This is a genomic window from Yoonia sp. SS1-5 (assembly GCF_038443705.2).
Lineage (GTDB): Bacteria > Pseudomonadota > Alphaproteobacteria > Rhodobacterales > Rhodobacteraceae > Yoonia > Yoonia rhodophyticola.
On record NZ_CP151767.2, the window covers coordinates 115343 to 576715 of the forward strand.

The following is a 461373-nucleotide window of genomic DNA, read 5'->3' on the forward strand; positions in this document are numbered from 1 at the left end:
GTCATTCAAAAGCGCCTTTACGGTTGCGGCCCCGTGCATGGTCGCCGCTTCAAAAGGGTCTTCCAAGTCTTTGTTATCAGGTCCATAAAACTGCGATAGAGCAATAGACTTAACACCTTGAAGCGCGGCTTCCATCGCCGCACCGATTGTGCCGGAATAGAGCGTATTTTCAGCAGCATTGTTGCCGCGATTGACGCCGGACAAGACCAAATCAGGTGGCGTTCCGTCCAGCACATCATAGAGCCCGGCAATCACGCAATCCGCGGGCGACCCTTCTGCTGCAAAGCGCCGCTTGCCCAATTGGGCAATCATTGTGGGGTGGGTGTAGCTGATGCAATGCCCAACGCCCGACTGCTCAAAGGCGGGGGCGACTGTCCAAACCTCGCCATCGGGCCCGGCCACCTCATGCGCTATTTCGTTCAGCACCTGCAAGCCGGGTGCATTGATACCGTCGTCATTTGTGATGAGGATGCGCATGAAAGGTCCTTTGGCTCTTGCAGAACTCCTATGCGAGCGGGCCTGACGCGGCAAGCATGCCGCAAGGACGGATGGGATGTTGTGGCATACCGTAGAATGTGCGCAACGGTTTGCCGCCCGATTGCCAGTACGTCCGGTGTCACAAGCGGCTAGCGCGCTGCAAGCGGTTGTGTTCCATCAATCACCAGATCGGCCTGCTTTGCGGGCAGTTCCGCCGCGACATAGGCGTCTTCTTCGGCCATCCAGCCTTGCCACATGGGCCATGCATCTGCGCCATCGCGCGCCAGCCCGCGGGCCAATCGGATGGCGCGCGGGGTCTCGACGTAGATTTTGTAAGCAAGCGCGGGTCGAAAGAGCTGTCTGATCGCGCTGACACCTTCGATGATCACTGTGCCGCCTGCCGGGACGGTGATCCAATTCGCCAGCGTCCGGCTGTGCCAGTCATAGCGTTGATAGCGGGCGGGCTGGTTGGCCTGAAATGGCCCAATCACCTGGGCCATAAAGCGATCATGCCATTCTAACGGGCAATCCCAGGCGGCAAAATCATCGGTTGGGATCACGCGCGCGCCAATGTCCTGCGCCAATTGGCGGGCAAGCGTTGATTTGCCCGAGCCGCCACAACCATCAATGCCGATCAGTTTGGTGTGCATCCCGTCGGGCAGCGGCGCGGCAGCAATTGCGTCGCAAATATTGTGGCACGTGACCTTAGGCAAGAATGTCGCGCAAATGCCGCGCGGCTTCATCAGCAGGGTCTGTCAGCCCGCTGCGATCTTCGCCCGGAAAGAACCGCGCGCGGGTTGCTGTCGGCATCGGGGCAGGGGTCAGCACCTCAACACGCGGTCCGGTTTTCTGGGTCTCGGCTGCCCAACTACGGGCCAGGGCGATTTGCGCGGCCTTCGACGCCCCATATGCGCCAAAGAAGCGTTCGCCGGCGCGCGGGTCGTCAAAGAAAACCGCCTTGCCATCGGCACCCAACAGGGGGGCTACGTAGGTCATCAGGCGGGAGGTCGCCTCGACATTGACGGCGATGGATTTGGACAGGTCCTTGGCGCCGATATGCCCGATGGGTGACAGCGGGGCGGCATGGATCGCGGTATGTGCCCACAGATCAAGCTTGCCCCAGCGGTCAAAGATGCTGCGGCAAAGCTGCTGCATGGCCGCGTCGATGGTGATATCCATCGGGGCCAGGGTCGCTTGCCCGCCCAATGACTTGATCGCGTCGTCAAGTTCTTCAAGGGCGCCGACGGTCTTGCCCACGGCGATAATATGATGGGTCGGTGCAAGGGCCTTGGCCAGTGCCGCGCCCAGGCCGCGCGAGGCGCCGGTGATCAGTGCTGTCTTTGTCATAAGGGCGGTCATGTGACGAACAGACCGCGAGGTCAAGACTAGGGGGCATCCGCATTTATCAAACTACCCCAGCGCGAGACAGATTTTGCTTTTGTCAAGGCGTCTGGGGCGCCGAAGTGCGGGTACTTTCAGCGCCAGACAACGCAGGACAGAGCAAAATCTGCCGCGCCCCGTTGGGGTTTCGCCAAAATTGCCCATTTCTGCGTTATTTGATCTTGAAGTAGCCAGCTACTCCTGCGCTCAAATGCCTTGAACTGAGCAATTTTGGACGGAAACTGGGGTGGTTTGATAAATGCGGATGCCCCTAGCCTTGCGGCAAACCCATTTGGCGGGTCGCCCCCCAGCGGTCGGTGATGGTGACATAGGTCTCGGCGATGGCGACAACCTTGACGCCAAAGATGGTGTCGCCCTCGCCAACGCGTGCGATCTGCCCGCTGCCAGAGCGGAGCAGGGCCGCCAGCCCGTCATGTGCTTTCATCAACCCGATGACCGAAAGACTGCGCAGATTGATGGCCTGCGCGATCGTCGCTTTGTCGGCCACATGGGCCGGTGTTTGTTCTGACATATTGAGATACCGCATCGATTTGTTTTGCGGCGTCTTGCCAAAGAATTGTGGCGGAATACAGGCGTCCGACCTCACGTCAGCTGCGCAATTATGCCGCATTCGGCGGAACTTTGCCCGTCAGTCGGCGGCGTCAGGTGTCGCGATCAATGTGCCGTCTTCCTTGTAGACGGGGGCGGTCAGCGGCTTTTCCAGCAGGGGCAGGACGTTTTCCGATGGCCGGCACAGGGCGACCCCTTTGGGGGTGCAGACGATGGGCCGGTTTACAAGGATCGGATGGCGCAGCATGGCCTCAAGCAAGGTCGCATCAGTGACGTCGGGATCCATCAGCCCCAGCCGTTCGGCGGGCGATTTGGATGTGCGCAGGGCGGTCGCCGGGGTCAGATCGGCGGCGGCAAACAAGGCCAGCAATTGGGGCTCCGTCCACCCGGTTTGCAGATACTCGATGACGGTCGGCTCGGTCCCCGACGCGCGGATGATGGCCAGAACATTGCGCGATGTGCCGCAATCGGGATTGTGGAAAATAACTGTTGCCATGGTCGTCTACTCTGCGGCTGTTTTGGCCTGAAAGCCCTGTTCGATCATATCAGAGGGGGCCACCGGATATTCCCCCGAGAAACACGCATCGCAATATGCCGGGCTGGTCTTGTCGCGGCCCTTGCTTTCGCCCACAGCCCGGTAGAGACCATCCAGCGTGATAAAGCGCAGGCTGTCGACACCCAGATGGGTACACATCTCTTCTTCGGACATGGTCGCGGCCAGCAGTTTCTCGCGTTGCGGCGTGTCCACACCGTAAAAACACGGCCACGCTGTAGGTGGAGAGGCGATGCGGAAATGGACCTCTTTGGCGCCCGCATCAAGGATCATTTCCTTGATCTTTTGACTGGTTGTGCCGCGCACGACGCTGTCATCCACAAGAATGACACGCTTGCCTTTGATCAGCGCCCGATTGACGTTCAGTTTCAGGCGCACACCCATGTTGCGGATCTGCTCGGTCGGCTCGATGAAGGTCCGGCCCATGTAGTTGTTGCGGATGATGCCCATCGCGTAAGGAATGCCTGATTGCAGCGAATAGCCGATTGCTGCTGGCGTGCCGCTATCTGGCACAGGGCAGACCAGGTCTGCCTCGACCGCGGCTTCCTTGGCCAGCTCGCGGCCGATATTCTCGCGGGTTTCATAGACGGACCGGCCGCCAAGGATACTGTCGGGGCGGCTGAAATAGACATGCTCGAAGATACAAAAACGCGACTTTGCAGGGCGGAAGGGGAAATGGCTTTCCACGCCTTTTTCGGTCACGACAACCATCTCGCCCGGGGCGATTTCGCGGATGAATTCAGCGCCAATGATATCCAGCGCGCAGGTTTCTGATGCCAGCGCCCAGCCATCCCCGACCCGGCCCAGCACCAGCGGCCGCACGCCCAACGGATCGCGGCAGCCGATCAGTTTGGTCCGGGTCATGGCCACAACGGAAAACGCGCCCTCGACCTTGCGCAGGGCTTCTTCCATCCGGTCGGGGATATTGCGGCCCATCGACCGGGCCATCAGGTGAATGATGCATTCACTGTCCGACGAACTTTGGAAAATTGACCCGCGTTCGATCAGTTCACGGCGCAACTGCAGCGCATTGGTGATATTGCCGTTATGGGCAATGGCCGCACCACCCATCGAGAATTCGCCAAAGAACGGCTGCACATCGCGCATCGCCGTCTGGCCCTTGTTCCCGGCGGTGGAATAGCGCACATGGCCGATCCCGATTGTCCCGGGCAACAGTTCCATGGTTTCGGCGCTGGTGAAATTGTCGCGCACAAGACCCATGCGCCGGGCCTGATTGAAACCGGTATCGGGATGATGGGTGACGATGCCGCCCGCCTCCTGACCCCGATGCTGCAGGGCGTGAAGCCCAAGTGCGACGAAATTCGCGGCATCTGTCACGCCGACAACACCAAAGACGCCGCATTCCTCCTTCAGTTTGTCATCATCGAAGGGGTGGGCAAGAGGCATGGCGGCGGACAAAAGGCAGCTCCGAATCCTTGGGGCAGGGATGCGTTTGTCTTAGTCGGTCTGAGCCGCACTGTCACGAAACGATCACGTCTGCGGGGCAGGGAAAGACTGATCGCCCAAAAGACGATCAGTCGTGATCCTTCTGACCTCTTATCAGCCGTCAGACAGCGGCCCCTCAGCTGCAGGGTCAATGGGCGCGCCGCATGTGCCGACAAGCTGTTGATACTGCTCTGTGATCCAGCCAAGCGCCTGTTCGGGGTTCTGATCCTCGATCTGCCCGGTCAGTTGCGCAAAGACCCGCGCTGACCGGCTGTCATCAATCATCGCAATCTGTTGGGTCGCAAAGACCGTATCATAGACAAAGAAGGCCACGGCGATCAGCAGGATGCCCCGCAGGACGCCGAAAAAGAAGCCAAGCGCCTGATCCACGCCACCAAGGGCCGACCGTTGGACCACGCTTGCAAAAAGCGGGGTGAAAATCGACACAACCACCAAGGCCAGCGCGAAAACTGCCGCAAAGGCCGCGATGATGGCCAATTCACAGCTGTCACCGATGAAATCGCCGACAACTGGGATTTGCCGCACCAGTGGCTCAACCTGATCCGCAAAGATGAACGCAATGATCGTGGCACCGATCCAGCCCAGAATTGCCATCGCCTCGCGGACAAGTCCGCGGCTATAGGCCAGCACCCCCGAAAGTAGGATGATAACGCCGACACCTGCGTCAACCAGTGTGAAACCTTCCATGGTCCGTCTCCTGCCTCGCGCTACCTTGCGCCAAATAACTCTTCAACAAATCCCGCCAGATCGGACGCATTGCGCAGCGACAGGCCGGCCGCACCGGGCTGTTTGGCCTGTTGCGGTATGATCGCCGTGGTAAAACCAAGTTTCTGGGCTTCTTTCAATCTATTTTCGGTCTGAACCACCGGACGCAGCGCGCCCGACAGGCTGATTTCCCCGAAAACCACCGCCTCGGCGGGCAAGGCGGCGTCTTCCCGCGCAGAGACGAGGGCCGCGGCAACCGCAAGGTCCGCGCCCGGCTCCGAGATGCGCAATCCCCCTGCTACGTTGAGATATACGTCCAATCCGGTGAAGGGCACGCCGCAGCGGGATTCGAGGACGGCAAGGATCATGGCAAGCCTGCCGCCATCCCAACCGACCACACTGCGCCGGGGTTGGCTGTGTGGCGAAGGTGCCACAAGTGCCTGTATCTCGCACAGCATCGGCCGTGACCCTTCGATCCCCGCAAAGACAACCGATCCCGGGGCAGGGGTGCCGCGTTCGGACAGGAACAGGGCCGAGGGATTCTTGACCTCGGCGAGCCCCTTGCCGGTCATTTCGAACACACCGATTTCGTCGGCGGGGCCGAAACGGTTCTTGACCGATCGCAGGATGCGGAACTGATGCCCACGCTCGCCTTCGAAATAAAGGACGGTATCAACCATATGTTCGACAACGCGCGGGCCGGCGATGGCCCCTTCCTTTGTCACATGCCCGACCATGACCACGGCCATGCCGTTGCGTTTGGCAAAGGTGGTCAGTTCATGCGCAGAGGACCGGACCTGGCTGACGCTGCCAGGGGCCGAATCCACCGTATCCGCCCACATGGTCTGGATCGAATCGATGATGGCCAGATCGGGCTTTTCCGTCTCCAGCGTGGTCAGGATGTCGCGCAGGTTGGTTTCGGCGGCCAGCAGTACCGGGCTTTTTTCCAGCCCCAGTCGGCGGGCGCGCATCTGCACCTGTGCGTTTGATTCCTCGCCCGAGATGTAGATGACCTTCAGGCCGTTCCGGGCGAACCGGGCTGCGGCCTGCAACAGCAATGTGGATTTGCCGATGCCCGGATCACCGCCCACCAGCAGGGCGGATGCCTTGACCAGCCCGCCGCCCAGTACGCGGTCCAGCTCGCCCACCCCGGCCTCTGTTCGTGGTGATTCGGCCTCTTGGGTATCAAGGTCGGTCAGCGGGATGGTTTTGCCCCGCACGGCCCCCAGCGTCTTGCCTTTCGGCCCAGATGACAGGGCCTTGCTTTCGGTGATCGTGTTCCACGCCTGGCAGGCGTCACATTGTCCGGACCATTTGCGAAATGAGGCGCCGCATTCAGAGCAGGAAAAGGAAAGATCTTTGGCCATGTTCACCTTTTGGACTGAAACGGGCCCAACGGCAATGCGTCACTGTTGGTCTGTCGGCGCGGGCCCCTCCGCCTGCGTGCGGGGGGTCAGGGCCGAAATAAGGATCGACGCGAGGATACAGGCCGTAAACATGTAAAGACCCCAGGCGGTTTCGACCCGGCCAACGCCGACGCCCTTGGCCACAACGATATAAAGCGCGATCAGGAACACATCGGCCATGGCCAGTTTGCCCAGCCATGACAGGGCGGGCAGGGTCTTGTCCTTGAGCAGGTTGAAATGCACCAGCGCCAGCCCGATGGTTTTCAGATAGGGCGCAAAAAGCGCAAATGCGGTCACCAGCAGGGCCAAGGCCACATCGCTTTTCCAAAGGCTTTGCATGCCCGATATCACGCTGATCTCACTTAGCCCGAAAAGCGGCAAAATACCGGCCCGCATCAGCGGCGCGAACCAGGCAATGGGAAACAGGATCAGCAAGGACAGGTTGGCAATGCGCAGAATGTTAAACAAGGGAAATTCCAAAAATCGTTTGCCCGCAAATGGGGATGCAGGCTGGCAATTGCAACTGTGCTATTTGCCGTAAGTGCGCTTGTGGTAACGGGCGCCAAGTTGGGTCAGGACCTCGTAACCGATTGTTTTGCCGACATTTGCCAGATCATCAATGCTTTGCTGTTGGCCGATCAGGGTCAGTTTTTCCGGCGTGTCGGCAAGGTCGGTGATGTCAACGGTCAGCAGGTCCATCGACACCCGACCCACCAGTTTGCAGGGCTGATTGCCATGAAACAGCGTGACCTTGTCCGACAGGATCCGGAAAATCCCATCCGCATACCCGCCCGAGATAGTTGCAACGCGCGACGGACGGGCGGCCTGCCATGTATTGCCATAGCCGACAACCTCGCCCTCGGCCACGTCGCGGACCTGAATGACCGGAAGGTCCAGTTCGACAACCGGGTTTGCGTTCGTAAATGGATGCCCGCCATACAGCCCGATGCCCGGCCGGGTCAGGTCAAAATGATAATCCGGACCCAGCAGAATGCCGCCCGTTGCCGCCAGCGACCGGGGCGAATGGATCCCGTCTGTCATCTTGCGGAAATTCTCAAGCTGATGCGGGTTCATCGGATGATCCGGTTCATCCGCACAGGCCAGATGGCTCATGACCAGCGTCGGGTTCTGCCCCAGCACCAGTTCGGCCACTGCCGCCCATTCCTGTGCCTCCATCCCCAGCCGGTTCATGCCGGTATCCAGCTGGATGCCGAAAGGATGGCCCGGCAGTGCCTCGAAATGGGTGGTTACCTGATCGAGCGAATTCAGCATGGGCGTCAGCCGCAAATCGCGGATCAGGTCGGTGTCGCCTTTCATATGGCCCGAAAATACCGAGATATCCGGCTTGTCCCCCAACGCCTCGCGCAGTGGGATTGCCTCTTCGGCGACGGCCACAAAGAAGTTGCGCGCGCCCGCGCGAAACAGCGCCTTGGCCACATTCGCGGCCCCCAGACCATAGCCATTGGCCTTTACCACAGCCGCAGTCTTGCACTGCGTCATATCGTCCAGCGCCCGCCAGTTGGCGACCACCGCATCCAGATCTATTGTCAGACGTCCCGTACTCATGCGGGTCTTTTGGCAGGGGCGGGTCGACACGGCAAGAGGCGAAACGCCTGTCAGGTCGGATGGGCAAAACTGGACATATCCGCGTAAGAATATGCGACCAATGCCATAGTGTTGCCGCCATTGTTGGCTTAATGAAAACAAAACGCGCGTTATGAGGTCGATCATGGGGATCATCAAGAAAGTCGTCACACAGTTGGAAACGCCACGCGACCAGCGGCCGCTGGGCAGTGGGTGGCTGTCGGGGGCGCTGGCGTTGCTGGCATCGCTGGCGGGGCTACTGCTTGTTCTGATCCGCTGGTTCCCCGAGACATTCTCCTATCCCGAGATCGCGTTTATTCAGGAAAGCGGCGTCGTGACCGCATTTTTGCGGTTCACCTTGCTGGCCGGGTATGCGTTGTCGCTGCTCAGCTTGATCCTGAGCGCGCGCAAATCCCTTGGCTGGACGGCACTGGGCCTGTCGGTGATTGCATCGCTGATGGCGACCACACAGCCCCAGATCGGGGGTGGGCCGCCACAAAGCCTGTATTTCGGGTTGGACTATTTCATCATCAACGTTCTGGTCGTGGGCTTTCTTTTTGTCCCGCTCGAACGGTTTTTCCCTGCCAGACCAGAGCAGACAGTGTTCCGCGCCGAATGGCAGGAGGACATGTTCTATTATCTTGTCAGTTCAATGCTGGTGCAGATTTTGGGCTTTATCACGCTGGCACCGGCCAACTACGTCAATGCGCAAATCCCGCTGGACGACATGCGTATCTATATCACAACCCTGCCATTTCTTGTGCAGGTCCTGATCATCATGGCAGCCACTGATTTCGTTCAATATTGGGTGCATCGGGCCTTTCACACGTTTCCGGTTCTGTGGCGCTTTCATTCGATCCACCATTCGACCAAAAAGATGGACTGGCTCGCCGGTGCCCGGATGCATTTTGCCGAGATCGCGATTTTGCGCAGTCTGACAGCACTGCCGATGTTCACGCTGGGCTTCAAGCCAGAGGCAATCCAGGCCTATCTGCTGGTTGTCTATTTCTATTCCAGCTTTATCCACGCGAATATCGGCTGGAAATTCGGCTTTATCGAACGGTTCTTTGTAACCCCGCGTTTCCACCATTGGCATCACGGGTCAGACCGGGCGGCGATTGATATCAATTATGCCAGCCACTTCCCCATCTATGACTGGCTTTTCGGCACGCATCACCTGCCGGAAAAAGAGTGGCCCGAAGCCTACGGGGTGATCGGGGACACGGTGCCGAAGGGATATTGGCGCCAGTTTCTGCATCCGTTTTTGAAACCGAAACCGAAAGAACCGGCAGAGTAGCGGGCCGACATCGCCCGCTAGGCGGCCTTTGATGGCCCTTCGTCAGGCCGATCAAGGATGGTTTCGATTTCATTCATCTGGTCCTGCGTCAGCGGCCCGTGCGCAAGCGCGCCACACAGGTCGTTGACCTGTGCGGGGGTGCGGAAACCGGGGATCGGCATCGCATTGGGCGTCCGCGCCCAAAGCCAGGCAAGGGCACCTTGGGCAAGGGTGCGCCCGTTTGCGGTAAGAATATCGCGCGTGTCGTTGATCTGGCCGAGATAGGTTTCGGCGATCCTGCCATCCTTGAAATAGTCCTGCCATCCCGGGTTGCTGCCCCGGATCTCGTCAGTGCCGAATTGCGTCTTGGCGTCGTATTTCCCGCCTAGCACCCCCATGGCAAGGGGGGAACGGATTAGCGCGAGCAGGTTCAGATTTTCGACGGCCGCAACCATGTTGCTTGCTGGCTTCAGCACGTTCGCGGCATGTTCCACCGCAGTGAAACCGGGGTGATCGGCGAAGGCGGCGGCACTTTCGGGGAGGTCCGTGGACCAGCCATAGGCCCCGATGATGCCATCCTCGTAAAGTTCGGCGAGCATGTCGAAAGCTGGCCTCGCGTCATCGACGGGCAATTCGTTGTTGTGGTGCAGGACCAGATCAATCCGGTCCCGCCCCAGTCGTTTGCGCGAGGCATCAATGGTCTGCCGGATGGTTTCGGGGGCATTGATCGGGCCGGTTAATTGCCTGGTCTCGCTGTTGATGCCAAGGCCGATCTTGGTGGCGATGGCAATGTCGGGATGGTTTCTCAGCGCATCACCCAGCACAATTTCAGAATGCCCGCAGCCATAGGCCTGGGCCGTGTCGAAATGGGCAATACCGTGGTCCAGTGCTACGGCAATCGCGGCTTTGGAGGTGGCATCGTCAACGTCGCCCCAACCAACGGCGCGCCCTTCCATGGTGAAAGGGCCGCCGATGGCCCAGCAACCAAGGCCAAGGGTGGGTTTTGCAGGAATGTGTTTGAAATCAGCCATTTGTGACCTCCAATGATGTGCGGTAAAGCGAGATTTTGTGGTCGAGGAAATGCTTGCAGGCTTCCAGTTCGGCTTGCCGATGCGCCAATGTGACGGCGTGCTGTTCAAGCAGGGCAAGCCGCTGGGCGCGCTCTTGCGGGTCGTCACTGTCGGGCGCGTGGGCCGAGACCGCAAAACGTTTGACATTATCAAGCGGCATCCCGGTGGCGCGCAGCCGTTCCAGCGTGGTCAGCCAATCAATGTCGTCACTGCTGAACACCCGCCAACCGCGCGCGTCGCGCCTGATCGGGGCGAGCATGCCGGATTTCTCATAGAAACGGATCGTATCCTGGGTCAGGCCCGAGCGGGCGGATGCTTCGTTGATTCGCATGGATTTTCCTCCGATGGCTGATGGGGTAGCCTATTGGAGTGACTCCAGGTCAAGCGGGTTTTTGTGGGTTGGTTACGGTCAGGGCGCGCGACCGCAACGCCCTTGGTGCCTTTGCGTCGCGGTGAGGGCGGTACCCTATCACCCAGGGCTGAAGGCCAGTTCGACGACGGCGATATGCCTAGAATTGGGGATCTTCACCCTGTTGCCATGGTTTCACAAGGTTCCCAAAGCGGGTGAATTGGCCTTCAAACGATAGCTCGACCGTGCCGATGGGGCCGTGACGCTGCTTGCCGATCACAACTTCGGCCTTGCCGTGCAGGCGCTCCATCTCTTCTTGCCAGGCGGCCATCTTTTCCATCTCGTGATCGCCGGGTTTTTCGCGCTCTTTATAATATTCCTCGCGGAACACGAACATGACCACATCCGCATCCTGCTCGATTGATCCGGATTCGCGCAGGTCGGACAATTGCGGGCGCTTGTCTTCGCGGGATTCGACCTGACGTGATAGCTGTGACAGGGCGACAACCGGAATATTCAGTTCCTTCGCAATCGCTTTCAGCCCCATTGTGATTTCCGAGATTTCGTTGACCCGGTTTTCGGATCGGCCCGTGCCGCGCACCAGCTGCAAATAGTCCACCATCAGCACGTCCAGACCATGGGTCCGTTTCAGCCGCCGGGCGCGGGCGGCAAGCTGTGCGATTGGCAAGGCAGGCGTGTCGTCAATATAGAGCGGGCAAGCCTCTAGCGACTTGGCCGCATCGACGAACCGGCGAAACTCTGCCTCGGTCATGTCACCGCGCCGGATCTGTTCGGACGGCACCTCGGATGCCTCCGACAGGATACGCGCCGCAAGCTGTTCTGCCGACATCTCAAGGCTGTAAAAGCCGACAACGCCGCCATTCACCGCACCTTCGCTGCCATCGGGCAGGGTGCCTTTCTTGTAGGCCTTGGCAATGTTGAAGGCGATATTGGTGGCCAGAGAGGTTTTGCCCATCGACGGCCGACCCGCAAGGATCAAGAGGTCGGATTTGTGCAGGCCGCCCAGTTTCTTGTCCATATCGACCAGACCGGTAGAGACACCCGCAAGTCCCCCATCACGCTGATAGGCGGCGTTGGCCACATTCACCGCGTCGGTGACGGCCCGCAGGAAAGATTGAAACCCCTGTTCGGTCGTGCCCTGTTCGGCCAGCGCATAAAGGGCTTGTTCGGCCTCGACAATTTGTTCCTTGGGCTCGCTTTCCACGTCTACCTTGGCGGCCTTGTCCGAGATATTGCGCCCGACCTGGATCAGCTCGCGCCGCACGGACAGATCATAAATCATCTGGGCATAATCGCGCGCGGCAAAGGCAGAAATCGCGGCGCCGGCAAGCCGGGCCAGATAGGCCGGGCCGCCAAGCTCTTTGAGCCCATCATCATCTTCGAGAAAGGTTTTCAATGTCACCGGGCTGGCAAGCGCGTTTTTGGCGATCCGCTGGGCGGCAACATCAAAAATACGGGCATGCACCGGGTCATAGAAATGTTTGGGGCCGACGATGGATGCGACACGGTCGAACACGTCATTATTGGTCAGGATCGCGCCCAGCAATTGCTGTTCGGCCTCGATAGAGTGGGGCATCAGATCGGCGGCAGCTTCTTCGACGCCGGTTGCATTGAATGCAGTAATTTCGTTCATCACCCTACCTCACTTGTCCCGCGTGCCTCTTAACAGGTGTCCCGCAGGCGCGACCATCGGGAAATGATGGTGGATAGGCGGCGGGATAAACGTGTGGACAGTTTTTCCTGAGCCTACCGTCTACCACAGTTTGTGGTTTTGACCAAAGGCAACACCAGATCAGCCTAGCCCTACCGATTCTGCCGGCGATTTGTGCACAGAGCTGTGTGTAAGTTTTTTGGCCGGATGGTTAAGCTGGCTGCCAGCCTGCGGGGTCGTTCAAATAGGCCTCGACCGCTGCCAGGGTCTCGGCGTCATAGGCATTTTGCGCCTTTGCCTCGGCCAACACATCCCACCATGTGCACAGGTGGATCAGCTTGACGCCGTGATCGGCGAGGTTTTCGTGCACACCCGCAAAGATGTCATAGAAAAAGATCACGGCCGTGGCGTTACAAGTCGCACCTGTTTCACGGATCGCATCCACAAATGACAGCTTTGATCCGCCATCTGTGGTCAGATCCTCAACCAGCAAAACCCGCTGGCCTTCGGTCATGACGCCTTCGATCCGGGCGTTGCGTCCGTAGCCTTTGGGCTTTTTCCGAACATAGGTCATGGGCAGCGCCATGCGTTCGGCAACAAAGGCGGAAAACGGGATGCCGGCCGTCTCACCACCGGCAATATTGTCAAATGCCTCAAACCCGGCCTCACGCATGATCGTGACGGTCAGGAAATCCATCAACACCGCCCTGATCCGGGGAAATGAGACCAGTTTGCGGCAATCCACATAGGTGGGGGCCTTTTTGCCCGATGCATGTGTGAACGGGTCGCGTGCGTTGAAATCTATCGCGCCGATTTCGATCAACATGCGGGCGCTGAGCCGGGCCATTTCTTCTTTGGTGGGGAATGCTGTCGGGATCATGGCGCGGACCTAATTATTGCGTCGTGGAAAAGAGGGGCGCGTCAGGGGATGACACGCCAGTGAAGATCAAAGCCCGGATCAAAAACCGTCACAGGACCATCATCCGTTGCGATATGGTCGGGATAGACCACCGGGTCACCCTTTTGCAGGGTCACCGTTGCCTCGTTGGGGGGCAGCCCGTAATAGAGCGGCCCGTTGAGGGATGTGAACGCCTCGAGCTTTTTCAGTTTTCCTGCGGCCTCAAACACTTCTGCCAGGCAGGACAGGGTGTTGGTCGCGGTGAAACAGCCCGCACAGCCGCAGGGCTGCAGCTTGGCGGGGTCCGTGTGCGGTGCGCTGTCTGTCCCAAGGAAAAACCGTTTGTCGCCGGATATGGCTGCTTGCACAAGGGCCACGCGATGGGTTTCGCGCTTGGCGACGGGCAGGCAGTAATAGTGCGGCTTGATCCCGCCTGCCAGAATATGGTTGCGGTTGATGATCAGGTGATGGGTCGTGATCGTGGCAGCCAGGTTCTTATGGGTGTCGCGCACATAGTCGACGGCCTGCTGCGTTGTCACATGCTCCATCACGATTTTCAGGTCGGGCACCTTTTTCCGCAGTGGTTTCAGGACCTTGTCGATAAACACGGCCTCGCGGTCGAAAATGTCAATATCGGGGTCGGTCACCTCGCCATGAACGCAAAGCGGCATGCCGATATCGGCCATTGTTTCCAGCACCGGGCGGACCTTGTCGAAATCCGTGACCCCCGAGGCCGAGTTTGTGGTCGCGCCGGCAGGATAGAGTTTCACCGCCGTGGCGATCCCCTTTTCATGCGCCATGGCCACATCTGCGGGATCCGTATCCTCGGTCAGATACAAGGTCATCAGCGGGGTGAAATCCATCTCGGCGGGCAGGGCGGCCATGATCCGGTCACGGTAGTCATTGGCCTGACTTGCAGTCACAACCGGCGGCACCAGATTGGGCATGATAATAGCGCGCGCAAAATGCCGGGCCGTTTCGGGCAGAACCGCCTTCAACATGGCCCCGTCGCGCAGGTGCAGATGCCAGTCATCGGGCCGGCGCAGTTTCAGCGTGGTGATCTCTTTTTCGCTCATAGGTGTCGATTACACCCTTCGTCGGGCGGTGACCATAGGTGTAAGGCGTCAGATGACGTTGACCATTGTCCCCAGCGGCAAGCTGATGTCAGAAAAGCAGGCAATGGGGCTGTGACCTGCGGCAGACCTACAAGACGCTGTCCAGTGAGGCGGGACTGACAAAGACCGACGTGATGATCCTGATGAACCATGCCGACGGCGACGTGAACGACGGCTATGTGACGCGCAACAAGATCGCCGAGGACTACCTGCGCGGCCAACAAGAGACCATGAGCCGATACTTGATGGCGGCCTGCAACCGGGGATAAGTCTCTGTTCTATTTATGGAAAAATCTAACCCCTCTTTACCGGGCCGCTGCGCTCCGGTAACGTCCGCACTTTCGACCATGTATCCGCGTCGGCTGACTGGGACGTGCCGCATGTGGGGAGCGCCCGGTTACGCAGGGGCGCGGGGTAATCCAGTGGGCGTAAAGCGCCAAGGCCCTGTCACTCAACCGGCTGCCAAGGCGAGGCAGTCCCGAGTGATGGGACTGAACATGACCCCAGAAATAGATGACATTGTCCAACTTGTCGTTGCCCGCGTACGCGATGAACTGGTGACACCTGAATGGCTGAGACCCGGCCAAGCCGCATCCTACTGTGGCCTGACGGCTCGCGGGCTTGAAGGCCTTCGATACACCCCGGCCCTCGTGCAAGCGCATTGCGAAATACTCTTAGCGGTCACTTGGACACAACCAGTATAGGGCTGCGTCAACTCCCGGGAGGTCGCCGCTTTTCCGGACTAAAGCGTGGAAAAACCGTCCTAAAACCCGTCTTAGGATCCAAAGCACAGCTAAGTGTCTGATTTTAATGGTGCCCCCACACGGACTCGAACCGCGGACCTACTGATTACAAATCAGTTGCTCTACCAGCTGAGCTATAGGGGCACTGCGCGGCGACCTAGCATTGCGTTGTTGACTTGGCAATATGACAATTCGCTGTCGCCGGAAAAATTTGCGTCAGCGCGGCTTTAACCGCGCCAGCTGCGGATTGGACCGCAATCCATATGGACAAAGTTGGACCCGCGATAGCGACCCACACCACCAGCCCGGCAGGCGATCGCCGCGTTGGCCATCTGTTCCGTGCTGCGGCTGCGCAGGCGCAGATCAGCAGCCTGACCCCGCATGTGCAGCGAGTTGCGCGCCACACCGGATGACCGGCTGCGCAGCATCGCATTTGTCTTTGGGGACCGGTAGCCGGACAAAAGCAGATAGGGTTCGTCAGTGGCCATCAGGTTCAGGGATGCCGACATGATGTCGATGGTGCGCAAATCCATCTGGATCGCTTCACCTGTCCGCCAATCGCGCATGAAAATGTTAATCTCGCGCACCGCATCGGCGATGTAGTCGCCGTCAATCCAGTAGATCGTCTCGATCCGTTCACCCGTCCGACCCGAATGCATCGCGATCCGGCGGATATCGCCGGCACCGCGCAGGAAGCCTGCCGCATTGCTGTAAGTAGGCGCCGCTGCAACAGCTGTCGCGGCAAAAGCACCCAATAATCCACGCCGGGTCATGCCCGAGGAGTCATTTTTCATCATATTATGTAGCGCCTGTCCCGTCGCCCACTCTACTTTTCCGCTGTTTCGCGGATTTACACCATGCCCCCAGATGCAGGGGCCTTATGGCATATTTTGATTCGATCACCAAGAACTACTTAGCGCAATTTGCGTTAAATTCCTCACAATGAGCGAGATTCGGCGCAGGATTTCTCAAAATTTTGGCATCTGAGCAAAAGGAAGGCGGCGGTAAGGCAACACCGTCACACTCTTGCGGCATTACCGCGTCATTGTGAGTAGACTTCTGCAGGGTATGGATATTGATACTCTGGTATGTGGTCTGCATGCGCTAGGCTATGTCTGTTTTTGAGGGGGATCAATGTTGATGCGTGTTGCAAGTCTGCCAGTTTTTTCGTCCATGTCGCGCCTGATGGCTGTCATCATCGGGGTGGCGATGATTTTTGCGGCAGCCCCACAGGCGCAGGCCCAGGTGACCGAATTTCGCCAGGCGGTCGCGGAAGCAGCCGCTGCTGACGAGGATCTTGTTGCTTTCTACCGCGCCCGGAACTTCGAAGGGATCTGGAGCACGCGCGCCGATCGGGCACGCCGGAATGCCTTGTTGGCTGCCTTCACCGCGGCCGGCGACCACGGCCTGCCAGCGGCGGAATACGATCCGCAGGCGCTGATGGCGCAATTGCAGGCCGCGCAGACACCGCAGGCGCAGGGCCGTCTTGAGGTCGCGTTGAGCCGACTGTTTTTGCAATATGCCCGTGATGTCCAGACCGGCATTCTGGTGCCGTCACGTGTTGACAACAATATCAAGCGGCAGGTGCCTTATCGTGGCAGGCTTTCGACCATCCAGGCCTTTGCGCAATCAAGCCCTGCGGCTTTCCTGCGGTCCTTGCCGCCCGCATCACCGGAATATACACGCCTGATGCGTCAAAAAATGACGTTGGAGCAGACGCTGGCCGATGGCGGCTGGGGGGCAACTGTTCCGGGAAACAAGCTTGAGCGCGGCCAAAGCGGTCCGGCGGTTGTTGCGTTGCGCAATCGTCTGATTGCAAAGGGTTTCCTTGGCCGCACCAATACACAGACCTATGACGATGCGATCACCGCAGCGGTGCAGCGGTTTCAGGCGGCGCACGGTCTGGCCATTGATGGCACTGCCGGTCCGGGTACGCTGAGCGAGATCAATCGTGGCCCCGAAGACCGGCTGCAAGCCGTCATCGTTGCGATGGAGCGCGAGCGCTGGATCAACCGGCCGCGCGGCGAGCGTCATATCTGGGTGAACCTGACTGATTTCACCGCCAAGATTATCGACAATGATACTGTCACCTTCGAAACCCGCTCTGTGATCGGGGCCAAGCAGGATGATCGGGTCAGCCCTGAATTTTCTGACGTCATGGAATTCATGGTCATCAACCCAAGCTGGTATGTTCCCCGTTCGATTGTGACCAAAGAATTCCTGCCACAGCTACAGCGTAACCCCAATGCGGTCAGCCAGCTGGAAATCACCGATCGCAGCGGGCGGCGGGTCAACCGGGGCGCGGTTGATTTCTCGCAATATAACGCCTCGACCTTTCCGTTTTCGATGCGTCAGCCACCAAGCCGGGGCAATGCCCTGGGTCTGGTGAAATTCATGTTCCCGAACCGCTACAACATCTATCTGCATGACACGCCAGCCAAGAGCCTGTTTGGGCGCGAGGTGCGTGCATTCAGCCATGGCTGTATCCGGTTGAACGACCCGTTTGATTTCGCGCATGAACTACTGTCCAAGCAGGTTGGCAACCCGGCTGAGTTCTTTCAGGCCAAGCTGCGCACCGGACGCGAGCAGCGGGTCGATCTCGCTGCACCTGTGCCGGTCCATCTTGTCTACCGGACAGCGTTCACGCAGGCCGATGGGCAGATGCAGTATCGCCGCGACGTCTATGGGCGCGATGCCCGGATCTGGAATGCGCTGGCCCGTGAAGGGGTGGCGATCCGCGCTGTTCGCGGTTAAGTCAGAACCCTGGGCGCAGACCGGGGGAGTTCATGGCATATTCCATCGCAGAAATCGCAGCGGCGCTGGGGGCAGAGGCCTTGGGCGCTGTTGACATGCGGGTTGATGGGGCATCAGAACCTGCCGCCGCCGGACCGTCCGATCTTGCCCTTGCCATGAGCCCGGCCTATGGGCCCGCGATTGCCGAAGGCCGCGCCAAGGCTGCCGTTATCTGGCCCGATGCAGACTGGCAGGCCATGGGGCTTGAGGCCGCAATTATTGCACCGCGCGCGCGGCTTGCCATGGCGGGCCTGACGCAAATGCTGGACAAACCGCTGCCCGGCCACGGGATATCCCCACAGGCGCATGTCGACCCAACCGCCCGGATCGGGGCGGATGTGCATATCGGCCCGTTCACGGTGATCGGGCCTGATGCGGATATCGGCGCGGGCACCTGGATTGCGGATCATGTGAGCATTGCTGGGGGCGTCACGGTCGGCACGGGTTGCGTTCTGCATGCCGGTGTCCGCCTGCAGCGGCATGTACGCCTTGGCGCACGGGTTATCCTGCAGCCCAATGTGGCGATTGGCGGCGATGGATTTTCCTTTGTCAGCGCGGCCCCCTCGAATGTTGAGCTGGCGCGCGAGACATTGGGCGAGGCCGCGTTGGCACCCCCAGAGGACCCGACCTGGCACCGGATACACGCTCTCGGCGGGGCCGAGATTGGCGATGATGTGGAAATCGGTGCGAATTCCACGGTCGATGCAGGAACTGTGCGGCCGACGCGGGTCGGCATGGGGACCAAGATAGATAACCTGGTGCAGGTCGGACATAATGTTGTGGTCGGCGACCATTGCCTTTTATGCGCGCAGGCGGGGGTCGCAGGCTCGACCATTGTGGGCGACAGGGTTGTTGTGGGCGGCAAGGCGGGCATTGCAGACAATCTGCAGGTTGGTGATGACGTGGTCCTTGGCGGCGGCACGATTGTCTTGTCGAACGTGCCACAGGGCAGGGTGATGATGGGTTATCCGGCGACGCGGATGAAAACCCATATCGACAGCTACAAGGCGCTGCGCCGGCTGCCACGGCTGCTGCAAAGGCTCTCAAAAGGTTAAGTATCTGTTTCAATCCGCTGCCAGAATGACTAAATCCTGCGCAGAATGAGAAAGGCCGAAACCGATGGATACCAAGGATCAGGTCGTGGCGATTATTGCCGATCAGGCAATGGTGGAACGCACCGATGTGAAGATGGATCACACGCTGGATGATCTTGGGATCGACAGCATGGGGCTGGTGGAATGCATCTTTGCCATAGAAGAGGCGTTTGACATCACCGTTCCCTTCAATGCCAACGCCCCGACCGAGAGCGAATTTGACATCTCGTCCGTCGCGGCAATCGTCAAGGCGGTTGAAAGCTTGATGGCGCAACAGGGGGCCTGAATGAACCGCGTTGTGATTACCGGTGCAGGCACGATCAACCCGCTTGGTACCAATGTCAGCCAGACACTTGCGGCGATGCGCGAGGGGACCTGCGGCATTGGTCCGCTTGATATTGCGGATGTTGACCGGCTGTCGATCCAGATTGGCGGCCAGGTCAGAGATTATGATGAGTTTGCGCATTTCAACCGCCAGCAAATCGCCCTTTATGACCGGTTCACCCAGTTCACGCTTTTGGCCGCGCGCGAGGCGATTGGTCAGTCGGGGCTGACATTCTCGGGTGCTTTGGCGGATCAATCGGGCGTCGTGCTTGGCACGTCTGGCGGTGGCCTGAACACCCAGGACGAGAATTACCGCGCGGTCTACGAGGCCGGCAAAAACAGGGTGCATCCGTTTATCGTGCCCAAACTGATGAACAATGCCGCCGCAAGCCATGTGTCGATGGAATGGAACCTGCGGGGGCCGTCCTTTACGGTCGCAACGGCCTGCGCGTCGTCCAATCATGCCATGGGGCAGGCGTTCAACATGGTCCGCTGCGGGATGGCCAAGGTCATGGTCACCGGCGGATCCGAGGCGATGCTGTGCTTTGGCGGGATCAAGGCATGGGAGGGGCTGCGGGTCATGTCCAGGGATGGGTGCCGCCCATTCTCGGCCACACGCAACGGCATGGTGCAGGGCGAGGGGGCCGGTGTGTTCGTCTTTGAAGACTATGAGCATGCCAAGGCACGCGGCGCTGAAATCCTCTGCGAGGTCGCGGGTTTTGCCATGTCATCGGATGCGTCCGACATTGTGACCCCGTCAAAGCAGGGGGCGGCCCGGGCGATTTCAGGTGCGCTCAAAGACGCCCGGCTGAACCCCGAAGATGTGGCTTATATCAATGCGCACGGCACTGGCACTGCAGCCAATGACAAGACCGAATGCGCGGCGGTCGCGGATGTGTTCGGGCGGCACGCGGATCAGCTGATGATGTCATCGACAAAATCCATGCATGGGCATTTGATCGGCGGGACCGGCGCGGTCGAGCTGCTGGCCTGCTTGATGGCGGTGCGCGACGGGGTGGTTGCCCCGACAATTGGCTATGAAGAACCGGATCCGGAATGCGCGCTTGATGTGGTGCCCAATGTGGCGCGGGACGCAGCAGTGAATGTTGCACTTTCCAATGCATTTGCATTTGGTGGGCTGAACGCCGTGATTGCCCTGCGCAAACATTAAAGCGTCTTAGTTTTAATCCGAGAGATCAGATCGAGGTAAGATGCCCATATCATCGGGCCTTGCGCGCATTCCGCAAAAAGCGATGGAACGGGCCGCATTGGGCGGCCCGACCCTTTCTGGCAACCCAATGGTTTATTCGATGGTGACGGTCCCGTCATAGGCGGCGGTGAAGCCGCTAAGCGACATCGTCAACAACACCTCTTCATCCGGGGCTGCAGCGGGAACCAGCCGCAGGGTGGCGCTTGCACCTGCTTTGAACTGGTTGACCTCGGCCAGGGTGAACCCGACACGGGCCACGCATCCAGCCGCGTTGCAGAATGTGAACGGATAGCGACGGGTGCTGCCGCCATCTACGGACAGGGTCAATTGCTGGGTCAACAGGGTCTCAAGCGGGACAACGATATTCGCGCCCGCAGCTGCGCGCCCACCTTCGGGAAGGCGGAAGATATTCACTTCGGCCACTTCATTGCCGGCATCGTCGCGCAGCAATTGGTAGAGATTGCAGGGTTCTGCCTGACCTTCGGGGGCTTTGACACAGCGCATCTGCCAATCGCCAAATTCGTTCAACACATATGTCTGACCAACCTGTGGCCCCACAGGTTCGCCAAGGTTCAGATCTGCACCGGGTTCCGGTTCTGCCTCCGTATCTGCCGCGGGTTGATCAGCCGGGGCTTCGGTTTCTTCCGTGGATGTGTCGGTGTCAGCCTCCTGCGCGTAACCGGCGAGCGGTTGGGCCAGAAGGGCGGCAAGAAAGATGATTGTCGATGTACTGCGCATGATAAACCTCTCACGTTCTTTTGGCAGGGCTTACCACGGGGATCAGGTGGTGTCAGCGGCAAAAAAACGTGATCCGGGCGGGAGGTTGCCGTGCGCGCGCTGACTCGATCCTTGCGCGCCGCGCACAAAAAAAGGGTCCCTAAAGACCCTTTTTCATGTTCTCCCTGTCGGACTTGGCCGACTAATTGGCGTAACGCTACGCAATGGCCCCGTGTGCGTCAACCGGAAAGCTGCCAAAAAAATGAGATAAATGCGTAGCCCTACGTAAAAAAAGCCGTGCCCGGAGGCACGGCAAGTCTAACAGGGAGGAAGTCTGTGATCATCAGCCGGGAGGGGCTTCGATCACAGCGATTAGTCTGGCGCAAAAGAGTTAAGAATGTATTTTGATTTCAAATAAATTGAACTGAAGGGACGTTCATTCATGGCCGATCACATTTTCATTGGTGGTGGCGGGGCCGGTTATGCGGCACCCCAGGTGTTGTTGCTTGATAAGGCCAACCGGCACGGGCTGATTGCTGGCGCAACCGGCACCGGCAAGACGGTCACGTTGCAGATCATGGCCGAAGGGTTTTCGGCCGCTGGCGTTCCGGTGTTTTTGTCAGACATCAAGGGCGACCTGTCCGGGCTTGCGGCTGCGGGTTCTGCCGATTTCAAACTGCATGAACCATTCATGAAACGGGCCGAGACGATTGGGCTTGATCTGCAATATGACAAGTTCCCGGTCACCTTCTGGGATTTGTTTGGGGAACAGGGGCATCCGATCCGGGCTACCGTGGCCGAGATGGGCCCGCTTTTGCTCGCCCGGCTGATGGAACTGACGGACGTACAGGAAGGTGTGCTCAACGTGGCCTTCCGGGTTGCGGATGAAGAGGGGCTGCCGCTTCTGGATCTCAAGGACCTGCAGGCGCTGCTGGTCTGGGTCGGGCAGAATGCAAAGGAATTGTCCCTGCGGTATGGCAATGTAGCGTCGTCCTCGGTCGGGGCGATCCAGCGCCAGCTGCTGGTGCTTGAAAACCAGGGGGGCGCGGCGCTGTTTGGCGAACCCGCCCTTGATCTGGCGGATATGATGCGCACAAGCGAGGGCAGGGGCGAGATCAATATCCTTGCCGCTGACAAGCTGATGGGCAGTCCGCGTCTCTATGCGACTTTCCTGTTGTGGCTGCTGTCAGAGCTGTTCGAAGAACTTCCCGAGGTTGGAAACCCCGACAAACCCAAGCTGGTTTTCTTCTTTGACGAGGCGCATCTGTTGTTTGACGACGCCCCCAAGGCGTTGGTCGACAAGGTTGAACAGGTGGCCCGGCTGATCCGGTCCAAAGGGGTCGGCGTTTATTTTGTCACCCAGAACCCTGGCGACATTCCCGAAGACGTGCTGGGCCAGTTGGGCAACCGCGTGCAGCATGCGTTGCGCGCGTTTACCGCCAAGGACCGCAAAGAGCTGAAAACAGCCGCCGAGACCTATCGCGACAATGATGCCTTCGATACCGCCGAGGCCATCCAGGAGGTCGGTACGGGCGAGGCTGTCACCTCGTTCCTCGATGGCAAAGGCATTCCGATGGTGGTGGAAAGAACGTTGATCCGTCCCCCATCCTCGCAATTGGGGCCAATTACAGCGACGGCGCGGCAGGCGATCATGCAGGCCTCTGACATGGCGGGCAAATATGATACCGCCATTGACCGCGAAAGCGCGTTCGAGATGTTGGCTGCCCGCGCCGCCGCCGCAGCCGAGGCTGCGGAAGTTGCCGAAGCTGCCGAGGCGGTGCTGGAAGAGAAAGAGCGCGAATTCAAAGCCGCCCGCCGCTACAAAAGTGAAGGGCGCAGCCGGTCCACATCACGCCGGTCCTCATCCCGATCATCGGGAAGCAGCTTTGGCGGCGCACTGGCCTCTGTCGTGGCCAAGGAGCTGAAAGGAACAACCGGTCGCCGCCTCGTGCGCGGTATTCTGGGCAGTCTTTTCAAGGGCCGCTAGTGACGCTATTTGCAGTTGGGGTGCGGCCAGCACGTGGCCGCACCAAAGCGCCGGTCATTCGCCGATGGCAATCCCTTCGCGCCGCGGGTCGGCCCCGCCTTGAAGATCATCACCCACCGCGATCGCGTGCAGGCCTGAATTCAGGCCACGGATATTCACCTCGAACCCCAGTTCGGTCAGCGGTGCCTCAAACGCTGTGGCGTCGGTTCCTTCCTCGACGTCATAAGTGCCAAACCGGTTGACCAGATGCGGCATGGCCACGGCCTGTTGCACATCCATGCCCCAGTCCAGATGCGCGATGATTGCTGTCGCGACATAGCCGATGATCCGGCTGCCGCCCGGGCTGCCGATCACAAGGGCCGGTTCGCCATCCTGCGTCACGATTGTGGGCGACATGGACGACCGGGGCCGCTTGCCCGGCTCAATCCGGTTTGCAATCGGGTAGCCATCATTGTGGGTGGCAAAGGAAAAATCCGTCAGCTCGTTATTCAAAAGAAAGCCCCGAACAAACAACCGGGACCCGAACCCGTTCTCGATTGTCGTCGTCATCGACAGGGCGTTGCCGTAGCTATCCACAATCGAGATATGCGAGGTCGAGGGAAACTCGATGCTTTGATCATCGCCCCATAGCTGCGCGTGGTCCCATTCCGGATTGCCGGCTGTCACCTCGGGCAGGGCTGCATCCGTGTTCAGCAAGGCCGCGCGTTCAGCCAGATAGCCGGGATCGACAAGGCCTGCCGTGGGCATTGGAACAAAGTCGCTATCGGCCATGTAGCGCCCGCGATCGGCAAAGGCGAGCCGCGAGGCATCGCCGATCAATCGCCATGTATCGGCATTTTCCTGATCAGAGATATCGTGGTTGTTCAGAACCCCGAGGATCTGCCCGACGGTCAGCGCCCCCGACGAGGGTGGGCCCATGCCGCAAACCTCGTAGCTGCGATAGGCCACGCAGACCGGGTCCCGTGCGACCACGTCATAAAGGGCAAGGTCGATTGTCGACAGAACGCCCGGATTGCCATCGGCGGTACGGACGGTGCGCACGATGTCTTCGGCGATGGGGCCGGTATAGAATGCATCCGTCCCGCCGGCTGCGATAGCGCGCAATGTGTCTGCATAATCCTGATTGACCAGCACGTCACCTGCGGCAAGGGCTGTCCCACCGGGAAAGAAATAATCCGCCGTGGCCGGAAAACGCTGCAACCGCTCGGCATCATTGGCGATTGATCCGGCCATGCGTGGGGAGACACTGAAACCTTCCTCGGCAAGCGTGATCGCTGGGGCGAGAAGTTCGGCCCAGTTTGTTTGCCCCCAGCGGCGATGTGCATCCTCCATCAGCTTGGGCGTGCCGGGGGTGCCAACGGAAAGGCCGCCCACAACCGCGTCGAAAAAGCCCAGACGCTCGCCATTTTCATCCTGAAACAGGGTCGGAGTGGCGGCAAGCGGCGCAGTCTCGCGCCCGTCAAGCGTGGTCATCTCGCCAGTGGTGGCATCGTACCAGACCAGAAATGCGCCGCCGCCAAGACCAGAGGATTGCGGCTCGACCAGACCAAGCACGGCCTGCACGGCGACCATCGCATCGGCGGCCGTGCCGCCGGCGGCCAACACCTCGGCACCGGCTTCAACTGCCAGCGGGTTGGCAGCCGCCACCATCCAGTCTTCGGCGATGACGGGGCGCCCGGCGGTCTTTTCGGCCATCGCATCAAGGGCCATCTGGGACAGGTCGGCAAAAGCGGCCTGTTCGGTGGCCTCTTCCGGGGTGACGGCATCTGCGGCCTGTTGCGCAGATATCGGGGTTGCCAGACCGGCCGCCAAAAGCCCGCAGGGTAATATGTGTCGAAATGTGATCATTGCCTTCACTCCCTCTGATTGTGGCCACAAGGTGACCTATGGGTAAGCAAAGGCAAATAGGCAAAGCGCCCTGACCCCTTTGTTTTTTAGGAAAATGCGAAATTTTGGACAGTTTCACAATGTGGCAGCGATTGTCACCTTTGCGGAAACCGGCAGAAACTTACCTTTGCCCAGCCACAATGCCGCTCGAATCCCAGTGTTTATTGGCATCATTGAAGAGTGTTTTTTATCCGTTGCGCTGCAGGCCAAGTTGTTCCCTTCACCAATGCAGTCGCAACACAACTGGGGAAATTGAACGATGGCACTACAATCTGGATTGTCTTCGCGCGCATTGCGTCAGGTCTTGTCACCAACCCGTCAGCTGGACGTTTTGAAACGCCAGCAGGTGTTGACGCAATCAAAAATGACCACCTCACTTGTCATGCAACTTCCGTCGCGCAGCGTGACGGTTTCGATCAGCCCCGGCAAACGGACCCTGCGCCTGGTCGCAATCTAGGGTCAGGACCCATTAATTCCATGCCGCCAGCGCAGATTTCACGAAATATCGGGGGTTCGGGACGCGCAGGCCATAGTTGCTCTACGGACAAGCGGCCCGCGCCGCTGAGATGAAGTGAAATCTGCGCCCGAAGGGTTTGGTTGATTTTGGCCGTGATCAGCGTTGCATCCCCTTGAAATAGAACCACTATTACGGCGGGGCTGCGCCTCGTCACGACCAAAATCAGTCAAACTGGCGGCGTGGAATTAATGGGTCCTGACCCTAGGCCCGTCTGCGCCGACCTGTCCTGGCGCGTCCTTCGCCTGGTTTGACCGGCGCGCGATTGAACTGAATCCAGGCCGACCCAGACGGGTCGTTATCCGTCAGGAAGTTCGCAGCCCGGATCGCCTCCATTTCCTTGCCGGCGCGTGGCTTGGTTGATCCCATCCCAAACAGGGTGACAAAGGCCTCATCATCCAGACCTTCGGGCAGGATGATCCCGGCAGCGGCGATTTCCGCTTTCTTTTCGGCAATCTTCTTTGGGCCAACCGGCAAGGCCACCGGGTTCATGATTGCCGATGTCATTCCGGCAGCCATCGCCATCGGCAGGAAGGCATTGTTGATCCCGTGCCGGTTGGGCAGGCCAAAGCTGATATTGGATGCGCCACAGGTCGTATTGACCCCCAATTCATCCCGCAGGCGGCGCACAAGCGTAAAGACCTGCAATCCGGCCGTTGCCATGGCCCCAACCGGCATCACCAGCGGATCAACCACGATATCATGAGCAGGGATGCCGAAATCGGCCGCCCGTTCGACGATTTTCTTGGCCACTGCAAAGCGCACATCGGGATCTTCGGAAATGCCGGTATCATCGTTTGAGATCGCGACAACGGGCACATTGTATTTCTTGACCAATGGCAGGACCAGTTCCAGCCGTTCTTCCTCGCCCGTGACCGAATTCAGCAGCGGGCGCCCTTCGGCCGCGGCCAACCCGTTTTCAAGCGCACCCGGCACCGAACTGTCAATGCAAAGCGGGATATCGACGATGGCCTGAACGCGTTCGACAAGTTCCTTCATCAAGGGTGGCTCGACAAAGTTATTGTCCGCATAGCGCGGGTCTTCGGCCATCTTGTTGGAAAAGACCGCGCCGGAATTCACATCAAGAACATTTGCACCAGCAGCAGCCTGCGCAATCGCATCAGCCTCGACCCGGCTGAAATCGCCGCGTTCAAGCTCTTCGGCGAGGATTTTGCGCCCGGTGGGGTTGATCCGCTCACCAATTACGCAAAAGGGTTCGTCAAAGCCGATAATCGCGGTCTTCGTTTTGGATTCGACAATCGTCCGGGTCATGAATGGTCCTTAACTCTGCGCAGCAGGTATGGCGGATGCACCGCCGTTTTCGATGGCCCAATTGGCATTGGTCTTGATCCCGCCAAGGGGGAAGAAATGCACATGGGTGATGTTGAAATCAGGGTGCGCGGCCTTGTGGGCGGCAAGGCTGTTCAGCACCTCGGTGGGCTCGTAAGGCAGCAGCAGTTTGGTGACATCCATCGCGCGCTTTTGCAGCACCTTGAGCGACGGGCCAACACCACAGGCAATGGCGAACTTGATCAATGTCTGCAGCTTTGCAGGCCCCGCAATCCCAATATGGATCGGGATGGTGATCCCTGCATCTTTCAGCGCGTCTGCCCAGCGGATCAGGGGGGCTGCCTCGAACGCAAATTGCGTGGCCAGCGCCATCTGCGCATCGGTGCTGTCGGCAAAACGCTGTTTCCAGCGCAGCGCGTCCATGACGTTTTGGTCTGATCCATCAGGATCAATATCGCGGTTGCCTTCAGGGTGGCCCGCCACATGCAGCCGCTCAAAATCACCAAACAGCCCTGTGTCGAGCAACTGCATGGAGCTTTCAAATACGCCATGTGGTGCGTCGACGCCGCCTGCCAGCAGCAAGGCCTGATTGACATCGGCCTCGCCCTGATAGCGCGCGATCCAATCGGCAAGGGTCGCCTTGTCCTTGATGATGCGGGCGGGGAAATGCGGCATGACACGGTAGCCATCCGCAGCCAGACGGCTGGCGGTCGCGACCATATCGCCGATTGGGGTCCCTTCGATATGCGCGATATAGACCCGGGTTCCGGCCGGAAGCAGTTCGCGGAAATCGGCAATCTTCTCGGCGGTGCGGGGCATGACCTCGATCGAATAATCCTTGAGAAACGATACCAATGCCGTGTTGGGCGTATCATCCGCATTGGGCGCGCGTTTCAAAAAGGGCAATAGGGACATGACGATCTCCGAGAAGCGGGAAGGAATGTTGGGCGGTCTGGTCAAGCCCAGCCATCATTTGCAATCAGGGTCTTGATCCGGGCGGCATCATATTCGGCGTCAAGGCGGGCGGCCTCGGCGGCGGCAATTTCGGCCGGATCACCGTCAACAGAAACGGGGTCGGCTTTGCGAAAACCAGCCATGTAATCATCTGACTCTGCCGCGCCCGATTTCATCGCGGCCCTGTCGATGGCCTGTTCGAAACGTTCGGGCAGGGGCATTTTTGCGCCCTTGCGGCCACGCCCCACAATCACCTGTGCAGGCATATCGCGCCAGTAAACGATTGTGACCTCGGGCATGTGATTCCCCTTGTTGCGTTCTCTTCGGTTCTAACATTCGGTTTGCGTTTCCAATGTCGGTTTTCGACATCACGGCATCACGCAGCGACTCGGCCTTGCTAGCCGGTATCACATGCCGGGGATAGATCGCCGCGTCGTCATTATCCTCATATCCAAGATGCGGGATATTCAGGAACGTCACAGAACACTTGCGCGAACGATGATCGCACCCTAGCTTGGAGGTAACTCGAAATGGAGGGCGTAAGATGGCGCCCAAGCGTCCCAAAGGTGCGGGCGCGTTCCCAAAAGCGGTCGATACCCCCGCGCCAACTCCGCCCGATCCGGCGACGCTGTATGCGGCATTGGATCTGGGTACAAATAGCTGTCGGATGTTGATTGCCCAACCCAAGGGCAGTCAGTTCCACGTCGTTGACAGTTTTTCCAAGTCGGTCCAGCTGGGCCACGGATTGGAAAGCACCGGGCGTCTGTCGCGCGGATCCATGAACCGTACCATTTCGGCAATGCGTATCTGCCGCGAGAAACTGCGCCGTCACGGCGTCGAGCGGATGCGACTTGTCGCGACCGAGGCATGTCGCCGCGCGATTAATGGGGACCGGTTTATCAGCCAGGTGCGCAATGAGACCGGGCTTGATCTTGAAATCATCAAGCCCGAGGAAGAGGCCCGGCTTGCGGTGATCTCTTGCGCGCCGCTGGTCAGCGTGAATACCGAGCAATTGCTGGTGGTGGATATTGGTGGCGGGTCCACCGAACTGGTCTGGATCGACCTGACACATGTGCCCAAACGCGAGCGGCCGCGCGCGATCATGCGGCTTCATGCCGGTTTCAAATCCGATCCGGGGCCATTTGCAGCCGCCAAGGTGGTTGACTGGATTTCCGTCCCGCTTGGGGTTGCCACCCTGCGCGACCAGTTTTCGGATGTCGAAGATGACGCCGCCCGCTTTGCATTGATGAGCTGGTTTTTTGAAGAAAACCTCGAGGCCTTCGCCCCATCAACCGAGGAACAATCGCGCGAGGGGTTCCAGATTATCGGGACCAGCGGGACTGTCACGACAGTTGCCGCAAGCCATCTGGGCCTGAAACGATATGACCGCACCAAGGTCGACGGGTTGCGCATGACATCGGATCAGATTGACACGGTCATTCGTGACTATCTGTCGCTTGGCCCTGCGGGGCGTCGGGCGGACCCGCGCATTGGCAAAGACAGACAGGCGCTGATCATGTCAGGCTCTGCCATTTTGCAGGCGCTGATGCGGCTTTGGCCCACTGACAGGCTGTCTGTTGCGGATCGGGGGCTGCGTGAAGGGTTGCTTTATGCGCAGATGTCGGCAGATGGGGTCTTGGAAGACACGCCATTTTAGGGGTAAGCCGCGCCATGGCCAAGAAAACCACCAAGAACACCTCTGGACGGGGACAGCGCGACCTGACCGTCAAGGTCAAGACGGCGCGCGGCCGCAAGCTTAGCTCGACCAAATGGCTGCAACGGCAATTGAATGATCCCTATGTCAAGCGCGCCAAGGCAGACGGATACCGGGGCAGGGCGGCCTACAAGATACTGGAACTTGACGACAAGTACCGCTTTTTGGTGCCGGGCGCCCGGATCGTGGACCTTGGATGCGCGCCGGGCGGCTGGTGTCAGGTTGCGGTCAAACGGGTGAACGCGCTGGGCGAGCGGACAAGCAAGGCGCAAGGGTCTGTGCTGGGCATCGACCTGCAAGAGGTCGAGCCGATTGCCGGCGCCGAGATCTATCAGTTGGACTTTATGGAAGATGACGCCGACCAAAAGGTGCGCGACTGGCTGAATGGGCCAGCCGACGTGGTCATGTCCGACATGGCGGCCTCTGCCTCGGGCCACAAGCAGACGGATCATTTGCGCATCATCGCGCTGTGCGAGGCTGCTGCCTATTTCGCCTTTGATGTGCTGGAAGAGGGCGGCACATTTGTGGCCAAGGTTCTGGCCGGCGGTGCCGAAGGGGATCTGCAGAAGCTGTTGAAGCAGCGGTTCGCGAAAGTGGTCAACGTGAAACCGCCCGCGTCACGGTCGGACAGTTCAGAGAAGTTTGTCGTTGCGACCGGGTTTAAGGGCCGTGACTGTTAAGCGGGATCTGGCGTTGTTCTGAGAAACATCAACCGGCGTCGACTTCATCCAGGGTGCCGCAACAAGTTTGCTTTTGCCCCTGACGCAAGCGATCACATTCCAATGATTAAGCTGCGTTTGTCATAAACCCGTCCTTGAAAACGAGGGCGAGTTGCGCGGCCGCATCAATATCTTTAGGCGCGCCCAAACGCATCCATCGCACCATCGCCCCCTCGACCATGCCATGCGCGATCGCGGCCATCATGTGGGGGTCCCCCTGATGACTGGCCCCGACATTCATGGCTTCGGTATACATGATGCGGATCTGGTTTTGAATCCGGTCCCCCGGCAACGACCCGTCGGTAAACACAATGTCAGTTGTCATATTGAGCAACTTTAGAAGATCAAGGTTATCCTCGGCGACCTCGAAAAGACCGTAGCACATCCGCTCAATCCGCTCTGCATATGTACCGTCGCACGCCCAATCAGATGCCATTCGTGTGACAAATGCGTCTTCGACACCTTCCAACATCGCCCGGAGCAACGTCAGTTTCGTGTCGTGAAACCGATAGACGGTGCCCACCGCGATGCCCGCTTCCCTTGCGATCTTTGCAATCGAAACATTTTCATAGCCATGGTCCGTAAACAGCCGCGCGGCCGCTTCGTAGATAGCGGTGCGTTTACTGTCCGGGTCACGTGTCCGCTTGGCACGGGTGAGGTTCTGATTTTTCATAAATGAATAGTATTCATTACGGTTGACAGCGCAAGAGCGTTTGCTCACATACGGCTAATGAATGCAATTCACTAACTGTGAGTCGTCCGCGTCTACGCAGACCTTCAAAGGGCCCAAGGCAATGAAACAAGCAATCTACAGAACACATGGCAAAGCAGATCAGGTCGTTGAACTGATCGAACTGGACCCTCAGCCGCTTGAACGCGGACAAACGCGCCTCAAGATTTTGCGCGCACCAATCAATCCATCCGACATCCTGCAAATCGCCGGAAACTACGGGTCACAGCCCGCTTTGCCTGCGCAAATCGGTTTGGAAGGGGTTGGTGAAGTGATGGAGGTGCATGGCCCAGGGCTTGGTATCGGGACACGGGTCATTGTACCGAATCCGCCCGGTGCTTGGGCCACTGAAAAGACAGTACCAAGCGCCGGGCTTGTGCCGCTTCCGGATGCTGATCTTGACCAACTGGCCATGTTGATTGTCAATCCTGCAACCGCCTATCTTCTCCTGACTAAATTTGTGGATCTGGTCGAAGGCGACTGGATTATTCAATCTGCTGCGACCTCTGCGGTGGGGCAGATGGTCACACAACTTGCCAAGGCCCGCGGCGTGCGGATCGCCTCGGTGGTGCGTCGCAGCAGTGCCATTGAAGCCGTGAAAACTGCCGGTGCTGACGCCGTGCTTCTGGACGGTCCCGATCTGACACAACAGGTTACCAAAGAACTTGATCAAGCACCTGTATTGGCCATTGATGCCGTGGCCGGCGAAACCTTTGGCAGGTTGATCGGCTGTTTGCAGGACTCTGGCACAATTGTTCTGTTTGGGAACCTGTCAGGTCAAGACACATATGTGCCGGATCAGACTGTCATCTTCCGGGATATCAAGATGCGGGGCTTTTGGCTGACGCAGTGGCTGCAGACGACTTCGCCAAAAGACATTGGCCGTGTTTTCGGCGAGCTCACAACGCTGGTTGCGATGGGGCAACTCCATTCCCCGGTTGCGCGTGTTTATCCACTTGAGGACATACATAAAGCCTTGTCCCACGCTATGCGAGACAACCGCGCAGGCAAGGTCCTGCTGGCGCCAAACGGGCTTTAGGCCGTTCAGTCAAAATCGTCTCCGGCTTCTTATAGTTTTGGTCAGTTTTGTGACGTGAAGTTCCAACATGTCTGACTGTAGACATGTTCAATGATCGTACGGTTTGATTTACGCCCAGAGCGCTGAATCCTGCGCGTCGTGTCCACAAATGCGTCGCCTTGCGTTCCAAGAATCCGTCCGCACCGAAACCGCAGACCCAACGATCATCGCCCGCTGGACTCCTGCAGATATGCAGTTCAACATCAGCATGGATGGCATCTGTTCCATCGCAAGCAAACAACAGCAGCACAAGGTGTGCGGCAGGCGCCACGATGAAGGTGCCCGCAAATATAGGGATTTTTGATATGGATCGTCGTTCTTTTCTAAAGAATTCGGCATTGGCAGGCGGTACAGCCGCGGCAACCACATTGGCGGCGCCAGCCTATGCGCAGGGCAACCGGACGCTGACACTTGTGACAACCTGGGGGCGTGGCCTTGCGGGTGTTCATGATGCGGCCCAGCGGACCGCCGACAAAATCACGGCAATGTCGGATGGGGCGCTGACGATTGATCTGAAGGCCGCCGGCGAGCTCGTCGGCGCGTTTGAGGTTTTTGACGCGGTGACCTCTGGCCAGGCTGACATGTATCACGGTGCGGATTACTATTTTGGTGGCCAACATCCCGGTTTCAACTTCTTTACCGCCGTGCCATTTGGGATGACAACCCAAGAGCTGGCGAACTGGTATTATCACGGCGATGGTCGCGGGTTCCACGATGAGCTTGGGGAAATCTTTGGATTGAAGTCGTTTCTTGCGGGCTCTACCGGGGCGCAGGCCGGGGGCTGGTTTGCGAAAGAAATCAACGGCCCAGAAGATTTTCAGGGGCTAAAGTTCCGCATGCCGGGTCTGGGCGGCGAAGCGCTTGGAAAGCTTGGTGCGTCTGTACAAAACCTGCCCGGCTCGGAAGTCTATCAAGCGCTTGCCTCAGGGGCGATTGACGGGACGGAATGGATTGGCCCATGGGCTGATGAGAAAGCGGGCTTCCAGGAAATCACAAAATTCTACTACACAGCTGGCATGCACGAGCCAGGCTCGGGCCTGTCATTGGCGACAAATCTGGATGTGTGGGAAAGCCTGTCAACGGCGCATCAATCCATTATTGAATCTGCAGCCGGTGAGACGATGTACTGGAACCTGTCCCAGTTCATGTCTGAAAACGGTGCGGCACTTCAACGGCTGCAGGCCGGTGGCGTCAAAGTTCTCGAGTTTCCTGACAGTGTCTGGGATGCATTGGGCGTCGCGGCAACCGACACGATGAACCAATACGCGGGTGATGATCTGTATGACCGGATCCGGGCAAGCTACAACGCGTCCATGGCGGCATCATCGGGGTGGATCACGCAGTCAGAGGGCGCATACAGGGCACAACGTGACCGCGTGATGGGCTAAACCAATATGGACACCAAAATTTTTGGTGTCCAACATCACGGTGAGAGCTGCATTGCAGCTTTCACCGTGGCACATTCACTATTGCTGACATTTGCAGAAATGCTGCGAAGTGCGGCGCTTTGTCGGTGCCGCATAGGCCCGTCTTTTAGGTCAACGTCCGCCGCACGGCGTCCTGCCAGCCCGCATAACGGGCGCTGCGCAGGTTTTCGTCCATCTGTGGCGTAAACCGACGGTCCAACGCCCAATTGGCGGCAAAACCGGCCTGATCAGGATAGACACCCGCCTTCATCCCGGCCAGCCAGGCCACCCCCAGCGCGGTGGTTTCCAGCACTTTGGGGCGATCGACCGGCGCCCCGATAATATCGGACAGAAATTGCATGGCCCAGTCAGACGCGCTCATGCCGCCATCGACGCGCAGCACACCGTCAGCGCCGGATGACTTCCAGTCGCTTTTCATTGCCTCCAGCAAATCGCGGGTCTGGAAACCGACACTTTCGAGCGCCGCGCGCGCAAATTCAGCGGGTCCGGAATTGCGGGTCAGCCCGTAGATTGCACCCCGCGCCTCGGCATCCCAATAAGGGGCGCCCAAGCCGGTGAAGGCGGGAACAAGATACAGCTCTTGCCCCGCATCGGCGCTTTCTGCAAGTGGCTGGGTTTCCTTGGCTTCGCGGATAATCTTGATGCCGTCACGAAGCCATTGAACCACCGCACCGGCGATAAAAATCGACCCCTCCAACGCGTAGGTGGGTTTGCCGTCAAACTGATAGGCGATTGTGCCTAGCAGACGTTTCTGGCTTTCCACCAGCGTGTCGCCTGTATTGAGCAGGGCAAAGCAGCCTGTGCCATAGGTTGATTTCAACATGCCCGGTTCAAAGCAGGCCTGCCCAATGGTCGCGGCCTGCTGATCCCCAGCGACGCCGAGAATTGGCAATTCGCTGCCGAAAAGATCAGCCCGTGTAGTGCCGAAATCCGCAGCGCAATCCATCACCTCGGGCAGCATGGACAGCGGGATGCCAAAACGTTTGCAGATGGTCGTGCTCCACCTGCCTTTGCGAATATCATAAAGCATGGTGCGCGCGGCATTTGTGGCGTCGCATACATGCCGTTTGCCGCCGGTGAGCTTCCAGATCAGGTAGCTGTCGACCGTTCCAAACAGTAGATCGCCTGCCTCGGCCTTGGCTTGGGCGCCCTCAACCTTGCCCAGGATATGATGCACCTTGGTGCCGGAAAAATACGGATCGGCCAGCAGGCCCGTGCGATAGGTGATCTCGCGTTCGAACCCCTCGGCGCGCAATTCTTCGCAAAACGGGGCGGTACGCCTGTCCTGCCAGACGATGGCATTATGGATGGGCTTGCCGGTTGTCTTGTCCCAGATCAGGGTGGTTTCGCGCTGATTGGTGATGCCGATGGCTGCGATCTCTGACGCGGTGATACCTGCCTTTTCGATAGCACCCCGACATGTGGAGGCGACTGACGACCAGATATCGGACGGATCATGCTCTACCCAGCCCGATTGCGGGAAATGCTGGGTGAATTCCTCTTGTGCGGTGGCGACAACGCCCATCGCAGCGTCGAAAATGATCGCGCGGCTTGACGTTGTTCCCTGATCAATTGCCAGAATATATGTCATGGATGTTCCCCCCGATTGACGGCACAGATTACGCGAGTTTGGCGGCTTTTCAACCGGCCATGTAGCCTTCCAGCAGTGCCACCTGGTCTTCGTTCAGGCGCAACCCAAGCTTGCTGCGCCGCCAGATCACATCCTCGGCGGTGCGGGCATATTCGCGGCTCATCAGCCATTTGACCTCGGCCTCGGTCAGGGTCGCGCCGAAATCCATGCCAAGATCCTCGGCGCTTTTGGCAGACCCAAGGATCAGCTTGGCCTCGGTTCCGTATGCCTTGATCAGACGCAGTGCCCAGGCCGGGGTCAAAAACGGATATGCGGCCTGCAGATCGGTGACGAGCTGTTCTTTTTCGGCCACTTTGAAATCACCACCGGGCAGATGCGCGCCGGCAGTCCATGGATGGGTGCCACCCAGAAGCGGCGTCAGTTTCTTCAACGCATTCTCGGCCAGTTTGCGATAGGTCGTGATCTTTCCACCAAATATATTCAGTAGCGGTGGGCCATTTTCGTCCAATGACAACACATAATCGCGCGTCGCTGCAGTTGCAGACTTTGCCCCGTCATCATAAAGCGGGCGCACCCCTGAATAGGTCCAGACGATATCATCGCGGGTCACCGGTTTGGTGAAATATTGCGATGCGAAATTGCACAGGTAGTCTTGCTCGGCCTCGGTTGCATGCGGCTTTTCAGACAGGTCGGTATGTTCCTGATCAGTCGTCCCGATCAGGGTGAAATCCGTCTCGTAAGGGATTGCGAAAATGATCCGGCCGTCTTCGCCCTGAAAGAAATAGCTCTTGTCATGATCGAAGAGTTTCTTGGTCACGATATGGCTGCCGCGCACCAGCCGCACCCCTTCCGAAGAGTTCAGGCGCACAGCGTTGCGGATCACATCCTCGACCCACGGACCGCCAGCATTGATCAGCCCGCGCGCGGTATAGGTCGTCTGTTTGCCGTCCGCCTCGGCCACGATTTCCCAATGGTCGCCGGTTCGGGTCGCGCTGACCACTTTTGTGCGGGTCAGGATCCTGGCGCCGTGATCCTCGGCGTCACGGGCGTTCAGCACGACCAGCCGCGAATCCTCGATCCAGCAATCGGAATACTCGTATGCATGCTCAAACTTGTCTTTTAGCGGTTCCCCAACGGGTCGTTTTTTCAGGTCGACCACATGTGTCGCGGGCAAGATCTGCCGGCCACCCAGATTGTCATACATCAACAGACCCAGCCGGATCAGCCATGCAGGCCGGCGCCCTTTCATCCACGGCATTACCTTTGAGAGCAATTTGGACGTGGGGGTTTCGGTCTCGAACCGCATATCGGGGTGGTAGGGCAGCACGAAACGCATGGGCCAGCTGATATGTGGCATCGCCTTCAGCAGCACCTCGCGTTCGATCAAGGCCTTGCGGACCAGTCCAAATTCAAAGAACTCCAGATAGCGCAGGCCGCCGTGAAACAGCTTGGTCGAGGCCGACGACGTGGCAGAGCCAAGGTCCTTCATCTCGGCCAGCCCAACCTTCAGGCCCCGCCCGGCTGCGTCACGCGCAATGCCACAGCCATTGATGCCGCCGCCAATGATAAAGATGTCAAAATCTGTCTGCATGATATGCCCCCGTGCTTGGCTTGGCTGGTAGTATGCGCGCCAGGCTGCCGCAAGCCAACCGTACCGAACTATTCGCTTTGTAGCGAACGAACCCGCATCAGGCCCGCTATCGGCGCATTTTCCCGCATAGCAGCCCTTGCGAAATGTTCGCTATCGTCTCAAAACGAACATATGAGTACAAAGTTCCGGCACGATTGGATTCGCGCGCAAGCACGCAAAACCGGCAAAGTCACCGCAACCCACATCGCGGCAGAGCTGGGCGTGGCAGTGCAGACCATTCGCCGCGATCTGCGCGAGCTTTGCGCGGCTGGCCTGCTGGAACGGGTGCATGGCGGGGCGGTGTTGCCGTCGGGCGTACAGAATATCGGCTATGGTGACAGACGGGCCTCGAACCGCGAGGCCAAGCTCAGGATCGCCCGGCGCGCGGCGCGTCTGATCCCCGATGATGCCTCCCTGTTTCTGAATATCGGCACAACGACCGAGGCCGTGGCACATGCCCTGCATGCGCATAAAAACCTGATGGTTGTGACAAATAATCTGAACGTTGCCAATATATTGGCGGAAAACCCCAGCTGTGACGTCATCGTGGCCGGCGGTAGCCTGCGCCGCTCTGACGGTGGGCTGGTGGGTGATCTGGCTGCACTTGCGATTGATCGGTTCAAAGTGGATTTCGCGGTCATCGGCGCCTCGGCCGTTGATCCGGGGGAGCTGCTCGACTTTGACCCCGAAGAAATCCGCGTCAGTCAGCAGGTGATCAAGGCTGCAAGATCCACCATCCTTGTGGCCGACAGCACCAAGTTCAGCCGCAAGGCCCCCGTCAAGATCGCGTCTTTGGCGCAGGTCGATCATTTTGTCACTGACAGGGTGCCATCGGAGGCATTGATCAATCAGTGCAAGGACTGGGGAACGCAGATTGCGAGTGTCTAGTGTACGAAAGCCTTTAAGGAGCCCATTTTCACAAATGCTGCGTGGTGGACGAACGGCTCCTTCTGTTGAGTCACATACAACGTCTCAGTGTCGTATGCTGGCCACATGGATGTCGCTTGGAGCAAGTCTAGGTACTGACCTGTCGACCAAGAACTTTGTAACCTGACAATCGAGAGTAACTATTATATGGTTGATAAATAGGAGGAGTGTGTGTTTGAGAAAATACTTCACGGAGGGAACATAGCGGCAGCATTTACTGTTGTAGCAACTACCGCAGATTTAACTCTTGCGGCAGGGACCGCGACGGCATTGAGCGCAGCGCTATCCGGCACCGCCATTTACAAAGAATCGAATTCCGAGACAAAAGCATTGGCTAAGGAGATGGCCTTGCTGTTGAAAGCTACTCTATCGCGCATGCATCTAACTCAAGGGCGCAAACGCATCGTGACGCAGCTTATAAGCTTGTACCAATTCAGCGATAGTGACATAATTGAGTCAAATTTGGATGCCGCTACCCTTGCAGATACCTTGTGTGGACGTATAGCTAAAACTGCGGTTGATCCGGCACACAAAACAAGCCACGCATTGGAAGACTTCAGGTCGATAGTTCGCGCCATCCTCGAGCCTATTCTGAATGACGTAGAGGTAGTGGCGGACTTACAGCCATTGATTCAACGGGAATTGCTACTGCGGACGCAGAATACGGGTGCAGGAAACCGACTGCGGGACGCCGGGATCACAGAAGAGGCAATAGTCAATCTAGCGCAACGCTTTTCGACGAGCACAAGTGATGTTGGACAGGCGTGGCTTGACCTAAACGAAGCAGTGGAACGTGCAATTCAAATACAGAATAGTGATCATCCCGATTTTGATGACAACCATTCTGGCTCCGACGAACTCAAGAGAGCGTCGAAATACACTGCTGAGGGTCGCTATGGGGAAGCAATTTCTGAAATACTTGCTGTTCTCAACCTCGAGGAGGATTTGCACAACGAACGGAAAATTCAACTACTTGATCGCGCAATCGACCTTTCCCGCCTAGATTATCAACCTAAGTTAGCGGCTAAATACTTGGTAACCCAATTAACAATAGGTTGTCCCGAACCTGATTTGTTCGAAAAACTGCACACTTTGTGGAGGGACTGGTGGTTGCGTGGCCGTGATAAAGGATTGAACTTTGATACTAGGGTAGCGATACATCTCGCCGAAGAGAGTTTGGAATTGTCGCTTGAGGGCGAACAACGTGCTTCAGCACTCCGCGATTTAGGGAATGCCCTATATGTCGTTGGTGATCGAAAGAAGAACGTAGGGCAAATTGAAAAAGCCATTGATTCCTATAGAGCATCTTTGAATCAGCTTTCGAAACACGATGCTGGTCTGCAATACGCTTTGACCCGGGTTGACCTCGGGGCCGCTTTACAGTCGCTAGGTGCGCTCAAATTCTTGGATGGTATACCCTACTTGGAGGATTCAATTCTTGAAACTGAGGGGGCACTTAGTGAACTTGCATTGAGAACTGTTCCGTTGGAGTGGGCCGGTGCCCAAAACAACTTAGGCAACGCGCGGATGTCGGTCGGCCAAATTACTTCTGACATCAACCAGCTCAATAGTGCTATAGCTGCATTCAATGCTGCGTTAACCGAATGGGTTCGCAAAGAGACTCCGAGAAGATGGGCTTTGGCTCAAGCAAACATAGGTTCGGCTTGGGGGTATATCGGCTTCTTAGAAAGTGGATGTAGTAGCCTGCGAAAGTCAGTTGACGCATTCGAGTTGGCGCTTAAAGAACTTTGTCGTCAAGACCAGCCAGTACTCTGGGCAAGAACAAAACAAAGTTTGGGGCAAGTTCGTCTGACGTTTGGGCGACGTGAATGTGATAGCGAACATATTTTGCTGGCACTCAAAGCCTTTGGTGAGGCGGCCGAAGAGATAGTGCTCGAAACGGCACCTTTGGACTGGGCCAGTATCCAAGCCGGGAAGGGCGATTGTTATTTGTTACTTTTTCGTCAAGACTCCAAGGCGGAGTGGCTAAAGAAAGCAATTTCATGCTTTGAGTATGCATTAGGGGGATTTTCCCTGGAAGAGATTCCGCTTCAGCATGCAGTGCTACTGGGAAAGCTTGGTCAAGCAAAGCAATATTACTCCAGAAAGAGCCTCGAAATGAGATATCTAGACGAAGCAATTGAACATGCGCAGGCTGCACGTCACATTTTCCAGAAATACAATGATACTCAGAATTTTCGTTTAGCAGAGGAGCAGATTTCTGGACTCAAAAAACAAAGGGCACTAACGGCTTCGTATCATCCATTATCGAGCCCTCGAACGACCTCACCTGGGCGGCAGTCAGTGGAAGCAATGGAATTTGGAGTAGTGCCGGTAGCTCGAAACAGTGAGTGTCCGTGCGGTTCCGAAAAACGTTTCAAGCACTGTTGCGGGGCTCAATAAAACTAGCACAGTCTTGGAGAGATAGCGGCAAATATATGAGCGATGTTCATGATGGCTCTTCTCCACTTGCGGTCATTGGTGCAGTTCCGACGAGAGCTAACTTTGTCCGCTCCACTGCCGTTGACCCAAGTCTTGGTGTAGGACCGGTCTGGGCAAGAAATGTTTGACGTTTGGGCCAATAATGCCCGGCAGGGTCCCCGTTAGGAGTCAGAAAATCCGTGGTATTGAGTCAAAGGCGGGCGACGTCCCACCCTATTTATCGCCGTCCAAGCTCCCAAACCGCGAATTCTGCGGCCCGCTTGTTCCGCAGCTTGGCCTCGGCCGCGGGCGATAATGTCAGTTCCATTTTCGGCGACACATTCTTTTGCTTTAACGTAATCACTATGTCCAACCTGTCTTGCAGGTAGCTGATGACCTTGTCCCATTGCTCGTACTGAAACAGATGTTCGGCGCCCAATTCACCATCGTTGATCCGCAGGAACTTGTTCTGTGATCCCACATTGGCGAAAGGGGCCGGGGACCCCTTGCAGTATTCCAGGACAAATTCGTCGAAACTGACATTGCGCGTGCTGTTTTCATGGCCAATCAGGTCATCGCGGGTTCGGTACCGATACCAGCTGCCCAGCCAGTCAATAGGGTTGCGCACGATCGCCATCAGCTCGGGCGTCTGTCCGCCCGCCTGCACAAAAAACGGCCGCAGGAATCGCTTGTAGCGATAACACGGTGCGTGCTTGAGATGCGGTGGATCGCGAAGCACCATCGACGCGCGCGGGGCCAGCGCGCCCTCGAGCGCGGTTGACCCGGTCTTGGGGACCGCAAGGAGAACCAGATTTTCCTTCCAGAAAACAAGCATTTGGTCGGCGTCCTTCGTTCAGGCTGTACTCATTGTTACGGCATAAACCAAAACTTAACCACTATGATCCGAAGGTGAACATGGAAAATTTTAGTTGCAATGTTCTCTTTTTGATCTCATGTAAGGTGAGAACACAAGAAGAACAAAGCAGTGATTGCCGCCCGGAATGGCGCGTGAAATAAGGACAGGAAACATGGCAACGGCAGAACTCCTCAAAATGACTGACAAGAAGACAGCGGATAAAGAAAAAGCGCTGGAAAGCGCGTTGGCGCAGATTGAGCGGCAGTTCGGCAAGGGCTCTATCATGAAGCTCGGTGGCGAAAACAAGATGGCCGATATCGAGGCGACATCAACCGGCTCTCTGGGGCTTGATATCGCTTTGGGGATCGGCGGCTTGCCCAAGGGTCGTGTGATCGAGATTTACGGGCCTGAATCGTCCGGTAAGACAACCCTGACACTGCACGCCATTGCCGAGGAACAGAAAAAAGGTGGCGTTTGCGCCTTTGTGGATGCCGAACATGCCCTTGATCCGACCTATGCCAAAAAGCTGGGCGTCAACCTGGATGAATTGCTGATTTCGCAGCCCGATACAGGTGAACAGGCGCTTGAGATTGTCGATACGCTGGTGCGCTCCGGTGCGGTGAATATGGTCATTGTTGATTCCGTGGCCGCTCTGACCCCGAAATCCGAACTCGAAGGTGATATGGGCGATAGCAGCGTGGGTGTGCATGCCCGTTTGATGTCACAGGCCATGCGCAAATTGACCGGGTCTATCAACCGGTCCGGCTGCATGGTGATCTTTATCAATCAGATCCGGATGAAGATCGGCGTGATGTTTGGCTCGCCCGAGACGACAACAGGTGGTAACGCGCTGAAATTCTATGCCTCTGTCCGTCTGGATATTCGCCGGATCGGGGCGATCAAGGACCGGGACGAGGTTGTGGGCAACGCCACCCGCGTCAAGGTCGTCAAGAACAAGGTGGCCCCGCCGTTCAAGCAGGTTGAATTCGACATCATGTATGGCGAAGGTATTTCCAAGACGGGGGAATTGCTGGATCTGGGCGTCAAGGCGGGCGTTGTTGAAAAATCTGGTGCCTGGTTCAGCTATGGTGACGAGCGTATCGGTCAGGGTCGCGAAAACTCTAAACTGTTCTTGAAGGAAAACCCGAGCATCGCGCTGGAGATTGAAGACAAGATCAGGGCGGCACATGGGCTGGATTTTGATCTGCCCGAAGGTGGCGCCGGCGACGATGACGATCTGGTCGAAGTCTAAGCCAGCGGCCTTGCCGTAAAATATCAGGGGCGTCGCAATAGCGGCGCCTTTTGTCGTTGGGCCATCCCGAATTTCACGTCATGCTTGGGTTTTGGGGCGGAATGCATGCGCGCTGTGGACAGTCCTTGGGCGCGGGGCTATTTCTGCCACTTAACGCCCGCATCATTGAAAGCTTGCCATGACATCCCTTGCCGAGATCCGATCCACATTCCTGAACTACTTTGGCAAGCAGGACCACGAGGTTGTCGCCTCCAGCACGCTTGTTCCACGCAACGACCCGACGCTGATGTTCACCAACTCGGGCATGGTGCAGTTCAAGAACCTTTTCACCGGGGTCGAGACCCGGGACTACAGCCGCGCCACGACAAGCCAGAAATGCGTGCGTGCCGGCGGCAAACACAATGATCTGGACAATGTGGGTATGACCGCCCGGCACCTGACATTCTTCGAGATGCTGGGGAATTTCAGCTTTGGCGACTACTTCAAGGAACAGGCCATTCCCTATGCCTGGGAAATGGTCACCAAGGAACTTGATATTCCCAAGGAAAAGCTGCTGGTCACCGTCTATCACACAGATGACGAGGCGGCAGAGCTTTGGAAAAAGGTCGCAGGCCTGCCGGATGACCGGATCATTCGCATTGCAACGGATGACAATTTCTGGCGGATGGGCCCAACCGGGCCATGTGGCCCCTCGACCGAAATCTTCTTTGATCATGGCGATCATATCTGGGGTGGACCACCTGGATCGCCAGAGGAGGATGGTGACCGGTTTATCGAAATCTGGAACCTCGTGTTCATGCAGAACGAACAGTTCGAGGATGGCACGCTTAAGGAACTGCCCAAGCAATCCATTGATACCGGCATGGGGCTCGAGCGGATCTCATCACTGTTGCAGGGCACAAATAACGTTTTCGAAACCGATCTGATGATGGCACTGGTCGAGGCATCAGCAGACGCGACCTCAACCGGCACTGGCGACAATATCCTTGTGCATCACCGGGTGATTGCCGATCACCTACGCTCGACCTCGTTTTTGATCGCCGAAGGTGTACTGCCATCGAATGAAGGGCGTGGCTATGTCCTGCGCCGGATCATGCGGCGCGCGATGCGCCATGCGCATCTGCTGGGTGCCAAAGACCCTGTTATGCACCGGCTGGTGCCTGCATTGGTCCGGCAGATGGGCGCGGCTTATCCCGAACTGGGCCAAGGCCAGCGCCTGATCGAAGAGACATTGCTGAACGAGGAAGTGCGGTTCAAGCAGACCCTCGATCGGGGCCTGAAACTGCTTGATGATGAATTGGATGGCTTGGCCGACGGGGCCGCATTGCCGGGTGAGGCGGCTTTCAAACTCTATGACACATACGGGTTTCCGCTGGATCTGACCCAGGACGCCTTGCGCGAAAAGGGCCGCGCCGTTGATGTCGCGGGCTTTGACGCGGCCATGGCTGAACAAAAGGCAAAGGCCCGTGCGGCATGGTCCGGCACCGGGGCGGCCGCTGATGCCGCGATTTGGTTTGATCTGGCCGATACCCACGGTGCCACTGATTTTCTGGGCTATGATACGCTGGATGCAGAAGGCCAGATACTGGCGCTTGTCGTGGATGGCGCTGCCACCGACACTGCGGACGGCGCCGTGCAGATTGTGCTGAACCAGTCGCCATTCTACGCCGAATCTGGCGGTCAAGTCGGTGATGCGGGCTTGATCAAGACAGAAACCGGCACGGCCCGGGTAACCGATACCAAGAAAGTGGCGGGTGTCTTTATCCATATGGCTGAACTGACCGAGGGCAGCCTTAGCAAGGGGCAGGGCGCCGAACTGTCAGTCGATCCACAAAGACGCGGACATATTCAGGCCAACCATTCGGCCACGCATTTGCTGAACGAGGCGCTGCGCGCCGTGCTGGGTGATCACATTGCCCAACGCGGGTCACTGAATGCGCCGGACCGGTTGCGCTTTGATTTCAGCCATAACAAGGCGCTCAGCCTTGATGAACTGAACAAGGTTGAACGGGACGTCAACGCGCTGATCCGGCAGAACGGCCGGGTTGAGACGCGGATCATGACGCCCGATGATGCACGCGCGATGGGCGCGCAGGCGCTCTTTGGCGAGAAATATGGCGATGAAGTCCGGGTCGTGTCCATGGGGACGCAGGCGGGGTCGGGCAAGGGAACGGACGGCAACACCTATTCGCTGGAATTATGTGGCGGCACCCATGTGGGTCAGCTGGGCGAGATTGGGGCTTTTGTCACCCTTGGCGACAGCGCCTCCAGCGCCGGTGTGCGCCGGATCGAAGCCCTGACAGGGCAGGCGGCCCTCGATTATCTGCGCGAACAGGATCACCGGCTTGCGCAAGCGGCCCTGGCTCTGAAGGCTCCGGCCAGCGATCTGGCTGACCGGATCAAGGCCCTGCTGGATGAACGCAAATCTCTTAGCAATGAGGTTGCACAATTGCGCCGCGAGTTGGCAATGGGCGGCACGGGGGGCGCTGACGGCCCGACCCAGGACGACGTCAATGGTATCTGTTTCATGGGGCAGGTGATGCAGGGTGTGTCTGGCAAGGACCTGCCCACGCTTGTCGATCAGTTCAAAGAGCGGGTCGGCAGCGGCGTTGTGCTGCTGATCGCCGATACAGGCGGCAAGGCCGCAGTGGCCGCTGGCGTGACGGCTGATCTGGTGGACAAGGTCTCGGCTGTTGATGTGCTGCGTGCGGCCACCCCGGAACTGGGCGGCAAAGGTGGCGGGGGTCGCCCTGACATGGCGCAGGGTGGCGGTGCGTCGGCCGAAAATGCAGATGCAGCCATCGCCGCGGCCAGAAAACTGTTGGAGGATTTGTGATGAGCGCACTTTGGATCGCCCATGTCACCGTGACGGATGAGGCTGCTTACGGCGAATACGCCAAACGCGCCACCATTGCGATTGCCGATCATGGGGGCGTTTTTCTGGCCCGGGGGGGTGCTTATGAACAGCTTGAAGGGCCCGACCGCCCGCGCAATGTCGTGGCCCGCTTCCCCAGCTTGCAGGCCGCGCATGATTGTTACTATTCAACGGCTTACCAAGAGGCGTTGAGCTTTGCCAAAGGCGCCAGCCAGCGCGAGTTGAGTATTGTAGAAGAGATCGCCTAATTTTCGGCGGTTTTATATTTTAGTTTGGGTAGATCTAAAACGTATTGGAACATGGATGCCGATTATTATTCTTATTCTGAGCACCCTTGGCGCTGCGATCTGGTGGTGGGTGCGATCAAACCCGCGTGACGCCCTGGACATTGCCGGTGATACGGTCACGACGGTGAAGAATGCGCCCAGGCGTCTTGCCTTTCGGCGTCAGACAAATATCCATCCCGTTGACTCAATTGATGATCCCGAAGTTGCCGTCGGGACCATGGCCATGGCATTTCTGGGGCTCGATGATCTTCCAACAAAAGACCAATATGACCGCCTGCATGTCCTGTTGCGGTCAAAACTGCGGTGTAGCGAGGATGATGCAAAAGAGATTCAGGTCTATGGTCGTTGGGTTATTCAGCAATGTGGCGGCGAGCTGGAAGCGTTCAATCGTGTTGCGCGTCGGTTGAAAAAGTTAAACGGTGCAGATCACCTGGACATCGCACAGGATATCTTCGGAGGTCTTGCCGAAGACCGTTTGTCTGAACGCCAAAAAGATGCCGTCACTGACATGATGCGCATTTTTCCAAACAACTAATTTTTCTATTCAGAATAACAAAAGGCCGCCAAAATTGGGCTGCCTTTTTTTGTTTACGCCGAGCGCGCCTGACGTTTGCGTTCATGCGGGTCCAGATAGCGCTTGCGCAGGCGGATTGCGTTCGGCGTGACCTCGACCAGTTCATCATCGTCAATATAGGCAATCGCCTGCTCCAGCGACATCGTGACGGGCGTGGTCAGACGCACGGCTTCGTCTGTGCCCGAGGCCCGCACATTGGTCAGCTTTTTGCCTTTGAGGGGGTTCACCTCAAGATCATTTTCGCGGCTGTGCTCGCCGATGATCATCCCGGTATAGACAGCCTCTTGCGCGCCGATAAACATCTTGCCGCGATCTTCCAGGTTCCACAGCGCAAAAGCGACAGAGCTTCCGTTTTCCATCGAAATCAGAACGCCCTGACGTCGCCCGTCAATCTTGCCCTTATAGGCCGTTGTGCCATGAAACAGGCGGTTCAACACGCCGGAACCGCGGGTATCGGTCAGGAATTCGCCGTGATAGCCGATCAATCCGCGCGACGGGACATGGGCAATGATCCGGGTTTTGCCGGCGCCGGCGGGCTTCATCTCGACCAGGTCGCCCTTGCGCGGGCCGGTCAGTTTTTCGACCACAACACCGGTATATTCGTCATCCACGTCAATGGTGACCTCTTCGACGGGCTCCATGCGCTGGCCGTCGTCTTCGGTGAAAATCACCTGCGGGCGCGAAATCGAAAGTTCGAAACCTTCGCGGCGCATATTTTCGATTAGAACACCCATCTGCAATTCGCCGCGGCCGGACACCTCAAACGCGTCGCCGCCGGGTGTGTCGGCAATCTTGATCGCCACGTTGACCTCGGCCTCTTTCATCAGACGGTCGCGGATGACGCGTGACTGCACCTTTTTCCCGTCGCGGCCAGCAAGCGGGCTGTCATTGATCCCGAACGTGACTGTAATCGTGGGGGGGTCAATCGGTTGGGCTGGGATGGGGGCGTCGATACCGACGTCGCATAGGGTGTCGGCAACGGTTGCCTTGGTCATGCCCGCAATCGTAACGATATCGCCAGCCTCTGCCACGTCGATGGGTTGCTGCGACAAACCGCGGAAGGCGAGGATCTTGGACACCCGGAATTGCTCGATCTTTTCGCCGGTGCGCGACAGCGCCTTGACCGTTTCACCGGCTTTCAGCGTGCCGGCCTCGACGCGGCCGGTCAGAATGCGGCCGATAAACGGATCGGCCGACAATGTTGTGGCCAGCATCTGAAACGGTTCATCCTTGCGGGTGATCTGGGCAGGGGTCGGCACGTGATCAACAATCAGATCAAACAGGGCATCAAGATCCTTGCGGGGCCCATCCAGCGTGGCATCACACCAGCCGGCCCGGCCAGAGGCATACATGGACGGGAAATCAAGCTGTTCATCGCTGGCTTCCAGTGCTGCGAATAGATCAAATACCTCGTCAATGGCCCGGTCAGGCTCTCCATCGGGTTTGTCGACCTTGTTGACCACGACGATAGGGCGCAGACCAAGCGCCAGCGCCTTGGATGTCACGAATTTCGTTTGCGGCATCGGCCCTTCGGCCGCATCAACCAAAAGAACCACGCCATCAACCATGGACAGGATCCGCTCAACCTCGCCGCCGAAATCGGCGTGACCGGGCGTGTCGACAATGTTGATCCGCGTGCCTTTCCATTCGACCGAAGTACATTTGGCCAGAATGGTGATGCCGCGTTCGCGTTCGATGTCATTGCTGTCCATCGCCCGTTCCGATACGGCCTCGTTTTCGCGAAATACGCCGGACTGCTTGAGAAGCTCGTCAACGAGTGTTGTTTTGCCATGGTCGACGTGCGCGATGATCGCGATATTGCGGATGTCCATTCGGATGCCTTTGATCAGGATTTGCCGGGCGGATAGCGTGGGACGCCCCCAATTGCCAGCCCTTTATCACCATGCGCGGCGAACGCTTTGCATTTAGATCAAATTGATACGATTCAGTTGGTTTTTGCGTCACTCAGCTTAACGGAATGCAGCGGTTTTTTCGCTAGCGTCCAGAACGGTAACTGGACGATGGGGCAACTGATGCGGGTTTGGTGGGTCTTTGTGGTTGTGGCGCTGGCAGGCTGCATGAGTGGTGGCGGGCCGGAGGCGAGCCGCCTGATCCTTGCCCCTGCAACGACGGGTCCGCAGGCCAACGGGCTTGCTTACGGCACGTCGGGGCAGGCGCTGCAGGCCGCTGAAGGGATCACCATATCGGCGCTTGCGGCCGGTTTCTCGGACCAGTCAGCGCCGGTGATCAACACGCAACCCATCACCTTTGATGCCGGGTTCTTTGATACCGCGCCCGCCGCGCAGGGCGCCCGTGTGCGTCTGTTTGGGCAGGATGTGGTGATCGAAAATGGACAGGGCCGGTTGGCCAATGGGCAGATCGTCCGAATTTTCTACGATCCCACCCGCGCCGGAACCTATGCAGGCGTTGTTCAATTGGCGAGCTATGCGGCCCTGACGAACCCCGCGCCAAGTGATCCCATCAACGGCGAGGTGCATAGCGTCATCGGCTTCATGACCGACCCGCAAGTGATGGATGCGCGCATTTCCGGCAACGTGACCTATCAGGGCGATTTTACCGCGACCGGTATCGCGATGCGTGACGGGGTCGCAGTGGGCGATCCCACCGGGACAGAGCTGGACGGCAGTGCGACATTCACCGTGGAATTCGGGCAGGACTATATCGCGGGGACGATTACCGGCACCTATCAGGCCGATGATCAAGCGGTTGACGTCGGGCTTGAAATGGTCCCGACCGCCTTTCTGGACAATAACTTTGGGGGCGCGCTGACATGCGGTGCGACGCCCGCCTGCACTGGCGAGGGTCGGGTCGATGGGGCGTTTTATGGCCCGCAGGGTCAGGAAATCGGGGCGGTTGTCGCGGTTGATGTGGAACAGGATGTTGCAGACCGCACATATGAGTTCAGCGGCGTGGGCAGTTTTGTGATCGGTCCAAAGGGGCCTTAGCCGCGCTGCCTGAAACAAAAAAGGCCACCCCGTTGGGTGGCCTTTGTGATGATATCACGCTGTGCGATTACATGGCCGCGTTGAGGTTTTCGTCGATCTTTTCAAGGAAACCTTCGGTCGTCAGCCATTTCTGATCCGGGCCAACCAACAGGGCCAGATCCTTGGTCATGTGACCGCTTTCAACAGTATCGACGATCACCTTTTCCAGCGTGTTGGCGAATTTCGCCAGCTGGTCGTTGCTGTCCAGCTTGGCGCGGTGCTTCAGCCCGCCCGTCCAGGCAAAGATCGATGCGATCGAGTTGGTGGATGTCGCCTGACCAGCCTGATGCTGGCGGTAGTGGCGGGTGACGGTGCCGTGGGCGGCTTCGGCCTCGACGATTTTCCCATCCGGTGTCATCAATTGCGAGGTCATCAGCCCCAGCGAACCAAAGCCCTGCGCAACCGTGTCGGACTGCACGTCGCCATCGTAGTTCTTACAGGCCCAGACAAACTTGCCCGACCACTTCATCGCGGCGGCAACCATATCGTCGATCAGGCGATGCTCGTATGTGATGCTGGCGGCTTCGAACTTCTCGGCAAATTCCTCGTCATAGACTTTCTGGAACAGATCCTTGAAACGGCCGTCATAGGCTTTCAGGATCGTGTTTTTCGTCGACAGATAGACCGGCCAGCCAAGGTTCAGGCCGTAATTCATCGACGCGCGGGCGAAATCAATGATGGACTGATCGAGGTTATACATGCCCATGGCCACACCGGCGGCAGGGGATTTGAAGACCTCGTGTTCGATGACTTTGCCGTCGTCGCCAACGAATTTCATCGTCAGCGTGCCGGGGCCGGGCATCAGGAAATCTGTGGCCTTGTATTGGTCACCAAAGGCGTGGCGACCGATGACAATCGGATCGGTCCAGCCGGGGACAAGGCGCGGAACGTTGGAACAAATGATCGGGGCACGGAAGACAACGCCGCCCAGAATATTGCGGATCGTGCCATTTGGCGACCGCCACATCTTTTTCAGGCCGAATTCTTCAACCCGCTGTTCATCCGGCGTGATTGTGGCGCATTTGACGCCGACACCGATTTCCTTGATCTTTTCTGCCGCATCAATGGTGATCTGGTCGTTGGTTTCGTCCCGCACTTCCATGCCCAGATCGTAATAGAGCAGATCGACATCCAGATAAGGCAGGATCAGTTTCTTTTTGATAAAGTCCCAGATAATCCGGGTCATTTCATCACCGTCGAGCTCGACGATGGGGTTCTCTACCTTGATCTTGGACATGCGTCCCTCCGCAATTTTAGGATTCTGCCGCCCCAATAGCGCAATTCGTTGCCATGGAAAAGGTGGTATGCATTCGTATACCGCAAATGCATTTTGGTAGGCCCGGCAGGACTTGAACCCGCAACCAAAGCGTTATGAGCGCTCTGCTCTAACCAATTGAGCTACAGGCCCTTTCCATGCACCGGGTTAGCAGACCGGCCGCAGGCGTCAAGTTCTGACAAACAAAACTGTAGGAATGCGCCGCCGAACGGGTATCATTCCCGAACATCACAAGGGGAGTTTCATGAGATACCTGTTTTTGTCCGTCATCTGCGGATTTAGCGCGCAAATCGCGGTCGCCGGGACCGCGCCAATGCCGACCATGCCCGAAGTATCACAATCGTCTGATCTGGAAGGCGGATTGATCCTGCTGGCGCTGGTGGGCGTTGTGATCGCCACCAGCAAACTGGGTGGGCTTGCCACCCGAAATGCGAATGTTCTGGAAATCTCGGGGGATGATGCGGATCAGACCTCGGGCTATTGAGGGAATTGACCTGCAGCTGAACTTGATCGGTTGAGCAACGGGCGAGCAGCCATCACGGGGGGAATGCGACCGGGCTGCCCGCCCGTTTGCCTTGAAAACCAGAAAATTGCCGAGGAGAGCGCGCCTTCTGATGTCTGATTATTGACCGCAAACTTCTTAAAGGACCCTTAAAACGGCCAATATAATTTGTCGTTTGTTGGCTGGGTCGTTGCACCCTTCAAAACCTTGGTTTATCGCACACCAAACAAGTGATGCCGGGGTGGACGCAATGACAAAGAATGGCCTGACATATGCCGATGCCGGTGTTGATATCGACGCAGGCAACACATTGGTCGAGCGGATCAAACCGGCGGCAAAACGCACCGCACGCCCCGGCGTGATGGCCGGGCTGGGTGGTTTTGGCGCCCTGTTTGACCTCAAGGATGCCGGCTATGTCGATCCGGTACTGGTTGCTGCCACGGATGGTGTGGGAACGAAATTGCGGATCGCCATTGATACCGGCGTTGTTGACGGTATTGGCGTCGATCTGGTTGCGATGTGTGTGAATGATCTGGTCTGCCAAGGGGCAGAGCCACTGTTTTTCCTTGATTATTTTGCGACCGGAAAACTGGACCTGGATCAGGCAACAACCATTATCGAGGGGATCGCGGCCGGATGCGCCGCATCGGGCTGTGCCTTGATCGGTGGCGAAACCGCCGAAATGCCCGGCATGTATGACGCGGGTGATTTCGATCTTGCCGGTTTCGCAGTGGGTGCCATGGAACGCGGTGCCACCTTGCCCGCAGACGTGACCGAAGGTGATGTGCTGCTGGGGCTGGCATCGGACGGTGTGCATTCAAACGGATATTCGCTTGTGCGCAAGATCGTCGATCTTTCCGGTCTGACATGGGATGATCCCGCACCGTTTGCCGAGACGTCATTGGGCGCTGCATTGCTTGCGCCGACCCGGCTCTACGTCAAACCCGCGCTGGCTGCGATCAAAGGGGGCGGCGTGCATGCGCTGGCCCATATCACCGGCGGCGGCATCACCGAGAATGTGCCACGGGTTCTGCCTGACGGGTTGAGCGCGCAAATTGACCTTGGCGCATGGGTCGTGCCGCCTGTCTTCCGGTGGTTGGCCGAAACCGGCGGCATGCAAGAGGCGGAACTGCTAAAGACCTTCAATGCCGGCGTCGGCATGATCCTTGCTGTCAGCGCAGCGCAGGCGGATGCAATCACCACATTGCTGCAGGCACAGGGCGAGACGGTGTATCGTCTGGGCGACGTGGTTGCGGGCGAAGGGGTCACCTATCGCGGGGCACTTTTGTGACCAAACGGGTTGCGATCCTGATATCGGGCGGGGGGTCGAATATGGTCTCGCTGGTGCAGGACATGACCGGTGATCATCCGGCCCGGCCTGTCTTGGTCTGCGCCAATAACCCCGATGCAGGTGGGCTAGCCAAGGCACGCCAATTGCATATTCCGACATTTGCGGTTGATCACAAAAGCTATGGCAAGGACAGGCAGGGATTTGAGGCCGCATTGCAGGCTGCGTTGCAAAAGGCCCGGCCGGATATCATCTGCCTTGCAGGTTTCATGCGTATTCTGAGCGCGGAATTCGTGGCCGCATGGGAAGGGCGGATGTTGAATATTCACCCCTCGCTTTTGCCGAAATACAAGGGCCTGAACACCCATGCCCGCGCGCTTGAGGCCGGTGACGCGGTACATGGCTGCACCGTGCATGAGGTCACCGCCGACCTTGATGATGGTCCGATCCTTGGGCAGGCGCGGCTGCCGGTCCGGCCCGACGACACGGCCGCAAGCCTTGCCGCCCGCTTGCTGCCACTGGAACACCAGTTGTACCCGCAGGTCCTGCGCCGCTTTGCGGCAGGGGATCGCAGACAAGTCACACTCGGCGCTTAACGTGTGGGCGTTCTTTTCAAGCTAGGCCGGATCGCCTATGACTTGCAGGGGCGTGGGTGAGGGCCCTGAACGAGTGACGGAACAAGAATGAAGAAGATCACCACGACTGATGCCCTGGCCGCATTTTGTGCAGAGGCCGCAAAACGCCCCTATGTCACTGTCGATACAGAGTTTTTGCGCGAGCGGACCTATTATTCCAAGCTGTGTCTGGTCCAGCTGGCCTATCAGGATGATGCCGGCGCCGATGCCGTGCTGGTCGATCCGCTTGCCGACGATCTGTCACTTGATCCGCTCTACGACCTCTTTCGTGATGCTGGCGTGGTCAAGGTGTTTCACGCCGCCCGTCAGGATCTGGAAATCTTTTTTGTCGATGCGGGTGTTATTCCTGCCCCGTTATTTGACACACAGGTTGCGGCCATGGTCTGCGGCTTTGGCGAGCAGGTGGGCTACGAAACCCTGGTACGCAAGATCGCCAAGGCCGATCTGGACAAGTCATCCCGGTTTACCGATTGGTCGCGCCGCCCACTGACCGACGCGCAGGCGAAATATGCGCTGGCCGATGTCACCCATCTGCGCGACATCTACGAATACCTGTCAAACCGGCTGGACAAGTCGGGCCGCAAGAAATGGGTGTCGGAGGAAATGGCCGTGCTGAAAGACCCGGCCACCTATCAGGCCAACCCGGATGATGCCTGGCTGCGGGTCAAGACCCGGACGCAGTCGGGGCGTTTTCTTGCTATCGTGCGTGAATTGGCCCGGTTTCGGGAAACCTATGCGCAGGCACGCAATGTGCCCCGCAACCGTGTCTACAAGGATGATGCTTTGGTTGAACTGGCCTCAACCAAGCCGCAGAACGAACAGGATCTGGGACGCTCGCGCCTGCTTTTGCGCGAGGCGCGCAAGGGTGACATCGCCCAAGGTATCCTGGATGCGATCAAGGCGGGCCTCGCCGTCAGCCCTGACGATCTGCCCAAACCCGACCGGTCCCGCGTTAAGCTGCAGGTGAACCCCGCGCTGGCTGATATGTTGCGTGTTTTGCTGAAGGCCAAAACAGATGATGCCGGTGTGGCGCAAAAGCTGATCGCCTCATCCGCTGATCTGGATGCGCTGGCCGCAGGCGAACGGGACGTTGCCGCCCTTAAGGGATGGCGGCGCGAGGTGTTCGGCAATGACGCCATGTTGCTGTGCGATGGTCAGGTTGGTTTGGCCGTGAAGGGCCAAAAGGTCGTCACTGTCGCGCTTTGATCTGGACGCCGGGGCATCTGCCACCTACATCCAGACCAACGGACAAAAGGCAGCACGATGGCAAACCCCGACTTTGAAGAGCTGGTCGAAACCTTCGAATTCCTCGACGATTGGGAAGACCGGTATCGGCATGTCATTGATATGGGCAAGGCGATGGACCCGCTTGAAGAGGCGCTGCGCGTCCCGGCCACAAAGGTGGATGGCTGTGCCAGTCAGGTCTGGCTTGTGCCGCAGATCACGGATGGGCGGTTCCATTTTCGGGGCGAAAGTGACGCCATGATCGTGCGTGGGCTGATTGCGGTGTTGCAAACGCTATACAATGATCAACCTGTTGCAGAGATTAACAAAATCGACGCGCCTGCTGAACTTGGCCGGTTGGGATTGAACGATCACCTGTCTGCGCAGCGGTCCAACGGGCTGCGCGCGATGGTCGAGCGGATCCGTCAGACAGCAGCGGCCTGATAGCGGCCAATCGGGGGATTACAGCGCGGTCAGCGCGGTTTGCAGATCGCCATAGCCGGTGAACCGCCGCTCAAACGACAGGCCCAGCCGATCCGCACAATCGCGTGCCTTGGCGGTCAGGGCGGTATCATCGGTCTGGGCCTGATAGACAAGCCTGTCGTAGTTCCCGAAATACATGTCCCGCAGTTCGGGATGTCGGCCAAGGCCCAAAGGCTCCCAGACAAAGGCATCAAACTGGCGCACCAGAAAATCCGTGAGGTAAAAGGCCGTCATTTCATCACGGGCCGCAAAGACGTCATTGCCTTCAAAGAATGAATAGCAATGCGGCCCTTCCAGCATTTTGACACCGAGTTCCGCACAGGCCGTTTCCAACAACCCGCCCGTGCCGCAATCGGCGTAGACCACGAAGATCGCATCGTATTTGCCGCGATATTTCTGCACCTCAGTGCGCAGGGCAGGGACGATCCGTTCGGGGTGATTGTGAAAAATCGCAGGCAGGCATTGCAGATCAAGATGGGTCAGGTTGTTGGCCTGTTTGATCGCGATGATTTCACGCGCCAATGCACCACAGGCCAGCAACAGAATCTGGCCCTCGCCCGACGGCGGCAGCCCGGTTGCGACAAGTGTTGCGTCATCCATCCCGGGGTGTCTGGCGTTTGCGGACAACCAGCGCGATGGTCAGGGCCACGATGCTCAGGATCGGCAGCCCAATGCCCGAACCGCCCCCAAACAGAACGACAAGCCATATCGTCGCCGCCGCAGCGGCAATCACCACAAGGATCAGGGATAGAAATGTGTTCAGCGGCATCGGATGTCTCCTCTCCCGATCACAGATGGGGGCGCAGTCAGGCCGCGCCAACCCCCTGATTATGTTTTCGCGCAATCAGTGTCTTGGCCGTTTCAACCGCGACAGCAGCGTCACGACAATAGGCATCAGCGCCGATGGCCTTGCCAAATTCCTCGTTCAGGGGCGCACCCCCGACCAGAACGATGTAGTCGTCGCGAATGCCCTTTTCGACCATCGTGTCGATCACGACCTTCATATAGGGCATTGTCGTCGTCAGGAGGGCCGACATGCCCAGGATATCGGGCTGTTCGGCTTCGCAGGCTTCAAGATAGCTTTCGACCGCATTGTTGATGCCCAGATCGACAACTTCGAACCCGGCACCTTCCATCATCATGGAGACAAGATTCTTGCCGATATCGTGAATATCGCCCTTGACTGTGCCGATCACCATCTTGCCCATACGCGGCGCGCCGGTGGCGATCAGCAAAGGCTTGAGGATGGACATGCCGCCTTTCATCGCATTCGCGGCGAGCAGCACTTCGGGGACAAACAGAATACCGTCGCGGAAGTCATGCCCGACAATTGTCATGCCGCCGACAAGCGCCTCGGTCAGGATGCGATAGGGTTCCCATCCCCGCTCTAGCAGGATGTTCACACCCTCTTCGATTTCTTCCTTCATACCATCATAAAGGTCATCGAACATCTGCGCGACGAGGTCCTCGTCATTCAGTTCGGACAGGATGATGTCGTCTTCTTCGTCTGACATGCGGAACCTCTTGAAATTCTTCCTTGGTTATTACTGCGCGGGAACGGGTTTGCCTACCTGTAGAATAGCGACATTCGCAGAAACGTGACCGACCTGCCATTGTGTATGTTCTTTATTTGTTCTAATATTTGGTATGGCGACAGAACGGGTCCAAAAATCGCATGCAACCCCGGGGCGAGCGGCGGGGTCAAATCCTGATATCCGGTTTGATCGCTTGCGCGCCGAACGGATTGATGACGGATGGACGCCCGAGGCGGAATTGCCGGTGCTGCGCACCGAAGTCAGCGAGGAACAGGCAAGGCGTGTGATCACGCGCAACACCTCCCCTGATTTGTCCTTTGATCGCTCCATCAACCCTTATCGCGGCTGCGAACATGGCTGCATCTATTGTTTTGCCCGTCCCAGCCACGCGTTTCTGGGCCTGTCGCCGGGGCTTGATTTCGAAACCAAGCTGATTGCCCGACCGAATGCGGCGGCCCGGTTGCGCGCCGAATTGTCCAATCCCCGATACACCCCCCGGACCATTGCGATCGGCACCAATACCGATCCCTACCAGCCGATTGAGAAAGAGCGCCAAATCATGCGATCCGTTCTGGAGGTGCTGCGCGATTTCAATCATCCCGTTGCGATTGTCACCAAGGGTACGCTGATCGAAAGGGATGCCGATATCCTGTCGGAGATGGCTGCAAAAGGACTGATCCGCGTTGGCATTTCGGTCACGACGCTTGATCCCAAGACATCCCGCCTGATGGAACCCCGCGTGCCGCATCCAAAGGCCCGATTGCGCACGATCCGCAGGCTGACCGATGCGGGCGTCCCGATACGCGCAATGGTTTCGCCGGTTGTTCCGGCCCTGACAGATCACGAGTTGGAGGCGATCCTGACGGCCTGTCACCAGGCCGGGGCGGTGGCCGCATCCTCGATTGTGTTGCGATTGCCGCGCGAGGTGGCGCCATTGTTTCGCGACTGGTTGGCGGAACATTATCCCGACCGGGCTGCGCGTGTGATGGGGCGGGTACGGGAATTGCATGGCGGCAAGGATTACGATCCGGAATTTGGCAAGCGGATGGTCGGGCAGGGGGCCTGGGCATCAATGATCCAGCAACGGTTTGCGCTTGTGACGCGTAAGCTGGGGCTGGATCGCCGGTTGCCGCCGCTGCGGACCGACCTGTTTGCCCGACCGCCACAGCCCGGCGACCAGCTGAGCCTGATCTAGGCACGACGCCGGCGACCGCGCCGGGGTGATGCGGCAGGCCCAGCACCATCGGTGCCATCGGATGCGGATGAGAAACCACCCAATGCGGCCGCGATTGCATCCAGCGATGGGCGCGGGCCGGTGGGGCGGGTTTCCAGTGCGCTGCGCATGGCGCGCAGATGATCAGGGGTGGTCCCGCAGCAGCCGCCAATGATCCGGGCGCCGCAATCGCGCGCGATCACCGCGTAATCGGCCATCAGATCCGGGGTGCCGTCATAATGGATATGCCCGTCATGATACTTGGGGATGCCGGCGTTCCCCTTGGCGATCAACGGCAGCTTAGCCGCATCAAACCCCAGAACGGTGCGCAGCAGATCAGAGGCGCCGACCCCGCAATTGGCACCAAATGCGACAGGCTGATGTGGCAGCTTGCCGACAAGCTTGCACATATCGGCGGATGTGTGACCCATCATGGTGCGACCTGCGGTGTCGAAACTCATCGTGCCGCACCAGGGCATGTCCGCGAGGGCAAATGCCTCTGCGGCGGCTTTGAACTCTGCCGCGGCGCTGATCGTCTCAAGCCACAGGATATCGGCACCCCCGGCTTTCAACCCCTCGGCCTGTTCATGAAACATCTCGACGGCGGCTTCATGGGTCAGCGTCCCCATGGGGGCCATGATCTCGCCCGTTGGCCCGACAGAACCAGCAACGATGACAGGCCGACCCGCGCTGTCGGCCACATCGCGCCCGATTTCGGCGGCGGCCTTGTTCAGCTCGTGAACCCGCGTCTCAGCGCTGTGCAGTTTCAAGCGCGAGGCGTTTGCCCCAAAACTGTTGGTCAGGAAAATGTCGCTGCCTGCATCTGCGGCACCTTTATAAAGGGCGTGGATCTTGGCGGTCTCGTCCACATTCCAAAGCTCGGGCGCGTCACCGGACATTAGCCCCATGTTGAAAAGGTTGGTGCCGGTTGCACCATCCGCCAACAGCCAATCGCGCGTCTGCAATAACGTGGAGAGAGCGTTTTTCATCGGCCCCGGGCCCCTTTGTGGTGAATGCGTCTCGGTGTCATGTCCGGCGCGGCATTTCAAATGCATATCTTTCATAAGGATGATGCAGCCGATTTGCATTGGCCCGGTCAGCCTGCCCGCAAACGACAAACGCCGCCTTAATGCAAGGCGGCGTTGCGTGGTAATTGTGGTGTTTTGATCAGGCTTCGTCGATCAGCTGTGCTTTGGCTTCGCTGAGTTTTTCAACCATCTTGGCGCGGATGGTCGCCTCGTCCGCCTTTGTGCCCAGATCACCGGCTAGCTTGCGATAGACGTCTTCATCGCCCGCCTCTTCGAAATCGGCCTTGATCACTTCCTGCGCATAGGCGCTTGCGTCATCGCCGGATTTCCCCAGAAGCTCTGCCGCCCACAGGCCCAGCAGCTTGTTGCGCCGCGCCTCGGCCTTGAATTGCATTTCGGCATCGTGTGCGAACTTGTTTTCAAATGCATTTTCACGATCTTTGAACGAAGACATGATCCGGCCTCTTGGTTTGTTTGTCTGTTGTCCCTGATATGCCCTCGCAGGTGCTTGCCCGCAAGGGGGGCATGCACTATGACGCGCGCAACGCGCATCCCATGGCGGGCATGGCGCAATATTAAGGGGTGAGCATGGCACGCCGCAAAAAGATTTACGAGGGCAAGGCGAAAATCCTCTATGAAGGCCCCGAGCCGGGGACGCTTGTGCAATATTTCAAGGATGATGCCACCGCATTCAACGCCGAAAAGAAGGCTGTGATCGAAGGGAAGGGTGTGCTGAACAACCGGCTGTCCGAGTTCTTCATGACCGGCCTGACCCAGATCGGGATCCCCACGCATTTCATCAAGCGCCTGAATATGCGCGAGCAGTTGATCCGCCAGGTCGAGATTATTCCGCTTGAGGTGATCGTGCGCAACTTTGCGGCCGGCACCATGGCCAAGCGTCTGGGAATGGAAGAGGGCACAGCCCTGCCGCGACCGATTGTTGAATTCTCCTACAAGGACGACTCGCTGGGTGACCCGCTGGTGCCCGAGGAATATATCATCGCCTTTGGCTGGGCCTCGCAGCAGGATATGGATGACATTGTCAGCCTTGCCTTGCGGGTCAATGACTGGATGTCGGGCGTGATGTACGGTGTTGGTATCAAGTTGATCGACTTCAAGATTGAAATCGGCCGTGTGTGGGACAATGAGTTCCCGCGCCTGATGCTTGCCGATGAGATCAGCCCCGACAGCTGCCGCCTTTGGGATATCGAAACCGGCCAGAAGCTGGACAAGGATGTGTTCCGGCGTGATCTGGGCAATCTGACCGATGCCTATACCGAAGTGGCGAAACGCCTGGGCGTTATGCCGTCCAATGTGACCCACCGACCGAACAAACCCACATTGATCAACTAGACCGGGTCGCTTGTGGTGTTTTTTATCTCGATGACGAAAGGGAAGTGCCAATGAAGGCCCGCGTGCATGTGATGTTGAAAAACGGGGTTCTGGACCCGCAGGGCGAGGCCGTAAGGCATGCCTTGGGCAATCTTGGTTTCGACGGCGTTGAAGGGGTCCGGCAGGGCAAGGTGATTGAACTGGATCTTGCCGATGGCACGTCCGAGGCGACGATTACCGATATGTGTGAAAAGCTGTTGGCCAATACCGTGATCGAAAGCTACCGGGTCGAGGTGCTCTGAATGCGTGCTGCAGTCATTGTTTTTCCCGGATCAAACTGTGATCGCGACATGGCGGTGGCCCTGAAAGCGGCCGGTGCGCAGGTTGATATGGTCTGGCACAAGGATGCGGATTTGCCTGATGGCTGCGACTTGGTCGCGGTTCCGGGTGGCTTTTCCTTTGGCGATTACCTGCGGTGCGGGGCGATTGCGGCCCGGTCGCCGATTTGCCGGGCCGTAAGACGTCACGCCGAACGGGGCGGCTATGTTCTGGGCGTGTGCAACGGGTTTCAGGTCTTGACCGAAACAGGGCTGCTGCCAGGTGCATTGATGCGCAATGCGGCGTTGAAGTTCGTCTGCAAGACCGTTGATTTAAAAGTAGAAACATCGAACAGCCCATTTACCCAAGGCTACAATGCCGGGGACAGCGTTGGTTTTCCTGTGGCGCATCACGATGGCAATTACACCGTCGATCCTGACCAACTGGCGGCATTGGAAGGGGATGCGCGGATCGCGTTCCGCTATTCAAGCAATCCAAACGGGTCTGTCGCGGATATTGCCGGTGTTCTGTCCGAGAACCGGCGTGTTCTAGGCATGATGCCGCACCCTGAACGGGCAGTGGATGCCGGGCATGGTGGCACAGACGGGCAGGCGCTTTTCCGCGGGCTTGTGGGGCAGCTGCAAAAGGCCTGATGACGCGCCTTGCTGCGGCAAGGGGGAAGGCCTAGACTGTGCCCCATGGCGGGTGCGGCAAAATTCAGCGGTGTAAATAGCAAGGGCAGATGGTATCTGCGCCTGTCTATATTGGTGATCTGCCTTTTTGCGGTGATCGTCATCTATGTCAGCAACCAGTTCCTGACCCAGCGCTTTACCGAAACCATCCGCAACCGGTCCGAGGTGCGGCTGGCGCTTTATGTCAATACGCTGGTCAGCGAGCTCCAGCGTAACTCTGTTGTGCCGCCGCTATTGGCGCGTGACCCTGATCTGATCTCGGCACTGGAAGACAAGAATTATTCGCTCTCTACCGCGCGGCTGTTGTCGTTTGTGGATGAAATTGGTGCAGCCTCGCTGATGCTGCTTGATGGTGACGGGCGGTCGGTTGCGGCAACGGATCGAAATCGCCTGGGCGAAAACCACCGGGCCGCCCCCTATTTCGTGAATGCCCAACGCACGAACCAGACGGTCTATTCGACCTACCAGAACGAGGACGGCGCGTTTTCCTTTGTCTATTCCCGCCGGATTGAAAACGGGGCCGAGTTTCTGGGCGTCATCATGATTGAAATTGATGTGCCGCGGCTGGAACGCAGTTGGTCGGGGGTGTCGGACGCGGTTGTCGTGATCGACAGCGCCGGCCAGATCATCATGACAACAGAATCCCGTTGGCGCGGCCTTCGCGAAGAGGATGCGCTGGCCCGACAGTCTGCGCCATCGGCCATTGTGCGCGCTATCCGCGCGACCCAGGGCTGGGCGGCATTGCCGGCTGACGCCTATTTGCGGGGCGAGGCGGTCTTGCGCCGCGAGGCGCGCGTCCCGCATCAGGGATGGCGCATGCTGAGCTTTACCACCTATGCGTCGGTGCGCGAAAAGGTGAACGGGATTTTGGCGATCGAGGTCATGGGATTCGCCCTGCTTTTGGCGATCGCCTTCTATTTCATGTCCCGCAAGACGGCGTCGCGGCTGGTGTTCTTTCAGCGTGAGTCAGCAGAGCTTCGCGCATTGAACCGTCGGCTGCAGCGGGAAATTGCCGAACGTGAAAAGGTCGAAAAGACCCTGCAAGTGGCCGAACAGACGATTGCACAATCCTCAAAACTGGCCGCATTGGGCGAGATGTCGGCGGCTGTCAGTCACGAGTTGAACCAGCCATTGGCGGCGATGAAAACCTACCTGGCCGGCGCGCGCCTTTTGTTGCAGCGCAAACGCCCTGACGAGGCCTTGTCATCCTTTCAGCGCATTGATGATCTGCTCGAGCGGATGGGCGCGATTACCCGCCAGTTGAAGTCCTATGCCCGAAAGGGCTCGGACGCGTTTGAACCCGTTGACACAAGGGCTGCAGTGTCCACAGCGCTGGCCATGATGGAGCCGCAGCTTAAGACGCGGGCGGTCAATATCATCCGCACATTGCCCAATGAACCGGTGATGATTTTGGGGGATCGGCTGCGGCTGGAGCAGGTGATCATCAACCTGTTGCGCAATGCATTGGATGCCACCAAGAACGCGGCCAATCCGACGGTCGAAATCCTGCTGGTTGCCGGTGACACTGTCAGCCTGCAAATCCGTGACAATGGCGACGGGATCGAAAACCTGGGCGAGCTGTTCGAACCCTTCTACACAACCAAGGAACCCGGCGATGGCGTTGGGCTGGGGCTTGCCATCTCATCAGGGATCGTAAACGATTTGAGCGGACGTCTGACGGCCCGTAATGCGGTCGATGGCGGGGCCGTGTTCGAAGTGCAATTGCCCCGCTTGAAAGAAGACGTCGCGGCGGCAGAGTAAGGAAAAAAGTTATGTCCAAGGCTATGAAAATCGCAATTGTCGATGACGAGAAAGACATGCGTCAGTCGATCAGCCAGTGGCTGGCCCTGTCGGGCTTTGACACCGAGACCTTTGCGTCGGCCGAAGACGCGCTGAAGGGGCTGGGCAATGATTTCCCCGGCATCGTGGTCAGCGATATCAAGATGCCCGGCATGGACGGCATGCAGTTTCTCAAGAAGCTGAAAGGCGTCGACAGCTCGTTGCCTGTGATCATGATCACAGGTCACGGCGATGTGCCTATGGCTGTCGAGGCAATGCGGGTCGGCGCCTATGATTTCCTTGAAAAACCGTTCAACCCGGATCGCATGACCGAATTGGCCAAAAAGGCCACACATGCCCGCCGCCTGACCCTGGATAACCGCGCGCTGCGCCGGGAATTGTCGGATGGGTCCGCGTTGATCAAAAAGCTTATCGGCCAGTCCGAACCCATGGCCCGCCTGAAAGAGGACATTCTGGATCTGGGCCAGGCCGATGGCCATGTTCTGGTCGAGGGTGAGACAGGGACCGGCAAAACCCTTGTGGCGCATGCCCTGCATGCCGTTGGCGCCCGCGCCAACAAGAAATTCGTCCTGCTCAGCTGTTCGGCCTATGACGAGGAAACCCTCGCCCGCCGCATCTTTGGACCCGCCAATGACGACGAGCCGATCCCGGCCATGGAAGAGGCCCGGGGCGGTACATTGGTGCTGGAAGATATCGAGGCGCTGAGCCATGCGCTGCAGGCCCGGTTGCTGACCGCGATCAACGATCAGGGAACGCCCGCAGAAACGCGCATCGTTGCGATCTGTAACCTGCAGGAGCAGGACAAGACCTGTGAAAGCGTTCTGCGCCCCGACCTGTTCTACCGTCTGGCCGCCTTGCGGATCACTGTCCCACCATTGCGTCAGCGCGGCGAAGACATCCTGACCCTGTTCACCCGCTTGGGCGAGCAGTTTGCGGATGAATATGGGTGCGATGCACCTGAGGTCAGCGCCCAAGAGGCCGCCCAGCTATTGCAGGCCCCTTGGCCCGGCAATGTCCGGCAGTTGATCAACGTGGCCGAGCGCGCCGTGCTGCAGAACAGACGCGGCACCGGGTCCATCGCCTCCTTGCTGATGGCCGACACCGAAGACAGCAAGCCGGCCATGACCACAGAAGGTAAACCGCTCAAAGAGTTTGTCGAAGCCTTCGAACGGATGCTGATCGACAACACGATGCGCCGCCACAAGGGGTCAATCGTCGCTGTGATGGACGAGCTTTGTTTGCCCCGCCGGACCTTGAATGAGAAGATGGCCAAATACGGGTTGCAGCGGTCCGACTACCTGTAGCACCGCGCGGTGCAATGCGCGTCCAGCCGTTAATCGTCAGCGTTGCGTTGCATCACCGGTCTCTGCATGCACGCCGAGCAAAAACCTGCGTGGGTCTCCGCCGCTTTTTCCAATCAGGTAGATCAAGTAGGGCGCGAAAAACAGCATCCCCAATGGTGGCGCAAGAACGCCAAGGGAGATGCCACCATTCGTGAACCCCTGTCGCCACGCCATCCAGATCCCGGACAGGACCAGGTAGCAAGCGAAATCGACGTTGAATTGTCCTTGCCAGGACAATGCAAGGATTGGCCCGACATACGGGCTGATCAGGTCGAAACCTTCGTTTGTGACGGCCGTAAGCGTCACCAGAACCATCGCGAGCAAAAGTATTGTCAGGGTCGTGCGCAGCTGTGACATGATGTTTCTCCGATCTGGGGTTAGTCTGTCGCGGGGCGCCACAATGGGCCGACGGCCAGAAATAGAAAAAGAATGTTCCAGAGGACGTTGGGCCAGTTGCCGGACGTGATGGAGCCAAGGCTGTCGAGACAGAACCAGGCCAGCGCGCTGGTCAAAAGCGTCTTGCGCACCGGTTCGGGTGCCAGATCATAGACCCAGATCGACAGGCACCAGACCATGACGCCCCAGCCGACCAGAAAGCCCCCGGTCAATGCGGAAAGGAACCAGATTTCAGGTGCGTCGTAGGATGGGAATCCATCCAATGGCCATGTCAGAAGGTCGAGGCTCCATCTTGCGGGTTCGTTGAAGGCGGGCATTGTTGCAAGCGTCAGGATCGGCCCAAAGCTTGCGATGGTCAGCGCTGAAATCTTCAGCCAGAATTTGTGCGTGGTCTGGGTTGCCATTGTCGTGCTCCAGGTTTCTTTGTGGCCCAGCCCTAGCGTGATGCGGGTCGGTGTCGCAATTACCTGACAGGTAAGTGAATTCATCCGCGCTTATGTTAGGTTTCGCATATGACCGGATTCCCAAACTCGCTTAAATCGTGGCGCAAGGCGCGCCGTCTTAGTCAACTTGACCTTGCGCTAGAGGCAGATGTTTCGGGGCGGCATGTGTCGTTTCTTGAAACCGGTCGGGCCCAGCCCAGCCGTGAGATGGTGATGCGACTGGGCGAGGCGTTGCAGATGCCGCTGGAGGCCCGCAATCATATGTTGACGCAAGCAGGCTTTGCCGCCCGCTACGGCGGGCGTGACTGGTCGGATACGGAGATGAACCCGATCCGGCGGGCGGTTGAGCGGATGCTGACGTGCCATATGCCGTTTCCCGGGATTGCCGTTGACCGGCTTTGGACGATCCGGCAGGCCAATGAGGCCGCGCGCGCCTTGTTTGGCATGTTTGGTGTCGGTGTCGGTGACAGCCTTTTGGCGCTGATGACCTCGGATGTGTTGCCCCCTGTGATCGAGAACTGGCCAGAGGTGGCCCACCACGCCGCTGCCCGTTTGCGCGTCGAAAGCATGGCGCAAGGCGGTGTGCCTGAATTGGATCAGGCCGCCGCGGCGCTGGCGCAGGTCGGGGGACATACTGGCGGGGATGCTGGCCCCGTGATCCCAACGATTTTCAACGCCGGTGATACCCGTTTGAGCCTGTTTGCAACCATTGCCCAGTTCGGCACGCCCGACGACATCACGCTCGATGATCTGAAAATCGAACTTTACTACCCGATGGATGATGACACGGCCGCCGCACTTGAGGCATTGGGGCAGGCCTGAAATACGGCGTTTGGGCCTGTGGAGGCAAATTCTGCTTTGATTTCCGAAGGGTGACGTGCGCCGGATGGGCCGCCACAGTACCTGACCCAGCGCGCGATTGCATCACGCGTCTGCAACGGTCCAACGAAATTGCCATTGTAATACGTAGCGTTCCTCCCTTATGTAAGGGGTACGGATGCCCGCGCGATGTTGCGCGGAGCCATTCGGGAGAATTCTCTGTCTTGGTTGATTTGGACCGTGGGTCCAACACCGGTTGGACAGCTGATTTGGTCGCTACGACCAGAAGAACGCCCTGGCTGTGTCTACTCAAGCGCAGACCGGGCCCTGAACGGGCCGCATCCTTACGCGGTCGGAGAAGAAACGCGATGCAACGCGCAGGAATTGACAGGCAAAACAGTGCGGTCCCGAGGGACCCCGGTTTTGCCCGCGCGCACATCGCCTTAATCAAACATATAACACGGGTTTCCGCGCCTTCCGGGGCGCCGCCGGGGTTACGTGTGAACGGAAAAAATGCCAAAGAAAATGCTAATAGATGCCACGCACGCGGAAGAAACCCGCGTCGTTGTGGTCGATGGGAACAAAGTCGAGGAATTTGATTTCGAAAGCCAGTTCAAGCGTCAGCTTGCAGGCAACATATACCTTGCGAAAGTCACGCGCGTAGAGCCATCGCTTCAGGCGGCTTTTGTGGACTATGGCGGCAATCGCCATGGCTTCCTCGCGTTCTCGGAAATTCATCCTGACTACTACCAGATCCCGGTCGCCGACCGTGAGGCGTTGATCGCCGAGGAAAAGGCCTATGCCGAAAGCCTCAAGGCCGAAGCAGACGCCGAGGATGAGGAAAAGCCAAAGTCCAAACGCCGCCGCAGCCGGGCCAAGCCAAAGGCCGCCGCCGTCGAGACCGATGATGCGGTCGCAACCGCTGATGTCGAGACCCCGGAAGAGGAAACATCCGGCGATATCAAGGGGATGGAAACCATCGACCTTGTTGCCGAGGATGCCGAACCCGAAGAGGGTACATCGCCGATGATGACGGTCTCCGAGACGCCGGTGGAAACACCGGCCGCGGGTGAGGATGACGACAGCGACGACGATGACGACCAGCCGTCAAGCGATCCGCGCAGCAAGGACGAATCCATCGAAAGTGTCGCCGAAGAGGATGACACCGATGAGGTCCGCCCGGTCCGCAAGCCCCGCCCCAAGCGTTACAAGATCCAGGAAGTCATCAAGGTTCGTCAGATCCTGCTGATCCAGGTCGTCAAAGAAGAACGCGGCAACAAGGGTGCCGCCCTGACCACGTATTTGTCGCTGGCCGGTCGTTACTGCGTCTTGATGCCCAACACCGCCCGTGGCGGTGGTATCAGCCGCAAGATCACCAATGCCGCTGACCGCAAGAAGCTGAAGGAAATCGCAGGCTCCATGACGGTTCCTGATGGTGCCGGGCTGATTATCCGCACTGCCGGGTCGCAGCGCACCAAGGCCGAGATCAAGCGCGATTATGAATACCTGCAACGGATGTGGGAACAGATCCGCGAACTGACCCTGAAATCAATCGCACCCGCGAAGATTTACGAGGAAGGTGACCTGATCAAACGCTCGATCCGTGATCTCTATTCCAAAGAGATTGACGAGGTCATCGTCGCAGGCGAGGCGGGTTATCGCACCGCCAAGGACTTCATGAAGATGATCATGCCGTCCCACGCCAAAAACGTGAAATACTACGCCGAACAACTGCCCCTCTATGCCCGTTATCAGGTCGAGGGCTATCTGAACGGCATGTTCAATCCGACGGTCCAATTGCCGTCGGGCGGCTATATCGTGATTGGTATCACAGAGGCGCTGGTTGCCATTGATGTGAACTCTGGTCGTGCGACCAAGGAAGGCTCGATTGAGCAGACCGCGACCAAGACCAACCTGGAGGCCGCCGATGAGGTAGCTCGCCAGCTACGCCTGCGTGATCTGGCTGGTCTGATCGTGATCGACTTTATCGACATGGACGAGCGCAAGAACAACGCCGCTGTCGAGAAACGTTTCAAGGACAAGCTCAAGACGGATCGCGCCCGCATTCAGGTTGGCCGCATCTCGGGCTTTGGTCTGATGGAAATGTCCCGTCAGCGCCTGCGTCCCGGCATGCTGGAGGCGACCACCCAGATGTGTGCCCATTGTCATGGTACGGGCCTCTTGCGGTCTGACGACAACGTTGCCCTCGCCATTCTGCGCCAGCTTGAAGAAGAGGGCGTGCGGGGTCGGTCCAAAGAGGTCCTTGTCAAGGCGCCGATCACGATTGCCAACTTCCTGATGAATGGCAAACGCGAACATATCGGCGATATCGAGGCCCGTTACGGGATGTCCGTGCGGATCGAATGCGACCCTGCATTGGTGTCGCCAGATTTCGCCATCGACAAGTTCAAGACGGCAACACGTGTTGTTCCAGATGCCGCGCCGGTTGTGACATCCGTTGTGATGATGGATGGCGATGATGCGGATGCGGTGGAACTGCTGCCCGAGGCGGAAGAGGCGGAACCGCGCCCCGATGCTGCCGAGGGCGAGGATCGGCCAAAGCGCAAGCGGCGCCGTCGCCGGCGGCGGCGTGGCGGTGGCAATGGTGGTGAGAACCAGCAGGCCGAGGGGCAGAACACCGCGCAATCCAGCGAGGAAACAGCAAGTGCCGACGCCCCAGCTGAGGCACCGGTAGAGGCGCCCGAGGCGACAGAGGAACCCGCGAAGGAAGAAAAGCCCAAGCGTCGTCGCACACGTGCCAAAAAGGATGCCGCCCCGGCCGAGGACGCGGTGGAACCTGCGACGTCCACCGATGCGAGCGCAGCACCTGCCGAAGAGGCGCCCGCAGCAGAGGAGGCCAAGCCTGCCCCCAAAAAGCGCACCCGGACCCGCAAGAAGTCGGAACCAGCCGATGCGGCTACGGACGACGCGCAAGCCGCAGAGCCTGCGCCAGCCGCCGAAGAAGAGAAACCCAAGCCCAAGCGCCGCAGCAGGGCCAAGCCCAAGGCCGCCGCAGAGGCACCAGCCGAGGCTGAAACTGCTCCGGCAGAAAAAGCGGCGCCCGCACAAGAAGCACCCGTTGCCGAAGCCGCGGTTGCCGCTGTGGCCGAAGCAACCGCACCGGTCGCAGAGGCGGCACCTGCCCCAGAAGAGAAACCCAAGCCCAAGCGCAAGGGCTGGTGGTCATTGGGACGCGGTTAACCGCGGCACGCAATAGACCGCAAAAAAAGGCATCGCCCCCAAGTGGCGGTGCCTTTTTTGTTTCGCGCCCGGTGCGGCTATTTCTTTTTGATCAGATAGACCTGCGCATCATCCTGATCCTGCATGTCGATCAGTTCGTGCCCGGCCTCTGCACAGAAATGCGGGACGTCGACAATCGCTGCCGGATCATCGGCCACCATGCGCAGGACTTGGCCCTGCGCCAGCCCCTGCAGGCGCTTGCGCGCTTTTAGCACGGGTAGGGGGCACAATAGGCCTTTGGCATCAAGATCTGCATCATGGGTCATATGCAGGCGTTAGGATGCATGTTTCAGATTGTCCACCAACTTGTGAGAATTTGCCCCGGTGACCTGTGAGCGCTTCTGCCGTAGGAAGTGCCAAAGGGGAACGAAATGTTTGAAGCCAGTGCGATTTTTGACGCAGCATTGCTGCCTGCCATGCTTGTGGCGCTGTTTGGGGGGCTTTTGTCCTTCCTCAGCCCTTGTGTGCTGCCGGTGGTTCCCCCGTATCTGGCCTATATGGGCGGCGTGTCGGTGACCGAACTGGAAGAAGCACGCGCCGCCCGCAGGCGCGTTCTGATTGCAGCGGCCTTTTTCGTTCTGGGCTTGTCGACGGTGTTTATCCTGCTGGGTATCGCCTTTTCGGCGATGGGCCGGATGATCCTGCAGGTGCAGGATTGGTTCATCTATTTCGCAGGGATCACGATCATGATCCTTGGGGCGCATTTCATTGGGGTCTTTCGGTTTCGTTTCCTTGATCGCGAGGTCCGGATGGAAGCGGGCGACAGGGGCGGCTCGGCCTTTGGAGCCTATATTCTGGGGCTGGCCTTCGCCTTTGGGTGGACGCCCTGCCTTGGTCCGATCCTGGGGGCGATCCTTGGGCTGGCCACGATGGAAGGTGACGTGACCCGCGGCACCGTGCTGCTTGCGGTCTATGCGATTGGTCTTGGCATTCCGTTCCTGCTGGTTGCGGCGTTCTTCCCGCGCCTGAAAGGGGTGATGGCCTGGATGAAACGCCATATGGACCGGATCGAGCGGACCTCTGGCCTGCTGTTATGGACCGTCGGGCTGATGATGCTGACCGGGCAGTTTGCGGCATTCAGCTATTGGCTGCTGGAACGTTTCCCGGCGCTGGGTGCGATTGGCTAAGCCCTTATGTTTGGCGTCGTGATGCGCTAGCCTGCGATAAGTGGATCGCAAGCAAGGGATGGCGATGACCGAAGGCTCCAAACGGGTTTCGCGACGGCGTGTCTTTCACATTCCCGGTTATGATCCGATCCATCCACGGCGCTACCGCGAACTTTATCGCAGCGAATCGGCTGCGCAGGCCGATATCAGCGGCTATCAGATCGGCGTGCAGGCCGCGGCGTCTGACACAGGGTTTCGCTGGGATGTGCAGGCCCGGATCGACGATTGCGATATCCGGGCCGATATCAATGTGCTCGTCTGGTCAGATATCGTGCGTGACAGCATGGCCCAATCCATTCCGGCCACCTATTGGCAACTGGTCCGGACCGCATGGATCTACCTGACAACCGGGACCTTGCGCCGCCTGATGTGGATGCGCAAAGGGCCGGTCATTGCGGCCCTTTATCCGGTGGTGATGCTGATCTTTCAGCTTGGGCTGGCCTTGGGCGTCGGATGGGTCCTGGGCCGCTTTGCCGAAAACGGATTGGTGTGGCTGGGCGGGTTTGCTGGCGGCGGGGTTCTGATGGTGTTGGCATGGCTTGGCTGGGGGCTGAAATATGCGATCTGGGTGGTGGTCACTGGTGCAATCCTGCGGGCGTTCAAAGCGAGGGATCACAAGCTTTTCGCCTATTACCTGATGCACGACTATGCGTTCTCTGCCCGCCAGTGGGGGGCCAATCCGCCCGAACTTGATGCGCGGATGGAACAGTTTGCAGCGACGATCAAGGCCGCCTTTACCGATGATATCGACGAGATATTGATCGTTGGTCATTCCTCCGGCGCGCATCTGGCGATCAGCGTGGCCGCCGATCTTATTCGCAGCGGGGCTGTCGGCGGGCAGGGGCCGCGGCTAGCGCTGCTGACCTTGGGGCAGGTGGTGCCCATGATGTCGTTCCTGCCCCGGGCGGAGGTTCTGCGGCGGGATCTCGCGTTTCTTGCCGCACAGGATGCGGTGGCGTGGGTTGATGTCTCGGCCCCCGGTGACGGGTGTTCCTTTGCGCTATGCGATCCGGTGGCGGTGACAGGCGTTGTGCCGCCCGGAAAGAAATGGCCGCTGGTGATCTCGGCTGCATTTACCCAAAGCCTGTCACCCGCGCGGTGGAAGGCGCTGCGCTGGCGGTTCTTCCGGCTGCATTTTCAATATCTCTGCGCCTTTGATCAGCCCAAGGATTACGACTATTTCCAGATCACCGCCGGCCCGGTTTTGTTGGCAGATCGCTATCGGGACAGGCAGCCATCGAAATCCCGCATCGACGTCGCCGCCTCGAAATTCACCTCGCTCGCGCCATGACAACCCCGTTGCCCCCAAAGCCACCGTCGCGACCTGATAACGTCTCGCTGTGGCGGTATATGCGGTTATTCCGACAGGATATCCTTTCCGCGCAGCCCGCAAGGCTTTACGGGGCATGGATGGCGGCGTTTCGAACGCCCTTCTTTCGCAGCTATCTGATCAATGACCCTGATCTGCTGCGGCTTGTGCTGTCCGAACGACCGGATGACTTTCCCAAATCCGACCGGATCGGTGCCGGGTTACGCCCGCTGTTGGGCGAGAGCGTCTTTGTCACCAATGGCGAGATCTGGAAGCGGCAGCGGCGGATCATTGACCCCGCTTTCGAAGGCGGGCGTTTGCGGGACACATTTGCGGGGATCAAGGCCGCAAGCGATGCAGGTGCTGTGCGGTTGGCATCACGTGCAACGGGCGCACCCGTCGAGATAGAGGCCCTGACCAGCCATATCGCCGCTGACGTCATTTTTCGGACACTGTTTTCGATCCCGATTGAGGATGAAACCGCCGCCGCGGTCTTTCAGGCATTTCAGGCCCATCAGCAAAGTCAGCCGATCCTGAACCTTGCCGCGTTCATCCCCGGGCCGCGTTGGATGCCCCGGTTCTTCAATCGCAAGACCCGGCAGACAGCACGCACGATCCGCAGATTGATCACCGGGATGGCTGACGCACGACAGGCGGCGATTGATGCGGGCGCTGCCCCTGATGATCTTGCCACAAAGATCATGACAACGCCGGACCCGGTATCTGGGACCTGCTTTTCCAAGGACGAAATGATTGACCAGATCGCGATCTTTTTTCTGGCCGGGCATGAAACCAGCGCCTCTGCGCTTGGCTGGGCGCTGTATCTTCTGGCGCTTTATCCGGACTGGCAGGACCGCGTCGCGGCAGAGGCGGCGGCCTATGATGGCAGCTTTGCGGGCTTGTCATCGCTGAAGATCACGCGCGACGTCTTTCGCGAAACATTGCGCCTGTATCCACCCGTGCCAATGATGGTGCGCCAGACGGTGCAGCCCGAGATGTTTCGCGACCGGTCCGTGGCACCCGGTGCGCAGGTTGTCATCTCGCCTTGGCACCTGCACCGGCACACACGGTTCTGGGACAATCCTGACGGGTTTGATCCGGCGCGCTGGGATGGTGACGCGGCACGGCAGGCGGCGCGTCATGCCTATCTGCCATTCTCGACGGGGCCGCGTGTGTGTAGCGGCGCTGGTTTTGCGATGATCGAAGGGGCTGTTGTTTTGGCCGGGCTTTTGCGGGCTTACCGGTTTTCGCTGGTCCCCGACAAAACCCCCGTGCCCATGGCGCAACTGACGGTCAGATCGCGTGCCGGGATCTGGCTGCGATTCGAACCACGTGACAAAACCGTTTCCTAAACCGCTTAAATTATTAACATATTCTTAACTTTAGCCGTAAATTTGAAACGCTGAGATCTAGAAATGCGGTGTAAATGCCTCAATTCGTTCACATTTGCGCCAAGTGCCGTGGCGATCCGCTAGACATAAAAGGGATTTTGTGATCCAGTGGTGACGTAGAGTTAGTATCCAGTTGCCTTTTTTCCGCCGCATTGGTTAACAATAAGTGCGCACAGGGACGGGTTTTCAATCGGGGGATGAAATGACCATCAGTATACCAGGTTCGACCAAGTTGGGACTGACAGCGCTGCTGAGCAAGAAGCGGCGCATTTCGACAGACGTGACCGGCAAGTTGAGCGCGGCCAAAAAGCCGCTTGAGGGACATGAAGTTGCAAAGCTGTTTCAGCAGAACGAAGCAGCCGCACGGGCCATGCGTCCGGCAAAACTGAACGACAATGAGAAAGAAGATCGCGCGCAGCTGAACAGCCTGCGTGGGGCGCTCTATTCCAAAGACTGATCGGGCGCGAGCGCGCGCGCTAGTATATAGACACGAATGGCCGATGCGAGACCGACATCTCCGCGGCCTTCGTCTATTTCAGAGGCAAGCCCATTGATTGTCTTGCCGCTGTCATCCGCGATTTTGCGGAACTGATCCCAGAAAATGTTTTCAAGCGACACGCTTGTGCGATGCCCGCGCAACGTGAGCGAGCGTTTGATCGGGCGGCTGTGATCAGTCTTCATCGTCGAACTTCAACTGCGACAGCCGGTCCTGTGCCTGCTTCTCGCGCGCCGCATCCAAAAGCCGTTCGGCCTTGGTGCGGCCAAACCGGACAGCGTTTGCATCTGCCCTGGCTTTTGCCGCCGCCCGATCTTTTGCCTTTCTGGCCTGGTTGAGGTTGACCGGCTTCACTTGGGGCCAATCATGTCCTCGGGGCGCACGACCTTTTCGAATGTGGCGTCATCAACAAAGCCAAGCTTGATGGCTTCTTCTTTGAGGGTCGTGCCGTTCTTGTGGGCGGTCTTGGCGACGGTGGTGGCGTTGTCGTAACCGATGGTGGGGGCCAGTGCGGTGACGAGCATCAGGCTTTCGCGCATCAGCTTTTCGATCCGGGTCTTGTCGGCCTGAATGCCGGCGACGCAGTTATCGGTAAATGCCACCGCGGCATCGCCAATCAACTGCATGGATTGCAGGACGTTATAGGCCATCATCGGCTTCATTACATTCAGTTCAAAATGTCCCTGTGACCCGGCAAAACCGACGGCGGCGTCATTGCCCATGACATGGGCGCAGACCTGTGTCAGTGCCTCGACCTGCGTGGGGTTCACCTTGCCCGGCATGATGGATGAACCGGGCTCGTTTTCGGGCAGCATCAGCTCGCCCAGGCCGCAACGCGGGCCAGATCCGAGCATCCGGATGTCGGCGGCGATCTTGTAGAGGCTGGCGGCCACTGTTTTCAACGCACCCGACATTTCGACCAGGGCATCATGGGCGGCCAGCGCCTCGAACTTGTTGGGGGCTGTGACGAAAGGCAGGTTTGTGATGTCGGCCATATTCTTGGCGACGGTTTCACCCCAGCCTTTGGGGGTATTCAGCCCGGTGCCAACGGCTGTCCCACCCTGGGCCAGTTCGTAAATAGCCGGAAGCACGGCCTTGATCCGCCGAATGCCCATTGCAACCTGATGTGTGTAGCCGGAAAATTCCTGCCCCAGTGTCAGTGGCGTGGCATCCATTGTATGGGTTCGGCCGATTTTGATGATATCACCGAATTCCTGCTGTTTTTGCGCAAGCGCTGCATGCAGCTTGGCAAGCCCGGGCAGCAGAATATCATGTGCGGTGGTTGCGACGGCGATATGCATCGCGGTCGGGAATGTATCGTTCGAGGACTGCCCCATATTGCAATGGTCATTGGGGTGGACGGGGTCCTTTGATCCAATTGTGCCGCCAAGAATCTCGATGGCCCGGTTGCCGATGACCTCATTGGCGTTCATGTTCGATTGGGTCCCTGAACCGGTTTGCCAGACCACAAGCGGGAAATGATCATCCAGCTTGCCGGCAACCACCTCGGCGGCGGCGGCGATGATCGCATCGGCGCGTTCGGCGTCCAACTTGCCGCGATCCTTGTTGGCCATCGCGCAGGCCTGCTTGATCACCCCAAGGGCGCGCACGATCGCAACGGGCTGCTTTTCCCATCCGATGGGGAAGTTCATGATGGATCGCTGTGTCTGGGCGCCCCAATACCGGTCCGCGGGGACCTCCAACGGGCCAAAGCTGTCTGTTTCGGTACGTGTTGCGGTCATGGTCGGCCCCTTGCGTTGTCTGTCACCGCTGGGTGTAAGCCGCCATTTGAGGGCGTGCAAGATGGGCTACTTGCGGAATTTGTCCAGACTGACAACTTCGGCTTCCTGACGGTCGCCCGGTTCATCGTCTTCGGGTTCGACCATTTCCTGCATGGGCGCTTCTTCGACCGGCTCTGCCTCGTCCTCGGCATGTTCCTCGGTTTCAAAGCGCAATCCGAATTCCACTGACGGATCAACGAAGGTCTTGATCGCGTCATAGGGGATATAAAGTGTTTCGGGATTGTCACCGAAATTCAGCGTGATGGTGAACCCTTCATTGGTGACATTCAGGTCATCAAACCAGTGCTGGATCACCACCGTCATTTCGCCCGGATACCGGTCTGACAACCAATCGGCGATCTCGACATCCGGATGCATCGTGTCAAAGGTAATGAAAAAGTGGTGCGCGCCGGGCAGGCCTTCCTTGGCGATCCGGCCAAGCACTTCCTGGATCAAGCCCCGCATCGCGCGGTGCATCAGATTTCCATAGTCGATTGAACCTGTCACGACATGTCACCCCTTGGTCAGTGCGTGGGATCAGCATAGGGGATTCGAAGGTAGAGTGAAGGGCCGATCTTATGCCCCGCCAGCAATCGCCCAGTGCAGCAATCCAACGCCCGCCAATGTGATCAAAACACGCGGCAATGACCACCCGCGCCATAGCAGAAGGATCGCAGCCACGACGGCAAGCCCCACCGCAACCGGATCAACTGTTCCGATCACAGGCCGGATCGTCTGCACCGGTCCCCAGACCAGCGGTTCAACGGTTCCAAAGAAGACATGTGCCGCAAACCACAGTGACAGATTAGCGATCACACCGACGACGGCTGCCGTGATAGCGGCCAACGCCCCGCGCAAACGCGGCCGTCCGCCCAGCCAGTCAATCAAGGGCGCGCCTGCGAAAATCCAGATAAAGCAGGGCACAAAGGTCACCCAAAGCGTCATCAACCCAGCCCAGAGCGCCATCGCAACCCCGCCCTCTGCAGCGCCCGCAACCATGCCGACAAACTGCGTCACCAGGATCAGCGGGCCGGGTGTTGTTTCCGCCAGGCCAAGCGCATCCATCATTTGCGCCGTGCTGAGCCATTGAAAGTCAACGACCACCTGCTGGGTCATATAGGCCAGCACGGCATAGGCCCCGCCAAAGGTGACGACCGCAAGCTTTGAAAAGAACAGGCCGATATCGGTCAGAAAGGGCAGTTCAAGCATATATGCAAGGATCAGCGGTGCCGCCCAGATCGCCGCCCCGACAAGCACGATGCGCAGGCTGTGCCCAAGGCGGGCAGGCGGGGCCGGTGCTGCAGCAGGACCTGTAGTTGACCGCGCGGCACCGATCAATGCGGCCACGGCGATGACAAGGGGGAAGGGCAGGGCCAGAAAGAACAGGGCCATAAAGCCCGCCACGGCAATCAGCCCATCAATAGGGCCGGTCAATGCCCGGCCAGCCACCTTGATCAGCGCCTGAATGACGATGACGACAACGGTGGCCTTGATCCCCAGAAACACCGCCGCCACCCAAGCCAGATCACCATAGGTGCCATAGGCCAAGGCCAAACCGGCGATGACAATTGCGCCGGGCAGAACAAACAGGCCACCGCCGATCAACCCGCCAAGGATGCCGCGCTGCTTCCATCCGGCATAGGTGGCCAGTTGCATCGCCTCTGGTCCGGGAAGCAGCATGCAAAATGACAGGGCGCGTAGGAATTGATCCTCGGTCAGCCAGTTGCGGGTTTCGACCAGCTCCTTGTGCATCAATGCAATCTGGGCAGCAGGCCCGCCGAATGACATCAACCCGATCCGTCCAAAGATCCGTATCAAATCGCTGATCATACCCGTCTGTCCGCCGGCCAGTCATGGCTTTCGCTTTGCCCGTCGCGTGCCCAGCGATAGAGCGCATCATAAAGCCCCATGCCCGCCGCAAGCTGCGCGTTGTCGTCTTTATACATGCGCGACAACCCGACCGAGAGCGCCAGCAGCCCGGCGGCTTGCGGGGATTGATCATGTCGATTGGTGTCAGCCGCCCGTACCACAGTGGCCAGCGCATCAAGGGCCGGATGTGACAACCCAAACTCTGCAATCATGGTGTCAAAGGTGCAGGCATCGCCCCGGTGGCTCCAGAATGTATCTTCGATATCAAAAGGGGTGGCATTGAACCGCTCTGCGACGGCCGTGACCTCTGCGGGCGGTACGAACAGGAATGTGGCGCCCGGGTCCACGAAGCGGCGGATCAGCCAGGGGCAGGCGATCCGGTCGATCTTGGGGCGGTGGCGCGTGACCCATTGGTTGCCCGGTATTGCGGCTGCCGGGACCCGCGGCAGTTTGGCGTCGCGCCAGCCGTGGTTTCCGCCAGACAAGACCTGCGCATTGACGCCATTCGCGCGCAGCGATGCCGCCACACCATGTGAGAGCTTTGCGCCCTTTTGACAGATCACCACAACTTCACGGCCCGCCACACGCGCAGTCAGCCCCGCCGGATCGTGGTGTGCATGCCGAAAGGCGGTTGGGATCAGGTAGGGGTCGTCGTCGTGGTCGTCGTCAATGCAGACATCGACCAAGATCGGGCATTGTGGCGTGCCGATCAGGCGCATGAGATTTGACGGGGATATTTCGGTAAACGCAGCCATGATGCATCCTTTCTGAAGCGGTCAGTGGATGCGATACTTTGGCCTTGGCCTTACGGGGCGTTCGCGGACCCCATGTCATGGTTGTGCGCAATCCGGCATGAGGCGTCAAGCCTATCCAACGATGCGGCTGATCTCGCGCAGGATCTTGTCCCGGATGGCGGCGGGATATTCGCGATGGGTGCGGGCGGTGATGACAAAGCCGTCCCGGGTGATCACGGCGCTGCGGTAGAAATTGGTGATGGCAAGGCCCATCAATTCAATTGCAATCCCGTTGATGGTCACGCCTGCGCGTTCGGCTGCTTGCCGGGCGGCGCGCACATCCGAGCCACCATTTGGGGTGCCGTCGCCCGAGACGTCAATCACCTTGCGGGTGCAATCGGGAACCGCATCAAAAAGCGGCAGCGAGAAGTAAATCGCCTCTGCCGGGGCGGTGTCGGACAGCACAAAAGCGCGCTCCATCAGTCGGGCCTGTGTGGCGAGAATATCGGCATCAAGCGCGGTCCGGATGCGCCGCCAGGGGATCGAGACCGTCTGCCGATCAACGCCCGACCATTGCACAACCGTGACAGCCACATTGGTCCGGATCATGGTCTCGACAATCTCGGGGTCGCGCAACGCATCTGCCAGCCCGTCGGTCTGTAGCCGGTATTCGGCGGGGTCGATGGAATTCGACACATCAATGGTGAGAATCAGGGCCGTTTCACAGGCAGATGCGATAGCGGGGATCAGTCCCCAGCAGGACAACGTCAACAATCGAATGAATTTCATAAAATCATCCTGCGAAACATGTACGATCAATTCAAGTCGCATCAATGTGACGTAGGGGAAAGGTCGTTTTTACGGTTTCTTCCCACGTTCTGCCCAATTCTGCCCAGAAGTCGGCGCATTTGCGCGTGAGACAGTGACACTAACAACAACTTCAGCGCGTTTTCGACCACCACTCACACCGGGTCGTCAGCGTGTCATGCGACAGAAAAGGTCCTCTCATGCCCAACAAGCGTTCCATCCGTCTTTCATCCATGGCCGTGCTGGCCGCAATCGGCACCACATTTGGCGCGGCATCTGCGGCGGAAGAGGGCGCTGCCCAATCCCAGCTGATCATGACCAGCGCATTGAACAGCTTTGTCCATCAGACCGTCGCATCGGCCTGCATGATCAACGCGGATGTCGCCGTTCAGACCGAGATGCAGGAGCTCGCCGATATGCGCAACACATTCAACGCGCATCTGACAACCTTGGTCGCTGATGGGAAAATCGCCGAGGATGACGCGGTTTTTGTCGGATGGCGCCCGTTTGACGAATCCATCAGCATGATCCTCGCCGGTGATCGCCCCGACGCCTATATCAAAACCATGAAAAAAGCCCAGCCCGCGCTGGAATTTGCGACCCTCGCCCTGCTTGATGAAAGTGTGAACGCCTACGGCGAAGCAGAGGGTGCGACGACCTCAGAGATCCTGACGCTTGATCTGCTGGAACGGCAGGACATCCTGATCCACAAGATCAAGCTGCAAGCCTGCGAAATGGCGGCTGAGACGCCAAGCGTCGAGGCCAAAGCGACATTGGATGACCTTGTCGATCTTTACCAGGTCAGCCTGACGGCGCTGACCAACGGCATGCCAGAGGTCGGCATCGCCGCCCCAACGGATTATGCCGCAAATCAGGTTCTTGCCGCGGCTTCCTTTGACTGGCGCAACATGCAGCCCGTCTTGCAGAGCATTGCTGAGAACGGCACCGCCACCAGCACCGAGCTACACGGCTTGCAGGTCCGCAGCACGACGCTAGGCAATCGGATGGCCGCATTGGGCGACATCTATCTTGCACCCGCCGTGGACGACGCCGCCCCTCGCGTGGCATCACTGGTTGGGGCCGCCGACTAACAGCGGCCTGTCCGCAAGCATTCAAGCCACCGCAACAGCGGTGGCTTTTTTTGTCTAACGTCTTGGAGCGAGCGGTTTATGTCCCGCGACACTGGTTGCGCAGCCAAAGAAGTGGGACCGCGTCGTGACCTCAAGGCCTGCCTCGCGCAACGCCGCAGCCATATGTCCGCAGCTTTCAAAGTTACGCGTATATGTGCCGATCATGCTGAAATCATTGGCGCCCCGCAGGAAAAACCGTTCGATCATCGGCAGCAAGCGATCAAGGTAGAGGCGATAGACCGGGCGCAGGATCCAGCCTGTCGGGTCCGACGCCTCGATCAATGAGAAATGCCCGCCGGGCTTGAGTATTCTGGCGATCTGATCGGCCAATCGTGATTGTTGGGCGGTGTTGAAGGTCTTTAGCCCAAAGGTGGACACGACCATATCCGCATGGTCCGTGGGCAGGTCCGTTTGCAGCGCGTCGGCCTCAAGATGGGTGATGCGTTCGGCATAGGCGCTGTGCAGTTTATCGACCGCCTGCAGGTGCATCTGATGCGAGATATCAAGCGCTGTGATCGCGGACACATCGGGAAAACGGCGCAAAAGGTGGGGCCAGACCTCGCCCGTGCCAGCCATCAAATCGACAACGATACCGTCTTTTTCAACCCGCCGCGGGAGGTTCCCGACACATTGCCGCCGCCACAGCCAGATGAAACCAAACGAACTGATCGCACTCCACCAGCGATAATTCGACGAGCAGCGATCAAACAGGTCTGCCACGAAATCGGGGTCATAGATGTCTGGCTGGCCGGATTTGTCTTTATCTGTCATCCGCATTTCTGCAATCTCTGTCCCCGGTCACTGTTGTCAAAGATGCGGGCGAAGTCCAGTAGAATGATGTCATTTTTCATTTTACGACAGTATTTTACATGCAAAACTTCATGCGTCCATAGCGTCTGAAAACAAAAATTGGCTCTGCTCATGATTGCGGTTAACCGCTCATCTTCGCTGAATTGGGGCGGTGCGATTGACGGCCCTGCGGCTGCCAACTTACGCTTGCGTCAATTGACGGGGCCACGCGCCGATTTGTGACCGCGGCCCGATTGCTACTCTACTTTTTACGACCTTGGCGAGTTTCGCCGTATTTTTAAGACGTGAGCCCGGCTTATTGATAGGGGCGGGCTGACCCTATTTTGGGGGTACAGCAGCGAATGCAATGGGATGTTGCGCTTTACGACTTGGTCGCGCCTTATCTGTTGCGCGGCGCACCGGTCGGGCCGATCCATGCTGCGATTTCGGCGCTACATGTGCAGGAATTTGACACGGCAACGGCGGCGGACGGTGTTGTCATTCGCGGCCGCGCCCAGTTCCGGGGCGAGCTTGGCGGCTTCATTGATCCACAGACTTTCACCTTTGGGGCGAATGCGGAAAATGTAGAAGGACATCCGCGTGATGATGACGGGCAACGCAACCCGTGGATAGATCTGCGCGACAGCAATATCCAGTTTGAGTTAATGGCGCCGCGAGAGGCGTCGGATATCATCGCCGGTGCGACCACCGGGCTGGATGCCGATATCCTGTCGCTAATGCAGGCGCTGGATGCTGATCCTGCCGATGCGCCGCCGTCGGATTACCCATCAACCAGTTTCACGCTTGATATGGTCATCACGTCAGCGGTGCTGCGGTTCCCATTCCTGAAGGCGGCAGAATTGTTGCCCGACGGGCGGCTGACCCCGGTGGCGGGTGACGACCGCGTGGTGTTCATTTTGCCGCGCTTCAAGCTGCGTTTGACGCAGGGCGCGGACAGTGCCGCACCCCTTGATATCTTGATGCTGTCATTTGGCGTGGAGGGGCTGGATGATCCGGCTGATCTGGGCGTTGTCGATCTGGTCCGGATGGAGCCGCCCTATGCCTTCATTGGTGACAGCCACACGGTTGGTATCGGGTTTCGGGGCGCCACACTTGATTTGTCACGCAATGCCACGCCGCCGGAAATACTCGAACAATTCGGATTTAGCGAGGCCTGGACCGGTCTGCATTTTCCTGAAATCCGGCTCTTTGTCGCGCCAAACGGGCTAGAGGATTTTGCGGTCTCGGCGAGCGCTGAAAACCTGCTGATCGGGTGGGGGGCCGAACCCGGCGTCACGGGCGATTTCGGGATTGCCGTGATCAACCAGGGTGAAGGCGCGCTCCGTCTGTCGGCGCGATTTGTGGATGATACCGGCCGTCTCTATGCGATCACCAGAACCGGCGATCAAAGCGCGCAGGCACAAATCCCGCCCGAGGCGACCCTTGTTGTGGATGTCGATGGCGGGCGCGGTCCCTATGATGTTGCGGTTGATGGCGCATCGGGGCGGGTGCATGCAATCTCGCTAGGGACGGATACCAGCAGATCGGTGCAGGTGGTTGTGTCTGACGCCAGCGCGCCGGAAAAGACGGCCGTGCTGACCATCACGCTTAGCCCCTACCGCCCCGAGGTGCAGATCACCGAAGGCCGGGCCGGTGTGGTCGAGATCATCGGACAGGAAAGCGTCAGGGCGGGCGAGGTTGTCCCGTTGCCCCGCATCTATATCCAGGGCCAGTCCGAAACGCGGGCCACCCTTGGGCTGACGGGGGCTGTCGGATCCGTCAGTTGGGCCCCGTCGTCCGAGATCACCATCGCCGATGGCGAAACGGTCGAGGTTGTCGCCACCACGACGCAGGCTGCGCTGGCGGTCCCGCCGATGCCGGCCTATTTCCGTTTTGACAAACCAGATGGCGGATTGGATGCGCTTGTACCGGTGGGCGAAACCGGCGCTGCTGCCTCGCACACCACGCCAGCGGTTGACCAGACACTGGGCGCGTCATGGACGATTGGCGGTGGCGATGTGATGGCCACCTATCATGCGATCCTTGATGCGCTTCCACCGGCGACAACCATCGAAATTACCGGCACCGCATCTTACGAGGGCAATGACAGCGCCAATACGCAGGCCTATAACTACGCGCTGTCGCAGCGGCGCGCCGTGGCTTTCCAGATGATGATCGAACGCGGCTTTCCCAACCGGTTTGATTTCGACATGTCGCCGCCACTTGATAGCGATGTGCCGTCCCCGGCATGGATCGCCGGCTGGGAAGAGCAGGGCGTCAATCGCAACACCTATTGGCGCGCCGACGCGGCGGTGCCGCCGGTCGCGGTTCCCGATATCGTGACCACGGCGACGTTGCGCCGGTCGGTCGGCACGCCTGATGAGGTTGTCGAACTTCACGATCCGCCACCGGCAGACCCCGCACCACCCGCGTGGTTTCGGTCTGTGGCGTTGAAGGTGCGGATCGTCCAGAACACGTTCGTCGCGGTCGAGCTATCTGGCAGCATAGATTTTGAAACCGCCGCCGAAGAAAAGATCGCCAGCGGTCAGGACCTAAGCGAGACCGCGCAGCAGGGGCTGCTGCAAACCGAGGCATTGGGTCAAAACCCGTCGGACGGGATCGTGGATTACCGCATTCTGGTGCAGGTGGACGATGCGGCACAGAACTGGACGGTCAGCGGGACGCTGGGCGCTGATCCGTCAGACGTGGATGGGTTGTTGCTTGCCGGGGCACGTCCTGGTGAAACCATTGACAGTGCAGGTAACGATTTTGATGGCGCGGCGTTGAACATGCTTGGTATGACCACCGCCATGGCGCCGGTGCTTGCGACAACCGCGCCGGAAAATCCGCTGAACGGTGATGTCAGTGCGCTTGTGCTGACCGGGGCTGCGGTGGCGATCCCCACCGCGCTGGCCGAAATTGGCTGGCTGACGGTTCAGCGCGTCATTCTCTATGGCGGTGAAATCAAGGTGATCAGCCGCGTTGACGGCCCCGAGGCCAATCTACTGTTTGATGTTGAAACCGCAATTTCCGCCAATATCGGCATTCCATCGTCACAGAATGCCGGCAGCAGCTTTGATATTCTGACAATTCCGGCGACGGACCCGTTGAAAATCCGGTACAAATCCATTGGCGTTCGTCTGGGATATCACCCCGATACTGGCGACAGGTTCCAGTTCAGGCCGGTCTTTGACGCCTCCAAAGGGTACACGATCGAGGTGGGCGGCCCGGGCGGCATTCAGGTTGCGTCCCCGCTGGATCGCATCCTGAAGGTTCTGGCCGCCAGGCTGTCGCGGCAGAACCCGATGACCTTCGAGATTGATCTGGGGTTTGCGGTTGATCTGGGGGTGGTGTCGGTTGACCGGGCGCGGGTGCGCCTGCCAATCCACGAGCCTGGCCCGCCCGAGCTGACCGCGCTTGCCGCGTCCATTGATATTCCGGCGGTTCTGCGGGCCAGCGGCTATCTTGAAATCGGATCAGGGTCCGATCCTGCCGATCCGGGCGTGGAAATCTCTGAAATTCGCGGCGGGCTGGATATGACGCTGGTGCCGATTAAGCTGCGGATCAAGGCGGAGATCGCGATCGCAAATATCGAGACCACCGAAGGGCGCAATGCGACGGGCGTCGTCGTCTCGATTGAGGTGACGTTTCCGGCGCCAATTCCGCTGGGCAGTTCCGGTCTGGGCCTGCTTGGGGTCCTGGGGCTGTTCGCCATGCACTACGGGCGTAACGAGCAGCCATTTGCGGATGAGGCGACGCCCGCCTTGCGCTGGCTTGAGGCCACAGGCGGCAACCCGACCCGGCTGTCACCCGATCCGGGCAGCGCATTGGATGATTTCTGGACCCCGCAGATCGACAATTGGGCCTTTGGCGTTGGCGCCGTGCTTGGCACGGCCGAAGGCGGCGTGATCTTCAACCTCAAGGGCGTTTTCCTGCTTGAATTGCCGGGCCCGCGCATTCTGCTGATGATGAAAGCCGCCATATTAACCCCGCCACCGGCGGTCGAGGGGCTGGAAGAGGCGGGCGGCAGCCTGCTGGCAGTGATTGATCTGGATGCCGGGCGCGGCACGCTGACAATCGGGATTATTGCCGAATATGGTGTGGACCCGCTGGTCAAGATACGCATCCCTGTCGAGGCATTCTTTGAGCTGCAGAAATCAAAGAACTGGCACATCTATCTGGGAACGATAGAGGACCCGATCTACGCCAAGGTCATATTGGTGTTTGAAGGGTCCGGTTATCTGATGATCTCAGGCAACGGGCTGACTAGTGACAAGCTGGATACCGAGATCAAGAACCGGTTCGCAATCGCGGTCGGCATGCATGTCGAACTGATCTGGGGCAGCCGCGAGGTGCGTATATACGCCTCTGTTGCGGGCGGGTTTGATGCGTTGATGGGCTTTCAGCCGTTTTTCCTGCGCGGCAAACTGACGTTCCGGGGCGAGTTGCGGCTGATCATCATTGGCATTTCAGCCTATGCAGAACTGGACGTCACAATTGGGACTGATCCGGAAACCAATCAAGAAATCAGCCACCTGTCCGGCGAAATATGTGGCGAGGTTGATCTGTTCTTTTTCAAGATCAAGGGCTGCGTGGATTTCGCCATGGGGACACTGCCCGGGCCGCCAATTCCGCCACTTGTCGACAAGATGACAGCCGTCAGTCGCAGCCCCGCCCTTGTCCGCGGCACCGCAACCGACACGCCGATTGATGCCGTCCTGTCGACCGCGATCATGCAGGACGCACCGCCATCCGCGTCGCAATTTGTCGAACCATCACTGGCGACAGCCGATGATGACCGCCCGCATATGATCCCGATTGATGCGGTTCTTGCATTGTCACTGACTGCATCACCGCGCCAGAACGATATCGAAGTGCTGGACGAGCCCTTTGATCTGGCGGCCCCCGGTTCCAGTGATCATGGCTATACCGACCGCACGGATCAGCGGATTTTCTATGAGTTGACCGGCATCCGCATGATCGACGGCACCCTGACCGAGGGTAACAGGCCCGCCACATGGTGGGCGGCCGACCCCGCAACCAACGATACCACGCTTGTTCAGCTGGCTCTGCTGACATGGGTGCCATCCCCCTTTGGCGCGGCGATCGAGCGGAGCGAGTTTCTCGAACAAATCATCACGGATCGCTGGGGCACGGTCTGCAATGATGCCGCACCGGCCGCGCCTGTGCTTTGGGCATTTCACCGGCAGCCGCTGGGACCATCGACCAATGGTTGGGTGCTGCAGGGCAGCGCCTGGCCCGATCCCCATGACACAAGCCGGTCCGAAGATGTGGATATCACAGCAGATGTCTATGAGGCGTGGCGCAGTGGACTTGCGGTTGATGCGCTTCGCGGGATTGTGCCTGCCCCAATTGTGGGCCGGACAATCGCCTGCGCCCAAAAGCCGGACCGGCCCGGTCGTCCGGGTGGCCTGACGGGCAATATCAGCATCGTGCCTGATCGGTCACAGCCGGTTAGTCCGGTCGGCGTGACCGATGTCATCGCCCGGCCAAACCGCGACACCCGACTGGCCGAGATTGACATGCTCGCCGCCCGGCGATCAGCCACCGATGATCCCGCAGACGACACTTTGCTGCTGGCCCGTCGGATGGACCTGTTTACCGGCCCGTCCGGCCGCATGACGGACCTTGCCCTTGCAGAGGCAGAACCGCAGGAGGCATTCCGGCGGTTGCGTATCGGCGAAGCGGTTGGGCGAACTGCGTTCAGTGCTTTTGCCGCGGCGATCCCGCCGGACCCCGCAGCGCCGGGCTGTCCGTCGCGTATTCTGGCTGCGCCCGAACTGGACGAGGGCGATCCCGTCTCGATCATGGGTGATCCGGGGCAGGCGGGCGCTATTGAAGCCGCCTGGGACGAGGCGGATTTCACACCCAGCACTCTGGACAATGCCGTCCGCATCAATTCGGGCGGGATTGCGGATGCGCGGCTGTTGCTGTCTGCCCGTGATATCATGGCGGAACGCAAGGCGCTGATCGTGCGCGTTCTGGATGCCGACGATAATGAGTTGCAGCGCATCGCCGTCAGTCTCAACCATGCAGTGCCCCCCTCCGCATTGCCGGAACGCTGGCTTGATCCGTCTGGACCCTGGTGCGAGGACGTGGATCACGCGTTGCGGTTTGATGGTGTCTTCACCCATCCGCAGGCACGCCAAAAGATATTCCTTGTGGAACTGCCCAAGGAAACCGACGCTGCCGTGATCGAGATCGGCATGGACATGCGCCGTTTGCGCGATGACGATGATGATGACGGGCCAGCCATTGACGATATTCTGACCGCCGCGTTGGGCGGGCAAAGCAGGCCCGCCAATGCGCTGCCTGATCTGCTGATTGCAGGCGCAACCGGTGGGACGGCGACCGCAGCAGCGACGACCACATATGGCCAGCAGCTGCACCACCTGTACTACGTTCTTTGCTTTGAATTGACCCGTTGGGCCGAAGCGGAACGCGAAGATTACGACACGCAATTGATTGAATCGGACCGCACGGCCGTGGGGCGTTATCTGGGCGCTGAGTCGGGTGATGTGGCACTGCTGCAGCCAAACAGGCTCTACGGTATTCAGGTCGCGTGGAACCAACACGCCGAAGGCGAAACCAACGATCCCGAAGAAGCGACATTCTGGTTCCATACCAGCAACGAGCCACCAAAGCGGCTTGGACCCTACATGTTGTTCACCCTGCCGAACGAGCGGGAAACACATGTGTTCGGGGCAGAGCCACTGACCCTCGTATTTTCAACCCCGCAGGTGATCAACCTGTTTGAAACGCACGGTCTGAACCTAGAGATCCGGTTGCGGGCCGCGTCGTTCAGGACCCCGGACCCCGACGACATGCCCGAGGGCGAAACCTACCCATTCCCGCTGACTGGCGATACCACATGCGACACAGGCCCGATGGTGCTGACCCCGTTTGAAGAGACCCTGGTCGAGCTGCTTGAGGGGCAGTGCATTCCCATCGACGAAACCCGCAAACGCCACCCATGCTGGACGTTGAATATCCCACTGGATCCGTTGACGGACTATATTCTTGATATCGTCGGTGTCCCGCAAGATGACGGGGTGATGAGCCCGGGCGATGCGGCGCTGCATTCGGTGTCTTTCTCGACCGGTGCTTACGGCACGCTTGACCGCTTTGCGCAGGTTCTGACGGCGCAGCGGATCAACCACCGCTGGGTCGAGGCGGGTGGCATGCAGATGATTGCCAGCGATTTCGGGACACGTCAGCCCGAGGGCGCGGAACTGGATGCCGCCCTGCTTGGCGCCGGTCTGGAAGCGATGCCCATCGCCGAGGCCCCCAAAACAACCGTGTTCTGGGAACAGGCCGACCCTGACAGCCCGCCACAGCCGGTGGCGATACTGATCGACGCACCCGCACCAATGTGCCGCACATGGAACCTGCCCACAAAGGTGGTGGATAACAGCGTCACACCCCCCGGAGAGTATTGGGGGTCGCAACCGCAGACTTGGCTTGACCTAGAACCCGGGGCAGGGGCACCAGGCTTTGTTCAGAACATCCTGAGGGATCCGGGCGGCCAGCGGGCGCTTGTCATCTTGGCGCCCGGCGCGCGCGGCCAACAGGTTCAGGTCGAGCTGGTCCGCAAACCGGTGGTGGAAGAACTGGAAGGGGTCCCTGATCTGACCGAACGCCGGTTCGCGATCGTCGATCTGATCCTGAACAGCGCACCGTGGGAGGAATAGACCAGTCATGCGGCACGTAGACCCACAACTTTTCCAATGCGAGGCTGGTCTGATCGACTGGGGGCTGATCTGGAAGCTGCAATATCGGCGCGATCTGATCATGGCCGGTTTTGATGATATCAACGAAGACCAGATTGATTTCGTCTGTGGGTTGTTCGAAGAAGCTGTGCTGAATGCCGGCCGGGTGCTGCATGGGGCGCATCTGCGGTGGAGCACGGCCCCGCTTTTGGGCATTCCCAGCCGCGCATTTCGGGTCTGGCGCCGCAATAAGCTGGGGTTCTCTGCTGAGGTTGAATTGAGCGCAGATGACCTGACGGTCTGGAACCATCAGAACTTCAATGCGATCTCATGGGGGCAACCCATGGCGCTGGTCCGGTTTACCTGCAATGTCGTCCAGCCCCATGGCTTTGTTGCCGGTTTCGCGAATGGACCGACGGCTGATCGCTGGATCACCATCCGTCCGATGTCGCCTGCCCAAAGCAGCTACGTGATTGGCGGCGCTGGCATGACGGGCATGCTGCTTCCGCCCAGCGTCACACTGAACCAGATATTTGGCGTGTCGCAGGATGATGTCGCCAACGATGATGGCTGGGAAGAGGTTGAAAGGGTGGGCCTGCCCGTACCAACCGACAGTTGGGCCGGCATAGGCGACCACACAGCCGAACAGGGGTTGCTGGATGGCGGGCTGATGTCGCCCATCGAGGCCGCATTGGCGCGCTATACGCGCGGGCAACCTGCGGTTGGCTGGCCAAATTTCATCTCTGCCGGGATGCCGGCACCGACGTTTTCGCTGCCAGACGGCCAACAGCTTGTCGATGAGATGCACAATCAGATACTGGGTGAAATTCGCGAACGAATGACCCTTGTTCCCGCGGCCATGGCCAGCACGCTGAGCAATGTGACGATCCCGCCGCCTGAAAGTGCAACTGGTCAGGTGGCCCCGACAGAGCCGTCCGAGGCCACGTATTCCCCGCTGGACCTGATGCTGGCCGGGGTCACGACGGATCCATGCCTAAGCCTGATCCTGGGCTATGGAACGGCGCTGGATCATACACTGGATCAGACAAGTTCCACCTCTGCTGCAGCGCAGTTCGGGCCGGACCACACCCATTACATGGTCACCGCCGAATGGGATGGCGGTTTGCTTGGGGACGGATCGGCATTGGAAATGGCCGCGCTTGCGATGCAGCCGCATTTTGCGTTTGCCGGGGCGGCCCCTGCCGATATGCAGGCCCAGTCGACAAATCCGATGACCCCGCTGGAACCCGATGGCCCATGGCGCCGCAGCGTCCGGTTCTCATGGGACCGCGTGCCAAAGACGGGCCTTTACCGGGTGGCCAGCTTTGCAACCGCCAAGCAGCGCATCATGCCATCCGGGCCCGTGACGCTGATGAATGAACCGCGCCCATCCGGCGGGTTCCGCCCCACCGCCGCAAATGCGGTTGCAGGTGATCCCGATACCGGGCGGATTTCGGCGGCGGATCGCGTGGTCGAAATTCCTGCCCCGAATGCGGCCACCAATAACGGCTTTGTTGTGATGCGCTACGCCGCCGTGACCCAAACCATCTTTGGGCTATGGGGACATTGGAGCGAGGTTGACGAAATCGTGCGGGAACCATCGCCATCCCCTGTGCCGATCTTGGCCGCACGCCTAGACCCGCGCCCGCCTGCAGATGGCGGCCCATGCCCCGCGACGCTGACGGTTGAATTCAGCTGGGATTGGTCCGTCAGACGCCCTGACAGCATTCTGATTTCAGGACGGCTTTGGGCTGCAGCCGATCGCAGCGACCCGCCACCGGGCGAAGTGCCTGTCATGACCCTGCCGCGCAGTATTGGCGGGGCAGAGCAGGGGGTGCTGATCAGCTTTAACGACGATGTGCCGTCCTCGCCCGACGCCGACATTGTCGGCCTGGCCGCCGATGGCGAGGCGTTCGCCGCGTTTGGCCCGGCGCAGGGCGATGATATCAGGCGATACCGGGTGACGATCCACGATTTCGCGCTGGATTTCGACCCGACCCCGCATGTGGGCATGCATCTGTTTACCCGGGTCTTTGAACGGCTGGCACCCGGTCGGATTGGCCCGTTTCCACAATACCCTTATGCGATTTCAGCCTCTGACCCGCGCCCGCCGTCGATCAATAGCGGCATTGACTATGTGGATCTGGCCAGCTTGCCGGATGCAAATGGCGAATGTCATGCGCGCCTGTCATGGCCCGAGGTGCCTGCCGCGGCGGGCTACTTCATCTACGAGGCGACAGAGACGGATCTGCGCGCCGCGCTTGGCCTGCCGCCGCCCGCATTGGAGGCCACGCTCTCAGCTCGGCTGGAAGAGGTGCGCGATGCCTATAATCTTGATCCAACGCGCCGGCCCTTCACCCGCCGATATCCCGAATTGCAACAGGCTGTCAGCCGCAATGTGACCTTGCCCAAGGGCAGTCGCGACATCCATTTCTTTGCGGTGCTTGCCCAATCGGCCAGCGGGCTGGACAGCGCCTGGCCAATTGATGGTGTTCCCGGCGAACGCCTGATCCCCATTGCCGCCCCCGCAATTGCGAAACCGCAGGCCCCGATCCTCGAGGTCCGGCGCGTGCCGGTGGGCGAGGAGGGCTTTGCCGCACAACTGACCGTCACACCCCGTATCGGCCACAAAGCCCGCCGCATCCGTGTGTTTCGCACCCGGATCGACGATGCCGCACGCCAGATTGATACGATGGGGCCACCGATCGCAATGGTGGATGGCAACAGCCCTGATTGGGATGTGTCCGTGACCAGCGATGCGGTCGCAGCGGATTATATAGACGGGGCAACGGGCGTCGATCAGCCCGGCGGATCCTGGGATTGGGTCTGGTACCGGGCAGAGGTCTGGTCGACCCCCGATCCCGAACGCGGGCTTTTGACCGGGCGGTCGGACCCGTCGCCTGCGCAAAACGTGATCATTCCGCCTGATCACGCGCCCGACCTGTCAGATATCGACATGGAATGGCCCGGTGGAAATTTGGGCGCTGTTGAATTGCGCTGGGCGTCCTCGGCCCCGATCCCGATGACCGGACTTGGGGCGCACCGTATGTCGGTGGCTGTTCTCGAAGCGGGGGCAACTGACCCGGTTTTTGCAGATGAACAGGCGCTTGCGCATATTCCGACGGCGCCGGGTGCCGTCAATATGCCATGTTGCTGGCGCGAAGGGCCGGTGGCATCCGACGGGACCCAGAATTACCGGGCGCTGATCTATCGCGACGCGGATATGCCCGCGCTCAGCGTTGCGATCCGCATGCGCGACCCATTGGGCCGGATCACCGAACGTCTGGCGGATATACCGCAAGGGTCCGTCCTGCCCGAGCCGATGATCAGCGGCTTGGCTGCGGCGGCGGTTGGGGGCGGATTGAATGCGCTTCGCTTTTCGGTGAACGCGTCCCTGTCCAGCGGCCCTGCGGGACCCTACCGGTTGGAGATCGTGGCAAGGTTGGGCAGCAGCGGCAATGGTGGTGGTGGTGGACGGATTGGCAGCCTGTCCGTCCCCGGGCGCAACCCCGTCCGCACCCGGATGGATTTGCGCAGCCGCGCGGCGCGCAGTGCTGCGATCAGCCCGGTGGGCGGGCTGACAGATGCCGGGCGGGTGCTGCGGCGCGACATCGACATTCCCGACATCGCTGCCCTGCGCGGCCCGCCAGAGGGGGTCGGCACCGATGAATTGGCAATATGGCGACATGCGACCGGGCGTACCGCGCTTGGTTTTACCGTCGCAACCGCGGCTGATATCGGCGTTGTGACCGTGCGGCTTTTTGCACCGGACGGACGCATGGCCCGCCAGAGCATAGAGGTCTGACACCATGGTTACCATTGCCCGCCTGACACAGAACACCGCCCGCGACCGGCTGAATGCCGATGGCGCTGCTGCGATGGGTCTGGCGGCCCCCTTGCTCAGCCCGATCTGGACCACGCCCGCGAACGCCCCGGCTGCCACCGATTTTGACGCAGCCCGTCTGATCCTGTCCGACCTGCCCCTGTTGGTGCCTTTTCAGGGGATATTGGAAACCATCGACATGGCGCGGGATGTCTTTGACGTTGATGGGGCACCACCGTCAGGGGCCATCACCCGGATCAGGCTGCATCCACAAGCTGCGGCCCGGTTGATGACATTGGCGCGGCATCGCTATGCCGGTGCCGGTGCGCCCCTGCACCATCCTGTGCCAGTGCAGGTTGTGCTGCGGGGGGCTGTTGGTGCGCCGCTGGCCCCACAATGGTGGGAGCCAGGCGACAATCTGGGCCTGACCGGCGATGTCAGTTTTCATGATGCGCGGGGTCTGATCATCTGCCCGCTGGCCAGTGCGGCAATGTTTGCCGATCTGCTGGCGGCCTATCCCGCGCTGCGCCGTCTGTCGCCCGATGTAACCAACCAGTCAGCTGCAGCCGACGATGCCGGCGGTGTTGCCACCATCGCCGCATTGGACGGGCCCGCGCCCGCGACCACAATCCATGTCGTCAACCCGCATGGAGGGCTCTTTGTGCCCGCCATGGAAGATCGCACCCTGACGCGTCGTTCGGGAAGCACGGTGACAGAGACACTGACACCCAGCGGCCTGATGGATCTGCCTGCCGACCAGAGCCTGCAGGGCAGCGATGCAGATCAGGCCGCGGAAGACGCGGCCAATGCGGATGATGCGCATGATTTTGATACTGGTGCGCGTCTGCGCTGGGGATGGGCGCATGAGGGCCGGCTGGGCCGGGCTGCGTTGACCGCGCCACCCCTTGCGGCTGGTACATTGTCCCGCCAGTTCCTGCGGTTGATGATGGTTGACCTGACCTGGCATTTGCTGGGCAACCGAACGGCTGCAAGCCACCAGAACATCCCACCCGATGACGGGCTGATCCCGACGGCATATCAACCAAAGGTACGGCCGGACGTGCCGATCACATATCTGCCCGACGGCATGGCGACGCTGGCAGCTGCGGGTGCTGCCATCACGAATTTTCAGGCGGCTGATCCGGGATCGCATGTCATTCTTGCGGTATCGCCGGTGATCGAGCCGGGTCTGGTGACACCACCGGCACCAGATGCTGCCGGGCGTTGGCCGATCTGGCCGCCGGGGGGGATGGCGGGCTTTGCCAATGCCGCGCAATCACCGGCAAACGGGCTGACCGCCGCCTTTGCGTCTGACAATGATGTGGTGCTGACGATTGCGGCAGATGCGGTTCCGGCAGATGCGCATGTCCGGGTCTATCCAAGACAGTTCATGCTGATCGAGGCGATTGGCGCGGCCCCGTCATTCCTGCGTGGAAATGGGGGGGCGGGGATCGCGGCTGCAGGGCAGCCTCTGGATATCCTTTTGGCCGACCCCTTGGGGCTGGGCGCTGGTGCGCCACCATCGCCTGCGCGGGTGACGGTTGATATCGTGGTCACCCCCCGGATGGGCACGCGCAGATTATTCAGCAATATTGTGGTTGAGATCACCGGGAACGGGGCCGTTGCGCCGGTCGACCCGTTTGCGACCGGGGTGAATATCGTTGATGCGCTGCAGGGGTTTGCGGGGTCCATTGCGCCGACGCCGCTATTTGGGCTTGAGAACCTGACGCCCCCGCCAACCCCGCCCGTGACGATACCCGAAATCTTGCAAAGCTATATCAGTGAAAGCCAGCCGCGGCAGGGGCCACGTCTGCCCACGCAGGCGCGGTTCGAGACATTGATTGTCACCGGGATCGACAGTGGCAATGCGGATGGCACGCTGGATTGGGATGCAACGGTGACAGGCGGGCGCTGGGCGGGTGAAACACGGTCAGTCCTGCACCGCGACGGCAACCCCGGTAACCCGGCCGCGTCCGACGTGCACGCGCCCGGGGTGCGGGTCCGGGGTGATCTTGGGCTGGATGTGGCCCGGCATGCGGCCCGGCGGGCGCAACCGATCCTGCCGATTGCCGAAACAGCGCCGGGATGGATCGTGTTTCAGGGGGGTAACAACTTCAATCGCCCCAGCGTTCTGCCCGCCGGGGCCGACACATCGCCTGATGCAGGTGCGGGGGCGCTGCTAAAGACCGTTGCCGCGATATGCGAGACGCCGGAACTGGGTGTGACAAGCTTTCCGGTGACAACAGAGCCGGTTATCGCCCAAGACGCTTACAACGCCTTGTTGCAAGCCATTGCGACGGCGTTCGGGTTGGCCAACCCGCCGGCGCTGGGATTTGAAGGACAAAACGAGGACAGGCTCGGCTCGGAGATTGTCAAGGAAATCTACACCGCACGTCACGGTGCGCGGGACGCGCTTTGGGCGTTGCGACGTGCCATCGGCGAGGCCAGAGAATTCATCTATATCGAAAGCCCGCAATTTGCGCGCACCGCCATTCCCGAAAGCATGGGGGCTGATCCACCGGACCACGCGATTGATCTGGTCGCAGTTCTTGCAGCGCGCATGAACGACATGCCCAGTTTGCGGGTGGCGATCTGCCTGCCGCGGGCCAGCGATTTTGCTCCATCCTATCGTGGCTGGGTGCGGCAGGCGATCGAGGCGCGGACCGAGGCGGTCAACATTCTGACCGCCGTTGATCGCGACCGGGTTGCGGTCTTTCACCCCAAGGGCTTTCCAGGGCGGGCGGCGCATCTGCGCACCACATCTGTCATCGTTGATGATTGCTGGGCGCTTGTCGGGACCAGCCACTTCCGGCGCCGGGGGATGACCTTTGACGGGGCGGCTGATATTGTGTCGATCCCCTATGATCTTGCGGATGCGCGCAGTCAGAACCTTGCCACCTATCGGCAGGCATTGATGGCCCAAAAGCTGGGGCTGGATCAAACCCGCGCGGCCGACCGGATGACGGCACAATGGGCGCGGCTATGGGATATGCGGGCGGCGTTCACGACCATCAAGGATCTGCTGGATCAGGGCGGGGCGGGGGTGATTGCCCCACTCTGGGCCGGGCCAACCGACACTGCGGTAGAGGCTGCGACCGCCAATATGGCTGACCCTGATGGCAGTGATGGGTCGACTTTCGAGACTGTGTTCCCCGCGCTAATTGGCGAGTTGGGCGACTAGTTATTTCGCGCGCATATCCGCGCCCTTCGCCAGCGCCTCAAGATACCATGCATACATCGCCGTCAGCCCATCCCGCAGTGATGTTTTTGGGGCCCATCCAAGTCCCGCCAGTTTGCGGTTATCCATCAGCTTGCGCATCGTTCCGTCGGGTTTGGTGTCATCCCAAACCAGTTCAGCCTTCAGGCCAATGACATCCCGCACGGTTTCAGCCAAGGCCTTGATCGACACTTCCTGCCCTGTGCCAAGGTTGATCGCGCCGCCATCCTGATAATGTTCCATCAAGAACACGCAGGCATCGCCAACGTCATCGGCAAAGATGAACTCACGCAAGGGTTTACCCGTGCCCCAGACATCCACCTGATCGTCGCCGCGTTCCTTGGCCTCGTGAAAGCGGCGCATTAGTGCGGCAATCACGTGACTGTTTTCAGGGTGAAAATTGTCACCAACACCATAGACATTGGATGGCATGGCGGTGAATGCCTCAAACCCGTGCTGCTTGCGGTATGCATCGCACATCACCTTGCCCGCAATCTTTGCAACCGCATAAGGCAGGTTGGTGGGTTCCAGCGGGCCGGTCAGCAACAAATCTTCGTGCATCGGTTGCGGGGCTTCGCGGGGGTAGATGCAGCTTGACCCCAGAAAGCACAGCTTACGGGTGCCATTGCGCCATGCGGCATCAATCACGTTTGTCTGGATCTGCAGGTTTTCACGAATGAAATCGCCGCCATAGGTGTCATTGGCCACGATGCCGCCAACTTTGGCCGCAGCCAAAAAGACAAAATCGGGCTGTTGCTGCTTGAAAAACGTGGTGACAGCATCCGGATCGGTCAGGTCAAGCGCCTTGCGGTCACGGGTGAGGATATTGTCATATCCCTTGGCCGTCAGTGCGCGTACGATGGCCGAACCCACCATCCCGCGATGGCCGGCCACGTAGATTGAGTGATCTTTCCGCATTGGACCCGTCATTGCGCGCCCTCAGTCCGGCCTGGTGTAGTCGATGCCGGCAAGATCACGCTGGACCATTTCGCGCACCAATTCGGGGAATGTGGTCTTGTGGGTCCAGCCAAGCTTTTCGCGGGCTTTGGTCGGATCACCTAGCAGCAGATCAACCTCGGTCGGGCGGAAATAGGCGGGGTCAACCAAGATCAACACTTTGCCTGTGGCCGCGTCGATGCCGACCTCGTCCACGCCTTGGCCCTGCCAGGTGATCTGGCAGTCGATCTCGGCGAAGGCCAGTTCGCAGAATTCACGCACCGAATGGGTCTCGCCGGTGGCGAGGACGTAGTCATCGGGCGTGTCCTGCTGCACGATCGCCCACATGCCATCAACATAGTCGCGGGCATGCCCCCAATCACGCTTGGCATCCAGGTTACCGATATAGAGCCGCTCTTGTTCCCCGCGCGAGATGGCGGCAACCGCAGCCGTGATCTTGCGGGTCACAAATGTCTCGCCCCGGCGGGGGCTTTCATGATTGAACAAGATCCCGTTCGAGGCGTGCATCCCGTAGGCTTCGCGGTAATTCACGGTGGTCCAATATGCGTAGAGTTTTGCAACTGCGTAAGGCGAGCGGGGATAGAAAGGCGTGGTTTCCGATTGCGGGGTTTCCTGCACCAGACCGTAGAGTTCGGAGGTCGAGGCCTGATAGAAACGCACCTGATCCTGCAGCTTTAGAATGCGGATCGCTTCAAGCAGGCGCAAGGTTCCTAAGGCGTCGGAATTCGCCGTATATTCAGGCGTTTCAAAGCTGACCTTCACGTGACTTTGGGCGGCGAGATTGTAAATCTCGTCGGGCTGGGTTTCCTGAATGATCCGGATCAGGTTGGTCGAATCTGTCATATCCCCGTAATGCAGATGGAATTTCAGCCCTTCGACATGCGGATCCTCGGTCAGATGCTCGATCCGGTCAGTGTTGAACAGGGATGAGCGTCGCTTGACCCCATGAACGTCATACCCTTTTTCCAGCAAAAGCTCTGACAGATAGGCCCCATCCTGTCCGGTGACCCCGGTGATCAACGCGGTTTTTGTCATAGTGCCTATCCTGCTGTGCCCTTGGTGCCTATCAGACACGTGGCGCACGTTATGCCGCAGGTTGTGCTTTGTCCATGCGGGGACAGGCCGTGTGGTGATCATTTGCACCGGCTTGCGGGCGGTCGGCGCAACGCGTATCACATTGTGACCGTTTCACGCTGTGCGGGTCGGGTTGGCCTGCCCAACAGCGCGCTTGCAAAAGGAATGCCGACAGGTGGCAGACACACCGCCCTCCACCCCAATACGCCGCCAGTTTTTCGGGTTGGATGCCAGCCTTTATGAGGTGGATGGTGCAACATATATCGTGCCGGACAAGCATGCCGATCACCCTTACGGGAAACGCATCCGGGTGGGGGAATATTACGAACCCAAGTTGCACAAATTCGTCACCCGCCATTTGAAGAACAGGCCGGGCAGCATGATCCATGCCGGGACCTATATCGGCGATATGCTGCCCCGATTTTCCCAAGCTGCAACAATGCTTTACGCGTTCGAGCCCGATCTGGAAAATTACCTGATCGCCAAAAGCATGGTCGAGATCAATCAACTGAAGAATGTGTATCTGTTGAACGCCGCATTGGCGCAAAAGGCCGAGGTTCTGGGCCTTGTGGTCGAGGCCGATGGCAAGCATCTGAAAGGGCGGGTACAGGTTGCCCGTGACGAGCTTGCATTGTCTGATCGCGAGCGGGACACAATTGACCGGCAGAACTATGTGGCAAGCATCGTGATTGATCAACTGGGCATTACTGATCTGTCCTTGCTGCAATTGGATGTCGAGGGGTTCGAGGTGACGGTGCTGCGCGGCGCGGAAGACACTATCAGGGCCTGCCAGCCTGCGATTGTCGTCGAAGATAAAAGCCCCGCATGTGTGCAATATCTGACCGATCTGAATTATCGTCTGACGCCCACAAATCTGAATGGAAATGCGCTGTTTTTGCCGAACGCCGCGGGCAGGGCAGATGATGCATAACCCGACCGACAGATCACTGGCGTTTTATTTTCGTGCAACGGTGGATCATCCCGCCCCGCATCGTCACCCCGAGATGCTGCAGGCCGAGACGACCAAGCTGATATTGGCGCAGAATGACCGGCTCCGCGCGCCGGAAATCAACGCAGCACAACGGGGCCTGACAGAAGCGGCAGAGCTGCGTTTCGACGGCTGCGCCCTGATGCGCGGCGGCCGGCGGGTACAGACGGCGCTTGAAAACGATGAGGCGGTGATTGACGCCTTCCGCGTTCAGCCCAAAACGGAACTGGACGATGCTGATTTTCACTGCAACCTTGATCGCGTCGAGGCGCCGGCCAAAGATTTTGTCATTTCCATTGCCAGCGCCAGCAACTTCTTTGCCAGCACCACCAAGGTCATCAGCAAGATTTGTCTGGCCCGCGATCTGTTTGCGAACCACCGGGATATGCGGCTGACCGTGATCACCCCTCGAAAGGTCACGCTGCCCGGCTATTTTCGGGCAATGGTTGACCTGTTTCACGCCGATGATTTCAAGGACATACGCTATCAGAACACGTTGGATGTGGCCGAATTCATAACCCCGATCAACGCGATACCGGGTGTTTTTCAGCCGACGGAATTGCAGAATACGGGCGGCCAAAAGATCCGCCGTCGTGTGATTGGCGGTGCGGTGCGGTTGCTATCCCAAAAGGTTGCGCAGCATGATTGGTCTGCGGATCATACACCCCCGTTACCCAAGCGCATCATGATATCGCGCGCCCGTGCCAAACAACGCACTATAAGCAATCTGGCGGATTGGATGCCCTTCTTTGCCGGGCATGGTTTCGAAGAGGTCGCGATGGAGGATCACTCCGTCGCTGATCAGATCCGCCTGATCCGCAACGCTCAGATTGTGCTGGGCCCACATGGTGCCGGCATGGCCCATCTGGCCTTTGCCGGGCCAGATACAACCTTTATCGAACTGACAACCCGTCAATTCGTCAAACGCGGCGCCAACAACTTTGCCCCCATCGCAGAACTGAATGCGGTCCCATACCATCTAGTCTGCTGCAACGAAGATGGGGACCCGACCACAAAAATGGTGGGCAATAACGGCAATGACCTGCTGCTGACGGATGCGGCCATTGCCCATATCCAAAGCGTGATTGACAGCGCCAATTGATGGGTCCTGACCCTAGCTGCCTTTGAGCGTCTTCGCCAGACCGTCCGACATCTGCGTCCAGCTGATATCGCCGACCAGCGATTTCAGATGCGTATTATCCCCCAGCGAATATCGGATATCACCCCGCCGCCCGTCACGATACACAACCCCGTTTCCGGACGCGGGGACAAGCCCGTCGATCAGCCGGATCAGATCCCGCAGGCTGGTGGGCTGATTGGTGCAGACATTGGCGATATCGGCCCGCGGACGGGTCTTGAGCCCTGCCATCAGCTGGCCCAGAAGCAAGACCAGATCGTCAATAAAGACAAAGTCCCGCACCTGTTCGCCGTCGCCGAAAACAGTATGCGCGCGCCCATTCTTGGCATTGTCGCAAAACCGGGCAATCACCCCTGAATAAGGGGATGTATGGCTTTGACCGGGCCCGTACACATTGAAGAACCGCAGCCCCATAGAGGGAAGTGCCGCTGTTTCCCAGAATGCGCGCGCATGATGTTCCGAGGCAAGCTTGTCGGCGCCATAGGGTGATTTGGGGCAGGGCAGGCTATCCTCAACGCAGAGCCTGGCGCCCCTGTCGCCATAGATCGCGGCCGAGGACGCATAGATCACAGGGATGCCACCCAAGATCTTGGCGACCTCAAAAACATTGATGCTGCCACCGATATTGACCTGATGACCGTAGGACCAGTTGTCGATACAGGCGGGCACGGACACGAGTGCTGCAAAATGAAAGACTTCGTCACAATCCTGCATCGCATCCCGCACAATCGCTGGATCGGTCACAGATCCTTCGAGCACGCGCGCGCCTGCCGCCAGGTTGTCGCGGGTGCCGGAACTGAAATCATCAAGTATGGTCACAGGTTTCCCGCGCGCGACCAGCTGCCGCGCCAGATGCCCGCCGATAAACCCAGCCCCGCCTGTCACCAAACTGCGTTTCATGATGTTTTCCGCACTGATATGGCCAGCCAGTCCATGACCAGCGCTGATATCCGGTCGCTTTCGTCCTTCAGTCGGCCGGCCAATTCGTTTTCGCGCGGCAGAATGACGTCATGGCCCGATGTCGCGATGAATTTGCGCATGGCTTCGCGTCCGTTCCTGTTCTTGATGTTGCGGTGTTGGGCCTTGAACGCGCTGCGCCCGTCTTCGTTCAGCACGCTCCAGACGAAGTCGACCATCATTTCCTCATGAAGATCCGGATGCATCGCCTCTGCCGCGTGAAAGGCGGCTTCGGCCATATCGCGCCGGGTGCGTTCGGTCACTTCGGCCTTGTCGGTGGTTGATTGCTGGACCGCTTCGTTGATCTTTTCGACCGCAGCCGCCCAGAATTGGGCGGTGTCTTGATCCGGCAGTTTGGACAAGCCGTGCAGCTTGTTGCTGATGATCCGGTTCTCGGTCAGCCCGGCAGCCAGATGCGCCTGCGAGATGCCTGCCTGACCATTGCGAAGCATCTGCAGAAATTCCTCGGCCAATGTTGTCCGCGAGGTGACCCGTTCATGCACCGGAATGGCATCGGCATCTGTCAGATTGCGGATGATATGTGACGCCAGCGCAAGGTCGGGGCTTTGGCGCATGAAATAGTCGTCGGGCAATGCGCGTTCCAGCATCAGCGACAGGTATCCGGCATGGGACTGGATGCGCGGTACATGCCGGTTGCGGCGGCGCGTATCCTCGGCGGCTGCAAAGCCACCCTGCTTTGACAGGTCCACATAATGGCCGCCCGTCTGGTGCAACAGGATAGACGAGATCGCCATGTCATGCCGATGATCCTGAAATTCCGGCAACGGGTCGCCCAGCTTGTCCGGCAAGTCGGTCAGGATATGCGGGTCCTGTGCCAGAGCAAGCCAGCGTTCCAGAAAGGCAAAGCTTTCGGGGCTGGGCATGTAAAACAGCGGACAGGCCGACGCCTGGGCTGCCAGATGCATCTCTTCTGTGTCCGCGTCCAGGCCGATGAAGCAGTCGCGCTTTGTGTAGTGCCCCTGCACCAGCCAATCGTTGATGAACCCGTGCAGGAACCGTTTCGGGGACAGGGCCGTCATGTTTATTGCGGCGGCTGGAAAGCGGGGGAATGGTTCGAACGACCCCGGTTTGTAGCGTCCGATGTCGTTATAGACGACGATATCATCCGGGCCGACGGAGCGCAGGGTTTCCAGCAGGATATGCGGTTTCCAAAGCCAATAGCCGGCCCCCCGCTCTTGTTCCAGAATGTCTGCATTCTGTGCCCAGAATGGGGTTTCACGCAGCGCTTCTTCGGTGTGGTGTGTGGCCGTATCAAACCCCGCCCGCAGCGCCGAGGCGCAGTAGGCATCCCCATTCGTCCGAAAAGGTTCGGCATCGTTAGAATACACAATGAAATGTGCCTTGTCGTAACGCTTTGCCATCATTTGGCGGCCCTCCGCGCTTTCTTCAGGCGTTTTTGAAACTGTGGTTTGTCGGGATAACGGGCGGCGGCCTGTTCCAAGATCCCGATAGCCTCGGCCGGTTGGTCCAACTGATCGAGCAGATCGGCAAGGCCAAGGGTCACCGGCGGTCGTCTGTCTGCCCAGCGATGCGTATTGCGGTAGACATCCAGCGCATCCATTGGACGATCCAGTTTGCGCAATAGCGCCGCTTTGCGGATCTGCTCGCGCCACTGGGTCGGCGACAGCTGAAGCCCCCGTTCGAGGAAAGACAACTCGGCCTCGGGATCGTTGAGTTCCTTGCAGCATTCGGCGGCGGCGAAGTAGATTTTGGGTGATGCCAACCGGTCGCCCGCCAATGCTGTCTGATAGGCCGCCAGCGCATCGGCAAAGGCACCGTTCAGCTGTTTGGCATGACCCAGTAGCGCGGCATACATCCGGGCATCAGGGTTCAATGCAACAGATTTTTCCAGATGGGATATGGCGGCCTTGGGGTTCTTTTGCAGCAGATAAACATCCGCCATCCGTTTGTGAAATATCGGGTTTTCCGGCTGATTTGCGAGCGCGGTACTGGCCAGTTCGGATGCGGTTTCAGCATGGCCCTGGCGGCATTCGGTCAGCGCGATAAAGCTGGTGGCATTGTCCTGTTCATGATCGTGCCAGCGCCGGTTCTTCAGCCCCTTGATCAGCGATTTAAAATGCCCCTTGTAGCGATAGTGGTCGTTTAGGTGAGCGCGGGTGAATTCGCTCCATTCCCAGACAAGGGCGCGGGTTGTCGGCAAATGCCGCGGCGGTGACAGGATGCCCTGATCCAGCATGACCTGATAATATTCACCCAGATACCGATGCGCCCAGGCGTTATGCATATAGCGGGTCATGGCCGGATCGCTGAACCAGAAATTCTGCTCTGTCAGGTCGCCCTGACACATCAGCGCGGAACACAGAACGTTGATTTCACCCTCAACCGGTTCATGCCAGAACGCGGCTGAAATTTGGATCAGCGCCTCTTGCCGCCGGCCCAGCATCAACAGGGCGCAGCCATGATAAAGGGCGACCTGCGCGAAGGAACGCAGATTGTAGACAAACCCTTGGTCAACATATGTCCGCAGGCGAATGATCTCTTCATATTGACCGGTTTCAAACAGGCGCTTGAACAGGGTTGCAAAGACGAAGGACAGGCACATGCCGTTCTCGACATAGCTGGACATGATCCGCGCGATATCTTTTTTCTGATTTGTTTCAGATAGATATCTGTCCGCATGGACCAGGCACTGGCCGATTTCGCCCTCATTGGCAAATGTGTCCGGTCGGTGTTCGAGGTTTTTGCAAAGCGCCTCGAATGCCTCGACCCGTTCATCGGGTTTCAGATCATCCTCGACTGAAATGAATTTTGCATCACCAATGGTCTGGGCGGTCTGCGAAAAGGCACTTTCCGGGGCCGCGACAATCGTCTGGCAGCAGGACATTGCATAAAGTTCCAGCAGATCAATCTGTGCCTGGGTCAACGCGCCGAAATCAAACAGATCATGCACCAGTTTCAGATCAGGAAAGCTGGCCTTGTAGCGCTCTAATACCTTGGGGTCATCGCTGAACAAAATCGTTTCGGCGCGCTGATCCCGGCGTGCGGCGATGTGGCGTTCAAAGAACTCATCCGGAACGAATTTGTTGGGCCACTGACGGTTCATCGCCTGAATATCATTGGTCAGGTCGCCGCGGCGGATGTGATAGGCCACGGTTTCCTGCGCAGGGTCAGACAGGCGTTCGCGCAGCACGGCCATATGCTTGACCAGCGGTTGGGTGAATGGGATGCTGCGCAGTTCGCTCAGAAACTGGCGCCTGATATCAACCGGGTCTTCGGAGGCGAAATTATACACCCCAAACACGATATCAAGAATGACGTCTTCGCCATTTGCGATATGGTCCAGCAGCTTTTTCGCGCCGGCATTATCGTCAATGATGTTGCCAAAGGGTGTGGCGTCCCGGCGGCGCTGCGCGAATTGTTGCGAGGGGATGAACCGGTCCTTGATAAACTGTTTGTCAAAGATTTCGGCCGGGTCGGTCAGTTCCCATTTCTCAAGCCAGTGGATTTTGTAGTCGATCTTGTATGTGGCCGCCAGTCGCATGGTGTTGGCGATGGCGATCAATCGCGCGCCAAGGCGATCAGGACGAGAGGCGATAAGGGAGCCGGGCTTCGCCATGTTGTCTAGGCGACGGCCTCTAGGTTCAATGACATCAATGTCCCGTTTTCCTTGTCCATATTCGGCAGATAGGCCTGGCTGTAATCGTCAAAATGGGCATGTTCCGTGGTCCGCCAGTCCCATCTGCGGGTGTGCGAAAATCCCGCCTCTTTCAATGCCCGGCTGAGGTCGGGCTCGTCAAAAACCATGGAATGAAAATCATATTTGTCCCGCTGCCCGCCCATCAGCAGGCCGCGGATATCCTCGATCCCGCGAGTCAGCCCACCTTCCATATATAGCTTGGCGCATGCGGCGAAATCCGGCACCGCAAGGCGCAGGACCCCACCGGGCGCCAGAACCCGGCGCCATTCGCGCAGGGCATCCATATATGTCTTGCGGGTGAAATGCTCTAACAGGTGCGAGGCATAGATCAGTGATGCCGTCCCATCCGGCACAAAATGCAGATCCTCGACCGGCCCGATATGATCGACATGCGGATAATCCAGCGCATCAACGTGAAACCAGCCCGGAAAGTGCCGCTTGCCGCATCCCAGATGCAATTTGTCATATTTGCTGGCTGTCATCGGCATCCCTTCTTCTTGCCTGCGCGATATATCCCATAGGTGATGGCTTGCACTCACGCAGCACCATACACTTAGCCAAGGGTTGGGCGGATCAAAAGACCCGATTGTGACATCGGGCGGTGTGTTCCGGCGGCTGCATCTGCCGAACAGCTTGCAAGCCCTGGGGAAACAGGCACAAAGGCCGCTGAACTGGCACGGCGCAAATCGTCTGTGCGCCAACAGAAAACGAGGCCCGCGTGTCGTATCCAGAGATGTACATCCTTCGCCATGGCGAAACAGAATGGAATGCGGAAAACCGGATGCAGGGCGCGCTGAATTCTCCACTGACGCCCAAGGGTGAAATGGACGCCGCGCATCAGGGTGAAATTCTGGCCCAGCGGGATCTGACGGATTTTGTGTTTCTGTGCAGCCCACAAGGGCGCGCGGTGCAAACCGCAGGTATTGCGCTGGCGCGCGTGGCGCAGACGATCCAGACCGACACCCGCCTGCGCGAGATCGGGGTCGGGGACTGGGCCGGGCGCCGTCGCGATGAACTGCCCGTTGTCCCGGGCAAGGACCCGTTCATGTCGCATTACGAGATTGCGCCCAATGGCGAGGGCTTTGCCGCGCTTGAACAGCGCTGCCTCGATTTTCTTGCCGATTTGCAGGGGCCTGCGGTGATCGTGACCCACGGCATTACAAGCCGGATGCTGCGGAGTCTGGTGATCGGGCAGGGGGCCGTGGCAGTGGCAAATGTGCATGGCGGGCAGGGTTGCGTCTACCACCTTAAAGACGGTGTGCAAAACCTGCTTGAGTAGGCTTGCATCGCTTAGCACAATGTCCTAGATGACGCGCATCGGGTGATTAGCTCAGTTGGTAGAGCGCTTCCTTTACACGGAAGATGTCGGGAGTTCGAGCCTCTCATCACCCACCACCTTTCCCGATCACAGGTCAGTTAATGTCGCGCGCATTTCGTGTGCGGACCCGGTTGACGCATGTCATGCAGCGTTTTCATGCATGGCGACAGGTCGATTTTCGACGGAATATCTGACAGTGAAAAAATGACTGCAAAACCCGCAGAAAGACGCTTGACGGGCGGGGGCGCATCCCATAGATCACCCCTCACGCGCGGTTGTAGCTCAGCTGGTTAGAGTACCGGCCTGTCACGCCGGGGGTCGCGGGTTCGAGCCCCGTCAACCGCGCCACTTTCCCTCTCTATTGCAGATATTTGCTGGCTTCGGCGATTGCGGCATTCAGAACAGGGTCTTTTCCGTCAAGAAATGGCGCGGTTTCGAATGGCACGGGCACGTCAGGCGGGACACCTATTTTTTCGAACAGGTCGCCATTCATCGTCAGATAAGTCTGGTTCGACAGTCCCAGCCCCCAGCCATTTGGCAATGTGAACCCCATCACGTCGGACAGCCCGCCGCTGGTCGGCTCGCCCAGGGTTGTGACCTGTGGGATCTCGCGCATGGCCAGCGTCAAAATCTCGGCCGCACTGCCGGTCAGTTTGGAGGTCATCAGGATGACCGGTCGCGGATCAGGCGCGTCGCCTTGTGGTTCAAGAATTGCGGTGAAGGGTGCGGTTTGTGTCGTCCCAATCCGCGTGGTCTTGGTGAAGACGGGCAACGGGGCCTCGATGAAATGCCCGGCCAGACCAAATGACACCGTATCTGACCCGCCGGGGTTATAGCGGATGTCGATGATCAGCGCCTTGGCAGCGTCGAGGTCTGCCAGCACATTTGCAAAGGCGGTGGCCATGGCATCCATGCTTCTGCCGCCAATTGGCACATCCACATCCATCTCGCGCAGCATGATATAGCCGATCCCGTCCTCACGCAGCCCATAGAAGATCGGGGCGGTCTGGGACTTGGTTATCGTCGCACCTGCATTGGCGATCGCAATCTGGCGCAGCATATCCCGGTTGAGGTTACTCCCCTCGGGGATCCAGCCGGGGCGCTCGGCCGGGGACCGATAGCCGCGCGTATCCGACCCGAAATGCACATGCCCGTCGTCAAGGCCAGCCGTCATGGCCAGCAGCATGTCTTCCAGTTGGGCATCGTCCATTCGGGCGTCCGGGGCAGGGGCCAGGGCCCGCCGGGCCGCCCAATCGACCCCGTGCAAATCGAAAAAGGCATAATGTTCGTCCATGGCCGTCCATGCGGCATCAAAGACGTCACGGGCAGATGCGCTTGCCGGATCAGGTGCCGTGCAATTTTCGGGCAACGCATCAAGGCGATCAAACCGTTGCGTGTTCAGGGTGCCGTCGATGGCCAGTTCCAACTGGGCGCCATTCATCCCAACGGTCGCCCCTTCGAGCATTTCCACGAGTTTCATATGTGCCGGAAAGGCGATGACCGTATGGCAGCTATGCGCGGTTTCGCTGAACATAGTTGCCTTCAGCGGCGTCAGTTCCAGGACAACACCACCGGTTTCGGCCCGCCAGGCGCCCCGTTCCTGCCCGTTTGGCATGAAAATCAGCCATGAGACGACAAACGCCCCGATCAACAGGCAGATCACGTAGAACGAAAGCCGAAAGGTGCGTTTCATGATCTGCCTCGATGCTACTTGCTGACTGCGTGCAGGATACGCGCCCATGACCGGATACCCTTGTGAAAGGAAGACAGATCATACTTTTCATTTGGGGAATGGATCTGATCGTCATCCTTGCCAAAGCCGATCAGCATCGCATCCATATCCAGGATATTCTTGAAATGCCCGGCAATGGGAATCGATCCGCCGCAGCCCACAAAGGCGGCTGCATTTGGCCATTCATCCGATAGCGCCTTGCGCGCCTGATCGAAGGCTGGGTGCGTTGTTGTCATTTGTCCCGCAGCACTGGCCCCATGCGGGCTGAATGCGACGGTGCAGTCCTCGGGCAGCATGTCCTGCACCATCTTGCGAAAGTTCTCGCGAATTTTCAGTGGGTCCTGGGTGCCGACCAGTCGAAAGCTGATCTTGGCATGCGCCTGAGAGGGCAGGACGGTCTTGAACCCGTCCCCTGTATAGCCCGCCCAGATCCCGTTGACCTCGCAGGTGGGGCGCGACCAGATCATCTCAAGCGGGCGGCGGCCTTTTTCACCGGCAGGCTCGGACAGGCCGACCTCGCCCAGAAAGTGCTTTTCATCGAATTTCAGGTCGTCCCAGGCGGCGGCCAGTTCGTTCGACAATTCCGGTACCCCATCATAGAAATCAGGGACAGTAATGCGCCCATCATCATCATGAAGGGCTGCGATGATCCGGGCAAGGACGCGGGCGGGGTTCATCGCCAACCCGCCATACATGCCCGAATGCAAATCCTTGTCCGGGCCGGTGATTGTCAGTTCCTCACCCAAAAGCCCCCGCAATTGGGTAATGATGGCCGGCGTGCTGTCCCCGTACAGACCGGTGTCACAGATCAGCGCGATATCGGCTGTCAGTTCGTCCTTGTTGGCCTCCATGAACGGGGTAAGCGAGGGGGAACCTGATTCTTCTTCGCCTTCAAAGAAGATGGTGATGTTTGCAGGCAGGCTGCCATGTTCCGCTTTCCAGGCGCGGCAGGCCTCGACAAAGGTCATCAGCTGGCCCTTGTCATCCGATGACCCGCGGCCCCGAATAACCTCGCCCTTGGCGGTTTTTTCGATTTGTGGATCGAACGGGTCCCTGTCCCATAGCTCAAGCGGATCAACAGGTTGCACGTCATAATGCCCGTAGAACAGGACATGCGGCCCCTCACCGCCTGTGCGCGCGACAACCATCGGGTGGCCCGGTGTGGGCCGCTTGGTTGCCTCAAATCCGATTGATTGCAGGTCTGACACCAGCCAGTCGGCCGCTTTTTCACATTCAGCCTTGTAAGCGGGATCAGTCGAGATTGACGGGATGCGCAACAAATCAAGCAACCGGTCGGTGGCCTGGGGCAGATCGGCGTCGATCCGGGCAAGAACGGGGTCAAGTGTCATGGGGGCGTGCCTTTGCATTGAAGATTGCGCGCAAGGTTGTCGGGAACGCCGCCAAGGTCAAGGTCGCATGACCCTGCGCCTGTGGCAGCGCAGCGGGTCACGCCAACTTGATCTGGCGCAAGGTGAAGCTGCCTGGGTTCTCTATTATGCAGCCCATGGGCGGAGCGACACAATGTAGCGTGTTGCCCGACGAGGATCCGCCCTATATGAGCTTAGAACGATTCAAAGGCGTCCGACCCGGCCCCTTTGGTGTTGCGTCAGAAGGGGACAAGTGTTGGATTACACGCGCCAATTGGATCTCGCGCTGGACCGGCTTCATGATGAAGGCCGGTACCGGACATTTATTGATATCGAGCGGACACGCGGGCAGTACCCCCACGCCACATGGCGCAAGCCTGACGGATCCGATGCGCCGGTGACCGTTTGGTGCGGCAATGATTATCTGGGCATGGGCCAGCATCCGGTTGTTCTGGCCGCCATGCACGAGGCGATTGACGCAACAGGTGCGGGGTCTGGCGGTACCCGGAATATTTCGGGCACAACAGTATATCACAAGCGGCTGGAGGCTGAGCTAGCCGATCTGCATGACAAGCCTGCTGCATTGCTGTTCACGTCGGCCTATATCGCCAATGACGCAACGTTAAGTACATTGCCGCGGCTTTTTCCGGGCCTGATCATCTATTCGGACGCGTTGAACCACGCCTCGATGATTGAAGGTGTGCGCCGCAATGGCGGGGCCAAGCGTATTTTCCGGCACAATGACATGGATCATCTGCGCGACCTTCTTGCAGCCGACGATCCCGCGGCCCCGAAACTGATCGCATTCGAGTCGATCTACTCGATGGATGGTGATTTTGGGCCGATTGCGGAAATCTGTGATTTGGCCGAGGAGTTTGGCGCGCTTACTTATTGTGACGAAGTGCATGCGGTGGGCATGTACGGCCCGCGCGGTGGTGGCGTTGCCGAACGTGACGGTCTGATGGGTCGGATCGACATCATCAACGGAACCCTCGCAAAGGCCTATGGTGTGATGGGTGGATATATCGCCGCATCCGCGAAAATGTGCGATGCGATAAGGTCTTATGCGCCGGGCTTCATCTTTACGACAAGTCTGCCGCCCGCTGTTGCGGCTGGTGCGGCCGCCTCGGTGGCGCATCTCAAACACGATCAGTCGCTGCGTGATCAGCACCAGACGCAGGCAAAAATACTCAAGCTTCGGCTCAAGGGCCTGGGATTGCCGATCATTGATCATGGCAGCCACATCGTGCCGCTGATTGTTGGTGATCCGGTGCATACCAAAAAGCTGTCAGACATGTTGCTGACGGATTTTGGCATCTATGTGCAGCCGATCAACTTCCCCACAGTTCCGCGCGGGACAGAGCGTTTGCGCTTTACCCCATCGCCGGTTCATGGACCCCGTGAAATGGATGCTTTGGTCGGGGCGCTGGACGGGTTGTGGTCACACTGTGCCCTAAATCGCGCAGAGCTCGCCGGTTAACCGTTTTTCAATATGTGCATGTCCGCAAGCGATATGTTATTGGTTTATTGGGCATTCACACTTATTTGATTCGCAAGTGTTGAAAGTCTGGGGGCAGTAAGCGGCGGGACAGTCGATGATCGGTAAAGGCTTCAGGCGCAATGACGCAGCTGAGGACGAGCAGGCCAAAGGGTTTGACGACTTTGAGGTGCGTCTGGGTGATATGATGCGCGGTGAGCGCGCGACAATGGGCAAAAGCCTGTTGGATGTGCAGCGCGAGCTAAAAATCAAGGCATCCTACATCGCGGCAATCGAAAATTGTGATCCGTCCGCGTTTGATACGCCGGGCTTTATTGCGGGCTATGTGCGGTCTTATGCTCGTTATCTGAATATGGACCCCGAGGAGATCTTTGCCCGGTTTTGTGCAGAAAGCGGTTTTGCGACTGCACATGGCATGTCGGCCGAGGCGTCCTCGATCAAGGTAAAAAGCGGCGCGCCAATCGCAGGTCCGCTTGGGAATGATATCTTTTCGTCGCCCTCTACACCGTTTATCCCCGCAGGTGATGCCATGCTGTCGGGGATCGAACCCCGCGCGATTGGATCGGTCTTGGTCCTGATCGCGATGATCAGTGGGTTGGGATATGGTGGATGGACCGTGCTGCAGGAGGTGCAGAAGGTGCAATTTGCCCCGACCGAGCAGACACCTGTTGTGATATCCGATCTGGACCCGCTGGCCGGTGCCTCGAATGCGCTGCAGACAAGCGATCCGCTATCGGGGGTTGAGGCGCCATCCCGTGAGGCGCTGGACCGGCTTTACCGTCCACAGGCGTTGGATGTGCCGGTTCTGGTGGCCCGTGATGCGCCGATTTCCACACTGAACCCCAACGGAATTGGGGCGATCCGCCCGGCGGCCGAACCGCTGCCAGAGGTCGCAGTGGCTGCTGCCGATGCGCCGCTTGAACGTTTGTCGCCGCCGGTTCAGGTGGTCGAGGATACCGCGCCTGAATTGCAGCTTGTTGCTGTGCGTCCGGCATGGGTCCGGGTCCGCTCGGCCGATGGAACGGTGATCTTTGAAGGGGTTATGGAGCCTGGCCAGAATTTCGTGGTGCCTGCTACTGAAGAGCCCGGCACGTTGCGGGTGGGCGAGAGTGGCGCGATGTATTTTGCCGTGAATGGTGTGCATTACGGCCCTGTTGGCCCCAGCGGGGTTGTGACGTCGAATGTGGAATTGTCCACCGACAGCCTGACAACCACTTACGCAGTGGCTGATTTGACGGCTGATGATGATCTGGCCGAAATCGTCAATTACGCCGAAGTTATCACAGACGAATAATCGCAGCGCGCCTGCTTGCTGTGCGCTGCGTTGACGCTTAGGTTGAAGCCTGTAGGCAGCCTAGCGGAAAGCAGCATCATGTCCGTCAATCATATCCGTCCGTGGCGCAATATATATCGCCGCAAGTCCCGTCAGATCATGGTTGGCGATGTGCCGGTCGGTGGGGATGCGCCGATCACCGTGCAGACAATGACGAACACGCTGACGACAGACGTCAAGGCCACGATTGCGCAGGTGCAGGCCGCTGCCGAGGCGGGGGCCGATATTGTTCGGATTTCCGTGCCTGACGAGGCGTCCAGCGCGGCGTTGCGCCAGATTGTCCCCGAGGTCACTGTGCCAATCGTCGCTGATATCCATTTTCATTATAAGCGCGGCATAGAGGCAGCCGCGGCGGGTGCTGCCTGTCTGCGGATCAATCCCGGCAATATCGGGGATGAAAAGCGTGTGCGCGAGGTGATCAAGGCTGCCCGGGATCACAATTGTTCGATCCGGATCGGGGTCAATGCAGGGTCACTCGAAAAGCATCTGCTGGATAAATATGGTGAGCCTTGTCCGGATGCGATGGTTGAAAGCGGATTGGATCATATCAAGATCCTGCAGGACAATGACTTTCACGAGTTCAAAATCTCCTGCAAGGCGTCAGACGTGTTCATGGCCGCGGCCGCCTATCAGCAATTGGCCGAGGCTACCGATGCGCCCATCCACCTTGGCATTACCGAGGCGGGGGGGCTGACCTCGGGGACAATCAAATCGGCGATTGGGCTGGGGAACCTGTTGTGGATGGGGATCGGCGATACGATCCGGGTTTCGCTATCGGCTGATCCGGTAGAAGAGGTGAAGGTGGGTTATGAGATCCTGAAATCGCTGGGGTTGCGCCATCGCGGGGTCAACATCATCTCCTGTCCGTCCTGCGCCCGTCAGGGGTTTGACGTGATCAAGACGGTGGAGGCGTTGGAAAAGCGACTGGAACATATCAAAACACCCATGTCGCTGTCGATCATTGGCTGTGTCGTCAATGGGCCGGGTGAGGCGCTGATGACGGATGTCGGCTTCACGGGTGGTGGTGCCGGTTCAGGGATGATTTATCTCGCGGGCAAACAAAGCCACAAGCAGTCGAATGAAAACATGATCGAGCATATCGTGGAACAGGTTGAAAAGAAGGCCGCTGAGCTTGAGGCGACCAAGGATGTCGCGGCAGAGTGAGATGGATCAAGATCCATCTTACGACGTCACCCTGTGTTTTGTCCGACCGTCGTAGGATGGGTCTTGACCCATCCTCGGCCGCGGCACGGGTCGATCATTCGGCGCGAAGTTGTGCGACCAGTTCTTCCATCTGTGCCAGTTCGACATAGCCGCGCACCATCTGATCTTCGAACACGAATGTTGGTGTGCCACTGATCTGCAACCGCTGCGCAAGTTCGCGATTTGACGCAATGATTGCGTTGACCTCATCACTGTCCATCTGCGCCGTGATTGCATCAACATCCAGCGCCAGCGCATCACCAAGTCGGGCCAGACTTTGCGTGCTGATATCCCCCCGATATTCCATCAGGGTGTTGTGAACATCCTCATAGGCCTGATCACCAGCCACCAGCTGGGTGGCAATTGCAAAACGTGAGGCCAGCACAGACTGTTCCCCCAGAATAGGGAACTCCTTGATCACATACCGGATATTCGGATCGCCAGAGACCAGTGATTTGACCTCGGGAAAGGCTCGTTTGCAGAACCCGCACCGGTAATCCATGAACTCAACAACGGTAATATCACCATCCGGGTTGCCGCCCACAAACGAGAAGCCATCGTCAAAAAGCGCATCTGCATTGGCCCGTGCAAGCGCAATATCATTGCCGGCCTGTGCCGCAGCGCCCCGTGCCTGCAGCACCTCGATTGCCTCCTGCAGGACTTCCGGATTCTCGAGCAGATAGGCCCGCACCTCCGCCCGAAACGCGGCCCGTTCGTCATCGCTCATGGCGTCCAGTTCCAGCGCTGCCGCAGGGCTGGCTAGCATCAGGCTGAGGGAGATGGCGAAACGAAAACGCATGGATCTATCCTTTTGAGGCTCGCCCTCGAAAGATCATATCTGCCGCGTGTTGCCAAGACGCATTGACGTCACAGGCCTGTGACAGGCAAATAGCCCCAACAGGCAAGAGGCATCATATGCGACATTCCAGCAGGGGCGAGGTGGATCCCTTTATCGTCATGGACGTCATGGAGGCGGCCCGCCGCGCCGAGGCAGATGGCCGTCACATCATTCATATGGAAGTGGGTCAGCCAGGCACCGGTGCGCCGGCGCCGGCCCTGCAAAAGCTGGCCCATGAGCTGGATCAACCCTTGGGCTACACGGTCGGGCTTGGCCTGCCGGAATTGCGCAACCGGATCGCCCGGCACGTCGCCGACTGGTATGACGTTGATCTGGACCCAGACCGCGTGGTTGTCACCAGCGGTGCATCCGGTGCGTTCCTGCTGGCCTTCTCGGCCCTTTTTGACAATGGCGCGCGGGTCGGATTGGGGACACCCTGTTACCCGTCCTACCGACAGATATTGCGTGCTGTCGGCCTGACCCCTGTCGATATTCCGACCAGTCTGGCACAGCGGTTTCAATCGGTTCCGGGCGATGTGGCCGATCATGACCTGTCCGGTCTGATCGTCGCCTCACCCGCCAACCCCACAGGCACGATGCTGAGCAAGGCCGCGCTGGGTGATCTTGCAGAGGCCTGCGCGGCCTATGATGCGGCGCTGATTTCTGACGAGATTTATCACGGCATCGACTATGACATGCCGCCCGTCAGTGCGCTGCAGGTCACCGATGAGGTCTATGTGGTCAACTCGTTCTCGAAGTATTTTTCCATGACCGGCTGGCGTGTCGGCTGGATGGTTGTACCGCAGGACCATATACGCCGGGTTGAACGGCTGGCGCAAAATATGTTCATCTGCGCCCCGCATGCAGCCCAGCGACTGGCGCTGCATGCGATGGATTGCCCGGATGATCTGGCCGCAAACAAGGCGGTCTACGCCACCAACAGGACCTTGATGATGGATGGTTTGCGGGCGGCTGGTCTTGACCGATTTGCCCCGCCCGATGGCGCGTTCTATGTCTATGTTGATGTCTCGGATTTCACCGATGATGCGCGTCAGTTTGCGGCTGATATCCTCGCACAGGCCGGGGTTGCGGTGACCCCGGGGCTCGATTTTGATGCAAGGCGCGGGCATCATTGGTTTCGCTTTTCTTACGCCAGATCCACGGCGGATATTGTGGAAGGGCTGGATCGCCTGGCCCGGTTCATGGAAGGTCGGGCCAGATGATCCGGGCTTTTGTGTTTTGGCTGGTGATCAGCAGTGCCGCACAGGCGCAGGCCCGTCTTGATGTTTCCAATAGTCAGATCGCGGATGGATGGTGGAGCCTTGAGATCGCGCTGACACTGGACACGCATGTGCCTTACCGGATCTTCACCTTGGACGATCCACGCCGGCTGATCATCGACTTTGAAGGGCTTGATCAGGCGTCCGGACCAGCCACCGATCTGCTGACCCCGGGCCGGGCCATCAGCGCGACTTTCACAGCACCACAAGAAGGGTGGACCCGTCTGAGCATTGCATTGTCGGAACCGCTGGCCATCGAACAGGCCAGCATGCAGGCAGTCGCCGGTCAGGTTGCGCTGAATGTCAGCTTGTCGCGCGTGTCTGCTGGGGCCTTTGCGGCGGCAGCTGGGGCGCCAGAAGGCGTTGTTTTGCCTGAAACTCAGCCGGATATGGTGACCGCGCAGCCGGACGCGGCTTTTGTCGTGGTGATTGACCCCGGCCATGGCGGGTTGGACCCGGGGGCAGAGCGTGCCGGTCTTCAAGAAGCCCCATTGATGCTGGATCTGGCCCGCGAAGTGGCCCACGGGATCAATCAGCGACCCGGTCTGCAGGCAGTCATGACCCGGGACAGCGACGTGTTTGTTCCACTTGCCGCCCGGGTCAGCATGGCCCGTGCCGCAGGTGCGGATCTGCTGATTTCGCTGCATGCCGATGCGTTGGCAGAAGATGCCGCGCAAGGTGTGTCGGTCTACACGCTGGCGCAAGGCGGTGGGGATCGCGCCGCCCGCCGTATGGTCGAGCGGCATGAAGGTGGCGATCTACTGGATGGGCTGGACCTGCGCGGTCAGGGGGACGGGGTGGCGACCGTCCTGATGGATCTGGCGCGTCAACAAACCGGCCCCGCCGGGCAAGAGCTTGCCGCGACATTGGTGGCCGCGATGGAACGGCAGGGGGTGCGGCTGAATGCACGGCCCTTGCGCGAGGGGCAGTTGGCCGTCCTGTCGGCGGCGGATTTTCCAAGCCTGCTGATTGAGGCCGGGTTTTTGTCAAACGCACAGGACCGGGCGCAACTGGTCAGCGCGCAAAGCCGGGCGCCGCTGGTGGCTGCCTTGGTCGAGGGAATCGCCATATGGGCGGCGACCCAACAAGGCGGATCAGAAAACTGACGCGTCATATGCGACCGCGACCAGGAAACTGGCCCAAAAGTCAGGCACCAACCGGCCGAAAGCGACATTTGGTCTTTTGACCATTGCGCCCTGCACGCCTATACCATGGGGCAACCAGATAAGGATCACCTGACCCCGTGTTGCGATTCATTTTTTCTTTCTTTGGCGGCATTTTTACGCTGCTGACCCTTGGCACGATCATGGGGGCGCTGACCCTTGGCGGCATATTCTACATGTATGGCCGGGACCTGCCCAGTTATGAGACCTTGTCGCAATACACCCCCAAGACCATCAGCCGGATCTATTCTATCGAGGGCAAGATCATTGATGAATTCGCGGTTGAGCGCCGCCTGTTCACGCCGGCCGAGGAAATTCCCGATATCGTCAAGCAGGCCTTCATTTCGGCAGAGGACAAGAATTTCTACACCCATGGCGGCTTTGACCCCATGGGGATGGTGTCGGCTGCCATAGATGCGGTGGCCTCGCGTGGGGAGGATGTGCGCGGCGCCTCGACCATCACCCAGCAGGTGATGAAGAACTTTCTGCTTGATGGATCCCGGTCTGCGGAACGCAAGATCAAGGAAATTATCCTTGCGACCCGTATCGAAGGGGCGATGCCCAAGGAGCGTATCCTTGAACTTTACCTGAACGAAATTTTCCTTGGTCAGAACAGCTATGGCGTGACCGCAGCCGCGCTGACCTATTTCAACAAGCCGCTGACGGCGCTGACACCGGGCGAGGCGGCTTATCTGGCCTCGTTGCCGAAATCACCCAGCAATCGTCACCCGGTGCGCGACCGCGAAACGGCTGTGTTCTGGCGAAACAACACGCTGCGTCTGATGTATCGCAACGGCTATATCGACGAGGCCACGTTCGAGGCGGAACGGGCGGCCCCGCTTCTTTCTGTGCAGGGCGGCGACTATCCCAGCTTTCGCGAAAGCCTGCCACCGCGTGACTATTTCACAGATGAGATCCGGCGCCAGCTTAGCCAGAACTTTGGCGAGGAAGAATTCTTTTCCGGCGGCTTGTCGATCCGCGCGACGGTTGATCCGGACCTGCAGATCACCGCCGCACAATCATTGCAGCGCGCATTGGAAGAATATGATCGCAGCACCAGTATCTGGCGCGGCACGGGAAAGACCATTCCTGAACAGGCGTTGGCCAGTGAAGAGACGTGGCGCGTGGCATTACGCGCAACGGATATTCCGCGCGATATCACGCTGGAAAACCCCTGGTATCCAGCCGTTGTGCTTGAGGTGGCCGAGAACGAGCTGCGGATTGGCATTGAAGGGATCACCGAGACCGAGGCCCAGCCCTTTGTCGTGCCCCGCCGCGATATTGAATGGATGCGCGGCGACTTTTTTGAGAATTTCACCCCCGGTGACGTGGTGCATGTTCGCCGGATGACGCAGGACAGCGATGGTGCCTTCATTCGCTGGACCTTGCGGCAAGTGCCCGAAGTGCAGGGCGGGTTTATGGCGATGGACGTCAATACGGGCCGTGTGATCGCAATGCAGGGCGGTTTCTCTTACGAAAACTCGGTCTTCAATCGCGCGACACAGGCGCAGCGCCAGCCTGGATCGTCCTTCAAGCCGTTTGTTTATGCAGCTGCCTTGGATAGTGGCTATTCGCCTGCGACGATTGTTGTGGATGCGCCCATCACGATCAACACGCCCCAAGGTGTCTGGACCCCAAAGAACGCATCCAACCAGTTTTATGGTCCAACCCCGTTGCGCACCGGTATTGAACGGTCGCGGAACCTGATGACCATTCGTCTGGCGCAGGAAATCGGGATAGATACGGTTGGCCGCTACGCGGAGAAATTCGGTGTCTATCAGAATATGAACCGGGTGCTTGCAGCCTCGCTTGGGTCGGACGAGACGACATTGTTCAAGATGGTTGCGGCCTATGCGATGTTTGCCAATGGCGGCGAACGGGTTGAACCGACGCTGGTCGACCGGGTGCAGGATCGCTACGGCAACACGGTTTACCGGCATGATCAGCGCATTTGCGAGAATTGCAATGATCCGACATTGGCCGCCGGGCAGGCCCCGCGCATTACCTCGAACCGCGACCGGGTGATGAACGAAATCACGGCCTATCAGCTGACATCAATGATGAAAGGCGTGGTTGACCGTGGTACGGCCAGCAGTGCGATCAACCTGCCCGTGCCGATTGCCGGCAAGACCGGCACAACCAATGACGCCAAGGATGTCTGGTTCGTCGGCTTTTCGTCGAATATCGTGGCAGGGTGCTATATCGGATATGACACACCCCGGACATTGGGGCGCAGCGCCTCAGGTGGCGGGATTTGCGGGCCGGTCTTCAACCGCTTTATGTCCGAGGCGATTGACCGCTATGGCGGCGGTCGCTTCAAGGTGCCTGCCGATTGCCAATTCATCAATATCGACCGTTTCAGCGGCGCTCGCCTACCCGATGCAGCCTCGGGCGATAACGTGATTGGCGAATGTTTCCGGCCGGGTGAAGAGCCGCTCTTTGGGATTACCTTTGACGGTGGTTTTGCGATGGCAGCTGATTTGCCGCTTTTTGATGAAGTGCCGCGTCAGGGCCGTCAGGTCACAACGTCGACCGGCCAATCGGCCACGGTTGGCCCCAAGGCCACGTTTGGCACATTGTCCAGTGGTGGTCTTTACTGACCACCGCTTGCCGCCTGTTCCGTCCCGCGCTATCACCGCCGAACGGACGAGGTGGAAAGGGCAATCATGCGCGCAGAGATCCAGAACAGCGTTGAAGCGATTGAAAAATCGCTGGACCTGCTTGCCCAGCGGATGGACAGGGAAACCGCACCGCATCGGCTGGAAGAATTCAATGCCCGGGTCGAGGATCCGACCCTGTGGGACAACCCTGATGCTGCCCAAAAGCTGATGCGCGACCGGCAGATGCTTGTCGACGCCATGGCCAGCTATGACGGCATCAAGCAGGAATTGTCAGATAATATCGAGCTGATCGAACTGGGCGAGATGGAAGATGATGCCGAGGTCGTGACCGAGGCCGAGGCCGCGTTGACCGCCTTGCAGATCAAAGCCGCCAAGAAAGAGCTGGAGGCATTGCTGGACGGTGAGGCCGACGGCAATGACACATTTCTTGAGATCAACGCAGGTGCCGGCGGCACGGAAAGCTGTGACTGGGCCAATATGCTGGCCCGGATGTATGTTCGCTGGGCAGAGAAAAAGGGCTATAAGGTCGAATTGCAGGCCGAGCAGGCGGGTGATGAAGCCGGAATCAAGTCCGCTTCGTACAAGATCAGCGGCCATAATGCCTATGGCTGGCTGAAATCCGAAAGCGGTGTGCATCGTCTGGTGCGGATTTCGCCATTTGATAGCGCCGCCAAACGCCACACGTCATTCACGTCCGTCAAGGTCTACCCGGTTGTCGACGACAATATCGAGATTGAGGTGAACCCGGCCGATATCCGGATTGATACCTACAGGTCATCCGGGGCAGGGGGCCAGCACGTGAACACCACTGATTCCGCTGTCCGTATCACCCACCACCCGACAGGAATTGTTGTCACCAGCTCTGAAAAGTCCCAACACCAGAACCGTGACATCGCGATGAAGGCGCTAAAGTCGCGCCTCTATCAGATTGAGCTGGACAAGCGATCTGCGCTGGTCAACGAGGCCCATGAGAACGCCGGTGATGCAGGCTGGGGCAACCAGATCCGATCCTATGTTTTGCAGCCCTACCAGATGGTCAAGGATCTGCGCACCAGCTACGAGACATCCGATACCAAAGGTGTGCTTGATGGTGATCTTGACGGGCTGATGGCCGCCACACTCGCCATGGACGTGTCGGGTAAAAGCCGGGCAGAGGCAAACGCCGAATAGCCAAAACTTGATCTAGGCCAAAGTGCTGATGCTGATCGCGCGCTAGTGTCCCGCGGAAGGGCGGGGCACAACGAGGGCTGCATGACGCATATTGGCATTCGGAAACTGACATTCGCTGATCTGTCGGACGCCCTGCGCGCGGGGTTGCGCGATTTTCGAACGGCGCCCCAATTTGGACTGTTCTTCAGCGCTGTCTATGTGCTGGGCGGGTTCTTCATGATCTGGGCCGGGGCAGGGCATGTGACATGGACCTTGGCCACATCGCTGGGCTTTCCGCTGGTGGCGCCCTTTGCGGCGGCCGGCCTCTACGAGGTGAGCCGCCGGATGGAGGCCGGTCACGCGCTGATATGGACGCAGGTGCTGGGCATTGTCTGGCGGGAACGATCAGGCCAGTTGCCGTGGCTGGGCGCTATCATCGTGTTTTACTTTCTGTTCTGGACCTTTCTGGCCCACATGATCTTCGCCCTGTTCATGGGGCTGTCCACGATGACCAATATCTCGGAGAGCTGGGACGTTTTTCTGACGACACAAGGCCTGATGATGATCGGGGCCGAGTTGATCATCGGCGCGGTGCTGGCATTTCTGCTGTTTGCGCTGACGGTCGTTAGCCTGCCGCTTGTGCTGGATCGCGAGGTGGATTTTGTCACGGCAATGCTGACCAGCCTGCGTGCCGTGCGTGAGAACCTGACCATCATGCTTGTCTGGGCCGGGCTGATTGCGATCATGACCTTTGCGGCGCTGATCCCGTGGTTCTTGGGGTTGATGATTGTCCTGCCGGTTCTTGGACATGCGACCTGGCATCTTTACCGCAAAGTCATTGCCGTATGAAAAAAGGGCGCAAACTGCGCCCTTTTCGGTGAAATCCTGCAATGCGTGCGGGTGCTTACGGCTTTGGCGCAGCGCCGGCAGCGCCTGTCGGCATTGTTTTTGCGCCAGTGGCGAGCGGATCATCCTGACGCTGAACCGAACCCTCGAAATGGGCGCCGGACTCTATCGCGATTGTCTTGTGGATGATGTCGCCCTCAACACGGGCGGTGGATGTCAGGCGGACTTTCAAGCCGCGAACGCGGCCTACGACGCGGCCGTTCACAACAACATCATCGGCAACAACTTCGCCTTTGACGGTGGCGCCTTCGCCGACTGTCAGCAGATGTGCGCGCACATCACCTTCAACCTGACCTTCAACATTCACGTCGCCGGTTGTCTTGATGTTGCCGGTGATCAGCAGGTCAGCTGACAGAACCGACGCCGGTGGTTTGGCCGTTGGCGAGGTTGTTTTTGCAGGCGCAGTTTTCGCAGCATCTGCAGGCTTTGGTGCATCTGTGGCCTTGGGGCCTGGTTCGTTGATTTTGGATTTAGAAAACATCTTGTCCAGCTCTTATATAAATCATTGGGTTGACGGGCTCGCCTCCGACGCGAACCTCGTAGTGAAGGTGTGGGCCTGTCGACCGTCCGGAATTTCCCATAGCACCGATTCGGTCGCCACGCGAGACCCTTTGGCCCACCTTAACATCCATTGCGTTCAAGTGTGCGTATCTTGTCTCAATTCCGAATTCATGCCTGATTTTGATTAACCGTCCGTATCCGGATGACCAGCTTGCATTCGTGACCACCCCATCGGCGGTGGCATAGATCGGCGTGCCGATCGGACCGGCAAAGTCGGCACCGGCATGCAAACGGCCCCAACGCTGACCAAAACCTGATGTAAAGCGGAAGTTTGACTTGACCGGCAGGGCAAAGGGCGCCTTTTCGGCAGCGATCCGGTAAAGGTTGATCCGGTCCATGGATCCCAGGATACGATTGGCCCGTTCCGCGTCAGGGTCATTTGTGCCGCCGCGGGTCGAGAATTGCAGCGGCGTCAATGGCCCCCCGGTGCCGGAATATCCGCGGCGCACCTGATCAATCAGCGATTCCGGGTTCATGCCGGCGGCGCGGAACATCTGGTCAAGTGGCTCGACCGAGACCAGCATCGCCTCTTCGAGTTGACGGAAAATCTGGTCGTTGCGTTCCTGCAGCAGGCGCAGTTCCAGCTCCATCTCTTGCGCGTGGCCAATGGCGAATTCGGCATCGGCGGCAATCATGTCGCGTTCCGCCGCCGTCTCTGCCAGCGCGTTTGCCAGCAGATCAACGGTGCCGGCTGCATCATCGGTCATCGCGGTTGCGGTCGGGTCGTCGTTTTCGGCAGACAAGGCGGCAAGTTCCTGACGCGCGGCTTCGCGGGCCCGCATCGTATCGCGCAGGGTTGCCTGCACAACCTCAAGCCCGGTTTCCAGCTCGCGCCGTTTTTCTTCGGTCGCCAGAAGTTCGGACTGCATGATCGAGATCTGCTGCAAGGCGGAATTAAACCGTTCCTGCGCTGCGAGGGCTTCGGCGGCGCGCGCATCACGCTCGCCCGACAGCGCATTCAAACGCTGCTCATAGGTGAGTTGATCACGCTGGGCCTGTGCGCGGAAGTTCCCGGCGCCGATGCTGTCCATCAGCAAAATGGCTGTGGCGATAATCGTCCATGCCACTACGATGATGCTGCCTGTCCAGGCCACTAGCTGTGTCTCGGATTTCAGCCGGATGAATCGCGTTTCCGTGTCTGACCGCAGAAACAATCGTTTCTCCGGAAAAACCCGCTCAAGCAGGGTGTGAATTTTCAATGTTAGTCGTGATCGCACAAGCGTTCCCCGTCCCGTCCCATTTCCGATGTCGGTTCCCCAGCCGACAGCGCCCCTACGTGTTAGACAGCGCATGACAGCACTGCAAGATTTTTGCGCAAATAGCGACCAAAAGCCGAATAAAATCGGGCTATTGGGCGGGCTTTTGCCGATGGAACGGGGCATGTTTAGGGCGAAACTATGATCGTTGCGTTTCGGGCGGCAAAAAAGCCGTCCGGCCCCGCCTGTCCATTTTGCTGCCCGTCGTTGAATCCTTGTTTTCGGGCGCCCGTGCAGGTGGTGCGCCGCGCCCCGGCCAGTGGGTTTGCACCCGTCGCCACAGGGGCCCCGATTGCCATTGATCCCCGACCTCGTCATTAGGGTGGGCGAAACGCGTCAATCGGATGAAAAGAAGCCACCATGTCCCAACCAGATACCTTGTCCGCCATGGCCGTAGATGTTCTGACAACCGCCGATGGCCGCACCAAGGCCCGCAAGACCAAGGCCTATGCCAAGACCTGGCAAGCTTCGCGCGAAGGTAACACTCCGCTCGCAATAGGCGCATCCGCGCCGCCACTGACGCCTGCGCGCCCATCTGCCCCCGAATTGCGCAGCCCGCGTGATATGCCAAAACGCAAGCCTGGCAGCCCGGCGGGGCGGCAGGCAATGCTGCACGCCATCGCACATATTGAGCTGAATGCCGTTGACCTGCATTGGGACATCATTGCGCGCTATGCACATATCCCGATGCCGATGGGGTTCTATGACGATTGGGTCCGTGCCGCCAGCGAAGAGGCCAATCACTTTGATCTGCTCTGCGACTGTCTGGAGGCGATGGACAGCCATTACGGGGCGTTGCCTGCCCATGCGGGCATGTGGCGGGCTGCCGAAGACACGGCTGACGATCTTTTGGGCCGGTTGGCCATTGTCCCAATGGTGCTTGAGGCCCGCGGTCTTGACGTCACGCCGGGCATGATCACGCTGTTTGAAAAGGCGGGCGAGGCGCAGACAGTGGCCGCCTTGAAGATCATCTATGCCGAAGAGGTCGGGCATGTCGCCTATGGATCAAAATGGTTCAACTTTTGCTGTGGGCGCGAAAATATTGACCCCAAAGACGTCTTCCACGGGCTTGTGCGCCGGTATTTCAAAGGCGGGCTTAAGCCGCCATTTAACGAAGAAAAACGGGCCGACGCCGGATTGCCGCCCGATTTCTATTGGCCGCTGGTTGATGATTAGGGTGTGTTGATCGCATGAACCATAACCGTTTATCACACAACGAAATTCACGATTTTTTGCATGAATTTCGACTTTTAAAATATTGATATATAGTGTTTATGGGCCTGTATCTCACGCGTTGCTACAACAATGGCCCATTCAGGCTGCTATAGACCACGCACAGCCTCCAGCACCGCGTCAACATGGCCGGGAACTTTGACCTTGCGCCAGACCTGCGCGATCTTGCCGTCGGCGCCGATCAGGAATGTTGCCCGTTCGATGCCCATATAGGTCTTGCCATACATGCTCTTTTCGACCCAGACGCCATAGCGTTCGCAGACGTCCCCCTCTTCATCGGACAACAACGCGATCTTCAAATCGTGTTTGGCCACGAATTTATCATGCTTTTTCACGCTGTCTTTGGACACGCCCAAGATCACTGTGTTCAGGCCGTCGAATGCATCCAGATTTTCGGTAAATCCGATGGCCTCCTTGGTGCAGCCGGATGTGTCATCGCGGGGGTAGAAATACAAAACAACGGTCTTGCCCGCAAAGTCGGATAGATTGACCATCTCGCCGCCATCGCGCGGCAGGCTGATCTGTGGGGCTGTATCGCCAACGGCGGGGCTATTCATCGCGGTTTCCTTTTTGCGAGAGCATATTCCTGGTTTTGTTTTAGTGCGCAACGCGCAAAGATAAAGGGATGACCGAGACGCCAGAGACCGAAAGCAAGAATGACCCGCCTGCGGTCAAGGTCCGGTCACGGCGCGGGATGCCGCGTTGGCGGTTTGCGCTGCATATCTGCACCTGGGTGATCTTTGCCCCGATCCTTTTTGCGGCGGCCATGGCTGTAATGATGGTGGATCGCGACATCACGGCACCATCCTGGATCGTCGCGCGGATCGAGGCGCGGGCCGCAGACCTGCTGGGCGGCGGTACCTTGGATTTTGGTCAGATCACCTTGCGGATCGGGGCCGACCTGCACCCGCGCGTCCGGCTGATTGACAGCCGGCTGACAGATGCCAATGGCGCGTTGATCAGCCGCATTCCCCTTGCCGAAGGGCTGATGTCCCCCCGCGGGCTGATCCTTAATCGTGAAGTCCTGATGCAGGATATCCACCTGACCGGCGCGCAGATCAATCTTCGGCGTGCGGCTGACGGATCGGTTGCGGTGGCTTTTGGTGCGGCAGAGGTGGGGCAGGCGCGGTCGCTTCCGGAATTGCTGGATCAGGTTGATCTGTTCTTTGAAAGACCACAGCTTGCCGCGCTGGAACAGGTGCGGGCCGATGGGCTGGTGGTGAATTTTGACGATGCCCGCGCTGATCGGACCTGGCTGGTGGATGGGGGCAATCTGTCGCTTGATCTGCGCGATGGGCAAACCGCCCTGAGCGGTGATTTTGCGCTTTTGTCCGGGCGGGATGTGCCCACAAATGTCAGCCTGTCCTATCTTAGCCCGCGGGGCGCGCGGTCTGCCCGGATCGGGTTGAATATCACCGACGCGGTCGCAAGTGACATCGCAACCCAATCGCCCGCCCTCAGCTGGCTGCGCGATATCGAGGCGCCAATGACAGCGGCACTGCGCACGACGCTGGATGATGACGGCAAACTTGGTCCGCTGAATGCGACCCTTGAAATTGGTGCGGGCGCGTTGCGCCCCAATGCCACGACCGAGCCTGTGCAGTTCACATCGGCCAAAGCCTATCTGAGCTATGATCCCAATCGTGACCGCATGGCGCTGAGCCAGATTGCGGTCGAAACCGAATGGGGCAGTCTGCGCGCGGATGGCGAGGCATATCTGCGCGAAATTCGCGACGGCTTGCCCCGTGCCTTGCTGACCCAATTCCGCTTTCGCGACGTCATATTACGACCCGGCGCGCTATATGACGCGCCGCTGCACCTGCCCCAGGCCGAGGTTGATCTGCGGGTGCGATTTGATCCGTTTTCGGTAGAGATCGGCCAGGCGGTCATCGTCGACGGGCAGACCCGGCTGCAGGCGCGCGGGGATATCGCCGTGGCAAGTGCCGGCTGGGATATCGCGCTGGATGCGCAGGTGGACCAGATCGCGCCTGAGGCGGTGCTGGAATACTGGCCAACGGGCATCAAGCCGGGAACCCGCCGTTGGGTCAGTCAGAACGTCACCGGTGGCGCCCTGCATGATGCCGCCTTTGCGTTGCGGATCGCGCCGGGGGTCAAAACCCGCTTTGCCGTGGGTTTCGGGTTTGAAGGCAGCCAGATCAAATTCATGCGTGACATCCCGCCCGTGCAGGACGCGGTCGGGACCGTTTCGATCATTGATCAACGCTTTGCCGCCGACCTTTATGCAGGCAAGCTATCGGCCCCGTTGGGTGGGCAAATTGACATGGCCGGGACCAGTTTTGTCATTCCCGATCTTGGGATACGCAATCCACCCGCAGTGCTTGATCTGAACGCCGCCAGTTCGATAACCGGGGCGCTGGCCGTTCTTAATCTGCGCCCCTTCCTTTTCATGGACAAGGCCAACCTGCCTGTCGTGCTGGCCGATGGTCGCATGGCGCTGACCGGCGATGTTGCCTTTCCGCTGAAGCCGCGCATGACGTCGGATGAGGTGACATTTGCCATGCGTGCCGAGCTGACCCGTGTGCGCAGTGACGTGTTGATCCCTGACCGCGTATTGGCCGCCCCGAAACTGACCGTTGATGTTGACAGGCAGGGGATTGTCATTGCTGGCCCCGCGCGCCTTGGGCGGGCGCAGATGGATGGGCGCTGGACACAGACCTTTGGAGCGGCGGCGGGCGGGCGCAGTAATCTGTCGGCTGATGTCGTCCTGTCGCAGGATTTTCTGGATGAATTCGGCATTGCCCTGCCGCCCGGCTCCGTCACCGGGCGCAGCACCGGGGCGTTGCAGGTTGATCTGCAGCCCGGGCGGCCGACCCGGTTTGGGTTGCGATCCAATCTGCGCGGTCTTGGCGTGACCATCCCCCCGCTTGGCTGGTCCAAACCGCCAGGAACGCAAGCCGCGCTGACGGTGCAAGGCACGTTGGGGCCGATCCCGCAGATTTCCCAACTTTCCATCAGCGGTGCCGGTCTGCAGGCCGAGGGGCGGATCACGCTGGATGGCAATAAACGGCTGGAGGCCGCGCAGTTCAGCCGGGTGCGGGTCGGTGATTGGCTGGATGCACCGATCACCTTGCGCGGGCGCGGGGCCGGTGCGCCTGTGGGGGTTGAGATCAGTGGCGGCGCACTTGATCTGCGCCGGGCCCGGTTTGGCGCGGGCGGGCGCGGCGGTGGACCGGTGCGGATTGCGCTGGACCGGCTGCAAATCACCGAAGGCATCGCCCTGACCGGCTTTGCCGGGAATTTCACGACTGCGGGCGGCTTTACCGGCCAGTTTGACGCGGCCATCAATGGACAGGCGGCCATTCAAGGCACTGTGGCGCCGCGCAATGGCCGCTCGGCCGTGCGGCTGCGCAGCAATGATGCAGGCGGCGTCGCCCGCGCTGCGGGGTTCATGCGCAACGGGGTTGGTGGCACGCTGGACCTGACGCTGTTGCCATCGGGCGGCGAGGGCACCTTTGATGGCGCCTTGATCGTACAGGGGCTGCGGGTGCGCGATGCGCCGGCGATGGCGGCCCTTCTGGATGCGATCAGCGTCGTGGGGCTTTTGCAGCAGCTTGATGGCCAGGGCCTTGCCTTTGACGAGGTTGATGCGCGGTTCCGGCTGACCCCGGCGCAGGTTATCATCACCCAGGCCAGCGCGGTCGGGCCGGGGCTTGGCATTTCGATTGACGGGCTCTACACGCTCGCCAGCAAACAACTGGATCTGCAGGGCGTCGTGTCACCATTCTATCTTGTGAACAGTATCGGTTCATTCCTGACCCGCCGGGGCGAAGGGCTGATCGGGTTCAATTTCAACATCACCGGCACGGCGAACGCGCCGCAGGTCAGCGTCAATCCGCTATCTGCATTCACGCCCGGTATGTTCCGCGAGATCTTTCGCAGGCCGCCACCACAGGTCACCAGATGAAGCTGAGCACCTTTGACTTTGCCCTGCCCGATGACCTGATCGCGACCCGGCCTGCCAGACCGCGCAGCGCCGCCCGCCTTTTGGTGGCTGATGGTGCCGCCGGGATCGCCGATCATATTGTGGCGGACCTGCCTGCGATCCTGCAACCGGGTGACCGGTTGGTCCTGAACGACACCAAGGTGATCCCGGCCCGCCTGAGCGGTTTGCGCAACCGCACCGGCGACGCAGGGGCCACCGCCGCACGCATCGAGGTGACATTGCTGGAACCCGCCGCCGACGGGGGCTGGTCCGCGCTGGTCAAGCCGTTGAAAAAGGTGCGCGATGGCGAGGTTATCGTGTTCTCTAACGATCTGTCCGCCACGGTATTGGGGCGGGGTGACGGTCAGGCACAGCTGCAATTCAACCTCAGCGGAGATGATTTTGATGCGGCATTGGCAGCCGTTGGGGCGATGCCATTGCCACCCTATATCGCCGCCAAACGACCCGCCGATGAGGCTGACAAACAGGACTATCAGACCTTTTGGGCGCGGCGCGCCGGTGCCGTTGCAGCCCCCACCGCGTCACTGCATTTCGACGGTCCGCTATTGGATGCGTTGGCCGCGCGTGGGGTGACGTTTTCGCATGTCACGCTGCATGTCGGGGCAGGGACGTTCCTGCCAGTCAAGGTTGATGACGTCCGCGATCACAAGATGCATGCAGAATGGGGCGAGGTCACCGCCGCTGCCGCCGCCGAGATCAATGCCACAAAGGCAGCAGGCGGGCGGATCATCCCGGTTGGCACAACTGCGCTGCGATTAATCGAAAGTGCAGCCCGGGACGGTACGTTGCGGCCATGGGAGGGGCCCACGGATATTTTCATCAAACCCGGTTTCGTATTCCAGCTGACCGATGGGTTGATGACAAATTTCCACCTGCCAAAATCGACGTTGATGATGCTTGTCTCTGCGTTGATGGGGGTGGAGCGGATCCGCGCGATTTATGCCCATGCGATTGGGCAGCGATACCGCTTTTTCTCTTACGGGGATGCCTCGCTGTTGCTTCCGGGGCCGCGGGACTGACAAAGGGCGCGGACAGGCGCGACGATGTCGCATCCGTGTGATGAAATATAAATCGAATCGTGACATAGGCGGCGTGAGATAGCGGGAAAGGCTGCGTGATGTTTCAGGTATTTACGGGCTCTTGGGCGCTGTTTCTGGGCATGTTCATGCTCATGATCGGCAATGGGCTGCAAGGCACGTTGCTGGGCTTGCGCGGGGATCAGGAAGGGTTCAGTACCCTGTCGCTTTCCATCGTCATGTCGGCGTATTTTCTTGGGTTTCTGTTCAGCTCGCGTTATACGCCCGAGCTGATCCGCCGGGTTGGGCATGTGCGTGTCTTTGCGGCTCTTGGATCAATGATTTCTGCTGTGCTGATCCTTTATCCGGTTCTGGTCGAACCCTGGGCCTGGACCATCGGGCGGGTCCTGATCGGGTTCTGCTTTTGCGGGGTCTACATCACCGCCGAAAGCTGGCTGAACGATGCCGCAAGCAATGAGACGCGCGGCAAGGCGCTGTCCCTTTACATGATCGTGCAGATGGCCGGCATCGTCTGCGCGCAATTTATCCTGAGCCGTGGTGACGTGTCGGGCTATGCCCTGTTCATTATCCCGTCGGTGCTGGTGTCGCTGGCCTTTGCGCCGATCCTGCTGTCGATCCGGCCGATGCCTGCCTTCGAGACGACCAAGCCGATGACGATCCGGCAGGTGATCAAAACATCGCCCCTGGCCTGTTTTGGCATGTTCATGCTGGGCGGTGTCTTTGCGGCACAGTTCGGCATGTCGGCTGTCTATGGTAACCGGGTGGGGCTGACCGTCGGGCAGATCACGTTCTTTGTATCGGCGATCTATATCGCGGCGTTGATCCTGCAATATCCCATCGGGTGGCTGTCGGACCGGATGGACCGGCGGCGGCTGATCATCTGGGTGTCCCTGATCGGCGGGCTGGGGTCGTTGATTGCGTTTCTGCTTCCGGGATATTTCGTTCTGATCGTGATTAGCGGGGCGCTTGTGGGTGGCACGTCGAACCCGCTCTATGCGCTTTTGATCGCCTATATGAATGACTACCTGGCCAAGGAGGACATGGCCGCAGCCTCGGGTGGGTTGCTGTTCATCAATGGTCTGGGCGCGATCATGGGGCCGTTGATTGTGGGGTGGATGATGGATGCGATTGGCGCCAACGGGTTCTGGTTGTTTACCGCTGCATTGATGATGGGCGTCGGGATCTACGGGCTGTACCGGTCTGTCCGGCGCAGCCGCCTGGATTGGGAGGGCGAAACCGTGCCCTATGCGCCAGTATCCGCCGCATCGACACAGATCGTGGCCGAGGTCGCACAGGAATACTATATCGACGCCGAGGAAGAGATTGTTGCAGATGCGACAGATCAACCCGCGTGACAGATCGAAAGATCATGTGATCGGGGTCAGGGGTTCCTGACTTGCCTGTCTGTGTCTTCTCTGTTTCGGTAAGCGAGGGGAGCATTGACAGGCATGGAGTGGTGCAATGGTAAGTAGCGAAGACGTTCTGGCATTCTGGCTAGATGAATGTACGCCCGCCGATTGGTACAAGTCCGACCCGGATTTTGATGCCCACATCCGGGACAGGTTCCTGACCACATGGGAAGAGGCGACACAGGGATCATTGGGTCTGTGGCTCACATTTCCCTCCGGGACGCTGGCCTATATTATTTTGACCGATCAGTTTCCGCGCAACATGTTCCGGGACGATGCAAAGGCCTTTGCAACCGATCCCTGCGCGCTTGCGGCGGCAAAAATGGCCATCGACCGGAATTGGGACATGAAGATCGACGAACCCGCGCGGCAGTTCTTTTACCTTCCATTGATGCATTCAGAGAATCTCAGCGATCAGGATCGGGCCGTGCGTCTGATCCATACCCGCATGCCGCAAGACGGCGACAGCAATCAGCAGCATGCATGTGCCCACCGCGCGGTCATCCGGGATTTCGGACGCTTCCCTTATCGCAATGCCGCCCTCGGTCGCAAAACAACCACGCAGGAACAGGCGTTTCTGGATGCGGGCGGCTATGGCACCGCGATCCGCGCGATCCAGCAGGCGGCCGAATAATCTGCCTTGCATTTCCTGCGGGGCGGCTATGACTGTGCTGCTCTAGAGGTTCCGACAAGAATAGTTTAGCGTTGAACCAAATTTTGATTTGGAGGACCAGCGCATGGCTGCGAAGAGCTTTGACTTGATCGTGATTGGGGCCGGACCGGGGGGCTATGTCGCCGCGATACGCGGCGCCCAGCTTGGCATGAATGTCGCCATTGTCGAACGTGAACATATGGGCGGGATCTGCCTGAACTGGGGATGTATCCCGACCAAGGCGATGTTGCGTTCGTCCGAAGTGTTCCACCTGATGCATCGCGCCAAGGAGTTCGGCCTGAAGGCCGACGGCGTCGGCTATGATCTTGATGCGGTTGTCAAAAGGTCCCGGCAGGTTGCCGGGCAGCTATCGGGCGGCATTGGTCACCTGATGAAAAAGAACAAGGTCACTGTCTTCATGGGCGAGGCTACGATCCCCGCAAAAGGCAAGGTCAGCGTGAAAGGCGAGAAGGGCAGCGAAGAGCTGACAGCCAAAAACATCGTGCTGGCCACTGGTGCCCGCGCCCGCGAATTGCCGGGGCTTGAGGCTGATGGCGATCTGGTCTGGACATATAAGCACGCGCTGACCCCCAAGCGGATGCCCAAAAAGCTGCTTGTCATTGGGTCCGGCGCCATTGGGATCGAATTTGCGAGTTTCTACAACACGCTCGGCGCTGACACGACGGTGGTCGAGGTGATGGACCGCGTCTTGCCTGTTGAGGATGCCGAGATTTCGGCCTTTGCCAAAAAGCAATTCACCAAACAGGGCATGAAGATCATGGAAAAATCCATGGTCAAGAAACTGGACCGCGCCAAGGGCAAGGTGACCGCCCATATCGAAACCGGCGGCAAGGTCGAAAAGATGGATTTCGACACCGTCATCAGCGCCGTTGGCATTGTCGGCAATGTCGAAAATCTGGGGCTGGAAGCACTGGGCGTTAAGATTGACCGCACCCATGTTGTCACCGATGAATTCTGCCGGACCGGCGTTGACGGCCTTTACGCCATTGGCGATATCGCCGGTGCGCCCTGGCTGGCCCATAAGGCAAGCCACGAGGGGGTCATGGTTGCCGAGCTGATGGCGGGCAAGCACGCCCATCCGGTCAAGCCCGAAAGCATCGCGGGTTGCACCTATTGCCATCCGCAGGTCGCATCCGTCGGGTATACGGAGGCCAAGGCGAAAGAGCTTGGATATGATGTGAAAGTTGGCCGCTTCCCCTTCATCGGCAACGGCAAGGCCATCGCCTTGGGTGAACCCGAGGGCATGATCAAGACCGTGTTTGACGCAAAAACCGGCGAGCTTCTGGGCGCGCATATGGTTGGTGCTGAAGTGACCGAGTTGATCCAGGGCTATGTTGTGGGCCGCCAGTTAGAGACTACAGAAGAAGACCTGATGAATACCGTCTTCCCGCACCCGACATTGTCAGAAATGATGCATGAAAGCGTGTTGGATGCCTATGGGCGCGTGATCCACATGTAGGGTTCCAAACGGCGCCGAATGATGATTAAAACCCCGCCCGCACAGGGTGGGGTTTAGTTTTTGGGGTCATATTGGGGGTCAGACAATCTGGCCGTGAACCCGATATTCTGAAAGTCGATTTCCCCATTGGATCCGGTCAGGAAGGCCGTCACCACCCGGGTGTTCATCGGCGATTTCAGCGGAATGGTCTGCGCCTTGATCCCCGGCCTGGTTCCAAGATCGGGGACCAGCGCATGTGTGCCAAGTTTTTCGCCTGCAGCGTCGAAAAACGTGAACAGCACAGCGTCAACATCATAGTCTTCGGATGTATAGTTCCAGAAATGCAGGGCGGTGATGTCGTATGAAACCCCAAGGTCAAACACCAGTTCCAGCCCGCCGCCCGGTTCCGTGGTCGTGTGCCAGATATGCGTCTGCTGGTTGTGGAATTCCTCAGCGTCTGCGGATGGGGCGTCGATCACCTTGTCAATTGTCGCGCCACCGTCAAATGTGTTGTTGTAGGAGCCTTGCGACGTGGCCAAGCCGACCTCGACATTGATGTTGGCGATATTTAAGTAAATCTCATCGCTCTGGGCGGCCACGGCAGAGGCGCTGCCAAACAAGTGGGCGAATAAAAGCAGGCACTTATAAACCATTCGACGCATGACCCAACCTGTTGGTGATTCAAATCCATGTGCGGTATTGGTAATATCATACACGATTTATTACCACGAGATTGTAACTAAATGCCTTGATCGGCGATAACTTTCCAGTGTGCGAAAATTTCCTTTCCATGTTCTTTAAATGTTCTCTAGACTTGCTGGCGGATGGCGAAAGCCCGTCTATGTTCCCACCTATCTGACAAGGGGTGCCTGATGGCCGAGCTGAAAAATATCGAAGTTCGTGGTGCGCGCGAACATAATCTCAAAAATATCGACGTGGATATTCCGCGTGATCAGCTGGTTGTCATCACCGGCCTGTCCGGGTCGGGCAAGTCCTCGCTCGCCTTTGATACGATCTATGCCGAGGGTCAGCGCCGCTATGTCGAATCCCTGTCGGCCTATGCCCGTCAGTTTTTGGACATGATGGAAAAGCCGGATGTGGATCACATTTCCGGTCTGTCGCCAGCGATTTCGATTGAGCAGAAAACCACGTCGAAGAACCCCCGTTCGACGGTGGGGACCATCACCGAGATTTATGACTATCTGCGTTTGTTGTTTGCCCGTGCGGGGACGCCGTTTTCCCCAGCCACCGGACTGCCGATTGAGGCGCAGCAGGTGCAGGATATGGTCGACCGCGTCATGGCGATGGAGGAGGGGACCCGCGGCTATCTGCTCGCCCCGATTATCCGCGACCGCAAGGGCGAGTACCGCAAGGAGTTCCTTGAACTGCGCAAGCAGGGCTTTCAGCGTGTGAAAGTGGATGGGGCGTTCTACGAACTCGATGAGCCGCCCACCCTGGATAAGAAATTTCGCCATGACATTGACGTGGTTGTTGACCGGATTGTCGTGAAGGAAGGGTTAGAGACCCGTCTGGCCGATAGTTTCCGGACGGCGTTGGATCTGGCTGACGGTATCGCCGTGCTCGAGACGGCCCCGAAAGAGGGTGACCCGGAACGGATTACCTTTTCCGAGAATTTCGCCTGTCCGGTGTCTGGCTTTACGATCCCCGAGATCGAGCCGCGCCTGTTTTCGTTCAACGCCCCTTTTGGGGCCTGTCCGTCTTGCGACGGTTTGGGCGTAGAGCTGTTCTTTGACGAGGCGCTGGTTGTCCCCGACGTGACATTGAAGATCGCTGATGGGGCGCTGGCACCGTGGCGCAAGGGGAAATCGCCCTACTTCCTGCAAACGATTGAGGCGATTGCCAAGCACTATGGCTTTAACAAGAACGCCCGCTGGAAGGATCTTGATCCGAAGGTGCAAGAGGTGTTTCTGCGCGGGTCCGGCAAGGAAGAGATCAAGTTCCGCTATGACGAAGGTGGCCGCGTTTATCAGGTGGAACGTGCGTTTGAGGGTGTGATCCCGAATATGGAACGCCGCTATCGCGAGACCGACAGCAATTGGATCCGCGAAGAGTTTGAAAACTACCAGAACAACCGCAATTGCGGAACCTGTGGTGGCTATCGTCTGCGCGAGGAAGCCTTGGCTGTAAAAATCGGCGGGTTGCATGTGGGCCAGGTGGTCCAGATGTCGATCAAGGAAGCCTATGACTGGTGTCAGGCTGTTCCTGAGGCGCTAAGCAAGCAGAAGAATGAGATCGCGCACGCCATCCTGAAAGAGATCCGTGAGCGGCTTGGGTTCCTGAATAATGTCGGTCTTGAGTATCTGACCCTGTCCCGCAATTCGGGCACTTTGTCGGGCGGCGAAAGCCAGCGGATCAGGTTGGCCAGCCAGATCGGGTCTGGCCTGCAAGGCGTGCTCTATGTGCTGGATGAGCCGTCGATTGGCCTGCACCAACGCGACAATGATCGGCTGCTGACAACGCTGAAAAACCTGCGCGATCAAGGCAATACAGTCATCGTGGTTGAGCATGATGAAGAGGCCATTCGCGAAGCCGATTATGTCTTCGATATCGGACCGGGGGCCGGTGTGCATGGTGGGCAGGTTGTGGCCAAAGGCACCCCGCAAGAGATCATGGCCGCCGAAGGGTCGATCACGGGCGAGTATCTTGTCGGCACCCGCGAGATTGAAGTCCCCACCAAACGCCGCAAGGGCAAAGGCAAGAAGCTGACCGTGGTCAAGGCCACGGGGAACAATCTGCAGAATGTAACGGCCGATTTCCCGTTGCAGAAATTCGTCTGTGTGACGGGCGTATCCGGCGGGGGCAAATCGACCCTGACGATTGAAACGCTGTTCAAGAACGCCTCGATGAAGCTGAATGGCGCGCGCCAGACGCCTGGGCCGTGTGAGACGATCAAAGGGTTCGAACATCTCGACAAGGTGATTGACATCGACCAGCGGCCTATTGGCCGGACCCCCCGATCCAACCCCGCGACCTACACGGGTGCCTTTACCCCCATCCGCGACTGGTTTGCAGGCATGCCAGAGGCCAAGGCGCGGGGGTATAAGCCGGGCCGTTTTTCCTTTAACGTCAAGGGTGGGCGTTGCGAGGCGTGTCAGGGTGACGGTGTCATCAAGATCGAAATGCATTTTCTGCCGGACGTCTATGTCACCTGCGAAACCTGCAAGGGTGCGCGGTATAATCGCGAAACACTGGAGATCAAGTTCAAGGGCAAGTCCATCGCGGATGTCCTTGATATGACTGTGGAAGATGCGCAGACCTTCTTTAGCGCCGTGCCATCCATCCGCGAGAAAATGGATGCGCTGATGCGGGTGGGTCTTGGCTATATCAAGGTTGGTCAGCAGGCCACGACCCTGTCAGGGGGCGAAGCGCAGCGGGTGAAACTGTCCAAGGAACTGGCCAAGCGATCAACCGGACGCACGTTGTATATTCTGGATGAACCGACGACCGGTCTGCATTTCGAAGACGTGCGCAAGCTGTTGGAAGTGCTGCATGAATTGGTGGATCAAGGCAATTCTGTCATCGTGATCGAGCATAATCTGGACGTGGTGAAAACGGCCGATCATATTATTGATATTGGCCCCGAGGGTGGTGATGGCGGTGGTCAGATCGTGGCCACAGGCACACCGGAAAAGGTGGCCGAGGTCGCAGAAAGCCATACTGGCCGCTATTTGAAGACGATGCTTGGCGCCCGTAAGGTTGCGGCGGAATAGCGCGGTTTTGGCAACATCAATGGCTGCGCGTGACCTTGTGGTGGCCCGGCCTCACGCCGCGTGCTAGTGCAGGCATTGCTGACTGCAAATAAGGAATGGATTGATGAAGCTTTCGCCGCTGGTGGTGATTGGATTGCTGGGGGCGACAAGCCTTGCAGCCCAAGAGGAAACCCTTGCATTTGAAGGGTTCCGCACGCTGACTGTCAGTGACGGGCTGCGCGCCCGCGTCGAAATTGGCGATACGTTTTCGGTCAAGACCCGTGGCATTCCTGATGACCGCTATGCTTGGAATATCACGCAAGAGGGTGCGGATCTGCGGGTTGGTCTTGATTTCACCTCTGACGGGTCGTTGATTGATATGAGCGATCGGTTCCGCATCGCGATCACCATGCCGCAGCTTGATCAGGTGGCCGCGCAAACCGGCGCGCATCTCGATATCATTGCCGAAGAACTTGATGGCATCACGGTTGAAGCGATGACGGGCGCGGGCGTCTGGCTGCGCAACGTGGAACTGGGCGATGTCAGCCTGTCTGCCAGCACCGGTGCCTCGGTCGAGCTGACGGGGGAATGCGCCGCCCTTGCGCTGACTGCGACGGATGGCGGTTTTGTGGATGCGGATGATCTGGAATGTCTGACAGTGGTCGCCGAGGCCCGCAATGGCGGATCGCTGCGTTATCATGCAGAAGAAACCGCAAGCGTGATTGCCACGGGCGGCGCCCGCGTCGTCGGCATGGGTGATGGCAAGATGCAGGATGCGCTGGTTTCCGGCGGCAGCAGTTTTTCTGTCCGTTAGGCTGATGCCGCGCGTGTGAATTGAACCCGGCGCGCGCTTTCGCTAGTCACACCACATGGAAACGTGACAAAGGCAACCGATATGACGAGAACCGCCGTAGCTTTGGCGATTGGTCTTGCGATGGCGGGGCAGGCCGCCCTGTCGCAGGAGGCAGCGCTTGACGTCGGACCCTTCCGCGCGCTTGAGGTGCAGGAAGACGTGCTGCTTGACGTCAGTATCGGCCCTATCCAGACCATCAACGCGACCCCGATCAAGGGCGATCTTGCCCAATTACGGACCCGCGAGTTTCTGCCATGGGTGGTCTTTGATCGCGACACCCGTTGGTTCATCTTTCCGCAATGGCGCGAAGACATCTTTCAGGTGTCGGTCGAGACGCCAGTGTTGAATGGGCTGAAGGCCTTTGACGGCGCGCAGGCCCGTTTTTCCGGCGATGCGGATCAGCGGCTGTGGATCGAAGCGGGTGCAGGCGGCGGCGTCGCGCTGGACGATGTTGTCGTGCATGAACTGACCCTTGTGGCCCGCGCGGGCGGGACGATCACGGCCCAAGGCCGCTGTGCCATGCTGACGATCCGGAACGAGGGCCTGTCAGTGGATGCCAGCGAACTGACCTGTGACAGTGTGGTGGTCAACGGGGACCCAGCGCATGTGACACTGGCTCCGGGAACGATTGTCGTCGATGCGCATCCGGATCCTGCCAGCTAGCTGTGCCTGCGGCTTTCGAACCGGGGCAGCATGGCCGAGAAATCCTTGCCTGCCCCATCCTCATCCTCGACGAATTGCGCGTATAGCGCGGTTGCGGCCTTGCCCATCGGGGTGTCCGCATCTGCTGCCATCGCTGCAACCTGGCTAAGCCGCAAATCCTTGAGCATCAGTTCCGACGCAAAACCGGGTTGGTAGCCGTTATCAGCCGGGCTTTGCGGCCCGATCCCCGGGGCGGGGCAATAGGCGTTCATCGTCCAGGAATATCCAGACGAGGTGCTGACCACGTCAAACATGGCCTGCCGGTCCAGCCCAAGCTTGTCTGCCAGCACAAAGGCCTCGCATGTGGCGATCATGGTCACCCCAAGGATCATGTTGTTGCAGATTTTTGCGGCCTGCCCGTTGCCGGACGGGCCGCAATGCACGGCCTTCTGGCCCATGATGTCAAAGAGTGGCTGCACGATCTCAAAGGCCTGCTCTGATCCGCCCGCCATGAAGGTCAAGGTCCCGTTGGTCGCCCCGCCGATGCCGCCCGAAACCGGCGCATCCACCGCCAGCAGCCCGGCTGATGCCGCCTGATCGGCCACCGCCCGGGCCGCGTCGACATCAACAGTCGAGCAATCCAGATGGACAGCACCTGCTTTCATCGCGGGATGGATCTGGGCTGCGACCGCGCGCAGGATATCCCCATTTGGCAGCATGGTGATGACGACATCTGCCCCATCGGCCACGGCGGCTGCATCTGCGGCCAGCGTCAGACCTGCAGGTTGCGCAACCGTGTCGAACCCTGTCACCTCATGCGATTTCGCCAGATTGGCGGCCATCGGCGCACCCATATTGCCAAGCCCGATAAACCCGATTTTCATGATTGATCCTCCCATTGCAGCGCATCCTCGCCCAGCGGGGCGGTCATGTGCAAGATATCTGCCTGCGGTACCTGTCGCGGGTCGCTGTGGCGCCAGGACGGGTTGCGATCCCGGTCGATGATGGCCGCCCGAATACCTTCGACAAAATCACCCTGCGCCCCGCAGCGAAAAGTATAGCGAAATTCGTGGTCCAGCGCCGTGCGAATATCCGGCGACTGCCGGACGGCAGTGATGATATCAAGCGCCACATGCAGCGCCAGCGGCGCATTGCGGGCCATGGCGTCAGCTGCTTTGGTCAATATCGGAGCGTCGGATTTTGCCAGATGCGTCAGGATTTGACCGATCTCAGCCTGCCCAAACGCCGCATCTATGTCGGGTTGTGCTGCCGCCAAACGGCTTTCCGGCGCCAATGTCTTGGGGATCGCGCTGATATCGCCGGTTTTTGCCAGCTCTGCCTGAAGCTCGGGCCATATCTCTTCTGGCAGGTAGTGATCCGCAAAGCCTGCAAAAATTGCGTCACCTGCTGTCATGCGCGCGCCTGTCAGTCCCAGATAGGTCCCGCAAAAGCCCGGCGCACCCGCAAGCAAAAGCGAACCACCCACATCAGGGACCAATCCGATAGAGCATTCAGGCATTGCGATCTGGCTGCTGTCACAGACGATCCGGTGACTGCCATGACAGCCCACGCCCACGCCGCCGCCCATGGTAAAGCCCTGCAGGAATGTGACGACGGGCTTATTGTATTCGGCGATCTTGGCGTTCAGCCGATATTCGTCCCGCCAGAACCGCTGCCCATAGGCGTAGTCACCGTTGCGGGCGGTCGCATACATTTCGGCAATATCGCCGCCGGAACAGAAAGCCCGATCACCGGCACCGTCGATCATCACCACTGCGACCTCCGGATCGTCCCGCCACGCGTCAAGGCAGGCCTCAATCGCGAGGCACATGTCCCAGCTGAGCGCGTTCAGCGCTTTGGGTCGGTTCAGGGTGATATGGCCCGCGCGCCCGGTCTTGCGGCTGATCAGATCGGTCATGAGGTCGGGTTCTGCCTTGTCAGGCCCGGCTGGCGGGTCATTGTAGCAGGTGCCGCGCGGTGATCAGCCGCATGATTTCATTTGTCCCTTCAAGGATCTGATGCACCCGCAAGTCGCGCACGATCTTTTCGATCCCGTAATCGCCCAGATAACCATAGCCACCGTGCAATTGCAGGCAGCCATCAGCAACCTGACTGCCCACTTCGGTGACCTGCTTTTTTGCCATGGCGCAGAATGCGCTGGCATCGGGGGCGTTGGTGTCCAGTTTCCACGCGGCCTGCCGCAGGAATGTACGCGCCGATTGCAGGTTGATTTCCATATCCGCCAGCCGGAACTGCAACCCCTGAAACTGGTCGATGGGTTTTCCGAAAGCCTTGCGTTCCTTCATATAGGCCAGCGTCTGGTCCAGCGCCGCCTGGGCTGCGCCCAATGAACAGGCGGCGATGTTCAATCGCCCCCCGTCCAGCCCGGCCATCGCATATTTGAAACCGTCCCCTTCGCGGCCAAGCAGATTGTCGCGCGGCGTGGGGCAGTCATCCATCTGCACCTGTCGCGTCGGCTGGGCACGCCAGCCCATCTTGTCTTCCAGCCCGCCGAAGCTCAGCCCCTCTGCGCCGTCCTCAACGACGACGGCGGTGATGCCTGCGGCGCCATTTTCGCCAGTGCGGGCCATGACGACATAGGCGTCCGAATAGCCGCCCCCCGATATGAACGCCTTGGTTCCGGTCAGGCGATATCCGTCGCCGTCCGGACTGGCCCGCGTCTTCAACGCCGCGGCGTCAGACCCTGAGCCCGGTTCCGTCAGGCAATAGGACAGCACCGTCTGCATGCTGAGGACATCGGGCATCATCCGCGATTTCAACGCATCCGTCGCATAGAGGTCGAGCATCTTGGCGCACATGTTGTGGATCGACAGGAAGGCGGCAACCGACGCGCAGGATTGCGACAATGCCTCGAATATCAGTGTGCCGTCCAAGCGTGACAGGCCCGTCCCGCCGACCTCTTCTGATACGTATATGCCGCCAAAACCCAGCTCGGCCAATTGCGGCCACAGCGCCTTGGGAATTGTTCCCTCGGCCTCCCATTCGCGCGCGAAGGGCGCGATATGTTCCTGGCCAAAGGCCTGTGCCATGTCAAAGATGGCGTTTTGTTCTTCGGTCAGTGCAAAGTCCATTTTGCCGCTCGCTCTAATAATTGAACACTTGTTCATATAATGCGTGACCGAGGCAAGGTTTGGCAAGAGGCAGTTATTATCAATTCCTTATTATTCTGTGTGGATAACAATGATGTCTGCAAAAGGAATCGCCTTTGTCACGGGAAATGATCGGTGTTCTTGTCATCCATGGCGTTGGCGGGCAGGGGGCGATGCCGCCACAAGCCACTGATAAGCTGACGTTTTCCCGGAACATGTCGCGCCGCGTCCGTCAGAAGATCGGCGCGGACGCCACGCGGATTTCCTGGCGCGAGGTGTTTTGGTCGGACATTCTGCAATGCCGTCAGCAGGCCTATATGGACAGTATCCGCGAGAAAACCAGCGCCGATGCGGCCCGCGCATTCATGATGGCAGCCTTGTCTGACGCGGCCGCCTACCGCAAAACCGCCGATGGTTCTGCCGCAATCTACGAGCAGATTCACGCCCGTGTCGAAATGGCCGTGCGTGATCTGGAGCGGGATATCGGCCCCGATGGTCAGATCCTGATCCTGGCGCATTCGCTGGGGGGGCATATCATATCAAACCACATTTACGATCTGCAGCGGTTTGCGGGCCGGTCAGGGCGGGGCAGGTTCGGCTCGCCCTTGCAGAATATGCGCACGGTTGCCGGACTGATGACATTCGGGTGCAACATCCCGATTTTCCTGTTTGGCCACAGGGCCGAAGATGTCAGACCCATCGGCTATCCCGGTGAGGATCTGCCCGAAGAGCGTCAGATCGTCACGTGGTGGCAGAATTTTTATGATAAGCAGGATATCCTGGCCTATCCGATTGGGCCTGTCGCACCGAGTTATGCTAAGATGGTTTCAGATCGGCATCTGCGTGACGTACCAATCAATCTTGGGGTGCCGGCAAAGTCAGGCTGGGACCCACTGTCGCATGGACGCTATTGGGAGGATGCGGAACTTATTGCGCCAGTTGTGCATTACCTAAGTAAGATGATGGTCTAGTCCCAGACCATCAGCTGGTCGCGCCTTGGCGCGGCATCGTCGGAGGGCGCAATTGCGCGTCCTCCGACAATCCATGCATATCCTTGTCAGATGCGCCTTATTCCATGACGGGGATCGAGAATTCCCCGCCCTCCTTGATCCCGGATGGCCAGCGGGATGTGATCGTCTTGGTGCGTGTATAGAACTTGAACGCATCCGGCCCATGTTGGTTCAGGTCCCCAAAGACCGATTTTTTCCAGCCCCCAAAGGTGTGATAGGCCAGCGGTACCGGGATCGGCACATTGATCCCGACCATGCCGATATTCACGCGGGCGGCGAAGTCACGGGCCGCGTCGCCATCACGGGTAAAGATTGCCGTGCCGTTGCCATATTCATGATCCATCGCAAGGCCCAGGGCCTCTTCATAGCTTTGCGCCCGGACGGTGGACAAAACAGGACCGAAGATTTCCTTTTTGTAGATGTCCATATCCTTGGTGACGTTGTCAAAAAGATGCGCACCGACAAAAAAGCCGTCTTCATATCCCTGCAGGTTGAAATTCCGACCATCAACAACAAGCTTGGCGCCTTGGTCGATCCCGCTTTGGACCAGTTTGCCGATATTTTCCTTGGCCGCAGCCGTGACAACCGGCCCGTAATCGACGTCATTGCCCGAGGTATATGGGCCGACCTTCAACGCCTCGACCCGTGGGACAAGCTTTGCCAGCAGCCGGTCGGCGGTATCATCGCCTACAGGCACAGCCACAGAAATCGCCATGCAGCGTTCGCCAGCAGCACCGTAGCCTGCACCAACCAATGCGTCGGCCGCCTGATCCATGTCGGCATCGGGCATGATGATCATGTGGTTTTTGGCCCCGCCAAAACACTGCACCCGTTTGCCCTGCGCACAACCGCGCCCGTAGATATATTCCGCAATCGGCGTGGACCCGACAAAGCCAACAGACTGGATGACGTCGTGATCCAGAATAGCGTCCACCGCTTCCTTGTCGCCGTTGACGACCTGCAGAATGCCCTTGGGCAGGCCAGCTTCTTCCAGAAGTTCGGCCAGCATAAGCGGCACCGACGGGTCGCGTTCTGACGGTTTGAGGATGAACGCATTGCCGCAAACGATGGCCGGCGCAAACATCCACATCGGGATCATGGCTGGAAAGTTAAACGGGGTAATGCCGGCGCTGACACCCAATGGCTGTTTCATCGAATACATGTCGATGCCAGGACCGGCCCCGTCGGTGAATTCACCCTTCAGCAGTTGCGGCGCCCCGATGCAATATTCCACCACTTCCAGACCACGGATCACATCGCCCTTTGCGTCGGGAAGCGTTTTGCCGTGTTCGCGCGAAAGCGCCTCGGCCAGTTTGTCCATGTCGCGGTGCAGCAGACTGACGAAACTCATCATGACGCGGGCGCGGCGTTGCGGGTTTGTCGCGGCCCATTCTGGCTGCGCCTTGGCGGCGATTTCGACGGCTTGTGCGAGTTCTGCGGCATTTGCCAACGGCACTTTAGCCTGCACTTCGCCGGTGGCCGGATTGTATACATCGGCAAAGCGCCCGGATTGGCCTTTGACATGCGCACCGTTGATGTAATGGGTCAGTTCTTGCATGGAGTCCCCCCTTTTGGTTGCGCGCAGTATAGGCTTGCATTTTTGGCGGTAAAAGCGGCAATAACTCAAAATCATTTTGCAAAAATGTAAGGATACTGGCGTGAACTGGGATGATATGCGTGTGTTTCTGGCGGTTGCGCGCGCCGAGAGCCTGACTGGCGCAGCCCCCGTTTTGCGGATGGATCCGGCCACGCTGGCCCGGCGGATTGGCCGGCTTGAGCGGACGCTGGGGGCCAGTCTGTTTGTGAAATCCCCGCAGGGTTATGCGCTGACCGATCTGGGCGAGCGGATGCGCGACCGCGCGGCTGATGCCGAAACGCAATTCAATCGTGCCATTGATGAAGGGCAGGGCGCGTCCGAGGCTTTGACCGGGCAAATCCGTATTGGCGCCCCGGATGGCGCCGCCAATTTTATTCTGCCCAAGGTCTGCGTAGCCATACAAGCCGCCAACCCAAAGCTGGAGGTGCAAATTCTGGCCCTGCCACGGGTGGTCAACCTGTCCCGACGCGAGGCGGATATGGCCGTGATGGTCAGTCAGCCCGTGGCTGGACGGCTGAGCGTGCAGAAAATCACTGATTATCAACTGCATCTGGCAACCCGAAGAGATGCGCCGCCAATCCGCAATCGCGACGATCTGCGCGGGCGCCCGATTGTGGGCTACATTCCGGATATGATCTTTGACAAGGAACTTGATTATCTGGGTGATCTGGCCGCCGGCGGCGTGAACCTTGCCTCGAATTCGGTTGCTGTGCAGTTGCAGATGCTGCGTCACGGAGGGGTCGGGGTTGTCCATGATTTCGTGATGCCATCAGCGCCCGAATTGCATCAGGTGCTGCGCGATGTGTTCTCGCTCCGCCGGTCATTCTATCTGGTCCGGCACAGTTCCGACCGGCATTCCGACCGGCTTACCCGGTTTTCGACCGCACTGATGCAGGGCATGCAGGCAGAGGTTGCCCGGTTGGAACAACGCGCACGCTTGACAGGCAGCACTGTCATTTGACACGCTGAGGTCATGTCATCGGTAAGGAGGCTACCACATGATCGTATCGCAAATTCTGAAATCAAAACCGGATGGTGGCGTGATTTCTGTAAAACCCACCGATCATGTGAACGATGCCGTCAAGCTATTGTCCGAAAAGCGGATCGGGACTGTTGTGGTATCGCAGGATGGTCGATCTTTGGATGGGATCCTGTCCGAACGCGATATCGTGCGCGAAATGGGCAAACGCGGTATCGGTTGTTTGAGCGAGCCGGTCAGCGACATGATGACCGCCAAGCTTGTCACATGTTCGCCGACAGATAGTGCCGACGCGGTGCTTGAAATGATGACAAATGGCCGGTTCCGCCATCTGCCCGTGATGGACGGCGAAGGCATGATTGGCCTGATTTCCATTGGTGATGTGGTCAAGGCCCGTCTGGCCGAACTTTCGATGGAAAAGGATGCCCTGCAGGGCATGATCATGGGTCACTAGCACCTCGGCTTGCCAAGCCGACGGATTTGTTGTTGCTTGTGCGGCGAATGAAAAGGGGGGCGTGATGCGCGTTGGACTTTACCCGGGCACATTTGACCCCGTCACACTTGGCCATATTGATATCATCCGGCGTGCCGCATCGCTTGTGGACAGGCTTGTCATCGGTGTTGCGATCAATCGTGACAAGGGGCCGCTGTTCTCGCTTGAGGAACGTGTCGCGATGATCGAGGCAGAATCGGCCCCGCTGGCCGCCGCCACAAATTGCGAGATCGTCGCGCATCCATTCGAGAATCTGTTGATTGATTGCGCCCGCGACGTGGATGCGACCGTGATTATTCGCGGCCTGCGTGCGGTGGCGGATTTTGAATATGAATATCAAATGGTTGGTATGAACCGGGTGCTGGATGACAGTATCGAAACCGTGTTTTTGATGGCCGAGGCGCAGCATCAGGCCATTGCCTCGAAACTGGTCAAGGAGATCGCCCGCCTTGGCGGTGACGTTGCCCAATTCGTCACCCCAGCGGTCAATGCCGCGTTGCGCGACCGATTTGGCGCTTGAACTGGCTCTGGGCTGTGGGCGGTCTGTATCTTCTTTATGCAGCCGCGATGGTGCTTGCGCATCCCAAGCTGATCTACCCGTTTGGGCCAGACGTTTTTGATGCCCCCGGCTGGACGCAGGCGCAGGTCACCGACCGCGCCGTGTCGATTGCCCAATGGGACGGGACAGATGACGTGGCCGTCCTGTTTTTCATGGGCAATGGCGGGGCGCTGGCCTATTTCACCTACACGCTGAATGCGCATGTTGATGCGGGCCGTACCGTTGTGGCGATGGAATATCCGGGCGGCGGCGGCATACCGGGCAAACCGTCCGAGGCCGGGCTGAAGGCTGATGCGCTTGCGACCTATGATTGGTTAGCCAGCCAGCATGATGGGCCGATTGTGGTGCATGGCTATTCGATGGGGACAGGCATCGCGCAGCACGTCGCGGCCGAACGCGCCGTGTTCGCCATTATTCTGGACGCCCCATTTGTCAAAATGTGCGAACTGATGACCAAGGCCGCATGGCTGCCCGCCTGTTACATGCCAGGCGTGCAAAAGTGGAATTCTGCGGCCCTTGTTCCGCAGCTGAACGCACCCGTGCTGTTGCAGCATGGCAGTGCGGATCAGTTGATCCCGCTCCGTCAGGGCGCGCGGCTTGCCGCATTGATGCAGGCAGAAGGTCTGGATGTCGATTTTCACGCTGTGCCGGGTGCCACCCATAGCAATTTGGCCGGGCAGCCGGGATACCGTGATCGGATAGATCGGTTTCTGTCGGATGTCCTGAAATAGGAAAGCCGCCCCAATGGAGCGGCTGGTTTTCAGCTTATCCTACAGCCGTTTAGCCGTAGATGGCCTTGCTGGCCGTGATGGCCGCATCTTCGCGGAAAAGTCCCAGATCAATGGCTGTTTGCTGGGGCATATCGCGCAGCTGTCGCTTGAGGCGCGTGTAAGCCACGCGTTTCTGGACGGCGGTACGAACTGTGTTCAAGACGGTCATTTGCGTGCTCCTTACTTGGTCATCGCGTTTCGGTATACACAAAATCTAGCCATGCTGCGTCGCGGCACAAGTCGCGTATTTGTGCTGCCGGTTATGCTGCAGATGCATAGCGGGCCGGGATTGTACCCGCCGCTGCACATCTTTCAGGCAAAGCCCCCACAAAAGAACGCCGCCCTGCATGGCAGGACGGCGTTATGTGAATTGCGCCGCTGGAGACGGGGTTTAATGCCCCGGCGGGCTTGATTAGATCAGCTTGCCCATCGCGATGGCAGTGTCGGCCATCCGGTTGGAGAAACCCCATTCATTGTCATACCAGGTCAGAATGCGCACCATATTGCCATCCAGAACCTTGGTCTGATCGAGATGGAAGATCGACGAATGCGGATCGTGGTTGAAATCAGAGCTGACCATCGGCAGGTCCGTATAGCCCAGAATACCCTTCAGCGGGCCATCGGCGGCGGCGATGATCGCATTGTTCACCTCTTCAACGGTGGTCGCTTTTGTGGCCTCGAATGTCAGATCGACAACGGACACATTTGGCGTCGGAACCCGGATTGCAACGCCGTCCAGCTTGCCGTTCAGTTCCGGAAGCACCAGACCAACCGCCTTGGCGGCACCGGTGGAGGTTGGGATCATCGACAGCGCCGCAGCACGTGCGCGGTACAGATCCTTATGCATCGTATCCAGCGTTGGCTGGTCGCCGGTATAGCTGTGGATCGTGGTCATGAACCCTTTGGTAATCCCCATCGCGTCGTTAAGGACCTTGGCGACAGGCGACAGGCAGTTTGTGGTGCAGGACGCGTTGGACACGACCAGATCGTCGCTGGTCAGAACGTCATGGTTCACACCGTAAACAATTGTTTTATCGGCATCTTTTCCGGGTGCAGAGATCAGCACCCGGGATGCGCCATTGTCCAGATGCGCCTGGCAGGCTTCCTTGTTTGTAAAGATACCGGTGCATTCCAGGACCACATCGACATCCGCCCATGGCAGCTCGGCCGGGTTGCGGATGGCTGTGACTTGCATCGGGCCACGCCCCACGTCAATTGTGGTGTCCGTCGTGGTCACGGTCGCGGGAAAGCGCCCATGCACACTGTCGAACCGCAACAAATGCGCGTTGGTCTCAACCGGTCCCAGATCGTTGATGGCGATCACCTCGATATCGGTGCGCCCACTTTCGATGATGGCCCGCAAAACATTGCGGCCAATCCGCCCAAATCCGTTGATTGCTACTTTGACGGCCATTGCCTGTCCTCCTGTGCATTCATGTTGGCGCTAACATTGCGATTTGCGCGGAAAGGTCAAGGCGATGTTGCGCCGCGCGCTAGCGCCAGAATGCAATATATTGTGTCAGATCTATCAAGTGCCGCATCACAAACTGCGGCACATCCCAATGGAGCACAAACTGATCCAACATCAAGCCAGCAATGATCAGGATCCCAAGGGAAAGCGCGATAGTATTGGTCATGATGCGGGTCTAGCCCTCTGCACGGCGATTGGCAAAGCCCGTTTAGGCCTAAGGCAGAACTGTTAAGGCTTGTTTGCCGTCAGGGCAGGGACCTAGTGAACCCGGCCCATCGTCGCCGCCACATCGGCCATGCGCGCCGAAAAGCCCCATTCGTTGTCGTACCACGCCAGAACGCGCACGGTTTTGCCGCCGACAACCTTGGTCTGTTCGGGCGCGAAAATACAGCTTTGTGTGGTATGGTTGAAGTCAATGCTGACCTTGGCCTCGGCATCATAGGCCATGACCATGCCCATATACCCCGAAGCGGCCTCGTTCACGATGGCGTTGATGTCATCCACTGTCACGGATTTACCGGCCTCGAAGGTCAGGTCGACAGCACTGACATTGGGGGTAGGGACCCGGATTGCGGTGCCGTCGAGCTTGCCGCTGAGTTCCGGCAGCACCTCGCCCAGGGCCTTGGCCGCCCCTGTGGATGTGGGGATCATTGCCATCGCGGCAGCGCGCGCGCGGTATAGATCACTGTGCCGCCGGTCCAGCGTTGGCTGGTCGCCAGTATAGCTGTGAATGGTTGTCATGATCCCGCGTTCGATACCCACGGCGTCGTTCAGCACCTTGGCCAGTGGTGCCAGGCAATTCGTGGTGCAGGACCCGTTGGACACCATCCGGTCGCTGCCCGTCAGGTTGCGGTGGTTGACCCCGTAGACAATGGTCTGGTCTACGTTCTTGGCAGGCGCAGAGATCAGGACCTTGCGCGCGCCGCGATCCAGATGAACGCTGGATTTGGTGCCATCATTGAATTTGCCCGTGCATTCCAGCACCACATCAACCCCGTCCCAATCCAGCGTGGATGGATCATAAGTTGACATCACATCAATGGGGCCACGTCCCAGATCAAGGGTATTGTCCTTGATCGTGACCGGGTTGCCGAACCGGCCGTGGATACTGTCATATTTCAGCAGATGAGCGTTTGTCTCAATCGGGCCGGTTGCGTTGATCTTGACGACTTGCACGTCATTGCGGGCGGCTTCGGTGATATGGGCAAGGGTGCAGCGCCCGATGCGGCCAAAGCCATTGATGCCGATGGTGACTGTCATACTCTTTACCCTCATACCTGCTTTGGGTGCAGGTATAGGCGTGTGGTTGATACGCTGCCAACCGCCAAAACCTTGTAAAGACAATATGTTAGCGATAAAGTTTGCTGTTTGCGCTAACTGGTGACGCTAACGGAACCCGCGTTCGATCCGGCGCAGCTCTGCCACGGTGTAGCGGGTGGCGCGCGGGTCGTTGCGCCCCGGGACAAACATCGGGTCAGTTGTCACGCAACGCGCACCACAAATCAGATCTGCGACCCCGGTTTGGCCATCAATCCGCCATAGCCGCCCGCCCGGGGTGCTGACATAATCGTCAAGCAGGAATGCACGCGCACTGGTGATATCAACGGAAGACGGGATTTCGTTAAGGTAATTTGGCAGATATCGCCCATGGGTGTGATATGTGGCTACGGCGGTCTCGGCGACCTGATAGGCGCATCCATCAGCAGTCCCGCGCACCGGTGGCGTTGCCGCCAGCGTGCCATCCACGCGCTTGATGAAATTCCCGCAATATTCCCGCCCTTGCGAGATTGAAAGCGGCTGAAGCTGGTCCAGAAACCGCTGCGCAAACTGGTCTATATCCGTTGCGGGTACTACGGCAGCCGGCGGTGGTGCAGGCGCGGCTTGCGGGGCCACACAGGCGGTCAGTGCTGTGGCTGCCAGCATGGCAAGGCCCGCAAGGCGTGAACGGTACATGTGATCAGGCTCCGTCAGCGATATGACCGGCATGCCCCATCGCAGACCAGTTGTTGCAAGCGCGGCGGCAACATGTCTTTGCCGCCGCGTCCCATATTATCCGATCAACGCCTTGACCGCCGCGGCCGTGTCCGCCGCCGTAATGCCGAATTCTTCGAACAGTTTCGCAGCGGGCGCGGATGCGCCAAAGCCCGACATGCCGACAAAACCAGCCTTCTTGGCGTTTCCGCGCTCGCCAAGCAACCACTGGTCCCAGCCCAGACGCACACCGGCCTCGATCCCGATCCGCACAGGGCCGGCTGGCAGCACACGTTTGCGATAGGCCTCGTCCTGTGCTGCGAAAAGCTCCCAGCATGGCATTGAAACAACGCGGGTGCCGATCCCTTCGGCCTCAAGCAGGTCGCGCGCGGCCATGGCCACCGAAACTTCCGAGCCTGTGGCCATCAGGATCGCCTGCCGCTTGGCCGTTGCATCCGCAAGCACATAGGCACCCTGGGCTGTCAGGTTCTTTGTCTTGTGCTCGAGCCGGACGGTGGGCAGCCCCTGCCGGGACAGGCACAGCACAGACGGCGTTTTTGTCGATGTCAGCGCCATTTCCCAGGCTTCGGCTGTTTCGATTGTATCTGCCGGCCGGAAGACATTCATGTTTGGGGTCGCGCGCAGCATTGCCAGATGTTCGACAGGTTGGTGGGTGGGGCCGTCTTCGCCCAGCCCGATGCTGTCATGGGTCATGACATAGGTTGTCGGCACACCCATCAAGGCGGACAGGCGCATCGCACCACGCGCATAGTCGGTAAAGCACATGAACGTGCCGCCATACGGCCGCGCACCACCATGCAACGCCATCCCGTTCATTGCTGCAGCCATCCCGTGTTCGCGGACGCCGTAATAGATATAACGCCCTTTGCGATTATCGGGGTGGAACACGCCAAGGTCGGCAGTTTTCGTATTGTTCGACCCGGTCAAGTCGGCCGATCCGCCAATTGTTTCCTTCATGATCGGATTAACCACTTCCAGTGTCATTTCGGAGGACTTCCGGGTCGCGACCTTTGGCTGGCTGTCGGTCATCTGCTTTTTGAACGCACGGATCGTTGCGGAAAGCCGTTTGGGGGCTTCACCTGCATAGGCCCGGGTGAATTCGGCTTGCTTGGCAGCGGACAGGGCGGCAAAACGGTCTTCCCATGCGGCCCGGGCCGCGGCACCGCGTGCGCCCATCGCCTCCCACTGGGATTTGACCCCGGCGGGGATTTCGAATGGCCCATATGTCCAGCCATAGGCGTCCTTGGTCGCCTGAAGCTGTGCTGCATCCGTCAGCGCGCCATGCCCCTTAGAGGTGTCCTGTGCTGCATGGCCCAGGGCGATATGGGTCTTGCAGGCAATCATGGACGGGCGCGGGTCTTTCTTGGCGGCGGCAATGGCTGCGTCAATGGTCGCCGGGTCATGCCCATCAATGGATTGCACATGCCAGCCCGACGCCGCAAAGCGCGCGCCCTGATCGGTGATATCGGCCATATCGACCGTCCCGTCGATGGTGATGTTATTATTGTCGAAGAACACAATCAGGTGGCCCAGCTTTTGCATCCCGGCCAGCCCGATGGCTTCCTGGCTGACGCCTTCCATCAGACAGCCATCACCTGCCATCACATATGTATGGTGATTGATGATCTTCTTGCCCCAGGCCGCACGCTGGATTTCTTCGGCAATGGCAAAGCCGACGGCGTTGGCGATCCCCTGACCCAGTGGGCCGGTTGTTGTCTCAATCCCGCGGGCATGGCCAAATTCCGGATGGCCGGCGGTGCGCGCACCCCATTGGCGGAAATCCTTGATCTGCTCCAGCGGCATGTCTTCGTAGCCGGTCAGGTACATCAGCGCGTACAGCAACATCGACCCATGCCCTGCGGACAGGATGAACCGGTCGCGATCTGCCCAATCAGGGGCCTTGGGGTCAAAATTCAGATGGTTTTCGAAAAGAACGGTTGCCACATCGGCCATGCCCATCGGCATGCCCGAATGGCCGGAATTCGCAGCAGCGACCGCATCAAGGGTCAATGTGCGGATGGCGGCGGCTTTCATCCAGTGATCGGGGTTCGCTGTGCGCAGTGCTGCAATATCCAAGGTTTTGTCCTGTTAACAAAATGTGAATGACACGGGTCAGGCAGCGTCATATCAGGGCAGCCCTCAAGATCAAGCATCGCCGTGCCTGATTGGTCGGTTGTTTGCCGCGCCCATCGCGATGCCGTACCCTTTCGGGCAAGAGTACGATTCGCGGTTTGGGATTGTTTCCACGCTGTTGCGATGCGGACTTCATTTGAGGCGGCAAAATTGTCGCGTGGGGCAAGCTCCGGTCACATGGGGCGAAAGGACAGGCAAATGGAAGATATCGGAGCGCTGGAAAGCCGGATTTTGGCGGCGCTGGACCGGATAGGGACAGCGGCTGGGGCAAAAGGCGGTGGCGATGAACAGGCCGCGTTGAGCAAGGCCCTGGCACATGAGCAGGCCAAGAATGTCGAATTGATCGACAGCGCACGTGCGCTAAAAGATCGCCTGGATGCTGAAATCGCGCAACTGACCGACAAGTTGGCCGCCCAAACAGCGCAGATCGAGCAGCTTGATACCGACCTGCAGCGCCTGCGCGCATCGAACACCCAACTGCGCGAGATGAATGCCGATATGCGGCAGGCCATTACCACCGGCAAATTCCCCGAGGTCGCGGATGCCGCCAAGGATGCGGAAATTGCAGCCCTTGCCGCACAACGCGCTGCTGACGCCGCCGAGATCGAGGCCGTTCTTGGCCAACTGACACCCTTGCTGGAGGAGGCCGCGCATGCCCCAGGTTGAGATCAAGATCGGTGGACGTGTCTTTGAAGTGGCTTGTCAGGAAGGCGAAGAGCATTTTCTGCAATCTGCTGCGGCCATGCTGGATGGCGAGGCCGCGCATCTGTCCGACCAGATCGGTCGCATGCCCGAGGCGCGCATGCTGCTGATGGCGGGCCTGATGCTGGCGGACAAAACCGCCGGGCTGGAAGAGCAACGGAAATCCGCCGAGGCCGAGGCCGCAAAACTGCGTGCCGAGATCGAAACACTTCAGGCACGGCCCGCGCCGGAACCCGACCGGGTCGAAGTACCGGTTGTGCCTGCCAATGTGACAGACGCGCTGGGGGAAATCGCAGCCCGTGCCGAGGCTTTGGCCGCGCAGCTTGAGGGTGCATCGTCCTGACACGGGGCATGTCCGCGGGCGGTTGGGCTCTTGGCGTCACTGGTGTGCGGCGTGTTTGAATGGTCTCTATAATGAAGCGGCAGGATACGTGCGCTATATAAGCCAGACCAACAAAGGCCACATCATATGATCGCTTATGTCACCGTCGGCGCTAATGATCTGGGCAAAGCCAGACGGTTCTATGCTGCGTTTTTGCCCACGCTTGGCTATGATTTCAAAGAGGGGCCCGAGGGCCTGAGCTACGCCTTGCCTGTCCCGCCGGGCCAGTCCCCAGTTTCGCCTGATTTCTACGTTAAGCCGCCCTTTGATGGGGCGTCTGCATCGGCCGGGAATGGTGCGATGGTCGCGTTTGAGGCCCGCAATCAGGCCCAAGTGCGCGACCTGCACGCGGCGGCCCTTGCCGCTGGTGGTGTGGATGAAGGTCAGCCGGGCTTTCGCGCGTCTTATGGGCCGCGTTTTTATGTGGGCTACCTTCGCGACCCGCAGGGCAACAAAATCGCGCTATTCTCAAGCAATCCGAACGAGCCGGGGCGCGACGGATAGGCCGGCCTTGGCGGACCGACCTTGCGCCGATCAGGCGTTGGCTTCGCGGATTTTGTCGGCGGCTTCCTGGTCGAAGGTCACGCCATTTTCCGAAAACAACGTGTCAAGTTCGCCTGACAGGGTCATTTCGGTGATGATGTCGCAACCGCCCACAAACTCACCCTTGACGTAAAGCTGCGGGATTGTGGGCCAGTCGGAATAATCCTTGATCCCTTGACGGATCGCGTCATCGGCCAGCACATTCACGTCGCTATATTCGACGCCCATGAAATTCAGCACGCCTGCCACGCGGGACGAAAACCCGCATTGCGGCATCGTCTTGGTGCCTTTCATGAACAGGACAACATCGTTTGCGGTGACGGTTTCTTTGATCTGGTCTTGGGCTGTCATAAGTGACTACTCCGGTACTTTCGTGGTCAGGCCGAGCGCGTGAATTTCGCCGCTATCGACTTTGGGTTTGATGACGGCCATCACGGCCCGTTGCTGTTGGATGCGGTTCATGCCGCGGAAACTTTCGTCAATGACCAAGCCCTGAAAGTGCACGCCATCATCCCCCTCGATCTGGATCGTGGCATCCGGAAAGCTTTCGCGCAGCAGCATTTCGATTTCGTGGGCGGTGATTGGCATTGGTGTCCTCGTCTTTGATCTCAATCTAGGGGCGCATCCCGCGGGGGACAAGGCGCAGTCGGTACCATGTGGTCCAGATCAGGCGACTGCGGCCTCAAATGCGCTGCGGAATATCTGCGCCAGATCAGCAAGAGGCGCTGTTTGCCCCCCAAAGCCAATCTGATCGCCGCCGGCCTTTCCGATGGTCGCCAGTGTCAAACCCGCCTGACCGGCAGCAAGCATCAAGGCCTCGGCCTGATCGAAATTGCACGCAATCAGATAGCGTGCCTGATCTTCGCCGAACAGGGTCGGGGTGTCGTCGATATCGAGCTGAACACCGACGCCCGCAGCCTCGGCCAGTTCAAAGGCGGCGAGGGCCAGACCCCCATCGCTGAGGTCGGTACAGGCGGTGATCAATGCATGATTGGAGCGGATAAAATCGCCATTGGCCTTTTCCTGCGTCAGATCGACAGACGGCGCGTCCCCGTCGGCGCGCCCGTAGACTTCGGCCAGGAACGCCGATTGGCCCAGATGTCCGGTGGTTTCACCCAGCAAGAGCAGAACATGCCCATCGCGGATGATCCCGTTAATCATCTGATCAGGGTGGTTGATGATGCCGACCGCGCCAATTGTCGGCGTTGGCAGAATGCCGGTGCCGTCTGTTTCGTTATAAAGTGAGACGTTGCCGGAGACGATGGGCATATCCAGCGCCTTGACCGCTTCACCGATCCCTTGAATGGCCCCGACGAATTGCCCCATGATCTGCGGCTTTTCGGGGTTTCCAAAGTTCATGTTGTCGGTGGTGGCCAGTGGGGTCGCCCCAACCGCGGTCAGATTGCGATAAGCCTCGGCCACGGCTTGTTTGCCGCCTTCGACAGGGTTGGCCTTGACGTAGCGGGGGGTCACATCGCTGGTGAAGGCGAGTGATTTATCGGTCCCGTGGACCCGCACGATGCCGCTGCCCGCGCCCGGCGTGCGAGCGGTGTCGCCCATGACCTGTTGGTCATATTGTTCATAGACCCAATGCTTGGCCGCGTAATTCGGGCTGCTGATCAGTGCCTTCAGACCGTCAATAGGGTGCACGCCGGGGATGTCGCCCAGCGGGTCAGCGGCTGGTGTGGGTTCCCATGGCCGGTCATATTCGGGGGCGGAGCCGGAGAGGGTGGCAAGCGGCAGGTCTGCTTTGATTTCTCCGTTGTGTTGGACAATGAACCGGTCCTCGGCAATCGTTTCGCCGACAATGGCAAAATCGAGGTCCCATTTTTCGAACACGGCCCGGGCCTCGGCTTCTAGCTCTGGCTTGAGGACCATCAGCATGCGTTCCTGACTTTCAGACAGCATCATCTCGTAGGCGGTCATGTTGTCTTCGCGTTGTGGTACGGCGTTCAGGTTCAGTTTGACCCCAAGCCCGCCTTTGTCGCCCATTTCCACTGCAGAGCAGGTGAGGCCGGCGGCCCCCATATCCTGGATCGAGATCACGGCGCCAGTTGCCATCAGTTCAAGGGTCGCTTCCATCAGACGCTTTTCGGTGAACGGGTCACCGACCTGGACGGTAGGGCGTTTTTCCTCAATCGTGTCGTCAAATTCGGCGCTGGCCATGGTGGCACCGCCGACGCCATCACGCCCTGTTTTGGCACCCAGATAGACGACCGGCATGCCGATGCCAGAAGCGGCGGAGTAGAAGATCTTGTCGGCATCCGCGAGGCCTGCGGCAAAAGCATTCACAAGGCAGTTGCCGTTGTAAGCCGGATCAAAACGGACTTCGCCGCCGACCGTGGGCACGCCAAAACAGTTGCCGTAGCCACCGACGCCAGCCACAACGCCGTTGACGAGTTGCTTGGTTTTAGGGTGATCGGGTTCACCGAAGCTAAGGGAATTCATCGCTGCAATAGGGCGCGCACCCATCGTGAAGACATCACGCAGGATGCCACCCACGCCGGTCGCGGCCCCCTGATAGGGTTCGATATAGCTGGGGTGGTTGTGGCTTTCCATTTTGAACACAACGGCCTGGCCGTCGCCGATATCAACCACGCCCGCGTTTTCGCCCGGGCCGCAGATGACTTGAGGGCCTTCGGTCGGCAGAGTGCGTAGCCATTTCTTGGATGATTTGTACGAACAATGTTCGTTCCACATCGCCGAGAAAATGCCGAGTTCGGTAAAGCTGGGCGTCCGACCGATGATGTCGAGAATGCGTTGGTATTCATCGGGGCTGAGCCCATGGGCGGCGATCAGATCATCGGTGATGGCTGGTTCTTGCATTCGTGTTCCCCTCAGACGCTTGGGCGACCCTTTATGCCAAGGGGCGGACGGGGGCAACGGGTTAGCGTTTGTGCGCCGCGCCGGCCGGACAACGCGGCAACAAAAAAGCCGGGCGAGGGGCCCGGCTTGGATCTTGGGTGCTGGAAGGACGTCAGAGGCTGTCGATAAAGTCGTTCACTTCTTTCTTGGCCTGTTCCTTGGATTTTCCGTATTTGGCCTGAATCTTTCCTTCCAGCGCTTCGCGGTCGCCTTCGACCTGATCGAGTTCGTCGTTGGTCAGGTCGCCCCATTTCGATTGGGCTTGGCCTTTGAATTGCTTCCAGTTTCCTTGGATTTGGTCCCAGTTCATAACGTACTCCCTTACATTGCGTTGACACCGGACAAACGCGGCAATGCAGCGGACGTTCCGCCTGAGCGAAAAAAAAAGCCGGGCACGAGGCCCGGCGAAGTCCAACAGGGAGGTGAAGATGATGCGCTATTCAGCAACATCGCCTTCGATTGATGAGATAGGGTGCGTTATTTGACCAATCAAGAAAAAATCGGATGAAAGTTATGCAAAGCCGCCATGTGTTGCGTGCATGGCTCATAAGGTGTTGTGGTTTAAATCGGTCACAACGCGCCGGAAATTAGACCCTGCACAAGCAAGAAGGTCTGGTAGTGCTTTGAAATTATGGCGTTTTGCGGAAAGTCAACCTATAGAATATCTATATCTCTCAAATCATCTTTAAGCTGTTTGGCCGTCTGGAAAAGAATTCCATTGATGCCAAGTCTTTCAGCACCAGCGATATTTTTTGGGCTGTCGTCAATAAATAGGCAATCCTGTGGCCGCAATGCATTACGTGCGAGCAACAGTTGGTAGATCGCGGGCGCAGATTTCACTTTGTCTCAGCGGCGTGGGCCGCTTGTCCTTAGAACACCATGGCCTACGCGTCCCAAACCACTGATATTTTGTGAAATCTGCGCTGGCGACATGGAATGGATGGGTCCTGACCACTAAGCAGTGGCGGCCTCCCTGATCTTGCGGCGGTGTGTAATGATCTCGTCCTGGACGAAATCGCGGAAGGCGCTGATCCGTTTGCTTTGGCGCAGTTCTTCGGGATAGGCGAGGAAGACGGGCACTTCGCCACTTTCAAGATCCGGCAGGATGCGGACCAGATCAGGAAAGTCATCGGTGACATAGTCGGGCAGGACCCCGACGCCGATATTGTTCAAGACCCCCTGCAGAACCCCGAAGTAGTTGTTGACGGTGAACAAGTTGGGGATGTCGTAGGTCATCAGGTGCTGAACCAGCGTCGCACCGGCCGCCACCTGAATGGAATTCAGACTTTGACAGATCAGGCGGTGATTTGCGATTTCTTCAATATCTGTAATGCCGCCATTCATTTCCAGATAGGGGCGTGACGCGTAAAGCCGCATCCGCACGGACATCAACCGCTTGCGGATCAGGTCGGCCTGTGACGGCTCTTTCATCCTGATCGCCACGTCAGCTTCGCGCATCGGCAGGTCCAGCACGCGTTCTTCCAGCATCAGGTCGATTTTCAGGTCGGGATATTGCTCGTACAGTTTTGGCAGTCGCGGGGCCAGCCACAGGGTTCCGAAACCGGTTGTCGTTGTGACGCGCAACTCGCCAAAGACTTCTTCTTCGCTGTCCTTGATGCGGGCTGATGCGGCTTCCAGCCGCTTGTTCATGGATTTGGTCGCATCAAACAGCAATTCGCCCTGTTCGGTCAGAATCAGCCCCCGCGCGTGGCGGTGAAACAGGGTGGTATTCAGCGATTCTTCGAGCGCCCTGATCTGCCGGCTGACCGCAGATTGCGACAGATGCAGCACATCACCGGCATGTGTCAGCGACCCTGCATCGGCAACCGCGTGAAATATTCTTAGCTTGTCCCAGTCCATCACGAGGTATCACCATTACCGTTATCGCTAAAATTGAAGGTTAGTTACGCGCATATGGGTTTTCGATCAAATCATTGTGGCGGTTATTTTCCGCTTTGTAGGTCAGCATATTTGACCTATAATGGAATTGCGTTTGGGAGGGTGCCGCATGAGCGACCAGAAAATCTCGTTGAATGACCGCTACGATCTGGCGAAATCGCCGGTGTTGCTAAATGGCACGCAGGCCCTTGTGCGGCTGATGTTGATGCAGCGGGCCCGGGATGCGGCGAAGGGGTTGGACACTGCAGGTCTTGTGACCGGATATCGCGGATCGCCCCTTGGCGCCGTTGATATGCAGATGACCCGGGCCAAGAAGGTGTTAGAGCCTGCGCAGGTCACCTTTCAACCCGGGTTGAACGAGGATCTGGCCGCCACTGCGCTTTGGGGCGCCCAACAGGCCGAACTGCGCGGCGAAGGGCGGTATGACGGCGTGTTCGGCCTTTGGTACGGCAAGGGACCGGGTGTCGACCGGTCCGGCGACGTGATGCGCCATGCCAATATGGCCGGCACCTCGCCCTTTGGCGGGGTAGTCATGGCGATGGGCGATGATCACACTGGTGAAAGTTCGACCACCTTGCATCAATCCGATTGGGCGATGGTGGATGCCTACATGCCCATTGTCTCCCCCGCCGGTGTGCAGGAGATCATGGATTACGGGCTCTACGCCTGGGAATTGTCCCGCTATGCCGGGGTGTGGGTTGGCCTGAAAACGATGAAGGACACGATTGAGGTCACATCCGTCGTTAATGGCGACCCGCATCGTTTGTCTTTTGTCCGCCCCAATATGGAACTGCCGGAAGGCGGGTTGAACATTCGCCTTGTTGACACCCCGCAGCTGCAGGAAGCGCGGATGATTGACTACAAACGTTTTGCCGCAGAGGCGTTCAGCCGTGCCAACAAGATGGATCAGCGCAAGTGGGGCAAGCCCGGCGCGCGGATCGGCTTTGTCGCGGCGGGCAAGAACTGGCTGGATCTGCAGCACGCCTTGTCGCTGCTGAATGTGGATGAGGCCGCAGCCGAACGGCTGGGCATCACGACATACAAGGTTGGTCAGGTCTGGCCGCTGGACATGGCATCCTTTCATGAATGGGCCGAGGGTCTGGACCTGATCGTGGTAGTCGAGGAAAAGCGCAAGCTGATCGAAGTCCAGGTGAAAGAAGCGCTGTTCGATGATCGGCGGGGCCGCCGCGTCTATGGCTGGCACAAGGGGGATGAGCATTCCGAAGGCCGCCGCGAAGAGGTGTTTCAGACCAAATCCGATCTCAACCCGATTGTGATTGCGGAAAAACTGGGCGGCATCCTTGTCGAGGAAGGCTGCGGATCAGACGGGATCACGGCTGGACTTGCGGCCCTGTCAGAGGCCCGGCGCGCTGACAACGCGCCCGAGATTGCGGCCCGGCTGCCCTATTTCTGTTCAGGATGTCCGCATAATTCATCGACCAAGGTCCCTGACGGCTCACGCGCCTATGCGGGCATCGGCTGTCACTACATGGTGCAGTGGATGGATCGCGAAACCGTTGGCTTTACCCAAATGGGCGGTGAGGGCGCAAACTGGGTGGGCGAGGCGCCGTTTTCGACCCGCGACCACGTTTTCCAGAACCTCGGCGATGGGACCTATAACCACTCTGGCGTGCAGGCCATTCGCTTTGCCATGATGGCTGGCACGAATATCACCTATAAAATCCTCTATAATGACGCGGTCGCCATGACCGGCGGGCAGGGCAATGATGGCGGTCTGACGGCGGATCAGATTTGCCGTGAATTGCTGGCCATGGGGGTGCGCAATGTCGCACTGGTCTATGACGAAAAGGAAGATGTCGATCTGGCCGCATTTCCCAAGGGGTTGGATGCGAACCTGCGGGCCGAGCTTCCCGCTGTGCAGGAGAAATTCAGCAAATACAAAGGTGTGTCTGCCATCGTTTATGTGCAGACATGTGCCGCCGAAAAGCGGCGCCGGCGCAAACGCGGCCAATTTCCGGACCCCGACAAGCGCGTGTTCATCAACACAGATGTGTGTGAGGGATGTGGCGATTGTGGTGTGCAGTCCAATTGCGTGTCGATTGTCCCTGTCGAGACCGAATTGGGCCGTAGGCGCGCCATTGATCAATCATCCTGCAACAAGGATTTTTCCTGTGTGAACGGCTTTTGCCCATCTTTTGTGACTATTGAAGGGGCCAAGATCCGCAAGGAAGCCACCGCAGATGTCGATTTGCCCGACATGCCTGACCCTGCACTTCCCGATATTCATGGCACCCATAATGTGGTCATCACCGGCGTTGGCGGCACCGGCGTTGTGACAATTGGGGCGGTCATGGCGATGGCGGCCCATATCGACGGCAAGGGTGCGGGCATGATGGAAATGGCGGGGTTGGCCCAAAAGGGGGGTGCCGTTCATATCCATTGCCGGATTGCGCAAAGCCCCGGTGATATCAATGCGATCCGCGTCGCGACAGGCGAATGTCATGCGCTGATCGGCGGCGATCTGGTTGTGTCCGCCGGTTCCAAGACGATGGGTCTGATGAAGACCGGACAGACAAAAGGCGTCGTCAACGCGCATGAGATCATCACCGGCGATTTCACGCGGGACACGGAATTCAAGCTGCCGGCGGATCAATTGCAGGTCGCGCTTGAGGCGCGGCTGGGCGAGGGGCTTGCGATGTTTGATGCCTCCGCACTTGCCAAGGTCCTGCTGGGTGACAGCATCTATTCCAACATGATGATCTTTGGCGCGGCCTGGCAGATGGGTGCAATCCCCGTCAGCGGCGACGCGATCAGGCAGGCCATCACGTTGAACGGTGCAGCAGTGGAACGCAATTTGCGCGCGTTTGAGCTGGGCCGCTGGGCCTATTTGCACCCTCGGGACGCTGACGGATTGCTGGCCCCGAATGTGGTGTCATTGCCCAAATCACTGGACGAAAAGATCGCCTTTCGTGCCGATCATCTGGTGGCCTATCAGGGCAAGCGCCTTGCCACGCGATACCGCAAACTGGTGGATCAGATCCAGGATCCTGACCTGAAAGAGGCGGTGGCCTTGGGGTACCACAAGCTGTTGGCCTATAAGGATGAATACGAGGTCGCCCGGCTGCTAAGCACGACAATGGACAAGGCCAAGGCCGCGTTTGATGGCGATCTGACCCTGACCTATCACCTTGCGCCGCCGATGGTGTCCCGCACCGGTGCCGATGGCCGCCCTGTCAAAAAGGAATACGGGGCCTGGATGGCCGCGACCTTTCCAAAGCTGGCCAAGTTGAAATGGCTGCGCGGCACCATGTTTGATCCGTTTGGGCGCACGGCCGAACGACGGATGGAGCGGGCGCTGATCAAAGAGTATGAGGCGGATATCGCCACGGTTTTGCAGATAGTGCGCCCTGACACACGGGACGCCGCAATCGCCTTGGCGCGGCTGCCGCTTGATATTCGCGGCTTTGGACCGGTCAAAGACGCCAATGCGCGCAAGGCGGCCAAGCGGCGCGAAGAGCTGCTATCGGTTTTGCGTGCCTCACCACAACGGCAGGCGGCGGAATGAATTCTTAGGATTTGCGGCGCATCCTGATATCGCCCCTGTCAACAAATCGTCATATTCGGGGTCTACCTTTCCAAGCCATACTTGGGAGAACGTCATGAAAGATCATCAGGTCGCGCGCGACATTTCCTATGCCAGTGCCGCGCGTGGCCGTTCGGGCCGCGCGATGATCCGGATCATGGAAAACGCGACCGGTCGATTGCGACTGATCCGCAAGGCGCGCGGCTATGATCTGGATGTGGCCTCTGGCCAGGATTTCTGGGAAGTCATCGCCGACCGCTATGGGCTGAAACTGGATGTTGTTGGCGGGACGCTTGAAAATATTCCGCGCTCCGGTCCGCTGATTGTGGTGTCAAACCACCCCTATGGCATTCTGGACGGGCTGATGATGGGTCGTATCCTGTCGGAACGGCGCGATGGTGACTTTCGGGTTTTGGCCCATCGCATCTTCCGCCGCTCTGCCGATCTTGAGCGCGTCATCCTGCCGATTTCCTTTGACGAAACCAAGGAAGCTGCTCGGCTGAACCTTGAAACCCGTGCAGAGGCTGTTCGCTATCTGAATGCGGGCGGGGCGGTTGGTATTTTTCCGGGCGGTACTGTGTCCACTTCGGCAAGACCGTTTTCACAGCCCATGGACCCAAGCTGGCGCACATTCACCGCCAAGATGATCGCCAAGTCCGGCGCCACCGTGGTGCCGGTCTTTTTTGACGGACGTAACAGCCGCCTGTTCCAGCTTGCCAGCCATATTCACAGCACGTTGCGAACCGGTATGTTCATCCGCGAGTTCAGGGCGCGGATCAACAAACCGGTGCGGGTTGTCGTTGGTGCGCCGATCCCCGCTGAACAATTGGCAGCCTTCAAAAAAGACCCCAAAGGCTGCATGGATTTCCTGCGCAAAGCCACGTATGAGTTGAGTCCAAGCCCGATGGATACCTCCCGTCTGGGGCATGAGTTCGAAGACAAATACAAGGTGCGCAATGGCGGTCGGCATATTCGATAGCGGCTTGGGTGGGTTGACGGTGCTGGATGCCGTTGCCAATCGCCTGCCTGATGTCCCGCTTGTCTATCTGGGCGATAGCGCAAACGCGCCATATGGCGTGCGGACGCCGGATGATATCTTTGCGTTGACCTGTGCGGCCACCCAGCGCCTTTTTGATGCTGGATGCGATCTGGTGATATTGGCCTGCAATACGGCCTCTGCCGCCGCGCTCCGCCGGATGCAGGAAGCCTGGGTGCCATCTGACAAGCGTGTTCTAGGTGTGTTTGTGCCAATGATCGAGGCACTGACCGAACGGCAATGGGGCGACAATTCCCCCCCGCGCGAGGTTGCGGCCAAGCATGTGGCCCTGTTTGCGACGCCTGCAACTGTTGCCAGCCGCGCCTTTCAACGCGAACTTGCGTTCCGTGCCATCGGCGTTGATGTCGAGGCGCAAGCCTGCGGCGGTGTTGTCGATGCGATCGAGGATGGAGATATGATCCTGGCGGATGCTCTTGTGCGCAGCCATGTTGACGCGTTAAAACGCAAGATGCCTCAACCGGACGCGGCCATTTTGGGATGCACCCATTATCCGCTGATGGAAAAAGAGTTTCAGGATGCGTTGGGTGCGGATGTGAAAGTATTCAGTCAGGCCAATCTGGTGGCCGAAAGCCTTGCCGACTATTTGATCCGGCGCCCCGAGATGGTCGGACCGGGCGCCGATAGCGCGTTTCTGACAACCGGTGATCCGAAACAGGTATCCAGCCGGGCGACACAGTTCTTGCGACGACAGATCACATTCACTGCCGCTTGATTTGCGCCCGACGGCGCGTTTTCCTACATCTGATCCCAAAGGGGACCACGACATGACCCATAACGTCGCCATTCTTGGCGCTTCTGGTTACACCGGTGCCGAACTTGTTCGGCTGATCGCAACGCATCCCAGCCTGAAGATTGTCGGCCTGTCCGGCAATTCCAAGGCTGGCCTGCATATGGCCGAGGTATTCCCGCATTTGCGCCACCTTGATCTGCCGCGCCTGACAACCATCGACGAGATGATTTTTGATGATGTGGAGATCGTCTTTTGCGGGCTGCCGCATGCCACATCACAACAGGTGATCGCCTCACTTCCGCAGTCTGTCCGTGTGGTCGACATGTCGGCCGATTTCCGGCTGCGGGATCCGGCGGATTATGAAAAATGGTATGGCAAGCCTCACGCCGCACCCGAATTGCAAAAGACTGCCGTGTATGGCCTGACCGAGTTTTACCGTGACCAGATCAAGGATGCCCGGCTGGTTGCCGGCACCGGCTGCAACGCCGCGACCGGGCAATATGCGTTGCGCCCGTTGATTGCCGCCGGTGCGATTGACCTTGATCACATCATCATCGACCTCAAGGCGGCTGTGTCGGGGGCAGGGCGTGCGCTGAAAGAAAACCTGCTGCATGCGGAACTGTCCGAGGGGGCGCATGCCTATGCCGTGGGCGGCACCCATCGGCATCTGGGCGAGTTCGATCAGGAGTTTTCGGCCGTGGCAGGGCGCCCGGTGCACGTGCAGTTCACCCCGCATCTGATCCCCGCCAACCGCGGCATTTTGGCCACCACATATGTTCAAGGCGATGCGTCCGCCATATATGACACGTTGTCGGTGGCTTACGCTGACGAGCCGTTTATCAAGGTGCTTCCCATGGGCCAACACCCGTCCATCAAACATATCCGGGCATCAAATTTCTGCCATATCGGTGTTGTGGCGGATCGGGTGCCCGGCCGCGTGATGGTGATTGCCGCATTGGACAACCTGACCAAGGGCTCGTCCGGTCAGGCGCTGCAAAACGCCAACCTCATGCTGGGCCTGCCGGAAACGGACGGTCTGATGCAGGCGCCGGTATTCCCATGAGCGGGCTGAAATCCCTCAAAAAACGGCGACGCATCCAGGTGATGAGCATTGCAGGCGTCTGTATCGCGCTGGTGCTGGTGATCTTGTGGTTTCTACCCGATGACAGTTTCCAGTTCTTCCGCTCGCCGTCCGAAGTGGCCGAAATGCCGCCTGCACCGACAGAGCGGTTTCGCATCGGCGGTCTGGTGGAACCCGGCAGTCTGGTGCGTGGGCAGGGCGAGCAGATCAGCTTTGCCGTGACTGATGGCGGCGCAAGCGTCAATGTCGTATATAGCGGCATCCTTCCCGATCTTTTTGAAGAGGGGCAAGGCATGGTTGCGCAGGGGAACTACATCAACGGTCGCTTTGAAGCTGTTGAAATTCTTGCAAAACATGATGAAACCTACATGCCCGCAGAAGTCATCGACGCCTTGAAGGAACAAGGCACATATGTTGCACCGGACGATGCCGTGGTAACCAATTAACACTTTCGGCGCAGCCTTGATGTCCAACGGATATGAGGGTTGCCCATGCAGAACGTCACTGAAATTGCGACCGAGATCGTGGCCCGCGAAGGCGGCTATGTAAACGACCCCGATGATCCGGGTGGTGCCACCAAATATGGCGTCACCATTCACACCATGCGCCGCTTGGGGCTAGACCTGAACCAGGATGGCAAGGTTGATGCCGCCGATGTGCAGGTTTTGAGCAAGGACCAGGCGGTCGCGATCTTCGTGCAGCACTATTTTCACAAACCACGGATTGATCAGCTGCCCGCGGCGATACAGGCGTCTGTGTTTGACATGTATGTGAACGCTGGCAGTCATGCGGTGAAGATTTTGCAGCGCCTGCTGGGTGACATGCGCATCCCGGTGACGGTTGATGGTGCCATTGGCCCGCAGACGATTGCGGCCATTGAAAAGGCCTACGCCGCCGCACCCGATCATCTGGCAGATGCTTACGGCATCGCGCGGCGGAACTATTATTATGATCTTGCCGACAGGCGCGTGAACAGCCGCAAATACGCCCGTCGCCGCGATGGGGGCAAGGGCGGCTGGATCAAACGGGCAGAGGAATTCATTGCCCCACGCTATCATCTGACTGATGCGCAACACCGTCAAAGGACAGAAAAATGGGGCTGATCAATGGGTTGATGACCTTTCTTTTCGGCGACGGGCGCAACATTGTCGCCGAAACCGCCGAAATCTTTCGCGAGAACACCGAGAAAGGTGCAGAACGCGCAGCACATGCCCGCAGCGAAAGCCTGCAACAATTCGCGGCAGAGTTCGTGCATCCGCGCCGTGGGGTGTTTGACCGCTTTGTTGATGCGCTGAACCGCTTGCCGCGCCCCTTTCTGGCATTGGGGACGATCTGGTTGTTTGTGACAGCGATGCAAAACCCCGAGGCCTTTACCGAAGGAATGAAAGGCATCGCATTGGTGCCGGAACCCCTGTGGTGGTTGATGGGGGCGATTGTCAGCTTTTACTTTGGCGCCCGGCATCAGGCAAAGGGGCAGGATTTTCAGCGATCCGTCGCCCGCAGCCTGATGATTGCACAACACCTCAAGGCGCCCGAGGCGCCGCAGCCAGCGGCCACCGCGCCCGCTCCGCCGAACGCGGCCCTGACGGATTGGCAGCAAAACAATGGATCATGATCGGCTTGACGCGCTGGAACGTCGCATGACCGCACTGGAAACCCGCAATGCTGTCAATGATGTCCATCGGGGCAATGTCTCGGACAGGTTGGGCGCCATCGAGGATACGCTGAAATGGCTGGTCCGGTTGATCATTGGCGGGCTTTTGATGGCGGGGCTTGCGTATGCCTTGCAAGGTGGCTTTTCCACCTGACGCATCGAGGGCAGCAGCAGCGGCAATTTGTACCGCAGTCGTGATTTGGTCTGCTATGTTGCCCGCCGCCTCTTTGCGCTATGTGTCTGGTCATGTTGATCGAACTTGGACATTTCGCGCTGATTCTCGCCTTTGGGGTTGCCATCGTGCAGATGATCGTACCCATGGTTGGCGCGCATCGCGGCCATGTCGGATGGATGTCGGTGGCAGAACCTGCCGCGACCGTCCAATTCCTGCTGGTCAGCTTTTCATTTGCCGCGCTGACATGGGCGTTTGTGACGTCTGATTTCTCGCTTCAGCTTGTTTACGCAAACTCGCATACCGACAAGCCGATGATCTACAAGATCACCGGTGTCTGGGGCAATCACGAAGGGTCCATGCTGCTGTGGATGGTGATCCTGGCGCTGTTCGGGGCCTGTGCTGCATGGTTTGGGGACGGGCTGCCGACGCGGCTGCGGGCGCGGGTGCTGGCGGTGCAGGCCTCTATCTCTGTCGCGTTTTTCGCCTTTTTGATATTCACCTCAAACCCGTTTTTGCGCCTGGCTGTGCCGCCGCTGAACGGGCGTGACCTGAACCCGCTTCTTCAGGATCCGGGCCTCGCGTTTCATCCGCCCTTTCTCTATCTCGGCTATGTCGGGCTGAGCATGTCGTTTTCCTTTGCGGTCGCGGCCTTGATCGAGGGGCGCGTTGATGCGGCATGGGGACGCTGGGTGCGCCCATGGACACTGGCCGCCTGGATGTTTCTGACGGTTGGGATCGCGCTGGGATCATGGTGGGCGTATTACGAGCTGGGCTGGGGCGGTTTCTGGTTCTGGGACCCGGTCGAGAATGCCTCGTTCATGCCATGGCTTATTTCGGCGGCTCTGCTGCATTCGGCCATTGTGGTCGAAAAGCGCGAGGCGCTGAAAAGCTGGACGATCCTGCTGGCGATCCTGGCATTCGGCTTTTCGCTTTTGGGTGCGTTCATTGTGCGATCCGGCGTGCTGACATCGGTGCATGCCTTTGCCAACGACCCCGAGCGGGGGATGCTGATCCTGATAATCCTTGCGATTTTCCTGGGCGGTGCGCTGACCCTGTTTGCATTCCGGGCCGGCGCCATGGAGGCCAAGGGCGTCTTTTCAGTGGTCAGCCGCGAAAGCGCCCTGATCCTGAACAATATTCTGCTGGCTGTCAGCTGCTTTGTCGTCTTTATCGGCACCATCTGGCCGTTGATTGCTGAGATTTTGTTCGACAGGACCCTGTCGGTCGGCCCGCCGTTTTTTGATGCGGCCTTTACCCCATTCATGGTGGCGATTGCGATTGTCCTGCCGCTTGGGTCGATCATCGCATGGAAACGCGGAACGCTTGGCCGCGCGGCCAAGCCCTTGGGGGCGTGGCTGTGCCTTGCCGTGGCACTTGCCGGGCTGACTTATGCGGTCCAAAGCGGTGGGTCTGCCCTGGGCCCGATTGGCGTTGCCTTGGGCATCTGGGTGTTTGGCGGCGCGGTCGCCGATCTGTGGATGCGCAGCGGCCGCGAAGGCTGGCTGAGCCGCTTGCGCCGGATCGCTCGCATGCCGCGTGCCGAATGGGGAAAGGCCACCGCGCATATCGGAATGGGTGTGACAATTTTTGGCGTCGCCGCCATGCTGGCCTGGGAACAGGAGGATATCCGCATCGCCGATATCGGGGATCGTTGGGATGTCGGGCAGTTTGCGTTTCAACTGGACGAGGTCGCGCAATTGGAGGGGCCAAACTACGTGACCACGATGGCCACCATGTCGGTTTGGCGTGGGGACACCCAAATCGGCGTTCTTGCGCCTGAAAAACGGTTCTACCCCGTCGCCAATATGCCCACGACCGAGGCTGCGATCAGCAACGGTATCCTGCGTGACATCTATGTGGTTGTGGGCGACCCGCAGGCAACCGGCGGGTGGGCCATCCGGGTCTATATCAAACCCTTTGCCAACTGGATCTGGGGGGGCGCGATTTTGATGGCGCTTGGGGGGTGTTTCTCGCTCTCTGACAGGCGGTTGCGGGTTGGGGCCGCAGCGCGCAAAAAGGCACCCAAGGCGGTGCCCGCAGAATGAGACGGCTGCTGATCATTCTGGTGATGCTCGCATCCCCGCTTTGGGCCGTCGAACCGCATGAAATCCTGGACGATCCGGCGCTGGAGGCACGGGCGCGGGCATTGTCGCAGGAACTGCGCTGCCCGGTCTGCCAGAATGAAAGCATCGACGAATCCCATGCGACGTTGGCGCAGGAGTTGCGTGTGATCCTGCGCGAGCGTCTGGTGGCCGGCGATACCGATGCCGAGGCGGTGGATTACATTGTTTCGCGCTACGGTGAATTTGTATTGCTGCGGCCCGATGCGCGGGGCGCCAATCTGATCCTGTGGCTGGCACCGATCGGATTGCTTGTTCTGGCGCTGGGGATCGGATGGGGGGCCATCCGCAAGCGGGCCCCGGCCCCGGAGGCGCTGTCGGACGAAGAAAAAGCGGAATTGGCCAAAATATTGCGATCCTGACGCGCCGTTCCTCTTTCCTGAACCGATCAGTTCATTACTGTAGGCGCAACGCATTCATGGGGGACCCGGGCTATGGACTATCAAGCAATCACACTTGTCATTCGCAATTCAGTTGCGATGCTGACGTTGAACCGTCCCAAATTGATGAACGCGCTGAACACGCAGATGCGGGCCGAGATCACGCACGCGATGAAAGTCGCCGAAAAAGAGGCCCGCGTCGTGGTGATCACGGGTGCGGGGAACGCATTTTGTTCCGGACAGGATCTGGGCGATGGCGAGTCGGCTGTGTCGCTGGATATGGAACGCACGCTGCGCGACGAATATGTGCCGATGCTGAAGTCCATTTTCGACTGCAGAGTACCGACCATTTCGGCGGTCAATGGCCCTGCCGCGGGGGCTGGGGCAAATCTGGCGCTGGCTGCGGATGTGGTGATTGCATCTGATGATGCCTATTTCATTCAGGCCTTTACCCGGATCGGGCTGATCCCTGATGCGGGCGGTACTTATTGGCTGCCCCGCCAGATGGGGGCGGCCAAGGCAATGGGTGCGGCACTCTTCGCCGACAAGATCAGTGCGACCCAGGCCGCTGATTGGGGGATGATCTACGAAACCGTGCCGGCGGTCCAGTTTGTGGAACGTGTACAGGGCCGGGCGGCCCATCTGGCGCAGGGGCCAACGGTTGCCTACCGGCAGCTGAAAAAGGCGATCCGGGGCTCGTTCGAAAACTCGCTGGATGACCAACTCGCGCTCGAGGCGAAATTGCAGGGCCGGTGCGGACAGACCCGTGATTTTCAGGAAGGTGTCGTTGCATTCCTCGAAAAACGGCCCGCGCGCTACGAAGGACGCTAAGGGCTGGCCCCGCCAATAGGCGGGACCTTACCCTAAACCGCGCCGATCAAATGCAGGGCGTCAGGTGGTGGCTGTTGTTCAATGCGCCGGTAGGTCTTGCCGTCTTTGGTGCGGCTGACAAGCCGATGATCAATCAGCGACCGGCGCAGCAAAGCATGATCGCCAAAGCTGTGCCCGGCTTTTAGGATCGCGTTGACCTCCTTTTCGGACAAATCCGCCCGCGGAGGCAAAGCCGCCCAGAACACCCATAGACACAGCCCCTGTACGGCGGTTTGCTTGGGCCACCGGATCATGATGCCGGCGTCAAAGGTGCGCAGGGCGCGGTCCAGCTTTTTGCTGCCGGGCAGTTTGGGTGCCGTTGGTTTCGCGGCCCGCAGATGTTGATAATTGTCATAGCCCGCCGCCTTGGCCACCAATGCCAGCATCTTGGCGTGGCCGGGTGGTTTTTCCATTTGCAACAGGCTGTTACGCAGCGCTTTTGTAAAGGCTGACAGGTCGTCAATTGTAATTGCTATCGTCTCGCGTGGCATGGTCTGGCCTTTTGTCATACATGCCGGATCCCGGTGCGGGAATTGATGGTCGCCCTTGTCGTCCGGCTGAAAAGGTCAGCTGTCCGTGATTGCCAATGTCAGGTTTAGCGTGACCCGGTTGGGTCGGCGACGCCTTGGTGAACTGATGACCGTCCTTTGCTTAGCCCAATGGGGCCGGACGTGGCAAGGCAAAGTAGACGCTGTCGGACCAGACGCCATTGATGCAGAATGTGTTTTTGGCCCGGTGGGTTTCCGCAAAGCCCAGTTTTTGCAGCAACCCGCAAGAGGCGGCGTTGTTGGGGTCTGCATCGGCGGTCAGCCGGGCATGATCCGTTGTGGTAAAAAGATGGGGAATGATCGCCCGCATCGCCTCGGTCAGGATACCTTGCCGCCAATAGCGCGGATCAAGCATGAACCCGATTTCGTCGTCGCGAAAATTGCCCGCATTGCCAATATAACTGTCGTTCAGGGTGATCTGGAAATTCACAGGGGCCGCGGCCCAGGCTGCGATCCGGCGGTCCAGAAGGTCCTTGGTGATCTGGGGTGTTTCATGCGGCGGGGTCGACCAATAGCGCATCGCATGCGGATCGCTATAGACTGCAAACATCCGGTCCAGATCTTCGGGCAGTGGTGCGCGCAAGATCAGCCGTTCGGTCAACAGGCGCATTGATCCGCCCCCCTTATGAAAAGGGCCGCCCGAAGGCAGCCCCATACGTCATCCGCGTTTCTCGATATCCACATAATCGCGGGCCATCTCGCCAAGATAAAGCTGACGGGGCCGGCCGATGCGCAATTGTGGATCGGCAAGCTGCTCTTTCCATTGTGAAATCCAGCCCACCGTCCGGGCAAGGGCAAAGATTGGCGTGAACATGGATGTGGGAAAGCCCATCGCCTCGAGGATGATGCCGGAATAGAAATCCACGTTCGGGAACAGTTTCTTGTCGGCAAAATACGGATCGGCCAGTGCCTGTTTTTCCAGTTCCTTGGCGACCTGCAGGATCGGGTTATTCTCGACGCCCAAAAGATCCAGCACTTCGTCCGCGCTTTCCTTCATCACGGTCGCGCGGGGATCAAAGTTCTTGTAGACGCGATGGCCAAAGCCCATCAGGCGATAGCTGTCATTCTTGTCCTTGGCGCGTGCGATGAATTCCGGAATGCGGTCTGGCGTGCCGATTTCCTTGAGCATTTCAAGGCATGCCTGGTTTGCGCCACCATGGGCCGGCCCCCACAGGCAGGCGATGCCAGCGGCGATACAGGCAAACGGGTTGGCACCCGAGGATGAGGCAAGGCGCACGGTCGATGTCGATGCGTTCTGCTCGTGATCCGCGTGCAGGGTGAAAATCCGGTCCATCGCGCGGGACAGGATCGGGTTGACGTTGTATTCCTCGGCCGGGACGGAAAAGCACATATGCAGGAAGTTGGCCGCATAATCGAGATCATTGCGCGGATAAACGAAGGGCTGCCCGACCGAATATTTATAGGCCATTGCCGCAATCGTCGGCATTTTGGCGATCAGGCGGATCGAGGCCACCTCGCGCTGATGCGCGTCGGTGATGTCGGTACTGTCATGATAGAATGCCGACATGGCCCCAACGACACCGACCATTGTCGCCATCGGGTGCGCGTCGCGGCGGAACCCACGAAAGAAATTGTGCATCTGTTCGTGGATCATGGTGTGGTTGGTCACCAGCGACTCGAATTTTTCCAGCTCTTCCGCTGATGGCAATTCACCGTAAAGCAGCAGGTAGCAAACCTCGAGGTAGTGGGACTTGCTGGCCAACTGATCAATGGGATAGCCGCGATGCAGCAGCACACCTTCTTCGCCGTCGATAAAGGTGATGGTGCTGTCGCAAGCCGCGGTCGAGGTAAAGCCAGGGTCGTAGGTGAACACGTCGGCCTGGCCATAAAGCTTGCGGATGTCGATGACATCGGGGCCGCCGGTGGGGGAATGAACCGGCAACTCATAGCTTTCGCCGTTGATGGTCAGTGTCGCGGTTTGTGTGTTTTCTGCCATTTGTCTTCCCCTTGTGGACCAGCGCATTGGCGGCGCGGGTGCGGCTGCGTCTTGGATGTCCAGCTATCTGCAATTCGTAACGAATTGATTTCAGCTGCTGGCGTCCTTGAGGCGGGCGAGCGTCTCGTCGCGTCCCAGAACCAACATCATATCAAAAACACTCGGAGAGACTGGCCGCCCCGCCAGCGCCGCGCGAAGCGGCCCGGCAAGTTTGCCCAATTTCATGTCGTGGCTGGCCGCAACAGAGGAAACAACACCCTCCAAGGTGTCTCGCGACCAGCTAGCATTTTGCAACTGCGGCGTCAATTCAGACAGTATACCACGGGATACATCATCCAGCGCCTTCGCCGCTTTCTCATCTGGCGAAATCGGGCGTGACGTCAGGATAAAATGCGCTTTTTCAATAAGTTCCGGGAATGTTTTGGCGCGTTCCTTCAGGCAGTACATGCCGGTCAACATTCCGTCAGCTTGTGTTTCGGACAGCGGATCAGCGTTGGTGACGTAAAGGAATGCAGCCATTTCTTGCAGCAGCGCAGCATCCGTCGATGCGGCGATGTGCTGCCCGCAGATGCTTTCGAGTTTTTTGAAGTCGAACCGGGCCGGGGATTTCCCAATTCCGGCCAGGTCGAACCATTCGCGCGCCTGTGCATCGGTAAAGAACTCATCGTCCCCATGGCTCCATCCCAGCCGGGTCAGGTAATTGCGCATCCCCGCCGCCGGATAGCCCATTGCCTGATATTCCGCCGCACCGGTGGCCCCGTGTCGTTTTGACAGCTTTTTGCCGTCGGGCCCAAAGATCAGCGGGATATGGGCAAGGGTCGGGGCGTCCCAGCCCATGGCCTGATAGATCATGTTCTGCCGAAACGCGTTTGCCAGATGATCATCGCCGCGGATCACATGCGTGACCCCCATGTCGTGATCATCAACAACCACCGCCAGCATATAGACCGGGGTGCCGTCAGATCGCAAAAGAACCATGTCATCAAGCTGATCATTGGACCACGTCACGTCGCCCTGCACCTCGTCATGCAGCGTGGTTTGCCCGTCACGCGGGGCTTTGATCCGGATCACATAAGGGGCGTCGGGATGCTGGGCCTCTGGCACGTCGCGCCATGGCGACCGGAAAAGGGTTGATGTCTTTTCGGCACGGGCTTTTTCGCGAAAGGCCTCGATTTCGTCCTGGGTGCTAAAGCATTTGAACGCATGTCCTGCGGCCAGCATCTGATTGGCCACCTCGGCATGGCGGGCCGCGTTGGCGTTCTGGCTGATCGGGTCACCATCCCAGTCCAGTCCCAGCCAGCGCAACCCGTCAAGGATGGCCTGCCTGTTGGCATCCGTTGATCGGGCCTTGTCGGTATCCTCGATCCGCAGCAGGAATTTGCCGCCCCGACCGCGGGCATAGAGCCAGTTGAACAGGGCGGTACGGGCGCCGCCGATATGCAGGGCGCCGGTGGGGGACGGGGCGAAACGTGTGACAACTGCCATGAAAAATTAACCTTTCGCTAACCAGCTTTGCCGCAATATGAGGCTCGCGCTCGGGATACGAAACTGCGGGGTGAAGGACAAGTGCGTGCCGTGCTGGAAGACGCGCTGTTGGCCCAACGTGGCGGGTTGATCGGCTGGGTTCCTGTCTGCCTTGCCATCGGCATTGGTGGCTATTTTTCGCTGCCATCAGAGCCGGGCATCATCGCCATGATATGCGCCGGGGTCAGTACGATGGCGCTTTGGGTCATCGGTCGGCTGGTTCCTGTCGCCTATAGGCCGCTGATCGTGGCGCTCGCCCTGATCATCATCGGCGCAGGTCTGGCAAAATGGCGGACGGATGCGGTTGACGCACCTGTCCTTGGTTTTCGCTACTATGGCGCAATCGAAGGGCGGGTGGTGAATATTGATCGCTCCGCCAGTGATGCGATACGGCTGACATTGGACCGGGTTGTTCTGGAACGCATGGCGCCGGACCGGACGCCTGAACGGGTCCGCGTCTCGCTGCATGGTGATCAGGTGCTGCGGGGGTTTCAGCCGGGTGAGACGCTGATCATGACTGGCCATCTCTCGCCGCCTGCGGGCCCGGCCGAGCCGGGGGGCTTTGATTTCCAGCGTCATGCCTGGTTTTTGCAGTTGGGGGCCGTGGGATACACCCGCACACCTGTTCTGCGCTTGGCCGCTGCGGATGATGCGGGATCGTGGCGGATGAAAATCTTTGCCATGCGCATGGCAATTTCGACCGCAGTGCGCAGCGCGATGCCCGGGGAACCGGGCGCCTTTGCTGCCGCCATCATGACCGGGGACAGGTCGGGAATGGGGCAGGGGACCTTGGCCGATTTGCGCGCCTCGAACCTGGCGCACCTGCTGGCGATTTCGGGGCTTCATATGGGGCTTTTGACAGGCTTCATCTTTGCGGCGGTCAGATACGGGCTGGCCTTTATCCCCGCGATTGCATTGCGCTGGCCGACCAAGAAAATTGCCGCGATCTGCGCGCTGTTGGTCGGCGCATTCTATCTGGCCTTGTCAGGTGGCAATGTAGCGACCGAGCGGGCCTATGTCATGGTGGCTGTGATGTTGCTGGCCGTTCTGCTGGACCGCCGGGCGCTTAGCCTGCGCGCGGTTGCAATGGCCGCGATCATCATCCTTGTCTGGCAGCCAGAATCCCTTACAGGTCCGGGGTTTCAGATGTCCTTTGCGGCCACAACTGCACTTGTCGCCGTATTTGGCTGGCTGCGCCGGTTCGAGATGCATCAATTGCCCCGTTGGACACGCCCGGTCTTGTCTGTGGTGATTTCGTCCGCTGTGGCCGGATTTGCGACGGCCCCTTTTGCGGCCGCACATTTCAACCAGTTCGCGCATTTTGGCCTGATCGCCAATTTGTTGAGCGTGCCGTTGATGGGCACACTTGTCATGCCTGCAGCCGTGTTGGCGGCGGTGCTGGCGCCCCTGGGCCTGTGGGATATCGGCCTGTGGCTGATGAGCCTTGGTTTGCAATGGATCCTGTTTGTTGCCGATCAGGTGGCCGGCCTGGACGGGGCTGTGGGCCATATCATGGCGCCGCAGCCAGCGGTTTTGCCTGTCATGGCGTTGGGCCTGCTCTGGATCGTCCTTTGGCGCGGGCAAGGGCGATGGGCGGGCGGTCTGGCCGTCGCGGCCGCCTTCCTGTTATGGCAGCAGACCGCGCGGCCAGATCTGCTGATTGCAGATAATGGCAGCCTGATTGGTCTGTTGGGCGAGGAGGGGCGGATCCTGTCCAAGCCCAAGGGCAGCGGCTTTGTTGCTGGCATCTGGTTAGAGAATGATGGTGCACCGGTTGCCCAAGATATCGCGGCGGCACGGCCGGGGCTGACCCGTGACGGGCGGGTCTTGGCGGCGTCTTTGGGGGATTGGCAGGTGCTGCAAGTGTCGGGAAAAACCGCGCTTGCCGATCTGGTGGCGTGTGGAGGGGCGGACATTCTGATCAGTAATCAGGAGGTCGCGTCACCAAGGCCATGTATTGTTTTTGATATCAAGCGCTTACGCGACACGGGCGCGTTGGCGCTTGACCTGACGGATGGCGGCGATCTGCGCGTGACAACCGCACAAGGCCGGGCCGGGATACGCCCATGGAACCGGACGCAGCGCCCGGTCCCCCATCAATGGGTGCTCAAGAAGACAGATCCCGATCTAGCAAGCGATCCGTCCCTGATCCTTAGTAGGTTCTGATCAGGCCAACCAACCGGCCCTGAACCTTGACCTGATCATCGCGGAAAACCCGGGTCTCATAGGCCGGGTTTGCAGCCTCAAGGGCGATGGCACCCCCATTGCGCCGGAACCGTTTCAAGGTGGCTTCATGCCCCTCGACCAAGGCAACAACAATATCTCCGTTATCGGCAACGGTTGTCTCGCGGATGACAACGACATCGCCATCGTTGATGCCCGCGTCGATCATCGAATCGCCTTTGACTTCAAGGGCGTAGTGATCGCCGGCCCCGACCATTGATTGCGGGACATGCACGTTATGTGACGCCTCGCTAATCGCCTCGATCGGGACACCGGCGGCAATACGGCCCATCAAGGGCAGTTCCACGGCGCCATCTGACAGGGGGATCGCGGCAGGCGGTGTATTGTCAGGTTTGTCACCGTCAATGACGCGCGGGTTGAACCCGGTTTTGCCCTGCATCGCGTCCGGCAGCTTCACAATCTCAAGCGCGCGGGCGCGATGCGCCAGACGGCGGATGAAACCGCGCTCCTCCAACGCCGTGATCAGGCGGTGAATGCCCGATTTTGAGCGCAGGTCCAGCGCCTCTTTCATTTCGTCAAAGCTGGGTGGAACGCCATCGCGTTGCACCCGCTTGTGAATGAATTCCAGCAGATCGAGTTGTTTCTTGGTCAGCATCGCATCATCCCCTGTTGAGGTTTTGCATATGTTCTATTCATGTTCTTGTTTTGTGTCAACAATCCTGGCGATAGGGCGCATGTGGATTGCCGGCCCGTCAGATCCGGATGATGTCGATTTCATCACCGGCTGATCGGGCCGGGTCGTTGATGGGCCGGATCGCAAGGCAATTGGCCTTTGCCAGAACACTTAGCAACGCGCTGTCCTGTCGGTCAAAAATGGTCACGCCTGAGGTATCGCAGACCGCACGCATATAGTGTTCACGCGGACCATTCGGCCCCACAGCCTTGGCCAGCGTATGTCCCTCGCGCGGGGCGGGTGCCGCGCCCAGGCCCAGCATTTTGCGAATAACGGGGGCCAGAAAAACATGGCCGCAAACCATGGCCGAGACCGGGTTGCCGGGCAGCCCGATCATGGCGGCATCGCGCATCCGGCCAGCCATCAGCGGTTTGCCCGGGCGCATCGCGATCTTGTAGAACGACCGCTCTAAGCCCAGGGTTTCGGCGACATCCCCGACAAGATCATGATCGCCAACCGACGCCCCGCCGATTGTGACAATCAGATCAGCCTCTGCTGCCAGATCAAAGGCTAGGGTCAGCGCGGGTACCGTATCACGCGCAATGGGCAACAGCCGCGCAGTGCCCCCAAGATTTTCCACCAGCGCCGCAAGGCCATAACTGTTGGAGGCAATGATCTGGTCGGGGCCGGGGGCCTCGCCCGGTTGCACCAGTTCATCGCCCGTCGGAATGATCGCGATGATCGGTTTGCGACGGACCGGGACGTTGGGAATATTCATCGCGGCCAAAAGCGCAATGTCAGACGGCGTCAGAAGACGTGGCGCGCCCAGCATAGCGCCAGCCGTGAAGTCAGCACCGGCGGGGCGGACATAGGCCCGTTCGTCGAAACCTTCGTGAATGGTGATTTGGTCGCCATCACGGCTGACATCTTCCTGAATGACGACGCGGTCCGTCCCATCGGGAAGTGGCGCACCGGTAAAGATGCGCACCGCATCACCCGGCCCGGCACTGCCGTCAAAGCGGTGCCCGGCGGCAGCCTCGCCAATCACGCGGAAGGTCACGCCGGCCGCGACTGCGGTCGCATCAACGGCATAGCCATCCATGGCGGAGGCCGCAAAGGGTGGCTGGTTGCGCGATGTGTTGACATCCTGGGCCAGCACCCGGCCATTGGCTGCGGCGATGGGGACAGGCTCCATCGACACTGGGGATACCAGCGCAAAAAGCTGTTCAAGCGCCGCATCGACCGAGATCATGGATTTTCGAACCGGCCACTTTTGCCGCCATCTTTGAATGTCAGGCGGATCTGGCCGATTTCCATATCCTTCTGGACGGCCTTGACCATGTCATAAACTGTCAGCGCGGCGGTGCTGACGGCGGTCAGTGCCTCCATCTCGACCCCGGTCTGACCGCCGGTTTTGACGGTTGCAGTGATCCGGATGCCGGGCAGGGTCTGGTCCGGGGTCAGATCAACAGCCACCTTTGTGATCGGCAGCGGATGACAAAGCGGGATCAGGTCAGATGTCTTCTTGGCGCCGGTGATCCCCGCGATGCGGGCGATCCCCAGCACGTCGCCCTTGTCGGCCTGACCCTGCATGATCAATGCCAATGTTGCAGAGGACATTTTGACATATCCCTCGGCAACGGCGATCCGGGCAGTGACGGGCTTGTCCGACACATCGACCATATGGGCCTTACCGTCACCATCAAAATGGCTGAGCCCCGCCATCACATGCCTCCGACAGGTGGATTGGCCAAGAGCGTGCGGGTCGCGGCGGTGACATCATCCTGACGCATCAGGCTTTCGCCGATCAGAAAGGTCCGCGCCCCATACCGGGCCATATCGGCGAGATCTTCGGGCGTGTTCAGCCCGCTTTCACAGACAATCGTGCGATCCTCTGGCACCAGTTTGGACAGGGTCCGGGTTGTATCAAGGCTGGTTTCAAAGGTCTTGAGGTTCCGGTTGTTGATCCCCATCAAAGGGGATTTCAGATGGGTTGCGCGTTCCAGCTCTGCCGCGTCATGAACCTCGAGAAGGACATCCATTCCCCAGTTCAACGCCGCGTCTTCGAGCTCCTGGGCCTGCGCATCACTGACGGATGCCAGGATGATCAGGATACAATCGGCGTGCAAGGCCCGGGCCTCGGCCACCTGATAGACATCATACATAAAGTCCTTGCGCAGGGCAGGCAGGTCCACGGCGCTGCGGGCGGCGGTCAGATAACTGTCATCGCCCTGAAAACTGGGACCATCGGTCAGGACCGACAGGCAGCTTGCGCCCCCTTCCTCATAGGCCTTGGCCAGCGCTGGCGGGTCAAAATCGGCCCGGATCAACCCCTTGGATGGGCTAGCTTTCTTGATCTCGGCGATCAGCCCGTAGCCTTCGCGCGCATCATTCGCCAGCCGGTCGGCAAAACCACGCACCGGCGGGGCATCATGCGCGCGTGCCTCAACTTCAGCCATTGGGACGGATTGCTTGCGTGTCGCGACCTCTTCCAGCTTGTAGGTTTTGATTTTCTCGAGGATGTCGCTCATGGATCTGCCCAGTTGATTGGCCGGTGTCCGTGATCAATAAGCCAGCTATTCACCTTTGAAAATGGGCGTGAGCCGAAAAAACCCCGATGAACCGAAAGGGGCGAGGGGTGCGGGGACGTAATAACCAGATGGGCGCCCTTGATATGGGGCCTGTAGGCCTGTGCTGATCCACCCCACAATATGAAGGCGCGCGGTGTGTCGCAAAGACGCGCCAGAACCTGTTCGACAAGAACGGACCAGCCGATCCGGGCGTGCGCTTTGGGTTTTCCCGGTGGAACGCTAAGGGCCGTATTCAACAACAGCACGCCCTGTCTGGCCCAATCGTTAAGCGATGTTTTCTGCCGTGACTGGCCGATATCGTCAGTGATTTCCCGGAATATGTTGCCAAGGCTATCCAGACGACCGCCAAAACCATCCGGGATCGAGAATGCCAGCCCATCGGCCTTGCCGGGTGTGTGGTAGGGGTCCTGGCCCAGAATGACCACCTTTGTATCGGCAGGTTGCGTCATCTCAAGCGCGCGGAAGGTCAGGTCAGGTGGGGGCAGCCGGTCACTGCCCAGCCGGGGCCGCATGTCGGGATAGGTTTCGTCAAAAAACGGCAGGTGGCGCCATGCGCCCAGCCGGTCCAGATCGTCAGGCATTCCTGCGCCGGCGTTCGCGCAAAATCGCGCCGCCATTGATCAGGAAGATACCGGCACCCAGAACGAATATGACAATACCCGCATTGAAGGTCTGTCGCGGGCGACCGCTCAGCTCGCCCGCATAAAGCGCGTGGATATCGGGGTTGCTCGGATTGACCTGCAGGATCATGTTGCTGCCGGGTTCGACCACGCGGTACAGCACCGCGGGGACCCGTCGTTCATAGGTCTGCAAGGCCTCATCGAATGTGAACGTATAGGTGATGAAGTGGTCGGTCTGGCCACTATTGGTCTGCAATTTGCGCTGGCTGGTCACCGTTGCCTGAATTTCCTCGCCCACCCGGTCAAGCTGGCGGGCAATATTCAGCTGTTGGGCCGCGGAAATCGAAATCCAGATGCCGGCAATCACCAACACGGCGGCGACAATCAACATACGATACTCTTTAAACTTCATCCCGCCTTGCCTTGTGTGACTTTGGCCAACGCCATCACGGCCGCCTTTGCTTTTCCACTATCGATACTGTCTATGGCGATTTCGACCCCTTGGGGCAAGTCCTGTGCCGCCTCGGCCACCACAAGTGCCGCCGCGGCATTCAATAAAACAGCGTCGCGATAGGCGTTTTTCTGCCCTTCAAGCAGTGCAGTCAGCGCTTTGGCGTTCTCTTCCGGCGCACCACCTACGATTGCCGCAAAATCATGCACCGGTAAATTTGCATCCTCTGGATGAATCTCGCGATCCGCGACCGTGCCGTTCTCAAGCGCGGCGACCCAGGATTTGCCCGTGATGGTCAGCTCATCCGTCCCATCGGACCCGTGCACCAGCCAGGCCCGTTCAGACCCAAGTGCCAGCAGCGTTTCCGCCATGGGCCGGATCATGGCCCGGCTAAACGCGCCGGTCAGTTGCCGTTTCACGCCTGCGGGATTGGTCAGCGGCCCCAGGATGTTAAAGATCGTGCGTGTCCCAAGCTCTGCCCGCGCGGGCATGACATGTTTCATCGCCGGATGGTGCATTGGGGCCATCATAAAGCCGATCCCGGCCTCGGCCAGACCGCGCTCGACTACGTCCGGCCCGACCATCACGTTGATCCCCAGGGCCCCTTGCACATCAGCGGTGCCGGATTTCGAACTGAGGTTGCGATTGCCATGCTTTGCCACCGGCACCCCGGCGCCGGCCACAACAAAGGCTGTGGCCGTCGAGATGTTCAGCGTATGTTTGCCATCGCCACCGGTGCCAACGATGTCCATCGCGTTTGCGGGCGCTTTGACCGGCAGGCATTTGGCCCGCATGACGGCGGCGGCGGCGGCCACCTCGTCAACCGTTTCGCCGCGTGTGCGCAGCGCCATCAGGAAACCGCCGATCTGTGCCGGTGTTGCGTTGCCTTCAAACAGGATCTCAAAGGCGTCTTGCGCTTGCGCACGCGACAGGGGGCCATCCGCTGCCGCGCTGACCAGCGGTTTCAGGGCGTCACTCATGCGGGGACCTTTGTGATTTTCAGGAAGTTTTGCAGCAATGCATGCCCATGCGCAGATGCGATACTTTCGGGGTGGAATTGCACGCCGTGAATGGGAAGCGTCTTGTGCTGCAGCCCCATGATTGTGCCGTCATCCAGATCGGCAGTAATTTCCAGGCAATCAGGCAGGCTGTCGCGTTCGATGATCAGCGAATGATAGCGGGTGGCGTCAAACGGGCTTGGCAGGTCTTCGAACAGGCCTTGGCCTATGTGCCGCATGCTGCCCATCTTGCCATGCACGATCTCGTGGCAGCGCACCACCTTGCCGCCGAAAGCCTCGCCAATCGCCTGATGCCCCAGACAGACACCCATCAGCGGTGTTTTCGTCTCGGCTGCGGCATGCACGAGGCTGAGGCAAATGCCGGCCTGCGCCGGATCGCAGGGCCCGGGCGACAGCAAAATAGCCTCGGGGCGAAGTCCCATCGCCTCTTGCACACCAAGCGCATCATTGCGCCGAACCAGCACATCCGCACCCAACTCGCCCAGGTAGTGAACAAGGTTAAATGTGAAGCTGTCGTAGTTATCGATCAATAACAGCATGGTGAATTCCCGCGCAGGTCCAATTTGGGGCTACCGTCCGCCCTCTCGCTGACGATATAACCGGATCATACATGGGCCGGGATGCGTATTGGCGTCAAGGCCGAAGCAGGCGATACGTGGCAGGAAACGAAGGGTGGGGCGACATGCGCGGGACAGTATCTGGCGGCCTTTGGGCGATCGTGTTGGGAGCCGTGGGGCTGGGCACCGCGTCGTTAATCGGCGCGCCGCCAAAAACACCCCCGGCAGCCGCCCCTGAAGCACCGGCAAGCGCAACCGCTGACACGGCGCCAGCGTCGGATGATGTTGCCACCGCGACGGTTGAACCAGCAGAGACCACATCTGCCCCGGCGGTTGTGGCAGCCCCGGCAGCGGCACCTGCCGATGCGCCATCGGTGAGTGATACCGCAGTGACGCCGCCCGCATCCGGTGATACCGATGTGGCCCTCGCAACGCCCGACCCGGTACAACCGGTTGAACCCGCCGCCGCAGATCCGGTTGCGGTCGAAACCGAAACGGCGGCCCCTGTCGTGTCTGAAACCGCGTCCACGGATGCCGAGCCCGCGGCGCCGGATACCACCACCGCGCCGGGCGTTGTGGCCGATGCAGATGATCCTGTTGTTACACCTGATGATGCAGCGCCCGCTCAACCCGTTGTTGCTGCGGACAATACCGCTGCAATTGATGAGGATACTGCCGCTGCGGTCACGCCCCCAACCGTGCCGGAACCTGCGCTGCCTGAACAGACCAACACCGATATCGCGGCCCTTGACGCACCGCAGGACGACGCACCAGCGGCCGCCGCACCGGCGCCGGTCGCCTTGCCGGAACCTGAACAGGATGCCGTTGTTGCAAGCGAGGCGGTCACCCCGGCTGATCCCGAACCCGCCGCCCCGGTTGTGACCGAGGCGCCCATTGCGGTGGCACCTGCCGCCCCCGAAGCCGTTGAACCCGCACCAGCGGTCGCAGCCGTTGAAGAGCCGCCCGCACCGGTGATTGTGGATGAACCAATTGCTGTGCTGCCAGCGCCGGAAACCGAAATTGCCGATGTTGATCCCGCCCCATCTGACATCGCGATTGCTGACGCTGAACCCGCCGCACCAACAGTGCTTGATGTCACCGCGGATGATACCCGCCAACTGGGTGGTAACACCGTCCGGGTGAACCGACCCGGTGCCGAAGATCCCGCTGAGGCTGAAGATGTCGTTGCCGAAACACCAGATGAGGCCACCATTCCCGATGACGCGCCCGCGATTGTGCGCTTTGCGACCCCGTTCGAGAACCCGGCTGCCTTGCCGCTGGTCTCGCTGGTGCTGCGCGATGGGGCAGGCACCGCTGATCTGATGGATCAGGTCAGTGCGCTGACCTTGCCGGTCACCATCGTGATTGACCCGACAGCCAGCGATGCAACTGCGCGGATGCAGGCCTACCGCGCGCGCGGGGTAGAGGTGGCCATTCAGGCGTCGTTGCCGGCGGGTGCGACACCCAGCGATGTGGAAATCGCGATGGAAGCGGCCTTTGCGGCGGTTCCCGAGGCAGTGGCGCTGTTTTCTGACGGGTCGGATGGGATCCAGTCGGACCGTGCGGTAACCGCGCAAGTGATGGAATACCTTTCGGCGAATGGCCGGGGACTGGTGATGGTCCAGCAGGGGCTTGGCAATGCGCTGCGCGCCGCTGCACAGGCCGAGGTGCCTGCAACAGCCGTGTCACGTGAATTGGGCCGCGAGGGGGCGGATGTCGGCGCATTGACCCGCGCGTTGGATCAGGCGGCGTTCCGGGCGCGGCAAACCGGCGATTCCGTGCTGCTGTCAGATGCGACAGAGACCGTGTTGACCGCCCTGTCAGGATGGCAGGCCGGTGTTGATGAAGGTCAATTTCTGGTCGCGCCAGTGACGGCGATCATTGCACCCACCGTCACCAATACCGAATAGGATCAGTTGCCGCCGGGCTTGAACATGGTGGCATCTGCGGCGGCCTTGCGGATCGCGTTCGATTTATGCACCGTCTCTTGGTATTCGGCCTCGGGGTCGCTGTCATAGACAACGCCGCCACCAGCCTGAATATAAAGCTTTTCGTCCTGCAACACGGCCGTGCGCAGCGCGATGCACATATCCATGTCACCATTGGCGCTGAAATAGCCGCAACCACCGCCGTAAACGCCACGCTTTTCCGGCTCCAGCTCGTCGATGATCTCCATCGCGCGAACCTTGGGCGCGCCTGAGACGGTGCCGGCGGGCATGCCCGCAAAAAACGCGCTCAGCGCGTCCTGATCATCGGCCAACTCACCCACGACATTGGACACGATGTGCATGACATGGCTGTAGCGTTCGACGATGAATTGCTCGGTCGGGCGGACGGTACCGATTTTGCTGACCTTGGCCGTGTCGTTGCGGCCCAGATCCAGCAGCATCAGATGTTCGGCCAATTCCTTTTCATCCGCCATCAGATCAGCCTCGTTGGCCTTGTCTTCGGCGGGGGTCGCGCCACGCGGACGGGTGCCGGCAATTGGTCTGATCGTGACCTCTGATCCAAACACGCGTACCAGGATTTCGGGGCTGGCGCCGATCACCTGAAAGCCACCGAAATTGAAAAAGAACATGAAGGGTGACGGGTTGGTGCGCCGCAGTGACCGGTACAGTGCAAATGGCGGGTCGCGAAACTCCTGTGTCCAGCGCTGGGATGGGACCACCTGAAAAATGTCGCCCGCGCGAATATAGTCCTTTGCCTTCTCAACGGCTTGCAGATAGCCCGCATGGCTAAAGTTCGACACCGGCGGTGCAACAGGTGCAGGGTCCGCCAGGGCCCGGCTGTTATCGGGGGTCGGGCGTTCCAACGCCCGCTGCGCATCCATGACCCGTTCGGCCGCCTGGGCATAGGCGGCGCGGGCGGACAACCCATCGCTGACATAGGCGGGGGCCACCAGGATCACGTCACCCTTGACCCCATCAAGCACGGCCACAACAGAGGGGCGCATCATCACCGCATCGGGCAGACCCAGCGGATCGGGGTTGATATCGGGCAGCCGTTCGACAAGCCGGATCATGTCATATCCCAGATATCCGAACAGCCCGGCAGAGGCCGCAGGCAAGTCAGCGGGCAGGTCGATGCGCGATTCCGCCAGCAGGTCACGCAGGGCCTGCAGCGGGTTCTCACCCAGATCAGTCCAGTGATCGTCATCAAAGCGGGCATTGCGGTTGACCCGCGATGTGGTCCCCCGGCATTCCCAGATCAGGTCGGGGTTCATCCCGATGATCGAATAGCGCCCGCGCACCTCGCCGCCCGTCACGCTTTCCAGCATGAACGCATTCCTGCCCGCGCCGGACAGCTTCAGCATCAGCGATACAGGCGTGTCCAGATCCGCAGCAATCCGGGTGTAGACGATCTGGCTTTTCCCCGCCGCATAGCCCGCGGCGAAGTCATCATATGCGGGCAAAAGTGCCATGGTGGACCTACTGGAACTGAGCGTTGATCGCGTTAAGTGCGGTTTGGTCGATATTGACCTCGGTCTGCTCCTGCAGGCGGGTTGCATAGGCATCAAAGATATCCTGTGCGATCCCTGCCGCCGCGCTGGCGCCGACCTGCTCGCGTTGTGCGGTGGTGCCTTCGGCTGTCATATCAGGTGGCGCAATATCATCGAGACGCACGATCACGGCCCCGCCTTCGGATTGCAGAACCTCGACGCTGCCGATCTCCATCGTGAAGATCGTATCGAGGAAATCAGCCGGGGTGCCTTCGATAAAGCTGCGGCGGGTCAGGTCCTCGTCGACGGTGGGGGATAGCGACAGCGTGTCGAAACCGGTCAGTGGCTGGATGTCGGCTGCGATCTCGGTCGCTTTTTGCACGATTGCATCCTGACGGGCCTGTGCCTGCCATGCGGTCATGACAGCGTCCCGAACTTCGTCAAGCGGTTGCACGGTGGGGGGCGTGATCTCGTCCAGGCGCAGCGTAAAGAGACCGCCATCGGCCAGATCGACAAGTTCCGCAAAATCACCTTCCTGTACGGTCGCAGCCGCGCGCCGGAACGCATCATAGGCGGCAATGCCGTCAGTGACCTGATCGGTCCAGGAAATCGTGCCCAGGCGCATTTCCGTCCGGTCGGCGAGGTCTTCCAATGTCGCACCGCCTGCGATCAGGTCGATCATCTGGTCGGCCCCATCATTGATCACGTCGCGCGCGGCCGTGGCGGCAAGTTCGTCCCGCAAGGCGGGTGCGGCCTCATCCAGCGGCGTTTCCTGCGCGGCCAAAATCGCGTTCATCCGAAACAGGGCAGGACCCATCGAGGCGTCAATCGGTCCCACAACATCGCCCGCCGCGGCTGCGAAAACCGGGTCGCCCGCAACGCCCAGATCAGCCTTGGACATATCGCCCAGATCAATATCCGTCAGACGCAGCCCGCGTTCGGCAACAAGGTCCTCGAACGTCGCTTCGCCATTGTCCAACCGGGTCTTGGCGGCAGCGGCCTGTTCGGCATTCAGGAAAATCAGACGCTCGACCAGCCGGCGTTCGGGCTGCACATATTCGTTGATCCGCTCGTTATAAAGCGCGGCAATCGCGTCATCGGTCACCGTCATCTGATCCTGCAGCATTGAAGGTGTCAGCCACGCGTAGGTGATCTGGCGGGTCTCGGGCAGGGTGAATTCCTCGGGGTTGGCGTCGTAATAGGCCTGTATATCAGTGTCTGTCGCGCCCGGAACAGGGGCGGTCAGGATGTCGGCGCCCACGGACGCCCAGGTGACGCTGCGCGTCTCGGCGATATATTGCACCAGGGCATCGGTATAGCTGTCCGGCGTTGGGATCCCGCTGACAACGGCCCCTTGCAAAAGGGTGCGCGACATCTCTTCGCGCAGCCCGTCCTCGAACTGGGCCTCGGACTGGCCCGATTGCTGCAAGGCATAGCGATAGCTTTCGCGGTTGAAACTGCCGCCTGCGCCGCTGAATTGCGGAATGGACAACAACCGGTCGCGGACATTCCCGTCACCGGCTGAAATGCCCAGCTGTGCTGCCTCGTTATCCAGGGTGCGGCTGAGGATAATCTGGTTCAGCGCAGCCTGATCCAGCCCGAATGCGCGCGCCTGCTGAAAGGTCACCTGCGTCCCGAACTGGGCCGACAGGGCCCTGATCTGATCATTCAGCGTGCGCTGATAGTCGTTCAGGCTGATTTCCTTGTCGCCGACCGTGCCAAGTGTCCGGATATTGCTGGTCAATCCGCCGGTGCCGAAACCGGCCAACCCAACCAAAAGCAGGATCACGATAAACCAGACCCCGTACCGGGTGTTTTTCTTCTCAGCCATGTTTGTGCAACCCTGTTCGCTATGCGGCGTCCCTGTGGACTGGCCGCATGAATAAGGGGCCGTCCGGGTGGGTGCAAGGGTCAGTAGACGGTCTGTGACAGGCGATTGAACAGGGTGCCGATGCCGTTGCGGTCGATATTGGCAAATGCGACCCGGAATTGCCGCGCACCTTGGGTGATATCGGTGGGCATGAACATCGTGCCGGGCAGCAACAACACACCCGCATCACGCACCAGTTTGGGTGCCAGATCTGCCGAACTGGCCGCAAAGGGATGTTCCATATACGCGAAATATGCACCACAGCCCAACAGCGTCCACCCCTGATCTGCCAGCATGCCAAAGCCCTCTTCGATGGCGGCGCGCCGGTCGAGGATTTCGCGGCGTTCGCCTGCCAGCCAGGTCCCGAGGTTTTTCATGCCCCAAAGTGCGGCCCGCTGCCCCAACTGATTTGGGCAAATCGTAACCGTGTCGAGGAATTTTTCGATCTCTGCCAGCCTGCTTTCACTGGCGACCACCGCGCCGACCCGGTGGCCCGTCAGCCGGTAGGCTTTGGAAAAGGAATAAAGCTGGATCAGCGTGTCATCCCAATCGGGGTCTGCAAACAGATCATGCGCCGCACCACTGCGGCTGTCGAAGTCCCGATAGGTTTCGTCAACGATCAGGGCGATACCTTTGGCGCGCGCCAGATCGCGGAACCCTGCCAGCGTTTCGGCGGGATATTCGACCCCGCACGGGTTATTCGGGCTGACCAGCGCAATGGCGCGGGTCTTGGGGGTGATCAATGCGGCGGCTGCGGCCGCATCGGGGATCATCCGGTCGCCAACAGCCAAAGGCACCGTTTTCACACCCGACATGTCCAGCCACATGCGGTGGTTGAAGTAATAGGGGATCGGGATGATGACCTCGTCCCCTTCGGTGCAAAGCGTGGCGATGGCGGCGGCAAAGGCCTGATTGCAGCCCGAGGTGATTGCCACCTGGCTGGCGCTGACCGTGCCGCCATAGCTGGCAGACCATTGCCGGGCGACTTCGCTGCGCAAGGCGGGCAGGCCGAGAACGGGGCCATAAAGATGCGTCTCGGGGTCCTGTAACACCATTGCGGCCATTGCTTCGCGCATGGGCGCAGGCGGCGGATCAACCGGTGCGGCCTGCGAGACGTTCAGCAGCGGCCTGTGATCAGGATGCGTCACCCCATCCAGCCAGCGACGGGCCTCCATCACAGGTGGGGCGAATGTGCTGGCGGTCCGGCTGACGGGCATGTTTTGATTTCCGGCGGGCATCTAGTCTTTGCCCCGGTAGGGTTCGACATATTGCAAGGCCATGTCCCATGGAAAGAAAATCCAGGTGTCCTGGCTGACCTCGGTGATGAAGGTGTCCACCTGCGGACGGCCCTTGGGCTTGGCATAGACCGTCGCAAAATGGGCGTTGGGATAACGTGCGCGGACAAGTTCCAGCGTTTTGCCGCTATCCACCAGATCGTCAATCACGAGGATGCCTGTCCCGTCGCCCATCAATTCCGCATCCGGGGCCTTGAGGACCATGGCATCAGCCTGATCCTGATGGTCATAGCTTTTGACGCTGATCGTATCAACGGTGCGGATATCCAGCTCGCGGGCGGCAATCATGGCAGGGGCCATGCCGCCGCGGGTGATGGCCACAACCGCCCGCCAGGCCCCATCATCAGGGCCCTGGCCGTCAAGACGCCAGGCCAGCGCACGGCTGTCGCGATGGATCTGATCCCAGCTGATGTGAAATCCCTTTTCGTGCGGCAGGCGGGTGTCAGTCATGCAATAGGTCCTTATGTCAGCGCGATCTTGACGCCAAAGAGGCCGATCAGACCACCGAAAAGACGGTCGATCATGGATTTGAAGCGGGTATAGGCCGCGCGCGGACGCGGCAGCGAGAACAGCCGGGCCACCGCGATATACCACAGCGTTTCATTGGCAAACACCGCGCCGATGATGGCAATGCGCCAGACCAGCGGGATGTCAGGGGGCAGGAGGCCAACAAAAACAGCCGCAAAAAATACCGCTGTTTTGGGGTTGGCCGCAAAGGTGATCAGGCCCAGCCGTATGGCGGACCCGGCGCTGCGGGGCGTTGCGCCATCTGCCGGTGCGGCCAACGGGGCATCAGCGTGACGCCACATCTTGGCCGCAATGAACAGCAGGAACGCACCGCCGGCGATTTTCAATGTGGTGAACAGGGCAGGGACCAGTTCAAACAAAAAGGCAAGCCCGGCCATCGCCGCAATGGCCCAGATCGTCGCCCCCAGTCCAAAGCCCAGTGCAAGGGCCGTCGCAACGCCAAACCCGTCTGATGCGGCTGTCCGGACGCTCATCACAAAAGAGGGCCCCGGGCTCATCGCGGCCACAAGATGGATGCCCACAATCGACAGGAAGATGACCCAGCTCACCCTTGTTTATTCCTTTGTGATGTCGGGCGCGTCCACGGCCTTCATGCCGACAACATGATATCCGGCGTCAACATGCAGCACCTCGCCCGTGACAGCGCTGCCAAGGTCGGACAACAGGTACAGGGCCGATTTGCCGACCTCTTCCTGGGTCACGGTGCGCCGCAGGGGCGAGTTATATTCGTTCCATTTCATAATGAGCCGAAAATCGCCGATGCCGGATGCGGCGAGTGTTTTGATCGTGCCGGCGCTGATCGCATTGACGCGGATATTGTCCTTGCCAAGGTCCTCGGCAAGATAGCGCACAGAAGCCTCCAACGCGGCCTTTGCAACGCCCATGACGTTGTAATGCGGCATGACTTTTTCGGCGCCATAATAGGTCAACGTCAGGCAAGAGCCGCCCTCGGTCATCATCTTTTCGGCGCGCTGAACGACCGCCGTGAAGGAGTAGACAGAGATGTCCATCGACATCAGAAAGTTGTTGCGGCTGGTGTCAACATAGCGACCGCGAAGCTCACTTTTGTCAGAAAAACCAATGGCATGCACGATGAAGTCCAACTTGCCCCAGCGTTCTTCGAGCGCCGCAAAAAGACTGTCAATCGAGGCTTCGTCACCCACGTCACAGGGCAACACGATATCTGATCCGACAGATTGGGCGAGCGGCTCGACCCGTTTTTTCAGCGCCTCGCCCTGAAAGGAAAATGCAAGCTCGGCACCGGCATCCGCACAGGCCTTGGCAATTCCCCATGCGATGGATTTATCATTTGCCAATCCCATGATCAGACCACGTTTGCCTTGCATCAAATTCGTGCCCATCGATCGTGTCCTTCGTCCCGGTTCGTTGTGATCCTATGCGTTTAGGCCATTGCAAACCCCACAGCAAGCGCCTGCGGGACCGGTTGGGCGCTTGCCACTGCTTTGGAATAAACTTAAGCCTGATGCGGGGGCGTAATTGGGGATCGGCAATGTCTGATCGAGACGGCATTTTTGCGGGTGAAAACCCGTTTGTCATTGCGCGCGCATGGTTGGCCGAAGCCACGAAGACGGAAGTCAACGATCCCAATGCGATAGCCCTGTCCACGGTTGACGCGGATGGCATGCCGAATGCGCGTATGGTGCTGCTCAAAGAGATCGAGGCCGAAGCCTTTGTCTTTTACACCAATTACGAAAGCCGCAAGGCGGTCGAGATGACGCAATCGGGAAAGGCCGCATTTGTGCTACACTGGAAGTCGCTGGCGCGGCAGATCCGGGTGCGCGGGGTGGTGGAAAAGGAAGATGGGCCAGTTGCAGACGCCTATTATGCATCGCGGTCGCTGAAAAGCCGGCTGGGTGCCTGGGCATCGGAACAGTCGCGCCCACTTGAATCGCGCACCGCCTTGATGGCAAAGGTTGCAAAGGTCACATTGCAACATGGGTCTGATCCGAAACGCCCGCCATTCTGGGGAGGCTTCCGGATCATTCCGTTGGAGATTGAATTTTGGGCAGATGGCCCGTTTAGATTGCATGACCGGTTCCGCTGGTCGCGCAACACTCACGGGCAGAAATGGGACATTACACGATTGAACCCTTGAATTTCACGCTTCGTGAAATGTAAGGCCTTGATTGTTGTGTGATTTTCTGGTCGTGATCGAGAAACGAGCTGTAACATGCTCAGGCGAATGCTGGTTCGCTTGAAGTAGGGGAAGAGACGATGAATACGCAGGACACCGGCGAACAAAGGCAGGTGAACGGCCAGGTAAAGTGGTTTGACCCCTCCAAGGGGTTTGGATTCGTGGTGGCCGATAAAGGTGGCCCGGATATTCTTCTCCATGCCAATGTGCTGCGTAATTTTGGGCAGGGGTCTGTCGTGGACGGCTCTGCCATTGAGATTCTTGTGCAGGATACCCAACGCGGTCTGCAGGCAACCCAAGTCCTGTCGATTACCCCGCCAGAAAGTGATGCGTCGGTCCCGCTGCGCGATATGATGGATTACAGCGCCGCTGATATCGCCGAACGCCCGATAGAGCCCGCACGGGTCAAATGGTTCGACAAGGCCAAGGGATTTGGTTTCGCCAATGTCTTTGGCAACAATGATGATGTCTTTATCCATGTCGAAGTCTTGCGCCGGTCCGGTTTGTCCGACCTGCAATCAGGTGAGGCCGTTGGCCTGCGACTGGTTGACGGGGAACGGGGCCGCATGGCCATCGAAGTCGTCGGCTGGGAGGCCGCAGCCAAGTGAAGGCGGCGCTTACTGCCCTGACGATCTGGTTGGCCGGGACGCAATCGGCCCTTGCACTTTGCGCAGATGACAAACTGACCGTCGTAGGCGCATGGGGGCAGGCGACATTCAGCATTGATGTTGCAGATGACCCGCAGGAACGGGCGCGCGGTCTGATGTTTGTCGAACAGATGCCAACCCTGTCGGGGATGCTATTTATCTATGAACGCCCCCAAAGCGTCAGCTTTTGGATGAAGAATACCCTGATCCCGCTTGATATGCTTTTTGCAGCGCCGGATGGGGAGATCCTGCATGTGCATCCCAATGCGATCCCCGGCGATCTGACCCCGATCCCCGGCGGCGACGGTGTGCAGATGGTGCTGGAAATCAATGGTGGGTTGGCCAAGCGTCTTGGCATCGCACCCGGCGATACGATGCAACACCCCAGTTTCGGGGCTGATGCGATCCTGCCTTGTGATGTACCGGCAGACAGCTAGAGCCATCCTTGGCTGCGCAATTGCACAAAATCGGAAAATAGCGCCCAAGCGGCGCGTTTTTGGGTTTTCAAATCAGCCGGAGGGGTCTAAAGACAGCCTCGGTCCGGGGCGTAGCGCAGCCTGGTAGCGCATCTGTTTTGGGAACAGAGGGTCGGGAGTTCGAATCTCTCCGCCCCGACCACATCACCACCATCAGTACTTTTTGGCCGTTAAGGCCACCGGCCCCACGCCCGGGCTTGTTATTGGACAATTGCCCCGGGCGCAGCATACCCTTGTTCCAGCACTGGGGGACCCAACATGGACGATAACGAACTATCCCGGACAGAGGTGCAGGGATTGCGCTATGCCAAAGAGCTGGAGGGCCATGTCAATTGGCTGGACAGCTTTACCGCCGCCGCATTGGGCGTGCTGGCCGTGGCATCGGGCATCTATACCTATCTGGGGGTATCATCGCTGTTGGATGACAATGGCGCGCTCAGCTTTTTTGCGGCGATCAGCTATTCCATCGCGGTATCCGTCGGCATCTTTGTGTTTTGGTCCTATCTGATCCGGCTGCTGCCGGCGGTGCGCACATTGGGCGCGCGCATGGGCCTGTTTGTGGCGATGCTGCTTGGGTCGGCCGCGATCATCGCGATGTCGTCGTGGTTGAACGCAGCTGCATTGGCGGGTGCCGCGGCGGTCGAGCAGCATTTGGCCCGCACCGTGCAGGATTACCAATCAGCGCTGGAACGCTCGCATGAAATTGCGGTTTCGGCCCAAGGGCTGGGGCGTGATGTCGCCCGTGTGCGGCAATCATTCGAGGACCTGTCCGAGCAGGAGGCGACCGGCGATCTGTCCGGGCTTGCGGGCCGGGGGGCTGTGTTTCGGGTGCTACGGCAGAAATCGGACGAGCTTGCCGGGCTCGAGGCGCAGATCGCATCGCAACAACCGCTGGTCAACGCAGCCTTTGCAGAAGGCAACGCCATTCTCAGCCGGATGCGGTCATTGACCGTGGAACCCGGCCCGATCGAGGCGCGTTCGGTTCTGTTCTCCGAAGAGGCCGTGCGCCTGGCGGGCGTGATCACGCAGCTGCGGCAATTGTCGGTGGCCCCGCTGGTCAGCCGGGCGGCCCAGGATTTGAGCGCATCCGTGATCCTGCCCGAACTGGATGGGCGGACAGCCGAAAACCGGGCCGGTCAGCAATCGACGATCTCGTCGGTGCTGCAACTGCTGGGGCAACGGGCCGAAACCCTGCGACTGGCCGCAGACGGGGTGATGGCGATGCAGCAGCCGACAGACACAACATACACGCCGATCAGCACCGCGGATGCGGTCATTCGCTATGCCGAGAACTTTGTCCCGTCCTGGGCCGGGGCTATTGCTATTGATCTGTTGCCTGCTGTGCTGGTTTTCATTCTGGCGATCACGCAGGCCGCCATCCGATCCGGCAAGGCCCGCAGTAGCGTCGAAGACACGCTGACCCTTGCTGAATTGCGGGCCGCCCTGCATGCGGTGCGCGATGTGGAACAGTCGCTCGCCCGGGCAGAGCCGCCCCTCAGATCAGACGGACGCGCGGATATTCACCCGATCGCCTCGGATGCCAAATCCGGCACGGATGCATGAGCGCGCAGACCGATCCGCCAGCAGCGCGCGGGTTCAGTGCGAAAACGGCCATCAAATGGGTGCTGTTTGTGCAACTGGCCATCGCCCTCTTCCTGATGGGTGGCGATCTGGTGCGCGTCTTGCCGCAACTGGCCTGGCCGTCATCGCAGCCGCGCTTTGACATGCCGGTCTCACCGGGGGACCAGACGCGCCGTTATGCCCCATCGGATATTCCGCTGGATGGCAATCCGGACCGTCCGTTTCAATCAACCGGCGATATGCCCAGCCGCCTTGCCTTTGTTGCAGAGGCTGACGCGCTGACGATCACCGGACAGATCGCGCCGGGTGATGCGCAGCGATTCACGGATTTCATGAACGGTTCTGCGGCGGGCATCACGCGTGTGCGGCTTAATTCGCCCGGCGGCTCTGTCGAGGATGCCTTGATCATCGGGCAGCACATTCGCGATGCAGACTACGACACGGTGTTGGGGGCGGCCGATATCTGTTTGTCGGCCTGTCCTTATATTCTGGCCGGGGGTGTGTCGCGCAGTGTGCATGTGGACGGGCAGGTTGGTGTGCATCAGCACTATTTTGGGGCCAACACCGCCTTGCCCGCCTTTCTGGCTGTCGAGGATATCCAGCGCGGACAGGGCCGGGTGATGACCTATCTGGATGCGATGGGGGTTGACCCACTGGTGATGCAGCACGCGCTGGTGACACCGCCCGACGAAATCTACGTACTGCTTCCCGAAGAGCTGACGACATACCAGTTCGTCACCCCCTAGATATAGTTTTCAGCGTCAGGCCGGCGCCATATCTAGCGTCAAAACCGGATTGATTCGGTTTGCGAATCAACTTTTCGGCATCTGGATCTGCGGCGTCCCATTCTCGGATTGATGGGGTTAATCCTTTGTTAAACTTCGTAAAGGCCACACTTGGTTTGACAACCGGACCTCAGGTAATGATTGAGCGTTCCGATCTAAGTGGGCCACAAATAACAGGTTTCTCATTTTCGTGATCGACGCCATCCTGTGGACAAAGCGGTGCATGAATCGGGTGCCGGGGTCGGGCGCATTTCGCCGCTTTGACGTCAAGGAATTTAATCGACATTTAGTGTTAAAATTCCGTTGACCCACCAGCCCTAGATGCGTCAGGTTGTGCAAACCGACAGCCAGGACACAAGATGTGGTATCGGTACGGGGAAAGTTTCAACAGGTAGGCGTCACCGCCTTCAGCACATCTCGGACACCGCCAGGCCATTGGCCGGGCCCGATATCTGTCTGTCAGAAGCATTCAACGACGATAACGGCATGCCGTCAAATGGGCATGTGTGACAGGTATTTTTTTGGCCGCAACGACGGCCTTGCGACAAGGGGCAGACGCGATGAAAATCGAACGCAATTTCACAAAGACCGGACAGGACGCCTATGCAGAGCTGGCGTTCAAAACAACGACGTCCGAGATCAGAAACCCGGACGGGACGATTGTTTTCAAACTGGATGATTGTGAAATTCCGGGCGGGTGGAGCCAGGTCGCCTCTGACGTGATCGCGCAAAAGTATTTCCGCAAAGCCGGCGTGCCATCGGCACTGAAAAAGGTTAAGGAAAAGGGCGTTCCCGCGTTCCTGTGGAAATCCGTTCCGGCCAAGGGTGCCACATTCGGCGGCGAGACATCCGCCAAGCAGGTTTTTGATCGCCTTGCCGGTGCGTGGACCTACTGGGGCTGGAAAGGCGGCTACTTTACCAGCGAAGAAGACGCACGCGCCTATTTCGATGAGATGCGCTACATGCTGGCCACCCAGCGCGCTGCCCCGAACAGCCCGCAATGGTTCAACACCGGCTTGCATTGGGCCTACGGCATTGATGGTCCCGCACAGGGGCACCACTACGTCGACTACCAAACCGGCGAACTGACCAAATCAACCTCGTCTTACGAGCATCCGCAGCCGCATGCCTGCTTTATCCAGTCCGTCGACGATGATCTGGTCAATGATGGTGGCATCATGGATCTGTGGGTGCGCGAGGCCCGGCTGTTCAAATATGGCTCTGGTACCGGCACGAACTTTTCCAGTTTGCGCGGCGAGGGCGAACCATTGTCAGGTGGCGGCAAGTCTTCGGGCCTGATGGGTTTTTTGAAAATCGGCGACCGCGCGGCGGGTGCTATCAAGTCAGGCGGTACAACCCGCCGGGCGGCCAAGATGGTGATCGTGGATGCCGATCACCCCGATATCGAGGAATTCATCAACTGGAAAGTCATTGAAGAACAAAAGGTTGCCTCTATCGTTGCCGGTTCGAAAATGCACGAGCGGTATCTGAACGCGATCTTTGCCGCGATCAAGACATGGGATGGGGAAGAGGTCGCAGCCTACGACCCCAAGAGCAACGAAACGCTTGCTGCAGCCGTCAAGGACGCCAAGAAATCCGCGATCCCCGAGACCTATATCAAGCGCGTTCTGGATTATGCCAAGCAGGGCTATGACAGCATTGAATTCCCGACCTACGACACGGATTGGGATAGCGAGGCTTATTCATCCGTCTCTGGCCAGAACTCCAACAACTCCATTCGCGTGACCGACGCTTTCCTGAAAGCCGTCGAAGACGATGCGGACTGGAAACTGATCAACCGCAAGAACGGCGAATGTGCCAAGATCATCAAGGCCCGCGATCTGTGGGAACAGGTTGGCCACGCGGCCTGGGCCTGTGCCGATCCCGGCATCCAGTACCACGACACGGTCAACGCCTGGCACACATGCCCCGAAGATGGGGCGATCCGCGGCTCAAACCCTTGTTCTGAATACATGTTCCTTGATGATACAGCGTGTAACCTTGCCTCGATGAACCTCCTGACCTTCTATAAGGACGGGCAGTTCCAGGTCGAAGACTACATGCACGCCACACGTCTTTGGACGGTGACGCTGGAAATCAGCGTGATGATGGCGCAGTTCCCATCCAAGGAAATCGCGCAGCGGTCCTATGACTTCCGCACCTTGGGTCTGGGCTATGCCAATATCGGCGGTCTGCTGATGAATATGGGGCTGGGCTATGACAGCGACGAAGGCCGGGCCATGGGCGCCGCCCTGACGGCGATTATGTCCGGTGTGTCCTATGCGACGTCTGCCGAAATGGCGGGCGAGCTTGGGCCATTCCCCGGCTACAAGAAAAACAGCAAGCATATGTTGCGGGTGATCAAGAACCACCGGCAGGCGGCGTTGGGCAAGACAACCGGCTACGACAAGCTGGATGTAAAGCCCGTCCCGCTGGACCACGCAAACTGCCCGGATCAGCGGCTGGTCGAACTGGCCGTCGGGGCATGGGACGAGGCGCTGACACTGGGCAAGAAACATGGCTACCGCAATGCGCAGGTGTCCGTGATTGCGCCCACCGGTACAATCGGTCTGGTCATGGATTGTGATACAACCGGGATCGAGCCGGATTTCGCATTGGTGAAATTCAAGAAACTCGCCGGGGGTGGCTACTTCAAGATCATCAACCAATCCGTGCCAGCCGCGCTGGAAAAGCTGGGCTATGGATCGGCGCAGATCGAAGAGATCATCGCCTATGCCGTGGGCCACGGGTCCATCGGTCAGGCACCTGCGATCAACCACACATCCCTGATTGGGCACGGGTTCGGGCAGGCCGAACTGGACAAGGTCGAGGGGGCGCTTGCCTCTGCATTCGACATCCGGTTCGTGTTCAACCAGTGGACGCTGGGCGAGGAATTCTGCACCAAGACGCTGGGCATTCCCGCTGAAAAGCTGAACGATCCGACCTTTGATCTGCTGCGCCACCTAGGCTATTCCAAACAGGATATCGACGCGGCCAATGACCATGTCTGCGGAACGATGACGCTGGAAGGCGCGCCCTATCTGAAGGAAGAGCATTACAATGTCTTCGACTGCGCCAACCCCTGCGGCAAGAAAGGCAAGCGTTATCTGAGCGTTGACAGTCATATCTACATGATGGCCGCGGCCCAGTCCTTTATCTCGGGTGCGATCTCCAAGACGATCAATATGCCGAATGACGCAACCATCGAGGATTGCCAGAAGGCCTATGAATTGTCCTGGTCGCTGGGTGTGAAAGCCAATGCGCTCTACCGCGATGGATCGAAACTGTCCCAGCCACTTGCTGCCGCCCTGGTCGAGGATGACGACGAGGCGCTCGAGACACTCGAAAGCGGATCAACCAACGAAAAGGCCGCCGTGCTGGCCGAAAAGATCGTTGAAAAGATCATCGTGCAAGAGGTCCGCAACCGCGAGCGCGAAAAGATGCCGCAGCGCCGCAAGGGCTATACCCAAAAGGCCATCGTTGGTGGGCACAAAGTGTATCTGCGGACAGGCGAATATGAAGATGGCTCTCTGGGTGAGATTTTCATCGACATGCACAAGGAAGGTGCGGGCTTCCGGGCGATGATGAACAACTTCGCCATCGCGGTGTCTGTTGGTCTGCAATATGGTGTGCCGCTCGAAGAATTCGTCGATGCCTTCACCTTCACCAAATTCGAGCCGGCCGGCATGGTTCAGGGCAATGACAGCATCAAGAATGCGACCTCGATCCTTGACTATATCTTCCGCGAGCTGGCCGTGTCCTATCTGGATCGCACCGATCTGGCACATGTGAAACCCGAAGGCGCGACATTTGACGATATCGGCCGGGGCGAACAGGAAGGGGTGTCCAATATTCAGGCCCCAACCGAGAATGCCGCCAGCCGGTCGCTTGAAGTACTCAAGCAAATCTCCTCGACAGGCTATCTGCGCAAGCGGATGCCGCAGGATCTGGTGGTGCTGCAAGGTGGGATGGGCGCTACTGCCCTCGCCACAGGCACAGACCCATCCGCAGCCCTGCAAACACTGGTGCCGCAGGCAGAGACCGCAACCGTTGCCACTGGCACCGCAAGCCTGTCAGCCCGCGACAAGGCCAAGATGCAAGGCTACGAGGGTGACCCATGCGGCGAATGCGGCAACTACACGTTGGTGCGGAACGGAACCTGCATGAAATGCAACACCTGCGGTGGAACGTCGGGTTGTAGCTAAGGAATAGGGGGGGCAGGTCGGACGCCGCAGGTTTCTGCGAAATCCGCACTGTCCCCCCCGGCGAGGCGCCAAAGGCGCTTTACAGGGCTCCGGGGCGGGTGCGCTCGCCCCCGGCGTCGATCAGGCCGCAGGCAACAAACCGAGCGGTATTTAAAGAGTGAGCCTGATCAACGAAACTATAGGGTCCCTGCGGGGACCCTTTTTTGTCTCGCGCGGCTTTCAAGCCGCCGATCAATCGGTGATAGTTGTCGCCAGACTGAATGTGGCGCAGGGGCATCTGATGCAGATCGAAGACATCGTTGATATGGCGACCTATCCCATTGCTGACGCGGGCTTTGCGGCAACCTGCAACACAAAGCTCGACGCGGACGGTGTTCTTGTCTTGCCGGATTTCATCCAGGCCAAGGCGCTCGCGGATATTCAGGCCGAAGCCGTCGCGAAACAGGATCAGGCCTATTTTTGTGCGCAGGATCATTCGGTGTACCTGACCCCGGACAATCCGGCTTTTGGCGCGGATCACCCGGCCAATCGCAAGGTGACGTCATCCAAAGGGTGCATTTGCGATGATGTGATCGCGGGCAACTCGCCCTTGCGGGCGCTTTATGATGATGTGGCATTTCGGCGCTTTGTGGCGCGCACGACCGGGCAGGCGGGGCTTTACCCCTATGCCGACAATCTGTCCTCGATCAATATCCACTATGCCAAGCGCGGGCAGGAATTGGGCTGGCATTTTGATAATTCGTCATTCGCCATCACGCTTTTGATCCAAAAGCCTGCAGCGGGCAGTCGGTTTGAATATATCAAGGATTTGCGCGATGCGGATGCGGGGGATCTGAATTACACCGGTGTGGCGGCATTGCTTGATGGCGCGACCCAACCGGATGTGTTGGCGATGGACCCCGGAACGCTCGTGCTGTTTCGTGGGCGCAATTCCATCCACCGGGTGTCGCCCAACGAAAGCGACATCACCCGCATGCTGGCGGTTCTGGCCTATAACGCAGAACCGGACGTGTCATTGTCGGAAAGCGCGCGCATGACATTCTATGGACGGCTCGACTAAAGCGTTATGCGAAAAACCTGTATCACCTAACGCTGCCTGAAATCATAGATTTCAACGCGTTACGTGATGCGCGATGTCTGAGGTATTTCGTCAAACGCTGTCGTTGTTTCGAAACACGCTGGGCATTTCGCCGTCTGTCGGGCAACATTCCTCTGAACCACCGGGGGACAAATGATGACCGACTTTCTGCTGCTGGCTTTTGTGTTTTTGATCGCGGGCGTGATCTCTGTGCCAATCGCGACGCGCTTTGGGCTGGGGTCGGTTCTGGGCTACCTGATCGCCGGTATCCTGATCAGCCCGATCCTGGCAGTTTTCAATGTTGATGTGATCTCGATCCAGCATTTCGCCGAATTTGGTGTGGTGATGATGCTGTTCCTTGTCGGGCTGGAACTGGAACCAAAGCTGTTATGGTCGATGCGCGCCCGTCTGCTGGGCCTGGGCGGCGGGCAGGTGGGGCTGACGACATTGGCGGTCATGGGGATTGCAATGCTGTTTGGCCTGCAATGGAGCGTGGCGCTGGCCGTTGGTCTTGTTTTGGCGTTAAGTTCGACGGCTATCGTGCTGCAAACGCTGAATGAAAAAGGCCTGATGAAAAGTGATGGCGGGCAATCCAGCTTTTCGGTTCTGCTGTTTCAGGACATTGCGGTGATTCCGATGCTGGCGCTGGTCCCCTTGCTGGCGCTGCCCGAACTGGCCGATGTCGCGGCCCATGGCGCCGACGCCGCACATGGCACGGACGCCGCGCATGGTGACGGCCATGATGATCATGGCGAGGCGATGAGCCTTGTTGCGGGGCTGAACGGCTGGCAGACGGCGCTTGTCAATCTGGCGGCCATTGCGGCGGTGATCGGGATCGGCAGTTTTCTGACACGGCCGATCTTTCGCTTTATCGCAAGTGCCAATCTGCGCGAGCTTTTTACGGCAACGGCCCTGATGATGGTGGTCGGCATCGCGCTGCTGATGTCATTGGTGGGGCTGTCCCCGGCCCTTGGCACATTCCTTGCAGGTGTTGTGCTGGCCAACAGCGAATACCGACACGAGCTGGAATCCGATATCGACCCGTTCAAGGGGCTGTTGTTGGGACTGTTTTTCATGACCGTGGGGGCAGGGATCAACTTTGGTCTGCTGGGCGAGAACCTGTTGCTGATCCTTGGCCTGACGCTTGGGTTGATCGCGATCAAGGCGGCGGTGCTTTTGATCCTTGGCTTTGTGTTTGGTGTCCGGGGGACGGATCGGTGGTTGATGGCGCTTGGGCTGGCGCAGGCGGGGGAATTCGGCTTTGTGCTCTTGTCGTTCACGGTGGCCAATGCAGTCATTCCGCCAGCCCTTGCCGATCAGTTGCTACTGGTTGTCGCCCTGTCGATGCTGCTGACCCCGGCCTTGTTCATTTTCTATGATCGGGTCATCGCCCCGCGCGCATTGGAAGATGCGCAAGGTGCAGCCGATGAGATCGAGGAGCAGGGCCAAGTGATCATCGCAGGCGCCGGACGGGTAGGCGGTATCGTCCGCCGTATCCTGAGCGCTGCGGGCTACAAGCTGACGGTCGTCGACTACAACGCCAAGCATCTGGAAAATATGCGTCAATTCGGGGCGCGGGTTTATTATGGCGATGCCACCCGGCCCGATCTTTTACATGCCGCGGGTCTGCATGACGCCAGGATTCTGGTGATTGCCATTGACGATGAGGATAAGATCACCGGTCTGGTCCATTATGTCCGCCAGAACTATCCCGACGTGCATGTCATCGCCCGCGCCATCAACCGCCATCATGTCTATGCGCTATGGGCCGCCGGGTGTCGCGATATCATCCGCGATACCTATGACAGCTCTCTTCGGATCGGCCGATCTGCGTTAGAGGCGATGGGCATTGCCGCCCATGCGGCCGATCAGATGGTGCAGGCGTTTAATGCCGCCGACCGTGCCTCGATGATTGAACTGGCGGATGCCTATGATCCGGCCATCCCCGTGATGGAGAATGCGGCCTATGTGGCCCGGGTCCGCGAGATTATCGGCCCCCGCGAGGCGGCCCTGCACAAGGAAATGATGGACATTCTGGATAGCGCACCGATAGCCGACCCCGCCAAGGGGTAAGGTATACCGGACGTTGCCCTGCCGGCGCTGCGTTTCTATCGTCGGAACCGACAAAAAAGGGAGGCTGACCAATGCGTTGCCATGAAGTGGATTATGAGATTTTCGGCGATGATATGCAGATCGTCGAGGTCGAGCTTGACCCGCAAGAGACCGTGATCGCCGAGGCTGGCGCGATGAATTACATGGAAGACGGGATCGGGTTCGAGACCAAGATGGGCGATGGATCGTCCCCATCGGGTGGCGTGATGAACTCGCTTTTGAATGTGGGCAAGCGCGTGCTGACGGGCGAGAGCATTTTCATGACCCATTTCAGCAATAACGGGCAGGGCAAGAAACGTGTGGCTTTTGCCGCCCCATACCCTGGCAAGATTGTCCCGATCAATATGGCCGAGATGGGCGAGGAATTGTTGTGCCAGAAAGATGCGTTTCTCTGCGCGGCCTTTGGCACATCCACCGATATCGCCTTTCAGCGTCGTCTGGGTGCGGGGTTCTTTGGGGGCGAAGGTTTTATCCTGCAGCGCCTGCGCGGCGACGGCATGGCCTTTGTCCATATGGGCGGCACCGTCATCAAGCGCCAGTTGCAACCGGGCGAGACATTGCGGGTTGATACCGGCTGCATCGCGGCGTTCACGAAAGACGTGGATTACAATATCGAACGGGCAGGCGGGTTGAAATCCATGGTGTTTGGCGGCGAGGGCTTGTTTCTGGCAACATTGCACGGCCCCGGAACGGTGTATTTGCAAAGCCTGCCATTCTCACGTCTGGCCGACCGTGTCCTGCGGGCCGCTGGCCCCGGCGGCAGCAAGGGCGAAGGGTCCGTGCTGGGCGGATTGGGCGATATGTTTGGTGACCGCTAGGGTCAGGATCCGATATCCAATTCAGGCGGCGCAAGCGTGAACCCGGCAAAGTCGAAACCGGGCGAGACGGTACAGCCCACCAGCGTCCAGTCGCCCGTACTGCGTGCGGCCTGCCAGTGATCTTTCGGGACGATCAATTGTGGCTTGTCGCCCGCAGCCAGATCAGGACCCAGACGATGCAGTGTTGCGGGTCCTGCGGCGTCCGCCGCCATGGACAGAATGATCGGCGCGCCTGCGTAATAGTGCCAGATTTCGACCGCATCGACCTTGTGCCAATGGCTTGATTGCCCGGCTTTCAACAAAAAATAGATACATGTTCCGGTCGGGCGGCCCGCGTTTTCGGCGACCCAGGTCTGCCGATAGAAACCGCCCTCTGGATGGGGTTTCAAATCAAGCTGGGCGATGATGTCATCCGCAGTCATGTTCTGTCCGTTTGATTGCTGCAAAGACGTCCGACGCCTGATCCATAGGCCGGTGCGGGCTTATCCAGCGATCAACCCGCATCCGGAATGTCGATTTCGTCTTCGGCCTCTTCATCGACAAGGCGGTTGACGTCGGACTTGTCGAATGTGGCCGCAAAGATGGCCGAGGCTGCAAGCATCGGCACGACGTACACCATCTTGTCGGTCAGCCATGCTGTCGTCCAGCATGGGACAAGAATGATGGCGGCCTTTATGGCCGCCGTCTTGAACGACTTGCCCGTCATTTCAGAATGGAGCGACCCGCATATGTCGCGGTTTCGCCCAGCAATTCCTCGATCCGGATCAACTGGTTATATTTCGCCAGACGGTCAGACCGAGACAGCGAACCGGTCTTGATCTGCCCGCAATTGGTGGCAACAGCCAGATCGGCAATAGTCGCATCTTCGGTTTCGCCGGACCGGTGCGACATCACGTTGGTAAACCGCGCCCGATGCGCCATATCGACGGCCTGCAGGGTTTCGGTAAGCGTTCCGATCTGGTTGACCTTGACCAGCATGGAATTGGCCGACCCTTTGGCAATGCCATCAGACAAGCGGGCGGGGTTGGTCACAAACAGATCGTCACCAACCAGCTGCACCTTGTCGCCGATCTTGTCGGTCAGCATTTTCCAGCCATCCCAGTCATCCTCGGACATGCCGTCTTCGATGCTGATAATCGGATAGTCGCTGGCCAGTTGCGCCAGATAGTCGGCATTTTCGGCCGATGTCAGGGAAATCCCTTCGCCCGCCATCTCGTATTTGCCGTCCTTGTAATATTCGGTCGCCGCACAATCAAGCGCGAGGTAGATATCCTGACCCGGTTTGTAGCCGGCCTTTTCGATTGAGGTCATGATGAAATCAAGGGCCGCACGGGTGCTTTCAAGGTTGGGGGCAAAGCCGCCCTCATCCCCGATGCCGGTATTGTGGCCTGCAGCGGACAGTTCCTTCTTCAGCGTGTGAAACACTTCCGAGCCCATGCGCACGGCCTCGCGAATATTGGTCGCGGCCACCGGCATGATCATGAATTCCTGAATATCAATAGGATTATCAGCATGTTCGCCGCCATTGATGATGTTCATCATCGGCACGGGCAGGGTGCGGGCGGAGGTGCCGCCGATATAGCGAAACAGCGGCTGTGCGGTGAAATCCGCGGCCGCCTTGGCGACCGCCATCGACACACCAAGGATTGCGTTGGCGCCCAAACGCCCCTTGTTTGGTGTGCCATCCAGTTCGATCATCGCCATATCAATGCCGACCTGTTCTGTCGCATCAAAGCCCACAATTGCTTCGGCGATCTCGCCGTTCACGGCAGCCACGGCCTCGAGCACGCCTTTGCCCATATAGCGGGATTTGTCACCATCGCGCCGCTCGACCGCTTCATGCGCGCCGGTTGAGGCACCGGATGGCACCGCCGCCCGCCCCATGCTGCCATCATCAAGGATCACATCAACCTCGACCGTCGGATTGCCCCGGCTGTCAAGAATTTCACGCGCGTGGATATCTATAATGGTGCTCATAATATGTCCTTCGAGAGGGTGTTAGCGGTATCGGCGGTTCTATAACGCGGGATGTGCGCTAAGTGAAGCACGCCGCAGACGTGCCTCGCGCATCAAGGTGAAAAGGCCCGATCCAATGACGATGCTTGCCCCAATGAGTGTGGCGGCATCGGGTATTTCGTCAAAGAACATGACCCCAAGGATCAGGGCGAAGATCATCCGCGAATACCGGAAGGATGAGATGACCCCGGCATTGCCATGACGCGTCGCGGCGACGATGGCCAGATAGGCGGCGACCCCGATGACGACGCAACCGACAAGGATCAGACTTTGGCGCATATCGGGGACGACCCAGCTGTTTCCCTGCGTCAGGCTGAGCAACACACCTGCCGGCACGATCAGCGCAAAGGTATGTGTGGCCAATTGTGGCCCGCTGAGCGAGACGCGCAGCGCCCGCGTCAGCAAATCGCGCGCCGCCAGCCCCAGCATGCCACCCACGGCCAGCAGCGTGGCACTGTTAAAGCCCGCCATCCCGGGCCGTATGATGATCAACACGCCCAGAAAACCGATGATGATCGCAATCCAGCGCCGCCAGCCAACCTGTTGCCCAAGGAAAACTGCGGCCCCCATGGCCACAACAAGGGGCGTTGCCTGTATGACGGCGGATGCGGTGGTCAGCGGGATGCGCGACAGGGCTGTCACAAACATGACCGATCCGGCCACATCAAACGCGCTGCGCAACATGACCTTGCGGTCAAGATATTCAGGTTGCCACAGCGGAATGCCTTTGATCAGAAACCAGCTGACAAAGATCAGCAAGCCGCCTGCGCAGACGGCTGCGAGGATCTGACCGATGGGAATGGTCGACGTCAGCGACTTGATCAGCGCATCCTCGATGGCAAAACAAGCCATCGCCAGAACCATCAGCGCAGCACCGCGGATGTTTTCCATTATGTGTCGCTATCCGATTTCAGCGGTACGCCGTAAAGTTCCAGCCGGTGGCCCATCAACCGATAGCCAAGCTTGGCCGCGATCCGTTCCTGCAAGGCCTCGATTTCCTGATCAACAAACTCGATCACAGCGCCGGAATGCATATCAATCAGGTGGTCATGATGATCCCGGTCCGCAGATTCGTAACGCGCCCGCCCGTCACGGAATTCATGTTTGTCCAGGATCCCCGCCTCTTCAAACAGCTTGACGGTCCGGTAGACCGTGGCCAGCGAAATACGCGGGTCAGCCGCCGCCGCGCGATTGTAGAGCTCTTCGACATCGGGATGATCATCGGCGGCTTCCAGCACCGTCGCGATGGTGCGCCGTTGTTCGGTCATGCGCAGGCCGTTGGCCTCGCAGCGGGAAAGAATGGTCGAGGTCATGCGCCCCTCTGTCTTTGGATTGGCCCCCTCATATCCGTCAGCGCGGATGGTTTCCAGAGCGATGCGTCAATATTCGAGCGTGCCTTTCATGGTCAGGATAGCCCGCCCGCTGATGGTGATCGCCGCGGTATCCCCATGCTGGGTGCTGGCCCGAATGACCGACGGCCGCCCCATTTGCACCCCTTGATGAATGGTGAGGTCCTGATCGGCCCCCCGGGCCTCGGTCAGCAGGGCGGCCAGCGTTGCCGCCGCACTGCCTGTTGCCGGATCTTCGGGGATATTGTCGAGCGGCGCAAACATGCGCGCATGGATGACATCGCCATTGGCGACATAAGGAAACAGGGCAAAATCCAACCCCGCCGGATGCGTTTGCGCGCCAAGCCTGATCTGATCTGTCACCGGCATGCATTGGTCCAGCCAGTGTTGCGCCGACAGTTCCACCAGAACAAAGGGCAGTCCAAGGCTGGCCTGCACGGGCGCATGCGTCGCGGTGGAAATCGCGTTTTGGGGCAGGCCAAGGGCGGCGGCCACCAGCGCGGGATCAGGTGTGGCCAGCCGCTCCAATGCCGCAGTCGTCGTAAAGCGGGCCGCGCCTGCATCGGCGTGACAGGGGATCGGCCCCACCCCAAGCTCCAATGTCATCTCAGGTTCCGCCCCCAGATCGCGCAGGGCGATGGCGGTGCCAATGGTCGGATGCCCGGCAAACGGGATTTCCATGGTTGGCGTAAAGATCCGCACTTTCGCTGTATAGGCCGCGTTACCGGGCGGATAGACAAAGGTCGTTTCCGAAAAGTTGAACTCCCGCGCAATCCTTTGCAGGTCCTGTTCGGGCAGGCCGGCGGCATCGGTGATCACGGCGAGCTGGTTGCCGCCAAATGCCCTGTCGGTGAAAACGTCATAGACGCGAAAATCTGTCATGGGGTGCCTCCGCCCTGACGTTTAGCAAGGCTTTCGCACAGGCGATAGCACCGGCTGTCACAAGCCGGGAATTTTAAGCCAGGTCCCGCCAAGCCGCCGGACGACTGCGCCGCTGCCGATCTTGAACCGGGCAAGCCCGGGCGCGTTTTCCGTGTCGATCTGGCCCAGATCAAGCCGCATCAGCCGCTGTTTGGCAAACATGTTGGCCGCATGCACCAACAGCAATTGATGCGCTGCGGCTTGTCGCCCCGGCACGCTGGTCCAGCCCACATGATATGTTGCAACAGGCGGGTGTCTGACAAACAGCATACCCGCGACAGGCGCGGCCCCGTTGGCTGCAAAGACGATGACCACTTCCTGCGGTCTGACGGCTGCGATGGCGTGCAGGATCGCATGCGGCAGGGCGCTAAAGCCCTTGCGGTGTTGCTGTTCCCTGTCCGCGCGCAACAGCCAGTCATGGTTGCGCGCGTCGAACTGGGCCGTTTTGATCGTCAGGCCGGATTGCACCGCCTTGGTGTAGCTGTTGCGCCATTTGCCATGTGCCCGCGCCAGCCGATCGGCGGGACTGCCCAGCAGCGACAATTCGGCCATTGATGCCCCAGTATGGATTTGCCGGTATCCGGCCGCGCGCAGCGACGGGCAGGGATGTTCTGCATTGATGATATGTAGACCACTTTGCCGCAGGGTTTCTGCCCGCGCTTTGTGGTCATGACAGGCCGTCCAGACCGGCCCGCGCGAGGCAAGGCAAAGCCCGTAGCGCCGCACGATCTGCACCGGTGCGGCCCCGGTAAGCGAGAGCCGTTCAACCTTGCGCCCCAAACGTGCCAGCGCCGCCGCAAAGATCGGGTGTTGTTGCAAAGGCAGGGCGATTGGCGCGGACATGGCTGCTGTTAAGCCATCTGAAACCTAAATGATGGTTAATCCCTGGCCATGGAACAGCGACAAAAACAGACAGTGGCCGGGATATATGCGCCGCCGCCACGGCCGACACCGCTGGGGGCCGCGTTGGTGGCGGCGCTGGTGACCGCACCATTTGCGCTGATTGTTCTGTTGCTGCGCTTATTGGGATAGGGCCGCGGCGTCGGCTCAGGACAGTTGCACCAAGGCGTGGCGTTTCTTGCCTGCGCTCAGCTTGATTGGGGCGGCGAGGGCTGCGGCATCGACCATCAGGCCTGCATCACTCAGCGGTGCGTCATTCATTCTTGCACCATTCTCGGCGATCAGACGCTTGGCCTCTTTGCCGCTTTTGGCAAGACCCGCCTTGACGATGAGTTGCACAATCGAGATCCCATCGCCCAGCTCGTCCGGGCTAAGTCGTAATGTCGGCAGGTCGTCACCCACACCGCCCTTTTCGAACACTTCGCGGGCTGTGGCCTCGGCTGTTTTTGCGGCCTCTGCCCCGTGCAGCAATGTCGTGACTTCATTGGCCAGGATGATTTTGGCGGCGTTGATCTCGGACCCTTCCAGAGCGCCCAGACGGTCGCATTCATCCACGGGCAGTTCGGTGTAGAGTTTCAGGAAACGCCCGGTATCGGCATCGGTGGTGTTCCGCCAGAATTGCCAGAATTCGTAGGGTGAACACATATCCGCGTTCAGCCACACAGCCCCGGCCTGGGATTTGCCCATCTTCTTGCCGTCACTTGTGGTCAGCAAAGGCGATGTCAGCCCGTAAATCTCGTGATCCAGCACGCGGCGCGTTAGGTCGATGCCGTTGACGATATTGCCCCATTGGTCGGACCCGCCCATCTGCAGCAGGCAGCCATAGCGCCGGTTGAGTTCAAGAAAGTCGTAGGCCTGCAGGATCATGTAGTTGAATTCGAGGAATGACAGGGATTGTTCCCGGTCCAGCCGCGACTTGACGCTTTCAAACGACAACATCCGGTTGATCGAGAAATGCCGCCCGATATCGCGCAGGAAATCGAGGTAGTTCAACCCGTCCAGCCATTCGGCATTGTTGATCATCAGCGCATCGGTCGGGGCTTGGCCATAGGAAAGGTAGGCGGCAAAGACCTGCTTGATCCCGGCGATATTGGCGTCGATCTGCTCTGGCCCGATCAGAGGGCGTTCATCGGCCCGAAATGACGGATCGCCCACCTTTGTGGTGCCGCCACCCATCAGGGTGATCGGCTTATGCCCTGTCTTTTGCAGCCAACGCAGCATCATGATCTGGATCAATGATCCGACATGCAGCGATTTTGCTGTTGCGTCAAAGCCGATATAGGCAGGCACGACCCCATTGCTGAGCGCCTCGTCGAGGCCCTGATAATCCGTGCAGTCGGCGAGAAAGCCGCGCTCCATCATGATGGCGATGAAATCGGATTTGGGATGGTAGGTCATGGGCAAAGTCCGTTAAGTTTGTCAGGCCTGTCTATAAGCGGCCCATTGGCCAAGGGGAAGTGGATGTTGCAGCATGGTACGCTGAGCGTGTTGGGAACAATGTCGGGCACCTCGCTGGACGGGGTCGATGCCGCTGTGCTGGAAACCGATGGCCACGTCATCCACGGGTTTGGCCCGACGGCCTACCGGGCCTATAGCGACGCGGAACAAGCGACCTTGCGCGCTCATCTGGGCCAGTGGCAGGGCGACGACATATCGGCGGCTGCCAGATTGGTTGAGGCGGCACATCTGTCGCTGATGGCCGGTTTTGATGCCGTTGATCTGGGAGCGTTTCATGGCCAAACCCTCGCCCATGATCCGGGCGGGCGGGGCACGCACCAATGCGGCGATGGCGCCCGTTTGGCTGCGGCGCTGGGGAAACCCGTTGTCTGGGATTTCCGAAGCGCAGATGTGGCCGCGGGCGGGCAGGGTGCGCCGCTTGCCCCGTTTTATCATTTTGCGCTGGCCAAATGGCTGGATGCCACCGCACCGATCGCGTTTTTGAACCTAGGCGGTGTGGGGAATATCACCTGGGTTGACCCGTCCAAGGATGCGCCCGAGGATCCCGGCGCCTTGCTCGCCTTTGATACCGGCCCGGCGAACGCGCCGATCAACGACCTGATGCAGGCCCGCTTCGGGCTGGATTACGACAAGAATGGTGCCTTGGCAGCACAGGGTGCTGTGGACAGCCAAGTGCTGGCGGCGTTTGCGGCCTCTGCCTATTTCGCGCAACCCGTGCCCAAGTCGCTGGATCGGGATGCATTCGCGGCACTTTATGCGGCCACAACCGCGCTTGCCCCTCCAGATGCCGCCGCAACCCTGACGCAGGCCTGCGTGACGGGCGTGCGTCTGGCGCTCGCGCATTGCCCGGTCACCCCGTACAAGGTTCTTGTGGCTGGCGGCGGGCGCAAAAATGCGACATTGATGGGGTGGCTCGACGCGGCCCTTCCTTGCCCTGTGATCCCTGTGGACACTGTCGGACTGGATGGCGACATGCTTGAGGCGCAGGCCTTTGCCTATCTGGCGGCGCGGGTTGTGCGGGGTTTGCCGATATCGGCACCCGGAACGACTGGCGTGGGCCAACCGATCCGCGGCGGTGTTGTCAGCGCGCCCTAAACATCCCGGCAGCCAGACGCGCATGGCTGCTCTCCTTGAACATCGGCAGCGCGGCGGTGCTGGCTTGCCTGCTGCGCAAAACAGGCATCCAGTGGGCTTAATCACCCGCATTTTTCGGAAACCCGTCGATATGGGGGTGTGGGGCTGGAATTAAAGGCCATGTTTCACTGATGCGCGGGCATTGGCCGAGAAAAATGAGCTGCCTGATCCCTTTTTGGCCGAGCGCAATCACAGGCCCGTGAGGGGGATGGAACTTTTTCCATTCGATGCCAGTTAAGCCTCACACAACAACCGATTAACGGAGATTAAAAATGAAACCGACTTTTACAGCCGCTCGCGCGAGCATGTTCGCCCTGCCTTTTGCCATCTTTGGTGGCGTGGCAACTGCGGGTGGTCTGGCAGAGCCTATTGCAACCCCAGCCCCCGCACCCGTTGTGCCGGTCGCGCCAGTTCCTGTTGCAGGTGACTGGACCGGTTTTTACGCCGGTGCACAGCTTGGCTATGGCGAGCTGGATTCCGACGCATTGGACGATGACACAAACGGCGCCGTCTATGGTGCGCATGCCGGTTACCTTTACGACCTGGGCAGCGTTGTTCTGGGTGGTGAGCTTGATCTGGACGGCACCAACATCGAAGACGAAGATGCAGATGTCGCGCTTGATACAGTGACCCGCGCGAAACTGCGCGTTGGCTACGATGCCGGTGCATTCATGCCCTATTTCACCGGTGGTATCGCACAGGCCCGTACATCCGGCGCCGTTGACGGTGACGGAACAGGCGGCTTTGCCGGTCTTGGTCTTGAATACCGGATCAGCGACAGCCTGCGCGTTGGTGGTGAGGTGCTGCAGCACCAGTTCGAAGACTTCAACGATGTTGATGGTCTGGATATCGACGCCACAACAGCAACAGCACGTGTGTCTTTCCAGTTCTAAGACCGGAACAGACAGATCGACAAAGAAGCCTGCGGCGTTTGTCGCAGGCTTTTTTCATTTCAGCCCAGCATCCGGTCCACCTTGCCGCTGCTGATCCCTTCGGCCAGCCGCGCAAAGCTGCCCCCTTCGAACATCTCGCGACCCGCATCATGGATTGCCCGGTGGCAAATCCGTGCAAGCGATGATCCGAGCGATATGCGCGCAGCGCCCACCTGCGCGAAATCAGCCAGCGATGCTGCCGTAAAAGTCCCCGCAACCAAGGCATTGACCGGGGCGTCCACTGCCGCACAAATCTGCGCCAACGCGGCCATATCGGGCGGCATGGGCGCATAGAGGCAATCCGCACCCGCATCCGCAAAGGCCTGCAAGCGCCGGATCGCCTCGTCTGTGTCATATTGGCCCCGCAAGATCCCGTCCGCGCGGGCGGTCAGCACAAAATCGTCCGGCAGGCTGCGTGCTTCTGCAGCGGCGGCCTTGATCCGCTCAACCGCAAGATCGAATGGATAGGCCGTATCATCCGGCAATGCGATGTCTTCGATACAGATGCCTGCCAGGCCAGCCTCGGCCGCCAGTCGGACCGTTTCGGCGCAGATGTCCGGTGCGTCCCCGAACCCGTTTTCAAAGTCACCCTGCACAGGCAAATCGGTTGCGCCAACAATATCAGCCGCATGCGCTAATGCTTCATCCCGGTTCAGCGTGCCGCCATCGGGGCGGCCCAGCGTAAACGCATGCGCCGCAGACGAGGTAGCCAGCGCCTTGGCCCCGAGTGATTTCATCATCAGGGCTGATCCGCGATCCCAGACATTGGCCATCACAAATGGTGCGCCCGGCACATGCAAGGCGCGGAACGTTTCGGTGGCGTGGGTCATGATGTTTTCCTTTTTGCGTAATGGCGTTCAAGTTCGATCAGTTTTTGTTTGCGCCACAGGCCGCCACCATATCCGGTCGATTGGCCATCGGCTGCGATCACCCGGTGACAGGGGATGATCAGCGCAATCTGGTTGACCCCGTTCGCGCGGGCCACGGCACGGGTGCTTTGCGGTGTACCCATCTCACGGGCCAATGCGCTATAGCTGCGCGTGTCACCAGCCGGGATCTTGCGCAGCGCCTGCCATACCTGCCGCGTAAAGGCCGACCCGTGCATGACAAGCGGGATGTTAAAGACGGCGCTTTCCCCACTGAAATAGCGCCCCAATTCGGTCTGAAGTTGCGCAAAAATGGCAAAGCGGCCGATGCCGATATCATCTTTGACCATTTTGCGCAGCCGCTTGAGCTCGGTCGGCAGGGCCTTGCGGTCGGCAAATTCCAGCAGATGCAGGGCCGATTTGTCGGTGACCGCGATCATGCTGCCCAGCGGTGTGTTGATATAGGCCGCGCGCAGCATCGCGCCCTTGGGAAAACTGTTGGGTGGGGCGCCCAGCAACCGGGCAAAGGCGGTCCGAAAGGCCTGCGGGCTTTCAAAGCCTGCATCCAGCTGCGCGTCGATCACCTTGCCTGTTTCCAGCGCGGTGAACCCCTGCGCCAGGCGCCGTTGCCGGGCCATATCCAGAAAGGTCATTCCAAAATGCCGTTTGAAGCTGCGCCGGATGGTCGAGGGGTCATAGCCACGTCTCACAAGGTCCGCCTCGCCCCAGCGGTATCCTGGATCGGCATCCAATGCCGCCATCAGGTCCTTGATGGCAGGGTCGGCTGCCGCAGCGGGCGCCAGTGGGTGGCAGCGTTTGCAGGGGCGAAAACCTGCATCCAGGCAAGCACCCAGATCAGGGTAGAAGCTGCAATGCGCCCGCAGCGGTTTGCGGGCGGGGCAGGTCAATCGGCAAAACACGCCCGTTGTGCTGACGCCCACATAGGCGCGCCCGTCATAGCGGGGATCGCGGCGCAACAGGGCCTCATAAAGCGTATCATCAGATGGCAAATCAAAGAGCATATGACAGGTCTATGCGATTCCACTGCGCCGTGCCGCCTGATTTCGGGCGTTTATTGCGTCGCAAGCGACTTTGCGAAATTCACAAGTTTTTGCAGGGCGCCGACATAGGCATCATCGTCGATTGTCATCGCGACCCGGACATGTCCGGCGGCCGCCTGACCAAAGCTTTCGCCGGGCATCACGGCAATCTGTTCGGCGTCCAGCAACGCATTTGCAAAACCCTCGCCATCCAGTCCGGTACTGCGAATGTCCAGCATGACATACATAGCCCCTTGCGCAGGCACCGCGCGCACCGTGTTCTGGCCGCGCAGCACCTCTAGCGTCAACGCCCGTCGGCGCCGAAATGGCGCGGCGACGGCTTCCTCGGCATCCGTACCCTGCGCCAGTGCGAATGCGGCCGCGTCCTGCACAAAGCCTGCAACACCATAGGTGGTATGCGTGGCCAGGTCGATCATATGCCCGATCACATCATGCGGGCCGCAGACCCAGCCCACGCGGCTGCCGGTCATCGCATGGCTTTTAGACATGGAGCCCACAACAAGCGTCCTGTCGACCATACCTGCCAGCCCACGCGGGCTGATATGCGCGCCGTCCCAGACCTGGGTGTCATAGACCTCGTCCGAGATCAGCCACAGATCATGGTCCTGGCAGGCGCGTGCGATCCCATCCAGCGTCTGGGCCCCGTAGACCGCCCCCGTCGGATTGTTAGGGGTATTGATCAAAAGCGACACGGCGTCACCGGCCACCGCTGCAATTGCATCATATTGGGGCTGAAAGCCTGTGTCGGGGCTGGTGATGATGGCGCGCGGGATAGCTCCCACAGCGCGCAGGGTACCGGGGTAGGTCGTGTAATAGGGATCGCAATAAAGGGCTGTATCCCCTTGATTGCAGGTGGCAATATGGGCAGCAAACAGGCCGGCCTGTCCGCCGGGGGTGATCAGGATGTTGTCCATATCCGTGGGAACACCGGTCCGCGCGGCGATCCGTGCCGCCACGGCCTGCCGCAGCGCATCGGTTCCGGGGACCATGGCATAGCCGGTATGCCCACCCCGGGCAGACGCATCCATGGCCTGCAGGATTGCAGGGCTGGTGGTGATTTCATGTTCGCCGATGGTCAGTTCGGTGACTTGCGTGCCGGCGGCAATCATGCGGCGGGCGCGGTAAAACACGTCCCAGCCGTCAGAACCGCCGCCCGTAATATTTGTGATGCGTGATGAAAGTTCCATAGGCGCAGGGGAAAACCGAACGCCGTGGCCTGTCAACCAGATAGACGGGTCAGGTTGCGCGGGCCGGGGCCGTCTGCGGCCTTTGCGTCACCGGGATTGTAAAGCCGGCAGGCTGTCAGGCTGAGGCATCCGCAGCCGATGCAGCCATCCAGCTTGTCGCGCAATTCCTCTAACGCGGCGATTCGCGCGTCGATCTTGGTGCGAAATGTTTTGCTGATCCGGGTCCAGTCGGCCTTGGTCGGGGCCTTGTGATCGGGCAGGGCGCGCAGGTGATCCGCAATTTCCGACAGTGGAAAGCCCAGCCGCTGTGCGGCCATCACAAATGACAGCCGGCGAATGTCAGGGCGTCCATAGCGCCGATGCCCGCCCTTGTTTCGCAGGGGTTTGACGATGTCATGGGTCTCGTAAAAGCGGATCGCGGACACGGCCAATCCGGTACGATCCGACAATTCACCGATGGTCAGGCCATGGGTCATGAAAAAAACCTCTTGATCTCAAGTTAACTTGAGGAATGACAACATCTTTGTCGGAAAAAGAAAAGGGGATTGAGACATGCCAAAATCGACACGACGCTACCAGATGAGCCCGCAGGCGATTGCAGCCTTGCGCCACGATGGGACAGGCTGGGATCACGACATCACACGTGGATGTCTGCGTTTGACCTATGATGACGGGCGCCAAACCCGCTTGACCCGGCTTTCACAGCGCATTCGGAAAGGATTCTAAACGATGGCCCAGTTGGAACATATCAATGTGACCGTATCAGACCCCAAGCGAACGGCGGCGATGCTGTCGGCACTCTTTGGCTGGACAATTCGCTGGGAAGGGGCGTCGATGGATGGGGCCGGATACACGATCCATGTCGGCAGCGACGCGACTTATCTTGCGATCTATTCGGGCACCAACCCCACGCAGACGGTGCCAAAGGCTGACGCCTCCTACCAGACACGCGGGGCCATGAACCATATCGGCGTCGTCGTGCCCGATCTTGATGCCGCCGAGGCCAAGGTCAAATCGCTTGGTTTTCAGCCTACGAGCCATGCCGACTACGAACCGGGCTGCCGGTTCTATTTTCATGACGATGATGGGATCGAGTTCGAACTGATCAGCTACGATTGAGCAATTGCAGCCTGCCGTGTTTTTGGCAGGCTGCCAAAAATCAGATCATAGGATGTTTGCAGCCGGTGCCGCAGCTCATCCGCGTCGCTGGCAAAATCGACCAGCACCCAGCTTTTGTGAAAATAGGGCGCCTTGGTCGCCGCACCGGCGTCGATCAGCATTTGGGCGGTTTCCACACTGTCGGTTTTCACGCAGACCCCGTCGATACGATCACCGAAACAGGCAAACATCTTGTCGCCGACCTTCCAGCTATCAAGTTCGGTGCTGGGATCGGATGCGCGCGCGCCGGGAAACGCCGCACAGATTTGGTTGATGACATCACGGGACATGCGCCTAGGATGACGTAAGCAGACGGGGCTGACAAGATGACGCAATGGGTCGCATTCCTGCGTGGGATCAATGTGGGCGGGCATCGCAAGATCCCGATGGCCTCCTTGCGCAAGATCTGGGCGGCACAGACCGGCATTGGCGATGTGCGCAGCTATATCGCGTCGGGCAATCTGGTGTTCACGGGGCAGGGGCCGGCGGATGATCTGGCAGCAGGCCTGCAGGCTGTCATCGCAGACACCTTTGGCTTTGATGTGCCGGTTCTTGTGTTGTCCGCCAAGACCATGCGCGATCTGGTTGGGTCCTGCCCGTTTGCGCAGGCACCCGGCAATCGGGTTCATGCCTATCTGTGCTATACGCCGCCTGTCGTTGATTGGGACGGTGTCCGCGCCCTGCAAACGGCCTCCGAGGATGTCGCGGTGATCGGCAATGTCGTCTGGCTGCATGTGCCTGATGGGATCGGCCGGTCAAAGCTTGCCGCCCGGTTGGAGCATCTGATCGGCGTTCCGGCGACAGCCCGCAATCTCAATACGATCCACAAGATGCACGGCTTTCTTGACGGGTCGGGTGACTAGGCACTGTTTTTTGTGCACTTACCGCGACCGGGCTGCTCATCGCACCGAAATGTCGCGCCATGTCAGGTTTGCGCTTGTAAGATGACCGTCCCCGGTGTCGGGTACGTCCATGCGACTAAACGGGCCATTCCTGTTCATTCTGGCGACCCTGCTGATTGATGCCATTGGTGTTGGCATCGTCTTTCCGATCATGCCCGATCTGATGGATAGGGTCGGTGCCAGCAGCACGGCCGAGGGGGCCTTGTGGGGCGGCATCATGATGTCGGCTTATGCAGCGGCCATGTTTCTGTTCGGGCCGATCATCGGCAGTCTGTCAGATGCCTATGGACGCAGGCCGATCCTGATTGCGGCCCTCGTGACGCTGACCATTGACTATGTGATCATGGCCGTGGCGCAGACCTATTGGGTTTTGCTTGCGGGGCGGATTCTGGCGGGCGTCGCTGGTGCAACTTATATTACCGCCACCGCCTATATCGCCGATATCGCCAAACCGGCAGAACGCGCGGCCAGCTTTGGCATGATCGGGGCCGCATTCGGGATCGGTTTTGTGCTGGGTCCGGCCGTGGGCGGGGTTGCGTCGGGCTGGCACATCACAGCACCGTTCTGGATTGCGGCCGGGCTGTCAGCCCTGAATGTGGCCTTTGGGATTTTCATCCTGCCCGAGTCCCTCAAACCCGAGAATCGTAGGCCATTCGGCAGACGAGATCTGAACCCGTTTGGCACGATTGCCCGCGCCTTTGTGATCCCCGGCCTTGCCGTTCCGTTGATCTGCATTTTTGTCTTTGAGTTTGCGAATATGGTCTATGCGACGCTTTGGGCCTTTTGGGGCAGAGAGGTGTTTGCCTGGGACGGCTTTACCATCGGGCTAAGCCTGTCTGCCTATGGTGTGCTGGTCGCGGTTGTGCAGGCCGGAATCCTGCCCCGGCTTAGCGGCCGGTTGGGGGATTACCGCACCTTGCTGATCGCGGTTGTGGCTGGGGTGATCGGCATGTTTGGATTTGGGGTCACGACAACCGTGTGGGCGGTTGTGCTGGTTCTACCGGTGGCCGCATTGTCCGATATGGCGCCGCCCTTGATCACCGCATTTGCGGCCAATCAGGTCGGGGATGATCAACAGGGTCTGGTGCAGGGCGTGATTGCGTCATTGGCCTCTGTCGCGGCGGTTGTCGCACCTCTTGCATTGACGGCAGTGTTTGAAGGTTTTGTGGACGATACCGGCGTCTATCTGCCGGGCGCACCTTTTATCGTCGGGGGGCTGTTGATCGTCGCTATCATTCCATTGGTCATGCGGATGCGAGACTGAGTCTTGTGGGTCGCGAGCTGACGGCGTCATGCCGGTCCAATACCTGCATGACGCCGTTGCCACTCGTCAACAACCTGTTACCGCGCTTGGCTGCCAAATGGGCGGCCAAGCAGAACATCGTCACCACTCACAAGGCACAATTTGCAATTCAATTGCGCCCAAAACAGGACAGTTTGTACTGGCCTTTTGGAAAGGTTCGTCACATTCCGGTCAGGTTTGAGGGGAATGGCAGACACCCGCATTTGGACGGGGGATGTGCATGCTGCAGGCGCCTGCCATTCTGTCTGGTGGGTTGGGTGGGGTACCAGATTTCCTACAACCAGTTTGCCTTAACGAAGGTTAACCGAACTCTAATGACCCAAGGCAATAGCGGGGCAATTTAGTGGTGAAATGTGCCATAGCACCACAAGTCAGAACAAATCCCGTCTTGCCGCCGGGACTGTCCCTTAGGACCGCGTTATCGTCTGGTTTGGCTTGCGATGACACCGTGACCCTGACCAGTTATTAGGGCTGCACCCCAGCGCCATCACATTGGGAAATTGTGCTGATGAATGCGAACCTGAGGCTGCCGCATGACATGCTGGCGAGGGTAAACCGCGCAAACCAGTTCGTTTGCGCGGTTCGTTTTTTGGATAGGCTGCGATGACGCGCCTTAGCTCAGCGAATTCAACCCGAACATATTGCCTTCGCTGTCCTGACACAGGGTCACCCAGCCGAACGCGCCGATTGAGAATTTCGGCCGGATCACCACGCCGCCGGCATCGGCGACGCGGGCCTCTTGTTCGGCGCAGTCTGCGACCGAGAAATAGACAATTGTCCCACCAACGCCCGGACCCGCATGCGCCGATTTCGTCAGCGCACCCGCCGCACCATAGGCGCTCATATCGGCGGAAAAGGCCATCATCTGTGTTTCACCCGTGGGGTCGCCCATCGGTTCCAACTTGCGCCCCAGCACGGTTTCGTAAAACCCGACGGCCCGGTCCAGGTCATCCACATAGATATCAAACCATCCAACTGCATTCATCTGTGACATGTTCATCTCCTGATTATGTGTCGATCATGAGAGATGTTTAGCCTGCCGGTTTCGCCCGGTATTGTAGATTTCAGACATCGAACTTTTTTGCGAATTTTCCAGGGGTGTAGCCGGTCGCCTTGCGGAAGGAATGGATGAAATGGGACTGATCGGCATAGGACAATGACGGCTCTCCGGTCAGGGCCTGCTGCAAGCGCAGGACTTTGAGGAAGTCATGCGGGGCAAACCCCGTCGTCTCTTTCAGTTTTCGTTGCAATTGGCGTGGCGACAGGTCGGCGATCTCGGCCATATCAGCGACCGAGAAGATGTCGTCGATATTCTGGAATATCCGCTCTGTGATCGGGTTGGCGATCACAAGTGCCTCTGCGACCAGTCTTTCGACAAATGCAATCAGGATGGCCTGCTGTGCGGCAAAATCCTTGGTGGCGAGGTCCTTGTTGACTGCAATCAGTGGCAGGTCGCCGTGATAGGGGGCATTCACCAGCCCATAATCCACTGGCACGCGTGCCTGCTGCCAAACGCCGGGCAAAAAACGGATGTTCACATAGTGAAACGCGCGCCCAAGGCTTAACTCTTCGGCGGAGGCCCGCAATTTGGTAATCCCGGCGATGCGGGTGTCTGACTGGTCAAAGATGACATAGGTGCAGGCATCCGGCAGCGCGTGAAATCGGTAGTCATCGGGCAGGGGCGCATCCGTGCGCAGTTCCAGAAACCGATGCACAACCCCACGCAGGTGATCTGGCGGCATCGCTTCGGTGAATTGCACCGCCTCGGCCGTCTTTTCGCGGCTGTTGCCTTTTGGATCATACATGCCAGTTTTTCCCATATCTCGCCTGTGTGGTTTAGCGGTACGCGCAGCGATCAGAAAGCCATTCTGACCACGCGGATGCCCGCACCGGACCGGAAATCATGGACATGACCCGCATATCTTGATATCGCTGCCCCATGAAGAGCATCTGCATCATTCCCTGCTGCATTATTATCTGCTGACATCTGTCGCGGGTCGCTCTTTCACGTTTCCATCAGTTACTGAAGTTGTTAAGCCCGCGGCGCAATCCTGTGCGCGAGAGGCGTTATGACACATATCAGGTTCCACAATACCAAGACCCGGCGACGCGAGGATTTCGCGCCAATTGATGCTGCGAATGTGCGCATGTATTTGTGCGGGCCAACGGTCTATGACCGGGCGCATCTTGGCAATTCGCGGAACGTGCTGCTGTTTGATGTCCTGTTTCGGATGTTTCGCCATATCTATGGGGACGACCACGTCACTTATGTGCGCAATTTCACCGATGTCGAAGACAAGATAAACGCACGCGCAGCTGAGACGGGCCGTGACATCGGCGACATCACCGCAGAAACCATTGGCTGGTATCATCAGGATATGGATGCGCTGGGGGCGTTGCGCCCCACGCACGAGCCTCGGGCCACGGATTACATCGCCCAGATGGTCGCAATGATTGATGATCTTGTGGCCAAGGGCCATGCCTATGCCGCCGAGGGGCATGTGCTGTTCGCGGTCGCAAGCTATGAAAATTACGGATCACTGTCAGGTCGGTCCGTGGACGACATGATCGCCGGCGCCCGGGTTGAGGTCGCCCCATATAAGCGTGATCCGATGGATTTTGTCCTGTGGAAACCCTCAGGCGATGGCGAACCCGGATGGGACAGCCCGTGGGGGCGGGGGCGTCCGGGCTGGCATATCGAATGCTCGGTCATGGCGCATGCGCTTTTGGGGCAGAGTTTTGATATCCATGGTGGCGGCAATGATCTGCAATTCCCGCACCATGAGAATGAGATCGCCCAATCCGCCTGCGCCCATCCGGAGGGTGAGTTTGCCCGGTTCTGGATCCATAACGAGATGCTGCTGGTCGAGGGCAAGAAAATGTCCAAGTCCCTTGGCAACTTCTTCACTGTCAGGGATTTGCTGGATCAGGGCGTGCCCGGCGAAGTGATCCGCCTGGTGATGTTGGGGACCCATTACGGCAAGACCATGGATTGGACCGAAACCCGGCGCGCCGAGGCTGAACAGACTTTGCGCAAGTGGTACGGGATCCTGCATGGGCATGGTTTCGGCCCCGATCTGGTGGCCGCACTGACGGCGGATGGCAAATGGCAACCGGATACAGAGTTTATTGGCGTGCTGGCCAATGATCTGAACACACCCGGTGCGCTGGCGCGTCTTCATGTCCTGTCCAAGGGCAAGACCCCGGCTGCACTGGCAGGGTTTGCGCATGGGTTGGACATGCTGGGTCTGGTGAGCGACTGGGGGGCACTGCCGTTGTTTGACGGGGCCGAGGCCGGGCCGGAAGTTGCGCCCGCGATTGCCGCGCGGGTTGATGCGCTGTTGGCACAACGCGCGCAGGCCCGCGCCGCCAAGGACTGGTCTGCTGCCGATCAGGTGCGCGACATTCTGACGGCTGCCGGGGTGCAGGTCACGGATGTGGGCGGGCAGGCCACATGGCTGCCCGGTCCGGATTTCGATGCCGCGAAGCTGGGTGATCTGTGATGGGTGATCTATCTCGGGCATCCATGCGGGCGCCGACCTGTAGCGCGTTTTTGAGGGGCGTGGTTCAATGACCAAAGAACGTCTTTATCTGTTTGATACAACCCTGCGCGATGGCGCCCAGACCCAAGGGGTGCAGTTCTCCGCCGAAGAAAAACACCGGATCGCTGAAATTCTGGACGGTCTGGGCATCGACTATATCGAAGGGGGCTGGCCGGGTGCCAACCCCACCGATACAACGTTTTTTGCCGAGCCACCCAAGACCCGTGCGACGTTTACGGCCTTTGGCATGACCAAACGGTCGGGCCGGTCGGCGGAAAATGATGATGTGCTGGCTGCGGTGATGAATGCCGGGACCCCGGCGGTCTGCCTTGTGGGCAAGGCGCATGACTTTCATGTGACCAAAGCGCTTGGCATTGAATTGGCCGAAAACACGGCGAACCTGCATGCAAGCTTTGCCCATATTGCGGCCAGTGGGCGCGAGGGCCTGTTTGATGCCGAACATTTCTTTGACGGGTACAAGTCCAATCCTGATTATGCGCTGGAGGCTATCCACGCTGCCTATCAGGCTGGCGCCCGCTGGATTGTCCTATGTGACACCAATGGCGGCACCCTGCCTGATGAGGTTGCAACCATTGTCACTGCCGTGATCGCATCGGGTATTCCGGGTGATCACGTCGCGATCCACACGCATAATGACACCGAAAATGCCGTTGCCGGGTCTTTGGCTGCGGTGCTGGCGGGCGCGCGCCAAATCCAAGGCACCCTGAACGGGCTGGGCGAACGTTGCGGCAACGCCAATCTGACAACAATCATTCCGACCCTGCTGCTGAAGGAACCCTATGCAAGCCGGTTCCAGACCGGCGTGACCCCCGAGGCGCTTAAGGGTCTGCGCAAGGCCTCGCGCATGCTGGATGATATCCTCAACCGGGTCCCTGCCAAACAGGCCGCTTATGTGGGCGCGTCGGCCTTTGCGCATAAATCCGGGTTGCATGCTTCGGCCATTGCCAAGGATCCCACGACCTACGAACATGTTGATCCCGCCGCCATCGGCAATAGTCGTATCGTGCCGATGTCAAATCAGGCGGGCCAGTCGAACCTTAAGGCCCGTCTTGCGGATATGGGCATTGCGGTTGAGGTCGGTGATCCAGCCTTGCCCCGGATCATCGAGCGCGTGAAGGCCCGCGAGGCGCAGGGTTATACCTATGATGGCGCGCAGGCCAGTTTTGAAATACTGGCCCGGGACGAACTGGGTATTCTGCCCCGGTTTTTTGAGGTCAAACGCTACCGGGTCACGGTGGAGCGGCGCAAGAACAAGCGCAATCAGATGGTCTCTATCTCCGAGGCGGTTGTGGTGACCAAGGTTGGCGGCAAGAAGTTTCTGACCGTGTCCGAAAGTCAGGGCCCGGACGGGTCTGATCAGGGCCCTGTCAACGCGCTCTCGCGGGCGCTTGCAAAGGATCTGGGACCGTATCAGCAGATTATTGATGATATGCGTCTGGTCGATTTCAAGGTCCGGATCACCAATGGCGGCACCGAGGCCGTGACCCGTGTTATCATTGACAGCGAAGACGGGCAGGGCCGCCGCTGGTCGACCGTGGGGGTCAGTGCCAACATCGTCGATGCATCCTTTGATGCGCTGGTGGATGCGATCAATTGGAAACTGATCCGTGATGGGGCGGAGACCTGATTATTTGAGTATTTTTGGCAAGATGATGATGCGGGCATGAGTTTTGAAGCCTGTGCCGCGCTGGTGGAGCGGGCGGACCCCGAGCGGTTTCGCGCCGCGATGGCTGCGCCATTGCCTGCCCGGCGCATTCTGTTTCCGCTTTACGCGTTTAATGTCGAGGTTGCCCGTGCTCCTTGGGTCACCGAAGAGCCGATGATCGCCGAGATGCGGTTGCAATGGTGGCGCGATGCGCTGGAAGAAATCGCCGCCCAAGGCAATGTGCGCCGGCATGATGTTGTTGATGCGCTGGCGGACGTGCTTGATCCGCCGGGCGCCGCCGCGCTGGACCGGCTGGTCGCCGCGCGTCGGTGGGATATTTACAAGGATCCGTTTGAGGATCCCGCACATTTTGATGACTATATCAACGCCACATCAGGCGCATTGATGTGGACAGCCGCCCGTTTGCTAGGTGAGGCAGAGGAAAGCGTTGTTGCACCTTTCGGATATGCGGTTGGCGTGGCGAATTTCTTTCGCGCCATCCCGCAGCTCGAGGGGCAGGGCCGCAAGCCCTTGGTTGATGGCACAACGCAGGCGGTGCGCGATCTTGCCGATGCGGCCCACGGCCGGTTGCAGCAGACTTGCGCCGGCCGGCGCGATGTTTCGACCGCCGCCGGTGCGGCCCTGATTGCAGGTTATCTGGCCCGACCTGTGCTGAAAAAGGCCATCAAAGACAGCACCGTCGTTGGTCGCGGCACCTTGGATATCCCGCCCTTGGCCCAAAGCCTGCGTCTTGCGCATGTGTCCCTGCGGGGCTGGTGGGTCTAAGCGGTGGCCTTTGGTTGCCGCATCAGCCAAACCAACGCCCCGCCTGCCAGTATCAGAAACGGGATCATTGCGTAGTTCACCGCATTCCAGCCTTCAACCGGGCTGCCGCCGGAGCAATTCATCAACCCCCCCGAGGCAAGGGATGCAATGGTGACCATCCCAAACACGATCATGTCGTTCATGCCCTGCACAATACCGCGTTCATGCGGGGCATGCGCGCTTGCCAGCATCGTCGTGGCCCCGATGAACCCGAAATTCCATCCGATCCCCAACAGGATCAGCGCGCCAAAGAAATTGCCTAGGGTCACGCCGGACAAACCGACAACACCTGCCGCGGCCAGGATGATCAGGCCTGATGCCACAATCTTTTCCACACCAAACCGTGCGATCAGATGCCCCGTAAAGAAGGACGGCGCAAACATCGCCAGCACATGGGCCGAGACGATGTCATTGGCGTGATTGGTGGTGAACCCGCAGCCCACAACCGCCAGTGGCGTTGATGTCATCACAAGATTCATCAAAGCGTAGGAGACCATCGCACAGATGATCGCAACACAGATCCGTGGATCGCGCAGTAATTCCAGCCGGGTCCGACCCTTTGCGGCTTGAACTTGCGGTTCGGCCTTGCTGCCCTTGGGCAGATCTAGCCAGAAGAACAGCAAAAGCCCCCCGAGGTTCAGTGCTGCAACGGCCAGATAGGTCCCCAGAAAGGGCACAACAAAGGCGTCCTGCACCAGCTTGTTCAATTGCGGCCCCACGATCGCGGAAAGCAGCCCGCCCGCCATCACATAGGATATCGCCTTGGGCCGAAAGGCCTCGGACGCAGTGTCGGTTGCTGCAAACCGGTAAAAGCCCTGTGCGGACATATAGATACCCGTCAGGTAAGACCCTGCCAGCAGAACGACAAATGAGCCGATATAAAGCCCGTATGCTGCCACCAACGCCCCCACAGCCCCCGCAAAGGCGCCCAGCACAAAGCCAAACCGCCGCCCGTTGCGCTGCATCAGCGGGCTAAGCCATGGCGCGGTTGTCATTGACCCAAAAACGATAAATGAGATCGGCAGGGTTGCCAGACAGGGATTGCTGGCCAATTGCCCCCCAGCCAGACCGCCAATGACAAAAATCATCGGCAATTGCGCCCCAAGAACGGCCTGCGCCATCACCAACACGGTGACATTGCGCACCGCTCGTCTGTCATCAGTCATGTTCATGCCGCATCGGTACGCCCCGCGAAAAGCGCTGGCAATGGCTTATCTGGCCCGATCAATGATATGTGCAAATGATCCCGCAACCCGTCCATCGACCAGCCCCATATCGGGCAAGATGTCCCCAGCTGCGTCACGGGCCTGGAATAGCGGTGTTCCACGGGCAGATATGGTCGTTGCGTAATGAAACTCGTGCCCCAGCCATGGGCCGGGCAGGGGGCCGGCGGCGGCGTGCAGTTCGCGATATCCAAGATGCAGTTTGCGGGCCGCAAAGGATGTGTGCAATGCCAGAAGCCCGGCCATCGCATGGTGCTGCCCGTCTGCATCCGTCAGCGTTTGCCCCAGACACATATAGCCGCCGCATTCCCCGTAAATCTGCGCCGCGCCTGTGCCAAGGCTGCGCAGGAAGGTCTGATTGCCGGCGAGCCTGCCTGCATGCAGTTCCGGGTATCCGCCGGGCAGGAAAATGAAATCCGCCGCTGGCGCTGCCTGATCGGCCAAGGGCGAAAAAAACGTGATCTCGGCACCCGCATGGTGCCAATCGGCGAGCATGTGCGGATATGTGAATGCAAATGCCGCGTCCTGTGCAACCGCGATGCGTTGGGCCGGCGGGCTGATCCTGCGTGGGTTGCCCGGCTCATGGGTGCGTGCCTCCAATGCCAGTAGTTGCGCCAGATCGACTTGGTCGCCGATCAGATCGGCGGCCTGATCAAGAAATGCGTCAAGGTCGGGCCGTTCCTGCGCCTGCAGTAATCCCAGATGCCGCGAGGGTTGTTGCAAGGCCGCATCGCGCCGAACGGCGCCAAAGATCGTGATGTCCTGCAGCGCCCGGCGCAGCATCGTTTCGTGCCGGACAGAGCCCACATTGTTTAGGATCACGCCCGCGATGTTCACATCTGCATCATGTGCGGCAAAGCCGTGAACCAATGGTGCCACTGATCCGGCCATCTTGCCCGCATCGACGACCAGAACCACCGGCCAGCCCAGGATGCGGGCCAGATCGGCGGTCGCACCCTTGCCATCAGGTGGCGCCCCGTCAAACAGCCCCATGGCCCCTTCGACAATCATTGGGGTCGGGCCTGCCGCCAGCGCGCAAAGCCTTTCGGGCCGCATCGCCCAGGCATCAAGATTGACGCAGGGATGCCCGCATGCGGCCTCGTGAAAGCGTGGGTCGATATAGTCGGGGCCGGATTTGGCAGCGCGGATGGGTTGTGTGCGACTGATGGCGCGCAACAGCCCAAGGGTGATCATGGTCTTGCCACTGCCCGAGGACGGGGCGGCGATGATAAAGCTCATATCACGCGGATTCGGCCGGGCGGCCCCGGCCAAGCGGATCGAGGTTGCGCGGGGCCTCGCCCTTTGCCATGCCTTGCCAGTCAAGCACCTGCCGCATCAGAACGGACTGTCCGACGCAGATGATCGCAGGTGGCGCAAGCCCGGCTGCGGCGATATCGGCAGTCACAGCACCCAGTGTCGTTTCAAGAACCGCCTGCTGGTCTGTGGTTGCCGTTGTCACCACCGCCACAGGTTCCGCTGCCGGGCGGCCTGCATCCATCAGTTTGGTTGCGATCTGCTGGATATGCTTCATCCCCATATAGATCACGATGACCTGTGACCCTTTGGATATACTGTCCCAGTCAAGCGAGCCCGGTGTGTTCCCCGATTGGTCATGCCCGGTGACAAATGTGACGGATTGATTGACGTCCCGGTGCGTGACGGGGATGCCTGCATAGGCCAGCCCCCCGATGCCTGCGCTGATCCCGGGGATAATCCGCACCGGCACCCCATGTTGCACAAGCGTCTGCGCCTCTTCGCCGCCGCGCCCAAAGACAAACGGGTCGCCGCCCTTCAGCCGCAGGACCTTTTTGCCCTCGCGCGCCAGATCAACCAGTCGCAACGAGATATCCCGTTGCTTTGCAGAGGGCTTACCGCCCCGTTTGCCTGCGTAGATATGCGTGGCCTGCGGCGCCCAATCGAGGATCTGTTCCTGGACCAGCGCATCATAGATCACCACATCAGCCTGTCCCAGCGCATTGGCCGCGTGCAGTGTCAGCAGCCCCGGATCCCCCGGACCCGCCCCGCAGAGCCAGACCCAGCCGGGCTGCATGATTGGCCACGCATGTGGTGGAAGGTGTCTGGTCGTTGTCATGGCTTGTTTATGCCGCCGAATGCGGGGCTTGGAAAGGTTGCAAACGACCCTCATTTGTGGATTGCCGTCATTGACTGTGCTGCCTATCGTCGCGCCGATGACACGCAAGCCGCATAGCGAATTGCGCCGAGGCTGGACCACAGGCGCCTGCGCGACCGCCGCCACAAAGGCGGCGTTGATCCGTCTATGGGGCGGCGCGTTTCCGGCGGAGGTGCAGATCACCTTGCCGGGGGGCGAAATGCCGGTCTTTCCGCTGGCACATACCGATCATGGCCCGGGTTGGGCAGAGGTCGGCATCACCAAGGATGCGGGCGATGATCCGGACGTCACCCATGGTGCGCTGATCATCGCGCGTGTCAGCCAAGGCCGGGCCGGGCTGACATTTCGCGCAGGCGACGGGGTTGGAACTGTCACGCGGGCGGGGCTGCCCATCGGGGTGGGCGAGCCTGCGATCAATCCGGTCCCGCGGCAGATGATGCAAAGCGTGGTCGACGACCTGGCCACCAGATTTGTCCGGCCGCCTGATGTTACCATCGAAATTTCCGTGCCGGGCGGGGTCGCGCTGGCCGCAAAGACATGGAATCCAAGGCTGGGGATCAAGGGGGGGCTGTCGATCCTTGGCACAACGGGTATCGTGCGCCCTTTCAGCTGCGCGGCCTGGATTGCCTCTATTCATCGCGGCATCGACGTGGCCCGCGCCGACGGGCTGACCCATGTTGCGGGCTGCACCGGGGCGACGTCTGAAAAGGCTGTGCAAGCGCTGCTTGCGCTGCCGGATCACGCTATGCTGGATATGGGGGATTTCGCGGGCGGTATGCTGAAATACCTGGCCAAGCACCCGGTTGACCGGATCACTATTGGTGGCGGGATCGGAAAGATCAGCAAACTGGCCCAAGGTGCGCTGGATCTGCATTCCAGCCGGTCGCAGGTTGATTTTGAGGCCCTGGCCGCACTGGCGGGCCGGCCGGATATCGCTGATGCAAATACAGCGCTCGAGGCCTATCAGCGCGCTGGCCCCGATCTGGCCCGCAAGGTCGCGGTCGCAGCCCGGCAGGCGGTGCAGACCCGTTTTCCCGATCTTTCGCTGGATATCATCATTGTGGATCGCGCCGGTGCGGTGATCGCAAGGGCTGGCCCATGACCCTGCTGTTGCTGGCTGGCACGGGCGAGGCGCGGGCGATTGCCCTTGCCCTTGCGGGGCGTGATGTGATCGCGTCACTGGCGGGTGCGACCCGGGCGCCCACTGATCTGGGGGTGCCGACACGGTCCGGTGGCTTTGATGGGCCTGCGGGTTTCACCGCCTTTCTTGCCGAGCACAATATCACCGCGGTTCTTGACGCCACACATCCCTATGCCGCCCGGATCACGGCCCGAAGTGCAGCTATTTGCGCGGCGCAAGATATCCCGTTTCTGCAATACCTCCGGCCGCCATGGACACCCGACGCGGGCGATCATTGGACCACGATTGGCGCCGAAGAAGACGCCGCCGATCTTATCCCGCAAGGTGCCACCGTTTTTCTGGGAACCGGGCGGCAGACGCTGTCCCGCTTTGTCAATCTGCAGGGGCGCCGGGTGATCTGCCGGCAAATTGATCCGCCAGAGGGGCCGTTTCCCTTTCCGGGTGGCGAATTTCTGGTGGGCCGTCCGCCGTTCTCGGTTGCGCATGAGACGGCGCTGTTTCGACGGTTGGCTGTTGATTATCTGATCGTCAAGAATGCGGGGGGCGAGGCCAGCCGGACCAAGCTGATTGCGGCACGGCAATTGAACATCCCGGTCCTGATGCTGGCCCGGCCCGATCCGGGCGACTGGCCATGTGTGTCAGCGTTTGCAGATGCGCGCCAATGGGCAGAAGCCCGATGCTAGAGCGTGTCATCAAGGGCGATGCCTGCGTGGCAGAAGGAGTGGTCTGGCTCAGCGGGGTAGAGCCGCGCTTTGCCGCCCTGCAGGATGTTCTTTCCCCGCTGCCTTTGCGGCTGCGGCCTGACGGGTTTGCCGCACTGCTGAACGCGATTGTCAGCCAGCAGGTGTCTGTTGCGTCTGCCGCAGCCATCTGGGGCCGGATGGAGGTGGCAGGCATGACAACGCCCAACGCAGTCGCGGCAGCCGATCAGGATGCATTGAAATCGCTGGGGCTGAGCCGCCAGAAGGTCAAATATGCACATGCACTGGCCGCCGCCGGAATCGACTATGCCAAACTGCGACACTTGCCGGCCGAGGATGTCATTGCACAGCTGATCGCCGTGCCGGGCATCGGGCGCTGGACGGCAGAGGTTTATGCGATGTTTTCGCTGGGGCGTGCGGATGTCTTTGCGCCCGGCGATCTGGCGCTGCAAGAGGCGGCAAAGCAGGTCTTTGATTTGCCCCAGCGACCCAGTGAAAAGGACTTTCGGCTGATGGCGCAGGCCTGGTCGCCCTGGCGGTCGGTTGCAGCCCGACTGCTCTGGGCCTACTACAAGCACAGCACGCAACGGGAAGGGATCCGATGACACGAGCACTAGAGGCGCAGCGGCGCGAACCGGCATCGGGTGAAATCCGGTCCTGCGTGGTCTTTTTGCATGGCTACGGGGCGAATGCGGCTGATCTGATCGGGCTGGCTGATCCGCTGGGGGAACATATGCCTGATACGTTGTTCATTGCGCCTGATGCGCCGGAATCCTGTGCCGGTGCGCCGATGGGGTTTCAGTGGTTTCCGATTCCGTGGATCGACGGATCATCCGAAGAGGAAAGCCGGGCAGGGTTGGACCGGGCCGCAGCTGACCTTGACGCGTTTCTTGACGGTGTGATGGTGGATGAAGATCTGCTGCCCGAACAGGTCATCGTGCTGGGCTTTTCGCAGGGAACAATGATGGCCCTGCATGTCCTGCCGCGACGCGAAGACCCGGTGGCAGGCATTGTTGCTTTCTCGGGCCGTCTGCTGGAACCCGAATTGCTGGCGGATGAGGCGACATGCCGCCCGCCTGTCTTGCTGGTGCATGGCGATCAGGACGATGTTGTGCCGCCGCAATCCCTGCCACACGCCGCCGAGGCCTTGCAGGAGGCTGGCTGGAAAGAGGTTTACGCCCATATCATGAAGGGGACCGGGCATGGGATCGCACCAGATGGACTGCAGGTTGCGCTGGCCTTCATGCGCGACAGATTTGGGATGAGTTAGCCCGCGCGCGCATTTCTTAACGGAAAATACAGGGTTTCACCGCGATAACAAAACAACTGTTTTATTATTTTGGTGATGATCCTTGCGCATTCCTCAGCTGTTATATGTCCTTGCGCCGCATTCGGCCCTTGGGTGGATGATCCGGCTCCCTTTGATGCTTGCGTTTTTGCTGGGGCTCAGCGTTTTGCCCGACTTTTTCCTGAGCGGACGCAAGGTTGCACCAATCGTGAATTATCTGCCGGTTGTGCTGCTGGTGGCGGGGCCGCTGACCATTGCGCTACTTTGGGCCTTATCAGGGCTCGCGGTCGAGGAAAGCAAGCGCCGCGCGATCACGCAGATTGATCCGTTGACGGCACTGCCAAATCGGCTGGCTTTTCTGCAGACCACCCGCCGAATCCTGCCGCAAAGCGGTGTTCTGCTGATGTTGCAGGTCGATGATTTTGCGCATTTGAACGAACGGCGGGGACGCAAGGCCGGTGATCTGTGCCTGATGGCGCTTGCCCAGCGTTTCCGCGAGCTGACGCGCTATACTGATATTGTGGGGCGGATGGGCGGTGCGTCTTTTGCTATTTATCTTCCCGGGGCCACGATTGAACAGGCGCGGGATGTTGCCGACCGGATATGCGATGGCGCGATGGTGGTCACCCAGACGGGCATCTTACGGGTCACGATTTCGGTTGGTGCGGTGCTTGCGAACGGGCGTACCCCGCTTGACCGGTTGCTTGTGGACGCCAATTCGGCCCTTGATGAGGCGAGGCGTGGCGGGAATGGCCAGCTGATCCTTGAAGATTGGGTGAAAGCGGCCTGAAACACCGGTTTGCGCCTGCGACGATGCCTACATAATGTAGGGGTTGTCACATTTCTGACGCGATATATAGTCCAGACTCAAGAGGATTGCGGGAGCGCCGCGTTTGCAAAAACTCCTGCATTTCGGTTGCAGGATGTGGATATGACGCAAACGGAATTCAGAAAAGACTTTGTCCGGGCGCCGGGCATGCTCAAGCATTTTCCGGCCCTGGTTTTGAATGCCGACTATCGGCCATTGTCGTACTACCCGCTATCGCTCTGGCCCTGGCAGGAGGCGGTCAAGGCCGCATGGCTGGACCGGGTCGATATCGTCAGTGAATACGAGGAAGTCGTGCGCAGCCCTTCGACGGTGATCAAGATCCCGTCAGTGGTGGTTCTGAAAGACTATGTGAAGCCGCAAAAGCAGGTGGCGTTCACGCGGTTCAACCTGTTTTTGCGCGATGAATTCTGCTGCCAATATTGCGGCGCAAAGGGTGAATTGACGTTTGATCACGTGGTGCCGCGCGCCAGTGGCGGTGTGACCAGCTGGGAAAACGTCGTCGCGGCCTGCAGCCCCTGCAACTTGCGCAAAGGGTCGCGGTCCTTGCGGCAATCGGGATTGTCCCTGCGCAAAGCACCACGCAGGCCAGCCCCGGAACAATTGCACAATGTTGGGCGCAAGTTCCCGCCGAACCATCTGCATGATAGTTGGGTGGATTTCCTGTATTGGGATGCCGAACTGGAAGCATAGGCCGCTTAGCCGCTAGACACGCCGCCTGCACGCGGTTACGTAGACGCTCGTTAGCGCTAACAAAGTGATATGTGAAAGCGGAGGAAGCCATGGTCGCGCGCGTTATTCCAGTCGATCCGTTCGATCTTGTGATATTTGGCGGTACCGGCGATCTGGCGCGGCGCAAGATTTTGCCCGGCCTGTTTCGCCGTTATCGGTCAGGACAAATGCCCGACGGCTCGCGGATCATCGGGGCCGCCCGATCCGATCTCGACGGGGCGGGTTACCGCAAGATGATTGCAGATGCGATTGCCGAATTCGGCGGCGATGAGGCGGGCGATCAGGATTGTCTTTCCAAGTTTCTGACCTGTCTGGATTATGTGCCCATCGACGCAAAAGGGACCGGCGGTTGGTCTGAACTGGCCCAGTTGGTCCGCAAGGATGTGGTGCAGGCCTTTTATTTCTCGGTTGCCCCATCTTTGTTCGGCGATCTGGCCGAACGGCTGCATACCAATGGAATTGCATCCGCCAACAGCCGGATCGTTGTGGAAAAACCCTTTGGCCGCGACCTGGAAAGCGCGCGTGCCTTGAACCGCACATTGGCCACGCATTTTGACGAAAGCCAGATCTACCGGATTGATCATTATTTGGGCAAGGAAACCGTTCAGAACCTGATGGCCGTCCGCTTTGGGAATGTGCTTTTCGAACCCCTGTGGAACAATCACTATGTTGACCACATCCAGATCACGGTTGCCGAGACGGTCAGTGTTGCGGGCCGGGGTGCCTATTATGACCGATCGGGTGCCATGCGTGATATGGTGCAAAACCACCTGATGCAGCTTCTCTGCCTGATCGCGATGGAACCCCCCAGCCAGTTTGGCGCAGATGCGGTGCGGGATGAAAAGCTGAAAGTAATCAGGGCATTGCAGCCCGTTGATGCCCATCACATCGTCCGCGGCCAATATGATGCGGGGCCGGACGGCAAAAGTTACCGCGAAGATGCCGAAAACCCGCGCAGTTTCACCGAAAGCTTTATCGCCATGAAATGCCATATCGCCAATTGGCGGTGGGCAGATGTGCCATTCTATCTGCGCACGGGCAAACGGCTGAAGGCGCGATCATCGGAAATCACGGTTGTGTTCAAGGATCTGGGCCATTCCATTTTCGAAGGTGACGAGGCGCGTCATCGCAATATCCTGTCCATTCGCCTGCAGCCTAATGAGGGGATGGACCTGCAAGTCACCATCAAAGAGCCCGGCCCCGGCGGTATGCGCCTGATTGATGTGCCGCTGGATATGACCTTTGCGGATGCGCTTGGCGACAAGGAGGTCGAAGTTGCCGATGCCTATGAACGCCTGATCATGGATGTCATCCGAGGCAACCAGACCTTGTTCATGCGCGGGGACGAGGTTGAGGCCGCCTGGCGCTGGACCGACCCCCTGATCGAAGGGTGGGAGGCGCGCAATGATGTCCCGAAACTCTATGATGCGGGGTCTGCCGGCCCCGAGGATGCTATGATGCTGATGCATCGCGACAATCGCAGGTGGCGTGATATCAAAGCCTAGCCATCAGGCCCGATTGCCAGCCTCAAAGGAGCTGTAGCCATGAAACTCGTCGAATATCCCGATGCCGAAATGATGATGATGGATCTGGCCGATACCATCGCCAGTGAGTTGAACAACGCGCTTTTGGTTGACGACCATGCCAGCCTGGCCGTTCCCGGTGGTACGACGCCGGGCCCGATTTTCGACAGTCTATGCGCCATCAACGTGGCATGGCCGCGCGTGCATGTGATGCTGACGGATGAAAGATGGGTGCCCGAGACATCGCCCCGCTCCAACACCGCGTTGCTGCGCCAGCGTTTGCTGACCGACAAGGCGGCCGCGGCCCGCTATGTCCCGCTCTATGCCGATGCGGATACGCCCGAAGAGCGCCTGGGCGATCTGTCGCAACAGGTGCAGGCCTGCCTGCCACTGACTGTTGCCTTGCTTGGGATGGGGTCGGATATGCACACAGCCTCGATCTTTCCGGGCGCCGATCAGCTTGATCTGGCCCTGACCGGGTCCGATACGCTGGTCGCTATGCGCGCCCCCGGCGCCCCCGAACCGCGGATCACCTTGTCCGCCAATGTCCTTAAAGAGGCGATGTGCCGCCATATCGTCATCGTTGGCGATGAAAAACGGGCCGCGTTGGAAAAGGCCCGCCATTTGCAACCGCATGATGCACCCGTGGCCGCATTGCTGCCCGGTGCAACTGTGCACTGGGCCAAGGAATAAACCGATGTGGGACAAGCTGCGCGCATATCATAAGACAGTCGCTGACCGGCGTTTTGCCGATATGGTCGATGCCGAACGGGCTGCTGCATTCGCCACGCAGGCAGGTGACATGCGTTTCGACTACGCCAAGACCAATATCGACGACACGGCCCGTGATCTGCTGATCGACCTGCTTGACCAGGCGGATGTTGCGGGCAAGCGGGATGCGATGTTTGCGGGCGCTGCGATTAACGAGACTGAAGGCCGCGCGGTGTTGCATACGGCGTTGCGCAATCTTGATGGCGGCCCGGTTCTGGTTGACGGGCAGGATGTCATGCCAGCCGTGCTTGAGACGCTTGCCCGGATGGGCAAGTTCGCCAGCGACGTGCGCGACGGCCGCTATACGGGGCAGGGCGGGCAGATCACTGATGTGATCAATATCGGCATTGGCGGGTCGGATCTGGGGCCTGCCATGGCCGTTAAGGCGCTGGCGCCTTACCATGACGGGCCGCGCTGCCATTTTGTCAGCAATGTCGATCCGGCCGATATTGGCGCCACATTACGGCAATGCGATCCGACCACCACATTGGTGATCGTCGCGTCCAAAACATTCACCACCATCGAAACCATGACCAACGCCCGCACTGCGCTGGCCTGGATGCGCGAGAAGGTCACTGATCCGGGCGCGCAATTTGCGGCCCTGTCAACGGCTGATGACAAGACGGCAGCGTTCGGCATCGCATCCGACCGTGTCTTTGGGTTCGAGGATTGGGTTGGCGGCAGGTATTCCATGTGGGGGCCTATCGGGCTGTCGTTGATGATGGCGGTTGGCGCCGATGCATTCCATGCGTTCCTGCGGGGCGGGCAGGCGATGGATTTGCATTTCAAGTCCGCTGCATGGGTCGAAAATATGCCCGCCATGCTCGCACTGGTGGGTATCTGGCACAATCAGATTTGCGGCTATTCCACCCGCGCTGTTCTGCCTTATGATAACCTTCTCAGTCGCTTACCGGCCTATCTTCAACAGCTTGAGATGGAAAGTAACGGCAAGGGCGTCAGCATGGATGGCGCTGACCTCGCTGTTGATAGTGGCCCCGTTGTCTGGGGCGAGCCAGGGACCAATGGCCAACATGCGTTCTATCAATTGATCCACCAGGGGACCCGGGTCATTCCGTGCGAGTTTCTGGTGGCCGCCCGGGGGCATGAGGATGATTTGCACCATCAACACCAGCTTCTTGTCGCCAATTGCCTGGCCCAATCCGAGGCATTGATGCGTGGGCGCAGCCTGCCCGAGGCAACGGCCAAGGTGGCGGATAGATTCAGCGGGGATGAACTTGAACGGCAGGCCCGTCACCGGGTCTTTGCAGGCAACAGGCCATCAACGACGCTGGCTTATCCGCAGCTGACACCGTTTGTGCTGGGCCAGATTATCGCGCTTTATGAACATCGTGTGTTTGTCGAAGGGGCGGTTTTGGGGATCAACTCCTACGATCAATGGGGGGTCGAGCTTGGCAAGGAACTGGCCACCGATCTGCAGCCCGTCATCGAAGGCCGCGCTGATGCGACGTCAAAAGATGGCTCAACTGCCGCACTTGTTAGTTTTTTGCAAAAGGCCGGGGTGTAACGCCGCGCGCTTTTTGCCATAAGCGCCTGCGGGGGCGGAATTAAGGACAAGACTTGATGATTGCGCAATATGCACCCTTTGCCGTCCTGGCGATCCTGTTGACGGCCACCGTGCTAGAGCTGCGAACAGGCAAGATATCCAACTGGATCCCCTTGCTGCTTTTTGCGTTGTTTATCGCCATCGCTGCCACCATCCCGGATCGGTCCGCCCTTGCGGGGCAATTGCTGGTGGCCTTGGCCGTGTTCGGGATCGGTCTGATCCTCTTTGCGGTGAATTTTTTCGGCGCCGGTGCGGTCAAACTGATGAGCGGCGCGGCCTTGTTCACACCGCTCGACAAGGGCTGGATCACGGCCGGCATCTTTGTGGTCACGCTGGTGATTGTGACGCTTGGCGTTGTGCGGGCGCGGCGCAAATACGGCTCGGATGACAGCAAATGGGCGGTGTTGGCCAAGGAAACGCTGCCGATGAGCATGACGCTCAGCATCACGGCAGCGCTGGTGTTCTTTGTGGTCTAGACCGTGGCTTTGGCAGCGGTCGCGACATCGTAGGATGGGTCTTGACCCATCCCTCGTCTAGATTGCAGCTGTGACAATGATCTCAACATAAAGCGTCGGGGCGGCCAGTTTGGCCTCACCGGTCCAGCGGGCAGGTGCGTGACCCTCTGGGACCCATGCTTCCCATGCGGCGTTCATCTCAGCAAACTGGCCATTGATGTCAGACAGCCAGATTTGGGCGGTCAACAGATTGGTGTTGTCGGTGCCGGCCTCTACAAGCAGCGCATCAATCTTTGCAAGAATATCATTGGTCTGTTCAGTCACCGACGCGCCCGCGGTGCCGACTTGACCGGCCAGATAGGCAATACCGTTATGAACCACCAATTGGCTCATCCGTGGACCAGTGTGGTGACGTGAAATCTCGGGCATGGAACACCTTTTTTGCTGATTGGAGCGGGTAACGGGAATCGAACCCGTAACTGAAGCTTGGGAAGCTTTCGTGATACCTTTTCACCATACCCGCCTTGGGCGCTGGATACGCCCGGGCGCGCGTCGCGTCAACGGCATCGCGCCTGATTTCTAACGATTGCGCCGCCGTCTGCCCTGTCTGTCGCCACCATTATTATGGGTGACATCCGGTATGGTGACGATGCTTCGCAATATCGGAAAGGTCTCAACCGCATTGGGAATCGCAGAGGCATTGACAAAATGCTCTTGGAATCGCGGCTCGATGGCGGTTTCGACCTTATGGATCTTGTGCACAACGGCCTCGATTTCGCGCCGGGCATCTGTGTTCAGCAAGGCGATCCGCGCGCCTGTGCCCGCCGCATTGCCGGCACTTGTGACCTTGTCCAACGGCGCATCCGGGATCATTCCCAGAACCATGGCATGTTTGGGGCTGATATGCGCGCCAAAGGCGCCGGCCAGAACGACGCGGTCAACCTTGTCCACGCCGAATTTGTCCATCAGCAGCCGCGCACCGGAATAAAGTGCTGCCTTGGCCATCTGGATCTGGCGGATGTCGGTATTGGTCACGGTGATCCTGGGGCCACCATCGGCGGTGCCGTCATAAAGCAGGTAGGAATTCGTGCGCCCGTCCGCAAAGCAATTGGGCGCGCCCGTCTGCTCTGCCGAGCCGATCAACCCCGGTCCATCGACAATACCCGCAACGCGCATTTCGGCGATAACCTCGATAATGCCTGATCCGCAGATCCCGGTGATCCCCGTTGCGGCATGGGCGGCGGCAAAGCCGTCCTCATCCGACCACAGATCACTACCGATGCATTGAAAGCGCGGCAGTTTGGTTTCGGGGTCGATCTGCACATGTTCAATGGCCCCCGGGGCGGCGCGCTGCCCGCTGCTGATTTGCGCGCCCTCGAATGCCGGACCGGTAGGCGAGGAACAGGCAAGCACCTTGTCGCGGTTGCCCAGAATGATTTCCGCATTGGTGCCGACATCCACCAGCAGCACCAGATCATCGGATTTGTCAGGGGCTTCGGACAGGGCCACCGCCGCCGCATCGGCACCCACATGCCCCGCGATGCAGGGCAGGATATAGATCCGTGCGGCCGGATGCAGGTTCAGCGCCAGTTCCGAGGCGCGCAGCGATATCGCCTCTGACGTGGCGAGCGCAAAGGGCGCCTGACCCAACTCATAGGCATCAATCCCCAGAAACAGGTGATGCATGACCGGATTGCAGACAAACACCGCATCAACGATCAGGTCGCGATCTATCTCGGCCTCGGTGGCGATCTGCACAAACAGCGCGTTCATCCCCTCGCGGACCGCGCGTGTCATTTCTTCTGATCCGGTGGGGTTCATCATGCCATAGCTGACCCGGCTCATCAGGTCTTCGCCAAAGCGGATTTGCGGGTTCATGATCCCGGACGATGCGACGACCGCGCCGGTTTGCAGATCGCATAGATGGGCGGCGATTGTTGTCGACCCAAGATCAACCGCCAGCCCGTAGATTGTACCTTCATAAAAACCGGGCCAGATCGCGATGATCCGGGGTGAAAAGACCGCGTCGCCCAGATGAACGGCGACGGTGACTTTCCAGCCCCCTTTGCGCAGCGCCGATTGCAGGCTTGTCAGAACGCCCAGATCCGCCTCCAGATCGGGCAGATCCCAGTCGCGTTTGAGTGCCGCAACCAGCCGTTCCAGATCCCCCGACGGGTCGTGCATGTCCGGTTCGGCCACCTCGACATAATAAAGTCGCGTGGACGGGTTCATCATGATTTCACGCGCTTCGGCCCGTTTGCGCACAACCTGCTTATGCACCTGGCTTTCGGCGGGCACATCAATCACCACATCGCGCTGGATTGTTGCCTGACAACCCAGACGCCGCCCCTTTGTCAGCCCCCGCTTTTCGTCATAGCGCGCCTCAACCGCGTTCCATGCTGAAAGCGCATCATCCGCAACCGTCACGCCATGTTTCGAAAATTCGCCATAAGACGGGGTGATCTGGCATTTGGAGCAAATCCCGCGCCCCCCGCAAACGGAATCGAGGTCGACCCCCAATTGCCGCGCTGCCGTCAGCACAGGGGTGCCGACCGCAAACCGGCCGCGTTTGCCCGAAGGCGTGAAGATCACGAGTGGGTCTTGAGACATCTGTCAGGCCTGCATCATTTTGCCTATGAATACCGCGCCCTGTTCGAAAGTGAAGGTTCGTATCCGTCATAATGAATATGCGCTGCGGCATATCTCACCCCAGCACATCGCTTCCGAAAAGCCAGACGGCAAGCGGAACCGGCAGCGTGGCCAGCGCGATGACCGCGAACATCCACAGGCTGTGAAACAGCCGCGTCACGCCGGCCAGCATCAGGATGCCGCCGCCACCCCCGATCAGGCTGGTGCCGGGCATGTTGATCAGCAACCCGATTGTCACATAACGGTACTGCACCAACGGGCGGGCCAGCCAGCGCGGCAGCCGATCCGTCAGCATCGCAAGCCGCTCTTGCGTGGAATGCCGCTTGATCCCGTCCAGCAACCTGCAGGCCCGCAGCATATGCAGGTCTGCAAAGACCTTGTGCAGCCAGTCAAGCGACAGGGTCTGCCCGACCACAAACGCCGCGGAAAGTCCCACAACCGTGGCAAGATAGACAAAAGGCGCGATGGCCGCGCCCTTCATCAACAGCAGAGCGATGCCAATTTCGATCCCCGGAACGAAGGGGATCGCGATCAGGATGGCATAACCGATCACCGCCGCAATCAGCACCTGCGTGGCCGCCCGATTGGCGGCCGGATCGTCCAGCATGCGGATCCGATCCATCACCAAGTCGAAACCCCACATGATCAGATAGGCGGCGCCCGCCACCAGAATGATCCGCAACACGGTCCGGGGCAGGGCGACCCGCCAGGGTGGCGGCGTCAGGGTATGTTGGTCATCACCATGCATGCGCCACCCTGCATCCCAGGCCTGTCCGGGTACAAGCCACATTCAGGTGAGTTTGCCCTTTCGTGTGTTTCAGATCCATGCGATAGGGACGTGCCAACGAAGCCACCCAAGGAGACTGGTTGATGGAGATTCGCGAGGCGCTTACCTTTGATGATGTTTTGCTGGTCCCCGGGGAATCCCGGGTGTTGCCCTCAACCGCTGACACCCGCACATTTGTGACCAAATCCATTGCGATGAATATCCCGCTGCTGTCCAGCGCGATGGACACCGTCACCGAAGGCCGCATGGCCATTGCCATGGCCCAGGCCGGCGGAATTGGTGTGGTTCACAAAAACCTTGATATCGAGGCGCAGGCCAAAGAGATCAGACGGGTCAAGCGCTTCGTCTCGGGCACGGTCTACAACCCTGTCACCCTGCGCCCGGATCAAACCCTGGCTGACGCAAAGGCTTTGATGGAACGCTACCGGATCACCGGTTTTCCGGTTGTTGGCGAAGGCGGCAAGGTGGTCGGCATTGTCACCAATCGCGACATGCGTTTTGCCGATGATGATCAGACCCCCGTCAGCGTTATGATGACCACCGACAATCTGGCGATCCTGAAGGAACCGGCCGATCTGGACGAGGCCCGGTCGCTGATGCGCTCGCGCCGGATCGAAAAGCTGCTGATCACGGATGATCATGGCAAGCTGACCGGTCTGTTGACCCTGAAGGACAGCGAACAGGCCGTCCTGAACCCGATTGCCTGCAAGGACCATCTGGGCCGGCTGCGGGTTGCGGCTGCAACGGGTGTGGGGGATGCGGGTTTCGAACGCTCGGCCGCACTTGTTGATGCGGGGGTGGACATGATTGTCATCGACACGGCACATGGCCATTCCGAAGGTGTCGCCAAGGCTGTGGAACGGGCCAAGAGCCTGTCCAATGAGGTCCAGATCGTGGCGGGCAATATCGCCACCGGTGAAGCCGCGCGCGCCTTGATCGGTGCGGGCGCTGACGCGGTCAAGGTCGGGATCGGCCCGGGCTCTATCTGCACCACCCGAATGGTGGCCGGTGTTGGCGTGCCGCAGCTGACAGCGATCATGGATTGTGCCGCCGGTGCGGGCGACGTCCCCGTTATCGCCGATGGGGGTATCAAGTTTTCGGGCGATTTCGCCAAGGCCATCGCGGCAGGCGCGTCCTGCGCCATGGTGGGCTCGATGATTGCTGGGACTGATGAAAGCCCCGGCGAGGTGATCCTGTATCAGGGGCGGTCGTTCAAATCCTATCGGGGGATGGGATCACTTGGGGCCATGGCGCGCGGCTCGGCGGATCGGTATTTCCAGAAAGATGCGGCAAGTGACAAACTGGTCCCCGAGGGGATCGAGGGTCAGGTCCCCTACAAGGGATCGGCCAGTGCGGTTGTGCATCAACTGGTTGGCGGGTTGCGGGCTGCCATGGGCTATACCGGTTGCGCCACTGTGGCCGAGATGCGGCGCAACTGCAATTTCGTCAAGATCACCGGTGCCGGTCTGAAGGAAAGCCACGTGCATGACGTCCAGATCACCCGCGAAAGCCCGAATTACCGGATTGGCTAATTCATGACCCCCGGCGCGCGGATCGCTGCGGCAATTGACGTCATTGATGCAATTCTTGCTGGCGCATCACCCGAACAGGTGCTGAAATCCTGGGCGCGTGCCAGCCGGTTCGCGGGATCAAAAGACCGGGCCGCGATCCGGGATCACGTCTTTGATGTGCTGCGTGCCAAGCGGTCGCTGGCGGCCCGTGGGGGTGCCATGACAGGCCGGGGCTTGATGTTGGGTCTATGCGCCCGCGACGGTGCTGATCTGCGCGCATTATGGTCCGGGGCGGGGCATGGGCCATCGCCGCTATCCGCCGCAGAGGCCGCATATCTGGCCCAAACGCCCGACATGTCCCAAGCAGAGGCGCATGACATACCTGATTGGCTATGGCCCCTCTGGACGCAGAGCCTTGATGCAAATGCTGCCCCTGCGGCGCAGGCGTTGCAGCGGCGGGCGCCGATCTTTCTGCGGATCAATACCAAACGGACCACCCCGGCCGACGCGGTTGCCAGTTTGGCCCAGGACGATATTGACGCTGTCCAACATCCGGATGTTTCCAGCTGTCTGGAGGTGCGCCGCAACCCGCGCCGGATCAAGTTAAGCCAGGCCTATCAGTCCGGCCTCATCGAGCTGCAGGATGCGGCGTCTCAATTGGCGGTTGCGGCGATCCCGGTTCCGGATCAGGGGCGTGTTCTTGATTATTGCGCTGGCGGTGGCGGCAAGGCACTGGCATTTGCTGATCTGCGCAAAGCCACTGTATTTGCCCATGATATCGCGGCGGCAAGGATGGCCGATTTGCAGCCGCGCGCCGAACGGGCAGGGGTCAAGATTGCGGCGGTCGCCACCAAAGATCTCGCGAGGTTTGAACCCTATGACGTTGTGTTTTGTGACGCCCCTTGTAGTGGTAGCGGCACCTGGCGGCGCACACCTGACGCAAAATGGCAGCTGACGGCGCAAATGCTTGATCAGTATCATGCAATGCAGGACGATGTATTGTCGCGCGCAGTGACGCTGGTCAAACCGCAGGGATCGCTGGTCTATGCGACCTGTTCAGTTCTGAAATCCGAGAATAGTCAACGGGTTGCGGCGTTTCAGGCGCAACATCCTGACTGGCACGTTGTCGCGGAAAGGCAACTGATCCCTGGTCCCAAATGGGATGGGTTCTATTATTGCCTATTGCAAAAGCAAAAACACAACCTATAGTTGTTTATAGGGTGAGTGCAAGTTGGCTTAAGGTTTGATTAATGTTTAATCAGCTAAGCCTTCATTGACGAGGGAGCAGAGGTTACGCTGTGCCGACTGATCATGTGTTTGTGCCACCCCAAAAACCGCGGGATGTGCGCTTGCCAAAGACGATATGGCTTTGCGGGGCGGCGCTGGCTTGTTTTGGTGCTGCGACTGCCGTCTCGGGTATCGCGCAACGCGCGCTGTTGCTGGCGGGTGGTATCCTTGTGATGCTGTCGGCCTGGAACATTATCTGGTGGGCGTTACGACGACAGGCCGCACGCGGCATTCTCGCCGAGACGCGCCGCTTGACGCAAGCCGACCCCGATCAGGTTTTTCTGACTGATGAGGCAGGCGAGATTATTCACGAAAATCCGGCAGCGATGGACCGCTTTGGCACGCGCACCGGGCAAGCGATGAGCGCCGTTCTGGGGACATTCATGGCCAGTCCCGAGGCGCTGCACAGGCGTATGTTGGGACAGATCCGCAACGGCGCAGCCGTCAAAGAGGACATCGTCACGCGTGGTGGGCGGTTCCGCCTTTCAGTCTCGCAATTGGCGCCTGCCCATCTGCTCTGGCGGCTGGATGATTTGGGCGCGGCGGAAACACAGCCAGGCGGGTCCGATCAAAGCGGGCTGCCACAAATTGTCGCCGAACCAGATGGCCGGATTGTTCACATCAACGCAGCCTGCCGGGCATTCCTCGGGCATAGCCCTGCCAGCCTTAGCGCATTATTCGAAAGCAGCAGCGTCCGGTCCGGGCAATCCTGCATCGTCCAGGCGGCGGCGGGGCCGACCCGCGTGATCCTTGCCGAAATGCCGGGGCAAAGCCGGCGCCGAGAGATTTACCTGGTTGTTCTGGGGGATGTGGATGCGCCGCGCACGGTTGGTGCGGGCTGGGATGCAATCGAGGATTTGCCGGTCCCATTGATGAAGATCGCGCCCAGCGGCGAGGTGATCGCCTCGAACCGGGAGGCGCGGCAATTGCTGAATATCAAGAATACGGATGGCAAGCGCATTGCAGACATGCTCGACGGTCTGGGTCGCCCGATCAATGACTGGCTTCGCGAAGCCGCAGAGGGGCGCGGCGGCCATGCGTCGCAATTTCTGCGCGGGCGCGGGCCCAATCAGGACACGTTCGTTCAGGTGACGCTCAACCTGTCCAGTGACGCATCCGAGGGGCATCTGATTGCGGTGCTGAATGATGTGACCGAACTCAAGACATTGGAAGCGCAGTTTGTTCAAAGCCAGAAAATGCAGGCGATCGGGCAACTTGCAGGGGGCGTTGCACATGATTTCAACAATCTGCTGACGGCGATTTCGGGCCATTGTGACCTGCTTTTGCTGCGTCACGATGAGGGCGATCAGAATTATGGTGATCTGATCCAGATACACCAGAATGCCAACCGGGCCGCGAGCCTTGTGGGCCAGTTGCTGGCTTTTTCCCGCAAGCAGAATTTGCAGCCCGAGATTATTGATTTGCGGGACACCTTGTCGGACCTGACCCATCTGCTCAACCGGCTGGTGGGCGAGAAGGTCACCCTGTCGTTGAACCATGATCCGGCCCTGATGCAGATCAAGGCGGACAAGCGGCAGCTGGAACAGGTTTTGATGAACCTTGTCGTCAACGCGCGCGATGCGATGCAGCGCGGTGGCGAGATCCGGATCGTGACCGAGAATATGATCCTGAAATCGCAGATGGTGCGCGACCGGGCGACAATCCCGCCGGGTGAATATGTGGTCGTCAAGGTGATTGACGAGGGGCATGGCATCACCCCGGATCGGTTGCCCAAGATTTTCGAACCCTTCTACACAACCAAACGCACGGGCGAGGGGACAGGTCTGGGCCTGTCGACGGCATACGGGATCGTCAAACAGACCGGCGGCTATATCTTTGCGGAAAGTGACGTTGGCAAAGGCACGCAGTTTTCCCTCTTGTTTCCAAGTTACGATCTGCCGGTCGCAGAACCGCTGGAGATCCAGGCCGCTGCTCCCGAACGCGCCAGCGAGAAGGTCGATGGGGTTGTTCTGTTGGTCGAGGATGAAGCACCGGTCCGGGCCTTTGCGTCCCGCGCGTTGCGTCTCCGAGGGTACACGGTTCTAGAGGCTGACTGCGCGGAAGCCGCACTTGATCTGCTTTCGGATGCGGACCTGAACGTGGATATCTTTGTGACCGACGTCATCATGCCGGGCATGGACGGGCCCACCTGGGTCCGGGTTGCGCTGGAAAAGCGGCCCGATACCAAGGTGGTGTTTGTGTCAGGCTATGCCGAAGACGCCTTTGGCGACGAAAAGAGCCGTATTCCCAATTCCGTCTTCCTGCCCAAACCATTTTCGCTAAGCGCGCTCACGCAAACGGTACAAACCCAGTTGGAGGATCATCGGCAACCTGTTCGGGCCACAGCGTCGTAAGATGGATTTAAATCCATCCTACGATGTCAGCCCCTGTAGATGTGCTGCGGATCCTGTCAGCGCCGCGTAGTCATCCTCGATCACGTGGACGGCAAAATTGCTCATGAAACCGGCAAAACGCCCCTTGTCGCGGAAAGCGTCGCCAAACCCGAACCGGCCCAGATGCGGTGCGAAGGCGCGTGCGACACCACCTGCCAGATAAAGCCCGCCAAAAGGCAGCTGTATCAATGAGAGGTTCCCGCAGACCGTTCCCAGAATGCGGCTGAACATCTGCGCCGCTTCCGTTGCGCGTGTGTCGCTGCCATTTTGGCAAGCCTCCATGATGTCTTTTGCCGCACATTCGCGCGGATCATCCGCCTCTTGCCCCAGAAACGCATAGACCCTTTCCAGCCCCCGTCCTGAAAGGACATCCTCTACCGCCGGAAAGCCGTGCGCCGTGGATACAAACTGGCACAGACGCAGTTCACGTTCATCCCTGATCGGCAGATTGGCATGTCCACTTTCGGACGGGGTCACGATCCGCCCTTGGTCAAGGTCAAAAACCGGGGCTGCGTTGAAACCGGTGCCGACACCGACAACAAGTTTGGCCGCGTTGGGATGCCCCAAGGGACCCTCTAGGATGGTGCGGATATTCGCGGGATCAAGGTGCCCCAGCGCATGCCCCTGCGCTTGCAGGTCGTTGAGGATCGCAACCGTTTCCGCCCCGGTGGCCCGCCCGAGCGTGTCCTTGTCGATCGCCCAGTCGAGATTGGTCAATGATGCCCGCCCATCCCGCACGGGGCCCGCAACGGCGACACAGGCCGCCCGTGGATCGACACCGCCTTCATCCTGGACAAAGCGGCGCAGGACCGTCTCTAGCCCCGGGTAATCGGAATTGCGATAGCGCCGAATGGTGCCATCGACAATCGTCAGCCCATCCGCAAGCGCGACCCGGGTATTTGTCCCGCCGATATCGGCGACAAGCGAATAGACGTCTGTTGGATGCCCCATGCGTGATCTCCTTACCGCGCGATGGCGGTTTTCAGGGCATGATAGGATGCCTTGGGTGTGCGTTTGAGTGTCTCAAAATCGACATGCACGATGCCAAAGCGCTTTTCATAACCAAACGCCCATTCGTAATTGTCCAGCAAGGACCAGTAGAAAAAGCCTTTGACGTTGGCGCCGTCATCAATCGCTTTTTTGGCAGCCATGATATGATCGGACACAAATTGCACCCGTTCAGGATCATCGACCACGCCGTTTTCAATCTGATCTGCCCATGCCATCCCGTTTTCGGTCACGTAAAGCGGCAGATCGCCCACATAGTCACGGGCCATCCGGGTCAGGAAATGATGCAAGCCTTCGGGGTAAATCTCCCAGCCCATTTGGGTGGTGGGCAGCTCTGTATCGACCGATCTGACCGCTGGCCAGACGGCACCCGCGTCCTGGGTCATCTTGTGGCGCGTGTAGTAATTGACGCCCAGCCAGTCGATAGGTTGACTGATCTGAGCCATGTCATCCTGCCACCCTCCGGGCATATGATCCCCAAATCCTGCAAGAACTTCAGCCGGATAGGTGCCTTTGTTCACAGCTTCAATGAACCAGCGATTGTAGATCGCATCCTGCAGATTGGCGGCATCCCGCGACGCGGCCGTGCTGTCAGCGGGGGCGCTATGTTCAAAATTCAAGACGATGCCGCAATTGTCGATCCCCGCACTGCGCAGTCGTGTCATCGCCTCGCCATGGGCCAGCATGATGTGATGCATGGCCCGCGCCGTTGCGCGCAGATCGCGCAAACCGGGGGCATGGTGCCCCAGGAAATGCGACAGGAAGGCCACGCACCAAGGCTCGTTGATAGTGGCAACTGCCGCCATCCGGTCGCCTATCCGTGCGGTGATCGCATCGGTGAAATCGCCAAAACACAGGGCTGTGTCACGGTTCGCCCAGCCGCCCTTGTCCGCCAGTGCCGATGGCAGTTCCCAATGATAGAGGGTCTGGAAGGGCTTTAACCCCCGTTCCAGAATGCCATCCACCAGCCTGTCGTAGAAATCCAAGCCTTCGGGATTGATGGTTTTGCCGTCCGGCATGACCCGCGCCCATGAGGTCGAGAACCGATAGGCATCAAAATTCCCGTCCTTGAGAAGATCAAGATCCTCGGCAAAACGATGGTAGTGGTCACATGCCAAGGCGCCATCTTCCGCGCGGACAACATTGCCGGGGCCTGCGGCAAACGTATCCCAATGGGTTGGGCCCGCGCCGCCGAATTTATGACCTTCGATCTGATAGGCCGCAGTTGCCGCCCCAAAGACAAAATCATCAGGAAAATCAGTGCGCTTGAAGTCCATCTTTATCCTTTCAGAGCCGCGGGCCGGTTGAACCGCCCACAATCAATTCGGCTTCCAGCAAAACGGTATTGGGGGCCTGTGACGGGTCAGTGATACTGCCAAGCAGCATTTCGGCCAACTCGCGACCAGCGTCGCGCACAGATGATCGGGTGGCCGTGAAAATCGGGGTGTCAGTGCCGTTTTGCAGATAAGACAGGACGTCATCATGGGTCACCACAGACACATCACGCCCAAGAACCAGCCCCATTTCTTCGATTGCCCGACGCGCACCCATGGCGCAAATCATTGAGGAGGCAACAATCGCAGACGGTGCATCGTTCTGGCGCAACATATCCTGCGTACTTTGATAGCCAAACAGCTCTGTCATTTCACCGGATCGCATCAGGGCCGGGTCAACCGCGATGCCCTTGGCTGCCAGTGCAGCCTCGTACCCGCCGCGACGCCGATAGGCGAAATCCATACCTTCCAGCCCATTGACCAGCCCAATGCGCTGATGTCCCAGATCAAGCAGGTATGCCGTCGCCGTCTCAAAAGCTGATTTGTTGTTCACATCCAGCCACGAATAGGGGGTTTTACAGCCAGATGCCCGCCCATGCACGGCAAAGGGCAGGCCCAGGTCATGCAGCAAGGCGATCCGCGGGTCGTTCATGCGCGGGCCATGCACAACCACCCCGTCCACGGCGCGCCGCGCCGCCAGGCCGCGGTAAATCTGTTCCTCTTCGGCATCATCGACGATGGTAAGGATCATTTCATAGCCGTGGCGTGCATAGGTCTCGCCGGCGCCCGCGATAAAATCGCCAAAAATCGGGTTCACCATCTCATGTCTGGTCGAGACGGGAATCACGTGACCGATGGCCAATGCCTTGCCCGTTGCCAGCCCCTTGGCGCGGGTGCTGGGACGGTAGTTGAACCGTTTTGCAGCCTGTTCCACCCGCTTGCGGGTTTCGGCGCTCACCTCTGGATAGCCGTTCAGCGCCCGGCTGACGGTTGTCTGGCTAAGCCCCAGATTTTGCGAGAGTTCTTTCAGGTTCATCGGTTCTTTATCTGGCTTAAAAAACCGCCAATTCGGTTCTTTTTTGTATACGTAAACGTTTCAGTAGCGGTCGTTTGCATAAATTCCAAGTCCTTTTTGTGGCAAGTTTGTCCGGTTGACACGCGCGCCGACATGGATGAGTGTAGGACATCCAAAGCGCTTTGGCTACGATTCCAAATCGCAAGGAACAACCAAAGCACGTGATCGTGCAGAGATGAAAGATGCGCGCAGAGCGCGCGATTGGGAGGATATTCAATGAAGACGAAACTGTATGCCGGTGCGGCAACGGTTGCCCTGATTGCAGGTGCAGCAAACGCAGATGGTCATCTGGCCTTTACGCCGGGCGAGGGCGATTTCAGCTGGGACAGCTATAGTGAATGGGCCGCAAAGGCGCCTGATCTGAGCGGTCAGACCGTGACGGTCTTTGGCCCATGGCTTGCCCCGGAAGATGATATTTTCCGCTCTGCCATCGCCTATTTCACCGATGCCACGGGTGCGACCGTCACCTATACAGGTTCGGACGGGTTCGAGCAGCAGATCGTGATTGATGCCGAAGCAGGCTCGCCACCAAACATTGCTGTCTTCCCACAACCGGGCCTTGCAGCTGATCTGGCCTCTCGCGGTTTGCTGGCGCCTTTGGGCGACGACATGGCCGGTTGGGTTTCGGAAAACTATGCCGCCGGCCCATCATGGGTTGATCTGGGCACATATGCCGATGCGTCTGGTGATGATCAGTTCTACGGCTTCTTCTACAACGTGAACGTCAAGTCCCTGGTCTGGTACAGCCCGGAGAATTTCGAAGATGCGGGCTATGACGTGCCTGAAACAATGGAAGATTTGATCGCGCTGTCCGAACAGATCATTGCCGATGGCGAAACACCGTGGTGCATCGGTCTGGGATCAGGTCCTGCAACAGGTTGGCCCGCAACTGACTGGGTCGAGGACATCATGCTGCGTACCCAGGCGCCCGAAGTCTACGACCAGTGGGTCGCCAATGAAATTCCGTTCAACGACCCGAAAGTGATCGAGGCGATCGACACATTTGGGTTGTTCGCACGCAATGACGACATGGTTGCAGGCGGCTCAGCTGCGGTGGGTTCAACAGATTTCCGCGACAGCCCAACCGGCCTGTTCTCATCCCCGCCGCAATGCTACATGCACCGTCAGGCATCCTTTGCCACTGCGTTCTTCCCTGAAGATGTCGTACCGGGCGAAGACGCTGATTTCTTCTACTTCCCTGCTTTTGAAGAGAAGGATCTGGGTAACCCGGTTCTGGGTGGTGGGACATTGATGGCCGTGACCGAAGCGTCAGACGCCACAACAGCGTTCATCGAATTCCTCAAGCAGCCAATCGCGCATGAGGTGATGATGGCGCAGACGGGTTTCCTGACGCCGCATTCCGGCGTGAACCTTGATGCCTACAAGGATGCGATCCTGCGGGGGCAGGGTGAGATTCTGCTGAATGCGACGACCTTCCGCTTTGACGCATCCGACCTGATGCCGGGCGCTGTTGGACAGGGGTCGTTCTGGACCGGTATGGTTGACTATGTTGGCGGGACATCTGCCGAAGAGGTCACCGCAGCGATCCAGTCCAGCTGGGACGCAGCCAAGTAAGCGCACCTGCCATTGTGCAAACATGACAAACGTTCGGACGGGGAACCGTCCGAACATCCTGGCGGCCAGAGGAGAGGCCGCAAGCGGTAGATAGCGACGGGGGGAGCGAGCCATGCATCCAGCACTGCAAGGTTTAATGACGATCATTATCGGCGTGGGTGGCTGTGTCGGCTACTTTTATTCCGCGAACTTGTTTCTTGATAAGGTATTGTTCAAGCCTGAGGGCCCAAATGCCGGGCGCAATATCAACCGGGCCAATATGATCCGGCCATGGCTGTTCCTGCTGCCGGCGATCATCGCGCTGGGTCTCTACCTCGCTTATCCCGTCATTGCCACATTGCGCCTTAGCTTTCTGGAACGTCTGCCGGGGAACGAGTTCGCCTTTGTCGGTTTCGAGAATTATAGCAAGATGTTCGCCGAGCCGAAATTCATCGAGGCGATGAAAAACAATATCCTCTGGCTGATCATCGTGCCCGCTGCCGCAACCGGCTTTGGGTTGCTGGCCGCGCAGCTGACCGACCGGCTTAGCTGGGGGAATATCGCAAAATCCATCGTCTTCATGCCGATGGCGATCTCCTTTGTCGGTGCGGCCGTGATCTTCAAGCTGGTTTACGAGGCCCGGCCCGAAGATGTGGCCCAGATCGGCATTCTGAACCATCTCTATCTGCTCTTTGGTGGGGCCGAACCGCAGCAATGGCTGCAAATCCCATTCTGGAACAGCCTGTTTCTGATGGTTGTGCTGATCTGGATCCAGACCGGTTTTGCGATGGTGATCCTGTCTGCGGCCTTGCGGGGCATTCCCGAAGAAACCGTTGAGGCCGCGATCATCGACGGGGCGAACCCGTTTCAGATTTTCTTCAAGATCAAGATACCCCAGATCATGTCAACAATCGTGGTGGTCTGGACCACGATCACAATTGCCACGCTCAAGGTTTTCGACATCGTGTTCGCGATGACAAACGGGCAGTGGGAAACGCAGGTTCTGGCCAATTACATGTATGACAAGTTGTTCCGCGCCAATGACTGGGGCATGGGATCGGCTGCGGCCATGATTATCATGCTGATGGTCACGCCGATCCTTGTCTGGAACGTCTACAATGCCCGCAAGGAGATGCGCTGATGGATGCGATTGCAGGACGTAAGCCCATCGTCGTCTGGGCACTGAATATCTCGGTCGTTCTATTGGTCCTTTTGTGGCTGTTCCCGACCTTGGGTCTTTTTGTGTCGTCCTTCCGGACGGGGGACCAGATCACTGCCTCTGGCTGGTGGTCATCCATGTTTCCCGCCGAGCAGACGTTGCAGATCCGGGCTGCGGATCCCGATGATGCACGGGTTGATGCGGGTGATGGCGTCTTTGTGGTCGAAGGCAACATCTTTGGGGATGAACCCTTTGCCGGCGAGATCAGCGGCTGGTCGACCTCCAGCCGGACGCTGGGGGCCAATGCGCCGGGGGATACGTTTGACCTTGGCGATGGCGAGACATTCACCCTGAACGCGGACGGAACCTATATCTGGCAGGGCAATGACGACCAGATCAGTGGGCGGGCGCAGCGCGTGTTTATCGACGCAACAACGCCCCCCGATTTCACCTTGGATAATTACAGTTTCGTTCTGTTCGACGAAAACAACTCCGAAGGGATGGCCAAGGCGTTCTTTAACACGCTGACCGTGGTGATCCCGGCGACCATCATCCCGATCCTGATCGCGGCCTTTGCGGCCTATGCGCTGGCCTGGATGGATTTCCCGGGGCGGGCGATATTGATTGCGATTGTGGTTGGCTTGCTGGTTGTGCCGCTGCAATTGGCGCTGATCCCACTTTTGTCGCTGCATAACGCCATCGGGATCGGAAAGGGCTATCTGGGGGTCTGGCTGGCGCATACGGGGTTTGGCCTGCCGCTCGCGATCTATCTGCTGCGCAACTACATGGTAGGATTGCCGCGCGACATTATTGAGAATGCCAAGGTTGACGGGGCGACGGATTTCCAGATCTTTACCAAGATCATTCTGCCGCTCAGTTTCCCCGCACTCGCATCATTTGCGATTTTCCAGTTCCTGTGGACATGGAATGACCTTCTGGTGGCGTTGGTGTTCCTGATTGATGCCTCGGGCCAGACGACAGTGATGACCAAACAGATTGTCGAGCTGTTAGGCACGCGCGGCGGCGATTGGGAGATTCTGGCCACATCGGCCTTTGTTTCTATCGCGGTGCCGCTGCTGGTCTTCTTTGCAATGCAGAAATATCTGGTGCGCGGCCTGTTGGCCGGATCAGTGAAATAAAACGAAACGCTGTCCCGGGCCTGACCCGGGACCTCAACCTCAACCTCAGGTCCCGGAACAGGTCCGGGACTGCGGTGCAACAGGAATAACGGGCATGAACACAAACCTGGCCAGAACACCCGACATGGCGGTCGACAAGGATTGGTGGCGCGGCGCGGTGATCTATCAGATTTACCCGCGCAGCTATCAAGACAGCAATGGCGACGGCATTGGCGATCTGCGCGGCATCGTCCAGCGGCTGCCTTATATCGCGTCGCTTGGGGTGGATGCGATCTGGATTTCGCCTTTCTTCATGTCGCCCATGAAGGATTTCGGCTATGACGTCAGCGATTATTGCGACGTTGATCCGATGTTCGGCTCACTGGCTGATTTTGATGCGGTGGTCGAGACGGCGCACCGGTTGGGTGTGCGGGTGATGATTGATCTGGTGCTCAGCCATACCAGTGACCAGCACCCATGGTTTGCCGAAAGCCGGGCCAATCGGACCAATGACAAGGCAAACTGGTATGTCTGGGCCGACCCCAAACCAGATGGCACGCCCCCCAATAACTGGCTGTCGATCTTTGGCGGCTCTGGCTGGCAGTGGGATGCACGACGCGAGCAATATTACCTGCACAACTTTCTGACATCCCAACCGGACCTAAACTTTCATGAACCACAGGTGCAAGAGGCGCTGCTGGATGTGGCGCGTTTCTGGCTGAACAGGGGGTGCGACGGGTTTCGGCTTGATACGATCAACTTCTATACCCATGACGCCCAGCTGCGCGACAATCCGCCCCTGCCGCCGGAAAAACGGAACGCAACCATCGCGCCATCGGTTAACCCGTATAACCATCAGGAACATCTCTATTCCAAGAACCAGCCCGAAAACCTTGCGTTTCTGCGCAAGCTACGGGCCGTGATGGAACCCTATGGCGCGGCGGCTGTCGGCGAGGTGGGCGATGCGCAGCGCGGGCTAGAGATTATGGGCCAGTACACGGCTGGCCATGATCTGATGCAAATGTGCTATGCGTTTGAATTCCTCGCCAAGGACCAACCCACGCCCGCCCGCATTGTCGAAGTTCTCAACCGCGTTGATGACGTCGCGGCGGATGGCTGGGCCTGCTGGGCCTTCTCGAACCATGATGTGGAACGACACGCCTCGCGCTGGGATCTGCCGCCTGCGGCGCAACGCATGTTCGCGACACTGATCATGTGTCTGCGCGGGTCGGTGTGTATCTACCAGGGCGAGGAACTGGGCCTGCCCGAGGCGGATGTGGCATTCGAAGACCTGCAGGACCCGTATGGCATCGAATTCTGGCCAGAGTTCAAGGGCCGCGATGGCTGCCGCACGCCCATGGTCTGGGAGCCCAGCAACCAGAATGGCAGTTTTTCAGAGGCCAAGCCCTGGCTGCCCGTCGCGTCAGAGCATCTGCACCTAAGCGTCGCCGCCCAAGAGGAAGAGCCGGGCGCCTTGCTGCATCACTACCGCAAGGCCATCGCCTTTCGGCGGGCGCATTCGGCATTAAGCGTCGGCGGCCATGACAAGCTGCAGGCCAAGGGGGACGTTGTCTATTTCACGCGTATGGATGGCGATCAGACGATCTTTTGCGCGTTCAATGTCAGCGAAACACCGTCTGATTTTGATCTGCCTGCGGGCGATTGGGTGCGCATTGGTGACGATCTGGGCAGTGCGCAGGTATCGGCGGATGGAAGACTGCATTTGGGGCCGTGGCAGGTTTGCCTCGCGCTCAAACAATAGGGGAGGTGAGACATGGCTGATCTGAAACTGACAGATGTCGCCAAGATATATGGGGGCACGGTGGATGTTCTCAGGGACATCAATCTGGATATCAAAAAGGGCGAGCTGATTGTCTTTGTGGGCCCCTCTGGATGCGGTAAATCCACGTTGCTGCGGATGATTGCGGGGCTAGAGAAAATCACGGGCGGCACCCTCGAAATTGACGGCACCGTGGTGAATGACGTCCCACCGGCACAGCGCGGGATTGCGATGGTGTTCCAGTCCTACGCGCTTTATCCGCATATGACGGTGCGCGATAACATGTCCTTTGCCCTGAAACTGGCCAAGAAAACCCCTGCCGAGATTGACGAGGCCGTCAATCGCGCCGCCAAGATCCTGCAATTGGATGAATACCTTGATCGCCTGCCCAAGGCCCTGTCCGGCGGGCAGCGCCAGCGTGTTGCAATCGGCCGGTCCATCGTGCGCGACCCCAAGGTCTACCTGTTTGATGAACCGCTCTCGAACCTTGATGCCGCCTTGCGCGTGGCGACCCGGATCGAGATTGCCCAGCTTAAGGAATTGATGCCCGACAGCACCATGATCTACGTCACCCATGACCAGGTCGAGGCCATGACACTGGCCAGCCGGATCGTGGTTCTGGCCAATAAGGGGATTGCGCAGGTCGGCAGCCCGCTAGAGCTTTACGAGCGTCCCGAAAACGAATTTGTGGCGCAATTTATCGGCTCGCCCGCGATGAATATCCTGCCGGGTGAGATTATTGGCACGGGCGCCCAAACGACCATCAAGATGGATGGCGGCGGGACGGCCGTATCGGCGGTGCCGACCACCGGTGCGGATATGGGCCTGAAAGTGAACGTTGGCGTCCGCCCCGAGGACCTGATCGAAACCACGGGTGAGTATCTTTACGAAGGGACCGTGAACATCACCGAAGCCCTGGGCGAGGTCACCTTGCTCTATTTCGAGGCTGTGGGCGGGAACGATCCTGTCATCGGGAAGCTGCCAGGCATTCACAAGGATTTGCGCAAGAAAGTTGTGCGCCTGAACGCGGATCCGGCCAAGGTGCAGGTGTTCCACGAGGGTAGGTCGCTCTATTATCGCTGATCTGCGGGGTCTTGCGGTTGTGCCCTTGCTGTGATCGGGTCTGATCCAGCGACACGGGTGGAGGGCAGCTGATGGAAACGCCGCAAAATAAACTCAAGGCGGCGTTGGTCGCAGGTCAGGTGCAGCATGGCATCTGGCTGAACACAGGCACGGCTGTGGCCGCTGAAATCGCCGGGGGCATCGGGTTTGACTGGTGTCTGATTGATGGCGAACATGGACCCAACGCGCTGACAGAGCTTGGGCCGCAACTGCGCGCGCTGACAGCCACAGGAACCCAGGCCGTGGTGCGCATTCCCAATGCGGATGTCTGGATGATCAAGCAGGTTCTTGATTTGGGCGCGCAGACGGTTCTTGTCCCCATGGTCGACACTGCAGAAGAAGCGGCGCGTTTGGCCCACGCTATGCGCTACCCACCCGATGGGGGGCGTGGCATGGGGGGCGCATTGGCCCGTGCGACGGGGTACGGCGCGGTGACTGATTATGTGCATACGGCCAACGCACAGATGTGCCTGATGGTGCAGGCCGAAAGTGCGGCGGCCATCCAAAACCTTGATGCCATCGCCCGAACGGACGGGGTGGATGGTGTTTTCATCGGGCCTGCGGATCTGTCCGCGGATATGGGTTATCCCGGCCAGCCTGATCATCCGGATGTCGTCAAGACGATCGAAGACGCCATCGCGCGTATCGTTGACGCAGGCAAGATCGCGGGGATCGTCACATTCGATCCCGCTGATGTGCCGCGTTACGAGGCGCTTGGGGTAACCTTTCTGGGCGTTGGCGGCGATGTCCATACATTCCGGACAAGCCTTGCGGCCCTTTTGGGAGCGGTCAAAGCTTCCTGATTTTCAGGGTTGCGATCCGATTTTGCGCCTTTTCAAGCACCTCGAAGCGGAAGCCATGGAAAGAAAACACCTGACCTGCGACCGGGATCAATTGTGCCTCGTGAATAACAAGGCCAGCGACGGTGTTTGCCTCCTCGTCGGGCAGGTTCCAGTCATGCGCACGGTTGAGGTCCCGGATCGTCATGCCGCCATCAACGATATAGGCGCCATCTGATGTGGGCTCGATCTGGCCTTCCTCATGCTCGTCGAATTCATCGGCGATTTCGCCGACAATTTCTTCAAGGATGTCTTCGAGAGTGATCAAACCCTCAAGCCCGCCATATTCATCAACCACCAAGGCAAAATGCGTCTTGCGCTTCAGAAAATTGCGCATCTGTTCGCCAAGGGTCGTTGTCTCGGGGATGAAATAAGGCTCCATCGCGACCCGCATGACGTCAAATTCCTTCAGGCCCTTAGTCTGGCCGCCGGACATCAGTTTTTGCATCGCGCGCAGCAGGTCCTTGGCATGGATGACGCCCACGATGTTTTCCTGCTCGCCCTTGAACAAGGGCAGGCGGGTGTATTGGCTGGTCAGGATTTTTTCCAGAATCTCTTCTGGCGGCAATGCGGCATCAACCATTTCGATGCCGGACCTGTGCAGCATCACCTCTTCGACGGTGCGGTCATTCAGGTCAAGCGCGCCCAGAATCCGATCCCGGTCTTCTTTTTCCACGATACCTTCGGAATGGCCAAGCGACAGTGCGCCGGCGATTTCCTCGCGCACGGCAAGGATATGGCTGTCCGGATCGGTCCGGACCCCAAACAGAAACAGCACGCCGCGTACCAGATAGCGGACAGCCGTCACCACGGGCGAGAATATCAGCACAACCGCCCCAATTGGTGCCGCAACACGGGCCGCCACCGATTCGGGATATGTGATGGCAAAGGTTTTTGGCAGCACCTCTGCAAAGATCAGCACAAGCAGTGTCATGATCAGCGTCGCTGCCGCGACCCCGTTCTGCCCGAAAAGCTGGGTGAGAACGGCCGTGGCCAACGATGTGGCCAGAATATTGACGACATTGTTGCCCAGCAGGACAGAGCCAATCAGCCGCTCGTTATCCTCGGTGATTTTCAGCGCGCGCTCTGCGCCTTTGTTGCCTTTGTCGGCAGCGGTGCGCAGCTTTCCCCGTGACGCCGCCGTCAGCGCCGTTTCCGAGCCAGAGAAAAACCCCGACAGGATCAATAGGACAAAAATGGCGCCGGCCGTGATCCAAAAGGCCGCGTCAGATATCGTGGGTTCCATCAGAGGCTTTCTTCCAAAGTCGCTGCTGTTATGGGGCTTGTGCTGACCGGCTTCAAGTCTTGCCGGTCTTTGCAAGTGGATGATGGTTCAGAACCAGTTCTTTCAGCCGCTCATCCAAAACATGAGTGTAGATCTCGGTCGTGGCCACGTCTGTATGTCCCAGCATGGTCTGGATTGATCGCAGATCAGCCCCCCCCGCCAGCAGATGCGTGGCAAAGGCGTGCCGCAGGGTGTGGGGTGTGACCTTGGCAGGCGAAACCCCGCCCGCGACGGCAAATTCCTTGATCAATCCGAAAAACCGGTGCCGTGTCAGGTGACCCAGCTTGCCCCGAGACGGAAAAAGGAAAGGTGATGATGGCTTGCCATCTTTCTTGGCGATGTCTTCGTTGGCGTCACGTTGCACAAGATATGCAGCGAGGGCGGTGCGGGCGGGTGGTGACAGCGGCACAAGCCGTTCCTTGCCGCCTTTGCCGCGCACCAGCAGCATCCTTGGATCACCGCGCGCAGCCGCAACCGGCAGGCTGACCAATTCGGTCACGCGCATGCCTGTGGCATAAAGCAGTTCCATCAGGCAGGTATTGCGCAACGCATCGCGCTTGCTGTTGCGCGCGGCATCCAGCAGCCGGTCAACTTCGGCGATATCCAGCGTTTTGGGAAGTTTTTGCGTCCGGCCCGGCCCCTGGATCTGGATCGCGGGGTTGTCTGTGCGCCAACCTTCTTCAAACGCAAACCGGTAAAGCTGTTTGATCGCCGACAGACGGCGGGCCCGGGTCGATTTGGCAAGGCCGGCGGCCTCGCAATCAATCAGGTAGCCCTCGACCTGGTCCTGGGTCGCTGTTGCATAATGTTGGCCCTTGTCGGCCAGCCAGCCTGCGAAATCCTGCAGGTCGCGCGCATAGGCCAGCTGTGTGTTGGTTGCGGCGTCCAGCTCTGCGGCCTGGGCTTCCAGAAATGTCTGCACCCAGCGGGCCATGGACATATCGGCTGCGGTCACGTCGGCCGCTCCAGGATCATCAGCTGCAGCGACGCGCGGCGGGCGAGGTCTTCCAGACCGACGGACCGGAACAGTGCAAGCGCATCGGTAATCGCCCCGCTGTCACCGGCAAAGCCTGCATTGAACATTGCAATGGCCCGCAACAAGGCTTCGCCCAATCGGCCCTCGTCGACAAGCGTCTGCAGCACTGGCGGGACAGGCGCGCCGTTGAATGCGGACTGGATGGCCAGTTCCTTGGGCGTGCTGACCGCAACCTCTTGCGGCACACCGCGTGCAATCGCCGCAAGAAACGGATTGGCGCGCGCAGCCCCTGCGGACAAGGCGACATCCTCGTAATTTGCGGACAAAAAGCCCACCAAAGCGGCGATTTCGCCGGCTTGCCCGGCAAGCCCCAGATCATAGATCGGCTCACCATAGAGCTTGGCAAAGGGGACTTCGGCCCGCGCCCGGCGCATTGCATCCCAGGCGGGCGGCAGGCTTTGCGCAATGGCCGCCAGATCGCCCGTCGCGACAGCGGCGTCGAATGTCTGAAACACCTCCGCACGGTCCCAGATACCACCCGATGCAGCGGGGGTTCGGGCCGTGTAGACATCCTGCAGGACATTCTGCGAAATCGCATCAAAGCGGGCAAGCTTTTCGACCGCTTCAAGCTGTGACTTCCAGGCGGTGGTTGTGCGCAGATCGGCATGCGCAAAGGCCACCGGCAATGTGCTTGTGATCAGCGGCTCACCAATCGCGTCATGCATCCGGAAGGTCAGCGGGCTGACACGGTCAGGCGGATCAAGCGGCGGTTCGTCCTCGTACAGCTCGGGGTCGAGGAAACGCGACAGCAATGCCTCTTCCTGGGGGTTGATGTCGCCCAGAACGCGGTGGGTGTTCAGTGTCAGTGCGGCGGCGCTCCAATCCCCGTTGCGGGCCAGACAGAAGATGCGGGCAGGGTAGGTGGGCGCAATGGATGGGGTGTTCTTGATAACGTCGCAGGCGTCATCCTCACTGCCGGTCAGCAGGGCCACATCGAACCAGCGCCGGAACAGGGCGGGGGTGTCGGGGGTGGCCTCTTCGATCAGGGCCTTGGCCTGATCAAGGGCTGCCAGATCAAGCAGTTTATCCACCCGGGCCAGGAACAATGCGCCCTCGGGGCCCGCACCCAGGGGCGGATCAGCCTCGGCCAGCATCAGGACTTTCATGAAATCCTGAATAGCCGGCAGGGTGTCGACCCGTTCGGCACGCACCAGGGTGACCAATATATCCTCTGGGCTGGCCGACCACATGGTGCGGGGCAGGCCGGTGACGGTACCGGGCAGCAGACCGATCGGGTCCTTGGAGGCCCGATCAAGCGGGGTGACAGTGATCTGCGGCGTTTGCACACCATCGCTGACAGGTGGTTCGGCGATGGCGGCGGGTTCCACGCTCTGCGATAGCCAGTCGATGGCGGACAGGGGTGCGTCATCCTGCGCACCGGCATTGGCGGCAAGACTGCATAACAGGCCTGTCAGAAGGCTAGTTTGTTTCCAGCGTAACAGGATTTGATACCTCTTGGGTCGGCGCGGCAAAATCTGCCGGAAAGAAGACCGGACCGATATAGGCATATGCCACAAGGCCGACACCCGCCAATACGATCAGGAATGACAATATCTTTATCAGACGCCACATGCGCTGCCCCTTATGCCTTTTTTCTGCCTCTCGCCATGGTCTGGTGCCATGTATGATCGCATTTATATATGGTCTTTCGTGCAAGATCACGGCATTCATTCATTAATTTTTCAAATTGGCGTCATATGCCGCCGCCGCCAAGGACCTGTGAATGCCCGACACCCCTGACTTTGCGCTGACCAAGACGGTGGTTCTGGTGGGGATGATGGGGTCTGGTAAGACGGCAATCGGGCGGTCGTTGGCGGCTCGGCTTGATGTACCCTTTCAGGACAGCGACACCGCGATTGAAGAGGCGGCGGCCCTGACCATCGCCGAAATATTCTCGCGCGATGGTGAGCCGTTCTTTCGCAGACGCGAGACAGAGGTATTGCGCCGGTTGGTCACAGGCCCGGTCAGCATTGTATCAACCGGTGGGGGCGCGTTCATGACCGCCGAGAACCGCGGCATTATTGCCGCCGATGGCATCGCACTTTGGCTGGATGCCACATTGGAGACATTGTGGGAACGGGTCAGGCACAAGGATACCCGCCCACTTTTACGGACCCCGGACCCCAAGAAAACGCTCACCGACCTCTATCATGATCGCCGCCCGGTCTATGCAAAAGCCGGGATCAGGTTGGCCATTGACCCTGATGCATCCATCGAACAAACCACAGAAACAGCGCTTGGCGTATTGACCGAGGCCCGCATTGTTCAGGAGCGTGCGTTATGACAACCGAAACCGTGCGGGTTGATCTGCCTGGGCGCGAATACGACATTCATATCGGACCGGATATTATTGATAATGCTGGTGATTTCATCAAACCCTTTGGTGGGCGCCGGCATGTCTGCATCGTCACGGACACCAATGTCGCGGACCTGCATCTGACCCGGCTTACCACTGCACTTGCGCAGGCGGGGTTGACGTCTGAGGCGTTGGCTTTGCCGCCGGGCGAGGCCACAAAATGCTGGACCGAACTGGAACGGACCGTCGAATGGCTTTTGGGTCAAAAGGTTGAACGCGGTGATATGGTCGTGGCCTTTGGCGGTGGTGTCATCGGTGATCTGGCCGGATTTGCCGCGGCGATCCTGCGGCGTGGCGTGCGGTTCGTGCAAATTCCGACATCGCTGCTGGCGCAGGTCGATAGCTCTGTCGGGGGTAAGACCGGGATCAATTCGCCCCACGGCAAAAACCTGATCGGTGCGTTTCACCAGCCCAGCCTTGTGCTTGCCGATACCGCCCTTTTGGGCACGCTGACAGAGCGGGATTTCCTTGCTGGCTATGGCGAGGTCGTCAAATACGGGCTGCTGGGGGATGCGGCATTCTTTGAATGGCTTGAGGATCACGCCCCGCAGATGGCTGCTGGCGACATGGATGCGCGGGTGCGCGCAGTGACCCGGTCCTGCCAGATGAAAGCCGATATCGTGCAGCGTGACGAGACCGAGCAGGGCGACCGGGCGTTGTTGAACCTTGGACACACTTTCTGCCATGCACTGGAGGCGGCGACAGGTTATTCCGACCGGCTGCTACACGGTGAAGGGGTCGCCATTGGCTGCGCGCTTGCGTTTGAATTGTCGTCGCGTCTGGGCCTGTGCAGTCAGGAAGACCCAAGCCGTGTGCGTGCGCATCTGCGCGATATGGGTATGAAAGTCGACATCGCGGACATCCCCGGGGATTTACCGGATGCCCAGGGGCTGCTTGCGCTGATGGGGCAGGACAAGAAGGTATTGGCCGGGCAACTGCGCTTTATCCTTGCGCGGGGGATTGGTGAGGCGTTCATCACCGGCGATGTGCCAGTGGACGCCGTCCTGGGCGTCTTGCAGGATGCGCTGGCCCAGAAAGGATAAGACCCGCCGGATGGGCGGGTCCTGATCTAATCAAAACGGAATTTCGTCATCCATGTCGCCGCCGCCACCGCCGCCGCCTTGGGGCGCGCTGCCGCCCGAACTGCCACCATAGCCGCCGCCACCGCCGGAATACCCGCCGCTGTCACCACCATAGTTGCCGCCGCCACCGCCGCCGCCATCATTGCGGCCGTCCAGCATCGTCAGGTTGCCACCGATCCCTTGCAACACAACCTCGGTTGAATAGCGATCCTGACCGGATTGATCCTGCCATTTGCGGGTCTGCAACTTGCCCTCGATATAGACCTTGGATCCTTTGCGCAGATATTGTTCTGCAACGCGCACCAGACCTTCCTGAAAGATCGCAACGGAATGCCATTCCGTCTTTTCGCGCCGTTCACCCGTGTTTCGGTCTTTCCATGTCTCTGACGTGGCGATCCGCAGGTTGCATACTTTCCCGCCATTCTGGAAATTTCGCACCTCGGGGTCCGCCCCGAGATTTCCGATAAGAATAACCTTGTTCACTGATCCGGCCATACTGGCACCTCCCGCGATTCTTGTTTGGGCTTTTGTGACAGACTGGACACACAGAGTTAACAGAGAATTGCGGGCTGGGGTGGCTTCGCGCAGAAAAATGGCTAGGTTAGCCAGTGAAATTGGGTGCGGGCCAGACTGAATGCGGTTTTTGCGAAACTTGGGAATAGGTATTGTTGTGCTAAGTGCGTCCAGCGCACCCGCGCAAGAGCAGGTATCGACCATGTCGCGATCTGCGCTGTTTCAAAGCCAGTTGGACGTTCTGGATGGCCGGGCCAGCCAACAATACTCAAATTCCGTCCGATTACAGCCGCCGCGTATCGAGGTGCCGGGCGCGCCGGGCAGCACGCCTGCCTATACCGGCAGCTATCGCGGTCCCTATCTGGCCGTAGCCCGAGATGCCGCCCGTCGCAACCGCGTGCCAGAGGATCTGTTTTTCCGTCTTGTGCAGCAGGAAAGCGGCTGGAACCCGGTGGCGCGGTCCGTCAAAGGCGCGATGGGACTGGCGCAGTTGATGCCGCAGACCGCGAGGCTTTTGGGCGTTGATCCGTCGGACGCAGCCCAAAACCTTGAAGGTGGCGCCCGGTATCTGCGGCAACAATACGAGAAATTCGGCACCTGGCGCCTGGCGTTGGCCGCCTATAACGCCGGGCCGGGTGCTGTCGAGCGTTTCAACGGCGTCCCGCCTTATCGCGAAACGCAAAACTACGTGCGCATCATCTGGGGCGAATAAGGCTACTCTGCCGCGATCTGGATCACCGGTTCCATTTCGGCCAGTTCGGCATCGCTAAGATGGCATTTGATCTGGTGGCCTTCGGCCAGCATCCGCACGGGCGGGACCTCTTTTTCACACAAACCCCCGGCAACGCGGGATTTCCAGTTGCATCTGGTCTGGAACGGGCAGCCTGATGGCGGGTTCATCGCTGAGGGGATGTCGCCCTCTAGCACGATATGTTTCTTTTTGACGGATGTGTCTGCAATTGGCACCGCCGACAGCAGGGCCTCTGTATAGGGGTGGTAGGGTGGCGCGAAGACCTGATCAGTTGTGCCAAGCTCGACCACATGCCCCAGATACATCACCATGACCCGGTCGCTGAGATAGCGCACGATCGACAGATCGTGGCTGATAAACAGCAGTGTTGTTTTATGCTCGCGCTGGATTTCCATCAGCAGATCAGTCACCGCCGCCTGAACGGAGACATCCAGCGCTGAAACAGGCTCGTCCGCGACAACGATGCGGGCATCACCGGCAAAGGCGCGGGCGATCCCGACCCGTTGTTTCTGTCCACCGCTCAGCTGACGGGGCATCCGATCCGCAAAGGCGCGGGGCAGCTTGACCAGATCCAAAAGCTCCAGCATGCGGTCGCGCCGCTCTGCATCGTTCTGGCCAATGCCGAAAATCTCAAGCGCGCGGATAATCTGGCGCCCCACGGTCATGGATGGGTTCAGCGTGTCAAAGGGGTTTTGAAACACCATCTGGATATCGGCAATTGTCTTGGTGTCGCGTTTCTCGATCTCGGTGCTGCCGATAGACTTGTTGTCCAGCAGGATCTGTCCGTCGGTCGCGGTTTCAAGCCCCATAAGGACCTTGGCGAAGGTGGATTTGCCGCAACCGGACTCGCCCACAATCGCCAGCGTTTCACTTTCGCGGGCCTCGAAGGACAGGGTTTCGTTGGCCTTCACGACCTTCTTGTTGCCGCCACCAAACAGCGCATTGGCCGCAACCTCGTAATATTTACGCAGATTGTCCATTTTCAAAACAACAGGGCCCGGCTCGGGCTTGGCGGTTTGGGCGGCCACCTGCGGCGGGGCGGCCCAGTCGATTTCCTGAAACCGCAGGCAGCGTGTCTGGTGCCGGTCATTGCCGGGAACAGCATCCATGGGGATAAAGCCCGCATCACATCTGCCCGCTTCGAAATAGCCGCAGCGGGGGCCGAAATTGCAGCCATTGGGCCGCTCATGGGGCAGCGGAAAGTTCCCCGGAATGGTGACCAATGGTCGGGCATTCTTGTCTGCGCCGGGCAGCGGGATCGACCGGAACAGCGCCTGTGTGTAGGGGTGCTGCATCTCGTCAAAGACGTCCTCGATACTGCCGCGTTCGACCGCCTCGCCGGAATACATGACGCAAATCCGGTCGCATGTCTCAAGCACCAGCCCCAGATTGTGGCTGATAAACAGCATGCTGGTGCCGTATTTCTTGCCCAGATCCTTGACCAGTTCCACAACGGCCGCCTCGACCGTGACGTCAAGCGCTGTGGTTGGTTCGTCCAGGATCAAAAGCGAAGGTTTTGACATCAGGGCCATTGCAATCACGATCCGCTGCTGCTGCCCGCCGGACAGCTGATGCGGATAGCTTTTCAGCATGCGTTCGGGGTCGGGCAGTTTAACGTCCGTGACAACCTCAAGCGCCCTTGCATAGGCTTCCTTTTCGCCGATCCCTTCATGGATCATCGGCACTTCCATCAGTTGCTTGCCGATCTTCATCGCCGGGTTCAGCGAGGCCATCGGTTCCTGATAGATCATCGCAATCTCGGACCCGCGAATGTCGCGCAACTCCTCGGGGGACATTTCGCACAGATCGCGGCCCTTGAACTTGATCGACCCGCCAACGATACGCCCGTTTACGCCCAGATCCTGCATGACCCCAAGTGCCACGGTGGATTTGCCACAACCGGATTCGCCCACAAGGCCAAGCGCCTCGCCCGGCATGACGGTGGCGGAAAAATCCATCACTGCTGGGATTTCGCGCAGCCGTGTGAAGAACGAGATGGACAGCTTGTCGATCTCAAGGATGGGGTGTTGTGTTGTCATCTGCTTATCAGTCCTTCAGGCTTTCTTCGCGCAAGCCATCGGCCAGCAGGTTCAGACCCAACACAAGGCTGAGCAGCGCAATCGCGGGCGGCAGGGCAGGGTGCGCATAGATCAGCAGCAGCTTGCGCCCTTCATTGATGGTTGATCCCCAATCCGGGCTTTCGGATGACAGCCCCAGGCCAAAGAACCCCAACGTGCCCAGCAGAATGGTTGTGTAGCCAATCCGCAGGCAGAAATCGACGATCAGCGGACCGCGCGCATTGGGCAGGATTTCCCACAGCATGATGTACCAGGCCCCTTCGCCGCGGGTCTGGGCGGCCGCCACATAGTCGCGCGTGCGCAGGTCAAGCGTCAGCCCCCGCACGATCCGGAACACGGTCGGCGCGTTGACAAAGACGACCGACACAAAGACCACAAGAATGGAGATATCAAACAGGTCCAGCCAACTGGGCAGAAAGTCGATCTTGGTCCCCTTTTGGTTGATGATCGACAGATAAAGCCAGCCCAGGATGCCCAGAACCGGCACAAGGATCATCGTTCGTTTGGCCGGTTGCGTGTAGTAGCGCGAATTCAGCAGCACACCGAAAAAGATCAGCGGGAAGATGAACAGAAATGCGGCCATGTAAGATGGAATGCCCGTCTGCACGATTTCCGGCGTCACCAGCAGGTAGAACAGCAAGATGACCGGAAAGGCGAGGATCAGGTTGGCGATAAATGACAGGGCCGTGTCAAGTTTTCCGCCATAGAACCCCGCTGGCAGCCCTAGCGTGATCCCCACCATGAAGGCAAAGACAGTGGCCAGCGGCGCAATCGCAATCACGAAGGTCGAGCCTGTGACCACCCGGCTAAAGATGTCGCGGGCCAGATTGTCCCCCCCCAGCAGGTAGTGGGGGATCTTGCCTGCGGTTCCTTCGGGAACAGGGATCCCCGGCACCTTGTTTTTCAGCCCCGAGACCTGTGACAGGTAGTCATGCGTCGCAATCCAGTCGAAAAGCCCGACAAAGGCCGCCGTGAACACCCAGAACATCACCAGTGCAAAGCCGATCATCCCGACGGTGCTGTCAAACAATTTGCCGTATAGCCCCAGCTTGCGCTTGTAGACGATGGAAACCCCGAAGGTGAGGAGGAGGGCAATCCAGACGGATGTGAACTGCTTGGCCATCCCGCCCACAATGCCGACAGTGCCATACGGTAAGAACACACCAGCCAGCAGATAAAGCAGAACAATCGCCATCAGGATCAGAAACAGGTATTTCGTCCCGCTCTCGAACAGGCCCAGCGGCCCGCCCTGGCGCACCAACGTTCCGTCAGGGTTGGATTGCAGCGACACGGGTGGTGCAAAAAATCCAAGGATCGTCTGCCCGATGGCCGAGATCACCAGAAGTGCTGCCGTGATCCCAAAAATGGGGTTGAGGAATGCGCCGAAACTGCCGGTCCATGTCAGTGGTTCCATGATCATTCCCCCTTAAGAAATTCGGATACGTGGGTTGAGGAATACATAGCCGACATCAGAAATCAGCTGCGTGATCAGCACCACAAAGACCGAGACGATGGAAACCCCCAAGAGCAACTCGATATCGTTATTCCCCGCCGCCTGAACCAGAACCCAGCCAAAGCCCTTGTAGTTGAACAAGGTCTCGACAATGACCACCCCATTCAACAGCCACGGAAACTGCAGCATGATGACGGTAAAGGGCGCGATCAATGCGTTGCGCAGGGCGTGTTTGATAACGATCTTGGGAAAGCTGACCCCCTTAAGCCGGGCGGTGCGGATATATTGCGCCGTCATTACCTCGGTCATCGAGGCTCGGGTCATCCGAGCGATATAGCCCATGCCATAAAGGGCGATGGTGATGACAGGCAGAAAGAAGTTCTCGAAATTCGCATCATCCATGGCCGCGGTTGCCGTGCCTTTGAACGGCAGCGTGTCCCATTCGATAAAGGCCTTGGTCGCCAAGGCCGTGATCAGGATCACCCCCGAGACATATTCAGGCGTGGCGGTCGAAACAATCGACACCGTGGACAGGCTGCGGTCGGTACGTGACCCCTCGCGCATCCCGGCCAGGACCCCGATGATCAGGGCCCCCGGCACCATGACCATCATGACCCAGAACATCAATTTGCCGGTCAACCCAAGCCGGGTTGCCAGGATGCCTGAAACATCATCCTTGAAAACGGTCGAAAATCCCCATTCGCCTTGCAGGATGCCGCAGAAATTCTTGCCATCGTCGCAGCGCCGCCGGACCTCGCCATCGGTGCCCTCGATCTCGTATCCCGGTAGTACGCCGAGCCATTCGCCATACTTAATATAAACTGCCTGTGAATAACCCCGGTTATCGAGCCAACTGATGACGGCCTCATCAGTCATTCTGGCGTTGCCTTGGGTCTTGGCGAGTTTTTCGAGATTTGGTCCCAGATTGGTCAGACCAAAGACGACAAATGTGAGACATATTGCCGTGATTACCATCACCCCAAGGCGTCGAAAAATAAACAGTACCATAAAGGTCCCTATTGGAATTGGTGTCAAACTGCGCCCCGAGAACCGAGACATCCATGTCTCGATCCTCGTGTTGTCAGATGGGCCGCCCTGAGTAGGGCGGCCCGACTTTATTAGGCTGCAAAACCAATTTGATAGAGTCTTGGCAGGTAGGCGATGTGCATATCCCAGCCAACAAGGCCCGGTTTGGCATGCCTGTATAGCGATCTCCAGTAGGGTTGGATTGTCACGCCCTCATCGACCATTATTTGCTGCAGCTTTGCCATTACTTCGCGACGCTCGTCGGCTGCGGCAATAGAGTTGGCATCTGCGAGCAACGCGTCAAACTCGGCGTTTTCAAAGCCACTTTCATTCCATGCTTCGCCCGAGCGATACGCCAGCGCCAAAATCTGCGTTCCAAGTGGACGATGGTTCCAGTTGGTCGAGCTGAAAGGATACTTTGTCCAGTCGTTCCAGAAGGTCGAGCCAGGAATGATAGTCCGCTTGACCTTGAAGCCCGCATCGCGCATCTGCGCCGCTACCGAGTCGTTGGTATTGCGTAACCAGTCGTCATCAATGGAAATCAGATCAAATTCGTAGTCTTGCATGTCGGCTTCGGTCAGCAAATCCATTGCGCCTTTGGGATCGAACGCCGGCCCTGGTACGTCTGCCCATTCCGGATGCATGGGTCCGACATGTTGGTTACGCGCAGGTGCGCCGCGATTTGCGTATCCAAGTTCGAGGCAGACTTCATTACTGACGGCCATTTGGATGGCCTGACGCACCCGTTTGTCCGCGTATGGTCGCACCCCATCAACTTCAGCCAATTGATTCGGTCTGATTACAATCGTTGCACCAGATGCGATTTCGGATTTCTCCCAGCCGAGCCCATCAATGACATCAATGAAGTCACCGGTGGTTTCGTAAAACATGTCTATTTCATCAGAGGCGGCTGCCGCCACCCAAGCAGACGGATCCGTCCCGAAATCGATGAATTCGATACGATCCAAATAGGCACCTTTACCTTCTGCGTAGCCCCACCATTCGTGATCATCGTTTCTGACGACAACGGCCCGGACACCAACTTCGAGCGTTTCGGGCAAATATGGGCCGGTTCCTACTGGGTTGGCCAGCATATTTTCAGGGTCATGGCTGCTGTGAACAATCGCCGCTGGATAGTCTGACATACCAGCTATCAGAGAGATGTCTGACCGTGGCAGGTTCAACTTGACCGTCGAGGCATCGACCACTTCAATCGCACCATCGATGGCCTGACCAGTTTCCGCATCAATCAATACGGCAAATCGACCGGCCATGGAGTTGCCTTCCAAGCCCTTGTCGCACCAGCCTGTAATGTTTCGCGCAACGTCCTCCGCAGTAAAGTCGTCACCGTTGTTCCACTTTACGCCCTTGCGAACGTTCAGAGTGTATTGCGTCGCATCTTCGTTCACTTCCCAGCTTTCAAGCAGCATAGGGTTGAACGATCCGTCTGAGTCGTACTGAACCAGATATTCCAGCCAACCCGACGAAACATATGCGATTTCTGTCCAGTCATATGTCCGCGGGTCTTTGAGCGCATAGAGGTTCATTTGGATCCGGAGCGTACCACCTTGCTGGGCGTGGCCTGCGGCCTTGGCCGGTGCTGTCAGTCCCAGTAACCCATATGCTGCCGCTGTCGTGACCCCAAGTGCGGTTGTGCGCGCCAGAAATTCGCGGCGGTCCAGCTTTCCTGCCTTTTCTTCGGCGGCATAGATCAGTGCCGCTGGATGTAGTGATTTCTTTGGTTGCGTCATTCTTGTCTCCCTGTGAATCAACTTTTTACACGGAATTTGACCGTCGACGCTTGCCTCACGCTCTAACCACCTTCCGTCCCGACCCACATTCCGCACGATTTATGGGCAGAGGTCAACCGCAGCCGCCCCGATTGAACGGCGAGAAACGAGCTTTCCGGTGTGGCTAATTGACTTTTCGGATTTCCAAAACGACCTTGGAAGGACGATCACGCACCCTGCGGTCGCATATGGGTTTTGCGGAAATGGCTTGGGGTCTGGCCGGCTTTTTGCTGGAAACTGCGGGTGAAATAGGCGGCGGACTGAAAACCCAATCGCGCGGCGATGTTCTTGACGGGTGTATTTGTGTCGCGCAGCAGTTGGCAGGCCTCATAGTGAACGCGTTCATTCAGCAGCCCCAGTGCAGACCGATCGCATGTCTGTTTGCAGCAGCGGGTCAGGTGCGTCGGGGTCACATCAAGGGCGGCAGCGTAGTCGGCCACACCTTTTTCGCTGTGAAAATCCTGCGCGATCATTGTCGTGTAGCGCGCAACAAGCCGGGCAGCCGCCGAATTGCGCCGTGGGTCCGGTTGATCGGTCCGCCGGGCGCGCAACTGACGTTCGACGTAGATATTCAGCAACCCGATATGGCATTCAGCAGCACGCAGGTCACCGCCGGGTTGTAATTCACGCTCGATGGCCTCGATCAGGTTTTGCAGTTCTTTTTGCCCGACCACGTCCAGCAAGCGCAGATGAAAGGATACATCCGGCCAGTCCTCGGCATTTGGCAGCCTGAGGATTTGCGCAAAGACGGTCGGCCCGACCTCCATCCCGTACATGGTATTGGGCGGGATATAGATCAGGTTGTTGGGGCCGTACCCACCGGTCAGGCCGGCAATTGTGATCCGGCCCTGACCTTTGGTGATATGGATCAGGCGCGGGGTATCATGGCTGCGCATCGCCTCGTGCCGCCAGCGGGCGGCCTGTCCTGCAAAGGTGATCGTCGACAACGCAAAGGTTGCCGGTCTGTCCATCGTCATCATGTGGATCAACGTGCCTCAATGTTGATTTTTCACAAGTCTGGGCAAAAAGGTGTTTTACATCAATCCGCTGCGTCATCCACAAAGCAGAGTGTTGCGGATATGTCGGCGCTTGCAATCGGCAGATTGTGCCAATCCTTGTGCCTGGACCGGAACCAGGTCCGCTGCCGTTTCGCATATTGCCGTGATGCAATGATCGCAGCCTCGCGCGCCTCTTTGAGGGTAAGGCGCCCATCCAGATGCCCCATCAACTCGGGCGCCCCGATGGCCTTTGACGACAGATGGTCGGGGTTCCAATGCCGTCGCATGGCGCGGGCTTCATCCAATGCGCCCTGGGCCAGCATCATATCGAACCGCTTGGTAATGCGGGCGTTCAGCCAGTCTTTGGGCGCATCAAGGGTGATCAGCGTTGCCGCCGCGGCTGGCAGCAATGGGGGCGGCGTGTTGTCCTGCCAATCAGCAAGGCTTTGCCCGGTAGCTTTCAGCACCTCCCATGCGCGCTGGACCCTGACGCGGTTCTGGATGTCGAGCCGATCCCGCGTTTCCGCATCAATATCAGCCAAAAGGTCATTTAAAGACAGGGCATTTGCCCGTGTTCTTAATGCATCTGGTGTCGGCGGGATGTCGGCCAGACCCTTGGTCAGCGCATGAAAGTTCAACCCGGTCCCGCCAACGATGATCGGCCGGGCCGTTCCCTGCAGAAACGGGGCAACGTCGCGCAGCCAATGCCCAACCGAATATGCGGCATCGAACGGAACATGCCCGTAAAGCGCATGTGGCGCGGCCTTTATGTCGGCGGCGTCAGGGCGCGCGGTCAGAATGCGCCATCCGTCAAAAACCTGCAACGCGTCCGCGTTCACGATCAGCCCGCCTTGCTGCTTTGCAATATGCAGGGCCAGCGCGGATTTGCCTGACGCGGTTGGTCCGGCAATCAGGACCGGTTTATGTGGGGATATGGTAATCATCGCGCTATTTGCGCAGGTCTTCGAAAACTGGGCAAGCAGCCATTGAACCTGCCCGCGTTTTCCGACAGTTTGCACGATGGAGTGAGCGACAAATTTGGGGGCGGCCATGACCGAGAAGACGACCTATAGCAGGGTAATGTTGAAAATCTCGGGTGAGGCGCTGATGGGCGACACATCCTTCGGCCTGCATCCGCCGACCGTGCAGCGTGTGGCCCGCGAAGTGAAATCCGTACACGATATGGGCGTCGAGATTTGTATGGTCATCGGCGGCGGCAACATCTTTCGGGGCCTGCAAGGGTCTGCGCAGGGGATGGAACGCACCACGGCCGACTATATGGGAATGCTCGCCACCGTGATGAACGCGCTGGCCATGCAATCAGCCCTGGAAGAGCTGGGGATCCACACGCGGGTGATCTCGGCCATCACAATGAACGAGGTGGCCGAACCCTATATTCGCCGCCGTGCTGTCCGGCACCTGGAAAAGAAACGGGTCTGCATCTTTGCTGCCGGGACGGGGAACCCCTATTTCACCACCGATACAGCCGCCACATTGCGGGCCAACGAAATGGCATGCGAGGCGATATTCAAAGGCACCAAGGTTGACGGCGTCTATGACAAGGACCCGGCCAAGCATGACGACGCGACCCGCTATGACGAGGTCAGCTATGACGAGGTCTTGCAGAAACATCTTGGGGTGATGGACGCCTCGGCGATTGCGCTGGCGCGCGACAATGACCTGCCGATCATCGTGTTTTCACTGGATGAACCCGGTGGATTGCGCGGGATACTCGCGGGCGAGGGGACCTATACGATCGTACATGAATAGCCGCAGCTTGCCGGTGTGATATCTGGCTGCCGGCAGGTTTGCGCCGGGCGGTCCGGCGTCGCCCGGCGGCAATCATGCCACGATGCCCTGCACATAAAATGCCGATTTTCCCGACATATCTGGCGCTATACAAGTTGGGCGCATTCGCTTAATAGGATGAAAAGTCCGGGCAAAGCCCGTCAAGGAAGAGCAAGAGATGTCAGACGATTTTGAACTTGATACCGATGATCTGGCGCGCCGGATGGCTGGCGCAATCGCAAATCTGCGCACTGAATTGGCATCACTGCGGACCGGTCGCGCCTCGGGTTCGATGCTGGAACCGGTGATGGTTGACGCCTACGGGTCCATGACGCCGATCAATCAGGTGGGCACCGTGAACGTCCCCGAACCGCGCATGGTCACGATCAACGTGTGGGACAAAAGCCTTGTGGGCAAGGTTGAAAAGGCGATCCGCGAAAGCGGCCTTGGGATCAACCCGCAACTTAACGGCACCATCATCATGCTGCCCATCCCCGAACTGAACGAAGAGCGCCGCCGCGAGCTGACCAAGGTTGCAGGCGGCTATGCCGAAAGCGCGCGCGTCTCGGTCCGCAATCTGCGGCGTGACGGGATGGACCAGATCAAGAAGGCCAAGGCCGATGGCATGTCAGAGGATGACCAGAAATTCTGGGAAGCCGCTGTGCAGGAAATCACAGACGAGCATATCAAGTTGGTCGATGACACGTTAGAGACGAAACAGTCCGAGATCATGCAGGTCTGAGCGAAATTTTCACCGGAGGGGTTCCTATGCCCAAAGATGTTACGCCAAAGACAGGGCCAGCCCATGTGGCCATTATCATGGATGGTAACGGCCGGTGGGCCCAGCAAAGGGGGCGTCCGCGTCTGTTCGGCCACCATGCTGGTGCAAGGCGGGTCCGCGAGATCGTCGCAGCCTGTCCCGATCTTGGCGTCAAATATCTGACGATATTTGCCTTTTCGACGGAAAACTGGAAACGCACCCAGACCGAAGTTGCCGGGCTCATGAGCCTGTTTCGCAAATATATCGAGCGCGAGGCACAGGCCCTGTTGGCAAATGGCGTCCGCGTCCGGTTCATCGGTGATCGCATCCGGCTTGATGACAAGCTTGTGGCCATGATGGACAATCTCGAACTGCTGACTGCCGACAATGACACGGTGCACCTGACCATCGCGCTGAACTACGGCGGGCGTGACGAGGTGACCCGGGCCGCAAAACGGCTGGCCTACGAGATCGAAACAGGCCGCCTGACCCATAATGATGTGGATGCAGAGACCTTGTCGCGCTTTCTTGATACCCATGTTCTGCCCGATCCTGACCTTGTGATCCGCACCAGTGGCGAGGCGCGCATTTCCAATTTTCTGCTCTGGCAATCGGCCTATTCGGAATATGAATTTATCGACACGCTCTGGCCTGATTTCACCAAGGCAGAGTTCGCGCGTGTCCTGTCCGGTTATGGAAAGCGGGAACGTCGCTTTGGTGCCGTTCTGGCCTGATCATGGCAGAGCCGAAGCCTTCATCAGCGAATTGGGATGATCTGACCGTCCGCATGGCCTCAAGTGCCGCGATGACGGTTGTGGGCGCCGTTGGCGTTATTCTGGGCGGTGTCTGGTTTCAGATGCTGGTGGTCTTCGTCTCGGCGGTGATGATCTGGGAATTGTGGATGATGATCCGCCCGCATGAGCCCACGCCGGGAATGTTGCTTGCCGCACTTGCCGCATCCGTGATGTCGGGGCAGCTGGTTGACGGGTCCCAATGGGCGATGCTGCTGTTTCTTGTGGTGCCGGTGATTGGTGCGGTCCAACTGCGTACCGAGATCAAGACATTCTTTATCTTTGCCTTGGGTATCCAACTGGCAGGCTGGGGCCTTGTTCACTTTCGGACCGATTATGGATTTACCTGGTTGCTCTGGCTGATGTCGGTGGTGATTGTCACGGATATCTTTGGCTATTTTGCAGGCAAGACATTTGGTGGTCCAAAGTTCTGGCCCAAGATCAGCCCCAAGAAAACCTGGAGCGGTACTATCGCGGGTTGGCTGGGGGCCGGTCTGGTGGGGTTCCTGTTCACCATGTTCACCGCCGCCGGGTGGTGGATCATCGCGCTGTCTATGATCCTCAGCTTTGCGGGGCAGATGGGCGACATCGCGGAAAGCGCGCTAAAGCGTCGGATGGGGGTCAAGGACAGCTCCACCCTGATCCCGGGCCATGGCGGTCTGTTTGATCGCTTTGATGCGCTGTTGGGGGCAGCATTGTTCATGCTGCTGGTCGCCTCGTTCTTTGATGTGCCCGGAGTAGCCTTTTGAGGCGGATCAGCCTGTTCGGCGCAACCGGATCGGTGGGGCAGAGCGCGATTGATCTGATCGCCAGAGCCCCGGATGACTATGACGTTGTCGCCCTCACAGGTGGCCACAATCTTGAGCAACTCGCCCATGATGCCCGCCGGTTGCGGGCTGATTTGGCCGTGACCTGCTATCCGGATCGGTACGAAGAGCTCAAGGCGCTCCTGGCGGATACGGATATCGAGGTGGCGGCAGGGCCTGATGCGGTGGTTGCGGCGGCAACGTGCCCTGTTGACTGGGCCTTATCGGCCATTGTCGGGTCTGCCGGACTTGTCCCGGGCCTGACAGCACTTGCGCATGGGACGACGCTGGCACTGGCCAATAAGGAATCACTGGTGACGGCAGGGCCGCTTTTGATGCGCACAGCCCGGCAGTATGGCGCCACCATCCTGCCGGTTGATAGCGAGCATTCGGCTGTATTTCAGGCGCTTGTGGGCGAGGATATGGCGGCGGTCGAGCGGGTGATCATCACCGCCAGCGGCGGGGCCTTTCGCGATTGGCCGCTGGACAAGCTTGCCACCGCAACACTGGCCGAGGCATCCAGCCATCCCAATTGGGATATGGGCCAGCGGATCACCATTGATAGCGCGTCCATGTTCAACAAGGGGATGGAACTGATTGAAACAAAGGAATTCTTTCAGGTTCCTGTTGGCATGATAGAGGTGTTGATCCACCGCGAAAGCCTGATCCACGCGATGGTTGGGTTCAATGACGGCGCGCTGATGGCGCATGTCGGCCCGCCCGATATGCGCCACGCGATTGGATATGCCCTGCATTGGCCCGTTCGCACGCAGCTGCCGGTCGAACGGCTTGATCTGGCAGCCATTGGCGCGCTGACCTTTGAGGCCCCCGATCTGGCCCGTTACCCGGCCTTGGCCATTGCCACGCGGGTCATGCAAGACGGGGGGCTGTCCGGCGCGATATTCAATGCCGCAAAAGAACGCGCGCTTGACGGGTTTATCAACGGCGAGATCGGATTTCTTGACATGGCACGGGTGGTCGAGGCCGTGTTGGACAAAATGTCATCAGATGATGGGCTGCAATCTGCCACGATTACGCTAGATAACATCTTGCAGACAGACGCACTTGCCCGCATCCGCGCGGGCGAGATCATCAGCCAGCTGGGATAGAACATTGGATCTGACACAATTCGTGCCGCTCTTTGGTAATTTTGCCTTTATGATCGCGGCGTTTGTCGTGGCATTGTCGGTCATCGTCGCGATCCACGAATATGGCCATTACATCGTCGGGCGCTGGTGCGGCATTCATGCGGAAGTCTTTTCGCTTGGGTTTGGGCCGGTGATCTACAGCCGGATGGACCGGCGCGGCACGAAATGGCAGGTCGCGGCCTTGCCGCTTGGCGGCTATGTCAAGTTTCTGGGCGATGCGAATGCGGCCAGCGTCGGATCAGACGGCACTGTCGCGGCAACAGATGCGCGCCGGACGATGCTGGGCGCCCCGTTATGGGCGCGTACCGCGACAGTTGCGGCGGGTCCGATTTTCAATTTCATTCTCGCCATTCTGATCTTTGCCGGCGTTATGATGGCGCAGGGCCGATCCGCGGACCCGCTGACATTTGGTGAAATGCGCCCCTTGCCCCCAAGCTTTGCCACAGACCTGCAAACCGGCGATATCCTGCTGTCTGTCGAAGGCATCCCGTTTGATGATCCGGACCGCGAAGGCGGCATCGTTGATCTGCTGCCGCTGAAAGAGCGGCTGGATTACCGGGTGGAACGGGGCGGCGATCAGATCACGGTGGACGGCCCATTCCTGATGCCAACGGCCGTTTCCAGTGTCAGCCCACGATCCGCCGCTGATGACGCCAATATCAAGGTGGGCGACGTGATTACTGCCATCAACGGCGATCCGGTTTTTGCGTTCACCCAGGTGCAGGAGATCGTCAAGAATGCGGATGGCGCCCCTTTGGCGCTGACCCTTTGGCGCAACGGCCAAACCGTTGATGTGACATTGTCACCGCGCCGTGTGGACTTGCCACTGCCGGAAGGCGGGTTCGAGACCCGCTGGCTGATGGGAATTACGGGCCAGCTGTTTTTCGAGGAACAAACCGAATTTGTTGGCCCGATTGAGGCGCTGCAGATCGGGGCGCAGCAATTGTGGTTCACGGCGACAACATCGCTTTCAGCGCTCAAGCATGTGATTTTCGGACAGATTTCCACATGTAACCTGTCGGGGCCGGTGGGCATCGCGGAAACCAGCGGCTCTATGGCAGAGCAGGGTGCGCAAAGCTTTATCTGGTTTATCGCCGCCTTGTCAGCCGGTGTTGGCCTGATCAACCTGTTCCCGATACCGGTTCTGGATGGCGGCCACCTGATGTTTTACGCCTACGAGGCGATTGCCCGGCGCAAGCCAAGCGATCGGGCCATTCAGGTCTTTATGTTTGTTGGGTTGGCGCTTGTTTTGTCGTTGATGTCATTTACGGTTTTAAACGATACGTTGCTTTGCCCCTAGGGGCTTGCCACGGTTTTGCCGCATTTGGGCGTTACGATTTGGCTGAGAGGTGATAGGTATGACACGCGCAACAAGAGCACTGACAAACAGATTTCGTGGTTTCAAAACGCTTGTGCGGATGAACATGGACTGGCTGCGTTTTGCCGTGATCGTGATGATCGCGCTTTATAGTAGCGCCTACGTGATGTTGAGCTAGTCAACCACCAGATCACTAAATAAAGCACAAAACGCGCCTCTGGGCGCGTTTCTTCGTTTTGACAAAACGTCGCATAAGGGCTACTCCGATGGCAATTGGGTTGTGAGCACAGGCGATAATAATGAAAAACAATGTGGGGGGCGCCGCATTACGATGTGGCAGAATTGTCCGGCGGATCGGGTTCATGCTGGTCTTGGCTGCGATGGGCGGCGCAGCGATCGCACAAAGTTTTGCGTTCACCGCGATCAATATCGAAGGTAATCAGCGCGTCGCGGATGGCACGATCCTGACATTTGCGGGCATTTCCCCCGGTGAGGCGCTGTCGGCTGCCGAACTGAACGATGCCGCCCAAAGTATCCGCGAATCCGGCCTGTTCGAAAGTGTCGATGTCACGCCCGTCGGCCGCACCTTGCGGATCAATGTCGTTGAATATCCAACCATCAACCGCATCAATATCGAGGGCAATGTCCGCCTGCGCGACGCGCAATTGCTGCCGCTTGTGCAATCCCAGCCGCGCCGCGTCTACAATCCCGCTCAGGCCGAGCAGGACACGGCTGCGATAACCCGGGCCTATGCCGAACAGGGACGGATCAATGCGGTTGTGACACCGCGGATCATCCGTTTGTCCGATAACCGTGTTGATCTGGTGTTCGAAGTGGCCGAATCCGGTGTGACTGAGATTGAACGCATTTCCTTTATCGGCAACCGCACGTTTTCCGAGGGGCGCCTGCGCCGCGTGCTGGATACAAAGCAGGCAGGCGTGCTGCGCACGATCATCACCCGCGATACCTATTCCCCCGAACGCATTGCCCGTGACCGCACATTGCTGACGGAATTCTACCGCTCGCGCGGCTATCCGGATTTCGTCGTGCAGAATGTGGATGTGTCACTGACCCGTGAACGCGACGCCTATCTGGTGACATTCAATGTGCGTGAGGGGCAGAAATTCTCGTTCGGGCGGGTGTCTGTGCGCAGCGAATATCCGGGCGTGAATGGGGCGGATTTCGAACGTGAAATCCGTGTCCGCACCGGTGCCACCTATTCGCCCGCACCAATAGAAACGGATATTTCGCGCATTGAACGTGCCGCAACGGCGCGGGGCATCACCTTTCTTGAGGTGCAGCCGCGCATCACCCGCAACGACCGGGCGCTGCAACTGAACGTGGAATATGTGCTGGTTCCCGGACGCCGGGTCTTTGTCGAGCGCATTGATATCGAAGGCAATGGCACAACGCTGGACCGCGTCATTCGCAACCAGTTCCGCGTGGTCGAGGGCGATCCCTTTAATCCGCGCGAAATCCGCGAGGCGGCGCGCCGCATTCGCGGACTGGGCTTCTTTCAGAATGCCGCTGTTGATGCGCGTCAGGGATCATCGCCCAGCCAGGTCATTATTGATGTGGATGTCGAGGAAGGCCCGACAGGCACCCTGACATTTGGCGCAAACTACAACAGCGATACCGGCGCGGGTCTTGTGGCCTCTTACCGGCAGAGCAATTTTCAGGGACGCGGTCAGCGCCTGAACTTTCAGGTCTCGACTGCGGAAAGCAACCGGCGCCTAGCCTTCGGGTTTACCGAGCCGCAGTTTCTGGGCCGCGACCTGCGCTTTGGCATAGATTTGTCATACCGGACAACGGACAATGAAAACGCGCTTTATGACACTGAAACCTTCCGGATCAGCCCATCGCTCAGCTTCCCGGTCAGTGAAAATGGGCGTTTGCAGGTGTTTGGCGCCTATGAGTTCACCGATTTGACCGATGTATCGGGCGATGCCAGCCAGATCATTCAGGACGAGGCCGCACAGGGCAAGGTCACCAACGGATCTATCGGCTACACCTATAGCTTTGATACCCGTCGGACCGGTTTGAACCCCAATGCAGGTGTGCTGTTGCGGTTCGGGCAGGAATTCGGCTTTGGCGACACGCAGTTCATCAAGACGACAGCGCTTGCCGGGGCAGAGACAAAAATCCTGAACGAAGAAGTGACACTGCGCGCCACGCTTGAGGGCGGGAACCTGCGGTATCAGGATGGCAGCAGCCGTGTCACCGACCGCTTCTTCCTTGGCAGCAGGTTGTTGCGCGGGTTTGAGGCCGGCGGCGTTGGCCCTCGCGACGAAGATACCGATGATGCGCTTGGCGGGAACAGCTTTGCGGTTGCCCGGCTTGAGGCGGAATTCCCGCTTGGTTTGCCAAGCGAATACGGGATCTCGGGTGGGGTCTTTCTTGATCACGGGACAGTCTGGGATGTTGGCGAAACCGGTACGGCGAACGTTCTGTATGACGAGCCGATCACGCGGACGATTGCGGGTGTGTCCATCTTCTGGACAACACCGATCGGCCCGTTGCGGTTTAACTTCACAGAAGAAATCGACGTGCAGGAACGCGACAATCCGAAATCCTTTGACGTGACGATCTCGACCAGTTTCTGATGCGCATCTGGGGCGCCATAGCGCTGTTGCTGGTGCTTTGCCTGCCAGCAGCAGCGCAGCAAGAGCCGGCGCCGCAAATCCTGATCGTGGACAGCGACCGCGTCTATCTTGAAACGCTTTACGGGCGCAGCATCGCAGAAGATCTGGCAGCTCAGGTCAGCCAGCTGCAATCCGAGAATGACGCCATCGCTGAACAACTCCGCGAAGAGGAACTGGCCCTGACAGAGCAGCGGGCCGAAATGACGCCCGAGCTATTCCGCCAGGAGGCCGATGCCTTTGACGAAAAGGTGCAGGAGTTGCGCCGGACCCGCGACGCCAAGAACCAGGAATTGCAGGTCGCAAGCGCCGAGGCCCGGTCCCGGTTTGAGGAACGCGTGCAGGGTATCGTCGCCAATATCATGCTGGAACGAAACGCGTTGATGGTCATGGAACAGCGCAATGTCATTCTATCCGTACGCGCGGCCAACATTACCGATGACGTGATCACCCGGATTGATGCGCAATTGGGGGACGGTTCGCAGTAGCGGACGCTTGCCCGTTGCGCGCGCGCTTGGTACTGATTTCGAACGCGGCGCAGACCCGCATCAGCAATAAGGAGCGTCCGCGCATGTCCGACCCGGTCACAGAGGCTGACATTCACCTCATCCAGAAGATACTTCCGCATCGCTATCCCTTTCTGTTGGTTGACAAAGTTCACAGCATTAATGGGACAGCCTCGGCCATCGGGATCAAGAATGTCACCATGAACGAGCCGCATTTTCAGGGCCATTTTCCCGGCAATCCGATCATGCCGGGTGTGACAATCGTCGAAGCCATGGCACAGACGACGGCGGTCATGGTCGGGGCCTCGCTTGGCCTGACAGAGGGTAATTTGCTGGTCTATTTCATGGCGATTGACGGCTGCAAATTCCGCCGCAAGGTCGTGCCGGGTGACGTTCTGGAAATGCATGTCGAAACAACGCGCGGCAAGCCCGGTGGCAAGGTCTGGCGCTTTAAGGGCGTTGCCAGGGTCGAGGGTGAAATGGCCGCCGAGGCAGAGTTCACCGCTATGATGGATATGCAGGATTGACCGCTGACATCCACCCTTCCGCCGTGATCGCGGATACGGCCGTGATTGGTGCCGATTGCAGGATTGGCCCCTTCTGCGTGATCGGGCCGGATGTTGTTCTGGCCGACCGGGTGACCCTGAAAAGCCATGTGGTGATCGAAGGCGATACCCATATCGGTGAAGAGACCGAAGTTTTTCCATTTGCGGTGATTGGTGAAATCCCGCAGGATTTGAAGTTCGGCGGCGAGAAGTCGCAATTGCGGATCGGTGCGCGCAACCGGATCCGCGAACATGTCACGATGAATATCGGCACGGCCGGTGGCGGCGGTGTGACCCGGATCGGCGATGACGGGTTGTTTATGGCCGGTTGCCATATCGCCCATGACGCGCAGATCGGGGACCGCGTCATCATCGTGAATTCCACCGCGATTGCCGGTCACTGCATTCTGGAAGACGACGTAATCGTTGGCGGCCTGTGCGGCGTGCACCAGTTTGTCCGGATCGGGCAGGGTGCGATTATTGGCGCCGTCACAATGGTGACCAAGGATGTTGTCCCGCACGGTCTTGTACAGGCCCCGCGGGGCGAGCTGGACGGGTTGAACCTTGTCGGGCTCAAACGCAAAGGTGTGGCCCGCAGCGACATCACCGCATTACGGGCCGCGTTTCAGATGCTCAAGGATGGCGAGGGGACCTTTCAGGACCGCGCCCGCCGCCTCGCCGATGAAAGTGACAGCGCTTATGTGCAGCAGATGGTTGCCTTTATTCTTGGCGACACAGATCGCAATTTCCTGACGCCGGGCTGATGCTTGCATTGATTGCAGGAACAGGCGACCTGCCGACGCAATTGGTGCAGCATGCCACACCGCGCCCCTTGATCTGCGCGCTTGCCGGATTTGAGCCTGCGCTTGCGCCTGATCTGGCCTTTCGGCTTGAGCATCTGGGATCTTTTCTTGCCGAACTCAAGGCCCGCGGTGTCACCCGGATCTGCATGGCGGGCGCGGTCACCCGCCCGGTGATTGACCCCGCTGCCATAGATGACGCAACCAAACCGCTGATCCCGCTTTTGCAATCGGCAATGTCAAAGGGGGATGACGGCGCCTTGCGCGGCATCATCGCACTTCTGGAAGATCAGGGGTTTGCCATCGTTGCCGCCCATCAGATCGCACCTGCGCTGCTGCCGGAACCCGGTGTCCTGACGCAGGCACAGCCGCAACCCCCGCATGAAGATGACGCCGCGCGCGGGCAGGAATGTGTAGCGGCCATGGGGGTCGCCGATGTCGGGCAGGCCTGTCTGATCCGTGCGGCAGCACCGGTCGCAACCGAGGGGCAAGATGGCACAGATGCAATGCTGGATCGGTTCATCCTTCCGCAGACCCCGGACCCAACGGGTGACGTGCTGGACACGGTGACCGACGTCGCATCGGATATGTTTGACACGGTTGCGGACTGGCTGGTCGGCCCGGCGGTCGACAGGCCCGACGCGGGGGGCGCGATCCTGTTCAAGGCCCCCAAGCCAGGGCAGGATCGGCGCGCTGACTTGCCGGTTATCGGGCCGGGCACGGCGCGCCGTGCCGCGCGTGCCGGCCTTGCCGGTATCGTGGTTGAGGCGGGCGGTGTCATGGTCCTGCACCGCGCCGATGTCGTGCAAGCGCTTGATGCGGCAGGTCTGTTTCTCTGGGTCCGTCCAAGGGGTGACACATGAGGGTCTTCGTGATCGCGGGCGAACCGTCGGGCGACAAGCTGGGTGCGGCGATGATGGCGGGGCTCAAGGCATTGCAAGGCGATGTCCCTTTTGACGGGGTCGGCGGCCCGCTGATGCAGGCCGAAGGATTGGTCAGCCGGTTTCCGATGGATGAGTTGTCGGTCATGGGGCTTGCTGAAATCCTGCCGAAATACCGGGCGTTGAAGGCCCGGATCCGGCAGATGGCCGAGGCGATTGTGGCAAGTCGGCCTGATGTTCTGATCACCATTGATAGCCCCGATTTCTGCTTGCGGGTCGCCCGTCTTGTCAAAGCCGTCAGCGACATTCCAACCGTGCATTACGTCGCCCCAACGGTCTGGGCCTGGCGCGCGGGCCGGGCTGCAAAGATGGCCCAGCATATTGACCACGTGCTTGCCCTCTTTCCGTTCGAGCCGCCCTATATGCAGGCCGCTGGGATGGGATGCGATTTCGTCGGGCATCCGGTTGTGGCCGAACCGGTGGCCAGCGCGGCAGCCGTCGCAGAACTGGCAATCGCGGATCCGGTGGTGATGCTTCTGCCTGGAAGCCGCAAGGGCGAGGTGTCGCGTCTTGCGGATCGGTTTGGCGAGGCGGCCGCCCTGATTGCCAAGGAACGGCCCGCCGCCCGGTTTGTCATACCAACCACGCAGGGCGTGTATGATCTGGTGCAGACGCGTGTTGGCGGCTGGACAGTGCCTGTGACTGTTCTGGCGCCGGGTGATGCGCGGCGTGCGGCCTTTTTCAAGCGGGCGGATGTCGCGCTGGCTGCGTCCGGCACCGTCTCGCTTGAACTGGCCGCGAATGCGACACCGATGGTGATTGCCTATGATATGGCCTGGCTTAGCCGGGTGATCATCAGCCGCATGCTCAAGGTGGACACGGTGACGCTGGTCAATCTGGTCAGCGAAACGCGGGTGATACCAGAATTCATTGGGGCGGCCTGCCAGCCCGAACCGATTGCGCGCGCCGTGCTGGAGCTGCTGGACAATCCCGGCGCCCAGCAGGCGGCCATGGCCACTACCATGACCCGGTTGGGGCAGGGTGGCCCGCCGCCCGGTTTACGCGCGGCGCAGGCGGTGGTGGATTTTCTGAAAAAGCCGGCCGTCAAGAATAAGCAGGCCAAGGGCAAGTAGCCCAAATCCGGCATAGGCGCGGGCGGGCAGCGCCTCACCCAGAACAATCGCCCCCAGCACGATTGCGACCGGGGCGACCAGCAGGGTGCAAAGCATCAGGTTCCCACTGCCCGCCATGGCCAGCACCCGGTAGTAGAGCAGGTAGGCCAATGCCGTTGCGATGATCGCATAATACGCAATCGCGGCCCATGTCTGCGGCATCAGCGACAGGCTGATGGGCCCTTCGACAAACCACGCAACCGGTAGGGTGATCAGGCTTGATCCGGTCAACATGCCCGCGGCCGCCACTTGGGGTGACAGGCCGGCCAGCGTCCGGCGCGCCCAGACGCCGGCCACGGCATAGCTGACCGTGCCGGCAATCACGGCAATCTGCCCAAGCGAGCGGATGTCAAACTGCGTCAATGCGGATAGCCCGATGGCGGTCGCCACCCCCAAAAAGCCCAAGGCAACGCCCACAGCTTTGCGGGCGGTCAACCGCTCATCCGCGAGAAACAGGGCCGCCGCGATAACACCGAAAATGGCAGTTGCTGCGTTCAGGATAGACGTGAGGCCTGTCTCAATATGCAACTGTCCCCAGGCCATGAGGCTGAACGGGATCGCGTTGTTCAGCAGCCCCATGACCAGAAACGCCCCCCAGATCCGTGGGGCGCGTGGCAGTGGCAGACGACGAAAGGCGACATAGGCCCAAAGGATCAGCATGGCCCAACCGGTACGATGCGCCACCGCTGTCAACGGGCCGATTTCGTCCAGCGCGATGCGGATCGACAGGAAAGACGCCCCCCAGATCAGCGAGAGCAAAAGCAATTCGGCCCATGCGCGCGACGAGATGGTTTTCTGGACGGGGCTCATGTGGTGACATCACCCCTGCACCGTCGGAAAGGCAACCCGGATCATGTCGAAGGAGATAAAAAAACCCCGCCGGTAAGGGCGGGGTTCCTCAATCGACACAGAGCCGATTTAAAAGTTATAGCCAACAGTGAGGCCGACTGCGATTGCAGAATTATCAGTGAACTCAACACCGGCAGAGTCTGTCGCATCACCCAAAAGCGCGTATTCCACGCCACCGGTGAATTCTACATCGTTCATGGTGTAGCTGCCGCCAACGCCGAAGCTCGTTGTTCCATCTGTTGGGGCCAAGCGCGATGCAACGCCACCTGTGCCGTCCTCAAACGTGATCCGCCCAAAAACAGAAAGATCATCATTGATGCGGCGTCCAAGTCCGGCACGGTACGTGACGACGTCATCATCAATACCTGTTACGCGGTCGCCAGTGGCACCCTCGTAGAAGGCAGGGCGTACTTCCCAAACCGACCATTCCGCCCAGCGGATCGACCCAAATAGCAACGTGTCTTCCGCAATGCCGGATTGGAAATCCAGCGTTACCGCCTGTGGCAGTTGAATTTCTGTTTCGCTCTCCAATTGGGTCGCACCGCCGACAGCCTCTTCTGTGTCGAATTCATGTGTGACACCGCTTTCATAGGTCAAGGCGACCCGCAGCGCAATTTCAGGGCGCTCGTAGGCGGCCCCCACGACATATCCGACCTGAACATCGGAACTTGCCTGGGCTGTATATTCCGGGGTCGGCGCGCCTGCTGCCGCAGATGCCAACGCAGCGGGAATTGTAATTTCGGCATCCGACTGAACAATCGACAGGCCACCATAGAGGGAAACACCTTCAGCTGCTTTGAACTTACCCAAAACAGAAAGCTGCGTGCTGTTCCATTCAGCGGCAAGACCTGTATACGCGCCTGCTTCATAACTTGCATCTGCGCCGTATGGCTGAGTGATGAACAGGGCAACATCAAGGTCGCTGGTCACCGCATATTTCACGGCCGCGCCAAATGACAGATAACTTTCGGCCATATTATCCGTGGATCCGCCACCAAATGTTGCCGGATAGTCACCTGAGACTTCGGGCATGACAGAACTGAAAGATAACTGGGCGTAATTCCCATCTTCGAACAATACAGAATATGGATTGCCTGTCCGATCAATCCCCCCGGCGCTTGCGATGCTCGTTGTCAGCAGCAGCGCTGCGCCTGCCGTCATAACGTTTTTCATGTCCTCATCCCTGTCATGAATATTTTCTGTGCAGATCAGCTTAGAGAGCGCCTAACCTTTAGGTCAATTAATGACGCCACGTCAGAACGCGGCCTGCGCCGCGGCGTCACAAATTTACAATAGCGTCTGGCTTAGCCCACCCTAGATTGTGTTATGTTGAGGTAATTCGCCCCAAAGATCAATGCGGCCCCCACAAATACCAGCAGATCAATGGGCTCTTGGTAAAGCAGCATTCCGACAATCGCGATGGTCGGCAGGCGCACAAAATCAATGGGCATCACGATGCTGGCGGGCGCGATGCTCAGCGCTTTGGTCAGGCAGAAATGGGCCGTCAGACCGGCAAAGCCGATGACCACGACCCAGGGCAACGCTGCTTGCGACGGTGTCGCGATTTCGCCGTCAAGGCCGGCGCAGATCAGTCCAAAGATCGCCTGCATCACGGTCAGGTAGAACATGATGCATGTGATCGTCTCGGTTCGGGTCAGTTTGCGCGTAAAGATCGCGGTCAAGGCAAAGAAGATCGCACACCCCGCTGCCGCAATCAGCCCGGGGCTGATATTGCCGGGGTCGGGCCGGGCCACGATCAGGACCCCGCAAAAACCGATTGCAGCCGATAGCAGGCCAACCTTTGTCAGCTTTTCCCGCAGGATGAGTGGTGACAACAGGATGACCCAGACCGGCGTTGTAAATTCCAATGCAAAGACTTGCGCCAACGGGATCACCGCGATGGCATAGAACCAAAGGTTCTGCCCCGCGAAATGAAAGATATTGCGGGTCGCGTGCAATCCAAGCCGCTGCCGACGGATCTGTCCCAACGTCCCGGCCATCCAACCGATGATCAAAACTGTGATGATCCCCGTGATGCTGCGATAGAGCATGATTTCAAACGTATCGAGTTCAATGCTGACGGCCCGCCCGGCCACGGCCATGCCGGTAAAGGCCACAATCGCGCCGATCATCCAGAGCGCTGCAATCAGAACGTGGCTCACGGGGCGGGGCTGCAGCAGCCGGTCAACATGATGGGCACTTCGCCCTGTTGGGTCAGCACATGCGCGGCATAATTCGTGGTGTTGCATTGCCTTGCGTCAATGATCGCAATGGCACTGTCACGCGGCCCGATCAGCGTCAGGGCCCAGGGCCAGTCGCGCCCTTGGGCCTGCGCCCGCTGGGGGATGTCCATTTCGGAAAGCCCGCGGAAATCAAAGCGGGCCTGCGTGTCGGTCAGCTCCAGCGTCCAGTCCGGTGCCGTTCCCTGGCAGATCAGCGCGGGCAGTGGATCGGCAAGTGCCGCAACGGGCAGACATATGGCGATGATCAATGGGCGTAACATGGGCCGAGTAGTGACTTTCCACGCGGGATTTGCAAGGCTTGGCAAGCGCTGCAAAAGGATCAGTTCATGCGACTAGCCGTCATCGTCTCGTTTCTTGCAGGTCAGGTCGCCGCTGATCCGGTTGCGGCAATATCAGATGCCGCACAGGGCGCGTTTGCGCGCCTGCCGCAGGTCAGCCCGGTTGATGCGATTGGGGGCAATTGCGGGGCGGATGCGCATGTGAATAATCAGGTTGCCTACTGCACCTCGGCCAATCTCATTTATCTTAGCCGCGCCGCGGCCGCCTTACCGCAAGCCGCCTATCTTGTCGCCCATAGCTATGGGCATGCCATTCAGGTCCGGCATGGTGTCGCCGATTTTGCCCTGGCCCAGATCACCGCCCGCCGAGACGAAGAAGATATGCTGCGCGGTCTGGTTGCCCGGCAGGTTGATTGTATCGCGGGGTTTCTGTTTCACGAAGCAGGCCTGCCACCGGGCAGCTTGCAGGACTGGCTGGTGGCCGAGCCATTTGACGGCACCCATTGGGGGCGCAATCCGCTGCGGATTGGGCCACAGGTCAGCATCGGACTGGCCGAACGCGATCTGTGGTTTCAGCGCGGGCAGGGCGGCGATCTGGCCGCCTGCACGGTGGGCGAGCTGTCGTCGGCCTTGGTCGTGGCCGCATATCGGCCGGGTTAACTACCGGTTTTCGTGACTGTCGGACGATGTGGTATTGATGTTTAGTAAAGGGATTACACAAAGCGTTCGGATTTTTCGGATAAAAGGTTTTTGCAATGACAACATTTATTGATGGCGCGGGCGTCGAATGGCAGATCGACTACGAAGGATGCCTACAAATCCTGCGGCAATGGGCGCAGGCGAGGGCCCGGATGACCGCGCTTCGGGTCGTGACTGATAGCAGCGACATGCAAGAGATGCGTTTCGACGCAGACAAGTTTCGCCGGTTCAGAGAGCGCTATTACGACGAAGAAGGTGCCGCCTTCAGCGCAAGGCTGATCGCGGATGGCAGTGACGGGGTGCGGATGCTGGCCGCGAAATACGAGGATATTCCCCGGCTGCAGGAACAGGCGCAGGCCCGGTTTCGCCGGGTGACAAGCCATAACATGCACCGGGTCAACGAGAATGTGACCTTGGGCGAGAACATCGTCACCGGGTTGCAATTGACCCGCGATATCTCGGGGATCATCTTTATGTGCTGCATTCCGGCGGCCGCCGCATCAGGCGGGCTGTCGCTGGGCGGTGCGATGCTGGCCCGGCTGGGGGGCAGCGTGTTCCAGGGGGTTGGCACATGGCAGGATACCGGCAGCGCAATTGCGGGATTGGCCAGCGCCAATTTCGCCTTTACCTCAAGCCTGCTGTCCCTTCCGCCCAGTGCGGGCCGGGCGGCGCAGGTCGTCTTTTACATGCATAACACAACCAATACCGTCGTGCGTAATGCGGCCCTTGCGTATCTGACGCCCGGCCAGAACACGCGACCCTTTACCGAAACCCTGCGCAGTCAACTTGTGCAGGAAATCGGCGGGCAGGGGGCCGAGGCGCTTCTTGGTGCGATTGGCGGCAAGATCGCGACATCCGTCCTGCCCGTGCTTGTTGACGCCAGCGGCGGCAGCACCGCAAGTGCCGGTACGCTGAACGCCGCATTGGACCGGATCGCCGGCACGCCCGAGACGTTGCGCGGGGATGCATTGCGCAGTTGGATGGAGGAAAGACGTCAGGCCCAGAACAGGGCCGCTGCCGAGCTGGCCTGGACCCAAACACCGTTTTATCGGTTTATGGGAAGCGGCGACCGGCGCGATCTGCTGACCAGCAGCCAGCAATTCGTGAATGACAATCTGTTGCGTCCAACTTGATTATTCCCACTCGATCGTGCCGGGTGGTTTGCTGGTAATATCATAGGTCACGCGGTTGATGCCCGGGACCTCATTGATGATCCGCGTTGCCGTTTCGCCCAGAAACTCATGGCTGAACGGATAGTAGTCCGCCGTCATGCCATCGACTGACGTCACCGCCCGCAAGGCGCAGGCAAAATCATATGTGCGCCCATCGCCCATCACGCCCACTGTGCGCACCGGCAGGATCGCAACAAAGGCCTGCCAGATATCATCGTAAAGCCCATGCTTGCGGATCTGGTCAATATAGACCGCATCTGCCTTGCGCAGGATTTCGAGCTTTTCGCGGGTGATTTCACCCGGGCAGCGGATCGCCAGACCGGGGCCGGGGAACGGGTGCCGGCCAATGAAACTTGCGGGCAACCCCAACTCGCGGCCCAGGGCGCGCACTTCGTCCTTGAACAGCTCGCGCAGCGGTTCGACAAGCTTCAAACCCATCTTTTCGGGAAGGCCGCCAACATTGTGGTGCGACTTGATCGTCACCGATGGACCGCCGGAAAAGCTGACACTTTCGATGACATCGGGGTATAGCGTGCCTTGCGCCAGAAACGCCGCACCCTCGATCCCGTTGGCGTATTTCTGAAACACGTCGATGAACAATTTGCCGATGATCTTGCGCTTGTTTTCGGGGTCGCTGACACCTTCCAGCTCGCCCAGAAACAGGTCCTGCTCCTGCGCGTGGATCACATGCAGGTTCATGTGGTCGCGGAACATGCCCACAACCTCTTCGGCCTCGTTCAGGCGCAGCAGACCGTGGTCAACAAAAACGCATGTCAGCTGGTCGCCAACGGCCTCGTGAATCAATGCCGCCGCGACAGAGCTATCGACCCCGCCGGATAGCGCGCAAATCACATGGGCATCGCCGACCTGCTCGCGGATGGCGGCAATCGCCTGTTCGCGGTAGGCACCCATTGTCCAGTCACCCTTGAACCCGGCAAGCCGGACGAAATTCTCGTACAGTTTCGCGCCATTGGGCGTGTGATGGACTTCGGGGTGAAACTGCACCGCATAAAAGTTCCGGGCGACATCGGCCGTGATCGCAAAGGGGGCATTGGGCGAGGTGCCATAAACGGCAAATCCCGGCGCGATTTCAGAGACATGGTCGCCATGGCTCATCCAGACCTGCTCTTTGTCGGTGGCAAACCAGCCATCTAACAGCGTCAGTTTCCCCTCGGGTTTGACATAGGCCCGGCCAAACTCTGCCGTGCCTTCGCCACGGACAACCTTGCCGCCCAGCTGGGTCATCATGGTTTGCTGGCCATAGCAGATGCCAAGAACCGGCACGCCCATGTCGAACACGGCCTGCGGCGCGCGGGGCGATCCCTCGCGGGTCACGCTGTCGGGGCCGCCGGACAGGATCACCGCCTTGGGCGCAAAATCATGCAGCCATTCGGCGGTGACATTTTGATACGGGTGAATTTCGCAATAGACGCTGAGTTCGCGCAGACGACGGGCGATCAATTGCGTCACCTGGCTGCCGAAATCAATGATCAGAAGGCGTTCATGAGGCATATTTTCCATGGCGCCACCGGTAAAGCCAGTCTTGGGGTTGTGCAAGAGCCGACCACAAATTCTTGATGTCGATCCGCAATAGCGTGCTAGCCTCGATCCTGGGGAAGTACGGAGATTGACATGCATTCATTTGAACATGCGCTGGCCCGCGTGGCCGTGTGGAATTTGGCGGGCTTTGGGCGGATCAGCGCGGCCCGCCGGGCCAATCAGGCCAAGGGGTTGGCACTGCTTGATGCAGAATTCGTCACGCTGGTTGAGGTTAACCCGGCCAGCTATATTGACGATCTGGCAGCCGAGATCGCGCAATACGGGGTGCACTATACCACCACCATCTTGCCGCAACCCGGCGGTCTGCATATCGGGTTTCTGCACAAAACCGGGGTCGAGGTGACAGATCCGCGTTTTATCCCTGGCTCCAACGGGGACTATGCCGGTGGCAGGCTTGCGCTGGCTGTCGATATCAAGGTTGGAAAGCTGTCTGCGGTGGTGATCGGGGTGCATCTGAAATCGGGCCGAGACCGGCCAGAACAAGTGCTGCGCGACAGTCAATGCAGGGTGATCGGGGACTGGATCACAGATTTGCGGGCCACCCCGGGTACGATGCGCAAGACGATCATGCTGATGGGTGATTTCAACATGATCCCCGGACAGGATGTCAGCAACTTTCATCATCTAGGCGGTGATGATCTGATGGATTTTGTGTCGTGCTGGGACTTGCAGGACCGGTTCAGCCATATTCTGGAGAAAGGGCGCGCCAATCTGCTGGACGGGTTTGCCGTGTCGCGGACCTATTCCACCGATTATGTCCGCGGGTCACTGCGGCTGTTTCCGATGCATTGGACAATGGATATGGGGCGCGAAAAGTTCAAAGACGAGGTCTCGGATCATTTGCCATTTGTTGCCAGTTTCCGGCTCTTTTAGGTGTTGATGTCGTTTTCTGGTCGCAGGGGCCGCAAAATTTGCAAGGGGCGTGCGATACAGCGGCTATCACCATCCTGATCCAGTCGGCCAAGAGGACAAAAGATGTCAGATGCTCCAGTCAGAACAGGGCGCCGCGCCCGTGGGGGCGGTGGTGCCGCCCGGCGCGCTGAACGTACGGCGGTCAGCGTCGAAACGGCCAAGTATATCGAACGGAATGTGCCGAATTACGAGGTGCTGACTGACGCAGCCCTTGATGTGATTGAGGCGAATGCCGAAACTGTGCTGGCCGATATCGGCGTGAATTTTGTCGATAACCCGGCGGCACTTGCCCTGTGGAAGGACGCGGGCGCCGAGATTGACGGCGAGCGTGTGCGCATCCCGCGCGGACTGGCCCGCAAGCTATGCGCCACCGCCCCGTCGCAATTTACCCAGCATGCCCGCAATCCCGACCGGAACGTTGTCATTGGCGGCAAGAACCTTGTGCTGGCACCGGTTTACGGCCCGCCATTCGTCCGTGACGCAGAGGGCGGCCGCCGCTACGCGACGATGGCTGATTTCGAAAAATTCGTGAAGCTGGGCTATATGTCGAAATGGCTGCACCATTCCGGTGGTACGGTTTGCGAGCCGACGGATATTCCCGTCAACAAGCGCCATCTCGATATGCTGCTGGCGCATATGGTTTATAGCGACAAGCCGTTTATGGGGGCCGTGACGGAACCAAGCCGCGCACAGGATTCCGTTGAGATGTGCGAAATTCTGTTCGGCAAAGAGTTTGTGCAGGATCACACGGTGATGACCTCGCTGATCAATATCAACTCGCCCCTGACATTTGATGGCATCATGATGGGCGCGCTTGAGGTATTTGCGCGTAACAATCAGGCCTCGATCATCAGCCCGTTCATCGTGGGTGGCGCAATGGCACCTGTTTCGGTCGCCGGTACATTGACCCAGGTGCTTGCCGAAGTGCTGGCTGGTGTTGCCTATTCGCAATTGGTGCGCCCGGGCGCCCCGGTGATTTTTGGCACGTTTGTCACCTCGATTGACATGAATTCGGGCGCGCCGACCTTTGGCACCCCCGAGGCCAGCCATATCACCTATGGGGCGGGGCAACTGGCCCGTCGCCTTGGTTTGCCATATCGCTCGGCCGGGTCTTTCTGCGGCTCAAAGCTGCCTGACGCGCAAGCCGCCTATGAGACGGCCAACAGCCTGCAGATGGGGTTGTTGTCAGGGGTCAATTTCATGCTGCATGCCTGCGGTTGGCTGGAAGGCGGGCTTGTCGCCTCGTTCGAGAAGTTCGTGATGGATGCCGATCAACTGGGCACCCTGCATCACTTTGCGCGCGGTGTGGACCTGTCCGAGAACGGGCAGGCGATGGATGCCATTGCCGAGGTTGGTCCCGGTGGGCATTATCTGGGTTGCGCGCATACGCAGGCCAACTTCAAAGAGGCGTTCTGGCGGTCGGATCTATTGGATTACAAGCCCTTCGAGACCTGGGACGAAGAAGGTGCCCGAGATACACAAGTGCTTGCCACAGCCCGGGTCGCCCGGATGCTGGAAACCTATCGCCAGCCCATGCTTGATCCCACCATCGAATCCAATTTGCGCGCCTATGTGGCCGAAAAGAAAGCCAGTATGCCGGACGCGTTTGGATAGGGCCTAGGATCAGGACCCTAGATCACTTGCGGTCCGGTTGCCTGCATCAACCGGGCCTCGCCTGAAATGGCGATCAACACCTCGACATGAGCTGCCGGGCTGTAATTGGCTGAATTGGCCAGGCGCAGCGCGTTGATCTCTTCCTCGATCCCTAACAACCGGATCAGGGCGTCACCATGGCGGGGCAGGTTTTCAATCTGCAGAAGGCGGCGCAGGTGAATGTCGCGGCGATAGTCATCAACACCAAAGCGCACGGCGCGTGTCAGCAGTGTGGGCCGTTTGAGGGTGGCAAGTCTTGTATGAATATCCAACATGGCATGTCCTTTCGATTTCATCCGAGTCGGCGGCAGATTGGCACACGCTATGCGGGTGTTGCGTTATCGGATTTAGTTAAGAACGGTCCCGTCATCGCTGTTTATCTTTTGTAAACAATGCTTGTCGTACGAAAATGACGTTAACACTTGAGTAACCATACACGCCTAGGTTGTGTTGCCGATCCACTTGGTGATCGACGGGTTGCTGTTGGGTCTAGGGATTTGGGGTAAGGGACGCGTTGTTATGACAGCACAATCGGGCCAGCTGGGCCTTGGATATTTGCCTGTTTGGGTCCCCCAAGCAGCGCGACACTATCTGGAACACACCGAAGCCGGACATTCCATCCGGGCGCTGGCGCGGGCGAATGCGTGCCATCCATCGACAATATTGCGTCAGGTGCGCCGGTTCGAGATCCGGCGGGATGATCCATTGATCGACGCGGCGCTCAAGGCTTTGTCCCAAGAAATTCAACGATGTCATTCCAATCCAAGAGGGGAAATGGATAAAATGAATGTAGAATGCTGGAAAGGGGATCAGCTGCAAGCAAATGCAAGCTTGACGCAATCCCGGATTGATCAGGAAGCCAAGCGCATTTTGCGCAGGCTCTGCGAGCAAGGGGCCGTTCTTGCGGTGGCCCGCGAGATGGAAACAGCCGTTGTTGTCAGGGATACAATTGCGGGTGAACAATTGCGCACCGCCGTGGTTGATCGCGAGATCGCCCAGGCCATGGCGTTGAAGGACTGGATCACCTGTCCTGACCCGTCGGCCCGCATTGCGCGCTATTTCATTACCAATACCGGCCGCGCCGCGCTGCGCCGTCTTGTCGCCGAAGACGAAAACAAGGCGGGCGGTTTTCATGACCGGCGCGCCAAAACTGACGATGATGCAAGCTGGCATCTTGAGGAAATCGAAGAAACGCCGCGCCAGTCCAGCCGGTATTACGCCACCGAAAGCCCCTTGGTCGGGCTGGCCCGCCGCAAGGACCGCGATGGCAAACCTTTCCTGAAAAGAGACCTTGTCGCCGCAGGCGAGCGATTGCGCGAAGATTACGAACTGGCCCAGATCGGGCTGGAGCCGGTCGAAAGCTGGGATGCCTTTGTTACGGATGAGGGGCCGGAGATCCCCACAGACGGGCCTGCAGGGTCACTGGCGGCCCGGGCGCGGGTGCGTGCAGCCCTTGTTGATCTTGGGCCGGGGCTGGGTGATGTGGTCTTGCGCTGCTGCTGTTATCTGGAAGGTCTGGAGCAGACCGAAAAGAACATGGGCTGGTCGGCCCGGTCGGGAAAGATCGTCCTGCGCATCGCGCTGCATCGGCTGATGCGTCACTATGACGAAACGCAAGGACCTTATGGGCCGATGATCGGGTAGGGGCAGGGCATGCATGCGCTGCTCGCAATGCCGCCTTGCATCTGGTCTTGACCATTGGACATTCGGCGCCTGCAGCGCTAGCTAAGGAATGTGCAAGACGGAGACCTATCGTGGCAACGCGCGATCTGAAAATCCCGGCTCAACGCCATCCCGAAAAGCAGCGGCGCGCTGATGCGCCGCAGCCCAAGAAGCCCGACTGGATCAGGGTCAAGGCCCCGACCTCGGATGGCTACAAGCAGACCCGCGATATCATGCGCGAGCATAAGCTGGTGACCGTCTGCGAAGAGGCCGGCTGCCCGAATGTCGGCGAATGCTGGTCGCAGGGCCATGCGACGATGATGATCATGGGCGAGGTCTGCACGCGGGCCTGCACCTTCTGCAATATCGCCACCGGCAAACCGCCCGAGGCGCTGGACGTTTTTGAACCCGGGCGCGTGGCTGATGCGGTCAAGAAACTGGGACTGAACCACGTGGTCATTACCTCGGTGGATCGCGACGATGTCGAGGATGGCGGGGCAGAGCATTTCGCCCAAACGATCCGTGCGGTCCGCCGCCAGTCCCCCGGCACCACCATCGAAATTCTGACACCTGACTTTATCCGCTGTGATGACAGCGTCTTAAAGATCGTTGTTGATGCAAAGCCCGATGTCTTCAATCACAACCTCGAAACCGTTCCGGGCCTGTATCCAGAGGTGCGCCCGGGCGCGCGATATTTCCATTCACTGCGGTTGTTGCAACGGGTGAAAGAGCTTGATCCGTCCATGTTCACCAAGTCCGGGATCATGGTCGGCCTGGGCGAAGACCGCCAATCGGTCATTCAGGTCATGGAAGACATGCGCGCGGCCGACATTGATTTTCTGACGATCGGTCAGTACCTCCAGCCGACCCCGAAGCACCACAAAGTGGATCGCTTTGTCACCCCCGACGAATTCGCAGCCTATGAGAAGGCCGCCTATGGCAAGGGTTTCCTGATGGTGTCGGCCACGCCTTTGACCCGGTCATCCTATCACGCAGGCGATGATTTCGCCCGGCTGCGCGCCGCGCGCAACAAAAAGCTTGGCGTCAGCTAGCGGGATCGCAGATTGTTCGGGGTCAGCGCGTCTGGCCAGCCGAAAGCCGCATCAATCGCATAGAGAACCACGCAGATCGCCAGTATGGCCGCAACAAACCTGACCTTTTTGGCGGATGGCGGGTGCTGCGCCCAGCGTTTTGCCCGCAAGAACCAGATCGGGTTCATGCGGCATCATCAACAAAACGGACCTTGCCGATATAGGGCAGGTTCCGGTTGCGTTGGGCAAAGTCGATGCCGTAGCCCACGACAAACGCGTCGGGGATTTCAAAGCCGGTCCAGTAGGCCTTGAAATCGACCTCGCGGCGGGCGGGTTTATCAAGCAATGCAATGGTGCGCAGGCGGGCGGGATGACGGGTTTGCAGATAGTCGGTCACATGCGCCAGCGTGTGGCCGGTATCAACGATATCCTCGACGATCAGCACATCGCGCCCCTCAATCTGGCCCCGCAAGTCCTTGAGAATGCGCACTTCGCGGCTGCTTTCCATCCCGTCGCCGTAGCTTGATGCCTCCAGAAAATCGACTTCGACGGGCAGATCCAGCTCGCGCACCAGATCGGCGATAAAAACAAAGCTGCCGCGCAACAGGCCGATGACCACCAGCTTGTCGGTATCGGCGAACTCGGTTCGTATTTCGCGGGCCAGATCCTCGATCCGGGCGGCAATCGCCTTGGCACTGATCATCTCGTCTATGACATAGGGGCGGTGCGGCATGGCGACGTCTCATTCGTTCTTGGGTTGATCTTGGGGGCGATTGTAAGACATCCATGGGTGAAGTCACCCGCGAAAGCCGATCCATGCCGACCCATTCCGAGACGAAATTCCTGCCCTATAGCGCAGATCAGATGTATGATCTGGTTGCGGATGTTGCCAATTATCCCAAATTCCTGCCATGGACGGCGGCTGCGCGCATTCGCAGTGTCACGGATGAGGGCGACAAGACCGTGATGCTGGCGGATCTGGTCATTTCCTTCAAGGTGTTCCGCGAACGGTTCGGCAGTCGTGTTGTACTGCGCCCTGACGCACGCCAGATTGATACCGAATACCTTGATGGCCCCTTCCGGCACATGGAAAGCCAGTGGAATTTCAAGGATGTTGACGGGGGCTGTGAAGTGTCATTCTTCGTTGATTTCGAGTTCCGGAACCGCCTGTTGCAGGGTGCTGCCGGGATGTTCTTCAACGAGGCGATGCAGCGCGTCGTCCGCTCGTTCGAGCGGCGGGCGAAAGAGTTGCATGGGTGACCTGACGACGGCCATCTATAATGACGCGACCGCGCCGCCGACCGATCAGGCGCTTGCGGCAATGCGCCTGTCAATTGTCGATTGGATGGTCTGCGGGATCGCGGGATGCAATGAGCCTGCCCCACGAAAGCTGGCCGCGATGTTGCGGGCCGAAGCTGGGGCAGCCGATGCAGCCTGTTTTGGTGGTGGGCGCATGCCGATGCGCGCGGCTGCGTTATTCAACGGTGTCGCCTCGCATGTGCTGGACTATGACGACACGCATTTTGCCCATATCGGCCATGTGTCTGTTGGGGTGCTACCTGCCGCACTGGCCATTGCGGAGGTACAGGGAAGCCCGATCAGCGCGCTGACCCGCGCAGCACTTGCAGGCTGCGAAGGTGCGATCCGCATCGGCCTTGCCCTGGGGCGGGCGCATTACCAGATCGGCTTTCACCAGACCGCGACTGCGGGGACCTTTGGGGCAACGCTTGCGGCGACGCTTTTGTCTTCGGTTGATCCGACGGAACATATGCATGCGCTTGGGCTGGCTAGTACCCGTGCCAGCGGCATGAAGTCCCAATTCGGCACTGACGGGAAATCATTCAACGCCGGAATAGCCGCCAGCAACGGGGTAGAAGCCGCGTTATTGGCCGGTCATGGCTTCATCTCTGATCCCGACGGCTGGGATGGTCCGCAAGGTTTTATCGCGACCCATCATGGGGAATATGGCACGGCCCCGGCTGGTTTTCTGATGCCTGAGATCAGTCATAAATACCACGCTTGCTGCCATGGCCTGCATGCCGCGCTCGAGGCTTTTGCGGCGATTGATCCCGCAAAACGGGGCTCGTCGACGCGTATTGATGTGGCGGTTCACCCGAGGTGGATGTCGGTTTGTAACCTGCAGACCCCGGCAACCGGGCTGGAGGCCAAGTTCAGCTACAAGGCAGCGCTTGCGCTGGCGGCTGCAGGCTATGATACGGCTGCATTGGACACATATGCAGACAGGCATTTGCGCAACGATGCCGTGATCGCGGCCATGCAAAAGGTGCAAGTCAGTGCGGATCCCGGGCTTGGGGAAACAGCTGCCACGGTCACGGTGCGCGGACCAGACATGGTTGCAACGGCTTCATATGATATCTTGGCGCCGCAAAAGACGACGGAGCGGGGGGCGCGGTTGCGCCGTAAGTTAGCCGCGTTGATCGGGGCCGTGCGGGCGGAACGGATCTGGACGGCTGTCCATGACGACGCGGACCAACCGGTCAGTGTGCTGACCGCGTTGATGACGGCCCCCGCATGAAAAAGGCGCCCCGGATGGGACGCCTTCTGGATGTGATGGGGCAAATGCCTTAGCTGTTGAACTCGTAGGCCCGTTCGCCATGCACGGCCAGATCAAGGCCTGTGGTTTCCGTATCCTCGTCAACGCGCAATGGCATGACCAGACGGCAGATGAAGATCAGCACAACCGTGACGACCACCGTAAATACGCCCACAATCGCAAGCGAGCCCAGCTGCGCGGCCCATGAGCCCGCCCCGAACAGCGCGATCATGAGTGTCCCGAAGATGCCGCCCACGCCGTGGACCGCAAAGACATCCAGCGTATCGTCGATCTTGAACGCATTGCGGATCAGGTTCACCGCTTCCTGACACAGGATACCGGCAACAGCGCCGATGATCAGCGCCTCAATCGGGCCGACAAAACCAGAGGCTGGGGTGATGGATGCAAGCCCCGCAATCGTGCCGGTCACCATGCCCACAAGCGATGCCTTGCCGAATTTGATCCGCTCCCACAACGCCCAGGACAGTGATGCGGCGGCGGCGGAAATATGCGTGACCGTCAGCGCCATGGCCGCGCCACCGTCAGCGGCCAGTTGTGATCCGCCGTTAAAGCCGAACCAGCCGACCCACAGCATCGCAGCCCCGATCATGACCATGCCGGGATTGTGCGGTGGCTTGGATGGATCCTTGCGCGCGCCAAGGAAGATCGCCAGCACCAAAGCGGCCAGACCTGCCGTTTCATGCACCACGATGCCGCCTGCAAAGTCCTTGACGCCATCTGCGCCAAAGATGCCGCCATCCGCCAGCATGCCGCCGCCCCAGACCCAGTGAACAACCGGCGCATAGCACAGCAGCATCCAAAGGCCGGAAAACAGCAACACAAAGCCAAAGCCGATCCGTTCCACATAGGCGCCGACAATCAGTGCCGGGGTGATGATCGCAAATGTCATCTGAAAGGCGAAAAACAGGATCTCGGGCAGGGTGCCTGCCAATGTGTCGGCGTCAATGCCTGCCAGAAACGCCTTGTTTAACCCGCCCCAATATCCGTTGTCCGATCCGCCAAAGGCGATGGAGTAACCGACGGCAAACCAAAGCAGGCTCATCAAGCAGGCAATCGCATAGCAATGCATAAACACGCTGAGCACGTTGCGGGCGCGCACCAGCCCGCCGTAAAACAGGGCAAGCCCCGGCAATGTCATAAAGAGGACAAGGGCTGTGGCCACTATGATCCACGCTGTATCTGCTCCGTTCATCGTCAACTCCCACGGACTATTGATGTTATCGCGGGGTTAGGACCGGATTCGATTTGCCGGATAAAGCGGCAAGTGCTGCATGCGCCGCCCAATAATGCGGCAATACACATATCGCCCAATAATGCGGCACTATTTTGCGTAAAAGATTATAAATTAACCGTCGTGTTGATCTGCGGCCTGCAGCAGCAGTTGGACTGCATGTTCCGTTGCTGCCCGTCTGACAGCGGCCCGTCCGCGTGCCCCGAACGCGACCGTTTCGGTACGAACATTGCCACGCCATGCCAACCCAAAGCAAACCTGCCCTTCGGGTTTGTGGTCGGACCCGCCCGGTCCTGCGATCCCGGTGATGGCGACAGCAATCTGCGCGTCTGAATGGGTCAGCGCACCTTGGGCCATTTGCGCAGCGACCGGTTCGGACACGGCGCCATGCGCCGTTAACGTCGCGCTATCGACGCCAAGCATCCGTGTCTTGGCCGCGTTCGTATATGTCACAAAGCCCCGGTCAAAAATGGCCGAGCTTCCCGGAATATCCGTGATTGCTGCACTGACCATACCGCCGGTGCAGCTTTCTGCGGTTGCGATCATCAGCCCTTTGGTGCGGGCAACCTGCAGTAGCTTGGCGACCGTCACACCAGCACCACGTGATAAAGGCCGGCGAGCATGATCACGACAATCGCCGCCATTACGCCCGCGATCAGATCGTCCAGCATCACGCCCACGGCGTCGTCCTTCCGGTCGGCCCAGCCCACCGGCCCGGGCTTGGTGATGTCAAACAGGCGAAAGAACACAAACGCGGCGATCCATCCCGGCCATAGGGCCGTGATCGCCACCCCGTTGGCAGCGGCGCCAAAGGCAATGGGCAGGAGCGCGATCCATTGCCCGGCAACCTCGTCGATGACGATTTCCGAGGGGTCATGATCGGCCTTGCCGCGTGTTTCCACAACCGTCGCCCAGTAGCCCAGCCCCGCGCTGACCAAAACACCCAGCACCAGCCCCCACGGACCGCTCAGAACATAAATTACCCAGGCGGCGGGCAGGGCGGCCAGCGATCCCCAGGTGCCGGGGGCGGGGCGCATATGTCCGACGTAAAAGAAGGTGGCAATCAGGTGGGTCATGGTTTCAGCAACGTGACAGTTGCGATGCTGGCGATCCCTTCCTCGCGACCCGTAAACCCGAGCCGTTCAGATGTTGTGGCCTTGACGCTGACCCGGTTGATGTCGATCCCGATGATCGCGGCCAGTGTGGCGCGCATCGCCCCCTGATGCGGCCCGATCTTGGGGTATTCACAAACCAGCGTGCAGTCGACATTGCCGATCTGGAAACCTGCATCGGTAGCAAGCCCTGCTGCATGTTCCAGAAAGATATGACTTGCCGCACCTTTCCATTGCGGGTCCGACGGCGGGAAGTGTTGCCCGATATCACCCTGGCCCAACGCGCCATAGATCGCGTCGGTCACTGCATGCATGCCGACATCAGCATCTGAGTGTCCTTGCAATCCGCGGGTATGGGCCAGCTTCACACCGCATAGCCAGACATGATCGCCCGGCCCGAACCGATGCACGTCATACCCGTTCCCGCATCTTACATCCATGGATTGCCCCATCCTTGCGCCGCGCCTTGCGGGCTGATTTGAGGTCCTTCATCGCCCGATGCGGTCGGAAGGTCCAGTCCTGCTGCGGGGCATGATCCCATGCCCGCCAATGCGTAATCTGCTTTGCGTACACCCATAACGCCCAAAAATTAGGCACATGCTGCTTTTCACGCATCCGCGCTGTCGCATTCCGTTGTGGGGATACGGAATTTTCAATAACCATAGCGCCACGCACACCCTTTAAGCGGATGACTGTTTCTTTGGCGCTAGACGATTCCCTGCAACTTGATGATGTGGCCTTGCAGCCACCGGTTGCGCTTGCGCCGCTGGCGGGGATCACGGATCTGCCGTTTCGGCAATTGGTCGCGTCTTTTGGGGCAGGCTGGGTTGTCAGCGAAATGGTCGCCTCGCAAGAGATGGTGCAGGCCAAACCCGGGGTGCGGGAACGGGCCGAGCTGGGCTTTGATCAGGCGGGAACGGCGGTGCAGATTGCCGGCCGCGAGGCGCATTGGATGGCCGAAGCGGCGCGCATGGTCGCGGCCAATGGCGCCGCGATGATTGATATCAACATGGGTTGCCCCGCCAAGAAGGTGACCAACGGATATTCGGGGTCGGCACTTTTGCGCACGCCCGATCACGCGCTGTCGTTGATCGAGGCCGTTGTAAATGCCGTTGATGTGCCCGTGACGCTGAAAACACGGCTGGGTTGGGATAGCGACAGCCTGAACGCGGCCGACATCGCCCGCCGGGCCGAGGCGGCAGGCGTTCAGCTGATCACCATTCATGGGCGCACCCGGTGCCAGTTTTACAAAGGGTCCGCCGACTGGGCGGCGATCCGGGCGATCAAGGATGCGGTGACGATCCCGGCTATTGCCAATGGCGATATTGTCGACGCGCCAACGGCCCGCAAGGCGCTGACCCAATCGGGGGCAGATGGCGTGATGATCGGGCGCGGTGCGCAGGGCAAACCATGGCTGCTGGCGCAGGTAGCGGCCAGCCTGCATGGATTGCCAATGCCGCGTGTACCGCGCGGGCATGATCTGGTGGATCTGGTCTGCGGACATTACGAGGCGATGCTGTCTTTCTATGGCCAGACCCTTGGCAGCAAGGTCGCGCGCAAACATCTGGGGTGGTATATGGATGATGCGGCCACACCGGCGCCGTTGCGAAAGGCCATCCTGACCCATCCGACACCTGATAGGGTGCTGCGTGATCTGCCTGACGCCCTGCAGGCATTGGTGGCGGCATGATTGTGGACACGGCCCTTTGGTCATCATTGCCGGTGCCTGCGATGATGATCAACGCAGATGACGCGATCACCTTGTGCAACCCGGCGGCCGAAAGCTTTCTGAATGTGTCGGCCAAGGCGCTTGAAGGGCGCAAGCTTTGGGAAAATGTGATGATTGACGCGCCGCTTGAGGGGCCCTTTGCCCGCGCGCGCGACAACCGGACATCGTTATTCGTCAACGACGTGCTGGTCGGCAATGGCGAGCGGCCCCCGATGCTTTGCAATGTGCAGTTTGCGCCCTTGCAGGGGCACGCGGCCACGATGATCGTCATGATCAGCCCGCGCGAGATTGCCAGCCGCATCAATCAGCATCATTCCTCGGGCAAGGCCGCCAAATCCGCCATCGGGATGGCGGAAATGCTTGCGCATGAAATCAAGAACCCGCTGGCCGGCATCACCGGTGCCGCCCAACTCTTGTCGATGGGTCTGAGCGCGGAAGATCAGGAAATGACCGATCTGATCGTCGAAGAAAGCCGGCGCATCGTGAAACTGCTCGAACAGGTCGAGCAATTTGGCAACCTGCGCCCACCGGTTCTGAAACCCGTCAATATTCATGACGTGCTGGAACGGGCGCGCCAATCCGCGTCTGTGGGTTTTGGCGCGCATATGCTGATTGTCGAGGATTACGATCCGTCGCTGCCCCAGACCATTGCGGATGCCGACCAGCTTTTGCAGGTGTTTCTGAACCTTCTGAAAAATGCGTCAGAGGCCACCAAGGAAGGCGGTCAAATTCGGCTGCACACCTTTTATGACGGGTCGCTGCGGGTCCAACGCCGGGATGGCACAAAGGCTAGCCTGCCATTGCAGGTCGAGATTATCGACAACGGGCCGGGCTTGCCGCCGGCCATTGCGGACGATGTGTTTGAACCCTTTGTGTCGGGCAAGGAAAACGGCACCGGCCTCGGGCTGGCGCTTGTCTCGAAACTGATCGGGGATGCTGGCGGCTGGATATCGGTTGATAGCGTCCCCGGCCGGACAGTGTTCAGAATATCGCTGCCGCGCGCGCCCAAAGACACGACCACAGGAGAAGAATAATGGACGGAACCGTTCTTGTTGCAGATGATGATCGGACCATCCGGACCGTGCTGACCCAGGCGTTGACCCGCGCGGGCTGCAAGGTGCACGCAACCTCTTCGCTGGTGACACTGCGCCGCTGGGTGGACGAGGGTAAAGGTGATCTGGTGATCTCTGACGTGGTGATGCCGGACGGGAACGGTCTTGAACAATTGCCAGAGATTGCCGCCGTCCGGCCGGGGCTGCCCGTGATCGTCATCTCGGCACAGAACACGATCATGACCGCAATTCAGGCGGCCGAGGCGGAAGCCTATGATTATCTGCCCAAGCCGTTTGATCTGCCGGACCTGATGAAACGCGCCGCCCGGGCGCTGGAGGTCAAGCGCCGCGCGCCCATGTCCCGGATCAGTGATGGCGCGGCTGAACAGGGCGATGATCTGCCTTTGGTGGGGCGTACGGCTGTTATGCAGGCGCTGTATCGTCTTGTGGCGCGGGTGATGAACACGCAATTGCCTGTCCTGATCACAGGCGAAAGCGGTACCGGCAAATCGCTGATTGCGCGCGCTGTGCATGACTTTTCAGACCGGCGCAGCCTGCCATTTGTCACTGTCACAGCCAGCGACCTGGAAGGCATGGACGGCCCCTCGACGGTGTTGAGCAAGGCAAAGGGCGGCTCGATCCTGTTTGACGAGGTGGCAGATCTGTCACCCGACGCGCAGATCCGGGTCGTGCGCATGCTTGACGCGCTTGGTGACAATGCCCCGCGGATCATGTCCACGTCTCAGCTTGATCTGATGAGCCGGATGGAAGATGGGGGCTTCCGCGAGGATCTGTTCTACCGGCTTGGCGGGGTGACCGTTGCGGTACCGTCCTTGCGCGAACGGGTCGACGACATCCCCCTGTTGGCGGATCATTTTCTGGCCCGGGCCGAGCGTGACGGCGCACCGGCACGTCGTTTTGGTGATTCTGCGCTTGATCTTGTCCGCGCCTATAGCTGGCCCGGCAATGTCAGACAGCTGGAAAATGCGGTCCGCAGACTGGTCTTTACCGCCGCCGAAGAAGAGATCACCCGCAGTGAGGTCGAGATGGTGCTGGGCAACCAGCCCGCGATAGAGCCGCTCCGCTCGGGCGGGGAGGGCGAAAAGCTTTCTGCAAGTGTTGCCAAGCACTTGCGACGCTACTTTGATCTGCATGGCGGGGTGCTGCCACCGCCGGGTCTGTACAATCGGATCCTTAAGGAGGTCGAGGGCCCCCTGATTGAAATCGCGCTTGAGGCCACTGGCGGCAATCAGGCGAAATGTGCCGATCTGCTGGGGATCAATCGCAATACGCTGCGCAAGAAGATCACCGATCTCGATATCCGCGTGACACGGCGCCGTAAGTTGATGTAAAACCGCAACAGAACCGTGGCGGTGCTGCGTCAGCGTCGCATAAAGACCACGGATAACGGCGGTAATTGTGGGCTTGCCCACGGCAACAACAGGGCTTGGCGCGTGCGGCGTACCCTATCGGGACTCAATTTTGGGCGGTTCAGCCGGTGGCAACGCCAGCGGCATGTGCGCAGCGCGGTTACCATGGGTTTGGTGCTGCTTGCGCCCATTCTTGCGGCCGCGACCTATATCGTTGTAGGCCCGCTTGATCGCGGCGCGTCTTCCAATCTATTGCGTACTGTTCTGCTGATTGATCTAGTCTATGTGCTGATCGTCACCGCGCTGGTCATGGGGCAGGTGGCCCGGATGATCGCGGCCCGCCGGGCGAAATCGGCGGGGTCCCGGCTTCACCTGCGGCTGACGGGGGTTTTTGCACTATCCGCGCTGATCCCCATCGTCCTTGTCGCGGTCTTTTCCGTTACCTTGATATCTATCGCGCTGGAGGGGCTTTTTTCCGAACCAGTGGGCAATGTGCTGCGCACGTCGCTGACGACGGCCAAAGCCTACGAGGAAGAACACCGCCAGGAACTGACCCGCGACGGGCAGGCCGTGGCGGCCTATCTGAACCGCGAGCGGCAGCGCAATCTGTTCATGGATGATGGCGAGGTCCGGCGCGTGCTGGGCGATGTGCGCGGACAGATTGATCTGCTGCTGACCGAGGTGTTTGTGCTGGACGGCGCCGGCAAGATCGCGGCCCGGGGCGCAGGTGTCTACGAATTCGACTACGAAAAGCCGGACGCGGACGCGTTTGCGCTGGCTCATGAGGATGGCATCGCCATTGTCGAGGACCCCCGCAACAATGAATTCCGCGCGCTGATCCCCCTGTCGGGATTTCGCGACCGGTATCTTTATGTGACACGCGAGGTTGATGGCAACGTCTTGTCATTGCTGGATGACACCACCGAAACGGTCGAACAATACGAGGCACTTGCGTCGGAACGGGGGCAATTGCTGTTTCAGTTCGGGCTGCTTTATCTGGGCTTTGCGGTGATCCTGATCCTGGGCGCGATCTGGCTGGCGCTGTGGTTTGCCGAACGTCTCTCGCGGCCGGTGGGTCGCTTGGTGTCAGCGTCCCAGCGGGTCGGATCGGGTGATCTGAACGTGCGGGTGATCGAAGATGACGGTGATGACGAAATCTCGCAGCTGGGTCACTACTTCAACCAGATGACCGGCCGGCTGAAAGGACAGCGGGATGAGTTGCTGGAAACCAACCGGCTGACCGAACGGCGGCGGCGCCTGTTCGATTCTGTGCTCAGCTCTGTCACATCTGGTGTGGTGGGGCTGGATGAAGATGGCCGGATCGCGTTTGTGAACCCGTCCGCAAAGCGCCTTTTGTCGGTTGGGGCCGAACAGGCCGATACCGCGCTGTCTGTAGCTATCCCTGAATTTGGGGCCTTGTTTGACCGGGTGCGCAGTGCGGGCAGCGACAGCGTGCAGGACCAGATCAACCTTGTCCGCAAAGGCCAGCAGGAAAGCCTGTTGGTGCGCATGTCCCCCCGCCGCAACGCCGATGGTGCGCTGGAAGGGTATGTTGTGGCCTTTGACGACGTCACCGATCTGGTCAGCGCGCAGCGGATGGCGGCCTGGGGTGACGTGGCCCGACGGATTGCGCATGAGATCAAGAACCCGCTGACCCCGATCCAGCTATCCGCCGAACGGATCAAGCGGAAATTCAGCAAGCAGGTGGGCGCCGAGTCCGAGAAGCTGGACCAGATGACGGATGTCATCGTCCGCCAGACCACGGATCTGCGCCGTATCGTCGATGAATTCTCGAAATTCGCCCGCATGCCTGAACCGCAGCTCAAGATCAGCGATCTGACGAAACTGATCAAGGATGCCGTGACCCTGCAGCGCGCAGGTCAACCCACCGTGCGCATCACAGCCGACCTGCCGGACGAGGCGATCCTGGCCGAACTTGATGGCACCATGATTTCGCAGGCGCTGACAAACCTTATCAAGAATGCGGGCGAAGCCACGGAAACATATATCGAAAATGGCGCACCAGCTGATTTCAAGCCGCAGATCAGGGTGGATCTGGCGCGGGATGCTGACGCGATCACCGTCACGATTGCGGATAACGGGATCGGCCTGCCCGAGGATCGCAGCCGCCTGTTTGAGCCTTACGTAACGACCCGGGACAGCGGCACCGGGCTTGGCCTGCCCATCGTGAAGAAAATCATCGAAGAACATGGCGGCACGCTGAGCTTGTCAGACGCTGCACCATTTGACGGGCAAGACCATGCCGGGGCCTGCGCGACCATTCAACTTCCTGTGGCGCCGGCACGGTCGCAGACAACAAAAATACCAGCATGAGGGCATTATGGGCGATATTCTAATCACCGATGACGAACGCGACATCCGCGAGCTGATCGCAGATATCCTGCAGGATGAAGGCTTTACCACCCGGCTTGCAGGCACGTCGGATGAATGCATGAACCAGATCGCCGCAGAGCCACCGGCGCTGATGATCCTTGATATCTGGCTGAAAGACAGCAGCATGGACGGGATTGATATCCTCAAGGCGGTCAAACGAGATCACCCCGATATTCCTATCGTCATCATTTCGGGTCACGGTAATATCGAAATCGCGGTCGCGGCGATCAAGCAGGGCGCCTACGACTTCATCGAAAAGCCGTTCAATATTGACCAGCTGATGGTGGTGATCCGGCGCGCGATGGAAACATCACGCCTGCGGCGCGAAAATAACGAACTGAAACGCGGTGAGGTTGCCAGCGCCGAAATGCTGGGCGAAAGTGCCGCGTTCCGCACGCTGAAATCACAACTCGACAAGGTGACCAAATCCAATGGCCGGGTCATGCTGACCGGACCTGCGGGCGCCGGCAAGGAGATCGCTGCCCGCTACATCCATGCCAATTCAAACCGTGCATCTGCACCGTTTGTGACGGTGAACTCGGCCTCTATTGAGCCGGAGCGGATGGAAGAGGTGCTGTTTGGCCGCGAGGATAGTGGGCGCGGTGTCGAGCCCGGCTTGCTGGAAGAAGCCAATGGCGGTGTCATCTATTTTGACGAGGTCGCGGATATGCCACTTGGCACCCAGTCGAAAATCCTGCGGGTTCTGGTCGATCAGCGCTTCCAGCGGGTCGGCGGCACCGACAAGGTGCAGGTTGATCTGCGGGTGATTTCCAGCACCAATCGCGATCTGTCCGCAGCGATCGAAATGGGCACTTTCCGCGAAGAACTTTATCACCGTCTGAATGTCGTCCCGATTGCCGTGCCCTCGCTTGAGGAACGGCGCGAGGATATTCCCGTCCTGGCCGAACATTTCATCGCCCTGTCCAACAAGGTGCAGGGTCTGCCCCTGCGCAAGCTGGCCGATGACGCCCGCGCATTACTGCAAACGATGCTGTGGCCCGGCAATGTGCGGCAGTTGAAAAACGTGGTCGAGCGGGTTCTGATCCTGGGTGAGGGCAGCGATGATATCTCGGCCAAGGAACTGCCGGCATCGGAAGAGGCCAGCGCCGAAGAGGGGCGGATCGTTCTTGGCGGCGGCCTTGCGACCCTGCCGCTGCGCGAGGCACGCGAACTGTTCGAACGTGAATACCTGCTGACCCAGATCAACCGGTTTGGCGGCAATATCAGCCGCACCGCATCATTTGTCGGCATGGAACGGTCGGCCCTACACCGCAAGCTGAAATCGCTGGGTGTGGTGACAACCAACAAGGCCGGCGGTCGCGTCGCTTATGTTGAAGGCGATGCATAGATGAAGGTCATCATTTGTGGTGCGGGCCAGGTCGGCTGGCAGATCGCGCGCCATCTGTCGGGCGAAAAGAACGACGTGACGGTTGTTGACAACAACCCCGAACTGGTGCGGCGGGCGACGGATACGCTCGACGTGCAGGGGATAGCGGGTTTTGCCAGCTATCCTGACATTCTGGATCGGGCAGGGGCGCGGGATGCCGATATGATCATCGCGGCCACCCATTCCGACGAGGTCAATATGGTGACCTGTCAGGTGGCCCATTCGGTCTTTGCCATCCAGCGCAAGATCGCGCGGCTGCGCTCGCAAAGCTATCTCGACGCGATTTATGCCGATCTCTACCGCCGCGATCACTTGCCGATTGACGTGGTGATCTCGCCCGAGAAAGAGGTTGCCGAAGCTGCCCTGCAACGGCTTGCCGCGCCGGCCGCCTTTGACACGGAAAGCTTTTTCGAGGGCAAGGCCCAGTTGCTGGGCATCATCATTGACGAGGATTGCCCCGTCATCAATACGCCGCTGCGGCAATTGACGGACCTCTTTTCAACGCTGCGGGCCATTGTGGTGGGCATCCGGCGTGACGGGGTATTGTTTGTCCCCTCACCCGGGGACCAGATATTTGCAGGCGATGATTGCTATATCTTTACCCACAACGAGGACATGACCCGCACCCTTGAAATCTTTGGCAAGACGCAATCGAAACAGGAACGGATTGTGATCATCGGGGGCGGCAATGTGGGGCTGGGCGTTGCACAAGCGCTTGAGGCCCGGACCGAACGGGTGCGGGTCAAAATGGTCGAGAAAAGCCGCGAATGCGCCGAACGCGCCGCCGACGCATTGGACCGCACGATTGTGCTGAACGGTGACGGTCTGAATAGCGGGCTGCTGGATGAGGCGGGGATTACCAATGCCGATGCGGTTCTGGCCGTTACGGATGATGACAAAACCAACCTGCTTGCCTCTGTCCGGGCCAAGGAAATGGGTTGTCCGATGTCGATCTGTCTGATCAATGACCCGACGCTTGTGCCGCTGATGGGACCTTTGGACATCGACGCCTATATCAACCCCCGCGCAACAACGGTGTCATCAATCCTGCGACATATCCGGCATGGGCGCGTGCGCGGTGTCTATTCCATCGGCGATGCCGAGGCCGAGGTGATCGAAGCACAGGTGCTTGGCACATCGCCAATTGCCGGCAAAAAGATCAAGGAAGTGGCCTTTCCCGAAGGCACGATCGTGGGCGGGGTGATGAAAAACGGCAAGGTGGTCAAGCCAACCGGTGAAACCCGGGTCGAGGAACAGGACGTGATCGCCATTTTTGCGATGGCCGATGACGTGCCCGAGGTCGAACGGCTTTTGCAGGTCTCGATCGACTTTTTCTGATGGGTTGGATCACGCGCCTGCCATTTTTTGTGGTCCTGATGGGGATCGGTGCGTTGGCGATGATCGTGCCAGCGGGGCATGCGGTTGTGATGGAAGACTTCACAACGATGCGGGCCTTCTTTTACGGCTTCATCCTGTTTTCGCTACTGACGGTGCTGATCGGGCTCGCGACAGCGGGATATGCCCCGCCAAGCGTCGCCCGCAGCCAATTGCTGGCCCTGCTTGCGGCCTTTTCAGCGCTGCCGGTGATGTTCGCAGCCCCGTTCTATGTGGCCATTCCGGGCAGTACCTTCATGGATGCCTGGTTCGAAATGGTATCAAGCTTCACCACAACAGGTGCGACGGTCTATGACAATGCGGGCCGACTGACCCCATCCTTGCACCTGTGGCGCGCGCTGGTGGGCTGGCTGGGCGGCTTGCTGGTCTGGATCACGGCAGTGTCGATCTTTGCGCCCATGAACCTTGGCGGGTTCGAGGTGCGGGCCACGGGCGGCACCGGCAAGGGGGCCGTTGCAACATTCAGTCAGATCGCGCGCATCGCAGACCCGTCCGAACGTCTGGCGCGTTACGCGGTCAAGCTGACCCCGATTTATACAGGGCTGACATTTGCCTTATGGGTTGGATTGGTGATTGCGGGGGAGTTTCCCTATATCGCCCTGTGCCACGCGATGGCGACGCTGTCCACGTCGGGGATATCGCCGATCAACGGGCTCTATTTTGCCGCGTCCGGGTTTTGGGGTGAGTTGCTGATTTTCGCGTTCTTTGTCTTTGCGATGTCCCGACTGACGTTCAGCCGCGGGCTGACCGGCGAGGATCAGCAAAAGACCTGGCGCGATCCCGAGTTTCTGACCGCCATGGTGCTGATCGGTGTGGTCACGTCGCTGCTGTTTTTGCGGCATTTCGTAGGCGCCGCCGATGATGATGGCAGCACGCTGCTTGAGATGGGGCAGGCGATCTGGGGCACGCTGTTCACGGTCACGTCCTTTTTGACGACCACCGGATTTGAGTCGCGCGACTGGGCCGGGGCGACGGATTGGTCGGGGCTCGAGACGCCGGGGTTGTTTCTTGTCGGCATGGCGCTGATCGGTGGCGGTGTTGCAACCACGGCAGGCGGGGTGAAGCTTTTGCGGATCTACGCGCTTTACCGGCATGGCGAACGCGAACAGGAACGGCTGCTGCATCCCTCATCGGTTGGCGGCGGCGGGAAAGAGGCGCGGCGCATTCGGCGGCAGGGTGCGCATATTTCATGGATATTCTTCATGCTCTTCGCGCTGAGCATTGCGGCGGTGATGATCCTGCTGTCGCTCACCGGTGTGCAGTTCGAAACATCCGCCGTATTGGCCGTTTCCGCGCTGTCCACAACCGGGCCATTGGCATCTATCGCCGCCGAGGTTCCGATTTCCTATGCGGGCATCCCGGACATGGCCAAGCTTATTCTGGCCGCGGCCATGGTGCTGGGGCGGCTGGAAACACTGGCGATCATCGCATTGTTCAACCCGGAAATCTGGGAACGATAAGCCGCTGACGCCGATAGCATTTTTGGGGGTGGAAAGTCCGAATGAGCCGCGACATACTGCCCTCAATACAACGGGGGGCCGGTGCGCGGCCGCAAGAACAACAAAAAAGGGGATCGCCATGGCTGCCGACAAGGCCAATCTTCAAGACGCATTTCTTAATCATGTCCGCAAGACCAAGGTGCCGGTAACGATCTTTCTGGTGAACGGCGTCAAATTGCAGGGCGTCATTACCTGGTTTGACAGCTTTTGCGTGCTTCTGCGCCGCGATGGGCAATCGCAGCTTGTATACAAAAGCGCGATTTCAACGATCATGCCCGCCCAGCCGATCAGCCTTTATGAAGGCGAAGAATAGTATTGCTTGAACACGATCGGCCCATCACCCGTGCCTGGGTCTTGCACCCCGATCTAAAGACCGACCATACGCGCCGCGCGGCTGAACCCGCCCTTGAGGAGGCCGTGGCACTTGCCGCTGCATTGCCTGATCTGCAGGTTGTGGGCGCGGATGTCGTACGGCTGCCGAAAATTCACCCCGGCATGTTGTTTGGCAAAGGCAAGATTGCCGAGCTGAAAGAGGCGCTGAAGGCCGCCGAGGTCGAGCTGGTGCTGATTGACGGGCCGGTGACCCCGGTCCAGCAGCGCAATCTGGAAAAGGCGTGGGGCGTCAAACTTCTGGATCGGACGGGTCTGATTCTCGAAATATTCAGCGACCGGGCGCGCACGTCAGAGGGCGTGTTGCAGGTCGAGATGGCCGCATTGTCCTATCAGCGCACCCGTCTTGTGCGCGCCTGGACGCACCTTGAACGGCAGCGGGGCGGGCTTGGCTTTGTCGGCGGCCCGGGCGAGACGCAGATCGAGGCAGACAGGCGCGCCATTGATGAGCAGCTGAACCGCTTGCGCAGGCAATTGGCCAAGGTTGTGAAGACGCGCGAACTGCATCGGGCGTCGCGGGCCAAGGTGCCGTTCCCGGTTGTGGCGCTGGTGGGCTATACAAATGCTGGCAAATCCACTCTGTTCAACCGGCTGACCGGGGCCAAGGTGTTTGCCAAGGACATGCTTTTTGCAACGCTTGATCCGACCATGCGCAAGATCATCCTGCCCGCCGGTGATGAAATTATCATGTCGGATACTGTGGGCTTTATCAGTGACTTGCCGACCGAACTTGTGGCAGCTTTCAGGGCCACATTGGAAGAAGTGCTGGACGCCAACCTGATTGTCCATGTCCGCGATATCAGCCATCCGCAGACCGAGGAACAGGCCCAGGACGTCAATACGATCCTGCAAAGCCTTGGTGTCAGCGAGGACGCACCAGTGATCGAGGTCTGGAACAAGATTGATCTTTTGCCGGATGATACGCGTGCAGCGACGTTGACCCAGGCTGACCGACGCGAGGATCTGTTTGCCATATCCGCGGTCACCGGCGCAGGGCTTGACCCTTTGCTGGCCGCCATCCCGGACAAGCTGAAAGACCCACGTCACGAGACGACATTGCATCTTGGCTTTGCGCAGGGCCGCGCGCGGGCCTGGCTGTTTGATCAGGGTGTTGTCACGGATGAGGAGCAGGATGAGGATGGTTACCAACTGACCGTTTTCTGGACCGGCCTGCAGCAAGAGCGTTTCAGACGCCTGACAACAACGGATGCGACCGGCGCATCGTCATGATTTCACGCTGCGTGACTTGATCCGGGTTTCCAAAGAACGCTTTGACAGCGCCATCTTCAGGATCAACGCATGTCAGTTGGCGGGTCTGAGAACGGAAATGCCCACCGCTGCAGCGCGGGCCAGGTCAGGATCAAGCGACATCGGAATATATTCGCCCCGGCGCCACAGCTCGCCCAGATTGTCGTAGTACCGGCTGAGCGGGTGACCGGATTGGCCCGTGGCCGTGACAAAGACAGAACTGTCTGGGTCGGCAAAGTCATACACACCGCGATAGCCCGCCGCATGCACATTCTGAAACGGTGCCACACCCGTGCCGGCGGTCTTGCCCCGTTGCAGCGTGTGATCCCCACCGCTGGTTGACTGGCGGATATTCACCACCCAGTTCAAGAGCGGCGTATTACCCAGAACCGGGTGATCATGGGTGGCCTGATGCGCATCACCCCAGCGGACAGCCTCGATCGCCTCACCGTGGTTCTCGGCAATCCAGATCAGCGCCTCGTCCAGCGCCTGACGGGCGATATCGGTGCAGGTCTCAACCGGGGCGGATTGGATGATGTCACACCAAACACTGGCCCCATCAATGTCGCGAAAGACCCGTTCGATAAAGACAGGGTCCGCATGGGTGAATTCCGGCGCAAGTGGCCCAAGCTCGTCCCGGATCAGGCGTTTCTGGAACTCGCGGACCCAGGCGGCATAGATCAGCGGCTCGGGCAGATGTTCGTTCATCTCGCCATTCCAGGCCGATAGCAGATCAAGGGCGATTTGCCTGCGCCGTTCGGGGGTGCCATCGGGGGCCGGGTCGCCCGTGTACCACAGGTCAGCACCCATCAGCGTCAGCAGAGTGCGCGCCGCAAAGCTGACCGTATCAAGTTGCGCCTCGATAAAACTGTCGCGGGTATGCACATTGCGGGCCTGCATCAACCGCCGCCAGCGGTTGATCCGCTGCGTATCGCCCCAGTGGTGGGACACATGCAGCGGAAAGGGGCGATCAATGGTCTTGTTGTTCGTGTTGCCGATGATCCCGCCATCAGGATCCACAAATTCAGGATTGTCACTATAGGGGAAGCGGCCCTGCCACCGGTTTTCGGGCAAGTAGCCATAGGATGGCAGACGCCCCTGGCTTTGATGGTTTTCATCGCGTGCGGGCAGGGCACCAACGGTTTTCATGGCGATGCGGTTGCGGTCGGCCACGGTCAGGTTCTGGGCCGGCGCGATGTAATCCTCGCCTGCCGCGATGGCCTCGCGGACTGTCCGGGCGCGCATGATCGCCATTGCCGATGACATCGACGGGTCACGGTCCGACAGCGCGCTCCATGCAATGGATGTGACATGGCCGGGCGGGGTGATAGTGCCTAGGTTAAACTGATTGGCTGGCATGACCGGGCCATTCGCCGTCCAGCGCAGCCGCAATGTCACCGCCGGAGCGTCCCTGACGGTGATGATACTGTCGCGGGTCCGGAATGGGACCCAGCCCGTCACATCCCGATACTCGTTCGGATTGGCGGGGTTCACCTCTTCAATCAGGATGTCCTGATCATCGACATAGGCGGTTGTGACGCCCCAGCCCAGATCGGCGCTGCGGCCGCTCAGGACAATCGGCATGCCCGGAATTGTGCCGCCAATGACGCCACCGGTCGAAAGTTCCAGCCGGGCCAGATACCAGATCGACGGTGCGGTCAGTTCAAGATGCGGGTCGTTGGCCAGCAACGTCGCCCCGGTGGCAGATCGGGCGGCATTTGCGGCCCAGGCATTTGAGGCACCAGCCAGCGGGCCGCGTTTCACCGGGGATATGGACTGAAACGCCATGTGCGTATTTGGCGTGAAATCAGGCACGCCGGGGATCAGTTCGGCATATTCCGGCAGGGCCGCCACGCCGTCAGTGGGATCGTCGGGCATGATGTCCCGCAGCCGTTCATTTTCGATCAGCAGCGACGTCCGTGCGCGCAAAACCTCGTTATCCAGATGCGAGGTCAGTTGCAGGGCCATCAGCTTGAGAATGGCAATGGAATCGGCCGGCTCCCAGCGGGCAATGGCGTGATTGAACAACCACATTTCCGGCGCACCGCGTCCCAGCGCGCCCTCGTTCACCTCGGCCAGCCAGGCGTTCACGCCAGCCGAATAGGCCCGCAAGGCGGCCTTGGTCTGGTCGTCCTGCGCGTTGAAGGATGAAACCGCCAGTGTGTAAATATCAAAGCGGCGCAGGACCTCGTCAATGGGTACGGTACGGGTGCCAAACAGCTCTGACAGGCGGCCTTGGGCTGTCCGGCGCAGCATCGTCATCTGCCATAGCCGGTCCTGCGCATGGGCATAGCCCAGGCCGAAATACACATCCGCGTCGTTTTGCCCAAAGATATGCGGGACATTGGCATTGTCGCGCACAATCTCGACCGGCGCCGAGATGCCGGACACCTCGTTTTCCGCGCTGTAGTCAGGCAGCGATCTGGACGCAAAGTAATAAGCCAGAACCACCGCCGCCACGGTCAGAAATATCAGGGCAGAGGCAAGCCGAACCAGCCAGCGAAAGATCAGCGCCATATCGTCTCCGGGTGCGTTTTATCGCGACAGGCTTACACCGCATATAGCGTTGTTTCCACCACCCAAATCACCCGATCTGACGCTGCAATGTCCGGATCGCCGAGTAGAGATCATCCCGGTCGGAATAAAGCCCCTCGATATAGCGGCTTCCGCCCTTGGCATCGTAGCCGTTACGCCCGTGCAGGGCCCGCCGATTGTCAAAGCCAAGAAGGTCGCCGCGCCGGTACACAATTTTCATCAGGTAGCGATCATGCTGCGCCCGGGCGGCGAAGGCCCGATAGGCGCGGTAGGCCCGGTCCTGTTCTTCTATCGGGCCGACAAAGGGGCTGCGCAGCCAGGTGTTGTAGCGCACACTTGTGATCTGGTCATCGGCATCCAGTTCGACAACAGGGCCGCTTGCCTTGTAGCTATTGGTCTTGGCGCGGTTATTGTAGGTCCAGGGTATTTCGCACAGCGCCCTGAAATGCGCGGGTTCTTCGCGGCGCATGTCCTTGGCCACGCGGTAGGCATCCACATACAGGCCTTCGCCGCCGGTTGTGGTGTTGGTCCGACAGTAAAGAAATTGCAGGCCGGGTGGGCATTCGCGGGTGGGCAGATCAATATGCTGGGGCAGGCTGTTGGCGGTATAGGCGTTGCTGTCGGGGTCATCCTTGATTTCCAGCGTATAGGTCGGCCCGAAATTCGTTCCGCGAATGGTGCCGATCCGTTGGGCGATCTCGACCAGCAGGCCATCCTGATCCGGCAGGTTTTCCAACCGGGCCACGCCATAGTCACGCAAGGCACAGAGCCAGGCCAGCATCACCTTTGGATCATCCAGCGCCGCGGGGCCGTGAAAGGTGGGTGGGCCGGGCTGTTCCTCGGCTGTCCAGAGAATGGGTTTTGGGGTCTCCGGCATCTCGCCGAAATAGGCGTGGCCACGCAGCCAGCCGGGGTGAAAGGTACTGGTGGTGTCGCCATGCGACCAGCGTACGCATATCGCGCCATTGGGCAGGATTTTGGCGGCCGCCACCTGCAGATCAGGTGCAAAATCAACCGGGTTCAGGACCGTCTCGCGCGAGAGCGGGTGCAGCACCCGCGGCGACGGATCATTCTCGGCCAGCAAAAGCGGGTGGTGCAGGCTGACCTGATCATCGGACCATGTGATGCGCAGCGCGCCACGTTCCGGCGCGACAGATACGGCATCATGCGTCACCGGCCAGGTGTCAAAATCCGGCGTGATTGGCAGTTCGGCTGCGTCTTTCATGGCTGTCTCCTTCCATAGGCAGAACCATAAAGGCGCGATTGGCCAAACCGGGCAAGGAAAATCAACGCTCGGGGATCAACCCTCGTGGGCTAAAGCGCAGCACTAGCAGCAGGATCAACCCCATCGTCAAGAGGCGCATATGGGCTGCCCCGTCAATCAAGGTCTCGCGCAGGCTGCTGGTTTCGGGCAACAGCCCTGCCAAACCACCCATCAGGGCAAGGCCCAGCGGTTCGACCATCACCCATAGCCACCAGATCAGCAATCCGCCCAAGACCGCCCCAAAGTTATTGCCGGACCCGCCCACGATCACCATGACCCAGACAAGGAACGTAAAGCGGAGCGGCTGGTAAGAGCCGGGGGTCAATTGCCCGTCAAGGGTGGTCATCATGGCACCTGAAATGCCGCAAATGGCCGACCCCAGAATGAAAATCTGCAGATGCCGGGCGGTGACATCCTTGCCCATTGCCTCGGCTGCGGTTTCATTGTCCCGGATCGCCCGCATCATGCGGCCCCAGGGACTGTTCAGCGCCTTTTGCGCAAGCACCAGCAGGATCACCAGAACAATGGTGAACAGGACCGCATAAGCAAATTTCGTATAAAGGGTCGAGGCAGTGACCGGGTCCAGGCCAAACTCTGCCGCGCGGGTGACAAAGTCGGGATCGGCCTGCAGATCAACCTCAAGCGGGACAGGGCGCGGTATCCCGATGACGTTCTTGACGCCACGGGCCAGCCAATCCTCGTTCTTGAGGATTGCGATGATGATCTCTGCAATCCCAAGCGTGGCGATGGCCAGATAGTCGGACCGCAGGCCCAAAGCCGTCTTGCCGATAATCCAGGCTGCACCAGCGGCCAGCAAACCGCCCACGGGCCAGGCAATAATGACCGGCAACCCCAATCCGCCCAGATTGCCGGTGGCTGCGGGGTTCACTGCCTCGACCGCAATAACGCCCGGGTCAAACACACCGCGATACGCGATAAACCCGATGACCAAGACGCCCAATGTCATGAAAACCCGCATGCGGCCTTCGAACCGGCGTTGTGCGAAGATCGCAGCGGCGATGGTGGCGGCACCCGCAATCAGCCCCAGGATGATTTGCACGCCGCCTGCGGCCCACGCCTCGCCCACGGGGGGCATCGCGATCAGGACTGTGGCCAAGCCGCCAAGTGCCACAAAGCCCATGACCCCGATATTGAACAGGCCCGCAAATCCCCATTGCAGGTTCACACCCAGCGCCATGATCGCCGAGATCAGACCCATGTTCACGATCAACAGGGCAGAGTTCCAGCCCTGCACCAGACCGGTCCCCAGGATCAGCAGCCCAACGCCGCAAAATAATGCTGTATTCTTCAGTGTCGGGTTCATACCGATTGCCCCTTGAACAGCCCCGTCGGCTTGAAAAGCAACACAATGATCAGGATCGCAAAGCTGACCGCAAATTTGTAATCCGTGGATAGCAGCTGGACCAGTCCGTCAGGCTCCAGACTGTCGGGCATCAGATAGACCAGCACCTTTTTCCACGCGTAGGTGATTGTCACCTCGCTGAAGGCGATGACAAATCCGCCCGCGATCGCGCCAATCGGGTTCCCCAGCCCACCCACAATGGCCGCCGCAAAGATCGGCAGCAGCAGCTGGAAATAGGTGAATGCCTTGAACGACTTGTCCAGCCCGTAAAGGACACCTGCCGTGGTGGCCAATGCGGCCACAATCATCCACGTGACCTTGACCACCCAGTCCGGATTGATGCCCGACAGCAGCGCAAGATCTTCGTTATCCGAAAAGGCGCGCATGGACTTGCCTGTTCGGGTCTTGTTGAGGAACCAGAACAGGATCGCCACGACGACAACCGCGACCACGACGGTCAATGCCTGCGTCGTTTTGATCGCCAGCCCCTCGCGCAGGCCGGTCATGTCCCTGAATTCCCGGGCGGTAACGATAAAGCGCTCTCCATCCGCAAAACGGATATCATCGACCCCGATAATGAAGCGCACAACGCCGTTCATGACGAACATCACGCCCATGGACACAATGACAAGGATCACCGGCTTTGCCCTTTGATCGCGGTAGAACTTGTAGATCAGCCAATCAATCGCGAGGACCAGCAGGATGGTCATGCCGATCCCAAAGGGCAGGGCCAGCAGGGCGGTCGGCAGGGGGCCAAAGGTGATCCCTAGTGCCAGCAGCATATTGGTGCCGATGATCGTCATGGCGGTGCCAAAGGCCATCGTGTCGCCATGGGCAAAGTTCGAAAAGCGCAGGATGCCGTAGATCAGCGTGACACCCAGCGCTCCGATGGCGAGCTGCGCGCCATAGGCGAGCCCTGGGACGATGACGAAATTGGCGAGGGCTACGATGGCATTGAGAAAATCCATTAGTATGAACCATCTACTGAGATACAATGATATTCCAGCACCTGAAGGTCTGCCGCTTCAAGGCCTGTGGTATCGCGAAAATTTTGCCCGAACCGATCGTAAAGCGTGAGCAGCTCACCGTCTTGAGAACGGTAGCCAGTCAAGATTGGAAGGCTGATGTCGCGGCTAATGGAAAGGCGATCCAAGGTTACGGTTTGGCCTTCTAGATCTGAGCCTACGAACGCGTCACCAACGCTATGATTGAATACCGTCCCTTTTGGAACGCGTCTAACTTCGTCGCTGGACTTGACGATCACGTCAGCCAATAACTCACACTCATAATGAGAAGTGGCTACTGCCGCCGAAGCAGTGGGTAAGCAGAAGGCCAACAGACCAATTCTTGTAAAAATTCTCATCCGCCCAAGAAACTCCGCGTGACTTTATTATCTATCAAAAGTTCTTTACCTGGCCCGGTACGCACATTGCGGCCCTGAACGAGAACATAGGTTTTGTATGCAATATCAAGTTCTTGGCGTGCGTCACGTTCGATCATCAGATCATGCCCTTGTTATTCACTCGTCGTCCAACTTTCATTGACGCACCTCGCAATGCCCGGTAAGGCGTGTGTCCCTGCGTGTGTCGGTGTAAGTCGCACTACCATCCGGTTGCATCACAAAAATCACGTCAGAACCGGACCATCCTTCCGCCCAGAAACCACGTGTCTTGCCGATCAAAAAGGGTTCTGCGGGAAACTGCGCATCACCCATGCTGACCATGGTCACCTTGCGGCGGGGCGGCTCGTCAGGGCTGGCAGGGGCTACGAACTGGTTGCGATCAATTGCAAAGGCAAGCGCTATCCCGTCCATGTCACAGGCAATGTTCTCGGCCCAGCAAGGGCCTGCGAAGACGGCACATATGGCTGTCTGCACCTTCATCCGCCCAAGAAACTCCGCCTGACTTCATCATCTGCCAGCAACTCTTTGCCAGTGCCGGTATGCGCATTGCGGCCCTGTACCAAAACATAGGCTTTATCCGCAATTTCAAGCGCTTGGCGCGCGTTTTGTTCCACCATCAGGATCGGGATACCGGTGCGGGCAACCTCGATGATGCGGTCGAAAAGTTCGTCCATGACGATAGGTGACACCCCGGCGGTCGGTTCATCCAGCATCAAGACCTTGGGCTGGGTCATCAGCGCGCGGCCAACGGCCACTTGCTGGCGTTGCCCGCCCGAAAGTTCGCCCGCGGCCTGTGCGCGTTTTTCCTTGAGGATCGGAAACAGGTCATAGACCTGCGCCATGGTGTCGCTGAAATCATCACGCCGGATAAATGCGCCCATCTCAAGGTTTTCCTCGACCGTCATCGAGGTAAAGATATTCGAGGTTTGCGGGACAAACCCCATCCCCTTGACCACACGCTGCTGCGGGGTCAGCTGGGTGATATCCTCGCCATCCAGCCGAACGGCGCCCTGATTGACATTCAGCATGCCAAACACAGCCTTCATCGCCGTCGATTTGCCCGCCCCATTGGGGCCAACAATCACGGCGATCTCGCCCCGTTCGGCGGCAATCGTACAACTGTGCAGGATATCGGGGCCCTTGCCATAGCCGCCGGTCATGGCGTCACCGATCAGAAACGGTTCACTCACTGATTAACATACTCTTCGAGGAAGGGCAGGTAGGTCGTCAGCGTGTTGCGCATAAGCGCCTGTTCAGACGCATCCGCGTGGTTCTGATAAATATAGTAGAATGTCCCGGCCGAGCCGATAATCGCCCCTAGCAGAATGGTAAGCAGGAATTTCATGTCTTCGTACCTTCTTTGGTGTTTTGATCATTTCACCCATTATCACTGATCCATCCGCAATTGCGACAGGAACGCCTCATGCAGTGATCTGTGACGGTCAGAGAATTTGGTCCCAATGGCAAATGTCATCAGCTGCATTGTCCGGTTGGGTGACGAAAAAATGCCATTCGCGTAGACGACATTCAGCCCGTCAATCTCAAATGTGTAGGCGATTGTCTCGATTGGTTGCCCGTCGACTTCGGACGGGTAGACATCAAGAACCGGAATATCCTCGACGCGCAGGCCCACAATGCCGGCGGCATTTTCGACCACTACCTTGCGCATAAATTCGGCCGTCATGCCATCGTCGCTGCCTAGTTCCTCGGAGATGACCTGCGCATAGTGCCTGTCATCGTAACGATAGGCCGCCGCCACATCGGGATTGGGAATTGTTGTCCGGGACCACCCATCGTTTTTGCCACAAAACCGCAGGAACCCGGTGATATCCTCGCAACCGCCCTCGGTCGGGCGCGCATAGCGCCATGTCCCATCATCTAATATCTGGATCGCGCGCCCGTCGACAACGGAACGGCCAATCACCTCTTGCGCGGTGACCCCGGTTGCCAGCGCGATGCTGAGGCCTGTGACACAAGCCCGGATCATGATACCATTTCCTTGTTCTTAAGGCCGGTGCCAAGATAGGCCTCAATCACCTGTTCATTGGCCTTGATTTCGGCCAGTGTTCCTTCGGCCAGAACGTGGCCCTCGGCCATGCAGATCACCGGGTCGCAAAGGCGGCCGATGAAATCCATATCGTGTTCAATAACCACAAACGTGTAGTTGCGTTCCTGGTTGAGGCGGATGATCGCATCGCCAATCGTATTCAGCAGGGTCCGGTTGACCCCTGCGCCCACCTCATCAAGAAACACGATCCGGGCATCAACCATCATGGTGCGGCCCAGTTCCAGCAGTTTCTTCTGCCCGCCGGACAGGTTGCCGGCTTTTTCGTCCTTCAGGTGATCAATTGTCAGGAACTCGATGACCTCATCGGCTTTGGCCTGCAGCGCGCGTTCTTCATCCGCGATGCGCCGGCGTCCAAACCAGGTGTTCCACAAACGCTCACCCGACTGGTCGCCCGGAACCATCATCAGGTTTTCACGTACCGTCATCGAGGAAAATTCATGCGCGATCTGGAATGTGCGCAGCAATCCCTTGTGAAAAAGATCATGCGGGGGCAGACCGGTAATGTCTTCGCCCGCCATCGTGACCTTGCCGGATGTAGGTTTAAGAACGCCCGCTATAACGTTGAAAAGTGTTGTTTTTCCGGCCCCATTCGGGCCAATCAACCCGGTAATGCTGCCCGGTTCGATACGCAGCGATGCGTTGTCGACGGCGCGAAACCCGCCAAAGGTCTTCACCAGGTTTTCAACAACGATCATGATCTGCCCTTTATAGAAAAGCAGCGCATCGGGTGATGCGCTGCCTTCACTGATGTTGACCGCTTAGCGGTAACCGATTGTCGAATAGACGCCATCGGCGAATTCGATTTCCTGATAGTTCCCGGCACTTTCACCCGGTCCGATCAGCTCCACCGCGGAGGCGCCGACATAGTCGATATCTTCGCCATTCGCCAACAATTCCAGACCTTTGGCCAGCTCACCGGGGAAGATTTCCGTACCCGGCGCGTTGGCGACATCAAAGACATGATCCTTGAGGTCGGCAGAGGCAGAGGATTTTGCCGCCTGCATGGCCAGCATAATCAGCGCGGCTGCATCATAGCTTTCGGGGCTGAAAGCACCAGTGCCGTCAAATCCTGCAGCCTCGGCCATTTCCACGAATTTTGCAGCACCCGGGCTGTCGGTTCCCGGATAGGCACCGAAGGATCCGTTCAGCTCTGCGCCGAAATTCTCGTTCAGCTTGGTGCCGACCATGCCATCTGGCACGTAGAATGTGTCAAACGCGCCGGTATCCAATGCAGACCGAATGACGCCGGAACCGCCCTGATCGACATAGCCCGCAACCACCAGCACTTCACCGCCCGCAGAGGCCAGCGCGCCGACTTCTGCTGAATAGTCAGCCTTGCCGTCTTCATGTGCAGCAGAAATGGTGACGGTGCCGCCAGCGTCTTCGAATGCCGCCTGGAACGCATCGGCCAGACCTTTGCCATAGTCGTTATTGGTGTAGGTCAGGGCAACTTCGCTGAAACCGCGATCTTGCAGGATGTTGGTGATGATCACGCCCTGACGGGCGTCTGATGGGGCGGTGCGGAAAAACAGGCCGTCATCCTCGGCTGTCGACAGACCGGGCGAGGTTGCGGAAGGCGAAATCATCACAACGCCATTTGCACGCGCCACGTTCGCCAGAATCGCACCCGTCACGCCGGAACAGTCGGCCCCCATGATCGCATTCACGCCATCGGACGTGACAAGGCGTTCGGCGGCGGCGGTTGCAGCGCCGGCATCAATACATGTGCTGTCGCCGCGTACGGATGTTACCTTGGCGCCGCCCAAAAGCGCACCTGATTCAGTGACTTCGGCCATCGCAAGCTCTGCACCGGATCCCATGGCGGGGGTGATCGATTCCAATGGGCCGGTGAAGCCCAGAATCACGCCAATCTTGATTTCTTCTGCATGCCCATCCGCATATGCGCCGCCTGCAATCATTGCCATGGCGGTTGTCGCCATCATCAATTTTTTCATTTGTTGTCTCCCTAGTGGATATCAGTACCCTGTCGCGCAGATTATCAGCCTGTTTCCAAAAGGAAAGGCGCAAGAAAAGGCAGGCTTACTTTCGGCAAGTGGTGCCTAGATTGACAGCCGCGCCGCGTGGCTGCCCCGTTCGCGGTAAGGGGTGGTGTCGTAATGCGACCGGTAGCATTTGGAGAAATGCGAGGGCGAGGCAAAGCCGCATGCAAGGGCCACATTGATCACCGTCATATCGGTTTGCATCAGCAGATTGCGGGCCTTTTGCAGCCGCAGTTCCATGTAATACCGCTTGGGGCTTCTGGACAGATACCGCCGGAACAGCCGTTCCAGCTGCCGGGTGGACATCTCGACATCCCGGGCGAGAATGGCCGGGCTGATCGGGTCCTCGATATTCTGTTCCATCATCTGGATGACCCGGCTTAATTTTGGATGCCGCACCCCGATGCGGGTTGGAATTGACAGCCGCTGGGTGTCCTGATCGGTGCGGATCGAGGAATAGATCAGGATGTCGGCCACGGCATTCGCCAGATCCTCACCATGATCATCGGCGATCAGTTTCAGCATCAGGTCAATTGATGCGGTGCCACCTGCGGTGGTGATCCGGTTTCCATCGACCACAAAGACCGACTTGGTCAATTCTACATCCTCGAATTCTTCGGCAAAACTGTCCTGATTTTCCCAGTGGATCGTCGCACGCCGCCCATCCAAAAGCCCCGCCTTGGCCATGCTGTAGCCTGCGGTACACAGGCCTGCGATGGTCACACCGCGCCGGGCCTCGCGCCGCAGCCAGTTCAGGCATTTTTTTGTCGTGGCCTGCTGCACATCCACACCGCCACACAGCATGATCGTGTCGTCGCGGTTCAACTCGCCCAGATCACCTTGAAGCCGAAAGGCGCAGCCATTCGAACAGGTCGCATCCTCGCCGCCTTCACCAATGATGGTCCAGCTGTAGAGTTCCTTGCCCGCCGTGCGATTGGCGATCCGCAGGCTTTCAACTGCGCTGGCAAAGCACAGCATGGTAAAATCCTGCATCAGCGTGAAGACAAATCGGCGGGGCTTGCCGCTGTGGTCGACATCGACAATTTGAGGTTCGGTTGACATGGTCTTGGCGTCCCGGCCGGAATTAACTGCGAGACCTCAGCAGGTTTGCCTGACACGATCAAGAGGGAATGTAGCAAAACCTGATCCATAGAGAGCGTGTGGTTGATGCAATTTGCCATTGGCCCGCCCGCAGACCCGCGTTATACGCAACAAATGTTAGCGGCAACGGCGCTATCACACAGGAAATGGAGCAACAAAATGACCGACTGGCAAAAATCTGACTGGCGCAAAAAGCCCCGGGTTCAGATGCCTGAGTATACCGACGCTGATGCGCTGAAATCTGTCGAAGCTCGCCTTGCCAGCTATCCTCCCTTGGTTTTTGCAGGCGAGGCCCGCAATCTGCGCGCTGAACTGGCCGCTGTCAGCCGGGGCGAGGCGTTCTTGCTGCAAGGCGGTGACTGCGCGGAAAGCTTTGCCGAATTCGCGGCGGACAGCATTCGCGACACGTTCAAGGTGATGTTGCAGATGGCGATGGTGCTGACCTATGGCGCCAAGGTGCCGGTGGTCAAAGTGGGCCGTATGGCCGGGCAGATGGCCAAACCACGCTCGGCCCCGACAGAGACGGTCAATGGTGTCGAACTGCCCAGCTATCGCGGCGATATCATCAATGGGTTCGAGTTCACGGAAAGCAGCCGCGTCCCGGACCCGGAACGCATGTTGCAGGCCTACCTGCAGGCCGCGGCCACGCTGAACCTGCTGCGTGCCTTTTCAACGGGTGGCTATGCCAACGTGCATGACGTGCATAAATGGACGCTCGGCTTCACCGATATGAACGAGGTGACCAAATATAGCGACATGGCCGCCCGGATCAGTGATACGCTTGATTTCATGGCGGCGGCTGGCCTGGATACGGACCGCAATCACGAATTGCAGACGGTGGATTTCTTTACCAGCCACGAAGCGTTGCTGCTGGAATATGAAGAGGCGCTGTGCCGGATGGATTCGACCTCGGGCAAGTGGCTTGCGGGGTCCGGTCACATGATCTGGATCGGCGACCGGACACGGCAGCCGGACGGGGCGCATGTGGAATTCTGCAAAGGGGTGATGAATCCGATTGGCCTGAAATGCGGTCCCAGCATGACCTCAGGTCATCTGAAATCGCTGATGGCATCGCTGAACCCGGACAATGAGGCCGGTCGTCTGACCCTGATTGCCCGTTTTGGTGCAGGGTCGGTGGGCGAACATCTGCCCCGGCTGATCAAGGCGGTCGAGGAAGAGGGCGCCAATGTGGTTTGGACCTGTGACGCGATGCATGGCAACACGATCAAGTCATCCACCGGCTACAAGACCCGGCCCTTTGAAAGCGTTCTGCGCGAGGTCAAGGAATTCTTTGCCGTGCATAACGCCGAAGGAACGATCCCCGGCGGCGTGCATTTCGAGATGACCGGCAAGGACGTGACGGAATGCACCGGTGGTGTGCGTGCCGTGACGGACGAGGATCTGTCAGATCGTTATCACACCGCATGTGATCCGCGCCTGAACGCCTCGCAATCGCTGGAACTTGCGTTCCTTGTGGCAGAAGAGCTTTCGGCCCGCCGCGATACGATCCAACAGGCCAAGGCGGGGTAGGGCGCAACCCTACCCGTTATTGACAACCAGTTTGAGGGCCGGACGCTGTGTGTTCGGCCCTTGTTGTTGGGTCGGCTGCACAAGCGGCTGGACACTGGCCAACTGGATACCCAGGGATTCGTGCCGGATCCGCGCACCGGATGTGATTTCAAAACGACGTGGCCGTGTGCCGGTGTTTCCTTCGGTCACAAGCGCGCCCAGAATGCGGCTGGTCTCGCCTTTTTCGTCGCGCAGCGGCAGCAACAGCATCGTGCCGGTCAGATGCGGCCGGACAAGCGAGCCGGGCGAGTTGAGCGGCAGGCACATGATCGCGGGTTCGGAAAAGGCAGCTTCGATCAGCCGGGCGATCTCATCGCGGGCTTCGGGTGCGAAAAACGTGCTGAGCGGCATCCCGCGCGCATCCATCTTGAGGATCTCGTGCAGGTGCTGACCTGCGACCCGCATCCGGGCAATACCGGGGGCCACCCGCTGCAGGATAAAGGCGTGCGGCAGAACGCTGTCGATCTGGCTGGGCTCGATATCATTGCGTGACGGAATGCGTTGGGCGTGGCGCAAAGCCTGCCAGTACCTCTCGAGGCTTTCGAGCGTTTCGTTTCCGGCTCCGGGCAGATCGGCCCTGCGGCGCTGCGGGTGATTTTCAACGATTTTCATAGTGACCTCTGCTTTCGCTGTCGTTGCGCCGGACCGGAGCAAAACCAATTTAATGTTAAAGAGGTTTTAACAAACATTACCGCTTTATTCACTTAACAAAGTGTTAACGGGTTAACGCCAAAGGGGCTTGCGCTTGCCACGCGCCGCGCTTTCCCCTTAGGTGTCGCAAATACCCCACATAAGGCCCACGCAATGATCCAATCCATGACCGCATTCACCAGCCGCACCGGAACGCAGGACGACGTGACCTGGGCGTGGGATATGCGCAGCGTGAATGCCCGGGGGTTTGATCTGCGCCTGCGGCTGCCCGACGGGATCGAGGGGCTGGAAGCTGCGCTGCGATCCGCCCTTAAGGCCGCACTGGCCCGGGGGAATGTGACAGTGAATTTGCGCGTCACCAAGGATGAGGGTGCGCAGGCCCTCAGCCTTGATCAAACCCAGCTTGATGCGGTGCTGCAGGCGCTGGATGCCGTCCAAAACCGCGCCTTTGAAATTGGCGTCACGCTGGCGCAGCCCACGGCTGCGGATGTTCTGGCGCATCGGGGGGTCATGGTTGCGGGCAAGCCGGATGATGATGGCGCAGCCCTTGCTGCAGCCATGATCGGGGATGTGCCGCATCTGGTGGCGGATCTGATCAGGATGCGTCAGGAAGAGGGCGCGGCCCTGCATGATGTCATCACCGCACAGGTGGATCAGATCGCCAACCTGACCCAGCAGGCGGCAGCGGCCGCCGCCGCCCGTCTGCCCCAGATCAAGGAAAACCTGACAGCGGCGTTGCGGCGCGTTGTGGATGATGTGGCCGAGGTGGAAGAAGCCCGCGTTGCACAGGAACTTGCGTTATTGGCCGCCAAGGCGGATGTGACCGAGGAAATCGACCGCCTGCAGACCCATGTCAAAGCGGCCTACGCGCTATTGGCGCAGGATGCGCCGGCAGGGCGCAAGCTGGACTTCCTTGCCCAGGAATTCAACCGCGAGGCCAATACGCTGTGTTCAAAGGCGCAGTCACCGGCGCTGACGGCGATCGGGCTTGACCTTAAGGCCGTGATCGACCAGATGCGCGAGCAAATCCAGAACGTGGAGTAATCAGATGGACAGACGGGGCCTGTTGATCATTTTGTCATCCCCATCAGGTGCGGGGAAGTCCACGCTGGCTGGCCGATTGCGCGCGTGGGATAACAGCCTGCAATTCTCGGTCTCGGCGACAACACGCGCCCCGCGCGCGGGCGAGGTCGCGGGCAAGGATTATGTCTTTGTGGATGTGCCGGAGTTTCAAAAGCAGGTGGCGGATGGCGAAATGCTGGAACATGCCAAGGTGTTCGAGAATTACTACGGGTCGCCCGAAACCCCGGTGCGCGCGGCGATCAATACCGGCCGCGATGTGTTGTTCGACATTGACTGGCAAGGCGCGCAGCAAATCAGCAACTCGGCCCTGCAGGAACATGTTCTGTCGATCTTCATTCTGCCCCCGTCCATCGCCGAACTGCACCGCAGGCTTGTCAGCCGTGGGCAGGATGCCCCGGACGTTATCGAAAGGCGGATGCAGAAAAGCTGGGACGAAATCAGTCATTGGGATGGCTACAATTACGTGCTGATCAATGATGATCTGGACGAAACCGAAGAGCGGTTGAAGACCATCATCAGCGCCGAACGCCTGCGCAGATCACAACAACCCGCCCTGGTCGGTCACGTGCGGGCATTGCAGACCGAGTTCGGGGAAATGGCATGAGCCTGTTTGCCCTCGGTCCGGATCAGCCCGTCGTCGATGCCCAGGCCTGGGTCGCGCCCGGTTGCTACATTATTGGTAAGGTGACGCTAGGGGCCGGGGCCTCTGTCTGGTTTGGCTCTACGCTGCGTGGCGATAACGAGATGATTACGATAGGGGCGGGCAGTAACGTGCAGGAGAATTGCGTGTTGCACACCGATATGGGCTATAAGCTGACCATTGGGGAGGGGTGCACCATTGGGCACAAGGCCATGCTGCATGGCTGCACCATCGGCGAAAACAGCCTGATTGGTATGGGGGCGACGGTGCTGAACGGGGCCCGGATCGGGGCGAATTGCCTGATCGGGGCGGGTGCGCTGATCACCGAAGGCAAGAAAATCCCTGACGGCTCGCTGGTGATGGGCGCGCCGGGGCGGGTGATCCGGGAACTCGACGACAAGGCAATCGACGGATTGCGGCTATCTGCGCTGCATTACCAAAAGAATGCAGCGCGGTTCCGGGAAAATCTAAGGCCGGTCTAACTACTCGCCCGCCATGCGGGGCATCAGCAGCAGGTCGAAATCAAGCTGCGGCGCCAGTGATTTGACCTCGCGTCGGATCAGTTCGGCATCGGGCAGATCGTCTGCAATGGCCCGATACCGGCCACTGAACCGCAATTCGATCAGTTTCATCGCCACGTCAACGGCATCAAAATCATCCGCAACAAGCGGTGACAGCACCATATCAGGCGCATTGTCATTCATCACGGCCTCATCAAGGTCGCTTACCGCGACAAAGTCAAAGCCATCAAGTGGTGGAACAACACGTCCCTGTGCCTTCCATCTTTCAAGATCGCCGATCACGAGCGTTTTGCTTTGCAACTCGTGCAATTCTTCTGCAAATTCGATCTGCCGGTTCTGTCCCGTTTGACCTGCCATTTATGTTACCATCTCATTCGCTAGGTTGTTTGGTCATTCCTGAAATCAACGCGGGGTAGGTCAGGAATGTTCCGACCCGGAAAAAAGAATTGCTGCGAAAATTCCACTATTTTGGCAAAAAAATGTACTAAGTCGCGGGAAAGGGGCGGATTTTTCACCTGTCGAAATAATTTGCGGATCTGGATGGATTGTCACCCTTTACAAAAGTTGGATATTCCGGCCACCGCGCCACGACCCCGCATTTGACATGAGTAAGCAGAATGGCCTCTGACCATATCCCGGAGATTATCGACGCGCTTCCGGCGCCCACCATAGTGATCAATGCAGATCAGCGTGTGCATGCAACCAACCCACCTGCTGACGCGCTGTTGGGGGCAGGTCTTGTGGGGAAACACTATATCGCTGCCCTGCGTCAGCCTGCCTTGCTGGATGCGATCGGCACTGTGAGCGGCGGGGTCGGACCTGTGCAGACGCGCTATGCAACGCGGGACGGCACCAAGGACACGACCTACAGTGTCATGGTTGCTGCGGCCGGGCCGTACACGATCTTGTCCTTTGTGGATCAGACGGCCTCCGAGGATGCCAACAAGATGCGCCGGGATTTTGTCGCCAATGTCAGCCATGAATTGCGCACGCCGCTGACCGCCTTGCTGGGATTTATCCAGACCTTGGGCGGGGCGGCACGCAACGACCCTGATGCGCGCGAGCGTTTCCTCGGCATCATGGCGCGCGAGGCCAACCGCATGACACGGCTTGTCGACGATCTGCTGTCACTGAGCAGGGTAGAGGAAGATGAACGTATCCGCCCGAAAACATCTGTCGAAATGGGGCGTCTTTTATCGTCTGTCATCAAAGGGTTGGAGCCGCAGATCACCGATGCGGGCGTCACGGTCGAACTGGATGTGCAAACCCCTGTTGAGACCGTGCCCGGCGATGCCGGTCAGCTGATACAGGTGTTCACCAATCTTGTCGAAAACAGCATCAAATATGGCGGGCAGGGCAGCACGGTGCGGGTCACGCAAGAGCCGCGGACCCATCACGCGCGCCTGCGTGCGGATGGCGTGCTGATCAAGGTCAGCGATGATGGTGAAGGGATCGCATCGCACCATCTGGCCCGGCTGACTGAAAGGTTTTACAGGGTCGACAATCACAGATCGCGCGAGGTGGGCGGGACCGGCCTTGGCCTTGCCATCGTCAAACATATCATCAACCGTCATCGGGGGCGTTTGATCATTGAAAGTGAGCTGGGCAAGGGGACGGATATCAGTGTGATCCTGCCCTCTGATCCGCTGTCATAAAACTTTTACACAACTGTCACAAAAGGGTTTTGTCCACTTCGTAGGAGGGCGCCAACGGTCACGCGGCTCGCGCGTGATCGCATGTTGACTGACAGGAGATTATTGATGTCGATCATGAAACTGACTGCGACAACCGCAGCAATCGCGCTGATGACAACTGCCGCTGCCGCCCGTGACAATGTGCAGGTTGCCGGCTCTTCCACGGTGCTGCCCTATGCGGCCATCGTCGCCGAGATTTTTGGCGAAAACTTTGACTTTCCAACACCCGTGATCGAATCTGGCGGATCATCTGCCGGGTTGAAGCGTTTCTGCGAAGGCGTTGGTGAAAACACCATCGACATCGCAAATGCATCGCGCGCGATCAAATCATCCGAAGTGGCGGCCTGCGCCGAAGCTGGCGTGACTGACATCATCGAAGTCCGTATCGGTTATGACGGCATCGTCTTCGCCTCTGACATCAACGGGAACGGCTTCGCGTTCACACCCGAAGACTGGTACAAGGCGCTGGCCAACGAGCATTTCATTGATGGTGAACTGGCCGCAAACACATTTACATCCTGGAACGAAGTCAATCCGGACTTCCCCGATCAGCCGATCCAGGCCTTCATCCCCGGCACCAAGCACGGCACACGTGAAGTGTTTGAGGAAAAAGTGATCCTGGCAGGCTGCGAAGAAGGTGGGTTCTTCCAGGCGATGCTGGATGCCGGTGTTGATGAAGACACTGCCGAAGGCAAATGCATGGCGATCCGCACCGATGGCCGGTCTGTCGATATCGACGGTGACTACACCGAAACGCTGGCCCGGATCGAGGCTGATACAAACGGCATCGGCGTCTTTGGTCTGTCATTCTACGAAAACAACACCGACAAGCTGCAGGTTGCGACAATGTCCGACGTCGTGCCAAGCACGGATACGATTGCATCCGGCGACTATCCGGTGTCGCGTCCGCTCTATTTCTACATCAAGGCGGCCCATATCGGTGTGATCCCTGGCGTCAAGGAATTCGCGGAATTCTTCGTCTCTGACGATATCGCGGGCCCTGACGGCCCATTGGCCGAATATGGTCTGGTATCCGATCCAGAGCTGGCCAATGTGCAGGAAACAGTCTCGAGCGAAGTCGTGATGGGCTCGGGCACCTAAGCGCTATACAATCGCGGAGGTGCCTGTTTCGGGCGCCTCCGACCCCCTTACAATTCTTAGGGTCTTTGCCATGCAATCGCTGATGCCATCACTTCTGGTCGTCCTTGTTCTGGCTGTTACAGGCTATTTCATTGCAAAATCTCGCGCGTTGAAAGTTGCCGATGGCGACATCCGCACACTTGTCTCGCTACCCAAACAACATGGCCTGAATACGCTGATGGCAACGCTGGTTCCGCCTTTCGCGGCGGTGTTGCTGATTGCGCTGTATCTGCGGCTGACGGATGGTGAAGGGTCGTGGTTTGTCGGGCTGCTGATGGTGGCACTGGGGATCACGGGCTGTGCGCTGTCATTGATCGGGATCCGGAAAGAAACCCGCGCCCGCACCATGGCCGAGCGCTGGATCCTCGGGTTGCTGATTTTTGCCTCATCCGTCGCCATCATGACCACCGTCGGCATCGTCATGTCGATGCTGTTTGAGACGGCAAATTTCTTTGGCCAGTACCGCTGGCAGGATTTCTTCTTTTCGACCAATTGGTCACCGAATTTCCGTGGTGATTCCGATCTGGGCATCCTGCCGCTCTTGTGGGGGACGCTCTATGTCAGCTTTATCGCGCTGGCATTTGCAGTGCCGGTGGGGCTGTTCGCTGCGATCTACCTGTCTGAATATGCCGGGCGGCGGATGCGATCTGTGGCCAAGCCCGCAATCGAAGTGCTGGCGGGTATCCCGACCATTGTTTACGGCCTCTTTGCCTTGTTCATCGTTGGGCCGGGATTGCGCGATTATTTCGCCGCGCCCATGGGGTTAGGGGAAAGTGCGCTATCGGTGATGACGGCCGGATTGGTGATGGGGATCATGCTGATCCCGTTCGTCAGTTCGTTGTCCGACGATATCATCAACGCAGTTCCACAGGCGATGCGCGATGGCTCGCTTGGTCTAGGGGCCACAAAGTCGGAAACCATCCGGCAGGTTGTCGTGCCGGCAGCACTGCCCGGCATTATCGGGGCGATCCTATTGGCCGCGTCACGCGCGATTGGCGAGACGATGATTGTGGTTCTGGGGGCAGGGGCCGCGGCCCGCTTATCGCTGAACCCGTTTGAAGCGATGACAACGGTGACGGTCAAGATCGTCAGCCAGTTGACCGGGGACACGGATTTCGCCAGCCCCGAAACCCTTGTGGCATTCGCGCTTGGCCTGACGCTGTTTGCGATCACGCTGGGTCTGAACGTCTTTGCCCTCTACATCGTGCGCAAATACCGGGAGCAGTACGAATGACCTCATCCTTGCTCAAATTTGATGCGCGCACCAAAAAGCGCAACGCAGCCGAAAAACGGTTCAAGGCTTACGGGCTGTCTGCGATCATCATTGCGATGCTGGCGCTGGTTTTCCTGCTGGGATCGGTCCTGTCTAACGGGCTGAGCGCGTTTCAGCAGACCTATATCGCGCTGGACGTCACCTTGCCGGAAGAAAAGCTGGATAAATCCGGGGTGCGGGATCTGGAAGTCATGTCCAAGGTCACGACAATCGGCTATGCGCCAGTGCTGCGCGATGCGCTGATTGCGAAACTGGCCGAACTTGGGATTAAAACAACCCTGTCCAACAAGGAAATCGGCAACATGATTTCCAAGGAAGCAGCTGCAACCGTCAGGAACCGTGTGCTGGCCAACCCCGATCTGGTTGGCACAACCGTACCGTTTGATGTGCTGGCCTCGGGTCGGATTGACGGGTTGTTCAAGGGGCGCGTCACAATGGAAAGTGCCGCCCTTGACGGCAATACCTCGCCCGAGGCGTTGATGGCCGCACAGGCCCTGGCCGATGCAGGCGTGATCGAAACCAAGTTCAACTGGAACTTCTTTGCCTGGCCGGACGCATCCGATCAACGGCCCGAGGCCGCCGGGCTGGGGGTGGCCATACTGGGCTCGCTTTACATGATGGCCGTGGTGCTTTGCCTTGCGCTGCCAATCGGGGTGGCGTCATCCATCTATCTTGAAGAATTCGCGCCAAAGAACCGGTGGACGGACATTATCGAGGTCAACATCTCGAACCTTGCCGCGGTACCGTCAATTGTCTTTGGTATCTTGGGTCTGGCGATTTTCATCAACTTCATGGAACTGAACCAGTCCTCCCCGCTGGTGGGCGGTCTGGTGCTGACATTGATGACCCTGCCCACGATCATCATCTCGACCCGGGCAGCGTTGAAATCTGTCCCGCCCTCCATTCGTGATGCGGCATTGGGGGTGGGGGCGTCCAAGATGCAATCGGTGTTTCACCATGTCTTGCCGCTTGCCGCACCTGGCATTCTGACCGGTACGATTATCGGGCTCGCACAGGCGCTGGGTGAGACAGCACCGCTTTTGCTGATCGGGATGGTCGCCTTTGTGCGCGAATACCCGGCCGCATTCACGCCCGAGGCCGGACTATTCGGCGAAGCGGCGACAGCCCTGCCTGTGCAGGTCTTTAACTGGACACAACGTTCTGACCCAGCGTTCTTTGAGCGGGCCTTTGCGGCAGTGATCACATTGCTTGTGTTTCTTCTGATAATGAACGCGGTCGCCATTTTCTTGCGCCGCAAATTTGAGCGGCGGTGGTAGGAGAGCTATGTTGGACGACAGATATCACGCGGACCGGGCAGCAAGTATTATGCAAGACATCAAGATCAAGGCCAAGAACGTGCAGGTCCACTATGGTGAGACCCATGCCATCAAGGACGTGAATGTCGAGATTGCGGACAAGACCGTAACGGCCTTTATCGGCCCGTCCGGTTGCGGCAAGTCGACATTCCTGCGTTGCCTGAACCGGATGAATGACACAATCGACATCTGTCGTGTGCAAGGCGACATCCAGATCGACGGTGAAGACATCTATGACCCAAAGGTGGACCCCGTCCAGCTGCGGGCCAAGGTCGGGATGGTGTTTCAAAAGCCCAACCCGTTCCCCAAGTCGATCTACGATAATGTCGCTTACGGCCCCAAGATCCACGGGCTGGCCCGCAACAAGGCCGAGCTGGACGAGATTGTCGAGAAATCCCTGCGCAAGGCTGCGTTGTGGACCGAAGCCAAGGACCGCCTTGATGCGCCCGGCACGGGCCTGTCCGGCGGGCAGCAGCAGCGCCTTTGCATCGCGCGTGCCATCGCTACAGCGCCCCAGGTGTTGTTGATGGATGAACCATGTTCCGCACTGGACCCGATTGCGACGGCACAGGTTGAGGAACTGATTGACGAGCTGCGCCAAAGCTTTTCGGTGGTCATCGTGACACACTCCATGCAGCAGGCCGCCCGCGTCAGTCAAAGGACCGCGTTCTTCCACCTTGGCAATCTGGTGGAATATGACGAGACCGACAAGATTTTCACCAACCCCGAAGATGAGCGGACGGAAAGCTATATTTCCGGACGGATCGGCTAGGATTCAGACATGAATGAACAGCATATTTCATCGGCCTATGACCGCGATCTCGAGGCGATCACAGCCCTGATCATGAAAATGGGCGGCCTTGTTGAAGAGGCGATCATCAAGGCGGCCAAGTCCTTGGCGCAACGCGATGTGGAACTGGCCGAGGAGGTCCGAAAAGGGGACAAGGCGATTGACGCCCTCGAAGTGCAGATCAACGAAGAGGCGGCCCGTACAATTGCGCTGCGCGCCCCTGTCTCCAAGGATTTGCGGTCCGTGCTGACCGTGCTGCGGCTTGCAGCCTCGCTCGAACGGATTGGCGACTACGCCAAGAACATTGCCAAGCGCACATCCGTGCTGGTCGATATGGCGCCGGTCAACGGCAGTGACGCGGCTTTGCGGCGGATGGCCCGCGAGGTTGAACAGATGCTCAAGGATACGCTTGATGCCTATCTGCGCTATGATGCGGAGCTTGCCGAAGACGTCCGTCAGCGCGACCACGAGGTCGACCAGATGTATAACGCGCTGTTTCGGGAATTCCTGACATTCATGATGGAAGATCCGCGCAACATCACCGCCTGCATGCATCTGCATTTCATGGCCAAGAATATCGAACGCATGGGCGACCTGACCACGAATATGGCCGAACAGGTGATCTATCTGGTCACCGGCGAAATGCCCGACGAAGCCCGCCCAAAAGGCGACAAAACCGCATATGTGACTGACCCGAGTTAACAGCAATGACCCAACAGCCCCATGTTCTGATTGTCGAAGATGAGGATGCCCAACGCGAGGTATTGGCCTATAATCTTGAGGCTGAAGGCTTTCGTGTCAGCCGGGCCGAAAATGGCGAAGAGGCCTTGATCTGTGTCGAGGAAGACGCGCCTGATGTGATGGTGCTGGACTGGATGATGCCCTATCTTTCGGGGATCGAAGTTTGCCGCCGGATCAAGATGAAACCCGAAACCCGCGGTATTCCGATCATCATGCTGTCCGCCCGGTCTGAAGAGGTCGACAAGGTGCGTGGGCTGGAAACCGGCGCTGATGATTATGTGGTCAAGCCGTATTCCGTGTCTGAATTGATGGCCCGTGTGCGCACGCAGCTGCGCCGGGTGCGTCCGGCGACGGTTGGTCAGGTCCTGACATTTGACGACATTGTGCTGGATGCCGAAACGCATCGTGTCACGCGCGGCGACAATGCACTCAAGCTCGGCCCGACAGAATTTCGCCTGCTGACCACATTCATGGAAAAACCCGGCCGCGTCTGGTCGCGCGATACTTTGCTTGATCGGGTCTGGGGGCGGGATATTTATGTCGATACCCGCACGGTTGATGTCCATGTTGGTCGGCTGCGTAAGGTGTTGACGCAATTTGGCGGCGAAGATCCGGTACGCACCGTGCGCGGCGCAGGATATGCGCTGGGGTAAGAACGTTCCGTCCCACGTTGTGAACGGCGGCCATGGCTTATCGGCACGCGCCTATTCGTTAGGCTAGGCCAGATGCGATCCACCAGATGTTGCCACAGGGGTCCTTTATGCCGGCCATCCGCTCGCCATGCGGTCGGTCATTCGGCGTCATGACCGATGTCGCACCAAGCCCCATCGCAATCGCATAAGTCTTATCCGCGTCATCGACCGAGATATGCATCTGGGACAGGTTGGCAGGATAGTCATCGGTGCTTTCATTCAACATAATCAATGAGTTGCCGACCGTCATACGCGCATGCTGAACGGTGTTGTCATCGTACCGGTCCAGCTTGACCACCTTTGCGCCAAACGCTGCGGTCAGAAAGCCCATCAGGCGATCTGCATTCTGCACCGTGAAATATGGGGTGATTGTTTGTTGAACTGCATCGGACATGTCATCATTGCCTGCCAGTTTCGATCAGATTGGTTTGCGCAATCTGGCAGACACAGTCGAAGGCCGCAATGTCCTGCCTCGCACCAGTTACCACGTCCGGTCTCCGTGCGCATGACTACGCTTGCAATCAATGTGCATCGGTTCAATTCAACCGAACCTGTAACCTGGCAAAGGCGCATATTGAATTGTTCAATACGACGTCATGACCCAGAAGTTGGAGCCGCGATACCTTGTCGACCAAGCGCGCGATGAGGCATTCGACCTCCAACAAAGCGAGGTGCATGCCGACGCACATGTGGACGCCAGCACCAAAGCCCAAATGACGCCGCGCGTCTTTGCGTGACATGTCGAAGGTATCTGGATCCGCGAACACGGTTTCGTCTCGGTTGGCCGACGCAAAGAGCATCATGACACGTGCATCTTGCGGGAGCACGATGCCTGCCTCGACCGTCTCAGCCGCGACGTGCCGGGTGAAAGACCGGATGGGTGTGCCGAGGCGTATCGCTTCGTGCACGGCGTTGGGGATGAGGGTGCGATCCGCCTTCAGCCGCTCAAATTGCGAGGGATCACGCGCCAGATAATAGATTAAATGACCGATGGCTGAGATTGTCGTGTCCAGGCTGGGGTTCATATAATCCCGGATCGCAAACGGCGCGAGGTCCGGGTCAATATCGCCGGTGCGGGCCATCTCGCTGATGCGATGGGTCCAACTGCCAGGTTTCAATTTGGCGGGGGTTACCTCGCGGCCGATGAATTCCCGCATCTCTTGTATCGCGGGGCAGGCGGCTTGCCCCCGTGCATTTTGAACGCCCAGAACATCAAAGGCCGCTGCGGCCCATTTCAGCATATTTTCCCGCCCGAAGTCGGGCAGTCCGACAAGGTCCCGCACAACCGCCAGCGGCAGGCCTTGCGCCAAATCTTCAACTGCGTCGATGGACCCTTTCGCAACTGCCGCATCGACCAACTCTGCCGCCACCTCTTCGATCCGGGCGCGGTAGGTCTGCACGGCCTTTGGGGTCAATGGCGGCTGCATGGCACCGCGCAAAGCATCATGGCGGGCGCCATCCGAAGCGACAGTGTTGCCCTGCAAATGCGCGCAACCAAAATCATCAGCGGCCACGCCTTTGCCGGAGACATAGACATCAGGCCGCCGCAAAGCGGATCGGACCACGTCGTATTGTGTAAAGGCGTAGTTGCCATGGGCGGTCATCCAGACCACCGGGCCCTTTTCGCGCAACCGCGCGTAATGCGGCCATGGATTGCGGATGACCTCATCCGCGTAGAGATCAATGTCATCTCTTGGGCAGGTCGAAGGCGGCGCTGAATTCTTCATTGCCTCAAAATACAACCATGCTAACCTTGGTCAACAATATTGCATAAGGGAGGAATGCATGACGTATCGTGTTGCACTAGCAAGCCTTTGCGCATCCGTCGCTTTGACAGGTCCGGCGCAGGCGCAGGACATCAACCTGACCATGTCGCACTATCTGCCGCCCGTTCTGGGGCTGCATGTGGATTTTCTGGAGCCATTCGCCCGCGAGCTTGAAGAGAAGTCCGGCGGCAAAGTGGCCGTGGATATTCAGACAGCAGGCAGCTCGCTTGGAACGATCACCAAGCAGTGGGACCAAACACAGGACGGGTTGACGGATATTTCCTTTGGCCTGCACGGTATCCCGCGTGGCCGTTTCATCTGCACACAGGTCGTTGAATTGCCGTTTCTCACGGATAGCGTGGAAGAGGCGAACAAGGTTCTTTGGGGTCTCTTTCCCGATCATCTGGCCGAAGAACATGCTGGTGTGAAGGTACTGGGCCTGATGGCCCATGATCCGGGCGTTTTGGCAACCAACGGCAAGCGGGTCGAAAAGCCCGAAGACCTCAAAGGGCTGCGCATTCGTGTCCCATCGCCCTTTATCGCGGCGATGCTCGAAGATTTGGGCGCGGTGCCTGTCGGGATGCCGCCCGGTCAGGTGTATGAGAACATGCAGACCGGCGCGATTGACGGCGTTGTGTTGCCTTGGGCGGGATTGAAAGAGTTCCGCATCACCGAGGTGACCACCAACGCGATTGAGATCGGGGCCTATACAACGCCCTTCTATTTCGTGATGAACGAGGACACCTATAACGACATGCCCGCTGATGTGCAGTCCGTTGTGGATGAGATTTCAGGCGACGCGTTGGTCGCAAAGTTCCCCGATTGGTGGACCGCTTGGGGCGCCGCGGGGCCTGCACAGATCACAGATGCAGGCGGCGAGGTGATCTCGCCGGATGCCGCCCTGTGGCAGGAATGGATTGATGCGACCGCTGGCACCGTGGCCCGTCTCGAAGCTGACCTCGCCGCAGAATGCGGGCCACAGCTGATCGCGGCCGCGCGTGCGCTGGCCGCTGACTGATCTTAACTCAAGGTGCTGGCGGGCTGGTGTCGCCAGCGCTACCTATTGGTGATGCGCATCAACAAAATCGTCGATACCGCCACTATGGCACTTGTCTGGGTCGGCGGCCTGCTTGTCCTGGGTGTCATGCTCTTGACGATCGGAGACATTGTATCTCGTTGGGCCTTTGCCAAAGGCTTCATCGGCCTTGTGGATGTGACCCAGTTCGCGGTCGTGGGCTTTGCCTATCTTGCGTTGCCCCGCGTGTTCTGGACCGACGCAAATGTTGCGATTGAGCTTTATGATGACCGCCTCTCGCCGCGCGCGGATGCGGCGCTGCGGGCCTTCGCCCTGATGCTGGCAATCGGCATTGTCGCGCTGTTGCTGCGTTATGGCTGGGTGCAGGCGGAACGCACATTGCGCTACGGGGATATTTCACAGAATATCGGCATCCCGATGGTTGGATTTTGGGCGCTGATCCTGTGCGGCTTGGCCATGTCGGGGCTGATTTGCCTGCTGCGACTGTGGCAATGCGCGGCAACGCTCGTTTCAGGAAAGCGCGCCGATGCCCATTGAGCTTTGGGGCGCTGGCGGCTTTGTCGTCCTGATCCTGTTGATCCTTGCGCGCGTGCCGGTGGCCGTTGCCATGGCAAGCGTTGGCGTTGTGGGCGGCATTCTGTTGAGCGGGGTCAAGAAGACCGGGCTCATCTTCTCTGCGGCTGCCTTGGAAAGCGTCTTTCCCTACACGCTGTCGGTCGTGCCCCTGTTCATCCTGATGGGTGTGTTCGTCACCCATGCGGATCTATCGCGCAAGCTCTACGATGGGATCCACGCGCTGCTGTGCCACAAGCCCGGCGGCTTGGCCCAAGCCACGATTGGGGCTTGCGCCATGTTTGGCGCGATCTGCGGTTCATCGCTTGCAACGGCCGCGACCATGACCCGTGTCGCGCTGCCGCAAATGCGGGCGCGGGGCTATGCGGACAGCCTCGCCACTGGGGCGATTGCAGCAGGTGGAACGCTGGGCATTCTGATCCCGCCCTCCATCATCTTGATGATCTACGGCGTGCTGACGGGGACCTCCATCGGCAAGCTGTTTCTTGCGGGGCTGATCCCCGGCCTTTTGGGCACGGCACTTTATATGCTGGCCGCGCGCTACGCGGTTTGGCGCGACCCGCAAGCAGGGCCACCCGAGGCGCGCAAAAGCTGGTGTGAACGCGGGCTGGCGTTGCTGCGGATTTGGGATGTTTTCCTGCTGTTTGGTTTGGTTCTGGGCGGCATCTATGGCGGCTGGTTCTCGACCATCGAGGCGGCTGCCGTGGGCGCATTTGGCGGGCTGATCGCTGCCGTCGCCCGGCAAAAGTCGCTGCGGTTCCTGCCCAAGGCACTGGACGAGGCCGCGCGCACCACAGGCATGATTTTCATCATCATCGTGGGCACTGCGGCCTTCAACGCCTTTATCGAGCGGACGCATCTGCCCAACACGATCATTGGCTTTGTCGCTGATACCGGCCTCAGCCCGCTTATGGTTTTGATCCTGCTGATGGGTATCTATCTGGTGCTTGGCTTTATCATGGACGGGCTATCGGTCATCTTTGTGACGATCCCGATTGTGTTCCCGCTGGTGCAATCACTGGGGATTGACCCCGTTCTCTTTGGAATCCTCGTCGTGACTGCGACCGAGATTGGCTTGATCACGCCGCCTGTGGGCATGAACCTCTTCGTGATCAAGGGCATTGCGCCTGAGCTGAACATACGCACCGTCTGGAAAGGCGTCGTGCCCTTCATCGCGGCGGATGTGATCCGTCTTGCCCTATTGATCGCATTTCCAATCCTAACGCTGCTTTTGCCTGGTGCCGTGCGTTAGCGCCCAAACTCCTTTGAGAGGGTTTGGCAAGCCGCACGCAGTGTCTGTGCGACAGCGCCATGCGGGGCATGGTCATACTCACCCGACCAACCCAGAACGGTGACGGCAAGTGACAGATCGGAATTGTAGGCGAACACAGGTGCAGAGAGGGACGCGATGCGCGGCAACAGATCACCGTCGACAAAGCCGATATCGGCTTTCAAAACAGCGTTCTTGATGGCGTCAGCCTTCACGTCGCCTTCTTCCGCAACCAATGGGACGATCTGTTTTTCGTTGCCCCAGGCCAGAAACACACGCCCCGTCGCCGATGTCAGGATCGGCAGAACGAGCCCCGCGCGCGCCTCAACCGTCAGCGGCTTGAACCCTTCGAAATAACGGATGATCGTCGGACCACGATTGCCCCAAACGGCGACAAACACCGCCTCGCCAATCTCGTCGCGCAGCGTTTCGGCAACCTCGCACGTGCGGTCCACCGTGTCCAACCGGCTGAGCGCTGAAAGCCCCAGACCCAGCGACGTCGTCCCAAGATCATAGGCCCCGCGCCCGGTCTGCCGGAGCGCGCCGCACCGTACCAATGAGACAAGGTAGTGGTGAACCTTAGAGGGCGAACTATCCAACGCCTGGGCAATCTCGGCCACACCGACCGGACCGGCAGAGGCTTCTACGATACGCAATATGTCGAACGCCCGTTCGACCGACTGGACGCCTTTGCGCTCGCCGGGCTGAAGCTCGGCGGAAAGCGGCGGTTTGGGCGTTTGCAACCGCACGAGCGGTTTGAGGGTTTGGTTTTGGCTCATGATGACAGCTTATACGCGTCTTTGGAGTATGGGCAGCGAGAATATGGGGTAGGGGTCAGGATTGTCCCCAATGAACTGAGCATCTGCGACTCGTGCGGGGCGTAGAATTACATGGTCAGGTTCCAAGCAGCCTGCCATCGTGACTGAACACGCTGGCGCATGACCATCTTCGCCGGTGCCTCAGACATCGGAACTATGGGATCACCAGGTTTGGCAGCGTCATTGAGATCGCGGGCACAAAAGTGATCAGCATCAGCGCTACGAAGATTGCCAGGTAGAATGGCCAAATCGTTCGCACCGCCTTTTCCATCGGCAGCTTGCCAACGGCACACCCAACGAACAGGCATGTTCCGACCGGTGGCGTACATAGTCCCAGTCCAAGGTTCACAAGCAAGATCATGCCAAACTGGACAGGATCAATCCCGAGGCTTTGCATCACGGGCAAAAAGATCGGCGTGCAAATCAAGATCAACGCAGCCATGTCCATGATCATGCCAAGCAGCAGCAAGACGGCGTTGATCATCAACAGGATCAGTATCGGGTTTTCGCTGATCGCCAGCAAAAATTTCACCGTATTGTCCGGCACCCTGTAAAACGTCAGCATATACGCGAAAGCACCGGCGCAAGCGATCAGGATCGTGACCATCGAGGTTGTGCGCACAGATGAAATAACGGCTGTCTTGAACTTTTCCCAGGTCAGGCTGCGGTACACAAACACCGTCACGACAAAGGCATACATGGCGCCAAACGCCCCGGACTCGGTCACCGTAAAGATGCCGGACAAGACACCGCCCACGATAATCACGGCCGTCAAAAGGCCCGGAATGGCCCCGGCAAAGCTGAACAGCAACGCCGACCAACCGGGGAATCTTTCAGCTTGATAGCCGCGTTTGACAGCAACCAGATAGGCGGCGACAGCAAGGCAGATGCACATCAGAACGCCCGGAACAACACCTGCAAGGAACAGTTTCGAAATCGACACAGCACCACCGGTGGCCAGCGCGAAGATGATCATATTGTGGCTCGGCGGGATGATGATGCCGGCAATCGAGGACGTCACCGTCACGTTGACCGCATAGTCTGCGTCATAGCCCTTGTCCTTCATCACAGGCACAAGGATCGACCCCAACGCAGAGATGTCCGCAATCGCCGAGCCGGAAATGCCGCCAAAGAGCATCGACGAAAACACGTTCACAATCCCAAGCCCGCCACGGACCGCACCAACGGCGGCTTGCGCGAATTTTACAAGACGCTGCGCGATGCCGCCGTGGAACATCAACTCGCCCGCGAAGATAAAGAAGGGGATCGCCATGAAAGCATAAACGTTGATGCCCGCAACGATCCGCTGAAACCCGACGAACAGGGGCAGGCCTTCATGCCAGAATGCGACAAGCGCTGCGATGCCCAGAGCAAACGCCACCGGAACGCCAATCATGACGCAGAGGGTGAAAGCCCCCATCAGAACCATGAATCCCATGTCTTAACCCTGATCGATGTTGTCTTTGCGCGCGTCATGCCCAAGGAAGACGCGCAAGAGGTGGCCTGCGGAAAACAGAAAGAGCAAAAGCCCACAAATGGTCATCGGCAAAGATCGCAGCCCTTCAGACCACTGGATCAAAGGGATGAGGGTCTTCCATTTGAACTGTGTCAGTTCCCATCCGTACCAGAACATCATGCCGCCAAAGATCATCATCAGCGTATCACTCACCATGACAAAGACGGTGCGCACTGGCCCCGGCACGATGTTGCGAAAGACGACGACCGACAGGTGGGTGTGCTGGTGCACGCCCGCTGCGGCCCCAAAGAATGCGATGACCATGACAAGTAGCAGCGAGACCTGCTCGACCCAGGTTGGTGTGTCGTTCAACACATAGCGGCCGAAGACCAACCAGGCGAAGATCGCCGTCATCACAACAAGCGCCGTGCCAGACAATAAAAAGCAAAGCTTCGTCAGCAAGTCGTAGCTTTTGTCGAGCGACGTCAGAAACCGTGGTGGCTCGTCTTTGGTTCGCATGCTGGGTCCCCGCCAAAAAAACGCCCGGCACCGAAAGTGGCGCCGGGCACTGTCTTAAACTAACGCGTGCAGATCACTCGGTTGATTGCGCGATTTCGACCAGCGCTGCCATGTCAGGATTGACCGCGAGGTACTCTTCATAGACCGCACCCATGGCGTCCTGGAAGGGCCCCTTGTCAGCGATTTCGGTCACGACGATGCCCGCGGCCTCAACGTCTGCACGGGCCTGCTCGGTTCCGACCGCCCATAGCTCGCGCTGATAGAGTGCTGCTTCTTCGGCGGCGGCGCGTACGGCTGCTTGCATGTCTTCGGACAGGGCCTCGAACTTAGCGGTATTCACGCAGATACACTCTGGAATGATCAGGTGCTCGGACAGTGAATAATGCGTCGTCACCTCGTAGTGACCGACGTTTTTGAAGGATGGGAAGTTATTCTCGGCACCGTCCACGACACCGGTTTTCAACGCCTGCTGCACCTCGGCAAAGGCCATCGGGGACGGGTTGCCGCCCATCGCAGAGATCATCGAGGTGTAGAGATCGTTGTTCATCACGCGGATTTTCAGCCCTTCGACGTCAGCAGGCGTTTCAATCGCTTTCTGCGCATAGAAAGACCGCGCACCGGCATCAATCCAGGCAATTGGCATGATGCCTGCTTCTGCCATGGCTGCGCCCATGACGTCACCTGCTTCGCCCTCAAGCACACGGAACATGTGCGGCACGCTTTTGAAGATGAACGGCAACGACACAAGGTTCGCCTCTTTCACGATCGGGCCAATCGGGCCGAGGTTGAAGTTGCCAACATCAATCGCCCCAATGCGGACTTGTTCAATCGCATCAGGCTGCGAGCCCAAAACACCACCGTGGAAAACATCAACGGTCACCTCACCACCCGTCTTGTCCGCAACCAGCTCGGCAAACCGATCCATTGCTGCGGTATTGGGATGGCCTTCGTTGTGGATGTTCCAGGCGCGCCAGGTTTCTGCGGTGGCTGCCGTGGCGAGCACGGCAATCGTGCTGGCGGCGACAATGGTTGTTGTCAGTTTCTTGAGCATCATGTCCTCCCTTTGAGCTCACGCGCCGCGCTTGAACCGGCGCTATATTATGATCTAATTGTGGTGACTAGTATCCCAGAATGTCAACTGCAAATTCCGCGGACTCGGCGCGGCCTTCAGGGCGGCGTCAATTGGCGTGCATTTTCCATGGTTTAGCGGTAATCCGTTTTCGACAATTGATCAGACGAGTGAACGATGCCGCTGGAGATTAGAAACAGGACCGCGCCCCGGACGACCACAGATATGGTGTTTGAAACGCTTCATGCACAGATTCTTTCGCTGGAACTTTTGCCGGGCGCCCGGATTTCCGAGGCAGAGGTGGCGGCCAAGCTAGGTGTCTCCCGGCAGCCGGTCCGGGATGCCTTTAACCGGCTCAGCAACTTGCAGCTTTTGAAAGTCCGGCCACAGCGCGCCACCGTCGTCAGCGGATTTTCCATTACAGAGATCGAGAATACCCGCTTTGTGAGGCTCGCGGTCGAGCTGGAAATCGCGCGGCTGGCCTGCCAGAACTGGGTGCCGGCAAACGCCCAGCTGCTTAAAGAGAATATCGCGCAGCAAAGGGCCGCGATCAAGGCGGGCCAAACGCAAACCTTTCACCAATTGGACTATGACTTTCACAAACTCATCTGCGAATTAGGCGGGCACCCCCTTGCGTTTCAAACCATCGTCGAGTGCAAGCAAAGGGTGGACCGCCTTTGCATGCTCAGCCTCGCCAGCAGGGATGAAGTTGCCGCCGTACTCGTCGACCACGAAAGCATCGCGGACGCGCTTTCGAGTGGGTCCATCGAGAAGGTCGAAACCGTATTTCGCCGACATCTCGGGCGTCTCGATAGCGTGATCAGCGATATTTACGCAACTCACGCTGAATTTTTCGACAACTAGGGTCCTGACCCCAGGGTCCGCCTAATAGTTCCAGATCGTCCCGTCCTCTAGCCGCACGACGGGGTGACTGCTGGGCTGATAACGATAGCGCTTGGCCTCGGCCTCGTCGAAATCAACACCCAGACCGGGTGCATCGCTGACATAGAACTGCCCCTCTGTCATCCGATGCCCAGAGGGAAACAGCGCGTCACAGGCGGGGGTGCCCAGCACCAGGTATTCCTGAATACCAAAATTGGGCGCCCAGGCGTTCAGATGGGCTTGCGCCGCCATCGAGATGGGCGAGTGGCTGGGTGCCCCGTGGAAGCCTGTGCGCACATTGTGCAGCCCCGCAAGATCGACGATGCGACGGACATGGGTTATCCCGCCGGCATAGGCGACGGCGACGCGGATGAAATCAATCAGTTCTTGCTCGATCAGCCTGTTGCAGTCCCAAATCGAATTGAACACTTCGCCGATCGCAATCGGGGTCGTGCTATGCTGGCGGACAAGGCGCAGGGCATCCTGATCCTCTGCGGGGGTTGGATCCTCCAGCCAATAAAGCCCGACCGGTTCGACCTCTTTGGCAAAGGCCGCGGCCTCACGCGGGGTCAGGCGGTGGTGGACATCATGCAGCAGCGTAAGGTCGGGGCCAAAGCGGTCGCGGACTGTGGCGAGGGCCTGAGGCATAAACCGCATGTAACGATCAGTGTCCCAGATCTCGATCTTGGGGCGAATACCGCTGAAATCGGTGATGAAATCACCATCTGTTCCGCTGGCTTCGGGGACCGCATAGCTGGCGGTTGGCATGTCTGGGATACCGCATTGAACACGCACGGCCTTGTAGCCACGTTCAAGGACCTTGGCGACGCTGTCACACAGATCTTCCAGATCAGCGCCTGTCGCGTGGGCGTAGACCAACGCGCTGTCACGGCTTTTGCCACCCAACAAGTCATAGACTGGCATCCCCGCCAACTTGCCCTTGATGTCCCACAGCGCCATGTCGATGGCCCCAAAGGCCGCCATCGCGATGGGCCCCCGGCGAAAGTAGGCGCCGCGATAGAAGAACTGCCAGATGTCTTCGCTGCGCCGCGGGTCCATGCCGATCAGGTTTGGGATCAGGTAGTCCTGCAAATAGGCCGCCGGCAGCGTTTCGCGATTATTAAGCGTTGCGTCGCCAAGGCCATAGACGCCCTGATCGGTCATGATCTTCAGGGTGACATAGTTCTTACCTGGCCCGCCGACAAAGACCTTGGCGTCTGTGATTTTCACTGCGGTATCTCCTTTGGTTTTGGGGTCAAGCCGCGACATCCCTCTGTTTCCAGTCGCCGCGCCGCAAGCGGCGGTGGAACGGCAAGAACTTGACGATTTCCTCCCACAGAAACAGTGAAAACACCCAGAACGCTGGCAGCCCAAAGGTGAGCACGAACAATGCGGTGGCCGGCACCCGAAAGGCCCATTGGCTCCAAATGAAGATGTGCATGACATAGACCGTGTCGCCTGCCGCCCTCAAAGTATTGCCGCAGATCGCATTTGTGGCACGGGGGAACTGGATGACCATCAGGATCGGCAGAAAGCCAAACAGGGTGGCCCGTGTTTCCGGCTCCAGATCTGGGTAGATCCTGTCGAGCGACAAACACATCACCAGAAAGATTGCGGCAACGATACCCGCAGCGAGGAAAGCACCGCGCCAGGCACGGGACAGAAACCGGTCGAGCACCGGGCCGGGCGTCCTTTTGCCAAGCAGTTGTGCGACGAGGATTCCTGTTGCTTGCGTCCACTGCATCGCGACCTGTCCGGCCAGCAAATTCCATGGCGCGATCAATGTCATGGCGGCAAAGGCGTTCAGGCTCATATTCGCATAGATCAGCGAACACACATGGGTCGCCAGTGTCGCACTGATGAATGTGGCGGCAATCGGCAGCGCAAAGGTCAGATGCCGATGAGCCGTCCGCGCCAACGTATCATTGCGCCATCCGACGCTTTGAAACACGGGGCCGTGCCGACGCGCGAGCATTGCCAGCCAAACAACGGTTTGCACGGAAATCGCAATTGCACTTCCTGTCGCGGCACCCGCGACACCCATCGCGGGCAGCCCCCACAGCCCGTGGATCAGTCCCAGCGAGGCGACAATGTTGATCGGAACCGAAATCAAATACCCCAGCAACGGCAGTTTGGTCTGGCTGCACCCATTAAAATAGCTGGCAATGCACTGTCCAATGGCTTCGCCCAGCAGCACAATCGAGAAAATCGCAAGATAGGTCCGGGCCTGCGTTGCGACCGCAACACTTGGGGCGAGCGCGTCAACCACGGCCCCGGCCACCAGATTGATCACAACGACGCCGCCCACGCCAATGCTGACGCTGATCGCAAGGCCCGAGACCAATGCAGACTTGAGAAACACCGGATCACCAACGCCATATGCCTGTGCTGTGCGGATCTGCATCGCATGCGAAAAGGCAAAGATGACCCCTAACACGATCCCGCCAAGGGCCGCGGCCAAGCCCATCGCAGCCAATGCACCTTCGCCCAGTGGCGCGACCAGCAACCCGTCAATCACCACCGTGCCATGCAAAAACAGGGCCTTTAGCGTCATCGGCCAAGCCAATGCAAAGACGTCCCTCGCGCCGGGTGCTGATATCGCGGTCATTGCACTGCGTCCGGCGCGCCAGAAAACCAGTTAAGGCGGCGGATCAGATCATTGCTCTGACTGCACAAAGTAGTTCGCATTCGACGCCTTGATCCGCTCGATCGTCTCATCAAGCCGCGACAGGTGGATGACACCGGCGCTTACGGCGGCATCGGCGTCATGTGCTATCACTGCCTTGGCAATCGCTTGATGATCGGCGACAAGGTCAGGCAGGCGATGTTCCTTTTCCAGGCCCAGCATACATAACCGATCAATCTTGGCTTTTTCTTCCAGGATCACCTCGAAGGCGTAATCGGTTTGCGCGATCTCACATAGCAACTTGTGAAATGCATAGTCCAAGGGGCCAAACGCATCAAAATCACCCTTTGCAACGACCTCTTCCTGCTGGGCGAGCGCATCGTGCAGACGCGCGGCGCTCGCAGGGTCGCAATGCGCGGCGGCGCGGCGCAAAACCTCTTTCTCGACGGCCGCACGAATAAACCGCGACTTCTCGATATTGCGCATCGAAAATCGCCGAACCTCTGTGGCGCGCTGCGGCCGGATAAGTAACAAATCCTGGTTGGCCAAACGGCTGAAAGCATCCCGCACGGGCTGCCGCGATATGCCGAATTGAGCAGCGATCTCTGCCTCCGAGATTCGGTCACCCGGCTTCAGCCTTAAGGTCGCGATCTGGTCGCGCAAATAGTCAAATACATCGTCAACAGCGGTGCGACGTTCGCTAAGAAGTGTGCTTTCGGCCATTTTTTCCTGCTCTCCTTCCGAGCATGTTTCGCCACCGTCTTACATCAAGAAAAACTAGTATACCAGACTAGCCATGTCGTGGACCGACTAGTATACCAGAATCGATCGGCTGATTCGCTGCAGCATAAGCAGCAGGGTCGGCAGCCTGTGGGAGGGACCATGTCTGGTGTGGATTTAGACGGAATCGTCAAGGCATATGGCGCATTGCAGGTGGTCCACGGGATCAACCTTTCGGTGGCAGAAAAGGAATTTGTGGTGCTTGTCGGCCCATCTGGCTGCGGAAAATCCACAACCCTGCGCATGATCGCCGGCCTAGAAGAGATTACTGCCGGTGATCTGGCAATTGACAGCCGCCGCATGAACCGCGTGGCCCCCAAAGATCGCGACGTGGCGATGGTTTTTCAGAACTACGCGCTTTACCCACATCTGAACGTCGCCGACAATATGGCCTTCGGCTTGCGCATCCGCAAAATGCCAAAGGACGAGATCAAGACGACGATTGCGGATGTCGCAGAGATTCTGGGCCTCACCCCATATCTCGAACGTCGCCCCGCTGATCTGTCCGGCGGCCAACGCCAACGTGTTGCCATGGGCCGCGCGATTGTCCGCCACCCCAAGGTGTTCCTTTTTGATGAACCGCTCTCCAACCTTGACGCAAAATTACGGACCCAAATGCGGGCCGAGATCAAGCGCCTGCACAACCGTCTTGGTGTCACGTCCATCTATGTGACACACGACCAGGTCGAGGCGATGACACTGGCCGACCGCATCGTGGTCATGAACGATGGCCGGATCGAACAGGTCGGCACCCCGATGGAGCTGTTCAACAACCCAGCCAACACCTTCGTTGCGGGCTTTCTTGGGTCTCCGCCGATGAACCAGATCAAAGGCACGCTCACCGACAGCGGCGCGCAGATTGGCGGCACTGAGATCAAATTGACAGGCCCGATCAATGGTCATGCCGGGCGTGATGTGGTCGTGGGCATCCGCCCTGAACATGTCAGCCTGACACCGGGTGCGCAAACCTCTGTCTTGCCAATTGCCCTCGACCTCGTTGAACCATTGGGGTCAGAGGCCCTGTTGCACGCCCGTTATGGCGACACCGACATGGTGTTCAAAGCCGATACCGACGGGGATATCGCGCATCTGTCCGGGGTAGGGGAGGTGCACGTACCGGCCCATCTGGTCAAGATATTCGACGCCGAAACCGGCCGCGCGTTGGCTCTGGGCGGCTGAAGAATGGTGGACGAAAACGCAAATGTCTCGGGCGTCTCACCGGAAGAGGCGATCATTCAGGCCAAAGAGGCCAAACGCCTTGCCAAAGACGGTTCGTTCGTGCGCCTGATCGACCACTTCAACCGCGAATGGCAGATCTATGTGATGCTGATGCCGGCGGTTATCTGGTTTATCGTCTTTCTGTATAAGCCAATGTACGGCCTGCAAATCGCGTTCAAGGATTATTCGATCTTCCGGGGTGTTGCCAACAGTCCTTGGGTCGGGTGGGAGCATTTCCAAACCCTGTTTGAAAACGATTCATTCATTCGGGCCGTCAAGAACACCATCACGATCAGCTTTTACAACCTGATCTTTGGCTTCCCGGCGCCGATCATCCTGGCGCTGATGTTCAACGAGATCCTGCACGCCAGCTACAAGCGCACCGCGCAAACCATCGTCTATCTGCCGCACTTTATCTCGTCGGTGATCATCGCAGGGATCGTGATTACCGCGTTTTCGCCAACCGTTGGTGTCATCAACACAGTTCTCGGCTGGCTGGGGATGGAGTCCGTCTACTTCCTCACGCAACCCGAATGGTTCCGGCCCATTTTTGTCGGCACAGGTATCTGGCAAGAGGCTGGCTTTGGCTCCATCGTCTTTCTGGCAGCCATCGCGGGTGTGAACCCATCCCTTTATGAAAGTGCGGTGGTTGACGGGGCGAACCGCTGGCAGATGATGTGGAAGATTACGATCCCTTCGATCCTGCCCACGATCCTGATCATGCTGATTATCCGGATTGGCAACGTGATGGAGGTGTCGTTTGAACTTGTCATCCTTCTCTATCAGCCCGCGACCTATGAAACTGCGGATGTGGTGAACACATGGGTCTATCGGCAGGGCCTGCAATCCGGCCAGTATGACCTGGCCGCTGCGGCCGGCCTCTTTAACGCTGTTGTCGCCTTTGTCCTCGTGATGACCGCCAACACTTTGTCGCGCCGATTCTCGCGCACATCGCTTTGGTAGGGGGATAGCGCCATGATGAAATGGAACCTCTACTCTCGCGGCGATAAGGTCTTTGCCATCATCGTGTCCGTCCTGATCGGGATGTTCACGGCGGCAACACTGTACCCGTTTATCTATATCGCGGCGGTGTCTTTCAGCTCTGGCTTTGCGGCGCAAGCAGGCAAGGTGGTGCTGACACCCATTGATGCGACGCTTGAGGCATATGGTTACATCATCGGCGATCCGAAATTTTGGACCAGTTACCTCAACACCTTTATTTACACCATTGGCGGCACGATCATGTCGCTTGCGTTTATCATCCCGGGCGCCTACGCGCTGTCGCGACCGCAGCTAAAGGGGCGGCGGTTCTTCAACCTCTTTATCGCCTTCACTATGTGGTTCAACGCGGGCCTGATCCCGTTCTTTTTGAACATGCGCGATCTGAACCTGCTCGACAGTATGTTCGGCATCATTCTCGCCTTCGCGGTCAACGCCTTCAACATCATCCTGCTGCGCAACTTCTTCGAGGCGATCCCGCAATCCTTTGAAGAGGCGGCGCGCATGGACGGCGCGAATGACTTCCAGGTGCTGTGGAAGGTCTTCATCCCGCTCTCAAAACCAGCCATCGCGACGATCACGCTGTTTTGCATCGTCTCACGCTGGAACGGGTTCTTCTGGGCCATGGTTCTGTTGCAGTCCGAGGATAAGATCCCGCTACAGGTGTTCCTGCGGCACACCATCGCGACACTCTCTGACGACGACGAATTCGCCATCGTGCAGACGGCAGCAGGCTTTAGCGCCGAAACCGTCACGGCCGCGATCATCGTCTGTTCAATCATCCCGGTCCTGATCGTCTACCCGTTCATTCAGAAATACTTCGAAAAGGGCATCCTGCTCGGAGGTGTGAAGGAATAGCCAAAACGCATATGGGAGGAAAACAAATGCGTAAACTTAGCCTTGTGGCGGCGTTGCTTGCTGGCAGCGCGATCGCCACACCCGCACTGGCCGATGGCCATCTGCGGATCGTTGATGAGCCGCTGGAACTGACGATCCAGATGAACCACGCCCGCTACCCGATTTACGAGGAAAGCTGGCCGGTGGAACAGGTTGCGCGTGAGCTGACAGGCATTCACCTGCTCAACGACACCGTTGGTGCCAACATGCGTACCGATGAAAATACCGGCCGAACCGAGGCACTTAACCTCATGCTCGCCTCTGGCAACATCCCCGACATTGTCGGCTCCAGCCGCATCCGCGACTTCGTCAATCAGTACGGCCCCGAAGGCGCGTTTGCTCCGCTCAACGACCTGATCGCTGAACACGCGCCGAACATCGCGGCCTATTATGCCGAACGCCCCGATATCGAGGCTGCAGTCAAAGCATCCGACGGACAGATGTACTACATCCCATATCTGCCAGACGGCAAATATGGGCGGGCCTATTGGATCCGCACCGACTGGCTGGACGCACTGGGCCTCGAAATGCCTGAAACGGTCGAAGAGTATGAAGCCGTCCTGCGTGCCTTCAAAACCCAAGACCCCAACGGCAACGGTCTGGCCGACGAAGTACCCTTCTTCGCCCGGCAATGGCCCGAAGTTGTCCGCCTTGTGACCCTATGGGACGGGCGCGCTCACGGCTCTGACACCTATCACGACTTCCTCGTCGAGGACGGCAAGATCGGTCATGGCTATGTCGGCGAAGGCTATCGGGAAGGCATCAAGAACCTGGCCCGCTGGTACGACGAGGGTCTTATCGACGCGGAAATCTTCACACGCGGCTCTTCCGCGCGTGACTTCCTGCTGTCGGAAAACCTGGGCGGGTCCACACATGACTGGTTCGCGTCAACATCCGGCTATAACCGCCTGTCTGCCGATATCGAAGGGTTCGAGTTCAAGGCCTTTCTGCCTCCTGCGTCCCCATCAGGCCGCCGGATCGAAGAGCACCGCCGCATTCTGGTAAAGCCTGACGGCTGGGCAATCGGCCACACGAACGAGCATCTGGTCGAAACGATCAAATATTTCGACTTCTGGTTTACCGAAGAAGGCCGCCGCCTGGCCAACTTTGGGGTCGAAGGTCAGCATTATGACATGATCGACGGCAAACCGATCTTTAAGCAAGAGTTCCTGGACGCTGGTCCTGTGAACCGCTCGCTGTATCAGGTTGGTTCGCAGCTTCAGGGTCGCGGTTACTTCCAGGATTACAACTACGAAATCCAGTGGAGCAACGAGTTCGCGCTTGAGGGTATCGCGCTTTATGACACCGGTGATTACCTGATCCCGGACTTCTTGGGCGTCGCGTTCAATGCGGATGAACAAAAGGTCTACGACCGGACCTGGGGCACGATCCGCGACTATATGCTGGAGCGCCAGCAAAGCTGGATCCTCGGCAATGGCGACGTGGAAGCTGACTGGGACGCCTACATCGCCCAGATCGAATCCATGGGCTGGAGCGACCTGATGGGCGTGATGCAATCCGCCTATGACCGTCAATACGGCGGCTAATACCTCACGTTTGCAGGGGGCGGCGCAATGGTGTCGCCCCCTGTAGGTTCAACCACGAATTCAGCGGACTTTTCTTGTCATGTCGGCACATGCCCTTCCTCCTCTTGATGAACCTAACGCCGGTCGGCTGACGATCCATTACGCGCCGACTGCGGATACCGATGTGGTCGAAAATCCGCCCCGCTTCTCGTGGATCCCCGTGGTCGATGACGGCGCGCGCTACGTGCTGCGTATCTCGTCCGACCCGGATTTCCCAAAGGGGCAGACACAGGTTTTTGAAAACCTGCCCTTCAACTTCTTCACCCCCGACGCGGTCCTCGCCCCCGGCACCTATCATTGGTCTTACGCCACCTGGGATACCGAGAGGGGCACGCCAAACAGTGCGTGGGGCACATCGCGGTCCTTCACCGTCGCGGCTGATTTGCCAGAAACGCCGGTGGCCCTGCGCGACACCCGCTTGGCGCATGTCACCACGAGCCACCCGCGTTTGTGGATGACCACTGACCGCCTGGGCGATTTCAAGGCGGCCGTCAACGCCGACCCAACCCACTGCAGCTGGTCCAGTTTCTATGAAAAATCTGTCCTGCCCTGGATGGACCGCGACGTGATGCCAGAGCCTGCAGGCTACCCCAACCACCAACGCACAGCCCCGGTCTGGCGCCAGACATATATCGACCTGCAAGAGATGTGGTATGCGATCCGTCACCTTGCCATTGGCGGCAAGGTCACGGACAACGCCGACATGACCGCCCGTGCGAAAGAGTGGCTGCTGGAGGCCGCAAGCTGGGACCCCATGGGCGTGACATCCCGCGCATATACGGATGAATGGGCCTACCGCGTCTGCAACGCGCTGGCATGGGGCTATGACTGGCTTTTTGACGATCTGTCAGAAGCAGAACGCGAAACAGTCCGCGCGGCCTTGCTTGCCCGGACCCGCGACATCGCTGAACACGCCATAGATAACGCCAAGATCCACCTCTTTCCCTATGACAGCCACGCTGTGCGCTCTGTGTCACTGTGCCTTGTGCCATGCTGCATCGCCTTGCTGGGCGATGACGGGGACGACGAGGCCCGCGACTGGCTTAACTATTCCATCGAATTTCTGATGACGGTGTATTCACCCTGGGGGGATGCAGACGGTGGCTGGGCCGAGGGCACCAACTACTGGATGATGGGCATCGCATATCTGATCGACGCGGCCAACCGTCTGAAATCCTACACCGGCATTGACCTCTACCAGCGGCCCTTCCTGCAAAACACCGGGGATTTTCCGCTGTTCTGCAAGGCCCCCAACACGCGCCGCGCCACCTTTGGCGATGACAGCACGCAGGGCGAGCTGGCCGGCATCAAAACCGGCCTCAACCTGCGTCAATTTGCGGGCGTCACCGGCAAGGGTGAATATCAGTGGTACTGCGACGAAAACCTGGCCACCAATCCGGGCACTGAAGGCGCGTTCTACAATTGGGGCTGGTGGGATACCAATTTCGATGAACTCGTCTATCGCACTGATTTCCCGGTCATCGAGGCGACACCACCCGAAGGCGGGCTGCGCCATTTCAAGGGGATCGGATGGGTTGGTGTTCAACACGCCATGGAAGATCCGGACAACCACATCCAGTTCGTTTTCAAGTCTTCCCGCTTCGGGTCTGTCAGCCACAGCCACGGCGACCAGAACGCACTCTGCATGGCCGCCTATGGCGAGGACATGGCGATCCAGTCAGGCTATTACGTTGCCTTCAATTCGTCGATGCACCGCAACTGGCGCAGGCAGACACGATCCAAGAACGCGATCCTGATCAACGGCAAGGGGCAATACGCGGAAAAGGACAAAGCCAAGGCGCTCGCCGCCACCGGCAAAATCCTCGCCGCCGAACAGCGGGATGACCACATCTACATCGCGGGCGACGCGACAAAAGCCTATCAAAGCCTGTCGCCCGAAGTGACGCTGGCCGAACGCGAAATCTACTTCGTTCGCAATTCTTACTTCGTGATCGTCGACAAGGTCGACGCATCAGATCCTGTCACGGTCGAATGGCTGCTGCACGCCAACGAACCGTTCGAGCTTGGCAAATCCTCGTTCCGCAACACCCAGCAACGTGCGGGATTCTACGGCCAGGTTGTCTGGTCCGAAGGCGGCAAACCCACGATCACGCAAAAGACAGAATTCACTGACGTGGATCCAGAGGACTACAAAGGCTTGCACGTCAGCACCTGCCTGACCGCGCAATACCCTGCGGCCACGCGCCACCGGATCGCGACACTGCTTGTCCCCTACCGGTTGGACGCCCCCAAGCGCATCTTCAACTTCATGGATGACCAGGGCTATGACGCCGACCTTTATTTCACCGATCCGGACGAGAACACGTTCAAGATCGTAATGAAGAAACTCGCCAACACATAAAGATTGAGGAGCCGCCAATGACCGTTCAAAACTACTTTCCCAGCAGCGATGGCACGTTGGAAACCGTGGCCGAGGGCCTGTCGCGCAAGATCACCGCCTATAATGACAACCTCATGGTGGTCGAGGTGCATTTTGAAGCAGGCGTAAACGCGCCCCTGCATAACCACCCGCACGAGCAGATCACCTATGTGATGTCAGGCAAGTTCGAATTCACCGTGGGCGAAAACACCTATGTCGTCGGGGCTGGTGACAGCCTCTACAAACAACCCAACATCGAACACGGAGCGACCTGCCTGGAAAGCGGGATGTTGCTTGATGTCTTCACACCGCATCGCGAAGATTTTGTTTGATCGCGCGCATCGAAACCAATTGACGAAGGAATAACCATGACCAAACCCACAATCGGTTTCATTGGCCTCGGCCTTATGGGCGACCCAATGGCGGAGAACCTGCAAAACAGAGGGTTCGCGTTGGTTGTTTTCGGTCGCAAGAGATCCGCGATCGACACCGTCCTGGCGCGTGGCAACGCAACCGAGGCCCAAACCCCGCGAGAACTGGCAGAACGCTGCGACATCGTCATGTTGTGCGTCACCACGTCGGAGGCGGTCGAGTCCCTGATTTACGGTGATGATGGTGTCCTTGCAGGCATCAAAGAGGGGGCGGTCGTCATTGACTTTGGAACCTCCATCCCCGCCTCGACCCGCAAAATCGGCGCTGATCTGGCTGCAAAAGGGGCCGGCATGATCGACGCGCCACTCGGACGGTCACCGACGCATGCCAAAGAGGGATTGCTGAACATCATGGCCGCAGGGGATCAGACGGTCTTTGAGAAGGTCAAACCGGTGCTAGAGGAACAAGGCGAAAACGTCTTTTACCTCGGCGGCCTTGGGGCCGGTCACACGACCAAACTGATCAACAACTTCATGAGCATGACCACCGCCTGTGTCATGAGCCAGGCCTTTGCGATGGCTGACCGGACCGGGATCGACAGGGGCCTTTTGTACGACATCATGTCGGCGGGACCCTCAAACTCTCCGATGATGGGGTTTTGCAAAAACTACGCCGTTGATGGTGTCAGCGATCTCGGCTTCTCGATCCACAACGCCAATAAGGATTTGGGATACTTCCTGAAATTTGCGGAGGATCTCGGTACACGTGCCGAGATTGCCGAGGGCACGTCAAATAACCTTTCGGCGGCTGTAGCGGCGGGCCTGGGTGACGGGAATGTCCCCGAGATTTTCAATTACTTCATGACACTTGAGCGTTAGGCGCAATCACTCAAAGTCGCAATCGGGGGGAAGCAATGAAACTTGCAGGAAAAACAGCCATCATCACCGGCGGCGGCCGCGACATCGGCGCGGCGGTGGCCATAACGCTCGCACGGGAGGGTGCAGCGGTGGCCATCAGCTACTTTGAAAGCTCTAACGGGGCGGACAGCGTCGTGGCTGATATCGAGGCGGAGGGCGGCAAGGCTCTGGCTGTCCAAGCGGACCTGAACACACAACAGGGGGTCGACAGTTTGGTCGGCGCAACCATTGAAGCATATGGCGGCGTCGACGTGTTGGTGAACAACGCCGGCGGATTGGTGGCACGCAAGACCATCGCCGAGATGGATCTTGACCATTGGAACACGGTAATGACGCTGAACCTGACATCGACCTTCATGATGACCAAGGCGTGCCTGGCCCATATGGCAAGCGGCGCAATCGTCAACATCGCAAGCCAGGCCGGACGCGACGGCGGTGGTCCTGGTGCGGTGCCCTATGCCACATCCAAAGGGGCGGTGATGACGATGACACGAGGGTTGGCGAAAGAACTTGGTCCCAAAATCCGCGTCAATGCGTTATGTCCCGGCATGATCGACACTGACTTTCACAACATCCATACGCCGGACGCCGGACGTCGCGGGTTCGAGGCAAATGCCCCCCTGAAACGTCAGGGCCATGTGAACGATGCTGCAAATCTTGTCTTGTTCCTCGCATGTGACGATAGCGCGTTCATGACGGGCACGAATATCGACATCAACGGCGGGATGCTGTTTTCGTAGGGTAAGCGGCCCGGAGCAGGGGCTGGGTCAGAGAAGCCCGAGAAGACAAGTGTCTACAGCAAGTACAAAGGTCGGCTTTCGGCGCGACTAGCCGGTCTTTTTGGGCAGTTTTCGCGCCGCCGAGGTACGTTCTTCGTACTATTCCGCTGGCGACTTAACGGGTTCCCACCAGTGTCTTCGCAACCCCAGACGCAAGAACACTGTTTCCAAACGCTTCCAAAACCCGATGGTTTCGAGCAGTGGATTTACATGATCGGTCAATAGACAATAGTGGCTGTCTGATCCCGGATTATGGTGAAAGGTGTGATGGTGGGTCGATTGAAACAGGCCGATCCGTTGTAGCGCCTTCACTGCGGATGTATTTTCTTCTGGGCGGGTATGAGACCAGCGGTGAATGACGTTTGTCAGAAAACCAAACAGGCATGCGGAAGCAATTGTGAGGCTCATGAGGTCGATGGCCCAGAAAAACAGGCCCACACATACAACGGCCGTCCAGATGTAAAGGTGCGTAACGATGTTTGAAAGCTCAAAAACAAACATGTCTTCATCATGATGAAGATGGCTGGGCGCGATATAGTGCGGACCGATTATTGGCCATTCTGGGTGACCGTAATTGTCAACAAGCCAATGAAAGCAACCCGTTGCAAAATCAGCAAGCCAAAGCCCAATCAAGATAGACATCAATATCCAAAGGGCTTCTCCAAACAGTTCCATCTAAATGACCTTTCTCGATAATCATGGTACGTAACACTGATCTTTTAGTTAGCGCGAGATAGCATCAAAAGGACGCAAAGCGTCGCACGAAGGGCAGGCCTGACACCGGTAGGCCCGCCTGAAATTGACTATCCGTGGGAAGCCGGCCTTGTGATTTTTAACGTACGCCTTGCCGTTTGTCTGATGGCGTGTTTTTCGTTGCCTTGCCCCAACACCACGCCAACGGGATACCTTTCATCACACGCGTTGCGTGCGGGGGCGCGACCCGGGCGGGCACAAATTCACAATTGTGTCGGCGTCCTTCCGGCGCCTTGATCTTAGCTGCCCCAGGGACCGTGATGACCCTCACCCCCATCGACACGCGCAAAGCCGTGAGCCCCAAAGAAATCCCGTTGCCCCTGGATCATGTTCGCGGTGCCGCGGGCGGTCCGCATGGCGTCGAAATATGCAAGCCCCGATGACAGCGCAGGCAGGGCGATCCCGTGCAGCGCGGCTTGCGCCACGACCTGTCGCAGTTGCCCATGCCTTTCTTTCAGCAGCGTCGCAAAGGCTGGTGCATGCATCAGATTGCCATCCGGATCAGCCGCCAGTGCATCAGCCATATCATCAAGCATCGCTGACCGAATGATGCAGCCGGCCCGCCAAACCTTGGCAATTTCAGGCAAGGGCAGGGCCCATCCAAATTGCGCGGACGCCTTGGCGATCATGCCAAAGCCTTGAGCGTAGCACAGGATCTTACCAGCGATCAGCGCACCTTCCAGTGTTTCGATGGACAGCGTGTCATGCGGCATGTGGTGCGGCCCGGTTCCAAAGAGCGTCTCGCCCGCGGCGCGCAGATCCCGTTGTGATGACAGGTTGCGCGCGACGACGGCGGCCTCGATCGCGGGGATGGGGGCGGCCAGATGCTGTGCCTCGATTGCGGTCCAGCGGCCTGTTCCCTTTTGCCCCGCCGCGTCGACGATCACATCAAGCATAGGGGCATCTGTCTGCGGGTCCGTGGCGGCGGCGACTTTGCCTGATATCTCAATCAGGTAGGATTGCAGCGGGCCCTTGTCCCAGGCGGCAAATATCGCGGCGATTTTGCCGTGATCAAGGCCCAGCCCATCGCGCATGATCCCGTAAGTTTCTGCAATCATTTGCATATCGGCATATTCAATCCCGTTATGGACGGCCTTTACGAAATGCCCGGCACCTTCCTGCCCCATCCAGGTGGCACATGCGGTGCCGTCGTAATCTGCAGCAATGGCTGTCAGAATATGGGCGACCCGGTCCCAATGCTGGCGCTGCCCGCCACCCATGATAGAGGGGCCAAATCGCGCGCCTTCTTCGCCGCCGGACACGCCAATCCCCAAAAATGGCTTATCGCCGGCCTCTTGCGCGCGCCGGTTTGTGTCGTGGAAATTCGCGTTTCCGGCATCAATGATCAGATCATCATCATCCAGCAAGGGCCGGAGTGCCGCAATCTGTTCGTCCACCGCAGCACCCGCAGGCACCATCAGGATAATCGCCCGCGGTTTTGCAATCGCGGCCACCAATTGTTCCAGCGTTTCGGTTGGGGTGATCCTGGCGGCCAGTTCACCCGCATCATTGTGAAACGCCTTTGTTGTGGCCGCCGTCCGGTTCCACACGGCGATGTCAAAACCGTTATCGGCAATATTCAAGGCAAGTGCCGCACCCATTGTGCCAAGACCAATCAAACCGATTTCTGCGTTGCTCATGTTACTGTCCTTGCCTGTGTTTGGTTGATCGGTGGGAATGGCGCTGGTGTCAGTCATCTGCGGCCGGCGGCATGCCCTGCAATATGGGTTTAAGCGCCTTGAGCGCAGCGCGGGCCTGCCAACCCAGATGCTGAACATAAACCGCAGTCTGCGACATTGCCGGGCTTGCGTTGGGGCCACGCCACCGGCTTGTCTTGTAGTGCGCGGCCTCGGCGCTGGCCTGCGCGAATACAAGCTGTTCCAGCGCGCCACGCAACGGTGCGGCGCCGGCGAAATCCGGATCATATCCCATGATGGGGGCGGAAATCACGCCTGCCGCCTCGAAAACGCCGACCACACCAATCAGGTTTTCTGCGCCGTCACGCACGCCCTTGATCTTGAGCAGATCAATCTGGTGGGCCTGCGCCAGAAAACCGGGGGTGTAGCGCGGGGCAGGGGTGTCGGGGATCTGCGCATCAGCCATGGCCTGCAACATCGCGGCCCGGCTGAAATCATTGGCGCTGAATGTATGTGCGTCGACAAGATCGTGCCCCGCAATCACAGGCGCGCGGCGCTGTGATGGGACAGGTGTCACCCAGATGGGTTTGGTCGGCAGCAACGCAAACCCCGCAGCAGACAGGGCCGCCATCAGCGCATCATCTATCCCTGTGGTCAGCGACCGGATCATGATTGTCCGGGTCGGATGCGCGGCAATCAACGCATCACGCATGGCGGTGACCTGATCACCTTGCAAGGCAGGCGCGGGGTTGTCGGGAAAGAGCCAATTGTTGAACTGCACATGTTTGTCCAGCTTCGCCGCCTTCAGCAGTGGGCCGCGCCCTTTGCCCAACCCCTGGCGCAACCGGTCGGCCAGATGCAGATCCGCAGGTTCGGTCAGGGTCTGCGCCACAAGCTGCTGCAATGGGTTGCCGAGCCCGCTTTGATCAGCGTCGCTTGTGGTGATGGGGAAAACCTGCCCGTCAATGGTGATCTGATCCACATCCACCGCCGCATTTGCGATCAGATCTTTTGTGTCGCCGCGCTGAAAGATCGTCGCGAGCCGCTCGGCCAGGGTAGGGGATGTGGCGACGGATTGGCTCATCTTACCTTCTTTGTCTCGGGCACCGAAAATAGCCGCAGATTACAGGACGCACCATCAAAAACGATGCGTCCGCAATGCGTTATCAAGCCATGAGTTGCGGCACAATATATTGCGCACCGACAAAGATAACATATCCGGCAACCATCAGCATGCCGACGGGCTTGGTGATACGGCCAACAACCAGCATCCATGCGGCAAAACCGGCCGTAATAGCCACCGTGGCCCAGACCTGCACACCCATCAGTTCGGGCACGACATCGACGGGTTTGATCATCGCGGTCAGCGCCATGATCGACAGAATATTGAACGTGTTCGACCCAATGATATTGCCCAGGATCAACCCCACCGACCGTTTGCGCGCTGCCGCGATACATGTGGACAGCTCTGGCAGCGAGGTTCCGAATGCGACCACTGTCAGGCCGATGATGGCCTCGGGCACCCCGATAATCGTCCCCGTCACGACCGCGCCCTTGACCAGCATTTCCGCCCCCAGCGCCAATGCGGCAAGACCACCCAGAAGGATCAGCAGCGCCATTCCCAGCGACGAGATACTGTCGTGATCCTCGTCTTCTTCTTCGAATTCCAGGCTATTGGTGAAATACTGATAGCAGACGAAGGCGGCCAGAATGCCGAACATCACCAGCCCCATCATGCTCGAGATCACGCCCGTATACATCGCAAAGACCAGGATCGCGGTGGCGACCAGCATCATCACGATATCCTTGAACAGGTCCTTTGCCTTGCCGTCCACCTGAAAGACGATCGCCGTCGCCCCCAGCACCAGCAGGATATTGGCAACATTGGACCCCAGCACATTCCCAAGCGATATCCCCGGAAACCCTTGGATGTTTGCATTTACCGACGCAAAAAGTTCCGGCACAGACGTTCCGAACGAAATGATCGTCGCCCCGATGAACAAGGGCGAAAGGCCAAAGCGCTTGGCCATAAAAACCGCCGCCTCAATCGTCCAGTCGCCACCTTTTATCAGCAGAAACAACCCAAAAAGGATCGCCCCTGCGGCCAGGACAAACAGGTCATATTGTGAAAGGTCCAACGTGGTATTTCCCGATCAGAGTAACGTTAAGAACGGGCAGGGCCCCAATAACCTGCATAGTCCGGGTTGGTTGATGTTTGCAATGCACCTTATCCGACTGCCGGGCACGGTCTGCGGAAAATCAACTGCGTCGCGTTCAACATCGTCGCAATACATCACCAGCCTATCCTCTGTCTGCAACGCCTCGGGTCCTCCGACGACGTAGTGCGCGTGGCTATCACCGCAACCCCAGCCCAGGGGCTGGACCCACTTGCCCACCCGGGTGTTCGCGACATTCCGGCATTTCCGTTCAGCGCTGCCTTTGAGACGCTGGACGTGCAAACAGCCGCTTGAGGGTAAGCCCCAGCAGAACGCCTATGTCGACAGCTACGAGAGCATTGTCAGGACCGAATGCCTCGGAAGGTATCTTTTGAAATCATCGAAAACGTCCAAGAACACTCCGCGCGCTGGCTCTGGTCATACAACAATGAACGACCAGATATGGCGATCAGAGAATGACCCCAATACAGAAATTGAAAGCCGCTTTCTTAGATCGTCAAAGATAACGCCTTGGTTCAAAGCCTGTGACTGTATGGCGGGGGTCGCAATGTCTCTACACATCTTGTTGCGTTTTGTCCGGGCGGTTGAGGGTTTGAGCGTTTGGCCGGTTCCGCCAATTCGCTGGCATAAAAAAGCCCGTGGCGCGTCTGAAGCGATAACACATTCAGCTAATGCAGCCTGTGGTGAGGCAATCTTCGCTATACTTCGGCTGGAATTGCCCTTCTGGTTGTGCTTTCCCTAATTCTGCCAAAGTTTACGTGAAGCTGCGCGTGTTGAATGCAAATGTTTGAAGGATAAAGACTTTGCTGAGTCATATTCTAAAGAAGTTTCTTGGCGCTGCGAATAATCCTGCCGGTAGCACCGCCCCCCAGCCAGTCGCGGCTGCTGCCGATCCATATGTATATCTTGATGACATACAGCCCGGGCCGACATACCGCGCCCAAACATATCTGGCAACGGGCGAGGATCGTCAGGTGCTGGTTGATCTGCGTGCAAAAGTCGGCGCTAACCGAAACTACACCCCCGGTCGCACGCACCCGCAGGCCGTGACGGCGACAAACGCGCTGGCCTATGATCTTGGTGGTCAGCCAGAGGCCCTGGCGCGCTATGCTGAGTTGCGTCACGCGATGGGGTGGGGCTTTAGCCTTACCACACGCAAGGATAGCAAACATCTGGACGCCATTCCCGACGCGGTCCGTGTCCTCTTGTCGGCCTATGGAAACCGGCATGGTATATCTGCGCAGATGCCCACCACATGGGATGATCTGCGCGCCGCTGTGAAGATCTTGGGCGGGCATGACGTGGATATCGTTCTCTATTGTCTGCCGGTTGAGCGCTATTCCAAGCGTTCGATTAGTCTCGATCCGACGCTTGGCACTTTGGCGACCCAGTTTGATGCTGTGACTTATATCGCCGCGCTCGAGCGTCAGGACGCCAAGGTTCGTGCCACGGTTCTGGAGCGTTGGGCGATATCGCCGATCACCAAGGCGCCGGATTTTCTGCCGTTTTTGATGAAGCAGGGTCATGAAAGCACCATCACGTTGCGCAAGAACGCGGCGGCCCTGTTGCCTTTACATGATCCTGCGGCCGTGACTGCGTTAGCGCAGGAGATGCTGGCCGCAAAAAAGGCGACCGCACGATTGTTCGCTGTTGAGGCTCTTGGTGCGGTTGGCAGTCCTGCGGCTTTGAAGGCATTGGATGCGCATAAACAGGTCGAAAAATCGCAGTCTGTTTTTACGTCGCTGGAGCTTTCGGTTGGTGTTTCCAAGGCAGAGGCGCCGGTACCTGCTGTTGAAAGCGGCTATATTGACGCCAGCGGTGCGCATGTTCAGCTGCCGCCTGACGTGGCGCTTGTTGATGATGGCAGCAGCCCGCTGGATAACAGCTTTGCCGCAAGGTTCGACGCTTTGGAGGCCAAGATCCGCAAGGATGTCGAAGCCAGATATGCCACAAGCATCGCCTATTGGGAAAAGAAGGGTAAGACATATAACAAGCCACAAAAGGGTATCGTGGAACCACTCGGACCCGGTTGGATGGCTGTGCTAAACGCCCCGGTTCCTGCTGATCCGGCGGAACGAACGATCTACCCGCCCAGGGTGCCCTATCGCTACAGTGACATGGTGAACCCGATCATTGAGGCGACACTTGACCAGATCCCATTGCGTCGTGTGATTGATCTGGCCTTCCAAAATGGGCGCAGCCTATCAGCGGTGTTGGAATGCCGAAGTGATCCGTTTTGCAACTACGTCCAAGACGCAATTTCTGGTGGCCGGGTCAGTCTTGCGCAGGTTGCCAAGATCGCGAAGGAAGACGGGGCAGGGTACATCAAGCATGTTATCGCGAACGCAAGAGGGCACTATGGTACGCGCAGCATCATCCCCGGTACGTGGCAGATTGCGGCAAGCCATCTGCCGTTAGTGATTGGTGCGCTGCCGCCGCGCGGCACTGATTTGAGGACCGCGCAGCGCGCGCTCGCGATCATTGCGGACTTTCCCAGCCTGCCCGCCGATCTGGTCCAGCCACTGCTTTTTGTGGCCATAGACGATCGGGCCCGTTTGCGTGATCCGGCGCAAAAGCTGCTGACGGACGTCCCCGGTATTGATGATCAGTTGATCATGATCCTTGCCGATAAACGGCAGGCCGTGCGTGCCAATGCAGCGCGCTTCCTTGCGGATCGTGGTGCAACAGCGGCTTTGCCTGCTTTGGTGAAGCGTTTGAAGGGCGAAAAATCGGAACTTGCCCGTGCTGATCTGATTTCCGCCGTCGCCCGGTTGGGCGGTGACGCTGCGCTTTATCTGGGCCGTGATGCGCTGATGAAAGAGGCGAAGACCTTTGTCGGCAAGCTGCCCGATGCAAAGCTTTCCTGGTTGGACCAGTCCACCGCACCGCGCCTGCAATGGGCAGACGGGTCTGCGGCTGATCCTGTTATTCTGGATGCATGGTTGCGTCTGGCGCTGAAGCTGAAGTCGCCGCTCGGATCGCCGCTTTTCGGGTTGTATCTTGATCAGATGACACCGGACAGCGTGGCGGCTGTGTCCGATTGGGTTCTGAGCAGCTGGATCAGCTATGATATCGACCGGCCAATCGGGCCAGAGGCGCGCGCGACGGCAGAGGCGCGCGCAAAACGCGATGTGGCATCGAAAAGCAGCTGGATGGCTTATGTTGGTTACTCGGTGGAAGAAATCACCGAGATTTACCTGCGCAACATGGCGTCGAGCTATCCCAATTCAGGTGCTGACAGCAAAGGTATCCTTGCGCTGACGCATCGTGCCACGCCGTCCACGGCAGGTCCGATGATTGCCCGCTATCTGAAACAGCACGGCAAACGGGTGTCGCAGGCTAAAGCGCTCGTCGAGACGCTTTATGGCATGGGCACGCAGGATGCCGTGCAGGTGCTGGTAGCGACCGCTACCCGGTTCAAGCAACGCACGGTGCGCGAGCTTGCCGAAAAGCTGGTGGTTGAACTGGCCGAGGAACGTGGCTGGACGCAGGATGAACTGGCGGACCGTTCGGTGCCGACAGGCGGGTTTGAGGATGATGGCACCATGCTGTTGGAGGTGGGCGAAGAGGCCAAGCCATATGTTGCGCGCTTGGCCAGTGACTTGAGCGTGAAGCTGCTTAATCCGCAGGGCAAGGAAGTGAAAACCATTCCTGCGGGCAAGGATTCCAATACCAAGGAGGCCAAATCGCTGCTGAGTGCCGCGAAGAAGACCATCAAGACCGCACAAACCCAACAACAGGCCCGGCTTTATGACGCCATGGTCAGCAGTCGTGTCTGGGATCGCCAGACCTGGCAAGATGATCTGACCCATCACCCGATCATGCAGCGGTTGATTGCCCGCGTGATCTGGCGTGGGTTGGACGACAAAGGCGAACTGATCACCGGATTGCGCCTAACCCCCGAGGGCGAGATACTGGATGCTGCGGGTGATGATGTGGACATGACGGCGATTGCCAAGATTGATGTGGCGCATACGGCAAACTTGCCAGAGCAAGACCGGCAGGCGTGGCGCGATCACCTCACTGATTTTGAGGTCAAACCCCTCTTTGCCCAAGTGTCGCGTCCGGTGCGTGGTCTGACCGATCCGCAAAAGAACGACACGCGCTTGACTGACCGTGAGGGCTGGATGATGACCACTTTCAAACTGCGCACGGCGGCCAAGAAGGCCGGCTATGATCGCGCGCCAATTGGGGATGGTGGTGGGTTTGATGCCTACCGTAAGGAATTCCGCGGTAGCCAGATTTGGGCAGATTTGTATTTCACTGGTAGCTACGTATCAGAAGACGACATTCCGGCGGCGATCAAACACATGCAGTTTACCCGGATGAATGACGGCGGCGGAGCGCGCGCATTGACGCTGTCCAAGGTGCCACCTCTTTTGCTGTCTGAGGTCTGGAACGACCTGCATGAGATCGCGAAGTCCGGTGCCTTTGATGCGGATTGGGAAAGCAAGGGACTGTACTAGATGTGCAACCTCGCAAAAGAAAAACTGGGTTTGAAATGAAATCATTGTTCAGCAAGCTTAATCCTTTCGGGGACGCGACAACCAAACTGATCACCCATGATCTGAGCCGTCTCAATGGGATTCAGCAGGGTCTTGGTGACAAGACGGTCAAATATGTGCTGACAGGTGAGCCGGAAACGGTGCTTTCGACATTGTCGCAGGCGGTTGGCGGTGAACTGCTGCAGGTGGGCGTGTCCTATGTCCACTATAGCAAAACCGAGGATTGTCATCTGCGACGCCAGCTCTTGTTGCTGGATATGCAGCCCTTTGATGGGGAACTACTGGTGCGCTATGCGCAGGTGCTGGCGGCCTCTTCGGGGTCGCGGTCTGACAGATGGCTTGGGTCTGATAAAATCCCGGCCCCTCTGCGCGTGTATTTCACCGAAGTTGCGATAGCGGCCTGCGATCCACAACAGCGCTGGTCGAGCAAAGTGCGTGACACGCCACCCAAGGGTCTGACGAAGGATCATCTGGTGCCGATGGCGCAGGCGTTTGGTGGGACGGTGCCGCAGTTGTTCGAAGTGCTGTTTTGGGAAAACAATGAATATGGCACCCAAAGCATCAAGCCTTATCGTGAACTAACCGACATACGTGCCTTGGTCCTGGCCCATACCGATGACGCGCTGAAAGGCGTCGCCAAAGTCCCCGCCCAAGGCCGTGAGGCGTTTGTCAAAGCGCTGCATGCGTGGAAGCTGGCTGATCAGCAACCATTCCTCGACTTTGTTCTGGCCGCTGCGGGCGATGCTTCGAAATCTGTGCGCGGGGCAGCTGTATCGGTTCTGCGTAATGTGTCTGCCAATATCATCGAGCCGCTGGCGGCTGCCCAGCTGTCCAAAGGCACGGTGGGCGTGCGGGCCGGGATGGTTGAAATTCTGGCCGGTTTGGGGACCACATCAGCGCAAGAAACCCTGCGCGCCCATCTGAAAACCGAAAAGACCGCACGGATTGTCGCCGCGATTGAGAACACGTTCTCGGCCGGTGAGATCACCGGGGATGGCGCGCAGACAGCTGACGATGCGACGGGCTATACCGCGATTGACGGCAGTCGGGTTGAGATCCCGCCTTTGATGCCGTTGCAGGATGGCCCCGGGGTTCAGCTGACTGCAGAGGATCGCAAGCAGCTGAAAGAAGCGATCGCTGCCCAGAATGAGAAGACGAAAGCGCATAACGCGAAATATCCAAAGGGCTATCAGGCCCCGATCCTTGGCGCGAAGTTCATTGGTCATCTAGAGGCCCATTTGGCCGACACGCTTCAGGATGACGGGGCCCGGCAAATGGTTCGCCAATTCTTGATGCGTAACCCCGGTGGCTGGACCGCGCAGGTGCTTGACCGGATGTCCGAGAACGACGCGATGGGCCTTGCGTTTCGGTCCATCCATCATCTGCCGGCCTGGATCAGCGCCTACCGCCACGGCCCGTTCGAGGATTATTTTCACAAATACCTTGCGTCCGACCGTGCCGATCTGCGGGCGATGGATGCGCTATGGCAAGAGATGGGCTTGCAAATCACCGTGGGCGGTTGGCACGATCGCAAAGCGCGCAAGGTGATCAAGGGTGATCTGTTGCGCCAGATGATGCCGGAGTATGCCAGCCTTGCCTATGATGCGCCTGACATGATCGGCGATGCGGCGCTCTGGCCTTATGTCGCCGATAATTTTGACGTGATGGATCACGCGATGGGCGTGTCGTCCAACACCGAGGTGAAGTTAAGCCAGACGATGGCGATCCGGTTCCTGGCTGCGTTGCCCAAGACACCGATGCGGTATTTTGTGCCTCTGCTGGAAATCGCGACCGGCGAGCGTAAGACCGGCAAGGCCGAGGCGCGTGCGCTGCTGGCCGATATTCCGCAGGTCACTGACCGTCTGATCACCCTGCTGAAAGACAGCCGCCAGGTGATCCGCAAGGGTGCTGCCGAATGGCTGGGCGCACGTGGGAATACCGAGGCGATCCCGGCCCTGAAGGCGCAATTGAAAAAGGACAAAAGCGAGCTTGCCAAGGCCGCGATCCTGACGGCGCTTGAGGCCTTGGGTGAGCCGCTGGATAGCTATGTCGGCCCCACGGCCCTGATCCGCGAGGCCGAGCTGGGCTTGAAAAAGGCCAAGTTTGACAAGCTGGATTGGCTGAACCGTGATCACATGCCGCCTGCCAAGTTCAAGTCGGGCAAGGCGGTCCCAACTGACGTGCTGTCATGGTGGATATTTCTGGCTTTCAAGCTGAAACAACCAGGCGGCAATGCGCTGTTTGAGATTTATCTTGATCAGTTGGCCCCGGATAGTGCGGCCAGTTTTTCGCAGTGGATCTTTGACAGCTGGATCACCTACGACACTGTTGTGCCTTCGGATGAAGAGGCGATTGCCTATGCCGACACACACGTCGCCCAACGACAGCAGGCCTATAAACGCTGGTATCCCGACATGACCCGCGACCAGATTTATGCCCAGCTGAAACGCGAGGTGAAGTCGCAGTATCAAAACACGGGCGCCGCAACCAAAGGTATCCTTGCGCTGGCTTCACGTGTGCCGCCGCAGATCGCCGCCGACAAGGTTCGCGCCTATCTGCGCAATCATGGATCCCGGACATCGCAGGCGTCATCCTTGCTTGAGGTGCTTGCCCATAAGGGTGATCCGGTGTCCTTGCAGGTTGTGATTGCGGCTGCGACCCGGCTTAAGCAAAAGGGCGTGCAGAACTTTGCGGGCGAGCTGGTTCAGCAGGTGGCCGATCTGATGAACTGGTCCCTGGACGAACTGGCGGACCGGACGATCCCTGCTGCTGGCATGAATGATGACGGCTACGTTGATCTGCCTTGCGGGGTTGATGAGAAACCCTATCGCGCCACATTGGGTGATGATCTGACTTTTGTGCTAACCAATCCGGACGGCAAGGTGGTCAAGGCGCTCTCGTCTGGGACCGATGAGGCGACGAAGGCGTCGAAAAAGCAACTCAGCGCTTCCAAGAAAGAGCTAAAACAAGTGATCACCATGCAGACAGCGCGGCTTTACGAGGCGCTGTGTGGTGAACGCGTCTGGCCGCTGGCGGACTGGCAGCGTGACCTGGCGGATCATCCGATCATGCGCCGTTTGCTGGCGCGTCTGGTCTGGCAGGGGTTGGATGCAGATGGCAAGGTCATGGGCGATTTCCGCCCCACGATTGAGGGTGAGTTTACCGATGCGCATGATGAAGAGGTCGACATCAGCGCCTTTGCCGGTATCCGACTGGCCCATGGCGCGACCCTTTCGGGCGCCGCCGCGGACGCTTGGGCGGTGCATCTGAAGGACTATGAGGTCAAACCATTGTTTGCCCAATTCGGGCGCAGCCTGATCCGGTTGCCGGATGATCAAAAGGACGCGGTTGAAATCGTGGATCGCAAGGGCTGGGTGACCGAAACCTTTGCCCTGCGCGGTGTTGCGACCAAGCTGGGCTATGAACGGGGTCAGGCCGAGGATGGCGGGTGGTTCTACAACTATTACAAGTCATTCAAAGGCGTCGGTCTTAAGGCGTCAATCGCGTTTACGGGGAATTACCTTCCCGAAGAAAACCGCAATGCCGCCCTGATATCGCTGAGCTTTGAAAAGGCCCAGGGACGGTTTGGGCAAACGGTGAAACTGTCAGATGTGCCGCCTGTCTTGCTGTCTGAATGCTGGAACGACTTTCACGCAATGGCTGCCAAGGCCAGCTATGATCCTGATTGGGAAAAGAACGTACAATGGTAGATGAAATCCAGCGCGCACCCGCCGAGCTGCGTTATGGCGAAGAAATCGCCCGGTTGATGGCCGCCGATACGGCCCCCAAACCCAACGGCTGGCGCTTGTCCCCGCGCGCGGTACGACGGTTTATCCTGGGCGACGCGTCGCTGGATGTGCAGCAGAAATTCTTTGGAGATGATCCTTTGGTCGACCGCTGCATCGTGTCTTTGATGGGGCATCAGGGTTTGATGCTGGTGGGTGAACCCGGCACGGCGAAATCACTGTTGTCGGAATTGCTGGCGGCGGCCATCAGCGGGACATCGAAGCTGGTTGTGCAAGGATCTGCGGGGATTATCGAGGATCACCTGCGCTATGGCTGGAACTATGCGTTGTTACTGGCCGAAGGGCCGAGCGATCGTGCTTTGGTGGCATCCCCCATCCTGAGTGCGATGCGAAACGGTCAGATTGCTCGGATTGAGGAGCTGACCCGCTGCGCGCCAGAGGTGCAGGATGCGATTATTTCGTTGATGTCCGAAAAAACGATTGCGATCCCTGAACTGGGGCCTGAGGTTGAAAGCCGGGCCATTCCGGGTTTCAACCTGATCGGCACGGCCAACCTGCGGGACCGGGGCGTGCATGATATGTCGAGCGCGTTGAAACGGCGGTTCAATTTCGAAACGGTGCAGCCCATTGCCGATGCGCAGTTTGAGAAAGAGCTGATCAGCCGGCAGGTGGCGCAGCGGATGGCCGAAAGCCCGATTGCGCCTGCGGTGCCGCATGATGTGCTTGATCTGGTGGTAGATGTGTTCCGGGATTTGCGCACCGGGACGACGGCTGATGGGGCTAGTGTCGCCATTCCCAACAGCGTGATGTCGACGGCTGAGGCTGTGAACGTGACCCATGCCGCCGTGTTGGAAGCGGCGTATCTGGATGATGGCACGCTGACAGCGGGGCATGTGGCGCGCCAGTTGGGTGGCACGGTGTTCAAGGATGATCCAGAGGACGCCCGCAAACTGCGCGCCTATGTCGATCAGATTGCAAAGCCGCGTGCGCGCGGATCCCGCGCATGGGCTGCGTTTTACAAGTCTGCCAAAGAAAGCCTGCGTGACTGATCGTGCGACATTTGCGGCATTGCGCTCGGACCTGTTTCAGCCGGATCGGGGACTTTATGTGGTGCCTGTGCGCCACCATTCGCCGGCCTGCGCATGGGCATTGCGTGCGCTGATCGCCGAGGTGAAACCGGCCCATGTGTTGATTGAGGCGCCGGGCGATTTTGCCCCGCAAATCCCGCTGTTGCTCGACCCCGATACCAAGCCGCCAGTGGCTTTGGTTTCCTTGGTTGATGATGCGGGTGATCGCGGGCGGGTTGCCGGGTATTACCCGTTATGCGACCACTCGCCGGAGTATGTCGCCTTGCAGGCCGGTGCCGCTATTGGTGCGGAGATGCAGTTCATTGATGCCCCCGCTGCGACCAAGGCAATGCGCGGCCAGTTAGACGGGACCGCGCCTGTTTCACTGCTCGATGAGCAGCGGTTCGATTCCAGTGATTATGTCACCGCGCTGGCCCGTGCCACGGGGTGCCGGGATGGGTTTGAGCTTTGGGATCATTTGTTTGAAACCCGGCTGGGGCAGACCGATTGGCAGTTGTTTTTCGGCGATGTGGGCGTTTATTGCGCGGGCATTCGCGCCGCCACACCGCAGACGCAGATTGATGCGACCGGTGATACCATACGCGAGGTTTACATGGCCCGTGCGGTCAAAAAGGCATTGGCCGCTGGCGGTCCGGTTGTTGTGGTTGTGGGCGGTTTTCATGCGCCTGCTCTGTTAGGTGATCTGGATGATCTGCCAACACCCGAAAAACCAAAGGGCACGGCAGAGTGTTATCTGATCCGTTACGGGTTCCGCGCGCTGGATGCGCTGAACGGCTACGCTGCCGGGTTGCCGCAGCCGGGGTATTACCAGGCGCTGTGGGATCGGGCGCATGCGGAAGAAACCCCCTACGATCTGGGGATTGACCTGCTGACGGATTTCGCGACCCGGATGCGTTCAGAGGGGCATGACCTGTCCTTGCCTGCACAGGCCGAGGCGATGCGCGTGGCCGAAGGGTTAGCTGCACTGCGTGGGCGTTCGGGTGCGATGCGCCATGATCTGATTGACGGGGTGCGCGCGGCGCTGATCAAAGGGGAAACGGCCGCTCAGGATATCTGGACCACGCGGTTTCAGGCGTTCCTGTGCGGGGACCGGTTGGGGGATGTGCCTGCCTCTGCCGGGTCGCCGCCTTTGGTGGAGGATGTGCGCCGCCGCGCGCGCGCCCACCGCCTTGATATCAGTGACAGTGCGCAGCGGACGCGCAAGCTGGATATCCGCCGCAAGGACACACATTTGGCCACGTCCCAGTTTCTGCACGCGATGGGGTTGATCGGGTCGCCCTTCGCCAGCCGAACGGCAGGGCCTGACTACGTCAGCGGCGTGCAAACCACGCTTTTGTTTGAGCATTGGCAATACGCCTGGTCGCCGCAGACCGAGGGGCATCTGATCAATCAGGCGGTTCTGGGGGATGACTTGCCGACTGCCTGCCTTGCCTTCATGCATCGCGAACGCGCGGCGTTGATTGCGCAAGGCCATGCCCGTGATCTACCGAAGCTGGTTGATATGCTGGTGCGCGGTCTTTTGGCAGGGCTGGGTGCGGAACTGGGGCCTTTCGTCGTGCAATTGGGCAGTGACATCCAGAACCATGGGACTTTTGCAAGCGTGACCGTTGCGCTGCGTCGGTTGTTGTTTGTGATGCAATCCTCGGGGCCACTGGCAGTGGCCGAAGCGCTTGATCTGCGGGGGGTTTTGGGCGCGGCATATGGGCGGTTGGTTTACCTCTGCGATGATCTGCCCAACACGTCAGATGAGAACACGCAAGAGCGCCTGGATGCGCTGCGCATGATGAATGAAATTCTGCGCGATTGCGCGGCGATTGGGCTTGATCGCAGCCTGCTGGATGCGGCTATTGACCGGGTGGCGCTGGCCACCACCAACCCGGTTATTCTGGGGGCCATTCTGGCGGTTTGCGTGCAGGCGGGAACGCGGCCCGCGGCGGAACTGGTGCAGGTCATGGAAGGGAAGCTGACAGGGGTCAGCCTTGATACTGCCGATCAAATTGGCGTGCTGCGCGGTATCCTGCACACCAGCCCGTCGCTTTTGTGGCATGCGGATGGGCTGCTGGCCGTGGTCGATGCGTTCATTCGCGGCATTGACGAGGCGCATTTTCTGGATCTGCTGCCGCATCTGCGGTTGGCGTTCACCCAGTTGAACCCGCGCGAAACGGACCGTGTGGCGCATGAACTGGCTGCATTGATGGGCGTGCAGGCCGGTGGTCTGATCAGTCATGACACGCAGGTCTCTGACGCTGATCTGGCCGAAGGGCTGCGGGTTGAGAAGGCGCTGCATGCGTCATTGGCGACCGATGGTTTGACCGAATGGATCACGGGCGGGGTGGCGTCATGAGCGAGGGGGCAAGACGCTGGCGTCTGGCCCTTGGCCGCTATGCCAATCAGCAGTTGGGCGGTCTTGGGGGGCAGGACGGGCTTATGGATCAAACGCTCGATTATCTTTATGGCCGTGAATATCAGGGGCGCGGGCTGGAACAGGATCGTGGACCGGGATCGCTGGACCCGACGCAGATGCAGGCGCTCAATTGGCTTGGCAAGGCCAAGGGGCTGTTCCCGCAATCGGTGTTTGAGACGTTGCAGGGGCATGCGTTGGACCGTTATGGGCTGACCGATCTGCTGAAAGACCCCAAAACGCTTGATAGTCTGGAACCCAATCAGGATCTGCTCAGGGTGCTCTTGGGTTTTCATGACCGTGCTGACCCCGCGATCAAGGCCAAGTTGCGCGAAGTGGCGGACCGCATCATTCGTGACATCATGGAACGGTTGCGTCACGACGTGATGCGCGCGTTTTCGGGACGCCGGAACCGGTTTCGCCGCTCCAATATCCCGTCAGCTGCGAATTTCGATTGGCGCAATACGTTGCGTGAGAACCTCAAGACCTATGACCCGGAGACCCGCCGGATTATTGCGCAGACCCTGCGCTTTAACAGCCGCGAAAAGCGCCGGTTGCCGTGGACGGTCGTGCTGTGCGTCGATCAATCAGGCTCGATGACCGACAGTGTGATCCACTCGGCGGTGATGGCCGCCATCCTGTGCGGTCTGCCGGGTGTGACGGTGAAGATGGTTCTGTTTGATACCTCGATCATCGATGTGTCCGACCGGCTGACCGATCCGTTGGACACGTTGTTGTCGGTGCAACTGGGCGGCGGGACCAACATTGGCCGTGCGGTGACCTATTGCGAGGATTTCATCGCAGACCCCGAACGCACGGTCTTTGCCCTGATCACAGACTTTGCCGAAGGGGCATCGCCCCGCGCGCTTTATGCAGCGCTTGCCCGGATGTCGGAGGCGCGGGTGCGGATGATTGGATTGGTGGCGCTGGACGAACAGGCCACGCCGTATTTTGATCCGATGATTGCGGGCAGGGCGGCTGACATCGGCATGCAGGTGGGGGCGATGACGCCCGACAAGTTTGCGGAGTGGTTGGCGGAGATCATGACATGACCCTGTCTGCGATGATCGCCGTGCACGATGAAACAGCCCTCGCGGCCCTTGCGTCAGTGGGTGTGGTCCGCCGCGCGAAACGCGATTTTGAGGCGGGCAAGGCAGTTGTTGAAAGCCGTGATGAGGCGGCGGCCACGGTGACGGCGGATGGCAAGGCCGTCATGATCCCGGCTGCCGGGCTGCCGGCGGCGACTTGCGATTGTCCGGCGACCGGCATTTGCAGGCATATCTTATTGGCTGTTTTCGCACTGCGTGAGGATCCATCGGCCGAAATGGCCCCGGTGACATCCGCCACTGATGAGTTGCACGCGCTTGACGAAGCGGGTTTGCGCAAGTTTGCCGGGGCTGACTGGGACAAGGCAATTAATCTGGCACGGATCAGCGGGCGGGCCACATTGACGGAAGATGGGGCAAACCTGTCAGTGCAACTGCCGGATGTTGCGTTTCCGGTCGTGTTTCTGGCGGGGCAGGGGCTGGCGGGCGCTGTCTTCAAAGGTGCCAAGAGCGCCAAGCGGCGGATGACGGCGGCGGCGGCATTGGTTGCGCGCCAGCGCTCAGGCGCACAGACGTTGGATCAGATCACGCAAGACGAAGACCAGATTGCGCAAATGTCGCCTGCGTTTCTGGGGAGGGTGCAGGCGGCAATTACGGCGTTGGTCGCAGGTGTCTTTGGCGGCGGGTCCGTGGTGGCCGAGGATTTGGTGTTTGATTTGTCGATCTCGGCGCGCGCGCAAGCCGCACCGCGCTTGACCGCACTGTTGCGTGGGTTGGTGCAGCAATCGCGCAAGCAACGCGCACATCACATCGCATTCCGTGAGGATCGGTTTTTGGCCGATGCCGCTCGCGCCTATGCTTTGGCCAAGGCGTTGGCGCAGCATCCGGAGGACACGCAACTGACCGGAACCTTACGGCGCAATTACCGCGATCATGACGATATTGATCTGATCATGCTGGGGGCTGTGCAATGGACAGCCGCAAGTGGCGCACGTGGGTTGCGGCTCTATGGCTATGCCCCCGCGACGGGTGCCTGGTACACCACGGGACAGGCGCGGGGGGCCGGAATGGACCCCGGGTTTTCGCCCCGCAATGCGTATGACGCGCCGCTTTGGGCCGGTGGTATCGCGCGCAAACTGATCGGTGGACAGGTGTATTTGCGACGGCCGCGGGTGTCAGATGACAACCAGATCGCCTGGGATCATGGGTCGGTCGAGCGCCGACCGATACCTGATTTGGTTGAGGCCGGCGTCGCCTTGCAAAACTGGGCTGCCGCGCGGGAAGACATTGCCAAACGTTCACCTGTCGGATTGCGTGGAACAGGTGCTCCGGTGCCGGTCTTGCTGGCCCCGTCGCATATCGGTGACGCGCAGTTTCATGATCTTGAGCAGCGCTATCAGGTAACAGTGGCGGACAACAGCCATACGGCCATCGCGCTGACGATCCCTGCTGATCAGCATGCGACAGTGGATTGGCTCCATCGCAATAAGGCTGCGGTGCAGGCCATGTTGTGCGAGGTGACGGCGGTTGATCTGCGGCAAGAGCTGATGCTGATTGCGATCCTTTTCAAGGCGGGGGATGGCAAGTTGCAGGTCATGAACCTGACACTGGATCAGACGACACCGCAGAAAATGGCATTTGGGGATCGCGCTTTATCGTTTCTCAAAGACAAGGTCAGGTTTGGCACTGCGGCCCAACCTGCACCAAGTACTGGGCAAGTTGAGATACTGTGCCATGCTGTATTCGATGCAACAGCGGAAATCCTTCGTTTTGGTCAGTCTCAGGCCCTTGATGCATTGGGCTGGCGCGCGGATGCGTTGCAATTGGCTCTTTTGGCCCAAGCATTGCGCGATCTTGCCAAGGATCCTACCGCAGATAACGCCATGCGGGTCAGTTATTTGTCGACCCAAGCCATCTTGCACGGTTAGGTATTGTGCCGCACACCAACGGCTGGCTCGGAGGCCATGATCTGGTGCATGGTAACATGATGCATCTTGGCAACGGGCACCCTGATCAATAGCAGGAATGGGCTGACGGCGTTGGCCCGCAATTTCTGCACGAACAAAATGCCGCAATTGCAAAGCTGGTTGGTTTGAGCTCTATGCCGCCCTTAGACCGGCCGTTGCATCTCCGGGGTTCTGCGGTGCCGATCCGCCAGAGACGGCCCATTCCTGCCGTCGAAAACCTAGTGGCTATGATGCGGTGCGGCCCACCAAAAGAGACATTCGCCGCGCGTGCAAAACATTGCGCCACACGAACTCACAGCCTGTGGAACACAGTGGCCGACCGATGCCGCGTCGGCTGGTGTGTGTACGTTCGCGGCAGGATCGCCCCGATTGTCAATTACCGGCAGCCGGTACCGCCGATCCCATCGCGGGCGATGACCTGATCTGTCGGGCAGCGGGGCATCATGACAGGGGCTGCCATAACTGGCGCAGCCTCAATCATGGGTTCTTCGAGGACGACAGGTTCGGGTTGCGGTGCGCTACAGGCCGCTAGCACGAAAAATAGGCCCAAAGTCAGCTTCTTCATGGGACATCATCCTGTTTGCTATAAAAATATCCGCCTGCGCGAAACCTAAAACTGCGCCTTTCCTTTGGCAATTCTTTCGCCGATTTCTTCATCTCCGCGGCCTGCGTGCTGAGGTCTTTCAACATGGCCATCTGACCGGCGTCATAGGCGGTTTTCAAAGCCGCCACTTGATCGGCGCTCAGCTCGGTGTAATGCACTGCGCGCTCAAAATGCGGGGGCCCTTGCCCCAACACGTTCTCGGTTGCCGCATCAAAATGATCGCCAAGGTTCTGGGTCAGATAGGCCAGTTGGTCCTCCGACCCCGATAGCGGCTGATACGACGATTGCAAAAGGCGCACCTCCTGGGTGTCGGTGTCAATCGCAACAGCCCCTGCCTCCTCCAATGTGTCCAGCATGGTGCGCGGGTGGATGTCCTTGCGCACAACCTTGGCCAGCGCCTCAAATGACGGCGCAGGGCCGTTTTTTGGCAAGTCACGCCCGCCATAGTCCTGTTCCGTTTGCCATAGCGCCAAGAGCCGCGCGAGGTGATGCGGGCGCGGCTCTGGCACAGGCAAGGCACGCAGACGCGCGATATCGCGCCGCTGCAAACCGGTCAGCACCGACAGGCGGCTATCGGTCAGTTTGCCATCACTCAGCCCCTTCGCCGCTTCGACATAGTGGGCCTTGAGCCGTTCGGAGAGTTCAGGAAACTGGACCCCACGCGCAACCATCAGCCGGGCGAAAGGGGCGAGCAGTCTATCAAGCAAATCAATCATAATGTGCAATATGCACATTTATATTGACAGGTCTATCGCATTCTGAATATGTGCAATTAACACATTTATTGGAGATGGCAGATGATTATCGCCCCAAAGACATTGCTCATGATCAACGCAACCGCACTTTTGTGCGCGTGTTCGGTGCCAAATGCGCAGACCAGCAGCAATCCGGCTGGCACACCCCTCGCGGCGCCGATCGTAACACCCGAAGCCAGCGCTGCACCCATGGCGATGGAGGCCCCGGCCGTCGTCATCGCGCCACCCCCATCGTCTCGCGCCAGCAATGCGCGCGCTGGCGTGGTGACCGCAGGCGACATCAATGACACCCTGAACCTGCCTGCTTTCCTGCGCTTCCAGAACACAGCCTCAGACGGGCTCAACCTGCGCAAAGCCAACCTGACCGAGCCCGTCATGGTGCAACTGCGCGGCCCCTCCGGCACGCCAGCCCCGGGCGTGCGCGTTACGCTGCGGCGTCCGGGTGCCGCTGATCCGTTCTATGACGGCTACTCCGGCGTTGACGGCATGATCAGCGTCTTTCCCGCCACTCTGGGGCAGTCGCGCATGCGCAATGTCGAGTTGCGCGCCTTCCCGGGTGGGGACGGCCCCGCCATCGTCAAAACCCTCGCCACAAGCACGACCCGGCAGGCCGTCACTCTGCCCGTTGAAAGCGCATGGGCGCCCGACTTCTTGGATCTGGTGTTTGTGGTCGACACAACCGGCAGCATGAGCGACGAACTGACATGGTTATCGCAGGAAATCACGCAGATCACCCGGCAAGCGCAAAGTGCCGCCCCGGGTGTCGATATCCGCTTCGGGCTGGTGGTCTATAAGGCCCCCGCCGACCCATACGTCGTGAAATCCTATGGTTTCACCAGCGACGTCGGACAATTCACCCGCTGGATCGCGTCCGAACGGTCATCAGGTGGGGCAGGCGGACCCGAAGTCGTCGCCGACGCGCTCAATACCGCCGTGCAGCTGGACTGGCGGCGGGGCAGGGGCGAACGCCTGATCTTCCAGATCGGGGATGAACCACCCCACCCGCTCAGGACCCGCACCTACTATGACGCTGCACAAACCGCCGCGGCGAATGGCATTCAGGTCTTCGGGCTTGCGGCGAGCGGGGTTGAGGCGCAACTGGAATACCTTATGCGACAAGGGGCGGTGATGACCGGCGGCCGGTATCTGTTCCTGACCGACGACAGCGGCGTCGGGCTATCCCATGCCGAACCCACGATCTCTTGCTATCAGGTCACGCGGCTGAACGATCTTGTGGTCCGCGTCCTGCGATCAGAACTCAGCGGACGCCGGGTTGAGGCGGCCCCATCCGAGGTCATCCGCGAGGTTGGTAGCTATCAAAACGGCATTTGCCGGAATTGAGCCAACAGGCGGGGAGAGAGGCGAGCACGGCCCAAAGCCGGCCTCCATCAACGGCCTTCGGTTCTGCGGTTGCAGCCGGCTTTCCGGCCATTGGGCGCGCGTGCCATATCTGGCGATGGCCGAACTGGTAATCTGTTGGGCAAAGCGGAGTATGGATTTTTCGCCTCGTTGCCGCAGCGGTCATCGCCGACCGATTTCGAACGCCAGAGCCAAGCCAGCTTGTCGGTCGGCATTCCGCTTTACACATGCATGGCATGCTTTCAGCCGAGGACGCATTTCGCTTGCTACCTCAACACCACCAGCCCCTCATCGACGCTGTAGACCATGCGCTGACCGGGCAGGATCACAGTGTTGACACCTCGGTCCAGAAACCGGCGGGGTGGACCGACAGGTGCCGCATAGCCAAGCAAACCGGCATTGTCGCCACGCGTGATCAGGCCCTTTGCGACAATCCTGTTGGCTCCATCAAGGCCGCTTGAATAGGCTAGCCCCGACCCGGCAGAGATTGTCACAACACCATTCAGCTGAACATCAGGTGCGGCCCAGTTCATCCGAAAACCCCGACCAGTCCATGAAAGAGAGACAACCCCACCTGCTTCCCGGTTCGCACGGTAACCACCGTAATCAGCGATCACCAACTGCTGACCATCGGTCGCGGGCGAGTTTTCGACGGTCCTGATGAAGGATGGCAGCTCCATCTCGCCGACCAGCGGATCTGACTGCGCCCTTTGCACCCAGATCAGGCGCGAAGCATCACGACCGCTGCAATCAATCCGCCCGGTTGCGACGTTTGTCACGGCACAGACACCCTCAACCAGAACGACCGCCCCGTTTGACCCGTTTCCGACGAGTGTCGGGGTTGTCCCGGTCCGCTGGGCAAAATTGATAGGCACGGACCAGCGCCGGGTCATTCCATTACTGCGATGATCGATGCGAACCAACGCCGTATCGGTTGCCACGTAAACGGCGCTTTGGTCTCCGCCAATGGGTTCGACAGGCATATTGTTCGTTGGACGCCCGCTTCCAACCTGCACGCATGATCGCAAGCGGCCCGTACGCGGATTGGCGTTGACCAGATAGGTTGTGCGTTGCTCACCTGTGCGGAAAACGACGGGCACCGCCAATGTGCTATCCCAAAGTGGCACCGCATTGGACGCGCTGTACCCCATGCGCCCCTCTGCACGGCAAAGCTGTGCGACAGTCGGTTCATCGAACCGCACCTGACGCAGGCAACGCAGCGGGCCATCGCGATCCTCAAACACAAGCAAGGCCGGGTCGCGTCCGCTACACGGGCTGCCGCGATGCATGGCTGGCCGCAAACCGGTGGGCTGTGGGACGACAATCAGGTCCGGCCCCGTTCCCCCCGATAGCGCGACGATGTTCCAACTGATCGACCCTACGCGCGTGAGCTGAAATCCGGCCTCAAAGGCCACATTCGGTGAAGTCTGATAGCGAAACAGATGGGTCAATGATGCACCATAAAGTGCCCCACGCCCCGTTTCGACCAACCATGGCGAGGTGCCCCTGACACCGTCTCCATGGCTGGCCAAACTGGCCGTTCCATTCCCGGTCGGGCCCGCTCTGCTGCTAAAAGCCGCCTGTGCAGACGATCCGTGGCCCATCGCCCAATCACTCGCCAGAGCCGGATTGCGGGGTGGCTCGGCAGCAACGACGCTGCCGCAAAGGATCAGAACAAAAATAAACAAACTGCGCATTTTAGGTCTCCGGGTAATGGATCAGGTCTGGATCGGTTGGTTGGCTGAACTTATCTCAGCCGCTGCCATACGCGTTGCCCTTCGCCGCTGCGGCCTGTGCTGGAAGACCAGTTCCGACGCCGCTCGCCGCTATTGCGGTCAAACCTTGATGTGCTTTCGCTTTCATTGATACGTCCGCCTGACCCGGTGTAGGTTGACTGGCTATTACACGCACCAGTGCTGCAAGACCCAGCGCCGTTGTTTGTCCACGTCCCGCCATTGGCCGTTTCGCCAATCACTGACCGGGTCCAGCTTTGCGTCTCTGGATCCCAGGTCTGGACAACATCACGCGTGTATCCGGTGCCATTGCTGCGCAAAACCTCCGTTTGTGTTACGCGGGTATTGCCGTCTCGGGCGACGGATGTCGTGGCTTGCGATGTGACGCCGTTTGGTCCGACAGTGGTACGCTCGGACCGCCAATCAGCATTTGCAGTGCTCACACTCGACACAAGCAGCGCGCTCGATAACAAAAGAAACTTCATTTCCATTCTCCTTTGCAGGTATTGTGATGCGTCCCTTTTTGGCAGCCCCGTGTTGCCCGGGAATGTCCGGCACATTTCAAATTGTGACGTTTTGTTAACGCAGGCCCGCTGCCACTGGTTTGGAACGGGGATGCTGCTGTATGACTATGGAATGAAAGCCCCGCCGCGCATATTCCTGGTCGAGGACGATCCCGAGATCGGCGCGCTGACACAATCGCAGCTTTCGCAAGAGGGCTTCGATGTGCGGCTGGCCGTGGATGCAGCGGGGCTGGATAGGCTGATGGCCAAGGAGCAACCACATATGGTGATCCTCGACCTGATGTTACCGGGTGAGGATGGTCTCTCGATCTGTCGCAGGCTGCGGCTGACGTCCGATGTCCATATCCTGATGCTGACCGCAAGGACCGATGAAATCGACCGTGTTGTCGGATTAGAGCTTGGCGCAGACGACTATCTTGGCAAACCATTCAGCATGCGCGAACTGGTTGCCCGGATACGCGCGGTGATGCGACGCGGGGCGCCCGACAGGGCCCCGGCCAATGTGACACTGCACTTTGAGGCGTTTCACGCGCATCTTGACCGGCTGGAGCTACGGCGCGGTGATAAGGAAATCACACTGACTTCGGGCGAATTTGCCTTGTTGCGGGTCTTTTTACAGAATCCGGGCCGCGTGCTGTCGCGCGATCAACTGATGGACATGAGCCAGGGCAGGGTGGCTGATAGCTTTGACCGCACAGTCGACGTCCAGATCAGTCGGTTACGCGCCAAACTTGGCGAGAACCCGCGTGATCCGCGCATGATCAAGACAGTCCGCAACGCAGGCTACATCTTCACATCCGAGGTCCGGCGGTGAAGCGGATCAGGTTTGGTTCATTTGCCCGGCTGGTTGCCATTTTTGCGCTTGTCCTGCTGATCTTGCAGCTGTTTCTTGTCTGGCTTTACGCCAATGATCGCGCAGATGGCGACCAACCCGGATACCGTTTTCCGCTGCCTGAACGCGTCGTGGCCATGGCGCAGCTGGTCGAAACATCAGACGATCCTACCGCCGCTTTGGTCGCGCTGAACGGACCTGATCTGCGGGTCGAAATCACAGACCTTCGGATCAGCAATCTGGCCCCCGCCGCACATCGCATGGCGGCGGTTGACCGACTGTTTGAAGATAACGAGACCCTGCTGCAGGGGCGCGAAGTTGCCGTGTTTGCCGCCCTGCCTGATCAAATCACCGAAAACGAGCTTCGGATTGGCGACCGGTCGATCTGGACCAGGTATCCGATGCGGATTGCGCTGGAACTTAGGGATGGTACCGCGTTGATCGTGGAAACCCGCGGTGATCTGTTGACGCAAGTCTATTCGGTTCCATTGGGCTGGTGGTCGGGCATCTTTGCCTCTGTCGCCGCACTGATCGTATTGTTTGCCTTGCATGTGGAAACCCGCCCCTTGGTACGACTGGCCAAGGCCGCCGAGCAATTCGGACGCGACGGGAAACCCAAGGATGTCCCCCTTGGCGGGTCGCAAGAGGCCCGCGCGCTGATTGCCAATTTCAACGCGATGCAGTCAAAGATTGACGATTTGCTGCAACGACGTGGTGTGATGCTGGGTGCGCTAGGGCACGACCTGCGCACACATCTGACCCGGTTAAGGTTGAAGATTGAGGCGCGCGCGCCCGCCGACAACGAGGCCACTTTGATGCGTGATATCGCGCAGATGGAACGCGTGTTGGAAAGTTGCCTTGATCTGGCAGAACAGGCGATGTCGAAACGCTTAGAGATGATCGACCTGAACGGTTTTGTGGCCGCGGTTGTCGCAGACTACGATCATGACATCGTCAGCCTGACAAAGAAAAGCGGCGAGGTGTTCGCCATGGCCGATCCCGTCGGTCTTGAGCGTATTTTGACCAATTTGCTGAGTAACGCACTCAAGTTCGGAACGCGGGCAGAAATCACAATCATTGAGGACCCGCCGACCATATGTGTCAAAGATGACGGGCCCGGCATCGCACCAGCGGACTTGGAAAGGGTCATGAGACCATTCGAAGTTGCTGATAACGCACGCACACAAAGCCAAAGCGGGAGCGGGCTTGGGTTGACGATATCGCAGATGCTTGCGGAGGCACAGGGCGGGAAGCTAGTGCTCGGCGCCAGTGAAGGTGGCGGATTATCTGCAGAATTAAGGCTCTCAAATTCCTGAGGCTGATAACGGCCCATGCTGGACCTTCGCATAAGCTTTATGTGGCGGCGCTCGTGGCCCACTTAGCGGCAATTGCGTAATTGAGGTCGTTGCGAACGGGCGATGTGCGGAACAAGGCGACAGGTCCACGTGTTGACGCAAATAGCTGCCATCAAGACTTCCATGCGTCCACAGATCTCGCCACTTTGTCGAGCAAGCTGTGAAGCTGCTCCTTTTCTCCTTGGGTCAGCCCTGCCAATATCGCGTCTTCGCCATGAGGGAAAAGCGCAATGATCTGGTCATGAATGGTGCGGCCCTCTGGTGTACCCGAAGAGCCGAGGGAACCGATGCGAAACCCGCGTTCAATGCTGTCATATCCAGAATTGGAAAGGCTCGCGAGGAAACACGTCCCAGCGAGCCTCGTGGAGTTCGGCAGCCGTCGGCGCTCAATTAGTCAACTTTGAAGTAAGCGTCAGCCGACATCTCGGTCGGCCGAACCTCGCAACGGTTCACGTCGCCGCCGCCGTAGCGCAGACGCTGACCATCCTGATCGACCATTACCAAATCCATGTCCATGCAGTCCGATACGATAAACGGCGGACCGTTCACGCAGTCAGCCACCTCGACGGCGACCCCGATCTGGAGTGGGCAATCGGCCATGTTGAGGGCCTCCCAGATCTGGGGCGCATCGACAAAGATCTCAACACGCGAAAAGTCGTTTGTCATGTTGACCTCCATCGCACCCGGGACGATGGTCGACGCGCCCTGTGGGTCCCAAGGGCCGCTCGAATGGTACTTGAACAACGGCATTTGCAGCGCCTCGTCCGCAAAAATCTCGAAGATCAGGTCTTGCGCGGTTTCGGTGAAGACCGTTGTGACTTGTAGATACGCGGTGCTGCCATCGGGGGCGGGCTGCTCGCCTATCCCGGTTTTCCATGTGCCAAGCACGTCGTCTGGCTTTGTTGCAAAAGCAAGCGTTGGTGTCAGTAAACCGATACAAAGTGCGAGAAGTGAGGTCTTTAAGGGCATTGTAGCTTCCTTTCATGGGCTGAGTAGGAAACGGTCGCGCATGAGTGAGCGACCGGCGAGAGCGTTATCCAAGAGGGATCAGGGGCAGGCCCATCAGAGCTTGTGCAAAGATGGCGAAGGTCAGTGTGGCATAGACGAATGCCGCGATGCGGATGGTTCGGACGGCACCGGGGGCCTCTTTGCCACGACCAAGCCAAAGCGCCAGAAGCGGCAGCGCCTGCATGGCGTGCAACGATGCGAAATGTGCCGGGCGCAGGTCACCCGTGACGCCAGACCAGCCAACCAGCGGCAAAGTTGGCGCGCCGTCGGGGTGCACGCCAACGAACCGGGTGCTGCCGGAGCTCATGTAGCCTGCAACGATCATCGTCAGCACGAAGGTCAGCAGAAATCCCAGCCAGATCGCTTCGCGCAGAGCCGGGCTGAGGGATGCAGCCTGATCGCGCTTGACGACCCACCCCACGACGGCTGTCCCGATGACAAGTGCCACCGCGCCTACGGCCATGACGGTCGAGTACATTAACTCGGTAAAGGGTGTGGACAGATTGAAATGCGATGCCTCTCCGCGCCCGGCCTGATACATCATGTAGGCCATTTCAGACAGAAACGCGGCCCCCATGACCCAGCCGGTAGCCCGGAGTGTCCAGCCGTCGCGGCCCGGCGCAGACAGCCGGGTCTCGACCAACGCCAGCGTTCCAAAGAACAGCGCGAAACTTAGCGCGAACTTGACCGGCTTCATCCAGACCGGGACACCTTCGATCAGGCGCGGGTCCACAAAACTCCACAGGAGAGACAGGACAGCAAGGACAATTGCGACAACAGTCAGCGTCGTGAATTGGGTCGGGGCAGGGGCGGAGACAACGGGTAGATTGGTTTCATGCAAAGACATAATGCGTTCCTTCAAGCGATTTGGTTTGTGTCGGAAGACGCCGGGCGCGCAGACCCAACTCGGTCAGGGCGGCGATCAGAAAGCCGAGCGGTCCGAGCATGAAGGTCGATAGCAGGATTGGTGTCTGCACCAGCCGGCCCACGCCGACGCGATCCATTCGGGCCGCCATCACCGCCCCGATGAACAGATCAAAGGCGAGAAAGTGCACCCAGGCCGCAAGCAGCGCCCAGTCGTCGGCCAGAAGCGTTGCGACATTGGATAGGCTGTCAAATCCTCCACCCATGCCCGAGAAGCGGCTGAAGATCAGCGCGGCATAGACGGCAGACAGACCTGCGGGGATGATCCAGAGCGGGATCGCGTTGAACCAGGTAAAGCGCCGCGGACCAAGGACGAGCAAAGCCCATCCAACCATCGCGGCGGTGCCAACATAAGAGAAGAGGATTTCTGGGGTCATTTTATATCACCACTGTAAATTTCCATTGGTAAGTTATTGAGTGCGATCCCTTGCAATGTCCAGAAGAAAAATTTACATTGGAAATATGGAGGCGTTAAAGTGCTGAACGAAAACAAAAAAAAATATCATCATGGCGACCTCAAAGTAGCCTTGGTTGAGGCCGGTCTGGCCGAGCTTGAGGAAAAAGGACTCGAATCTGTATCGCTTCGCGCCATCGCGGGGCGGGTAGGGGTCAGCCATACAGCGCCCAAAAACCACTTTGACGGGCTGCGTGGTCTGCTGACCGCAATGGCCACCGTTGGGTTTCAACGACACGCGGCCGAAATGCAGCGCGGCGTCGAAGATCATCCGCCGGGAAAGGCCCGCCTCGATGCAGCGTGCAACGGATACGTGCGCTTCGCTTTGGAGAACCCAGAGTTGTTCAAACTCATGTTCACCAGCCGTTTCCATCTTTCGGACGATGACGCGTTGAAGCAAGCGGGCTGGGCAAGCTACGGCGTGTTGCGCGATGTGGCCCATGGTCTCGACTGGGATAAGGCGAAGGCACCGGGCGGACCCTGGCGCACTGAATGGATGCTCTGGAGCCTCGTTCATGGCTACGCGATGCTTCTGATTGATGGTGAAATTCGGCGCGAAGATGACGGTGCACCGCCGTTCAGAATGGACGAGATCATGCCCGGCTTTGGCTACCTCTCGGATGTCGCCGAAAATCGACCCGAGCCGTTTCAGGGCCAGCGCCGTGACGCAGACTGATATCTGTAGGTTTTCGACAGATCACCCCTAAATCTGTGTAAACACCATTCAGAAATGTCACCGGTTGCGCAAAGCAGAAGTGTCACCAATGGCGCTGACGGTAGCAAAGCCTGACAGGGCGTAGACCTCAGTTATCGCAGCCCTGGCTGGCTTTGCGGAGACGCCTTATAGACCCAGCTTCCTCTGCTCTTTCTTGTTGTAAAACGCTTTGATGCCTTCTTCACGCACAAGCTCTTCGAACGCGCGCCAGGCGAGAACGTCGCCAAAGAAAGGTGGATTGTCTGAAACAGTTAACGTGCCGAACTGGTTCTCGACAGAGAGGATCCAACCAGGGTGGATGCTGGTCTTGTAGATCTCGACGTCGAAGCTGTGCCCCTCGATGGTGACACTTTGGGTGTAGTCAGAAAAAATGAGCTCTGGTTCGTCTTCAATCATACCTTCGAGTTTGACCTATTCTGCCGCCTGCGCAATCTTCTTCTTGTTGGGCGTGCCGGACGGCCTGCCTTGCCGCCGTCCGTTCGGTTTATAACCCATTTTCTCTGAGTTTGTCCGAACCTTCGGCTTTGGCGGCGCAGCGTCCTGCATCTCTTTTATATGTTCCAGAACCGCACCGAGGCGCTTGTTGTCCGTGATGGCCGCGTGCGTCACACGCTGATCCATGTCGAAGATTTTGTAGGGCAGGGAGCGGCCTTTTGAGCGCACTTCGAACCGGCCATCCACAAAGGCGTATGTGTCCACGTATTTGCCAACCAACCCGCGTGTCACATCGCTCTCTTCGAGCATGATCCGCTTGCGTTCATAAGAGAATGTCAGCTGCTTGCCGACATAGCGGTTCTCCCGCCAACACAGGACATCGGCCAGCCGATCCGGCTCGACATTGAGCGCACGGTGCAGGTTGTCCGGTTTGGCCGGTGCTTTGGCGAACTTGGCGTTGTGACGCTCTTTGAAGTCTTGCAAATAGGCGTTTCCGGCCTCCATGTCAGAGATATCTGCAAGGCGTAGTTCCTTCACTAGCCGATCTTGCAAGGTCCGGTTGGCACGCTCAACGCGCCCCTTGGCCTGGCTCGAATTGGCGCAGAGAATCTCGACGTTTAGCTCGCTCAGCGCACGCCCAAACTGAGTGATCCGCGCGCCACCCTTGGCGTCGTCCTTGGCCACGCGGAACACGGTGTGTTTGTCCGAATAGAACGCGACCGGGCGGCCATGTTTGACGAGATAGCTTTCTAGGGCTTCGAAATAGCTGAACGTGCTCTCCGACTTCACGAACCGCAGTTCCATCAAGGTGCTGGTCGCATCATCGATGAAGACGAGCAGGGTGCACGGACCAGCACGATCCTCAAACCATCGATGGTCTGACCCGTCGATCTGGATCAACTCGCCAAAGCATTCCCGGCGTAGACGCGGCTGGTGGAACTGTCGGCGCTGCTTGCGGGAGAGCCAAAGGCCATCTTCAACCATCCATTTGCGCAGTGTCTCACGTGAGATTGTGAACCCGTGATGCGCGGCCAACATCTCAGCCGCCAGTGTCGGGCCAAAATCTGGATACTGTTCTTTGATGAGGATCAGAGCAAAGTCGCGCTTGGCTTTGTGAAACTTGTTGTTCGGCGCTTGTCCGCGCGATTTGTGTCGGATCGCCGAAGCGCCATCCTGACGATACCGCTTCAATAGCCGAAAAATCTGCCGTCGTGTCAGGCATAGCATCTTCGCCGCATTGTCAACCGTCAGTCGGCCATCATCGAGCTGCGCCAAAACCTCCACGCGCTTCAACTCGCGCTCGCTCATCATCACCCATCCCATGTCCGCTCATCCTCACATCGTTTTGCGAGGAGAGTGACACTTCTGCTTTGCTCAGGGGTGACATTATCGCTTTGCGCGTACACTCGTGAAGCGCATAATCAGTATTATGTTAATACAAACATCGTATGTAGCTGTAAAATCCGCTCAAAGATTACTGCGTTTATGTCAAATCTCTTTTGAACGTTTGATCAAAGCTGTTAAACCCCTCACATGAAACGTTCCTTCCTTATTCTGAACGGGCCGAACCTGAACCTGCTTGGCACGAGACAGCCAGAGGTTTACGGCCCGACCACGTTGGCCGATATCGAGGCTATGTGTACAGCCCGTGCTGATGATCTGGGTGTCTCGATCGTTTTTCGCCAGACCAATCACGAAGGTGAACTGGTTGATGCGCTGCACGCCGCACGCGGTGTGCATGCCGGCGTGATCCTGAATGCCGGTGCCTACACGCATACGTCGGTTGCATTGATGGATGCGATATCGTCGATCATGTTGCCGGTGATTGAACTTCATCTTTCAAATATCCACGCGCGCGAGGAATTTCGGACAAAATCATATATCGCACCCGTCGCGATTGGACAGATTTGCGGCTTTGGTGCTGCGGGATACACGCTCGCCATGGATGCGCTTTTGACCTATCTGGGAGACATGTCATGACCGATGTCATCAGACATCTTGATCGCTTGACCACGGCCACAACGGTCGAAGAGTTGTGGGACTTGCATGTCAAGAAGATGGCCGAATATGGCTTTGACCGCATCATGTATGGCTTTACGCGCTACCGGACCTCAAGTTCGCTGGGAGATCCGCAGGATTGGGTGCTTTTGTCCACGCAAAGCCCTGAATACATGAAGGTTTTCTTTGATGAAGGGCTTTATTATCACGCGCCGATGCTGAAATGGGCACTTGCCAATGATGGTGCCTGCAGCTGGCGCTGGATGATGGATATGAATCGCATCGACAACCTGACCAAAAGCGAAATGCGGGTCATGGAATTCAACAAGGAAATGGGTGTCACGGCTGGCTATACGATCAGCTTCAGGTCGATCTCCGAGCGGACAAAGGCGGCGATTGCGCTGACGGCCAAGACCGGCCTGTCGCAGGATGCCGTCGAGCAGACCTGGGCAAAGCATGGTGATGCGATCATCGTGATGAATAATGTGATGCACCTGAAACTGCTCACCCTGCCCTATACCGGCGAACGGCATTTGACCAAGCGCCAGCGCGAGGTGCTGCAATGGGTTGGCGATGGCAAGACAACGCAGGATATTGCGTTGCTGCTGGGGCTGACGGCCGCAACGGTTGAAAAGCATCTGCGTCTGGCGCGCGAGGCTTTGGATGTTGAAACGACTGCCCAGGCCGTCCTGAAGGCTGCCTTTTATAATCAGATGTTTATCATGGATGCAGAGCTTTGATGCGCAGCTTTCTTTCGTTTGACGCCAGGGCAAAGATAACGAAGCTGCGCGATAAGTAAGGTTTCCCTGACTTTCTAAAAATGCCGTAAATTGTCAAAGTGGTGATGTTCCGTGAGTGGTGGCCTTAGGCCTGGGAACAGCGGCAAACACCCCTTGTGATTTCAAGGCTCTGTGCGCCGTGCCGGTTTTCCGGACGCTGGTGCTTTGGGTTTGCCCGTAAGCATCAGCACTTTGATGCGCCCCGTGTCCTCCGTCCCAAATCGGACACGCTCCGCATTTTGTGGCATCGCATTTCTCCCGAGTGCGGTGCCACGTCCATTTCCCGAACATTTTAGCGCAAGGCCCCTTCCCTACCGGTCCAGCGCGCCCTTCCCCGCGATAATCTTGTCGCGAAACTTGGCGATACGGGTCAGCCGCGTCTTTGACTGCTTTGCACCGTTAAGATTGATCACATAGCTTTTCTGCCGACCACGGGTCAGCGCGTGAAACGCCTCTGCAAGGATCGGGTCATCATCCAGTGCTTGCACAAGCTCGGTCGGTAGCTCCAGATCGCTTTCATCCTTCACCGGCCTGATGCCGCGCGCGGCGTAGTCCATCGCCTCTGCCAGATAGGCACGGATGGTTTTTGCGTTCCGGGTCACATCAGCCGCGTGGTGAAAGCAGATCATGTCGGGATGCGCAGTATTCGGCCCTCTCTTTTCAAGAATGCCGTCGGGGTCCTGCATTAGTGAGGCATTGAAAAAGCTCAGCCGGAAATCGTTGCGAAATGCGCCGATGATGACGATGTTGCGTCCTGCATGCATATAACATGGGTGACCCCATTTTACCGTTTCAGATAAGCCCATTGCACGGCAGATTTCACGTAAATTATGCAGCCCATCGGCCCAGTGTCGGGCCGAGCAGGCCGGCGTTCCAAACCGGTCACAGCGGCCGCATCCCTTTGTAAAATAATCCTCAATCTCGGTAATCATGTCGCGATACTGCATCAGGTTTCAACCACGTCGCAACTGCTCTTTGGCGCGGCGTGCTCTGGCTATTCTGAACGCGATAAAGCAAGCTCCGCACTTTATCAAAGCGATCCGCAAGTTGGACCAAGGGGTGCCGCGCCATCGGCTTACACAAATCCGCCGTTTTGAGGGCTTTCTTCCGAGCGTGACAAAAGCCCGCGTGTCAGCCAGACCATTGCCACATGTAACACGACGGCAAACACGCCCAAGGTCAGCATCGCTGCGAACATCAGATCTGTTTTCGCGCGACCGTTTGCCAGTAACATCAAGTATCCCAGCCCGCGCGAGGCGCCGACCCATTCGCCGATCACAGCGCCGATGGGGGCATAGACGGCCGCCAAACGCAGGCCAGATGCCAAAGACGGCAAGGCTGCGGGAATGCGGATATGCCACAGGATGCGCTTTGAGCTGGCTTGCATCGTACGCGCAAGGTCAAGGTAGCCTTGCGGCGTGCGCATGAGCCCGTCAAAGAAAGAGGATGTGACCGGGAAGTAGATGATCAGCACCGCCATGAACACTTTGGACCAAAGCCCGAAACCAAGCCATAGCGTCAGGATTGGGGCGAGTGCAAAGACCGGCAAGGCCTGGGTAAAGACCAGGATTGGTTGTACCAGGACGCGCGCTGTGCGGGATGAGGCCAGTTGCAAGGCTGTCGCAACCCCAAGTGCTGTACCGATGGCCAGTCCGATAACCACTTCGAGCGCGGTTACCAACGTATGCTCGGCGATCAGCGCGCGATTGTCCCACCATGTTTCCGCCACCAGTGCCGGACCGGGCAGGATAAACTTTGGCAAGCCCGTTACGGTGACGATCCCCTGCCAGACGGTCACCGCAAACAGTGTCGCCAGAGGCACGGAAAGTGCCTTCATGCGGTGCCCTCACGCAGAAGTTTGAGCAGGGCCGCCTGACATGCCAGCGTTTCCAGATCATCAACCGGACGCGGGATGGTCAGGGCCGGATTTGGGAAATGTCGTATGCCGGTTGCACTGAGAACGAGGATGGTTTCCCCCAAGCGGGCCGCCTCGCCCGGATCATGGGTGACCATCAACACAGTTTTGCCGTGCAGGACGTCCACCGCCAGCTCTTGCATGGCTGCACGTGTTTGCGCGTCGAGTGCCGAAAAGGGCTCATCCAGCAAGATGATGGGTTTGTCTTCCATCAGCGTGCGTGCCAAGGCGACCCGCTGGCGCTGACCGCCCGACAGGGCGGCGGGTTTTTTATCCGCATGATCGGCCAGACCAACCCGTGTCAGGATGCGGCCGAGGCGCTTGGTATCTGCAGCCTCGCCGCGCAAACGCGCCCCAAGTTGCGCATTCTGGCGCACCGTGGCCCATGGCAATAGCAGATCATCCTGCGCCATATAGGCCACCCGGTCAGCGACAGGCTCCCCGTCGCTTACTAGAATGGACCCATTGAAATCCGCCTGGGTTGTCAGCCCCGATATCAGGCGCAAAAGGGTGGATTTACCGACCCCAGAACCGCCCAAAAGGCATGTCCATTCTCCGGCCCGCAAAGCCAGACGCAAAGGTGCAAAAAGACGCCCCCCGTTTATGGATGCGCCGCCTTGCAGGGTGATGCCGGGGGCTTGGATCACGGTGTCAGACCCATTTGCCAGAAGTTGATTTCAAGCTCGGTCGCCGTGCGGAAGGTCTGGCAGAGCCGTGTCCATCTTGGGGATGTCTGAAAATCAGGGCCCAGACGGCGGCGTAAGGCCGCGTCCAGCATATCGCCCGCCGCTTTGCAGGCACCCTGATAATCCGCACCCGCATAGGTCCCGATCCAGTCCGCATAGGTATCAGAGGTTTTTTCGGTCCCCAATCGGCGCCCGATCTCGCCATAGCCCATCACGCATGGGGCAAGTGCGGCCAGCAGATCAGCCAGGTCCCCACTATAGCCCGCCTCAAGGACGAAGCGGGTATAGGCGAGGTTTTCGGCCCGTTCTTTCGTGGCAAAAAGCGCGTCTTGCGAGATGCCGGCAGCCTCACATATGCCGATATGCAACGGCATTTCCCGGGCGACCAATGCGTTGACCGTGCCCACGGCCGCAAGCATCTCGGCATGGGTTTCTGACTTCACCACGGCCAGCGCCCAAGCGCGCGAGAAATGGGTCAGAAACACATAATCCTGCCGCAGATAGTGAAGGAACGCATCCTGCGGCAGTGTTCCATCCTTCAGCCCTTCGACAAAGGGATGGCGGGTATAATCCCGCCAAGCGTCACCCGCCTGATCGCGCATCAGGTCAAAGGCTGTCCCATAACCGCTCATCGTGCGGTGACATCAATGGTGATCGCGTCCACCGGATTAAGGCTGTCGATCATGCCGCTGTCTTTCAGAAAAGCTTCAAACCGCGCGTAGCGACCTGCATCAAACCCGGCCGGACGCAAGGCAAAGCGCGGCAGCGTGTCCACCCATGCTTTTGCGTTCAGCTCGTCCTGCAACTCGGGCGAAGTAGCGGCAAAAATCTCCCAGCTTTCTTCAGGGTTGTTGACGATATACTGCGTTGCCTTTTCGGTCGCCTCAAGGAAGCGCGCGATCATATCGGCATCCATGCGATCGGGGTTGGCGACATAAATCAACTCGTCATACGAGGGCACGCCCTCTTCTTCGATATAGAAACAACGGCCCTCGACGCCTTCGATCTGCATCTGGTTCAGTTCAAAGTTGCGGAACGCGCCGATCACTGCATCCACTTGCCCCGACATCAGCGAAGGCGAGAGCGAAAAGTTCACATTGACCATCTCGATATCGTCGGTTGTGACCCCGTATTTGCCCAGCACAGCACCCAGCACGGCCTCTTCGACACCGGCGACCGAGAACCCGACCTTTTTGCCTTTCAGATCGGCGGGTGTCTTGATCGGGCCTTCGGCGAGTACCAGCAGGCAGTTCAGCGGGGTGGCCACCAATGTGCCAACACGTTTCAGGGGCAGGCCTTCGTGGATTTGCAGGTGCAGCTGCGGTTGATAGGACACGGCCAGATCGGCCTGCCCCGCGGCCACAAGCCGGGGCGGTGCGGATGGATCAGCGGGCGGGATCACCGCAACCTCAAGACCCATTTCGGCGAAATAGCCGTTTTCCTCTGCGATGATAATGGGGCCGTGATCGGGGTTGACGAACCAATCTAGCAGCAAGGTCATCTTGTCTTGCGCAAAGGCGGGCGATGCGGCCAAAAATGCAACGGCAGTCACGAGGTGTTTCATATGATTTGTCCCTGTTGATTTAAGAGGCTGAGGCTGCAACCAGAACGATCTCGCCCGGCCAGTTTTGATGAAGCGCTTCGGCGGCGCGCCAGGCCCGTAAACCAGTGGCGCAGCACAGCGCGACGCGCGGTGCCTGCATGCCGGGTATTTCCGAGATAGAAATGCGTTGGGCCGCATGGTGGATGGGTTTCGGGGCCTCGTCCCTGCCGCGCAGCTCGATAATCAGATCGTCTGCGTTCAGCTGCGATGCGGCGACAAATGGAAAACAACTGGCAGGCTCTGCGGCTGTGTCGAAGCGGAAGCCCGACGTTGTGAGCGTGCGCGCGTTCAGTCGGACCATCTGTCCAAGTGGCGAGGGCCCCTGCCCCAGCAACACATTCAGCGCCATTTGCGCCTGCATTGCGCCGATGATGCCGGCAACGGGTCCAAGAACGCCCGCCGTGGCACAGCTTGCACCGCTTTCAGGTGCATCCGGGAACACGGCGCGTAGTGATGGCGCACCGCCGCAAAACCCGCCCACATAGCCGCCAAAGCCAAGGACAGAGGCGCTGATAAGCGGCTTGCCTTGGGCCAGACAGAGGTCGCTTAATAGATAGCTCACGGCATAGCTGTCGGCGCAATCCAGAACTAGATCGGCCTGCGCCACAAGCAGGGCAGCGTTTGCCGGGGTCAGCGTGTGTGTCAATGCGTCAACGACGATCTCGGTATTGATGTCACGACAGCGCGTTGCCGCAATCTTCGCTTTGTCCTGCCCGCAATCAGCTTCGGTAAACAATGTCTGCCGATGCAGGTTTGATAACGCGACCGTATCGCCATCAATCAATGTGATGTGCCCAACGCCCGCCCCGGCCAAAAGCGGCAGCGCCGGCGCCGCCAGCCCGCCCGCGCCCACGACCAAGATACGCGCCTTGCCCAAGCGACGCTGGCCAGCCTCGCCCATCTCGGGCAGGATGATTTGGCGGGCGTATCGGCTCATCGCGTGGCCTTGATCCATGCGCGCATGCGGGCTTCGGGATCTTTGTTCAGGGTAATATCCGTGACGGCCGAGACGATGTCGGCGCCTGCATCAAACACGGCTGCGGCGCGCTCTATTGACATCCCACCAATGCCCACAAGTGGCGTGCTGCCGATGCGGGTTTTCCATTCGGTGACCCTGGGCAAGCCTTGCTGGTGCCATTTCATCTTCTTCAGGATCGTCGGATAGACCGGTCCAAGGGCAATGTAGTCCGGGGTCATGGCCAACACACGCTCAAGCTCGTCATCGTCGTGGGTGGATACACCGAACTTCACGCCAGCCTTGCGGATTGCCGGTAGATCGGCGTCATCCAGATCCTCCTGCCCCAGATGAATCCAGTTGCTGCCAAGGTCGATTGCCGCCTGCCAATAGTCATTCACCACCAAAACAGCGCCATGCTGCTGGCACAGATCGCGCGAGATGGCGATTTCGCGCCGCACGGTCTCATCCGGTTGATCCTTGATGCGCAACTGCACCAGTTTCACACCCAGGGGCAGCATCCGGGCAAGCCAGTCGGAATTGTCGAAAATTGGGTAAAACCGGTCAAGCGTCATGACAGGAATGCCTTTCCGATGACGGGGGTCGAGGCTTCGGCCATGTCGCGCGCCTCAATCGGGTCCGCCGCACAGGCCAATTGCCCCGCCTCCACCGCCCGCATCATGGCACGGGCCATTGCCACCGGATCGCCCGCACGGGCGACGGCGCTGTTCAGAAGAACCGCGTCAAATCCAAGTTCCATCGCATGGGCGGCGTGGCTGGGCAGGCCAATGCCTGCGTCAATGACCAAGGGCACATCGGGGAACGCGGCCCGCATGGCGCGAAGGGCGTATGCGTTGTTCAGGCCGCGGCCCGACCCGATGGGCGCGCCCCAAGGCATCAGCACCCGACAGCCTGCGTCAAGCAAACGGTCCGCGACGATCATATCCTCGGTCGTGTAGGGAAACACCTCAAAGCCCTCATCCGTTAGGATGCGTGCGGCCTCAACCAGCCCAAACACATCCGGCTGCAGGCTGTCAGTATGACCAATCAGTTCCAGTTTGATCCATTTCGTATCAAACACCTCGCGCGCCATATGGGCGGTGGTGACCGCCTCTTTCACCGTATGACAGCCGGCGGTGTTTGGTAGAATATGCACGCCAAGGCTTTGAACCATCTGCCAAAATGCCTGACCGCCGCCGCCTGCCCCCTCGCGACGCAAGGACACGGTGGCCACCCCTGCACCGCTGTCGCGAAAGGCCTGTTCCAAAATCGCGGGGCTTGGATATTGCGCCGTCCCCAGCATCAAGGGGTTGGGCAGGTCGATGCCGTAAAACTGTTTCATGCTCATCCCCCCTGCATTGGTGCGACAACCTCGATACGGTCCCCGTCGGACAATGCGGCATCTGCGCGAGAGGCGGCAGGCACGAAGTTTTCGTTCAGCGCCGTGGCAACACGGCCTGAAAACCCGCATTCGTCCAAAAGGTCTGCAAGCGTTGTGGCAGCGACGTCACGCGACCCGCCGTTAAGTACGATCTTCATCAACCAACTCCGAATGTGTATTGTTGAGGGCCAAATCCGCCACGCCCTGTGCCAGCGCGGGTGCAAGCAGATACCCGTGGCGGTAGAGCCCGTTGGCATAAATTGTACGCCCTCGTCTGCGAATGCGCGGCAGGTTGTCCGGAAAGGCAGGCCGCAGATCCACGCCAATTTCCAGCACCTCGGCCTCACCAAAGGCCGGGTTTAGCGCATAGGCTGCGCTCAGCAGTTCCAGCATGGAACGGGCGGTGATCCGGCTGCGATCCTCGCTCTCGATCATTGTCGCCCCCAGCATGTAGATCCCGTCGCCGCGGGGCACGATGTAGAGAGGGATGCGCGGATGCAGGAGCCGCACAGGGCGGTTCAGGGTGATATCTGGACAGCGGATCATCAGCATCTCGCCCTTGACACCGCGCAGATCGGGCAGCACGTCACGGGCGCGTAAACCCCTGCAATCAATCGCATTGGGCAGGCCTTCGGGCGCGGGTTTGTGATGAAATACCACCCCATTTTCAACAAGCCTGTCGTGGAGGCAATGCAATGCCTTTCGCGGATCAAGATGGGCTTCGGCGTCGAAGAACAAGCCTTCAGACAGGTTAGGGAGATCAGGCTCAAGCTCTGCGATCATTGTGCTGACGGCGGTAAAGCCTTCGGTTCGGCGTGCAAAACGGCGCAAGTCGGGCAAATCCCGTCGGGCGGCAACAACCAGTGTACCGTTCCTTTGAATGTCGGTCTTATCAGCCCACCAGCCGATTGCCTTTTGGCCGAGGCGCAAGACGGGCTCTTCCGCGTTCTCGAACTCGCACCATGGCGCAAGCATACCGCCCGCCCACCAGGAACAGGCGTGCGGCCCCGGCGGACCAGCGGGGTCAAACACCTCAACCCTGGCCCCGCGCGAGACGAGTTCGGTCGCAACCGCTAGTCCTGCGACACCGGCACCTATGACGGACCAAATGCTCATGCCGGCCAGAAGGGATGGAAATGGTGGACGGGGCCATGGCCGTTGCCGATATGCAGCTCATCCGCCGCACAAATGGCGGCCTGCAAGTAGCGGTGCGCCTCTTGCACTGCCTTTGTCAAAGTGAACCCCTTGGCCAACCCAGCCGCGATAGCGGACGACAATGTGCACCCGGTCCCATGGGTGTTGCCTGTCTTGCGACGCGGGGCCGCAAGTTCGGCACGCACCTCTTCGCCGGATACCAGAATATCGTGGCAAATATCCCCCGTCGCATGTCCGCCCTTCATCAGGACCGCCTGCGCACCTACGTCGCAGAGCGCGTATCCTTGCGCCGTCATCTGCGTGCGGTCCTGCGCATCAGATAACCCAAGCAAACGGGCCGCCTCAGGCAGATTGGGCGTCAGCACTGTCGCACGCGGGATCAAAACATCCCGGAGTGTCGCGACAGCGTTGTCGGCCAAGAGCGCGTCACCGGATTTCGCGACCATCACGGGATCAAGCACAATCGGGCCTGAATATCCCTCAAGTGCTGCGGCGACGCAGTGAATGATATCGGGTGTTGCCAGCATACCGATCTTGATCGCTTTGACGTCCAGATCGCCAAGAACCGCCTCAATCTGCGCGCTGATCACGTCCAGCGGAATGCCGTGTACGGCGGTCACGGCCTGCGTATTCTGGGCCGTCACGGCTGTGATGACTGACGCGCCATAGACCCCAAGCGCCGACATCGCTTTGAGGTCGGCCTGAATACCTGCCCCGCCGCCGCTGTCAGATCCTGCAATCGTCAACGCGATCTGCGCCATTCTGGTGCCCCTTTAGGTTGGGCACCGCGCATGAAAACTGCCTGCTAACGCAAAGACCGTTCCCTACGCCGGAATTGCCCGGATCAGGTTCGATGGGTTAGCGCGATTGCGCCTCTCAGCCTTCAACAAGGCACCCCAACGGTTCATGGCGCAGCTAACAAGCCACCCGCATTGTGTCAAACACATATTCCTTCGCTATCGCTCACTGCCACGCCGCGCCGCTGCCCCGATCAGGACACAGTCACCGCTTGCATCGGCCCGGCAAATATCAGTGGTGCAAGCGGGTCTTTCGGGTCAGCGTCAATGTCTATTGTCGATCGCGGGCATCCTTGGGGCGGTTGATCGCGGGGAAGAACGCTCAGAGGAGGTAATTGCATGCCGGCGCCTTTTTTACTGCTGCTGGCGAACCCAGCGAACAGCGCGCTTGCACGGTTCCTTCACTTGGTTTCCTGGGGCTTACTTGTTTTTCTAGGTGGTGGTCCGCAAATTTCGCGTGTGGTGTTCTTATCAGAGAAATGTCTTGAAATTGCTAGGACTGATGCACGGCCGGCAATCCCTCCGGTGTTTTAAGGAGATCTATTATGCTTGATGGTATCAACAAAGGCCCCGGTGCTGGTCAGTCTGTTGTCACAGGTGGTGCGCGCCCGCTCAGCCGTCGTGGTGCGGTGGTGCGGGATCAGGCGGCGCGTAAGCGGCGTGAGACCGCGCAGGCCGGGCGCCGTGATGGTGCTGATGAGACAACCCAAGGCACCCGGAAAGTCCAGTCGCGGTCAGGGTCTCAGGATTCCGCAAATCTTGGCGACCGGGGGAATGATGCCCGCCAGCAGATGCAGGATTTCGGCGAACAGCCCGATGGCGATCAGGCGCTGGCCGAAGCCCTGTTCGGCAAGCAGATCGAGGAATTGACGCTCGAAGAACAGCTGTTGTTTGATGACATATTAAGCCAGACGCTGCGCAAAGGCGGGCCGCGGCCCCGGATTATTTCGGTGCCGACCGCCTCGCGCGCGGAGATCCGCAAGGGCACGGCGCCGCGCAATGCGCTGCCGCCCGGTGTGGATGCGGCTTATGTGCCCGGCAAGAACGTGATCATGGTGCGCCAGGGGCTGTCCCCGGCCCGGCAAGGCGCGGCGATCCGCGAGGAGATGGGCGAGTGGCTTGGGGCGCAGGTCAGCCAGCGCGGGCTGGAACTGGCACCGGGTGATGTGGGTGCGCGGGTTGCCAAGGTGGTCCGGGGGGGCAAGCTGACCCAAGCGGACTTCACCCCGCGCAAGAACGACAAGGCCAAGGTGCGGCTGGGCGGGCAGACCGTGACGGCAAATGCGCGCAGCAGCGCCCAGCCTGACAATGAAGATGCCGGCACCCCATTATCCGCAGATGACCGCGCCAAGTTACTGGGCCTGAACCTCAAGGATGACCCCTCCGATGAGAAGGAGCGCCTTGAAACTGGGCTGAATGTACTGCGCCCGATCGTCCTGCCGGGCAATGACACGACGGACCTGCCCGAGAATTTGCTGACCGCAGATCTGCAGAATATGGACCTGTCCGAGGGATCCGACCAGTTTATGGAGGTGGATTTCAATACCCCCGATGAGGTCCGGGTGGAGTTTCAGAACGAAGACGGCTCGTGGGAGACTGCGGGCGTCAAACCTGCGGGGGACCCATCTGGCCGGACAATGATCAAGCTTCCCGAAGATGGCACCACCAAAATACGCGTGCGCAACATGACAAAGGGCGGGAAAGAGGTGAAACTCGTCCCGCAAGCGCTGGTCCCCAATGAGGAAGGTATCGTCACCAGGACCTATGCGACTGATGACAACGGGGGCACGGTCACAATCCGCGTTGGTGATGACCGCGCGGCCCTTGAAGAGACCGCAGAACCGTTCCCTGAATCCCCTGACGCGCGTGTTGGTGAGGGGCTTGAGAACCTGCTGAAGGACAAGGCAGAGGCTGTTTCCGAAGGCCGGGAGATTCTGGGCGACAGCCCCATCGCCTGGGAGGATCTGGAGAGCAAGCTTGAGGCGGCCGGTATCACGCTGGATGGCGATATCGCAGGCGGTGCCAACTTCCATCTGGTCCTGCAGTTTTTGTCTGGCAACAAAACCCTGTCTGCGTCTCAATTCGGGGCGCTGAAAGAACAGGGCGTGATCAGGATCGAGAATGGGACATTCTCTATTGATCTGTCCAAGGCGACGCCGGAACAGGCGGACCGCATCGTCGACAATGTCTTCCGCATTAAGGAAGGCCAGACACTGAATGATGACGTCAACGCCCTGCCCGAATACGACGGGCAACTGCTGGAGTATAACCTGAACAAGGATCTGGGGCTGATTGACCCCAAGACGATGGAGACGATTGACGAAGTCTATGGCGATGGCGACGGCGTGATGAACTCTGTAGAACTCAAGGCCGCACTTGCTGATGGCTATGTGGCATTCGGCCCCCGCCAGCTTGAGCGGCGCACGCCACCCCCGCCACCCGCCGCGCCCTCAGGCCCGGTTGATGATGAAACCGTGCCCGGAAATGCGCAGTATTATGATGCGGGTGTGGCCTCGACGGCGACCGAAGATATTCCGGTTGAGCATCGCAAACTTGCCGTGATCGAAACCTCCCGCGGCACACGCAGCGGCACGACAGGGATCACCGAGATCCAGTATCAGCGCAAGGACGGCAAATGGGTCACAGCCTCGCGCGATACCGATCAGGATGGTGGTTTTGGCCCGTTCCAGGCCCCTGTTATCTTTGATGGCCGCGATGGGCGGCCCAATATCCGGGCCGTCTATGGCAAGCCCGGCGAGGAAGGGACCGTCTATGTAGAATACAGGCCCGTTCAGAACGGGGATAAGCTTGAATATGACATGTATTCAAGAACAGATTCCAACTTTGGGCGCAACGTCAATGACAATATCGCCAGCGTTGGGGTGATCAAGGACGGTGAGTATATCGAAGAAGAGATCGAGGACGGCGGACAGACCTCGGTCGGTCTGATCGAGCTCCTGGGCACGATCACCGACCCCGCGGGCACCATCGACGCATTTGCCCGCACCCGTGTGACGGTCGACGCGCTTGATCCGCCCAGCCTTTACACAGGCCAGGAAGGCACCCTGATCAACGGGGATGTGATCTTCTCAGCCGACGCCAACGACACTGAAAACTTTCTCAATGAAACGAATGACATCAAGCACACGCGCTACGAGGTTCAGTACAAGGACGAGAATGGCGACTGGAAGATCGGCTGGGCCAGACAGGGCGCTGAATATAGCGGCACGGGTGATGGCGTTGCCCTGACAGACGGGGCCGGGTTCATTCCGCATGTGAATGGGGAACCGCCGACGGTCCGCCTTGTCGTGATCCGCGACGAAAACGCCCGGAGCGGCGCGTTCTTTTACGAAGGCAAAGAGTTCAGCCTGCAGGACGGCCAGGAGGGTAATGACGAATATGTGGTCAGTGTCGACAGTGGCCTGGACCCGGCCGGCACGGATGTCTGGGCGCCGTTCAACACGTCGATCAAGATCAACAGCACCTATGTTGAAGAGGTCCCTGGCCCCGTCACGGACACCCCGGAAAGCCCTCAAACCGTTGATGCCGGCGCGATCTTTGAGGCCGCGGGCGTCGCCGATACCGACACCTTGTCTGCGGATGCGCTTGTCAAAGGCCTTGATACGCTGGGGGTTTCGTTTGACGCAGGCGATGGCAGTTATTCCGCCAGTGATGCCGCACAGGCGCTTGAGGCGATCAATGGCGGGCCGCTGACCCTGGAAAATCTGCAGGGCCTGATGGGTGATGGAAGATTGTCAGTCTCCGGCGGGCAATGGCGTCTTGACCCGTCAAAACTCAACCACACGAACCGCCGCGCCATTCTGGCCGATGTGCTTGATAGCGGCATGTCCGGTGGCGAAAAGTTCGACACGCTCAAGCGCCTTGGCATCGTCGAGACGATGGATGATCTGGTTCTGATTGACCGCAAGCTGGGCAATGGCGACGGGGTCCTGACCGGTGATGAGGTCCGCGCGATCCCGCTGGATATTCGCATCACGACGGACCCCACGAATGGCGGTGTCTTTGAGATTTACCGCACGGGCCTTGCGCAATTGCCTGATCCGGCCCCGACCGCCACCCGGCTGTTTGCTGCGGCAGGGCTTGGGCCGGACGACCGGATCAGCGCCGGGGTCCTTGGCGACAGCCTGGAAAAACTGGGCCGGACCTATGCCGCACCCGGTGAGGTCACACTGGATGGGGCAGAGGCATTGGAGGTGCTCGAGGCGCTCAATGGCGGCCCCATGACCCGCGATCAATTGCAGGATCACCTGGATAGCGGGCTGCTGAAAATCGAAGGCGGCAGCTGGCATGTCGACCTAAGCGGGCTGAGCAACGACCAAGTCTTCGAGATGGTCGGCTATATCCTCGATAATGCGCCTGATGGCGGTGCGGATCTGCTGGACGAGATGGGGTTCAGCACGGCTGAACAGCAGGATCTGGACTATGCGTTCGGCAATAATGACGGCACGCTGAGCTCTGAAGAGCTGACGGCCGCGCGCGAGGCGCTTGGGGATGACTTTCTCAGCGCCAGCGACAGCGATTCATCCAGTTTGCTGAGCAGCGATTTTGATGATCTGTCCAGCATTGTCGACGAAGTTGAAAAGATCGAAGTGGACAACTTCAAGGATCCCGCCAAGCTCAAGAAGCTGATGGAGCATTTTGGCGTCAACAGCATCAAGGGGCTCAGAAGGGCGCTGGTCATCAAGGGGCTTGAGATCGGGGGCGGCTGGCCCTTGGCGCGCTGGCGGCGTCCATCGTTGCTGTCACCGTCGCGCCGGATAAGCCGGACAACACCGACAGCCCCGACACAGCACCCGGTGGAGAAAATAACCCACCAGCACCCGATGGCAGCCTTGCTGACCTTGTCCTGACGGGTCTGAACCTGGGCGATTCAGAGATCACAAATGACGACCTCAAAAGGATGGAGAGCGAGGGCGTGATCACGCTCAACGATGACGGCACGTGGGATCTGAACCCCGACGGGTTGGACGGTGAACAGCGGCTGCAGGTCGTGACAGCCATCCTCGCCTCTCCCAAAATCGACGCCGAAGAACGCAGCGCAATGCTCGACACGATCGGGCTGGACAAGGAGGCACAAACCGACCTCGACCTTTATGCCGGCAACGGCGACGGCATCCTCGACTGGCAGGATGCGGAACTGATCACGGTTGCAAACGACCGGGAAGTCACGATGACAGGGGACGGCATTTTCCTCGCACCCGATGCAGAGCAGTCATCTAATGACGAGGACAACGGCAAGTCGGTCGGCCGCCCCATCGGAAGAATGCTCCGCTACAATAGTCGGCACCGCGATACTGCACCTGTCCAACCCGGGCCAACGCCACCGTTTGAAAAAGAGCGGCGCATGCCAGTCCGCGGGAGAGCATTTGACCCACGCACCGGGCTACCCAGACCCTACGAGCAGATATTCTTCGATGAGAATGGAGACGGTCAATATAATGCGGGCGAAATCTCAACCATCACCGATAGCAACGGGAATTAAAGTTTCGACCGCGTTCCCCCCGGTTCTTACGTCCTCATGGCAGCAAGCGAAGACCTGAAGGCTGTGGATGTCACGAACGGTGTCGACCGCACGGGTCTTCGGGTTCACCGTCCAAGCAACCCACCATATCACGAAATGCGCGCCAGGGATCGCACGAACATTCACTCGACGGATTTATCAGGCTTCGCGGATTCAACCGGACGCGCCTATGATGGATCAGGCACGACGACGTTCGTACTCGACAAGCCGATCAATACCAGTCACCCGTCACTTCAGCGTGGCCCGACTGGTAACGGGTCGGTCACCAATGAAAGCCGTGAAAATACTCAAGGATATCGATTCGAGGACCGCGAAAACCATGGGACAATGGTGGCGAGCGTGATCTCAGGAAAATTCAATGGCAAAAGAGGCGTCGCCCCTGGAACGAAATTAATCGGCTTGACCTCCGGAAACTACACAAACGGCTCACCGCGTCAAGAGCCAACAGCGGTCCTCCCCATCATACTTGGAGAGCTGGAAAAAGTTATAGAATACGCTGAAGAAAATCCTAACAAATCCGTTGTACTCAACATAAGCGCCGTTGCACTTTCGACTATCCCGGTTCCGCGGCAAATGCTTGAAAGACTAGAGGCAGCCGGTGTTATTATCGTCGTGTCTGCTGGCAATTGGAGAGATGTCGACAGCGGAGCGGGCGCTCCTGGCTATTATGACAACGTTATCGACGATTTATATTCACGGTTTCCGAACGTGATCGTTGTTGGATCGGGGGACGAAAACACAGGTGGCCGGAACATTGACAAAGACTCCGTTTTCAATCCGGGTATCGTAACCGTCGTGGACAAGACATTCGGAAAGCGAAATATAGCTGATGGAAGTAACAGCTTTGTCAACGCAAGGGGCACAAGTTTTTCAGCACCTCTGGTGGCCGGTGTGATCCAGCTTTTGCAAGAGCGCGCGATTTCTAAATATGGGCGCAAGTTCCGCCCGGAAGAAATCCGGACACTTCTGAACAAAACCGGCAAAAAGTACTATTACCGCGGGAACGGCGGGGCGGGAGGTCGGAGACCTGACGTCAATCATACCGACGGGTACTACCGCCTTCTGGATCCCCGCGCGTTGATCAAGGCCGGGGATCGGATGATGAGAAATAACAACATCCATGTCGTTGATGTCCAACCCGATCTGCCGGAGACAAATGTTAACTTTTACGGTCCCGCGGAGCGCAGACCCAGAAGCGAGAATGACAGGAAAAGACAACGTATCAGAGAACCGCTGGCCAAGGGCGTCAGAGATCGGCCTGTCGGAAAGCCGACCCCCCCACGCCCACGCCCACCCGGGCGGTCCAGATTTTCAACTGTTGTCAAAGACATCTCACGAACCAACCCGTCAAGGCGGCCGGTTTGGGATGAGGACGCACCGTCAGCGTCTTACATCAGCGAGATTTTCAGCCTTTCGGGCCTGACATTCTTCCGCACCGGCAAGGAAACCAGCCGTGACGCAGCGCGCATGATGCTGGCCCTGGGTGTCTTTACGGTCACCGGCGCCAGTGGTGGCGTCGTTCCGTTGGCTCGCAGCGAAAGTCGCTTTGACGAACTCATTGATCGCGGGGTGATCCGCTACGATGCAGAAGCTGGCACCTATGGCGTGGACACATCAAAGCTGACGGAAGCGGAAAAGGAAGACGTCGCCGACTATATCGACAGCGATGAAAACCTCAGCGAGGACGCGCAGGACAACGCGATGGAGCGGTTGGGCGTATCCGACAATGCCGCAGCCTGAAACGACCCCGGACGCAGACACATGTTAGGGTCAGGACCCATTAATTCCACGCCGCCAGTTTGACTGATTTTGGTCGTGACGAGGCGCAGCCCCGCAGCAATAGTGGTTCTATTGCAAGGGGATGCAACGATGATCACGGCCAAAATCAGCCAAACCCTTCGGGCACAGATTTCACTTCATCTCAGCGGCGCGGGCCGCTTGTCCGTAGAAGAATGGCCTGCGCGTCCCAAACCGCTGATATTTCGTGAAATCTGCGCTGGCGGTGTGGAATTAATGGGTCCTGACCCTAAGCGTCCGTTGACCCGGCCCTGCCCCGGTGCCGCCCATCCCGGCGGCATCGCGGCAAGCCGCAGTCATCCGGTCAGGCCCGGCTCTGGACTATGGCGGTCATAGGTCGCATCATGCCCCGGACATTCAAAAACGAATGCGTATATCAGGGGGATGACTAATGTCGCTAATGAATACCGTGACAAAGATGGCGATTGGCTTTGCAATGGCCAAGGGCATGGACGCAATGAAGGGCAAGGGTGGTCTGGGACAGATCATGCAGGGGCTTGGCGGCGGCGGTGGCGCCCAGCAGGCTGGTGCCGCAGGCGGCATGGGCGGTCTGGGTGACATCATGGGCAAGCTGGGCGGCGGCGGCGGTGCTGGCGGCGGGCTTGGCGATATGCTCGGGCAGTTGACCGGCGGCGGCGGTGGTGGTGCCGCGGCGGCTGGCGGACTTGGCGGGCTGGGTGCCCTGCTGGGCGGTCTTGCGGGCGCACGTGGTGGTGGTGGCGGGCTTGAGGGCCTGTTGAACCAGGACAATCCGGCAGAGGAACCCAACGAGGACGAGGTCGCGCGCCTGATGCTGCGCGCAATGACCCAGGCCGCGCGCGCCGATGGCGATATTGATGCGGCCGAAAAGGCCAGCTTGATGGAATTGCTGCGCGACGGCGATCCGGCGGATGTACAGGCCCTGCAGCAGATACTGGACGAGCCTGTCAGCGCTTCGGCCTTGGCATCGGACACGCCACGCGGGCTGGAAACCCAAGTCTACACCATGTCGCTGAATGCGATCAGCCCGGACAATCAGGCCGAAGCCCAATATCTGCACGAACTTGCTGGTGGTCTTGGCATCCAACCGGCAACGGCAAATGACATTCACGACCGCTTGGGCGCCCCGCGCCTGTATAGCTGACCATCAAAACACAACGCGGCCTGCCCTTACGGGCCGCGTTTGTCATAGCGGCTGTGGCCCTCCGCAAATCTGCTCTGGAAGATTTGGCAGCCGGGCGCTAGTCAGGGCGTCATGATATATTCATCTGCATCCGAATGGCGCAACGCCCCCCAAAAGCGCGTTTTGCTGTTTGCCATGTCCGGCCTGGGCAAGACCTACCTGTCCAACATGCTGCGCAGCGGCGGGGACTGGTTCCACTACTCAATAGATTATCGGATCGGCACCCGCTACATGGGCGAGCTGATTGCAGACAATGCAAAACGCGAGGCGATGAAGGTCCCCTTCCTGCGCGATTTGTTGCGTTCTGACAGTATCTATATCGGGTCAAATATCTCGTTCAACGATCTGCGCCCGATGTCCTCTTACCTCGGCAAACCCGGCGATCCGGCATTGGGTGGGCTCCCGTGGGACGAATATACGCGCCGGCAGGATCAGTTTCAGGCCGCCGAGATTGCCGCCCTTTATGATACAGGGCATTTCATCGAACGCTCGCACCGGCTGTATCAATACCCCCATTTCATTTGCGACACGGGCGGGTCGATCTGCGAATGGGTGGATGTGAATGATCCCGAAGATCCGATCATGGCCGATCTCAGCAGCAAAACGCTGATGGTCTGGATCGAGGGGAGCGACGCACATACAGCCGAGCTGATCCGCCGGTTCGACCGCGAGCCCAAGCCGATGTCGTATGATCCGACATTCCTGCTATCCACATGGCGGGCTTATCTGGACGAATTCAACGTCGCACCCGACAAGGTAAACCCCGATGATTTCATCCGCTGGGCCTTTGGCAAGGCGCTGGCTCATCGCCAGCCCCGCTACAAGGCGATGGCCGACCGCTGGGGTGTGACCGTGCCCATGGATGCGGTCACAAACGTTCACGATACGGAGGGCTTTGTCAGTATGATCGCTGACGCACTTGAGATGCGTGGCTAAGCCGCCTATCTCTGCTCACCCGATCCAGGACAAGACCGATGCCTATAAAACTCCCCTCCGCCCTGCCCGCCTATGACGTTCTGTCAACCGAAGGCGTGATGGTGCTGGACGAAGATGCCGCCGCCCGTCAGGATATCCGCCCTTTGCGGATTGCGCTGCTGAACCTGATGCCCAAGAAAATCGACACTGAAAATCAGTTTGCACGGCTGATCGGGGCCACCCCCCTGCAGATCGAACTGACGCTGATCCGCATGTCAGAGCATCAGACCAAGAACACTGCCGCCGCCCATATGGAAGAGTTCTACAAGACCTTTGCCGAGGTCCGGGACGAAAAGTTCGACGGGCTGATTATCACCGGTGCGCCGATTGAACATCTCCCCTTTCAGGAGGTGACCTATTGGGATGAACTGACCCAGGTCTTTGAATGGACCCAGACCAATGTGCACGCCACTTTCGGGGTCTGCTGGGGTGGGATGGCGATGATCAACTATTTCCACGGGGTCAAGAAACACCTGCTGGATCACAAGCTGTTTGGTTGCCTGCGCCACCGCAACACCGCCCCCAATTCGCCGCTGTTGATGGGGTTCTCGGATGATTGCGTCATCCCTGTCAGCCGCTGGACAGAAATGCGCCAGGACGAGATTGACGCGGCCCCCGGCCTGACGACCCTGATCACCAGTGACGAGGCCGGCCCTGCCTTGGTCGAGGATCCGGCGCATCGCGCGCTCTATATCTTCAATCATTTTGAATATGACAGCGGCACGCTCAAGCAGGAATATGACCGGGATATTGCTGTGGGCACACCGATTAATGTGCCGGTGAACTATTATCCGGATGATGACCCGACGAAACAACCGCAAAACAGGTGGCGAAGTCACGGACACCTTCTATATGGCAACTGGATAAACCAAATCTACCAGACCACCCATTTTGAGTTGGACAAAATTGGCACGTAAAGCACTGACAATCACCGCAGCCGCCATCGGACTGGGCGCCCTGTTGACCGGCGCAAGCGCTGCATACCGGTCCGGCAAGGCCGAAGACCTTTACCCGCCCATCGGATCATTCGTCGAGGTGACCGGCGGGCGTGTCCATTACGTACAGGAAGGCACCGGCCCGCATCTGGTATTGCTGCATGGTGCTGGCGGAAACCTGCGTGAATTCACCTTTGATCTGATGGGCCGGCTTAGCGACAGATATACGGTAACCGCCTTTGATCGACCGGGCCTTGGCTATACCGACAGGGTGCCGGGTATCGCAACTGGTGCGCTGACCACCGAAGGGGACGGCCCCCGCGAACAGGCGCGGATGCTGCGCGAGGCGGCATCGGTGCTGGGCATCGAAAACCCCATTGTGGCGGGCCATAGCTTTGGCGGTATCGTCTCATATGCCTGGGCGGTTGAGGGGCTTGATACCGACAGCCCCGTGAATGCATCCGCCCTTGTTTCACTGGCCGGTGTCACAATGCCTTGGCCGGGCGAGCTGGGCGGTTATTACACCGTCAACGGCAGCGCCTTTGGCGGGGCCGTGACGATCCCGCTGATCACCGCATTTGTGCCTGACAGCCGGGTTCGCAGCGGGATCGAAGGCATTTTTGCACCGCAATCACCGCCCGAGGGATATGCCGATTACGTGGGGGCAGCGCTGACCCTTCGGCTGGATAGTTTTCGCGCCAATGTCAGGCAGGTGAACACGCTGCGCCCCAAAGTGGTCGAGATGGCGGCCCGCTATCCCGAACTGACCCTGCCGATCGAGATTGTCCATGGCACTGCGGACACGACCGTTCCGATCCAGGTACATGCGGAAGAAGTGATCAAGATCGTCCCTTCGGTGAATATCGTGCCGCTGGAAGGGGTTGGGCATATGCCCCATCATGCGGAACCCGGGATCGTGATCGAGGCTATTGACAGGGCGGCGGCGCGGGCGGGCCTCGGGTAGGTCCCTTATGCTCTTGCGCCGGGTCATTGTGGATTGAAACCCCGGGTGGGCAGACCCGAATTGCGCTGGCCCCCAGAAACCCCCATATAGGTTGAACAAGATCGGGAGAGTTTGCATGGATTTGCCATTTGATGGCGGTATCAGCCGGTATTATCGCGAGGACGCACCCAAAGACGTGCGTGCGGCTGTCGCTGATGCCGGCAAATCCGATATTCTGAACCCTGCATTTCCCTATGACAAACGCTGGGACAAGGCGGATTACGAAGACGCGCTGGAAAACCTGCAGATCGAACTTGTCCGGATGCAATCCTGGGCCAAGGAGACTGGTCAGCGCGTGGCCATCGTCTTTGAAGGGCGTGACGCGGCGGGCAAAGGCGGCACGATCAAGCGCATTCGCGAAAACCTGAACCCGCGCAACACCAAGGTTGTGGCCCTGTCCAAACCGACCGAAACCGAGGCCGATCAGTGGTATTTTCAACGCTATATCGCCCATCTTCCGGCCAAGGGTGAAATCACCATTTTTGACCGCAGCTGGTATAATCGCGGGGTGGTCGAACATGTCTTTGGGTTCTGCACCCCCGATCAGCGCGAACGCTGGTTCACCCAGACCCCGGAATTTGAACATATGCTGGTTGATGAAGGGATCACATTGATCAAGATCTGGCTGAATGTCGGTCGCGCTACCCAGCTCAAGCGATTTCTGGATCGCGAGAAAGATCCGCTCAAGCAGTGGAAACTGTCCTGGATCGACGTTGAGGGGCTTGGAAAATGGGACGCATACACGGACGCGATTGGCGAGACCTTGACGCGCACTGATACGACCCCTGCCCCATGGACAGTGGTGCGATCCGACGACAAACGCCGCGCGCGGGTCAATGTCATTCGCGCAATCCTGACCCAACTGGATTACACCAACAAGGATCCAAAAGCCCTTGGCGCGGTGGACTCCAAGATTGTCGGAGGCATCGACCACTGGCATGCCTAAGCGCGGTTATCACCACGGAAATCTGCGCGAAGCATTGATCAACGGCTGCTTGCGACTGATCGAAAAGCGGGGTCCGACGGGGTTCACGCTGTCAGAAGCCGCGCGCGAGGCGGGCGTGACGCCGGCGGCGGTCTATCGCCACTTTGAAGGCCGCGAAGACCTGATCGCCGCAGCGGCCCATGAGGGCTATGAGATGTTCGGCGACCTGATGGAACATGCCTATGGCAATGGCCAGCCATCCGCACTGTCGGCATTTGAATCGACCGGTCGCGCCTATCTCGCCTTTGCCCGAAAATACCCGGGCCACTACGTAGCCATGTTCGAGTCCGGGATTTCGATCAACCGCACACCGGAGCTGAACGCCGTTGCCACCCGCGCCATGGGTGTGCTGGAAAAGGCCGCCGCCGAGCTAAGCCAGCATATCCCTGCTGAAAAACGCCCGCCGCCACAGATGTTCAGTGCGCATATCTGGGCGATGAGCCATGGCGTCGTGGAGCTGTTCGCGCGCGGCAGCCCGGGCACGCAAAGCCCCTTCCCGCCCGAAGACCTGCTAGAGACGGGGATCGGCATTTACCTGCGCGGGCTTGGCCTGCTGGAACCCGATAGCTGAGGCCACGCCATGGACAGCCGATTTGCCGTTTTCTTCTTTATCATGGGCGGCCTGGATACCTATCTGAATGATTGTGAGGCCAAGTGCCTGCAAGAAAGCGAAGCGCCTGCCCGTCTGAGCATCCAATATGGCGATACCTATTTTCAGGAAGAGGTGATCGGCGATGAGATCTACGGCATCTACGATCTGCCCAAACGTTATGGCGCGTTTCAACCCACCTTTGGGGCCAGCTTGACCAGCGATGATGATTTCTGGATCGGCGCGGGCGGTAAATGGACGACAGAACGCGTCAGTGACGGCCCGTTTTTTATTGAGTTGTCGTTGATGCCAGGTGTGTATTTCAGCGGCGACGGGCCTGATCTGGGCTTCCCGCTGCAATTTCGCGGCGCGTTGGGCGCGGGTTTGCGCCTTGATACCGGGTCAAGCATATCCGTGTTCTTTGATCACCGGTCGAATGCCAACGCGACCGAGACAAATCCGGGGATCGAGACATTGGGCATCCGCATTTCGCAGGAATTCTAAAACCCTTCCGCGCGTCGCTAGCGCAGCAGGATCAGCGATCTGGGGTCCCATCCCACGCGCGTCTGGTCCCCGATTTCCAGCACCGGGCGTCCGATCACGTTCTTCATGGCGATATTCAGTGGCGCGTCAATCCCCGCGACCCTGACATCGTAATAGGTCATATCGCCGTAATAGACGACCTCATCGACAACGCCTGCGATCTCTTCTGCCGGGCTTGTTTCGCCGTCAAACAGGATGCTGAGCGCCTCGGGCCTGATCCCGGCGACGCTTGCATCCCCCTCGGGCAATTGATCGGGGGTGATTGGGGCGCGACCGAGGCCCGCAACGGTTGCGGTTTGCGCATCAACTTGGGCTGGTAAGAAGTTCATTTTCCCTATGAATTCGGCAACCTGCCTGCTGCACGGGCGCCGGTACAAGGTCTCGGCGTCCGCCAGTTGTCCGATGCGGCCTTCAAACATCACCGCAATCCTGTCCGACATCACCAGCGCCTCTTCCTGATCATGTGTGACCAGAATAAAGGTGATGCCCACATGACGTTGCAGTTTCATCAGCTCGACCTGCATCTGCTCGCGCATCTTCTTGTCGAGCGCTGACAGCGGTTCGTCCAGCAACAACACTTTGGGCTTGAGGATCAGCGCGCGGGCCAATGCAACCCGCTGGCGTTGCCCGCCCGACAGGGCATGCGCCGCCCTGCCCCCGTAACCTGCAAGGCCCACCATCGCCAACGCCTCTGGCACGGCGGTTTTGCGGTCTATATCGGGGCGTTTGCGCAGGCCAAACGCTACGTTTTCGGCAACGGTGAGGTGCGGGAAAATCGCATAGGACTGGAACACCATATTCGTGGGCCGCAGATTGGCGGGCACACCCGCCATGTCCCTGTCACCGATGGTCACAACACCGTCCGAGACATCCTCGAACCCGGCGATGGTGCGCAGCAAGGTTGTCTTGCCGCAGCCTGACGGGCCCAATAGCGAAAAGAACTCGCCCGGGTTGATCGTCAGGTTGATGTCCCGCAGCGCGTGATAATCCCCGTAATATTTGTTCACACCCTCCAGCGCGATCAATGGCTTCACAGAAAACCCCCTTTATCCTTGACCCCGGCGCGCGCCAGCCCGCGTCTGCGCAACATCTCCGCCGCAATCAGGACGGCCACGGATAAAAGCACCAGGATCGTCCCAAGCGCCATCACCACCGGAAGCGAGGCGGGAAAGCGCAGCAACCCCCAGATATAGACCGGCATTGTCGGTTCCGCCGCCGACAGGAAGAAGGCGATGATGAACTCGTCCAGCGAAATCGTGAATGCTATCAACAGGCTTGCGATGATCCCGGGCATCACCAGTGGCAAGGTGACCCGCCAAAACGCGGAAAACCGGCTTTCGCCCAAATCCATCGCCGCCTCTTCCATGGCCGGGTCGAGGTTCTGGAATGCCCCATTCAGGATGGCGATGCTGAACGGGGTACAGATCAGCACATGTGCGGCGATAATGGTCCAATGCGACAGGGGCAAATCAAGGATTTGCACGACCACCACAAGCAGTGACACAGCCACGATAATCTCGGGCAGGACAAGCGGCAGCATGATAAACCCCACGATCCCCGCCTTGAGGGGAAACCGATACATGGCCCCCGCACGCGCGGCACAGACGCCCAGAATGGTGGATAACAGGGCCGTCACCACCGCGATAAACAGCGAATTCCGGGCCGCACTCAGCAGTGCCTTGTTGGTCCATAATTCGCCGAACCATTCGGTTGTAAACCCTGTCAGCGGAAAGGCGATGATTGTCGCATCATTGAACGCAAAGAGCGGCAGCAAGGCAATCGGCGCATAAAGAAAGATCAGATAGGCGATGGCATAGAGACGCAGGCTCATGTGCGGCCCCGCAACCAACGCCGGTTCAACAACACAAAGCCAAGGCTGATGGCCGAGACGCTAAGCATCGCGACAATCGCCAGTGCTGCCCCCAGTGGCGCGTTGTTCAGCGCCAGAAACTGAGTCTGGATCATATTGGCAATCAGCTTGCCGCCTGCCCCGCCCATCAGTTCCGGCGTCACGTAGTCGCCAATTGTGGGGATAAAGACGATCAGCACCGCCGCCACCACACCGGGCATGGCAAGCGGCAGCGTGACCCGGAAAAACGTCATGACCCGGCCCTCGCCCAGATCACGGGATGCCTCGATCAATGACCTGTCGATCTTTTCGAGCGCCACAAAGATCGGCAGAATTGCGAAGGGGGCGAAAGCATGCGCCAGCGTGATGATGACGGCGTTGACGTTGTAGAGGATGAAGGTCAGCGGCTCTTCGATAATGCCCAGATTGATCAGGCCGGTATTCACAACCCCGGAATAGCCAAGGATGACCTTCCACAGGAAAACCCGGATCAGATAGGAGGTCCAGAACGGGATTGTGATCAGGAACAGCCAAAGCGATTTCCGGCTGGGCCGCACATGAAATGATACAAAATAAGCCACTGGAAATGCGAGCAAAACTGTCACCGCCGTCACACAGGCCGATACGAAAATCGACCTTTGCAGCAAAGCCCCGTAAATCGGTTTGTCGATGATCTCGCGGTAGTTATCCAGCGTGAAACTGGTATCGACCGTCATGAAATCCTGTGTCCAGAAACTGAACAGGACAATCGCCAGCAATGGAACAGCCAACAGCAAAACCGCATAGAGCGCCGGCGGACTGACCATCAGCAATCCGCGCCCTGTTTCGGTTGAGGTCAGTTTACGCCACATCCCAACAATGTTTGTCGCAAGCACCAAAAAGTGCAATGCCCAAATCGGTGGCCACCCATCCCAAAACGAAAAAAGGCGGCCCCGATGGACCGCCTTTCTGTGATGATGTTTCGAGCGATTAGCGCTTGGAGAACTGGAAGCTCTTACGGGCCTTGGCCTTACCGTATTTCTTCCGCTCGACCACACGGCTGTCGCGGGTCAGGAAGCCTGCGGCTTTCAGCGCCGGACGCAAGGATGGATCATAAAGCTGCAATGCCTTTGACACACCATGCTTGACCGCACCGGCCTGACCGGACAGGCCGCCGCCCTTGACTGTGGCAACCACGTCAAACTGACCTGTGACGCCAGCAACCGAAAACGGCTGGGCCAGGATCATCTGCAGCACCGGACGTGCGAAATAGGTGTTCATTTCCTTGCCGTTCACGGTGACCTTGCCAGAACCGGGCTTGATCCAGACGCGGGCAATCGCATCCTTCCGCTTGCCGGTTGCATAGGACCGGCCCAGTTCGTCACGAACGGGTTCACGGGTGATCACTGGTTCCGCGACAGGTGCATCGACGGTTTCGACACCTTCGGCGACTTGGCCCAGCTCTTCGAGCGAGTTTACTTGATCGGCCATTATGCTGTCCTCGTGTTCTTTTTGTTCATGGAAGCAACATCCAGAACTTCGGGCTTCTGGGCGTCCATGCCATGTTCAGCGCCTGCAAATACGCGCAGGTTTGTCATTTGCTTGCGGCTCAGCTTGCCGCCGGGCAGCATACGCTGAACGGCTTTCATCACAACGCGCTCTGGATGCGCACCTTCGAGGATCTCTGCCTTGGTCTTGGACTTGATCCCGCCGGGGTGGCCGGTGTGCCAGTAATATTTCTCATCACGCTTGTTGCCGGTCATCTGGATTTTTTCAGCGTTGATGACAATCACGTTGTCGCCCATATCCATGTGCGGCGTGAAAGAGGGCTTGTGCTTGCCGCGCAAGCGCATCGCGACGATCGACGCAAGACGGCCCAGAACAACGCCTTCAGCGTCGATCAGGATCCATTTCTTGTCGATATCCGCCGGGGTTGCGGTAAAGGTTTTCATATCTCACCAATATCGTTGGGGTGGCACGGGGCCACAGTCATTCGGATTGGGGCGGTATAAAGGACCTGCATGCGCAGTCAAGCGCCGTGCGTCCTGATTAAATAAGCAAAAACAACGTGTTGAAAATTAGGTATCATTTTACCCCATCAACTTTCCATGCGCACATCCGGATTCGCCAACAAGTCATTCATAACCCCAAGTGCTGCTAAATACTGCGGCTCTGATCCGCATGTTGTCACGGCCAGCCGGACAGCATTGGGCGCACTTGCATTGGCAAGGGCAAACTCATCCGCCGGACGCACACTGATCCCTGCCCGCTCGCAGGCCAGGGCAAAGCTTGATGCGCGCCATCCCTGCGGCAATTTCAGCCATAGAAATGGCACATCTTCACGCCAGCGCAGGTCCCATCCCCCTAATCGGTTCACCCCAAGGCGGACCCGCTGCGCGGTATGTGCAATCACCTGATCGCGGACCCGGGCCGCATCCCCGCGTGTTACAAGATCGGTTACGACATCTAGCATTGGCTGCGCCACCCCGTGAAACGAGCTTTGCGCAACTTGCTGCAATGCCTTGTGCCGTCCCATCGGCGCAACCGCATAGCCAAACCGCAGCGCCCCGCTGACCGATTTGGTCAAGGATGATATGAAATACGATTGCTTCGGCAAAATCGCGCGATAGGCCGGCACTACCGTTGGCGCGATGGAATGGCAGTCATCTTCGATGATCGTCAGGCCAAACCGCTCTGCCAGCGCGGCGATTTCCTTTTTGCGCGCATAGCTTGTCTTGGTGGTTGTCGGGCTGTGTACTTCTGCCGCCGTCAATAACACCTGCCCCCCGTGGGTGCGATAGGTTTCCGCCAAGGCCGCCGGGATGATGCCGTCGTCATCCATTTCCACGCCGATCACCTCTGCGCGCAACAAGCGCGCGGCGTGCCGGACACCAGGATAGGCCAGTTCTTCCGTCAGAATGACCGGGTGCGCGCCGTGCAATTCCGCCTGCAATGCAAGGATCACGCAGTTCTGCGCGCCATTGCCAAGCACAACATGGTCAGCATCCAGGCGCCCGACGCGCCCGGCCCCGATCCAATCGACGATAGCCGCGCGTGCCTCGAAATCCGTTTGGGGGGTTGGGTAATTGATGTGCCGCCGCCGGTGCGATTGCCCCAGCCGGATCAGGGCGTCGTCAATCAACAACCCCTGGCCCACATCGGGCACACGGCTGCTGCGAAATTCTGCTGTGTCTTCGTCAACCTCGTGAATCAAGGCCGGCACAATGGCGTGTGCATTGCGGCTTTGGCCAGCCACAAAGGTGCCGCGACCCACCTCGGCCACCAGCCGCCCTTCATCGGTCAGCAGGCTATAGGCGCGCGCCACCGTGCCCGGGGTCACCCCCACACGGTAAGCCAGGTCACGCACCGGCGGCAGTTTTGCCCCGGCGACAAGCGCGCCAGACCCGATCCCGTCGCGAATGGCTTGTGCAAGCGCCTTATACTTCGATTTCCCTGCACCCGTCAGGCTTGGTTGCCAAATTGTATCCGGTACAATCAATTTATAGACCCGTAATTGTTCATATTGTACCGTGAAATTGTAGCATTCCGCTACATTGTGTCAATACAATTGAAGGAATAGACCCATGTCACACGCGCTGAGAACTGCGCAGATCGTCGCATTGAATGAATACGCTCCGCTGCCTCTGGTCGCTGATCTTGCGGTTCGTTTTGCGGTGGTCGTGACCAAATGGGACCGATTGCGCAAAACCCGCAAGCAATTGCGCGGACTGGACAAGCATTTGCTGCGCGATATTGGCCTGGATGCCTTCACCGCCCAGGCGGAAGCATCCAAGCCTTTCTGGCAGGACTGACATCCTGCATCTTCCGAAACTGGGCCGGATCTGATCCGGCCCTTTTTTATCGTGGCGGGATCGAATAGGTCAGGGAGGCCCGCGCGACAGGCTCTGCAAGTCCTTCGGAATAAAGCAGCGCATCGCCAACTGCCAGAACACGCCCCAGTTTCAGCAGACGCGCCGTGCAAAGCATGTCTACCCCGGCGGCGGGCTTGCGCATGAAATCAATGGCACAATTTGTGGTCACTGCCAGTGCGACCGGACCAATCCGGGCCAGAATAGCCAGATACATGCCGATATCCGCCAATGCGAACATTGACGGGCCGGATACAGTGCCGCCAGGGCGCAAGTGCCGCTCTGCCACGTGCAATCTGATGACCACCCCTGTTTCGGTCAGTTCCTCAACCCGAAAGTCATCACCCATTTGCGGAAAATGGGTCGCGACAAACCGCTCCAGTGCCGGAATATCCATCTGCAGTTCCATCTTGTCCCCCGCTGCATTACCGTGGCGCCAGACCAGCATGGGAGGCGGCCAATGACAATCCTGCACCGCAATGACGCGGCGTCTGTTGCAACACTGACAATGGATGCGCCTGAACGGCTGAACGCATTATCCGATGACATGCTGGCGGCCCTGACATCCGCATTTGACGATATCGCCGCGGATGCAAGCGTGCGCGCCGTGATCCTGCGCGGGACAGGCAAGGCCTTTTGCGCAGGCCATGACCTAAAGGAAATGCAGGCGGGGCGACAGGCGCCGGATGGCGGCGCAGCCTATTTCAAGGACCTTTTTGATCGCTGCGCCACCATGATGCAGCGCATCCAATCCATGCCCCAGCCCGTGATCGCTCAGGTCCACGGGATCGCAACCGCCGCCGGCTGTCAGCTTGTCGCCACCTGCGATATGGCTATCGCCGCGGATGACACACGTTTCGGGGTCAATGGGGTCAATATCGGCCTGTTCTGTTCCACGCCCATGGTGGCGCTGACGCGCAATATCGGACGCAAGGCCGCGTTCGAGATGCTGACGACAGGCCGATTTGTGGACGCGCGCGAGGCGCAGGACCTGGGGTTGATCAATCGCGCCGTGCATGCCGACGCGTTGGAACGTGAAACAAGCGAACTGGCCCAATCCATCGCAAAAAAGCTGCCTGCCGCGGTGAAAATCGGCAAGCAGGCCTTTTATGCCCAGGCGCAGATGTCAACGGCCGAGGCTTATGCCTATGCCGGTGACGTCATGGTCCAGAACATGTTGATTGCGGATACCGATGAGGGGATCAACGCGTTTCTGGGCAAGCGCCCGCCAAACTGGTCGTAAAGCTACAGATCGTAGATTTCGCCGAATTTCGCCTCGAGATAGTCAAGGATCGGCGCTTCGCTTGGGTCCATCCCGGCGGCATGTTTGATCGTGTCCGTGGGGCTGCGTAACCCGCCATGCTGTTGCAGGTTCGCCCGCAGCCACGTGGTGGCGCGTGACGTGTCGCCCTGCGACAGATCCGCATCCAGATCGGGGACGGCGGCCCGCAGCGCCTGATGCAGACACCCAGCATAGACATTACCCAATGTGTAGGTCGGAAAATACCCAAACAGGCCTTCGGACCAATGCACATCCTGCAACACACCGTTGGACGGTTTATCGACCGCAAAGCCGAAATCCGCCGCAAACCGGTCATTCCAGGCAGCTTCGAGATCATTCACCGCCAGATCGCCCGACATCAACGCCCGCTCCAGATCAAAGCGCAGCAGCACATGCAGGTTATATTGCACCTCATCCGCCTCGGTGCGGATAAACCCGTCGCTGACACGGTTGACGGTCGCGTAAAAGGCATCTTCATCCGGGATGCCAAAATCACCAAACGTGTCGCGCATCTGACCGAACAGCCAGCCCGTAAAGGCCCGGCTACGGCCCAGCTGGTTTTCGTAAATCCGGCTTTGGCTTTCATGAACGCCCATCGACACCCCGCGCCCCAACGGGGTTAACAGATAGGCATCATCAATTCCCTGCTCATAGGCCGCATGTCCGACCTCGTGAATGGTCGAATAAAAGCAGTTGAATGGATCGCGTGGACTGGTGCGGGTGGTAATCCGGACATCCAGGCCAGACCCTGACGAAAACGGGTGTACGGCCTTGTCAATCCGGCCGTTTGCGATGTCGTAGCCAAAGGCAAGGGCAAGCTTGCTGGACAATGCCAGTTGACCATCCTCGTCGAAGACCTGATCCAGTTGCACAGGTGCGGGTTTGTCCAGAATAGCCGCACGCAAAGCCACAAGGCGCGGCCGCAGCGCGTCAAACATCGCGGCCAGATCGGCACCTGTTGCGCCCGGTTCGTAGTCATCCAAAAGCGCATCATAGGGATCCGCATCGCCAGCAACAGCCGCCGCTTCCTGCTTGCGCAGGTCCACCACCTTTTGCAGCATTGGCAGGAAGGCTGCGACATCTTCATCCCCGCGGGCCTGCGCCCAGACCCGATGCGCAAGCGAGGTTGTCTTTGCCAGTTCCGCCGCCAAATCGGCGGGGACCTTCGCGGTCCGTTCAAAACTGCGTTTGACGTGGCGCAGATTGGCCTTGGCAACCGGGTCCGGTGCCTCTGCCAGCTCAAGCCACGCGCCGATGCGTGGATCAATCCGGCGGGCATGCAGGACCTGGGCCATTGCCGCATGCTCTTCCGCGCGCTGCGGGGTCGCACCTTGCGGCATCATGGTTTCCTGATCCCAGCCCAGGCGCCCCGCGACTTGCGCCAGGGCTTCAGTCTGGCGCTGAAAGGTCATCAGCTCGTCATATGCGGTCATGCGCGTGTGCCTCGAATGGTCTGTGTCAGCGGGTATTGGGCCAGGAAACGGCCACGAATGATCAGCGCCCATAGCGCAACAGCACCCAATTGATGGACGATCGCAATCTGCCACGGGGCGGAATAGATGACCGTGACGATCCCCAGCACCACCTGCAGCAGCATCACCGCCATGATCAGATTGAATGCAAACCGGGTCTGGTCGTTGGCCGATTTCCGGGCCCGGAACCAGACAATCAGCCCCAGCAGGAACAGGGCATAGCCCAGCATCCGGTGCATGAATTGAACAAGCCCTGCATCCTCGAAGAAGTTGCGCCAGAGGGGAACCAGATCAAAAGGCTGCGGTGGCAGAAAGCCACCCGCCATCAGCGGCCAGTCCGGATAGGCGCGGCCCGCATCAATGCCTGCCACCAGCGCGCCCGCAACAATCTGCAAAAAAGCAAGCGCCATCAGCGCCCCGGCCCAGCGGGCAAGTGCGCGGTCCCCATTGCGGCGGGCCTGCAGCAAATCCGCCTGGCTGCGGGCCAGCCGGTAAATATACCAGGCAATGAACCCGAAGATGACAAAGGCCAGCCCCAGATGAATGGCAAGCCGGTAAGAGGCAACATCCAGCATCCCCTCTTGCAGGCCGGATGACACCATCCACCAGCCTATGGTCCCCTGCACCCCCCCCAGCACGCCGATGAAAAACAACCGGGGCGTCCAACCCGTGGGGATTTTTCGGGCCACAAGGAAGCCCACAAAGCCAAGCGCCCAAACCAGGCCGATGACACGGCCCAATTGCCGGTGACCCCATTCCCAATAGTAAATCACCTTGAATTCAGCCAGGGTCATGCCCTTGTTTTGTAACTGATATTCAGGGATCGCGCGGTATTTTTCGAATTCCTCTTCCCAGACGGTCTCTGACATGGGTGGGACAGCGCCTGTGACGGGCTTCCACTCGGTAATCGACAGACCGCTATCGGTCAGGCGGGTCAGACCACCAACGGCAATCATCAGCACGACAAGCGCGAACAAAACCATCAGCCACAGCCGAATAGCCCCGCGGGCGCCCTGCCCGGCGCGGTCGATACCGCCGGGCGTGGCTGCCTGTTTTGGGGCGGCACCGACCTCTTCAAAAATGCTGCGCTTTGTTGCCATCTCGGCCTCCATATCGTCGCAGGGAAACTAGGGCGCGGCGTCAATGCCTGCAAGCGGCAGTGTGACGCGGACATACCCAAAGGGCGGTCAGGTCGTAGGATGGATCTTGATCCATCTAGCCCTTTTCCTTCCACCGCACCATCTGGCGCATGATCCCATGCAACATCTGCACATCCGCACGCGTCATCGGCATGCGGGACCAGAGATTGCGCAGGTTCAACTTCATATTGGCGGCCTTATGCGCGGGGAAGAAAAATCCAGCGGCGTCCAGCCGGTCTTCGTAATGCGCGGCTAGTTTTTCAATCTCGATCTGCGCGGCCCAGTCACCCGATGCATCCACCCGCAAAGGCGGCGTCACCGTGGCCGCGCGACGCCATTCGTACCCCACCAGAAGAACACATTGGGCAAGGTTCAAGGATGGAAAATCCGGGTTGACCGGGACAGAGATGATGGCATTGGCACGGGCAATATCGTCATTTTCCATCCCCGCACGTTCCGGCCCGAACATCACCGCCACCTTGCCCCCCGCGGCAATACGGGCGGATGCCTCGGCCATGGCGGCCTCTGGGGTCAGCACGGGCTTGGTCAATCCACGCGGCCGGGCCGTCGTGGCATAGACATAGTCAAAATCACCTATGGCCGCAGGGGTGTCGTCAAACAATTGCGCCTCGTCCAGCAGGCGTCCGGCACCACTGGCCATGGCAACCGCCTTTTGGTTCGGCCAACCATCACGCGGGGCAATGATCCGCATCCGGTCCAGACCGAAATTCCACATCGCGCGGGCCGCGGCACCGATATTTTCACCCATTTGCGGGCGGATCAGCACAAATGCTGGTTGGGGGTCAGGGCTGGGCATCAGGCTTCCTTCCATGTCGCGCCGCGTGATACGCTGGGCCTGTCAGCATGGCAAGGAGAGCACCAGATGGCCTATGATCAGGGACATGCGGAATTGATGCGGGACGCGCTGAAGGATCAGGACGGGATCAGCGAAAAGAAGATGTTCGGCGGCCTGTGCTTCCTGCGGCACGGGCATATGATCTGCGGTGTTCATCAGGGTGGCGGGCTGGCCCGCATTGGTAAAACGGCAGAACCGGATGCGCTCCGGATCGCCGGAACCGCGCCCTTGTCGTTCACCGGGCGCAAGATGGGGGGCATGATCGACCTGGACGAAGACCTGCTGGGCGATGAGACCCGGCTACATAAAATCGTGGCGATGGCCCTGGCCCATGCCAACTCCCTGCCGCCCAAGGCATAGCCAAGCTGCACAAACCCGGTTAGAAGCAGGAACACAAAAGATAAAACACCGGAACGCCCCATGTCGGACGCGCAAGACGCCCCTCAGATTTACCTGATCACGCCACCCGAATTTGATCTGTCTTCCTTTCCCGACACGCTGGCTGCATGTCTGGATCATGTCGAGGTCGGCTGCGTCCGTCTGGCGCTCAGCACCAAGGACGAACAGCGCGTTGCCAAAGCCGCCGACGCCCTGCGCGAGGTGACCCATGCCCGTGATGTTGCCTTGGTGATCGACAGCCATGTGATGCTGGTTGAACGGCTTGGGCTTGATGGGGTGCATCTTCCCGACGGGGCCAGATCGGTCAAGAAAAGCCGCAAGACCTTGGGCGACGATGCTATCGTGGGCAGCTATTGCACCAATTCACGCCATGACGGCATGACAGCAGGCGAACTTGGCGCCGACTATGTCAGTTTCGGCCCCATCGGCGTGACCCCTTTGGGTGACGGGCGGCAGGCTGAATTGGCGTTGTTTGAATGGTGGTCGCTGATGATCGAGGTCCCCGTGGTCGCCGAAGGCGCGCTGGATGCCGACTTGATCCGCAATCTTGCGCCACACACAGATTTTTTCGGCATAGGCGAGGAAATCTGGGCGCATGACGCCCCCGCCTCAGCCCTGCAGGCGTTCCATGCCGCGATGCGCGGCTAAGCCGCTGCGCACCTGAACCTCAAGGTGCGACGCAAGCGCCTTGCGGTCTGCAAATTGGGTCAGCTTGACCGGATCATGATAGTGCACAATCACATCACCTTGCCGCTCTGCCGCAAGGGTCGCCAAAAGATGCGGCCCGAATTCCATATCGCCCCACCAGCCATAAAACCGGGGGTCTTCGCCTGCGGCCGCCTGATAGATCAGTGTTACGGCCTGCAAATGCATATGTGGCGCAAGCTCCGGATCAAAGAACGCCGCAAAAAGTGTTGTTTTGAAAGGCAAAACCTGCATTCCATCGGTTGAGGTGCCTTCCGGGAAAAACAGCAGCTTGTGACCGGCTGCAAGCCTCGTCTTGAAGGTTGCAATCTGGGCTGCGGCCTCTCGTCTGTCTCGCTTGACGAATATTGTGCCGGTGGCGCGTGCCAGCCATCCGATCCCCGGCCATCCGGCGACCTCGGACTTGGCCACAAAGTAGATCCGCTTGCGGGCGTTCAGCGCAAAAATATCCAGCCAGGACGAATGGTTGGCCACCACCGCACCCGCAAAGGGCATCGGCGCCCCGATTGTCTGATAGCGGATGCCCAGAATGACAAACGCCCCCCGGCACACAAATTGGGTGATATAGGGGGTGAGCGGGCGGGCGGCGCCATATATGGGCCGCTCGATCAAGCGCAGCACGATCAGTATAACCAAACCGCCAAAGACCAAAATGCCCAAGGGCAGCCCCCGACGGATGACCCGGACCCATCCTCGCCATGTCAGCGATGGCAGATCCGGGCCGGGCGGGCCTTGCCATGTTTCAGCCATCTGGCTGCCCCCGTGTGTAGATGCTGCGTTGCAAAGCATTGATCGCATTTGTCGGCAGGATCAGACAGATATCGGTTGTGTTGAATGCGTGGTCCGTGAACGCGCCCTGCCCGACTTTTCCGCCCAGACGCAGATAGGCCTTGATCAGGGCCGGTGTCGCGCGCATCGCGGCCACCGTGTCAATCTGTGACGGCGGCAGCATGTCCATATCAACGGCACCGGCCCCACGCGCAGTGACCCGCAAGTCAGGCGGTGCCAGATGCTTATGATGCAGCAGGCTCAGCGGGGCAGCGAGGCGGTCCAGATCCGTGCCGGGAAAAGACGCCACACCAAACAAGAGCGCAATGTGATGCGCGTGAATATAGCGATCCAGCGCGGCCCAAAGATACATCATCGCAGGGCCGCCGCGATAATCGGCATGCAGGCAGGACCGCCCCAGTTCCAGCAGTTTCTGCCCGCTGTTTTCAAGCAGGCTCAGATCATATTCATCCGCGCAGTAATACTGCCCGGCCTTTTCGGCGGCGGCAGCGGACATGACCCGGTAGACCCCAACAACCTGATCGTCGGCAGGTCGTCTTTTGTCCCGCAAAAGAAAATGGGTGGCATGGGGGTCGAAACGGTCGCGTTCCAACCTGCGGTCATGATCCACCATTTCACCATCCGCCCCCAATTCCGCGACGAACACGTCATAGCGCAGGCGTTGTGCCGCGGTGATGTCGGCCTCGGACATGCCAACGGAGACAGCAAAATCTGGGGGAAGTGTGTTCATCTCTATGTGCAAAGCCTCGGGACCGCTGCGGAGGGTTGTTTAAAAAGCCGGTAACCCTTTGGCAACCAATTCAGCCTTAAAGCTGAAACAGTGCTATTGACCTCGCCCAAGATATTCTACCATAAGTTGAATCACGATGCAGAACCTACCAGCATGAGCATGATGCGCGTCCCATCAATGACAACTTTTCCCTCGTCCGGGAAGTTGACGGTGATCTTGTCATCAATATTCGATTGGACCTGGCCCACACCCCATGCGGGTTGGTCCGGATGGCGCACAAGCATGCCCGGGCCAAGGATTGCATTCAGATTTGCCATGATTTGTCCCATCATCACTTGGAGGTTGCGACATGCCCAATGACCTTGCCGCACTTGTTGGATCGCGCATTTGCCACGACCTTATCAGCCCGATCGGGGCAATCGGCAATGGGGTCGAACTTCTGGCGCTGACCAACGGCGATAGCAGTGCGGAAATGGCGTTGATCAGTGAAAGCGTCAATAATGCAAATGCGCGCATCCGCTTCTTTCGGCTGGCCTTTGGTGCGGCGGATGCGGATCAGTCCGTCTCACGGGCCGAAATCCAGTCAATCCTTGCCGCGATGGCGACTGGCGGCAGGCTGAACTACAACTGGACCATCCCCACAGACGCCCCGCGCCCGCTGGTGCGCTGCGCGTTTTTGCTGCTGCAATGTATGGAAACCGCGCTGCCATTGGGCGGGGATGTCGACATCAGCACAGACGGTGACGATTGGCTGCTGCGCGCGGAAGGGTCGCGTGTGAACATCGAACACCCCCTTTGGGACAGCCTGCAAACCACGGCCCCTGACTATGCCCATAGCGCGGCACAGGTGCAGTTTGCCATGCTGCCTGACGTTCTGGGGATGGCCGGTCGCAGCCTGCAGATCGACCATGATGCAACCCAGATCACGGCGCGTTTCTAAGGTTCCACGCCCTATGCGCGCACGGTTCCGTTTCCGGTGACCAGATATTTAAAGCTGGTCAACTGAACCGCCCCGACCGGACCACGGGCATGCAGCTTGCCCGTGGCGATCCCGATTTCTGCGCCCATCCCGAATTCGCCGCCATCGGCAAACTGGGTTGAGGCGTTGCGCATCAGGATGGCGCTATCAAGCTCGCGAAAAAACCGGTCCGCGACCCCGTCATCCTCGGTCAGGATCGCATCCGTATGGTTCGATCCATATTGGCGGATATGCGCAATCGCGCCATCCACACCGTCAACAACCCGGGCTGCGATGATCATATCCAGAAACTCGCGCCCGTAGTCATCCGGCTGAACCGGTACGGTCCCGACAGTTTGCGCAAGGGTTTCGTCGGCGCGCACCTCGACACCAGCCTCCAGCAGGTCGCGGGTCAGAATATCGCCATGCGCGTCGTGAAACGCCTGATCCACCAACACACATTCAGCAGAGCCGCAAATCCCCGTGCGCCGCGTCTTTGCGTTCAGCAAGACGGCCCGGGCCTTTTCAAGATCAGCCGCCGCATCGACGTAGATGTGACAAATCCCTTCCAGATGCGCAAAAACGGGGACGCGGGCTTCGCGCTGAACCAGCCCGACAAGGCCTTTGCCGCCGCGCGGCACAATCACGTCGATATGGTCTGTTGCCTGCAACATCGCCGTGACCGCCGCCCTGTCGCGGGTTGGCACCAACTGAATGGCCGCAGGTGGCAGGCCAGCCGCCTTCAGCCCGGCCACGAGACAGGCATGGATCGCCTGACTGGAATGAAAACTTTCAGAGCCGCCGCGCAAGATCACCGCATTGCCGGATTTCAGGCATAAGGCACCGGCATCGGCGGTCACATTGGGCCGGCTTTCATAGATCACGCCAATCACGCCGATTGGCGTGCGGACCCGCCGGATATGCAGACCGCTGGGCTGGGTCCATTCCTCGGCCACAGCCCCGACCGGGTCTGTCTGTGCGGCCACGGCACGCAGGCCGTCCGCCATGCCCTTGATCCGGTCATCATTCAGCAAAAGCCTGTCCATCATTGCAGGTGACAGGCCTTTGTCGGCCCCGAAGGCCATATCTTGCTTGTTGGCATCAATGATCGCCGCCCGCTGCGCCCAAATGGCGTCAGCCGCCGCGATCAGCGCCGCCTCTTTTGCATCGGCGGGTACAGTCGCAAGCACGGTTGCCGCGGCTTTTGCATCCGCACCGATCCGGGCCATCATTGGGCCGATTGCATCATGATCGTTCATCTTCTTCCCCTAAAGCACCATGTCATCGCGGTGCACCAATGCTGCCCGCCCGTCATATCCCAAAACCGTCACGATGTCAGCGCTGCGGCGTCCCATGATCTGGCGGGCCTCTGCGCTGGTGTACCGGATCAACCCCATCCCGAGCTGTCCGCCATCGGCATCCTGAATTTCAACAAGATCGCCCCGCCCGAAACTGCCATTGATCTGGGTGACCCCGGCGGGCAGCAGGCTTTTGCCGCGCGACAAAGCGTCCTTGGCACCATTGTCGATGGTCACCGTCCCACGTGGCTTCATCGCGGAAATCCACGTCTTGCGGGCGGCCTGCGGATCGGTTTGCGCCGCAAACCATGTGGCCCGCCCGCCATTTTCCAGCGCCCCGAGGGGGTGTGGGTCCGTCCCCAGCGCAATCGCCATGGCGCAGCCTGCCTCGGTTGCGATGCGACCGGCCATGATCTTGGTGATCATCCCGCCCTTGGATAGGCCTGTGCCGGCATCACCCGCCATGGCGGCCGTTTCAGACGTAATTTTCACCACATAATCAATATGCTGCGCCTTGCTATTGATCTTTGGGTTGGCCGTATAAAGCCCATCGACATCCGACAACAGGATCAGTTGATCCGCCCCGATCGTCACCGCAACCTGTGCGGCCAAGCGGTCATTGTCGCCATAGCGGATCTCATCCGTGGCGATGGTGTCGTTTTCATTAACGATGGGCGTGACGCCCAGACCCAGCATCGTTTCCATCGTCGCGCGGCTATTGAGATAGCGGCGCCGATCCTCGGAATCCTCCAGCGTGACCAGAACCTGCCCGGCGATGATGCCATGGGGTGCAAGGGCCTCTTCATAGGCGCGGGCGAGCCGGATTTGCCCGACAGCCGCCGCGGCCTGCGACTGTTCCAGCGCCAGCGAGCTAAGCGGCAGACCAAGCACCCCGCGCCCCAGCGCGATAGAGCCTGACGACACAAGGATCACATCCGTGCCCCGGGCCCTGATCTTGGCGACGTCTGAGGCAAGCGAGGTCAGCCAATCCTGGCGCAATGTGCCGGTTTCACCATCAACCAGCAGGGCAGAGCCAATCTTGACCACCAGCCGCTTGGCGTCTTTCAGGGCTGCCATGGTGCATCCTCCACCCCGGCGTCATCATCGTTGCTTTTCTTGTGGCGCAATCTGTTGTCATCAATTTCCGCCCGCAAGGCACGCAGCACATCCGGAATCCCCTCGCGGCTGACACCCGACATCAACATGATCGGACCCTCACAAACAGTGGCCACTTCATCACGCAGAAAGCTGCGTTCTTCGTCGTCCAGCGCGTCAATCTTGTTCAGGACCGTGATCCGGGGCTTGTCCGCCAATTCGCCGCCATAGGCCTCAAGCTCGCGAATGATCGTCTGATAGTCGCCCGCCGGATCACCGGATGTGCCGTCAATCAGGTGCAGCAGAACGGCGCAGCGTTCAACATGTCCCAAAAACAGATCACCAAGCCCCCGCCCCTCGGAGGCGCCCGCGATCAGGCCGGGAATGTCGGCCACGACAAATTCAACCTCGTCAATGCCCACGACCCCAAGATTGGGGATCAGGGTGGTAAAGGGATAGTCAGCCACCTTGGGGCGGGCGTTCGACGTCGCGGCCAGAAAGGTCGATTTTCCGGCATTCGGCATGCCGAGCAATCCAACATCGGCAATCAGTTTCAGGCGTAGCCATATGGTGCGCTCAATCGCCTCTTGCCCCGGATTTGCGCGGCGCGGGGCCTGATTGGTGGCTGATTTGAAATGCAGGTTTCCCCAGCCACCATTGCCACCCTTGGCGATGGTAATGCGTTGGCCGACCTCGGTCAGATCCGCGATGACGGTCTCTTCGTCCTCGTCAATGATCTCGGTGCCCACAGGCACGCGCAGCACCTTGTCCGCGCCATCTTTGCCGGTGCGTTGACTGCCCATGCCATGCTGGCCATTGCCCGCGAAAAAGTGCTGCTGATAGCGAAAGTCGATCAGCGTGTTCAGCCCTTCGACCGCTTCGACGATAACATCGCCGCCCTTGCCGCCATCGCCGCCATCGGGGCCGCCATACTCGATATATTTTTCGCGCCGAAACGAAATGCAGCCGGCGCCACCGCCACCGGATCGGATATAGACCTTTGCAAGATCGAGAAATTTCATCGCGCGCTGCTTTCTGAACTATTCAGCGGCTGCGATAGTCCATTCCCCCCGGCTTCTCAAGCCATCCCAGTGCACGCGGGTCAACAGGTACTTGTAGCACAGGGTCGGTTCGTCACGCGCAAGGGCGTGTTGCACCTTCTCGCTAAGCAGTGAGAAGCTGAGTTTTTCCAGAACGCGGTCGGATGCAGGGTTGTCATGCCACGCGCTTGCCGTGATCCGGGTCAGGCCCGGGTTCTCGAACGCCTTTTCGACGGCCTTGCGCCCCATCTTTGTGGCGATCCCCCTGCCCCATGCATCTGGCTTAAAGCAATAGCCCAGATCGCCTTCGGTCACGCCCATTGTGCCCAAAAGCTCCTGCCCGTCGAAGATGCCCCAGACAAATCCGTCACCCGCGTAGGGTTTGCACCGACTTGCGGTGAAGTCCCGATCAGGCGGCCATGGCCAGCTGCCCAGCTGGCGCACGACCTGCCAGTCACTCACGATCTGATGCAGCGCGTCGAGATCGCTGGGCTGAAGGTTGCGCGTGTGGATATCAGACACTGCCGGGCTTTCCGTTGATACTGATCGCAATTACGCCAGTTATCCGCAGTTTGCGCAACACTCTGCGCAGACACAATCCTGTGGGTGTCTGTGAGATGCATCACCGCGCGCGCCCTGCCAGGCCGCCCGCGTCAGGCACACAGCACGCCCCGGCATGGTTTTTCCGCTCGCCCGCGATGTGATTTCCGTCGGCCCATCATCCTGAAAGCCAAGCCTTTGCAGCAATCGTGCAGAGGTCTTGTTTGTAACCATATGACTGGCCGCAATAGCGTCACGTGCCGGGTCCTGAAAATAGTGATCCAGCACGGCAATGGCTGCCTCTGACGCATAACCGCGTCCCCAGAACACCTGACCAAGCCAGTACCCAAATGCGCCGCTGGTGCCCATCATGCCGATCAACGCCCCATCCCGCGTGATCCCCCAAACCCGCCCGGCCTTGCCTGCCACCCGTTCCACAAATGCGGTAGCATCATTGTACGTATAGGGATGCGGCATGTGCATCATCCAGCGTGCAACATTGATATCGGCGCAATGAGTGACGAGAGCGTCAATATCCGCCGGTCCGATGGGGCGCATGATTAAGCGATCTGTTTGCAGGACCGGGCCGGTCACCGCGCTTGTTCCCATCTGCTGCGGGTCAGTTCCATGGACCGGCCGGGAACGGGGGCGTTGCGGGCTTTGGAAAAATGCGTGCATGGTCCGACGTCCACAAAGCCAAGCTTGTCCAATACGTTGCGGGATGCGGTGTTTTCCGCGAAATGGCTTGATTTCACCAGATCGGCCGTGCCGTCCGCGAAATGGTCATCAAGGACGGCCCGCGCGGCCTCTGTCGCATAGCCGCGGCCCCATGCCGCTTGCGCCAGCCAGTAGCCAAGCTCTTGATCCAGCCCGATTGTCCCGACAAAAATGTCGTCCGCCCAGATCAGGCGGGCGTTGAACCGCCCGGCCTGGTTTTCACTGACAAACCATTGCGCATCTGTGATCCCGTAGGGAAATGGCACCCTTGTCAGCCAGCGGCTGACATTGATGTTGTTGACTGCGCGCGCGATCACCCGTGCATTGCGGGGCGCTGGCGGACGCAGAACAAGCCGTTCTGTCCGCAGCACCGTCGCGGTCATTGGTCTGTTTTAAGCGTATATGTCCATGTGGGCACGGTTGCGCCGCGGGCGACCGAAAATGCCTCTGCATCGCCAAGATAGTCAAAGCCGCAATTGGTCAACACGCGGGCAGAACCCGGGTTGTCCTGAAAAACCTCGGCAAAGATGCGGTCTGCGTGATGCGGGTTGGCCGAGATCAGCGTGCGAACGGCCTCGGTTGCGAATCCGGTGTTCCAGAATGCGGGTGCGATCCAGTAAAACACCTCTGACTGCGCGCGGTCCATGCGTTCCAGGCTGATCAGACCAAGCGCCTCGGCGTGGCCATGTGCCGATCCGTCAATGACCCAGACATCCTCTGTCCGGTCAGGTTGCGAGGCACGTTCGATCATCGCCTCGACAGTACCGGGGGGCAGCGGGTGCGGCATCGCGCGTGTGCCACGCGCGACACGGTCGTCGGCGGCATACATCGCAATGAGACCGGCGTCAGACTTGCGGCAGGGGCGCAGCATAAAGCGGTCTGCCGTTATTGTGTCCTGCACTGTGATGTCCTCATGTCTCACTGCTTCCCCTCCTCGAAAACAACAAAAATCTTTCTGGCCCACTCCTAGTTCAACATGGTGGCAAAACTATGAATGAAAAAGGGGACCGGTGTTCACCGATCCCCCCAAATGCGTTACCTGAGATTTTCGGCTTATTCAGCGGCCTCCGCCACTGGGAGAACCGAAATAAAGGTGCGGCCTTTCAGGCCTTTATGAAATTTCACGGCGCCTTCGGCGGTTGCAAAGATCGTATGATCCTTGCCCATGCCAACGCCTGTGCCTGGCCACATCTTTGTGCCACGCTGGCGCATGATGATGTTACCGGGGATCACGGCTTCGCCGCCGAATTTCTTTACACCAAGGCGACGACCAGCTGAGTCGCGCCCGTTACGGGATGAACCGCCTGCTTTTTTATGTGCCATCGGTTGCTCTCCTTAACCTTTAGCGAATTCTGCGGCTTGCTTGAGCCACTCATCGCGGTCGATACGACCTTTGAAGTTCAGTTTCTCATCCATAGCCGCAACATCCTCTGGGGTCCATGCTGCGATCTGCGCGAATGTTGTGACACCAAGACCGTGAAGCTTTTTCACGATCACTGGGCCAACGCCGCTGATCTTTGTCAGATCATCGGCACCGTCAGCGGCTTTCGCTTTCTTTGGCGCGGCCTTTTTGGCGGCTGGCTTTTCAGCCTTAGGTGCCTCGGCTTTGGGTGCCTCGGCTTTGGCTTCTTTCTTTGGTGCTGCCTTTTTCTTGGCAGCAGGCTTTGCCGCAGGGGCGGCCACAACACCTGCACCAGAGACAGCCGCCATCACGCCAGACTTGTCGGCCCCTTTTTCAAGGATGTCGGCAATACGCACCAATGTGAGTTGCTGACGGTGGCCTTTCTTGCGCGCGGAAGAATGCTTCCGGCGACGCTTGACGAAGTTGATCGTCTTTTCGCCTTTGATCTGGTCAATCACTTCGGCCTGGACGCCTGCGCCCTCAACCAAAGGTGTACCCACTGTAGAGCCGACCATGAGAATCTCGTTGAATTGGATTTTGTCACCAGCATTCGCTGCCAGTTTCTCGACACGCAGAACGTCGCCTGATGCGACTTTATACTGCTTGCCGCCGGTTTTCAGAACCGCAAACATCTGTCTTTCCTTCATTTTCCGCGTCTCTGAGGCCCCGGAGTGATCCGGCGTTTATTGCCTGTGGACAGCGCGCCCGTGGGCGTAATTTCGCATATGCCCCAGCAAGACCCTTGCTGAGATGGCGGCTTATCTGACCAATGGCGCCATAAGTCAAGTATTGATCGGTCAAACACCATGCGCCTTGCCCTTCCGTCCCTGTTGTTATTGGCAGCCTGCAGCGGCGAGGCCAATCATCTGGGCAATCCGTTGCTCTGGCCCCTGACCGGCGCACAGACGGCGGCAGAGAACCTGGTTTATCAACAGCGCCGGGGCGAGGTTGAGATTCTGGTGAAATCGAACTTTGCGGCGATCACGCGGGAACTTGAGGTTGGCGATGGCCCGACCCTGCAAACCGCGATGGCCACAGCCGGCATTCCGGAAAATGAACGCCCCGCCAGATTGTTGCAATTGCGCGGTGATCGGGCGCTTTATCAATCCAACCCCGGCGCTCTTGTCACCGCATTGATGGTCTACGGATCAAGCTAGCCTAGGGTCAGGACCCTAAAAATCCGCAATGCTGGAATCCCGTTGGGCGACGAGGTTCCAGAACGCGTTGGACTTGGCAATATCATCGACCAGATCCTGCGGCAGCCCGCGCGCAGACATGCGTTGATACAAGGTTTGCGGATAGCCTTGGGTGACAGAGGGGACGCTGACCATCGGGTTGATATCCGCAGGCCGGCTGCGAGCCTCTGGCGGGCAGTTGCGGGTGGGATCACCGGCCGCGCGCCGCCCGTCCTGTTCCAGCTTTGCAACGGCGGCAAAATAGATGGCGCATTCACTGACAACCAGCGCCTTTTGTCGGGGGTCATCTGCGGGCAGTGCCGGATCCACCGCGATTGCTGACGTTTGAGCACAGCCGATCAACAGAAACGCGCTTGCGGCAATACAACTGGTTTTCAACGGGATCATCAAATACCTCTCAACGTCTTTCTGGTCGTCACCATGGCATCGCACACCGCCCTACAGTTCCTGACTGATCAAGAACCGTGATGCCGCCAGCCCAAGACTGCGCGAAATATCGTCGAACATCCCGTTGAAAGCCACGAAGAGCGCCGCATTCATGTCCTTGCCTGCCTCTGTCTGCGAGAATTTTGTGTAGGCACGCAGCTCGTCCGCCGTCAGCGGTTGATAGGCCATCAACAGAAACGAATAAATCCATTCGGTCGTATCTGCACGGATCTGGTCTTCCTGGCTCCAGATATCGTTCAGGGCGGTGTCGGGGGTCATGCTTTCGGGCATCGCACCGCCATCCATCAGACCCATGTAAAATGCGTAATTGGAATTCAGCGCCCCAACCACATTGGTTTCGATCAGATCGTTCACGGTCACGAATTCCTTGACGCGCAGATAGGCATCCGTCTCGTCAGCCATGGCGATGGCGGCGCTGTCCTTGCTGGCGGCCTCGACCGCGTCATCCAGCAATGCACGACGCGCGCTGACCTCAAGACCAATGATCTTTTCGCCCAAGGGGGTGCTGAAAAAGGCGAGCATGGCGTCGATATCATCACCTTCCAGCTCTTCCCCCAGCGCGCCGCGCACCTCCTCGAACATCATCTGCTCGTCGTAGATTTGCGAGACCATCGCATTCCATTGCGGCCCGCCATTGCCGGGAAACATGTCGGCTGCAATGGTTTCACCATAGGCCAGCCCTTCGGTGCGCATGATCGACAGAATGTCGTCCAGCCCAAGTACCGCAAACAGCGCGTCGGTCTTTTCGGCGTGGGATTGCTGCGCAAAGGCGGCCCCTGCCCCCACCGCCATCGAAATTGCAACCGATATGGCGGTAAGATGTCTTAACATGCGCGCGCTCCTTTGATGTATCTTTTCAATTTAGGGACCCGGCCCGCCTGTGCCAAGAACCCATGCGGGAAATCCGCGCAGACGCATTTCTGACTTGCGCCCTGTGCCGCGAGCGCATAGGACGTCGCGACCCCCGCGGAGAGGTGCCGGAGTGGTCGAACGGGGCGGTCTCGAAAACCGTTGTGCCTTCACGGGTACCCAGGGTTCGAATCCCTGTCTCTCCGCCACTATCACAAGCCGTCGCATCGCCGGTTTTCGGTCACGCCATTGCAGATTACGCGTCATCAGGGTCGGCCCGCGGGATCGCGCGTTTAAGGGTTTGCCAAACGGGTCTGTTTTCGTGCAGCCTTACCGTGACGGAGCTGCGCGCAATGGATCGGGTTGGACGACATGGCGGACACGATACTCTCGAAACATCTGGATTTGCCGTGTGGTGTGCGCCTGAACAACCGGTTTTGCAAAAGTGCCATGACCGAAGCACTGGCGGATGCCCGCGATGCACCGACACAGGCGCATCAGACACTTTATGAGCGGTGGTCGAGGGGCGGCATGGCCCTGCAACTGACGGGCAATGTCATGGTCGACAGACGTTACCTCGAGCGGCCGGGGAATGTTGTTGTCGAAGATGACAGCGTGATGAACGCACTGCGCGATTGGGCGAGAGCGGCCCACGTGGGAGGCAGCCATATCTGGATGCAAATCAGCCACCCCGGGCGGCAATGCCCGATTGTCGTGAACACAAAGCCCCTGTCCCCGTCAGAAGAAAAGCTGCGCATTCTTGGACTTTTCGGAAAACCCCGCGCGATGACATCTGACGATATCGACGATGCGATCCAGCGCTATGCAAAAACAGCGGGGATTGCGAAACAGGCTGGCTTTGACGGGGTGCAGTTACATGCAGCGCATGGGTATCTTGTCAGCCAGTTCCTTTCGCCGATCACAAACAGGCGCAATGATGAATGGGGCGGATCGCTGGAAAACCGTGCAAGGTTTTTGCGCGCGATCTACTATGCAACGCGCCGCGAGGTCGGGCCGGATTTCCCGATAGCGGTCAAGCTGAACTCGGCCGATTTCCAGAAAGGCGGATTCACCATTGAAGACAGCTGCCAGGTCGCGCAATGGCTTGCCCAGGATGGGATTGACCTGATTGAATTATCGGGCGGGACTTACGAGCAGATGAGTTTCGTGAACGGTACCGAAGAAAAGCTGCGCGACAGCACGATCCGACGCGAGGCCTATTTCCTTGAATACGCCCGCGAGGTCCGCAAGGCCGTTTCTGTCCCGATCATGGTGACAGGTGGGTTTCGAAGCGTTGCGGCGATGGAACGGGCCGTCACGGAGGACAAGATCGACATGATCGGTCTGGCGCGACCGCTTTGCGTGCAGCCCGATGCCGTGGCCGCAATGCTTGATGGCAAGCTGGACATGATCGGCATTGAGGAAGACGGTTTGGTGATCGGCCGGGGACGGCTTGGGGTGAATGCACAGAACTGGTTGATTAACCTGGTCAACACGGTCTCGCGGGTTGAATATTATGCCTGGCAAATGACCCGCATGTCGCGTGGTCTGCGCCCACAGACAATCGCGCGCAACAATGCGATTGGCTATTTTGTTTGGTATCTCAACCGAACGACGCTTTTGGGGCTGCGGCGCAAGTTCATCCGCTAGTGGCGGCGATGCCCTCAAACAGATGGGTAGTGATGCCTCACTTACCCACATCCCGAAAGCGTTGATTGACGTCGGCACGCCAATACAAAAGCGGTTTTGGACTTCAAAGGTGGGAAATGGCTCCGACGGTAGGGATCGAACCTACGACCAATTGATTAACAGTCAACTGCTCTACCGCTGAGCTACGTCGGAACACTGTGGGGGGCGTATAGCAACGCCGATTGAAGGCGTCCAGAGTATTTTTTGCCTGTTTTTCTATTTACGGGTCTGCGTGTTTTCGACGTCCAGCAAGCCGAATTCCGCATGCGCCGAAATACCGCCCCTTGCTGCGACAATATCCCGTCTGACAAGGTCGATCAGATGCGCCAGAACATTGCGTTCTGCGATTGGCAGCATCTTGGTCGGCAGGTCTGCATAGATGGTCTGCGCCAGGGTTGCGGGGGTTTTCGGGCCATGGACAAGCGCGGCTGTCACCTCGGCGCTGCGCGTCTGCCGATGCGCGATTAACCACGCCAGCCGGTCCATCGGCTTATGAATAGGCGCCCCATGTCCCGGGTAATACACGCGCGCCGCAATATCCTGCAGTTTGTGACAGGAGGCCATGAAATCGGTCAGGTCCCCATCGGGCGGCGAGATGATCGAGCTGGACCAACCCATGACGTGATCCCCGGTAAACACCGCATGGTTCCAGACAAAGCACATGTGATTGCCCATATGGCCCGGCGTGTGCAGCGCACGCAACGCCCAATCATCAACGCGCAGGAGCTGTTCATCCTGCAACGTGATATCCGGCGTGAAGGCGGGATCGATACCCTCCCCCCCGCCAAGATGCCCGCTGGCGGCCAATGCGGCCATCACATCGCTTTGTCCCGCAGCACTGGGGCCGAAGGCCGCCACGGGCGCGCCAGTCTCGCGGGCCAGATCCGGGGCCAACCCGGAATGGTCGCGATGGCTGTGGGTCAACAGGATATAGCGTACCGGGCGCCCGGCAATCGTCCGCAGCAGCGCCTGTAGATGGACACTATCCGCAGGCCCCGGATCAATGACCACCAACGCATCCGTCCCCAGCAGATAGGTGTTGGTGCCCCGCTCGGTCATTGGTGACGGGTTGGGCGCCAGAACCAGCTGCAATCCCGGCGCAAGCGGGTGGGGTTTGCCGGGTTCGGGCTCAAAAGGGGCGGCCTGCATTGTCATCTGTCCTTTTCGTCGGCGCCAGAGGTGGTTACGCTATCCACAGAATGTTTGGCTGGCTCAAGAATTACATGCCGCGTGGCCTTTACGGGCGCGCCGCACTGATCCTGGTTTTGCCAGTGGTCCTGTTACAGTTATTGGTATCGGTCGTCTTCATCCAGCGCCATTTTGACGGGGTCACCCGGTTGATGACCGATGCGGTGACAATCGAGCTCCGCTTCCTTGTGGACACGGTCAACGCCGCCCCCGATCTTGCAGCCGCCCGGCAAGAGCTTGCCCGGCTCGACGCACCGCTGGAAATCCGGACCATGTTGCCCGCGACACCGTTGGACGGCGACATCAAACCCTGGACCGACCTGACCGGGCGCATGGTGATTGAACAACTGCGCCAGCGGGTGCCCGACAGCCTTGCTGTATCGCTCGAAGATCGCAGGCGGGTGCAGATGTTTGTCGAGACCCGGCACGGCCCGCTGGGATTTGATTTTGCCCGCCGCCGAGTGTCGGCCTCGAACCCGCATCAGTTGCTGGTCATCATGCTTGTGACCGGGGTTCTGATGACCGCAATCGCCTATATATTCCTGCGCAATCAGTTGCGCCCGATCAAGCGTATGGCCGCAGCCGCAACGGACTACGGCAAGGGGCGCGTTGTTCCCTTCAATCCGACCGGCGCGGTCGAGGTGCGGGCCGCAGGCATGGCGTTTCTGGATATGCGCAACCGGCTGGAACGACAGACCCAAAGCCGCACAATGATGTTATCGGGCGTCAGCCATGACCTGCGCACGCCGCTGACCCGTTTGCGGTTGGGATTGTCGATGGTCGACGACACAGAGGTCGCACCGCTGTTGCGGGATGTGGATGACATGCAACGGCTTGTGGATACGTTTCTGGACTTTGCGCGCAGCGATGCAGGCGACAGTCTGGAACCGACCGTGCCGCAAGACCTTGTGCAGGCAATGCTGGCTGACGCGGACCGTGGCGGGCAAAATGTGCAACCCGGCCTGATCGACGGCCCGGACGAGCCGGTGGCGATGCGCCCGCTGGCGATCAAACGTGCGCTCGACAATCTGCTCAGCAACGCCTTGCGCTACGGCAGTAACGCCACGTTGGGGGTCAGCGTGACCGAACGGGCGGTGCGGTTCTGTGTCGAGGATGACGGCCCCGGCATTCCCACCGAGCGGCATGATGATGCGGTCAGCCCATTCGTGCGGCTTGATCCGGCCCGCAATCAGGACAAGGGGACCGGGGTGGGCCTTGGGCTGTCGATTGTCGCAGATATCGCCCGCACACATGGGGGCCTTTTGCGCCTTGGCGAAAGCGCCACATTGGGCGGGCTGAAGGCAGAGCTTGTGATTGCCCGTTAGGGTCAGGACCGATGAATTCCACGCCACCGGTTTGGTGGATTTGACATTGCGCAGCGTGGTTATTTTGGGGGAATTGTGATGCAGGCCGATAGATTGGTTGTTCTTATCCGGGGCTGGACTGATGGCGACGAGTTCTTTTTGAAGCCCGAAGGACATGTGGGGGGCCGTTTTCCTGAGGCCTTTGTTGACTTCGTTGATGAACTTCATACCGACGGTGAACTCCTCCAGCCGAAATTCGACACGAAAGCCCATGATATGTCCGGGTTTTCCCTATCGGACCCGGCGGATCTGGTCGCGCATGTTCTGAAGGCCATTGAAACCAAACTGGCAGAAAAAGACTTTGCAAAGATCACAATCGCCGGGTTCAGCACCGGGGCGTTGTTTGCACGCGCGGTTCTGGTCGAGGCTAACGGCATCGGTCCCGACGGGAATTTTGATCCGAAACTGAAACGTCCATGGGCCGACAAGATCGACCGCTGGATATCCATGGCGGGCATTCTGCGCGGATGGACAATTTCCTCGTCCACATCAATTGGCGGGCGCATGCTTGGTCCCGGCCTGGTGGGGGCCACAAAGCTGTGGGGCATGCTGAACGGGGGCAAGCTGCCTCTGGTCTCGGCTGTTGAGCAAGGCATGCCCTTTGTCGTGAACACACGTCTGCGGCAGATTGAACTTGAAAAGATACTCAAGGATCCGGGCGACCAGCGGTTGACCCATGGTCTTCCGCTGATGATCAATTTGCTTGGGACCAGGGATCAGTTTATCTCGCCCTCGGACTGCATCGAACCATCGCCACCCGAAGAACATGTCTTTCTGGAGGTGCCATCCACGAACCATTTGCGCATGCTTGATGTCAGCAGCGACACCCAGGAAACAGCAGCACGACGAAAGATCATAAAGCTCGCCTTTACAAGCACGGAAGGTGACATCAAGGCCCGGACTGGCCTGATCGTGGAACGCGACGATCTGAACGATTTCTTTGACGAGCTGGACCGCCCCGAAACGGACCTTCTTGATGATAAGGTCTCTGCGGTGAAACACGCCGTGATCGTGCTGCACGGGATCCGGGATCATGGGTTTTGGACCAAGCGGATCGCAAAACGCATCAAGTCGCGCGGCGTCAGAACGCTGTTTCGGGCGCCCTCGCCCAGCTATGGCTACTTTTCAGTTCTGGACTTTCTCAACCCATGGCGGCGTAAAAAGCAGGCCCGCTGGTTGCTTCAGCAATATGCCGATGTCCGGTCGTGCTTTCGTGATGCCGAAATCAGTTTCGTGGGGCACTCCAACGGCACCTATCTTTTCAAAGAGGTGATGGCGCTGTCCAGCGCGGTCAGGTTCAAACACGTTTATCTGGCGGGCTCTGTTCTGCGCCGCGATCTGCACTGGGATCGGTTTGCGGCCCAAATCGAGGGCGACATTGTGAACGTCAAAAGCGCGGGCGACTGGGTTGTCGGGTGCCTGCCCTCGGCGATGGAGCGGTTGGGCCTGCGGTTTCTGGATGTTGGCGGAGCCGGTTATTTTGGATTTACCAACCCGCCCCAATCGAACCGCTTGTTCGAGCGCGATATTGAAGGGTCGCACAATGCCGGCGTGTCCGAAAAATCGTGGCAGGCCATTGCCGATTTTGTGGTGGATGACAAAATACAGCCCCAAACGGAGGTCACATCGCCCCGCGGCCTTCAAGGCCTCGTCTTTCTGGCACCGGCGCTGTTGATCGCGATGGCGCTGTTTTTTGTTGTCGTCCTTGATCGTCTGGCTGTTCTTCTCAGCCACATTCTGGGCCCGGTTCCCAGCGTTGTCGCATCCGTCAGCGCAGGAACTGCCGATGGGTCAGTCCAGCTGGGTTTCGTGGTGCTTCTCCTTCTGGCCTTTGGGCGCGTCGCACGTATCTTTTAATCCAAGCTACAGCGCGCTGGTCGCCCGATCTCGCCAATGCGGCGCGGCTCTCAAAGCCTGTTTGTTCGGTTTTTGATGACAAAACCACCAATGCGGTTAGTCTGTTTCTTATTTGCATATTTATTTCAAAGGTAAGCGATCATGCCCACAGATGAAGCACCCCAAAATCCCGCACGCTACAGCCCCAAAGCCGACCTCTTTTCAGGCGCCGGGCTGGGGGCGTTGCTCGGCACCATATTGGGCCTGTCGATCACACCGGTGGTCGTCACCGTCGTTGGCGCGCTGACCTCCGTTCTTGCGGTCTTTCTGGGGCTGGATGGGCGCGAGACATCGGCGCGGCTGCCCAAGGTCAATGCGCTGCGGATCGGCGCATTCGGTTTTGCGACAATCGCCGGGCTGGCGCTAGGGCTGTTTTTGCGGATCAATAATCCGCTGGCTGTCGATCCACGCATTGCCATGGCCGAATGGGCCGAGGCCTTTCCTGACAATCCCGCACTTGCGCAGCAGATGATGGTTTATGAACGCACAGCCCTTGTCCCGGGCGAGATTGCATTTGGCACTGCGGGCGAGGCCCCAACTGCGGTCAATCTGGACGCGGGCACAGCCGCCTCCAGGCAGGCGGTTCTGTTTTCCAGCCTATCTGGCTTTGAGGCCTGTGACCGACTTGATCCTGACCGTTTTGGCACGCCCGAGGCTACGCTGGCCGCCTATGGCCGGGGCGATCCACCGGCGTTGATCCAATCGGTCGCCCGACGGCTGGATGCGGTGGCCGCTGACGATCTTCCGCTGGCAATCACCATCGCGCATGGCATTCTTTGCGACGTTGAACAAAGTGAGGCCGAGTAATGCGCACCCTTATCGCACTTACCTGCTGCCTTGCCGGATTATCCGCCCCGCTTTGGGCGCAGGCTGATCGGGACAGCGCGCGATCGGTGGTGCAAATCCGGTGCGCGACGGCAAACGGGGATATGAAGGCCACCGGCTTTGTCTGGCCAGAGCCGGGCATGATCGTCACGGCGCTGCATGCAGTCGCCGGATGTGGCCCCGGGACCGGTGTTGTCTACAGCGAGAACTTCAAGGACGAGGTCCCGTTCGGCGCGTTTGTCAAAGTCGACCTGGAGGCCGATCTGGCCTTGATCCAATTGCAGGACGACATGGGGCTACCAGCGGTCACACATGTCACCGAGCAACCCAATACACGCGATCCGCATGTTGTCTGGGGATATCCGCTGAGCGCGCGGGAAATGATCGACAAATCCGTCGAATTTGCCGGCGGGCTGTCAGGCGGGACAACCACATTGGGGCGCGCATTCTCGTCCCGCGATCTGTCGCAACTGTTTCGGGACCAGGACTATCCGACCGCGGACACCCAGATTTTGCGGGTGACCAGCACAATCCAACCCGGCCATTCCGGCGCACCTATCTTTGACGAAGAAGGACGGGTTGTTGCCATTGCCGATGGCGGGTTGCTGGGCGGCTGGCGGGGCATCAACTGGTCGATCCCCGCACATATCTATCTGACAGATCTCTTGACGTCCGACGATCCGTTCCCGGAGGGCGTATCAACCCAGGCCAGCTTGTTCAGTGCCTATGCGGTACAGGAACCCAAAATCGTGCGCATGGGCGCTGCCGGTCAGGCGCCCGCGGACGCCGCTGAACCGGATGATACACCGGCAACCGTGAGCATACCGACGATCCTCGACGCGATGGCGGGTTTGGGCGATGACAAGCTGAGCTGGCTCCCGGTTGATTTGGCCGCAATACGCCCCGATGAGAACAGTTGGGATGACCTGCGCTTGCAGGCTCATCGGATCGCAGGAGCCCCCATACCGCTCTTCGCCCCCGAGACAGCGCAGATATTGCCGGCAGAGCGCCCCGGCTTTCTTGAGGCCCGCAGTGCTGACGGGGCGGCCCTGCAGATCAGTTTTGTCCATGAAGGGGCGGATTTCGACGATACACTGCAAGCGGGATCGGCAATTTTCTTTGCGCGCCTGGCAGAACTTGGGGTGGCAGATGCCCCCACGGGCCTGTCGCCGGATGCGACCGATGCCGCATTGGAATACGCCTCGCAAAGCTGGCAGGTGAACCCTGATGGGCGCGACACGGATCCGTTCATGGATGTGACGGTGCAGGTCAACGGGCCCACCTTCAGCGGTCAGGTCGTCTATTTTGATCGTGGCTGGGATGATGTGGCCGAGACGGATGAATTGCAGGCAATCCTGATGTGGGTGTCAACCGAGGCGCTGAATACGCTCGCCTCCCTTCCATTTGACATTGCCGACGCCGTTGCCGGGACGGCCGTGCCACCGGCCCAGATTTCCGAACTGCGACTGGTGCGCCGGGTGCCGCTGGCCGATATTGCGGCGCTTTTTGTAGAACGGCGCGATTTTGGCTGGAAACGCAGGGTTGTCGAGCTCAAGGCATTGCTGGACAGCCCGCAAGATTATGCGGATCTCGCCTTTGACGTTTACGAAGACCGGATCACGGGCGGCACGATTGCCGTCCCTGCAGATCTTGAACTGGTCTGGGATCCCGCGCTGCAAGCGGCGGTTGGGCAGAACGAAAACGGTCAGATCCGTCTGGCCGTTGCATTGCAAGCAGCCGCTGATTTTCAGACGGCCTTTGATGAGGGCGCCACGGGTTTTCTGGAAGGGCTGACCGCCCTGATCGACTGGGATGACCGCAGCCCCATGGATTGTGACCCTGTTGTTGATCCCATCATGCAGACGGCCGATTGCTGGGATTATTTTGCAGGCAAAGACCCCGATGATGGTGAATTTGCGGATTTGTACCTGGCGCTGAATATCCGGGGCAATCAGGTCCTTGGTACCGCCGTTTATGCATGGGGCGACCGGGGCGCGCTCAGCAGGGATGAAGAGGTCATGTTTCAGATGATGCTGATCGGTGCCGAGTATCTGTCGGATTTTGCTGAAAAGTAAATCCGACGCGGATCGTCGGGGCGTTCAACCACAGGGACCGCGCATGTCGGCGCCGGGCCACCTGTCAAGTGAGACGTCTGATCGCGCATGGTTGTCATGTCCTTCGGTCGCGCATACACAGCGCGGCACATATCCCGTATCCCCCAAGCAGGTCGTGCATGAAACGCCTAACCGATATCGCCCTCGCCCTTTTGCTGCTGCCGCTTGCCCTATTGCTGTGCGTGCCAGCCGCTATCGCCATCCGTTTGGAGACGCCGGGCAATCCGCTGTTTCTTCAAAAACGCGTGGGGCGCAATCAGCGCCCATTTACCCTGTGGAAGCTTCGCAGCATGTCCAAAGGCACAAAGCAGGCCGGCAGCCACGAGGTTGGCACGGCCCATGTCACCCGGATGGGGCATATCATCAGACGCACCAAGATTGATGAACTCCCCCAGATCTGTAACGTCCTGCTGGGCCAGATGAGCTTTGTCGGTCCCCGTCCTTGCCTGCCAACGCAAGAGGAACTGATCGCAGAGCGCGCGCAGCGGGGTGTTTTTGACGTCCTGCCCGGCATCACCGGTCCGGCCCAGCTTGCTGGTATCGACATGTCAACGCCGCGCCCACTGGCCGAGGCCGATGCCGCCTATATCGCGACACGCAGCTGGACGGGTGACTTGCGCCTTATTGTGCAAACAGCGACGGGCGGTGGGCGCGGTGATGCTGCTGTCGGGCTTAAGTAGCGGACCTGAGAAATGCCAGCGTTTCAGGCATGCCCTGACGCGGGGCCCATCCGAGGACCGATTGCAATTCCGCCGAATTTTCGCACGCCACGGCATCCAGCGCACCGCTGACAAGCTCTGATTTGCCCGTTACCCGACCGAAGGCCCGAAGCAATCCAAGCGGGACAGGCACCAACCGGCTGGGGCGCCCTTTCATCTGCGCCATCAGGCGCACAAGGCTGGCTGTATCAATGTGGTCCGGGTCGCAGCAACACAGGGGCTTTGCCGCCAATGCCGACCATTGGGCCGCATCCGCTGAGGCGATTTTGACCATCAGGTCCGTCAGCGTATCGCGGGCGATATAGGGCCGTTTGGTCTTGGCCAGGCCAAGCGGTATCGGCAGCCCTTTATCCACAAACTTGCTCAAAATCGCCAATGCACCCGACATGCCGGGGCCGTAGACCGCAGGCGGCCGCAGGATCACAAGGTTCTTGCCCGCTGGCAGAATGTCCTGAAACACGCCCTCGGCCGCCAGTTTCTCGACACCGTATGGCCGGGCATCCTCGGGGTGGCGCTGCGCGTGCTGGGCTGCGATTGAGCTCAGCAATAAGACATCCCTGGTTTCACTATCCGCAATGGCCGCGGCCACATGGCGGGCGATCCGGACGGTCGTTGCATTTGCGATATCGGCATTTGGCTTGGCCTTGGTGACCCGCGCGGCCAGGTGAATGATGCACCCTACCCCATCAAGTGCTGCCAAGGGCATTGGCCCCTCGCCAAGGTCGGGACCCTCGAAAATCTCATCCGCTTCATGCACCGTGACCAGCGGCTTGCGGCAATAGAGCCGCAACTTGTGGCCCTCATCCCGCAGTGATTTACACAAGGCCCGCCCGACAAAGCCCGTTGCACCCGTGATCAGAATCCGGCGCGTCACAGTGCGCTGCCCCTTGGCGTATCATTGATCATCATCGGTCCGGCTTTCTCACGATTGCTAACCCCGCATACCCCTGCGGCATATTCTGCGCAAGCTGACCACGGCACCGCCTGCATGCCGCCCTTTCCTGTGCGCCGAGCGCCCGGATATTTCACGGCTGATCGTTGCCAATATCTAGGCGCGACGCAGAAAATAGCCGATCCGCAGGCGACATGCCACGCTGTGATCTTACATCCTGCCCGGTTCTTCTGTAACAAGGCCACGCAAATGTCGGGCCACTTGGGTCCAACCGACACGTGACCATGAGCGGATAAGCGAAATGATACGCCTTTTTCTTGTTATCGCTGCGTTGCGTACATTCTATGATCTGGTCTTTGTTTTCTACATTGTGCCTATCTGGGGCTACCTGGGATATAGTTTTGAATTCAACGCACTCGGCGGCATACTTGCACTGCTTCAGTTGCTTGTGCTGACAGCACTGACACCGGTGCGTGTTGAAAAACCCTCCGATCTTGCCCTAACGCTTCTGTCTGCCTTCCTCGTCCTACCCTTTCAGACGCTTGTCGTGTTTGGGGGCGGGTCATTGCTGCAATTGGCCAGCCCTTTCCTGTCGCTTGTGATCATCAAGCTTTTGACAAGCGGGCCGGCCTACCGGATGCGCCCGGTCAAGCAGGGGTATTCTGTCTATGTCGCCTTTTCCATCTGCGCGATCTTTGGGTATCTCGCATTTGCCGTCGCCAGCGGGGGGTTGTCGAATTTCAACATCGACATAACGCGCGTCTACGATTTCCGGGAAATTCAGAAAGCCGAGATCCAAAGCGGCGTTTTCGCCTACATGGGCAACTGGGTCTATAAGATCATCATCCCGATGGCCGCTGTCCTGCTTTATGCGCAAAAGCGGTATGTGGCGCTGTGCGGCCTGCTTGTCCTGGTTCTGGCCTTTTTCGGCATGAGCAATCACAAGACGACACTGGTGCTGCCCTTTGTCGGGATCGGTGTCTATCACGTCATGCGGCGGCGGCCCACAAGTCACAAGATCATCCTTGGCTTCATCGCCCTATTGGTGGTCTCGATGGCCGTGGCGTTGCTGACCGACAATCATTTGCTTGCAAGCTTTCTGGTGAGACGGGCAATTTTCGCTTCTGGCGCAAATTTCATGAATTACGAGATTTTCTTTGGCGAGTTTGGGCATCTTTACTGGTCAAACTCTGTCCTGTCCGCGTTCCTGGACTACCAGTACGAAATCTCACCATCGCTTATCATCGGAGAGTATGTGGGCAGCGGCGCTAACGCCAATTCGGGCTATATCGCCTCGGGGTATATGCATGCGGGCATATTCGGGATCGTGATCTATTCGGTCATTCTGGCCGCTTATCTGAAGTTTCTGGATTCCTTTGCGGGCACCCAGAACGGAACGATTGTGACAGCCGTCGTGGCCGGGCCGCTGCTGCATCTTTACCAGAATGTTGATCTGGTCATTGCGTTCAACACCCATGGGCTGGCGCTGCTTGCGATATTGGTCTACCTCGCGGCGAGTGTTGAGCAACGTGGCAGCAACACAGCGTCAGGCGCAAGGCCGCGGCCCCTTGGCCAGGGGCTGACCCCGTACAGAAAAGTCTAACAGGATCGTAGTCCGCATCATGCCATTCCCATATTCGCTGTTCGTGGTGATACAGACCTCATGATCCGTGTCCTTGCCAAGCCCAAAACAGGCCCTTCCAACCCGCGAAACGGCCTGATGTATCAGGCCATCGAAACAGACTTCGCTGGACGGGTTTCGATTGATCCCTTCTCGGCCGGGCGCGTCTTGCGCGGCGGCTATGATGTATTCCACATGCATTGGCCCGACCGTATTTTCGCCGGCAGCAATTTGGTGGCGGTGATCAAGCTGATCAGCCTTGCTGTGATGCTGCTTCTGTTTCGGGCGCGCGGGACACGCATCATGTGGACAGTGCATAACCCGGTGATCAAGCACCGACAGGTCCACCCCGTCCTGTTGCGCCGCTATTACATACTCATGCGTTCGCTGGTCACGCATTTTGTCTACCCTTCCTCTGCCTCCCGTCGCGCGTTCGAAGCCGTTTTCGAACGGCTCTCGCTTGGGCAACCATCGGGCGCCCAGACCCAGATTCCACTGGGCCTGCAGGTCGAACTGCAATCCGAGGGGCTCTCGTTTCCCGCCGACCTTGATCCGGATACACATGACTATCTGTTGATCGTGGGCAGGATCAGTGACGACAAATTCCTTGATAAAACAATTGCCGATCTCAGCCCGGTTTTGCAGGAACAATCGCTGCATCTGATCGTTGCGGGAAAGCCCAAAGGCAAAAAGATGGAAGCGCTGGCAGCGCGTATCGCAAACGACCCCAATATCACCGTTTTGCCCCGGTTCTTGACGAACCCAGAGGTGAACGCGCTTATCGCAAAGGCCCGATCTGTTGTGATCGACTATCCGGTGACCAATTCCGGGGTTGCAACGCTGGCCGCTGCCTTGGGGACACCAATCGTGTTTTCGGATCAACAGATGGCGCAGGATTTCGCCACGGATTACGGATTTCCGCATAGCCACGCCCTGCGTGACGATAAGGGATTGATCGACTGGAAGCCCGAAAACGGACAGGCCGCCGCATCCGCGGATTGGGACGCATCGGCAATGTCGATGCGCGATATCGGCCGCCGCTATGCTGAAATGTACATCAAGATATCAGACCGCTAAGGAGCCTGCAGAATGCAAGCCGCAATCCTCATGCGCAACGTAACGCGCGGCATCGAGAAAATACCCGGTGTCAATCTGGTGCAAACTGCCAGGTTTGACGACATCTCTATCCTGATGTTTCCAAAGGTCGGCACACGGTCCATTCGCAATGCGCTGCTGACATATCACGGGTTGGGTCCCGGCCGTGGGCGGGCATGGACACATATGCACTACCACAGCCGCAAAGCGATGCGCACACGGCTCAACACCCCGCAAACACTCGTAGTCCTGCGCGACCCGTTGGAGCGTATCCACTCTTGCTGGAAACAGAAGGTCGGCCGCGAGCGGGACGACAAAAGCTTTTATTTCTTTCAGTACTATCCGTTGCTGAAGCCGGATATGGACTTTCTGGCCTTTCTGCAGGCCATTCACCGGCTACCGACATTCCTGTACGAGAAACATTTCATGCCGTTGAACCACTACCTGTCCGGCATGGATGATCCCAGTTACAGCTTTGCACGGCTGGATCAGCTGGATACGAAACTGGCCGAAATTCTGAATACGACCGCCCCGCCCCAACGCGCAAACACAACCAGCCCGACCGCCATACCCCAGGACGCAAAGGACTATTTCTTTGCGCATCTGCAAGACCGATATCGTGCCGATATTGATCTATTCGAAAAATCTGGCGGCGGGCCGGGCCGGTAAGGCTTTTAGCCGACGGGCTCCTAACGATCTCCCCTGACTTGACGAAGTGATACGCGCGCGACACAACGCATATGCCCTTGAAACACATTGCCCTGCGAGTAGGTCACATGAAATTCCTCATCTTACCGGTCGCTGCATTTTGTGTGGTCATTCGCAAGCTCAGATACTCGGGCTTTGCGTCGCAGGTCAGGGTGCAGACCGCACGCCTGCTTGGCGCGCGCATTGGCAGCAACGTCAAAATCCGCCCGGGCGTTTTGATCAAGGGTGCCAAAAACATCAGTATCGGCAACAATTGCTATATTGGCGAGGGCACGACCCTTGTGGGCTATGACGCCACGATCACCATTGGAAATGACGTGGCAATTGCTGAAAACGTATACATATCGGCCCGCAACCATCGCTTTCGCGATCCCTCCAGACTGATCCGCGAACAGGGCTACAAGGGCGCAGATGTCCGCGTAGGTGACAATGTCTGGCTGGCGCATGGTGCCACTATCCTTGCAGGAACAGTACTGGAGCCCGGCACGGTTGTCGGCGCCGGGGCTGTTGCCGAAAAGGCGTTGGGCCGACCGGCCATACATACTGCGGCAACCAACATCATCCATCTGGACCACGAGCCAAAGGCGTGACCAACAGCGGCAAGAACCTCGTCCGCAAGGATCTGTTGCTGACCCTTGCTGCATCCGCGAGCCTGGCTTTTGTACTGATTGTCTTTAATGCCCTGGCCGCGCGTTTGCTTGGAAAGGAAGCCTTCGGGATCTTGCAGACCGCCAGAAATCTTGCGGTTCTGTTCGTACCTGTCGTGACATTCAGCCTTGCCATTGCGCTGCCGCGCTACATGGCCGAGCAGGATGACAAACACGGCCATGTGGCTGCAGCGGGACAGATTTTCATCGCCATATTGGGTATCACCGCGGCAATAGCCGCCGCGTTGATGGTCTTTCCCGTCCTCCCCACCCCGCAGCAGATGCTTGTCCCGTTTGTCTTTGCCATCTGCGTGACGATGGCCGCGGTTCGTCTTGTCGAGTCGGTCCTGCGCGGACATCGCAAAATCGGACTTGCGGCCTTTGTCAAAGGCCCCGTGAACGGCGCTGTGCATATCTTTGCCTTTGTGGTGATGCTCCTCATTCCCACATGGCAGTTTGCAGCATTTGGCCTGATCGGGGGGTATGCGATTGCGGTGGTATGCGGCGCCATCCTGATCCTGCGTCTGCGGCAACCGGCCACGTCCGGGACACTGACTGATATCCGTCGGCGGCTCCTTGTGTTTGGTGCAGGCCGAACACCAGGCGGTGTCCTGAAATCGCTGGTATTTGGTGTGCCCTTTGCGGTGCTGTCGGCCAAAGGCGCATTTGAGGCGGCGGCAGTCTATGCAATCGGTCTTTATTTCATCCGGATCGCCGAAGCGATCATCACCGGAATTTCGCCGTCAATCGTGTTTCAATCCGCGCGCATCAAGAAGGACGAAGGCGAGGTCAAGCTTTCGGAATTCGTCAACGCCTTGTTGGAAGGTGCGGTGACAATGTCCATCGCCCTGCTCATCTTTCTGCTGGTCTGGCATGTCGATATTGTCACATTCCTTTTTGGTCAGGGATACGAGAACGACATGGACCTGATCGCCTTGCTGGCAATCGCGCTGGTGCCGCAATGCGTTTTTGTGGTCTTGCGCAGCGTGGTGGACGTGACCCACGACTTGCCGATCAATACGGGGGTTGTCGCTGTTGCGGTGATCGTCCAACTCTTGTGCCTGTACATCTTCAGTGACAGCTATCCCATTGGCCACGTGGTGACGATGGCGACACTGATCGCACTCTTTGTGATCATGGCAGGCACACTACTGGCCGCATTCCCGGTTTTGAGGTTGGTCACATCCCGCGGGGAATGGGCAAAGATTGGCGCAACTTTGGTATTTCTGGCTCTGGTAAACTCCATATCCGCCATGCTAACTGCCGGAATAGGGGCTGTGGTGTTGGTCGGTGTTCTGAACGCCGCCATTTTGATTGGGTCAGTAGTCGGTCTTCGACATCGATGGTTTTTTCGCTTGTTTTCGAATAGGGGCGCACGTTGATTGTCAGCGATACGCATAAATTTGTCTTCGTACAAATCCCGCATACGGGATCAACCGGACTGGGCCGACTGCTGGTTGAACAGTATGGCGGCCGGGAGATTCTGCGCAAGCACAGCTATCTGGATGAACTGAAAACCGCTTTCCCGGACATCTACCGGGACTATTACATCATTGGCGGGGTTCGGAACCCGTTGGACGATCGGGTGTCGTCCTACTTCAAACTGAAATCCGATCATATGGGCCTGTATTCCGGCCAGCTGAAGGACAAAAAGGCGATACCCGGCGGGAAACGCACCCGGAAGATGCATCAGCTGATCCTTGAAAAGGATTTGTCGTTCTCCGACTATTTCGTGCAATTCGTCCCGCTGGTCTATTGGAACCCGATTTCCATCCAGCAGCAGCGATACAATCAGATATACCGGTTCGAGAGCCTTGATGCGGATATGCTGGCGTTTTCGAAGGCCATTGGTGTCGACCCGATCATCCTGCCGAAAAGCAACAAGACCGCCGGGCGCGACACGGATTTTACCCAGTACTACGACACCCGCGCGCAAGAGCATGCGCGCAAGATATTCACACCCTTCATGGACGCGTTTGGTTACGACTTTCCCGACGACTGGGCCAGCGGGCAGACCCCCGGTTGGGTCGCGACAAACACCGCATTTGCAATTCGTCGCGCGCAGTGGAAACTCCAAAACCTGCGTGCTAACAGGCTCGCGCGACGTAAAGGCCCGATGAACACGTAAAGAGTGTCTGCCGCTCTTATTTGAAACGAAAGAACTTCATGTCTAATCCTGTGCGATATACCGCTGAAACGTTTGTTGTCGTTGGCCTGGGACATATTGGCCTGCCGATCTACTACACGCTGGGGCAAAGCTACGGCGTTGAAAACGTGTTCGGTGTGGACAAAAGTGACACCGTTTTGGGTGAGTTGCGGGCCGCTGATTATCAGGCCAAGGAACCCGGCATCACGCTGAGCGCGGCCCAAAAGGCAAACATAGCGTCCCAGATACCCGAGGGCCGGACAGGACCCGCCGTGGTGCAAATCGCCGTCGATGTGTCAATCACCGGATCAAGTTATGACGTCACCAACCTGCTGGCGGCCATTCAAAGCACCGCAGACCGGTTTGATGAGGCACTGATCATCGTCAGATCCACCATATCACCCGACGCGATTGCAGCACTTGAAGGTGTCGAACTTGGCCCCAGACAAGGTCTGGTATTTGTGCCGGAGTTCATGCGCGAAGGCCTTGCACTCAAGGATATTGCAACCAACCCCGTCTATCATGGGCTGATCAAGGCGGGCAGTGCCTTTTCGCTTGGCACCTATTGTGACGCCACGACCTATGACGCCCGGGCGCTGACCATTGTGAAGATCGCCAATAATGCCTGGCGCGCGGAAAAGGTGGCATTCGCCAACTTGCTTGCAATGATCTCAGAGGCTTATGGCGCTGATCCCGAACAGGTCAGCGGATTGTTTTTGTCGGACCCCCTGAACGTGACAGCGGCCTATCTGCGGCCCGGCGCACCCTTTGGCGGCTATTGCCTTCCGAAGGAAACGCAGATGATGGCAGAATTCGAGCGCGCAAAAACCGGAACGGCTCATTTCCAGTCAGTACTTGATACCAATGACGCCGCGATCCGCTACTGGGTCGAAAAGATTCTGGCAACCTCCCCGCAACGCGTTGTTTTCGAAACATTTTCGTTCAAAACCGATATCATGGATCTGCGCAACTCACCCTATCTTGTGATGAAGGACCAGATCGAAGCGGCAGGCATCACCGTGGTTGATGCGGCCCATGCAGGGGCGGTTGCGGCGGGTGACACATTTGTCGATATCTCGTGCAAAGGTGGTCCTGAAGGCTATGGCGCTTATGTCAAAATGAACTTTTCGCCGGCTGACAATGTGCCGCAATCACTGGTTGCCGAGTAGCCAACCATGCCTGACGCCGATCAATCTGTCTCTGTCCTGATCCCCTGCTACAACAATGGCGATACAATTGCCGAGGCTGTGGCATCCGTGATGGAACAGGATCAGTTTGAGGGTGAAATCATCATCTATGACGACTTCTCATCCGATGAGAGGACGCATTATGTGCTCAAAGAGCTCGCGCAGGCACATCCCGAGATCACGTTGATCTTCGCCAACAAGAATCAAGGGGCGGGATACGCGCGCAAGCATCTTATTGCGCAGGCACGTCACCCGCTTTGCGGGTTTCTTGATGCAGATGATACCTGGTGCGCCGGAAAGCTATCGGCGCAGCTGGCCGTGATGGCCGATCCGGATGTCTTGCTGTGTTTTTCGGCCTACCTGATTTGCGACGAAGCGTTAAAGCCCGTCGCCGTCAGACAGGTTCCGGCGCGGACGACATACAAGGCCATGCTGCGGGCCAATGTGATCCCGACCAGCACGGCAATGTTCCGGACCAAACCGGCGCAAGCATTTGACTTTCCGGTCCTCCGGCAGCGACAGGATTATGCGTTCTGGCTGCTGATGCTCAAAAACAACCCCGGCAAGGCCGCGATCGGCCTGCCCGAGCCGCTGGTTTGTTATCGCAACCGCGAAAACTCGCTCTCCTCGTCGCGATTGCGCAACATGAAATTCAACTACCTCGTTTTCAGGTCTGCCCTGAAAAAGAGCGTGCCGACATCCTGCATGTTCTTGACGATCAACATCTTCCAGCGTCTGTTTGCGTCGCGCATAAACCTCCTGCGCTAATCCCTCGTACGCGGCCCCGCACCAAAGTGACCGCGCAGGCGATGTCGCAAACTTTGCGCCGACACGGTCAGCGCAAGCAAACCGGTTGTAACTCAACGGGACGTCGATCACGTCCTCGATCGCCCTCCATCGCGTCGCTCCAAAGCATGTAGCGAATTGCAGCATCGCCGCCAAGCGACCCTTCTGTATCTTCTGGCCTGCCCATAAATTACACTAGTCTCGTCTCTTTTGGCTATCTGTGAGCCCGTAGGCCGTAGAGTGCCCGACCCACAAAGCACTGGTGCACAAAAAAACGTACATGATTGTTCTACCGATTTTGTCTAACGTGCCGTCGCCGAGCGGAATAAATCTGCCCATCCAGGCTATGACGCTCATAGCACAAAAGAATGCCACAACTCCCAACAACGGAAAACGAGCGACAAAATTCCGGTAATGGCTGGTGATTTTCACGATTTGCGGTTCTCCGTGTTGAAGAGCAGTTGTAGATGCTCAGTCCAATTTACTTTTGGTTGAGGCGCGTAAGAGCTGAATTGTGCGAATAGCAACGCTTTATACCCCACATCTTGTCGCCAATCGTTGACGATAGCCACCACAGCGTACCACTGAACGCAACCCGCTAAAGTTGAACCTATTGAACAAGGATCGGCTCAATACTCGATCTGGCGCGACAATTCCAAAGTTGATGGCCCCATTGTTTCCGTCCGGGCATAAGCACAAAAGAGCCACTGGACTTGTCGCGGTTTGATACCGTTCTGTTGATAGCATTTACCGGAACAATGAAGGCCGACGGTGGGACTGGAACCCACGGATGACTTTCGGGCTGATGCGGTGCGTCGCGCACTCATGGGCCGGCTGTTACGCAAACTGCTAGCGTCGGATTTGGGCGTTGGCCTTTCCACGTCAAGCAAGCGGTTGACTGGGCATCATGACACAGAGGTGATGGCGGACAGACAGGGATTCGAACCCTGGAGACGGTCTCCCGCCTACACACTTTCCAGGCGTGCGCCTTCGACCACTCGGCCACCTGTCCGTGGCGCGGGTTTAGCCGCAACCAGCCCCCTTTTGCAAGACCTTCCAGATATGTTTGTCGGCCCCGTTTACTCTGCCCTCCACCCGGCCATATAAATGTCTAACAGTTTCGCCAGACAGGTATGCATGCTTCACGATCCTCCCCAGCGGGCGCCCAAGGACAAGCGCAACGATGCCGCGCGCCTTCAGACAGGCGCGCTGGTCATTATTGCATTTGCTGTTGCGCTGTTTTTGCTGGTGCAGGCCCGGTTCATGCTGATTTCGCTGGCAACGGCGATCATCCTTTTCAGCCTGACAAGCGATGTGATCAATTTCATTGGCCGCCAGCGGATCGGTCCGTTTCGGATACCCAATGCGCTGGCCAGTATCGCGGCCATGGTGTTGATCGCCTTGGCGCTGATCACGCTGACATCCATTCTGCTGGCGCAGGTCAACACCGTGCTTGTGACCACCCTGTCCTATACCGAACGGGCGCCGTCGGCCGTGGCATCCCTGTTCAGCTGGCTGGGCGCCGACAGCCAGATGGCGATCTTCAATGCGCTGCAATCGGTTGATGTCTCAAGCTATCTGCGCAGTGCTGCCAGTCAGGCCACTGGAATGACCCAGGCCACGGTGTTGGTGATCCTGTTTGTCGGGTTTCTGTTTGCAGAACGTATCTGGTTTCAGACCAAGCTGCATAATTTCGTAGGCGACCCTGTTCAGGCCGAGCGGGTTGGCAAAATCATTCAGTCGATCATCCACCGGGTCAACTATTACCTGCTGGTCAAGACGGTGATCAGCGCCATCACGGGGGCGATGATCTATGTTCTGGCCAAGGCGTTTGGGTTGGAGCTTGCGACCTCAATCGGCATCATCACCTTTGTGCTGAATTTCATCCCCAATATCGGGTCCATCGTGGCGACGGCCTTGATCGCCCTTGTGGCGCATGTGCAGCTGGGTGATCCAACCGTGACACTCGCGATCTTCGCGATTGCAGGTGTGATCCAGTTTGTGAATGGCAGCATTATTGATCCGATGTTGATGGGCCGCGCGCTGCGCCTGTCGTCATTCGGCATCATTCTGTCGCTAGCCTTCTGGGGCGCAGTCTGGGGCATTCCGGGCATGTTCCTTTCGGTGCCGATCATGGTGATGCTGCTCGTTGTCTGCAGCCATGTGCCGGGCCTGCGCCCCTTTGCCATTCTGCTCTCGCGCGAGGGGCTGCCGGAATCGGAACGCATGCTTGAGCAACCGATTGAGCGTGACCTGTTCGGGCAGGATATCACCAACGACTGATCGCTTGGAGCTATGGTGCGTCCTAGCGGCGCGCCAGCAGAAAAAGCGTCCCAATGACGATCTCGGAGAATGCGGCAACCAGAATGGCAAATGACGCGGTGCCGATCGTCCATTCGTAGATGCCGGTCGCCGCGATCCCCATCCACGTGACCGCCATCGCCAGACAAATCCCGTCGCGGGCGGACCCGACATCAAGATCACGGCACGCCCATAGCACGATGGCCAACCCCAGAAACAACGGCGCGGCACGTCGGCCCAGAAAGTCTGCGCCCGAATCTGGTGCGACCCCGTAAGTGGCAATGTAGTAGCCGCTATTGACCACAAACAGAATAAAGAGCGCCACACAAAGCGTCGCGGCACCACTGCAAATGACCCGGTACATCTCTCGCCTCCTAATCCGGCCTGTCCGTCGGGACGGGCTTGCTGCGGATCAACTGGCGCGAGAAATAGGCGATATCCTCGGCAAAATATTGATAGCTATCCGCGTTATCGACGGCCTTCGCCGCATTCTCGGCCGCCATGCGTTCGCAATCGGGTCGCGAATAGCAATGGTCATCCGTCCGGGCGACCCTGTTGAAATGGGACAGCTCGTGGATGACCGTCCCTTCCCGCGTTCCGTTCTTGCTGGCCCTTGCGGCAGGTTGAAAGTCCCGCATCGTTGGCAGATCAAAGAAGGCGGGGCAGATGTGCAACCGGTAGGGCTCGCCCGGATAGACCCAGGCGTAGGCATCATCGCCGCAGCCATCATCACCCAGCGCATCGCATTGGATGGCAACGGCACCGGTGCGGATCGCGCGCAGGACGGATTTGAAGTTCGCGCGGACCTTTTCGGCATGTGGCCGGGAATAGGCCCCGAACCAGCGGGTATATTCCGGGCTGTCACCCAGATTGGTCGCCGCCTCCAGCGTCAGCCGCTTGGCATCGCGCAAGGCTTGCACTGCGATGCGCGCCTGATCCTTGTGGCACCCGATCATGGTTTGCGCCGCCCCGGGCGAACCCGCCAGCGAAAGGATCAGGATTATGGCAAGGCGCGTCATCGTCATTCCAGATGCAGATAGACCCGCCGGTTCTGGCGGCCCTTCTTTTCGATTTTGCCAATACGGACGGTCCCGATTTCGGAGGTGTTGGAAACATGCGTACCCCCGCAGGGCTGCAGATCGGCCGTCTCGGACCCGACCCCGATACGCACCAGCCGGATTTTTCCAGAACCGCGCGGCGGCTGGACCGACATCGTCTTGACTAGATCGGGTGCGGCATCCAGTTCCGCATCCGTGATCCACTCGTCGGTGACATCCATGTTGCAGGCAATCAGGCGGTTCAGGTCGTCCTGCAATTGCGTCTTGTCCTGCGGTGCCTCTGGCATGTCGAAATCAAGCCGCCCCTTGTCCGCGGCAATGGACCCGCCGGACACAGGCAACGGGATCACAACCGACAACAGATGCAGCGCGGTATGCACCCGCATCAGACGATGCCGCCGATCCCAATTGATGGTTTGGGTCACGGTTTGCCCGACGGGTGGCAGGGCTGCAGGTTCAGCCGGGAGCAAGACCACCTCATCCCCCTGCCCCTTGACGGCTGTGGCGACATCCAGCCCGCCGCCGGTCCAGGACAATGTCCCGCTATCCCCCGGCTGACCGCCCGAGGTCGGATAAAACACCGTCTGGTCCAGAACGATCCCACCCTCATCGGTGAGTGCCGTCACCGTGCCGGTGCAACTGCGCAGATATGCATCATCGCGGAACAAAAGTGTGGTCATGCGGGGCCTTCTTTGCGGAGCACTTCGGGGTTGCGTAACCAAATGTCACGCTGCGCAAAGGGAATTTCAATGCCGGCTTCTGCAAATTTTTGCGCGATCTGATGATTCATCTCGGATTTCGCGACCATGACATAATTGACGTCCCGCAGGATTGCGCGAATTTCGAAATCAAGGGAATCCGCGCCAAAGCCATTGAACAGAATCGCCGGCGGCGGGGTCATGATGACCAGCGGGTGACTTTCCGCGACCTCCTTGAGGATGGCGTTGACCTTGTCCAGGTCACTGCCATAGGCCACGCCAACCGGCACAATGACCCGACCGACAAGATTGCCCCGGGTCCAGTTGGTCACCTGCCCGCTGACCAGATCAGCGTTTGGCACGATCACGTCGGTTCTGTCGAAGGTTTCGATCCGGGTGGAGCGGACAGAGATCGCGCGCACATAGCCCATCTGCCCGCCAACTTCGATCCAATCCCCTTCACTGACCGGCCGTTCAATCAACAAAATGATCCCGGAAACGAAATTCGAGACGATATTCTGCAAACCAAAGCCGATCCCGACCGACAAGGCACCGGCCACGATGGCCAGATTGGACAGGTCAATGCCCGCACTGGTGATCGCGATAATCGCGGCCAGCATGATCCCGACATACCCAAACCCCGCCACAATCGCGTTTTGCCCGCCCAGATCAAGCCGCGTGCGCGGCAATACCGATTTGCGCAAGGTTGCCTGAATAAAGCGCGTCAGCAGGTAACCCACTGCGAACACAAGCGCGAAGGTCAGAAAATCGGTTGGCGAAATCCGCGTCTCGCCAATTGCAAACCCTTCCCGGAACCGCGCCCAGACCTCGACCAGGTCATCAACGCGCGCGCCCCAGATCAGCGCAAATAGCGGCAAGCTTAACAGATAAAGCCCAAGGCCAATCACCACGGGTAGCAGCGCCACGGTGCCCTTGGCCTCGCCATCCTCGGTCATCGAGACATTGCTGAGGTCCTGCAATGTCCGCTGTGCGACCAGCACAAAGCCGAGCAAGCCCAGTGACATCACCCATGAGGTCATCAGGGATAGACCGCCCGACCCGAACCCGACCGCCGCAATCAGGGGGGCGGCCAATGCTACGATGGTACAGCTGCGCCCGAGCAGCCGCCGCATACGTCCCGGTGACACCGGCGCGCCGTCCAGTTCGACCGGGGCCGTATTGATCGCCCGCCCCAGCCGCCACAGCAGAATGCCCATCACCACCAGATACGGCCATTCAATGGCCGCCTGCGCCCCATCGCTGACATCAACCGTGTTCAACGCTTGCCGAAACAGAAAACCCCCGGCCAGCACCCATGCCAGTCCCACGCCGTAAGCCCGGCCCCGCGACCGGGTTGCACTGTCATAGCCGAACTGGCCGGGTTTTTCGCCCGGCGGAAACAGGTGACGGCTCAGCCACCAGCCAAAGACCACAACAAAGCCTGCGTAAGGCAGTGCCTCCAGCACGTCGCCGCTGCGCAAGCCAAATATGTTCAGCGTGTCGAACCCCGCTGACAGCGCAAAAAGACCCAGAACCGGCACCAGGATCTGCACCATGGAAAGGATCAGCAACCAGAACGGCATCCAACGTGTCTCAAACCCTTCGACCCAGACGCGCAGATCGGTGACGGCCCGGCGCGCAATGCCCAACAGAAACACCCCCAGCACCACAAACCCAAGCGCCCGGGGCAAGTTGGCAACCAATTGTCCGGCCGCCCGCTCGCGCCCCCAGCCAGAGGCGGTTTCCACGCCGATGACAGAAAACACGTTCAAAACCGACGTCACCGCATCGCCAAGATGGGCGGGGTTCAGCGGTGACGGCCCACGCGTGGTCAGTGCCGTTGTCTGGCGCTGCAAAAGCTGCGTGTCGATTTCGCTGATCAGCCCATTCGCACGGGCATAGGCCTCTTCCGCCAGCACGCGCGGCGCGGTGAGGTCGTCCATCTGTGTCGCAAGCGCGGCGCGGCGGCGGGCGATGGCCTCTGCCTCTTCGCCGCTTTCAGGCACGGGGCCTAGCGCGTCGATCTGGGTCTGAACTGTCGCGATCCGGCCACCATTGACACCGGTCCGGGCCAGAAACACATCGCGCCATACCACAAGTTCGCTGCGAATGCGGCCCAGCGTAAAGGCCGATGCCTCGCCGGACAGGGCCAGCTGTTCGGCACGCAAGGCCAATTGGGTCCAATCCGCATCCGGATCAACGCCCACAACCACCTCGGGCGCAAGATCAGGCAGCGGGGTCTCTTCTGTTTGCTCGGGTGGGGCATCGGCCTCTGCCGTGGCCTCGGCAGTCGGGTCGGTTGCGGGGTCCACGCCGGGAATGGGAGTGTCTTGTGACAAAACGGCAAAGGGCCACAGCAGCAGGAGTGCCGCGATGACAAAGGGCCGGATCATACGTCCTCGCGCACCGATGGAATATCAGGCGCCCGGTCAAGCCAGTCAGGCACCGGCAAGCCTTTTTCGCGCATGAAATCAGGGTTATAAAGCTTGGATTGATAGCGGGTTCCATAGTCGCACAGGATCGTCACGATCGTGTGGCCCGGCCCCATATCCTTGGCCATCCGGATTGCGCCCGCAATATTCACCCCGGTTGATCCACCCATGCAGAGCCCCTCATCACGAAGCAGGTCAAATACAATAGGTATGGCCTCTTGGTCACTGATATTATACGTAAAATCAGGATTGAGACCTTCGAGGTTCTTGGTGATGCGGGCCTGACCGATCCCTTCGGAAATCGACACGCCTTCCATCTTCAGCTCGCCCGTTGTGTAGAAGGAATAAAGCGCCGCACCATCGGGGTCCGCCAGACCGATTTTGACGCCCTTGTCCTGCAGGGCCATTGCAACGCCCGTCAATGTGCCGCCAGAGCCGCAGGCACAGATGAAACCATCGACCTTGCCATCGGTCTGGTCCCAGATTTCGGGCGCCGTGGTTTCGATATGGGCCTGCCGGTTGGCAACATTGTCAAACTGGTTGGCCCAGATGGCACCATTGG

At 59.0% G+C, this 461373-nt stretch carries 436 protein-coding genes, 9 tRNA genes, 2 pseudogenes and 1 riboswitch (2 of these 448 only partly in view); of the genes and pseudogenes, 225 read left to right on the forward strand and 222 right to left on the reverse strand.

Going from position 1 to position 461373, the window contains the following annotated elements; all coding sequences use genetic code 11:
- The 10 genes from surE to alr all read right to left on the reverse strand — a co-directional run.
- A protein-coding gene (surE, locus tag AABB31_RS02135; protein WP_342076058.1) for a 5'/3'-nucleotidase SurE crosses the window boundary here: on the reverse strand, positions 1–477 show its 5' portion. The gene continues 309 nt to the left of window position 1, outside the view; the window shows 477 of its 786 coding nt (coding positions 1–477); the start codon lies at positions 475–477; its stop codon lies beyond the left edge, outside the window.
- A 149-nt stretch (positions 478–626) separates the two neighbouring features.
- On the reverse strand, positions 627–1190 hold the full coding sequence (locus tag AABB31_RS02140) for an AAA family ATPase (RefSeq protein ID WP_342076057.1): 564 nt from the start codon (positions 1188–1190) through the stop codon (positions 627–629).
- Positions 1183–1824 carry an SDR family NAD(P)-dependent oxidoreductase gene (locus tag AABB31_RS02145; protein ID WP_342076056.1) on the reverse strand — a complete coding sequence of 214 codons (642 nt, stop codon included), beginning with the start codon at positions 1822–1824 and terminating at the stop codon, positions 1183–1185. Before AABB31_RS02145 ends, AABB31_RS02140 begins: the two co-directional genes overlap by 8 nt.
- A 304-nt stretch (positions 1825–2128) precedes the next feature.
- Complete coding sequence (locus tag AABB31_RS02150; RefSeq protein WP_342076055.1) at positions 2129–2404, reverse strand: hypothetical protein; 276 nt, start codon at positions 2402–2404, stop codon at positions 2129–2131.
- A gap of 102 nt (positions 2405–2506) precedes the next feature.
- The gene (gene arsC, locus AABB31_RS02155; RefSeq protein ID WP_342076054.1) at positions 2507–2923 is read right to left on the reverse strand and encodes an arsenate reductase (glutaredoxin); all 417 of its coding nucleotides are present in this window, start codon (positions 2921–2923) and stop codon (positions 2507–2509) included.
- A 6-nt stretch (positions 2924–2929) separates the two neighbouring features.
- Positions 2930–4387 carry an amidophosphoribosyltransferase gene (gene purF / locus AABB31_RS02160; protein WP_342076053.1) on the reverse strand — a complete coding sequence of 486 codons (1458 nt, stop codon included), beginning with the start codon at positions 4385–4387 and terminating at the stop codon, positions 2930–2932.
- Positions 4388–4540: 153 nt separating this feature from the next.
- The gene (locus AABB31_RS02165) at positions 4541–5134 is read right to left on the reverse strand and encodes a CvpA family protein (RefSeq protein ID WP_342076052.1); all 594 of its coding nucleotides are present in this window, start codon (positions 5132–5134) and stop codon (positions 4541–4543) included.
- Positions 5135–5154: 20 nt separating this feature from the next.
- Entirely contained in the window at positions 5155–6519 is a 1365-nt protein-coding gene (gene radA, locus AABB31_RS02170) for a DNA repair protein RadA (RefSeq protein ID WP_373635355.1), read from the reverse strand.
- Positions 6520–6558: 39 nt separating this feature from the next.
- Positions 6559–7017, reverse strand: coding sequence for a paraquat-inducible protein A (locus AABB31_RS02175; RefSeq protein WP_342078907.1), 459 nt, complete (start codon positions 7015–7017; stop codon positions 6559–6561).
- 69 nt (positions 7018–7086) lie between these two features.
- A complete protein-coding gene (gene alr, locus AABB31_RS02180; protein WP_342076051.1) occupies positions 7087–8124 on the reverse strand; it encodes an alanine racemase in 1038 nt (345 codons plus the stop codon).
- Between the two features lie 151 nt (positions 8125–8275).
- Between alr and AABB31_RS02185 the strand changes: the two genes are divergently transcribed.
- Positions 8276–9439 (forward strand): sterol desaturase family protein, encoded by a 1164-nt coding sequence (locus AABB31_RS02185; RefSeq protein WP_342076050.1) that lies wholly within the window; start codon positions 8276–8278, stop codon positions 9437–9439.
- A gap of 17 nt (positions 9440–9456) precedes the next feature.
- Here the strand turns inward: AABB31_RS02185 and AABB31_RS02190 are convergent, their stop codons facing one another.
- From AABB31_RS02190 to pyrC, 5 genes are all read right to left on the reverse strand, one after another.
- Positions 9457–10449 carry an aldo/keto reductase gene (locus AABB31_RS02190; protein ID WP_373635356.1) on the reverse strand — a complete coding sequence of 331 codons (993 nt, stop codon included), beginning with the start codon at positions 10447–10449 and terminating at the stop codon, positions 9457–9459.
- Positions 10442–10819, reverse strand: coding sequence for a MerR family transcriptional regulator (locus AABB31_RS02195; protein WP_342076047.1), 378 nt, complete (start codon positions 10817–10819; stop codon positions 10442–10444). Before AABB31_RS02195 ends, AABB31_RS02190 begins: the two co-directional genes overlap by 8 nt.
- 178 nt (positions 10820–10997) lie before the next feature.
- Entirely contained in the window at positions 10998–12491 is a 1494-nt protein-coding gene (locus AABB31_RS02200; RefSeq protein ID WP_373635357.1) for a replicative DNA helicase, read from the reverse strand.
- A gap of 229 nt (positions 12492–12720) precedes the next feature.
- On the reverse strand, positions 12721–13389 hold the full coding sequence (locus AABB31_RS02205) for an orotate phosphoribosyltransferase (protein ID WP_342076046.1): 669 nt from the start codon (positions 13387–13389) through the stop codon (positions 12721–12723).
- Between the two features lie 41 nt (positions 13390–13430).
- Positions 13431–14483 carry a dihydroorotase gene (pyrC, locus tag AABB31_RS02210; protein WP_342076045.1) on the reverse strand — a complete coding sequence of 351 codons (1053 nt, stop codon included), beginning with the start codon at positions 14481–14483 and terminating at the stop codon, positions 13431–13433.
- A gap of 173 nt (positions 14484–14656) precedes the next feature.
- Between pyrC and AABB31_RS02215 the strand changes: the two genes are divergently transcribed.
- The gene (locus tag AABB31_RS02215; RefSeq protein WP_342076044.1) at positions 14657–14791 is read left to right on the forward strand and encodes a hypothetical protein; all 135 of its coding nucleotides are present in this window, start codon (positions 14657–14659) and stop codon (positions 14789–14791) included.
- Between the two features lie 542 nt (positions 14792–15333).
- Here the strand turns inward: AABB31_RS02215 and AABB31_RS02220 are convergent.
- A tRNA-Thr gene (locus tag AABB31_RS02220) sits at positions 15334–15409 on the reverse strand.
- Positions 15410–15492: 83 nt separating this feature from the next.
- The gene (locus tag AABB31_RS02225) at positions 15493–16062 is read right to left on the reverse strand and encodes a DUF882 domain-containing protein (protein ID WP_342076043.1); all 570 of its coding nucleotides are present in this window, start codon (positions 16060–16062) and stop codon (positions 15493–15495) included.
- Between the two features lie 337 nt (positions 16063–16399).
- Here AABB31_RS02225 and AABB31_RS02230 point away from each other — a divergent pair, with 337 nt between their 5' ends.
- The 4 genes from AABB31_RS02230 (at position 16400) to AABB31_RS02245 (ending at position 20647) form a co-directional block, all read left to right on the forward strand.
- On the forward strand, positions 16400–18019 hold the full coding sequence (locus AABB31_RS02230) for a murein L,D-transpeptidase (protein ID WP_373635358.1): 1620 nt from the start codon (positions 16400–16402) through the stop codon (positions 18017–18019).
- A gap of 32 nt (positions 18020–18051) precedes the next feature.
- On the forward strand, positions 18052–19113 hold the full coding sequence (locus tag AABB31_RS02235; protein ID WP_342076042.1) for a UDP-3-O-(3-hydroxymyristoyl)glucosamine N-acyltransferase: 1062 nt from the start codon (positions 18052–18054) through the stop codon (positions 19111–19113).
- Between the two features lie 64 nt (positions 19114–19177).
- Complete coding sequence (locus AABB31_RS02240) at positions 19178–19438, forward strand: acyl carrier protein (RefSeq protein ID WP_342076041.1); 261 nt, start codon at positions 19178–19180, stop codon at positions 19436–19438.
- Positions 19439–20647 (forward strand): beta-ketoacyl-[acyl-carrier-protein] synthase family protein, encoded by a 1209-nt coding sequence (locus AABB31_RS02245; protein WP_342076040.1) that lies wholly within the window; start codon positions 19439–19441, stop codon positions 20645–20647.
- 132 nt (positions 20648–20779) lie between these two features.
- Here AABB31_RS02245 and AABB31_RS02250 read toward each other — a convergent pair whose 3' ends face one another.
- Positions 20780–21424 (reverse strand): invasion associated locus B family protein, encoded by a 645-nt coding sequence (locus tag AABB31_RS02250; protein WP_342076039.1) that lies wholly within the window; start codon positions 21422–21424, stop codon positions 20780–20782.
- Between the two features lie 421 nt (positions 21425–21845).
- On the opposite strand from AABB31_RS02250, the gene AABB31_RS02255 reads away from it, so the two are divergent.
- A complete protein-coding gene (locus AABB31_RS02255) occupies positions 21846–23390 on the forward strand; it encodes a helicase HerA-like domain-containing protein (protein WP_342076038.1) in 1545 nt (514 codons plus the stop codon).
- Between the two features lie 54 nt (positions 23391–23444).
- Here the strand turns inward: AABB31_RS02255 and ggt are convergent, their stop codons facing one another.
- Complete coding sequence (gene ggt, locus AABB31_RS02260; RefSeq protein WP_342076037.1) at positions 23445–25238, reverse strand: gamma-glutamyltransferase; 1794 nt, start codon at positions 25236–25238, stop codon at positions 23445–23447.
- Between the two features lie 94 nt (positions 25239–25332).
- Here ggt and AABB31_RS02265 point away from each other — a divergent pair, with 94 nt between their 5' ends.
- Positions 25333–25533: a hypothetical protein gene (locus AABB31_RS02265; protein WP_373635361.1), complete on the forward strand. Its 201-nt coding sequence runs from the start codon at positions 25333–25335 to the stop codon at positions 25531–25533.
- Between the two features lie 3 nt (positions 25534–25536).
- On the forward strand, positions 25537–25734 hold the full coding sequence (locus tag AABB31_RS02270) for a hypothetical protein (protein ID WP_342076035.1): 198 nt from the start codon (positions 25537–25539) through the stop codon (positions 25732–25734).
- A 261-nt stretch (positions 25735–25995) separates the two neighbouring features.
- Here AABB31_RS02270 and AABB31_RS02275 read toward each other — a convergent pair whose 3' ends face one another.
- From AABB31_RS02275 to AABB31_RS02285, 3 genes are read right to left on the reverse strand one after another with little or no spacing between them, the layout of a single operon-like run.
- Complete coding sequence (locus tag AABB31_RS02275) at positions 25996–27063, reverse strand: dihydropteroate synthase (RefSeq protein ID WP_373635362.1); 1068 nt, start codon at positions 27061–27063, stop codon at positions 25996–25998.
- 9 nt (positions 27064–27072) lie between these two features.
- Complete coding sequence (locus AABB31_RS02280) at positions 27073–27996, reverse strand: methylenetetrahydrofolate reductase (protein ID WP_342076034.1); 924 nt, start codon at positions 27994–27996, stop codon at positions 27073–27075.
- A gap of 41 nt (positions 27997–28037) precedes the next feature.
- The gene (locus AABB31_RS02285) at positions 28038–28334 is read right to left on the reverse strand and encodes a virulence factor (protein WP_342076033.1); all 297 of its coding nucleotides are present in this window, start codon (positions 28332–28334) and stop codon (positions 28038–28040) included.
- A 245-nt stretch (positions 28335–28579) separates the two neighbouring features.
- Here AABB31_RS02285 and AABB31_RS02290 point away from each other — a divergent pair, with 245 nt between their 5' ends.
- Both AABB31_RS02290 and AABB31_RS02295 read left to right on the forward strand, forming a co-directional pair.
- A complete protein-coding gene (locus AABB31_RS02290) occupies positions 28580–29692 on the forward strand; it encodes a Ppx/GppA phosphatase family protein (protein WP_342076032.1) in 1113 nt (370 codons plus the stop codon).
- A gap of 14 nt (positions 29693–29706) precedes the next feature.
- On the forward strand, positions 29707–30429 hold the full coding sequence (locus AABB31_RS02295; protein WP_342076031.1) for an RlmE family RNA methyltransferase: 723 nt from the start codon (positions 29707–29709) through the stop codon (positions 30427–30429).
- Between the two features lie 106 nt (positions 30430–30535).
- Here AABB31_RS02295 and AABB31_RS02300 read toward each other — a convergent pair whose 3' ends face one another.
- Positions 30536–31141 (reverse strand): TetR/AcrR family transcriptional regulator, encoded by a 606-nt coding sequence (locus AABB31_RS02300; RefSeq protein WP_342076030.1) that lies wholly within the window; start codon positions 31139–31141, stop codon positions 30536–30538.
- Between the two features lie 121 nt (positions 31142–31262).
- On the opposite strand from AABB31_RS02300, the gene AABB31_RS02305 reads away from it, so the two are divergent.
- The gene (locus tag AABB31_RS02305) at positions 31263–32237 is read left to right on the forward strand and encodes a zinc-dependent alcohol dehydrogenase family protein (RefSeq protein ID WP_342076029.1); all 975 of its coding nucleotides are present in this window, start codon (positions 31263–31265) and stop codon (positions 32235–32237) included.
- A gap of 344 nt (positions 32238–32581) precedes the next feature.
- A complete protein-coding gene (locus tag AABB31_RS02310; protein WP_342076028.1) occupies positions 32582–33664 on the forward strand; it encodes a TRAP transporter substrate-binding protein in 1083 nt (360 codons plus the stop codon).
- Positions 33665–33809: 145 nt separating this feature from the next.
- Here AABB31_RS02310 and glpK read toward each other — a convergent pair whose 3' ends face one another.
- Together glpK and glpD are read right to left on the reverse strand one after the other, a co-directional pair.
- Positions 33810–35294: a glycerol kinase GlpK gene (glpK, locus tag AABB31_RS02315; RefSeq protein ID WP_342076027.1), complete on the reverse strand. Its 1485-nt coding sequence runs from the start codon at positions 35292–35294 to the stop codon at positions 33810–33812.
- Between the two features lie 49 nt (positions 35295–35343).
- Positions 35344–36885: a glycerol-3-phosphate dehydrogenase gene (gene glpD, locus AABB31_RS02320; protein WP_342076026.1), complete on the reverse strand. Its 1542-nt coding sequence runs from the start codon at positions 36883–36885 to the stop codon at positions 35344–35346.
- Positions 36886–37056: 171 nt separating this feature from the next.
- Here glpD and AABB31_RS02325 point away from each other — a divergent pair, with 171 nt between their 5' ends.
- Both AABB31_RS02325 and AABB31_RS02330 read left to right on the forward strand, forming a co-directional pair.
- Positions 37057–37812 (forward strand): DeoR/GlpR family DNA-binding transcription regulator, encoded by a 756-nt coding sequence (locus tag AABB31_RS02325; RefSeq protein WP_342076025.1) that lies wholly within the window; start codon positions 37057–37059, stop codon positions 37810–37812.
- Between the two features lie 210 nt (positions 37813–38022).
- Positions 38023–40254 carry an SEC-C domain-containing protein gene (locus tag AABB31_RS02330; protein ID WP_342076024.1) on the forward strand — a complete coding sequence of 744 codons (2232 nt, stop codon included), beginning with the start codon at positions 38023–38025 and terminating at the stop codon, positions 40252–40254.
- A gap of 256 nt (positions 40255–40510) precedes the next feature.
- Here the strand turns inward: AABB31_RS02330 and AABB31_RS02335 are convergent, their stop codons facing one another.
- Complete coding sequence (locus tag AABB31_RS02335) at positions 40511–41107, reverse strand: gamma-glutamyl kinase (protein WP_342076023.1); 597 nt, start codon at positions 41105–41107, stop codon at positions 40511–40513.
- A 193-nt stretch (positions 41108–41300) separates the two neighbouring features.
- On the opposite strand from AABB31_RS02335, the gene recA reads away from it, so the two are divergent.
- The 4 genes from recA (at position 41301) to AABB31_RS02355 (ending at position 46077) form a co-directional block, all read left to right on the forward strand.
- Positions 41301–42380: a recombinase RecA gene (gene recA, locus AABB31_RS02340; RefSeq protein WP_342076022.1), complete on the forward strand. Its 1080-nt coding sequence runs from the start codon at positions 41301–41303 to the stop codon at positions 42378–42380.
- A gap of 178 nt (positions 42381–42558) precedes the next feature.
- Complete coding sequence (gene alaS, locus AABB31_RS02345) at positions 42559–45216, forward strand: alanine--tRNA ligase (RefSeq protein ID WP_373635365.1); 2658 nt, start codon at positions 42559–42561, stop codon at positions 45214–45216.
- Positions 45216–45503: a DUF1330 domain-containing protein gene (locus AABB31_RS02350; protein ID WP_373635367.1), complete on the forward strand. Its 288-nt coding sequence runs from the start codon at positions 45216–45218 to the stop codon at positions 45501–45503. Before alaS ends, AABB31_RS02350 begins: the two co-directional genes overlap by 1 nt.
- 55 nt (positions 45504–45558) lie before the next feature.
- Positions 45559–46077, forward strand: a complete 519-nt coding sequence (locus tag AABB31_RS02355; RefSeq protein ID WP_373635369.1) for a hypothetical protein — start codon at positions 45559–45561, stop codon at positions 46075–46077.
- Between the two features lie 53 nt (positions 46078–46130).
- On the opposite strand, the gene typA is transcribed toward AABB31_RS02355, so the two are convergent.
- Complete coding sequence (gene typA / locus AABB31_RS02360) at positions 46131–47948, reverse strand: translational GTPase TypA (RefSeq protein WP_373635371.1); 1818 nt, start codon at positions 47946–47948, stop codon at positions 46131–46133.
- Between the two features lie 201 nt (positions 47949–48149).
- On the opposite strand from typA, the gene AABB31_RS02365 reads away from it, so the two are divergent.
- Entirely contained in the window at positions 48150–49082 is a 933-nt protein-coding gene (locus AABB31_RS02365) for a transferrin-binding protein-like solute binding protein (RefSeq protein ID WP_342076019.1), read from the forward strand.
- A gap of 67 nt (positions 49083–49149) precedes the next feature.
- Here AABB31_RS02365 and AABB31_RS02370 read toward each other — a convergent pair whose 3' ends face one another.
- Positions 49150–50358 carry an NADP-dependent isocitrate dehydrogenase gene (locus tag AABB31_RS02370; protein WP_342076018.1) on the reverse strand — a complete coding sequence of 403 codons (1209 nt, stop codon included), beginning with the start codon at positions 50356–50358 and terminating at the stop codon, positions 49150–49152.
- A gap of 94 nt (positions 50359–50452) precedes the next feature.
- Positions 50453–50529 (reverse strand) — tRNA-Ile (locus AABB31_RS02375).
- A 112-nt stretch (positions 50530–50641) separates the two neighbouring features.
- Here AABB31_RS02375 and AABB31_RS02380 point away from each other — a divergent pair.
- From AABB31_RS02380 to AABB31_RS02400, 5 genes are all read left to right on the forward strand, one after another.
- Positions 50642–50881, forward strand: coding sequence for a hypothetical protein (locus AABB31_RS02380; RefSeq protein ID WP_342076017.1), 240 nt, complete (start codon positions 50642–50644; stop codon positions 50879–50881).
- A 268-nt stretch (positions 50882–51149) separates the two neighbouring features.
- Positions 51150–52190, forward strand: a complete 1041-nt coding sequence (gene purM / locus AABB31_RS02385) for a phosphoribosylformylglycinamidine cyclo-ligase (RefSeq protein ID WP_342076016.1) — start codon at positions 51150–51152, stop codon at positions 52188–52190.
- Entirely contained in the window at positions 52187–52783 is a 597-nt protein-coding gene (purN, locus tag AABB31_RS02390) for a phosphoribosylglycinamide formyltransferase (protein WP_342076015.1), read from the forward strand. The genes purM and purN overlap by 4 nt, the downstream gene beginning before the upstream one ends.
- An 87-nt stretch (positions 52784–52870) precedes the next feature.
- Positions 52871–54028, forward strand: a complete 1158-nt coding sequence (gene rnd, locus AABB31_RS02395; RefSeq protein ID WP_342076014.1) for a ribonuclease D — start codon at positions 52871–52873, stop codon at positions 54026–54028.
- A gap of 57 nt (positions 54029–54085) precedes the next feature.
- Positions 54086–54490: a SufE family protein gene (locus AABB31_RS02400; protein WP_373635373.1), complete on the forward strand. Its 405-nt coding sequence runs from the start codon at positions 54086–54088 to the stop codon at positions 54488–54490.
- Positions 54491–54508: 18 nt separating this feature from the next.
- On the opposite strand, the gene AABB31_RS02405 is transcribed toward AABB31_RS02400, so the two are convergent.
- The 3 genes from AABB31_RS02405 to AABB31_RS02415 are packed head-to-tail and all read right to left on the reverse strand — an operon-like array spanning position 54509 to position 56043.
- On the reverse strand, positions 54509–55129 hold the full coding sequence (locus AABB31_RS02405) for a DUF1638 domain-containing protein (protein WP_342076013.1): 621 nt from the start codon (positions 55127–55129) through the stop codon (positions 54509–54511).
- Positions 55122–55298: a hypothetical protein gene (locus tag AABB31_RS02410; protein WP_342076012.1), complete on the reverse strand. Its 177-nt coding sequence runs from the start codon at positions 55296–55298 to the stop codon at positions 55122–55124. The genes AABB31_RS02405 and AABB31_RS02410 overlap by 8 nt, the downstream gene beginning before the upstream one ends.
- A 37-nt stretch (positions 55299–55335) precedes the next feature.
- Entirely contained in the window at positions 55336–56043 is a 708-nt protein-coding gene (locus tag AABB31_RS02415) for a B12-binding domain-containing protein (RefSeq protein ID WP_342076011.1), read from the reverse strand.
- Positions 56044–56176: 133 nt separating this feature from the next.
- Between AABB31_RS02415 and AABB31_RS02420 the strand changes: the two genes are divergently transcribed.
- Complete coding sequence (locus AABB31_RS02420) at positions 56177–57259, forward strand: PA0069 family radical SAM protein (RefSeq protein WP_373635375.1); 1083 nt, start codon at positions 56177–56179, stop codon at positions 57257–57259.
- On the opposite strand, the gene bmt is transcribed toward AABB31_RS02420, so the two are convergent.
- Complete coding sequence (gene bmt, locus AABB31_RS02425) at positions 57256–58266, reverse strand: betaine--homocysteine S-methyltransferase (RefSeq protein WP_373635376.1); 1011 nt, start codon at positions 58264–58266, stop codon at positions 57256–57258. The genes AABB31_RS02420 and bmt overlap by 4 nt on opposite strands.
- Positions 58267–58444: 178 nt before the next feature.
- The gene (locus AABB31_RS02430; protein WP_342076009.1) at positions 58445–58759 is read right to left on the reverse strand and encodes a DUF1476 domain-containing protein; all 315 of its coding nucleotides are present in this window, start codon (positions 58757–58759) and stop codon (positions 58445–58447) included.
- 134 nt (positions 58760–58893) lie between these two features.
- Between AABB31_RS02430 and purC the strand changes: the two genes are divergently transcribed.
- From purC to AABB31_RS02455, 5 genes are read left to right on the forward strand one after another with little or no spacing between them, the layout of a single operon-like run.
- Positions 58894–59658, forward strand: coding sequence for a phosphoribosylaminoimidazolesuccinocarboxamide synthase (gene purC, locus AABB31_RS02435; RefSeq protein WP_342076008.1), 765 nt, complete (start codon positions 58894–58896; stop codon positions 59656–59658).
- A gap of 50 nt (positions 59659–59708) precedes the next feature.
- Positions 59709–59939, forward strand: a complete 231-nt coding sequence (gene purS, locus AABB31_RS02440) for a phosphoribosylformylglycinamidine synthase subunit PurS (protein WP_342076007.1) — start codon at positions 59709–59711, stop codon at positions 59937–59939.
- Positions 59940–60608 (forward strand): phosphoribosylformylglycinamidine synthase subunit PurQ, encoded by a 669-nt coding sequence (gene purQ / locus AABB31_RS02445; RefSeq protein ID WP_342076006.1) that lies wholly within the window; start codon positions 59940–59942, stop codon positions 60606–60608.
- Positions 60609–60653: 45 nt separating this feature from the next.
- Positions 60654–62408: an ATP-binding protein gene (locus tag AABB31_RS02450; RefSeq protein ID WP_342076005.1), complete on the forward strand. Its 1755-nt coding sequence runs from the start codon at positions 60654–60656 to the stop codon at positions 62406–62408.
- A gap of 11 nt (positions 62409–62419) precedes the next feature.
- Complete coding sequence (locus tag AABB31_RS02455; protein WP_342076004.1) at positions 62420–63751, forward strand: sigma-54 dependent transcriptional regulator; 1332 nt, start codon at positions 62420–62422, stop codon at positions 63749–63751.
- A 36-nt stretch (positions 63752–63787) separates the two neighbouring features.
- Here the strand turns inward: AABB31_RS02455 and AABB31_RS02460 are convergent, their stop codons facing one another.
- Both AABB31_RS02460 and AABB31_RS02465 read right to left on the reverse strand, forming a co-directional pair.
- Complete coding sequence (locus AABB31_RS02460; protein WP_342076003.1) at positions 63788–64147, reverse strand: hypothetical protein; 360 nt, start codon at positions 64145–64147, stop codon at positions 63788–63790.
- A 20-nt stretch (positions 64148–64167) separates the two neighbouring features.
- Positions 64168–64590: a hypothetical protein gene (locus tag AABB31_RS02465; RefSeq protein ID WP_342076002.1), complete on the reverse strand. Its 423-nt coding sequence runs from the start codon at positions 64588–64590 to the stop codon at positions 64168–64170.
- A 108-nt stretch (positions 64591–64698) separates the two neighbouring features.
- Between AABB31_RS02465 and AABB31_RS02470 the strand changes: the two genes are divergently transcribed.
- Positions 64699–65451, forward strand: a complete 753-nt coding sequence (locus AABB31_RS02470; protein WP_342076001.1) for a helix-turn-helix transcriptional regulator — start codon at positions 64699–64701, stop codon at positions 65449–65451.
- Between the two features lie 510 nt (positions 65452–65961).
- Positions 65962–68649, forward strand: coding sequence for a ribonuclease E/G (locus AABB31_RS02475; protein ID WP_342076000.1), 2688 nt, complete (start codon positions 65962–65964; stop codon positions 68647–68649).
- 77 nt (positions 68650–68726) lie between these two features.
- On the opposite strand, the gene AABB31_RS02480 is transcribed toward AABB31_RS02475, so the two are convergent.
- Positions 68727–68954 (reverse strand): sulfurtransferase TusA family protein, encoded by a 228-nt coding sequence (locus AABB31_RS02480; RefSeq protein WP_342075999.1) that lies wholly within the window; start codon positions 68952–68954, stop codon positions 68727–68729.
- Between the two features lie 105 nt (positions 68955–69059).
- Between AABB31_RS02480 and AABB31_RS02485 the strand changes: the two genes are divergently transcribed.
- From AABB31_RS02485 to AABB31_RS02500, 4 genes are all read left to right on the forward strand, one after another.
- Complete coding sequence (locus tag AABB31_RS02485) at positions 69060–69815, forward strand: cytochrome c biogenesis protein CcdA (RefSeq protein ID WP_342075998.1); 756 nt, start codon at positions 69060–69062, stop codon at positions 69813–69815.
- A gap of 64 nt (positions 69816–69879) precedes the next feature.
- Positions 69880–71145: a hypothetical protein gene (locus AABB31_RS02490; protein ID WP_373635827.1), complete on the forward strand. Its 1266-nt coding sequence runs from the start codon at positions 69880–69882 to the stop codon at positions 71143–71145.
- Entirely contained in the window at positions 71142–72515 is a 1374-nt protein-coding gene (locus tag AABB31_RS02495) for a cytochrome P450 (RefSeq protein WP_342075997.1), read from the forward strand. The genes AABB31_RS02490 and AABB31_RS02495 overlap by 4 nt, the downstream gene beginning before the upstream one ends.
- Positions 72516–72756: 241 nt before the next feature.
- A complete protein-coding gene (locus AABB31_RS02500) occupies positions 72757–73011 on the forward strand; it encodes a hypothetical protein (RefSeq protein WP_342075996.1) in 255 nt (84 codons plus the stop codon).
- Here the strand turns inward: AABB31_RS02500 and AABB31_RS02505 are convergent.
- The 7 genes from AABB31_RS02505 to AABB31_RS02535 form a co-directional block, all read right to left on the reverse strand.
- Complete coding sequence (locus AABB31_RS02505) at positions 72996–73235, reverse strand: ribbon-helix-helix domain-containing protein (RefSeq protein ID WP_342075995.1); 240 nt, start codon at positions 73233–73235, stop codon at positions 72996–72998. The genes AABB31_RS02500 and AABB31_RS02505 overlap by 16 nt on opposite strands.
- Positions 73225–73404: a DUF4169 family protein gene (locus AABB31_RS02510; RefSeq protein ID WP_342075994.1), complete on the reverse strand. Its 180-nt coding sequence runs from the start codon at positions 73402–73404 to the stop codon at positions 73225–73227. Before AABB31_RS02510 ends, AABB31_RS02505 begins: the two co-directional genes overlap by 11 nt.
- A complete protein-coding gene (gene fumC / locus AABB31_RS02515; protein ID WP_342075993.1) occupies positions 73401–74792 on the reverse strand; it encodes a class II fumarate hydratase in 1392 nt (463 codons plus the stop codon). Before fumC ends, AABB31_RS02510 begins: the two co-directional genes overlap by 4 nt.
- A gap of 66 nt (positions 74793–74858) precedes the next feature.
- Positions 74859–75338, reverse strand: a complete 480-nt coding sequence (locus AABB31_RS02520) for a ClpXP protease specificity-enhancing factor SspB (protein ID WP_342075992.1) — start codon at positions 75336–75338, stop codon at positions 74859–74861.
- A 69-nt stretch (positions 75339–75407) separates the two neighbouring features.
- Positions 75408–76661 (reverse strand): chromate efflux transporter, encoded by a 1254-nt coding sequence (gene chrA / locus AABB31_RS02525; protein WP_342075991.1) that lies wholly within the window; start codon positions 76659–76661, stop codon positions 75408–75410.
- Entirely contained in the window at positions 76658–77455 is a 798-nt protein-coding gene (locus AABB31_RS02530) for a sulfurtransferase/chromate resistance protein (RefSeq protein WP_342075990.1), read from the reverse strand. Before AABB31_RS02530 ends, chrA begins: the two co-directional genes overlap by 4 nt.
- A 111-nt stretch (positions 77456–77566) precedes the next feature.
- Positions 77567–78223: a DUF1194 domain-containing protein gene (locus AABB31_RS02535; protein WP_373635381.1), complete on the reverse strand. Its 657-nt coding sequence runs from the start codon at positions 78221–78223 to the stop codon at positions 77567–77569.
- 218 nt (positions 78224–78441) lie between these two features.
- On the opposite strand from AABB31_RS02535, the gene AABB31_RS02540 reads away from it, so the two are divergent.
- Positions 78442–79332, forward strand: coding sequence for a hypothetical protein (locus tag AABB31_RS02540; protein WP_342075988.1), 891 nt, complete (start codon positions 78442–78444; stop codon positions 79330–79332).
- A 54-nt stretch (positions 79333–79386) separates the two neighbouring features.
- On the opposite strand, the gene AABB31_RS02545 is transcribed toward AABB31_RS02540, so the two are convergent.
- Positions 79387–80142 carry a class I SAM-dependent methyltransferase gene (locus AABB31_RS02545; protein ID WP_342075987.1) on the reverse strand — a complete coding sequence of 252 codons (756 nt, stop codon included), beginning with the start codon at positions 80140–80142 and terminating at the stop codon, positions 79387–79389.
- Between the two features lie 380 nt (positions 80143–80522).
- On the opposite strand from AABB31_RS02545, the gene AABB31_RS02550 reads away from it, so the two are divergent.
- Genes AABB31_RS02550 through AABB31_RS02560 form a run of 3 tightly spaced genes read left to right on the forward strand, consistent with a single transcriptional unit; the run spans position 80523 to position 94894 of the window.
- Positions 80523–87872: a hypothetical protein gene (locus tag AABB31_RS02550; protein WP_373635382.1), complete on the forward strand. Its 7350-nt coding sequence runs from the start codon at positions 80523–80525 to the stop codon at positions 87870–87872.
- A gap of 7 nt (positions 87873–87879) precedes the next feature.
- Positions 87880–91695 carry a hypothetical protein gene (locus tag AABB31_RS02555; protein WP_373635383.1) on the forward strand — a complete coding sequence of 1272 codons (3816 nt, stop codon included), beginning with the start codon at positions 87880–87882 and terminating at the stop codon, positions 91693–91695.
- A 4-nt stretch (positions 91696–91699) separates the two neighbouring features.
- Positions 91700–94894: a hypothetical protein gene (locus AABB31_RS02560; RefSeq protein WP_373635385.1), complete on the forward strand. Its 3195-nt coding sequence runs from the start codon at positions 91700–91702 to the stop codon at positions 94892–94894.
- Here AABB31_RS02560 and AABB31_RS02565 read toward each other — a convergent pair whose 3' ends face one another.
- Positions 94895–95848, reverse strand: a complete 954-nt coding sequence (locus AABB31_RS02565; protein WP_373635387.1) for a GDP-L-fucose synthase family protein — start codon at positions 95846–95848, stop codon at positions 94895–94897.
- 21 nt (positions 95849–95869) lie between these two features.
- A complete protein-coding gene (gene gmd / locus AABB31_RS02570; protein WP_373635388.1) occupies positions 95870–96922 on the reverse strand; it encodes a GDP-mannose 4,6-dehydratase in 1053 nt (350 codons plus the stop codon).
- A 214-nt stretch (positions 96923–97136) separates the two neighbouring features.
- Between gmd and AABB31_RS02575 the strand changes: the two genes are divergently transcribed.
- Positions 97137–97892 carry an FkbM family methyltransferase gene (locus tag AABB31_RS02575; RefSeq protein WP_342075977.1) on the forward strand — a complete coding sequence of 252 codons (756 nt, stop codon included), beginning with the start codon at positions 97137–97139 and terminating at the stop codon, positions 97890–97892.
- The gene (locus tag AABB31_RS02580; protein ID WP_342075976.1) at positions 97882–99051 is read left to right on the forward strand and encodes a glycosyltransferase family 61 protein; all 1170 of its coding nucleotides are present in this window, start codon (positions 97882–97884) and stop codon (positions 99049–99051) included. The genes AABB31_RS02575 and AABB31_RS02580 overlap by 11 nt, the downstream gene beginning before the upstream one ends.
- Before the next feature lie 12 nt (positions 99052–99063).
- Here the strand turns inward: AABB31_RS02580 and AABB31_RS02585 are convergent, their stop codons facing one another.
- Genes AABB31_RS02585 through AABB31_RS02600 form a run of 4 tightly spaced genes read right to left on the reverse strand, consistent with a single transcriptional unit; the run spans position 99064 to position 104205 of the window.
- Positions 99064–99987, reverse strand: coding sequence for an NAD-dependent epimerase/dehydratase family protein (locus tag AABB31_RS02585; RefSeq protein WP_342075975.1), 924 nt, complete (start codon positions 99985–99987; stop codon positions 99064–99066).
- On the reverse strand, positions 99984–101429 hold the full coding sequence (locus AABB31_RS02590; protein WP_373635390.1) for a hypothetical protein: 1446 nt from the start codon (positions 101427–101429) through the stop codon (positions 99984–99986). The genes AABB31_RS02585 and AABB31_RS02590 overlap by 4 nt, the downstream gene beginning before the upstream one ends.
- Positions 101426–103642 carry a tetratricopeptide repeat protein gene (locus tag AABB31_RS02595; RefSeq protein ID WP_342075973.1) on the reverse strand — a complete coding sequence of 739 codons (2217 nt, stop codon included), beginning with the start codon at positions 103640–103642 and terminating at the stop codon, positions 101426–101428. Before AABB31_RS02595 ends, AABB31_RS02590 begins: the two co-directional genes overlap by 4 nt.
- 5 nt (positions 103643–103647) lie before the next feature.
- On the reverse strand, positions 103648–104205 hold the full coding sequence (locus AABB31_RS02600; protein ID WP_342075972.1) for a methyltransferase domain-containing protein: 558 nt from the start codon (positions 104203–104205) through the stop codon (positions 103648–103650).
- Between the two features lie 236 nt (positions 104206–104441).
- On the opposite strand from AABB31_RS02600, the gene AABB31_RS02605 reads away from it, so the two are divergent.
- The 3 genes from AABB31_RS02605 (at position 104442) to AABB31_RS02615 (ending at position 105389) form a co-directional block, all read left to right on the forward strand.
- The gene (locus AABB31_RS02605) at positions 104442–105002 is read left to right on the forward strand and encodes a histidine phosphatase family protein (RefSeq protein WP_342075971.1); all 561 of its coding nucleotides are present in this window, start codon (positions 104442–104444) and stop codon (positions 105000–105002) included.
- Positions 105003–105042: 40 nt separating this feature from the next.
- Positions 105043–105118: transfer RNA gene (locus AABB31_RS02610), tRNA-Val, on the forward strand.
- 194 nt (positions 105119–105312) lie between these two features.
- Positions 105313–105389: transfer RNA gene (locus tag AABB31_RS02615), tRNA-Asp, on the forward strand.
- 10 nt (positions 105390–105399) lie between these two features.
- Here AABB31_RS02615 and AABB31_RS02620 read toward each other — a convergent pair.
- Both AABB31_RS02620 and AABB31_RS02625 read right to left on the reverse strand, forming a co-directional pair.
- Positions 105400–106734: a S41 family peptidase gene (locus tag AABB31_RS02620; protein WP_342075970.1), complete on the reverse strand. Its 1335-nt coding sequence runs from the start codon at positions 106732–106734 to the stop codon at positions 105400–105402.
- A gap of 14 nt (positions 106735–106748) precedes the next feature.
- Positions 106749–108122, reverse strand: a complete 1374-nt coding sequence (locus AABB31_RS02625) for a M20/M25/M40 family metallo-hydrolase (protein WP_342075969.1) — start codon at positions 108120–108122, stop codon at positions 106749–106751.
- A gap of 274 nt (positions 108123–108396) precedes the next feature.
- On the opposite strand from AABB31_RS02625, the gene hemA reads away from it, so the two are divergent.
- The 3 genes from hemA to ispG all read left to right on the forward strand — a co-directional run bounded on the left by hemA (position 108397) and on the right by ispG (position 112135).
- Positions 108397–109620 (forward strand): 5-aminolevulinate synthase, encoded by a 1224-nt coding sequence (gene hemA, locus AABB31_RS02630; protein ID WP_342075968.1) that lies wholly within the window; start codon positions 108397–108399, stop codon positions 109618–109620.
- Between the two features lie 115 nt (positions 109621–109735).
- Complete coding sequence (locus AABB31_RS02635; protein ID WP_342075967.1) at positions 109736–110932, forward strand: RodZ domain-containing protein; 1197 nt, start codon at positions 109736–109738, stop codon at positions 110930–110932.
- A 78-nt stretch (positions 110933–111010) separates the two neighbouring features.
- On the forward strand, positions 111011–112135 hold the full coding sequence (ispG, locus tag AABB31_RS02640; RefSeq protein ID WP_373635391.1) for a flavodoxin-dependent (E)-4-hydroxy-3-methylbut-2-enyl-diphosphate synthase: 1125 nt from the start codon (positions 111011–111013) through the stop codon (positions 112133–112135).
- 94 nt (positions 112136–112229) lie between these two features.
- Here ispG and AABB31_RS02645 read toward each other — a convergent pair whose 3' ends face one another.
- Positions 112230–112973, reverse strand: coding sequence for a DsbA family protein (locus AABB31_RS02645; protein WP_342075966.1), 744 nt, complete (start codon positions 112971–112973; stop codon positions 112230–112232).
- 116 nt (positions 112974–113089) lie between these two features.
- Here AABB31_RS02645 and AABB31_RS02650 point away from each other — a divergent pair, with 116 nt between their 5' ends.
- The 5 genes from AABB31_RS02650 to AABB31_RS02670 all read left to right on the forward strand — a co-directional run bounded on the left by AABB31_RS02650 (position 113090) and on the right by AABB31_RS02670 (position 120074).
- Positions 113090–114235 (forward strand): aminotransferase class I/II-fold pyridoxal phosphate-dependent enzyme, encoded by a 1146-nt coding sequence (locus AABB31_RS02650; RefSeq protein WP_342075965.1) that lies wholly within the window; start codon positions 113090–113092, stop codon positions 114233–114235.
- Positions 114232–115398, forward strand: a complete 1167-nt coding sequence (locus AABB31_RS02655) for an N-acetylmuramoyl-L-alanine amidase (protein WP_342075964.1) — start codon at positions 114232–114234, stop codon at positions 115396–115398. Before AABB31_RS02650 ends, AABB31_RS02655 begins: the two co-directional genes overlap by 4 nt.
- A 137-nt stretch (positions 115399–115535) precedes the next feature.
- A complete protein-coding gene (locus tag AABB31_RS02660) occupies positions 115536–118055 on the forward strand; it encodes a PBP1A family penicillin-binding protein (protein WP_342075963.1) in 2520 nt (839 codons plus the stop codon).
- 66 nt (positions 118056–118121) lie between these two features.
- The gene (prfB, locus tag AABB31_RS02665) at positions 118122–119246 is read left to right on the forward strand and encodes a peptide chain release factor 2 (RefSeq protein WP_342075962.1); all 1125 of its coding nucleotides are present in this window, start codon (positions 118122–118124) and stop codon (positions 119244–119246) included.
- Between the two features lie 81 nt (positions 119247–119327).
- Positions 119328–120074: a DUF2189 domain-containing protein gene (locus tag AABB31_RS02670; protein ID WP_342075961.1), complete on the forward strand. Its 747-nt coding sequence runs from the start codon at positions 119328–119330 to the stop codon at positions 120072–120074.
- Between the two features lie 55 nt (positions 120075–120129).
- Here AABB31_RS02670 and AABB31_RS02675 read toward each other — a convergent pair whose 3' ends face one another.
- Together AABB31_RS02675 and AABB31_RS02680 are read right to left on the reverse strand one after the other, a co-directional pair.
- Positions 120130–120612 carry a polymer-forming cytoskeletal protein gene (locus tag AABB31_RS02675; RefSeq protein ID WP_342075960.1) on the reverse strand — a complete coding sequence of 161 codons (483 nt, stop codon included), beginning with the start codon at positions 120610–120612 and terminating at the stop codon, positions 120130–120132.
- Positions 120602–121909, reverse strand: a complete 1308-nt coding sequence (locus AABB31_RS02680) for a DUF5930 domain-containing protein (protein ID WP_373635392.1) — start codon at positions 121907–121909, stop codon at positions 120602–120604. The genes AABB31_RS02675 and AABB31_RS02680 overlap by 11 nt, the downstream gene beginning before the upstream one ends.
- Before the next feature lie 399 nt (positions 121910–122308).
- Here AABB31_RS02680 and AABB31_RS02685 point away from each other — a divergent pair, with 399 nt between their 5' ends.
- A complete protein-coding gene (locus AABB31_RS02685) occupies positions 122309–123124 on the forward strand; it encodes a ferritin-like domain-containing protein (RefSeq protein ID WP_342075959.1) in 816 nt (271 codons plus the stop codon).
- Positions 123125–123270: 146 nt separating this feature from the next.
- Here the strand turns inward: AABB31_RS02685 and bcp are convergent, their stop codons facing one another.
- Complete coding sequence (gene bcp, locus AABB31_RS02690) at positions 123271–123738, reverse strand: thioredoxin-dependent thiol peroxidase (protein WP_342075958.1); 468 nt, start codon at positions 123736–123738, stop codon at positions 123271–123273.
- A gap of 68 nt (positions 123739–123806) precedes the next feature.
- On the opposite strand from bcp, the gene AABB31_RS02695 reads away from it, so the two are divergent.
- From AABB31_RS02695 to lpdA, 5 genes are all read left to right on the forward strand, one after another.
- Positions 123807–127106 (forward strand): AsmA-like C-terminal region-containing protein, encoded by a 3300-nt coding sequence (locus tag AABB31_RS02695; protein WP_342075957.1) that lies wholly within the window; start codon positions 123807–123809, stop codon positions 127104–127106.
- Positions 127103–128164 (forward strand): tRNA preQ1(34) S-adenosylmethionine ribosyltransferase-isomerase QueA, encoded by a 1062-nt coding sequence (gene queA / locus AABB31_RS02700; RefSeq protein ID WP_342075956.1) that lies wholly within the window; start codon positions 127103–127105, stop codon positions 128162–128164. Before AABB31_RS02695 ends, queA begins: the two co-directional genes overlap by 4 nt.
- 98 nt (positions 128165–128262) lie before the next feature.
- Entirely contained in the window at positions 128263–129537 is a 1275-nt protein-coding gene (locus AABB31_RS02705; protein WP_373635394.1) for an MFS transporter, read from the forward strand.
- Positions 129538–129643: 106 nt separating this feature from the next.
- Positions 129644–130225 carry a DUF924 family protein gene (locus AABB31_RS02710; RefSeq protein WP_342075955.1) on the forward strand — a complete coding sequence of 194 codons (582 nt, stop codon included), beginning with the start codon at positions 129644–129646 and terminating at the stop codon, positions 130223–130225.
- Between the two features lie 103 nt (positions 130226–130328).
- On the forward strand, positions 130329–131723 hold the full coding sequence (gene lpdA / locus AABB31_RS02715) for a dihydrolipoyl dehydrogenase (protein ID WP_342075954.1): 1395 nt from the start codon (positions 130329–130331) through the stop codon (positions 131721–131723).
- Between the two features lie 53 nt (positions 131724–131776).
- Here lpdA and AABB31_RS02720 read toward each other — a convergent pair whose 3' ends face one another.
- On the reverse strand, positions 131777–132301 hold the full coding sequence (locus tag AABB31_RS02720; protein ID WP_342075953.1) for a hypothetical protein: 525 nt from the start codon (positions 132299–132301) through the stop codon (positions 131777–131779).
- Positions 132302–132574: 273 nt separating this feature from the next.
- Between AABB31_RS02720 and uvrA the strand changes: the two genes are divergently transcribed.
- The 3 genes from uvrA (at position 132575) to AABB31_RS02735 (ending at position 136928) form a co-directional block, all read left to right on the forward strand.
- Positions 132575–135433: an excinuclease ABC subunit UvrA gene (uvrA, locus tag AABB31_RS02725; protein ID WP_342075952.1), complete on the forward strand. Its 2859-nt coding sequence runs from the start codon at positions 132575–132577 to the stop codon at positions 135431–135433.
- 103 nt (positions 135434–135536) lie between these two features.
- The gene (locus AABB31_RS02730) at positions 135537–136226 is read left to right on the forward strand and encodes a GIN domain-containing protein (protein WP_342075951.1); all 690 of its coding nucleotides are present in this window, start codon (positions 135537–135539) and stop codon (positions 136224–136226) included.
- Between the two features lie 81 nt (positions 136227–136307).
- Positions 136308–136928, forward strand: coding sequence for a GIN domain-containing protein (locus AABB31_RS02735; RefSeq protein WP_342075950.1), 621 nt, complete (start codon positions 136308–136310; stop codon positions 136926–136928).
- Here AABB31_RS02735 and mmsB read toward each other — a convergent pair.
- Genes mmsB through AABB31_RS02750 form a run of 3 tightly spaced genes read right to left on the reverse strand, consistent with a single transcriptional unit; the run spans position 136925 to position 139999 of the window.
- Positions 136925–137791 (reverse strand): 3-hydroxyisobutyrate dehydrogenase, encoded by an 867-nt coding sequence (gene mmsB, locus AABB31_RS02740; RefSeq protein WP_342075949.1) that lies wholly within the window; start codon positions 137789–137791, stop codon positions 136925–136927. The genes AABB31_RS02735 and mmsB overlap by 4 nt on opposite strands.
- The gene (locus AABB31_RS02745) at positions 137788–138825 is read right to left on the reverse strand and encodes an enoyl-CoA hydratase/isomerase family protein (protein WP_373635396.1); all 1038 of its coding nucleotides are present in this window, start codon (positions 138823–138825) and stop codon (positions 137788–137790) included. The genes mmsB and AABB31_RS02745 overlap by 4 nt, the downstream gene beginning before the upstream one ends.
- A 37-nt stretch (positions 138826–138862) precedes the next feature.
- On the reverse strand, positions 138863–139999 hold the full coding sequence (locus AABB31_RS02750; protein ID WP_342075947.1) for an acyl-CoA dehydrogenase family protein: 1137 nt from the start codon (positions 139997–139999) through the stop codon (positions 138863–138865).
- Positions 140000–140133: 134 nt separating this feature from the next.
- On the opposite strand from AABB31_RS02750, the gene AABB31_RS02755 reads away from it, so the two are divergent.
- Positions 140134–140988, forward strand: coding sequence for a hypothetical protein (locus AABB31_RS02755; protein ID WP_342075946.1), 855 nt, complete (start codon positions 140134–140136; stop codon positions 140986–140988).
- Positions 140989–141085: 97 nt separating this feature from the next.
- Here the strand turns inward: AABB31_RS02755 and AABB31_RS02760 are convergent, their stop codons facing one another.
- A complete protein-coding gene (locus tag AABB31_RS02760) occupies positions 141086–142585 on the reverse strand; it encodes a CoA-acylating methylmalonate-semialdehyde dehydrogenase (protein WP_373635397.1) in 1500 nt (499 codons plus the stop codon).
- Between the two features lie 115 nt (positions 142586–142700).
- Between AABB31_RS02760 and AABB31_RS02765 the strand changes: the two genes are divergently transcribed.
- The 4 genes from AABB31_RS02765 (at position 142701) to AABB31_RS02780 (ending at position 145386) form a co-directional block, all read left to right on the forward strand.
- A complete protein-coding gene (locus tag AABB31_RS02765) occupies positions 142701–143585 on the forward strand; it encodes a LysR family transcriptional regulator (protein WP_342078905.1) in 885 nt (294 codons plus the stop codon).
- Positions 143586–143622: 37 nt separating this feature from the next.
- The gene (locus tag AABB31_RS02770) at positions 143623–144057 is read left to right on the forward strand and encodes a CBS domain-containing protein (protein WP_342075945.1); all 435 of its coding nucleotides are present in this window, start codon (positions 143623–143625) and stop codon (positions 144055–144057) included.
- Between the two features lie 64 nt (positions 144058–144121).
- On the forward strand, positions 144122–144616 hold the full coding sequence (gene coaD, locus AABB31_RS02775) for a pantetheine-phosphate adenylyltransferase (RefSeq protein WP_342075944.1): 495 nt from the start codon (positions 144122–144124) through the stop codon (positions 144614–144616).
- Positions 144613–145386, forward strand: a complete 774-nt coding sequence (locus AABB31_RS02780) for a prolyl oligopeptidase family serine peptidase (protein ID WP_342075943.1) — start codon at positions 144613–144615, stop codon at positions 145384–145386. Before coaD ends, AABB31_RS02780 begins: the two co-directional genes overlap by 4 nt.
- Positions 145387–145435: 49 nt before the next feature.
- Here the strand turns inward: AABB31_RS02780 and AABB31_RS02785 are convergent, their stop codons facing one another.
- From AABB31_RS02785 to tkt, 6 genes are all read right to left on the reverse strand, one after another.
- Complete coding sequence (locus AABB31_RS02785) at positions 145436–145594, reverse strand: hypothetical protein (RefSeq protein ID WP_342075942.1); 159 nt, start codon at positions 145592–145594, stop codon at positions 145436–145438.
- A 243-nt stretch (positions 145595–145837) separates the two neighbouring features.
- Positions 145838–146839 carry a type I glyceraldehyde-3-phosphate dehydrogenase gene (gap, locus tag AABB31_RS02790; protein ID WP_342075941.1) on the reverse strand — a complete coding sequence of 334 codons (1002 nt, stop codon included), beginning with the start codon at positions 146837–146839 and terminating at the stop codon, positions 145838–145840.
- A 79-nt stretch (positions 146840–146918) separates the two neighbouring features.
- Entirely contained in the window at positions 146919–147062 is a 144-nt protein-coding gene (locus tag AABB31_RS02795; RefSeq protein WP_342075940.1) for a hypothetical protein, read from the reverse strand.
- A 92-nt stretch (positions 147063–147154) separates the two neighbouring features.
- On the reverse strand, positions 147155–148156 hold the full coding sequence (gap, locus tag AABB31_RS02800; RefSeq protein ID WP_342075939.1) for a type I glyceraldehyde-3-phosphate dehydrogenase: 1002 nt from the start codon (positions 148154–148156) through the stop codon (positions 147155–147157).
- A gap of 126 nt (positions 148157–148282) precedes the next feature.
- Positions 148283–148849: a DUF4329 domain-containing protein gene (locus AABB31_RS02805; protein ID WP_342075938.1), complete on the reverse strand. Its 567-nt coding sequence runs from the start codon at positions 148847–148849 to the stop codon at positions 148283–148285.
- 96 nt (positions 148850–148945) lie between these two features.
- Positions 148946–150964, reverse strand: coding sequence for a transketolase (gene tkt / locus AABB31_RS02810; protein WP_342075937.1), 2019 nt, complete (start codon positions 150962–150964; stop codon positions 148946–148948).
- A gap of 255 nt (positions 150965–151219) precedes the next feature.
- Between tkt and AABB31_RS02815 the strand changes: the two genes are divergently transcribed.
- From AABB31_RS02815 to AABB31_RS02825, 3 genes are all read left to right on the forward strand, one after another.
- On the forward strand, positions 151220–151687 hold the full coding sequence (locus AABB31_RS02815; RefSeq protein ID WP_342075936.1) for a hypothetical protein: 468 nt from the start codon (positions 151220–151222) through the stop codon (positions 151685–151687).
- Positions 151674–152066 carry a cell division protein ZapA gene (locus tag AABB31_RS02820; protein WP_373635399.1) on the forward strand — a complete coding sequence of 131 codons (393 nt, stop codon included), beginning with the start codon at positions 151674–151676 and terminating at the stop codon, positions 152064–152066. The genes AABB31_RS02815 and AABB31_RS02820 overlap by 14 nt, the downstream gene beginning before the upstream one ends.
- 126 nt (positions 152067–152192) lie before the next feature.
- Positions 152193–152609, forward strand: coding sequence for a VOC family protein (locus tag AABB31_RS02825; RefSeq protein WP_342075935.1), 417 nt, complete (start codon positions 152193–152195; stop codon positions 152607–152609).
- Between the two features lie 30 nt (positions 152610–152639).
- Here the strand turns inward: AABB31_RS02825 and grxD are convergent, their stop codons facing one another.
- The 6 genes from grxD to AABB31_RS02855 form a co-directional block, all read right to left on the reverse strand.
- Positions 152640–152999: a Grx4 family monothiol glutaredoxin gene (gene grxD, locus AABB31_RS02830; RefSeq protein WP_342075934.1), complete on the reverse strand. Its 360-nt coding sequence runs from the start codon at positions 152997–152999 to the stop codon at positions 152640–152642.
- Between the two features lie 6 nt (positions 153000–153005).
- On the reverse strand, positions 153006–153236 hold the full coding sequence (locus AABB31_RS02835; RefSeq protein ID WP_342075933.1) for a BolA/IbaG family iron-sulfur metabolism protein: 231 nt from the start codon (positions 153234–153236) through the stop codon (positions 153006–153008).
- A 78-nt stretch (positions 153237–153314) separates the two neighbouring features.
- On the reverse strand, positions 153315–155474 hold the full coding sequence (gene purL / locus AABB31_RS02840) for a phosphoribosylformylglycinamidine synthase subunit PurL (protein WP_342075932.1): 2160 nt from the start codon (positions 155472–155474) through the stop codon (positions 153315–153317).
- Positions 155475–155625: 151 nt separating this feature from the next.
- Positions 155626–155823, reverse strand: a complete 198-nt coding sequence (locus AABB31_RS02845) for a CsbD family protein (protein ID WP_342075931.1) — start codon at positions 155821–155823, stop codon at positions 155626–155628.
- A 344-nt stretch (positions 155824–156167) separates the two neighbouring features.
- Positions 156168–156353 carry an HAD-IA family hydrolase gene (locus tag AABB31_RS02850; protein WP_373635400.1) on the reverse strand — a complete coding sequence of 62 codons (186 nt, stop codon included), beginning with the start codon at positions 156351–156353 and terminating at the stop codon, positions 156168–156170.
- A gap of 114 nt (positions 156354–156467) precedes the next feature.
- Positions 156468–157373, reverse strand: coding sequence for a LysR family transcriptional regulator (locus tag AABB31_RS02855; protein WP_342078904.1), 906 nt, complete (start codon positions 157371–157373; stop codon positions 156468–156470).
- A 148-nt stretch (positions 157374–157521) separates the two neighbouring features.
- Here AABB31_RS02855 and AABB31_RS02860 point away from each other — a divergent pair, with 148 nt between their 5' ends.
- The 11 genes from AABB31_RS02860 to AABB31_RS02910 all read left to right on the forward strand — a co-directional run bounded on the left by AABB31_RS02860 (position 157522) and on the right by AABB31_RS02910 (position 168984).
- Complete coding sequence (locus tag AABB31_RS02860; RefSeq protein ID WP_373635401.1) at positions 157522–160938, forward strand: indolepyruvate ferredoxin oxidoreductase family protein; 3417 nt, start codon at positions 157522–157524, stop codon at positions 160936–160938.
- A gap of 94 nt (positions 160939–161032) precedes the next feature.
- A complete protein-coding gene (locus AABB31_RS02865) occupies positions 161033–161935 on the forward strand; it encodes a lysophospholipid acyltransferase family protein (protein WP_373635402.1) in 903 nt (300 codons plus the stop codon).
- The gene (gene murI, locus AABB31_RS02870) at positions 161913–162725 is read left to right on the forward strand and encodes a glutamate racemase (RefSeq protein ID WP_373635403.1); all 813 of its coding nucleotides are present in this window, start codon (positions 161913–161915) and stop codon (positions 162723–162725) included. The genes AABB31_RS02865 and murI overlap by 23 nt, the downstream gene beginning before the upstream one ends.
- A 52-nt stretch (positions 162726–162777) precedes the next feature.
- Positions 162778–163806: an N-acetyl-gamma-glutamyl-phosphate reductase gene (gene argC, locus AABB31_RS02875; RefSeq protein WP_342075930.1), complete on the forward strand. Its 1029-nt coding sequence runs from the start codon at positions 162778–162780 to the stop codon at positions 163804–163806.
- Positions 163803–164270: a cytochrome c maturation protein CcmE gene (ccmE, locus tag AABB31_RS02880; protein WP_342075929.1), complete on the forward strand. Its 468-nt coding sequence runs from the start codon at positions 163803–163805 to the stop codon at positions 164268–164270. The genes argC and ccmE overlap by 4 nt, the downstream gene beginning before the upstream one ends.
- Positions 164271–164315: 45 nt before the next feature.
- Entirely contained in the window at positions 164316–164927 is a 612-nt protein-coding gene (locus tag AABB31_RS02885) for a holin-associated N-acetylmuramidase (RefSeq protein ID WP_342075928.1), read from the forward strand.
- Complete coding sequence (locus AABB31_RS02890) at positions 164918–165439, forward strand: holin family protein (protein WP_342075927.1); 522 nt, start codon at positions 164918–164920, stop codon at positions 165437–165439. Before AABB31_RS02885 ends, AABB31_RS02890 begins: the two co-directional genes overlap by 10 nt.
- The gene (locus AABB31_RS02895) at positions 165429–165632 is read left to right on the forward strand and encodes a hemolysin XhlA family protein (protein WP_342075926.1); all 204 of its coding nucleotides are present in this window, start codon (positions 165429–165431) and stop codon (positions 165630–165632) included. Before AABB31_RS02890 ends, AABB31_RS02895 begins: the two co-directional genes overlap by 11 nt.
- 92 nt (positions 165633–165724) lie before the next feature.
- A complete protein-coding gene (locus AABB31_RS02900) occupies positions 165725–167698 on the forward strand; it encodes a heme lyase CcmF/NrfE family subunit (RefSeq protein ID WP_373635404.1) in 1974 nt (657 codons plus the stop codon).
- Positions 167695–168135 (forward strand): cytochrome c-type biogenesis protein CcmH, encoded by a 441-nt coding sequence (locus AABB31_RS02905; protein WP_373635405.1) that lies wholly within the window; start codon positions 167695–167697, stop codon positions 168133–168135. The genes AABB31_RS02900 and AABB31_RS02905 overlap by 4 nt, the downstream gene beginning before the upstream one ends.
- Positions 168136–168207: 72 nt before the next feature.
- Entirely contained in the window at positions 168208–168984 is a 777-nt protein-coding gene (locus tag AABB31_RS02910; protein ID WP_342075925.1) for an enoyl-CoA hydratase-related protein, read from the forward strand.
- 32 nt (positions 168985–169016) lie between these two features.
- On the opposite strand, the gene AABB31_RS02915 is transcribed toward AABB31_RS02910, so the two are convergent.
- From AABB31_RS02915 to gltX, 4 genes are all read right to left on the reverse strand, one after another.
- Positions 169017–169514, reverse strand: coding sequence for a DUF2087 domain-containing protein (locus AABB31_RS02915; protein ID WP_342075924.1), 498 nt, complete (start codon positions 169512–169514; stop codon positions 169017–169019).
- A 160-nt stretch (positions 169515–169674) separates the two neighbouring features.
- Positions 169675–170181, reverse strand: coding sequence for a GNAT family N-acetyltransferase (locus AABB31_RS02920; protein ID WP_342075923.1), 507 nt, complete (start codon positions 170179–170181; stop codon positions 169675–169677).
- 48 nt (positions 170182–170229) lie between these two features.
- Positions 170230–171528: a citrate synthase gene (locus AABB31_RS02925; RefSeq protein ID WP_342075922.1), complete on the reverse strand. Its 1299-nt coding sequence runs from the start codon at positions 171526–171528 to the stop codon at positions 170230–170232.
- A 90-nt stretch (positions 171529–171618) separates the two neighbouring features.
- Positions 171619–173013 carry a glutamate--tRNA ligase gene (gene gltX, locus AABB31_RS02930; protein WP_342075921.1) on the reverse strand — a complete coding sequence of 465 codons (1395 nt, stop codon included), beginning with the start codon at positions 173011–173013 and terminating at the stop codon, positions 171619–171621.
- 90 nt (positions 173014–173103) lie between these two features.
- Between gltX and AABB31_RS02935 the strand changes: the two genes are divergently transcribed.
- Positions 173104–175218 carry a ComEC/Rec2 family competence protein gene (locus AABB31_RS02935; RefSeq protein ID WP_373635406.1) on the forward strand — a complete coding sequence of 705 codons (2115 nt, stop codon included), beginning with the start codon at positions 173104–173106 and terminating at the stop codon, positions 175216–175218.
- On the opposite strand, the gene lexA is transcribed toward AABB31_RS02935, so the two are convergent.
- From lexA to AABB31_RS02975, 8 genes are all read right to left on the reverse strand, one after another.
- Positions 175205–175891: a transcriptional repressor LexA gene (gene lexA, locus AABB31_RS02940; RefSeq protein ID WP_373635407.1), complete on the reverse strand. Its 687-nt coding sequence runs from the start codon at positions 175889–175891 to the stop codon at positions 175205–175207. The two genes, AABB31_RS02935 and lexA, sit on opposite strands and share 14 nt — an antisense overlap.
- A gap of 97 nt (positions 175892–175988) precedes the next feature.
- Entirely contained in the window at positions 175989–177161 is a 1173-nt protein-coding gene (gene glp, locus AABB31_RS02945) for a gephyrin-like molybdotransferase Glp (protein WP_342075918.1), read from the reverse strand.
- On the reverse strand, positions 177158–177634 hold the full coding sequence (gene moaC / locus AABB31_RS02950) for a cyclic pyranopterin monophosphate synthase MoaC (RefSeq protein WP_342075917.1): 477 nt from the start codon (positions 177632–177634) through the stop codon (positions 177158–177160). Before moaC ends, glp begins: the two co-directional genes overlap by 4 nt.
- Complete coding sequence (gene trpC / locus AABB31_RS02955; protein ID WP_342075916.1) at positions 177634–178440, reverse strand: indole-3-glycerol phosphate synthase TrpC; 807 nt, start codon at positions 178438–178440, stop codon at positions 177634–177636. The genes moaC and trpC overlap by 1 nt, the downstream gene beginning before the upstream one ends.
- On the reverse strand, positions 178437–179081 hold the full coding sequence (locus AABB31_RS02960; RefSeq protein ID WP_342075915.1) for a uracil-DNA glycosylase: 645 nt from the start codon (positions 179079–179081) through the stop codon (positions 178437–178439). The genes trpC and AABB31_RS02960 overlap by 4 nt, the downstream gene beginning before the upstream one ends.
- Positions 179074–179532, reverse strand: a complete 459-nt coding sequence (locus AABB31_RS02965) for a DUF3592 domain-containing protein (RefSeq protein WP_342075914.1) — start codon at positions 179530–179532, stop codon at positions 179074–179076. The genes AABB31_RS02960 and AABB31_RS02965 overlap by 8 nt, the downstream gene beginning before the upstream one ends.
- Entirely contained in the window at positions 179529–180551 is a 1023-nt protein-coding gene (gene trpD, locus AABB31_RS02970) for an anthranilate phosphoribosyltransferase (RefSeq protein ID WP_342075913.1), read from the reverse strand. Before trpD ends, AABB31_RS02965 begins: the two co-directional genes overlap by 4 nt.
- Entirely contained in the window at positions 180548–181129 is a 582-nt protein-coding gene (locus AABB31_RS02975) for an aminodeoxychorismate/anthranilate synthase component II (RefSeq protein ID WP_342075912.1), read from the reverse strand. Before AABB31_RS02975 ends, trpD begins: the two co-directional genes overlap by 4 nt.
- A 116-nt stretch (positions 181130–181245) precedes the next feature.
- On the opposite strand from AABB31_RS02975, the gene AABB31_RS02980 reads away from it, so the two are divergent.
- Positions 181246–183057, forward strand: coding sequence for a divergent polysaccharide deacetylase family protein (locus tag AABB31_RS02980; protein WP_373635408.1), 1812 nt, complete (start codon positions 181246–181248; stop codon positions 183055–183057).
- Positions 183058–183059: 2 nt separating this feature from the next.
- On the opposite strand, the gene trpE is transcribed toward AABB31_RS02980, so the two are convergent.
- From trpE to fabI, 6 genes are all read right to left on the reverse strand, one after another.
- Positions 183060–184568: an anthranilate synthase component I gene (gene trpE, locus AABB31_RS02985; RefSeq protein ID WP_373635409.1), complete on the reverse strand. Its 1509-nt coding sequence runs from the start codon at positions 184566–184568 to the stop codon at positions 183060–183062.
- Between the two features lie 7 nt (positions 184569–184575).
- Positions 184576–186417, reverse strand: coding sequence for a peptidyl-prolyl cis-trans isomerase (locus AABB31_RS02990; RefSeq protein ID WP_342075909.1), 1842 nt, complete (start codon positions 186415–186417; stop codon positions 184576–184578).
- Positions 186418–186497: 80 nt separating this feature from the next.
- Positions 186498–187673, reverse strand: coding sequence for an aminotransferase (locus tag AABB31_RS02995; RefSeq protein ID WP_342078903.1), 1176 nt, complete (start codon positions 187671–187673; stop codon positions 186498–186500).
- Between the two features lie 21 nt (positions 187674–187694).
- The gene (gene gpt, locus AABB31_RS03000; RefSeq protein ID WP_342075908.1) at positions 187695–188201 is read right to left on the reverse strand and encodes a xanthine phosphoribosyltransferase; all 507 of its coding nucleotides are present in this window, start codon (positions 188199–188201) and stop codon (positions 187695–187697) included.
- A gap of 11 nt (positions 188202–188212) precedes the next feature.
- The gene (locus AABB31_RS03005) at positions 188213–188827 is read right to left on the reverse strand and encodes a LysE family transporter (protein ID WP_342075907.1); all 615 of its coding nucleotides are present in this window, start codon (positions 188825–188827) and stop codon (positions 188213–188215) included.
- Positions 188828–188833: 6 nt separating this feature from the next.
- Positions 188834–189640, reverse strand: coding sequence for an enoyl-ACP reductase FabI (gene fabI, locus AABB31_RS03010; protein ID WP_342075906.1), 807 nt, complete (start codon positions 189638–189640; stop codon positions 188834–188836).
- A gap of 149 nt (positions 189641–189789) precedes the next feature.
- On the opposite strand from fabI, the gene pdxH reads away from it, so the two are divergent.
- The 10 genes from pdxH to AABB31_RS03060 all read left to right on the forward strand — a co-directional run bounded on the left by pdxH (position 189790) and on the right by AABB31_RS03060 (position 202136).
- Positions 189790–190395: a pyridoxamine 5'-phosphate oxidase gene (gene pdxH / locus AABB31_RS03015; RefSeq protein ID WP_342075905.1), complete on the forward strand. Its 606-nt coding sequence runs from the start codon at positions 189790–189792 to the stop codon at positions 190393–190395.
- Between the two features lie 119 nt (positions 190396–190514).
- Positions 190515–191042 (forward strand): cold shock domain-containing protein, encoded by a 528-nt coding sequence (locus tag AABB31_RS03020; RefSeq protein ID WP_342075904.1) that lies wholly within the window; start codon positions 190515–190517, stop codon positions 191040–191042.
- On the forward strand, positions 191039–191518 hold the full coding sequence (locus tag AABB31_RS03025; protein ID WP_342075903.1) for a DUF192 domain-containing protein: 480 nt from the start codon (positions 191039–191041) through the stop codon (positions 191516–191518). The genes AABB31_RS03020 and AABB31_RS03025 overlap by 4 nt, the downstream gene beginning before the upstream one ends.
- A 104-nt stretch (positions 191519–191622) precedes the next feature.
- Positions 191623–191699, forward strand: a tRNA-Pro gene (locus AABB31_RS03030).
- Positions 191700–191815: 116 nt separating this feature from the next.
- Positions 191816–193120, forward strand: coding sequence for a hypothetical protein (locus AABB31_RS03035; protein ID WP_373635410.1), 1305 nt, complete (start codon positions 191816–191818; stop codon positions 193118–193120).
- On the forward strand, positions 193117–193884 hold the full coding sequence (locus AABB31_RS03040) for a hypothetical protein (protein WP_342075902.1): 768 nt from the start codon (positions 193117–193119) through the stop codon (positions 193882–193884). The genes AABB31_RS03035 and AABB31_RS03040 overlap by 4 nt, the downstream gene beginning before the upstream one ends.
- A 599-nt stretch (positions 193885–194483) precedes the next feature.
- Entirely contained in the window at positions 194484–198128 is a 3645-nt protein-coding gene (locus tag AABB31_RS03045; RefSeq protein WP_342075901.1) for a vitamin B12-dependent ribonucleotide reductase, read from the forward strand.
- 157 nt (positions 198129–198285) lie between these two features.
- Complete coding sequence (locus AABB31_RS03050) at positions 198286–199188, forward strand: 2OG-Fe(II) oxygenase (RefSeq protein WP_342075900.1); 903 nt, start codon at positions 198286–198288, stop codon at positions 199186–199188.
- 174 nt (positions 199189–199362) lie between these two features.
- Complete coding sequence (locus AABB31_RS03055; protein ID WP_342075899.1) at positions 199363–201279, forward strand: cation:proton antiporter; 1917 nt, start codon at positions 199363–199365, stop codon at positions 201277–201279.
- Between the two features lie 71 nt (positions 201280–201350).
- On the forward strand, positions 201351–202136 hold the full coding sequence (locus AABB31_RS03060) for a TIGR00266 family protein (RefSeq protein WP_342075898.1): 786 nt from the start codon (positions 201351–201353) through the stop codon (positions 202134–202136).
- Between the two features lie 2 nt (positions 202137–202138).
- Here the strand turns inward: AABB31_RS03060 and AABB31_RS03065 are convergent, their stop codons facing one another.
- The 7 genes from AABB31_RS03065 to AABB31_RS03095 form a co-directional block, all read right to left on the reverse strand.
- On the reverse strand, positions 202139–202558 hold the full coding sequence (locus tag AABB31_RS03065; protein ID WP_342075897.1) for a cupin domain-containing protein: 420 nt from the start codon (positions 202556–202558) through the stop codon (positions 202139–202141).
- A 71-nt stretch (positions 202559–202629) separates the two neighbouring features.
- Complete coding sequence (locus AABB31_RS03070) at positions 202630–202842, reverse strand: hypothetical protein (protein ID WP_342075896.1); 213 nt, start codon at positions 202840–202842, stop codon at positions 202630–202632.
- Positions 202839–204113, reverse strand: coding sequence for a phosphopyruvate hydratase (eno, locus tag AABB31_RS03075; protein ID WP_342075895.1), 1275 nt, complete (start codon positions 204111–204113; stop codon positions 202839–202841). Before eno ends, AABB31_RS03070 begins: the two co-directional genes overlap by 4 nt.
- 39 nt (positions 204114–204152) lie before the next feature.
- The gene (locus AABB31_RS03080; RefSeq protein ID WP_373635411.1) at positions 204153–205043 is read right to left on the reverse strand and encodes a DMT family transporter; all 891 of its coding nucleotides are present in this window, start codon (positions 205041–205043) and stop codon (positions 204153–204155) included.
- The gene (locus tag AABB31_RS03085) at positions 205043–205465 is read right to left on the reverse strand and encodes a Fur family transcriptional regulator (protein WP_342075893.1); all 423 of its coding nucleotides are present in this window, start codon (positions 205463–205465) and stop codon (positions 205043–205045) included. The genes AABB31_RS03080 and AABB31_RS03085 overlap by 1 nt, the downstream gene beginning before the upstream one ends.
- Positions 205466–205531: 66 nt before the next feature.
- On the reverse strand, positions 205532–206383 hold the full coding sequence (locus AABB31_RS03090; RefSeq protein WP_342075892.1) for a PhzF family phenazine biosynthesis protein: 852 nt from the start codon (positions 206381–206383) through the stop codon (positions 205532–205534).
- 57 nt (positions 206384–206440) lie between these two features.
- Positions 206441–207265 carry a GNAT family N-acetyltransferase gene (locus AABB31_RS03095; protein ID WP_342075891.1) on the reverse strand — a complete coding sequence of 275 codons (825 nt, stop codon included), beginning with the start codon at positions 207263–207265 and terminating at the stop codon, positions 206441–206443.
- A 48-nt stretch (positions 207266–207313) separates the two neighbouring features.
- On the opposite strand from AABB31_RS03095, the gene AABB31_RS03100 reads away from it, so the two are divergent.
- A complete protein-coding gene (locus AABB31_RS03100; protein WP_342075890.1) occupies positions 207314–207454 on the forward strand; it encodes a hypothetical protein in 141 nt (46 codons plus the stop codon).
- A 15-nt stretch (positions 207455–207469) separates the two neighbouring features.
- On the opposite strand, the gene tyrS is transcribed toward AABB31_RS03100, so the two are convergent.
- A complete protein-coding gene (gene tyrS, locus AABB31_RS03105; protein ID WP_342075889.1) occupies positions 207470–208720 on the reverse strand; it encodes a tyrosine--tRNA ligase in 1251 nt (416 codons plus the stop codon).
- Positions 208721–208783: 63 nt separating this feature from the next.
- Between tyrS and AABB31_RS03110 the strand changes: the two genes are divergently transcribed.
- On the forward strand, positions 208784–209875 hold the full coding sequence (locus AABB31_RS03110; RefSeq protein WP_342075888.1) for an anhydro-N-acetylmuramic acid kinase: 1092 nt from the start codon (positions 208784–208786) through the stop codon (positions 209873–209875).
- A 311-nt stretch (positions 209876–210186) separates the two neighbouring features.
- Positions 210187–210807 carry an outer membrane beta-barrel protein gene (locus AABB31_RS03115; protein WP_342075887.1) on the forward strand — a complete coding sequence of 207 codons (621 nt, stop codon included), beginning with the start codon at positions 210187–210189 and terminating at the stop codon, positions 210805–210807.
- 59 nt (positions 210808–210866) lie between these two features.
- Here AABB31_RS03115 and AABB31_RS03120 read toward each other — a convergent pair whose 3' ends face one another.
- From AABB31_RS03120 to soxR, 4 genes are read right to left on the reverse strand one after another with little or no spacing between them, the layout of a single operon-like run.
- Positions 210867–211676 (reverse strand): isocitrate lyase/phosphoenolpyruvate mutase family protein, encoded by an 810-nt coding sequence (locus AABB31_RS03120; protein WP_342075886.1) that lies wholly within the window; start codon positions 211674–211676, stop codon positions 210867–210869.
- On the reverse strand, positions 211673–212734 hold the full coding sequence (locus AABB31_RS03125; RefSeq protein ID WP_342075885.1) for a trifunctional transcriptional activator/DNA repair protein Ada/methylated-DNA--[protein]-cysteine S-methyltransferase: 1062 nt from the start codon (positions 212732–212734) through the stop codon (positions 211673–211675). The genes AABB31_RS03120 and AABB31_RS03125 overlap by 4 nt, the downstream gene beginning before the upstream one ends.
- Positions 212735–212784: 50 nt before the next feature.
- Positions 212785–213960, reverse strand: coding sequence for a pyridoxal phosphate-dependent aminotransferase (locus tag AABB31_RS03130; protein ID WP_342075884.1), 1176 nt, complete (start codon positions 213958–213960; stop codon positions 212785–212787).
- Positions 213961–213992: 32 nt separating this feature from the next.
- A complete protein-coding gene (soxR, locus tag AABB31_RS03135) occupies positions 213993–214436 on the reverse strand; it encodes a redox-sensitive transcriptional activator SoxR (RefSeq protein ID WP_342075883.1) in 444 nt (147 codons plus the stop codon).
- Between the two features lie 76 nt (positions 214437–214512).
- On the opposite strand from soxR, the gene AABB31_RS03140 reads away from it, so the two are divergent.
- Together AABB31_RS03140 and AABB31_RS03145 are read left to right on the forward strand one after the other, a co-directional pair.
- Positions 214513–214686 carry a hypothetical protein gene (locus AABB31_RS03140; RefSeq protein ID WP_342075882.1) on the forward strand — a complete coding sequence of 58 codons (174 nt, stop codon included), beginning with the start codon at positions 214513–214515 and terminating at the stop codon, positions 214684–214686.
- 3 nt (positions 214687–214689) lie between these two features.
- Positions 214690–215079 carry a VOC family protein gene (locus AABB31_RS03145; RefSeq protein ID WP_342075881.1) on the forward strand — a complete coding sequence of 130 codons (390 nt, stop codon included), beginning with the start codon at positions 214690–214692 and terminating at the stop codon, positions 215077–215079.
- Here AABB31_RS03145 and AABB31_RS03150 read toward each other — a convergent pair.
- Entirely contained in the window at positions 215070–215408 is a 339-nt protein-coding gene (locus AABB31_RS03150; protein WP_342075880.1) for an MmcQ/YjbR family DNA-binding protein, read from the reverse strand. The genes AABB31_RS03145 and AABB31_RS03150 overlap by 10 nt on opposite strands.
- A 36-nt stretch (positions 215409–215444) precedes the next feature.
- On the opposite strand from AABB31_RS03150, the gene AABB31_RS03155 reads away from it, so the two are divergent.
- Together AABB31_RS03155 and AABB31_RS03160 are read left to right on the forward strand one after the other, a co-directional pair.
- Entirely contained in the window at positions 215445–215981 is a 537-nt protein-coding gene (locus AABB31_RS03155; protein ID WP_342075879.1) for a DUF1697 domain-containing protein, read from the forward strand.
- A 109-nt stretch (positions 215982–216090) separates the two neighbouring features.
- Positions 216091–217284, forward strand: a complete 1194-nt coding sequence (locus AABB31_RS03160; RefSeq protein WP_342075878.1) for an MFS transporter — start codon at positions 216091–216093, stop codon at positions 217282–217284.
- Between the two features lie 652 nt (positions 217285–217936).
- On the opposite strand, the gene AABB31_RS03165 is transcribed toward AABB31_RS03160, so the two are convergent.
- Together AABB31_RS03165 and AABB31_RS03170 are read right to left on the reverse strand one after the other, a co-directional pair.
- Positions 217937–218317 carry a VOC family protein gene (locus AABB31_RS03165; protein ID WP_342075877.1) on the reverse strand — a complete coding sequence of 127 codons (381 nt, stop codon included), beginning with the start codon at positions 218315–218317 and terminating at the stop codon, positions 217937–217939.
- Positions 218318–218387: 70 nt separating this feature from the next.
- Positions 218388–219128 (reverse strand): AraC family transcriptional regulator, encoded by a 741-nt coding sequence (locus tag AABB31_RS03170; RefSeq protein WP_342075876.1) that lies wholly within the window; start codon positions 219126–219128, stop codon positions 218388–218390.
- Positions 219129–219392: 264 nt separating this feature from the next.
- On the opposite strand from AABB31_RS03170, the gene cysS reads away from it, so the two are divergent.
- From cysS to AABB31_RS03185, 3 genes are all read left to right on the forward strand, one after another.
- On the forward strand, positions 219393–220826 hold the full coding sequence (cysS, locus tag AABB31_RS03175; RefSeq protein ID WP_342075875.1) for a cysteine--tRNA ligase: 1434 nt from the start codon (positions 219393–219395) through the stop codon (positions 220824–220826).
- A 67-nt stretch (positions 220827–220893) separates the two neighbouring features.
- Positions 220894–222513 carry a citramalate synthase gene (gene cimA / locus AABB31_RS03180; protein ID WP_342075874.1) on the forward strand — a complete coding sequence of 540 codons (1620 nt, stop codon included), beginning with the start codon at positions 220894–220896 and terminating at the stop codon, positions 222511–222513.
- A 36-nt stretch (positions 222514–222549) separates the two neighbouring features.
- Positions 222550–223317 (forward strand): squalene/phytoene synthase family protein, encoded by a 768-nt coding sequence (locus AABB31_RS03185; protein WP_342075873.1) that lies wholly within the window; start codon positions 222550–222552, stop codon positions 223315–223317.
- On the opposite strand, the gene AABB31_RS03190 is transcribed toward AABB31_RS03185, so the two are convergent.
- The 3 genes from AABB31_RS03190 to cobA are packed head-to-tail and all read right to left on the reverse strand — an operon-like array spanning position 223314 to position 226671.
- Positions 223314–224528, reverse strand: a complete 1215-nt coding sequence (locus tag AABB31_RS03190; protein ID WP_342075872.1) for an MFS transporter — start codon at positions 224526–224528, stop codon at positions 223314–223316. The two genes, AABB31_RS03185 and AABB31_RS03190, sit on opposite strands and share 4 nt — an antisense overlap.
- A gap of 39 nt (positions 224529–224567) precedes the next feature.
- A complete protein-coding gene (locus AABB31_RS03195; protein WP_373635412.1) occupies positions 224568–225818 on the reverse strand; it encodes a cobyrinate a,c-diamide synthase in 1251 nt (416 codons plus the stop codon).
- Between the two features lies 1 nt (position 225819).
- The gene (gene cobA, locus AABB31_RS03200) at positions 225820–226671 is read right to left on the reverse strand and encodes a uroporphyrinogen-III C-methyltransferase (protein WP_342075871.1); all 852 of its coding nucleotides are present in this window, start codon (positions 226669–226671) and stop codon (positions 225820–225822) included.
- A 97-nt stretch (positions 226672–226768) separates the two neighbouring features.
- On the opposite strand from cobA, the gene AABB31_RS03205 reads away from it, so the two are divergent.
- From AABB31_RS03205 to AABB31_RS03250, 10 genes are all read left to right on the forward strand, one after another.
- Positions 226769–227812, forward strand: coding sequence for a cobalt-precorrin-5B (C(1))-methyltransferase (locus AABB31_RS03205; RefSeq protein WP_373635413.1), 1044 nt, complete (start codon positions 226769–226771; stop codon positions 227810–227812).
- The gene (locus tag AABB31_RS03210) at positions 227809–228534 is read left to right on the forward strand and encodes a cobalt-precorrin-6A reductase (protein ID WP_373635414.1); all 726 of its coding nucleotides are present in this window, start codon (positions 227809–227811) and stop codon (positions 228532–228534) included. The genes AABB31_RS03205 and AABB31_RS03210 overlap by 4 nt, the downstream gene beginning before the upstream one ends.
- Complete coding sequence (locus tag AABB31_RS03215) at positions 228528–229157, forward strand: DNA-3-methyladenine glycosylase (protein ID WP_373635415.1); 630 nt, start codon at positions 228528–228530, stop codon at positions 229155–229157. The genes AABB31_RS03210 and AABB31_RS03215 overlap by 7 nt, the downstream gene beginning before the upstream one ends.
- Entirely contained in the window at positions 229154–229822 is a 669-nt protein-coding gene (locus AABB31_RS03220) for an alpha/beta fold hydrolase (protein WP_342075868.1), read from the forward strand. Before AABB31_RS03215 ends, AABB31_RS03220 begins: the two co-directional genes overlap by 4 nt.
- A 136-nt stretch (positions 229823–229958) precedes the next feature.
- A complete protein-coding gene (locus tag AABB31_RS03225; RefSeq protein ID WP_342075867.1) occupies positions 229959–230630 on the forward strand; it encodes a GGDEF domain-containing protein in 672 nt (223 codons plus the stop codon).
- A gap of 141 nt (positions 230631–230771) precedes the next feature.
- Positions 230772–231359 (forward strand): HNH endonuclease, encoded by a 588-nt coding sequence (locus AABB31_RS03230; protein WP_342078902.1) that lies wholly within the window; start codon positions 230772–230774, stop codon positions 231357–231359.
- An 89-nt stretch (positions 231360–231448) separates the two neighbouring features.
- Positions 231449–232903, forward strand: coding sequence for a glucose-6-phosphate dehydrogenase (zwf, locus tag AABB31_RS03235; protein ID WP_342075866.1), 1455 nt, complete (start codon positions 231449–231451; stop codon positions 232901–232903).
- Between the two features lie 39 nt (positions 232904–232942).
- A complete protein-coding gene (gene pgl / locus AABB31_RS03240; protein ID WP_342075865.1) occupies positions 232943–233614 on the forward strand; it encodes a 6-phosphogluconolactonase in 672 nt (223 codons plus the stop codon).
- Positions 233615–233618: 4 nt separating this feature from the next.
- A complete protein-coding gene (gene pgi / locus AABB31_RS03245) occupies positions 233619–235217 on the forward strand; it encodes a glucose-6-phosphate isomerase (protein ID WP_373635416.1) in 1599 nt (532 codons plus the stop codon).
- A 56-nt stretch (positions 235218–235273) separates the two neighbouring features.
- Positions 235274–235732: a prepilin peptidase gene (locus tag AABB31_RS03250; RefSeq protein WP_342075864.1), complete on the forward strand. Its 459-nt coding sequence runs from the start codon at positions 235274–235276 to the stop codon at positions 235730–235732.
- A 57-nt stretch (positions 235733–235789) separates the two neighbouring features.
- Here AABB31_RS03250 and AABB31_RS03255 read toward each other — a convergent pair whose 3' ends face one another.
- The 4 genes from AABB31_RS03255 to AABB31_RS03270 all read right to left on the reverse strand — a co-directional run bounded on the left by AABB31_RS03255 (position 235790) and on the right by AABB31_RS03270 (position 239150).
- Positions 235790–236140 carry a RidA family protein gene (locus AABB31_RS03255; protein ID WP_342075863.1) on the reverse strand — a complete coding sequence of 117 codons (351 nt, stop codon included), beginning with the start codon at positions 236138–236140 and terminating at the stop codon, positions 235790–235792.
- A gap of 20 nt (positions 236141–236160) precedes the next feature.
- A tRNA-Gly gene (locus AABB31_RS03260) sits at positions 236161–236234 on the reverse strand.
- Between the two features lie 56 nt (positions 236235–236290).
- Positions 236291–238321 carry an ASKHA domain-containing protein gene (locus AABB31_RS03265; RefSeq protein WP_373635417.1) on the reverse strand — a complete coding sequence of 677 codons (2031 nt, stop codon included), beginning with the start codon at positions 238319–238321 and terminating at the stop codon, positions 236291–236293.
- Positions 238322–238415: 94 nt separating this feature from the next.
- The gene (locus tag AABB31_RS03270; RefSeq protein ID WP_342075862.1) at positions 238416–239150 is read right to left on the reverse strand and encodes a hypothetical protein; all 735 of its coding nucleotides are present in this window, start codon (positions 239148–239150) and stop codon (positions 238416–238418) included.
- Positions 239151–239230: 80 nt separating this feature from the next.
- Between AABB31_RS03270 and guaB the strand changes: the two genes are divergently transcribed.
- The 3 genes from guaB to AABB31_RS03285 all read left to right on the forward strand — a co-directional run bounded on the left by guaB (position 239231) and on the right by AABB31_RS03285 (position 244299).
- Positions 239231–240679, forward strand: coding sequence for an IMP dehydrogenase (gene guaB, locus AABB31_RS03275; protein WP_342078901.1), 1449 nt, complete (start codon positions 239231–239233; stop codon positions 240677–240679).
- A gap of 3 nt (positions 240680–240682) precedes the next feature.
- Positions 240683–241867, forward strand: coding sequence for an RsmB/NOP family class I SAM-dependent RNA methyltransferase (locus AABB31_RS03280; protein ID WP_373635418.1), 1185 nt, complete (start codon positions 240683–240685; stop codon positions 241865–241867).
- Positions 241868–242001: 134 nt separating this feature from the next.
- The gene (locus AABB31_RS03285; protein WP_373635828.1) at positions 242002–244299 is read left to right on the forward strand and encodes an ATP-binding protein; all 2298 of its coding nucleotides are present in this window, start codon (positions 242002–242004) and stop codon (positions 244297–244299) included.
- Positions 244300–244317: 18 nt separating this feature from the next.
- Here AABB31_RS03285 and AABB31_RS03290 read toward each other — a convergent pair whose 3' ends face one another.
- From AABB31_RS03290 to AABB31_RS03300, 3 genes are read right to left on the reverse strand one after another with little or no spacing between them, the layout of a single operon-like run.
- On the reverse strand, positions 244318–245289 hold the full coding sequence (locus AABB31_RS03290) for a glucokinase (protein WP_342075858.1): 972 nt from the start codon (positions 245287–245289) through the stop codon (positions 244318–244320).
- Positions 245290–245300: 11 nt separating this feature from the next.
- A complete protein-coding gene (locus tag AABB31_RS03295; RefSeq protein ID WP_342075857.1) occupies positions 245301–246623 on the reverse strand; it encodes a GH1 family beta-glucosidase in 1323 nt (440 codons plus the stop codon).
- Between the two features lie 10 nt (positions 246624–246633).
- Positions 246634–247656, reverse strand: coding sequence for a substrate-binding domain-containing protein (locus tag AABB31_RS03300; RefSeq protein ID WP_373635419.1), 1023 nt, complete (start codon positions 247654–247656; stop codon positions 246634–246636).
- A 255-nt stretch (positions 247657–247911) separates the two neighbouring features.
- On the opposite strand from AABB31_RS03300, the gene AABB31_RS03305 reads away from it, so the two are divergent.
- The 6 genes from AABB31_RS03305 (at position 247912) to AABB31_RS03330 (ending at position 255231) form a co-directional block, all read left to right on the forward strand.
- Positions 247912–249270, forward strand: coding sequence for an ABC transporter substrate-binding protein (locus AABB31_RS03305; RefSeq protein ID WP_342075856.1), 1359 nt, complete (start codon positions 247912–247914; stop codon positions 249268–249270).
- A gap of 112 nt (positions 249271–249382) precedes the next feature.
- Positions 249383–250390 (forward strand): sugar ABC transporter permease, encoded by a 1008-nt coding sequence (locus tag AABB31_RS03310; protein WP_342075855.1) that lies wholly within the window; start codon positions 249383–249385, stop codon positions 250388–250390.
- Complete coding sequence (locus tag AABB31_RS03315) at positions 250390–251547, forward strand: carbohydrate ABC transporter permease (RefSeq protein WP_373635420.1); 1158 nt, start codon at positions 250390–250392, stop codon at positions 251545–251547. The genes AABB31_RS03310 and AABB31_RS03315 overlap by 1 nt, the downstream gene beginning before the upstream one ends.
- A 124-nt stretch (positions 251548–251671) precedes the next feature.
- Positions 251672–253288, forward strand: coding sequence for an alpha-glucosidase (locus AABB31_RS03320; RefSeq protein ID WP_373635829.1), 1617 nt, complete (start codon positions 251672–251674; stop codon positions 253286–253288).
- A gap of 12 nt (positions 253289–253300) precedes the next feature.
- On the forward strand, positions 253301–254389 hold the full coding sequence (locus AABB31_RS03325) for an ABC transporter ATP-binding protein (protein ID WP_373635421.1): 1089 nt from the start codon (positions 253301–253303) through the stop codon (positions 254387–254389).
- Between the two features lie 71 nt (positions 254390–254460).
- On the forward strand, positions 254461–255231 hold the full coding sequence (locus AABB31_RS03330; protein ID WP_342075852.1) for an HpcH/HpaI aldolase/citrate lyase family protein: 771 nt from the start codon (positions 254461–254463) through the stop codon (positions 255229–255231).
- Here AABB31_RS03330 and AABB31_RS03335 read toward each other — a convergent pair.
- From AABB31_RS03335 to AABB31_RS03350, 4 genes are all read right to left on the reverse strand, one after another.
- Positions 255218–256513: an HlyC/CorC family transporter gene (locus AABB31_RS03335; protein WP_342075851.1), complete on the reverse strand. Its 1296-nt coding sequence runs from the start codon at positions 256511–256513 to the stop codon at positions 255218–255220. The two genes, AABB31_RS03330 and AABB31_RS03335, sit on opposite strands and share 14 nt — an antisense overlap.
- Positions 256514–256565: 52 nt before the next feature.
- On the reverse strand, positions 256566–257486 hold the full coding sequence (locus tag AABB31_RS03340; RefSeq protein WP_373635830.1) for a site-specific tyrosine recombinase XerD: 921 nt from the start codon (positions 257484–257486) through the stop codon (positions 256566–256568).
- A gap of 17 nt (positions 257487–257503) precedes the next feature.
- Positions 257504–258916 (reverse strand): hypothetical protein, encoded by a 1413-nt coding sequence (locus tag AABB31_RS03345; RefSeq protein WP_373635422.1) that lies wholly within the window; start codon positions 258914–258916, stop codon positions 257504–257506.
- Positions 258917–259007: 91 nt separating this feature from the next.
- Positions 259008–259160, reverse strand: a complete 153-nt coding sequence (locus tag AABB31_RS03350; RefSeq protein WP_342075848.1) for a hypothetical protein — start codon at positions 259158–259160, stop codon at positions 259008–259010.
- Between the two features lie 151 nt (positions 259161–259311).
- Between AABB31_RS03350 and AABB31_RS03355 the strand changes: the two genes are divergently transcribed.
- Positions 259312–259872, forward strand: a complete 561-nt coding sequence (locus AABB31_RS03355; protein WP_373635423.1) for a shikimate kinase — start codon at positions 259312–259314, stop codon at positions 259870–259872.
- A complete protein-coding gene (gene aroB, locus AABB31_RS03360) occupies positions 259869–260987 on the forward strand; it encodes a 3-dehydroquinate synthase (protein WP_373635424.1) in 1119 nt (372 codons plus the stop codon). Before AABB31_RS03355 ends, aroB begins: the two co-directional genes overlap by 4 nt.
- A gap of 30 nt (positions 260988–261017) precedes the next feature.
- Here aroB and AABB31_RS03365 read toward each other — a convergent pair whose 3' ends face one another.
- Positions 261018–261521, reverse strand: coding sequence for a single-stranded DNA-binding protein (locus AABB31_RS03365; RefSeq protein WP_342075845.1), 504 nt, complete (start codon positions 261519–261521; stop codon positions 261018–261020).
- Positions 261522–261660: 139 nt separating this feature from the next.
- Between AABB31_RS03365 and AABB31_RS03370 the strand changes: the two genes are divergently transcribed.
- Positions 261661–262251: a lytic transglycosylase domain-containing protein gene (locus AABB31_RS03370; protein WP_342075844.1), complete on the forward strand. Its 591-nt coding sequence runs from the start codon at positions 261661–261663 to the stop codon at positions 262249–262251.
- 2 nt (positions 262252–262253) lie between these two features.
- On the opposite strand, the gene AABB31_RS03375 is transcribed toward AABB31_RS03370, so the two are convergent.
- From AABB31_RS03375 to miaA, 6 genes are all read right to left on the reverse strand, one after another.
- On the reverse strand, positions 262254–264329 hold the full coding sequence (locus AABB31_RS03375) for a dipeptide ABC transporter ATP-binding protein (RefSeq protein WP_373635425.1): 2076 nt from the start codon (positions 264327–264329) through the stop codon (positions 262254–262256).
- 7 nt (positions 264330–264336) lie between these two features.
- On the reverse strand, positions 264337–265782 hold the full coding sequence (locus tag AABB31_RS03380; protein WP_373635426.1) for an ABC transporter permease: 1446 nt from the start codon (positions 265780–265782) through the stop codon (positions 264337–264339).
- A gap of 12 nt (positions 265783–265794) precedes the next feature.
- Positions 265795–266829: an ABC transporter permease gene (locus AABB31_RS03385; protein WP_342075843.1), complete on the reverse strand. Its 1035-nt coding sequence runs from the start codon at positions 266827–266829 to the stop codon at positions 265795–265797.
- Between the two features lie 110 nt (positions 266830–266939).
- A complete protein-coding gene (locus tag AABB31_RS03390; RefSeq protein WP_342075842.1) occupies positions 266940–268598 on the reverse strand; it encodes an ABC transporter substrate-binding protein in 1659 nt (552 codons plus the stop codon).
- 206 nt (positions 268599–268804) lie between these two features.
- A complete protein-coding gene (locus AABB31_RS03395; protein ID WP_342075841.1) occupies positions 268805–269617 on the reverse strand; it encodes an AraC family transcriptional regulator in 813 nt (270 codons plus the stop codon).
- Positions 269618–269676: 59 nt separating this feature from the next.
- Positions 269677–270579 carry a tRNA (adenosine(37)-N6)-dimethylallyltransferase MiaA gene (gene miaA / locus AABB31_RS03400; RefSeq protein WP_342078899.1) on the reverse strand — a complete coding sequence of 301 codons (903 nt, stop codon included), beginning with the start codon at positions 270577–270579 and terminating at the stop codon, positions 269677–269679.
- A gap of 106 nt (positions 270580–270685) precedes the next feature.
- On the opposite strand from miaA, the gene pyrH reads away from it, so the two are divergent.
- The 13 genes from pyrH to lpxB all read left to right on the forward strand — a co-directional run bounded on the left by pyrH (position 270686) and on the right by lpxB (position 282750).
- Positions 270686–271405 (forward strand): UMP kinase, encoded by a 720-nt coding sequence (gene pyrH / locus AABB31_RS03405; RefSeq protein WP_342075840.1) that lies wholly within the window; start codon positions 270686–270688, stop codon positions 271403–271405.
- A gap of 196 nt (positions 271406–271601) precedes the next feature.
- Entirely contained in the window at positions 271602–272165 is a 564-nt protein-coding gene (frr, locus tag AABB31_RS03410) for a ribosome recycling factor (RefSeq protein ID WP_342075839.1), read from the forward strand.
- A 26-nt stretch (positions 272166–272191) separates the two neighbouring features.
- Positions 272192–272917, forward strand: coding sequence for an isoprenyl transferase (locus tag AABB31_RS03415; RefSeq protein ID WP_342075838.1), 726 nt, complete (start codon positions 272192–272194; stop codon positions 272915–272917).
- Positions 272918–272919: 2 nt separating this feature from the next.
- Positions 272920–273723 carry a phosphatidate cytidylyltransferase gene (locus AABB31_RS03420; RefSeq protein WP_342075837.1) on the forward strand — a complete coding sequence of 268 codons (804 nt, stop codon included), beginning with the start codon at positions 272920–272922 and terminating at the stop codon, positions 273721–273723.
- Positions 273720–274889, forward strand: a complete 1170-nt coding sequence (dxr, locus tag AABB31_RS03425; protein ID WP_373635427.1) for a 1-deoxy-D-xylulose-5-phosphate reductoisomerase — start codon at positions 273720–273722, stop codon at positions 274887–274889. Before AABB31_RS03420 ends, dxr begins: the two co-directional genes overlap by 4 nt.
- A 4-nt stretch (positions 274890–274893) precedes the next feature.
- A complete protein-coding gene (rseP, locus tag AABB31_RS03430) occupies positions 274894–276228 on the forward strand; it encodes an RIP metalloprotease RseP (RefSeq protein ID WP_373635428.1) in 1335 nt (444 codons plus the stop codon).
- Between the two features lie 58 nt (positions 276229–276286).
- Positions 276287–276424, forward strand: a complete 138-nt coding sequence (locus tag AABB31_RS03435; RefSeq protein WP_342075836.1) for a hypothetical protein — start codon at positions 276287–276289, stop codon at positions 276422–276424.
- Positions 276425–276545: 121 nt separating this feature from the next.
- Complete coding sequence (gene bamA, locus AABB31_RS03440) at positions 276546–278849, forward strand: outer membrane protein assembly factor BamA (protein WP_373635429.1); 2304 nt, start codon at positions 276546–276548, stop codon at positions 278847–278849.
- Entirely contained in the window at positions 278849–279373 is a 525-nt protein-coding gene (locus AABB31_RS03445) for an OmpH family outer membrane protein (RefSeq protein ID WP_342075835.1), read from the forward strand. The genes bamA and AABB31_RS03445 overlap by 1 nt, the downstream gene beginning before the upstream one ends.
- Before the next feature lie 83 nt (positions 279374–279456).
- Entirely contained in the window at positions 279457–279918 is a 462-nt protein-coding gene (gene fabZ / locus AABB31_RS03450) for a 3-hydroxyacyl-ACP dehydratase FabZ (RefSeq protein ID WP_342075834.1), read from the forward strand.
- Positions 279915–280700, forward strand: a complete 786-nt coding sequence (gene lpxA / locus AABB31_RS03455; protein ID WP_342075833.1) for an acyl-ACP--UDP-N-acetylglucosamine O-acyltransferase — start codon at positions 279915–279917, stop codon at positions 280698–280700. The genes fabZ and lpxA overlap by 4 nt, the downstream gene beginning before the upstream one ends.
- On the forward strand, positions 280700–281599 hold the full coding sequence (locus AABB31_RS03460) for a UDP-2,3-diacylglucosamine diphosphatase LpxI domain-containing protein (protein ID WP_342075832.1): 900 nt from the start codon (positions 280700–280702) through the stop codon (positions 281597–281599). The genes lpxA and AABB31_RS03460 overlap by 1 nt, the downstream gene beginning before the upstream one ends.
- Entirely contained in the window at positions 281596–282750 is a 1155-nt protein-coding gene (gene lpxB / locus AABB31_RS03465; protein WP_342075831.1) for a lipid-A-disaccharide synthase, read from the forward strand. The genes AABB31_RS03460 and lpxB overlap by 4 nt, the downstream gene beginning before the upstream one ends.
- On the opposite strand, the gene AABB31_RS03470 is transcribed toward lpxB, so the two are convergent.
- From AABB31_RS03470 to AABB31_RS03485, 4 genes are all read right to left on the reverse strand, one after another.
- Entirely contained in the window at positions 282676–283599 is a 924-nt protein-coding gene (locus tag AABB31_RS03470) for a DMT family transporter (RefSeq protein ID WP_373635430.1), read from the reverse strand. The genes lpxB and AABB31_RS03470 overlap by 75 nt on opposite strands.
- 108 nt (positions 283600–283707) lie before the next feature.
- Complete coding sequence (locus AABB31_RS03475; RefSeq protein ID WP_373635431.1) at positions 283708–284811, reverse strand: OmpP1/FadL family transporter; 1104 nt, start codon at positions 284809–284811, stop codon at positions 283708–283710.
- 131 nt (positions 284812–284942) lie between these two features.
- Entirely contained in the window at positions 284943–285800 is an 858-nt protein-coding gene (locus tag AABB31_RS03480; protein ID WP_342075828.1) for a DMT family transporter, read from the reverse strand.
- The gene (locus AABB31_RS03485) at positions 285797–286141 is read right to left on the reverse strand and encodes a hypothetical protein (protein ID WP_342075827.1); all 345 of its coding nucleotides are present in this window, start codon (positions 286139–286141) and stop codon (positions 285797–285799) included. Before AABB31_RS03485 ends, AABB31_RS03480 begins: the two co-directional genes overlap by 4 nt.
- A gap of 66 nt (positions 286142–286207) precedes the next feature.
- On the opposite strand from AABB31_RS03485, the gene AABB31_RS03490 reads away from it, so the two are divergent.
- Entirely contained in the window at positions 286208–286819 is a 612-nt protein-coding gene (locus AABB31_RS03490; protein WP_342075826.1) for a hypothetical protein, read from the forward strand.
- Between the two features lie 95 nt (positions 286820–286914).
- Positions 286915–287991, forward strand: coding sequence for a hypothetical protein (locus AABB31_RS03495; RefSeq protein ID WP_373635432.1), 1077 nt, complete (start codon positions 286915–286917; stop codon positions 287989–287991).
- On the opposite strand, the gene guaA is transcribed toward AABB31_RS03495, so the two are convergent.
- Positions 287992–289551: a glutamine-hydrolyzing GMP synthase gene (gene guaA, locus AABB31_RS03500; RefSeq protein ID WP_342075823.1), complete on the reverse strand. Its 1560-nt coding sequence runs from the start codon at positions 289549–289551 to the stop codon at positions 287992–287994. It lies immediately after the preceding gene.
- A 111-nt stretch (positions 289552–289662) separates the two neighbouring features.
- Between guaA and AABB31_RS03505 the strand changes: the two genes are divergently transcribed.
- Positions 289663–290463, forward strand: coding sequence for a GMP synthase (locus AABB31_RS03505; protein WP_342075822.1), 801 nt, complete (start codon positions 289663–289665; stop codon positions 290461–290463).
- 102 nt (positions 290464–290565) lie between these two features.
- Positions 290566–292116, forward strand: coding sequence for a trimethylamine methyltransferase family protein (locus AABB31_RS03510; protein WP_373635433.1), 1551 nt, complete (start codon positions 290566–290568; stop codon positions 292114–292116).
- A gap of 17 nt (positions 292117–292133) precedes the next feature.
- Here AABB31_RS03510 and AABB31_RS03515 read toward each other — a convergent pair whose 3' ends face one another.
- Positions 292134–292430 carry a DUF6477 family protein gene (locus tag AABB31_RS03515; protein ID WP_373635434.1) on the reverse strand — a complete coding sequence of 99 codons (297 nt, stop codon included), beginning with the start codon at positions 292428–292430 and terminating at the stop codon, positions 292134–292136.
- 244 nt (positions 292431–292674) lie between these two features.
- Here AABB31_RS03515 and AABB31_RS03520 point away from each other — a divergent pair, with 244 nt between their 5' ends.
- Positions 292675–293799, forward strand: a complete 1125-nt coding sequence (locus tag AABB31_RS03520; protein ID WP_373635435.1) for a DUF6456 domain-containing protein — start codon at positions 292675–292677, stop codon at positions 293797–293799.
- Positions 293800–293909: 110 nt separating this feature from the next.
- On the forward strand, positions 293910–294869 hold the full coding sequence (gene lipA / locus AABB31_RS03525; RefSeq protein ID WP_342075820.1) for a lipoyl synthase: 960 nt from the start codon (positions 293910–293912) through the stop codon (positions 294867–294869).
- Here the strand turns inward: lipA and AABB31_RS03530 are convergent.
- Complete coding sequence (locus tag AABB31_RS03530) at positions 294866–295036, reverse strand: hypothetical protein (protein ID WP_342075819.1); 171 nt, start codon at positions 295034–295036, stop codon at positions 294866–294868. The genes lipA and AABB31_RS03530 overlap by 4 nt on opposite strands.
- A complete protein-coding gene (gene hpt / locus AABB31_RS03535) occupies positions 295033–295581 on the reverse strand; it encodes a hypoxanthine phosphoribosyltransferase (RefSeq protein ID WP_342075818.1) in 549 nt (182 codons plus the stop codon). The genes AABB31_RS03530 and hpt overlap by 4 nt, the downstream gene beginning before the upstream one ends.
- Positions 295582–295664: 83 nt before the next feature.
- Between hpt and AABB31_RS03540 the strand changes: the two genes are divergently transcribed.
- Together AABB31_RS03540 and AABB31_RS03545 are read left to right on the forward strand one after the other, a co-directional pair.
- Positions 295665–296108 (forward strand): type II toxin-antitoxin system RatA family toxin, encoded by a 444-nt coding sequence (locus tag AABB31_RS03540; protein WP_342078896.1) that lies wholly within the window; start codon positions 295665–295667, stop codon positions 296106–296108.
- Positions 296101–297384, forward strand: a complete 1284-nt coding sequence (locus tag AABB31_RS03545; protein WP_342075817.1) for an MmgE/PrpD family protein — start codon at positions 296101–296103, stop codon at positions 297382–297384. Before AABB31_RS03540 ends, AABB31_RS03545 begins: the two co-directional genes overlap by 8 nt.
- A 49-nt stretch (positions 297385–297433) precedes the next feature.
- Here AABB31_RS03545 and AABB31_RS03550 read toward each other — a convergent pair whose 3' ends face one another.
- From AABB31_RS03550 to ispF, 4 genes and pseudogenes are all read right to left on the reverse strand, one after another.
- The gene (locus AABB31_RS03550; RefSeq protein WP_342075816.1) at positions 297434–298615 is read right to left on the reverse strand and encodes an ammonium transporter; all 1182 of its coding nucleotides are present in this window, start codon (positions 298613–298615) and stop codon (positions 297434–297436) included.
- Positions 298616–298768: 153 nt separating this feature from the next.
- Positions 298769–299245 (reverse strand): CinA family protein, encoded by a 477-nt coding sequence (locus AABB31_RS03555; protein ID WP_342075815.1) that lies wholly within the window; start codon positions 299243–299245, stop codon positions 298769–298771.
- Entirely contained in the window at positions 299242–299730 is a 489-nt protein-coding gene (locus AABB31_RS03560; RefSeq protein WP_342075814.1) for a phosphatidylglycerophosphatase A, read from the reverse strand. The genes AABB31_RS03555 and AABB31_RS03560 overlap by 4 nt, the downstream gene beginning before the upstream one ends.
- A pseudogene (gene ispF / locus AABB31_RS03565) lies at positions 299727–300218 on the reverse strand (2-C-methyl-D-erythritol 2,4-cyclodiphosphate synthase); the annotation flags it as partial. The gene AABB31_RS03560 and the pseudogene ispF, both read right to left, overlap by 4 nt.
- Before the next feature lie 236 nt (positions 300219–300454).
- Between ispF and dusB the strand changes: the two are divergent.
- The 9 genes from dusB to hflX all read left to right on the forward strand — a co-directional run bounded on the left by dusB (position 300455) and on the right by hflX (position 312212).
- Entirely contained in the window at positions 300455–301456 is a 1002-nt protein-coding gene (dusB, locus tag AABB31_RS03570) for a tRNA dihydrouridine synthase DusB (RefSeq protein ID WP_342075813.1), read from the forward strand.
- Positions 301453–302529: an ATP-binding protein gene (locus AABB31_RS03575; protein ID WP_342075812.1), complete on the forward strand. Its 1077-nt coding sequence runs from the start codon at positions 301453–301455 to the stop codon at positions 302527–302529. Before dusB ends, AABB31_RS03575 begins: the two co-directional genes overlap by 4 nt.
- On the forward strand, positions 302529–303899 hold the full coding sequence (locus AABB31_RS03580; RefSeq protein WP_373635436.1) for a response regulator: 1371 nt from the start codon (positions 302529–302531) through the stop codon (positions 303897–303899). The genes AABB31_RS03575 and AABB31_RS03580 overlap by 1 nt, the downstream gene beginning before the upstream one ends.
- Positions 303900–304082: 183 nt before the next feature.
- Positions 304083–306251, forward strand: coding sequence for an ATP-binding protein (locus AABB31_RS03585; protein WP_373635831.1), 2169 nt, complete (start codon positions 304083–304085; stop codon positions 306249–306251).
- A gap of 7 nt (positions 306252–306258) precedes the next feature.
- Positions 306259–307659, forward strand: a complete 1401-nt coding sequence (locus AABB31_RS03590) for a sigma-54 dependent transcriptional regulator (protein ID WP_342075811.1) — start codon at positions 306259–306261, stop codon at positions 307657–307659.
- The gene (gene trkA / locus AABB31_RS03595) at positions 307660–309036 is read left to right on the forward strand and encodes a Trk system potassium transporter TrkA (RefSeq protein WP_373635437.1); all 1377 of its coding nucleotides are present in this window, start codon (positions 307660–307662) and stop codon (positions 309034–309036) included.
- On the forward strand, positions 309036–310553 hold the full coding sequence (locus tag AABB31_RS03600) for a TrkH family potassium uptake protein (RefSeq protein WP_373635438.1): 1518 nt from the start codon (positions 309036–309038) through the stop codon (positions 310551–310553). Before trkA ends, AABB31_RS03600 begins: the two co-directional genes overlap by 1 nt.
- 118 nt (positions 310554–310671) lie before the next feature.
- Positions 310672–310905, forward strand: a complete 234-nt coding sequence (gene hfq, locus AABB31_RS03605) for an RNA chaperone Hfq (RefSeq protein ID WP_007204924.1) — start codon at positions 310672–310674, stop codon at positions 310903–310905.
- A gap of 2 nt (positions 310906–310907) precedes the next feature.
- A complete protein-coding gene (hflX, locus tag AABB31_RS03610; RefSeq protein WP_342075810.1) occupies positions 310908–312212 on the forward strand; it encodes a GTPase HflX in 1305 nt (434 codons plus the stop codon).
- Positions 312213–312284: 72 nt separating this feature from the next.
- Here the strand turns inward: hflX and AABB31_RS03615 are convergent, their stop codons facing one another.
- From AABB31_RS03615 to AABB31_RS03675, 13 genes are all read right to left on the reverse strand, one after another.
- The gene (locus tag AABB31_RS03615; RefSeq protein WP_342075809.1) at positions 312285–314747 is read right to left on the reverse strand and encodes a penicillin acylase family protein; all 2463 of its coding nucleotides are present in this window, start codon (positions 314745–314747) and stop codon (positions 312285–312287) included.
- 67 nt (positions 314748–314814) lie between these two features.
- Positions 314815–315990, reverse strand: coding sequence for a TauD/TfdA family dioxygenase (locus AABB31_RS03620; protein ID WP_373635439.1), 1176 nt, complete (start codon positions 315988–315990; stop codon positions 314815–314817).
- 61 nt (positions 315991–316051) lie between these two features.
- Positions 316052–317353: a branched-chain amino acid ABC transporter permease gene (locus tag AABB31_RS03625; protein WP_342075808.1), complete on the reverse strand. Its 1302-nt coding sequence runs from the start codon at positions 317351–317353 to the stop codon at positions 316052–316054.
- Positions 317350–318360 carry a branched-chain amino acid ABC transporter permease gene (locus AABB31_RS03630; protein ID WP_342075807.1) on the reverse strand — a complete coding sequence of 337 codons (1011 nt, stop codon included), beginning with the start codon at positions 318358–318360 and terminating at the stop codon, positions 317350–317352. Before AABB31_RS03630 ends, AABB31_RS03625 begins: the two co-directional genes overlap by 4 nt.
- Complete coding sequence (locus AABB31_RS03635; protein ID WP_342075806.1) at positions 318360–318755, reverse strand: hypothetical protein; 396 nt, start codon at positions 318753–318755, stop codon at positions 318360–318362. The genes AABB31_RS03630 and AABB31_RS03635 overlap by 1 nt, the downstream gene beginning before the upstream one ends.
- A complete protein-coding gene (locus AABB31_RS03640; protein ID WP_373635440.1) occupies positions 318752–318892 on the reverse strand; it encodes a hypothetical protein in 141 nt (46 codons plus the stop codon). Before AABB31_RS03640 ends, AABB31_RS03635 begins: the two co-directional genes overlap by 4 nt.
- Before the next feature lie 37 nt (positions 318893–318929).
- Complete coding sequence (locus AABB31_RS03645; RefSeq protein WP_342075805.1) at positions 318930–319274, reverse strand: hypothetical protein; 345 nt, start codon at positions 319272–319274, stop codon at positions 318930–318932.
- On the reverse strand, positions 319271–319984 hold the full coding sequence (locus AABB31_RS03650) for an ABC transporter ATP-binding protein (protein ID WP_342075804.1): 714 nt from the start codon (positions 319982–319984) through the stop codon (positions 319271–319273). The genes AABB31_RS03645 and AABB31_RS03650 overlap by 4 nt, the downstream gene beginning before the upstream one ends.
- Positions 319981–320139, reverse strand: coding sequence for a hypothetical protein (locus tag AABB31_RS03655; protein ID WP_342075803.1), 159 nt, complete (start codon positions 320137–320139; stop codon positions 319981–319983). The genes AABB31_RS03650 and AABB31_RS03655 overlap by 4 nt, the downstream gene beginning before the upstream one ends.
- Positions 320140–320181: 42 nt before the next feature.
- A complete protein-coding gene (locus AABB31_RS03660; protein WP_342075802.1) occupies positions 320182–320781 on the reverse strand; it encodes a hypothetical protein in 600 nt (199 codons plus the stop codon).
- The gene (locus tag AABB31_RS03665) at positions 320778–321557 is read right to left on the reverse strand and encodes an ABC transporter ATP-binding protein (protein ID WP_342075801.1); all 780 of its coding nucleotides are present in this window, start codon (positions 321555–321557) and stop codon (positions 320778–320780) included. The genes AABB31_RS03660 and AABB31_RS03665 overlap by 4 nt, the downstream gene beginning before the upstream one ends.
- A gap of 63 nt (positions 321558–321620) precedes the next feature.
- Complete coding sequence (locus AABB31_RS03670; RefSeq protein ID WP_373635441.1) at positions 321621–322817, reverse strand: ABC transporter substrate-binding protein; 1197 nt, start codon at positions 322815–322817, stop codon at positions 321621–321623.
- A 105-nt stretch (positions 322818–322922) separates the two neighbouring features.
- The gene (locus tag AABB31_RS03675; RefSeq protein ID WP_342075799.1) at positions 322923–323924 is read right to left on the reverse strand and encodes a GlxA family transcriptional regulator; all 1002 of its coding nucleotides are present in this window, start codon (positions 323922–323924) and stop codon (positions 322923–322925) included.
- Between the two features lie 198 nt (positions 323925–324122).
- Here AABB31_RS03675 and AABB31_RS03680 point away from each other — a divergent pair, with 198 nt between their 5' ends.
- Positions 324123–325493: a class II 3-deoxy-7-phosphoheptulonate synthase gene (locus tag AABB31_RS03680; RefSeq protein ID WP_373635442.1), complete on the forward strand. Its 1371-nt coding sequence runs from the start codon at positions 324123–324125 to the stop codon at positions 325491–325493.
- A 9-nt stretch (positions 325494–325502) separates the two neighbouring features.
- Here the strand turns inward: AABB31_RS03680 and AABB31_RS03685 are convergent, their stop codons facing one another.
- Positions 325503–326144: a PAS domain-containing protein gene (locus AABB31_RS03685; protein ID WP_342075798.1), complete on the reverse strand. Its 642-nt coding sequence runs from the start codon at positions 326142–326144 to the stop codon at positions 325503–325505.
- A gap of 192 nt (positions 326145–326336) precedes the next feature.
- Here AABB31_RS03685 and AABB31_RS03690 point away from each other — a divergent pair, with 192 nt between their 5' ends.
- Genes AABB31_RS03690 through AABB31_RS03700 form a run of 3 tightly spaced genes read left to right on the forward strand, consistent with a single transcriptional unit; the run spans position 326337 to position 328388 of the window.
- Positions 326337–327227: a YicC/YloC family endoribonuclease gene (locus AABB31_RS03690; RefSeq protein WP_342075797.1), complete on the forward strand. Its 891-nt coding sequence runs from the start codon at positions 326337–326339 to the stop codon at positions 327225–327227.
- Positions 327228–327231: 4 nt separating this feature from the next.
- A complete protein-coding gene (gmk, locus tag AABB31_RS03695; protein WP_342075796.1) occupies positions 327232–327870 on the forward strand; it encodes a guanylate kinase in 639 nt (212 codons plus the stop codon).
- Positions 327867–328388, forward strand: a complete 522-nt coding sequence (locus AABB31_RS03700) for a gamma carbonic anhydrase family protein (RefSeq protein WP_342075795.1) — start codon at positions 327867–327869, stop codon at positions 328386–328388. Before gmk ends, AABB31_RS03700 begins: the two co-directional genes overlap by 4 nt.
- Here the strand turns inward: AABB31_RS03700 and AABB31_RS03705 are convergent, their stop codons facing one another.
- A complete protein-coding gene (locus tag AABB31_RS03705; RefSeq protein WP_342075794.1) occupies positions 328389–328784 on the reverse strand; it encodes a hypothetical protein in 396 nt (131 codons plus the stop codon). It lies immediately after the preceding gene.
- A 260-nt stretch (positions 328785–329044) separates the two neighbouring features.
- On the opposite strand from AABB31_RS03705, the gene AABB31_RS03710 reads away from it, so the two are divergent.
- The 7 genes from AABB31_RS03710 to phoB all read left to right on the forward strand — a co-directional run bounded on the left by AABB31_RS03710 (position 329045) and on the right by phoB (position 336034).
- Positions 329045–330082: an ATP-binding protein gene (locus tag AABB31_RS03710; protein ID WP_342075793.1), complete on the forward strand. Its 1038-nt coding sequence runs from the start codon at positions 329045–329047 to the stop codon at positions 330080–330082.
- A 105-nt stretch (positions 330083–330187) separates the two neighbouring features.
- The gene (locus AABB31_RS03715; protein WP_342075792.1) at positions 330188–331222 is read left to right on the forward strand and encodes a substrate-binding domain-containing protein; all 1035 of its coding nucleotides are present in this window, start codon (positions 330188–330190) and stop codon (positions 331220–331222) included.
- A 70-nt stretch (positions 331223–331292) separates the two neighbouring features.
- The gene (gene pstC / locus AABB31_RS03720; RefSeq protein ID WP_373635443.1) at positions 331293–332495 is read left to right on the forward strand and encodes a phosphate ABC transporter permease subunit PstC; all 1203 of its coding nucleotides are present in this window, start codon (positions 331293–331295) and stop codon (positions 332493–332495) included.
- Positions 332492–333811, forward strand: coding sequence for a phosphate ABC transporter permease PstA (gene pstA / locus AABB31_RS03725; RefSeq protein WP_342075790.1), 1320 nt, complete (start codon positions 332492–332494; stop codon positions 333809–333811). The genes pstC and pstA overlap by 4 nt, the downstream gene beginning before the upstream one ends.
- A gap of 49 nt (positions 333812–333860) precedes the next feature.
- Positions 333861–334622 (forward strand): phosphate ABC transporter ATP-binding protein PstB, encoded by a 762-nt coding sequence (gene pstB / locus AABB31_RS03730; protein ID WP_342078894.1) that lies wholly within the window; start codon positions 333861–333863, stop codon positions 334620–334622.
- A gap of 9 nt (positions 334623–334631) precedes the next feature.
- Entirely contained in the window at positions 334632–335342 is a 711-nt protein-coding gene (gene phoU / locus AABB31_RS03735) for a phosphate signaling complex protein PhoU (protein ID WP_342075789.1), read from the forward strand.
- A gap of 5 nt (positions 335343–335347) precedes the next feature.
- Positions 335348–336034, forward strand: coding sequence for a phosphate regulon transcriptional regulator PhoB (gene phoB, locus AABB31_RS03740; protein WP_342075788.1), 687 nt, complete (start codon positions 335348–335350; stop codon positions 336032–336034).
- A 58-nt stretch (positions 336035–336092) separates the two neighbouring features.
- Here the strand turns inward: phoB and AABB31_RS03745 are convergent, their stop codons facing one another.
- Positions 336093–336467 carry a VOC family protein gene (locus tag AABB31_RS03745; RefSeq protein WP_342075787.1) on the reverse strand — a complete coding sequence of 125 codons (375 nt, stop codon included), beginning with the start codon at positions 336465–336467 and terminating at the stop codon, positions 336093–336095.
- Between the two features lie 142 nt (positions 336468–336609).
- Positions 336610–337800 carry a cytochrome P450 gene (locus AABB31_RS03750; protein WP_342075786.1) on the reverse strand — a complete coding sequence of 397 codons (1191 nt, stop codon included), beginning with the start codon at positions 337798–337800 and terminating at the stop codon, positions 336610–336612.
- A 58-nt stretch (positions 337801–337858) separates the two neighbouring features.
- Here AABB31_RS03750 and AABB31_RS03755 point away from each other — a divergent pair, with 58 nt between their 5' ends.
- From AABB31_RS03755 to AABB31_RS03765, 3 genes are read left to right on the forward strand one after another with little or no spacing between them, the layout of a single operon-like run.
- Positions 337859–338857: a TRAP transporter substrate-binding protein gene (locus tag AABB31_RS03755; RefSeq protein ID WP_342075785.1), complete on the forward strand. Its 999-nt coding sequence runs from the start codon at positions 337859–337861 to the stop codon at positions 338855–338857.
- Positions 338858–338908: 51 nt separating this feature from the next.
- The gene (locus AABB31_RS03760) at positions 338909–339412 is read left to right on the forward strand and encodes a TRAP transporter small permease (protein WP_342075784.1); all 504 of its coding nucleotides are present in this window, start codon (positions 338909–338911) and stop codon (positions 339410–339412) included.
- Complete coding sequence (locus AABB31_RS03765; RefSeq protein ID WP_342075783.1) at positions 339402–340700, forward strand: TRAP transporter large permease; 1299 nt, start codon at positions 339402–339404, stop codon at positions 340698–340700. The genes AABB31_RS03760 and AABB31_RS03765 overlap by 11 nt, the downstream gene beginning before the upstream one ends.
- Here AABB31_RS03765 and AABB31_RS03770 read toward each other — a convergent pair.
- From AABB31_RS03770 to AABB31_RS03785, 4 genes are all read right to left on the reverse strand, one after another.
- The gene (locus AABB31_RS03770; RefSeq protein WP_342075782.1) at positions 340697–341497 is read right to left on the reverse strand and encodes an IclR family transcriptional regulator; all 801 of its coding nucleotides are present in this window, start codon (positions 341495–341497) and stop codon (positions 340697–340699) included. The genes AABB31_RS03765 and AABB31_RS03770 overlap by 4 nt on opposite strands.
- A gap of 193 nt (positions 341498–341690) precedes the next feature.
- Positions 341691–342974, reverse strand: coding sequence for a TRAP transporter large permease (locus AABB31_RS03775; RefSeq protein WP_342075781.1), 1284 nt, complete (start codon positions 342972–342974; stop codon positions 341691–341693).
- Between the two features lie 3 nt (positions 342975–342977).
- Positions 342978–343511 carry a TRAP transporter small permease gene (locus tag AABB31_RS03780; RefSeq protein WP_342075780.1) on the reverse strand — a complete coding sequence of 178 codons (534 nt, stop codon included), beginning with the start codon at positions 343509–343511 and terminating at the stop codon, positions 342978–342980.
- A 73-nt stretch (positions 343512–343584) separates the two neighbouring features.
- A complete protein-coding gene (locus AABB31_RS03785) occupies positions 343585–344565 on the reverse strand; it encodes a TRAP transporter substrate-binding protein (RefSeq protein ID WP_342075779.1) in 981 nt (326 codons plus the stop codon).
- A gap of 240 nt (positions 344566–344805) precedes the next feature.
- Here AABB31_RS03785 and AABB31_RS03790 point away from each other — a divergent pair, with 240 nt between their 5' ends.
- Positions 344806–345444 (forward strand): GntR family transcriptional regulator, encoded by a 639-nt coding sequence (locus AABB31_RS03790; RefSeq protein ID WP_342075778.1) that lies wholly within the window; start codon positions 344806–344808, stop codon positions 345442–345444.
- A 21-nt stretch (positions 345445–345465) separates the two neighbouring features.
- On the opposite strand, the gene manD is transcribed toward AABB31_RS03790, so the two are convergent.
- From manD to AABB31_RS03805, 3 genes are read right to left on the reverse strand one after another with little or no spacing between them, the layout of a single operon-like run.
- Positions 345466–346692 (reverse strand): D-mannonate dehydratase ManD, encoded by a 1227-nt coding sequence (gene manD, locus AABB31_RS03795; protein WP_342075777.1) that lies wholly within the window; start codon positions 346690–346692, stop codon positions 345466–345468.
- Positions 346693–346717: 25 nt separating this feature from the next.
- The gene (locus tag AABB31_RS03800; protein WP_342075776.1) at positions 346718–348070 is read right to left on the reverse strand and encodes an MATE family efflux transporter; all 1353 of its coding nucleotides are present in this window, start codon (positions 348068–348070) and stop codon (positions 346718–346720) included.
- A 48-nt stretch (positions 348071–348118) separates the two neighbouring features.
- Positions 348119–348811: a GntR family transcriptional regulator gene (locus AABB31_RS03805; RefSeq protein WP_342075775.1), complete on the reverse strand. Its 693-nt coding sequence runs from the start codon at positions 348809–348811 to the stop codon at positions 348119–348121.
- Between the two features lie 159 nt (positions 348812–348970).
- Here AABB31_RS03805 and AABB31_RS03810 point away from each other — a divergent pair, with 159 nt between their 5' ends.
- From AABB31_RS03810 to AABB31_RS03845, 8 genes are all read left to right on the forward strand, one after another.
- Positions 348971–350047, forward strand: a complete 1077-nt coding sequence (locus AABB31_RS03810) for a sn-glycerol-3-phosphate ABC transporter ATP-binding protein UgpC (RefSeq protein ID WP_342075774.1) — start codon at positions 348971–348973, stop codon at positions 350045–350047.
- 3 nt (positions 350048–350050) lie between these two features.
- Entirely contained in the window at positions 350051–351049 is a 999-nt protein-coding gene (locus AABB31_RS03815; RefSeq protein ID WP_342075773.1) for an ABC transporter permease subunit, read from the forward strand.
- A gap of 12 nt (positions 351050–351061) precedes the next feature.
- The gene (locus AABB31_RS03820) at positions 351062–351943 is read left to right on the forward strand and encodes a carbohydrate ABC transporter permease (RefSeq protein WP_342075772.1); all 882 of its coding nucleotides are present in this window, start codon (positions 351062–351064) and stop codon (positions 351941–351943) included.
- Between the two features lie 26 nt (positions 351944–351969).
- Positions 351970–353529, forward strand: coding sequence for an extracellular solute-binding protein (locus tag AABB31_RS03825; RefSeq protein WP_342075771.1), 1560 nt, complete (start codon positions 351970–351972; stop codon positions 353527–353529).
- Positions 353530–353608: 79 nt separating this feature from the next.
- Entirely contained in the window at positions 353609–355930 is a 2322-nt protein-coding gene (locus AABB31_RS03830) for a DUF4962 domain-containing protein (protein WP_373635444.1), read from the forward strand.
- Between the two features lie 17 nt (positions 355931–355947).
- Positions 355948–356280, forward strand: a complete 333-nt coding sequence (locus AABB31_RS03835) for a cupin domain-containing protein (protein ID WP_342075768.1) — start codon at positions 355948–355950, stop codon at positions 356278–356280.
- 36 nt (positions 356281–356316) lie between these two features.
- Entirely contained in the window at positions 356317–357198 is an 882-nt protein-coding gene (locus tag AABB31_RS03840) for an NAD(P)-dependent oxidoreductase (protein WP_342075767.1), read from the forward strand.
- A 35-nt stretch (positions 357199–357233) separates the two neighbouring features.
- Positions 357234–357977 carry a glucose 1-dehydrogenase gene (locus AABB31_RS03845; protein WP_342075766.1) on the forward strand — a complete coding sequence of 248 codons (744 nt, stop codon included), beginning with the start codon at positions 357234–357236 and terminating at the stop codon, positions 357975–357977.
- A gap of 138 nt (positions 357978–358115) precedes the next feature.
- Here AABB31_RS03845 and AABB31_RS03850 read toward each other — a convergent pair whose 3' ends face one another.
- The 4 genes from AABB31_RS03850 to AABB31_RS03865 all read right to left on the reverse strand — a co-directional run bounded on the left by AABB31_RS03850 (position 358116) and on the right by AABB31_RS03865 (position 362544).
- Entirely contained in the window at positions 358116–358691 is a 576-nt protein-coding gene (locus AABB31_RS03850; RefSeq protein WP_342075765.1) for a fatty acid desaturase CarF family protein, read from the reverse strand.
- Between the two features lie 317 nt (positions 358692–359008).
- Positions 359009–360409 (reverse strand): NADP-dependent phosphogluconate dehydrogenase, encoded by a 1401-nt coding sequence (gene gndA, locus AABB31_RS03855; protein ID WP_342075764.1) that lies wholly within the window; start codon positions 360407–360409, stop codon positions 359009–359011.
- Between the two features lie 49 nt (positions 360410–360458).
- Entirely contained in the window at positions 360459–361490 is a 1032-nt protein-coding gene (locus tag AABB31_RS03860; RefSeq protein WP_373635445.1) for a hypothetical protein, read from the reverse strand.
- An 82-nt stretch (positions 361491–361572) separates the two neighbouring features.
- Positions 361573–362544, reverse strand: coding sequence for a calcium/sodium antiporter (locus tag AABB31_RS03865; RefSeq protein WP_342075762.1), 972 nt, complete (start codon positions 362542–362544; stop codon positions 361573–361575).
- 210 nt (positions 362545–362754) lie between these two features.
- On the opposite strand from AABB31_RS03865, the gene AABB31_RS03870 reads away from it, so the two are divergent.
- The 8 genes and pseudogenes from AABB31_RS03870 to AABB31_RS03905 all read left to right on the forward strand — a co-directional run bounded on the left by AABB31_RS03870 (position 362755) and on the right by AABB31_RS03905 (position 377297).
- Complete coding sequence (locus AABB31_RS03870; protein WP_342075761.1) at positions 362755–362877, forward strand: hypothetical protein; 123 nt, start codon at positions 362755–362757, stop codon at positions 362875–362877.
- A 24-nt stretch (positions 362878–362901) separates the two neighbouring features.
- Positions 362902–363042, forward strand: a pseudogene (locus AABB31_RS03875) (hypothetical protein); the annotation flags it as partial.
- Between the two features lie 344 nt (positions 363043–363386).
- Positions 363387–367049, forward strand: coding sequence for a DUF4132 domain-containing protein (locus AABB31_RS03880; RefSeq protein ID WP_342075760.1), 3663 nt, complete (start codon positions 363387–363389; stop codon positions 367047–367049).
- Between the two features lie 35 nt (positions 367050–367084).
- Positions 367085–370798, forward strand: coding sequence for a DUF4132 domain-containing protein (locus tag AABB31_RS03885; protein WP_342075759.1), 3714 nt, complete (start codon positions 367085–367087; stop codon positions 370796–370798).
- Positions 370792–371883, forward strand: coding sequence for an AAA family ATPase (locus AABB31_RS03890; RefSeq protein ID WP_342075758.1), 1092 nt, complete (start codon positions 370792–370794; stop codon positions 371881–371883). Before AABB31_RS03885 ends, AABB31_RS03890 begins: the two co-directional genes overlap by 7 nt.
- The gene (locus tag AABB31_RS03895; RefSeq protein WP_342075757.1) at positions 371876–374266 is read left to right on the forward strand and encodes a DUF5682 family protein; all 2391 of its coding nucleotides are present in this window, start codon (positions 371876–371878) and stop codon (positions 374264–374266) included. The genes AABB31_RS03890 and AABB31_RS03895 overlap by 8 nt, the downstream gene beginning before the upstream one ends.
- Complete coding sequence (locus AABB31_RS03900) at positions 374263–375375, forward strand: VWA domain-containing protein (protein WP_342075756.1); 1113 nt, start codon at positions 374263–374265, stop codon at positions 375373–375375. The genes AABB31_RS03895 and AABB31_RS03900 overlap by 4 nt, the downstream gene beginning before the upstream one ends.
- Positions 375372–377297: a hypothetical protein gene (locus AABB31_RS03905; RefSeq protein ID WP_373635446.1), complete on the forward strand. Its 1926-nt coding sequence runs from the start codon at positions 375372–375374 to the stop codon at positions 377295–377297. Before AABB31_RS03900 ends, AABB31_RS03905 begins: the two co-directional genes overlap by 4 nt.
- Here the strand turns inward: AABB31_RS03905 and AABB31_RS03910 are convergent.
- The 3 genes from AABB31_RS03910 to AABB31_RS03920 form a co-directional block, all read right to left on the reverse strand.
- Positions 377294–377428, reverse strand: a complete 135-nt coding sequence (locus AABB31_RS03910; RefSeq protein WP_342075753.1) for a hypothetical protein — start codon at positions 377426–377428, stop codon at positions 377294–377296. The genes AABB31_RS03905 and AABB31_RS03910 overlap by 4 nt on opposite strands.
- A gap of 284 nt (positions 377429–377712) precedes the next feature.
- The gene (locus AABB31_RS03915; protein ID WP_342075752.1) at positions 377713–377901 is read right to left on the reverse strand and encodes a hypothetical protein; all 189 of its coding nucleotides are present in this window, start codon (positions 377899–377901) and stop codon (positions 377713–377715) included.
- Complete coding sequence (locus AABB31_RS03920; protein WP_373635447.1) at positions 377898–378647, reverse strand: DUF6502 family protein; 750 nt, start codon at positions 378645–378647, stop codon at positions 377898–377900. Before AABB31_RS03920 ends, AABB31_RS03915 begins: the two co-directional genes overlap by 4 nt.
- Before the next feature lie 90 nt (positions 378648–378737).
- Between AABB31_RS03920 and AABB31_RS03925 the strand changes: the two genes are divergently transcribed.
- Entirely contained in the window at positions 378738–380036 is a 1299-nt protein-coding gene (locus AABB31_RS03925; protein ID WP_342075750.1) for a vWA domain-containing protein, read from the forward strand.
- A 284-nt stretch (positions 380037–380320) separates the two neighbouring features.
- On the opposite strand, the gene AABB31_RS03930 is transcribed toward AABB31_RS03925, so the two are convergent.
- Complete coding sequence (locus AABB31_RS03930; protein WP_342075749.1) at positions 380321–381751, reverse strand: hypothetical protein; 1431 nt, start codon at positions 381749–381751, stop codon at positions 380321–380323.
- A 50-nt stretch (positions 381752–381801) separates the two neighbouring features.
- Complete coding sequence (locus AABB31_RS03935) at positions 381802–382272, reverse strand: hypothetical protein (RefSeq protein ID WP_342075748.1); 471 nt, start codon at positions 382270–382272, stop codon at positions 381802–381804.
- Between the two features lie 130 nt (positions 382273–382402).
- On the opposite strand from AABB31_RS03935, the gene AABB31_RS03940 reads away from it, so the two are divergent.
- Entirely contained in the window at positions 382403–383125 is a 723-nt protein-coding gene (locus AABB31_RS03940) for a winged helix-turn-helix domain-containing protein (RefSeq protein ID WP_342075747.1), read from the forward strand.
- Entirely contained in the window at positions 383122–384459 is a 1338-nt protein-coding gene (locus AABB31_RS03945) for an ATP-binding protein (RefSeq protein WP_342075746.1), read from the forward strand. Before AABB31_RS03940 ends, AABB31_RS03945 begins: the two co-directional genes overlap by 4 nt.
- A gap of 429 nt (positions 384460–384888) precedes the next feature.
- Here AABB31_RS03945 and AABB31_RS03950 read toward each other — a convergent pair whose 3' ends face one another.
- The 3 genes from AABB31_RS03950 to AABB31_RS03960 form a co-directional block, all read right to left on the reverse strand.
- Positions 384889–385467, reverse strand: coding sequence for a hypothetical protein (locus tag AABB31_RS03950; RefSeq protein WP_342075745.1), 579 nt, complete (start codon positions 385465–385467; stop codon positions 384889–384891).
- 64 nt (positions 385468–385531) lie between these two features.
- On the reverse strand, positions 385532–386353 hold the full coding sequence (locus AABB31_RS03955; protein ID WP_342075744.1) for a hypothetical protein: 822 nt from the start codon (positions 386351–386353) through the stop codon (positions 385532–385534).
- Positions 386340–386807: an ABA4-like family protein gene (locus tag AABB31_RS03960; RefSeq protein ID WP_342075743.1), complete on the reverse strand. Its 468-nt coding sequence runs from the start codon at positions 386805–386807 to the stop codon at positions 386340–386342. Before AABB31_RS03960 ends, AABB31_RS03955 begins: the two co-directional genes overlap by 14 nt.
- 36 nt (positions 386808–386843) lie before the next feature.
- Here AABB31_RS03960 and AABB31_RS03965 point away from each other — a divergent pair, with 36 nt between their 5' ends.
- Positions 386844–387560 (forward strand): TetR/AcrR family transcriptional regulator, encoded by a 717-nt coding sequence (locus tag AABB31_RS03965; protein WP_373635448.1) that lies wholly within the window; start codon positions 386844–386846, stop codon positions 387558–387560.
- A gap of 165 nt (positions 387561–387725) precedes the next feature.
- Here AABB31_RS03965 and AABB31_RS03970 read toward each other — a convergent pair whose 3' ends face one another.
- Together AABB31_RS03970 and AABB31_RS03975 are read right to left on the reverse strand one after the other, a co-directional pair.
- The gene (locus tag AABB31_RS03970; RefSeq protein ID WP_342074909.1) at positions 387726–387995 is read right to left on the reverse strand and encodes a hypothetical protein; all 270 of its coding nucleotides are present in this window, start codon (positions 387993–387995) and stop codon (positions 387726–387728) included.
- A 15-nt stretch (positions 387996–388010) separates the two neighbouring features.
- Entirely contained in the window at positions 388011–389357 is a 1347-nt protein-coding gene (locus AABB31_RS03975) for an ISNCY family transposase (protein WP_342074908.1), read from the reverse strand.
- 210 nt (positions 389358–389567) lie between these two features.
- Between AABB31_RS03975 and aroQ the strand changes: the two genes are divergently transcribed.
- Positions 389568–390014, forward strand: coding sequence for a type II 3-dehydroquinate dehydratase (aroQ, locus tag AABB31_RS03980; protein ID WP_342075740.1), 447 nt, complete (start codon positions 389568–389570; stop codon positions 390012–390014).
- Positions 390011–390772 (forward strand): LuxR family transcriptional regulator, encoded by a 762-nt coding sequence (locus AABB31_RS03985; RefSeq protein WP_342075739.1) that lies wholly within the window; start codon positions 390011–390013, stop codon positions 390770–390772. The genes aroQ and AABB31_RS03985 overlap by 4 nt, the downstream gene beginning before the upstream one ends.
- A 350-nt stretch (positions 390773–391122) precedes the next feature.
- Here the strand turns inward: AABB31_RS03985 and AABB31_RS03990 are convergent, their stop codons facing one another.
- The 11 genes from AABB31_RS03990 to thiD all read right to left on the reverse strand — a co-directional run bounded on the left by AABB31_RS03990 (position 391123) and on the right by thiD (position 399267).
- Positions 391123–391758, reverse strand: coding sequence for a YdeI/OmpD-associated family protein (locus AABB31_RS03990; protein WP_342075738.1), 636 nt, complete (start codon positions 391756–391758; stop codon positions 391123–391125).
- Positions 391759–391886: 128 nt separating this feature from the next.
- Positions 391887–392648 carry an ABC transporter permease gene (locus AABB31_RS03995; protein ID WP_342075737.1) on the reverse strand — a complete coding sequence of 254 codons (762 nt, stop codon included), beginning with the start codon at positions 392646–392648 and terminating at the stop codon, positions 391887–391889.
- Positions 392645–393373 carry an ABC transporter ATP-binding protein gene (locus AABB31_RS04000; protein ID WP_373635449.1) on the reverse strand — a complete coding sequence of 243 codons (729 nt, stop codon included), beginning with the start codon at positions 393371–393373 and terminating at the stop codon, positions 392645–392647. Before AABB31_RS04000 ends, AABB31_RS03995 begins: the two co-directional genes overlap by 4 nt.
- Positions 393370–394044 carry a thiaminase II gene (gene tenA, locus AABB31_RS04005; RefSeq protein WP_342075736.1) on the reverse strand — a complete coding sequence of 225 codons (675 nt, stop codon included), beginning with the start codon at positions 394042–394044 and terminating at the stop codon, positions 393370–393372. Before tenA ends, AABB31_RS04000 begins: the two co-directional genes overlap by 4 nt.
- Positions 394041–394976, reverse strand: coding sequence for an ABC transporter substrate-binding protein (locus AABB31_RS04010; protein ID WP_342075735.1), 936 nt, complete (start codon positions 394974–394976; stop codon positions 394041–394043). The genes tenA and AABB31_RS04010 overlap by 4 nt, the downstream gene beginning before the upstream one ends.
- A 19-nt stretch (positions 394977–394995) precedes the next feature.
- Positions 394996–395952 (reverse strand): HesA/MoeB/ThiF family protein, encoded by a 957-nt coding sequence (locus AABB31_RS04015; RefSeq protein ID WP_342075734.1) that lies wholly within the window; start codon positions 395950–395952, stop codon positions 394996–394998.
- Complete coding sequence (locus AABB31_RS04020) at positions 395949–396545, reverse strand: thiamine phosphate synthase (RefSeq protein WP_342075733.1); 597 nt, start codon at positions 396543–396545, stop codon at positions 395949–395951. Before AABB31_RS04020 ends, AABB31_RS04015 begins: the two co-directional genes overlap by 4 nt.
- Positions 396542–397312: a thiazole synthase gene (locus AABB31_RS04025; protein WP_342075732.1), complete on the reverse strand. Its 771-nt coding sequence runs from the start codon at positions 397310–397312 to the stop codon at positions 396542–396544. Before AABB31_RS04025 ends, AABB31_RS04020 begins: the two co-directional genes overlap by 4 nt.
- Before the next feature lie 2 nt (positions 397313–397314).
- Entirely contained in the window at positions 397315–397509 is a 195-nt protein-coding gene (gene thiS / locus AABB31_RS04030) for a sulfur carrier protein ThiS (protein ID WP_342075731.1), read from the reverse strand.
- Positions 397493–398467 (reverse strand): FAD-dependent oxidoreductase, encoded by a 975-nt coding sequence (locus AABB31_RS04035; RefSeq protein ID WP_342075730.1) that lies wholly within the window; start codon positions 398465–398467, stop codon positions 397493–397495. The genes thiS and AABB31_RS04035 overlap by 17 nt, the downstream gene beginning before the upstream one ends.
- Positions 398464–399267 carry a bifunctional hydroxymethylpyrimidine kinase/phosphomethylpyrimidine kinase gene (gene thiD, locus AABB31_RS04040; RefSeq protein ID WP_342075729.1) on the reverse strand — a complete coding sequence of 268 codons (804 nt, stop codon included), beginning with the start codon at positions 399265–399267 and terminating at the stop codon, positions 398464–398466. Before thiD ends, AABB31_RS04035 begins: the two co-directional genes overlap by 4 nt.
- Before the next feature lie 43 nt (positions 399268–399310).
- Positions 399311–399415, reverse strand: a riboswitch (TPP riboswitch).
- Between the two features lie 433 nt (positions 399416–399848).
- On the opposite strand from thiD, the gene AABB31_RS04045 reads away from it, so the two are divergent.
- The 10 genes from AABB31_RS04045 (at position 399849) to AABB31_RS04090 (ending at position 412795) form a co-directional block, all read left to right on the forward strand.
- Positions 399849–404174: a hypothetical protein gene (locus AABB31_RS04045; RefSeq protein WP_373635450.1), complete on the forward strand. Its 4326-nt coding sequence runs from the start codon at positions 399849–399851 to the stop codon at positions 404172–404174.
- 65 nt (positions 404175–404239) lie between these two features.
- Positions 404240–404806 carry a hypothetical protein gene (locus tag AABB31_RS04050; protein ID WP_342075727.1) on the forward strand — a complete coding sequence of 189 codons (567 nt, stop codon included), beginning with the start codon at positions 404240–404242 and terminating at the stop codon, positions 404804–404806.
- 36 nt (positions 404807–404842) lie between these two features.
- Positions 404843–406585, forward strand: coding sequence for a S8/S53 family peptidase (locus tag AABB31_RS04055; protein ID WP_373635451.1), 1743 nt, complete (start codon positions 404843–404845; stop codon positions 406583–406585).
- A 457-nt stretch (positions 406586–407042) separates the two neighbouring features.
- Positions 407043–407765, forward strand: coding sequence for a DUF533 domain-containing protein (locus tag AABB31_RS04060; protein WP_373635452.1), 723 nt, complete (start codon positions 407043–407045; stop codon positions 407763–407765).
- Positions 407766–407876: 111 nt separating this feature from the next.
- Positions 407877–408740: an ATPase gene (locus AABB31_RS04065; RefSeq protein WP_373635453.1), complete on the forward strand. Its 864-nt coding sequence runs from the start codon at positions 407877–407879 to the stop codon at positions 408738–408740.
- 38 nt (positions 408741–408778) lie between these two features.
- Complete coding sequence (gene metA / locus AABB31_RS04070; protein WP_342075723.1) at positions 408779–409696, forward strand: homoserine O-succinyltransferase; 918 nt, start codon at positions 408779–408781, stop codon at positions 409694–409696.
- A complete protein-coding gene (locus AABB31_RS04075) occupies positions 409686–410678 on the forward strand; it encodes an alpha/beta hydrolase (protein ID WP_342075722.1) in 993 nt (330 codons plus the stop codon). The genes metA and AABB31_RS04075 overlap by 11 nt, the downstream gene beginning before the upstream one ends.
- A gap of 115 nt (positions 410679–410793) precedes the next feature.
- On the forward strand, positions 410794–411663 hold the full coding sequence (ppk2, locus tag AABB31_RS04080; RefSeq protein ID WP_342075721.1) for a polyphosphate kinase 2: 870 nt from the start codon (positions 410794–410796) through the stop codon (positions 411661–411663).
- Positions 411656–412273, forward strand: coding sequence for a TetR/AcrR family transcriptional regulator (locus AABB31_RS04085; protein WP_342075720.1), 618 nt, complete (start codon positions 411656–411658; stop codon positions 412271–412273). The genes ppk2 and AABB31_RS04085 overlap by 8 nt, the downstream gene beginning before the upstream one ends.
- 9 nt (positions 412274–412282) lie before the next feature.
- A complete protein-coding gene (locus AABB31_RS04090) occupies positions 412283–412795 on the forward strand; it encodes an acyloxyacyl hydrolase (RefSeq protein ID WP_342075719.1) in 513 nt (170 codons plus the stop codon).
- Between the two features lie 17 nt (positions 412796–412812).
- Here the strand turns inward: AABB31_RS04090 and AABB31_RS04095 are convergent, their stop codons facing one another.
- The 6 genes from AABB31_RS04095 to AABB31_RS04120 form a co-directional block, all read right to left on the reverse strand.
- Positions 412813–413868 carry an ABC transporter ATP-binding protein gene (locus AABB31_RS04095; RefSeq protein WP_342075718.1) on the reverse strand — a complete coding sequence of 352 codons (1056 nt, stop codon included), beginning with the start codon at positions 413866–413868 and terminating at the stop codon, positions 412813–412815.
- Positions 413865–414665, reverse strand: a complete 801-nt coding sequence (locus tag AABB31_RS04100; RefSeq protein WP_373635454.1) for an ABC transporter permease — start codon at positions 414663–414665, stop codon at positions 413865–413867. The genes AABB31_RS04095 and AABB31_RS04100 overlap by 4 nt, the downstream gene beginning before the upstream one ends.
- Positions 414662–415534 (reverse strand): ABC transporter permease, encoded by an 873-nt coding sequence (locus AABB31_RS04105; RefSeq protein WP_342075717.1) that lies wholly within the window; start codon positions 415532–415534, stop codon positions 414662–414664. Before AABB31_RS04105 ends, AABB31_RS04100 begins: the two co-directional genes overlap by 4 nt.
- Before the next feature lie 118 nt (positions 415535–415652).
- Positions 415653–416153: a 30S ribosomal protein S9 gene (gene rpsI, locus AABB31_RS04110; protein WP_342075716.1), complete on the reverse strand. Its 501-nt coding sequence runs from the start codon at positions 416151–416153 to the stop codon at positions 415653–415655.
- Positions 416153–416614 (reverse strand): 50S ribosomal protein L13, encoded by a 462-nt coding sequence (rplM, locus tag AABB31_RS04115; protein WP_342075715.1) that lies wholly within the window; start codon positions 416612–416614, stop codon positions 416153–416155. The genes rpsI and rplM overlap by 1 nt, the downstream gene beginning before the upstream one ends.
- 146 nt (positions 416615–416760) lie before the next feature.
- On the reverse strand, positions 416761–418161 hold the full coding sequence (locus AABB31_RS04120; protein WP_373635455.1) for a PLP-dependent aminotransferase family protein: 1401 nt from the start codon (positions 418159–418161) through the stop codon (positions 416761–416763).
- Between the two features lie 85 nt (positions 418162–418246).
- On the opposite strand from AABB31_RS04120, the gene AABB31_RS04125 reads away from it, so the two are divergent.
- On the forward strand, positions 418247–418474 hold the full coding sequence (locus AABB31_RS04125) for a DUF1127 domain-containing protein (protein WP_342075713.1): 228 nt from the start codon (positions 418247–418249) through the stop codon (positions 418472–418474).
- Positions 418475–418520: 46 nt separating this feature from the next.
- Here the strand turns inward: AABB31_RS04125 and AABB31_RS04130 are convergent, their stop codons facing one another.
- Positions 418521–418940 (reverse strand): PaaI family thioesterase, encoded by a 420-nt coding sequence (locus tag AABB31_RS04130; protein WP_342078892.1) that lies wholly within the window; start codon positions 418938–418940, stop codon positions 418521–418523.
- 51 nt (positions 418941–418991) lie between these two features.
- Here AABB31_RS04130 and AABB31_RS04135 point away from each other — a divergent pair, with 51 nt between their 5' ends.
- Positions 418992–419774, forward strand: coding sequence for an enoyl-CoA hydratase (locus AABB31_RS04135; RefSeq protein ID WP_342075712.1), 783 nt, complete (start codon positions 418992–418994; stop codon positions 419772–419774).
- Between the two features lie 2 nt (positions 419775–419776).
- On the opposite strand, the gene AABB31_RS04140 is transcribed toward AABB31_RS04135, so the two are convergent.
- From AABB31_RS04140 to AABB31_RS04150, 3 genes are all read right to left on the reverse strand, one after another.
- Positions 419777–421246, reverse strand: a complete 1470-nt coding sequence (locus AABB31_RS04140; RefSeq protein ID WP_373635456.1) for a carboxypeptidase M32 — start codon at positions 421244–421246, stop codon at positions 419777–419779.
- A complete protein-coding gene (gene ctaA, locus AABB31_RS04145; protein WP_373635457.1) occupies positions 421243–422385 on the reverse strand; it encodes a heme A synthase in 1143 nt (380 codons plus the stop codon). The genes AABB31_RS04140 and ctaA overlap by 4 nt, the downstream gene beginning before the upstream one ends.
- A 115-nt stretch (positions 422386–422500) precedes the next feature.
- A complete protein-coding gene (locus tag AABB31_RS04150; protein WP_342075711.1) occupies positions 422501–423241 on the reverse strand; it encodes an RNA methyltransferase in 741 nt (246 codons plus the stop codon).
- Between the two features lie 66 nt (positions 423242–423307).
- Here AABB31_RS04150 and AABB31_RS04155 point away from each other — a divergent pair, with 66 nt between their 5' ends.
- Positions 423308–423640: a TfoX/Sxy family protein gene (locus AABB31_RS04155; protein ID WP_342075710.1), complete on the forward strand. Its 333-nt coding sequence runs from the start codon at positions 423308–423310 to the stop codon at positions 423638–423640.
- A gap of 60 nt (positions 423641–423700) precedes the next feature.
- Positions 423701–424327, forward strand: a complete 627-nt coding sequence (locus tag AABB31_RS04160; RefSeq protein WP_342075709.1) for a thiamine phosphate synthase — start codon at positions 423701–423703, stop codon at positions 424325–424327.
- On the opposite strand, the gene AABB31_RS04165 is transcribed toward AABB31_RS04160, so the two are convergent.
- The 3 genes from AABB31_RS04165 to AABB31_RS04175 all read right to left on the reverse strand — a co-directional run bounded on the left by AABB31_RS04165 (position 424289) and on the right by AABB31_RS04175 (position 426220).
- Positions 424289–425134, reverse strand: coding sequence for a lysophospholipid acyltransferase family protein (locus tag AABB31_RS04165; RefSeq protein ID WP_342075708.1), 846 nt, complete (start codon positions 425132–425134; stop codon positions 424289–424291). The two genes, AABB31_RS04160 and AABB31_RS04165, sit on opposite strands and share 39 nt — an antisense overlap.
- Positions 425127–425903 carry a GNAT family N-acyltransferase gene (locus tag AABB31_RS04170; protein ID WP_342075707.1) on the reverse strand — a complete coding sequence of 259 codons (777 nt, stop codon included), beginning with the start codon at positions 425901–425903 and terminating at the stop codon, positions 425127–425129. The genes AABB31_RS04165 and AABB31_RS04170 overlap by 8 nt, the downstream gene beginning before the upstream one ends.
- A gap of 131 nt (positions 425904–426034) precedes the next feature.
- A complete protein-coding gene (locus AABB31_RS04175; RefSeq protein ID WP_342075706.1) occupies positions 426035–426220 on the reverse strand; it encodes a DUF3553 domain-containing protein in 186 nt (61 codons plus the stop codon).
- 32 nt (positions 426221–426252) lie between these two features.
- Between AABB31_RS04175 and AABB31_RS04180 the strand changes: the two genes are divergently transcribed.
- A complete protein-coding gene (locus AABB31_RS04180) occupies positions 426253–426843 on the forward strand; it encodes a histidine phosphotransferase family protein (protein ID WP_373635458.1) in 591 nt (196 codons plus the stop codon).
- Positions 426844–426854: 11 nt separating this feature from the next.
- Here the strand turns inward: AABB31_RS04180 and AABB31_RS04185 are convergent, their stop codons facing one another.
- From AABB31_RS04185 to AABB31_RS04225, 9 genes are all read right to left on the reverse strand, one after another.
- On the reverse strand, positions 426855–428120 hold the full coding sequence (locus AABB31_RS04185) for a glutamate-5-semialdehyde dehydrogenase (protein ID WP_342075703.1): 1266 nt from the start codon (positions 428118–428120) through the stop codon (positions 426855–426857).
- Positions 428121–428129: 9 nt separating this feature from the next.
- Positions 428130–429236, reverse strand: a complete 1107-nt coding sequence (proB, locus tag AABB31_RS04190) for a glutamate 5-kinase (RefSeq protein ID WP_342075702.1) — start codon at positions 429234–429236, stop codon at positions 428130–428132.
- Positions 429224–430276: a GTPase ObgE gene (gene obgE, locus AABB31_RS04195; RefSeq protein ID WP_342075701.1), complete on the reverse strand. Its 1053-nt coding sequence runs from the start codon at positions 430274–430276 to the stop codon at positions 429224–429226. The genes proB and obgE overlap by 13 nt, the downstream gene beginning before the upstream one ends.
- Before the next feature lie 18 nt (positions 430277–430294).
- Positions 430295–430816, reverse strand: coding sequence for a GNAT family N-acetyltransferase (locus AABB31_RS04200; protein ID WP_373635459.1), 522 nt, complete (start codon positions 430814–430816; stop codon positions 430295–430297).
- Between the two features lie 39 nt (positions 430817–430855).
- Positions 430856–431443 carry a GNAT family N-acetyltransferase gene (locus AABB31_RS04205; protein WP_342075699.1) on the reverse strand — a complete coding sequence of 196 codons (588 nt, stop codon included), beginning with the start codon at positions 431441–431443 and terminating at the stop codon, positions 430856–430858.
- Positions 431425–431934, reverse strand: coding sequence for a GNAT family protein (locus tag AABB31_RS04210; protein ID WP_342075698.1), 510 nt, complete (start codon positions 431932–431934; stop codon positions 431425–431427). Before AABB31_RS04210 ends, AABB31_RS04205 begins: the two co-directional genes overlap by 19 nt.
- The gene (locus AABB31_RS04215; protein WP_373635783.1) at positions 431931–432422 is read right to left on the reverse strand and encodes a GNAT family N-acetyltransferase; all 492 of its coding nucleotides are present in this window, start codon (positions 432420–432422) and stop codon (positions 431931–431933) included. The genes AABB31_RS04210 and AABB31_RS04215 overlap by 4 nt, the downstream gene beginning before the upstream one ends.
- Positions 432423–432604: 182 nt before the next feature.
- Positions 432605–432874 carry a 50S ribosomal protein L27 gene (gene rpmA / locus AABB31_RS04220; RefSeq protein ID WP_342075696.1) on the reverse strand — a complete coding sequence of 90 codons (270 nt, stop codon included), beginning with the start codon at positions 432872–432874 and terminating at the stop codon, positions 432605–432607.
- A 12-nt stretch (positions 432875–432886) separates the two neighbouring features.
- Complete coding sequence (locus AABB31_RS04225; RefSeq protein ID WP_342075695.1) at positions 432887–433585, reverse strand: 50S ribosomal protein L21; 699 nt, start codon at positions 433583–433585, stop codon at positions 432887–432889.
- A gap of 174 nt (positions 433586–433759) precedes the next feature.
- Between AABB31_RS04225 and AABB31_RS04230 the strand changes: the two genes are divergently transcribed.
- Entirely contained in the window at positions 433760–434110 is a 351-nt protein-coding gene (locus AABB31_RS04230) for a hypothetical protein (RefSeq protein ID WP_342075694.1), read from the forward strand.
- A 15-nt stretch (positions 434111–434125) separates the two neighbouring features.
- On the opposite strand, the gene AABB31_RS04235 is transcribed toward AABB31_RS04230, so the two are convergent.
- Together AABB31_RS04235 and AABB31_RS04240 are read right to left on the reverse strand one after the other, a co-directional pair.
- Positions 434126–434536 carry a hypothetical protein gene (locus AABB31_RS04235; protein ID WP_342075693.1) on the reverse strand — a complete coding sequence of 137 codons (411 nt, stop codon included), beginning with the start codon at positions 434534–434536 and terminating at the stop codon, positions 434126–434128.
- Between the two features lie 51 nt (positions 434537–434587).
- Complete coding sequence (locus AABB31_RS04240; RefSeq protein ID WP_342075692.1) at positions 434588–435427, reverse strand: DUF2059 domain-containing protein; 840 nt, start codon at positions 435425–435427, stop codon at positions 434588–434590.
- A 137-nt stretch (positions 435428–435564) separates the two neighbouring features.
- Between AABB31_RS04240 and AABB31_RS04245 the strand changes: the two genes are divergently transcribed.
- Together AABB31_RS04245 and AABB31_RS04250 are read left to right on the forward strand one after the other, a co-directional pair.
- Positions 435565–435654 (forward strand) — tRNA-Ser (locus AABB31_RS04245).
- 163 nt (positions 435655–435817) lie between these two features.
- The gene (locus tag AABB31_RS04250; protein WP_342075691.1) at positions 435818–437095 is read left to right on the forward strand and encodes an NADH:flavin oxidoreductase/NADH oxidase family protein; all 1278 of its coding nucleotides are present in this window, start codon (positions 435818–435820) and stop codon (positions 437093–437095) included.
- Positions 437096–437212: 117 nt separating this feature from the next.
- Here AABB31_RS04250 and AABB31_RS04255 read toward each other — a convergent pair.
- Positions 437213–437287 (reverse strand) — tRNA-Asn (locus tag AABB31_RS04255).
- A 63-nt stretch (positions 437288–437350) separates the two neighbouring features.
- The gene (locus AABB31_RS04260) at positions 437351–438283 is read right to left on the reverse strand and encodes an MBL fold metallo-hydrolase (RefSeq protein ID WP_373635460.1); all 933 of its coding nucleotides are present in this window, start codon (positions 438281–438283) and stop codon (positions 437351–437353) included.
- A gap of 50 nt (positions 438284–438333) precedes the next feature.
- Between AABB31_RS04260 and AABB31_RS04265 the strand changes: the two genes are divergently transcribed.
- The 5 genes from AABB31_RS04265 (at position 438334) to AABB31_RS04285 (ending at position 445201) form a co-directional block, all read left to right on the forward strand.
- Positions 438334–439647, forward strand: coding sequence for an ATP-binding protein (locus tag AABB31_RS04265; protein ID WP_342075688.1), 1314 nt, complete (start codon positions 438334–438336; stop codon positions 439645–439647).
- Positions 439648–439725: 78 nt separating this feature from the next.
- The gene (locus tag AABB31_RS04270) at positions 439726–441543 is read left to right on the forward strand and encodes a hypothetical protein (RefSeq protein ID WP_342075687.1); all 1818 of its coding nucleotides are present in this window, start codon (positions 439726–439728) and stop codon (positions 441541–441543) included.
- Between the two features lie 141 nt (positions 441544–441684).
- Positions 441685–442389: a hypothetical protein gene (locus AABB31_RS04275; RefSeq protein ID WP_342075686.1), complete on the forward strand. Its 705-nt coding sequence runs from the start codon at positions 441685–441687 to the stop codon at positions 442387–442389.
- Entirely contained in the window at positions 442389–444482 is a 2094-nt protein-coding gene (locus tag AABB31_RS04280; RefSeq protein WP_373635461.1) for a serine protease, read from the forward strand. The genes AABB31_RS04275 and AABB31_RS04280 overlap by 1 nt, the downstream gene beginning before the upstream one ends.
- 158 nt (positions 444483–444640) lie before the next feature.
- Entirely contained in the window at positions 444641–445201 is a 561-nt protein-coding gene (locus AABB31_RS04285; protein WP_342075684.1) for a sugar transferase, read from the forward strand.
- Here AABB31_RS04285 and AABB31_RS04290 read toward each other — a convergent pair.
- A complete protein-coding gene (locus AABB31_RS04290) occupies positions 445194–446114 on the reverse strand; it encodes an NAD-dependent epimerase/dehydratase family protein (RefSeq protein WP_342075683.1) in 921 nt (306 codons plus the stop codon). The two genes, AABB31_RS04285 and AABB31_RS04290, sit on opposite strands and share 8 nt — an antisense overlap.
- A 319-nt stretch (positions 446115–446433) precedes the next feature.
- On the opposite strand from AABB31_RS04290, the gene AABB31_RS04295 reads away from it, so the two are divergent.
- The 8 genes from AABB31_RS04295 (at position 446434) to AABB31_RS04330 (ending at position 454304) form a co-directional block, all read left to right on the forward strand.
- Positions 446434–447735, forward strand: a complete 1302-nt coding sequence (locus AABB31_RS04295; protein ID WP_342075682.1) for a hypothetical protein — start codon at positions 446434–446436, stop codon at positions 447733–447735.
- A gap of 60 nt (positions 447736–447795) precedes the next feature.
- The gene (locus AABB31_RS04300; RefSeq protein WP_342075681.1) at positions 447796–448830 is read left to right on the forward strand and encodes a glycosyltransferase; all 1035 of its coding nucleotides are present in this window, start codon (positions 447796–447798) and stop codon (positions 448828–448830) included.
- A 12-nt stretch (positions 448831–448842) separates the two neighbouring features.
- Positions 448843–449517 (forward strand): sulfotransferase family 2 domain-containing protein, encoded by a 675-nt coding sequence (locus AABB31_RS04305; protein ID WP_342075680.1) that lies wholly within the window; start codon positions 448843–448845, stop codon positions 449515–449517.
- 107 nt (positions 449518–449624) lie between these two features.
- A complete protein-coding gene (locus tag AABB31_RS04310) occupies positions 449625–450146 on the forward strand; it encodes a DapH/DapD/GlmU-related protein (protein ID WP_342075679.1) in 522 nt (173 codons plus the stop codon).
- Entirely contained in the window at positions 450143–451585 is a 1443-nt protein-coding gene (locus AABB31_RS04315; protein WP_342075678.1) for a lipopolysaccharide biosynthesis protein, read from the forward strand. The genes AABB31_RS04310 and AABB31_RS04315 overlap by 4 nt, the downstream gene beginning before the upstream one ends.
- Entirely contained in the window at positions 451582–452331 is a 750-nt protein-coding gene (locus AABB31_RS04320; RefSeq protein ID WP_342075677.1) for a sulfotransferase family 2 domain-containing protein, read from the forward strand. Before AABB31_RS04315 ends, AABB31_RS04320 begins: the two co-directional genes overlap by 4 nt.
- 38 nt (positions 452332–452369) lie before the next feature.
- A complete protein-coding gene (locus AABB31_RS04325; RefSeq protein ID WP_342075676.1) occupies positions 452370–453518 on the forward strand; it encodes a hypothetical protein in 1149 nt (382 codons plus the stop codon).
- Positions 453519–453524: 6 nt separating this feature from the next.
- Positions 453525–454304, forward strand: a complete 780-nt coding sequence (locus AABB31_RS04330) for a glycosyltransferase family 2 protein (protein WP_342075675.1) — start codon at positions 453525–453527, stop codon at positions 454302–454304.
- A gap of 940 nt (positions 454305–455244) precedes the next feature.
- Here the strand turns inward: AABB31_RS04330 and AABB31_RS04335 are convergent.
- A tRNA-Ser gene (locus AABB31_RS04335) sits at positions 455245–455334 on the reverse strand.
- Between the two features lie 125 nt (positions 455335–455459).
- Between AABB31_RS04335 and AABB31_RS04340 the strand changes: the two genes are divergently transcribed.
- Positions 455460–456605: an AI-2E family transporter gene (locus AABB31_RS04340; protein ID WP_342075674.1), complete on the forward strand. Its 1146-nt coding sequence runs from the start codon at positions 455460–455462 to the stop codon at positions 456603–456605.
- Between the two features lie 22 nt (positions 456606–456627).
- Here the strand turns inward: AABB31_RS04340 and AABB31_RS04345 are convergent, their stop codons facing one another.
- The 5 genes in view from AABB31_RS04345 to AABB31_RS04365 are tightly spaced (at most 10 nt apart) and all read right to left on the reverse strand, a layout consistent with a single transcriptional unit that may run on beyond the window.
- On the reverse strand, positions 456628–456987 hold the full coding sequence (locus AABB31_RS04345; RefSeq protein WP_342075673.1) for a hypothetical protein: 360 nt from the start codon (positions 456985–456987) through the stop codon (positions 456628–456630).
- 10 nt (positions 456988–456997) lie between these two features.
- Positions 456998–457642, reverse strand: coding sequence for a M35 family metallo-endopeptidase (locus tag AABB31_RS04350; RefSeq protein WP_373635462.1), 645 nt, complete (start codon positions 457640–457642; stop codon positions 456998–457000).
- A 2-nt stretch (positions 457643–457644) separates the two neighbouring features.
- Positions 457645–458361 (reverse strand): alanyl-tRNA editing protein, encoded by a 717-nt coding sequence (locus tag AABB31_RS04355; RefSeq protein WP_342075671.1) that lies wholly within the window; start codon positions 458359–458361, stop codon positions 457645–457647.
- Complete coding sequence (locus AABB31_RS04360) at positions 458358–460772, reverse strand: DUF3772 domain-containing protein (protein WP_373635463.1); 2415 nt, start codon at positions 460770–460772, stop codon at positions 458358–458360. The genes AABB31_RS04355 and AABB31_RS04360 overlap by 4 nt, the downstream gene beginning before the upstream one ends.
- A protein-coding gene (locus tag AABB31_RS04365; protein WP_342075668.1) for a cysteine synthase A crosses the window boundary here: on the reverse strand, positions 460769–461373 show its 3' portion. It continues 427 nt past the right edge of the window; the window shows 605 of its 1032 coding nt (coding positions 428–1032); its start codon lies off the right edge, out of view — the gene reads right to left on this strand; the stop codon is at positions 460769–460771. Before AABB31_RS04365 ends, AABB31_RS04360 begins: the two co-directional genes overlap by 4 nt.

Coding starts and splice junctions, on each gene's coding strand:
- AABB31_RS02145 (WP_342076056.1), bottom strand. CDS start 1,824: ATGACAAAGACAGCACTGATCACCGGCGCCTCGCGCGGCCTGGGCGCG.
- AABB31_RS02150 (WP_342076055.1), bottom strand. CDS start 2,404: ATGCGGTATCTCAATATGTCAGAACAAACACCGGCCCATGTGGCCGAC.
- arsC (WP_342076054.1), bottom strand. CDS start 2,923: ATGGCAACAGTTATTTTCCACAATCCCGATTGCGGCACATCGCGCAAT.
- purF (WP_342076053.1), bottom strand. CDS start 4,387: ATGCCTCTTGCCCACCCCTTCGATGATGACAAACTGAAGGAGGAATGC.
- AABB31_RS02165 (WP_342076052.1), bottom strand. CDS start 5,134: ATGGAAGGTTTCACACTGGTTGACGCAGGTGTCGGCGTTATCATCCTA.
- radA (WP_373635355.1), bottom strand. CDS start 6,519: ATGGCCAAAGATCTTTCCTTTTCCTGCTCTGAATGCGGCGCCTCATTT.
- alr (WP_342076051.1), bottom strand. CDS start 8,124: ATGAGTACGGGACGTCTGACAATAGATCTGGATGCGGTGGTCGCCAAC.
- AABB31_RS02185 (WP_342076050.1), top strand. CDS start 8,276: ATGAGGTCGATCATGGGGATCATCAAGAAAGTCGTCACACAGTTGGAA.
- AABB31_RS02190 (WP_373635356.1), bottom strand. CDS start 10,449: ATGGCTGATTTCAAACACATTCCTGCAAAACCCACCCTTGGCCTTGGT.
- AABB31_RS02195 (WP_342076047.1), bottom strand. CDS start 10,819: ATGCGAATCAACGAAGCATCCGCCCGCTCGGGCCTGACCCAGGATACG.
- AABB31_RS02200 (WP_373635357.1), bottom strand. CDS start 12,491: ATGAACGAAATTACTGCATTCAATGCAACCGGCGTCGAAGAAGCTGCC.
- AABB31_RS02205 (WP_342076046.1), bottom strand. CDS start 13,389: ATGATCCCGACAGCATTCCCCACCAAAGAAGAAATGGCCCGGCTCAGC.
- pyrC (WP_342076045.1), bottom strand. CDS start 14,483: ATGAGCGAAAAAGAGATCACCACGCTGAAACTGCGCCGGCCCGATGAC.
- AABB31_RS02215 (WP_342076044.1), top strand. CDS start 14,657: ATGATCCTGATGAACCATGCCGACGGCGACGTGAACGACGGCTATGTG.
- AABB31_RS02225 (WP_342076043.1), bottom strand. CDS start 16,062: ATGATGAAAAATGACTCCTCGGGCATGACCCGGCGTGGATTATTGGGT.
- AABB31_RS02230 (WP_373635358.1), top strand. CDS start 16,400: ATGTTGATGCGTGTTGCAAGTCTGCCAGTTTTTTCGTCCATGTCGCGC.
- AABB31_RS02235 (WP_342076042.1), top strand. CDS start 18,052: ATGGCATATTCCATCGCAGAAATCGCAGCGGCGCTGGGGGCAGAGGCC.
- AABB31_RS02240 (WP_342076041.1), top strand. CDS start 19,178: ATGGATACCAAGGATCAGGTCGTGGCGATTATTGCCGATCAGGCAATG.
- AABB31_RS02245 (WP_342076040.1), top strand. CDS start 19,439: ATGAACCGCGTTGTGATTACCGGTGCAGGCACGATCAACCCGCTTGGT.
- AABB31_RS02250 (WP_342076039.1), bottom strand. CDS start 21,424: ATGCGCAGTACATCGACAATCATCTTTCTTGCCGCCCTTCTGGCCCAA.
- AABB31_RS02255 (WP_342076038.1), top strand. CDS start 21,846: ATGGCCGATCACATTTTCATTGGTGGTGGCGGGGCCGGTTATGCGGCA.
- ggt (WP_342076037.1), bottom strand. CDS start 25,238: ATGATCACATTTCGACACATATTACCCTGCGGGCTTTTGGCGGCCGGT.
- AABB31_RS02265 (WP_373635361.1), top strand. CDS start 25,333: ATGCGAAATTTTGGACAGTTTCACAATGTGGCAGCGATTGTCACCTTT.
- AABB31_RS02270 (WP_342076035.1), top strand. CDS start 25,537: ATGGCACTACAATCTGGATTGTCTTCGCGCGCATTGCGTCAGGTCTTG.
- AABB31_RS02275 (WP_373635362.1), bottom strand. CDS start 27,063: ATGACCCGGACGATTGTCGAATCCAAAACGAAGACCGCGATTATCGGC.
- AABB31_RS02280 (WP_342076034.1), bottom strand. CDS start 27,996: ATGTCCCTATTGCCCTTTTTGAAACGCGCGCCCAATGCGGATGATACG.
- AABB31_RS02285 (WP_342076033.1), bottom strand. CDS start 28,334: ATGCCCGAGGTCACAATCGTTTACTGGCGCGATATGCCTGCACAGGTG.
- AABB31_RS02290 (WP_342076032.1), top strand. CDS start 28,580: ATGGCGCCCAAGCGTCCCAAAGGTGCGGGCGCGTTCCCAAAAGCGGTC.
- AABB31_RS02295 (WP_342076031.1), top strand. CDS start 29,707: ATGGCCAAGAAAACCACCAAGAACACCTCTGGACGGGGACAGCGCGAC.
- AABB31_RS02300 (WP_342076030.1), bottom strand. CDS start 31,141: ATGAAAAATCAGAACCTCACCCGTGCCAAGCGGACACGTGACCCGGAC.
- AABB31_RS02305 (WP_342076029.1), top strand. CDS start 31,263: ATGAAACAAGCAATCTACAGAACACATGGCAAAGCAGATCAGGTCGTT.
- AABB31_RS02310 (WP_342076028.1), top strand. CDS start 32,582: ATGGATCGTCGTTCTTTTCTAAAGAATTCGGCATTGGCAGGCGGTACA.
- glpK (WP_342076027.1), bottom strand. CDS start 35,294: ATGACATATATTCTGGCAATTGATCAGGGAACAACGTCAAGCCGCGCG.
- glpD (WP_342076026.1), bottom strand. CDS start 36,885: ATGCAGACAGATTTTGACATCTTTATCATTGGCGGCGGCATCAATGGC.
- AABB31_RS02325 (WP_342076025.1), top strand. CDS start 37,057: ATGAGTACAAAGTTCCGGCACGATTGGATTCGCGCGCAAGCACGCAAA.
- AABB31_RS02335 (WP_342076023.1), bottom strand. CDS start 41,107: ATGCTTGTTTTCTGGAAGGAAAATCTGGTTCTCCTTGCGGTCCCCAAG.
- recA (WP_342076022.1), top strand. CDS start 41,301: ATGGCAACGGCAGAACTCCTCAAAATGACTGACAAGAAGACAGCGGAT.
- alaS (WP_373635365.1), top strand. CDS start 42,559: ATGACATCCCTTGCCGAGATCCGATCCACATTCCTGAACTACTTTGGC.
- AABB31_RS02350 (WP_373635367.1), top strand. CDS start 45,216: ATGAGCGCACTTTGGATCGCCCATGTCACCGTGACGGATGAGGCTGCT.
- AABB31_RS02355 (WP_373635369.1), top strand. CDS start 45,559: ATGCCGATTATTATTCTTATTCTGAGCACCCTTGGCGCTGCGATCTGG.
- typA (WP_373635371.1), bottom strand. CDS start 47,948: ATGGACATCCGCAATATCGCGATCATCGCGCACGTCGACCATGGCAAA.
- AABB31_RS02365 (WP_342076019.1), top strand. CDS start 48,150: ATGCGGGTTTGGTGGGTCTTTGTGGTTGTGGCGCTGGCAGGCTGCATG.
- AABB31_RS02370 (WP_342076018.1), bottom strand. CDS start 50,358: ATGTCCAAGATCAAGGTAGAGAACCCCATCGTCGAGCTCGACGGTGAT.
- AABB31_RS02380 (WP_342076017.1), top strand. CDS start 50,642: ATGAGATACCTGTTTTTGTCCGTCATCTGCGGATTTAGCGCGCAAATC.
- purM (WP_342076016.1), top strand. CDS start 51,150: ATGACAAAGAATGGCCTGACATATGCCGATGCCGGTGTTGATATCGAC.
- rnd (WP_342076014.1), top strand. CDS start 52,871: ATGAAGAAGATCACCACGACTGATGCCCTGGCCGCATTTTGTGCAGAG.
- AABB31_RS02400 (WP_373635373.1), top strand. CDS start 54,086: ATGGCAAACCCCGACTTTGAAGAGCTGGTCGAAACCTTCGAATTCCTC.
- AABB31_RS02405 (WP_342076013.1), bottom strand. CDS start 55,129: ATGGATGACGCAACACTTGTCGCAACCGGGCTGCCGCCGTCGGGCGAG.
- AABB31_RS02410 (WP_342076012.1), bottom strand. CDS start 55,298: ATGCCGCTGAACACATTTCTATCCCTGATCCTTGTGGTGATTGCCGCT.
- AABB31_RS02415 (WP_342076011.1), bottom strand. CDS start 56,043: ATGTCAGACGAAGAAGACGACATCATCCTGTCCGAACTGAATGACGAG.
- AABB31_RS02420 (WP_373635375.1), top strand. CDS start 56,177: ATGGCGACAGAACGGGTCCAAAAATCGCATGCAACCCCGGGGCGAGCG.
- bmt (WP_373635376.1), bottom strand. CDS start 58,266: ATGAAAAACGCTCTCTCCACGTTATTGCAGACGCGCGATTGGCTGTTG.
- AABB31_RS02430 (WP_342076009.1), bottom strand. CDS start 58,759: ATGTCTTCGTTCAAAGATCGTGAAAATGCATTTGAAAACAAGTTCGCA.
- purC (WP_342076008.1), top strand. CDS start 58,894: ATGGCACGCCGCAAAAAGATTTACGAGGGCAAGGCGAAAATCCTCTAT.
- purS (WP_342076007.1), top strand. CDS start 59,709: ATGAAGGCCCGCGTGCATGTGATGTTGAAAAACGGGGTTCTGGACCCG.
- purQ (WP_342076006.1), top strand. CDS start 59,940: ATGCGTGCTGCAGTCATTGTTTTTCCCGGATCAAACTGTGATCGCGAC.
- AABB31_RS02450 (WP_342076005.1), top strand. CDS start 60,654: ATGGCGGGTGCGGCAAAATTCAGCGGTGTAAATAGCAAGGGCAGATGG.
- AABB31_RS02455 (WP_342076004.1), top strand. CDS start 62,420: ATGTCCAAGGCTATGAAAATCGCAATTGTCGATGACGAGAAAGACATG.
- AABB31_RS02460 (WP_342076003.1), bottom strand. CDS start 64,147: ATGTCACAGCTGCGCACGACCCTGACAATACTTTTGCTCGCGATGGTT.
- AABB31_RS02465 (WP_342076002.1), bottom strand. CDS start 64,590: ATGGCAACCCAGACCACGCACAAATTCTGGCTGAAGATTTCAGCGCTG.
- AABB31_RS02470 (WP_342076001.1), top strand. CDS start 64,699: ATGACCGGATTCCCAAACTCGCTTAAATCGTGGCGCAAGGCGCGCCGT.
- AABB31_RS02475 (WP_342076000.1), top strand. CDS start 65,962: ATGCCAAAGAAAATGCTAATAGATGCCACGCACGCGGAAGAAACCCGC.
- AABB31_RS02480 (WP_342075999.1), bottom strand. CDS start 68,954: ATGACCCATGATGCAGATCTTGATGCCAAAGGCCTATTGTGCCCCCTA.
- AABB31_RS02485 (WP_342075998.1), top strand. CDS start 69,060: ATGTTTGAAGCCAGTGCGATTTTTGACGCAGCATTGCTGCCTGCCATG.
- AABB31_RS02490 (WP_373635827.1), top strand. CDS start 69,880: ATGACCGAAGGCTCCAAACGGGTTTCGCGACGGCGTGTCTTTCACATT.
- AABB31_RS02495 (WP_342075997.1), top strand. CDS start 71,142: ATGACAACCCCGTTGCCCCCAAAGCCACCGTCGCGACCTGATAACGTC.
- AABB31_RS02500 (WP_342075996.1), top strand. CDS start 72,757: ATGACCATCAGTATACCAGGTTCGACCAAGTTGGGACTGACAGCGCTG.
- AABB31_RS02505 (WP_342075995.1), bottom strand. CDS start 73,235: ATGAAGACTGATCACAGCCGCCCGATCAAACGCTCGCTCACGTTGCGC.
- fumC (WP_342075993.1), bottom strand. CDS start 74,792: ATGACCGCAACACGTACCGAAACAGACAGCTTTGGCCCGTTGGAGGTC.
- chrA (WP_342075991.1), bottom strand. CDS start 76,661: ATGATCAGCGATTTGATACGGATCTTTGGACGGATCGGGTTGATGTCA.
- AABB31_RS02530 (WP_342075990.1), bottom strand. CDS start 77,455: ATGGCTGCGTTTACCGAAATATCCCCGTCAAATCTCATGCGCCTGATC.
- AABB31_RS02535 (WP_373635381.1), bottom strand. CDS start 78,223: ATGAAATTCATTCGATTGTTGACGTTGTCCTGCTGGGGACTGATCCCC.
- AABB31_RS02540 (WP_342075988.1), top strand. CDS start 78,442: ATGCCCAACAAGCGTTCCATCCGTCTTTCATCCATGGCCGTGCTGGCC.
- AABB31_RS02545 (WP_342075987.1), bottom strand. CDS start 80,142: ATGACAGATAAAGACAAATCCGGCCAGCCAGACATCTATGACCCCGAT.
- AABB31_RS02550 (WP_373635382.1), top strand. CDS start 80,523: ATGCAATGGGATGTTGCGCTTTACGACTTGGTCGCGCCTTATCTGTTG.
- AABB31_RS02555 (WP_373635383.1), top strand. CDS start 87,880: ATGCGGCACGTAGACCCACAACTTTTCCAATGCGAGGCTGGTCTGATC.
- AABB31_RS02560 (WP_373635385.1), top strand. CDS start 91,700: ATGGTTACCATTGCCCGCCTGACACAGAACACCGCCCGCGACCGGCTG.
- AABB31_RS02565 (WP_373635387.1), bottom strand. CDS start 95,848: ATGCGGAAAGATCACTCAATCTACGTGGCCGGCCATCGCGGGATGGTG.
- gmd (WP_373635388.1), bottom strand. CDS start 96,922: ATGACAAAAACCGCGTTGATCACCGGGGTCACCGGACAGGATGGGGCC.
- AABB31_RS02580 (WP_342075976.1), top strand. CDS start 97,882: ATGATGCATAACCCGACCGACAGATCACTGGCGTTTTATTTTCGTGCA.
- AABB31_RS02585 (WP_342075975.1), bottom strand. CDS start 99,987: ATGAAACGCAGTTTGGTGACAGGCGGGGCTGGGTTTATCGGCGGGCAT.
- AABB31_RS02590 (WP_373635390.1), bottom strand. CDS start 101,429: ATGATGGCAAAGCGTTACGACAAGGCACATTTCATTGTGTATTCTAAC.
- AABB31_RS02595 (WP_342075973.1), bottom strand. CDS start 103,642: ATGGCGAAGCCCGGCTCCCTTATCGCCTCTCGTCCTGATCGCCTTGGC.
- AABB31_RS02600 (WP_342075972.1), bottom strand. CDS start 104,205: ATGACAGCCAGCAAATATGACAAATTGCATCTGGGATGCGGCAAGCGG.
- AABB31_RS02620 (WP_342075970.1), bottom strand. CDS start 106,734: ATGAAACGCACCTTTCGGCTTTCGTTCTACGTGATCTGCCTGTTGATC.
- AABB31_RS02625 (WP_342075969.1), bottom strand. CDS start 108,122: ATGACACTTGACCCCGTTCTTGCCCGGATCGACGCCGATCTGCCCCAG.
- AABB31_RS02635 (WP_342075967.1), top strand. CDS start 109,736: ATGATCGGTAAAGGCTTCAGGCGCAATGACGCAGCTGAGGACGAGCAG.
- ispG (WP_373635391.1), top strand. CDS start 111,011: ATGTCCGTCAATCATATCCGTCCGTGGCGCAATATATATCGCCGCAAG.
- AABB31_RS02645 (WP_342075966.1), bottom strand. CDS start 112,973: ATGCGTTTTCGTTTCGCCATCTCCCTCAGCCTGATGCTAGCCAGCCCT.
- AABB31_RS02650 (WP_342075965.1), top strand. CDS start 113,090: ATGCGACATTCCAGCAGGGGCGAGGTGGATCCCTTTATCGTCATGGAC.
- AABB31_RS02655 (WP_342075964.1), top strand. CDS start 114,232: ATGATCCGGGCTTTTGTGTTTTGGCTGGTGATCAGCAGTGCCGCACAG.
- prfB (WP_342075962.1), top strand. CDS start 118,122: ATGCGCGCAGAGATCCAGAACAGCGTTGAAGCGATTGAAAAATCGCTG.
- AABB31_RS02670 (WP_342075961.1), top strand. CDS start 119,328: ATGACGCATATTGGCATTCGGAAACTGACATTCGCTGATCTGTCGGAC.
- AABB31_RS02675 (WP_342075960.1), bottom strand. CDS start 120,612: ATGTTTTCTAAATCCAAAATCAACGAACCAGGCCCCAAGGCCACAGAT.
- AABB31_RS02685 (WP_342075959.1), top strand. CDS start 122,309: ATGTCCCAACCAGATACCTTGTCCGCCATGGCCGTAGATGTTCTGACA.
- bcp (WP_342075958.1), bottom strand. CDS start 123,738: ATGAATAGCCCCGCCGTTGGCGATACAGCCCCACAGATCAGCCTGCCG.
- AABB31_RS02695 (WP_342075957.1), top strand. CDS start 123,807: ATGACCGAGACGCCAGAGACCGAAAGCAAGAATGACCCGCCTGCGGTC.
- queA (WP_342075956.1), top strand. CDS start 127,103: ATGAAGCTGAGCACCTTTGACTTTGCCCTGCCCGATGACCTGATCGCG.
- AABB31_RS02705 (WP_373635394.1), top strand. CDS start 128,263: ATGTTTCAGGTATTTACGGGCTCTTGGGCGCTGTTTCTGGGCATGTTC.
- AABB31_RS02710 (WP_342075955.1), top strand. CDS start 129,644: ATGGTAAGTAGCGAAGACGTTCTGGCATTCTGGCTAGATGAATGTACG.
- lpdA (WP_342075954.1), top strand. CDS start 130,329: ATGGCTGCGAAGAGCTTTGACTTGATCGTGATTGGGGCCGGACCGGGG.
- uvrA (WP_342075952.1), top strand. CDS start 132,575: ATGGCCGAGCTGAAAAATATCGAAGTTCGTGGTGCGCGCGAACATAAT.
- AABB31_RS02730 (WP_342075951.1), top strand. CDS start 135,537: ATGAAGCTTTCGCCGCTGGTGGTGATTGGATTGCTGGGGGCGACAAGC.
- AABB31_RS02735 (WP_342075950.1), top strand. CDS start 136,308: ATGACGAGAACCGCCGTAGCTTTGGCGATTGGTCTTGCGATGGCGGGG.
- mmsB (WP_342075949.1), bottom strand. CDS start 137,791: ATGAAAATCGGGTTTATCGGGCTTGGCAATATGGGTGCGCCGATGGCC.
- AABB31_RS02745 (WP_373635396.1), bottom strand. CDS start 138,825: ATGACCGATCTGATCAGCCGCAAGACCGGGCGCGCGGGCCATATCACC.
- AABB31_RS02750 (WP_342075947.1), bottom strand. CDS start 139,999: ATGGACTTTGCACTGACCGAAGAACAAAACGCCATCTTTGACATGGCA.
- AABB31_RS02760 (WP_373635397.1), bottom strand. CDS start 142,585: ATGCAAGAACTGACCCATTACATCAACGGTGCGCATGTCAAAGGCCAA.
- AABB31_RS02765 (WP_342078905.1), top strand. CDS start 142,701: ATGCGTGTGTTTCTGGCGGTTGCGCGCGCCGAGAGCCTGACTGGCGCA.
- AABB31_RS02770 (WP_342075945.1), top strand. CDS start 143,623: ATGATCGTATCGCAAATTCTGAAATCAAAACCGGATGGTGGCGTGATT.
- coaD (WP_342075944.1), top strand. CDS start 144,122: ATGCGCGTTGGACTTTACCCGGGCACATTTGACCCCGTCACACTTGGC.
- AABB31_RS02785 (WP_342075942.1), bottom strand. CDS start 145,594: ATGACCGTCTTGAACACAGTTCGTACCGCCGTCCAGAAACGCGTGGCT.
- gap (WP_342075941.1), bottom strand. CDS start 146,839: ATGGCCGTCAAAGTAGCAATCAACGGATTTGGGCGGATTGGCCGCAAT.
- AABB31_RS02795 (WP_342075940.1), bottom strand. CDS start 147,062: ATGACCAATACTATCGCGCTTTCCCTTGGGATCCTGATCATTGCTGGC.
- gap (WP_342075939.1), bottom strand. CDS start 148,156: ATGACAGTCACCATCGGCATCAATGGCTTTGGCCGCATCGGGCGCTGC.
- AABB31_RS02805 (WP_342075938.1), bottom strand. CDS start 148,849: ATGTACCGTTCACGCCTTGCGGGCCTTGCCATGCTGGCAGCCACAGCA.
- AABB31_RS02815 (WP_342075936.1), top strand. CDS start 151,220: ATGGAAGATATCGGAGCGCTGGAAAGCCGGATTTTGGCGGCGCTGGAC.
- AABB31_RS02820 (WP_373635399.1), top strand. CDS start 151,674: ATGCCCCAGGTTGAGATCAAGATCGGTGGACGTGTCTTTGAAGTGGCT.
- AABB31_RS02825 (WP_342075935.1), top strand. CDS start 152,193: ATGATCGCTTATGTCACCGTCGGCGCTAATGATCTGGGCAAAGCCAGA.
- grxD (WP_342075934.1), bottom strand. CDS start 152,999: ATGACAGCCCAAGACCAGATCAAAGAAACCGTCACCGCAAACGATGTT.
- AABB31_RS02835 (WP_342075933.1), bottom strand. CDS start 153,236: ATGCCAATCACCGCCCACGAAATCGAAATGCTGCTGCGCGAAAGCTTT.
- purL (WP_342075932.1), bottom strand. CDS start 155,474: ATGCAAGAACCAGCCATCACCGATGATCTGATCGCCGCCCATGGGCTC.
- AABB31_RS02845 (WP_342075931.1), bottom strand. CDS start 155,823: ATGAACTGGGACCAAATCCAAGGAAACTGGAAGCAATTCAAAGGCCAA.
- AABB31_RS02855 (WP_342078904.1), bottom strand. CDS start 157,373: ATGGACTGGGACAAGCTAAGAATATTTCACGCGGTTGCCGATGCAGGG.
- AABB31_RS02860 (WP_373635401.1), top strand. CDS start 157,522: ATGAGCGACCAGAAAATCTCGTTGAATGACCGCTACGATCTGGCGAAA.
- AABB31_RS02865 (WP_373635402.1), top strand. CDS start 161,033: ATGAAAGATCATCAGGTCGCGCGCGACATTTCCTATGCCAGTGCCGCG.
- murI (WP_373635403.1), top strand. CDS start 161,913: ATGGCGGTCGGCATATTCGATAGCGGCTTGGGTGGGTTGACGGTGCTG.
- argC (WP_342075930.1), top strand. CDS start 162,778: ATGACCCATAACGTCGCCATTCTTGGCGCTTCTGGTTACACCGGTGCC.
- ccmE (WP_342075929.1), top strand. CDS start 163,803: ATGAGCGGGCTGAAATCCCTCAAAAAACGGCGACGCATCCAGGTGATG.
- AABB31_RS02885 (WP_342075928.1), top strand. CDS start 164,316: ATGCAGAACGTCACTGAAATTGCGACCGAGATCGTGGCCCGCGAAGGC.
- AABB31_RS02890 (WP_342075927.1), top strand. CDS start 164,918: ATGGGGCTGATCAATGGGTTGATGACCTTTCTTTTCGGCGACGGGCGC.
- AABB31_RS02895 (WP_342075926.1), top strand. CDS start 165,429: ATGGATCATGATCGGCTTGACGCGCTGGAACGTCGCATGACCGCACTG.
- AABB31_RS02900 (WP_373635404.1), top strand. CDS start 165,725: ATGTTGATCGAACTTGGACATTTCGCGCTGATTCTCGCCTTTGGGGTT.
- AABB31_RS02905 (WP_373635405.1), top strand. CDS start 167,695: ATGAGACGGCTGCTGATCATTCTGGTGATGCTCGCATCCCCGCTTTGG.
- AABB31_RS02910 (WP_342075925.1), top strand. CDS start 168,208: ATGGACTATCAAGCAATCACACTTGTCATTCGCAATTCAGTTGCGATG.
- AABB31_RS02915 (WP_342075924.1), bottom strand. CDS start 169,514: ATGCCACGCGAGACGATAGCAATTACAATTGACGACCTGTCAGCCTTT.
- AABB31_RS02920 (WP_342075923.1), bottom strand. CDS start 170,181: ATGCGCCTGTTGACCGAACGGCTGATCTTGCGCGCACCACTGCCCGAA.
- AABB31_RS02925 (WP_342075922.1), bottom strand. CDS start 171,528: ATGGCAGAAAACACACAAACCGCGACACTGACCATCAACGGCGAAAGC.
- gltX (WP_342075921.1), bottom strand. CDS start 173,013: ATGGCAGTTGTCACACGTTTCGCCCCGTCCCCCACCGGCGCCCTGCAT.
- lexA (WP_373635407.1), bottom strand. CDS start 175,891: ATGCTGACCAAGAAACAACTCGATCTGCTGGAATTCATTCACAAGCGG.
- glp (WP_342075918.1), bottom strand. CDS start 177,161: ATGATCTCGGTCGATGCGGCGCTTGAACAGCTTTTTGCGCTGGTATCC.
- moaC (WP_342075917.1), bottom strand. CDS start 177,634: ATGGCGGGGCTCAGCCATTTTGATGGTGACGGTAAGGCCCATATGGTC.
- trpC (WP_342075916.1), bottom strand. CDS start 178,440: ATGAGCGACATCCTCGAGAAAATCAAAACCTACAAGCTGGAAGAGGTC.
- AABB31_RS02960 (WP_342075915.1), bottom strand. CDS start 179,081: ATGCCTGACGATCTGGACCGGCTGGGCGCATGGCGCCACCTGCCGTTT.
- AABB31_RS02965 (WP_342075914.1), bottom strand. CDS start 179,532: ATGAAGTTTAAAGAGTATCGTATGTTGATTGTCGCCGCCGTGTTGGTG.
- trpD (WP_342075913.1), bottom strand. CDS start 180,551: ATGAGTGACGCCCTGAAACCGCTGGTCAGCGCGGCAGCGGATGGCCCC.
- AABB31_RS02975 (WP_342075912.1), bottom strand. CDS start 181,129: ATGCTGTTATTGATCGATAACTACGACAGCTTCACATTTAACCTTGTT.
- trpE (WP_373635409.1), bottom strand. CDS start 184,568: ATGGCACTTTTGCCCGCATATGATGACTTCGCCGCGGGCTATGCGGCG.
- AABB31_RS02990 (WP_342075909.1), bottom strand. CDS start 186,417: ATGGCTGAGAAGAAAAACACCCGGTACGGGGTCTGGTTTATCGTGATC.
- AABB31_RS02995 (WP_342078903.1), bottom strand. CDS start 187,673: ATGCCCGTCAGCCGGACCGCCAGCACATTCGCCCCACCTGTGATGGAG.
- gpt (WP_342075908.1), bottom strand. CDS start 188,201: ATGACTGACACCCGCCTGCCGCACGAAAAGGGATTTCACATCAGCTGG.
- fabI (WP_342075906.1), bottom strand. CDS start 189,640: ATGGGCACGAATTTGATGCAAGGCAAACGTGGTCTGATCATGGGATTG.
- pdxH (WP_342075905.1), top strand. CDS start 189,790: ATGTCTGATCGAGACGGCATTTTTGCGGGTGAAAACCCGTTTGTCATT.
- AABB31_RS03020 (WP_342075904.1), top strand. CDS start 190,515: ATGAATACGCAGGACACCGGCGAACAAAGGCAGGTGAACGGCCAGGTA.
- AABB31_RS03035 (WP_373635410.1), top strand. CDS start 191,816: ATGGACGATAACGAACTATCCCGGACAGAGGTGCAGGGATTGCGCTAT.
- AABB31_RS03040 (WP_342075902.1), top strand. CDS start 193,117: ATGAGCGCGCAGACCGATCCGCCAGCAGCGCGCGGGTTCAGTGCGAAA.
- AABB31_RS03045 (WP_342075901.1), top strand. CDS start 194,484: ATGAAAATCGAACGCAATTTCACAAAGACCGGACAGGACGCCTATGCA.
- AABB31_RS03055 (WP_342075899.1), top strand. CDS start 199,363: ATGACCGACTTTCTGCTGCTGGCTTTTGTGTTTTTGATCGCGGGCGTG.
- AABB31_RS03060 (WP_342075898.1), top strand. CDS start 201,351: ATGCGTTGCCATGAAGTGGATTATGAGATTTTCGGCGATGATATGCAG.
- AABB31_RS03065 (WP_342075897.1), bottom strand. CDS start 202,558: ATGACTGCGGATGACATCATCGCCCAGCTTGATTTGAAACCCCATCCA.
- AABB31_RS03070 (WP_342075896.1), bottom strand. CDS start 202,842: ATGACGGGCAAGTCGTTCAAGACGGCGGCCATAAAGGCCGCCATCATT.
- eno (WP_342075895.1), bottom strand. CDS start 204,113: ATGAGCACCATTATAGATATCCACGCGCGTGAAATTCTTGACAGCCGG.
- AABB31_RS03080 (WP_373635411.1), bottom strand. CDS start 205,043: ATGGAAAACATCCGCGGTGCTGCGCTGATGGTTCTGGCGATGGCTTGT.
- AABB31_RS03085 (WP_342075893.1), bottom strand. CDS start 205,465: ATGACCTCGACCATTCTTTCCCGCTGCGAGGCCAACGGCCTGCGCATG.
- AABB31_RS03090 (WP_342075892.1), bottom strand. CDS start 206,383: ATGACAGATTTTCGCGTCTATGACGTTTTCACCGACAGGGCATTTGGC.
- AABB31_RS03095 (WP_342075891.1), bottom strand. CDS start 207,265: ATGTCCGCGCCAATCGCCCTGCCTTTGCAACAACACCCGATCTTTGCG.
- AABB31_RS03100 (WP_342075890.1), top strand. CDS start 207,314: ATGGAACAGCGACAAAAACAGACAGTGGCCGGGATATATGCGCCGCCG.
- tyrS (WP_342075889.1), bottom strand. CDS start 208,720: ATGACCTACCATCCCAAATCCGATTTCATCGCCATCATGATGGAGCGC.
- AABB31_RS03110 (WP_342075888.1), top strand. CDS start 208,784: ATGTTGCAGCATGGTACGCTGAGCGTGTTGGGAACAATGTCGGGCACC.
- AABB31_RS03115 (WP_342075887.1), top strand. CDS start 210,187: ATGAAACCGACTTTTACAGCCGCTCGCGCGAGCATGTTCGCCCTGCCT.
- AABB31_RS03120 (WP_342075886.1), bottom strand. CDS start 211,676: ATGACCCACGCCACCGAAACGTTCCGCGCCTTGCATGTGCCGGGCGCA.
- AABB31_RS03125 (WP_342075885.1), bottom strand. CDS start 212,734: ATGCTCTTTGATTTGCCATCTGATGATACGCTTTATGAGGCCCTGTTG.
- AABB31_RS03130 (WP_342075884.1), bottom strand. CDS start 213,960: ATGGAACTTTCATCACGCATCACAAATATTACGGGCGGCGGTTCTGAC.
- soxR (WP_342075883.1), bottom strand. CDS start 214,436: ATGACCCATGGCCTGACCATCGGTGAATTGTCGGATCGTACCGGATTG.
- AABB31_RS03140 (WP_342075882.1), top strand. CDS start 214,513: ATGCCAAAATCGACACGACGCTACCAGATGAGCCCGCAGGCGATTGCA.
- AABB31_RS03145 (WP_342075881.1), top strand. CDS start 214,690: ATGGCCCAGTTGGAACATATCAATGTGACCGTATCAGACCCCAAGCGA.
- AABB31_RS03150 (WP_342075880.1), bottom strand. CDS start 215,408: ATGTCCCGTGATGTCATCAACCAAATCTGTGCGGCGTTTCCCGGCGCG.
- AABB31_RS03155 (WP_342075879.1), top strand. CDS start 215,445: ATGACGCAATGGGTCGCATTCCTGCGTGGGATCAATGTGGGCGGGCAT.
- AABB31_RS03160 (WP_342075878.1), top strand. CDS start 216,091: ATGCGACTAAACGGGCCATTCCTGTTCATTCTGGCGACCCTGCTGATT.
- AABB31_RS03165 (WP_342075877.1), bottom strand. CDS start 218,317: ATGTCACAGATGAATGCAGTTGGATGGTTTGATATCTATGTGGATGAC.
- AABB31_RS03170 (WP_342075876.1), bottom strand. CDS start 219,128: ATGTATGATCCAAAAGGCAACAGCCGCGAAAAGACGGCCGAGGCGGTG.
- cysS (WP_342075875.1), top strand. CDS start 219,393: ATGACACATATCAGGTTCCACAATACCAAGACCCGGCGACGCGAGGAT.
- cimA (WP_342075874.1), top strand. CDS start 220,894: ATGACCAAAGAACGTCTTTATCTGTTTGATACAACCCTGCGCGATGGC.
- AABB31_RS03185 (WP_342075873.1), top strand. CDS start 222,550: ATGAGTTTTGAAGCCTGTGCCGCGCTGGTGGAGCGGGCGGACCCCGAG.
- AABB31_RS03190 (WP_342075872.1), bottom strand. CDS start 224,528: ATGAACATGACTGATGACAGACGAGCGGTGCGCAATGTCACCGTGTTG.
- AABB31_RS03195 (WP_373635412.1), bottom strand. CDS start 225,818: ATGAGCTTTATCATCGCCGCCCCGTCCTCGGGCAGTGGCAAGACCATG.
- cobA (WP_342075871.1), bottom strand. CDS start 226,671: ATGACAACGACCAGACACCTTCCACCACATGCGTGGCCAATCATGCAG.
- AABB31_RS03205 (WP_373635413.1), top strand. CDS start 226,769: ATGACACGCAAGCCGCATAGCGAATTGCGCCGAGGCTGGACCACAGGC.
- AABB31_RS03210 (WP_373635414.1), top strand. CDS start 227,809: ATGACCCTGCTGTTGCTGGCTGGCACGGGCGAGGCGCGGGCGATTGCC.
- AABB31_RS03215 (WP_373635415.1), top strand. CDS start 228,528: ATGCTAGAGCGTGTCATCAAGGGCGATGCCTGCGTGGCAGAAGGAGTG.
- AABB31_RS03220 (WP_342075868.1), top strand. CDS start 229,154: ATGACACGAGCACTAGAGGCGCAGCGGCGCGAACCGGCATCGGGTGAA.
- AABB31_RS03225 (WP_342075867.1), top strand. CDS start 229,959: ATGATCCGGCTCCCTTTGATGCTTGCGTTTTTGCTGGGGCTCAGCGTT.
- AABB31_RS03230 (WP_342078902.1), top strand. CDS start 230,772: ATGACGCAAACGGAATTCAGAAAAGACTTTGTCCGGGCGCCGGGCATG.
- zwf (WP_342075866.1), top strand. CDS start 231,449: ATGGTCGCGCGCGTTATTCCAGTCGATCCGTTCGATCTTGTGATATTT.
- pgl (WP_342075865.1), top strand. CDS start 232,943: ATGAAACTCGTCGAATATCCCGATGCCGAAATGATGATGATGGATCTG.
- pgi (WP_373635416.1), top strand. CDS start 233,619: ATGTGGGACAAGCTGCGCGCATATCATAAGACAGTCGCTGACCGGCGT.
- AABB31_RS03250 (WP_342075864.1), top strand. CDS start 235,274: ATGATTGCGCAATATGCACCCTTTGCCGTCCTGGCGATCCTGTTGACG.
- AABB31_RS03255 (WP_342075863.1), bottom strand. CDS start 236,140: ATGCCCGAGATTTCACGTCACCACACTGGTCCACGGATGAGCCAATTG.
- AABB31_RS03265 (WP_373635417.1), bottom strand. CDS start 238,321: ATGTCTCAAGACCCACTCGTGATCTTCACGCCTTCGGGCAAACGCGGC.
- AABB31_RS03270 (WP_342075862.1), bottom strand. CDS start 239,150: ATGTGGCTTGTACCCGGACAGGCCTGGGATGCAGGGTGGCGCATGCAT.
- guaB (WP_342078901.1), top strand. CDS start 239,231: ATGGAGATTCGCGAGGCGCTTACCTTTGATGATGTTTTGCTGGTCCCC.
- AABB31_RS03280 (WP_373635418.1), top strand. CDS start 240,683: ATGACCCCCGGCGCGCGGATCGCTGCGGCAATTGACGTCATTGATGCA.
- AABB31_RS03290 (WP_342075858.1), bottom strand. CDS start 245,289: ATGGGGCATCCAACAGACGTCTATTCGCTTGTCGCCGATATCGGCGGG.
- AABB31_RS03295 (WP_342075857.1), bottom strand. CDS start 246,623: ATGGACTTCAAGCGCACTGATTTTCCTGATGATTTTGTCTTTGGGGCG.
- AABB31_RS03300 (WP_373635419.1), bottom strand. CDS start 247,656: ATGAACCTGAAAGAACTCTCGCAAAATCTGGGGCTTAGCCAGACAACC.
- AABB31_RS03305 (WP_342075856.1), top strand. CDS start 247,912: ATGAAGACGAAACTGTATGCCGGTGCGGCAACGGTTGCCCTGATTGCA.
- AABB31_RS03310 (WP_342075855.1), top strand. CDS start 249,383: ATGCATCCAGCACTGCAAGGTTTAATGACGATCATTATCGGCGTGGGT.
- AABB31_RS03315 (WP_373635420.1), top strand. CDS start 250,390: ATGGATGCGATTGCAGGACGTAAGCCCATCGTCGTCTGGGCACTGAAT.
- AABB31_RS03320 (WP_373635829.1), top strand. CDS start 251,672: ATGGCGGTCGACAAGGATTGGTGGCGCGGCGCGGTGATCTATCAGATT.
- AABB31_RS03325 (WP_373635421.1), top strand. CDS start 253,301: ATGGCTGATCTGAAACTGACAGATGTCGCCAAGATATATGGGGGCACG.
- AABB31_RS03330 (WP_342075852.1), top strand. CDS start 254,461: ATGGAAACGCCGCAAAATAAACTCAAGGCGGCGTTGGTCGCAGGTCAG.
- AABB31_RS03335 (WP_342075851.1), bottom strand. CDS start 256,513: ATGGAACCCACGATATCTGACGCGGCCTTTTGGATCACGGCCGGCGCC.
- AABB31_RS03340 (WP_373635830.1), bottom strand. CDS start 257,486: ATGGCCCGCTGGGTGCAGACATTTCTGGAAGCCCAGGCCGCAGAGCTG.
- AABB31_RS03350 (WP_342075848.1), bottom strand. CDS start 259,160: ATGTGGCGTCTGATAAAGATATTGTCATTCCTGATCGTATTGGCGGGT.
- AABB31_RS03355 (WP_373635423.1), top strand. CDS start 259,312: ATGCCCGACACCCCTGACTTTGCGCTGACCAAGACGGTGGTTCTGGTG.
- aroB (WP_373635424.1), top strand. CDS start 259,869: ATGACAACCGAAACCGTGCGGGTTGATCTGCCTGGGCGCGAATACGAC.
- AABB31_RS03365 (WP_342075845.1), bottom strand. CDS start 261,521: ATGGCCGGATCAGTGAACAAGGTTATTCTTATCGGAAATCTCGGGGCG.
- AABB31_RS03370 (WP_342075844.1), top strand. CDS start 261,661: ATGCGGTTTTTGCGAAACTTGGGAATAGGTATTGTTGTGCTAAGTGCG.
- AABB31_RS03375 (WP_373635425.1), bottom strand. CDS start 264,329: ATGACAACACAACACCCCATCCTTGAGATCGACAAGCTGTCCATCTCG.
- AABB31_RS03380 (WP_373635426.1), bottom strand. CDS start 265,782: ATGGAACCACTGACATGGACCGGCAGTTTCGGCGCATTCCTCAACCCC.
- AABB31_RS03385 (WP_342075843.1), bottom strand. CDS start 266,829: ATGGTACTGTTTATTTTTCGACGCCTTGGGGTGATGGTAATCACGGCA.
- AABB31_RS03390 (WP_342075842.1), bottom strand. CDS start 268,598: ATGACGCAACCAAAGAAATCACTACATCCAGCGGCACTGATCTATGCC.
- AABB31_RS03395 (WP_342075841.1), bottom strand. CDS start 269,617: ATGATGACGATGGACAGACCGGCAACCTTTGCGTTGTCGACGATCACC.
- miaA (WP_342078899.1), bottom strand. CDS start 270,579: ATGATTACCATATCCCCACATAAACCGGTCCTGATTGCCGGACCAACC.
- pyrH (WP_342075840.1), top strand. CDS start 270,686: ATGACCGAGAAGACGACCTATAGCAGGGTAATGTTGAAAATCTCGGGT.
- frr (WP_342075839.1), top strand. CDS start 271,602: ATGTCAGACGATTTTGAACTTGATACCGATGATCTGGCGCGCCGGATG.
- AABB31_RS03415 (WP_342075838.1), top strand. CDS start 272,192: ATGCCCAAAGATGTTACGCCAAAGACAGGGCCAGCCCATGTGGCCATT.
- AABB31_RS03420 (WP_342075837.1), top strand. CDS start 272,920: ATGGCAGAGCCGAAGCCTTCATCAGCGAATTGGGATGATCTGACCGTC.
- AABB31_RS03435 (WP_342075836.1), top strand. CDS start 276,287: ATGACACGCGCAACAAGAGCACTGACAAACAGATTTCGTGGTTTCAAA.
- bamA (WP_373635429.1), top strand. CDS start 276,546: ATGAAAAACAATGTGGGGGGCGCCGCATTACGATGTGGCAGAATTGTC.
- AABB31_RS03445 (WP_342075835.1), top strand. CDS start 278,849: ATGCGCATCTGGGGCGCCATAGCGCTGTTGCTGGTGCTTTGCCTGCCA.
- fabZ (WP_342075834.1), top strand. CDS start 279,457: ATGTCCGACCCGGTCACAGAGGCTGACATTCACCTCATCCAGAAGATA.
- AABB31_RS03460 (WP_342075832.1), top strand. CDS start 280,700: ATGCTTGCATTGATTGCAGGAACAGGCGACCTGCCGACGCAATTGGTG.
- lpxB (WP_342075831.1), top strand. CDS start 281,596: ATGAGGGTCTTCGTGATCGCGGGCGAACCGTCGGGCGACAAGCTGGGT.
- AABB31_RS03470 (WP_373635430.1), bottom strand. CDS start 283,599: ATGAGCCCCGTCCAGAAAACCATCTCGTCGCGCGCATGGGCCGAATTG.
- AABB31_RS03475 (WP_373635431.1), bottom strand. CDS start 284,811: ATGAAAAACGTTATGACGGCAGGCGCAGCGCTGCTGCTGACAACGAGC.
- AABB31_RS03485 (WP_342075827.1), bottom strand. CDS start 286,141: ATGTTACGCCCATTGATCATCGCCATATGTCTGCCCGTTGCGGCACTT.
- AABB31_RS03490 (WP_342075826.1), top strand. CDS start 286,208: ATGCGACTAGCCGTCATCGTCTCGTTTCTTGCAGGTCAGGTCGCCGCT.
- AABB31_RS03495 (WP_373635432.1), top strand. CDS start 286,915: ATGACAACATTTATTGATGGCGCGGGCGTCGAATGGCAGATCGACTAC.
- guaA (WP_342075823.1), bottom strand. CDS start 289,551: ATGGAAAATATGCCTCATGAACGCCTTCTGATCATTGATTTCGGCAGC.
- AABB31_RS03505 (WP_342075822.1), top strand. CDS start 289,663: ATGCATTCATTTGAACATGCGCTGGCCCGCGTGGCCGTGTGGAATTTG.
- AABB31_RS03510 (WP_373635433.1), top strand. CDS start 290,566: ATGTCAGATGCTCCAGTCAGAACAGGGCGCCGCGCCCGTGGGGGCGGT.
- AABB31_RS03515 (WP_373635434.1), bottom strand. CDS start 292,430: ATGTTGGATATTCATACAAGACTTGCCACCCTCAAACGGCCCACACTG.
- AABB31_RS03520 (WP_373635435.1), top strand. CDS start 292,675: ATGACAGCACAATCGGGCCAGCTGGGCCTTGGATATTTGCCTGTTTGG.
- AABB31_RS03530 (WP_342075819.1), bottom strand. CDS start 295,036: ATGAACCCGATCTGGTTCTTGCGGGCAAAACGCTGGGCGCAGCACCCG.
- hpt (WP_342075818.1), bottom strand. CDS start 295,581: ATGCCGCACCGCCCCTATGTCATAGACGAGATGATCAGTGCCAAGGCG.
- AABB31_RS03540 (WP_342078896.1), top strand. CDS start 295,665: ATGCCGACCCATTCCGAGACGAAATTCCTGCCCTATAGCGCAGATCAG.
- AABB31_RS03545 (WP_342075817.1), top strand. CDS start 296,101: ATGGGTGACCTGACGACGGCCATCTATAATGACGCGACCGCGCCGCCG.
- AABB31_RS03550 (WP_342075816.1), bottom strand. CDS start 298,615: ATGAACGGAGCAGATACAGCGTGGATCATAGTGGCCACAGCCCTTGTC.
- AABB31_RS03560 (WP_342075814.1), bottom strand. CDS start 299,730: ATGACCCACCTGATTGCCACCTTCTTTTACGTCGGACATATGCGCCCC.
- dusB (WP_342075813.1), top strand. CDS start 300,455: ATGACTGTTTCTTTGGCGCTAGACGATTCCCTGCAACTTGATGATGTG.
- AABB31_RS03575 (WP_342075812.1), top strand. CDS start 301,453: ATGATTGTGGACACGGCCCTTTGGTCATCATTGCCGGTGCCTGCGATG.
- AABB31_RS03580 (WP_373635436.1), top strand. CDS start 302,529: ATGGACGGAACCGTTCTTGTTGCAGATGATGATCGGACCATCCGGACC.
- AABB31_RS03585 (WP_373635831.1), top strand. CDS start 304,083: ATGGGTTTGGTGCTGCTTGCGCCCATTCTTGCGGCCGCGACCTATATC.
- AABB31_RS03590 (WP_342075811.1), top strand. CDS start 306,259: ATGGGCGATATTCTAATCACCGATGACGAACGCGACATCCGCGAGCTG.
- trkA (WP_373635437.1), top strand. CDS start 307,660: ATGAAGGTCATCATTTGTGGTGCGGGCCAGGTCGGCTGGCAGATCGCG.
- AABB31_RS03600 (WP_373635438.1), top strand. CDS start 309,036: ATGGGTTGGATCACGCGCCTGCCATTTTTTGTGGTCCTGATGGGGATC.
- hfq (WP_007204924.1), top strand. CDS start 310,672: ATGGCTGCCGACAAGGCCAATCTTCAAGACGCATTTCTTAATCATGTC.
- AABB31_RS03615 (WP_342075809.1), bottom strand. CDS start 314,747: ATGGCGCTGATCTTTCGCTGGCTGGTTCGGCTTGCCTCTGCCCTGATA.
- AABB31_RS03620 (WP_373635439.1), bottom strand. CDS start 315,990: ATGAAAGACGCAGCCGAACTGCCAATCACGCCGGATTTTGACACCTGG.
- AABB31_RS03625 (WP_342075808.1), bottom strand. CDS start 317,353: ATGAACCCGACACTGAAGAATACAGCATTATTTTGCGGCGTTGGGCTG.
- AABB31_RS03630 (WP_342075807.1), bottom strand. CDS start 318,360: ATGGATTTTCTCAATGCCATCGTAGCCCTCGCCAATTTCGTCATCGTC.
- AABB31_RS03635 (WP_342075806.1), bottom strand. CDS start 318,755: ATGAGAATTTTTACAAGAATTGGTCTGTTGGCCTTCTGCTTACCCACT.
- AABB31_RS03640 (WP_373635440.1), bottom strand. CDS start 318,892: ATGATCGAACGTGACGCACGCCAAGAACTTGATATTGCATACAAAACC.
- AABB31_RS03645 (WP_342075805.1), bottom strand. CDS start 319,274: ATGAAGGTGCAGACAGCCATATGTGCCGTCTTCGCAGGCCCTTGCTGG.
- AABB31_RS03655 (WP_342075803.1), bottom strand. CDS start 320,139: ATGAAATTCCTGCTTACCATTCTGCTAGGGGCGATTATCGGCTCGGCC.
- AABB31_RS03660 (WP_342075802.1), bottom strand. CDS start 320,781: ATGATCCGGGCTTGTGTCACAGGCCTCAGCATCGCGCTGGCAACCGGG.
- AABB31_RS03665 (WP_342075801.1), bottom strand. CDS start 321,557: ATGATCGTTGTTGAAAACCTGGTGAAGACCTTTGGCGGGTTTCGCGCC.
- AABB31_RS03670 (WP_373635441.1), bottom strand. CDS start 322,817: ATGAAAAAATTGATGATGGCGACAACCGCCATGGCAATGATTGCAGGC.
- AABB31_RS03675 (WP_342075799.1), bottom strand. CDS start 323,924: ATGTCAACCGAACCTCAAATTGTCGATGTCGACCACAGCGGCAAGCCC.
- AABB31_RS03680 (WP_373635442.1), top strand. CDS start 324,123: ATGACCGACTGGCAAAAATCTGACTGGCGCAAAAAGCCCCGGGTTCAG.
- AABB31_RS03685 (WP_342075798.1), bottom strand. CDS start 326,144: ATGAAAATCGTTGAAAATCACCCGCAGCGCCGCAGGGCCGATCTGCCC.
- AABB31_RS03690 (WP_342075797.1), top strand. CDS start 326,337: ATGATCCAATCCATGACCGCATTCACCAGCCGCACCGGAACGCAGGAC.
- gmk (WP_342075796.1), top strand. CDS start 327,232: ATGGACAGACGGGGCCTGTTGATCATTTTGTCATCCCCATCAGGTGCG.
- AABB31_RS03700 (WP_342075795.1), top strand. CDS start 327,867: ATGAGCCTGTTTGCCCTCGGTCCGGATCAGCCCGTCGTCGATGCCCAG.
- AABB31_RS03705 (WP_342075794.1), bottom strand. CDS start 328,784: ATGGCAGGTCAAACGGGACAGAACCGGCAGATCGAATTTGCAGAAGAA.
- AABB31_RS03710 (WP_342075793.1), top strand. CDS start 329,045: ATGGCCTCTGACCATATCCCGGAGATTATCGACGCGCTTCCGGCGCCC.
- AABB31_RS03715 (WP_342075792.1), top strand. CDS start 330,188: ATGTCGATCATGAAACTGACTGCGACAACCGCAGCAATCGCGCTGATG.
- pstC (WP_373635443.1), top strand. CDS start 331,293: ATGCAATCGCTGATGCCATCACTTCTGGTCGTCCTTGTTCTGGCTGTT.
- pstA (WP_342075790.1), top strand. CDS start 332,492: ATGACCTCATCCTTGCTCAAATTTGATGCGCGCACCAAAAAGCGCAAC.
- pstB (WP_342078894.1), top strand. CDS start 333,861: ATGCAAGACATCAAGATCAAGGCCAAGAACGTGCAGGTCCACTATGGT.
- phoU (WP_342075789.1), top strand. CDS start 334,632: ATGAATGAACAGCATATTTCATCGGCCTATGACCGCGATCTCGAGGCG.
- phoB (WP_342075788.1), top strand. CDS start 335,348: ATGACCCAACAGCCCCATGTTCTGATTGTCGAAGATGAGGATGCCCAA.
- AABB31_RS03745 (WP_342075787.1), bottom strand. CDS start 336,467: ATGTCCGATGCAGTTCAACAAACAATCACCCCATATTTCACGGTGCAG.
- AABB31_RS03750 (WP_342075786.1), bottom strand. CDS start 337,800: ATGAAGAATTCAGCGCCGCCTTCGACCTGCCCAAGAGATGACATTGAT.
- AABB31_RS03755 (WP_342075785.1), top strand. CDS start 337,859: ATGACGTATCGTGTTGCACTAGCAAGCCTTTGCGCATCCGTCGCTTTG.
- AABB31_RS03760 (WP_342075784.1), top strand. CDS start 338,909: ATGCGCATCAACAAAATCGTCGATACCGCCACTATGGCACTTGTCTGG.
- AABB31_RS03765 (WP_342075783.1), top strand. CDS start 339,402: ATGCCCATTGAGCTTTGGGGCGCTGGCGGCTTTGTCGTCCTGATCCTG.
- AABB31_RS03770 (WP_342075782.1), bottom strand. CDS start 341,497: ATGAGCCAAAACCAAACCCTCAAACCGCTCGTGCGGTTGCAAACGCCC.
- AABB31_RS03775 (WP_342075781.1), bottom strand. CDS start 342,974: ATGGGATTCATGGTTCTGATGGGGGCTTTCACCCTCTGCGTCATGATT.
- AABB31_RS03780 (WP_342075780.1), bottom strand. CDS start 343,511: ATGCGAACCAAAGACGAGCCACCACGGTTTCTGACGTCGCTCGACAAA.
- AABB31_RS03785 (WP_342075779.1), bottom strand. CDS start 344,565: ATGATGCTCAAGAAACTGACAACAACCATTGTCGCCGCCAGCACGATT.
- AABB31_RS03790 (WP_342075778.1), top strand. CDS start 344,806: ATGGTGTTTGAAACGCTTCATGCACAGATTCTTTCGCTGGAACTTTTG.
- AABB31_RS03800 (WP_342075776.1), bottom strand. CDS start 348,070: ATGACCGCGATATCAGCACCCGGCGCGAGGGACGTCTTTGCATTGGCT.
- AABB31_RS03805 (WP_342075775.1), bottom strand. CDS start 348,811: ATGGCCGAAAGCACACTTCTTAGCGAACGTCGCACCGCTGTTGACGAT.
- AABB31_RS03810 (WP_342075774.1), top strand. CDS start 348,971: ATGTCTGGTGTGGATTTAGACGGAATCGTCAAGGCATATGGCGCATTG.
- AABB31_RS03815 (WP_342075773.1), top strand. CDS start 350,051: ATGGTGGACGAAAACGCAAATGTCTCGGGCGTCTCACCGGAAGAGGCG.
- AABB31_RS03820 (WP_342075772.1), top strand. CDS start 351,062: ATGATGAAATGGAACCTCTACTCTCGCGGCGATAAGGTCTTTGCCATC.
- AABB31_RS03825 (WP_342075771.1), top strand. CDS start 351,970: ATGCGTAAACTTAGCCTTGTGGCGGCGTTGCTTGCTGGCAGCGCGATC.
- AABB31_RS03830 (WP_373635444.1), top strand. CDS start 353,609: ATGTCGGCACATGCCCTTCCTCCTCTTGATGAACCTAACGCCGGTCGG.
- AABB31_RS03835 (WP_342075768.1), top strand. CDS start 355,948: ATGACCGTTCAAAACTACTTTCCCAGCAGCGATGGCACGTTGGAAACC.
- AABB31_RS03840 (WP_342075767.1), top strand. CDS start 356,317: ATGACCAAACCCACAATCGGTTTCATTGGCCTCGGCCTTATGGGCGAC.
- AABB31_RS03845 (WP_342075766.1), top strand. CDS start 357,234: ATGAAACTTGCAGGAAAAACAGCCATCATCACCGGCGGCGGCCGCGAC.
- AABB31_RS03850 (WP_342075765.1), bottom strand. CDS start 358,691: ATGGAACTGTTTGGAGAAGCCCTTTGGATATTGATGTCTATCTTGATT.
- gndA (WP_342075764.1), bottom strand. CDS start 360,409: ATGAGCAACGCAGAAATCGGTTTGATTGGTCTTGGCACAATGGGTGCG.
- AABB31_RS03860 (WP_373635445.1), bottom strand. CDS start 361,490: ATGAGCCAATCCGTCGCCACATCCCCTACCCTGGCCGAGCGGCTCGCG.
- AABB31_RS03885 (WP_342075759.1), top strand. CDS start 367,085: ATGAAATCATTGTTCAGCAAGCTTAATCCTTTCGGGGACGCGACAACC.
- AABB31_RS03890 (WP_342075758.1), top strand. CDS start 370,792: ATGGTAGATGAAATCCAGCGCGCACCCGCCGAGCTGCGTTATGGCGAA.
- AABB31_RS03900 (WP_342075756.1), top strand. CDS start 374,263: ATGAGCGAGGGGGCAAGACGCTGGCGTCTGGCCCTTGGCCGCTATGCC.
- AABB31_RS03905 (WP_373635446.1), top strand. CDS start 375,372: ATGACCCTGTCTGCGATGATCGCCGTGCACGATGAAACAGCCCTCGCG.
- AABB31_RS03915 (WP_342075752.1), bottom strand. CDS start 377,901: ATGAAGAAGCTGACTTTGGGCCTATTTTTCGTGCTAGCGGCCTGTAGC.
- AABB31_RS03925 (WP_342075750.1), top strand. CDS start 378,738: ATGATTATCGCCCCAAAGACATTGCTCATGATCAACGCAACCGCACTT.
- AABB31_RS03930 (WP_342075749.1), bottom strand. CDS start 381,751: ATGCGCAGTTTGTTTATTTTTGTTCTGATCCTTTGCGGCAGCGTCGTT.
- AABB31_RS03935 (WP_342075748.1), bottom strand. CDS start 382,272: ATGAAGTTTCTTTTGTTATCGAGCGCGCTGCTTGTGTCGAGTGTGAGC.
- AABB31_RS03940 (WP_342075747.1), top strand. CDS start 382,403: ATGCTGCTGTATGACTATGGAATGAAAGCCCCGCCGCGCATATTCCTG.
- AABB31_RS03950 (WP_342075745.1), bottom strand. CDS start 385,467: ATGCCCTTAAAGACCTCACTTCTCGCACTTTGTATCGGTTTACTGACA.
- AABB31_RS03955 (WP_342075744.1), bottom strand. CDS start 386,353: ATGTCTTTGCATGAAACCAATCTACCCGTTGTCTCCGCCCCTGCCCCG.
- AABB31_RS03960 (WP_342075743.1), bottom strand. CDS start 386,807: ATGACCCCAGAAATCCTCTTCTCTTATGTTGGCACCGCCGCGATGGTT.
- AABB31_RS03970 (WP_342074909.1), bottom strand. CDS start 387,995: ATGATTGAAGACGAACCAGAGCTCATTTTTTCTGACTACACCCAAAGT.
- AABB31_RS03975 (WP_342074908.1), bottom strand. CDS start 389,357: ATGGGATGGGTGATGATGAGCGAGCGCGAGTTGAAGCGCGTGGAGGTT.
- aroQ (WP_342075740.1), top strand. CDS start 389,568: ATGAAACGTTCCTTCCTTATTCTGAACGGGCCGAACCTGAACCTGCTT.
- AABB31_RS03985 (WP_342075739.1), top strand. CDS start 390,011: ATGACCGATGTCATCAGACATCTTGATCGCTTGACCACGGCCACAACG.
- AABB31_RS03990 (WP_342075738.1), bottom strand. CDS start 391,758: ATGCAGTATCGCGACATGATTACCGAGATTGAGGATTATTTTACAAAG.
- AABB31_RS03995 (WP_342075737.1), bottom strand. CDS start 392,648: ATGAAGGCACTTTCCGTGCCTCTGGCGACACTGTTTGCGGTGACCGTC.
- tenA (WP_342075736.1), bottom strand. CDS start 394,044: ATGAGCGGTTATGGGACAGCCTTTGACCTGATGCGCGATCAGGCGGGT.
- AABB31_RS04010 (WP_342075735.1), bottom strand. CDS start 394,976: ATGAAACACCTCGTGACTGCCGTTGCATTTTTGGCCGCATCGCCCGCC.
- AABB31_RS04015 (WP_342075734.1), bottom strand. CDS start 395,952: ATGAGCCGATACGCCCGCCAAATCATCCTGCCCGAGATGGGCGAGGCT.
- AABB31_RS04020 (WP_342075733.1), bottom strand. CDS start 396,545: ATGACGCTTGACCGGTTTTACCCAATTTTCGACAATTCCGACTGGCTT.
- AABB31_RS04025 (WP_342075732.1), bottom strand. CDS start 397,312: ATGAAACAGTTTTACGGCATCGACCTGCCCAACCCCTTGATGCTGGGG.
- thiS (WP_342075731.1), bottom strand. CDS start 397,509: ATGAAGATCGTACTTAACGGCGGGTCGCGTGACGTCGCTGCCACAACG.
- AABB31_RS04035 (WP_342075730.1), bottom strand. CDS start 398,467: ATGAGCATTTGGTCCGTCATAGGTGCCGGTGTCGCAGGACTAGCGGTT.
- thiD (WP_342075729.1), bottom strand. CDS start 399,267: ATGGCGCAGATCGCGTTGACGATTGCAGGATCTGACAGCGGCGGCGGG.
- AABB31_RS04045 (WP_373635450.1), top strand. CDS start 399,849: ATGCTTGATGGTATCAACAAAGGCCCCGGTGCTGGTCAGTCTGTTGTC.
- AABB31_RS04055 (WP_373635451.1), top strand. CDS start 404,843: ATGGCAGCAAGCGAAGACCTGAAGGCTGTGGATGTCACGAACGGTGTC.
- AABB31_RS04060 (WP_373635452.1), top strand. CDS start 407,043: ATGAATACCGTGACAAAGATGGCGATTGGCTTTGCAATGGCCAAGGGC.
- AABB31_RS04065 (WP_373635453.1), top strand. CDS start 407,877: ATGATATATTCATCTGCATCCGAATGGCGCAACGCCCCCCAAAAGCGC.
- metA (WP_342075723.1), top strand. CDS start 408,779: ATGCCTATAAAACTCCCCTCCGCCCTGCCCGCCTATGACGTTCTGTCA.
- ppk2 (WP_342075721.1), top strand. CDS start 410,794: ATGGATTTGCCATTTGATGGCGGTATCAGCCGGTATTATCGCGAGGAC.
- AABB31_RS04085 (WP_342075720.1), top strand. CDS start 411,656: ATGCCTAAGCGCGGTTATCACCACGGAAATCTGCGCGAAGCATTGATC.
- AABB31_RS04090 (WP_342075719.1), top strand. CDS start 412,283: ATGGACAGCCGATTTGCCGTTTTCTTCTTTATCATGGGCGGCCTGGAT.
- AABB31_RS04100 (WP_373635454.1), bottom strand. CDS start 414,665: ATGAGCCTGCGTCTCTATGCCATCGCCTATCTGATCTTTCTTTATGCG.
- AABB31_RS04105 (WP_342075717.1), bottom strand. CDS start 415,534: ATGTGGCGTAAACTGACCTCAACCGAAACAGGGCGCGGATTGCTGATG.
- rpsI (WP_342075716.1), bottom strand. CDS start 416,153: ATGGCCGATCAAGTAAACTCGCTCGAAGAGCTGGGCCAAGTCGCCGAA.
- rplM (WP_342075715.1), bottom strand. CDS start 416,614: ATGAAAACCTTTACCGCAACCCCGGCGGATATCGACAAGAAATGGATC.
- AABB31_RS04125 (WP_342075713.1), top strand. CDS start 418,247: ATGTCACACGCGCTGAGAACTGCGCAGATCGTCGCATTGAATGAATAC.
- AABB31_RS04130 (WP_342078892.1), bottom strand. CDS start 418,940: ATGGAACTGCAGATGGATATTCCGGCACTGGAGCGGTTTGTCGCGACC.
- AABB31_RS04135 (WP_342075712.1), top strand. CDS start 418,992: ATGACAATCCTGCACCGCAATGACGCGGCGTCTGTTGCAACACTGACA.
- AABB31_RS04140 (WP_373635456.1), bottom strand. CDS start 421,246: ATGACCGCATATGACGAGCTGATGACCTTTCAGCGCCAGACTGAAGCC.
- ctaA (WP_373635457.1), bottom strand. CDS start 422,385: ATGGCAACAAAGCGCAGCATTTTTGAAGAGGTCGGTGCCGCCCCAAAA.
- AABB31_RS04150 (WP_342075711.1), bottom strand. CDS start 423,241: ATGCCCAGCCCTGACCCCCAACCAGCATTTGTGCTGATCCGCCCGCAA.
- AABB31_RS04155 (WP_342075710.1), top strand. CDS start 423,308: ATGGCCTATGATCAGGGACATGCGGAATTGATGCGGGACGCGCTGAAG.
- AABB31_RS04160 (WP_342075709.1), top strand. CDS start 423,701: ATGTCGGACGCGCAAGACGCCCCTCAGATTTACCTGATCACGCCACCC.
- AABB31_RS04165 (WP_342075708.1), bottom strand. CDS start 425,134: ATGGCTGAAACATGGCAAGGCCCGCCCGGCCCGGATCTGCCATCGCTG.
- AABB31_RS04170 (WP_342075707.1), bottom strand. CDS start 425,903: ATGAACACACTTCCCCCAGATTTTGCTGTCTCCGTTGGCATGTCCGAG.
- AABB31_RS04175 (WP_342075706.1), bottom strand. CDS start 426,220: ATGGCAAATCTGAATGCAATCCTTGGCCCGGGCATGCTTGTGCGCCAT.
- AABB31_RS04180 (WP_373635458.1), top strand. CDS start 426,253: ATGCCCAATGACCTTGCCGCACTTGTTGGATCGCGCATTTGCCACGAC.
- AABB31_RS04185 (WP_342075703.1), bottom strand. CDS start 428,120: ATGAACGATCATGATGCAATCGGCCCAATGATGGCCCGGATCGGTGCG.
- proB (WP_342075702.1), bottom strand. CDS start 429,236: ATGGCAGCCCTGAAAGACGCCAAGCGGCTGGTGGTCAAGATTGGCTCT.
- obgE (WP_342075701.1), bottom strand. CDS start 430,276: ATGAAATTTCTCGATCTTGCAAAGGTCTATATCCGATCCGGTGGCGGT.
- AABB31_RS04205 (WP_342075699.1), bottom strand. CDS start 431,443: ATGGGAACAAGCGCGGTGACCGGCCCGGTCCTGCAAACAGATCGCTTA.
- AABB31_RS04210 (WP_342075698.1), bottom strand. CDS start 431,934: ATGACCGCGACGGTGCTGCGGACAGAACGGCTTGTTCTGCGTCCGCCA.
- AABB31_RS04215 (WP_373635783.1), bottom strand. CDS start 432,422: ATGCTGCGCCCCTGCCGCAAGTCTGACGCCGGTCTCATTGCGATGTAT.
- rpmA (WP_342075696.1), bottom strand. CDS start 432,874: ATGGCACATAAAAAAGCAGGCGGTTCATCCCGTAACGGGCGCGACTCA.
- AABB31_RS04225 (WP_342075695.1), bottom strand. CDS start 433,585: ATGTTTGCGGTTCTGAAAACCGGCGGCAAGCAGTATAAAGTCGCATCA.
- AABB31_RS04230 (WP_342075694.1), top strand. CDS start 433,760: ATGCGCCTTGCCCTTCCGTCCCTGTTGTTATTGGCAGCCTGCAGCGGC.
- AABB31_RS04235 (WP_342075693.1), bottom strand. CDS start 434,536: ATGATCCCGTTGAAAACCAGTTGTATTGCCGCAAGCGCGTTTCTGTTG.
- AABB31_RS04240 (WP_342075692.1), bottom strand. CDS start 435,427: ATGTTAAGACATCTTACCGCCATATCGGTTGCAATTTCGATGGCGGTG.
- AABB31_RS04250 (WP_342075691.1), top strand. CDS start 435,818: ATGGCGGACACGATACTCTCGAAACATCTGGATTTGCCGTGTGGTGTG.
- AABB31_RS04260 (WP_373635460.1), bottom strand. CDS start 438,283: ATGCAGGCCGCCCCTTTTGAGCCCGAACCCGGCAAACCCCACCCGCTT.
- AABB31_RS04265 (WP_342075688.1), top strand. CDS start 438,334: ATGTTTGGCTGGCTCAAGAATTACATGCCGCGTGGCCTTTACGGGCGC.
- AABB31_RS04270 (WP_342075687.1), top strand. CDS start 439,726: ATGCAGGCCGATAGATTGGTTGTTCTTATCCGGGGCTGGACTGATGGC.
- AABB31_RS04275 (WP_342075686.1), top strand. CDS start 441,685: ATGCCCACAGATGAAGCACCCCAAAATCCCGCACGCTACAGCCCCAAA.
- AABB31_RS04280 (WP_373635461.1), top strand. CDS start 442,389: ATGCGCACCCTTATCGCACTTACCTGCTGCCTTGCCGGATTATCCGCC.
- AABB31_RS04285 (WP_342075684.1), top strand. CDS start 444,641: ATGAAACGCCTAACCGATATCGCCCTCGCCCTTTTGCTGCTGCCGCTT.
- AABB31_RS04295 (WP_342075682.1), top strand. CDS start 446,434: ATGATACGCCTTTTTCTTGTTATCGCTGCGTTGCGTACATTCTATGAT.
- AABB31_RS04300 (WP_342075681.1), top strand. CDS start 447,796: ATGATCCGTGTCCTTGCCAAGCCCAAAACAGGCCCTTCCAACCCGCGA.
- AABB31_RS04305 (WP_342075680.1), top strand. CDS start 448,843: ATGCAAGCCGCAATCCTCATGCGCAACGTAACGCGCGGCATCGAGAAA.
- AABB31_RS04310 (WP_342075679.1), top strand. CDS start 449,625: ATGAAATTCCTCATCTTACCGGTCGCTGCATTTTGTGTGGTCATTCGC.
- AABB31_RS04325 (WP_342075676.1), top strand. CDS start 452,370: ATGTCTAATCCTGTGCGATATACCGCTGAAACGTTTGTTGTCGTTGGC.
- AABB31_RS04330 (WP_342075675.1), top strand. CDS start 453,525: ATGCCTGACGCCGATCAATCTGTCTCTGTCCTGATCCCCTGCTACAAC.
- AABB31_RS04340 (WP_342075674.1), top strand. CDS start 455,460: ATGCTTCACGATCCTCCCCAGCGGGCGCCCAAGGACAAGCGCAACGAT.
- AABB31_RS04345 (WP_342075673.1), bottom strand. CDS start 456,987: ATGTACCGGGTCATTTGCAGTGGTGCCGCGACGCTTTGTGTGGCGCTC.
- AABB31_RS04350 (WP_373635462.1), bottom strand. CDS start 457,642: ATGACGCGCCTTGCCATAATCCTGATCCTTTCGCTGGCGGGTTCGCCC.
- AABB31_RS04355 (WP_342075671.1), bottom strand. CDS start 458,361: ATGACCACACTTTTGTTCCGCGATGATGCATATCTGCGCAGTTGCACC.
- AABB31_RS04360 (WP_373635463.1), bottom strand. CDS start 460,772: ATGATCCGGCCCTTTGTCATCGCGGCACTCCTGCTGCTGTGGCCCTTT.